We start from the raw sequence: 451,589 nt of genomic DNA on the forward strand, positions 1-451,589 counted from the left end.
GTCAGAAGAACGACAATAGTCCTGGCAACCTAGAGGTATTGTGCATCGGCTGCCATGCGGAAGAACCCCTTCATGCGCACCTGAAGGCATCCCCTGCCTATTTAAAGTTTATGCAACGTGGTAAGTAGCCCTTCTCAACTGGCTTGGAACGGAGAACAATTCAAATGATGCGTTTCATGGTTAGCCGCTTTGCACAATGGTGTAACGACCATCAACCACCACCTCTGGAGCTAGATTCAGTTTTACGAGAAGAGGCGCTCAATGCCCTGGTTGAGTCAGTCAACGAAGGAGAAATCACCTCTTTGGATGGCGTCGAGTCGCCACTTTCAAAGCAAATCAGTGCATTGCACGGACTATCGCATTTCGAGATGAACCGATCTGGCTCGACCAGGATCTCAAGTGGCAAGGTACGGCGAGCGGCAAGCTGGGCCGGCCTCAAGCCTTCAGCGACGCGGCCATTCAGTTTTGTCTGACCATCAAGGGGCTGTTCAGTCTTGCCCTGCGACAAGCCATCGGTTTCGTGCAAAGTTTGTTGAAGCTGGCCGGGCTGAACTGGCCCGTTCCCGACTACAGCACCGTCTCCCGGCGTCAAAAACATCTCAATGTGGTGATAGCGGCTCGTCCGAGTACGACCGGACTGCCTCTACTGGTCGACAGCACCGGCATCAAGATGCTGGGCGAAGGCGAGTGGAAGACGAAAAAGCACGGCGCCGAGTCCCGCCGCCAGTGGCGCAAGGTCCATCTGGGCATCGATGCGCAGACTCTGGAGATCCGGGCCATTGAGGTCACCGACAACACGGTGGGCGACGCGCCCATGCTGTCCGAGTTACTGAATCAGATCCCGTCCGATGAAACGGTTCTTTCCGTGAGCGGCGATGGCGACTACGACACCCAGGGCTGCCATGAGGCCATCGCCCGGCGCCAGGCCGCTGCGGTGATTCCGACCCGGAAGAATGCCAAGCCGTGGAAAGAGAATCGACCGGGTGCCGCTGCTCGTAACGAGATTCTGCGCACCACACGGCATCTGGGTCGGGCGATCTGGAAGACATGGAGCGGCTACCACCGGCGCAGCCTGGTCGAAACCAAGATGCGCTGCTTCAAGTTCCTGGGCGAACGGGTGATGGCCAGAGACTTCGATCGCCAGGTGGCGGAATTGCAGGTGCGGGCGGCGATCGTGAATCGCTTCACCATGCTCGGTGCGCCGACGACGATACACATAGCATAGGTCCGTCTGGGGGAAGGGGGCGTGCGCCCCGCACCGAGGTTCTGCAGCAGCGTCCCGCGCTGGACAATAATGAAAGCCCGCCCCCGAACGAGAAGAAGGAGAGCCGCGATGTATCAAGTCCACGCAACGATCTGGAACGCGATCGCCAGGACGCAGACGCTGAGCAACCCGTCGCTGCGCCAGTTGTTCGCGATGGATCAGGACGCGCTGACGCAAGCGCTCGACGCGCAGGCGCAGGCGCTGGAAGCCAGCGGCGTGCCGAACAGAGTCATCGTGGCGTATCAGACGATGGCGCCGCTGCTGGCCGAGAGCGAGGCGATCAGCGCGTACATCGTGCAGACGGACAACTGGAGCCTGCGCCAGGCGCTACCGGAGGTGCTGAGCGCGGAAGAAGCGGTGGCGATCGCGAACCTCGACCGGCCGATGAGCAGCAGCGAGCAGCGGCGCTTGCTGGATCTGCTGCTGCCGCTGACGCCGCCGAGCTGGCTGGACGACTAGCGCGCCAGAAAGAGGCGGAAGGCGCGCCGACCGAGTGGGGCGACCACGCCAGCATCGACACGGCGCTGCCGGTGCTGCTGTCGCCGCAACGCGACGACGTGCTCAAGGCCGAAATCCGGCTGATGGTGAATAGCGAGAACGGCATGCTGTTTACCAATGGCACCGGGACCGGCAAGACCTTCGTAGGCCTCGGCGTTGCACGGTGCTGTCACGGATCTACAGCTTGCTGCACTGACGGCTTTGCCTGAGCTGATAGAGAGGGCGGTGCTCGTGGAGTCTGAGCCGGATCGTCGCGGCCGGCCGGATGTGGTGGCGTCCCACGTGCTTTATGCGCCGGCCCGCATGCCCGGCGGGGAAGTGCTACGCGTGAAGCTGCGCGTCAACCAGGTGCGCGGCGCTGGGGACAAGCTGTATACGCATCAGGTTGAATACCTGGGCATAGAAAAGCCGACGTCGGAAGGTTCGTTGCCACACCCTAATGTGGAAGTCAGGGGGGGCGAACCGGCTTCGGTCGGCATGTCCACTATTGCCCGGTCAGACCATGAGGTCAAGGCGGTGGAAATAGAAAACGCCCCTATGGGAACCGTGCCGACTACTGACACCGGAAAACCGGCCGTTACATCAGCTCAACCAACCTCGGGGCGCACGTTCACTATAGCGGAACTGCTTTCCGGCGCCAAACGCGATGGCGATGGACGGTTGTTCACCAATGACAACCGTTACTCGTTCGCGCCACGGCAGGGTCAGCTCGGCCAACAGGCGTTCGAGCTGCCAGAATGGCGCGCGCACCACGAACAGCGCGCGATCCACCAGGACCGCTATCTGCGCCTCAAGCAGGCCGAGGACGCGGTCGCCGCGCAAGGCGCCCTTCCAACGACGGCGCCGCCGACCCGATCGGAAGCGGTATCCCTGGCCAGCGCAGCGGCCGGCGGCTCAGTCATCATCATCCGGGATCACCAGGCCAGGCCGGATCGCCGTGCCGTGCGCTGCCGCGATCAGCGCGCGCATGCTCTCCACGACACCCTGGCCGCTCTGCTGGTGGTCGGCCTCGTACAACCCGAGGTGGCGCGCCAGCTTGTCGAGCGCGCCGAGCTTGTCGGCCAGCCGGACCTTGCGGGTCACGCCGCCGCTGCCGTCGCTCAGCAGTTCGGTCGTGTCGAGCCCGCTGACGGCTGCTGCGATGTCGTCCGGCCAGTCGCGCGGCGGCAACAGCGCGCCGTTGGCGTCGTACAGCAGCCGGATGTCGGCGAACGCGATTCGGCTCAGCTCGAGCAGCACGCGTTCGCGGTCGACGCTGGCCTGCTCGCGCACCTCGCGGCGGCGCGCCGACAGCGCAAATTGCACCGCCGGGTGTTGCAGCAGCTCGCAGCCGGTTTGCCGAGCCGATTTGGCCGAATAGCCGGCCTCTTTGGCAGCCTGGGTGGCGTTGAAGTGGACCAGGTAGCGCTCGATGAACGCCAGTTGTTTGGGGGTCAGCAGCGAGGCTGCGTCGGGGATGCGCAAGCGCGTCATGATGGGCTCCATCAGGTTGCGCTCCTGCGCGATGTACGGAAATGTCAGTGCCTACGCTGATTATTGGCTGCAATCGCTCCTGCTCACCATCACTGACTGAAAGCTTGGCAGACCGGGGACGTCCATATATGGCCGAGCACCTCGCCGCTCGGCAGGATGTACGCGCCATGCGTCTAGCCGCCGCGCTCGGTGACGTGGTGCATCGCATCGCTGCCTTTTTTCATGTAAACGGGTTATGCGGGACAGGAAAACCCCGCCACGGTGGGCGGGTCGGTCGTCTACCGGCGAGCTTTCGCCGTTCGCGCTCGCCGGATCACCTCGGCGGCCTCGAGCGCGGCTTCGGCTTCGTCGGTGCGCGCGGACGGGTCGTGCATGGCGTATTCGGCCAGCCATTCGAGCAGGGCGTCGCCGTCTACCCGGTCGCCGAATCGTTCCATCAGGTCGGAGACTGCCGACCGCAAGCCGTCCGGGTCGATCACCTGACCGCCGCCACCGTCACGCAACTTGAAGCGCACCACCGCCCGCTTGGTGGCCGCCGTGTCGTCGTTGCCGTGCTCCAGCCACCTGATGATGTCGTCGCGGTTCAAGGCGATCAGCTTACGCAGGCGGGCAGCGTCCGGGGTCTTGGGGAGCCCTGCGCGAAGCCGGCCGCCTTCGGCGATGATCTGGCCGCCGGCTCGTTCAACTTCTTCGATGATGAGGGCGGGGTGCATGGTTAGAAGTCCTCCCAATCGACAGCGGTTTCATTCGCCGAAGATTCCCTCGAAGGCGCCGAAGATGCCGAAGATTCCCTGTTTCTAAAACGGGCATCTTCGCCATCTTCGCGGGCATCTTCGGACACAAAGACCGGCGGCATTGCCCATGTCCACCCGCCCTTCATGCCGTTTTTGCTGATTACAACATTCAGTTTTTTTGCGGCGTGGCGGATTTGCTTCTCGGTGTAACCCGCCTCGCGGCTGTCAGTCAGCATCACCTTTGACGGCATCGGACCATCGCTCAGGACGCTGGCAAGGAATGCTTTGGCTGCTTTGGCGTCCCGCCTTTCTTCCGTATCGTCGCCGCCTTCCGGTTCGGCCAGGATGTCGCGGGCCGATCCCTCGATGCGCTCCCCGAACTGAACCCGCGACGCGTGCACGCCTTCGGCCACCTTCACACCGTCCTCGATGTCGTATTCGTAACCGCCATCGTCAGGGCCAATGTTGTTCTTCACCCGCATGAACACGCGCTTGGTTTCGCCGTCGTCGTCCTTGACCTTGGCGGCCCCGAGTACCGTTCTCGCCACCGCGCCGAAGGCGATGGATCCGGACACCCGTTCGAGCGGGTCCTTGCCGGCCCCGCCCTTGGAAAAGTGGGTGATGCCGACGACGGCGCAGCTATTCGCGGCAGCGAAGTCGACGATCGGCTGCAAGGCACGGCGGACCTCGGTGTTCTTGTGGCTGTCGCCGGTCACTGCCGATACCACCGGGTCAAGGATCGCCAGCGAGGCGCCGCCGGCCAGATCGACCGCCGCCTGTACCATCCCCATGTCACGGGCCGGGTCGAAGTTCTCGATGCCGTCGCCGGATCGCACATGATCGACAAAAAGAACCCGATCCATATTCGCCCCGCAGGCCCGCAGGCGAGGAACCAGCGTGTCAGCCGGGTCATCCTCGCCGGACCAGATCACCACGTTGCCGGGCGGGCACCGGGTGCCGTCTGGCCAGAGTCCGCCGGTCGTCACCGTCGCCGCCAGGGCCATCGTCAGCGTGGTCTTGCCGACGCCGGGCGGCCCGGCCAGGATCGCCAGCTTGCCGCGTGCCAGCCAGCCATCCCACAGCCAGCGGATCGGTTCGATCTTGATGTCGGAGCCGCGCATCAGCACCACTTCGCGATGAACGCCGGCCTCGGCATTCTCCCGGCGCTCGATTTGCTTCTTAACCATCTCCAGCCCCGCCACGGCGGCCAGGTCGTTGAAGTCGGTCGGCAGCGTGCCGTCATGAGTCGCCGCGAAGGCGGTTTCCTGCTCTCTGGTGAAGGTGGGGATGACGGCACGGCCTTTGCTGCCGAAAACGCTGGCGGCGCGCTGCGCTGCCTTCTGGCCTACCTCGTTGGGGTCACGGTCGCCGCATACCACGATGTCGGCGTCGAGCTTGCCCTTCATGCGTTCGGCCAGCGCCGGCAGGTTGCCAGCGTTGAAGCCGACGACGACGGGCAGGCCAGTGGCTTCGTGCAGCGTGCAGCCAGTGGCCCAGCCTTCGCACAGCAGTACGGTCTTAGCGTTGGCGAGCGAGCCCAGTACCAGCGACGCGCCGGAAGTCGAACCGCCGGTCAGGAAGGTCTTGCGGCCATCGGGTTGGATGCACTGCGCCGTCACGATCACGCCGTCGCGCCGGGCCGGCACGATCAGCATGTCGCGGAGCTGTACCGCGCCCGCCGGCTTGATGCCCTTGGCGACGACGTAGGGATGATCGGCCGCAACCGGCCGCCCCTTCGCCATCAGGTCGTCTGCCTTGGCTGCGGCGCGGGCAGCCATCTGGGCGCGCTCGGCCTCTACTGCGGCGTCTACCTCGGCGCGGCGCTTGGCAAACTCCGCGCGCTCGGCCGCGCTCATCGTGCTGGGGTTTCGGCTGCACCAGTTTTCGCGCTGACCGGTTTTCCAGTCTCCGAACGCGCCCCAAGCGTCGCGCCCATCGGTGTGACAATAAATCCAGCCATCTTTCTTGCCGGCGCGGCCTTCGGTGTCGAATCGCTGCGGCTTGCCATCCAGTACCGGAGCGAACCCGGCTTTCGCCGGGCGGATGCCGGCGTCGAGCATGGCGTCGAGCAGGTCGATTCTCATTTGTTCAAGTGTCATGTCTTGCACTCCGAACGTGGCTCAGCGTGGCGGGCGTTTTTCTTTTGCATCGTCGCTCCCCTCATGCCGGTTGACCCTGTTCGTCGAGCCACTGGCGCACGGCCTCGGCGCGCCAGGCGGTGACGCGCTCGGAGATTTTGACCGGTGCCGGAAACGTGCCAGCGCGGATGCGGCGCCACAGCGTCGAGTCGCTGAACGGGATGATCGGACGCAGGTCGGACAGGCGGACATAGCCGGTGGCGGGCAATGCGCCGTAGGTGGCGAGGATGCCGGCTTGGGCCGGTGCGATCTTGATCGACTTGTCGGCGGTGGCCGAGGTCAGTTTGGTAATGGTGGCTTGCTTGGCCATGTCATTGCCCTTTCTTGGCTGTTGTGACATGGCATGCAGATTAAAAGCCCCTTGGCGGGGCTTCTGGTAACTACCAAAGGTAAATGGTAAATCAGGCGTCTACCAGAAGTCGGACCGCCTCTGACAGCTTCTTGCGGATGTTCTCAGCACTCAGCCCGTAAGCGTTGGAGCTGGGAAGGCGCTCGATGATTGCGACGACTGCTTCGGCGATGGCCGAGGCGTTTGGATTTTCACCCCGCCTGTACTGGCCTCTCTTTTCTGCGATAAGCAGTGCCATGCCGCCCAGCATTTTCATCAGATTGTCGCGTTCAGTGGGAGAGGCCGACCGTGCGCGATCTTCGGCGTCATCATCGGAAGGTGCTTGAGCCACCGTTTGCAAGACAAAATCGGCCATCTCGAAGGAGTCGATAACGGGATAATTCCCGCTGTCGTCGAGAAAATCCTGCAATTCATTCAATGAGCATGGGAAGCGGAGTGCCGGCCGGGTCAGATCACCCGTAGGATGCCACGCCAATCCGGCGCGTTCGGTAGGGGTCAGCAGGACATCGTCGGGAGCCGGGGTCACATAAACGCCGTCGTGCTTGACGTGGAACCCAGGCGCCCATTCTGTCGGTGGCTGCACCCGGCATAGCTTAACGAAGGCTGCGTAATCGATTTGTATCTGCATCGTGCTCCCCTTGCTCCTCGGAGGTTGATTGCCACGCCAGGCCACCAGGGTTCTGGCTTTTCGATTGGCCGATCTAGGCGCGGCAAAGCTGGTGTCAGGCGGTCTTGAAGATCGGCGTCACTTTCGTCCCGGCCTTCAAGCCGTCCAGGTAGTCGGCCCACGCTTGCATCATCTTGCTGCGCTCGGGCAGGTATTCAGCGTAGTTGTAGGTCGCGCGGATGCTGTTGCGCTCGGCGTGCGCGAGCTGGCGCTCGATGGCGTCGCGGTTCCAGCCCTGTTCGTTCAGCAGCGTCGAGGCCATGTGGCGGAAGCCGTGGCCGGTCATGTCGTCCTTGTCGTACCCCAGCCGGCGCAAGGCGGCGTTGACGGTATTTTCCGACATAGGGCGGCCGTTGGTGCGCGCGCCGGGGAAGACATACCGTCCAAGTCCCGTCAGAGCGTGCAGCTCTTGCAGCACCGTCACGGCCTGCGACGACAGCGGCACGACGTGTTTCTCCCGCATCTTCATCCGCTCGGCCGGGATCACCCATAGCGCGTGCTCAAGGTCGATTTCCTGCCATTCCGCCTGGCGCAGTTCGCCCGGCCGCACGAACACCAGCGGGGCGAGGCGCAGCGCGCATTGCGTGACGAACGAACCGGCGTAGCCGTCAATCGCGCGCAGCAGCTCGGCGATACGGGCGGGGTCGGTGATGGTCGGGAAGGAGGCTTTGACGACGGGGGCGAGCGCGCCGCGCAGATCGGCTGCCGGGTTGCGCTCGGCGCGGCCGGTGGCGACGGCATAGCGGAACACCTGGCCGCAATTCTGCATCGCGCGGTGCGCCGTCTCGATGGCTCCGCGCTTCTCGACGCGCTGTAAGGCGGTCAGCAGCTCGGGGGCGGTAATCTCGCCCATCGGGCGCGCGCCCAGCCACGGAAAAATGTCGCGCTCAAGGCGGCGCAGGATTTTGTCGGCATGGCCCGACGTCCAGGTCGGCAGGTACTTGGCAAACCATTCGCGGGCGATGGCCTCGAAGCTGTTCGCCGCCTGTAGCCGCTTGCTGGTCTTGGCCTGCTTGCGATGCTCGCCGGGGTCGATCCCCTTGGCCAACAGCCGGCGGGCCTCGTCGCGCTTCTCGCGCGCGTCTTTCAGGCTGACTTCCGGGTAGACGCCCAAGGCGAGGGTCTTGCGCTTGTCCGCGAAGCGGTAGTCCATGCGCCAGTATTTGCCGGTCTGGCTGACCAGTAGGTACATGCCCTTTTCGTCGGCGAACTTGGCCGGCTTGCCATCGGGCTTGGGCTTTGCGTTCTTGCAGGTAGTGTCGGTTAGCGGCATGGCTCGTCTCCCTTCAAGGCGCCTTGCTCGGCTAGAAACTCGATCAGTGCTTGGGTCTGAGCGGGGGAAAGCCGGATGTGATTGGCTGGTGTTTCAATGTCGAGCCCGCCAGTCTCAGACAGGCTGAATCGCAGGGCGCGTCGCATCGGCTTTGGCCGGGCCGCCTTGGCGGTCTTGCGCTCATCCATCGGATCGATTCCGTCCGCAAGCAGGGCTTGGGCCTCATCCCGCCGCATCAGCGCCTCTTCGAGCGAGACCGCCGGGAACACCCCCAAGGCGAGGGTCTTGCGCTTGCCTTCGAACCGGTAGTTCATGCGCCAGTATTTGCCGCCCCGAGGCTCGACCAGCAGGACGAGGTTTTTCCCGTAACGGACCTTGTAGGGGGCAGCGGATGGCTGAAACCCGCTTGGATGCTGGGTTTCGTAGGGTTTTGTCGGCATGCGGGGTTTCGCAGCGATGGAATACCGACATAACTACCGTGAGGGGTGGCGGTATGTCAAGGCACGTCCTGACACGACGCGAGACAACAAAAAACCCGCTAAGCCTTGCAGCTAGCGGGTTTTGATCTTCCATGACACGTCATGGAAGCCGGATTTGGTGGAGGCGGCGGGAATCGAACCCGCGTCCGGAAATCCTCTACGGTGAGTTCTACATACTTAGCCGTGTCATTTGGATTTAACCTGCTACTCCGCCGACGGGCAGGCTGAGCATAGGCGAGTCGCCTTGAGTTTCGCTCTGGGTCAAGCGACCCGACACAGAGCTAGCTGATGTAAAATGACACTGCAGTAGTTTGACCCACCCGGCCCATCAGCGAACCGTTGCAGTGTCTAGCCACCGTTAGGCGGCTAGAGCGTAAGTTTCGTCGTTTGCGACTAAAAAAATTCAGCGTTTTACGGGGTAACTGAAATCCCGGTATGCCCTCATCCGCTTCGCAACCCCCGTCGAAGCCAGGTCGCCCCCAGATGTGGAACCGCAATTATATCGACAATCGCGGTCCCGGGATAGTTCCTTACAAGTGGGCGATGAGGTCGAGCGGGTGCTCGATCGCGCCGTCGGCGCCCCAGGCTTCCGGATTATCGTTCTCGGCGATGTAGCCCCAGTTGGCGATCAGCGTCTTCATGCCGACCTTGCGCCCGGCCTCGATGTCGCGTTCCGCGTCGCCCAGGTACAGGCAGTGCTCGGGCGGAATGTCGAGGACCTCGCACGCGTACAGCATCGGCCGCGGGTCGGGCTTCGGCGCGCCGGCGGTGTCGCCGCTGACGACGACGGCCGGCGCGGACGGGAAGGGCAAAAGCGGCAACAGGCGGTGGGTGAAGCGCTCGGGCTTGTTGGTGACGATGCCCCACGGGATGTCCTGCTCGGCCAAGCTTGCGATCAGTTCCGGCACGCCGGGAAACAGGATAGGGTTGTTCTCGAAGTGCGCGTCGTAGAGGTCGAGGTAGCGCGCGCGCAGCGTCGGGAAGTCTGGGTGGTCGCCTTCGATGCCGAAGCCGAGGCGGATCAGTCCGCGCGCGCCGTGCGACGCGATCGGCCGGGTCGCCGATTCGGGCTGGGCGGGGCGGCCGTTCTCGGCCAGCAGGGCGTTGAGCGCGTTGCCGAGGTCGAGCGCGGTGTCGGCCAGCGTGCCGTCGAGGTCGAACAGGACGGCGCGGATCATGCCTTCACCCCGTTGCCGCGACCGAGGAACAGCGTGTAGGCCGGGTTGTGCGTTTCCTCGCTCCACGGGAAGCCGAGGCCGTCGAGGAAGGCCTGGAATTCGGCGTCGTCGTCCTCGGGGACCTGGATGCCGACCAGCACGCGGCCGTAGTCGGCGCCGTGGTTGCGGTAGTGGAACAGGCTGATGTTCCAGTCGGTGCGCATCGCGTTCAGGAAGCGCAACAGCGCGCCCGGGCGCTCGGGAAATTCGAAGTGGAACACGCGCTCGTGCTTGAGTTCGGGCGCGTGGCCGCCGACCAGGTGGCGGATGTGCAGCTTCGCCAGTTCGTTGTCGGTGAGGTCGATGCCCGACAGGCCGTTGGCTTCGAGGTCGGCGATGATGGTCGCCACGTCGTCGCGCTTGGCGATCTGCACGCCGACGAAGACGTGCGCGGTCTTCGGGTCGGCGTAGCGGTAGTTGAACTCGGTGATGCTGCGGTTGCCAATCACCGCGCAGAACTTCTTGAAGCTGCCCGGCGCTTCGGGGATGGTGACGGCGATGATCGCTTCGCGCCGCTCGCCGAGTTCCGAGCGCTCGGACACGTGGCGCAGGCGGTCGAAGTTCATGTTGGCGCCGCAGGCGACCGCGACCAGCGTCTTGCCGGTGCAGCCTTCGCGCTCGATATAGGCCTTGGCGCCGGCCACCGCCAGCGCACCCGCCGGTTCGGTGATCGAGCGGGTGTCTTCGAAGATGTCCTTGATCGCCGCGCAGATGGCGTCGGTGTCGACGAGGATGATTTCGTCGAGCAGTTCGCGGCAGATGCGGAAGGTTTCCTCGCCGACCAGCTTGACCGCGACGCCGTCGGCGAACAGGCCGACGTCCTTCAGTTCGACGCGGTGGCCGGCGTCGATCGACTGCTTCATCGCGTCGGAATCGACCGACTGCACGCCGATGACCTTGATCTCGGGCTTCAGCCGCTTGATGTAGCTGGCGACGCCGGCGGCGAGGCCGCCGCCGCCGATCGCGACGAACACCGCGTGGATGTCGTCAGGGTGCTGGCGCAGGATCTCCATGCCGATGGTGCCCTGGCCGGCGATCACGTCCGGGTCGTCGAACGGCGGGATGTAGGTGCGTCCGGTTTCCGCGACCAGCGTCATCGCGTGCTGGTAGGCGTCCGAATACGAGTCGCCAAACAGCACGACCTTGCCGCCGCGGCCGGTGACGGCGTCGATCTTGATCTGCGGCGTGGTGACCGGCATCACGATGATCGCTTCGCAGCCGAGCTTCTGCGCCGACAGCGCGACGCCCTGCGCGTGGTTGCCGGCGCTGGCGGTGATCACGCCTTTTTGCAGCTGTTCGGCCGTCAGGCGCGACATCTTGTTGTACGCGCCACGGATTTTGAACGAGAACACCGGTTGCAGGTCTTCACGCTTGAGCAAGATGCGGTTGTCGAAACGGCGCGAGAGGTTGGGGGCCAGCTCGAGCGGGGTTTCCACCGCGACATCGTAAACCCGCGAGGTGAGGATGCGTTCCAGATAGTCTTGCGTAGGCATGGGCGAACCGTTGTTTCGAGGAAGGCTTAGGGAAGCGATCAGGGTAGCAGGAACTTGACGGCTTAGGAACGGACTAGACAGGGTCTGCCCGGCCCGCGCCGCTTAACAAAGGCGACGGGCGGCGGCCGTGCGCGGGGTGTATACTCGTCGCCTTTCGCCCCCAGTCCATAACCCGCCTCTACTGGTCGTTGGAACACATGAAACATCGCTTGAAGCAGCTCATCCTGGCCGCGTCGCTGGCCGTGCCCGCCCTCAGTTTTGCCAATACCGCTTTCGTGCCGCCGGTACCCGAGATCGCCGGCACCGCCTACTTCCTGCTCGACGCGCAAAGCGGTCAGCCTATCGCCACCCGCGATGCGGACACGCGCATCGAACCGGCATCGCTGACCAAGCTGATGACCGCCTACCTGACATTTAAGGCGCTGAAGGAAAAGCGCCTGACGCTCGAGCAGGCGCTGAGCGTGTCGCCCAAGGGCTGGAAGACCGAGGGCTCGCGCATGTTCCTCGACCCGAAGGTGCCGACCCGCGTCGACGACCTGATCAAGGGCATGATCGTGCAGTCGGGCAACGACGCGTGCGTGACGTTGGCCGAGGCGATCGCCGGCAGCGAGGAAGTGTTCGCGCAGCTGATGACGCGAGAGGCCAAGCGGCTCGGCATGAACCACACGCGGTTCATGAACTCGACCGGCCTGCCCGATGCGAACCACTACACGACGGTGCGCGACCTGTCGACGCTGGCGTCGTCCATCGTGCGCGACTTCCCCGAGTTCTACCCGATTTACTCGCTGAAGTCGTTCACGTATAACGGCATCACCCAGCCCAACCGCAACCTGCTGCTGTACCGCGACCCCTTCGTCGACGGCATGAAGACCGGCTTCACCGACAGCGCCGGCTACAACCTGATCGCCTCCAGCCATCGCGACGGCCGTCGCGTGGTGTCGGTGGTGGTCGGCACCGCCAGCCCCGAGGCGCGCGCGGTGGAAAGCTCCAAGCTGCTCAACTACGGCTTGCAGTTCTTCGATACGCCCAAACTTTACGCCGCAGCGAAACCGGTTTCCGAAGTGCCGGTCTACAAGGGCGACGCCGCCAAACTGCCGATCGGCTTCAACCAGGACGTGTTCACTACCGTCAGCAAGGGCCAGGCCGGCCGACTCAAGGCCGAGCTGACCACCCAGCAGCCGGTGATCGCGCCGATCAAGGCCGGCCAGCAGGTCGGCACGCTCAAGGTCAGCCTCGACGGCAAGCCGGTGCTCGAGCGCCCGGTCGTGGCGCTGCAGAGCGTCGGCGAGGGCGGCTTCTTCGGCCGCCTGTGGGACAGCCTGAAGCTGTTGCTGGGCATGTAACAAACCGGCGGGGCTCGGCCAACCCTTCAAGGTTGGCCGAGCTTAAGTACGTAGGAGCACGATGATGACGACCGAACAACAGACCGATGTATTCGAATTTCCCTGCCGCTTTCCGCTCAAGATCATGGGCGAGCGGCACGACGCGTTCGCCGCGACCATCCTTGCCGTGGTGCAGGGCCATGCGCCGGCCACGACCGACGTCGACGTCGACGTGCGCGAGAGCTCGAGCGGGCGCTTCCTGTCGCTGACGGTGACGATCACCGCCGAGAGCCGCGAGCAGCTCGACAACATCTACCGCGCGCTGACCAGCCACCCGATGGTCAAAGTGGTGCTCTGAAACGTGGAGCGCCTCGTCAAATACCTCGGCCGGGTCGACTACGAGCCGACCTGGCGCGCGATGCAGGCGTTCACCGACGCGCGCACGCGCGACACGCAGGACGAGATCTGGCTGCTCGAGCATCCGCCCGTCTATACCTTGGGTCTCGCCGGCAAGGAAGAGCACCTGTTGCGCGCGACCGACATCCCGGTCGTCAAGATCGACCGCGGCGGCCAGGTGACCTACCATGGGCCGGGCCAGCTGGTCGCCTACCTGTTGATCGACTTCAAGCGCATGGGCATCGGCGTGCGCGAGCTGGTGCAACGCATCGAGAACGCGGTGATCGACCTCATGGCCGAGTTCGGTGTTGAAGCGGTCGGCGACCGCGACGCGCCCGGCGTCTACGTCGACGGCGCGAAGATCGCCGCGCTCGGTTTAAGGATCAAGAACGGGGCGGTGTACCATGGCCTCAGCCTGAACGTCGACATGGACCTGACGCCGTTCAATTGGATCAACCCCTGCGGTTACGCCAACCTGAAAGTAACGCAGATGAAGGATGTCGGGGCGCCGGTCACGGTAGAGGAGGCGGCCCGCAGGCTGCTGCCCCACCTGGAGCGCCACCTGACCGTGATCAAGAAGGAGACAGCATGAAACTCGACAATGCGGCCGGCGTAAAGCACAAGGGCGAAGCCAAGACCGCGCGGATCCCGATCAAGATCGTGCCGCTGGAAGAAAAGCTGAAGAAGCCGGAGTGGATCCGCGCCAAGATCCCGGGCGGCCAGCGTTTCTTCGAGATCAAGAACATCCTGCGCGAGCAGAAGCTGTACACCGTGTGCGAAGAAGCGAGCTGCCCGAACATCGGCGAATGCTTCAGCAAGGGCACCGCGACCTTCATGATCATGGGTGACATCTGCACGCGTCGTTGCCCGTTCTGCGACGTCGGCCACGGCCGGCCGAACGCGCTCGACCCCGACGAGCCGCGCCACCTGGCCGAAACCGTCGCCGCGCTGAAGCTCAAGTACGTCGTGATCACGTCGGTCGACCGCGACGACCTGCGAGACGGCGGCGCGCAGCACTTCGCCGACTGCATCGCCGAGATCCGCAAGACCTCGCCCTCCACGCAGATCGAGGTGCTGGTGCCCGACTTCCGCGGCCGGCTCGAGATCGCGCTCGACATCCTGTCGGCGACGCCGCCCGACGTGATGAACCATAACCTCGAGACCTCGCCGCGCCTCTACAAGCAGGCGCGCCCCGGTTCGGACTACCTGCACTCGCTGAAGCTCCTGAAGGACTTCAAGGCGCGCAACCCGGACGTCGCGACCAAGTCGGGCATCATGGTCGGCCTCGGCGAGACCGACGAGGAGGTCTACGAGGTGATGGCCGACATGCGCGCGCACGACATCGACATGATCACCATCGGCCAGTACCTACAGCCGTCCGCCGGCCACCTGCCGGTGCTGCGCTACGTGCACCCGGACCTGTTCAAGCAGTACGAGGGGCGTGCCTACGACATGGGCTTCCGCCACGCGGCGGTCGGCGCGATGGTGCGCTCGAGCTACCACGCCGACGAGCAGGCGCATGAGGCCGGCGTGTAAGTCGGCTGCACAAAACGAGAAAGGCCGGGACGATTCCCGGCCTTTTTATTTGGGCGGATGAAAAAGGCTCTGCCGATCCCAAGGTTGGCTGGGCCGCCTTGTTTTGCATGATGTTATAGAGTAACATTCACATCCTTCCCGACCCTCTCATTATCCGGTCCCCATGGACAAAACCGCCTTTCTCGCCGCGGCCGAACAGCATTGCCAGCGTCTCGGCTGCAAGCTGACCGCGCTGCGCCGCCGGGTGCTCGAGCTGGTGCTCGGCTACCCCGGCGTGGTCAAGGCCTATCAGGTGCTGGCCGACCTGCAGAAGGAGCGCGGCGTCGCCGCGCCGCCTACCGTCTACCGCGCGCTCGACTTTCTCGTAGAGAACGGATTGCTCCACCGCGTCGAGGCGCTGAACGGCTTCATCGTCTGCGAGCACTTCGACTGCCCGCACGAGGGGATGATCCTGGTGTGCGAACGCTGCGGCGGCGTGACCGAGCTGGACGCCACCGGCCCGATGGCTGCGCTGCGCGACGCTTCCGCCGCCGCCGGCTTCGCCGTGACGCCGCAAAACCTGGTGCTGACCGGCACCTGCCAGGCCTGCCGAGCATGAAAAAGACCATCGTCAACCTGTTTTCCGGCTTTCTGGGCGTGGGCAAGACCACCGCGCTGAAGGCCCTGATCGCCCGCCGCCCGGCGCACGAGCGCTGGGCGGTGATCGTCAACGAGTTCGGCGAGGTCGGCATCGACGGCGCCGCGCTCAGCCAGGACGGCCTGCCGGTCGCCGAGATCGCCGGCGGCTGCCTGTGCTGCGTCGCCGGCCCGCAGATGACCGCGACCGTCGCGACGCTGCTGCGCCGCGAGCGGCCCGACCGGCTGTTGATCGAGGCGAGCGGCCTCGCGCACGCGGCCGGCGTCATCGACGAGCTGAACGAGAAGCCGCTCGGCGACGCGCTGACGATAGGCGCGGTCGTCACCGTCGTCGATCCGCGCCAGTTCGTGAACCCCGATTACGCGCGTCAGCCCTTGTACCGCGACCAGGTTGCGATCGCCGACGTGCTCGTCGCGAACAAGGCCGAGATGGCCGACGAAGTCTCCTTGACCGCTTTCCGCGAGCAGGCCGCTGCGCTGTTCCCGCCCAAGGCGCTCATCGCCGAGGTCAGCCAGGGCGAGATCGACCCGGCGTGGCTCGACCTGCCGTTTGCGGAGAAATCACGCTACCGACCGGCGGTGGCGAAGGATGCCGCGAGCGCCTGGCAGTCGGAGGGCTTCACCTTCGACGCCGAGCGCAACTTCTGCGGCGAGAAGCTGACGCGCTTTTTCGACGAGCTGCCCAAACTTCAGCCGGGCCTCGCGCGCGCCAAGGGCGTGTTCCGCGTGCTCGATTCCTTCGTGTGGCTGAACTGGGCCGAGGGGCAGTGGGGCGCGAGCCAGGTCGCGTGGCGGCGCGACAGTCGTTTCGAGCTGATCGCGACCGAACCCATCGACGCCGCGGCGATCGAGTCGACGCTGGCCTCTTGTCTCGAGAAGGAGGGCAAGCGATGAGCACGCCGCATGATCATTCGACACACGATCCCTCGACGCACGCACACGCACACGCACACGTCGAGCCGCTGCCGGCGCAAGGTTGGCCGAGCCTGATGGCGATGGCCGCTTGGCAGCGGCTGGTGCTGGCCGCCGGCCTGCTCGCACTGCTGTGGGGCGTGGTCGCGTGGGCGTTGGGAGGTGAAGCATGAGCCTCGTCCTCGAGAACCTGACCGTTTCCTACCAGCGCCACCCGGCGGTGCACCATGTGTCCGGCGCCTTCGCCGAGGGCGATGCGACCGCGATCTTCGGGCCTAACGGCGCCGGCAAGAGCACGCTGCTCAAGGCCATGGTCGGCGCGCTGCGCCCCGATTCGGGCAGGGCGGTGATGTCCTACCGCCGCGCCGACATCGCCTATCTGCCGCAACAATCGGAAATCGACCGCAGCCTGCCGATCAACGTAGAGGACCTGGTGCTTTCGGGCCTGTGGCACCGCACCGGGCCGTTCGGCGGCGTCGGCCGAGCCGGCATCGCACGCGTCGCCGAGGCGCTGGCTACCGTAGGGTTGACCGAGTTCGCGCAGCGGCCGATCTCGGCGCTGTCGAGCGGCCAGTTCCAGCGCGTGCTGTTCGCGCGCATCCTGGTGCAGGACGCGCGTCTGATTCTGTTGGATGAACCGTTCAACGCGGTAGACGCGAAGACCACTTACGACCTGTTGGCGCTGGTGCGCCGCTGGCGTGCCGAAGGCCGCACCGTGGTCGCGGTGCTGCACGACTACGAGCAGGTGCACGCCTACTTCCCGCACACCTTGCTGATGGCGCGCGAAGTGGTCGCCTGGGGCAGGACCGAGACCGTGCTGACCGACGCCAATCTCAGGCGCGCAGTAGACCGCGCAGCGCACTGGCAGGAACACGCGCCGGTGTGCCGCGTCGACGGGGAGGCCGCGTGATGTCGCATCTTTACGAACTCTTTTTCGCGCCGTTCGCCGACTTCGGCTTCATGCGCCGCGCGCTCGCCGGTTGTTTGGCGCTCGCGCTCGGCAGCGGCCCGGTAGGGCTGATGCTGGTGATGCGCCGCATGAGCCTGATGGGCGACGCGATGAGCCACGCGGTGCTGCCCGGCGCGGCGATCGGCTTCCTCGTCGCCGGTTTGAGTCTGCCGGCGATGAGCGTCGGCGGCTTCGTCGCCGGCGTGCTGGTCGCGCTGATGGCGGGCCTCGCGACGCGTTTCACCGGCGTCAAGGAAGACGCGAGCTTCGCGGCCTTCTTTTTGATGTCGCTCGCGCTCGGCGTCTTGATCGTGTCGAAGAGCGGCAGCAACGTCGACCTGATGCACATCCTGTTCGGCTCGGTGCTCGCCGTCGATAGCGCCGCGCTGGTATTGATCGCGTCGGTCGCGACGGTGACCTTGTTCACGCTGGCGGTCATCTACCGCCCGCTGATGCTCGAAAGTCTCGACCCGGTGTTCATGCGCGCGGTCGGCGCGAAGGGCGGGCTGTGGCATCTGTTGTTCCTGATGCTGGTCGTGCTGAACCTCGTCGCCGGCTTCCAGGCGCTCGGCACCTTGATGGCGGTCGGCCTGATGATGCTGCCGGCGATCACTGCGCGGCTGTGGTCGCACTCGGTAGGCGGCATGATGCTGACGTCGGTGAGCGTCGCGTTCGCGTCGGGGCTCGGCGGCTTGCTCCTGTCCTACCACTTCGAGCTGTCGTCCGGCCCGGCGATCATCCTGTTGGCCGGCGTCGTCTACCTGTTCTCGCTGCTGTTCGCGCCGGCCGGCGGCGCGCTGCCGCGCTACATCCGTTCGCGCCATTTCGAGCAGTGATCTCTGAGTAGCAAGGTTGGCCGAGCATTTCCTCGCGACGCTGCGCTTGCCTCGCTCGGTCAGGCCAGCCTTGGCACCGCTTCGCTTTCCATAAAGGAGTTCGCACGATGAAGAAAACCCTGTTGGCTCTGGCCCTGATGACCGGCCCGCTGTCGGCGTTCGCGGCCAAGCTGCCGGTGGTGGCGAGCTTTTCCATCGTCGCCGACATGACGCGCGAAGTCGGCGGCGACCGCGTCGACGTCGTGTCGCTGGTCGGCGCCGACCAGGACGCGCACGTCTACCAGCCGACGCCGGCCGACGTGAAGCGAGTCGCCGGTGCGAAGGTGTTCGTCGCCAACGGTCTCGGTTTCGAGGGCTGGCTGTCGCGCCTGTCGCGTTCGGCCGGCTTCAAGGGCATCACCGTCGAGGCGGCGAAGGGCGTGAAGCCGATCGAAGAGCACGAAGAACACGGCCACGGCGGCCACGAAGGTCACGACCACGGCGAGATCAACCCGCACGCCTGGCACGACCTCTTGGCGGCGCAGCGTTACGTCGCCAACATCGAGGCGGCGCTCGAGAAGGCCGACCCGGCGGGCCGCGACTATTACCGCGGTCGTGCGAGTGCTTATACGGCCAAGCTGAAGGAGCTCGACGCTTGGGCGATCAAGAGCTTTTCCGCGATCCCGGCCGAGCGCCGCAAGGTACTGACCAGCCACGACGCGTTTCCTTATCTGGGTAAGCGTTACGGCATCCGTTTCATCGCGCCGCAGGGCGTGAGCACCGAGAGCGAGGCGTCGGCCAAGGGCGTCGCGCAGATCGTGCGCGAGGTGAAGAAGCAGAAGGTGAGCGCGGTGTTCTTCGAGAACATGGCCGACCAGAAGCTGCTCGGCCAACTGTCGCGCGAGGCCGGCGTGAAGGTGGTCGGCAAGCTGTACTCGGATGCGCTGTCGGCGCCTAGCGGCCCGGCACCGAGCTTCGTCGCGCTGTTCCGCTACAACGCCGACACCTTGCTGAAGGCGCTGAAGTAAGGACTGCGGAACGAAAAAGCCGGCCCGAGGGCCGGCTTTTTTCATGGCTTGAAGCTCAACGGTGTTCTTCGAAGCGGCGGCGCGTCTTCTCCTCGTCGCGTACGCCGAAAGCGTAGTGGCTCTCGAGCCACATCACGTTGATGATGCCGAGGCTGAGTGCGAGGCCGAGGCCGAGGATCCAGGCGAAATACCACATGGTTTCTCCTTAGTAGCTGTGGGTGTCGGTATCTAAGCGCTCGGCGGTCACCGGGCCGCGCATCACGCGGTACACCCAGCGGGTGTAGACGAGGATGATCGGCATGAAAACCGCGACCAGGCCGAGCATGATCGCGAGCGTCTTGTGGCTCGACGTCGCGTCCCACAACGTGAGGCTCGACGCCGCGTCGAGCGACGACGGCAGCACGAACGGGAACAGCGCTGCGGCGGCGGTCATTATGATCGCGGCGACGCCTGTGCCGCTCGCTGCGAGCCCGACCCTCGGCCAACCCTTTACGGCGACGAGGCTGGCGATCAGCGGCAGCGCGACGCCGGCGGTCGGCACCGCCGCGAGCATCGGTTGCGCGCGGAAGTTGCCGAACCAGTCGGGTGCCGTGCTCACGGTCTTGGACAGCGGCGACAGCACGCCGCCGAGCGCGCCGATCTCGGTCAGATGCCAGCCGGAGAGCTGCGCGACCCAAGCGCCGCCTGCGGCGAACAGCGCGGCGGTCGCGAACCCGCTCCACAGCGCGATGAAGCCGGCGCGCGTCTGCAGCTCGCCGCGCGTCTTGCCGGCGAGGAAGACCGCGCCGTGGTTGAGCAGCATCGCGACCGACACGACGCCGCAGTAGAGCGAGAACGGGTTCAACAGGTCGAAGAAGCTGCCGTCATAGCGCACGCGCATCTCGCCGTCGAACGCGAACGGCAGGCCGACGAAGAGGTTGCCGAAAACGATCCCGAATAGCAGCGCCGGGACCGCCGAGCCGACGCACAGTGCCCAGTCCCAGCCGTTACGCCAGCGCGGGTCGGCCAATTTACTCCGGTAATCGAAGCCGACCGGGCGCAGGAACAGCCCGAACAGCACGACCATCAGTGCGCCGTACAGCACCGAGAACGCGGCGGCGTACACGAGCGGCCACGCGGCGAACAGCGCGGCGGCGGCGGTCACCAGCCACACCTGGTTGCCCTCCCAGGTCGGGCCGACCGCGTTGATGACGAGGCGCCGCTCGGTGTCGTCGTGGCCGATGAAGGGCAACAGCATCGCAGCGCCGATGTCGAAGCCGTCGAGCACCGCGAAGCCGATCAACAGCACGCCGATGATCGCCCACCATAGAAGTTTCAGTGTTTCGTAATCAGGCATGGGGATTCTCCGTCGCAGGGTTGGCCGAGCCTTCGCCGTGGTAGCGGCCGGTGTTTAGGCTAGCCGGGCCGAGCCGGATGTATTTGAGCATCAGGTACATCTCGATCACGAACAGCAGCGTGTAGATGCCCAAGAGGCCGATCAGGCTGAAGTAGAGCTGGCTCGCGTCGAGCATGGACGCCGACAGCCGCGTCGGCAGTACGCCCGAGATCGTCCACGGCTGGCGGCCGTACTCGGCGACGAACCAGCCGGCCTCGATCGCGACCCACGGCAGCGGGATCGCGAATACCGCGAGCTTCAGCAGCCAGCGCTGAGGCGCGAGGTTCTTGCGCACCAGGAACCACAGCGACGCGGCGAAGATGAACAGGAACAGCATCCCGAGGCCGACCATCAGCCGGAACGACCAGAACAGCGGCGCGACCCGCGGGATGGTGTCGTCGGCGGCGGCCTTGATCTGCTGCGGCGTCGCGTCGACGACGTTAGGCGTGTACTTCTTCAACAGCAGCGCAAAGCCCAAGTCGGCCTTGTGCTCGTCGAACTGCTGTCTCAACGCCGGCGTGTCCTCGCCCGATTTGATGCGGGCGAGCGCGGCGTAGGCAGGGATGCCGTTGACGATGCGCGCCTCGTGCTCCCTCTTCAGCTCCTTGATACCGGTGACCGGCTGGTCGATCGAGCGGGTCGCGATCAGGCCGAGCAGGTACGGAATCTTCACCGCGTAGTCGGTGCGCTCCTTATCCTGGTTGGGCAGGCCGAAGGCGGTGATCGCCGCCGGCGCCGGTTCCGTGTCCCACTCGGCCTCGATCGCGGCGAGCTTCACCTTCTGCACCTCGCCGGTGGTGTAGCCCGACTCGTCGCCGAGCACGATCACCGACAGCACCGACGCCATGCCGAAGCCGGCCGCGACCGCGAACGACCTGAGGGCGAAGCCGGTGTCGCGCGCCTTCAACAGATACCAGCTCGACACGCCGAGCACGAACATCGCCGCGGCGACGTAGCCGGCTGCGACCGTGTGGACGAACTTCACCTGCGCGACCGGGTTGAAGAACACGTCGGCCATGCTGGTCAGCTCCATCCGCATCGTGTCGAGGTTGAACTCGGCGCCGACCGGATTCTGCATCCAGCCGTTGGCGATCAGGATCCACAGCGCGGAAAGGTTCGAGCCGAGCGCGACGAGGAAGGTCACCATCAGGTGCTTGACGCGCGACAGCCGGTCCCAGCCGAAGAAGAACAGGCCGACGAAGGTCGACTCGAGAAAGAACGCCATCAGCCCCTCGATCGCCAGCGGCACGCCGAAGATGTCGCCGACGTAGTGCGAGTAGTACGCCCAGTTGGTGCCGAACTGGAACTCGAGCGTCAGCCCGGTGGTGACGCCCATCGCGAAGTTGATGCCGAACAGCTTGCCCCAGAAGCGGGTCATGTCCTTGTAGACCTCGCGCCTTGTCATCACGTAGACCGATTCGCAGATCACCAGGATCCACGACAGGCCGAGCGTCAGCGGCACGAACAGGAAGTGGAACATCGCCGTCAGCCCGAACTGCAGGCGCGACAGTTCCACCACGTCAGCGGCGGGTAGCATCGTTATTCTCCGTTAGTTGCGATTCGTTTTGTATAGGTTGGCCGAGCAACTTCTGCGTGACGGCGGCCTCGGGCACGGTCATGTGGCGCGCGACCGGCTCGGCAAACCACAGCGACCACGCCCACCACAACAGCGCCGCCTTCAAGGCGAGCACCAGCGTGATCTCGAGCCACAGCGGCAGGCCGGTCCGTGTCGGGCGGCGCATCGCGGTCATTCCTTGTCGGCCTTGCCGCGCGAGCGGCCCGTGAACTCGAGCACCTTCTGCACGCGCGCGCCGAGGCGCATCAGCTTTTCTAGCGTGTCGGGCGACAGGCGCTGCACCTCGTCGAACCAGCCGGTCGCCAGTTCGATCAGCTGGTGCATCTCGCGCATGCGCTCTTGCGCGTGGCGTTCGGCCTCGTCGACCGGCGTTTCCATCAGCGCGTCGCGCAGCAGCGTCAGCGTCGGCTCGACCTCGCGCTTGCGCTTTTCCTCGGCCAAGGTGCGGAAGATGTCCCACACTTCCTTAGGCGTCTCGAAGTAGTCACGCCTATCGCCTATCTGGTGGACGAGCTTCACCAGCCGCCACGACTGCAGTTCCTTCAGGCCCATGCTGACGTTGGAGCGCGAGATGCCGAGCGCGTCGACGATCTGGTCGGCGTTCATCGGTTCGGGCGCGAGGAACAGCACCGCGTAGATCTGGCCGACGGTGCGGTTCACGCCCCAGCGGCTGCCCATTTCGCCGAAGTGCAGCACGAAGCGTTCGTTGAGCGGAGAGAGATGCATGGTTTTTTGAAATTTCAGTAATTTCTGAAATATTAAAAGAGGATTTGATCCGGCGCAATGCGGCACGCTGTCGGCCGACCGAAAAACAACAGGTTCGGCCAACCTTGAGGGGGAGTAAGGGACGGAAGGGCGGGGCTTAGAACGGCTGCGCCAGCCACCATTGAAGCAGGCCGACGACGCCGAGCGCGAGCACCGACAGCCCGGCGACGAGCCGTAGCGCGCGCTTTTGCAGCAGCGTCTTCAGCCGGTCGGCGAAGGCACCCATCAACAGCAGGTTGGGCAGCGTGCCGAGGCCGAACGCGAGCATCAGAGAGGCGCCCTTGAGCGCGCTGCCCGACGCGAGCGCCGACAGGCTCGCGCTGTAGACGAGGCCGCAAGGCATCCAGCCCCACAGCGCGCCGACCGCCAGCGCCTGGCCGAGCTTGCGCACCGGCAGGAAGCGGGCAATGAAAGGCTGCACGCGCCGCCAGAATGGTCGGCCGAGCGTCTCGAAGCGCGTGACCAGCGCAGACAGGCCGGCCAGATACAGGCCGAGCGCGATCAGCATCAGCTGCGCGGCGACGAACAGACCCCAGCGCAGCGGCGCGAAGTCGGCCATCGACAGCCCGGCTTGCGCGAGCGCGCCCAAGAGCGCGCCGACCAGCGTGTAGCTGCCGACGCGGCCGAGGTTGTAGGCGATCATCAGCGGCCAGCGCACGCGGCTGGCCGGCAGGCCGAACGACAGTGCGGTGACGACGCCGCCGCACATGCCGACGCAATGCCCGCCGCCGAGCAGTCCGACGACGAACAGCGCCAGCCAGTTGATTTCCAGCATCGGGAAGGCTTCCGGAGCAAAGCGCTTATTTTAACGAAAACCGCGTGTTTGCCGGGATTTCGACGCGGTCTGCGCGCACCAATTGATAACAGACCATGAAAAGTGAAATTACTTGCTTAAAAAGCTGGAAGTTGTCTACAGCTTATTCCATAAAAAAGAAAAACGCGTCTGTCCTGCTGGGGTGGACGTTGCTGGGTGGTGGCAGGCCGGCCCGTCGCACATCCGCCCGAACGGAGGAATCATGGCCAAGCAACTGATCGTGGAAAAGCTGGGCAAGTGCGCCATCCTGACCCATGTCCACCCGCCGGCCAATGTGTGGACGGTCGAAGGGCTGCTCGAGCTGAAAGACGCGCTCTCCGGGCTGTCTGGCGACGCCGGGGTGTACGCGGTGGTGCTCACCGGCGAAGGCGAACAGTTTTTCTCGGCCGGCGCCGACATCGGCGTCTTCAAGCGCGGCGACCGCAACGAGGCGACGGCGATCATCGACGCCTTCGCCAGCGCCTTCGGCAAGCTGCGGACGTTTCCCGGCGTGACGGTCGCGGCGATCAACGGTTACGCGCTAGGCGGCGGTCTCGAATGCGCGCTCGCCTGCGACTTCATAGTCGCCGAACGCGGTGCACGGCTCGGCCTGCCGGAAACCCGCGTCGGCCTCGTGCCCTGTGCCGGCGGCACCAAGACGCTGACCGACAAGGTCGGCCTGGCGTGGGCCAAGCGGATGATCCTCGGCGGCGAGCTGGTCGACGCCGAAGAAGCGCGCCGCATCGGGCTGGTCGAAGAGGTGGTCGACGTCGGGCTCGCCAAGATCACCGCGATCAGCCTCGCGAACAAGGTCGGCCAGCAGGCGCCGGGCGCGGTGGCGGTCGCGCGATCGCTGATCGCCAAGAGCCCGCAGCTCACGCTCGAGGCGCAACTGTCGCTCGAGCGCGAGGGCCTGCTCGGTCTCGTCGGCGAAGCGGAGCAGATCGAGGGCGTGAGCGCCTTTCTCGAAAAACGCGCGCCGTCGTGGCAGGACGAGGGCGATGACGACGATTAGGTCGCCGGTCGTCAGTACTTGAATTGAAGGTTGGCCGGGCTCGGCCAACCCCCAGCGTCCGGCAAGGTCCGCCGGCCGCCAGGAACACACGCGAGGGGCTACAAGAAAAAACCCGCGACAAGGTCGCGGGTTTTCTTTTTCGGCGGCTTGGGCGGGGCGGGATTACTTCGCCTGCGCCTTGATGCCTTCGATGAATTTGTCGACCTTGGCGCTCATCACGCGCTGCTCGAGCTGCTGGCGGATCGCGTCGAGCGGCGGCGCGCTCTCGGTCTTCACGTCGTCGAGCTTGATCACGTGCCAGCCGAACTCGGTCTTCACCGGCTTGGACGTCACCTGGCCCTTGGAGAGGCGGGTCAGCGCTTCGGCGAACGGCGGGACGAAGTTCTCGGCGTCGGCCCAGCCCAGGTCGCCTCCGTTGGCCTTGCTGCCCGGGTCGAGCGATTTTTCCTTCGCCAGCGCGTCGAACGGCTTGCCTTTACGCAGCGCGTCGATCACCGCGTTCGCCTCGGCCTCGGTCTTTACCAGGATGTGGCGGGCGTGGTAGCTCTTCTTCTCGGGCATCTCGGCCTTGAGCTTGGCGTAAGCCGCCTTCAGCTCGGTCTCGGTCACCGGGTTGCTCTTCTGGTAGTCGCGGATCAGCCGGTTGGCCAGGCTCATAGCCTGCATGTTTTCCAGCTCGGCGCGGAATTCCGGCGTCTTGTCGAGGCCTTTCTTCACCGCCGCCTGGCTCAGGAGGTCGGCGGTCGCGAGCTGTTCGCGCACCATGTCGCGCGTCTGCGGCGTGACCTGCTGGCCCTGGGCTTCCAGGGTGCGAATCACGGCGTCGACGCGCGACTGGGAAACCGGTGCGGCCGGTGCGGCGACGACCAGCTGGCCGGCGAAAGCGACGGCGAGGGCCGAAATGACGAGGGTTTTACGCATTCTTGTTATTCCTTGCTTACTGGATCTTGGCCTTGCCGCGCAGGCCTTCGATCACCTTGGCGACCTCACGCTGCTGCAGGTCGCGGGCGATTTGCGGCTTCACGTCGTTGAACGCCGGTGCCTTGCTGTCGCGGATCTCTTCCACTTTGAACACGTGGTAGCCCAGGCGCGAGTGCAGCGGCTTGACGCTGAACTGGCCCTTGCCGATGCCCTTCAGGGCCTCGGCCAGCGGCGCTTCCATCGTGTTGAGGTTGCCCCAGCCCATCTGGCCGCCGTTCTGTTTGGCGCCCGGCTGGATCGACTTGGCACGGGCGGCGGCCTCGAAGTTGCCGCCTTTTTTCAATTCGGCGATCAGGCGGGTCGCGTCGGCCTCGTTGGCGACGACGATCTGGCGCACCTTCACTTCCTTGCTGCCGTTGAGTTGGGCGGCGAGCTGGTCGTAGGCGGCCTTCACCTGGGCGTCGCTCACCGGGTTCTGCTTGACGATGTCGGCAAGGAGGGCGCTTTGCAGTAGCTCTTCGCGCAGGTTGTCGAGGCGTTCGGTGAACTGCGGGGTCTTGTCGAGGCCGCGGCGACGGGCTTCCTGCAGCACCAGTTCTTTGGCGATGAGGTTGCCCTTGATCTCTTCGCGCAGCGCCGGGGTGTCCTGCACCTTGCCGCTGCTGTTCTTCACCAGCTGGCTGACCGCGCGGTCGACTTCGCTCTTGTCGATCGCGGAACCGTTGACGGTGGCAACCGGGGTGGCCATCGCCTGCAGGCTGAGGGCGGAAAAGGCCACAATGCTGGCCAGTCGGGTGAGTTTCATGATGTTCCCTTATCGATTTAAGGTTCAGAGTTCGTCCGGGCTCAAGGCCTGGATGGCCAGCGCGTGGATGCGGGTCTGCATCAGCTCGCCCAGCGTCTGGTAGACCAGACGGTGCCGGGCCACCCGGTTCAGGCCGGTGAACGCGGCGCTGACGATGGTCAGCTGATAGTGGCCGCCCTCTCGCGCGCCGGCGTGGCCGGCGTGCGCCGCGCTATCGTCTTCCAGTGAGATATGTTCGGGCTCTAGGACGGCCAGCTTCTCCCGGATCAGGTCCAGGGTGGACGTCATGCCGGAAAGACCTTGCGGAACGGTTTGACGTCGACGGCTTCGTACACGCCGGTGGCGACGTAGGGATCGGCGTCGGCCCATGCCCGCGCCGCGTCGAGAGAGGCGAATTCGGCGACGATCAGGCTGCCGGAAAAACCCGCCGGGCCCGGGTCGAGCGAGTCGATCGCCGGGAAGGGGCCGGCGACGATCAGGCGGCCTTCATCCTGCAGCGCCTGAAGGCGCTCGAGGTGGGCCGGGCGGGCGGCGACGCGCGCGTCGAGCGAGCCTTCGCGGTCACGCCCGATGATGGCGTACAGCATTTATTTCCTTTCTTCCACGTATTTGGACAGATAGAAACTCTGGCCGATGGCGAAAACCAGCATCAGGCCGATGCCGCCAAACAGCTTGAAATTGACCCAGGTCGCCTCGCTGAACGAGTAGGCCACCCAGAGGTTGAGCCCGCCCATGAAGGTGAAGAAGGCCATCCACGCGCGGTTCAGTAATCGCCAAGCCTCGTCGGGCAGCTCCATCTGCTTGCCGAGCAGCGCGCGGATACCGTTCTTGCCGGTGAGCTCGCCGACGATGAGGGCGCCTGTGATCAGCCAGTAGAGCGCGGTCGGCTTCCACATGATGAAGTGCTTGTCGTGAAAGAGGAGCGTCGCGCCGCCGAGCACCACGATCAGCCCGAGGCTGACCCATTGCATCGTTTCGACGCGGCGATGGCGGAACCACGCGTAGCCGGTGAACGCGACCGACGCGGCGATGGCGGCGCCGGTGGCGAGGAACATGTCCCGGCTGGCCCAGTAGACCGCGAAGAACAGTAGAACGGGGAAGAAATCGGCAAACGCTTTCATGAGGAACGATTATGGGGGCAGGGGGGCGACGGCACAAGGTCACGCCGGTTAACAAATATGAGGCGGGTAGGACGGGCACCCGGGGGCGAAGTTCCGCATCCGGGCGGGCTCGAAGGCTGGCCGAGCCGGCTTCAGCCCTGCTTGTCGGTGCTTCTGACCACCTTCATCGCGGTAGCGACCAGGCCGCCGACGTCGGCGACGTTGGCCGGCAGGATCAGCGTGTTGTTCTCGCTCGCCAGCTTGGCGAACGCCTCGACGTACTGTTCGGCCACCCTGAAGTTGACCGCCTCGATCCCGCCCTTGGCCTCGACCGCGCGCGCGACGCGCTCGATCGCTTCGCCGGTGGCCAGGGCGACCAGGCGCAGTGCCTCGGCCTCGCCCTGCGCCTGGTTGATCGCCGCTTCGCGGTTGCCGAGCGACAGGTTGATCGCCGCCTGCATCTCGCCTTCGGAGCGCTGGATCGCCGCCTCGCGCGCGCCGGTCGCGATGTTGATCTGCTCCTGCTTGCGGCCTTCCGAGGCGGCGATCAGCGCGCGCTTCTCGCGCTCGGCGGTGATCTGCGCCTGCATCGCGTGCAGGATGTCCTGCGGCGGCACCAGGTCCTTGATCTCGTAGCGCAGCACCTTCACGCCCCAGCTGAACGCGGCCTCGTCGAGCGCGGCGACCACCGTGCGGTTGATGTCGTCGCGCTCCTCGAAGGTCTTGTCGAGCTCCATGCGGCCGATCACCGAGCGCAGCGTGGTCTGCGCGAGCTGGGTGATCGCGAGCACGTAGTCGCTCGAACCGTAAGACGCGCGCTGCGCGTCGGTCACCTGGAAGTACAGGATGCCGTCGACCTTGAGCTGGGTGTTGTCCTTGGTGATGCAGACTTGGCTCGGCACGTCGAGCGGGATCTCGCGCAGGTTGTGCCGGTACGCGATGCGGTCGACGAAGGGGATGAGGATGTTCAGCCCCGGGTTCAGCGTGTCGTGGTAGCGGCCGAGCCGTTCGCGGATATAGGCGTTCTGCTGCGGGACGACTTTCACCGCGCGCCAGACGAAGACGACGACGGCGAAAAACAGCACGAGGGCCAGGATCATGGTGTGGGTCCTTGTGGATAGGGAACGATTTTCAGACGGTTGTCGTCGCGGCCGGCGATGGTGCCGCGGCTGCCGGGCGCGAGGTCTACCGGGTCGAACTCGGCCTGCCACTCGGCGCCGCGGTAACGCACCGTGCCGAGGCCGCCGCGGTTGGCGACGATGTCGACGAGTTGGCCGAGGTCGGGGTCGTCGATCGCCGTGCTGCGTGCGCTGCGGCGACGCTTGAAGCGCCGCAGCAGCGCGAGGCCGACGATGCCGGCGGCGCTGCCGGTAACGAGCGCCGGGACCAGCGCGGCGCCCAGCGCGAGCAGCGCACCGACCACGGCGAGCGCGAGCGAGACGACCAGCAGATAGAGCGTCCCTGAGAAGAACTCGGCGATCAGCGCGAACAGCGCGATCAACAGCCAGAAGGACGGGGTCAGCGGATTCATGATGAGACTTTTAGCATATTTGCATGGCTGGCCGCCAGCGCGCGGGCGCGGTTCGTGAGCGGCGGCGCTGTTATGATGCGGCTTTCACTTGGGGTCGTTCCTGCATGTATCAGCTTGCCGCGCCCGCGAGTGCCGAGATCGAGGTCAAGAAGAGCCGCTTCATCGGCATGGTGTTTCCGGTGGCGAGCCGCGCCGAGGCCAAGCAAAGGTTGGCCGAGCTTCGCGCACAGCATCCGGGCGCCGTTCATTACTGCTGGGTGTTGATCTGCGACGGCGACTCGGGCCTCGACGACGACGGCGAACCGTCGGGCACCGCCGCGCGCCCGATGTACAACGTGCTGTCGCACAAGTCGGTGTCGAACATCCTCGCGGTGGTGGTGCGCTACTGGGGAGGGATCAAGCTCGGCGCCGGCGGCCTGGCGCGCGCCTACGGCCAGGCGGTGACCGAGGCGATGAAGGTGGCCGAACTCGTCGCGTTCGAGCCGATGTGCGAGCGGCAACTGCTCATGGCGTTCGCCGACGAGGCGGCGCTGCGAAGGTTGGCCGAGCAGCGGGGGGCGAGCGTGCTGTCGGCCGATTATGGGGAGGCGGTGACGCTGACCGTGCGCATCAAGCTCGCCGACGTCGACGCGTTTGTCACCGACGCGTCCGACCTGTTGCGCGGTGCGTTGAAGGTGCGGGACCCTTCCTGATCGCCGGGAGTCTCAACGCTTTGCAAACCACGGGCGCAGCAGCGAGAGCGCCTCGTTGAGGTCGGAGCAGACGGCGAGCGCCTTCGCGACCGTTTCCTCGTCCGGTGGCGTGCCGTCGGGCACCAGGATCACCTGCATGCCGGCCGCGCGCGCGGCGAGCACGCCGTAGTAGGAATCCTCGAGCACCAGGCAACGCGCCGGCTCGACGTTGAGGCGTGCGGCCGCCGCGAGATAGACGTCGGGCGCCGGCTTGGTCTCGCTCACTTCGTCTCCCGCCACCGTCGCCTCGAAAAAGCGGATCAACCCGCTGCGCGCGAGCTTCACGTCGGCCATTTCGCGCATCGTCGACGTCGCCACCGCGCGCGGCACGTCGGCGTCGCGCGCCCAGCTCAGCAGCGCTTCGATGCCGGGCTTCAGCGGAATCTCGCCTTCGTGCACCAGGCGCTGGTAGTGCGCGCGGCTCTGCATATGCAGCGCTCGCGCCAGCGTCTCGTCGCCGAGGAATTGGGCGACGACCGCCTCGCTGCGCGTCACCGACAGACCGGCCAGCGCGGCGAGCAAGGCCTCGTCGACCTCGTGGCCGAGGTCGGCGCCCGCCAGGCGCCAGCTGTCGGCGCCGACGCGCTCGGAGTCGATCATCAGGCCGTCGAGGTCGAAAAGCAGGGCGTCAAAGCGCGGGGAGCTCATGCGGCAAATCCTCAGGGCGGGCAAAGTCCAAGCATACAGCGGCCCGGGCGGCGCTGGTATAGTGGCGCAGGACATGATCGAGGAGGGCGGGATGACGTTTTCGGTGCTGGTGGCCAACCCCAAGGGCGGCAGCGGCAAGTCGACGCTGGCGACCAATCTGGCCGGACACTACGCGCACGCGGGCTTCAGAACCATGCTCGGCGACGTCGACCGCCAGCAGTCGTCGCTGGCGTGGCTGAGGCAACGCGATGCGTCGCTGCCGAGGATCGCTGGCTGGGAGGTGAACGCCGGCGAACCGGCGCGCCCGCCCAAGGGCACCGAGGTGGTCGTGCTCGACAGCGCGGCCGGCCTGCACGGCAAGAAGCTCGCCGCTCTGGTGGCGCGCGTCGAACGGATTCTCGTGCCGATCCAGCCGTCGCCGTTCGACATGTGGGCGAGCGCCGACTTCTTCGAGCAGTTGTTCGCCGAGAAGGCGGTGAGGAAGGAAAAGACCTTCGTCGCCGTCGTCGGCATGCGCGTCGATCCGCGCACGCGTGCGTCGCGCGAGCTCGGGGCCTTCCTCGAGCGCCACGACGTGCCGGTGCTGACCTGGCTGCGCGACACGCAGCTCTACGTGTCGGCGGCGGCACAGGGGCTAACCTTGTTCGACCTGCCGCCGGGCCGCAGCCAGCGCGACCGCGCCGCGTGGCAGCCGATCGCAGACTGGCTGGGCGAAGGCTTTCCGGCCGGCCGAGCCGAGCCGGCGCTCAAAAGCGACAGCGCACAGATTTTTGGCGCGTGAGCGTGATCTTCGTACTTTAGCTTGACGGCCAGGGTTAACCCGGGTAAATTGGCCCGGTTTGTTCGTGCGGACCCCGAGGGGCGACGCAGGGGGCACTGTAAACGGGAGCCATTGCGGCTCCCGCTTTTATTTGGGGCCCCCTGTTTTTGCGCCGCGGCAGACGTGTCGGCGGCACGACCCATCTGCTCAAGGAGTACAACCGCATGATCAAGACCGAAATCAATTACGGCGACATCTACCTCGTCCCCAAACGCACCGTCGTCGACAGCCGCAAGGAGTGCGACACCTCGGTGCAATTCGGCCCGCGCCGTTTTGACATGCCGGTGTACCCCGCCAACATGAAGAGCGTGGTCGACGAAGAAACCTGCGAATACTTCGCGCGTCGCGGCTGGTTCTACACCATGCACCGCTTCAACGTCGACGCGACGCGCTTCACCGCCGACATGCAGGAAAAAGGCCTGTTCTCGTCGATCAGCGTCGGCGTGAACGAGGACACCGACGAGCAACTGCGCGAGCTGAAGGCCGCCGGCCTGACCCCGGAATACATCACGCTCGACATCGCCAACGGCTGGTGCGTGAAGGCCGAGCGCATGATCAAGAAGGTGAAGGACCTGTTCCCCGAGTCGTTCCTGATCGGCGGCAACATCGCCACCGGCGACGCGGCGCGCGACCTGGAAAGCTGGGGCGTCGACGCGGTGAAGGCCGGCATCGCCGGCGGCCGCGTGTGCATCACCAAGAACAAGACCGGCTTCCACCGCCCGATGGTCTCCACCGTGCTCGACTGCGCGCAAGCGGTCAGCATCCCGGTGATCGCCGACGGCGGCATTTCCGAGCACGGCGACCTCGCCAAGGCGATCGCCTGCGGCGCGACCATGATCATGGCCGGCTCGCTGTTCGCCGGTTACGACGAGTCGGCCGGCCAGATCATCGAGGTCGACGGCAAGCACCTGAAGGAATACTTCGGCAGCGCATCCGAGCACAACAAGGGCGCGTACAAGAACGTCGAGGGCAAGCGCATCTACGTCGAGTACAAAGGCTCGATCGAGCGCCTGTTCATCGAACTGAAGGAAGACCTGCAGTCGTCGATCAGCTACTCGGGCGGCAACACGCTTGCCGCGCTGCGCGACGCCGAAATGATCTATGTGAACCGCTACTGATAGACCGCACGGCCGCGCTTGCCGCGGCCTGCGTGTGAAAAAGCTCGGCCAACCCTTCAAGGTTGGCTGAGCTTTTTTTTGCCGGGCTCAAGGCTTCACGGTGACGAAGCGCTCGCGGAATAAAAAGCCCTGCACGTAATCGACGCCGAGTTCGCGCGCGAGCGCCAGATCGGCAGCCGTCTCGACGCCTTCGAGCACCGTCGCCTTGCCCTGTTCGCGCGCGAAGCCGAGCAGGTGGGTCAACAGCGCGCGGTGCGCCGCGTCGTCGCGCTGGCGCAGCCAGTGGCGGTCGAACTTGTAGTAGTCGACGCTCATCAGCAGCGGCAGCGCCAGCAGGCTCGCCGGCGCGCCGATGTCGTCGAGCGCGGTCTCGATATTCTGTTCGGCCAGACCGCGCGCCAACGCGAGGCTGCGGTCGGCCTGCTGCGTGTTCGAATTCTCGATGATCTCGACCACCACTTCGGGGCGGCGTGCCAGCAGCTTGAACATCGGGTGGCTGTGGTCGGGCGCGAGGCCGAGCAGGAAGGCGTCCGGGTCGACGTTCAGGAACAGCTTGCCCTCGGTCGGCGCGTGTTCGATCTGCGCCGCCTTCGCGATCAGTTCGAGCTGGACCAGGCTCAGGGGCGAGTCGTGCAGGCAGTCGAACACGCGCTGCGGCGGCAGCGGCGCGCCGTCGCGGTCGTACAGGCGGGCGAGGCCTTCGTAGCCGAACGGTTCGAGCGAACGGGTGTCGAGGATGACTTGATACTCGACGCCGACGCGGCGGTTTTCGATCAGGTCGAGCAGGGTGTCGGCGCGGATCGCCGTGGCAGGGCTGGACGGCATGGTGTTTGTATTGATAGTCATTCTCGATAACAATATTACGCAGGAATGGCCTTGCCGCCTAGGGGATACCCGAAATCCCTGTTGCTAACGCGGGAAAACAGCGTCGTTTCTGATAGCATCCCAATGTCTTTATCCGGCGCGCCGATCGCGCACCGGACAATCCAAGGATGCCGAATGAAAATCAACCTCCCGGTGACCGACCAGGAAAGGCGCGTCGATCCCGCCCACCCCATCGTCACCAAGACCGACGCCAAGGGCATCATTACCTACGCGAACCGTGCCTTCATCGACATCAGCGGTTATGAAGAAGCCGAGCTGATCGGCAAGAACCACAACGTCGTCCGCCACCCTGACATGCCGCCCGAAGCGTTCGCCGACCTGTGGGAAACGGTCAAGACCGGCCAGCCGTGGCGCGGCCTGGTGAAGAACCGCGCGAAAAACGGCGACTTCTACTGGGTAGAGGCCTACGTCACGCCGATTACCGAGCACGGCCGCACCGTCGGCTATATGTCGATCCGCTCGAGCCCGAAGCGCGCCGAAATCGACACCGCCGAGGCGCTGTACCGCGCAGTGCGCGACAAGCGTGCGACCCTGCCGTCGACGCTCGCCGCGCGTCGCCGCCGGCTCGACCCGCTCAAATGGGGCGGCGTCGGCGTTGCAGCCGGCGTCGTACTGCTTGCCGCGGGCGGCATGGCGCCCGATCTGGACTGGGGCGCGCGCGCGGGCCTGTCGGGCGCCGGGCTCGTGCTGGCCGCCGTCGCCGGCGGCTGGGCGCTGTCGCGCATTTTTGCCGCCCTAGACGTGCTGAAACAGGGCTTCGCCTCCTTGTCCGAAGGCCAACTCGAACACAATCTCGCCAGCCGCGATGGCGGTCTCGTCGGCCAACTGGTCGCCGGGCTCGAGTCGCTGCGCATCCACCAGCGCGCGGTGATCGCCGACGTGATCAGCGCCAGCGGCCGCACCCACGGCAACGCCGAGTCGCTCGAACGGGAAATGCAGGGCCTCGCGGTGCGCACGTCGGAACAGGCCGGCGGCCTCTCGCAGATCAGCGCCAACATGGAGCGGATGAGCGAATCGGTCGCCGAGGTCGCGACGCTGGCCGGGCAGAGCCTCGTGGAAGCCGAGGCGACCAAGGAGGTCGCCGGCGCCGGCAGCGCGACGATGCACGCCGCGTCGCAGGCGGCCGAGCGCGCGGTCGGCGTCGTCGGCACCTCGCGCGCCGCGGTCGAGAAGCTGACGCAGTCGATGGCGAACATCCGCAGCATGACCGACCAGATCCACGAGATCGCCGACCAGACCAATCTGTTGGCGCTGAATGCGTCGATCGAGGTGGCGCGCGCCGGCGAAATGGGCCGCGGCTTCGCCGTCGTCGCCGACGAGGTGCGCAAGTTGGCCGAGCGCACGAGCAGCACGACCGACTCGATCACCGAGATCGTCGAGTCGATCGCGGCGACGACGCGCGACGCGGTCGGCAGCATGGACGCGACCGTGACCGAGGTCGGCGAAGTGACCGAGCAGATCCGCGCGTCCTCGGCCAACCTTGCCGGCCTGATCGGCTCGGCCGAACGCGCGAGCGCGCAGGCCCGGCAGTTGGCCGGGCAGATGCAGCAGAAGGCGCAGTCGGTCCACGAAGTCGCCGCGTCGCTCGAGCAACTGAACGCGATCGCCGAGAACAATCTGGAGACGACGCGCCAGCTTGAGCTGCACGCGGGCGAACTGGCCGACACCGCCGGCGACCTGTCCAAGCTGACGCGCGATTTCAGCAAGTGGAACCGCTAGGGAGCTTGCTGGGCTGAACGCAAAAAACCCGCCATCACGGCGGGTTTTTTGCATTTCAAGCTTGGCCGAGCTTCGCAAAGTCGGCCCGTGGGTAAGTGCCCCAGTATCTCCTACACTGTAAAGCGTCCGTATCCACACCGGCGTCCCACCCTATGCCCCGCATCGCCTTCGCCCCCGCCATCCAGCGACACATCGCCAGTCCGGAGCGCGACGTAGCGGCGGCGACGGTCGGGGCGGCACTGGAAGCGGTGTTCTGCATCCAGCCGGAATTACGCGGCTATCTCCTGGACGATCAAGGGCAGTTGCGCCGCCATCTGGCGGTGTTCGTCGATGGTCGCGCCATCCGGGATCGCCAGCATCTGAGTGACCCGATCGGCGCCAGCAGCCAGATCTACGTGGTGCAGGCGCTGACCGGCGGTTGAGAAAGGTCCCCACCATGAGCGATCGACTTCTCGTTGCCACGCGCAAAGGGCTGTTTATCCTGCAGCGCAGCAGTGATGGACAGTGGCGGCAGGCAGAGACGCATTTCCTCGGCGAGCCGGTCAGCATGGTGCTGGCCGATCCGCGCGACCACACGCTATACGCGGCGCTCAACCTCGGCCATTTCGGCGTCAAGCTGTGGCGTCGTCCGGCCGGACGGCAGGACTGGGAGGCGTGCGCGGTGCCCGTCTATCCGCCGCAGCTGGAAGAGCCTTCCGGGCCGCCATTGGAAGAGGCGCCGTGGAGCCTGCAGCAGATCTGGGCGCTGGAAGCCGGCGGCCCGGACGAACCCGGCGTGCTGTGGGCCGGCACCATCCCGGGAGGTTTGTTCCGCTCCGGCGACGGCGCCGATAGCTGGGCGCTGAACCGGGCGCTGTGGGACCGGCCGGAGCGCAGCGAGTGGTTCGGCGGCGGCTACGACTACCCCGGCATCCATTCCGTCTGCGTCGATCCGCGCGACAGCCGTCACATCACGATCGCCGTATCCTGCGGCGGCGTGTGGCAGACGCATGACGGCGCCGACAGCTGGACCTGCACCAGCACGGGCATGCAGGCCGACTATATGCCGCCCGAACGGCGCGAAGACCCCAATATCCAGGATCCGCACCGCATGGTGCAGTGCGAGGGCCGTCCCGAGGCGCTGTGGGTGCAGCACCACAATGGCATCTTCCGTGCTACCGACGGCGCCGCGCGCTGGCAGCGCGTGCATGCACTGCCCTCCAGCTTCGGCTTCGCCGTCGCCGTCCACCCCCGGCAGCCCGACACCGCTTGGTTCGTTCCGGCCGTCAAGGACGAGTGCCGCGTCCCGGTGGACGGTCGGTTCGTCGTCAACCGCACGCGGGATGGCGGGCGCAGCTTCGAGGCGCTGGACGACGGCCTGCCGCCGCCCCCGGCCTACGACCTCGTCTACCGGCACGCTCTGGCCGTGGACGCCTCGGGTGAGCGCCTGGCGATGGGCTCGACCACCGGCGGCCTGTGGGTCTCGGAGAACGGAGGCGACCGCTGGCAGTGCGTGTCGGCTCATCTGCCGCCGATCTATTGCGTGCGCTTCGCTTGATCCTGCTACAAAGCCAGACCACCATGCCGCAGCCCGGCCGTCGGCGTCCAACGCAAAGCCCAGGATCAATCCGGTCTTGGGCTTTCTCATGCCCGCAGTTGGCCGAGCCTTGGGTGTCGGGCCGGGGGCCGCGCCCAAAAGCAGACAGCCCCGTCAGGGGCTGTCATTCATGAAGCAAGCTTGGCCGAGCGACTCGACCCTAGGCCTTCAACTCCTCGATCAGATCCGCCTCGAGCGCGAGCACCGCCTTGCCGTCCGACAGCGCGTCGCCCGACAGCAGGAACGAGTCCTCGACCCGGCTGCCGAGCGTCATGATCTTGGCCGACTGTACCGACAGGCCGTAGCGGGTCAGGATCTGCGTGATGCGTGCCAACAGGCCGGGCTGGTCGCCGGCCACCAGCGATAGCACGAAGTAGTTTTCACGGTCGTCGGAGCGGATGACGACCTGCGGCGTGATCGGGAAGTGGCGCAGCATGCGGTTGACGCGGCCGGGCGGCGGCATCTCGATCTCGCCGCCGCGCTTCAGGCAGGCGGACAGTTCGAACTCGATGAAGCTGATCAGGTCGCGGTAGTCGCCGTCGTGGTGTTCGGGGATGAACACGTGGAAGGTATCGAGCGCGTAGCCGTGGCGCGTGGTGTAGACCTTGGCGTCGGCGATGCTGTAGCGGGTGCGGCCGAAGAACGCGCACAGGCGCGCGAACAGCGCTGGCTGGTCGGGCGTGTAGACCAGCACCTGGACGCCTTCCTTGTCCTCGGACAGCCGCGCGCGGACGATGGGCTCGGCGCTGGCGACGAAGCGGTTCAGAAGCCTTGCGTGCCACGCGATCTCCTTAGCCTCGTGGCGCAGGAAGTAGACGGTGTCGAGTTCGCTCCACAGCTTGTCTTCGACGCCGGCCGGTACGGCGAACAGCCGGAGCAGCGCGCGCGCCTGCGTCTTGCGTTCCTCGAGTTCGGAGTCGAGGTCGAGCTCGCCGCCGCGCATCAGCTGCTTGAGCGTCGCGTGGTAGAGGTCCTCGAGCAGTTTGGCCTTCCACGCGTTCCACACCTTGGGGCTGGTGCCGCGGATGTCGGCGACGGTCAACAGGTACAGCGCGGCCAGCCTTCTGGGCGTTGCGACCTTGTCGGCGAAGCGGCCGACGGTTTCCGGGTCGTAGATATCTTCTTTCTGCGCGGTCGCCGACATCGTCAGGTGTTCCTGCACCAGCCAGACCACGAGCTCGGTGTCGTCGTCCGTCAGCCCGTGCGCGATGCAGAATTCGCGCGCGTCGAGACGGCCCAACTGCGAGTGGTCGCCGCCGCGGCCCTTGGCGATGTCGTGGAACAGGCCGGCCAGGTACAAGAGTTCCGGCTTGTCGAAGTCGTTGATCAGCCGCGACAGGAACGGGTATTCGTGGTTGAACGCCGGCACCGCGAAGCGGCGCAGGTTGCGCACCACCATCAGGATGTGTTCATCGACGGTGTAGACGTGGAACAGGTCGTGCTGCATCTGGCCGACGATGCGGCCGAACGCCGGCAGGTATTTGCCGAGCACGCCGTACAGGTTCATGCGGCGCAGCGTGCGCGTCAGTCCCGGCTCGCGGAACAGCTGCATGAAGAGCGCGCGGTTGGTCTTGTCGTGGCGGAAGCGCTCGTTGATGCGGCTGCGTGCGTTCCACAATGCCCTGAGCGTGCGCGGCGCGAAGCCGGTCAGCTCGGGGTGGCGCTGCAGCATCAGGAAGGCTTCGAAGATGGTCGACGGCCGCTCGCGGAAAATCTCGGATTTATAGACGGAAAGCATGCCGTTGACGGTGTAGAAGTGCTCGTCGAGCGACTGAGTCAGCCGCGGCAGCTGCGAGAAGAAACGCGCGCGCAGGTTGGGCAGCAGAACGCCGTTCAGTTGACCGACGGTGCGCGCCGCGCGGTAGAACTCGTGCATCAGGAGTTCGCTCGCGCGCCGCGCGTTCGTGTCCTCGAAGCCCCACAGCCTGGCCAGCGGCTGCTGGAAGTCGAACAGCAGCCGGTCCTCTCGACGCTTCGCCAACAGGTGCAGGTCGATGCGCAGCCGCTGCAGCGTGCGTTCGCTGCGCCGGATCAGCCTAGCCTCGGCGCGCGTCAGGATGTCGTCCTCGGTCAGCGCATCCCAGCTGTCGCCGAAGCCGGTCGCCTTGCTGATCCACAACAGCGTGTGCAGGTCTCTGAGGCCGCCCGGGCTTTCCTTCAGGTTCGGTTCGAGGTTGTTGGTGACGCCGAAGAAGCGGTTGTGGCGCTGCTGCTGCTCGAGCTGCTTGCCCTCGACGAAGGCGACCGGGTCGAGTTCGCGCGCGAGCGAGGCGGCGAGGACCTGTTGGAGTGCTGCGTTGCCGGCGATGAGCCGGTGTTCCAGCAGCGTGGTCGCGACGGTGATGTCACCTTCGGCCTCCTTCAGGCATTCGTCGACGGTGCGTACGCTGTGGCCGACCTCGAGGCCGAGGTCCCACATCTGGCCGATCAGCACCTCGGCCTTCTCGAGCACCGCGCGTGGCGCGTTGTCGGGCAGCAGGATCAGGAGGTCGATGTCCGAATGCGGAAACAGCTGGCCGCGGCCGTAGCCGCCGACCGCCAGCAGCGCCGCCGATTCGCCGCCGCCGCCGTCCTGCCACAGCGCGGCGATTTCTGTGTCGACGAGACCGCTCAGCGACGAAAGCAAGGTTTGCGGGTCGCCATGTTCACGCCAGGCGGCGAACAGCGCGTCGCGGGCGGTCTGCAGTGCCTGGCGGCGTGCGGTCAGCGCGTGGGCCATGTCAGCGTTTTTCCTGCTTGCGGATCAGTGCGATGCCGGCGGCCAGGAAGAGTAGCGTCGGCAGTGTCGCCGAGACCATCGCGTTCCAGCCGTACAAGAGGCCGAGGTGGCTGAACAGGCGGTTGGTGAAGTGGAAGCCGACGCCGATGCAGATGCCGATGAACAGCTGCAGGCCGAGCTGGCCGTGGCGGCGCTGGCGCGGCGTGAAAGCGAGCGCGACCAGCGCCATCGACACGCAGGCGAGCGGGTAGAACAGCTTGCTCCACAGCGCGATGTCGTAGCGTTGCGTCTGCTGCTTGTTGTTCGACAGGTGCTCGATATAGGTGACGAGGTTGGCGACCGACATCTGTTCGGGCACGACGAGCAGTACGTCGAGGATGTCCGGTTCGATCACCGACTTCCAATTCAACGCCGGGTGGTGCTCGACGGTGACCTTGTTCTCGCTCAGCTTGGTGTCGGACACGCCGGTCAACTGCCACTGGCCGTTGCCGAGGTAACGGCCAACGTCGGCGTAGCGGGTCTGCGTCAGCTGGTAGTCGTCGTTGTAGGTGTAGATGCGCACGCCCTTCAGCGTGGTATCGGGCAGCATCTCGCGCACGTTGATGAAGTGCTTGTCGTCCTTGACCCAGATGCCCGAACGGAACTCCTGCGCAACCATCGAGCGCGTGGCGGCGAGCTTGACGCGGCTCGCCTCCTGTTCGGCGTACGGCGCGGCGAACTCGCCGAGCAGAACGGTGAGGATCGCGAACAGCACGCCGAACTGCGCGAGCACGCCGGCGACCTGAGACAGCGACACGCCGCTGGTGCGGATCACCGTGTACTCGCTGTTCGACGCGAACTGCGTCATCGCGACCATGCCGCCTATCAGCACCGCCAGCGGCATCAGTTCGTAAGCGTGGCCGGGGATCAGGTAGGCGACGTAGCGCAGCATCACCGGCGCGGTGTAGCTGCCCTTGCCGAGGCTGGGCAACTCGGCGACCACGTCGAAGAAGCCGAACAGGCCGATCAGCGCGGCCAGCGTGAAGAAGGCGCTGCTGGCGAGCGAACCGATCAGGTAACGGTTAATCAGCCGCATCGTGTCAGGCTTTCTTGAAAAGGGTGACGAGGGTGCGCGACAGCGGCGCGGCCGGGAGCGAGCGCAGCCACAATAGTCCCAGCGACACCGCGAACAGCGCAAGGTGGACGACGACGACCGCGCCCCACGGCACCTTGCCGTCGCCGATCCAGTTGCGCATCAGCGTCAACGCGTTCTGGTACAAGAGGAAGGCGATCAGCGCGTACACCAGGTTGTAGGTGTGGCCGCTCCTCGGGTTGAAGTAGCTCAAGGGCAGCGCCAACAGCGCGAGCAGCGCGCAGGTGAGGGGCAGCGACAGCCGCCACGCGAGTTCGGCCTTGTCGGACGGCTCGTCGCTGGCCCATAGCGCGGCGGTCGGTCGAGTCTGGATATTGGTGATCTGGCCTATCATCGGCGGCGCCTCGCCGAGGACGACGCGGTAGCGTTCGAAATGTGCCTCCTCGAAGTCGGCGCGGCCGGGTACGCCGACGTAGCGGCGGCCGTCGGTCAGTTCCAGCACCCGTTCTCCGTAGGCGTTGCTGATGACCTTGCCGGCGCGGGCGAGGATGGTGCCGACCTTGCCGTCGCTGATTTCCTGCATGAACACATGGTTGGCCGTGCCGTGCACCGCCGAGTACTGCTCGATGAAGTACACGCGGTTGGCGGCGCCCGATTCCTTGAATACGCCGGGCGAGATCGCCGAGATCTCCTCGCGCTGCTTCAGGACTTCGGCATACTCCTTGCTGCGATAGGCGGCCCACGGGCTGATGTAGAGCGTCAGCGTGGCGATGATCAGCACGAACGGCAGCGCAAAGCGCATCAGCGGCCAGATCCAGTCCTTGAGGCCGATGCCTGACGACAGCCACACTGTCATCTCGTGGTCGCGCCAGACGCGGGTGAGCACCACCAGCGTGCTGATGAACACAGTCAGGATCAGGAGCAGCGGGAACAGGCCGAGCGACCAGAAGCCGATCAGCGCCGCCACCGCCTCGTTGGCGATGCGGCCTTCGGCGGCGCGGCCCAACAGGTTGATGGTTTGCGTGGTGAGCAGGATCGCCAGCAACACGACGAACACGCCAACGGCGGTAAACGTCAGTTCGCGGGTCAGGCTACGGTGAAAAACCATGCGAGATGACCTTTTTGACTTTTTCTTTGTTGCGTTGTGATAATTTGCTTCGAGACAGGAAACGAGGCGCCTTGTTCAAAACAGGACAAGGGCATAAGCCGCCGAAGCCGGGAAAACAGACAGCTCGGCCAACCTTGAAAAGCGGCTTCGCATGCGCGGTTGCACGGCGGCCGGAACGCAATATCCACGGGAGTTCACGATGGAATTTAACATAAAAAGCGGGAGCCCGGAGAAACAGCGCGTCGCGTGCGTGATCGTCGGCGTGTACGAATCGCGCAAGCTGACGCTCGCGGCCGACCTCATCGACCGCGTCTCCAGCGGCTTCATCGGCGACGTGCTCAAGCGCGGCGACATGGAAGGCAAACTCGGCAGCACGCTGATGCTGCACTCGGTGCCGCACGCCTTGTGCGACCGCGTGCTGCTCGTCGGCCTCGGCAAGGAGCGCGATTTCCGCGCCAAGGAGTACCGCGAGGCGATCCGCACGTCGATCAGGGCGCTGACGCAGACCTCGGCCAACGAGGCGGTCAGCTACCTGACCGAACTGACCATCAAGAAGCACGACGTCGAGTGGATGATCGAGCAGGCGACCGTCGTCACGCTCGACGTGCTGTACCGCTTCGACCGCTTCAAGACGCGCAGCGACGAGCCTTTGCGCGAGCCGAAGAAGCTCACGCTCGCCGTGCAGCGCCGCAGCGACCTCGCCGACGGCGAGAAGGGCCTCGCGCGCGGTCAGGCGATCGCCGAAGGCATGCGCTTCGCCAAGGACCTGGCCAACCTGCCGGGCAACTTCTGCACGCCGAGCTTCCTCGCCGACACCGCGCGCGACATGGCGGCCACGCTCGGCGCCGAGGCCGAGATCCTCGACGAGAACGGCATCGCCGAGCTCGGCATGGGTTCGTTCCTCGCGGTCGCCAAGGGCTCGGACGAGCCGCCGCGGCTGATCGTGCTCAAGCACTACGGCGCGAAGGACAAGGCCGACAAGCCGGTGGTGCTGGTCGGCAAGGGCATCACCTTCGACACCGGCGGCATCTCGCTCAAGCCGGGCGAGGCGATGGACGAGATGAAGTACGACATGTGCGGCGCCGCGACCGTGCTCGGCGCCTTCCGCGCCGCGGTCGAGATGGCGCTGCCGATCAACCTCGTCGCCATCGTGCCGACCTGCGAGAACATGCCATCCGGCCGCGCGGTCAAGCCGGGCGACATCGTCACCAGCATGTCCGGCCAGACGATCGAGATTCTCAACACCGACGCCGAAGGCCGGCTGATCCTGTGCGACGCGCTGACCTACGCTGAAAGGTTTAATCCGGCCACCGTCGTCGACGTCGCGACCCTGACCGGCGCGTGCATCATCGCGCTCGGCCACGTCGCCACCGGCCTGTTCGCCAACCAGGACAGCCTGGCGCGCGAACTGTCCGCCGCCGGCGAGGAGGTCGGCGACCGCGCGTGGCACATGCCGCTGTTCGACGAATATCAGGAACAACTGAAGAGCCCGTTCGCCGACATGGCCAATATCGGCGGGCGGCCGGCCGGCAGCATCACCGCCGCGGCCTTCCTGTCGCGCTACACCAAGGCGTACGACTGGGCGCACCTCGACATCGCCGGTACGGCGTGGCGGAGCGGCAAGGACAAGGGCGCGACCGGCCGTCCGGTGCCGCTCCTGGTGCAGTTCCTGCAGGATCGCGCCGACATCGCGACCGGCAACGTGGTCCGCCGCGGTCGTCCGCGCCGCGAAACGAGCGAAGCCCCCGACGATGACGCGGATTGATTTTTACACCGAGGTCGACCAGCCGGCGGTCTTCGCCTGCCGGCTGGCGAACACGGTCTACAAGAAGGGCGAGCGCCTCACCGTCTGGCTGGCCGACGAAGAGGCGCTCGCTTCTTTCAGCACCCGGCTGTGGTGCCTGTCGGACACGCTGTTCGTGCCGCACTGCCACGTCGACGATGCGCTTGCCGCCGAGACGCCGGTGCTGCTCGCCGCGACCTTGCCGCACGACGCCGGCGGTGTGCTGCTCAACCTCGGCCCGAGCTACCCGGACGCGCCGGAACGCTTCTCGCGCATCCTCGAGATCGTCGGCCGCGACGAAGCGGCGCTGGCCGCCGCGCGCGATCGCTTCAAGGCCTACCGCACGCGCGGTTTCACGATCGAACACCACGACATGAGTCAACGCTCATCATGACCGACGCCCAAAAAACCGACTGGGACGCGCTCGATCTGCCGGTCCTGACCGACCTCGCCGAGCCCGCACCGGCCACCCCGGCGGCACTGCCCGAGTTGCCGCTCGATCTGCCCGATTTCGCCGACGTTCTCGCCGAATTGCCGCCGCTTGCCGGCGCCGCGCCGTCGTTCGACGCGCCGCCGCTCGAGATCGAACTGCCGCCCGAGCTGGCGCTCGACGACGGGCTTGGAGACGCGGCGGCGCCCGACCTGCCGCCGCCGGCGTTCGCGCTGCAACCCTTGCCCTCGCTCGACCTGGCACTCGGCGAAGCGGCCGAACTGAAGCTCGAAGACGTGCTGCCCGACTGGTTCGCGACGTCCGGGCCGGCCGCTCCGCTGGCACCTGAGGAAGACTTCGCGTTCGAACTGGCGGCGCGTAGCGCGCCGCCGGGCGCGGGCGAATCGTCGTCTGCCCCTGGCGACGTACCTGCCAGCGCTGCGGTGGCAGGACCCGCGCTTTCGCTGCCGCCGGAGCTCGACATCGATGCGCTGCTCGCCGAGCCCTCGGCCAACGTCGCCCCGGCCGCGAACCCGTCGCGTCCTGCCGTGCCCGTCTTGCAGGAAGCGCTCGCGCCGGTGGAGAACGCTGCGAGCGGCGTTTCCGGGCTGGAAAGTCCCACGATGGATAAGCGCCCGCTATGGGAAGAACTGCCCGAACTCGACGCGCTGACGGCGTCAGGCGCTGCTATGCCGAGCCAGCCGGTCGGTGCGGGCGATGTGCGCATGCCCGCAGACAGCCCGGCGACGTTGGCCGAGCCTCGGGGGGAGGCGGTTGCCGAAGCCGAGGAACCTGCTCATCCTCTCGCCTCGATCGATGTCGACAGCCTGCCGCGCGGCGTGCTGGGCCGTTCCCGGCTCGACGACGACCCGATGGCGGCGCTGAAGGCGCGGCTGGCCGCGCTGCGCGCCAACCTCGACCGCATCGGCACGGCGCCGGTGCAGCCTGAGCCGCCGGCCTTGCCGGAGGCCACCCTGGCCGCGCCTGCCGTGCCGGCTGGTGCCGATGAGGAACGGGCAACAGACGGGCTCCACGACGCCGTCGAACCCTTGCCCGACGCTGTCCTTGGCGAGCCGGCCGCAGAGCCGGCGTCGCCGCTGCCGAACGACGATCGGCCTGGGTCCGGGCTGTCGGAGGCGGTCTCAACGGTTTCCGACGCGGCCGTTCCTGGCGTTTTGGGCTTTACAGAGAATATCTCCGCTGCCGCGCCCGAGCCGTTCGCCGTGGCCGATGCGGTCGCGACTCATGAGCCGCAAGCAGGCGCGTCGGCTTGGCCTGCGCCGGAAGAGAGCGTGCAAGAAGCATCGCCTGCCGAGGTTGGCATCGAGCACGCCGTCGATGCAAACGAAAGGGTAAGCGAATCCGCCGTCTTCGAAGCCTTGGCCGTGCCGGCCGCCTTCGCTTGCGAGACGCCGCCGTTTGATTCCTTGTCGCCGTCCGGCGACTCCGCCGTGGCTGCCGAAGCGGCTGTCGCCGACGAGACCGAAGCTATCGACTTGCCGTGGCGGGACGAGAGTCGCGTCGAGAACGGCGCGGCATCGCCGGCTGCGGGCGCGGTCGACAGGCTGGACGCCGCAGAGCAGGCCGGCTCTGCTGAGCCACGTGCCGAGTGCGCAGAGGCGTTGGCCGAGCCGATCGCGGCATCCGTGTTGCCGGGCCCCGTCGAGTCGGACCAAGCCGTGCCGGCGGAAACCGCGTCGTTTGCTGACGCGGCAGCGACGACGTCGGCCGAGCCTGCCGCCGATCCGCTCGAGCCGAAAACGCCCGATGGCGCAGCGGAAGGCGTCATCCCGGCGCTCGCGGCCGCGGCGGCGCTTGGCGGTCTGGCCGCTGCCGAGCCATCGACGCTCGCCGCGGCCGAGCCCCCGGAGCCCGCCGCCGCGCCCGCGACGGTGGTCGCCGAAGCGGCGCTGGTCGACGCGCTGTACCAGCACCTGCTGCCGCGCATGAAGATGGAAATGGGCCTGTGGCTGCAGGAAGCGCTCGAGGCGCAGACGCGCCAGTTGCTGTCGGGCGTGATGGCGCAACTCAAGCAGGATTACGACATGATGTTCGGCGAGACCTTGCGCGAGAGCCTGCGCCAGGCGATCAACGAGGTCGGCCGTGCCGACAAGGAAGGACACTAATGGGACACCGACTTTCGCGCATCGTGACGCGCACCGGCGACGACGGCACCACCGGGCTGGGGGATGGCCGGCGCGTCACCAAGGACAGCCTGCGTATCGACGCGCTAGGCGAGGTCGACGAGCTGAACTCGGTGATCGGCGTGCTGCTGGCCGAGAAACTGCCGGCCGACGTCGCAACGTGGTTGGCCGAGGTGCAGCACGACCTGTTCGATCTGGGTTCGGAGCTCGCGGTGCCGGGTTATTCGGCGTTGGCCGAGCCGCACGTGGCCGGGGTCGACGAACGTCTCGCCGCGATGAACGCCGACCTGCCGATGCTGAAGGAGTTCATCCTGCCCGGCGGCAGCCGCCAGGCGGCGCTGTCGCACCAGGCGCGTTCGGTGTGCCGCCGTGCCGAGCGCGCGGTGGTGGCGCTGGCGCGGGAAGAGGGCGTCAGCCAGGCGTCGCGGCAGTACCTGAACCGCCTGTCCGACGCGCTCTTCGTGCTCGCGCGCGTGCTGAACCGCGCCGAAGGGCAGGGCGACGTGCTGTGGCGCCCGCACCGTCGCGGGGAAACCGCCGGCGAGTAAGGCGGTCAGGCTCTTTCGAAGACAGCGGCCGGTGTGGCCGCTGTTTTTTGTCGTGTGTTTGCGATCCCGTTTTGGGATCGGTTTGTCGTGATCCGAACCGAAGAAAGGCCGGCATGAAAATCAACCGCGCGCAGCGCGCCGCGATCGGCACCCTGTTTTCCGGCGCCTCGACCGCCAGAAAGCTGGCGGCGGCCGTGCTGCTGGTGGTCGCGGTCTGCGGCTACCTGTGGCAGAAACCGGGTGAAGTCAGCGGGGTGGTGGTCGGTGTCGCCGACGGCGACACCATCACCGTGCTCGACGCGGCGCAGACGCAGCACAAGATCCGCTTTGCCTTCGTCGACGCGCCGGAGCAGGCGCAGCCGTGGGGCCAGCGAGCCAAGCAGGCGCTGTCCGACAGGGTGTACCGACGCGCGGTACGGGTCGAGATCGTCGACACCGACCGCTACGGGCGCGAGGTCGGGCGCGTGTGGCTCGACGATACCGACGTCAATCTCGCGCAACTGGCGGAGGGGTATGCGTGGCACTACGTCTACTACGCGAAGAAACGGCAGGACAGCGGCGACTTCGCGGGCTACGAGCGCGCGCAGGATGCGGCGAGGGCAGGACATGTCGGCCTGTGGGCCGACAGCAACCCGACGCCACCGTGGGATTTTCGGCGCGAGAAGCGGGGCGAGTGAAGCGTCAAGCGCCAAAAACCAAAGCTTGGCCGAGCTCGGCCAACCTTTTTCGTTCCGGGATGGGAGAACGCTTACGCGGCGGCGTCGACGCGGTCTGCCTCGAAAGCCTCGGCCAAGCTCGCCATCGTCGGAGGCCAACGGTCCGCATTGCAGAACCCGCCATGCATGAATAAAAGCGGCGGCGCATTGCGCGCCACCGTCGTCGGCGCCTCGTGGAGGAGTTCGAGGCGCGGCGTGGCCATCACAGCACCTCGGCCGCGTGGTCGGCGAGGCGTGAACGTTCGCCGCGTTGCAAGGTGATGTGGCCCGAATGGCTCCAGCCCTTGAAGCGGTCGACGACGTAGGTGAGGCCCGAACTGCCCTCGGTCAGGTAGGGCGTGTCGATCTGCGCGATGTTGCCGAGGCACACGACCTTGGTGCCGGGGCCGGCGCGCGTGACCAGCGTCTTCATCTGCTTGGGCGTCAGGTTCTGCGCCTCGTCGATGATCAGGTACTTACTGAGGAAGGTGCGGCCGCGCATGAAGTTGAGCGACTTCACCTTGATGCGCGAGCGGATCAGGTCGCGCGTCGCGGCGCGGCCCCAGTCGCCGCCGTCGTCCTCGCTCTTGTTGAGCACGTCGAGGTTGTCTTCGAGTGCGCCCATCCACGGCATCATCTTTTCTTCCTCGGTGCCCGGCAGGAAGCCGATGTCCTCGCCGACCGGCACCGTCACCCGCGTCATGATGATCTCGCCGTACAGTTTCTGTTCCAGCGTCAGCGCGAGTCCGGCGGCCAGCGTCAGCAGCGTCTTGCCGGTACCGGCCTGGCCCAAGAGCGTCACGAAATCGACGTCGGGGTTCATCAACAGGTTGAGCGCAAAGTTCTGCTCGCGGTTGCGCGCGGTGATGCCCCACACGTTGTTCTTCTGGTGTGTGTAGTCCTTCAGCGTTTCGAGGATGGCCGTCTTGCCCTCGACCGCGGTCACGCGCGCCTGCAGCGGTTGTTCGCCCAGTTGCCACAGCATCTGGTTCAGGTAGAGGTTGGGCACGTCGCCGCCCTTGACCTCGTAGTAGCTGCGGCCGTGTTCCTGCCAGCTCTTCAGGTCCTGGCTGTTGCGTTCCCAGAACGCGCCGTCGATCTCGCGCGAGCCGGTGTAGAGGATGTCGGTGTCCTCCAGTACCTTGTCGTTGAAGTAGTCCTCGGTGTCCAGACCCAGCGCGCGCGCCTTGATGCGCATATTGATGTCTTTGGACACCAGGATCGCCGCGCGGTCGCCGTCGAGTTCCTTGAGCGCCATCACGATGCCGAGGATCTGGTTGTCGGCCTTGCCGACCGGCAAAGACGTGGGCAGCACGCCGTGGATCGCCTGTGTCTGCAGGATCAGCTTGCCAGTGGCCGCGCCGCGGCTGGCAGTGTCGAGCGGGATGCCGGTTTCGATCTTGTCGACGCCGCCGCTGACGATCTCGTCGAGGTAACGGCTCGCCTGGCGGGCGTTGCGCGCCACTTCCGACATGCCCGTCTTGTGGGTGTCGAGTTCTTCGAGCGTGATGATGGGGATGAAGATGTCGTGCTCTTCGAAGCGGTACAGGCAGGTGGGATCGTGCAGCAGCACGTTGGTGTCGAGCACGAACAGCTTGCTGGTCTGGTTCTTTCTGCGGCTAGCCATGATGACCCCCTTGTGGCTGTTGAGGGCCCGGCACCTACGCCGGGCCCGGCTCGAGAAACGTCAGAGCGCCTTCACGAAAGCGAGCACCTCCTCTGCGTGGCCGGGGACTTTCACACCGCGCCAGGCGCGGCTGACATTGCCGTCGGCGGCGATGACGAAGGTGCTGCGTTCGACGCCCCTTACCTGTTTGCCGTACATATTTTTCATCTTCATGACATCGAACAAGTTACACACCGTTTCTTCGGCGTCCGACAGCAGTTCGAACGGCAGTTCGAGCTTGGCCTTGAAGTTCTCGTGCGACTTCAGGCCGTCGCGCGAGACGCCGACCACTTCGGCGCCGGCCGCCTGGAATTCGGCGTACAGGTCGCGGAACGCCATGCTCTCGTTGGTGCAGCCGGGCGTGTTGTCCTTAGGATAGAAATAGACGACGAGCGGTTTGGTGGCCTCCTTGAGCGCGAAGGTTTTGCCCGAAGTGGCGGGCAGCGTGAAGTCGGGGCAGCGTTGGCCTTCCATCAAAATTCCTTAGACCAATTGATTGGGAAAAAGCGGTACGTCTTGCTGTTAGATTAGCGGATCGCGAGGTGCGTGGACAATGTCGCGCATGCAGCTTCGACAAAGGTTGGCCGAGCCTGTCGGTGGGGGTTGGTAAAGGGGGAAAAGACTCAGTGACTTAGCGTGGAAGGGGGTGTGGCTTATTCGCGATGGCGGGTTTTCAGTAGCACCATCAAGGCACCGCTGCCGCCGCAACGATCGTCCGCCTCGCAGAAGGCGAGCACGTCAGGGTGGCTTTTCAGCCACTGGCGGACCATTTTTTTCAGCACAGGTTCGCCGTTCGAGCTTAAGCCCTTGCCGTGGATGATGCGCACGCACACGCCGCGTTCGCGCGCGCGATGCAGGAACACCACCAAGCGATCCTGCGCGGCGTAGCGGTCGAGGCCGTGCAGGTCGAGTTCGGCGACGACCGGCCAGTGGCCGTGCTTCAGGCGCCTGAGCGTGTTGCCCGGCATGCCGTCTCGGCTGTGGCGCGCGTCGATCTCGGCCGGCTCGAACCAGGCGCTCATATGCTGGAGCATCGCTGTCTGCTGCGCGTCGGTCAGCGGACCGTGACCGTGGCCGAAGCGCGGCTTGGCCGACGGGCGCGGCGGCTTGTGCGGGACCTTGCCGCTGGCCTTGAGCGGGCGGACATCCTTGAACAGCGTGCGAAAGTCGGGTTCGGTGTCGGGTTTGATGGGCGGCTCGGGCTCGGCCGGCGCCTTGACGGCGGAACGGGTGCGTGCCGCAGCACGCACCCGTTCCTGAGCCCCCTTGAGCTGGTCCTTGAGGGGCTTCAAGGGTTTACTTCAGGCTGTCGAGGAAGCGTTCGGCGTCGAGCGCGGCCTGGCAACCCGAGGCGGCGCTGGTCACCGCCTGGCGGTAGATGTGGTCCTGCACGTCGCCGGCGGCGAACACGCCCTTGATGCTGGTCTGGGTGGCGTTGCCGTCGCGGCCGCCCTGCGTGATCAGGTAGCCGGTGCTGTCCATCTCGAGCTGGCCCTTGAAGATGTCGGTGTTCGGCTTGTGGCCGATGGCGATGAACACGCCGGCGACTTCCAGGTTCTTGGTCGAACCATCCTGCATCGACTTCAGACGCGCGCCGGTCACGCCGGTGTTGTCGCCGAGCACTTCGTCGAGGGTCTGGTTCAGTTCCAGCGTGATCTTGCCTTCCTTGACCTTGTTCATCAGGTGGTCGACGAGGATCTTCTCAGCGCGGAAGGTGTCGCGGCGGTGGATCAGCGTGACGTGGCTGGCGATGTTGGCCAGGTATAGCGCCTCCTCGACCGCGGTGTTGCCGCCGCCGACCACCGCGACCTTCTGCTTGCGGTAGAAGAAGCCGTCGCAGGTCGCGCAGGCGGACACGCCACGGCCGGCGAACGCCTCTTCGGACGGCAGGCCGATATATTGCGCCGACGCGCCGGTCGCGACGATCAGCGCGTCGCAGGTGTATTCGCCGGCGTCGCCGATCAGGCGGATCGGCTTCTCGGACAGCTTCGCGGTGTGGATGTGGTCGAACAGGATTTCGGTGCCGAAGCGCTCGGCGTGCTTCTGGAAGCGCTGCATCAGTTCCGGACCCTGAACGCCGTCGGCGTCGGCCGGCCAGTTGTCGACGTCGGTCGTGGTCATCAGCTGGCCGCCCTGCGCGAGGCCGGTCACCACCACCGGGTTGAGGTTGGCGCGCGCGGCGTAGACGGCAGCGGTGTAGCCGGCCGGACCGGAGCCGAGAATCAGAAGACGGCTGTGACGGGTTTGACTCATGATCGCATCCTGTTGGTTGGTTTTCGGGCGAGTGTAGCAGCGTTGCCACGGCAATGGCGGGACGGGGGCCTACACCGCTCGGATCAAATCGTCTTCGCAGATGGGGGCAGGGAAGGCATTCCTCAAGTCGGGCGGTGGAATGTCGCGTTCGACGCTTGGGTCTTTTCGCCGACGATGCCGCTGCACCGCGACGTGAGGCCCGAACGGCCTCGCGATCAAAATAAAGCGGCCCGGTGCCGCCTGTTGGCCTTAACTTAGGAACGGGAGCAAACCCGGCCGGCCGGGCCGGGTCCAATCCGGATAGCGATTCCTCTTGCGGAGGCCATCATGCGGCGCACACTGGCTTTGGCGGCCTGTCTTTGCTTTGCGGTGGCGGACGCGCCGGCCGCCGCCGAGCGCGAGGTGCCCGGCTGGCAGGCCTATCAACAGGGCGACTACGCCGAGGCGCGCAAGGCCTTCGAGGCGGCGGCGCAAAAGGGCGACCGGGTCGCGCTGTTCAACCTCGGCATGATGTATTGGCACGGCGAGGGCGTGACGCCCGACAAGCCGCGCGCGATCGGCCTGATCCGCCGCTCGGCCGACCTCGGTTCGTCGCGCGCGCAGCACGCGATGGGCTTGCTGTACGAGACCGGCGAGGGGGTCGCGAAGTCGCAGGGCGAGGCGAGCGCGTGGTTCGAGAAGGCCGCCCGGCAGGGCTATACCGACGCGCAGGTCAGCATCGCGACGCAGTATTACCTCGGTCGCGGCGTGAAGCAGGACTACAGCGCGGCGGCGCGCTGGTATCGCGAGGCGGCGGTCGCCGGCGACGTCGGTGCGCAGTATCTGCTCGCGAGCCTGTACGAGCACGGCGACGGCGTGACGCAGGACTATACCGAGGCGATGCACTGGTACGATCTGGCTGCGCAGCAGGGCGACGTGGCGGCGGTGTTCAAGTCGCGCGAGATGGCACAGAAGATGCGCGGGACGCCATAGCCAGAAGCGGGCGGGAAAGGTTGGCCGAGCCCCTCGTGAGGCAACTCGACATGGCTGCGAAGCCGCGCCGGCCGGATGAAAAATCCGGCCGGCGTTGTGCTTTTTGGGGAGGGTCAGGCGCGGGTAGCGACGCGCGCAGCGGGTCGGGCGTCTTCGAGCAGCGACTGGTTGGCTTGGTAGCGGCCGACTGCCTGCGCGTTGCCGGCCGGCGACGCCTGGGCTGCGCGCGCCTCGGCGTTGTGCCGCTCGCGGCTGCGTTCGTTCTCTTGCGCGCGCTCGCCTTCCTGTTGACGTTCGACGCGGCGTTGTTCGCCGTTGCTCGCGTCGCGTTCACGGTCTGAGCGCGTATCGGGGAGGATAGGGCTGGGGGCGGTCGCGACGGCGGAGACGGCCGGGTCGATCGGCGGTGCGGCGTCGCTGGGCGGCACGACGCGCGCGAGGTTGGCTGCTTGCGTGGCGGCCAGCTGGCGGTTGAGGTCCTCCTCGACGCGTGCCGTCTCGGCGTTGCGCCGGACGGTTGCGCCGAGCGCTTGCGTTTCTGCGGCCCGTTCGGCGGCGACGGTGTCGGCCTGTTTCCGGTCGTTGTCGGTAGCCCGTGCGGCCGCCAACAGCGGCTTGCTGCGGGTGTCTAGGCTGCGAAGGGCGTCCATGACGGGCCTTTCGTTTTGGGTAATATCTCGATTCTAAATCATTTTTTTGTCATGGCCAGCTTGGCGATGCTCGGTCGGCGTGCGACCCACGTCGCAAGCAGAGCGCCGAACGCGAACAGACCCGCCTGCAGCCACGGGTGGCCGGCCATGAGCCAGATCGACAGCGCGAAGCCTGCGGCGATGCCGATGAGCGCGGCGCGCTTGCCGGCCGGCGTGAACGCGCGCTGCGTTTCCCACAGCCTCAGGCTGGGGCCGAAGTGCGGGTGCTCGAGCAGCGCGCGGTGCCATTCGGGGTGCGAGCGCGCGAAGCAGGCGGCGGCAAGGATCAGGAAAATGGTGGTCGGCATCAGTGGCAGCAGCGCGCCGATCACGCCGAGCAGGCAGCAGACGACGCCGAGGGTCAGCCACAGGTAGCGGGTATAGGGCGACATGGTCCGCGATGCCCTTGGCAGAGCTAATCGAGGATCGCCAGCGCCAACATGCGCTCGGCCAACGCGTCGACCGACAGCTCGCCGTCCGGTTTGTACCACTGCACCGTCCAGTGCAGGCTGCCGAGCCAGGTGCGGCGCAGCAGCCGGGTGTCGGCCTTGACCAGGCCTTCGGCGGCCGCCTCGTCGAGCACCTGCTGCCACAGCGCCTCGTAGCGGTCGCGCAGCACGACGAGACCGGGCTTGGCGGCGTCGGACACGCTGCGCCATTCGTACAGCATCACCTCGAGCGCCGCCTGGTTCTCGCCGAGCAGCGAATGCAGGTGCACGCTAAATAGCGCGGCGAGCTTGTCGCGCACGCTTTGCGCGGCGGCGAGCGCCTGCTCGAGGTCTTCGGTGGTGCGGCTGATGCCGAGCGCCATCACCGCGACCAGGATGTCTTCCTTGGTGCGAAAGTGATAGAACAGGCTGCCCGACTGCAGGCCGACCGCCTGGCCGAGGTCGCGCACCGTGCTGCGTTCGTAGCCCTGGTCGCGGAACAGGCGCGCGGCGGCGCGCACCAGCTCCATGCGACGCGAGTCGTCGGCGATTCTGGTCATGATCTACGCGTCCGTCGCGGGCAGGATGGGCACGACGGCCGGGCGCCGGTCGGCTAGGCCCGGCAATAGCTTGATCGCCGCCTGCCACACCGGGTCGGGCAGCAGTTTTTCCAGGCAGTCGGTGTGGCCGAACGGGCAGTTGCGCTCGAAGCACGGGCTGCATTCGAGGTTGAGCGACACGATCTGCGCGCGGTCGGACAAGGGCGGGGTGAAGTCGGGGCTCGACGAGCCGTAGAGCGCGACCAGAGGCTTGTCGAGTGCGGCGGCGACGTGCATCAGCCCCGAGTCGTTGCAGACGGCGAGTTCGGCCAGGCCGATCAGGTCGATCGCTTCGTCCAAGCCGGTGCGCCCGCACAGGTTGACCGCGCTGCCGCCCGACAGGTTGACGATCTCGTCGCCGACCTCCTTGTCCTTGTTCGAACCGAACAGCCAGACCTGGTAGCCCGCTTCGGCAAAGCGGTGCGCGAGTTCGGCGAAGTGGCGCGCCGGCCAGCGCTTGGCCGGGCCGTACTCGGCGCCCGGGCAGAACGCGACCGCCGGCTTGTCGCGCGACAGGCCGAGCCGGGTCAGTGCCGCCAGCTGCGACGCCGGGTCGACGACGAGGTGCGGGTGCGGGATCGGGCGCGCGATCGCCTGCCCGGCGCCTTCGCCGAGCGCGCAGAAACGCTCGACCATCATCGGCAACGCCTTCTCGTCGAGCTCGCGCGCGTCGTTGAGCAGGCCGTAGCGCGATTCGCCGATGAAGCCGGTGCGCAGCCGAATGCCGGCGAAAAACGGGATCAGCGCCGACTTCAGCGAGTTCGGCAGCACGATCACCTGGTCGTAGCCTTCGCGGCGCAGCTTGCGCGCGACGCGCCAGCGCTCGGCCAACCTCAGCTGGCCGTGGCCGAAGGGGTTCAGATGCGAGGCGCGCACTTCGGGCATGCGCGCCAAGAGAGGCAACGTCCACGCCGGCGCGAATACGTCGATCTCGACGCCGGGGTGGCGCTCGGCCAGCCTGCGGTAGAGCGGCTGCGCCATCACGCTGTCGCCGACCCACGAGGGGCCGATCACCAGGATTTTTCGAATCATCGGCAAGTCGGTGCGGCGGGTCGGCCACGCCTTCGAGTGTCGGAATGGCCCGGTTTTTGGCAAACCGGGGTCAGTGGTGGTGGCCGGTCACCGGACCGGTCAGCTTGTACAGCGTGCCACAGTATGGGCAGCGTGCTTCGCCGTTCTGCTTGACGATGGGCAGGAACACGCGCGGGTGCGAATTCCACTTCACCATGTCCGGCGTCGGGCAGTGCAGCGGCAGGTCGGCGCCGGTGATTTCGATCACGCGTGCGGTGTTTTCTTTCAGTTCAGCCATGCTAGATCCTTGCGGCGCCCGGGCAGGGCCGGGCGCGCTGCTTGTTTACTCGATGTAGGTCAGCCAGTTTTCGCGTTTCGGGTCGAGGCCCTTCACGCAGTCGAAGTAGCGCTTCTGGATTTCGGCGGTGATCGGGCCGCGTTTGCCCTCGCCGATATTGCGGTTGTCCAGTTCGCGGATCGGCGTCACTTCGGCGGCGGTGCCGGTGAAGAACGCTTCGTCGGCGCAGTAGACTTCGTCGCGCGTGATGCGCTTCTCGATCAGCTCGAGGCCCATTTCGCGGGCGATCTCGACCACGGTGTCGCGCGTGATGCCCTCGAGCGCGGACGTCAGGTCCGGCGTGTAGAGCTTGCCCTTGCGGACGATGAAGATGTTCTCGCCCGAACCCTCGGCGACGTAGCCTTCTACGTCGAGCAAGAGCGCCTCGTCGTAGCCGTCCTTCACCGCCTCGGTGTTGGCGAGGATCGAGTTCATGTAGTTGCCGTTCGCCTTCGCCTTGCACATCGTGATGTTGACGTGGTGGCGGGTGAACGAGCTGGTCTTCACGCGGATGCCGCTCTCGAGGCCCTCTTCGCCGAGGTAGGCGCCCCACGGCCACGCGGCGACGATCACGTGTACGTCGTCAGCCGGCGGCGCGATGCCGAGCTTGCCCGAGCCGTAGAAGCCCATCGGGCGGAAGTAGCATGACTTCAGCTGGTTCGATTTCACCACCTCGATGTGCGCGGCGTTGATCTCGTCTTTCGAGAACGGCAGGTCGATGCCGAGGATGTGCGCCGAGCGGAACAGACGGTCGGTGTGGTCCTGCAGACGGAAGATCGCCGTGCCCTTCGGCGTTTCGTAGGCGCGCACGCCCTCGAACACGCCCATGCCGTAGTGCAGGGTGTGGGTCAGCACGTGGGTGGTGGCGTCGCGCCAGTCCACCAGTTTGCCGTCGTACCAGATAAAGCCGTCGCGGTCAGCCATCGACATGTTGGGATCTCCGTCTGCAGGGTCTTTTTTGAGTAGACGCGAATTATAACGCCGACGCGCCGTCTGGGGTACGGCTGTCTATGGATTCGCCGAATACCTGTTCCCACAGCCGGCACACGGCGCGGTAGTGGGTGATCAGCGCCGCGTCGACGGTGACGGTGTGGATCTCATTGAGCCTGACCGCGTGCTGGCGCTTGCGGTAGAGCCGGTAAGCGGCGCGGCCGGCCTCGGCCAGGGGCGCGTCGATCAGCCCGTCCTCGGCGGCGACCGCCAACAGCGCGATGTTGCCGGCGTTGTGCGTCAGCTCCGGCAGCGCGTGCGCGTGCGCGAGGATCAGGTACTGGACGATGAATTCGACGTCGACGATGCCGCCGCGCGCGTTCTTCACGTCTTCGTCGAGCGCCGGCCGCGTCTCGAGCATGCGCGCGCGCATGTCGAGCACCTCCTTCTTCAAGGTCTCGATGTCGCGCGGCTGGGTCAGCACGGCGTGACGGATGTCCTCGAAACGTTGGCCGAGCAGCGCGTCGCCGGCGACGAAGCGCGCGCGCGTCAGCGCCTGGTGCTCCCACACCCACGCGTTGCTCTTCTGGTAGCTCTCGAAGGCGGCGACGCTGCTGACCAGCAAGCCGCTCGAGCCGTTCGGCCGCAGTCTGAGGTCGATGTCGTAAAGCAGGCCGGCGGCGGTGGTGCTGGTCAGCCAGGTCGACAGGCGGCGGGCGAGGCGCGAGTAGACGTCGGACGCGTCCGGGTGCGCGTCGTCGTACAGGAAGACGATGTCGAGATCGGACGCGTAGCCGAGCTCCTTGCCGCCGAGCTTGCCGTAGCCGACGATCGCGAAGCGCGGCGTGTCGGTGTGGCGGTTCGCGACGGTGAGCCACGCGTGGCGCAAGGTCGCGGCGAGCACCAGGTCGGCGAGCTGCGACAGCTGGTCGGACAGCGCCTCGACCGTCCACATGCCTGCCAGGTCCTGCGCGACGAGACGGAACACCTGCGCGTGCTGGAAGTGGCGCAGCGTATCCATCTGCGCCTCGACGTCGCCTTCGTCGTCGGCGATCTGCTGCTCGAGCTGGACCGCCAGCTGCGGCCAGTCGGGGCTCGCGTACAGCACGCGGCCGTCGAGCAGTTCGTCGAGCAGGATCGGGTGGCGCGTCAGGTAGGCGGCGACCCACGCGCTCGACGAGTACAGCGACGCGAGCCGCTGCAAGGTCTGCGGGTACTCGGTCAACAGCGCCAGGTAGGCCGCGCGGCGGCTGACCGCTTCCAGAAGACCCAAGATGCGCGTCAGCGTGACGTCCGGGTTGGCAAAGCCGGCGGCGACCTCGATCAGCGGGCCGATCAGGTCGTCGAGCTTCTTGCGCGTCGACAGCGGCATCTGCTGGTAGCGCTGGCTGGCAGACAGCGCCTTCAGCGTGCGCCCGACCGCCGCCGGGTCCTGATAGCCGAGCTCGGCCAAGCGCGGGTCGGGGTCGGACTCTTCGAGCTCCTGCCACAGTCCGGACAGCGGGTGCGCCGGCGCGTTCTCGGTCGGCAGCAGGAAGACCTGTTCGAAGTGGCGGGTGACGCGGCGGCGCTGCTCGTTCAATGCGTCGAGGAAGTCGTCCCAGCAGGTGCAGCCCATCATCGCGGCGAGGCTCGCCTGCTGTGCCGGGTCGCTCGGCAAGGTCTGCGTCTGCTGGTCGTCGAAGTACTGCAGTCGGTGCTCGACGTCGCGCAGGAAGGCGTAGGCCTCGTGAAGCTCGGCGATCGCCTCGGGCTCGAGCAGCCTGAGCTCGGCCAACCTTGAAAGCGTCTCGCGCGTGCCCTTGAGCTGCAGGCTCTTCTCGCGCCCGCCGCGGATCAGCTGGAACACCTGCGCGGTGAATTCGACCTCGCGGATGCCGCCCGGGCCGAGCTTGATGTTGTCGGCCATGTCGCGGCGCGCGACCTCGCGGCGGATCTGGCTGTGCAGCTCGCGCATCGCGCCGTAGGCGTTGTAGTCGAGGTATTTGCGGTAGACGAAGGGGCGCACCAGCTCGTTGAGGCCCGTCGCGTCGCCGGACAGCGCGCGCGCCTTGATCCACGCGTAGCGCTCCCACTCGCGGCCCTGCGTCAGCAGGTAGTTTTCCAGCGCGGCGAAGCTCATCACCAGCGGGCCGGAGTCGCCGTAGGGGCGCAGTCGCATGTCGACGCGGAACACCTGGCCGTCGGCGGTCGGCTCGTTGATCAGGCGGATCAGCGTCTTGCCGAGCTGGGTGAAGTATTCGTGGTTGCTGACCTTCTTCGCGCCGTCGGTCTCACCGGCCTCCGGGTAGATGAAGATCAGGTCGATGTCGGAACTGACGTTCAGCTCGCCGCCGCCGAGCTTGCCCATGCCGATCACGATCAGCTCCTGCGCTTCGCCCGTGTCCTGCCCGCGCGGCGTGCCGTAGTGGGCCAGCGCGTGCTTGCCGGCGCGCAAGGCCTGTTCGACGGCGAATTCGGCGAGCAGCGAGACGGTCGTCACCACCTCGTCGAGGTCGGCGAGCCGGTCAAGGTCGCGCGCGATGAGGCGCGCCATCACCGCCTGGCGCAGCCGGCGCAGCACCGGCATCAGCGCGTCCGGTTCTGCGAGCGCGTCCCAGTCGGCAAACCCCTGCATGGCTGCGCGGTCAAACACCTCGTGCAGATGCGCTTTAAGCCGTTCGACTTCTTCGGCGCGAGCGCACAGCAGGCGGTCCAGATAGCGGGAATGACTGCGGGCAAGCGCGATCGCGGGTTGCGGGTTTGCTGGCATAATGTCTTCGCTGGACCTTGTCTGTTCTTCAAACCCCCATTGTGTAACGGTTCCTGTTCTTGGAAAAGCGCCTGTCCTCCCTTGCCCGACCGCTGCTGCGGCTCCGGGTGCTCCGGCTCGGCCGGATCGTCCTGGTCGTACTCGGGACCGTCGCCGGGGGCGTCGCGTTCGCCTTCGCGACTTTCAACTGGGGCGTGCTGCCGCGCCTCGACGCGTGGCGGCCCGACCTCGAGGCGGTGCTCACCCAGTCGACCGGCCGCAAGGTCTCGATCGCGCGGCTGTCCGGCGGCTGGCACGGCGTCGCGCCCAGGCTGAAGCTCGAAGGCGTCACGCTTTCCAACCCGAAGAAGGGCTCGGCGCTGACGCTGTCGGCGCTTTCGCTTACGCCGTCCTGGCAAAGCCTCGTCGTGTGGGAACCGCGCTTCGCGCGCATCGCGGTCGAATCGCCGCGGCTCGAATTCGTGCGCGCCAAAAGCGGGCGGATTTATCTGAACGGCGTCGAGGTCTCTTCGCCCGACGCACCGTCCTCTCCGTCCGACGGACGGTTGCTCAACTGGCTGCTCGCGCAGCGCCGCATCGAGGTCGACCGCGCGGCGCTGGTGTGGCGCGATGAAAAGTTCGACCTGCCGCCGTTGAAGCTCGATGCCGGCAATCTCGAACTGACCGACTCGCTGTTCGGCCACAAGCTCAAGGTGTCGGGCCGGCCCGGCGTCGAGCTCGGCCGCGCGCTGCGCTTCGAGGCGGGCTGGCGTGGCGACGACGTGAACGCGTTCCGGCGCTGGAGCGGTGAGGTGGCGCTGGCCGTTGAAGGCGCGCGCGTCGGCGCGTGGTCACGCTACCTTGCGCCGATCGGCCGCCTGAGCGAAGGGCAGGGCGACGGCGAAATGAGCGCTCGTTTCGACGAGGGCACACTCGTCGCGCTGTCGGCCGACGTGAAGGTGCTCAACGTCGCCTTCCAGCCGTCCGGTGCCGGCCAGGTGCGGCTGCCGCAGTTCGGCGGCAAGCTCGATCTGAAACGCGACGGCGACGGCGTGTATCAACTGGCCGCCAGCGATTTGTCGCTATCGACGCTCGCCGGGCAGGCCTTCGCCCGTGCCAGCGTCAAAGGGCGCTACAAGCCCGGCTCGCAAGGCTTCGGCGAACTGTCGCTATCGAACGCCGACCTCGCGCCGCTCGCGCCACTGATCCACGCGCTCGGTGCCAGCCGCAATCCGCTGTTCGCGCGTTTCGCGCCGCAAGGCCGCTTGTCCGAGCTGTCCGCGAGCTGGCAGGGGCCGATCGAGGCGCCGCGCCGCTACAAGCTGTCGACCGCTTTCGACAAACTCGGCTGGCTACACGACGGCAAGGTGCCGGGGGTGACCGGTGCGAGCGGCAAGCTGTCGTTCGACGAGACCGGCGGCCGCCTGCAACTGGCGAGCCGCGCGTCGCGCGTGACGTTGCCGCGCGTGTTCGAACACCCGCTCGCCTTCGACAGGTTCGACGCCGACGTCGACTGGAAGCGCGACGGCGACGGCGTGGCGCTCACCTTCAACAAGGTGGCGTTTTCCAATGCCGACCTGAGCGGCCTGGTGGCCGGCACTTACCGTTACACCGGTCGCGGCGCCGGCGTCGCAAGCCTTGCGGGCGGCATCGAGCGCGTCGACGCGGTGCGCGTGCCCCTCTATCTGCCGTACGAGGCGGGCAAGGAGACGCTCGCCTGGCTCAAGGCGGCGCTCAAGGGCGGCCGCGCCGAGGACGTGGTGTTCGAACTGAAGGGAGAACTCGATCGCTTCCCGTTCAGGGGCGGCAAGGACGGGCGCTTCTACGTCGCCGCGAAGGTCCGCGAAGGCGTGCTCAAATTCGAACCCGACTGGCCCGAACTGCGCGACATCGACGCCGATCTCGTTTTCGAGAATGAGGCGATGAAGATAGACGCGCGTCGCGCGACCACAGCCGGCGTGCCGCTGCACGATGTCAAGGTCGGCATTCCCGACCTCGCCGCCGACGTGCCGCACCTGAGCGTCGACGGCAACGCGCGGGGCGAGCTCGCGAAGATGCTCGCCTACACGAAGCAAAGTCCGGTCGATCAGTGGCTTGCCGGTTTCACCGGCCAGATCGGCGCGACCGGCTCGGCCAACTTGGCGCTCAAGCTCGACATCCCGCTCGTGTACGGCGTCGAGCCCAAGGTCGAAGGCCGCATCACCTTCGCGAACAACGGCCTGAAGTTCAACGAGTGGCCGATCCCGGCCGCGTCTGACGTGAACGGCCTGCTGGTCTTTACCGAGCGCGGCGTAGAGAGCCCGGGCGTGAGGCTGAGCGCCCTGGGTGGCCCCTTCGTGCTCAAGGCCGATACCGCGCCCGACGACAAGCTGCGCTTCGCCATCGACGGCGAAGCCGATTCGAACCGGGTGCTGAAGACCTATCTGCCGATCCTGGCGCCCTACGTCGACGGCCGCTCGCGCTACGCGGTGCGCTTCGAGGTCGGCAAGGGGCTGGAGAGGTTGACCGTGGCGAGTACGATGGTCGGCACGCGGCTTGACGCGCCGCTGCCTGCGGCCAAGCCGGCCGCCGCCGCCTGGCCGCTCGGCCTGAGCTTGCGCCCGAGCGACGGCCAGCCCGGCTGGGCCATCGACTTCGACGTGCAGGGCCACGCGCGCGGCGCTCTGCGGCTCTCCGAGCGCGGCGAGCTCGTCAACGGCGCGATCGCCGTCGGCCGGCGCGACGTCGACCTGCCGCCGCGCGGTCTGGCGCTCAGGGTGCAGGGGGGGGCTATCGACCTCGATGCATGGCGCGCACGGCTGGGCGGTGCGTCGTCGGGCAAGGCCGGCGACGACGCCGGTGTCGACGCGATGCCCTTTATAGCCGAACTCGAAGCGGGCGAGCTGTCGCTGGCCGGCTACCGTTTCAACGCGGCGAAGGCGAACGCCGCGTACGATCCGGCGCGCAGGAGCTGGCACGTGGCGCTGAACAGCAAAGAGCTCTCCGGTGAGGCCGACTACGGCGGCCCGGCCGTTCCGTTAAAGGCGCGCTTGAGCAAACTGGCGCTGCCCTTGCCGTCGAGCATGGCCGCGCCTCTTGCCGGCGCGGCGTCGACGCGGCTGCCGCCGCTCGATATCGTCGCCGACAGGGTGACGTGGCGCGACCAGCCGATCGGCCGAGTCGAGGCGCTCGCGCGGCGCGAGCCGGGCGCGTGGCTGCTCGACCGCGTGCGCCTTACGAACGACGACGGCATTTTAAGCGGCAGGCTGTCGGCGTTCGAGGCCGGCGGCAAGGCGTCGCGCGTCGAAGGCCGGTTCGACCTCGACGTGAAGGACCTGGGCGATCTGCTCGGCCGTTTCGGCGAGCAGGGCCGCGTCGTGAACGGCCGCGGCCGCGTCGGCGCCGAGCTCGCGTGGCCGGGCGGCGTGCTCGACTACAAGCCCGAAACGCTAAACGGCAAGGTGACGGTCGCGATCCGCGAAGGCCGTTTCGCGCAGGTCGATCCGGGCGCCGGGCGGCTGCTCGGCGTGCTCAGCCTGCAGTCGCTGACGCGTCGCTTGCGCTTCGACTTCTCCGACGTGTTCGGCAAGGGTTTTTCGTTCGACAGGCTCGCCGGCGAGGCGCGCATCGAGAACGGCGTGTTCCGCTCCGACGAGGTGAAGCTCGTCGGTCCGGCCGCCGACGTCACGCTCAAAGGCGAGGTCGACCTGCCGCGCGACCGCCAGCGCGTCGAGGTCAGGGTCAGTCCGAACTTGTCCGAGGGCGCGGCGCTCGCCACCGGCGCGGCGCTGTTGAACCCGGTGGTCGGCGTCGCGGCGCTGGCCGCGCAGAAGGTGCTGCGAGACCCGCTGAACCAGATGTTCGCCGTCGACTACCTGATCACCGGCTCGATCGCCGAGCCAGACGTGAAGCAGGTGTCGGAAAAACCGGCCAATCCACCTTCCAAATAAGGGAATCCGCCATGAGCGAAACCGTCACGACTTACCGCGCCGCCGCCGTGCAGCTGGTGTCCGGCGCCGACCCCTCGGCCAACCTCGAACGCGCGCGCCACTGGGTCGCCGAGGCGGCGCGCCAGGGCGCGCAACTGGTGGTGCTGCCCGAATACTTCGGCGTGATGGGCCAGAAGGAGACCGATAAGGTCGGTCTGGCCGAAGCCGATGGCAGCGGCCCGATGCAGGACGCGCTGTCGGCTATGGCGCGCGACAACCGCGTGTGGCTGATCGGCGGCACCGTGCCCCTTGCTTCGCCCGAGGCCGGCAAGGTGTACAACAGCTCGCTCCTCTACAATCCGGAGGGAGAGCGGGTGGCGCGCTACGACAAGATCCACCTGTTCGGCTTCTCGGGCCTCGGCGAAAACTACTGCGAATCGAACACCATCGTCGCGGGCAAGGCGCCGCTGAAGGCTGCGACGGATCTGGGCGAGATCGCCTTCGGCGTGTGCTACGACCTCAGGTTCCCCGAGCTTTTCCGCTCGCTCGCGCCGTTCGACGTGCTGGTGATGCCGGCGGCGTTTACCGCCACCACCGGCGAGGCGCACTGGGAACCCTTGATCCGCGCGCGCGCGATCGAGAATCAGTGCTACCTGATCGCGTCGGCGCAGGGCGGCCTGCATGAAAACGGCCGCAAGACGCACGGCCACAGCATGATCGTCGACCCGTGGGGGCGCGTGCTGGCCGAACTGCCCAAGGGCGAGGGCGTGATCCTCGCCGACATCCAGCCCCACACCTTGCAATCGGTGCGCACCCGCCTGCCGGCGCTCGCCCACCGGGTGCTCAACTGAACGGAACCGCCATGTCCGATACCCATTTCGCCACCGCCGAATCGCTGCTCCTGACGCCGTACGGCCTGAATCACGACTCGCTCGACGCCACGCTTTCCCGGCTCGCGACCCACCAGATCGACGACGCCGACCTCTACTTCCAGTACACGAGGAGCGAGGGCTGGAGCCTCGAGGAGGGCATCGTCAAGTCCGGCAGCTTCAACATCGACCAGGGCGTCGGCGTGCGCGCCGTCGCCGGCGAGAAGACCGCGTTCGCCTACGCCGACGACATCAGCCTCGCGTCGCTGACGCAGGCGGCCGACGCGGTGCGCGCGATCGCCGCGACCGGCGGTTCGGGGCAGGTGTCGGCCGGCCGCGTCGCGACCGGCCGCGGTCTCTACCCGGCGATCGACCCGATCGCCAGCCTCGACGCCGACGCCAAGGTCGCCCTCTTGGAAAAGGTCGAGAAGCTCGCGCGCGCGATGGACCCGCGCGTCTCCCAGGTAATGGCCAGCCTCGCCGCCGAATATGACGTCGTCTACGTCGCGCGCCACGACGGCACGCGCGCCGCCGACGTGCGCCCGCTGACGCGGCTGTCGGTGATGGTGATCGCCGAGCAGAACGGCCGGCGCGAGCAGGGCAGCTCGGGTGGCGGCGGACGTCACGATTTCGCCTATTTCACCGAAGCGGTGGTGCACGACTACGTGAAAAAGGCGGTCGACCAGGCGCTGACCAACCTCGACTCGCGCCCGGCGCCGGCCGGCCAGATGACGGTCGTGCTCGGCCCGGGCTGGCCCGGCGTTCTGTTGCACGAGGCGATCGGCCACGGCCTGGAGGGCGACTTCAACCGCAAGGGCACGTCGGCGTTCTCGGGCAAGATCGGCCAGCGCGTCGCCGCCAAGGGCGTGACCGTGGTCGACGACGGCACGCTGGGCGGCCGGCGCGGTTCGTTGTCTATCGACGACGAGGGCAACGCGACGCAGCGCACCGTGCTGATCGAGGACGGCATCCTCAAGGGCTATATGCACGACGCGATGAGTTCGCGCCTGATGAAGATGGCGCCGACCGGCAACGGCCGGCGCGAGTCGTACGCGCACATCCCGATGCCGCGCATGACCAACACCTATATGCTCGCAGGCCAGCACAATCCTGACGAGATCATCGCGTCGGTGAAGGACGGCCTGTACGCGGTCAACTTCGGCGGCGGCCAGGTCGATATCACCAGCGGCAAGTTCGTGTTCTCGGCGAGCGAGGCGTGGCGCATCGAGAACGGCAAGCTGACCTACCCGGTGAAGGGCGCGACGCTGGTCGGCAGCGGGCCGGAGGTGCTGAACTACGTGTCGATGATCGGCGACGACCTGGCGCTCGACGCCGGTGTCGGCGTCTGTGGCAAGGACGGGCAGAGCATTCCGGTCGGCGTCGGCCAGCCGACGCTGCGCATCGACGGCGGGCTGACCGTCGGCGGCACCGGCGGCTGACGGTTTCGCTGTGAAACGAAAAAACGCGCCGCTTGTGGCGCGTTTTTTCATGGCTCGGCCAACCTTTCGTTCAGCCATAAGCTCGAGTCTGCTTTGGGGTCTAAAGGTTGGCCGAGCCTCGGGACCCCGCTGTCTTTATGGAGCTCGGCCAACCTCGGGCTCCCGCATGAAAAAGCGCCCCATGCGGGGCGCCTTGCATGGGGCAGGCGCGGCTTACTGCACCTTGAACACCTGGCCGGTCTGCGCGCCCTCGACGCTGCGGCTGTAGGCGAGGGCGACGCGTGCGGCCGGCACCGATTCGAAGCCGCGGAAGTAGGGGCCGTAGTCGGGCAGCGACTCGGTCAGCACGGTCGGGCTGACGACGTTGATGCGCTGGCCGCGCGGCAGTTCGATGGCGGCGGCGCGCGCGAAACCCTCGAGCGCGGCGTTCACCGCCGAGGCGGCGCTGCCGAACCTGATCGGCACTTCGCTGAGGATGCCGCTGGTCAGCGTGAAAGAGCCGCCGTCGTTGACGTAGTCGCTGCCGGCCAGCACCAGGTTGATCTGGCCCTGCAGCTTGTCCTGCCAGCCCTGCTTGTAGAGCTCAGGGGTGAACTCCGACAGCGGCGCGAACGGCAGGTTGCCGGCGGCCGAGATCACCGCGTCGACTCGGCCAACCTTGTCGAACAGCGCCTTGAGCGACGCGATGTCGGTGATGTCGGCCTGGTAGCGGCCGCTGGTGCGGCCGACCGCGATGATTTCGTGGCGGGCTTCGAGTTCGGCGGCGACGGCTTTGCCGATGGTGCCGTTGGCACCGACGAGCAGGATTTTCATGGCGGGTTCCTTATAGGGTTTGTTTCCGTTTATGTTGCAATCGGTCGGAAACCGGTTGATGCATGCAGAATAGCAGCGTCGTTTCATGCGATCATCGGCGTCATCGCAAACAGATTGTCTTCAAAATGGAAACAATAAACGCGCGCTTCGACTGGGCGATGGGCTTCCTCGCGGTCGCCGAGGCCTCCAGCTTCACCGCCGCGGCCGAACGGCTGGGCTGTTCGAAGGCGGTGCTGAGCAAGCAGGTCGGCCAACTCGAGGCGGCGCTCGGCGTGCAGCTCTTGTTCCGCACGACGCGCCGGCTGACCTTGACCGAGGCCGGCCGCACTTATCTCACTTACTGCCGCGAGCTGAAGGCGACCTTCGACGAGGCCGGGCGCACCGTGTCGGGACTGTCGGACACGGTGTCGGGCCTGGTGCGGATGACGGCGCCGCCGACCTTCGGCTCGACCTTCATGGCCGAACTGCTGCTGGCGTTTCGGGAGCGCTACCCGGCGGTCGACGTCGAACTGGAGCTGAGCCGCGAGCCGCGCGACCTGATCGCCGACGGCTTCGACCTGGCGATCCGGCAGGGGCGCACGCTGGACGAGCGGCTGATCGCCAAGCCGATCGGCGTGCAGGAGGACTGGTTGGTCGCGTCGCCGGACTGCCTGGCGCATCACGGCATGCCGTGCGTGCCGGGGGACTTGGCCGGGCGGCCTTGCCTCGTGAACAGCCATTTCAAGGACGACGCGAGCTGGCTGTTCCTGGCCGGCGATGCGTCGGGCGGCGAGGGCGCGCGGGTGCCGGTGTCGGCGGCGTTCAGCGTCAACGATTACCCGATGATTCGGCGCCTGGCGCTGGCCGGTGCGGGCTATGCGCGGCTGCCCCGCTTCCTGGTCGAGGCCGACGTGGCCGCGGGCGACTTGGTGCACGTTCTGCCCGACTACCTGCTTCCGCACCTGCCGCTGTTTGTGGTGTTCCCGGTGCGTCGGCCGCAGCCGCTCAAGGTCCGCGCGCTGATCGACTTTGTCGATGACTGGTTCCGCGCCCGCCCCGGCTAGGCGGGGACACATTGAAAGCGAAACACCCCGCCGAGGCGGGGTGTTTCGTTAAGGGGAGGGGGCTTACGCCGCTTCGCGCGCCAGCTCCGGGCTGACTTCGTGCTCTTCCTCTTCCTCGGTCTCGCGCCCCGGCAGGATCAGGTTCAGCGCGACGGCGACCAGCGCGCCGACGGTGATGCCGGAGTGGAACACTTCCTTGATGAAGTGCGGCATCTGCGACAGGATCTCCGGCTTCACGGTCACGGCCAGGCCACAACCCACGGCGACGGCGATGATCAGGCTGTTGCGCTTATTGTGCTCGACCTTGCCCAGCATGCCGATGCCGGCGGAGATGATCATCGCGAACATCATCAGGCCCGCGCCGCCGAGAACCGGTTGCGGGATGGTGACGATCAGCGCGCCCAGTTTCGGGAACAGGCCGGCCAGGATCAGCATCACGCCGGTGATCGCGACCACGTAGCGGCTGGCGATGCCGGTCAGCGACACCACGCCGACGTTCTGCGCGAAGGTCGACACCGGCGGGGCCGACACGACCGAGGCGAGTGCCGAACCGACGCCGTCGCACAGGATGCCGGCGGACAGCTTCTTGCCGGTGATCTTGGTCTCGGTGGCCGCACCCAGCGCCATGAAGGAGCCGGTGGTCTCGACGATGGTCACCATGAAGGCGATCGACATCGCGACGATGCCGGCGATCGGGAAGCTCATGCCGAAGTGGAACGGCTGCGGCAGCGCGAACAGGCTGGCTTTCTCGACCTGCTCGAAGCTGATCATGCCGAGCGACAGGCACACGATGTAGCCGATCAGGATGCCGAGCACGACGGCGGACGCCGACACGATGCCCTTGCCGAACTGCACCAGCGCGATCACCGTCACGAGCACGAAGCCGGCGATGGCGAGGTTGGCCGGGTCGTTCGGGTTCGGGCCGAAGGTGCCGGCGGCCCAGTTGACGGCGACCGGAACCAGCGACAGGCCGATCATGGTCACCACGGTGCCGGTCACTGCGTGCGGGAACAGCTTGCGGATCTGCGGCATGAAGAAGCTGCCGACGATCATCACCAGCGAGCCGACCAGCGACGAACCGAGGATGGCCGGCACGCCACCGGAGAAGCCGACGCTGATGGCCGCGCCGACGAAGGCGAAGCTGGTGCCCATCACACACGGCAGCTTGATGCCGACCGGGCCGACGCCGCGGCACTGGATGAAGGTGACAATGCCGGAGCCCAAGAGCGCGGCGTTGATCAGCGCGACGACCTGGTCGGCCGGCAGTTTGAGTGCGCCGCCGACGACGAGCGGGACGGCGATGATGCCACCCAGCGCGGCCAGGAGGTGCTGGGCGGCCAGCAGGATGGAAGTGACGACTGGCGGTTTGTCTTCGACGCCGTAAAGCAGTTTGCTCATTTTAAGAATCTCTCCAGTGTGACCATCGGTGTCCGGGCGGCCCGTCGGGTCTTCTTGTGAGACCTCTGCCTATCCGGTGTAGTGACAGTTGTTTACCGTCTGGGAAGAAAGTTACTCCCGTCACCTGCACGCGGATATTCGTAGGAATACGCCGCAGACTCCGTAGTTCTACGGATGCCGACGCGGGTTTACCCTTGGTTTTTGCCGGGTTTTGCGCGGAAATAAAAAATTCAAATAGCGGAAATAAACGGCCAACAAAAAAAGCACCCCGTGGGGTGCTTTTTGCGTTGGCCGAGGCATCGGGCTCACACCGACTCGTTCGCGATCTCCTCGAGGAACTCGCCTTCATGCGGGTCGGCGAACTCGGTCGGCCTACCCGGCAGCACGAGGTTCAGCAGCAGCGCGACCAGCGAGCCGACGGTGATGCCCGAACCGAAGATCTCCTTCACGAAGGCCGGCAGCTGGGCGAGGATTTCCGGGCGCACGGTCACCGCCATGCCGCTGCCGATCGCGACGGCGATGATCACGCCGTTGCGCTTGTTGTGCTCGACGCGGCCGAGCATCTGGATGCCGGCGGCGATGATCATCGCGAACATCATCAGGCCCGCGCCGCCGAGCACCGGCAGCGGGATGGTGACGATCAGCGCGCCGAACACCGGGAACAGGCCGGCCAGCAGCAAGAGCACGCCGGTCAGCGACACCACGTGGCGGCTGGCGACGCCGGTCAGCGACACGACGCCGACGTTCTGCGCGAAAGACGAGAACGGCGTGGTCGACATCGCGGCGGCGAGCGCCGAGCCGACGCCGTCGCACAAGATGCCCTTTGCCATCTTCTCGCCGGTCATCGGCGTCTTGGTGGCGGCGCCGAGCGCGAGGAAGTTGCCGGTCGATTCGACGATGGTCACGAGGTAGGCGATCGACATGCCGATGATGCCCGAGACCGGGAACGCGAGGCCGAAGTGGAACGGTTGCGGCACGGCGAACACGCTCGCGCTCGTCACCGGCGCGAAGTCGACCTTGCCGAGCGCCAGGCACGCCGCGTAACCGACGAACATGCCGATCACGATCGCGGCGGCCGAGAAGATGCCGCGGCCCCACTGCACGAGGCCGATCACCAGCGCCAGCACGAACAGCGCGATGCCGAGGTTGGCCGGGTTGCCGTAGCCCGGGCTGCCGACCTGGCCGCCGGCGAACCAGTCGACCGCGACCGGGATCAGCGATAGGCCGATCATCGTCACCACGGTGCCGGTCACCACCGGCGGGAACAGCTTGCGGATCTGCGGCATGAAGAAGCTGCCGACGATCATCACCATCGAGCCGGCGAGCGCCGAGCCCATGATGCCGGCGACGCCGTGCTCGAAGCCGACCGCGATCGCGGCGGCGACGAAGGTGAAGCTGGTGCCCATCACGCACGGCAGCTTGATGCCGACCGGGCCCAACCCGCGGCACTGGATGATGGTGACCACGCCCGACACCATCAGCGCGGCGTTCACCAGCGCGACGATCTGGTCGGTCGGCAGCTTGAGCACGCCGCCGACCACCAGCGGTACGGCGATGATGCCGCCCAGCGCCGCGAGCAGGTGCTGGGCGGCCAAGAGCAGCGACATCGCCACCGGCGGTTTGTCTTCAACGTTGTAAAGCAAATGATCCATAGGGTTCCTCTGTGTCTTTGATGTACGTGGCCGGCCGTGACGGCCTCGCCGTGCGCCTCTTGCTCTCGTGTCGGCTGCGCCTCGATGAGGAGGCGGACCTGCCGGTGGACGGGCATGAAAAGCGGCGCGGGGCGAGGGATAAAGCCGTGTCTTTCAGCGGGGTGATACCGTACGCTTTCTAGCCTGGGCAGGGTATTCGTAGGATTACCCTGGCGGCCGCGTAGTCCCACGGATGGCCGGTCGGCCGGGTTTCTGGTATTTCGGTGCGCGGCACAGCCGCCCGGTGCGCGGGCGGCTGGCGACGGCTTGGGTCAGGGGTTGAAGATTTTTATCGCGCGGTCGAGGGTGTCGACCGCTTCCTGGTGCTTGCCGGCCTTGTGCAGCGCTTCGCCGGTGGCGCGCAGTTGCTGCACCTCGGTCAACTGTTCTTCGGACAGCGCCGGCTTCTTCAGCAGCGCGTCGTCGATTTTTTTCTGCCGTTCGCTCAGGATGAGGTGGACGTCGGCCGCGTCGCGGCGGTCGGCGGGGTGGACGAGCCATTTTTTCATCGCGTTGCTCCTGCTCAGAGAACGCACTGGATATAGTCGACAGCGTGTTGATCGGCCAGCGGTTTTTTTCGCGTGGCGAAGCGGGCTATGCGAATCGGAGGCCGCACCCGGCGAGCTTCTCGTGGCCGCTACGGTCGCCTCTTGATCGAGGAGAGGGGCACGGCTTTATACGAATGGGCGACATCGACGGCGCGATTGCGGGCTGTCCCCCAGCACGGCTTGCGCAATGCGCGCTACAATCACGGCTGACTTAGTAGTCCGACGGATGCTTCGTCCGCCAGGCGCCGTTTTTCATCCCTCCAGTGACCCGAAGAGATTCCGAGATGACTCTGTTTGCTTCCGTTGAGCTCGCCCCGCGCGACCCGATCCTTGGCCTGAACGAGGCCTTCAATGCCGACACCCGTGCCACCAAGGTGAACCTGGGCGTGGGCGTGTACTTCACCGACGAAGGCAAGATCCCGCTCTTGCGCGCCGTGCAGGCCGCCGAGCAAGCCCGCCTGGAAGCCGCCGCGCCGCGCGGCTACCTGCCGATCGAGGGCATCGCCGCCTACGACAAGGCGGTGCAGGAACTGCTGTTCGGCAAGGATTCCGCGCTGTTGGCCGAAGGCCGCGTCGTCACCGCCCAGGCGCTGGGCGGCACCGGCGCGCTGAAGATCGGCGCCGACTTCATCAAGCGCCTGGTGCCCGACGCGACCATCGCGATCAGCGACCCGAGCTGGGAAAACCACCGCGCGCTGTTCGAATCGGCCGGCTTCCCGGTGGTGAACTACACCTACTACGATGCGCCGACGCACGGCGTGAACTTCGACGGCATGCTGACCTCGCTTGACGCGCTGCCGGCCAAGTCGGTGATCGTGCTGCACGCCTGCTGCCACAACCCGACCGGCGTCGACCTGACCACCGAGCAGTGGCAACAGGTCGTCGCCGTGTGCCAGCAGAAGGCCCTGATCCCCTTCCTCGACATGGCCTACCAGGGCTTCTCGGACGGCATCGAGGAGGACGGCGCCGCCGTGCGCCTGTTCGCCGAGTCGGGCCTGTCCTTCTTCGTGTCGAGCTCGTTCTCGAAGTCGTTCTCACTGTACGGCGAGCGCGTCGGCGCGATCTCCATCGTCACCCAGAACAAGGACGAGTCGGCGCGCGTGCTGTCGCAAGTCAAGCGCGTGATCCGCACCAACTACTCGAACCCGCCGACGCACGGCGGCACCGTCGTCGCTTCGGTCCTCAACAGCCCGGAACTGCGCGCGCAGTGGGAAGCCGAATTGGGCGAGATGCGCGATCGCATCAAGCTGATGCGTACCCAGCTCGTCGACAAGCTGGCCGCCGCCGGCGCCGGCGACTTCTCGTTCGTCAAGGAGCAGCGCGGCATGTTCTCGTACTCGGGCCTGACCGCCGCCCAGGTCGAGGTGCTGCGTGAACAGCACGGCATCTACGCCGTGTCGACCGGCCGCATCTGCGTGGCCGCGCTGAACAGCCGCAACATCGACGCGGTGGCGGGCGCCATCGCCGCCGTGCTGAAGTAAGCTCGGCCCGTCACGCAAAAAGCCGCCCTCGGGCGGCTTTTTTCTTGTCTGTTTCACGCGGTAAAGGTTGGCCGAGGCTCGGCCAAGCTTTTATCCGAACAGCGTACGGGCGCCTTCGAAGCGCGACGCGAAGTAGGGGTTCGACAGATACTCTGCGCGGATGGTGCTGTTGGTGCGCGGCGCGTGGACGAACTTGTCGTCGCCGATGAAGAGACCCATGTGCGAGAACGGTCGGCCGAGCGTGTTGAAGAACACCAGGTCGCCGACCTGCAGCTGCTCCAACGATACCGGCCGGCCGAGCCGCGCGATTTGTGCGGCGTTGTGCGGCAGCTTCACGCCTACGGCGTTCTGGTAGATGTAGGCGACCATGCCGCTGCAGTCGAGCCCGGCCTCCGGGTTGGCGCCGCCAAACTTGTACTCGAGGTCGAGCAGCGACAGCGTATAGATCAGGATCTCCCGCCCGGCGCCGTCTGCGCGCAGACCCGACAAGGCGACCGGCCCGCGGGTAAGCGGGCGCGGCGTCGGCTTCTTCGCCGGCGTGGTGCATGCCGCCAGCAGCGCGGCGGCGACGGCGAAGAGGGCGGCGCGTCGCTTCATTGCTGGCTTTTCGCTTCCAGTTCTTCCCAGCGCGCGAGCTTGTCGAGCAGCAGCTCGTCGATCTCTTCGATGCGCGCCTGCCAGCTGCGCGCCTCTTGCGGCGTATCGCGGTAGGCGTTCGGCGCGAGCAGGTTTTCGTTCAGGCCGGCCTGTTCGGCCTCGAGCGCGGCGATCTCGTCGGGCAGCCGTTCGAGTTCGCGCTTCTCGTTGAACGACAGCTTGTTCGGTTTCGATTTCTCGCGCGCCGCCTTGTCGCCGTTGGCCGAGGCCGCTGTCTTCGGCGCCTCTTTCTTGGCTTCGGCCGGCTTCATCGCCGCCATCCGCGCGCGGGTATCGACCCAGTCCTGGTAGCCGCCCGGGTATTCGTTGAGTTGGCCGTTCCCCTCGAACACGATCACCTGGGTGACGACGTTGTCGAGGAAGGCACGGTCGTGGCTGACGAGGAAGACGGTGCCGCTGTACTGCGCGAGCACGTCCTCGAGCAGTTCGAGCGTGTCGATGTCGAGGTCGTTGGTCGGCTCGTCGAGCACCAGCACGTTGGCCGGGCGGGTGAACAGGCGCGCCAGCAGCAGACGGTTGCGTTCGCCGCCGGATAGCGACTTCACCGGGCTCCTCGCGCGTTCCGGGGAGAACAGGAAGTCCTCCAGATAGCTCATCACATGCTTCTTCTGGCCGGCGACGTCGATGAACTCGTTGCCCTGGCTGATGGTGTCGGCGACGCTCTTTTCCTCGTCGAGCTGCTCGCGGAACTGGTCGAAGTAGGCGATCTCGAGCTTGCTGCCGGCGCGCACCGTGCCGGTGTCCGGCTCGATCTCGCCGAGGATCAGTTTCAACAGCGTCGTCTTGCCGATGCCGTTCGGGCCGATCAGGCCGATCTTGTCGCCGCGCAGGATGCGGCTGGTGAAGTCGCGGATCAGCGTCCGGCCCTCGTAGCCCTTGCCGACGTGTTCGAGCTCGGCGACCAGCTTGCCCGAGCGCTCGCCGGCATCGAGCTGGAAGTTGACCTGGCCGACGCGGTTGCGGCGCGCGGCGCGTTCGCGGCGGATCTGCTCCAGGCGGCGTACGCGGCCTTCGTTGCGCGTGCGGCGCGCCTCGACGCCCTTGCGGATCCATACCTCTTCCTGCTTGTGGAACTTGTCGAAGATGCGGTTCTGTTCTTCCTCTACCGCCAGCTCTTCGGCCTTGCGCGTCTGATACGCGGAAAAGCTGCCCGGGTAGCTGCGCAGGATGCCGCGGTCGAGTTCGACGATACGGGTCGAGACGTTGTCGAGGAAGCGCCTGTCGTGGGTGATCAGGAGCACGCTGCCGGCGAACTGCTTGAGCAGGCCCTCGAGCCATTCGATCGCGGCGACATCCAGGTGGTTGGTCGGCTCGTCGAGCAGCAGCACGTCGGGCTGCGCGGCGAGCGCGCGCGCCAGCGCGACGCGTTTCTTCCAGCCGCCGGACAGGTCGGCGACCCGTGCGTCGGCGTCCAGGTCGAGGTGCGACAGCGTCGACGCGATCAGCGCGTCGAACTGCCAGCCGTTGACCGCCTCGAGTTCGTGCTGCAGGCGCTCGATGTCGGCGAGCGCCGCGTCGTGGTCGGCGTCGGGCTCGGCCAAGCTGTGCGTCGCCTTGTGATAGTCGGACAGCAGCGTGCGGACGTCGCCGAGACCCTCGGCGACCGCCTCGAACACCGTGTGTTCCGGGTCGAACACCGGTTCCTGCGGCACGTAGGCGATGCGTGCGTCGTTGCGGGCGACGACGCGGCCGTCGTCGAGGCGCACCGCGCCGGCGATCGCCTTCAGCAGCGACGACTTGCCGGCGCCATTGCGGCCGATCAGCCCGACCACCTCGCCCGGCTCGAGCGCGAAGTCGACATTGTCGAGCAGGGGAACGTGACCGAAGGCCAGGAATGCTTTTTCTACCGTCAACAGCGCCATGCGTAAGTATCCGTCGTGCGATTGCAATGACGGGCATTCTACCATGAGGGGGAGGGGTGCCTCGCCTGCCGCCGCCGGCGGCTGCTACAATCGGGAGCCTGTTCCCGACCCACCGTCACATAAGGATGCCGCCATGTATTTCGTTGACCGTTCCGTCGCCGTCGTCAAGCCCAAAGAGCCGTTCATGGCGTGGCTGAACGCCGTTCCGGGTAACGACATGGACCTCACGCTCGACAGCCTGCGCGCCGACTGCACCGTGATCCTGCTGCCCGAATTCGCCGAGCCGGAAGAGGCGGTCGCCTATATCGACGAAATCTTCGAACAGCTGTTCAAGATGGAACTCGCGTCGTGGTACGAGGACGAAGCGCTGTGGCCGCAGCAACGCACGCTGAAGACCTTCTGGGAATGGTTCGACGTCGAGATCCACTCGACAGTGATCGACAGCGTCGACGATGACATCGTCAACAGCCCGGGCAGCGGCGACCTGTAGTACGCCGCTGGCAAAGTCGAAACCATGCACGCGCCGCGCCGCATCACGCCTTTCGTCGTGACGCCGAAACCGTCGCGCCGGTGGCGCGCGGCCGTGTTGGCCTTGCATGCCTGGTGGCTGGTCTCTGTGCTCGCCGTCTGGCCGCAAGGTTGGCCGAGCCTCTTGCCCTTGCCGGCCAGCCTGTATTTTTCGCTGCGCGCCGACGGCTGGCTGCCCGGTGCGCGCCGGCCGACGCGACTCGAGGTCGGGCCGCGCGGCGAATTGACGCTGACGCTGGCGGGCCGGCCGGTCGCGGCGCGGCTGTCGCCCGATACCGTGGTCTGGCCGTGGCTGGTCGCGCTGTGCATCGATAGCGACGCCGGACCGCTCAGACTGATGCTGCTGCCCGATTCGGCGGGCGGCGACGACTTGCGCGCGCTGCGCGTCTACGCCCGCTGGTTTGCCGAGGCGGCCGACAAAACCCTCCTTCAAGATACGCATGACTGACAAGCTGAAAACGCTGGACGACTGGCTGTCCCACCTCGAGGCGCTGCACGCCACTCCCATCGACATGGGGCTAGCCCGCGTGCGCCGCGTGAGCGACGCGATGGGCCTCGCGCCGACCTTCCCGGTCATCACCGTCGGCGGCACCAATGGCAAGGGCTCGGTGTGCGCGATGCTGTCGACCATGCTGGTGCGCGCCGGCTACCGGGTCGGCACCTACACCTCGCCGCACATCATGCGCTACAACGAGCGCGTCGCGATCGACCTCGAACCGGCGAGCGACGCAGCCATCGTCGAGAGCTTTGCCGCGATCGACGCGGCGCGCGGCGACACCACGCTGACCTATTTCGAATTCGGCACGCTCGCCGCGATGAAGGCGTTCTGCGACGCGCGCGTCGACGTCGCGGTCATGGAGGTCGGCCTCGGCGGGCGTCTGGACGCGGTCAACGTGTTCGAACCCGACGTGTCGGTGGTGGTCAGCGTCGACATCGACCACCAGAGCTATCTGGGCGACACGCGCGAGGCGATCGGCTTCGAGAAGGCCGGCATCTTCCGCGCAGGCAAGCCGGCGATCTGCGCCGACCCGAACCCGCCGGCGAGCCTAATCGATCACGCTCGCGCTATCGGTGCAGATCTGAAGTGCATCGGCAGCGACTTCGGCTTCAGTCGCATGGACAACCAGTGGTCGTTCTGGATGGACGGCCACCACCGCCACGCGCTGCCGTTCCCGGCGCTGCGCGGCGCCTACCAGCTTTCCAACGCCAGCGCGGCGCTCGCGGTGCTGGACTGCCTGAAGCTGCGCCTGCCGGTCGGGCAGGGCGCGGTCAAGCGGGGCCTGTTGGAGGTCGACTGGCCGGGCCGCTTCCAGGTGCTGCCGGGTCGCCCGCAGGTCGTGCTCGACGTCGGCCACAACCCGCACGCGGTGCGCGCGATGGTCGACAGCCTGCGCCGGCTGCCGTTCGCGCAGAACCGTGTCGCGGTGTTCTCGATGTTGTCGGACAAGGACGTCGACGCGGTGGTCGAACTGGCGAAGGACGATTTCGACGTCTGGTACGTCGGCGGCCTCGACATGCCGCGCGGCCAGACCGGCGAGGCGATCGCCGCCAGGTTGGCCGAGCACGGCATCGCCAAGGTCAAGGTGTTCGACACGGTCGAGGATGCCTGGCAAGCCGCCTTATCGGGGGCCGGCGAGAATGATAGACTGACCGTATTTGGCTCATTCCATACCGTGGCCGCCGTGCTCGCCGCACGCCAGGCCGCCCGCTGAGGAAAACATGGCAGGACTCTCCAGTCACGAAGAACTCATCATGTTGAGAAAGCGCGCGCGTCGCCGCCTGGTCGGCGCGATCGCGCTGGTGCTGGTGGCCACCGTCGTGCTGTGGAACGTGCTCGGCCGTGTGCCCAACGCGCCGATGCGGCCCGAGAAGATCGAGATATCGAGCAACCTCGCCAAACAGGCCGTGCCGCCGCAGGCAGTGCCCTTGCCCATAGCGCCGGAGCCTGTGGCGAGCATGCCGTCGGTCGCCGCCGCGCGCCCGGCGCCGACGACCGAGCTCGTCGCGAGCCTGCCTCCCGAACCGTCTCTGCCGGTGGCGCCAGCGCCGCTGAAGCCGGCAGAGCCTGCTGTCGCCCCGAAACCGGCAGAGCCTGTCGTTGCGGCAAAGCCGGTGGAGCCGGTCAAGAAAGTGGAAAAGACTGAAAAGCCGGCGGCAAAGCCTGAACCCAAGCCCGAGCCGAAGCCGGAGTCCAGACCCAAGGTCGAGGCGAAGGCGGAGTCCAAGCCTGCGAAACCGGCCGAGAAACCGCAGAAAGACCCGGCCGCCATTCTCGAGGGTCGCACCGAAGCCGCGCTCCAGGCCTCGGCCAACGTCGACAAGGCTAAGGCCGAGAAGGCCGGCGCGGAAAAGGCCGGTGCCGAAAAGGCCAAAACCGGTAACGGTTTCGCGATCCAGCTGGCGGCCTTGTCCGACCCGGAAAAGGCCGACGCGCTCAGGAGCCGGCTCGCCGCCGCCGGCGTCGCCGCGCACTTCAGCAAAGTCACGACCAGCAAGGGCGAGGTGACGCGCGTGCGCGTCGGCCCGTTCGCCAGCCGCGAAGACGCCGACGCGACCTTGAAGAAACTCGCGCGCGCCGGCGTGACCGGCATCGTCGTCACCCGTTGATCCCGCACGCATGACCGTTTTCGACTATATCGTCCTCGCCATCGTCCTCGGCTCGATCGTCATCGCTCTGATCCGCGGCCTGGTCGCCGAGGTCTTGTCGCTGAGCTCGTGGCTGTTGGCGTTCTGGTGCGCGAAGGAGTTTGCGCCCGACGTGTCGCACTTTCTGCCTAGCGACCTTGCCGGGGAAGGGCTGCGCCTGGTCGCCGCCTTCGTGCTGCTATTCTTTTTAGTGTGGCTGGCAACGGCGCTGATGCGGGTGGCGCTGACCGGCCTGATGGACAGCATCGGCTTGGGCAGCGTGAACCGGCTGCTCGGCGGCGTGTTCGGTGCCGCGCGCGGGCTGGTGCTGGTGACGGTGATGGTGCTCGTCGGCGGGATGTCCGACCTACCGAAACAAGCGATGTGGAAGAACGCGGTGCTGGCGCCCCCCCTGCAGTCGGCGGCCTTGTCACTCAGGCCGTGGTTGCCCCAAGTGCTGGCACAAAATGTGCGTTATCCCTGATGGGAAGAAAGAAGACGGAGTGATAAGGTTCGCCCCGTCTTTTTTGTTATCCGAACTGGTGTAAAGGACGCAAACCATGTGTGGGATTCTGGGTGTCGTCGGGCAGTCCCCGGTCAACCAATTGTTGTACGACGGGCTGCAACTGCTGCAACACCGTGGCCAGGACGCGGCGGGCATCGTCACCGCGAACGGCAAGAGCTTTCACATGCACAAGGGCGCAGGCCTGGTGCGTGATGTTTTTCGCACCCGCAACATGCGTTCTCTGACCGGTACCGCCGGCATCGCGCACGTGCGTTACCCGACCGCCGGCTCGGCGTCCAACCTGGCCGAGGCGCAACCGTTCTACGTCAATTCGCCGTTCGGCATCGTGCTGGCGCACAACGGCAACCTGACCAACGCCGACGAGCTGAAGGCCGACATGTACCGTCGCGACCTCAGGCACATCAACACCAACTCCGACTCCGAAGTCTTGCTCAACGTGTTCGCGCACGAGATCGCGCAACGCGTCGACGGCCAGGCCTTGCCGATCGACGCGGTATTCGGTGCGGTCGAGGCGGTGCATCGCCGCGTGCGCGGCGCCTACGCGGTGGTCGCGCTGATCGCCGGCTTCGGCCTCGTCGCGTTCCGCGACCCGAACGGCATCCGCCCGCTGGTGATCGGCTCCAACCAGGCCGGCGGCAAGTCCGAATACATGTTCTCGTCCGAGTCGGTCGCGCTCGACTGTTCTGGCTTCACGCTGCTGCGCGACGTCGCGCCGGGCGAGGCGGTCTACGTGACCTTCGATGGCGACTTCCACGCGCGCCAGTGCGCCGAGACCACGCGCCTCGCACCCTGCCTGTTCGAATACGTCTATTTCGCGCGTCCCGATTCGGTGATCGACGGCGCGTCGGTCTACCAGGCGCGCCTCAACATGGGCGAAACCTTGGCCGAGAAGGTGCGCCGCGTGCTGCCGGCGATCGACATCGACGTCGTGATGCCGATTCCCGATACCAGCCGCGCGAGTGCGCTGCAACTGGCGAACGCGCTCGGCCTGCCGTACCGCGAAGGCTTCATCAAGAACCGCTACATCGGCCGCACCTTCATCATGCCGGGGCAGGGCGTGAGGAAGAAATCGGTGCGCCAAAAGCTGAACCCGGTCGCTTGCGAGTTCAAGGACCGCAATGTGCTCTTGGTCGACGACTCGATCGTGCGCGGCACCACCAGCCGCGAGATCGTGCAGATGGCGCGCGACGCCGGCGCCAAGAAGGTCTATTTTGCGTCGGCTGCGCCGGCGGTACGCTTCCCCAACGTGTACGGCATCGACATGCCGACGCGCGAGGAACTGCTCGCCACCGGCCGCACCGAGCAGGATGTGACCGAGGAGATCGGCGCCGACGCGGTGATCTACCAGGAGCTCGACGCGCTGGTCGAAGCGGTCAAGGCGGCCAATCCGGCGCTGACCGAGTTCGAATCGTCATGCTTCGACGGCTATTACGTGACCGGCGACATCGACGACGCGTATCTGGATGCGCTCGAGGCGTCGCGCAACGCGGCGCGCCACGAGGGCGAAGCCGGCGTGGTCGACCTCAATCTGAACGTTGCCGAGCAAAACCTGATGTGAGCACAATAGGGGTCCGCTCCTTCTAGGCGCCGCCGGCGGCAAGCCGGCGGCATCACATCGCCATGACAAGACCCCAAAACGACACCTCGGCCAAGCTCAGGCCCGAAACGCTGGCGATCCGCGCCGGTCGCGAAACCTCCGACTACGGCGAGCACAGCCAGGCGCTCTTCCTTACTTCCAGCTTTACCTACGACACCGCCGCCGAAGGCGCCGCGCTATTCATCGGCGAACAGGAAGGCTATATCTACTCGCGCTTCACCAATCCGACCGTCGCGGCCTTCCAGCAGCGCCTCGCCGCGCTCGAGGGTGGCGAACGTGCGATCGCCACCGCCAGCGGCATGGCGGCGATCCAGGCGACCATGCTGACGCTCTTGAAGGCCGGCGACCACATCGTGTCGTCGCAGAGCCTGTTCGGTTCGACGATCAACCTGTTCAACGGCATCCTCGCCAAGTTCGGCGTCGAGATCAGCTACGTCGACCCTGCCGACCTCAACGCGTGGCGCGATGCGGCCCGCCCGAACACCAAGGTATTCTTCCTCGAGACGCCGTCGAACCCGCTGACCGGTGTGGCCGACATCGCCGCGATCGCCGACGTCGCGCACGCGGCCGGTGCGCTGCTGGTGGTCGACAACTGCTTCTGCACGCCGGTGCTGCAGCAACCGCTGAAGCTCGGTGCCGACCTCGTCGTCCATTCGGCGACCAAGTCGCTCGATGGCCACGGTCGCGTGCTCGGCGGCGCGGTCGTCGGTTCGGACAAGCTGATCGAGCCGATCTACCTGCACGTGCGCACCGCCGGTCCGAGCCTGTCAGCGTTCAATGCGTGGGTGTTACTGTCGGGGCTGGAGACGCTGTTCGTTCGCATCGAGCGCCAGTGCCAGACCGCGATCGAGATCGCGCGCTGGCTCGAAGCGCAGCCGCAGGTGGAGCGGGTGTTCTACCCGGGGCTCGAGAGCCATCCGCAACACGAACTGGCGATGCGCCAGCAGAACGGGAGTGGCGGTACCGTGGTCAGCTTTGTGCTGAAAGGAGAGCGCGCCGCGGCGTGGCACCTGATCGACGGCGTGAACGTGTTCTCGCGCACGTCCAACCTCGGCGACGTGAAGTCGACCATCACCCATCCGGCGTCGACGACGCATGCCCGTATCACGCCGGAAGCGCGCGAGCGCGCCGGCATCGTCGACGGACTGGTACGCCTGGCGATCGGCCTCGAGCACGTCGAAGACCTGAAGGCCGACCTGGCCGCCAGCCTCGGCTGAGTTGACGTGAAGTTATGTCAAAAGCAATGCTGATGTAGAGCAGAAGCTCGCTTTAGCGTTCGCTTCATTCAAACGGCAGTCTAAAATGGGACTGCCGTTTTTTCTTGTGCGGCATTTCGCGGTTTTGATGCGGCTTGAGTCAAATTCCCTTGACACTTCCGTCGTCAAAACGTAAGTTTAAAACGATTGTTCGAAAGTCAGTATGGATCAGGCAATTCAACCCGAGCAACCCAAGGCAACCATGGAAGCGAATCGTCCCGACACCTCCACCCGCATCCTCGACGTGTCCGAAACGCTGTTCGTCGAGCACGGCTTCGAGGCGACTTCCTTGCGCATGATCACCCAGCAGGCCGGGGTCAACCTCGCCGCGGTGAACTATCACTTCGGCTCCAAAGACGCGCTGTTCGAATCGGTGTTCACCCGGCGACTCGGCCCGCTGCTCGCGGGCTGCCTCGCCGAGCTCGACGCCGAGGAGGGCAGGGGCGAAGCGCTGTCGATCGAAACGCTGGTGATGACCTTCATTCGCCCGGCGCTCGCGCTCTCCAAAGACCCGAACAAGGGCGGGGCGCTGTTCGTCAGATTGCTGTCGCGCACGCTGGTGGAAAACCACCGGCTGCTGCGCGAAACCCTCTCGCTGCAGTACAGCGAGTTCGTCCAGCGCTACAGCCGCGCCTTCGAGCGCACGTTGCCCGAGCTCGGAGGGGAGGAGCTGGCCTGGCGCATGCATTTCGCGTTCAGCGTGATGTTCAACGCCTTCGCCGGCAACGACGTGCTGAAGATCTTCGTGCGCAGCCAGGTCGTGTCCGCGCGCGACCCGGACATGATCGTGAAACACCTGGTGCCTTTCGTGGTGGCGGGCTTGAGTACGCCTTCCGGAAGTTAGCGCTTGAAATGAACCGGCTCGCGAGACACGCAAAGCGGCCGCGAACCGGTTCATGCAGCATCACACCCTTTGCGGCTAACAAAGGGTCAACACGAGGAAAAACACAATGCTACCCGCCATCATCCTTCTCGCCCTGGTCGGCGCGCTGGCGTACTTCCGTGCGCCCGTCATCGTCTGGACGCTGGGCTTCGCCGCCTGGCTTCTGGGACTCCAATTCGGTTCAGGTTTCGCCGTGCCGGTCGTGGTATGGGGCTTGTTCGCCGCCGTAGCGGCGGTGCTGAACCTGCCGCCGCTGCGCCGCGTGCTGTTCACCGGCCCGGTGTTCGGCGTGTTCAAGAAGATCACCCCGCCGATGTCGCAGACCGAGCAGGAGGCGATCAACGCCGGCACCGTCTGGTGGGACCGCGACCTGTTCTCCGGCAAGCCGGACTGGGACAAGCTGCTGTCCTTCCCGGACCCGAAGCTGACGCCGGAAGAGCAGGCCTTCATAGACGGTCCGACCGAGGAGCTGTGCAAGCTCGTCGACGACTGGAAGATCACGCACGAAGAGAAAGACCTGCCCGAAGAGGTGTGGAACTTCATCAAGGACCACGGCTTCCTCGGCATGATCGTCAAGAAGCGGTACGGCGGCCTCGAGTTCTCCAACTACGCGCACGCCAAGGTCGTCACCAAGATCGCCACGCGCGGCGGGTCGGCTGCGGTGACGGTGATGGTGCCCAACTCGCTCGGCCCGGGCGAACTGCTGCAGCACTATGGCACCGAAGCGCAGAAGGACTACTACCTGCCGCGTCTGGCTCGTGGCCAGGAAATCCCGTGCTTCGCGCTGACCAGCCCGTCCGCCGGTTCCGACGCGGGAGCGATCCCCGACTACGGTTATGTTTGCCGAGGCTCCTATACCCATCCCCGTACTGGTGAGCAGTTCGACAACGTGCTCGGCATCCGCGTCAGCTGGGAAAAACGCTGGATCACGCTCGCGCCGGTCGCGACCATCCTCGGCCTCGCGTTCAAGCTCTACGACCCGGAACACCTGCTGGGCGACAAGGAAGACATCGGGATCACCTGCGCGCTGGTGCCGGCCGGCCACGGCGGGGTGCAGATCGGCCGCCGTCATTTCCCCGGCGGTTCGGCCTTCATGAACGGCCCGACCTGGGGCCGCGACGTGTTCATCCCGATGGAGTGGGTGATCGGCGGTCAGGAATACGTCGGCCAGGGCTGGCGCATGCTGGTCGAGTGCCTGTCGGTCGGCCGCTGCATCTCGCTGCCGGCGATGTCGGTCGCGTCGGGTAAGGTCGCATCGTTCGTGACCGGTGCCTACGCCCGTATCCGCGACCAGTTCGGCCTGCCGATCGGCAAGTTCGAGGGCGTCGACGAGGCGATGGCGCGCATCGGCGGCTTCACCTACCAGATGGAAGCGTCGCAGGACCTGGCGCTGACTGGCCTCGATCTGGGCGAAAAGCCGTCGGTGCTGTCGGCGGTGCTCAAGTACCACAACACCGAGCGCATGCGCAAAACGCTGAACGACGCGATGGACATCCACGGCGGCAAGGCGGTGGTGCTCGGCCCGCGCAACTACCTGGCGCGCGCCTACCAGGCGATCCCGATCGCGATCACCGTCGAAGGCGCCAACATCCTGACGCGCTCGATGATCATCTACGGCCAGGGTGCGATCCGCTGCCATCCCTACGTGCTGCGCGAAATGAAGTCGGCGATGGCGAACGACGGCCGCGAATTCGACGACGCGATCACCGGCCACATCAGCTTCGTGATCTCCAACTTCGTGCGTTCGCTGTGGATGGGCCTGACCGGCGCCCGCCTGGTCGGCGCGCCGAAGAGCGGCGACATCGGCCGCTACTACAAGCAGCTGACGCGTTTCTCTAGCGCCTTCGCGCTGTTGTCCGACATGGCGATGTTCAGCCTCGGCGGCTCGCTGAAGTTCCGCGAGAAGCTGTCGGCCCGCCTCGGCGACATGCTGTCCAACCTGTATATCGCGTCGGCCTGCCTCAAGCGTTTCGAGCGCGAAGGCGCGAACAAGCAGGACCTGCCGGTGCTGCAATGGGCGGTCGAATCGGCGCTGTATGACCTGCAGCAGGCGATGGACGGCTTCCTTGCCAACCTGCCGAGCCGCCCGCTCGCCTTCCTGCTGCGTCGCGTGATCTTCCCGTGGGGCCTGACGCTCAAGCCGCCGTCCGACCGCATCGGCACCAAGGTCGCGCGTGCGCTGATGGAGCCGGGAGGCACCCGCGACCGTCTCACCCACGGCATGTTCGTGCCGAACGACGAGCGCGACCCGGTCGGCGTGCTGCAGCCTGCGCTCAAGGCCATCCTAGAGACCGAACCGGTCGAGCAGAAGCTGCGCAAGCTGACGCGCGACGGCAAGTTCAAGTCGCTGACCAACCGCGAAAGGTTGGCCGAGGCCTTGGCTGCCGGCCAGATCAGCCAGACCGAATTCGACGCGGTGGCACGTGCCCGCAAGCTCAAGCGCGACGTGATCATGGTCGACGACTTCGACAAATCGCTGACCCACCACGACGACGCGCTGCTCGAACGCCTGGTGTTCTAAGACAGGCGCGGCCCGGGGGCGGCTCTGCCCGGGCCATTTTTCGAGGCGGTGCGGCGCACCGCCTCGAAAAATGTCAATAGAGATTTATTGTTGTTTATATCGTGCTGTATGCATATTTTTGAAGGGTGGGTGCCGGAAAACGCCGTCAGACAAGCGATGTTGTAATTAAACGAATGTTTGGAACAATTGCTTGAAAAGCGCTGGCAAAGCCATTTTTCTGTGGTTAGTATCGATCTCAGTCGATGACACAATCGACTCGACAACACTACATGCAACGAGAAATGCACAGAGGGATAACACATGAAATTGAAGCACCTCAGCCTGTCGGTCATGTTGATGGGGTCGGCCGCGGGCCTGCTGTCCGCGCAGGCCTTCGCCTCCGGCTATCACTTCGGTACCCAGTCCGTCAGCGCGCAGGCGACCGCGAACGCCAGCGCGGCCGAAGCCGCCGACGCGTCCACCATCTTCTATAACCCGGCCGGGATGTCGAAGCTGAAGGGGACTAATTTCACGGGTGCGCTGAACCTCGTGTCGCCGAGCGTCAAGTACAGCAATGCCAAGGGTTCGTACCCCGACGGGACGGCGATCAGCGGCAAGTCCAGCGGCAAGCTCACCGACGACCTGGTGGCCGTCCCGCACCTCTACCTCACCCACCAGATCGACGACCGTTTCGCGGTAGGTCTGGGCGTCTACGTGCCGTACGCGTCTGAAACCGAGTACGAGCGCGACTCCGTGCTGCGTTACAACGTCAACCAGACCGGTCTGAAAACGATCGACGTCAACCCGACGCTGTCGTTCAAGCTGAACGAGCAGCATTCCTTCGGCGTCGGCCTGCTCGCGCAATACGCGAAGGCGACGCTGCGCCAGTACGCCAACTTCGGCGCCTTCCCCGGGACAGGCGCCGGTGGCGCGCCGGCAGGAAACGGCAACGCGGACGGTTTTGCCGAGGTGGAGGGTGACGACTGGGGCTACGGCTTTACGTTGGGCTGGATGTGGGACGTGAGCGAGAACAGCCGCGTCGGCCTGAGCTATCGTTCGAAGGTCAAGCACACGCTGGAAGGCACCGCGAAGTGGACCAAGCCTGCGACGACCTCGCCGATGGGTGCCGCCCTGCTGAATGGTTATAAGGCATCCGAAGGCGCCAAGGTCGACATCGTGACCCCAGAGTCGCTGTCGCTGCACGGCATGCACAAGCTCGATCCGAAGTGGAACCTGTTCGGCGACGTTACCTGGACCCGCCATTCCCGCTTCGAGAAGGCAGTGGTCGAATATGAAAACACCAAGGTCGTTGCGGGCGGTACGAGCAACAAGACCATCCTGGTGCCCGACTGGGATGACACCGACGCTTACAAGGCGTCGCTCGGCGCGTCCTACCAGTACTCCGATCCGCTGCAGCTGCGCTTTGGTGTCGCCTACGACAAGACGCCGGTGCCGGATGACAACCACCGGCTGTCGACGCTGCCCGACAACGACCGCATCTGGTTCTCGCTCGGCGGCAAGTACGACTTCACCAAGCAGACCTCGGTCAACCTGGCTTACAGCTATATCCATATCAAGGACGCCAAGGCCAACGTGAACGGCTACTGCGGCGGCGCGAACGCGGCATCGGTCGCGTGCGTGTCGAGCAAGACCAACGGCTCGGCCGAATATAAGAGCCATGCCCATATCGTGGGCTTGCAGTACAACTACAGCTTCTAACCGAGGCGTGGCAAAAGGCGGGGCCGTGAGCCCCGCCTCATAAAAAGGCAGGCACGAGGGGCACTGCCGTCTGTTGTTCATAGACACCATCGAGGAAACCATGTCTCAATCCAAGTTCATCGTACGCAAGGTCGCCGTGCTCGGCGCCGGCGTGATGGGCGCGCAGATCGCCGCTCATCTCGTTAACGCCAAGGTGCCGACGATCCTGTTCGACCTTCCGGCCAAGGAAGGCGACAAGAACGGCATCGTCGTCAAGGCGCTCGACGGCCTGAAAAAGCAGAAACCGTCGCCGCTGGCGGGCAAGGATCGGGTGCAGTACATCCAGCCGGCCAACTATGAAGAGCATCTGCATCTTCTGAAGGACTGCGACCTGGTGATCGAGGCGATCGCCGAGCGCATGGACTGGAAGGCCGACCTCTATCACAAGGTGGCGCCGTACCTGGGCGAGAACACCCTTTTCGCGACCAACACCTCGGGCCTGTCGATCAACACCTTGGCCGAGGCCTGCCCGGAAGCTGTTCGCCCGCGCTTCTGCGGCGTCCACTTCTTCAACCCGCCGCGTTACATGCACCTGGTAGAGATCATCCCGTGCGTGACGTCCGACGCGGCGATGCTTGACCACCTCGAGCGCTTCCTGGTGTCGACGCTCGGCAAGGGCGTGATCCGCGCCAAGGACACGCCGAACTTCGTCGCCAACCGCATCGGCGTGTTCTCGATGCTGGCGACCATCGCCAACGCCGAAAAATTCGGCCTCCGCTTCGACGTCGTCGACGACCTGACCGGCCCGCGCCTCGGCCGCCCGAAGTCGGCCACCTTCCGCACCGCCGACGTGGTCGGCCTCGACACCTTCGCCCACGTCGTGAAGACGATGCAGGACACGCTGCCTGACGACCCATGGCATGCGCTGTTCAAGTCGCCCGAGTGGCTGCAGAAGCTGATCGCCGCGGGCGCGCTCGGCGCCAAGACGAAGGCCGGCATCTACAAGAAGGACGGCAAGCAGATGTTCGTGGTCGACCCGGCCCGCGGCGATTACGTCGGCTCGGGCGAGAAGGGCGACGACACGGTCAAGGACATCCTGAAAATCGCCGACCCGGCCGAAAGGTTCAAAAAGCTGCGCGAGAGCGAGCACCCGCAGGCGCAGTTCCTGTGGGCGTGCTTCCGCGACGTGTTCCACTACATCGGCTTCCACCTGGCCGACATCGCCAACTCGGCGCGCGACGTCGACTTCGCGATCCGCTGGGGCTTCGGCTGGAGCGTCGGCCCGTTCGAGACCTGGCAGGCCGCCGGCTGGCAGCAGGTTGCCAAGTGGGTCGACGAGGACGTGAAGGCCGGCAAGGCGCTGGCCTCGGCCAAGCTTCCGGCCTGGGTGCTCGAAGCCGACCGTGCCGGCGTGCACTTCGCCGACGGCTCCTTCGATGCGGCCAGTGGCAAGCGCATCGGCCGTTCGACGCTCGACGTCTACCAGCGTCAGCTCGCGCCGGCCAAGGTGCTCGGCGAGGCGAACGCGCCGCTCGGCGAGACCGTGTTCGAGAACGACGGCGTGCGCGCCTTCACCACCAGCGACGAGATCCTCGTGGTGTCGTTCAAGACCAAGGCGCACGCGATCGGCCCCGACGTGCTCGACGGCCTCAACACCGCCATCGACATCGCCGAGGCGCGCTTCAAGGGCCTGGTGATCTGGCAGACCGAAGAGCCGTTCTCGGTCGGCGCCGACCTGTCGTCGATGATGCCGGCGTTCATGATGGGCGACTGGGACGCAATCGAGAACACCGTGCGCCGCTTCCAGGCTACGTCGATGCGCCTGCGCTACAGCCAGATCCCTACCGTCGCCGCGACGCAGGGCTACGTGTTCGGCGGCGGCTGCGAGTTCGCGATGCACTGCGACAAGGTGGTCGCCGCGCTCGAATCCTACGTCGGCCTGGTCGAGGTCGGCGTCGGCCTGCTGCCGGGTGGCGGCGGCTGCAAGGAGTTCGCGCTGCGCGCTTCTCAAGAGGCCAAGGGCGACGTGCTCGCCGCGCTGAAGGATTACTTCATGGCGATCGCCACCGCCCAGGTCGGCACCAGCGCGATCGAGACGCAGGAGATCGGCTTCTTCAAGAAGACCGACGTCGTCGTGTTCAACGCCTACGAACTGTTGTACGTCGCCAAGCAGCAGGCGCTCGCGTTGGCCGAGTCCGGCTACCGCCCGCCGCTGAAGGTCAAGAGTTTCCCAGTCGCCGGCCGCACCGGCGCGGCGTCGATCAAGGGCCAGCTTGTCAACATGCTCGAAGGCCATTTCATCTCCGAGCACGACTTCACCATCGCCGGCCTGATCGCCGACGTGATGACCGGCGGCGACGTGGAGGCCGGCACCGAAGTCGACGAGGCGTGGATCCTCGAGCTGGAACGCAAGGGCTTCATGCAGCTGCTGAAGAACAGCAAGACGCAGGACCGCATCGCCAACATGCTGACCACCGGCAAGCCGCTGCGCAACTAATCGACAGGACAATACGCCCGGCCGGTCGCCGAGGCCGGCCGGGCAGCAGGAGAACACCAAATGACCAAGCAAGTTCAGGAAGCTTACATCGTCGCGGCGACCCGCACGCCGGTCGGCAAGGCGCCGCGCGGCATGATGCGCCACGTGCGTCCGGACGACATGCTCGCCCACGTGATCAAGGGCGCTTTGGCGCAGGTGCCGACGATCGATCCGGCGCTGATCTCCGACTGCGTCGTCGGCTGCGCCTTCCCTGAGGCGGAGCAGGGCCTCAACATGGCGCGTATTGGCGTGCTGCTCGCCGGCCTGCCGAACACCGTCGGCGGCCTCACCATCAACCGTTACTGCTCTAGCGGCATCAATGCGGTGCAGATCGCCGCCGACCGCGTGCGCATGGGCGAGGCCGACGTGGTGATCGCCGCCGGCGCCGAGTCGATGTCGCTGGTGCCGATGATGGGCAATAAGGTCGCGTTGAACCCGGAAATCTTCGCCAAGGACGAGAACTACGCGATCGCCTACGGCATGGGCCTGACCGCCGAGAAAGTGGCTCAGCAGTGGAACGTCAGCCGCGAAGACCAGGACGCGTTCGCGGTCGAATCGCATCGCCGCGCGCTGGCCGCGATCGAAAGCGGCGCGTTCAAGGCGGAAATCTCGCCGCTCGACGTGACCTACCGCATTCCTGACCTGGAAACCGGCGAAGTCCAGCATGTCGCCAAGACGCTGGACACCGACGAAGGCCCGCGCCTCGACACCTCGCTCGAGGGCTTGGCCAAGCTGAAGACCGTGTTCGACGCCAAGGGCTCGGTGACCGCCGGCAACAGTTCGCAGATGTCCGACGGCGCCGGCGCGGTGATCATCGTGTCGGAAAAGGTGCTCAAGCAGTACAAGCTGACACCGATCGCGCGCTACGTGACCTTCTCGGTCAAGGGCGTGCCGCCGGAGATCATGGGGATCGGCCCGAAAGAGGCGATCCCGGCCGCCTTGCGCCAGGCGGGCTTGTCGCTGTCCGACATCAAGTGGATGGAACTGAACGAAGCGTTCGCCGCGCAGGCGCTGGCGGTGATCCGCGACCTCGACCTCGATACTTCGATTATCAACCCGCACGGCGGCGCGATCGCGCTCGGCCACCCGCTGGGCGCGACCGGCGCGATCCGCGCGGCGACGCTGATCCACGGCATGAAGGGTCGCGGCGAGACCGGCTACGGCATGGTGACGATGTGTATCGGTACCGGCATGGGCGCCGCCGGCATCCTGGAAATCCTGTAAGACTGATCCGACCGGGACGGGGCGGTCGCGCAAGCGGCAATCCTGTTCCGGCGCTGTTTGGCCCGCCTTGATGGCGGGTTTTTTTCTGCCTAGGAGTCTCTTGGAAAAGAAAACGCCCGGCAAGGATCGCCGGGCGTTAAGGTTGAACTAGCCTTGCGTCTACAGGCGGGCGAGCGTGTCGAAGTCGCTGTGCGAGCAGTCGCCGAATGGCTGCAGCGGCTCCTTCAGGCGGATCTGGTAGGACTGGCCCTGAACCGTGAGCACCAGCTCGCGGTGCGGCTCGGCCAAGCCTTTGGGCAGCAGGAACCAGCGTTTCCCGTCCGCCGAGTTCGGCTGCGTGATATAGAGGCCGTTCTGCGGGTCCATGTCGGGCAGCGCCGGGTCGGTCAGCGAGACGCCGATCGGAGAGTGGCCGAACAGCTCGACGCCGACGCGCGCATTGCCCGAGTTCTCGCGCGAGATGCGGCGGATCACGCCGAGCCGCGGGTTGCTATCCTGTTCGCGCATCATCAGCAGGCGACCGAGCGCCAGTTTGTCGAGGTGGCGTCCGAAGTAATTGAGGCCCATGCCGGTCTGGCTGACGTCCTGGAGGCGCCATTCCTCGGAGCCGTCCTCGCCGGTCGGGTAGGCGTTTTGCACCTTGGCGAGGAAGGCGATCCGTTCGAAGCCGACGTCGACGGCGACGCTCTTCATCTGCGGCGAACGTTCGGATTTGCGCAACGACAGGCCGCCGTCGCGCGCCCAGCGCGTCGCGAGCTTGGAGCACAGTTGTACCCACTCGTTCTGGCTGAACCTGAGCCGGGTCTGCGTCAGGATGGACGGCAGCCCCTTGTCGAGGTCGAGCATGATGTCGGCGAGCCGGTTGGCCAGCGGCTGGCCCGACCAGTAGCGCACTCCACGGCCGAGCGTGCCGCGGCGCATCGGCTGCGGCGCGGCCGGTGTTTCGAGATTGAGCAGAAAGACGGGTTCGTCGACCAGGTTCGGCTGTTTCTCGAGCCGGGTGCAGCCTGCGAGGCTGTACAGCAGCCGCTCGACCGCGACGATCTCGGCCGGGCGCAGGTTGTCGGTCTGCGCCAGCTGCAGCATCGCGCCGCGCAACAGGATGTGCTCGCAGGTGGTCTCTTCGCGGTCGCTCTCGTAGAGCTTGAGGGGCTGGCGGTCGCAGCCCTGTTCCTCGGCCGACAGGTAGAAGCGGTAACCTTGCTGCCACAGCAGGCCGTCGGAGTTCAGGTAGCTGAGCGCGTTCCATAGCGTGAGCCGCATCTGGTGGTTCAGCGCGCGCGCGGTCGCCAGCCGGATGTCGGCGGCGAGCACGGCCTGCGGGTTGCCCTGGTGAAGCTTCAGGCAGATCGAATAGGCCTTCGACAATTCCTGCAGGTAGGCGAGAATGCTCGGCAGAAAGCTTTTGACGCCGGCTTTGCCGGCGAGGAAATCGTCGCACAGGTGTTCGTGGATGACATGGGCGCGCTCGTCGATATAGAGCAGCGTCTTCAAGCGTTCCTTGAGCGAGATGTCGGTTTCGGCGTTGATCTTGGCGATCGACTTGACAATCTCGACCAACGCGCCCGCGTACTCCGCCTCGGGTAGCTCGTTGACGAGCGTCGTGGCAGATTGTGCGATGGACGATTGCGGCCCGTTGCGGTTGACCAGTGAGCTGACCAGCTTCTTTAAGTCAAACATGACCTTTAATTTCTTCTGTAATTTGTTGTCATCTTATGCCAGCTCGCCGGCGGGGTAAATCCTAGTGTGCCATCGGCAGCAGGGCCGCGCCGGCAGATCGCGCGAGCTCGGTGGCGAGTGCTCGCATCAGCCGCGATTCGCCGCGCCAGTGGTGCCAGTAGAGCGCGAGGTCGATCGTATGATTCGGGTCGAGGTCGACGAGTTCGCCGCGCGCCAAAGCGGCTCCGGCCATCGTCGCCGGCACCATGCTCCAGCCCAGCCCCAGCCGTACCGCCTCGAGGATGCTCTGCGGCGACGGCAGCGTCAGGCGGGGGTAGTCGCCATGGTAGTCGGCGACGCGCGCGAGGTACTCGGTCTGCATGTCGTCCTTGTTGCTGAACACGATGGCCGGCGCTTGGGCGAAGCATTCGGCGCGCACGCCGTCGGGGAAGTGGCTTCGCACATAGGCGGGCGATGCCATGCCGTGATAGCGCATCACGCCCAGCGGTTGGCACTCGCCGCCCTGGATCGGTTTTTCGCGCGTGCTGACGCAGGCGAGCACATGGCCCTGGCGCATCAGCTCGAGCGTGTAGTCCTGGTCGTCGAGCACGACGTCGAACAGCACGCGATGCGCGAGGCAGACCGGCGCGACCGCCTCGAGGAACCACGTCGCGAGGCTGTCGTTGTTCACGCCGATCGCGATGCGCGTCCAGCCGGCGCCCTGCGTCTGGCTTTCGAGCGTGTCGAACAGTTCCGACTCCAGCAGGTGGATCTGCCGGTAGTGCTGCAGCAGCCGGCGGCCGAGCGCGGTCGTGCCGACCGGCAGCGTGCGCGTCAGCACGGGTTGGCCGAGCCTCTCCTCTAGCTGGCGGATGCGCTGCGACACCGCCGATTGCGTGATGAACAGCCGGTCGGCCGCCTTGTCGAAACCGCCGCTGTCGACGACGGCGGCGAGCGCTTCCAAGTGTTTCGGATCGAGCATCTCATATTATCAGTAATGCTGATATCTCATCATGACAATGAATTTAACTTAATTCAGCATTCCGGCTACCTTGTCGACATCGAGACCACTTCCGGACGCCATCATGGACTTCGCCGTCTACCTTTCCGCCCTCGGCATCACCGCCAGCCAGATCGTCGGCATCGGCCCGCAGAACGCCTTCGTCATCCGCCAGGGCATAGGCCGCAGCCATATCCTGCCCATCGTTGCGATCTGTATCGCCTGCGACATCCTGCTGATTTCCGCCGGCGTGCTCGGCATGGGCGGCTGGATCTCGGGCCATCCCTTGCTGATGCGCTGGGTGGTGTGGCTCGGCGCCGCCTTCATCGCCTGGCTCGGCGTGAAGTCGCTGCGCTCGGCGTTCACGCCGAAGAAGCTCGACAGCGCCGGCGAAGTCGAGCGCGAGAAGCGCACCGCGGTGCGCAGCATCCTGGTGGTGACGCTGCTCAACCCCTATGTCTGGCTCGATACCGTGGTGCTGATCGGCAGCGTGTCGTCGGTGTACGGCGCCGCCGGCAAGCTGTCGTTCATCCTCGGCGCGGCGAGCGCGTCCTGCCTGTGGTTCCTCGGCATCGGCCTCGGGGCAGGACGGCTGGCGCCGTGGTTCGAGTCGGAAAAGAGTTGGCGCGTGCTCGACGGCGTGATCGCGGCGGTGATGTTCTTTACGGCGACGCTGCTCGTCGTCAATTTCGGCCTGCCCGGCTGAGCGGTCTTTATCCAAAAACCAAGCCCGGCCAGATGGCCGGGCTTTTTTGCAGCGCTTACTCGGCGGCGGTCTCCTCTTCAGAGGGTTGGCCGAGCCCCGCTTCGACCAGATCTTCGCGCGTCAGCAGAAAAACGAAGCCGTCGCCGCCGCTGGTCTCGAGCCAGACGAAGGGCAGCTGCGGGTAGGCGGCTTCGAGCACGTCGCGGTTGTGGCCGATCTCGACCAGCAGCACGCCCTTCGGATTGAGGCGGTCGGCGGCCGTCTCGAGGATGGCGCGCGTGTGGTCTAGGCCGTCCTCGCCCGAGCCGAGCGCCATCTCGGGCTCGTGGCGGTATTCGTCGGGCAGTTCGTCCATCGAGTCTTCGTCGACGTAGGGCGGGTTGGACACGATCAGGTCGTAGGTCTCCTCGATGCCCTCGAACAGGTCGGTGTGGATCAGCTGCACGCGCTCTTCGAGGCCGTAGTCCCGCACGTTGACGCTGGCGACTTCGAGCGCGTCGAGCGACAGGTCGACCGCGTCGACGTCGGCGTCCGGATAGTGGTGCGCGAGCTGGATCGCCAGGCACGCCGAACCGGTGCACAGGTCGAGCGCGCGGTGAACGAGTTCCGGATGCTCGATCCACGGCGTCAGCGGCGCGCCCAGGAGCTCGTAGATGAAGGAGCGCGGCACCAGCACGCGTTCGTCGACGTAGAAGCTGAAGTCGCCCTGCCACGCCTCGTGCGTCAGGTAGGCGACCGGCACCTTCTCGACCGCGCGGCGCTCTACGAGTTCGAGGACGTCTTTGACTTCCCGCGGCAGCAGCTTCGCGTCGAGGAAGGGTTCGAGCCGGTCGACCGGCAGGTTCAGCGTCTTGAGGACGAGGAAGGCGGCTTCGTCGTAGGCGTTGGTCGTGCCGTGGCCGTAGAAGATGCCGGCTTCGTTGAAGCGCGATACGGCAAAACGCAGCAGGTCGCGCACGGTGACGAGGGTGTCGGCGGCTTGGCTGTACATGGGGTTTCCTTGAATGACAAAGGTTGGCCGAGTCTTGCTTGCAGCGTCTCGGCCAACCTTGATGTTTATCCGGGGGCGGGTTTAAAACGGCAGCTTGGCGCGGGTCTCGGCCGCGAGAACGCGGCGGAAGTCGGCCTTGATGCGTTCGAGCGCCTGCTCATCGTCGGCCTCGAAGCGCAGCACGATCACCGGCGTGGTGTTCGACGCGCGCGCCAGGCCGAAGCCGTCCGGGTATTCGACGCGCAGGCCGTCGAGGGTGATGACCTCGTCGGCGCCGTCGAAGGTGGCGCTTTTCTGCAGGCGGGCGATCAGCGCGTGGTTGTCGCCTTCCTTCGCCATCTTCAGGTTCAACTCCGGCGTCGAGATCGCGTTCGGCAGCGCGTTCAAGAGTGCGCTCGGGTCGTCGACGCGCGACAGGATTTCCAGCAGGCGTGCGCCGGCGTACAGACCATCGTCGAAGCCGTACCAGCGTTCCTTGAAGAACACATGGCCGCTCATCTCGCCGGCGATCAGCGCGCCGGTCTCCTTGATCGCCGCCTTGATGAAGCTGTGACCGGTGCGCGCCATCACCGGCTCGCCGCCGTTGTCGCGGATCCACGGCGCCAGCAAGCGAGTCGATTTCACGTCGTAGATCACCTTGGCGCCCGGGTTGCGCTCGAGCACGTCGGCGGCGTAGAGCATCAGCTGGCGGTCGGGCCAGATGATGGTGCCGTCCTTGGTGACCACGCCGAGGCGGTCGCCGTCGCCGTCGAAGGCGAGGCCGAGTTCGGCGTCGGTCTTCGCGAGCGCGTCGATCACGTCCTTCAGGTTCTCGGGCTTGGCCGGGTCCGGATGGTGGTTCGGGAAGGTGCCGTCGACCTCGCAGAACAGCTCGCGCACGCGGCAGCCGAGGCGGCGGTACAGCACCGGCGCGAACGCGCCCGGCACGCCGTTGCCGCAGTCGACGACGATGTTCATCGCACGCGTCAGCTTGATGTCGCCGACGATGCGCGAGAGGTACGCCTCTGCGATGTCGTGCGTGCGGTACTCGCCTTCGCCGTCGACGAAGTCCTGGTCGTTGATGCGCTCGTAGAGCGACTGGATCGCGTCGCCGGCCAGCGTGTCGCCGGCGAGCATCATCTTGAAGCCGTTGTAGTCGGGTGGGTTATGGCTGCCGGTGACCATCACGCCGGACAAGGTGCCCAGTTCGTGGGCGGCGAAGTACAGCATCGGCGTCGCGACGCGGCCGACGTCGATCACGTCGACGCCGGTGGCGCGGATGCCGTCGGCCAGCGCCTCGGCGAGGTCGGGGCCGGACAGACGGCCGTCGCGGCCGATCACGATCGCCTTGACGGCTTTCGAGCGCGCCTCGCTGCCGATCGCGCGGCCGATCAGGCGGGCGGCATCGGTCGTCAGCGTCTTGCCGACGACGCCGCGGATGTCGTAGGCCTTGAAGATGTCTTTGGATAGGGTCGCCATATTCGGATGGGTCCTGGTATCTAGCCTAAGAAGAGGGAGGGCAGTCGGCCAACCTTGCAGGTTAGCCGAGCGTATTCGGGACTTACAGCGAGCGGCCGTAGGCGACCAGCTCGTCGAGCTTGGCGCGGGCGGCGCCGCTGTCGATCGCGGCGCGCGCGCGCTCGATGCCTTCGCCGATGTCGGCGGCGACGTCGGCGGCGTACAGCGCGGCGCCGGCGTTGAGCAGCACGATGTCGCGGTGCGGGCCTTCATCGCCTGCGAGCACCGACAGCACCATCGCGCGCGATTGCTCGGCCGTGTCGACGCGGACCGGCTTCAGGTCTTCGATCAGTGGGAAGCCGTAGCGCGTCGGGTCCAGCTCATATTCGGTCACCTGACCGTCCTTGAGTTCGGCGACCAGCGTCTTGTCGGCGGTCGTGATCTCGTCGAGGCCGTCGCGGCCATGCACGACGAGCACGTGACGGCTGCCGAGTTGCTTCAGCACGCGCGCCTGGATGCCGACGAGGTCGGGGTGGAACACGCCCATCAGCTGGCATTCGGCCTGCGCCGGGTTGGTCAGCGGCCCCAGGATGTTGAAGATGGTGCGCACGCCGAGTTCCTTGCGGATCGGCGCGACATGGCGCATCGCGCTGTGGTAGTTCGGCGCGAACATGAAACCTGCGCCGACCGTGTCGATTGCTAGCCCGACCTGTTCCGGCGTCAGATCGAGCCGGATGCCGAGCGATTCGAGCACGTCGGCGCTGCCCGAGCTCGACGACACCGCGCGGCCGCCGTGTTTGGCGACGCGCGCGCCGGCCGCCGCGGCGACGAACATCGTCGTCGTCGAGATATTGAAGGTATGCGCCTTGTCGCCGCCGGTGCCGACGATGTCCAGCAGATGGGTGCGGTCGGCGACCGGCACCGGCGTCGCGAACTCGCGCATGATCGTCGCCGCGGCGGCGATCTCCGACACCGACTCGGTCTTGACCCTGAGGCCGACCAGGATCGCGGCGATCAGCACCGGGGACACCTCGCCCTTCATGATCTGGCGCATCAGGTCGAGCATTTCGTCGTAGAAGAGTTCGTTCTGGTCGATCAGACGGTTGAGGGCGGCCTGGGGCGTGATCATTGCAATCCTTGTGGGGGTTTTCTTGAATTCGGTCAGCGGCGCGGCGTTTCAGGTCGCCGCACGGGCGTAGCAGGCGCCGAGTAACGTTGCCGTCGCGGCCATGGCCAGCGTCACAAGCCGCGCCGGCGTGCGACGCATCAAGCGAATTCCTTCAGAAAGTTCGACAGCATCGCGTGGCCGTGCTCGGTCAGGATCGACTCGGGGTGGAACTGCACGCCTTCGACCGGCAGCGTCTTGTGGCGCAAGCCCATGATCTCGCCGTCGTCGGTCCACGCGGTCACTTCGAGGCAGTCGGGCAGGCTCGCGCGCTCGACAACCAAGCTGTGGTAGCGGGTGCACGTCACCGGGTTGGGCAGGCCGCGAAACACGCCGACGTCGTTGTGGCGCACCGGCGAGGTCTTGCCGTGCATCAGTTGCTGCGCGTGGACCACCTTGCCGCCGAAGGCCTGGCCGATGCTCTGGTGGCCGAGGCAGACGCCGAGCAAGGGGATTTCGCCGGCGAAGCGTTCGATCGCAGCGACCGACACGCCGGCCTCGTGCGGCGTGCACGGACCGGGCGACACCACCAGATAGTTGGGCTTCAGCGCGGCGATTTCGTCGAGGGTGATCTCGTCATTGCGGAACACCTTCACCTCCTGGCCAAGCTCGGCGAAGTACTGCACCAGGTTGTAGGTGAAGCTGTCGTAGTTGTCGATCATCAGAAGCATGATTCAACAGATCCTTGAATGCGTTTGGCGTGGGCAGGGCGAACTCTCCGGTGCGTCTAGGCGCGCGGAGTGGATGCTGCGGCTGCCAAAAATATTATCCTGCGATGCCTCGTCCCCCACAAGGACAACGATGTGCGAGGGGCGAGGAGAAGAGGGGCGATCAGGCGTCGAGCCCTGCCTGCACCAGTTCGGCGGCGCGGATCACCGCGCGCGCCTTGTTCTGCGTCTCGAGCCATTCCGACTCGGGCACCGAGTCGGCGACGATGCCGGCGCCCGACTGCACGTACAGCGTGTCGTTCTTGATCACCGCGGTGCGGATCGCGATCGCGAGGTCCATGTCGCCGCTAAAGCCCAGATAGCCGACCGCGCCGCCGTACACGCCGCGCTTGGTCGGTTCGAACTCGTCGATGATCTCCATCGCGCGCACCTTGGGCGCGCCCGACAGCGTGCCTGCCGGAAAGGTCGCCTTCAGGATCGAGATGTTCGATACATCGGGGCCGACGCGGCCCTCGACGCTCGACACGATGTGCATCACGTGCGAGTAGCGCTCGATCACCATATTGTCGGTGACCTTCACGCTGCCGGTGTCGGCGACGCGGCCGATGTCGTTGCGGCCTAAGTCCATCAGCATCACGTGTTCGGCGATTTCCTTAGGGTCGGCCAGCAGCTCCTCGGCCAACCTTGCGTCCTCGTCGCGCGTCTTGCCGCGCACGCGCGTGCCGGCGATCGGGCGCACCGTCACGGTTTCGTTCTCGCGGCGCACCAGGATCTCGGGCGAGGCGCCGACGACGTGGAAGTCGTCGAAGTGGTAGAAGAACATGTACGGCGACGGGTTCAGGCTCCTGAGCGCGCGGTAGAGCGCCAAGGGCGACTCGGTGAAGCGCATGCTCATGCGCTGCGCGAGCACGACCTGCATGATGTCGCCATCGACAATGTATTGCTTGGCCGACTCGACCGCCCGCTTGAACGGCTCTTCACCGTATTCGGAGCTCGCTTGGGTTTGGGTGCCCGGCAGCGACAGCGGCAGCGGCACCGGTTCGCGCAGCTGCTTGCGCAATTGTTTGAGGCGCGCCTCGGCCTTGCCCAAGGCGTTGGGCACCGCCGGGTCGGCGTAGACGACCAGATAGAGCTTGCCCGACAGATTGTCGACGACGGCCAGTTCCTCGGACAGCATCAGGAGCATGTCCGGTGTGCCGACCGGGTCGGGCTTCTCGACGCCGGCGAGCTTGGGCTCGATGTGGCGCACGGTGTCGTAGCCGAAATAGCCGACGAGGCCGCCGGTGAAGCGCGGCAGGCTGTCGACCGGCGGGGTCTTGAAGCGCGCCTGGAACGCCTCGATGAAGGCGAGCGGGTCGCCCTCGTGCCGTTCGATCACCTTGTCGCCGTATTCCACTTGCACTTTACGGCCGTCGACGCGTACGCGCGTCGTCGCCGGCAGGCCGATGAACGAGTAGCGGCCGAAGCGTTCGCCGCCGACCACCGATTCCAAGAGGTAGGAATACGGCTGGTTGGCCAGTTTCAGGTAGACCGACAGCGGCGTGTCGAGGTCGGCGAACAGTTCGAGCGTGACTGGGATGCGGTTGTAGCCGGCGGCCGCGAGTTGTTCAAACGTCTGCGGAGTCATGGATTCTCCCAATAAAGCCAGTGGTTGCGTGAGGTCTTGTGGTGGCGAGGCTCAGCGTTGCCATCGCCAGCTGGCCGGGTTGGGAAGAAATTTCATGATGACGTCGTTGTTTTCTCGGGTTGGGTCGCAGCTCAGGTATTTTTCAACAAATCGTACAGTTCGACAAGGTTGCCCACCGTCGCGTCGGCGTCGCCGTCGGCGAGGCTGCCGTAACCGTACGACACCGCGACCACCGGGCAGCCGGCGGCGCGTGCAGACAGCACGTCGTTGATCGAGTCGCCGACCATCGCGAGTTTTTCCGGCGCGACGCCGAACACCTCGGCGGTGTGCACGAGCGGCAGCGCCGACGGCTTTTTCTCGGGCAGCGAGTCGCCGCCGAGGATCAGGCTGAAGTGCTCGGCCAACCCCAGTTGTTCGAGCAAGGGCACGGCGAACGCGGCCGGTTTGTTGGTGACGACCGCCAGCGGCAGGCGTTTTGCGCGCAAGAGCTGCAGCGCCTCTGCGACGCCCTCGTAGGGGCGGGTCAGGTCCGCGAGGTGTTCCCGGTAGTAGCGGGCGAAGAAGGCGAGGCCGGCCTCCCACTGCGAGACTTCGGCGACGCCGTCTTTTTCGTCGGTGAGGGTGCGGTGCACGAGCTTCGCGAGGCCGTCGCCGACGTGGCTGGCGACGCGCTCGGCGGACAGCTGGGCGAGGCCGAAGTGTTCGCGCATCGCGTTGGCCGCGGCGGCGAGGTCGGGCAGCGAGTCGACCAGGGTACCGTCCAGGTCGAAGGCGAGGGCTTCAATCGATGAAAGCATGGTGTCGGGCGGCCCGGGAACGGCGCCCGGGCTTCAAATGTGATCGAGGACGCCAGTATATACGATAGGCCCGGTCGGCTGGCCGTGCGGCGCGCCGCCGGGCGGCTCGACGCTGACCGCGAGGCCACGGGCGTCGGCGAGTTGGGCCGCATCGCCGGCCAGCGGCCGGGCCGCGTCGCCGATCACGCCGAGCGAGCGCGGCGCGCCCTGTTTGGGCAGCGCCCACAGTTCGAGTACCCGGTCGCCCGGCGGCGTGTCGCGGGTCAGCGCGCCGGCGTAGAGCTCGCCCGTGTCGGCGTTGCGGCTGACGACCAGCATCGGCGTGCCGCCGGCGTTCTGCAGCACGGCGAGCGGCGTCGGCACGGTGCGCGGTGCCAGCATCGGCGTTGCGAGGAAGACGAGGAGCAGTGCGCTCGCGAAGCCGCCGAGCGCGAAGCTCCAGCGCGACAGGAAGCCGGACGCGCTGTTCTGCCAGCCGAGCCGGTGCTCGATGCCGCGCCACAGCGACGCAGGCGGTGCGATCGGCGCGATCGCGGCGTCCAGCGGGGCGAGCGCAGCGTCGATCGCGGCGACCTCGGCGGCGAGGCTTGGATGGGCGGTCAAGAGGCGCTCGAAGCGGCGCCGCGCCGCGCCGCGGAGGGTGCCGGCGACGTAGCGGGCCGCGAGCGGACGGCGGCGTTGGGGTGTCAGGTAGTTCATAGCGCCCCCACGCAGTCTTTCAGATGGTCGAGCGCCCGACGCAGCCAGCTTTTCACCGTGCCGATCGGCGCGGCGAGCGTCCGGGCGATTTCCTGGTGACTCTGGCCGTGGAAATAGGCGAGCACCACGCTCTGGCGCTGCCCGGCCGTCAGGTGTTCGAGACAGCCGTTGAGCCTTGCGGCTTCTTCCTTCGACGACAGCGTCGGCAGCGGCTCGAGCGCGTCGCTCGCGGCGAGCTCGGCCAACCTTCCCCCGCTATCGGCGTCCTGGGGCATCTCGGTGCGCCAGCGGTCGATCACCCGGTTGCGCACCATGCGCGACAGCCACGCCATCACCGGCGCGCGGTCGGCGCGGTAGCTCGCCGCGTGCTGCCAGACGCCGACGAAGGTGTCCTGCACGATGTCTTCGGCGAGCGCACGGTTGCGCGTCTGCTTCAAGGCCAGCGCGAACAAGCGCGGCGAGGTCGTATCGAACAGGCGCTTGAACGCCTGCCGGTCCCCCAGCGCCACGTGCGCCATGCAGGCCGCCAGTTCGGAATCGTTTGCCGTCATCGGGATGGCTTTTTAGGAGGCTGTCATTCCGATGATGGACAGCTTTTGCGCGAAAAACAAATAAGGCGGACGGTGCGCGTCCGCCTCCCCTTTCTGCAAGCGCCGTCAGCCAGGCAGCAGCACCTTGTCGATGACGTTGATCACGCCGTTCTTCTGCTTGACGTCGTAGGTGCTGATGCTGGCGACGCCGCCTTTCTCGTCCCTGACGACGATGTTGTGCGGGCCGTTCATCATGAACCACAGCCGGCCGCCGCTGGCGGTCTTGAGCTCGGCCTTGCCGCCGCCGGCCTTGATCGCGCGCGACAGCGCCATCATGCCGTAGCGTCCCGGCACGACGTGGTAGGTCAGCACGGTGCTCAGCGTCTTCTTGTTTTCGGGTTTCAGCAGCGTGTCGACGGTGCCGGCCGGCAGCGCGGCGAACGCGGCGTTGGTCGGCGCGAACACGGTGAACGGACCCTTGCCCTTGAGCGTGTCGACGAGGCCGGCGGCTTTCAGCGCGGTGACGAGCGTCGTGTGGTCGGCCGAGTTCACGGCGTTGTCGACGATGTCCTTGCTCGGAAACATCTGCTGGCCGCCGACCATCACGGTGGATTCGGCGAAGGCGGCGCCGCCGGCGACGAGGCTGGCGGCGATGACAAGACGGGTCAGCGTTTTCATGGCGATCTCCCGGTGGGGGTGAGTGGAAAGCAGCGAGGCTGCACTCACTACTACGCGGGAGGCCGACGAACGGATGCAGGCCGCCGCAAAAAATCACGCGATGAAGGGCAGGTTGATCTCGTCGCTGCGCGTCGCGTCGCCGGTGATGTCGCGGCACAGTTCGAGCAGCGCGCGCACGCCGGCGCTCGGGTATTTCTGCTTGTGCGTCAGGAAGTGGAACTGGCGCGTCAGGTCGACGCCGGGCATCTCGAGCGGCACCAGGCTGCCGCGGCGGAACGCCTCCTTGAGCGCCAGCCGCGAGATACAGCCGATGCCGAGGCCCGACTCGACCGCGCGCTTGATTGCCTCGGTGTGTTCGAGTTCGAGCCTGATGTCGAGGCCGGTCAGCCAATGGCGCATCGCGTGGTCGAAGGTCTCGCGCGTGCCCGAGCCCGGTTCGCGCAAGATCCACGCTTCGCTCGCGACGTCGGAAGGCTCGAGCGGCCCGCGGTTCGCGAGCGGATGGTTCGGCGCGGCGAACACCACCAGCTCGTCGGTGACCCACGGCTCGGCGACGAGGTCGGGGTGCTGGCAGTCGCCCTCGATCAGCCCGAGGTCGAGCTCGAAGTGCGCGACCTGGCGCACGATCGTCGCGGTGTTGTGCACCTCGAGCCGCACCCGGCACTCCGGGTGGATCTGCAGAAAGCGGCCGATAATCAGGGTGGCGAGGTAGTTGCCGATGGTCAGCGATGCGCCGACGTTCAGCGGGCCGAAACCGTGGTGGCCGTCGAGTAGCGCCTCGAGTTCGCGCGCGCGGTCCAAGAGCTCGCCGGCCTTGGGCAGCAGCATCTCGCCCTGCGCGTTGAGCTTGAGCCGTTTGCCGATGCGGTCGAACAGCCGGGTGTCGAACTGACGTTCGAGTTCCAAGAGCGCCGTACTCGTCGCCGACTGCGATAGCGACAGCACCTCGGCGGCGCGGCTCGCGCTCTCGATGCGGGCGACGGCGACGAACACTTCCAGCTGGCGCAAGGTGAATTTCATGTCAGGCTTTCATATCTAGTAACTAGATAAGCAATATCGAAACAATCTGATTATCGGATATTCGCTGCGATATTAAAATCTGTGTAAACCCAACTAATGGGAATAAAGCGATGGTAGACAGCGCAAGATACACCACAGAGACGATCAGCGACTGGCACGCGTGGACGCCTAAGCTGTTTTCCTTCCGCACCACGCGCCCTGAAGGCTTCCGTTTCGTGCCCGGCCAGTTCGTCCGGCTCGGCGTCGAGAAGGCGGACGGCAGCGAGGTGTGGCGGCCCTATTCGATGGTGTCGGCGCCGCGCCACGACTACCTCGAGTTCTACTCGATCGTCGTGCCGCACGGCGAATTCACCACCGAGCTGTCCCGGCTGGGCGGCGGCGACAAGGTGATGGTGAACAAGGTGCCGCTCGGCTTCCTGACGCTCGACCGCTTCCAGGGCGGCAACGAGTTGTGGATGCTGTCGACCGGCACCGGGCTCGCGCCGTTCATCTCGATGCTGTACGAGGCCGACGCGTGGCGGCGTTTCGAGAAACTGGTCGTGGTGCACTGCGTGCGCGAGTCGGTCGAGCTCGCCTACCGCAAGCTGATCCCGACGCTCGCGTCCGATGCCGGCGTGCCCGAGTTGGCCGAGCGCCTGATCTACGTGCCGGTCGTCACGCGCGAGGCGCTGCCCGGCGCGCTTGGCCATCGCGTGACCCGGCTGATCGAAGACGGTGAACTCGAGGCGCACGTCGGGCTCAAGTTCGATCTGGAGCGCTCGCGAGTGATGATCTGCGGCAACCCGGAGATGGTCGACGATACCCACTCGCTGCTCAAGACGCGCGGTTTCGCGCTGTCAAAACGCGCGGCGCCGGGGCAGATCGCGGTCGAGCAATACTGGTAAATACACACAGGATTCAAGATGAAGATACTGGTCGCCGTGAAAAGAGTCGTCGATCACAACGTGACGGTGCGCGCCAAAGCCGACGGCTCCGGCGTCGACGTCGGCAACGTGAAGATGAGCCTCAACCCCTTCGACGAGGTCGCGCTAGAGGAGGCGATCCGCCTGAAGGAAACCGGCCGAGCGAGCGAAGTGCTCGCGGTAAGCTTAGGCGAAGCCGCCTGCCAGGACGTGCTGCGCCACGCGCTGGCGATGGGCGCCGATCGTGCGCTCTTGGTCGAAACGTCGGCCGAGCTGCAGCCCTTGGCGGTCGCGAAAGTACTGAAGGCTATCGCCGAGCGCGAGGTGCCCGACCTCGTCATCCTCGGCAAGCAGGCGATCGACGACGACGCCGGCCAGGTCGGCCAGATGCTCGCCGCCTTGCTCGGCTGCGGGCAGGGCATGTTCGCGTCGGAGATCGAGCTGGTCGACAAGCGCGTCGAGGTCACGCGCGAGATCGACGGCGGTAGCGAGACGGTGTCGCTCGCGCTGCCGGCGGTCGTCAGCGCCGATCTGCGGCTCAACGCGCCGCGCTTCGTCAAGCTGCCGAGCCTGATGATGGCGAAGAAGAAGACGATCGAATCGAGTTCGCCCGAAGAGCTCGGCGTCGACGTCGCGCCGCGGCTGAAACGCGTGAAGGTCGCCGAACCCGCGCCGCGCCAGACCGGCGTGAAGGTCGCCAACGTCGAAGAACTGATCGCAAAACTGCGTAACGAAGCGAAGGTGCTGTGATGACCGTATTGATCCTCGCCGAACACGACGGCCAGAAACTCAGGACCGCCACGCGCCAGGCGGTGAGCGCCGCGCAGGCCTTTGGTCTGCCGGTGACGCTGCTGCTGTTCGGCGCCGACCTGCGCGCCGTTGCCGAAGAAGCCGCTCGTGTCACTGGCGTGTCAGAGGTGAAGCGCATCGAAGCGCCGCACCTCGCGCACGTGCTGCCCGAGGACGTCGCGCCGACCTTGGCCGAGCTGGCGCGCGACGCGCGTGCTCTCGTCGCCGCGCACACGCCGTTCGCGAAGAACATCCTGCCGCGCGTCGCCGCCTTGCTCGACGTCGCGATGCTGTCCGACGTGGTGCAGATCGAGGCCTGCGGCCGCTACGTGCGGCCGATCTACGCCGGCAACCTGCTCGCTACCGTAGAGAACCCCGAACCGGTGCAGCTCGTGACGGTGCGCGCGACGGCGTTCGCCGCGGCGGGCGACGGCGGCTCGGCAGACGTCGAGTCGCTCGCCGCGCCGGCGCCGAACGCCGGCCTGGCCGAGTGGAAGGGCGAATCGCTCGCCGTGTCCGGGCGGCCGGACCTCGCGAGCGCGCGCGTGGTGGTGTCGGGTGGGCGGTCTCTGGCGAGTGCCGACCAGTTCGATGCGCTGCTCGGCCCGCTGGCCGGCAGGCTCGACGCCGCGCTCGGCGCGACGCGCGCCGCCATCGACGAGGGTATCGCGCCGAACGACTGGCAGGTCGGCCAGACCGGCAGTGTCGTCGCGCCCGAACTGTATATCGCTATAGGCGTGTCCGGCGCGGTACAGCACCTGGCCGGCATGAAGGACAGCAAGGTGATCGTCGCGATCAACCGCGACCCCGACGCGCCGATCTTCCAGGTCGCCGACTACGGCCTCGTCGCCGACCTGTTCGACACGGTGCCCAAGCTTAGCGCGGCGCTGGCCTGAAGCTCGGCCAACCTCGTCTAATTAAAAAAAACCGCCTTCAAGGGCGGTTTTTGTTTATGGGATCCGTCGTCGCGTTCAGCCCGATGAGAGCCGTTTCAGGTCACCGGGGGTATCGACGTCGACCAGCACGCCGGCGTCGTCGACGTCGACGCGGATCACGCAGTTGGCGTGAGCCTGCAGCACCGGCCGTGCGCCGACGTCGCCGGTCAGCGCGGCAAGTTCGGCAAAGTAGGCGCGGCCGAAGCCGACCGGGTGGCCACGTTGGCCGAGGTAATAGGGCGCGACGATGGACGAGGGCGTCGCCAGTTCATCGGCCAGCGTCTGGATGGTGTCCGGGCGAATCGCCGGCATGTCGGCGAGCGCGACCAACCAGCCGGAAGCGTCGGGGCGCTGCGCGACGCCGTGCGCGAGGCTGTGGCCCATGCCGAGCGCGGCGTCGGGCGCGCGGGTTACGGAAAAGCCGAGCGACGAGAGCTCGGCCTCTAGTGTCACGTCGTCGGCGCCCAGCACGATCAGCGTGTCGTGCAGCGCGGTCTGCAGCGCGCACGCGGCATGCACGATGAGCGGCGCTTCTTCGAGCGCCGCCCGGCGCTTGTCGGCGCCGAAACGGCGCGACCGGCCGGCCGCGAGCAGGATGCCCGCGATCAACTGACCCCCACGACGCAGCTCGAGCCGGCGGTCACGCTGACCGCCCGGTTACGCAGCAGGATCAGTTCGGCGAGGATGGACACCGCGATCTCGGCCGGCGCGCGGCTGTGGATCGCCAGACCGATCGGCGCGTGCAGACGGGCTAGCTGCTCTTCGCTCACGTCGAGCGTCAACAGCCGTTCGCGCCGCGCCTGGGTACTCGCCTGCGAGCCGATCGCGCCGATGTAGAACGCGTCGGTCTTGAGCGCCTCCATCAGCGCCATGTCGTCGACCTTGGGGTCGTGGCTCAGCGTGACGATCACCGTGCGCGGGTCGGGCTCGAGCGCGAGCACCGCGTCGTCGGGCATGCCGTCTAGCCACTCTACGCCGTCGACCTGCCAGTTGCGGCGCTGCTCTTCGCGCGGGTCGTTCAGATACACGGCGAAGTCGAGCGCCGGCGCCATCCGCGCGAGGTACTCGGACACCTGGCCGGCGCCGACGATCAGTAGCCGCCACTGCGGACCGAACACTTGCATCAGTTGCGTCTCCGTGAAGGTGAAGGCGTGGTTGCCTTTCGCCGTTTCGATGCGCGCCCGACCGGTGGTGAGCTCGAGCGTGCGCTTGACGAGGGTACGGGTCTTGATCGCGGCTAGCAAGGGCGTCAGCGACGCCGAGTCGGGCACCGGTTCGATCACGAGTTCCAGCGTGCCGCCGCACGGCAGGCCGAAGCGGCGCATCTGTTCGGCACTGAGGCCGTAGCGCGCGACTTCGACCCGCTCGGGGAAGGCGCAGGCGAAGCGGCCCATCAGGTCGTCTTCGATGCAGCCGCCCGACACCGATCCGGTGAAGTCGCCCGCGTCGCTGACGGCGAACAAGGAGCCGAGTGGGCGCGGCGCCGAGCCCCAGTTGCGCGCGACGGTGACCAGCGCGACGCGCCGGACTTTGTCGAGCCAGCGGATCGCGCTCTCGAGCACCTGGACGTCGACCGCGTTCATCGCGCGGCCCTTTGCTTCGGGCTCATTTGCGCAGCGCTTTCACCTGTTCGAGGCTCACGTCGGCAGGCATCCCGCCCCAGCTCGCGCGCAGGAAGTTGGCCAGTTGCGCCAATTCCTGGTCGGACAGCTGCTTGGCGAAGCCCGGCATCGCCTGCATGTTTTCCAGGCCCGGGAAGCGCTATTCTTCGATGCCGTCGAGCGTCGCGACGATCAGGTTGCGCGCATCTTTCAGGCGCACGGTCGAGTTGCCCTTCATCGCTACGGCGACGTGCGGTTTGCCTTCGCCCTGGCCGCCGTGGCAGCCGGCGCACACCGCGGTGCACACCTGGCGGCCGGCCTGCAGCTCGGCCGCGTCGGCGGCGACCGGTCTGACCGGTTGCGGTGCCGGCGGCTTGTCGCCCAACAGGTAGGTGCTCATCGCGCTGAGGTCGGACTTGCTCAGGTGCTGCGTGGAGAGGTGCACGACCGGGTACATCTCGCCGTAGGCCGAGCCTTGCGGCGCGAGGCCGGTCGCGAAGAAGGCGTTCAGGTCCTTCAGCGTCCAGCCGCGCGCGGCCAGGCCCTCGGGCGTGATGTCCGGCGCGCCGATGCGGTCAAGCGTGTTGCCCTGCAGCTGGCGCGAGAAATCCATCTGCCCGCTGAATTTGCGCGGCGTGTGGCATTCGGCGCAGTGGCCGAGCACGTTGCTCACGTAGCGGCCGCGCTGCCAGCTGGCCGAGCTGCCGGCAGAGACGTCGGGCTGCTTGTCCTCGACGAACAGCGCCTGCCAGAACCACAGGCCGGCGCGGATGTTGAACGGGAAGGACAGGCCGTTTTCGAGATTGGGCTGCGCGACCGGCTTTTGCGCCATCAGGTAGGCGTAGATCGCGTCGCTGTCCTCGCGTTTCATCGCGCGGTACGAGGTGTACGGCATCGCCGGATAGAGCCGGTGGTCCGGCGTCACGCCGTCGGTCATCGCGAGGTAGAAGTCGTCCGAACTCCAGCCGCCGATGCCGTGTTCCTTGTCCGGCGTGATGTTGGTGCCGTGGATGGTGCCGAACGGCGTGTGCAGCGGGTAGCCGCCGGCGAACGGCGCGCCGTCCTTCGCGGTGTGGCAGGCGGCGCAGTCGCCGGCGCGCGCCAGGTAACGCCCGCGCGCGACCTGCTCGGCCGACGCCGGAACCTCGGCGTTGGCCGAGCCTTGCGACGACGCGCCGCAGCCTACAAGCGCCGCGCCGATCAGACCGGCGAGCGCGAGTTTCAGCATGGTGTTCTTGAAGCGGACCATCATTTTCCCCCTTTCACGAGACCGGGGGTGCTCAGCACCACGTCCTTCACCGCCTCGAAGTAGCGCACGTAGCCGGTGCAGCGGCAGATGTGCTCGTTCAGCGCCTCGGTGATGGTCTCCTCGACCTTGTCTTTCTCCACCGGTTCGCGCTTGAGCTTTTCGACGAGCACGGTCGCCGCATTGACGAAGCCCGGCGTGCAGTAGCCGCACTGGAAGCTGTAGTGGGTAAGGAAGGCCTGCTGCACGGCAGACAGCTCGACCACCTCGCCCTTGTCGTTGCGGCGGGCCAAGCCCTCTACGGTGCGGATGGTCTTGCCGCCGAAGAAGTGCGCGCCGGTGATGCAGGTGCGGATCTCCTCGCTCGTGCCGTCTTCCCTGTCGTGGATCAGTACGCACGCGTGGCAGACGCCCTGGCCGCAGCCCAGGCGCGAGCCGGTCAGGTTCAGGTATTCGTGCAGAAAGTCGATCATCATCAGCCCTTCGGGGACGGCGATCGGGCCGACCTTCTGGCCGTTGACGGTGAGAGAGAGCGGCTGGGTCTTGATGCTGATGCCAAGGCCTCCTGGATTTTTTCGGGGGTGAGCGGCAGGTCGGCGAAGCGGTGACCGGTGGCGTTCGCGACGCCGTTCACGATGGCGGCGACGACCGGAATCATCACCACCTCGGCGATGCCCTTGGGCGGGTCGGTCTCGGTGATCGGCGGCAGCACTTCGCCGGTCTGCTTCCACACGGCGACATCCTTGGCGCGCGGCAGGTGGTAGCGGTTGAAGTTCCACGTGCCGTTGCCCGGGCCGTCTTCGTACAGCGGCAGATATTCGTGAAGCGCGTGGCCGATGCCCATCGCGACGCCGCCCTGCAGCTGGCCGGACACCAGTTGCGGCGGTAGCTGGCTGCCGCACTCCATGATCGAGTGGTGGTTCAAGAGTTCGACCTTGCCGCTCGCCTCGTGCACCGCCAGTTCGACCAGCGTGCCGACCGCGCTGTAGTAGGTCACCTCGGCGTTGTTGAGCTGTACCGGCGGCACGTAGACCTTCTTGCGGTCGAGCACGTGGTAGCCGCCCTGGGTCGACATCTTCGCCTTGCCGTCGCCGTAGCGCAGCGACAGGCCGTCGATCGGCAGGCGCGTGAGCTTGCCGCCGATCTCGAACTCGGCCTCGCTCCACTTCCAGCGGTTGAACACGTGCACGACGGCGCCGGTGACGAGGCCGAGCTCGTGCGCCTTCTTTGCGATGCGCTCGAACGGCAGCGCCTCGAGGCCGCCGGCCGACAGCTTGCCGTCGACCCAGCGCGCGTCCTCTACGCGAACCACCAAGGGACTCGCCTGGCCGCCCATGATGCCTTGGCTCCAGATCTCCATCGCCGCCGGCCACAGGCCGTGCATGAACACGACGCGCGCCGCTTCGCGGGTGCTGTGCGTGTAGTAGTACGCCGAGTTGGTCGCGCTCGCCGGCGAAGCGTAGGCCGGCGACCAGCGAAGGTTGGCCGAGAGCTTGTCCTGTTCGGTCTGGCTCATGATGTACGGGTTGCCGCTGGTGACGACCGGCAGGCCGGGCCATTCGATCACCGAGGTGAGCACCTCGCCCGCGGGTCGGCCGAGCCACTTGGCGCACGCGATCGCCTGCGACGTGCTCATGCCGGTGCCGATCTCGGCGCCGGTGTGGAACAGCCGGAGGGTGCCGTCCGCGGCGATCTCGACCTTGGCGAACGACGACTCCGAGCCGGTGCCGAAGTCCTTCTGCACGCAGGCGAAGCCGACGCCGTAACGTTGGCCGAGGTGTTTGGCCTCGAACTCGGCCTTGTTCTTCGCGCGGCCCGCCCACAGCGGGTGCGCCTTGGCCTTCTGCATCACCTCGTCGGCACGACCATGTGCAGCGCCTGCTTGGCGGCGTCGTACCAGCAGTTGGCGTTGTCCGGCTCGAGCGCAGCGGTGTCGACCGATTGCGTGCTGTAGTCGCGCTCGAACACCAGCCAGTCGGCCGGCGGCTTGTCGAGTTCTTGCTGGATCTGGCCGGCGTGGAACATGCCCTGTTCGCCGATCTGGCCGTGGCCCTTGCCGTCCGGCCACACCGGCTGGCGCTTGCGCATCATGCTCGGGAAGATCGGCGCGTCCTTCAGGCTGGAGAACGCGTCGTCGTCGAACGGCGTCTTGCCGCCGACGCGCACGAAGCGCCACGACGCCCACGGGTCGCGCTCGAGCGGGCCGGTCTCATTGCCGTAACGGATGATCTCGTCGTGGAACTGCAGCTTGTCCTTCGCGAAGCGGAAGCGCGCGAAGTCGTGGTAGATCAGGATCGCGACCGCGTGACCGAGGTAGGCCGGCGTCTTGCCGGTCGGCAGCAGCATGTCGTCGCCGTAGAACGCCGGGAACTTAAGCCCGTCGCGCGCGAGGTCGTCGGCGGTGACGACGCGGTCGGGCTTCAGTTCGTCGCCTAAGAGCGACAGGTCGAAGCCCTCAATCGCCCTGTCCAGGCGGGCCGGCATGGGCGATGCTTGCGGCTATCTATTGAAAATTAGTAGAGGATTTTAAATCTGTCTTCCGAAAAATCCGTCATTTTGCTGCATGTGAAGCAAAATGACGGACGAGACGGCGGGAATTGCAAGGGTAAACCCTTGTCATGAGGAGGGGTGGCGTGCGCGGATGTCGACGACCGGCTCGAGGCCGAAGTCGGGAGCGGCGAGGAAAGCGGCGATGGCGCGGGCCGCGTCGGCGGGCTGTGAGAGCGCGCCGTCGGCCTTCAGCGCGGTAAAACGCGCGCGGTTCGGGAAGTCGGCCGGGTCTGTGGCGCGGATCGCAGTTTGCATCGCGGTGTCGATCACGCCGGGGTAGAGCGACACCAGGCGAGCGCCGTTTGGCTGTGCAGCCTGTTCGACCGCGACGGTGCGGGTGAAGTGGTCGAGCGCGGCCTTGGAGCTGCCGTAAACGCCCCAGCCGGGGTAGGGCTTGGCCGCCGCGCCCGACGAGATATTAAGCACCCTGCGCTCGACGTTGGCCGAGGTCAGGGCCAGGAAGGCGTCGGTCAGCGCGACCGGCGCCAGCAGGTTGACCGCGTACGCGGCGATCATCTCGCCTGTCGGGTAATGGCCGGCCTGCGCGACCGGCGTGACGACGCCGGCGTTGTTGATCAGCGTCAGCGCGGCAGGATGGTGCTTGTCGAGCAAGGCGAGTGCGGCGCGGCAGTGCTCGGCCAACCTTGCCGTATCGCCGAGGTCGGCCTCGATAAAGGTCCAGCGGTCCGGGTAGCGCTCGGCCAACGTTTGCGTATCGGGCGTCGCATGCCGGGCGAGGCCGACCACGGCGGCCCCTTCGGCAAGCAGCGCCGCGGCGAGCGCGGCGCCGAGGCCGCGCGACGCGCCGGTAACGATCGCGCCGTGCATGGTCTTAGCCGACGCGGGCGAGTTCGGCGCGCATCGCGTCGATCACCGCCTTGTAGTCGGGCTGGTTGAAGATCGCGCTGCCGGCGACGAAGGTGTCGGCGCCGGCGGCCGCCACCTCGGCGATGTTGTCGACCTTGATGCCGCCGTCGACCTCGAGCCAGATCTCGCCGCCGTGTGCTGCGGTGTATTCGTCGATGCGGCGACGCGCCTCGCGCACCTTGTTCAGCGTCTGCGGGATGAACTTCTGGCCGCCGAAGCCCGGGTTGACCGACATCAAGAGGATCATGTCGACCTTGTCCATCACGTGGTCGAGGAAGGACAAGGGCGTGGCCGGGTTGAAGACCAGGCCGGCCTTACAGCCGGCGTCCTTGATCACGCCGAGCGTGCGGTCGATATGGTGCGACGCTTCCGGGTGGAAGGTGATGATGTCGGCGCCGGCACGGGCGAAGCTCGCGGCGAGCGCGTCGACCGGGGAGACCATCAGGTGCACGTCGATCGGCGCGCTGGTGTGCGGACGGATCGCCTCGCAGACGAGCGGACCGACGGTCAGGTTCGGCACGTAGTGGTTGTCCATCACGTCGAAGTGGACGATGTCGGCGCCGGCGGCGATGACGTTCTTCACTTCTTCGCCGAGGCGGGCGAAGTCGGCGGACAGGATGCTCGGGGCGATGCGGAAGGTGCGCATGGGGATTCCGGAAAGATAAGGAGGGACGGGCGTATTTTAGAGCGTGCCGCGCCGCCGGTCACATCGTATTGGCCGCGCTTGCGGCGCTCGCCGCCGCTTCGGGCTAAAATGGCGGCCTAGTCCAAGCTGGGAGCGACTCAAGATGGCTGACAACAAATACCGTATCGAGGTGGCGCCCGAGGCGTATTTCGTCGAAGAACAATCCGACGTGGCGGCCGACCGCTATGTGTTCGCCTACCGCATCCGCATCACCAACACCGGTGAGGTGCCGGCCAAGCTGATCAGCCGTCACTGGCTGATCACCGACGCGAACGAGCATGTGCAGGAAGTGCGCGGCATGGGCGTCGTCGGCGAACACCCGCACCTGAAGCCCGGCGAAAGCTACGAATACATGAGCGGCGCGACGCTGACGACACCGTGGGGCACGATGAAGGGCAGTTACCAGATGGAAGCCGACGACGGCACGCGTTTCGACGCGCCGATCGGCGAATTCATGCTCTGTGCGCCGAGGGTGTTGCATTAAAGGCGCCGGCGTATACCTGCCTTCACGGTTTGCCGCGCGGCCAGGTCCACCAGACGATGAAGCCGGCGAGGCCCAGCGCCAGAAACGCTTCGAGAATCAGTATCCACATAAGGGCATCGCTCCGTTTGTCCCTCCCGAAGCTTAGCCCGCCCGGGGGCGGGGCGCACGGCGCGGCGCCCGTCGGTAAACCCGCATGCGTTTCTCCCATACCGGCCCCGCGCCGAAAGACCGTAACGACATCCAGACGCTGAAGACGCTGTTTCCGTATATCTGGACCTTCAAGGTAAGGGTCTTCCTGGCGCTCGCCTGCCTGATCGTCGCCAAGGTCGCCAACGTCACGGTGCCGTTGTACCTGAAGGACATCGTCGACGCGCTGTCGATGACGGCGACGCCGCTCGCGCTGCCGGTGGCGGCGCTCGCCGGCTACGGCGTCGCGCGGCTCGCGTCCAGCCTGTTCGGCGAATTGCGCGACGCGGTGTTCGCGCGCGTGACGCAGGGCGCGATCCACCAGGTCGCGCGCTCGGTGTTCGATCACCTGTTCAGGCTGTCGCTGCGCTTTCACCTCGACCGCCAGACCGGCGGCATGAGCCGCGACATCGAGCGCGGCACCAAGGGCATCGGCTTTTTGCTGAACTTCATGGTGTTCAACATCCTGCCGACCTTGGTCGAGATCGGCCTCGTCGCCGGGATTCTGCTGAGCCGCTACAGCGGCTGGTTCGCCGCGGTGACGCTCGGCACGATCGCGATCTACATCGTTTTCACGCTGGCGGTGACCGAGTGGCGCATGGTGTTCCGCCGCAGCATGAACGAGCTCGACTCGAAGGCCAATTCGAAGGCGATCGACGCGCTGCTGAACTACGAGACGGTCAAATACTTCGGCAACGAGGGCTACGAGGTCGACCGCTACGACCGCAACCTCGCGAGCTGGGAAGAGTCGGCGATCAAGAACCAGGTGTCGCTGTCGATGCTGAACGCCGGCCAGGGGCTGATCATCGCCAGCGGCGTGACGCTGCTGATGGTGCTGGCCGCGCAGGGCGTGACCGACGGCACGATGACGGTAGGCGACGTGGTGCTGGTGTCGGCGTATCTGACCCAGCTGTATGCGCCGCTCAACTTCCTCGGCTTCGTCTACCGCGAGATCAAGCATTCGCTCGCCGACATGGAGCGCATGTTCCGGCTGCTCGACGCGGGCGCCGAAGTGGCCGACAGCCAGGGCGCTGCGCCGCTGGCGACCCGCGCCGCCAGCGTCGAATTCCGCAGCGTCGACTTCGGCTACGACGCCAAGCGCCAGATCCTTTTCGACATGAACTTTACGATCCCGGCCGGCCAGACGCTGGCGGTGGTCGGCAGCTCGGGCGCCGGCAAGAGCACGCTGTCGAGGCTGATGTTCCGTTTCTACGACGTGGGCGGCGGCGCGATCCGCGTCAACGGCACCGACATCCGCGAACTGACGCAGGATTCGCTGCGCTCGCACATCGGCATCGTTCCTCAGGACACCGTGCTGTTCAACGACAGCATCTACTACAACATCGCCTACGGCCGGCCCGACGCGACGCGCGACGAGGTGATCGAGGCGGCCCGCTCGGCGCACATCCACGACTTCGTGATGGGGCTGCCCGACGGCTACGACACCCAGGTCGGCGAACGCGGGCTGAAGCTGTCCGGCGGCGAGAAGCAGCGCGTCGCGATCGCGCGCACCATCCTGAAGAACCCGCCTATCCTGATCTTCGACGAGGCGACGAGCGCGCTCGATTCGCGCACCGAGAAGGCGATCCAGGCCGAACTCGCGCATATCTCGGCCAACCGTACGACGCTGATCATCGCTCATAGGCTGTCGACCATCGTCGACGCCGACCGCATCCTGGTGATGGACGGCGGGCGCGTGATCGAATCGGGCAGCCACCGCGAACTCGTCGATCAGAAGGGCCGTTACGCCGAGATGTGGCGGCTGCAGCAGGAGAGCGAGCCGGAGGCGGTTTGATTGTCGGCGCGAAGCAAAAAGCTCGGCCAACCTCAGAAGGTTGGCCGAGCTTTTTTGTGGGTGTTTTCGGGTCAGCGCGCCGCCATCCGCGAGAGCGTCTCGACGATCAGCCAGTTCGCGATCGACGGCTTGGGCGGGATGGCCGGCAGCGTGTCGCGCGCGAACCATCGCGCGTCTTCGATCTCGCCTTCCTGCGGCGTCAGCTCACCGCCGGCGTACTCGGCGGTGAAGGCGAGCATCAGCGAGTGCGGGAAGGGCCACGACTGTGAACCGAGGTAGACCGGCTCGCCGATCCTGATGCCGACTTCCTCGAAGCACTCGCGGCGCACGCAGTCCTCGAGCGTCTCGCCCGGTTCGACGAAGCCGGCGATCGCGCTGTAGACGCCCGGCGTGAAGTGTGGCGAGCGCGCGAGCAGGATCTCGTCGCCGCGCGTGATGGTCAGCATCATCGCCGGCGACACGCGCGGATAGTAGACCTCGCCGCAGCTCGCGCAGCCGCGGCCCTGGTCGTGTGCATGTTGCGCGAGCGGCCCGCCGCAGGCGCCGCACAGGCGGTGCGTCTTCTGGAAGCGGCGGATCTGCACCGCGCGCGACAGCGCCGGCACGTCGGCTTCCGGCAACTGCATCAGCGCCGCGCGCACCGGCAGCCAAACGCCTGCCGGCGCCGTGCCGACCAGTTCGCCGAAGAACAGGTTGGCGCCGGCGTGTACGCCGAGAAAGCGCCGCCCGGCCACCGGCCAGCGCGCCGCCGCGTCGCCAGGCAGCGCGCCGTCGACGAGCAGCACGGATTGGCCGTCGAACAGGCAGAAGCGGCAGGGCAGGGCGGGGTCGGCGGCGGCCGGGATGACGAAAGGCATGGCGGTCGGTCTGCGGTGGATGACGCCTGCGAGTGTACCGTGCGACCGGCCGCGCGGCCATGAAACCTGGCCGGCGATGCGTCCGGGGAGGGCGTTCAGCCGCGCCCCGGCTCCCCGTACATCCAGCGCTCGCTCGCCTGTCTGACCACTTCGGAGAGCGAGCCGCTCTCGCCGTAGATGTCGCGCAGCCACTGGCTGTCGATATTGCGCTTGAGCACCCTCTCTCTGAGCTGTGCGTGTTCGGATTCTGCGCCGAGCGCGATCGCGTGCGGCGTCAGCTGGTTCAGCGTGTCGAGCATGTCTTCCAGCAGGCTGGTCTGCCTTTGCGCGGCCGCGTCGACCAGCACCGCGTCGTAGCCGAAGCGGCACGCCTGGAAGCGGTTGTAGCTGTAGGTCAGCTGGTGGTCGGGCTGGATGTCGTTCCAGTCCTCCTCGAAGCAGCGCCGCGCGAGCATCTGCGCGTAGGCGGCGAGCAGCACCGGCGTGTCGATCGAAAGCGGCGTATCGCAGATGCGGATCTCGACCGTGCCGTACTCGGGCTTGGGGCGGATGTCCCAGTAGAAGTCCTTCATCGATTCGACGATGCCGAGGTTGGCCATGCGCGCGAAGTAGTCGTTGAACTCGTTCCAGTCGTGGACCATCGGCATGCTGCCCGACAGCGGGAAGGCGTTGACGCTGGTCAGCCGCGAGGTCTGGAACAGCGTGTCGACGCCCTGGTGGAACGGCGACGACGCCGACAGTGCGATGAAGTGCGGGATATAGCGCGCGAGGTAGTGCGTGAGCCGCACCGCGACGTCGCCGTCCGGGCAGCCGATGTGGATGTGCTGGCCGTAGACGGTGAACTGCTTGGCCAGATAGCCGTAGAGCTCGGACACCAGACGGTAGCGTTCCTTCGGATAGATGCGCTGTTCGCTCCAGTGCTGGAACGGGTGGCTGCCGCCGCCCGACAGGCCGAGGTTGAGCTTCTCGGCGGTATTGACCAAGAGCGCGCGGATCGCGATGAGCTCGGCCAACATCTCGCGCGTGTTGCGGTGGACCGCGGTGCCGATCTCGATCATGCCCTGCGTGATCTCGGGCTTGATGTCGAAGCCGTGCCCCCCGCGCGCGATCAGCGCCAACAGGTCGTCCGAGCCGCGCGTCAGGTTGTAGTGGCGGCGGCTGACGATCATCAGCTCCAGCTCGACGCCGAGCGTCAGCGGCGTGCTGTGGGAAAAATCGAGCATGGTGTGTCTCCTATTCGCGGGTTTCGCCGGCGAGCCTGAGCGACAGCCGGGTCAGCACCGGGCCGATCAGTTCGAGGATGCACAGCGCGGCGAGCATCGCGCCGGTGGCGAGGCCCGCGTCGAGCACCGGGCTGGCGAGCAAGAGCAAGGTGAACGCGCCGCCCGACAGCGGCGTCGAGGCGGTGCCCACGAGCGCGCCCTGCTTGAGCGTCAGCCCGTTGAAGCGCGCCGCGGCCAGCCAGCAGACGATGCCGACGCCGAGGCGGATCAGCACGAACAGCAAGGCCACCGGCCAGTACATCGCCAGCGACACCGGCGACAAGAGCGCGCCCGACGCGACAAAGAAGGCGACGAAGAAAAAGTGACTGCGGCCGATCAGGTCGGGCTCGGCGATGGTCAGGCCGCGCTTGAGGTTCTGCGTCGACACGCCGAACACCAAGAGCGCCATTGCCGGCAGCGTCTCGAGCAACTCGGCGACGCCGACCACCAGCGCGATCAGCGCGAACAGCAGCACCTGTTGCGCCTGGCGCTCGCCGCCGCCGAACCAGGCGTTGAGCCTTATCGCCGCCATGCCGGCGATAAGGCCGAGCGTCGCCGAGCCGAGCATCAGCCACGCAGTCGACAGCAGTTTGTCGCCCGGCGCGGTCGAATCGGTAAAGCCCGAATAGACGAGCGCGAGACCGAACGCCATCAGCGCGAACAGCGTGTTGAGCCCGGTCGCGGTGGTGAGGCGTTCGCTCACCTGGCCCTCGGCGTGGGTTTCGCGCACAATTTCCAGGATCACCGCCGGGCTGGTCGCCACGCCGATCGCCGCCAAGAGCGCGGCGCCGACCGGCTTGAGACCGAAGTACAGCAGCAAGGCGTACAGCGCGACGAAGACCAAGAGCGAGGTGAACGCCGACGTCGTCAACAGCGCGGTCTCGCGCCTGAGCCAGTGCAGGTCGATGCGCCGGCCGATCTCGAACAGAGCGAGGCCGAGCGCCAGTTCGACGAACAGGCTCGCCTGGCTCAAGGCCTGGTGGCTGACGAGGCCGAGGCCGGCCGGGCCGATGACGAGGCCGGTCAGGATGTAGCCGGTGACGCTCGGCAGCCGCGCGATGCGCGCCGCGACCTGGCCGCCGATCGCGCCCAACAGCAGCAAGAGGCCGAAGGCGGCGAGCGGGTTGAGGGCAAGACTGTGCCAGGAAAGGCCGTCCATCGAGTTCTCCGTGCGGGTGGCCACCGTCTTGACGCGGGGTTCCGGGGTGGACAAGGTTGGCCGAGGGTCGGGCGGCCGGGAACGGTCGCGGCGGAATCCCTCTAAGGATAGGGCAGGCGGCCGTGGCGCGCGGCTTGCCAATGGGATGCCTTCACAGTGGCAAGCGCAACAGGGGGGAAGTTCATGGGATGGTTCGGATGGGGGCGCCGCGCGGCAGGACGCGAGACGCGAGGCGCACGGCGCGAGCGGCTCGTCGCGCTCGCCTCGACGCTGCCGCTGTGCCGCGGCCTGCCGCCCGACAAGCTTTCAGGCTTGGCCGGGCTCGGCGCCTTCGTGCTCGACGACAAGGACTTCGTCGCGGCCGGCGGTCTTGCGTGGCACGACGGCATCGGCGAGCTGATCGCGCTGCAGGCGGCGCTGCCGGCGCTGGAACTGGGCGAGATGGCGCTCGAGGGCTGGCGCGAGATCATCGTCTACCCCGACGCCTTCGTCGCGCGCGACCTGTGGGTCGACGAGGCCGGCGTGATGCACGAGGGCGAGCAGGTGCTGGTCGGCCAGGCGCGCCACGACGGCCCGGTGGTGCTGTCTGCGCCCGACGCGGCCGATTCGCCCCTGCTCGACGGCTGGAACGTCGTCATCCACGAGATCGCGCACAAGCTCGACATGCTGTCCGGCGACGCCAACGGCTGCCCGCCGCTGCACAAGGGCATGAGCCGCGACGAGTGGGCGGAAGACTGGGGGCGCGACTTTGAGCGCTTCAACGCCATGCTCGACGCCGGCCGCGAGAACTGGCTCGACCCCTACGCCGCCGAGCATCCGGCCGAGTTCTTCGCGGTGCTCTCCGAGTCTTTCTTCGAGGCGCCGCACTGGGTGCGCGACGACTTTCCCGCCCTCTACCGCCAGCTGTCGCTATTCTACCGGCAGGACCCTGCGGCACGGCTCGCGCGGCTGCCGCTGTCGGTGCTGCTGCCGGACGCCGGCCACGGGCAGGGTCACTAGCGCATTCGTCGAGGCAAGCTGAGGAGACGACGATGATCTATATGGTGTGTCGCAACCGGGTCGCCGATTATGCGCGCTGGAAGATGGTGTTCGACTCGCACGCCAAAGCGCACCGCGCGGCGGGGCTCGAACTGGTGCACTTCTGGCGCAGCCTCGAAGACCCGAACAACGTGTTCTATGTGTTCGAGGTCGCCGATATCGAACGGGCGCGCGCCTTCGTCAAGCGGCCGGGCAGCGAAGAGGCCGCCGAGGCGGCCGGCGTGCTCGACGGCGAGCTGCATTTCGTCGCGCGCGCCGCCGGCTACGCGCCGCACGACGACGGTTACGCGCCCGACGTGTGAAGCGTGCCCCGTGACGACGTTCACCAAGGCTCGGCCAACCCCGTTATAGGGTTGGCCGAGCCTTTTTCGGAGCGGTCAGGCGGCGTGCTGCCAGGCCGTGCCCATCGCGTCGAAACGCCAGCGCCCTTCCGCATCGCGGCAGGGCTTGACCGGCCAGCGGTAGGCGGCCAGCAGCCGCCCGGCGCACAGCACCGTTTCGGGCGAGCCCGAGGCCAGCACCTCGCCGTCCTTCATTAGCACCAGATGGTCGGCGTAATTGGCGGCCAGCGCCAGGTCGTGCAGCACGGTGACGATGCTGCGGCCCTCGTGTGCGAGGCGCGACAGCGTGCGCATCAACAGATGCTGGTGCCGGAGGTCGAGGTGGTTGGTTGGCTCGTCGAGGAAGACCGCCAGCGTACCCTGCGCCAGCGCGCGCGCGACGGCGGTGCGCTGGCGCTCGCCGCCCGACAGCGCCGCCATGCGCGAATCGGCCAGGTGCGCGACCTCCATCGTCAGGAGCGCGTTCTCGACCGCTTGGCGGTCTTCGCCGCCGGGCACGCCGAACCAGCCGAGCCGCGGACGCCGGCCGAGCGCGACGTAGTCGTGCACCGTCATCGGCGAGTCGGCGCCCTCATGCTGGCCGACCCACGCGAAGCCGCGGCCGCTGGCGCAAGGTCTGCCGCCGAAGAAGCGCACCGCGCCGCCGGCCGGCACAAAGCCCGCCAGCGCGCGCAACAGCGTCGTCTTGCCGGCGCCGTTGGCGCCGATGATGGCGCTGACCTTGCGCGCCGGCAGTTGCAGTGCATCGACCGATAAGAGCGTGCGGCCGCGTTTTTTCACCGCAAGCCCCGACGCTTCGAACGCCCAGTGGCTGTTTTCAAGCATTTCGACCTCCCTGCTGGCGGAACAGCAGCCAGATAAAGAACGGCGCGCCGGCGAAAGCGGCGAGCGTGCCCGCCGGCAGATCGACCGGATAGGCGATGCGGCGCGCCACGGTGTCGACGACGAGCAGGAACAGCGCGCCGGCCCATGCCGAGCGCCAGATCAAACCGCGCCGGCAGCCGCCGAACGTCAGCGCGACCGCGTTGGGCACCATCATGCCGACAAAGCCGATCAAGCCCGACAGCGAGACGGCCGCGCCGGCGGTGAGCGCCGCGCCGACCGCGGCCAGCACGCGCGTGCGTTCGACGCGCACGCCGAGCGACGCCGCGGTTTCCTCGCCGAGCATCAGGCAGTCGAGGTCGCGCCCGAGCGCGATGAGCAGCACGAAACCGGTGAGCATCACCAGGCCTGCCTGGCCGAGCGAGGCGAAGCCGGCGTCCGACAGGTTGCCGGCGAGCCAGCTCATCGCGCCGCGCAGCGTCAGGTCGTCCGACAGCAGCAGGAGCAGGTTGGTGATCGCGCCGAAGAAGGCGCCGACGATGACGCCGATGATCAGTAGCGCGACGAGGCCGCCGCCGACCAGCCGGTACAGCGCCAGCACCAGGAGCGTGCCGACCAGCGCGCCGACGAAGGCGGCGAACGGCAGCGCGATGCCGGCAAGCCCCAGCGCCAGCACCGCGACCGCCGCCAGCACGGCGCCGGCCGAGGTGCCGATCAGTCCCGGGTCGGCCAGCGGGTTGCGGAACACCGCCTGCAAGGCCGCGCCGGCGGCGGCGAGCGACGCGCCGACCATCAGGCTGGCCGCGATGCGCGGCAGCCGGATGCCGGTCAGGAGCGGGTCGGCGAGGCGGGGCCAGCCCCAGCCTTCGCCGGAGAGGCCGGCCGCGAGGCCGACCAGAAGCACCGTCGCGAGCCCGTAGCACCCGATGACAGCGCGGGGCTTCATCGTGTGAGTCCGGCCAGGGCCTTCGCATCGGCCGGGCTGTCGAGCGATACGCGCAGGAAGCGCTGCGCCGGCCACTCGACCACCTTGCCGGTCCGCCCGGCCGGCGTCGCCGCGACCTCGGGGCGCGCGCTGAACGCGGCAAGCCCGCCGTAGACCGCGCGGTTGTGCTCGGCCAGCACGATCAGCTCGGGGCGGGCGGCGACCCACGCCTCACGATTCAGCGTCTTGAAACCGTCGACCGAGGCCGCAGCGTTGATCCCGCCGGCGGCGCGGATCAGCGTGTCGCCCGGCGTGCCGCGCCCGGCGACCATCTTGCCGTCGTAAGACAGCAGGATGCGGCGACCGGTGAGACTGGCGGGTTTCATTCCCGCTTCGAAGCGGCGGGCGACGGCGCGCGCCGCGTCCTCGCGGCCGATCGCTCGGCCAACCTTGATGACGCCGTCGGCGAAGTCGGCGCCGTCTTCGCGCTGATTGATCTTCAGCGCGTTCAGGCCGACGCGCTTGAGCTGGTCGTAGATGCCGGCCGGCTGCGCGGCGGCGCTGCCGACGACCAGCGTCGGCTTGAGCGCCAGCACCGGCTCGATCGTCAGCGAACGCGAAAAGCCGATCACCGGCGCGTTCTTCAGCGCCGGGTCGAGCGCGGAGCGCTCGCGGCCGACCACCTCGCCGGCGGCGCCGAGCGCGACCAGGATCTCGGCCGCGTCCGGCGTCAACGCGACGAGACGCTCGGTCGCTTGGGCGAGCACCGGGACGAGCGCCAGCGCGGCGAAGGCGAGGGCAGCCTTAGGCGACATCAGCCACACCCCCCGCGTCCGGCAGCGACTCGGCGAGCGCCGCCCACTGCGGGTCTTCCGGCTGGCCTTCATGGCGCTTGCCGAAGAAAGTCGCGATCGTGCCGCCCTTGCCGTCGAACAGTTCGACCGCGGTCACGACGCCGTCGCTGATCGGGCGGCGGACGTACCAGGCCTCGGCGACCTCGGCGTCGAAGAGGTGCAGATTGAAGTCGGCGTCGAGCACGTTGATCCACGGGCCCATGCGTTCGATCTTCGTCACCGGCCCGGTGTGGATCTGCACGATGCCGCGGTTGCCGACGAACACCATGATTGGCAGTCCGGTTTTGGCGGCGGCGCGCAACAGGATCTCGGCGGCGTTGGCCGAGACTTGGCGGGTGAAGCCGGCCGGCGCGCGGGCGAAGGCGTCGCGGCGGCTCAGGCCGAAGCGGCGGGTCAGCGCGTGGAAGTGGTGCACGTCGCGCAGCGCGAGCCACGCCGCTTCGTAGTCCGCGGCGTCGAATGGCTCGGCGGCGGCGTCCGGTGTGAGCGGGTCGGCGGCCGGGGGTACGGCCAGCGGCGTCGCCTCGGTGGCGAAGCCGGCGACGAGCGCTTGCCACGCGTCGTCGTGGTCGGCTTCCTGCATCACGACCTTCTGGATCGCCTCACCGTGTGCATCGTAAATCTCGATCGCGCGGCGGCGCTTGCCTTCGCCCTGCTCGCTCTCGAGCGCGAAAGCGTAGGCCCAGTGCGTGAAGAAGAAGCGCAGGTCGATGCCGTCAGGATCAAGCGCGAGGCCCATTTTTTCCGACAGCTGCAGCTTGTGGTAGCGGCCCTTCTTCTCGTGCACGGCCCAGGCGTTGCGCGACAGTGCCATCACCCGGCCGAGTGACTCGAAGCGGCCCAGGAGGCCGGCGATGTCGTCCAGGCGCAGGCGTTTGGCGTGCGGTAGCACCGAGACGATCTCGGCTTCGGGCACGCCGAGCTTGTCGGCGGCGTCGCGCTGGCGTGTTTTCGGTTCGGCGGCGAGCAGCGCCTGGTAGCGGTCGTAAAGCGGGGTTTCGAGGTTCATGGCGGGTCTCCAGGGGTCAGAATGCGACGTCCACCGACACGGCGGCGGCGCGGCGCGCGGCGCTGTAGAGGGCTATGGTGGCGCCGTTGTTGCGCTGGGCGACGTCGGCCCAGTTCCAGTGCTTCTGGTCGGTGACGTTGCTCAGGTTGAGTCGGGTGGTGACGTGCTTGTTCACCTGCCAGCGCGCCAAGAGGTCGAGCCTGCCGTAGCCCGGCGCCTTGAAATAGGCGTCGTTCGACACGCGTTTCTTCTTCGCGACCAGCGTCCACACCGGTTCGATCGAGACGTTGCGATAGTCGTAGCGCAGGCCGGTGACCAGCGTCGGCGGCGCAATGCTGTCGAGCGGCCGGTTCGCACTGCTGACATCGCCGCGCGCGATGCTGAGCGCGTTCCTCAGCGTGAAGCCCGGCGCGAAGCGCCATGCGCCGTTCAGTTCGACGCCGCGCGTTTCGACCTTGTCGAGGTTCTGCGCCTGGAATACCTGGGCCACGCCCGGCAGGCTGGGGGTCGCACCGGCTAGCTGCACGTTGTCGATGAAGTTGCGGTAGCGGGTGGCGAACAGGTTGAGCGCGAGGTCGAACGACGCGTAGCCGGCCTTGGCGCCCAGTTCGATACCGGTGCTGCGCTCGGGCTCGAGGTTCGCGTTGGGGCGCAGCTCGTAGCCGAACATCGGGTTGATGAAGGCGTTGGTCACCGCATCGAACGGCGGCATCCTGAAGCCCATGCCGGCGCTGGCGAACAGCGTCCAGTGGTCGTCGGTCTTGAAGCTCGTCGCCAGTCGCGGCGAGAACGCCGAGTCGGACAGCTTGCCGGGCTCGGGCGCCCTGTTCTGGTTGGCGCGTGACAGGGCGTCCGGCTGCGGCGTCATCCGGTAGCCGTCCCAGCGCAGGCCCGGGATGAGCGTCCAGCGCCGACCGAGCCCGATCTCGTCCTGCACGAAGGCGCCGACCGCCTGCGTTTGGGTGTCGGGGAAGGATTTTTGCGGATAGGTCTCGCCGGCGACCACCTTGGTCGTCGCGCCGGTGAGGTTGTTCACCTGCAGGCGGTCGCGCAGGCGTTCGGTGTCGGTCCGGCTCAGTTCGAGCCCGGCGAGGATCTTGTGGCTGACGTCGCCGAAGGCATGGCGCCATTCGAGCTGGCCGTCGAAGCCGGACAGGCGCTGCGCGAAGCGGTTGTCGTCGAAGCGGGTCACGGTGTTGCCGGAGCGGTTTTCGCGCGTCTTTTCGTGGTTGTCTAGCGTCTGGTGGTAGAGCTGCGCGCTCGCGCCGGTCAGCCCGCTGTCTGCGTCCGGCGACACGTAGCGGTAGCCGAGCGACACGCGGTCGCGGCGGTTGCTGTCGTCGGCGTCGAAGTCGTTCACCGTGGCGCTGCGGCTGGTGTGGACCTCGGTGTCGTTGCGGCGGTGGTACTGGTCGAGGGTCAGCTCGACACGGTGGCCCGCCGCCGGCTTGAACTGCAGCTTGGCCAGCGTGCTGTCGGTCCTGATCGTCGCGGGGTTGGGGCGGGTGCGCGCCGTGCTCGCCGTCGAGCCCTGGCTGTCGTCGGTGCCGAAGTTGTCCGCTTCGTGCTCGCGCCGTTGGGTGTGGGCGAAGAGCGCGGCCCAGCGTTCGTCGCCGACCGCAAGCCGCGCATGACCGGCCGTGGCGTCGCTGCCGTCTCCGAAAGCGCCGCGCACGAGGCCGGCCACCGGCTTTTCGGCGCTGATCACGCCTTCGGGCGACAGCGTCTCGAAGCGGACCAGGCCGCCCATCGCGTTGGCGCCGAACAGGCTGGAGATCGGGCCGCGCGCGATTTCCACCTGCTCGAGGTGCCAGGGTTCGACGAGGTCGCGTCCCGAGATCGCGGCCTTGTTGGCGCTGTAGACGTCGGGCATGCGCACGCCGTCGACCTGCGTCAGGATGCGGTTGCCGCTCATGCCGCGGATGATGAGGTCGCCGTTGCCGCGGCGGGTCGGGTCGTTGTTGACCGACACGCCCGGCTCGTAGCGGAACAGGTCTTCGAGGTGGCCGCCGGTGGTGGCGGACAGCGTGTCCTGGCCGATCACGCTGATGTTGGGGGCCGCTTTCTCGAGCGGCGTGGCAGTGCGGGTGGCGGTCACCGTCACCACGGGCAGGTCGGGGCTGAGGTTGGCCGAGGTGTCGGCCAGGGCCGGTAGGCTGGCAGTCAGGCACAGCCCGGCGACAAACAGGCGATCCGAAGGCATGGATCGTTACTCCTAGGTCTGTCGCGCCTTGGCTGGCGATGGCTGGCTAGCGGCGCGGTAGGGGTTGTAGAAATTATTTCACGAGGATCAGCCGGTTGTTGCGGGTCAGGCAGAGCCGGTAGGTCTCGCCGTCATGACGGATCGCGATCTCGCGCTGCCGCTCGAAGAGCGTGCGGCTGTCGAGCTCCGTCGGCGCGGCGGGGGTGGCGTGGCTGCCCGGTGGGTTCGCGCGTTGTGGAGAGGGTGGCATGCGGTCGCCTCGGCTAGGTTCGAGTTTGAATGTGAACGATAATAGTTCTTATTTACTTAAAAGGCAATGGAAAACCCTGGATGCGGAGCGGCTCAAAAAAGGCTCGGCCAACCGGGCGCGGCCGGCGGGGGTACAATGCGCGCAGTTCGAAATACGGCGAGGTATTTGTATGTATCTGATCCTGATCGGATGGCTGTACGTGGTGCTGATGTTTGCCGTCGCGCAGGACAGCCTGGTGAGAAGCGGCTTCGTGCTTTTCTTTCTCGGTGTGCTGCCGACCTGGCTGACGGTGTGGCTGGTGCACCGCCGGCGGCGCCTGAACGAGGCGCTGGCGCGCGAAGCGCAAGAGGAGCGCCGCGCGCGCCGGGGCGAGGAAGGTTCTTGAGGCCTATATCCAGGCGGTGCTATAATCTCGCGCTGTCCGAATCCCGGACTATCTCGCACATTCGCGCCAAAGGGTGTCCGCAAGGATTAACTGCGCGAATGGAGGCCTAACCCTTTAGGAGTTTTACATGAGCACCAACGTGACCATGCGTCAGATGCTGGAAGCCGGCGTCCACTTCGGCCACCAGACCCGTTTCTGGAACCCGAAAATGTCCCAGTACATCTTCGGTTCCCGCAACAAGATCCACATCATCAACCTGGAAAAAACCCTGCCGCTGTTCGTCGACGCGCAAGACTACGTGCGTCGTCTGGCTGCCAACAAGGGTACCATCCTGTTCGTGGGCACCAAGCGTCAGGCGCGTGAAATCGTGCGCGAAGAAGCCGCTCGCGCCGGCATGCCGTTCGTCGACCACCGCTGGCTCGGCGGCATGCTGACCAACTACAAGACCGTCAAGCAGTCGATCAAGCGCCTGGAAGACAAGCGCGCGCTGCTCGACGGCGCGGACGAGTCCGGTTACAACAAGAAAGAACAGCTCGTTCTCGAGCGCGAAGTCGAAAAACTCGAGCGTAGCTTGGGCGGTATCAAGGACATGAAGGGCCTGCCGGACGCGATCTTCGTCATCGACACCGGCTACCAGAAAGGTACCATCGTCGAGGCCAAGAAGCTGGGTATCCCGGTGATCGGCGTGGTCGACACCAACAACAACCCGGACGGCATCAGCTACGTGATCCCGGGTAACGACGACTCCAGCCGTGCGATCCGTCTGTACGCTCGTGGCATCGCCGACGCGATCCTCGAGGGCCGCGCCCAGTCGCTGCAGGAAATCGTAGCCGCCGCCGAACCGGCCGCCGCTGCCGAGTAAGTCAGGCGAAGGGGCGAAAGCCCCTTTTTTTAAACCTGTCTTAACCTCATACGCTGAATTCAAGGAGTCTTAGCATGGCGGAAATCACCGCAAAAATGGTGGCCGATCTGCGCGCCGCGACCGGCCTTGGCATGATGGAATGCAAAAAAGCCCTGGTGGAAGCCGAGGGCGACGCTGCCAAGGCAGAAGAAATCCTGCGCATCAAGTCGGGTAACAAAGCGGCCAAGATGGCCGGCCGTATCGCGGCCGAAGGCGTGGTGTCGACCTACGTCGATGGCGGCGTCGGCGCGCTGGTCGAGATCAACTGTGAGACCGACTTCGTCGCCAAGGACGAGAACTTCCTGGCGTTCACCGCTTCGGTTGCCAAGGCTGTCGCCGTCGCCAACCCGGCCGACGTTGTCGCGCTGGCCGACGTGAAGACCGACTCCGGCGAAACCGTCGAAGAAGCCCGCAAGGCGATCATCGCCAAGCTCGGCGAGAACATGACCATCCGTCGTTTCGTTCGCTACGAAACCGAAGGCAAGGTCGCGACCTACCTGCACGGCGCGAAGATCGGCGTGATCGTCGACATCGCCGGCGACGAAGCGCTGGGCCGCGACATCGCGATGCACGTCGCCGCGTCCAAGCCGATCTGCGTGTCGAAAGACCAGGTACCGGCCGAGAAACTGGATACCGAGCGCAAGATCTACACCGCGCAGGCCGCCGAATCGGGCAAGCCGGCCGACATCGTCGCCAAGATGGTCGAAGGCCGCGTGACCAAGTACCTGGCCGAAGTCACCCTGCTCGGCCAAGCTTTCGTGAAAAACCCGGACGTGACCGTCGAGAAACTTCTGGCCGAGAAATCCGCCAAAGTGAACGCATTCACCATGTTCGTGGTGGGCGAGGGTATCGAGAAAGCCGTGGTCGACTACGCCGCCGAAGTGGCCGCTGCCGCCAAGCTCTAAGCTAGCATCAATAATGCCAGCGACGAACGGCACCCTGTTTCAGGGTGCCGTTTTGCAAACCAGACCAACCATCGCGTAACCGAGGTGAACATGAGTCAAGCCCCCGCCTACAAACGCATCCTGCTCAAGCTGTCCGGCGAGGCCCTGATGGGTGACGACAGCTACGGCATCAACCGCGCCACGATCGAGCAGATCGTCGGGCAGATCAAGGAAGTCGTTGACCTCGGCGTGCAAGTCGGCATCGTGATCGGTGGCGGCAATATCTTCCGCGGCGTTGCCCCGGCGGCGGCCGGCATGGACCGCGCCACCGCCGATTATATGGGCATGATGGCCACCGTGATGAACGCGCTGGCGCTGAAGGACGCGATGACTGGCGTCGGCCTGATCGCGCGCGTGCAGTCCGCGCTGACCATGCAGCAGATCGCCGAACCCTATGTGCGCGGCAAGGCGATGCAGTATCTTGAAGAAGGCAAGGTGGTGATCTTCGCCGCCGGTACCGGCAACCCATTCTTCACCACCGATACCGCGGCGGCGCTGCGCGGCATGGAGATGAACGTCGACATCATGCTGAAGGCGACCAAGGTCGACGGCGTGTACACCGACGATCCGAAGAAGAACCCGGACGCGGTGCGCTACCAGACGCTGACCTTCGACGAGGCGATCGGCCGCAACCTGAAGGTGATGGACGCGACCGCCTTCGCGCTCTGTCGCGACCAGAAGCTCAATATCAAGGTGTTCAGCATCTTCAAGTCCGGCGGCCTCAAGCGGGTCGTGCTTGGCGAAGATGAAGGCACGCTGGTACACTGCTGACCAATTTGAAATGAATACCCAGGGGCGGAAACGGCAGCTTTGCCGCTTTCCGCCTTGTTTTTCCGAATACCCTGAATCGACGGAGCAGTTCATGATCAACGACGTCAAGAAGTCGGCCGAAACCAAGATGCAAAAGACCCTGGAGGCGTTCAAGAACGACCTGACCAAGGTGCGCACCGGCCGCGCCCATACCGGCATCCTCGACCATGTCACCGTCGACTACTACGGCAGCGACACCGCGATCAACCAGGTCGCCAACGTGACGCTGATCGACGCGCGCACCATCGGCGTGCAGCCGTGGGAAAAGAGCATGGCCGCCAAGATCGAAAAAGCGATCCGCGACGCCGACCTCGGCCTCAACCCGGCGTCGATGGGCGAAATCATCCGCGTGCCGATGCCGATGCTGACCGAAGAGCGTCGCAAGGAGATGATCAAGCTCGTGCGTAGCGAGGCGGAAGGTGCCCGCGTCGCGGTGCGCAACATCCGTCGCGACGGCAACAACGAACTGAAGAACCTGATCAAGGACAAGGCGATCACCGAGGACGACGAGCGCCGCGCGCAGGACGACATCCAGAAGCTCACCGACAAATACATCGCCGAGATCGACAAGGCGCTCGTCGCCAAGGAAGCCGACCTGCTGGCGGTCTGAGGAGTCTCGCCCTTGTTCGGTAGTTCCACACAAACCATCCCGACCGTTCCGGGGGTGCCGCGGCACGTCGCCATCATCATGGATGGCAACGGCCGCTGGGCCAAGAAGCGCCTGCTGCCGCGCGTGGCGGGCCACCGCAAGGGGCTGGAGGCGGTCCGCGAGACCGTTTCCGCCTGTTCGGAACTCGGGGTGGAATACCTGACGCTGTTTGCCTTTTCCACCGAAAACTGGCGCCGCCCTCAGGATGAGGTCTCCTTCCTGATGGAGCTGTTCCTGCGCGCGCTGGAAAACGAGGTGACCCGGCTCGCCCGCAACGACATCCGTCTGCGGGTGATCGGCTCGCGCGAGCGTTTCGCGCCGCAGCTGGCCGAGCGTATCGCCGCCGCCGAGGCGCGCACCGCCGGCAACGGCGGGCTGACGCTGACCATCGCCGCCGACTACGGCGGTCGCTGGGACATCCTGCAGGCGGCGAACGCCGCGCTGGCCGCCGGCGCGACGACGCTCGACGAAGCGACGTTGGCCGAGCATCTGTCGATGGCCTACGCGCCCGAGCCCGACCTCTTCATCCGCACCGGCGGCGAGACGCGCATCAGCAACTTCCTCATGTGGCAGCTCGCCTATACCGAACTCCATTTCACCGACCTGTTGTGGCCCGACTTCGACCGCGCGGCGCTCGACAAAGCGTTCGCCTCGTACCGCAAGCGCGAGCGCCGCTTCGGACGGACCAGCGAGCAACTGCCCGAAGGGCTGCGTCGCCAATAACATGCTCAAAACCCGAATCCTGACCGCGCTGGTGCTGTTGCCCTTGATGCTCGCCGCGCTGTTCGCCTTTCCGCCGGCCGCCTGGGCGGCATTTTGCGCGCTGGTCGTCGGGCTCGCACTGTGGGAATACACGCGCATGGTCGCGATGCCGCGCGCCGTGCAGATCGTTTATCTCGCCGCGTCGGCGCTCGTGTTCGTCGCTTGCTGGCTAAGCGGCTGGCGCCCGGGGCTGTGGATGCACGGCGTCGCGCTGGCTGTCTGGCTGATCCTCGCGCCGCTTTGGCTGGCGCGTCGCTGGACGCTGAAAGACGGCTGGCCGGCGCGCGCGCTCGGCTGGGCGCTGATGCTGCCCGCGTGGTTCGCCTTCCTTGATTGGCGCCCCGACCCGCAGCCGGCGCATGCTTTCGCGCTGCTGGCAGTGATGGGGCTCGTCTGGGTCGCCGACATCGCCGCCTATTTCTCTGGCAGGGCGTTCGGCCGCCACAAGCTCGCGCCGTCTATCAGCCCCGGCAAGAGCTGGGAGGGCGTGATCGGCGCCTTGGTCGCGGTCACCTTCTATACCTTCTTCGTCGGAAGCCAGGGCTGGCTCGGCCAACCTTGGCCGGTCGCGGCGCTGGTGCCGGTCGCGCTGGCGCTGACCGCGGTCAGCGTGGTCGGCGACCTGCTCGAATCGTGGTTCAAGCGCGCGGCCGGCATCAAGGACAGTAGCGCGCTGCTGCCGGGTCACGGCGGCGTGTACGACCGCATCGACAGCCTGATTGCGGTGCTGGCGGTGAGCAACGCGCTGCGCGTGCTGGCGGGGGGCTAAGTCATGAAACCCTTCGGTTTGACCGTCCTCGGCGCGACCGGCAGCATCGGCGAGAGCACGCTCGACGTCGTCGCGCGCCACCCCGAACGCTACCGCGTCGTCGCGCTCGCCGCGCATCGCCAGTTCGACAAGCTCTTCGAGCAGTGCCGGCGCTTCCGCCCGTGCTACGCGGTGTTGGCCGATGCCGCCGATGCCGAACGCCTCGAGAAAACCTTGCGTGCCGAAGACATCGCGACGACGGTGCTGTCCGGCCCGGACGCGCTGGTCGAGGTCGCGACCTTGGCCGAGGTCGACGGCGTGGTCGCTGCCATCGTCGGTGCGGCCGGCCTGCCGTCGGCGATCGCCGCCGCGCGCGCCGGCAAGCGCGTGATGCTCGCCAACAAGGAAGCGCTGGTCGTCGCCGGCCGCCTGTTCATGCAGGCGGTGCGCGACGGCGGGGCGACGCTGCTGCCGATCGACAGCGAGCACAGCGCGATTTTCCAGTCCTTGCCGGCGGGTTTTTCCGGCGACCTCGAATCGGCCGGCGTCGACAAGCTGGTGCTGACCGCGTCGGGCGGCCCGTTCCGCACCTGGCCGGCCGAAAGCTTGGCCGAGGCCACGCCGGACGACGCGTGCCGTCACCCGAACTGGGTGATGGGGCGCAAGATCTCGGTCGACTCGGCCAGCCTGATGAACAAGGGCCTCGAGGTGATCGAGGCGCACTGGCTGTTCAACGCGCCGCCGTCGCGCATCGAGGTGCTGGTGCACCCGCAGAGCGTGATCCACTCGATGGTGCAGTACCGTGACGGGTCCATCGTCGCGCAGCTCGGTTCGCCCGACATGCGCACGCCGATCGCGTACGCGCTGTCGTGGCCCGAGCGCATCGCCGCCGGCGTCGCGCCACTCGACTTTGCCAAGCTGTCTTCGTTGACCTTCGAAGCGCCCGACCTCGCGCGCTTCCCCTGTCTGAGACTCGCGTTCTCGGCGCTGGAGGCGGGCGGCGATGCGCCGGCGGTGCTCAACGCCGCCAACGAGGTGGCGGTGGCTGCCTTCCTTGCCGGCCGCGCACGCTTTGCCGATATCCCGCGTCTGGTCGACGGCGCCTTGTCGGCGCTCGACCTGGCCGCCAGCCTTGACCTCGATTCCCTCCTTCACAAGGATGCCGCCACCCGTCGCTGGGTGGAACAGCAACTACCGTCATGACCACACTCCTTGCCTTCCTGGTGGCGATCGGCCTCTTGGTGACCTTCCACGAGCTCGGTCACTATTGGGTGGCGAAGCTCTCGGGCGTCAAGGTGCTGCGTTTCTCGATTGGCTTCGGCCGGCCGCTCGTCACGTGGCGGCGCGGTGAGACCGAATGGACCTTGTGCCCGATCCCGCTCGGCGGCTACGTGCGCATGCTCGACGAGCGTGAAGGCCCGGTCGACGCGGCCGATCTGCCGCGCGCGTTCAACAATCAATCCGTCTACAAGCGCATCGCCATCGTCGCGGCGGGCCCGATCGCCAATCTGGTGCTGGCCGTGCTGCTCTATTGGGTGGTGCTGGCGCAGGGCCAGGAACTGATAAGGCCGTGGGTAGGCAGCGTGACGCCGCAGTCGACCGCCGCCGTTGCCGGGTTTAAGTCGGGCGACCGGGTAGAGAGCGTCGACGGCAAGGCGGTCGATAGCTGGCAGGGTCTGCGTCTCGCTTTGCTGGAGGGGCTTGCCGGCGCAGACAAGGTGACGGTAGAGGTCAAGGCCGAGAACGGTGCGGCCGCGCGCCGTGTGCTCGACGTGTCGCGCCTTCCCGAAGAGGAGCGCGAGCGGGTGTTGAACGGGCAGATCGGCCTGTCGCCGATCCGCGTGCTGCCGGTGATCGGCGGCATCGAGCCGGCTTCGGCGGCCGAGCGCGCCGGCCTCAAGGTCGGCGACAAGCTCGTCGCCGCAGACGGGCAGGCGGTCAAGGGCTGGGAAGGCTGGGTCGTGACCGTGCACAACAGCCCCGGCCGCGAGATCGTGCTTTCTGTCGAGCGCGCAGGCAAGCCGCTGAAACTGACCGTGCGGCCCGATTCGCGGCGCTCGGGCGACGGCTTCGTCGGCCGCATCGGCGCAGCGCCGACGCCCGACCCGGCGTGGCGCAAGGCGGTAAGCGATGTGCGCGATCTGTCGATCGGGCAGGCGGCCCTGGCCGCCGTATCCAAAACCTGGGAAACCGCGTCGACGAGCTTGAAACTGCTCGGCTGGATGGTGGTCGGCAACGTGTCGTGGGGCAATATCAGCGGACCGCTGACGATCGCCAGCGTGGCGGGGCAGACCGCCGAGCAGGGGTGGGACGCGTACCTGGAATTTCTGGCGCTGATCAGCGTCAGCATCGGCATCCTGAATCTGCTGCCGATACCCGTGCTGGATGGCGGGCACTTAATGTATTATGTGGCGGAACTGATTAAGGGGAAACCGGTGAGCGAGCGCGCTCAGCTCGTCGGTCAGAAAATCGGTCTGTTGCTTCTGGGCGCACTGATGATATTCGCGCTGTTCAATGACCTAAGCCGCCTGTTTGGGGGTTAAGCAATCTCATGAGAATGAAACTCGTTGCGGCAGCCATTCTTGGTCTGTCGACGTCCGCCGCTTGGGCGCTCGAACCTTTTGTGATCAAGGACATCCGCGTAGAGGGACTGCAAAGGACCGAACCGGGCACCGTCTTCAACTACCTGCCAATCAAGGCCGGCGACACCTTCACCGACGACAAGGCGCAAGAGGCGATCAAGGCGCTGTTCGCGACCGGCTTCTTCGACGACGTGCGCGTCGAGGCCGAGAACAATGTGGTGGTACTGGCCGTGGTCGAACGGCCGGTGATCGCCCAGCTGACGATCAGCGGCTCGAAGGAATTCGACAAGGAACAGATCAAGAAGTCATTGAAGAACAACGGCTTTTCCGAGTCCCGCGTCTTCGATCAGGCTTTGCTCGACCAGGCGGTCCAGGCGCTCAAGCGCGAATATTTCAGCCGAGGCAAGTACTCGGTCGCGATCACGCCGACCGTGACCCGGCTCGAGCGCAACCGCGTCGCCGTCACGCTCGACATCGCCGAAGGCGTGACCGCCAAGATCAAGGATATTCACATCGTCGGCGCCAAGGCGTTCAAGGAGGACGACCTCCGCGACCTGTTCTCGCTGACCACTGGTGGCTGGTTCTCGTGGATCACCAAGGACGACCAGTACTCCAAGCAGAAGCTCTCGGCCGACCTCGAGAAGTTGCGCGCGTTCTACCAGAACCAGGGCTACCTCGAGTTCAGCATCGAGTCGACCCAGGTGTCGATGAGCGCCGACAAGGAGGCCATCTACCTGACGGTGAATGTCAACGAGGGCAAGCGCTACACCGTGTCCGACATCAAGTTCGCCGGCGACCTGAAGGTGCCGGAGGACGAGCTCTCCAAGCTGTTGAAGGTCAAGCAGGGCGACGTGTTCAGCCGTGAACTCGTCAACGAGTCGGTGACCGCGATCAGCGAGCGCCTCGGCAACGACGGCTACGCCTTCGCCAACGTCAACGTAGTGCCGGACATCGACCGCGAGAAGGAAACCGTTGCCTTCACGCTGTTCGTCGACCCGGGTCGCAAGACCTACGTGCGCCGCGTGAACATCACCGGCAACAACAAGACGCGCGACGAGGTGATCCGCCGCGAGATGCGCCAGCTCGAGGGGGCACCGTACGCCAGCGACAAGATCAAGCGCAGCAAGGACAGGACCGAGCTGCTCGGTTACTTCGAGCAGGTGAACATCGAGACGCCGGCGGTGCCCGATACGCCCGACCAGGTCGACGTCAACGTCAACGTCAAGGAGCGGCCGACCGGCAGCGTCTCGGCCGGCGTCGGCTTCGTGCAGGGCGAGGGTCTGCAACTGTCGGCCAACGTGTCGCAGAGCAATATCTTCGGCTCGGGCAAGTCGATGTCGGTCGGCTTCTCGAACGGCAAGGTGAACAAGTTCGCCAACATCTCGTTCACCGACCCGTACTTCACGCCGGACGGGGTCAGCCTGGGCTACGACCTCTACCTGCGCGACTACCGTCCTGACGAGATCGACCAGAGCCAGTACCGGACCAAGACCACCGGCTTTTCGGTGCGCAGCGGCGTGCCGGTCACCGAGTTCGACCGCATCAACTTCAGCCTCGGCGTCGAAAACACCAAGATCACGACCTTCACGAACAGCCCACAGCGCTATCTCGACTTCGTGAACCAGTACGGCAGCAACAACAACACGCTGCTCGGCACGGTGGGCTGGGCGCGCGACACCCGCGACAGCGCGCTGTGGCCGACCCGCGGCGGTGTACTCAAGGCCAACGCCGATTCCGGCCTGCCGGGCGGCGACATCGAGTACTACCGCCTGACCGGCCAGGCGACCGGGTTCTTCCCGCTTTCGAAGACCTTCACGCTGATGCTCAACGGCGAGGTCGGCTATGCCGACGGTTACGGCAAGACCTCGCGCCTGCCGTTCTTCCAGAACTTCTATCTGGGCGGCATCGGTTCGGTGCGCGGCTACGACACTGGCAGCATCGGTCCGAAGGCCAGCAACGGCGACTACCTCGGCGGTACGCGCAAGATCGTCGCCAATGCCGAACTGTTGTTCCCGTTCCCGGGCATGAAGGACAACAAGTCGGTCCGCACCAGCTTGTTCTTCGACGCGGGCAGCTTGTGGGACGACAAGGAGTCCGGCAGCTCGGTAAGCGATGCCTTGCGTTACTCTGCCGGTGCGGCCGTCACCTGGCTGTCGCCGGTCGGTCCGATGAAATTCAGCTACGCCCGCCCGATTCGCAAGAAAGAGGGCGATAAGGCGCAGAGCTTCCAGTTCCAGCTGGGCACCGTGTTCTAAGGAGCGAGTCATGAAAGCGCTGATCAGTATCGCGCTGGCGGCGGGGCTGCTGGCGCCGGCGGCGGGGGCCGCCGACCTGAAGATCGGTTACGTGCAGATCGAACGCATCTACCGTGAGGCGGCGCCGGCAGTGGCGATCCAGAAAAAGCTCGAGAAGGAATTCGGCGAGCGCCGCACCGAACTCAAGCGCCTGTCCGACCGTGCGAAAGACCTGGAAAACCAGCTGTCGCGCAGCAGTCTGTCCGACAGGGACCGCAAGCAGGCCGAGCGCGAGTACGCCGGACTCGACCGCGACTACCGCGCGAAGGCACGCGAGTTCTCCGAGGACTTCAACCAGCGGCGCAACGAGGAGTTTTCCGGTGTGCAGGAACGCGCCAACCGCGCGGTCAAGCAGATCGCCGAGCGCGAGCAGTTCGACATCGTGCTGCAGGACGCCGTCTACGTCAGCCCGCGCATCGACCTGACCGCCAAGGTGCTCAAGGAACTGGAAAAGTAAGCGCAACCCTAAGCCCGGAGAAGCCGGCCTGAGGTCGGCTTTCATTTTTGATGAACTGGAAACTATCAGACATCGTCGCCCGTCTCGGCGGCGAACTCGTCGGCGCAGACCTCGGCGTCGCGCGCGTCGCGCCGCTCGAGAGCGCCGGTGCCGACGACATCAGCTTTGTCGCGAGCGCCAAGTACCGCAAGCAGCTCGACGTCTCTGACGCCGGCGCGCTGATCGTGCCGGCGACGTTGGCCGAGGCCGCGTCGGCGGGCGGGCGATCGCTGATCGTCACCGCCGACCCCTATCTCTATTTCGCCCGTCTGTCGCAGCTCTTCTACCCGGCGCCGGTGCCGGTCGCCGGTGTACACCCGGCGGCCACGTTGGCCGAGGGGGTGGACGTCGCCGCGACGAGCGAGATCGGCGCGCGCGTCGTGCTCGGCAGGAATGTGAGAGTCGGCGAGCGCTGCCGGCTGTTGCCGGGCGTGGTGGTCGGCGACGACACGGTGATCGGCGACGACGTCACCCTTTACCCGAACGTGACGATCTACCACGACTGCCGCATCGGCTCGCGCGTGACGATCCATTCGGGCGCGGTGATCGGCGCCGACGGCTTCGGCTTCGCGCCGAGTCGCGACGGCTGGGTGAAGATCCCGCAGGTCGGCCGGGTCGTGATCGGCGACGACGTCGAGATCGGCGCGAACACGACGATAGACCGCGGCGCGATCGACGACACGGTGATCGGGCAGGGCGTCATCATCGACAACCTGGTGCAGATCGCGCACAACGTCGAGGTTGGCACGCGTACCGCGATCGCCGGCTGCGCCGGCATCGCCGGCAGCACCAAGATCGGCGCCAACGTCGTGATCGGCGGCGCGGTGATGATGGTCGGCCACATCATGATCGCCGATGGCACCTTCATCGGCGGCGGCACCCTGGTCAACAAGTCGCTGAAGACCGCCGACAACTATTCTTCGTCCTACCCCCTGTCGACGTACAAGGAGTGGGTGTCGAACGCAGTCCATTTGCGCCACCTGGACGGGCTCGCGAAGCGCGTGAAGTCGCTCGAGCGCCAGCTGGCGGCACAACAAAACAAAGAGGATTCAGAAAAATGAGTGAAGCCGTCAGCATCGACGTGCGCGAAATCATGCGCTGCCTGCCACACCGTTACCCCTTCCTGCTGGTCGACAAGGTGACCGAGTTCGAGGCGAACGTGCGCGTGAAGGCGATCAAGAACGTGACGATCAACGAACCGTTCTTCATGGGCCACTTCGACGGCTACCCGGTGATGCCGGGCGTGCTGATCATCGAGGCGCTGGCGCAGGCGGCCGGCATCCTGTCGATCAAGAGCGTCGGCGAGCGCCCGGAGAACGAACTCTACTTCTTCGTCGGCATCGACAACGCGCGCTTCAAGCGCCAGGTGGTGCCGGGCGACCAGCTGACGCTGGAAGTCGAGCAGGTCGCGGTGAAGCGCGGCATCGCCAAGTACAACGCGCGCGCGCTGGTCGACGGCCAGGTCGCGTGTGAAGCCCAGATCATGTGCGCCAAACGCGAGGTGTGAGATGGCGATTCATCCGACCGCAATCGTAGACCCGAAGGCCCAGATTGCGCCCGACGTAGAGATCGGCGCGTACAGCATCGTCGGCCCTGACGTGACCATCGATTCGGGCAGCTGGATCGGCCCGCACGTCGTCGTCGAGGGCCATACGGCTATCGGCAAGAACAACCGCGTGTTCCAGTTCTGCTCGCTGGGCGCCGCACCGCAGGACAAGAAGTACGCCGGCGAGCCGACGCGGCTCGAGATCGGCGACAACAACACGATCCGCGAATTCTGCACCTTCAATGTCGGCACCGCGCAGGACGTCGGCGTCACCCGCATGGGCGACGACAACTGGGTGATGGCCTACGTGCACATGGCGCACGACTGCCAGGTCGGCAACCACACCATCTTCGCGAACAACGCGACCTTGGCGGGCCACGTCCACGTCGGCGACTGGGTGATCCTCGGCGGCTTCACCAGCGTGCACCAGTTCACCGTGATCGGCGAGCACGCGATGACCGCGTTCTCGAGCGCGGTCGCCCAGGACGTGCCGCCGTTCGTGATGGCGGCGGGCAACCGCGCCAAGCCGGCCGGCATCAACGCCGAAGGCCTGAAGCGCCGCGGCTTCAGCCCGGAGGCGATCCGCGCGATCAAGAGCGCGTACAAGACGATCTACCGCCAGGGCCTCGCCTACGACGACGCGCGCAGCCAGATCGAGGCCGAGGCGCTGAAGGTACCCGAACTGGCGCCGTTCACGCGCTTCTTCGCGCTGTCCGAGCGCGGCATCATCCGTTAAGCGATGCCCGAGTCACTGTTCACCCGAAAGGGGGCGCTCAAGGTGGCACTGGTCGCCGGAGAGGCGTCGGGCGATTTGCTCGGCGCGCACCTGATGGCGGCGATCAAGGCGCGTCACGGCGACGTCGAATTCGTCGGCATCGGCGGCCCGCGCATGCTCGCGCAAGGCATGCACTCGGTGGTGCCTCAGGAGCGGCTCGCCGTGCGCGGCTACGCCGAGGTGCTCGGCCGCCTGCCTGAACTCTTGCGTATCCGCGCGAACCTGCGCGACGCGCTGCTGGCCGGGCGTCCCGATGTCTTTGTCGGCATCGACGCGCCCGACTTCAACCTCGGGCTCGAGAAGGCGCTGAAAAAGAAGGGCGTCCGCACCGTTCATTATGTCAGCCCGTCGGTGTGGGCGTGGCGGCCCGAGCGCGTCGGCAAGATCGGCGACGCGGCCGACCGCGTGCTGTGCCTGTTCCCGATGGAGCCGCCGCTGTATGAGAAAGTCGGCGTGCCGGTGACCTTCGTCGGCCATCCGCTGGCCAGCGAGATCCCGCTCTCGCCCGACAGCGCGGCGATGCGCGAGCAGCTCGGCCTGCCGGTGCACGCCCCGGTTTTCGCGCTGCTGCCGGGTAGTCGCGTCAGCGAGATCGACTACATGGGCGAACTCTTCGTCCAGACCGCGCGGCTGCTGCACGAGCGCTACCCGGACGCGCAGTTCCTGGTGCCGCTGGCGACGCGCGCGACGCTCGACGCGTTCGACAAGGTGCTGAGCCGGCTCAAGGCGTGGGACCTGCCGATCCGCAAGCTGTTCGGTCACGCGCAGATGGCGATGATCGCCAGCGACGTCGTGCTCGTCAAAAGCGGCACGTCGACGCTCGAAGTCGCGCTGACCAAGAAGCCGATGGTGATCACCTACAAGCTGTCGTGGCTCACCTACCGGCTCGTGAAGCGCAAGCTGAAGCTGCCGTGGGTCGGCCTGCCGAACATCCTGCTCGGCGACTCGGTCGTGCCCGAACTGTTGCAGTACGACGCGACGTCCGAAAGGTTGGCCGAGGCCGTCGCCGCGCTCTACGACGACGAGGGGGCGCGCAAGAAGCTCATCGCGCGCTTCACCGCCTTGCACGAGTCGCTCAAGCAAGACACCGCCGGCCTTGCCGCCGACGCGGTGCTCGAGGTGGCAGGGTGCTGATCGCCGGCGTCGACGAGGCCGGTCGCGGCCCGCTCGCCGGCGCGGTGTTCGCCGCCGCGGTGATCCTCGACCCGGCCAAGCCCATTCAGGGTCTGGCCGACTCGAAGAAGCTCAGTGAAAAGCAGCGCGACGCGCTCGCGCCGCAGATCAAGGAGAGGGCGCTCGCCTGGTGTATCGCCAGCGCCAGCGTCGCCGAGATCGATACGCTCAATATCCTGCAGGCGACGATGCTCGCGATGCGCCGCGCGGTAGAAGGCTTGGCCGAGGCCCCCTGCGAGGTGCTGATCGACGGCAACCGCGTGCCCAAGGGGCTGGCGATGCCCTCGCGCGCGATCGTCAAGGGCGACGCGCTGGAGCCGGCGATCTCGGCGGCGTCCATCCTCGCCAAGACCGCGCGCGACGCCGAGCTGGTCGCGCTCGACGCCGAATATCCGGCCTACGGTTTCGCGCGTCACAAGGGCTACCCGACCGCCGAACACCTGGCCGCGATCGAGGCGCACGGTGTGCTCGCGGTTCACCGCAAGACCTTCGGGCCGGTCAAGCGCTGGCTGGCCACGCACCAGGGCGAACTCTTTTAGCCTCTTTCCTTGCCCGGACTTCGGGTCGATAGTGGTAAGAAGCCCCCGTGAAGGAGTGTGCCATGAACCGCTACTGTATCTGGTTCGTGACCCCGGACGACGACGTGCTGCGCCGGGCCGAAGTGACGCTCAACAACACCATCCATTGCCACGCGGTGCTCGAAGAGATCGAGGCGCAGCTGGCGATAGACTGCGGCCTCACCTCGGTGGTCATCATGGATTGGAAGCGGTTCGAGGCGCCGGCCGCGTCGCCCTGAACGGCCAGCCACCCGTCAGGAGCGATCATGAAGATACTCGCAGTTTCCGGCTACTCCGGCTGCGGCAAGACCACGCTGATCACGCGGCTGATCCCCCTGCTTAAGGCGGCCGGGCTGTCGGTCGCGGTGATCAAGCACACCCACCACGACGTCGAGTGGGACGCGCCCGGCAAGGACAGCTACCGGCACCGCGAAGCCGGCGCGCGCCAAGTGATGCTGGTCACGCCGACGATGCGTTTCTCGGCCGAACCGTTGGCCGAGGCCGACGCGGTGCCGCTGATCGCCCACGTCGCCGCGCTGTCGCCTTGCGACCTGGTGCTGGCCGAAGGCTTCAAGCACGAGCCGGTGCCGCGCATCGAGGTGTACGACGCGGCGCTTGGCAAACCCTGGCTCTACCCCGAAGATTCCCGCGTGCTCGCGCTGGCAAGCGATACGGACCCCGTGACCCATCTGCCGTGCTTCCCGCGCGACGCGAGCGACGACATTGCCCGTTTCATTCTGGATTGGTTCCACCATGCAAAGCTTTCTTGACGTGAACGCCATGCGCGCCTGGCTGGACGCGCGTGCCACCGCGCTTGCCGAGCGCGACACCGTAGAACTTCTGGCCGGCCTCGGCCGCATCCTCGCCGAAGACCTCGTTTCGACCTTGAATGTTCCGCCGCACGACAACAGCGCGATGGACGGCTACGCGGTCAGCTTGGCCGAGCTCGGCCAACCCTTGCCGGTCAGCCAGCGCATTCCGGCTGGCGTCGTGCCCAAGCCGCTCGCACAAGGGACCGTCGCGCGCATCTTCACCGGCGCGCCGATTCCGGCCGGCGCCGACTTGGTCGTGATGCAGGAAGTGTGCACCGTCGGCGAAGACGGCCGCGTGACCATCGCCGGCGAAGTGAAGGAAGGCCAGAACATCCGCCGCGCCGGCAGCGACATCGCCACCGGCGCCGTCGTCGTGCCGGCCGGCAAGCGGCTGACGCCGGCCGACCTCGGCCTCTTGGCGTCGATCGGCATCGCCGAGATCGACGTGCTGCGCCCCTTGCGCGTCGCGGTGTTCTTCACCGGCGACGAACTGACCGAGCCGGGCGAGCCGCTCGCCGACGGCAAGATCTACAACTCGAACCGCTACTGGCTGACGCCGCTGCTGCTCGAACTGGGCTGCGAGGTGAGCGACCTCGGCATCGTGCCGGACAGCCTCGAGGCGACGCGCGAGGCGCTCTCCGACGCGGCCGATTTCGCCGACATCATCCTGACCTGCGGCGGCGTGTCGGTCGGCGAGGAGGATCACGTGAAGGCGGCGGTCGAGTCGGTCGGCGAGCTCAACCTGTGGAAGATCGCGATCAAGCCGGGCAAGCCGTTCGCCTTCGGCCGCATCGGCGCCGCCGACTTCGTCGGCCTGCCGGGCAACCCGGTGTCGGGCTACGTGACCTTCCACGTGTTCGTGCGCCGCTTCATCGAGCAGCGCCAAGGGTTGGCCGAGGTGCGCGAGCCTACGGTGATCAAGCTGAAAGCCGCGTTCGAATGGAGCCGCGCCGATAGCAAACGCGAGGAATACCTGCGCGTGAAGCGCACTGTGGAAAACGGCGAGACGGTGCTCGCGCGCTTCGCCAACCAGAATTCGGGCGTGCTGTCGTCGTGCGCGTGGGCCGACGGCCTGGTGCGTCTCGCGCCCGGCCAGACCGTCGCGCCGGGCGACTGGGTCGACTACCTTCCGTTCGAATAAGCGATGCCGCAAGTCGCATTCTTTGACGAGGCCGGCGAGCCAATAACGACGCTGGACGCGGTCGCCGGCGGCAAGCTGATCGACCTCGCGCAGTTCCATGGCCTGCCGCTGCACTGGCGCTGCGGGCAGGGCACCTGCGGCACCTGCCGAATCAAGGTGAGCATAGCCGGCGCGCCGGCCTTGCCGGTCGGCCGGCTCGAGCGCAACGTGCTTTTGCGCGAAAAGCTGATCGACACCGCCGCGGCGGTGTCGGATAAGTGGCCGGCCGATGGCGTGCGCTGGCGGCTCGCCTGCCACGTCGTCGTCATTGATGCGGACCTTTCCGTGACGTTGCCGAGCGCGCCTTGAGCGCCGTACACTGGGGCATCTCACCGGAGTTGCCATGCCCGCCTCCCAAGACCTGCTCGCCCGGCTGGTGGCGTTCGACACCACCAGCCGCCGCTCCAACCTCGACCTGATCGACTGGGTCGCCGACTACCTGTTCGACTACGGCCTGCGCCCGCGGCTGAGCTACAGCGACGACAAGCACAAGGCCAACCTGTTCGTGCGCATCGGCCCCGGCGACGAGCCGGCGCTGGTGCTGTCCGGCCACACCGACGTGGTGCCGGTAGACGGCCAGGACTGGCACACCAACCCGTTCACGCTGACCGAGAAGGACGGCCGCCTCTACGGCCGCGGCAGCGCCGATATGAAGGGCTTCATCGCCAGCAGCCTGGCGCTGGTGCCGCAGGCGGTAGAGCTGTCGAGAGAGGGCAGGCTCGCACGGCCGATCGCGCTGGCGCTGTCCTACGACGAGGAGGTCGGCTGCATAGGCGTGCGCAGGCTGATCGCCGACGTGGTCGCCGCCGGCGAGAAGGTGTCGGGCGTGATCGTCGGCGAGCCGACCGAGATGAAACCGGTGATCGCGCACAAGGGCATCGCGCAGTACCGCTGCCGCGTGATCGGCCGCGAGGCGCACTCGTCGCTGACGCCGTACGGCGTCAACGCGATCGAGTACGCGGCCAAGCTGATCGTGCACCTGAGAAGGTTGGCCGAGACCGAGGCGGCGTTCGGCCACCGCAACGCGCTGTACGACGTGCCGTTCACGACGCTGCAGACCGGGCTGGTCCACGGCGGCGTCGCCGCCAACATCGTGCCGCGCGACTGCGAGTTCGTGTTCGAATGCCGCTGGCTGCCGGGCGACGATCCCGAGCGCTTCACCGATTCGCTGCTCGAATACGTAGCCACGCTGGTCGACGAGATGCGGCAAGTCGCGCCCGAGGCCGACATCCAGATCGAACCGCTGGTGCATTGCCCGGCGTTCGAGGCCGACGAGGGTTCGCCGGTGCGCGTCGAGACGGCGCGGCTGTGCGGCTGCAAGGACGGTGTCGGCGTCGCCTCCGCGACCGAGGCGGGGCTGTTCCAGGAGGCCGGCCTGCCGGCGGTGGTGTGCGGGCCGGGCTCGTTCCGCGAGGCGCACAAGCCTGACGAATACCTCGAAGTCGCGCAGCTTGGCGCCTGCGACGACTGGATGACGCGGCTTCTCGCGCATCGTCTGCGCTAGTCTTTCCCGCTTCGCAACGCCCGCCCGGCTTCGCACGCGCGGGCGCTTCGCTTTGTGGGCGGGCAACGCGAGCGCATGGCCTGGACTGAGTCGCCATGCGAGGAAACGGGTAAACCCGGCGTGGCGACGACTTGTGCGGCGGCGGGGGAGGCGGCACAATGCGCGCCTCCGGAATGTCCCGCCACAAGCGTGACGCTCCGACCGAAAACCCCACGAGGCGATTCATGACGCAACCAGCCAGCACCGCCGCCCGTCCGGCCAAAGACGGGCCCGCCGCCCAAGCCGCGCGCGACGGCTTCACTTCGAGCTTCGGCGTCCTCGCCGCGACCCTCGGTTCGGCGGTCGGGCTCGGCAATATCTGGAAATTCCCCTATCTGACCGGTGCCAACGGCGGCGCCGGCTTCCTCTTGGTCTATCTGGTCGCGACCTTGCTCGTCGCGCTGCCGGTGATGATCTCCGAGATCATGCTCGGCCGACGTGCGAAGGCCGACGCGGTGACGACGCTGGTGCGGCTCGCGCCTTCCGGTCAGTACTGGTGGCTGATCGGCGCCTTCGGCGTGGTCGCGGCCTTCCTGATCCTCGCCTTCTACTCCGAAGTCGCCGCCTGGGTGTTCGCCTACATCTTCAAGGCGATCGCCGGCGACATCCTGACCACCGACCCGGCCGAGGCGTCCAAATCCTTCGCGGGCCTCGTGTCCGACCCTATCGCGTCGCTCGCGTGGCAGTGGGCGGTGCTCGCGCTGATCGGCGGCATCATCCTGATGGGCGTCTCCAAGGGCATCGAGGCGGTCACCAAGCGGCTGATGCCGCTCCTGTTCCTCCTGTTGATCGTGATCGGCGTGCGTAGTCTGACGCTGCCGGGCGCGTCGGCCGGCCTCGAATTCCTGTTCGCACCCGACTTCTCGCGGATCACGCCGGCAGTGGTGCTGACCGCGATGGGGCTCGCCTTCTTCAAGCTGTCGATCGGCATGGGCACGATGATGACCTACGGCAGCTACTTCCGCGCCGACGAGAACGTGCCGGCGACCGCGCTGCGCGTGATGAGCGCCGACCTGTTCGTGTCTATGCTCGCCGGTATCGCGATCTTCCCGGCGGTGTTCGCCTTCGGCTTCAAGCCCGAGGCCGGGCCGTCGCTGCTCTTCATCACCATCCCGGCGGTGTTCGCCAACATGCCTTTCGGCCAGCTGTTCCTGGTGCTGTTCTTCGTGCTCGCGGCGATCGCCGCGACCGGCGCGATGCTGTCCATCCTCGAGGTGCCGGTGTCGGTGATGAGCGAGCGCCTCGGATGGAGCCGCAAGAAGGCGGTGCTCGTCAACCTGCTGCTGCTCGCGGCGATAGGCTCGACCTGCGCGCTGTCGAACAGCCTTGCGGCCGACATGAAGCTGTTCGGCCTGAACGCCTTCGACCTGTTCGACTACGTATCGTCCAACATCCTGATGCCGGTCGGCGGCATCGGGCTGACGGTGTTCGTCGCCTGGGTGTGGGGCCGGCCGCGCTTCGAGGAGGCGCTGTCGAACGGCGGCAGGATCGCCAACAAGGGCCTGCTCGACGTGCTGTTCTTCATCACGCGCTGGGTGACGCCGCTCTTGATCCTGGTCGTCATGCTCAAGGGGCTCGGGGTGTGGTGAGCGTCGGTCGTCAATACGTATAACGGGCAGGGGTTTCCTGCCCGTTTTTGTTTGGCTACCCTCTGCGAGGGCATCTGGCCATGCCGCACCGAGCAATTTGTTGTCATTTCTGCTCGATTTGCGATATATCACTCGGTCTATGGTGAAAAAACGAAGCTGCGGCAAAAGCGTGCCATCGAGCAGACGCAACGGCCTTGTTCTAGGGGACTCATGATGACGCTGCCCGGCTTCACGCTGGTCGAGACGCTGTACGACAGCCCCGGTACGGCCGTTTACCGAGCGCGGGCGGATGACGACAGCACCCGCTCCCTGATCCTGAAAACGCCGAAGGCGGCATTTTTGCGCCAGGAAGAGCTGACGCGCTACCGGCGCGAGTACGACGTGCTCGGCCGGCTGGAGCTGCCGCACGTGATCCGTGCGCACGAACTCAAGATGATCGGCAAGCGGCCGGTGCTGGTGCTCGAAGACGTCGGCGGCCGCTCGCTGGCGCAGCAATTGCCCGGCGCCGGGTGGACCTTGGCCGAGCGTCTCGAGATCGCGATCTCTATCACCGAGGGGGTGGCCGAGCTGCATGCCGCGCGCGTCATCCACAAGCACCTGACGCCGGCCAATATCGTCTTCGATCCGGCCTCGCGCGAACTCAGGCTGATCGACTTCGGCATCGCGACCCACCTCACGCGCGAGAGCCCGGCGGTCAGCCATCCCGATACGCTCGAGGGCACGCTCGCCTATCTGTCTCCCGAGCAGACCGGGCGCATGAACCGCACGCTCGACTACCGCAGCGACTTCTACTCGCTCGGCGTGACGCTGTATGAACTCTTCACCGGCACCTTGCCTTTCACGAGCGACGACACGCTCGCGCTGATCCACAAACACCTGACGCTGCCGCCCGAACCCGCGCACGAGCGCAATCCCGGCTTGCCGGCGGTCCTGTCCGACATCCTGGCCCGGCTGATGGCCAAGACGGCCGACGCGCGCTATCAGAGCGCCGAGGGCATCAGGCACGACCTGGCGACCCTGCTCGAGGCGTTGCGTTCGGACGGCAAGGCGCCGCGTTTCGCGCTCGGCCGGCAAGACGTTCCTAGCCATTTCCAGCTGTCGCAGAAGCTCTACGGCCGCACCGAGGAGACGGCGCAGCTTCTGGCGGCGTTCGAACGCGCGAGCCGGGGCGCGCACGAGCTGATGCTGGTCGCAGGCTATTCGGGCATAGGCAAGAGCTGCCTCGTGCACGAACTGTTCAAGCCGCTGACGCGCCAGCGCGGCTACTTCATCGGCGGCAAGTTCGACCAGTTCCAGAAAAACATCCCTTACAGCGCGCTTGTCAGCGCGTGCCGCGAGCTCGTCAGGCAATTGCTGACCGAGAACGCGGCGAGGCTCGGGCACTGGCGCTCGGAGCTCGCCGCCGCGCTCGGGGCATCGGGCCAGGTGATCGTCGACGTGATCCCCGAGGTCGAGCTGATCATCGGCCGGCAAGAACCGGTGCCGGCGCTCGCGCCGCTCGAGACGCAGAACCGTTTCAACCTGGTGTTTCAGGGCTTCTTGCGCGTGTTCTACCGGCCCGACCATCCGCTGGTGATCTTCCTCGACGACCTGCAATGGGCCGACAGCGCGACGCTGGCGCTGCTCTCTGTGCTGATGACCGACCGCGACGCGCGCTACCTCTTGATCGTCGGCGCCTACCGTGACAACGAGGTCGGCGCCGACCATCCTCTGTGGTCGCTGCGCGACGGACTGATCCGCCAGGAGGCGAGCGTCGCTTACGTCGAGCTGGCGCCGATGGCGTTGGACGCGATCACCGAGATGGTGGCGGACACCCTGTTCTGCGACGCAGACACGGCGCGGCCGCTCGCGCGACTGGTCAAGGAAAAGACCGGCGGCAACCCCTTCTTCGCCGGCCAGTTCCTCTCGACGCTCTACGAGGAAGGCTTGATCACCTTCGGCGGAGGGAGTCACGGGGAGGCCGATGCCGCTGTGCGCTGGCGCTGGGACATGGCGCGCATCGCGCGGGCCAACATCACCGACAACGTCGTCGAGCTGATGGTCGGTAAGCTGCGCAAGCTGCCGGCCGAAGCGGTCGAGGTGCTGAAGCTCGCCGCGTGCCTGGGCAACCGCTTCGACCTCGATTCGCTGGCCATCGTCTACGCGCGACCGCTCGGGCCGACCTTCGTCGCGCTCAAGGCCGCGGTCGGCGAAGGCCTGGTGATCCCGACGTCGGCGCTGGAAATGCTCGGCGCCGACGCCGGCGCACCGCTGGTCTTCGCGCGCTACCAGTTCCTGCACGACCGGGTGCAGCAGGCCGCTTACGCCCTGGTCGACGGCGACGTGAAGCAGGCGCTGCACCTGCGCATCGGGCGGCTGTTGCTCGAGAGCGTGTCGGTGTCGGCGCTCGGCGACCGGCTGTTCGAGATCGTCGACCATCTGAACCGCGGCAGGGACGGCATCACGCTGCGCTCCGAGCGGTTGAGGCTGGCCGGGCTCAACCTCGAGGCGGCGAAGAAGGCCAAGTCGTCGGCCGCCTACAGCGCCGCGCTCGGCTATCTGACGTGCGCGTTTTCGGTGTTCGACGGTGACTGGCGCGACGATTACGCGCTGTCGCTGGCGCTGAGCCGCGAAGGCGCCGACCTTGAATACCTGAACGGCAATTACGGGCGCGCCGAGGCGTTGATCCAGCAGATCTGGCAGAACTCGACGTCGGTGCAGGAGCGGGTGGCGGCGTACTCGCAACTGGTGACTCAGCGCACCATGCTCGGCAAGAACGAGGAGGCGGTCGTCGCGGCCGGGCAGGCGCTGCAGCTTTTGGGCATGGGCTTCCCGGCCGAGGCCGACCTGCAGAGCGCGCTGGACGCCGAACGCCTTGCGATCGAGCAGGGCCTGGCGGGGCGCTCGATCGCCGACCTGATCGCATTGCCGCCGATGAGCGACCCGACGATCCGCTCGGCGATGCAGGTCTTGATGACGGTGCACACCACCGCCTATTTCGCCAATTACTACACGCTGTACTGCTGGGTGCTCGCGCGGATGACGCGGCTGTCGATGGAGTACGGCAACGTGCCCGAGTCGGCCAAGGGCTACGCGAGCTTCGGCAACACGCTGGCCGCGCACTGGGGGCGCTACGAGGACGGCTACGAATTCGGCATGCTGGGCGCCGCGCTCGCCGACCGCTACGCGCACCAGGGCCTCAAGTGCAAGACGCGGCTGATCCTCAGCATGTTCCTCAACCACTGGACGCGCCCCTTGGCCGAGGCCGAACGCTTCGACGAAGAGGGGCAGCGCGCCGGCATGGAGGCGGGCGAGTTCCAGTTCATCGGCTACATCCTGGTCCACGGCCGGACGCTGAACCGCCTTTTCGCCGGGGCACCGCTCGCGCCGCTGCGCTCGGAGATCGACCCCCACCTCGTCTTCACCCGCAAGGTGAAGCACAACCTGTCGACCGACTACCTGGTCGGCGTGCAAAGGCTGATCGCGGCGCTGGCCGACGAGGCGCCGGATGCGCAAGGGTTGGCCGAGGCCGACGAAGAGGCACGCTATCTCGACACCTGCGCGCAGAACCGCAGTTTCGCCGCCTTGTGCTCCTATCACACGCTCAAGGCTTTCGTGCACTACCTGCTGGGCGATATGGACGCCGCCTACGCGGCCATCGAGGCCGCCGAACCGCTGCTCGGCTACGTGAAGGGCACGATGACCGAGCCCGAGCACGCCCACTACCTCGCGCTGATCCTGCTCGCGCGCGAGACGACGCCCGGCACGCTGGCGCGGGCCGAGGCGTGCCTGGAGCGCTTGCGGCAGTGGGCCGTGCACGGCTCGGCCAACTTCACGCACAAGGCGCTGCTGGTCGAGGCGGAACTCGCATGCGCGACCGGGCGCATCGCCGACGCGCTGGAGGGCTACGACCAGGCGATCGCCGCCGCCGGCGCCGACGGCTTCCTGCACTACGAGGCGCTGGCCAACGAACGCGCGGCGCGCTTCTGGTTGGCGCGCGGCAAGCCGGAGTTCGCGCGACCGTATCTGCACCGCGCGCTCGACGGCTACCGTGCGTGGGGCGCAGAGCGCAAGCGGGCCGGGCTTGCCGCCGCATTCCCGGAGCAGGGCGTCGAGTCCCTGTCCGGCGGCGCGCCGCGCGCCGCCACCGCCGGGCGGCTGGGCGACCTCGACCTCGCGTCGGTGCTCAAGACGAGCCAGGCGATCTCCGGCGAGATCGTGCTCGATCGGTGCTGTGTGCGCCCATCCTGCAGCGCGGCGAGCTGTCCGGGGTGCTCTACCTAGAGCACCCCGCGGTCGCCGGCGCGTTCTCGCCCGAACGCGTCGAACTCTTAGGCCTGTTGTCGACGCAGGCGGCGATCTCGATCCAGAACGCCCGCCTCTACGCGAGCCTCGCCACCGAGGTCGCCGAGCACCACCGCGTCGAGACCGAGCTGCGCCAGACCGAGGCCAAGTACCGCGACATCTTCGACCACGCGGCCGAGGGCATCTTCCGCACCGGCCGCGACGGCCGGCTGTTGATGGCCAACCCGGCGCTCGCGCGCATCATGGGCTACGCGTCGCCCGACGCACTGCTCGGCGACTACCCCACGCTGATCGGCGACGCCTTCATCGGTGCCGACCTGAAGGCCGAGCTGCTGATCCGCATCGCGCGCGACGGCGTGATCCGCAACTTCGAATTCATCGCGCGGCGGCGCGACGGCAGCGTCGTCGAACTGTTGATCGGCGCGCACATCATCCGCGACGACGCCGGCCAGGTGCTCTACTACGAGGGCATCCTGCAGGACATTTCCGAGCGCAAGCGGCTCGAGGCGACGACCGGGCTAGACCCGGCCTATCTCGAGCTCGAACTGACCGAGAGCGCGTCGATGAGCGATCCTCAGAAGAATATCGAGCTGATGTACCGGCTGAAGGCGCTCGGCATCGGGCTGGCGATCGACGACTTCGGCACCGCGTATTCGAACATGTACTACCTGAAGAGTTTTCCGGTGAACAAGCTCAAGCTCGACGGCTCCTTCATCCGCGAGATCGCCAGCGACGCGCGCAACCTCGCGATCGTCGACGCGATCATCTCGCTCGCGCACCGGCTCGGCCTCTCGGTGGTCGCCGAGATGGCCGAGAACGAGTGCCAGGTGGTCCTGCTCGCGACGCGCGGCTGCGACCAGATCCAGGGCAATTATTTCAGCCCGGCGCTCGACGCCGCCGTGTGCGCGGCGCTGCTGAAGAGCGGGCGCGTGCCGCTGCCGGAGGCGCTCGAGGCGCGTCGGGTCCTTTCCTAGACCCGCGAGGGGGCAGCTTGGGTTGCGACGACTAGGAGGAAGGGACGATAAAAACGGGCAGCGCAGGCTGCCCGTTCGTCGTTTGAGAAGGGCTTCAGGCCTCGGCCAACGTTGCGGTCCGCCCTGACAGTTCGCGCAGATAGGTCCACGGGCAGACGCCGCCCGAAAATGCGACAGATGCGCCCGGCCAACGGTGTCGCGTGCCGCATCGCTCGAGCCGCCGGGCATCCGACGCGGGCGGAGCGGGGCAGGCGCGCGTTTGGCTACGGCCCGTCCGCGCCGTCCGGGTTTTGCTCGGCGCGCGCCATCGCCGCCAGCAGCAGCGGGTCGTTCCAGCGGCGGGCGGCCAGTTGGACGCCGACCGGCAGCCCTTCGCCGCCGCGCAACGTGCGCACCCACGCGCGGCGCACGAGGTCGAGCCCGGCGCGGTGGCCGCGCGTCTCGTCGGACCGCACCGTCGTTACCGGCACGACACCCGCCGGATAGCCGAGCAGGTTGTAGAGCACGCTGTAGCTGCCGCCGACGCCGACGCCGACGCCGAGGTCGTAGCTGTCGCCGTGGCGGTAGGCGGGCAGCGCGGTGGCCGGGCCGAGGATCAGCTCGATGCCGTCGCGCTCCATCGCGTCGGCGAAGCGGCGGCGGTAGTCGCGGATCGCCTGCAGGCAGCGCTCCCTCGCCGCGCCGCCGTGCTCGCCGACGCCGTCGAGCTGGGCGGCCAGCGCACGTTGGCCGAGCCCGCGCAATGTCCACGCCAGCGCCTTCGCCTGCCAGCGCTTCAGCGAGGTGACGCCAACGATCAGCCGGACCCTTCTGTCGAGCGGGTTGTCCGAGAGCGCGGCGCGCCGCCACGCGCCGCCGTCGCAGCTGAAGTAGCGGTTGAACAGCGCGACGGCCTCATGAGGCGCGGGCGGCTGCCACGGTTCGACGCACAGCCCCGCGTCGCACAGCCGCTGCGCGGCTTGCTCGACCGCGCGACGGGCGCTCGGGCACGCCGGTAGGACGCCGTCGTCGAGGAAGTAGCCGACCTTCCGGCCGGCGAGGTCCATCCGCTGCCAGTCGGCCAGCGGCGGCGGCGGCCCGTCCCGCGTGCGCGGCGGCGATACGGCGCCGAGCACCGCTGCGACGTCGGCGACCGAGCGCGCGAGGATGCCGACCTGGTCCTCGAGCAGCCCCATGCCCGGCGGCGCGCCCCACTGCTCGCGCTCGGGCAGCCAGCCGGCCGTCGGCATCAGCGCCGCGATGCCGCACCACGCCGCAGGCACGCGCACGCTGCCGCCCAGATCGGTGCCGAGCCCGAGGTCGGTGACGCCGGCGGCGATCAGCGCGGCCTCGCCGCCGCTGCTGCCGCCCGGCGTGCGGTCGGGCGAGAGCGGATGGTTGACGCGGCCGAACAAGGGGTTATCGCTCTCGTGGAACAGCAGCAGCTGCGACACGTTGCCCTTGCCGACGATCAGCGCCCCCGCCCGCCGCAGCCGGGCCACGTAGTCGTCGTCGCGTTCGGCGCGGTGGGCCTTGCGCGACGGCAGACCCCAGGTCGACGGCTGCCCGGCGAGGTCGAGCACGTCCTTGACGCTGGCGATCCGGCCGGCCAGCGCCGGCGGCGGCCGGCCCTCGCGGCTGTCGGCATCGAGCCGCCGGGCGTCGGCCCGGGCGGCGTCGCGGTCGTCGGCGACCAGCGCGTTGAGGGCGGGCTGCGCGGCGTCCAGGCGGCGCAGGGCCGCTTCGAGGCGGCCCGACGCGGAAGGGTGGGCGTGTATCGGCATCGTATTGACGGGTTGAGGGGGAGGCGGGGATTGTAACCGACACGCCATTCGAATGGCATGTCACGCGCGGGACCGGCAAGCTTGGCCGAGCCTTTCCCGGTGGCGCGCATAAAAAAGGCCCCGGGAGGGGCCTCGAAGAAGCACGCCGCGTCAGCGCGCGCTCAGCCGGTCGGCGAGGTCCTGCGCGAGCGCGACCATGGTCATCGTCGGGTTCCACGAGCCGCTCGCCGGCCACAAGGACGCGCCGGTCACGTAGACGTTGTTCGCGCCGTTCAGCTTGTAGTCGAGGCCGACCACCGCGTCGTCGCCTTCGCCTATCCACATCGTCGAGCCTTCGTGCACGAGGCCCGGCACGCGCACCGCGTCCTGCGACGGGCGCTCGGCCTTCCACGTGCCGCCGCCGTTCGCGTCCGGGTGCCAGTACTCGACGCGCGACGCGCCCTTGGGCGACAGCACGCGCTCGAGCGCCTGGAAGGTGCCGTCTTCCATGGTCTTCCATACCTTGGCGTCGTTCTCGCTCTCGATCACCTGCAGCGTGACGTTGGTCGTCGGGTCGGCCCCGTCGTTGCGGCGGTACCAGTTGTCCTTGTTCTTGTTGTCGATCTCGCCGAGCACCGCGCAGACGAAGACGACGTCGTCCTCGGATTCGAGCAGCTGTTCGATCGTCGCGGTCGCGACCACGTCGGGCATGTGCTGCGCGGCGGTCGCGGCGTTCTTGACCGGGTGGCGGTCGGACAGCGCGCTCAGCTGGATGTGGTACTGGCCCTGCGTTTCCTCGTTCTGGCCGGCGAGGTAGATCGCACCGAGTTCCAGTTCGCCGATCTCGGACGCGAAGTCGTAGTCGGCGCGCGGCACGCGCGCGATGATCGAGCTGATGAAGTGGGCGGTGAAGCGCTCGCCGGCGAGCTTCGCCTCGGGGAAGGAGTTGAGCACCAGCGTGGTCGCCGGCAGCGTGCCCATCGCGAGGATCAGCTGCGCCTTGCCGACGGCGACGACGCCGCGGCTGGTCTCGAGCGCGGTCGCGGTGCCGTCCTGCTCGACGATGCGCTCGACGACGCATTCGGTCGCGATGGTCAGCGGCGCGCCACGGCCGGCGGCGGCGAGCTTCTGCTGGCGGTCGGCGATCTCGAGCATAGGGCCCGGGGTCGAGAACTTCAAAAAGTCGACGTATTCGAGGCGGGGCGCGTCGACCGCGAGCGGTGCGGCCATCACGCGCGTCGCCGACGGGATCTCGCCGAGGCCGTTCTCGAGCCGCTGGGTCAGCCGTGCCTGCAGTTCGCCGAAGATCGGCCGCATGCCGGGCGGCGGCGCCTTGTCGCCCTTGTCGAGGTCGGCCGCCGAGATCACGTTGAGCAGCGTCTCGGCCGATTCGAAGTAGCGCTGCGCGGCGGCGATGGTTTCCTTCGGCCAGTCGGCCATTTCCTCGGGCGTCGGGCGCGGGCACCACGAGCTCCACATGATCGAGCGCCCGCCGAAAAAGGGCACCATGCCGTGCTGCCACTTGATGTGGCGCGCGTCGTGCGTCTTGGCCGACAGCGTCCACGGGAAGGTCTCGGACAGGCCGCCGAGCGTCTGCTGGTACGGCAGCGGCAGGTTCTGGAAGTGTTCGGGCAGGAAGAAGGGGCCGCGCTCGAGGATCAGGATGCGCGCGTGCGGGTTGTTCTTCAGTGTGCGTTCGACGAAGCCGAGCGCGCAAAAGCCGCTGCCGATGACGATGTAGTCGAACTGCTGGTCTTCGCGGATCTGTTTCCAGTCGGTGTGCGACGCGAAGAACACGTGGTTCATCACGTCCTGCGGGGTCGGCGTCTGCGGGCCCGGGGTCGGGAAGCCGTAGTTGAAGTTCGGTGCCGACGATGCTGTTTTCATGCTGTCTCCTCCTGTCAGGGGGTCGTGCTCTCGGGTGAATGTCTGCCTTCTTGTTATTCAATTGGTATATGCAAATAGCTTTTATTAGGCAAGAAACAATTTTCTTGGGCGGGCGACAGGGAAGGGCGGCGTGAGGGGGGCAGCGAAGGCGGGGGCGATACATCGGTTTGGGGCGTGGCTTACCTTGCGAACGGCGTGTGGTTCGCGTCCTGCGGTGCGCGTTAGACTGAATCATGTTCCCGGCCCTTGCAGAGCGAGCACCATGTCCACCCTACCCATCGCCCGCGCCGCCGACTGGTACCGCGTAGAGCGACTAGACGACGGCGTCACGCGGATTCACGAGCACCACATCGCCCCGTTCTACCGCTGCAATATCTGGCATGTGCGAGGGCGCGACCGCGACCTCTTGGTCGACTCGGGCATGGGCGTGGTCAGCCTGACGGGTGCGGTGCCATGGTTGGCCGAGCGCCCGATCGTCGCGCTGGCGAGCCATTCCCACTTCGACCATATCGGCAACCATCACGAATTCGCCGAGCGCGCGTGTCACCGGCTCGAGGCGCCCATCCTCGCCGACCCGGCGCCGGCGGCGACGCTGGCCGAGCGTTACGCGGTGATCGAGATGTTCGACGCCTTGCCGCCGGGCGGCTACCGCCAAGCCGACTATCGGGTCGAGGCCGCGCCGGCGACGCGCGTGCTCGAAGACGGCGACGTGATCGACCTCGGAGACCGGGTGTTCGAGGTGGTGCACGTGCCCGGGCACTCTCCCGGTTCGATCGCGCTGTGGGAGGCGGCGACGTCGACGCTGTTCTCGGGCGACGCGGTCTACGACGGTCCGCTGATCGACGATACCTACCATTCCAACCGCGACGATTATGTCGCGTCGATGCAAAGGCTGCGCGCCTTGCCGGTGCGTGTCGTCCACGGCGGCCACTTCCCGAGCTTCGGTCGCGAGCGCTATTTGCAGTTGATCGACGACTACCTCGCCGGACGGCGTTCTCCGGGCTGCCCGCCCGTTACATCTGCCTGAAGCGCGAAGCGTGGCTGCGGCTCAAGGGCAGCATTTCGGCGCGGTCCTTCCGGTGGATGCGCAGCCGGCCGACGGTGCGACTCGGGCGTGCGACGAAGCGCAATGGACGGCGGCCAATAGCGGACGAGGGGGCCGAGGTTGCGCGGGCACGTGGGCCAGAACGCGCCTAAGCTGATGGAGTCCCGCACGGCCCGAGCGGCCGGTCGGTCTTGGAAAGGAGCCGTTCCATGCAACTGATCTCTGTGACAATCGACAAGCCGGAGGCGACCAACTTCATCCTCGGCCAGACGCACTTCATCAAGTCCGTCGAGGACCTGCACGAAGCGCTGGTTGCCGCCGTGCCGGGCATCAAGTTTGGCGTGGCCTTCTGTGAGGCTTCCGGCCAATGCCTGGTGCGCTGGTCCGGCACCGATGCCGCGATGATCGAGCTGGCCCAGAAGAACGCGAAAGCGATCGACGCCGGCCATAGCTTCATCATTTTCCTCGGCGACGGCTTCTACCCGCTGAACGTACTGAACGCGGTCAAGATGGTCCCCGAGGTCTGCCGCATTTTCTGCGCGACCGCCAACCCGACCGAAGTGATCATCGCCGAGACGGATCAGGGGCGAGGGATACTCGGCGTGGTGGACGGCTTTTCGACCCAAGGAATCGAAGGCGACGACGACATCCGATGGCGCAAGGACCTGCTGCGGCAGGTCGGTTACAAACTCTGAGAGCTTGGCACAGAATATGCCGCGAGCGCTCCTCGGCGGGTGAAGCGCAGCGCAGAAACCGGGGTTTACGTGGGGTAAATTGAATCGCCCCCACTTCCCTAACGTCCAAGCTGACCGGCGATCTTGACGCCGCGAAGCGGCGGCAAGAACGTCCGGTGGAGCGCCTTGTTGGGTGTAAACGCTAGAGAAACCACGACGCCAGCCTTGCCACCGAATTTGTGGACGTTCGAATGCGACGGCGAGGCGTCATTACGAAGCCCAGTTCATTTCTTGTTTTCTCTCTATCAACAACTGACATTGTGAGATATAGAAGGTGCAAGCGTGCGATGAGGTCCCATTGGGGCTCATCAATCTGAGCAGCCAGGCTTTTAGCACCGGTGTCGCCGCAATAGGAAGTGAACTGCTCTTTCACGAACTGAACAAATTGCGCCGGCGAGAGATCGGCCACCCGCGATGCGTATAGGCCGAACTTATACCAACTTACGCTTCCGAAGTTGTCCGCCGCAGTATGGATTCGCACCGGACAGTTGTTAAACGACAAACGGCTATAGATGGTCTGCGTGTTTGTGTCGAGGCCCTTGATGTTGTGTGCATCCACCAGAGTGTGGATCACGTCACGAATGTTCGTGGTCGCGGGCAGCGTTGCCACGATACCGTCTCTCCACCGCGATGGAAGTTCCATGCTTTTTACACCCAACGCTCAGGTTCAGCCGCGTGCCCGCCGAAGGCGGGCACGTCGGCTGGAACCTTTTGTTGGGCTTTCCGTTACGGGAGTCGGCGGAGAATTAACTCAAAATCAAGGTTTTTAACTACTGCGAGCCCTGCTGCTCCGGCAAGGCTTTGTGAGCCGTTGTCGCCATTGGGACCTTGATACCCATTTGGCCCTCGATTGCCGCCGTCGCAGTAGGTGCTCCCATGTCCGCCGTCACCGCCGCGTCCACCGTCACCACCGGCACCGCCAATACCCGGATTGCCTGGACTGCCTGCTGCTGCGACAAATGTATAGCTGGCCTGCGGAATAGGCGCTGCGCCTACGTTATAGAAGAATAGTTGGCCTCCTTGTCCGCCGTGTCCCGCGTCGCCTCCGTGGCCACCCGGACCACCTGAATATCCTCTGCCACCGTCGCCGCCGCTGTGTTTGCAGCCTGGGAAAGGCCAATTTGAATCCGCTGCATCTCCACCCCGTGGTCCTTCGGCACCAGTGCTTCCCTTGACACCATTGCCACCATGGCCGCCATCTTGACCATCAAGATTGACGTTTAATGTTCCATGTAGCTCCTGGATGACGTGAATGGCGACAATGCCACCACTGTCACCAGGTGATCCAGGACGACCGGATTCACCCACTGCCGATCCCGACGTTCCCGCCTTCGCTCGCTTGTCGGCGGGACTGAATGACACGATAGAGCAATTCTCAGAGTGAAGCTTATTGACAAAGATCACTACGGTGTTGCCGTTCGTAATGATTTTTGCATTGTTCTTGAGTTCAAGCTTATCAAGGGCAATAAATGCAAAGGTATTCTTCTCGTAACTTGGTCCCCCAATAACCAAGTCCGATCCATTAAGTGTGACGGTGCCTCCGGCTCTAAGCCGTAAACCGAAGTCGACTTGGCTAATATCCCTATCTATTGCAGCCTTAACTTCGTCTGGTAAGACATCATAGTTGATGGGAATTCCTTGGTACTCTGCCATACGATGCTCTCCTTTTGTTTGCGGCGTAAAGCCCGCGAGGGATGAAAACTATCGTCTTAGTCGGCATTGGCTTCTTGCCAGCTAAGTTCCACAACGAAGTTTGGACATGCATTGTTAGGTGTGCATGCGTAGCGAAGGCGAATAACTACGGATGTGACACCATCTACTTCCTCAAGGGTCGCTTGCATCACGGAACATCGTTGAGGAGGAAGAGTGTAGCCAACGTATTGTTCCGCGATGACTCTAAACGTCAATGATCCTGCTACAGCGCGCATCCCATCCTGAACGTTGAACTTATATCTGTGCTCAAGATAGCCTAGTGCATTAACTGACACAGTTGGCATGATCGTATTCTCGCGACATTACATTAATAACTGTGCTGCTTCAGAAAGCCCAACGTCAAAGCTGAGGGGCGCCGCGCTTTTTGCGGCGTCCCTCTCCAGCGCCGTGTTAGGCAACACTGCTATTAATCGAGACTGCCCCCAGTTTCTTGCAAACCTTCCTTAGAGCTGCCCTTCTCCCGGGTCCTCCAGCTTGCTTTGTACGCGAAAACTCGGTGAAACTGCGCCATCGATAAAGGATACCCTGCAGGGACCTTCGTTGCGCACAAGATCGAGATAATGCTGGTACATGACAAACGACGCATGGGCGGTACCGGTTTTTGAACTGACATCGAAGGTGTTGGGCGGTAGGGCGCCCGTCGAATCGACGAAAACCAGATTGAGGGTATGCCCGTTGCCGCAATGGAGAACGATTTTGCCTTCTTGCTTGCCTCCGATTGAATACAGGTTGACACGGTAGTGTTCAAGGATTTCTGACATTTGGCTCTCCTTTGTTGAATGCTGCGCTAACCATGAAGCTTAGAAGTTGCCAGGAACCGCAGCAACTCAAGGCTTTGATCGTACAGCCAGCTTCCTTATCTGGAGATAAACACGTAGACGCCAACTGTCGTTACCAACAGCGACCCGACCGCCGCCAGCGCCATCGTGACATCAGCCAAGCGCGGCTCAATGAGTGATACCTCCGTCGCCTAACGTTCAAAGTGAGGGGCGCGAGCCGCTTTGCGGCGAAGCGTCCCTCTCGACTGCAATGTTAGGCATGTTTTTTCCTTGGGTGGTGATAACGCCAATTGGCCAGGCAGATGTAGGCAAAGAGGAACACGCCGAGCGAGAAACCGACACCGTAGAACCAAGGCTTCAATTCTGGTGAAGGTGCCAATGTGCCGGCCATTTCTGCAAAGAACAAACCGACGGGGGTAAATAGCAATGTTGGTGTCATGGCAAGCATGGTGACACCCTCGCCGTAATGTAAGCGGAGCGGCACATAGGTTAATGGCAAGGTAGAGATTACGATCAGGATCAGCCAGTCTTGCCGCCCAAGTTTCCAGTGGATTCCCAGCTTCATCGCAAAATGCCTAACTATTAATTAACCATCACTACTGAAGTCTAAATCATTAACAAAGTGCCCCTGAGTCGGTAACAAAGTGAGGCCTAAGTCAGTGGTGATGGTGCTATCTAAACTGTTTTATTGAGGATCTGAACGAGGCTTGTTTAGACCTTCCCGAACTATAAATAGACACCTTGAAGGATGTAATTAATTGCATCGCCATCCCATCTAGATGACCCCAATCGAACTGGACAGCAGGCCCCACAATGACCTATGACGAAAGGGTATTCATAAGCGCCGGAGCAAACGCGTCATGGCAGCGTCCCTCCCAGAACTACTCGATCAGGTCCGCGAGCTTCTCCGCCTGAAGTGCTACAGCCTGCGCACTGAGGAGGCTTACACCTACTGGATTCGCGGCTTCATTCGCTTCCACGAACGGCGCCATCCACGCGAACTGGGCAAAGAGGAGATCGAGCGCTTCCTGGGTTTTCTGGCGAGCGAGCGTTTGGTGTCGGCGTCTACACAGAACCAGGCCAAGGCGGCGCTGCGGTTCTTCTACAAGGAAGTGCTTGGGATCGAATTGCCGGGGCTCGACGATGTTGAGCAGGCGACGCGGCCGAAGAAGCTGCCGGTGGTGCTGACGCGCGACGAAACGGCGCAGGTGCTGGCGCGGCTCGAGGGCACACACCAGCTGATAGGCAAGTTGCTGTACGGCAGCGGCCTGCGCTTGCTGGAGGCGTGCCGACTGCGGGTGAAGGACGTCGATTTCGCGCAGAGGCAGATTCTGGTGCGCGGCGGAAAAGGAACGAAGGACCGGGTGACGATGTTGGCCGAGAAGCTGGTACTACCGCTTTCGCGACATCTGGAAGGGGTGAAGGCGCTGCACGAGCAGGACTTGGCCGAGGGGTACGGCGCGGTGTACCTACTCCCGTTCGCGCGGGAGTGCGTGCATCAGGCGCTGGAGCGCGAATGGGGCTGGCAGTACGTGTTTCCAGCCGTTCATCGCTCGAACGGCACGCGTTCCGACAGTAACCGCCGTCATCATGTCGGCGAGCAGGGCGTGCAGCGCGCGATGAGACAGGCGGTGCGCTCGGCCAACCTTGTAAAACCGGTGACGCCGCACACGCTGCGCCATTCGTTCGCGACGCATCTGCTGCAAGACGGTTACGACATCCGGACGGTCCAAGAGCTCATGGGCCACAAGGACGTGAAGACGACAATGATCTACACGCAGGTGTTGAACGGCGGCCCTCGCGCGGTGATTAGCCCGTTCGATCGGCTTGGCTAGATGCTCACACGTACAGCTTGGCGCCGTCGATCGCCTTCACCTCCATCCCCTTCGCGAGCGCCTCCTCGGTCTGCTCATTCTTTCGCTATGTCACTCCGCTCACGAACGGCGGTACCTCCAGCCCGAGGCGAGACGCCGTGATCGTCCTGTTCAGCCAAAGTTTGAATAACCCCCGCTCAGCAACTCGTGCGCCGGAAATACTGCTCGAAGAATTCGACGCACACGCGCAGCTTGGCCGACGTCGACAGCCGCGCCGGGTAGACCGCCCAGATGTCGGCCGGCTGGCTGTAGTCGGGTAGAACTTGTACTAGCCGCCCGGAATCGAGCGCGGCGCGCACGTCCCACAAGGAACGCAGCATGATGCCGCGCCCGGCGAGCGCCCACTGGTGGACGATCTCGCCGTGGTTGGCCGACAGCGGGCCGGTGACGCGCACGCTCGCGTCGCCGTCGGGGCCGGCAAGCCGCCAGACGCCGAACGGGTGGTCGCGCTCCTTGATCACGAGGCAGTCATGGCCGGCCAGCTCGTCGAGGATCTTCGGCGCGCCGCGCCTCTCCAGATACGCCGGCGCCGCGCATAGGATGCGCCGGTTGCTCGCGAGCTTTTTCGCGATCAGCTGCGGCGCGATCTCGTTGCCGACGCGGATGTCGAGGTCTATGCCTTCGCTCGCGAGGTCGACGATGCGGTCCGACACGTCGAAGCGGATCTCGAGCTGCGGATGGCGCTCGGCCAGCTCGGCGAGCGCCGGCGCGACGTGAACGCGGCCGAAGCCGAAGCTGCTGCTGATGCGGATCAGCCCGCGCGGGCTCTGGCTGGTCGCCGATACCTCGTCGATCATGTGGTCGACGTCGCCGAGGATCTTCTGCGCCCAGCGGTAGACGCGCTCGCCGTCCTCGGTGACCGCGACGCGGCGCGTGCTGCGGTGGAGCAGCTTCACGCCTAGGCTGTCCTCGAGCAGCCTGATCCGCTTGCTGACGTAGGCGGGCGACGCGCCGAGTTCCTCGGCGGCGGCGGCGAAGCCCGACTTGCGCGTGACGAGGCAGAACACGCGCAGGTCTTCGAGTTGTGGTTCATTGTTCATGATTCGTATTTTATGTATGCACGGATAAGCTGATTATTAGCGTAATGTTTTGCGGCATGCTAGCGGACATCGACTTACATCCAACCATCGACGCCGCACCGCCATCGCGCTGCGCGCCGGACATACGGAGGCAGGAATCATGAGCAAGACCTACAGAATCGCCGCGATCGCCGGCGACGGCATCGGCAACGAAGTGCTGCCGGAAGGCATCCGCGTGGTGCAGGCCGCGGCCGCCAAGTTTGACCTGAATATCGAGTTCACCCACTTCGACTGGGCGAGCTGCGACTACTACCTCGAGCACGGCAAGATGATGCCGGACGACTGGTTCGCGACCTTGAAGGAATTCGACGCGATCTACTTCGGCGCGGTCGGCTGGCCGGACAAGGTGCCCGACCACATCTCGCTGTGGGGCTCTCTGCTCAAATTCCGCCGCGAGTTCGACCAGTACGTGAACCTGCGCCCGGTGCGCCTGTTGCCGGGCGTGCCTTGCCCGCTGGCCGGTCGCAAGCCGGGCGACATCGACTTCTACGTGGTGCGCGAGAACACCGAGGGTGAGTACTCGTCGGTGGGCGGGCGCATGTTCGAGGGCACCGATCGCGAGTTCGTGCTGCAGGAGGCGGTGTTCACCCGCCACGGCGTCGACCGCATCCTGAAGTACGCGTTCGAGCTGGCCAACACACGGGAGCGCAGGAAACTGACCGCGGCGACCAAGTCGAACGGCATTGCGGTCAGCATGCCGTACTGGGACGAGCGCGTCGCCAACATGGCCGAACAGTATCCGGACGTCGCGTGGGACAAGCAGCACGTAGACATCCTCGCCGCGCGCTTCGTGTTGCAGCCGGACCGCTTCGACGTGGTCGTCGCATCCAACCTGTTCGGCGACATCCTGTCCGACCTCGGCCCGGCCTGCACCGGCACCATCGGTCTGGCGGCCTCGGCCAACCTGAACCCGGAGCGCACCTTCCCGTCGCTGTTCGAGCCGGTGCACGGCTCGGCGCCCGACATCTACGGCAAGAACATCGCCAACCCGATCGCGATGATCTGGTCCGGCGCGATGATGCTCGACTTCCTCGGCGACGGCGACGCGCGCTTCCAGACTGCGCACGACGCGATCATGCGCGCGATCGAGACCGTGCTGGTCGAAGGCCCGCGCACGCCCGACATGGGCGGCTCGGCCAACACCACCGACGTCGGCGCGGCAGTCGCGGCGGCGCTGTAAGGTTCACGCGTTCTTTCGTTTCACCTGCGTTGCGGTCCGGCTCTGTCCGGGCCGTTTTTTTTTGCGCTTTGCCGGGGCGAGCCGAGGTGCGCGGACGCCGGATGGGCGGAAGGTCGGCGCTGCAATGGCTTATGCCGCGTGGGTGTAGCACGCTGTGAGCGGCGCGGCGGCCTCGGCGCAGGGGCGGGCACAAGGCAGGGCGGCGTCCCTGGCCGTCGTCACCATGCTGCCCGAAAGGGCGAGGGCTCGGCCAAGGTTGGCCGAGCCCTTTTGTTTACGTCGATGTGCCTACGGCGCCGCGAGGGCGGTACGCTGTCCCTCGCCACGCCCTGCTACCACGATGAGCCGCTAGAAGCGGCACGTGCGGCAAGTATCAGCCTACGTAGGCGAATCGGCCCTTGATGCGCGGCAGCAGGGCGGCCCCCTCGAAGCGCACCTCGCGCGGCGGCGGCAGCACGCTGGCGTCCAGGCAGTAGTCCAGTGTCATGCGCATGTAGTCGTAGCTGTTACAGATCGCGGTATGCATGTGGGCGAAGTCGCGCGAGGTCGGGTTGTTGCCGAGCATCGTGCAGAGAATCTCGAGCGCCTCCCAGGGGTGGGCATCGTCGTACTGGGCGTGCAACTTCAGCCATTTCATCGCCCTGGTGCGCTGGGCGGGCGCGAAGGTCTGCTCGTAGGCGTCGCGCGAGCACACCTGCAGCGCCCATTCGCCGGTGGCGCCCTCGATCGCGAAGTTGGTGGCGGCCATCCCCAGCGCCAGCGTATCGCGTTCGCAGGTGTGCCAGCACCAGTGACAGAGCGCCAGCATCGGCACCGGCACCGGGCTGAACATCAGGTCGTCGCGGGTGACGCCGCTGGCGAGCGCCCATTCGAGCCAGTGTTCGGCGTGGGTCTGCTCGACCCGGATATTGCGCACCAGATACTTGCGCGCCAGGTCCTGGCCGCGCGTGCGGCCATAGCGGATCTTCAGCAGGTTGAGAGCCATGTACTGAGGGAACTGTTCGATGACCGGCCACACGCCGATCAGGAAGTGGTGCAGCGTGCTCTCGTCGAGTTCGGCGTCACGCATCTTGCGGAACAGTTCGTGCTCGACCACCTGGCGTTTGCTGTCTTCGCAAAGGTGGACCAGTTCCCGTGCCCAGATCGGGTAGCTGCCGATCTCCTTGAGCGGGCCGACTCGGACGAATTCATCGTTCATGCTGGATCTCCTTGGGTTTTACCACTGGCAAAGCGGTTAGTTAGAACGCGGTGTCCGGAATCGGCGGGCTGCAGCCGCCGGCCTCGTGCACTGCGGGCTGGAACTCCCGTGCGATCACGTCCGCCAGCGGCAGTGGCTTGGCCACGCCGTAACCTTGCGCGTAATCGACGCCAATCTTTTTCAGCTTTTCCAGGGTGGCCTGGTTTTCGACGAACTCGGCGATGGTGCGCTTGCCCATCACGTGACCGATGTGGTTGATCACCTCGACCATCGCATGGTCGATCGGGTCATCGACCATGTCCTTGACGAAGCTGCCGTCGATCTTCAGGTAGTCGACCGGCAGGTGCTTGAGGTAGCCGAACGACGACATGCCGGCGCCGAAGTCGTCGAGCGAGAATCGGCAGCCGAGTTTGCGCAGTTCACGGATGAAGCGGGTGGCGCACGCGAGGTTGGCGATGGCGCTGGTTTCGGTGACCTCGAAGCAGATGCGCGCCGGATCGACGCCGCTCTTGAGCAATGTCTCGCGCAGGTAGTCGAGAAACGCATCGTCGCCGACCGACGCGCCGGACAGGTTGATCGCGCAGGTCCAAGGGTGGTCCTGTTGTGGCTGTTCAGCGAGTGCGGCAAGCGCGGTGCGCACCACCCAGCGGTCGATCGACGTCATCAGGTTGTAGCGTTCGGCGGCCGGGATGAAGGCGGCCGGCGGCACCAGCTTGCCGTGTTCGTCGTGCAGCCTGAGCAGCAGTTCGAAGTGGAGGCCGGGCGACTCGCGCGGGGACAGCGGCGCGATCTTTTGCGCGTAGAGACAGAAGCGGCCTTCCTCCAGTGCGCGGTGCAGCCGGTGTACCCATTCCATTTCGCCGTAACGCGAGGTGAGCTCGGCGTTTTCCGCCGAGTACAGCTGCACCCGGTTGCGCCCTTTTTCCTTGGCCATGTAGCAGGCCACGTCGGCGGCGCCCATCACTTCCTTGAGCGTGGTCGGCGTGCCGGAAATGTGCACCACGCCGATGCTGACGCTGATCGAGAACGGCTGGCCACCCCAGGTGAAGTGCAGGTCGAGCACGGTCTGGCGCAGCTTTTCTGCGACCTGCACCGCCGCCTCGGGCGGACAGTTCTTCAAGAGCACGCCGAACTCGTCGCCACCCAGGCGCGCCAGCGTGTCCTCGTCGCGCAGGTGCTGCTGCAACAGCACGCACACCTGGCGCAGCAACTCGTCGCCGGCAGCGTGGCCGCAGGTGTCGTTGACCACCTTGAACTGGTCGAGATCCAGGTACATCAGCACGTGGTGCTGGCGCCGGCGTGCGCTGGTTTCCAGCGTCTGCACCAGGCGCCGTTCAAATTCGTGCCGGTTGGTCAGGCCGGTCAGCGCGTCGTGCGTCGCCTGCCAGGACAGGCTGTCGATGTACTGGCGTTCGCGCGTCATGTCGTGGAACACCAGGGCCCGGCCGGACACGCCGTTCTTGTCGTCGTAGATCGGCGCGCTCACCATGCAGACCGCGATGCGGGAGCCGTCGAGGCGTTCCAGCAACAGGTTGCGTCCGGCGCCGGCCGGGCCGGAGTCGTGCAGCAGGGAGTCGAGCGGGGCGGGGCGTTCGGCCGCGTCGTCGATGATGCAAAACAGCGTGTCCAGCGCATGGCCGCGCGCCTCTTGGATCCGGTGCCCGATCAGCCGTTCGGCCACCGGGTTCAGGTATTCGACCCGGCCGCCGGTGTCGACGGTGATCACCGCATCGCCGATCGAGGCGAGCGTGACCTGGGCCCGCTCCTTTTCGGCGAAGAGCGCGCTTTCCGCCAGCCTGCGGTCGGTGATGTCGAAAATCGAGCCCGACATCCGCACTGCCCGGCCATCGCCGTCGCGCAGCGCCTGTCCGCGTGCGCGGAACCAGCGGTACTCGCCGGTATGGGTACGCAGGCGGTACTCGACGTCGTACGCGCCTTCCCCTGCGAGGTGCCGGTTGACCGCGTCCAGCGTCGGTGCCGTGTCTTCCGGGTGCAGGCGATCCAGAAACGCCTGGAAGGTGCCCTCCAACTCGTGCTCGGCCAGGCCGAGCAGGGTCTTGACTCGGGGGGAGTAGTACACGCTGCCATCGGCGATGTTCCAGTCCCAGATGCCGTAGTCGCTGCCGCTGACCGCCAGATTGAGGCGCTCCTCGCTCTGGCCGAGCGCGCGTTCGAAGGCCTCGCTTTGCCGGATCAGCTGGCGGGTTCGTGCCAGCGCGAACAGGATCAGTATCCCGGCGGTGGCCAGGTTGAGGATGAAGAGAAAGCGCTGGATGGCGCGGGCCCCCTCGGCCAGCGTGCTGGAAAAGGCGTTCTCCAGCGGCGTGACCTTGCGGTTGATGTGCTGGATTTCCTGCTTGAGTTGACCGATCTCTTGCCAGCCGAGCGTGCCGGCGCTCAGACCCCGATGCAGCCGGGCGGCCACCTCGGCGAGTTGTGCGAGAAGAACATCACCCTGGGTCCAGTAGCCTATGGCCTGATCGATATAACTGACTCGGCGAAAACGCAGGAACAGCCAGATAAGATCGTCTATATCGGCCGGGTCGTTGGCGCCTTGCAGGAAGCCTTCGGCGGCCGTGCGCAGATCGGGGTCGGGTCTGTCGAGCGCCTTGCGCGCCTTGCTGTCGCCCTGAGGCACCCTGATCGCTTCCAGATATTGCCGGTAGGCCTGTTGCGAGCCGGTATCGGCATACTGGTCGAGATAATAGATGGCGTCCTTTTGCCCCTTGGACCACAGGCTCTCGCCGGCGACGTAGGCGCGTACCGCCGTGAGCACGTTCTGACTCAGCACGCCCAGCAGAACCAATAAGGCGACTGCCATGACGAATGGCCAGGCAAAACTTAACAAGCGCCGGTTGGTGCTGACTCGATGTAGTTGCATGCCTGTGCTCACCTGGGTGAGTTTAGGGTCGCGCCGACGGCGTCGGCCTTGATAGGGTGCGTGCCGCCACTACGGTGGCTATTTGGCCAGTCCCTTTTTCTCAAATCGGACGGTTATAGAGCCAAAGGCCTTACTTCAGGCGTCAAGCGGCCTCGTGGGGGATTCGTATGTCGTGTATTCAAAAGGTATTTTTATTACTTAAGTCATATACGAAATATATAGACTGGCCGCGCACCCCTGCATAGCCGAAGCGGTGCAAGGGCTCTGAACTTGGGTCCGTTCGCGTGTGCCCGGCGGGTGATCGCCTGCACGGCGGAACTAACATCGGGCATCACCGGCCGTAATGCTGACCGGGCATGACTCATGCCGACCATGAGTTGACGCCCGTTCCGGTGAAGGCTCGGCCAACGTTGGCCGAGCCAGCCTGCAAAAACCGTTGCAAATTGCCAACAATTGCGTGCCGTGAGAGCTGCGCGCCTCGTCGCTTTCCCCCGCCCGAAAACCCCCGTCCTTATTGGCTTTCCCGGCCGCCCGTTTGTCGTCATAAGGGGCAACCCTTGGCCCTTGAGACGTTGGCCGAGTCGCGCTCTGCCGCCCTTGTCCTTCGCAGATCTGGAATGCCCAAAAAAGGCCTTGAGCCTTTACTCGAAACCGCCTAAAGTTAACTAACAGATAACGTTAACTATAAGTTAACAATCTTCGCCGGCCTGAACGTCAAGCCGGCCGGCAGGCTAAACAGAAGGAGGAGAAACGCACAGCGATCACGAGAGAGATTCGGTATACGCAGGTGGAGTTTTGCGTCGACCCAGGTCGGCGAGAGCATTCAAAAGAACAAAAACGTCCCATCCATGCAAGGAGAGAAAAACCATGTCGCAAGTTTCAAACAGCAGCAAGGACCGCTTCCTGATATCGGTAAGCCTGGTGTTGATCCTGCTTACCGTGTTCGGCCTTGCCGCTTATCCCACCGAGGCGTCCGCCGTTGCGGAACGCCTGTTCGACCTGTCTACGCGTTCGTTCGGCACAGCGGTTCAGGTCTTCGTGGTTGGCTGTCTGATCGCGGTGACTTATATCGCGTTCAGCAAGTACGGCAACATCCGTCTGGGCAGCGGCAAGCCCGAATACTCGACCGTGTCCTGGGTGTTCATGTTCATCTGCGCGGGCATGGGCTCGTCGACGATGTACTGGGGCGTGATGGAGTGGGCGTACTACTACAACTCGCCGGGCCTCAACATCGCGCCGGGCACGCGTGAAGCGCTCGAGTACAGCATCAGCTACTCGTTCTTCCACTGGGGCTTCAGCGCCTGGGCGATCTACGCGCTGGCGTCGCTGGCGATGGCGTACCACTTCCACGTAAGGAAGAACAAGGGGCTGAGCCTGGCGTCGGTGATCGAGGCGGTGACCGGCTTCAAGGCGAACGGCCCGGTAGGGCGCGTGGTCGACCTGATCTTCCTGTTTACGATGTTCGGCGCGCTGACCGTGTCGCTGGCGCTGACCGCGTCGACGCTGACCAAGGGTTTGTCGGGTCTTACCGGCCTGCCGGACACCTTCACCACGCAGCTGATCGTGATCGTCGCGGTGTCGGTGATCTTCTCGCTGAGCTCCTACATCGGCATCGACAAGGGCATGCAGCGCCTGAGCCATATGGTGTGCTGGGGCGCTCTGTTGTTCGCCGCGGTGGTGCTGTTCGTCGGCCCGACGCTGTTCTCGATCAACAACACGGCCAACGGCATCGGCCTGATGCTGCAGAACTACATCCGCATGAGCCTGTTCACCGACCCGGCCGGCAACGGTGAATTCACGCGCGGCTGGACGGTGTTCTACTGGCTGTGGTGGGTGTCGTATACGCCGGGCGTCGCGATGTTCGTCACCCGCGTGTCGCGTGGCCGCAAGATGAAGGAAGTGATCTGGGCGCTGCTCCTGGGCGGTAGCGTCGGCTGCTGGTTCTTCTTCGGCGCGCTCGAAAGCTACAGCATGCACGCCTTCATGACCGGCGTGATCGACGTGCCGCGCATCCTGAAAGAGCAGGGCGGCGAGACCGCGGTCGAAATGCTGCTGACCGCGCTGCCGTTCGGCAAGGGCTTCCTCGCGGCCTACCTGTTCATCATGGTGGTCTTCCTCGCCTCGCACATGGACGCGGTCGCCTACGCGGTGGCGGCGACCAGCACCAAGAACCTGCGCGAAGGCGAAGACCCGAGCCCGACGCTGCGCCTGTTCTGGTGCGTGATGCTGACCTTGGTGCCGCTGGCGATGCTGTTCGCCAAGGCCTCGCTGTCGACGATGAAGACCGCGGTGGTGCTGACGGCGATCCCGTTCATGGCGATCCTGCTGGTCAAGATCTATGGCTTCTTCAAGTGGATGGCACAGGACTACAGCGCGATGCCGGCGCATATCATCGAAGAGCAGGCGGTACGCCTGGCCAAGGAAGAGGGCGGTGAGTTACCGGCAGTCGACACGGTAGAGATCGCCGCGCGTGGCCAGGCAAAGGAGGTGCCGGCCGGCTCCTGAGCCGGCTCGCGAAACGGCCGACCCGTCGCGGGCAGAAGATCGTGACGGGTAGACGCCGCAGCAGGCAAAAGCCGGATTGATTTTGCAGTGCACCGGCCCTAGTGGCCGACCCGAATGGCGCCAATTTTTTGGCTTAAAAGTTAACCAAAAGTTATACGTTAACCTTAAATATACAGATGGTCGCGACATCAAAGTCGCCGCGGCCGACCTGCAAGGAGAACAGCATGAAAACCATCCCGATCACCAAGCTCCCCGCCGACTTCTGCGCCGACCCGTCCAACGCGTGGACCATCCCGGCGAGCTACTACACGCAGGATTCGGTCTTCGAAACCGAGAAGGAAAAGATCTTCGCCGACAGCTGGATCTGCGTCGCGCACCGAAGCGAGTTGGCCGAGGCTAACGACTACGTGACGCGCGAGGTGATCGGCGAGAGTATCGTCGTCGTCCGCGGCCGCGACGGCGTGCTGCGCGCGTTCTACAACGTCTGTCCGCACCGCGGCCACCAACTGCTCGAAGGCAGCGGCAAGGCCAAGAACGTCATCACCTGCCCGTACCACGCGTGGACCTTCAAGCTCGACGGCGAGCTGGCGCACGCGCGCAACTGCGACAACGTCGCGAACTTCGACAAGGAAAAATCCAGTCTGGTGCCGGTCAAGGTCGAGGAATACGCCGGCTTCGTCTTCATCAACATGAACCCGGAAGCCGGTTCGGTTGAGACCCAGCTGCCGGGCATGGAAGCGAAGCTGCGCGCCGCCTGCCCGGTGGTCGACGACCTGAAGCTCGCCGCGCGCTTCGTCACCGAGACGCCGGCCAACTGGAAGTCCATCGTCGACAACTACATGGAGTGCTACCACTGCGGGCCGGCGCACCCGGGCTTCTCCGACTCGGTGCAGGTCGACAAGTACACGCACACGCTGCACGGCAACTGGACCTTGCAGTTCGGCCTCGCGAAGTCGTCGGAGAAGTCGTTCAAGGTCGACGAGTCGATCAAGGACCCGAGCTTCAGCGGCTTCTGGGCGTGGCCGTGCACCATGTTCAACGTGCCGCCGGGCGCCAACTTCATGACCGTGATCTACGAGTTCCCGATGAGCGCCGAGGTCACGCTGCAGCACTACGAGATCTACTTCCTCAACGAGGAACTGACCGCGGAGCAGAAGGCGCTCATCGAGTGGTACCGCACCGTGTTCCGCCCCGAGGACCTGCGTCTGGTAGAGAGCGTGCAGAAGGGCCTGAAGTCGCGCGGCTACCGAGGCCAGGGCCGGATCATGGCCGACCACCAGCGCAGCGGCATCAGCGAGCACGGCATCGCGCACTTCCACCAGCTGATCGCGCAGCAGCATCAGGACTGATCGAACTTAGGGCCGGCAACGCCGGCCCGCACAGAAAGGCAAGACGATGAAACTCAAAGACCCGCAACTCTTTAGACAACGCGCCTATATCGACGGCGCCTGGTGCGATGCAGAAAGCCGCGCGACCGTGCCGGTGCTCGACCCCGCGACCGGCGAGCAGATCGCCACCGTGCCGCTGATGGGCGAATCGGAAGCGATCTGGGCGATCGAGGCCGCCAACGCCGCGCTGCCGGCGTGGAAGGCCAAGACCGCCAAGGAGCGCGCGAAGATCCTGCGCCGCTGGTTCGAGCTGATCGAGGCCAACGAGGACGACCTCGCGCGGCTGATGACCTGGGAGCAGGGCAAGCCGGTCGCCGAGGCGCTCGGCGAGATCCGCTACGCCGCTTCCTTCGTAGAGTGGTTTTCTGAGGAAGCCAAGCGCCTGTACGGTGACGTGATCCCGTCGCCGAGTGCCGACAAGCGCCTCGTCGTCGTGCGTGAGCCGATCGGCGTGTGCGCGGCGATCACACCGTGGAACTTCCCGGCGGCGATGATCACCCGCAAGGCCGCGCCGGCGCTGGCCGCCGGCTGCACCATCGTCGTCAAGCCCGCCAACGAGACGCCGCTGTCGGCGCTGGCGCTGGCCGAGTTGGCCGAGCGCGCCGGCGTGCCGGCCGGTGTGTTCAACGTCGTCACCGGCAGCTCGGCGGCGATCGGCAAGCAGCTGACCGGCCACCCGCTGGTCAGAAAACTTTCGTTCACCGGCTCGACCCCGGTAGGCCGCCTGTTGATGAGCCAGTGCGCCGGCACGATCAAGAAGGTGTCGCTCGAACTCGGCGGTAACGCGCCGTTCATCGTGTTCGACGATGCCGACGTCGACGCCGCGGTAGAGGGCGCGCTGGTCGCCAAGTACCGCAACGCCGGCCAGACCTGCGTGTGCGTGAACCGCTTCTACGTGCACGACGCGGTATATGAAGAGTTCGCCGAGAAATTCGCGAAGAGAGTCGCCGAGTTGCGCGTCGGCAGCGGCTTCGAAGCGGCGACGCAGATCGGCCCGCTGATCACCACCAAGGCCGTCGCCAAGGTGCAGGAGCTGCTCGACGACGCGACCGCACAAGGCGCGCGCGTGCTGGCCGGCGGGCATAGTTTGGCCGAGGGCGAGCAGTACTTCGCGCCGACCGTGATCGCCGACGTGAAGCCGGGCATGCGTTTGCTCGACGAAGAAATCTTCGGCCCGGTCGCGCCCATCGTGCGCTTTTCGTCAGAAGAAGAAGTCGTGCGGCTTGCCAACGACACGATCTACGGCCTCGCGTCTTACTTCTACAGCCGCGACATCGGCCGCGTGTGGAGAGTCGCCGAGCAACTCGAGTACGGCATGGTCGGCATCAACACCGGGCTGATCTCTAACGAGGTCGCTCCGTTCGGCGGCGTCAAGCAGTCCGGCCTCGGCCGCGAAGGTTCGAAGTACGGCATCGAGGACTACCTCGAGACCAAGTACCTGTGCATGGCGCTGTAGGCATGACAAGGCTCGGCCGACGTTGGCCGAGCTCCCCCAAAGTTTTGTAACACCGGCAAGACGGCCGCCGAACCGGCGCCGGGATGGAATGGAGGCAGCGATGGCCAACAAATACGAGATGATAACGGTCCGCGTGACCGCGATCGACGAGGTGACGCCGCTGATCAAGCGCTTCACGCTCGCCGCGACGAACGGCGAAAACCTGCCGGCGTTCACCGGAGGCAGCCACGTCATCGTGCAGATGCAGGACGGCGCCAAGCGCCACAGCAACGCCTACTCGCTGATGAGTTCGCCGCGCGACCTGTCCCGTTACCAGATCGGCGTGCGCCGCGAGGAGGCGTCCAAGGGTGGCTCGGCCTTCATGCACGACAAGGTGACGGTCGGCATGGAGCTGACGATCTCGACGCCTAACAATCTATTCGCGCTTTCTGAGGCGGGCTCGAAGCACGTGCTGATCGCCGGCGGCATCGGCATCACGCCGTTCGTGTCGCAGATGGCAGAGTTGGCCGAGCGGGGCGCCGACTACGAACTGCATTACTCCTTCCGCAGCTTTGAGCACGGTGCGTTCGCCGGCGAGCTGGCCGCAGGCGCCCACGGCGAACGCTGCCGTTTCTACGTCAACAGCGAGGGCGGCAAGCTCAACGTCGACGAACTCATTGATAGAACGGCCAAGGACGGCCACGTCTACGTGTGCGGCCCGCGCCCGCTGATCGACGCGGTGATCGAAGCGTGCCGCCGCCGCGGCCTCGCCGAAGACCAGATCCACTGGGAACAGTTCGCCGCCGCGCCGCAAGAGGGCGGCGCGTTCACCGTCGTGCTCGCCAAGAGCGGACGCGAACTGCAAGTGGAAGAGGGCGGCAGCATCCTGAAGGCGATCGAGAGCGACAAGAGCGTGTCGGTCGAATGCCTGTGCCGCGAGGGCGTGTGCGGCACCTGCGAGACGAAGATTCTCGACGGCGAGGCCGAACACTTCGACCAGTACTTGAGCGACGACGAGAAGGCGGCGCAGAAGACGATGATGATCTGCGTGTCGCGCGCGAAGGGTTCGCGCATCGTGCTCGATCTTTAAAGCTACGGGCCGGGTAAGAGTTTCCAGTGGAGCGGTCGGGCTTCAGGGCTCGGCCAACCCTTGTTGTGCGCTGCAGTTTGATGGCCCGCCTCGTGCGGGCCTTTTTTTACCCGGTTTCCACCGCGACGCGCTTGGCATGTCGGCAAGCGGGCGTGTAACGTACGGCGCAGATGCGGCCGCCGGCAACCGCCCGGCGTCCCCGAACCCCAGCCCCGCCCAAGATGAACGAAAACAGCTTCGCGTTCCGCCTCAAGGAACTGCTCGAACACAAGAAACTGACGCTGCAGGCGGTCGCCACCGCGCTCGGCGTGTCGCGGCCTGCGGTCCACAAGTGGACGCGCGGCGGCGAGATCGACTACGAGAAGCTGCGCAAGCTCGCCACCCTGCTCGGCGTCAACTGGATCTGGCTGCGCTACGGCGAGGAGGCGCAGCAGGGCCTCGAGAACGCTGCCCCGGTCGAATTGCCGATGACCGACGTGCGCCGCCGCTACACCGCCGAGATCATGGAGAGCGAAGCGCGCATGAAGCTCGCGCAGGAGAACGCGCGCATCGTCACCTGGGAGTGGAACCTGATCACCGACGCCGTCACCTACTCGGCCAACGTCGAGGCGGTCTACGGCTGGCCGATCCGCCGCAACGACGACTTCTGGCCGCACGTGCCGGAAGACGACGTCGCGATGATGCAGAAGGTATACGAGGACTCGATCGCCAGCGGCCGGCCGCACGAGATCGACTTCCGCATCGTGGCGCCCGACAGCGAGACGCGCTGGATCTCGTCGCGTGCGACGCCGATCCGCGACGTCGAGGGCCGGCCGGTGAAGATGATCGGCATCAGCATGGACAACACCGCACGCAAGCGCGCCGAGGAGGAACTGGCCCGCAGCGAGGCGCGCTTTCGCGCGATCTTCGAGCTCGCGTCCGAGGGCATCGCCTACATCGGCTTGGACGGGCGCTGGCTGAAGGCCAACCAGACCTTGTCGACCATCCTCGGCTACAGCACCGACGAACTGGCCGGTCTGACCTTCCAGGCGCTGACGCTCGAGGACGACCTCGCCGAAAATCTCGAACGGCTCGACGAACTCTTGGCCGGCGAGATCGCGATGTACGCGCTCGAGAAGCGCTTCCGCCGCAAGGACGGACGGATCATCTGGGCCAAGGTCAAGACGTCCTTGCAGCGCAACGACGCGAGCGGCGAGCCCGAGCACCTGATCACGGTGATCGAGGACATCAGCGCGCAGCGCGAGGAGCTCGACGCGCTGCGCGCGCGCGTCGTCGAACTCGAGGGCTTGCTCGGCCAGCGCTAGTCTCGCTTTCGCCTTTTAAAAACACATAAATATCGATGCCATTCGTGTAGGCGAACAGAATTTACAGATTCGGGATGGCCGCATTGTTGCGCCGGTGGATAGCGGTTCTAATGGCGCTCCCCCTGACTCTGGAGACCTACGATGCGGTCGCTCCGAAGCCGGCTGGTCGCGTTCAACGCGGCGGTCATGGTGCTGTTCGTGCTGATGCTGTTGTGGCTGGCGTTCACGCAGATGCGCCGCGAGATCATGCAAGGCCTCGATCACGAGTTCACGTCCGCGCTGCAGGGGCAGAGCGCCGTGGTCGAGACCTGGATGAACGAGAAGAAGCAGCAGATCGCCGCGCAGCGCGCGATCGCCGCCAGGCCCGACGTGCTGGCCGACCTCAAGCAGGCGGCGCGCGCCGGCAACTTCATGGTCGACTACATCGGCTACGCCGACGGCCGCTCGGTCTGGTCTGACGACTGGGTGCCGCCCGGCGACTTCAAGGTCGCAGAACGGCCGTGGTTCACGCTGGCCAAGACGGCGGGCAAGACCGTGCTCACCGAACCCTACGTCGACGCCGACAGCAAGAAACTGATCGTGACGGTGGCTGCGCCGTTCGACGCGGGCGGGGCGTTCGCCGGCGTGATCGGCGCCGACGTGTTCGTCGATACGCTGGTGAAGTCGGTGCTGTCGCTGCCGGTGCGCGGCAAGGGCTACACCTTCATCGTCAACCGCGCCGGAACGGTGATCGCCCACCCGCAGGCGGCGCTGACGCTCAAACCGATCGCGTCGGTCGCGCCGGCGCTCTCCGCACAGCGCATCGCGTCGCTTGCCGCGCGCAACGGCGTCGACGAGGTCGAGGTGGCGGGCCTGGCCGCGCTGATGTCGATGAGGCCGATCGCCGGCACCGACTGGCTGGTCGGCATCGTCACCGACAAGGACGAGGTGCTCGCGCCGCTTAACACGCTGCTTCTGAGCATCGCCGGCCTGTCGCTCGTCACGCTCTTGCTGCTGGTGCCGCTCGCCGGCTGGGTGATCGGCCGCATGCTCGCGGGGCTCCTGCAGTTGAAGGCGGCGATGGCCGACATCGCAAAAGGCGAGGCCGACCTGACGCGCCGTCTCGACGAGAGCGGGCGCGACGAGATCGCCGACACCGCGCGCGCGTTCAACCAGTTCGCCGGAAGGCTCAACGCGATGTTCGCAGAACTCAGGATCGGCGCCGGCGGCGTCATCGGCGGCGTGCAGGAGGCGAGCCGGATGGTCGGCGGCGTGGCCGAGCACTCGCGCCAGTTGTCGGGCGTGTCGGCGGCCAACGCCGCCACGCTGGAACAGATCACCGTCAGCGTCGCGCACATCGCCGACAGCGCGCGAGCCGCCGACGAAATGGTGCAGCAGACCGGCGGCGAACTGGAGGACGGCTCGGCCAACATGCAGCAGTTGTCCAGCCGCATGGACGGCACGGCGCGCGCGGTGCGCAGCCTGGAGGGCATGCTGGCGCTGCTCGACAGCCGCTCGCAGGACATCTCCGGCATCACCAAGGTGATCCGCGACATCGCCGACCAGACCAATCTCTTGGCCTTGAACGCGGCGATCGAAGCGGCGCGCGCCGGCGAGCAGGGCCGCGGCTTCGCCGTCGTGGCCGACGAGGTGCGCAAACTGGCCGAGCGTACCGCCGAGGCGACGCTGGAGATCGCGGCCAAGGTGAGCGCGATCCGCGAGGAGACTGGCCGTGCGGTCGGCGACGTCGGCGAAGCGGTGGGGCAGGTCGACGAGGGGGCCGAACTGATGTGCGCTGCCGAGGCCAGCCTGGCGCGCATGCGCGCGTCGATGCAGGCGGTGAAGGACAGGATGCACGAGATCGCCCGCACCACCACCGAGCAGCAGGGGGCGACGCGGCAGATTGCCGAGAGCACCGAAACGATCAACGGCGCGGTACGGGAGAACGACGCGGTGCTGCAGGACGTCAGCGCGACGCTGCAGCGTCTGTCCGGGTCGGCGGGCAAGATGGACGCCGCCTTCGGCCGGTTCAGGCTGTAGCTTCGACGGTAGCGGGCCAAGGGAGGGACGCCGAAGGCGTTCTATCCTGACGAGTCAGGGATGATGCACCATCACTCCATGGGGCTGCGCACCTGGCCGGACCCTGCTCGAACCCGGCATGCCTTCTCGAACCGACAAAAAGCCGCCCATATTTGGGCGGCTTTTTGTCGGTCGGATCTGAGCTACGAGCTCGTGCCTGGTAGAGCGTTAGCTCAGAACTACGACCGCGCTAAGTACGAGGATGACGGGGCGACATGCTATCGACTCTTTTTGATGGCTTGGCGCGAAGGACATAGATTGAAGAGAACGTCTCAAGCGGTTTACCTCGTAACGTCGCCTCGCATGTGGCTCTTGCCTTCCGGCGGGCCGTTCGCTTTGGGTCGGTTTGCGACGGTCGTGACCGGCTGAAATCGGCCACGAGCTGCCGTTCAGCCGGGCACCAGACTACCCGGTTAGAGGGGCGGTTTTTTCGGTCGGCAGGCGGCCACTATTGCACCGTTAAGGAAGCTCTTCGGAGGAGCATCGAAAAGTCCGGATGGTCTATCCTTTTTTTATGACTTTTTCTCTTTTCACACGGCGGCATTGCCGTCATCCGGTGCGTGCGGGCTGAGCCGAGGCTTGCAACCTGAGCGTTTGTGCTTCGGAAATTCCCGCAACGTGGCGTGACCTTCATGGCACCTATCACAACCGTACTCTTTCTCGGTCGGTTCGTGCACCACCCCGAGGCGACTCGCGACTCACCTGGCACGGATTGGCCGCTGACAAAAGGGATGGCCTTCGTGCAGCATTGCGTCTCGCCGCTAAAAGTCAGACGAGACAAAACGGCCATCGCGACAGAGCGGCAGGTCCAGCTGATCGGAGAAGACGCATGGGCATGACGGGCCAGGAGTCTGCGCGTCAAACCCAGGTTCCCCAAGACCTTGGTGCTTTCGTTCGCGTCGTCACCGAGTGGCTGAGCCGCAATGCCCGGGCAGCGTTCACCTCTGCCGTCGTTGGTGCCGCTCTTGGTTATGCAATAAACGCGCTCCTGCTCATCTTTGTCTACGGTGGCCACCAGGTGGCGCCCGGCGCTCTTGCGTTCGGACAAGGCAACGCCTTGTGGGGCTCGCTCGGCTTCGCCCTCGGCGGCATGGTGATCGGCGGATTGGCGGGCTACTGGCGCACGGTCGGCACTCAACGCTTTTTTCATGATCTGAGCGAATTCCCCGCCGCACTCGGCCTCATTTTCAAACGGGACGGAGAGGCCGCTCGCGTTCACCTGCTGTGGGGAGCGGCCGTCAGCCTGGTTGCCGCAACCCTGGTCTCGCCCTGGGTCGGCCTCTTCCTCGCTGCGGGCCTGATGTCGTCGCTGCCCTCGATCCTGGGGCGACTGGTTTCGGCGCTGCTGCTTCGCCTGTGGTCGGATCTCGTCCGGCACGCCGCTCCGTCCCGAAGCCGGCACCCGGTGGGCGTGCCGGGGGTGACGGTCGGCTTGCTTGGCGGCGCCCTCGCCCTTTGCGTAGGCTTCGTTCTCCCCGGAGCCCTGCCCAAGCTCGCTTTCGCGGCGGCTTGCGCGATCGCGGCGCTGATACTGTCCCGTCGAATCCCTCCCAGCGCAGCCGCGCTATTAGCATTCGTGGAACTCGCATGGCTTGCGCTTGGCTTTATCGATCCTGCCTTCGCGCAACGATGCGTGCCGGGCGAGTGCGTGCCGGGCGAGATGGGGGCTTGGAGCGGAGAAGCCCACCACGGCGCGACAGTGGACGTGCCGGCGGTGCTCGGGCAGTCGGTCGGCGGCGGTCTCGCGGCCGGCTTAGGCGCAGGGCTCGGTGCCGGCGTCGGCAGCGTGCTCGGCGCGCCGATGGCGGGCGCCGGCGGCGGCAGCGGTCCGGAGCCCAAAGCCCCCCCATCGCGAGGCGAGACCGGGTTTGCGCCGCCGGACGGGTTGGCGACCCCACCGACAGTCCCCGATCATGACGACACGATGCCTCCACCCGATCTGCCGTGGACGGGCGACGCGCCGCTCACCACGCCCGCCGTACTCGATGGCGCGGGTGACCTGCCCGATCCCGACCTGCCTTGGCGCGTGCCCGACACGACGGTTACCGATGATGACGTCACAATACCTCCGCCCGATCTTCCGTGGACGGGCGACGCGCCGCTCACCGCATCGGCCGTGCTCGATGGCGCGGGCGACCTGCCCGATCCGGATTCCCCCTGGCTGACGCCGGACACCATCGGCGACCTGCCCGACCCATCCGGTGACCTGCCTGACCTCCCGGGGGCGACCACGATGGGTGACCTGCCCCCGGATCAAGCGCCCGGTGCCGGTGGCGAGCCAACGGCCGGGGCGCAAGGCAGGACGGCTGCCGAGCCGTTCCCGGGGCTTACCTGGTCGTTGGAGGACGACCACGCTGCGCAGGCCGAAGGGGCACAGCAAACCCTCGACTTGCTTGGCGGCATGTTGACGGACGTTTTCTGGAATATCCCGAAGGGGCTGGGCCAGCGCGCAATCGCTGGGGCACAGGCGGGGGGCGAGTTTTTGACCTCTCCCGGCCAACAGGTGCGCGCCGTCATCGCGCTTGCCAGAGGCGGCATCGCGTTGGGACGCTCGGCCTACTCGGGCGCGCGCGCGATAGGGGATGCGGTTGCGGACGCGATTGAGGATGCCACCACGCCCAGCAACTGGACGAATCTCGCTGGCGATCTCTGGCGCAGCCCCGGCGTGATCGTCGGCGACACGATAGGCGGCACGGTAACAGATACCGCCGCCATGGTGTGGAAAGGCCTGCACGGCGCTGTCGAGACCTCGTGGGACCGCCTGAAAGCCGCCGGCGACCGGACTCATGGGCGGGATGTCATCGACGGTCTCTGGGATGGGCTCGTCGGCGCAGCGATAGGCGTTACCACGGTCGAGGGGGTTATCAGCGGTGTCAGCGCGGCCACGGCCGGCGTGAGCAAGCTCGCCGGCGCGGCTAAGGGAGTCGCCGGGATTGGCGAGGCGGCGGCCCCGGCTTCCGGCATGCTGGGCGATGGCGTGGCGGCAGCCTCCGCCGCCGACGATGCCGCGCGGGCAGCGGCGCAGGGTTCCGGCCGTGGCGCCCAATTGGCGCAAGGTGCCGACGACATCAGCGCCTCCGGCGCGGCCTCCGCACTCGACGATACGGTGCCCCCGGGGCTGCCGGACAGCCCAGGCCCCGCCACTCCCCCTCCGGAAGCGCCAAAGGTCCCCGAGATCAAGCATCTCACCGACCAACAACAGATCGACCTATTGGACAAAGCTAACGCCTTGCTGGCGAAAGCAGAGGCCGCGGAACCGGCCATTACCCAGAGTATCCAAACCACCACGGAAGCGATGGGGGGCCAGATGGAGGGCTTGAAGGACCGCTTGAAGAGGCCGGGGTCCTTGGTGGAAAAGATTGCCAAGGATGCCACCCGAAAAGGCCTCAGTGTTGAGGCCGCGGCGGACAACATCGCTGACACGGTCCGTTACACCTCAATCTTCCCGCCGGAAAAGCTCGCCGACGGCACGGTGGCAGTCTTGAAGAAATTTGCAGACGAGGGATACCAGATTGTCGAATTGAAGAACACCTGGCCCGACGCATTGAAATCCTACAAAGGGATCAATGCCCAATTGCGTAGCCCAACCGGGCAGTTAATGGAAGTGCAGTTCCATACGGCAGAAAGTTTGTGGGCCAAGGGCCCGGGTACTCACCACCTATTCGAAGAGATGCGAAAGCTTATTCCCGCCGATCGCTCTAATCCCGCATGGGCGCTGCTTGATGATGAGCAATGGAAAATCTCTAATGCGTTGGCACGCCCGGACAAAATTGACAAGATCCCGTCCATCCCGAAGAAGCAGGGGCCCTGACCATGTGGACGTACTACAAGCAAGACTACCCGAAGGGTGAGTGGGTGATCTTTAGGGAAGACAATGGCCTTAACCCGCAGGTCTACCATCGCCAGCAAGGCTGGCGGCCCGACAGCGAGCTGCTCATCGATCTTCGCATGGGCGAAATCGACGAGAGCAACATCATCAGCGAGGAGGAGGCTTTTCTGCTGATCGGGTCACTCATCAGCAACCGTGGACCAAGCGGCGATGAGAGTCCCTAGGGCGCGGCCGATGGTGAAGGCGTCAACCGATCGGAAACACTGAAACGCCACCCGCTCCCAAATGGTCACAGCCCCGAGATGGTCAATTGCCCAATTGCGGCGCGGCGAGCCCCGCGGGCAAAAAATTCTGCACGGAGCCAATGCCATCTGCTACACGAGAGTGCGGCAAGAGCCGCCATGGCGAGCGCGACGACCGCTTTCGCGACGCTTGGCCGGCGAGTGCAACTCACCAATCGAGGATTAGCCGTCTCATGGTCACCAAAGAGCAAGCGCGACGGTTGGTTGAAGCCGAGGTGTGCAATGACGAGATTGTCATTGTCGATGAGGCAACCATTGAAAAGCCCTGGGGGTGGGTGTTCTCTTATGCCTCCAAGACGTGGCTGGAAACAAAAGATCCCCGATACGCGATTGTGGGAAACGCGCCCATTATCGTCGAGCGGCAAAGTGGGAGGCTCATAGACACGGGCACCGCAATGCCTATCGAGCACTACATCGCGAATTATGAGCGTTGCGGCAACCCATACGGCCTGGACGCACCCGAAGAGTGGAGCGGCGAATTCGGCAAGGACGAGCTTTGCGATGCCCTGTTGAACGGCGCCGCGTCTTGGAACGCGCTGTCGCCGTTTGCCGAGGATCTGGATGCTCGTAGACAGTCAGTTGGCATGTCGGACGGTCCATCCGTCCCTTCGCTACCGCCGAGCATCGCTGCCATCCTCGCAAGACCTGATCTGTGCATCACGCACCGGTTTGCCGGTGCATCGGTGCCCCCTGCCGTATTTTTCGCCTGCGCAAGCCATGCGGAGGGGCAGACGTTTGTCGTCGTCGCTCCCGAGCAGGACGGCCGATACGCCCTCCACGCCTTCGATTCGGCGGAGGCATACCTGGGCTGGTGGTTTTTCCGACTCTCGAGTGCATCGGATCGCGCTATTTCAAACGATCTGCCGCCGACGCTGCCCTTGCCAGCGTTCGTCTATGCGCTGCATGCCGTCGACGCGTACCGGCGGGCGAAATATCAGAGTGCGCTGAGCTACGGCGCGGCGGATTCGCTTCGCGTCGGGCAGACGGAGTTCATTGCCACCATGCGCGACGCGATTGCTCGCCGCGATCTGCGCTGGTTGCTTCCCGCCTTCATCCAGCTTGCGCCGGGCGTTGCCACGCTGCTGAAGGAGACGCCGATCGAACAGCTGGCCGTCCTGCAAGACGCCAAATTCCTGCTTGCACAGCACGATCAGGACGACGGTCGGGACGTTTTCTGCTTCGGCGACGCGGCCCAGAGGATGGGGAACGAGTTCATCGACGGCATCGGTGTCGCAGCCGGCTTCAGGTTCGAGGTGCTGACCGAGCTCGGCGCCTTGCCGCTGATCGAGGCCTTCCTGGCGCCGACCAGGCTCTCCAATCATCTGATCGAGCTCGAACCGGACGGCAGCGGTCTCGGCGTTGCCAAGCATCGCGCGCTGACGCAGCGGGAGCTCTATATCGCCCTCGCCGAGATGATCGCCGTCGCGCTGCTCCCCACCGCGCCCAAGGTCGCGTTGAAGCGCGCGATCCTCGCGACGGCCTCGACACAAGAGCAGCGCGACGAGGTCCTCGGAGTATCGAACGAACAGCGGGCGGCAGCGCCGGACGCCCGGCAGGCCTCGTCGCAGATCGTCTGCAGCCACTGCGGTCAAGCCAACCCGGCGACCATGAAGTTCTGCGGCCAGTGCGGAAGCCGGCTTTTAGCGGAGCCGAGTGTGTCTTCACCCTCCCCGGAACCGGGTACGCCGCCGGTCGAGCAAACCGGGAAGACGTCGACAATCGAGAGTGCAAACACCGCCCAGTCGGGCGAACCGGCGGCCGCTGCCGCTCCCGCCCGCACGGTCATGCCGCAATCGCTGACGAAATCGCCCACCTCGCCCGAGCAGCGGCTCACGGTACGAGGATGGTTCCGTTCGCTCAAACGCGCGGAGTCCCGGGACGCCATGGTTGAACTCGAAGACATTTGCGCGCTTGCCGCTGTACTCCGCCATGTGCGCGATCAAAAGCTTGTTCCCGAAGAGACATTTAAAGCGCTGCATGGCGCTCTGCGCGTCAAAGGGCCCGAGGACACCCTCTGGACGGTGGGATTGGGATCCTTGAGCTGGAGCCGGCTCGCAAACGGAAAATGGGAGCCGGCCGATCCGCCGGAATTCGCGTTTTTGGACGAGAAGACGTTGAGAGCGATGACGGCGATATCGTCACAGTCCACCGCGCTATTGCGACCTGACGGCACTCGCAAATCGAACGGGGCGACACCATAAGCCAGCCGTTGGCTCGAAACCTGGAGACTGAAGAGATGGCCCAAGCTCAAACCGGGGTAAGTATGGGCTCACGGGAAAACATGCTGGTCGGCATCAATGCGCTGACGGACGCGGTCGCGACCACTCTGGGACCCAGGGAGCTCAAGCACGGTCTTTCGGCGGAGAGCACGTTCTATTTCAATGACCCCCAGCAGAGCGCCGCGGCCCAATGGGTCCTCGAGGTCGCGACCACGATGTCGGCCATCGTCGGCGACGGTACCACCACCACGGCGATCCTGACACGCACTATGTATGCGCAGAGCCTACTCGCGCTCGCGCAGGGCCATGATCCCCAGAGCCTGAAGACCGGGATCGACCGGGCGGTGGACGCTGTCGTGAAAGCGCTGAGGAAACTGTCGCACCCCGTGCAGGAACCCAAGGAAATCGCCAGGGTGGCGACGATGGCGGCCGGCGCGGATGCCTCGCTTAGCGCCATTATCGACCGGGCTATGGCGCAGGTAGGGCCAGAGGGCGCGATCGCCGTCGGCGAGTCAGGGGAGCAGGAAACCACACTCGAAATAGTCACCGGCATGCGCTTCGACCGGGGTTATCGCTCGCCGTATTTCATCACCGACGTGGATCGGCGGGAGGTAGTGTTCGATTTCACCTATATCCTCCTGATCGATGGCAGGCTCTCGGAGGGGCCTGCGCTCATGCCAGTCCTGAACCAAGTGGTGCAGACAGGCCAGTCTCTCCTCGTGATCGCAGAAGACATCGACGGCGAGGCCCTGGCGACGCTCGTCGTCCAGAAGCTCACGGGCCAGGCCAAGGTTTGCGCCGTCAAGGCGCCTGGGTTCGGGGATCGCCGCAAGGCCATGCTGGCCGATATCGCCATCCTCACTGGCGGCCAGGTCATCTCAGGGACGACGGCGCTTATGAACGCCAGCTTTGCAGAGCTGGGGCAGGCGCGACGGGTGATCGTGGACGTTGACAACACCAGCCTTATCGAGGGCAGGGGTCCGGTACGCGCCATCGAGGCGCGGATCGCCGAGCTAGATACGGCTATCGCTCAGAGCCGTAGCGACTACGACATCGAAAAAATACGGGAGCGCAGGGCCAAACTGGTCACCGGCGTCGCCGTCATCCACTGCGGGACAGCCTCCGAAGCCGACATGAAAAACACGCGAGCGCTCTTGGATGACGTGCTCAACGCCATCGAAGCCGCTAAAGAGGAAGGCACGGTGCCTGGCGGAGGCGTGGCCCTGATTCGCGCGCAGGCGGCGCTGGATGGCCTGCCGATGAATAACGAGGCAGAACAAGCCGGCGTCGAGGTCGTACGCCAAGCCCTGGAGGAGCCGTGCGGCTGGATTGCCAGCAATGTCGGCGTGGACCGTGCGGTGGCGCTGGACACGATCAAGAGCGCTCACGGCGCACACGGCCTCAATGCTGCCACACACCGGTATGAGAATTTGACGCGGGCCGGCATCGTCGACCTCACCAAGGCCGTCCGCATCGCTTTGGAAACCGCTGCGTCCGCAGCATGGCTGCTGTTGACCGACGATAGGGTTTTGACGCAGTCGAAGCCAATAGTTGGTCCAGCCGGCCCATCAGCGGCACCCAGCGCGACGGCGTCCCACGTGGAGGTGCCATCCTGTCGCGCCTGCGGGAAGCCGATGCGACCAGGAGAAAAGTTCTGCACGTCCTGTGGGGCGAAGGCGGTCCTTGCCGACTCGACGGTGGCGCCAGGCGCGGGGGCGGTCCGCGCCCAGGAGTAGCCCTGTCCAGCCTGCGGGAAGCCGTTGCGAGCGGGCGCAAAATTCTGCACCTCCTGTGGGGCGAAGTGCACTCCAGCCGCATCACCGGCGGCTGAAAGCGCGGCTATTTCATTCGAGCTGCCGCAAACTGCGCTGAAGAGAATGCTCGCGATGGTGCAGTACGCCATGGGGACAGACGTAGTAGGGCCACGGGAGGTCTTGAACGGGCTGCTGATGGTCGTCGATTCGCGCGAACTGCGGGTCATTGCGACCGACGGTCATCGTCTAGCGATGGCAACGCATCCGGTAAGCGCCCAAGAGGCGATCAGTCAGAAGATTGTGCTTGCGCGCAACACGGTCGTCGAACTGATGGAGTTGCTCGCCCAGCGCGACACCCCCGTCGCCATCGATATCTCGCCGCGCCAGGTTCGCTTCCGGGTCGATGGAAGGTCATCGGCGTCTGAACCGGTCGACCGCGAGTTTCCCGACTACCAGAGCTTCATCTCGAGTCATCGCGCGAATGTTATGCGCATCAATAGGCAAGCCCTCGCGCAGGCGCTGAAACGCACGAGCCGCGACGAACCCTGCGGTGTGCAGTGGGTGCTCAACGAGAACAGTCTGGTCCTCAGCCGAGCGGACGCGAATCCCCGGGAGCGCAAGAAGAGCTGCCAATCATCTACCACGGGGCCGCCCTGCGCGTCGGCTTCAATGCCCGGTATCTGCTCGATGCGCTGAACAGTCTGGATGGCGATGAGGTCGAGGTCGCGCTGGGCGATGCCCAGTCCAGCGCCTTGCTTACCCTTCCTGGTCGCCAGGATTTCAAATATGTCGTGATGCCGATGCGCTTGGACTAGGCGACAGCTTAGTGTCGGTCAACAGGCGTGGTCGCGGGTGAGCCCTCATGAAAAGGCGCTTCAAGCAATGCCTGAGCTGCTTGTCGGCGGCAGCGGATGTGTACACGGTTCCGCTTGCCGCCGCGGTGATCGGCTGGCTGATCGGCGCAGAATTCGCGCTTCAGATGCTCGACTGGATCGGTTTCGAACCCAGTTCTCGCCTGGCCTTGGCCGAGTCAGCGCTTTTCGTGTATGGCACGCAGATGGCCATAGCTGCGCTTCTGTTCGTCATCGCCAAGCGCTACTTCGCTTAGGAAGGGGAGATTTCGTCGTATGAGATGCGAGAAATGCCAGTCGGAGCTCAGCCCAGACGCGCGCTTTTGCAGTGCCTGCGGGCACCCTGTAACCGCGGTCGCCACGCTGCCTTCCGATTCGGTGGTCTGCCCAGCCTGCGGCTCCAGGCGGCCGGCCGACGAGCGTTTTTGCGGCGAATGTGGGCAAGCCCTACAAAGTGCTGCGCCGCAGTCCCAACCACCAGCCCCAAGCCCGGGCGCGAATGCGAATGCGAAGCGTCGCCGTTGGCCATACGCGTTGGCAGCCATCGTGAGCATCGTAGTGCTCGGCGGGCTGGGTTTCATGGGCTATAGGGTTTTCCTAGGGTATTTCTCAGGCGCGTTGGCAACAATCGTGAGCATCGCAGTGCTCGGCGGGCTGGGTTTCATGGCCTATAGGTTTTTCCCAGGGCATGGGTATTTCTTAGGCGCGTTGGCAACCATCGCGGGCATCGCCGTGCTCGGCGGGCTGGGTCTCATGGGGTACCGGTTTTTCCTGGAGCAGAAAGAGGAGCCGTTTGCCTATTATCTGCCGGAGGAAAATACGCCGGAGGAGCGTTTCCTTGCCGCTGCACGGATGGGTGAAACCGCCGCGATAAAATCATTCTTGGCCGACGGGATGGACCCTAATCTAAGAAGCGGGCCTGACGAAATGACGGCCTTAATGGTGGCGGCGACATTCGGCGAGACCGAGGCGGTACAAGCTTTGATCGCCGGCGGGGCCGATGTGAATGCGCAGATGGGCGCCGGTTGGACTGCCTTGAAGTGGGCGGCATTCAATGGACGCACCGAGACGGTGCAAGCCCTGATTGCCGCCGGGGCCGATGTGAATGCGAAAGGGTATCGTGGTCACACCGCCCTGATCGCTGCCAGAGCGAATGGGCACACGGAAGTCGTGCGTATTCTCCAAGAGGCCGGCGCCAAGGAATAATGCTGTGGGCGAACAGCCGGCAGACCGCCGTCGCGGCGCTCATGTTTTTCAGCGCACGACGCTACCGCTCTTAACGGAAGGAGGTACTTCCCATGAAATGTACCCATTGCCAGTCCGAGCTGCGCCCGGGCGACCGTTTTTGTGGCGAGTGCGGACATCCCATAGCAGCGGCTGCCGCATCAGCCCTTCGGCAGCCCGAACGCCTTACTGATACCCCTGGCGAAATCCGCCGCTTCGAGGGGCATCAGGATGAGGTGGTAAAGGTGGCCTTCTCGGCAGACGGCCGCCAGGCCGTTTCTGCAAGCAAGGACGGCGTGATTCACGTCTGGGACGTGGAGAGCGGGCGAAACCTTCGGCGCTTGCTCGGCACGGGACCGATTTCAACCGTAGCCCTCTCGGCCGATGGCCGCCGCGCGCTCACTTTCGCCAGCGCCATGCACCTGTGGGACCTGGAGAGCGGGCAGGAAATCCGACGCTTCGCGGGGCAGGGGTACGTCATCAGTGCCGCCTTGTCGCCCGATGGTCGCCAGGCCCTCTTCGACGACAGGAACAACGCCATTCGCTTGTGGGATCTGGAGAGAGGGCGCGAACTGCGCTGCCTCGAGGGCCATACGAGTCCGGTAGAGTGCGTGACCTTCTCGCCGGATGGGCGCTATGGCCTGTCGGGCGCCATGGAGCCTGACTACGCTCATGCGGTCATCCTGTGGGACCTGGAGAGCGGACGCGAACTGCGTCGCCCAGAGCGATTGATGACGCTGGCTGCCGACGTTGCCTTCTCACCGGATGGCCGCCGTGCTCTTGCCGGCACCTTGGATTGCAACGTGTACCTGTGGGAGGTGGAGAGTGGTTACGAGCTTCGCCATTATGAAGGGCACGCGGGCAATGTCTTCTGCGTCGCCTTCTCGCCGGACGGCCAGCGTTTCCTCTCAGGCAGCGGCACTGACGCCTACGACGACGAGATGTTGAGTGACTTGGGCGTCGATAACACGGTTCGCCTCTGGGACGCGGAAAGGCAGCGTGAGATCCATCGTTTCGAAGGGCATCAGGGCAACGTCAATTGCGTGGCCTTTTCTCCCGATGGCCGCTACGCCCTCTCCGGCAGCAGCGATAAGACCGTGCGCCTCTGGAGCCTTCCGAAGTAAGCCAGTTTTCGTGTCGTCGCGAATCGGAACCTCGTAATGGCGACGTCATTGAATCAGCCTTCGACTGCGATTGGGCAGTTGCTGATATGCGCCTTGGTATTGTCAGACTGACGGATCAAGCTCAAGGTGGGAGAGCTTTCAAAGCGCATACGATCCCAGTGTAGCCATTCACTCCCCCGGCACTGCGGTGTGTGTTCTCTTGGGTGACGACACCTGCACTACAACTCACGCGCCGGGCTGAACGTGAGCGCCAGCGAATTGATACAGTAACGTTCGCCCGTCGGCTCGGGGCCGTCGGGGAAGACGTGGCCCAGGTGGGCGTCGCAGCGCGCGCAACGCACCTCGGTGCGGATCATGCCGTGGCTGGTGTCGCGGATGCGCGTAATGCTGTCGGGGACGGCTTCTTCCCAGAAGCTCGGCCAACCGCAGCCGGCGTCGAACTTGGTGTCGGAGTGGAACAGCAGCGCGTCGCAGCAGACGCAGTGGTAATCGCCGCTTTCGGCGCGCCGGTAGTATTCGCCGGTGAACGGGCGCTCGGTGCCGGCCTCGCGTGTCACGTGGTATTGGTCGGGGCTCAGTTGGGCGCGCCATTCGGCGTCGCTCCTGACGATCTTGTCGCTCATTGTAGGATCCTGGAAAGTTCGGGATGACGTCCGGTTGGCCGCGGTGCGTCCCGCTAGCTTACAGCTCGTCGTGCGCGCCTTCGAGGTGGCGGGTGTCGGCCCAGGCTTCGAGTTCCCATTCCCCATGCGCATAGCACAGCCAGTTGAACGCGGCGTTCGGCAGCGCGAAGTCGCGCGGGCTCGACAGCGCTGCGCCGCTGGCGAGCCGGTGCGCGACGTCGAGTACGCCGCCGTGGCTGACGACGAGGATGGTGCCGCCCGGGTGGCGCCCGGCGAGCGTGGCCAGCGCGTCCTCCACGCGGCCGGACAGCGTTTGCAGGCTTTCGCCGCCGGCCGGGGTGAAGTCGGGCACGCGCGCCTTGAGCCGGAGGTGGTCGTCGGGGTAGCGTGCGGCGATCTCGTCGTAGGTTAGCCCCTGCAGCCGGCCGTAGTGCCGCTCGCGTAGCGCGCTGAAACTCTGCGCCGGCAGCGACAGCGCGTTGGCGGCCGGTTCGGCGGTCTGGCGCGTGCGGGTGAGGTCGCTGGTGTAGATCGCGTCGAAGCGGTGGCGGTGGGCGAGGTGTTTCGCGACTTCGCGGGCCTGTGCATGGCCGCGCGCATTGAGCGGGCGGTCCAGGTGGCCCTGTATCCGGCGTTCGGTGTTCCAGTCGGTTTCGCCGTGGCGGATCAGGCAGAAGCGGGTAGGATATTTATGGTGCATGGCACCATTCTAGCAACGGGTTTTATGTTCTGCCGGGATAAAACCCGGCAGGCTTTAAGGGGCAAGAATGCAGTTCTGGATGGCGCTGGCAGTATTTTGCGGGGCGGGGGTAGGGGCGCTCGCGCGCTGGGCGGCGACGCTACGCTTCAATCCGGTGTGGGAGCCGCTGCCGCTGGGCACGCTGCTGGTCAACCTCGCCGGCGGCTATCTCGTCGGCGTGGCGGTGGTGGTGTTCGGCCACCACGCCGACTGGCCGGCCGAATGGCGTCTGGCGGCGATTACCGGTTTTCTCGGCGGCTTGACGACTTTTTCCACCTTTTCGAGCGAGGTCGTCGGCCAGCTGATGCGCGGCGAGGCAGGGCTCGCGCTGCTCACCGCCGGTCTGCACCTGGCCGGCTCGCTGCTGCTGACCTGGCTCGGCATCGTCACCGCGCGCGCCTTCATCTGAGCGCGATCCACAGCCCCATCGGGACGAACACCAGGCTCGCAAGGTTGCCGATCAAGACGATGGACGCCATCCGGTCCGGCTCCTGCCGGTAGTGTTCGGCCATCAGGAAATTCAATACCGCCGGCGGCAGCGCGCCGAACAGATACATCAGGCTCGCCTGCAGCGGCGTCAGGTCGAGCCATGCGACCATCAACCAGCTTGCGGCCAGACCGGTCAGCGGGCACAGCACCGCGCCGAGCAGCCCCACTTTCCAGCCGGAAAAGCTCACGTCGACCATGCGCGCGCCGAGCGCGAACAGCATCAGCGGGATCGACACGTCGCCGAGCATCTTCACTGCCAGCATCAGCGAGTCGGGCAGCGCGAACTTGCTCAGCCCGCAGGCGACGCCGAGTGCGCTCGCGATCACGATCGGGTTGGTCGCGACGTGCTTGAGGCGGGTATTCCGGCTGAAGAAGTAGGCGCCGAGCGTGAAGTGCAACAGGTTGGACAGCGCAAACGGCACGACAAAAGCGTGAAAACCGTCGCGCCCGAACGCCAAGAGCGCGAGCGGCAGCCCCATATTGCCGTTGTTGTTGAACATCATCGGCGGCAACAGCGTGCGCGGGCTAACCTTGAACGCGCGCGCCACCGGCCACGCGATCAGGCCCGACAGCAGGATCACGCCGAGTGCGGCCGGCAGCAGCCGCCACTGCGAAGCAAGGTCGAAATCGCGGGCGGCGAGCACCGAGAATACGAGGAGCGGCACGCACACCTGCATGTTCAGGCGGTTCATGGCGGTCAGGTCGGGCCGGGTCTTGCGGCTGTACAGCCAGCCGATCAGCACGATCGCAAGGACCGGCAGGATGATGGTGAGGATGCGTGCGAGCATGCGGGAGGGGCGGTTCGGGAAAGCGGGCATTGTCCTTGAGCCTGCCGCGGCTGCCAAGGTTGGCCGAGGGGAGGGCGCAGCAGGCTCGGCCAACGTTGGCCGAGCCCTGCGCTATAGGATGCCGACGCCCGAGATCTCGCGCGCGAGGCTGGCGGCGGCGTTGTCGGTCATCGCGCCGACGTAGTCGAGCACCTTCATGTAGGCCGGATACAGCGCGTCGGAATCGGCGATCGGCGTGTCCGCCATCAGTCCGAGCGCCAGCGTGTGGCGCGCCGACAGCCGCTCGCCGCGCACCTTGGACGACACCGCCGGCACCAGCACGTCGAGCAGCGTCGTCAGGCACGGGAAGGCGGCGATCTCGGTGACGAGCTTGGTGCGGTGGCGGTACACCTTCTGGCTGGCGAGCCGCTTCGCTTCGAGCAGCGTCTCGCGGATCTCCGGCGCGCACACGTCGATCAGGTCCTTGCCCTGGAAGGCACCGGCCAACAGCGTGTCCTGGTGCAGCATGAACTTCTCGGCCACCTCGGCGACGCAGCGGCCGATCGCCATGCCGCGCAGCATCGCGCATTTCTGACGGACGCTCGTCGTGGCCCACAGCTTCTCGACCTCGGCGAACTTGGAGAACAGCTTCTCGAACTCGGAATAATCGAGGATGCCGATCTCGACCGCGTCCTCGAGGTCGAGGATGGCGTAGCAGATGTCGTCGGCGGCCTCCATCAGGTAGGACAGCGGGTGGCGCGCCCACTGCTCGGGCCCGCGCGCGATCAGGCCGAGCTCGTCGGCGACGCGGCCGAAGTACGGCAGCTCGGCCTGGTAGATGTTGAACTTGTCGCGCACGAAGGCCGGCTCGGCGCTGGCGGTCCACGGGTACTTGATCAGCGCGCCGATCGCGGCGGCGGTCAGCCGCATGCCGCCTTCCGTCGCGTACATCTCGAGCGTGGCGAGCATCCTCAGGCTGTGCGCGTTGCCCTCGTAGGTCTGGATGTCGCGCTTTTCGGCCGGGTTGAGGCCGTCGAGCAGCGCCGCGTGGCGCTCGTCGCGGAACCAGTCGCGCAGCGCGTCCTCGCCGGTATGGCCGAACGGCGGGTTGCCGATATCGTGCGCGAGGCACGCCACCTGCACCACTGCGCCGATGTCGAACGGCGTGGTGCCGGCCGGCAGCAGCGCCGCGTGCTCCATCATCGCGCCGACCCGGTTGCCGAGGCTGCGCCCGACGCTGGCGACCTCGACGCTGTGCGTCAGCCGGTTGTGCGTGTGGTCGTGCTGCGCGAGCGGGTGGACCTGCGTCTTGCGCCCGAGGCGCCGGAACGCGCTCGAGAACACGACGCGGTCGTGGTCGATGTGGAAGTCGCTGCGGAGCCCCGGCGCACCCTCGCTGGTGGCCGGGGTGCGGGTCGGCCGTACGTCGCCGTCGACCTGCTTGAATCGTTGGGCGGAGAGCAGGCGCTCCCAGTGCATTGCGCTCATGACGGGTAGGAAAAGTGACGCGATGCGCCTATCTTAACGCGCGGCGGGCAAAACAAAAGCGCGGACGTGAAGCCCGCGCTTGTCGCTTACGTCAGGGAAACCTATTTCCTGATCTGGTTGCCGATCACGCCGCCCACCGCGGCGCCGCCCACCGTGCCGACGGCGTCGCCGCCGGTGAGTACCGAACCGAGCACCGCCCCGCCCGCCGCACCGATTGCCGTGTTGCGCTGGCGATCGGTCATGTTGGAACAGCCGGCCATCACGCCGGCCATCAGGATTGCCACGGTAATGGTTTTCGCCGCTTGCATCGTCAACTCCCTCATCGAGTGGCAGTACACGCTTTAAGAATGGCGGATTTTGGGCAAAGTTCCTGCTTTTGGCCGGTACGGCTTTGTTAAGGATTCTTAATCGGGCGACTCTTCCGCCGCCTCGTCGACCGTCGCGGCAGGCGTTTCCTGCTGCAGCCAGCGCCCGAAGACGCTGTAACCGACCGCCAGCACCGTCGGTCCGAGGAAGAGGCCGATCATGCCCCAGGCCAACAGGCCGCCGATCACGCCGAGGAAGATCAAGGGCAGCGGCAGGCCGGCGCCCTGGCTGATCAGGTAGGGCTTGAGGAAGTTGTCGATGTTCTGCACCAGCAGCGCGCCCCACAGGCCGAGGAAGATCGCGTAGCCGGTGTCGCCGCTGTAGAACAGCCAGATCGTCGCCGGCACCCAGACGAGCAGCGTCGGCAGCTGCGCGATCGCGACGATGAAGCAGACGATGCCGAGCACCAGCGCGCCGGGCACGCCGCTGATCCAGAAGCCGATCAGCGCGAGCAGCGCCTGCACCAGCGCGGTGCCGACCACGCCGGTGGTGACGCCGCGCACGGTGCGCGCGACCAGTTCGGGCAGCTCGCCGCCCATGCGGCCGCCGAGGCGCGCGACGATGCGCTCGAAGACATCCCACAGCGGGTCGCCGTAGGCGAGCAGCACGCCCGACAGAATGACCGCGATCACCAGTTCCAGCAGACCCTTGCCGAACGCCGCGCCCTGGCCGAGCGTCCAGAGGGCGGCCTCGTTGATATAGGGCTTGAGTCTGGCGAACAGCGTCGTGAGGTCGGAGTGTGTGCTCTGCCACAAGTCGGACAGGCTCTGGCCGACGAAGGGCAGCGAGGTTAGCCACGCGGGTGGGGGCGGCAGGCCGATGCCGATGAGGTCGGACACCATGCGCGTCGCCTGCGGGACCGCGTCGGCGAGCGTCAGCACCATCAGCGTCAACGGCGCGATCAGCGCCAGCGCCAACGCGAGCACGACGGTCAGCGCGGCGGTCTTCTTGCGTCCGCCGAGCCTGTCGCGCAGCCAGACGAACACCGGCCACGCCGACAGCGCGATGATGCCGGCCCAGGTCAGCGCGCCGAGAAACGGCAGGATGACGCGAAAGCAGGCGAGGGTCAGGAGGGCGATGGCCGCGGTACGGATCATTACGTCGTAGGGCAGCGGGCGGGGTGACTGGCTCATCGGGCGGCCTCTTCGGGTTTTCGGGCGACGATCTGCAGCACGGCGGCCAGGCCGGTGTGCAGCCGGCCTTCTACGACCGGCCGCTCGACCTCGGCCAAGCTGATGAATTCGAGGCCGGCCAGTTCCTCGCGCAGCGCGTCCGGTTCGTACAAGAGGTCGACTTCCTTCGGGCCGCCGGTGCCGAAGGCCAGCTGGCGCGGCGTATAGCCTTCGAGCAGCAGCACGCCGCCCGGTTTCAGCGCGGCGACCGCGTCGCGCAGCACGCCGGCGCGGTAGCTCGACGGCAGATGGCAGAAGATCGCGACGATGCCGTCCCAGGCATCGGCTTCGAGCCGGTGGAATTCGAGGTCGGCGTGGACGGTGGCCAGCGTCACGCCGCGTTCGCGCGCCAGCGCCTCGGCCTTGGCCAGGCCCGCCTCGGCGGCGTCGAGCGCGGTCACGTCAAAGCCTTGCTCGGCGAGAAACACGCCGTTGCGGCCTTCGCCGTCCCCCAGCGACAGCACGCGCCCGCCTGCCAGGATGCGGTGCGCCTCTTCGCGCAGGAAGTCGTTGGCTCGGGTGCCGTAGAGGTAGTCGGGGCTGGCAAAGCGCGGGTTCCAGAATGCGCGCGCGTCGGACATGGGCGTCTCTCGGTATTCAGGGTTGGCCGAGCTTATCACACCCGAATGACATGACGGCGCCGCGCGGCGACGGCGATCCCGAGGGATTGGACGGACCCGGCGCCCGGCCGTGCTCCGTGACGTCGCGCGGGTTCTATGCTGCAAGGACAGCGGCAGCGTTTGCCGTGCGTCCTCCGCGAGGCGTCCGTATGACCCGCTTCAATCGGCTGGCGATCGCGCTGGCCGGCCTCTTGACCGGTCTTTTGGTCGCGATGTTCCTCCTGTGGTGTTTCAACCAGAGCGCCCGCCTGTCCGCGCGGATGGCGCGCGAGCTGAAACTGTCGTACGACGCCTATTACGCCTTGAGCGTCGGCGTGATCGAGTCGCTCGACGACGAACTGCGCGCGCTGCGTTTTAGCCTGGCCGCGGCGCCGGCGCGCTTTGCGGACGAGCTGGCCGAACTGCGGCGGCGCCAGCCGCTGGTGGTCGACGCCGCCGCCTACGACGCGACGGGACGGCGGCTGGGGGCGGAGGGGGCCGGCGGGCTCGGCCAACCCTGGTTCGTCGGGCCGCGCCGCCGCCATGGCGACGCGCCCTATCTCGATACGGTGCGCCGCGCCGCGGACGGGCGCTGGCTGCTCGTGCTGAGCCGGCCGCGGATCGATGCGCGCGGTCGTTTCGACGGCGTGCTGCTGCACCTCGACGCCGCCGCCCTGTCGCAGCGTTTTGCGCGGCTCGCGCCGTGGCCGGGGGTGACCGCGCGCTGGCGTTACCTCGACGGCACGCTGATCGCCCAGGTGCCGCCGGCGCCGGAGGCGATCGGCGCGCACGGGCCGCGCCCCGATCCGCTTGCGCTGGATGCGGCGCGTACGATGACGGTCGACGCGGACAGCGACGAGCCGTGGCGCCTCGGCCCCTTGCCTGTCGGCGACTGGCCGCTGTTTCTCGACGTGGCCGCCCGGCGCGGCTCGGTCGACCGGCTGCTGATCCGCCAGTCGCTGACGGTGGGGGCGATCGGGCTGATGGCGCTGATCGTGGTGTGGGGGTTTCTGCTCGCGCTCGCGCGGCAGCATCGCGCCTTGCACCGGGCCAGCTCGGCGCTCGAACAGAGCTACCGCGAAATCCAGCTGCTGCACGAAAAACTCAAGGCGCGCGCGGTGCGCGACCCGCTGACCGGCACCTACAACCGCATCTATCTGGATGAGATGCTGCCCAAGGAGTTCGCGCGCGCCGAGCGCCAGGGCGAACCGGTGACCGTGGTCATGATCGACTTCGACCACTTCAAGCGCATCAACGACAGCTACGGTCACGTCGCCGGCGACGCGGCGCTCAGGAGGCTGGGCGAGCTCCTGACGCGCTGGGTGCGCGCGGGCGACATCGTCGGCCGTTACGGCGGCGAGGAATTCGTTGTCGTGTTGCCCGGTCTGAATCAGGAGGTGGCGGCGGTGCGCGCCGAACAGTGGCGCGCCGAGCTCGCGGCGACGCCGCTGGTGCTGCCGGGACTCGACGACGCGCTGACCGTGACCGCGAGTTTCGGCGTGGCCGCCTTCCCCGAGCATGGCAAAGAGGAGAGCCAGGTGCTCGAAAAGGCCGACCTTGCGCTTTACGAGGCGAAACGGCTGGGGCGCAACCGGGTCTGCCGTTACGGCGAGCCGGCCGGCGAGCACGCCTGAGGTTGGCCGAGCGGGGGCGTCCTGCTTTACACTTCGCCCCGAAGAATGAGGAGCCCGACAATGCAGTTCGAACATATCGTGTTGGTGAACGACCCGCGCGTGGACAGCGCGCCGCTGACGGTGGCGCAACTGTGGCGCGGCCTCTTGCGCCGTGCCGAAGACCCGATGAGCTTCATGGACCATCTAGAGCGCGCCACAGTGCTAGAGCGCGGTGCCGACTGGCTGCGCCGCGAGCTGGACTTCGGCCGCTTCACCGTGCGCGACACCATCCACCTCAAGCATGAGAAGGCGCTGCACTACGAGACCGAGCCGAACGATGCGCACGCCGGCGGCAGCCTGACCGTGACCATCGAGGAACCGGCGCCCGGCGTGCTGTGCGTGCGCTTCGCCTACCGGACCTCGCTGCCCGAGGTGCCGGCGCAGGAAGGCGGCGACGCCGAGGACAGCTATTACGTGCCGTGGGTGAAGTCGGCCTACCAGGAGACCGACGTCGACGCCATCCTGCGCATCCGCGAGCTGGCCGCCGCCGGCGAGCTGGGCTGAGACGCTAAAGGTTGGCCGAGCCTCGCGCTCGGTCATAAAAAAGGCCACCTTCGGGTGGCCTTTTGCTCGATGTGCAGCGCCTACGGTTTGACGCCGTAGCGTGCGAACCACGCGAGCATCCTCGCCCAGCCGTCCTTGGCCGCCTCCGCGTTGTAGTTCGGCCGGTAGTCGGCGTTGAAGCCGTGGTCGGCGTCCGGGTAGACGGCGATCTGGGACGGCGAGCCGGCCGCCTTCAGCGCGGCGCGCATCCGGTCGACCGATTCGGCCGAAATGCCCTTGTCCTGGCCGCCGTAGAGGCCGAGCACCGGCGCCTTCAGCGAGCCTGCGATGTCGACCGGGTGGCGAGGCGTGTTCGGCGCGCCTTCGCCGACCAGCCTCCCGTACCAGGCGACGGCCGCCTTCAGCTTAGGGTTGTGCGCGGCGTACAGCCACACGATGCGGCCGCCCCAGCAAAAGCCGGTGATCGCGATCCGGTTCGCGTCGCCGCCGTTCTTTGCGGTCCAGTCGGCGGTGGCGTCCAGGTCGCGCAGCACCTGTTCGTCGGGCACCTTGCTGACGAGCTTGGCGAGCAGGTCGGGAATGTTCGGGTAGAGGCGCGCGTCGCCCTGGCGGAAGTACAGTTCGGGGGCGATCGCGAGGTAGCCGGCCTTGGCGAGCCGCCGGCACAGATCCTGGATATGCTCGTGCACGCCGAACACCTCCTGCACCACCAGCACCACCGGCAGCGGCCCCTTCGGCCTGGCCGGCTGCGCGCGGTAGGCGGGCAGGATATCCTTGCCGACCGGGATGCCGACCGGGATGCCGACCGGGATGCCGACCGCGCCGACGGTGAGGCCGGCGGCGTCGGTCGCCAGCGTCGACGCGGCCACCGGCTGTACCGCCAGCGCGAAGCCGGATGCCATCAGCAGAGAGAGGAACTCACGGCGCGAGTTGTCGCGGCTAGCGTCGTCTTTCGACGTCAGGTCGTCCGGGTCCTGCATCGGTTTGGCCTCCGAAGAATCAGCGAAAAATCGGCCCAATGTTCAGCCTTGCTTGGCGTGGGCGATATGGGTTTCGACATCCTTCGGTTTATAGATGGCCTCGCCCGGGCTTGCATACACCTTGAGTTTGCCGCGGGTCAAGAGCCCGACCTCGAGTTTGCGGTTGGCGGTGTCGATCAAGAGGTAGGCGTTGGCGTCGCCGCCCTCGTGCGGCTTGTTGCCGGTCACATAGAGCACGCGGTCCTTCTCGAGCGGGCCGGATACCTGCATATACGATTCGAAGGTGGCGAAATCGCTGCCGAGCAGCTTTTTCAATTCGGGCGTGATCACGCTGTCGTCAAACAGATGGATGTCGGCTGGATACCGGCCGACCCGGGTCTCCAGCAGTGCCCATTGTCCGGCCGTCTTCGCGTCCTGCGCGGCGCCGATCACCGCGCCGAGCGGGCCGCTGGCGTCTTTCAGCCGCGCCTCTGCGCCAGCCTGCAGGTCCTTGGCCTGCGTTTTCAGGCTGTCCGCCTTGTTCTTCAGGTCGGCGACCGCCGCGCTCGCGTCGGCCAGCGCCTGGTTCGCGTCGGCGATGCTGTCCGACGCGTTCTTTTGCGCCTTTTCGACGTCTTCCTTGCCGCAGGCGGCGACGGCGAGGGTGGCGATGAGCAGGGTCACGGTCAGCGAAGGGCGTCGGGTCATGGGGGCGTTCCTCTAGGCGGAGTAAGGCAGGTTTTCAGTCTGGACGTTCGGCAGCAAAGTTCCACCCCGGCCGCGTCGACAAAGTCCTGTCGCCCGGCGTGGTCCTTGTGAAACCGAGGCCGATGGGGTCGGGCGATTTGTGAATGAATTTTGCCGTCGGCTCTGGCCGCCGGACGGATTTGCTATGCTGAAGGCCCGATATTTGTAAAAGGCTAGGGTATGAAAACATGGGCACGTCTTGGCGTCGCCGCGCTGGCGCTGGCGGTACTCGCCGCCTGCAGCAAGGTCACCCCGGCCAATTTTGACAAGATCAACAACGGCATGAAAAAGCAGCAGGTGGTCGAGATCCTCGGCGAGCCGAGCGAGTCGTCCGGCGCGAGCTTCCTCGGGCTGTCCGGCGGATCGGCGGTGTGGCGCGACGGCAAGACTTCCATCACCGTGCAGTTCATCAACGGCGAGGTGGTCGGCAAGACGCTCGACAGCGGCGAGAAAGGGACGAGCGCCTACTGAACCGCGCGCGCCGCCACGAAAAAGCTCGGCCAACCCTACAAGGTTGGCCGAGCTTTTTCAGGTCGCCGCGCGTTCAGTGCGCGGGCGTCTGGTCGTGAGGATGATGGCGCTTCCATGCCTCGATGCCGTGGTTGATGGCGGCTATCACGCCGAGCACCGCGAGCGTCGCGAGCAGCGCCAACGGTATCCACGGCTGGGCGACGAACAGCACCACCACCATGATCAGGGCGAACATCAGCGTGCCGGTGTACCAGCCGGCCTGTTTTCTCGCTTTCATGGCTTTCTCCCGCCGCCGGCGGCCGCGGGCCGCAGACGGACAACTCCCTGTTTCCGAATCTTGTTGATCTCACTCGTTTATTTATGAAGTTTAGACCACGCGCCCGGCACCTTGTGGCGGCCGGCCGCGCGGCGTCAGCGTGTGGCGTCGAACAGCCCGGCCGTCTCGGCCTCGGCCAAGCTTTCGAGGAAATAGTCGCCGAGCGCGCGGCTGCCGGCGGCGATCTTCGGGTAGACCTTCGCGCGTACCTGCTCGGGGCGGATGCCGTTCTCGCGCCAGCTCTGCCCGTTGTTGTGGAGGTTCTGCAGCGCCGGCATCAGCCGGTCCATCGCGTTGGCGAAGCGCGCCGACGGCGTCGCGTTGTCCTCGAACTCGCGCCACAGCGCTAGTAACTCGGCCGCCCTGGGCTCGGGGAGCAGGCTGAAGATGCGCTTGACCGCGATCAACTCCTCACCCTTGTTGCCTTGGGCGGCGTCGGAAAACACGATGTGGTCGCCGACGTCGATCTCGCCGATGTCGTGCACCAAGAGCATGCGGATCACGCGGTCGATGTCGACCGGTTCGTCGGCATAGTCACGCAGCGACAGCGCCAACAGGCACACCTGCCAGCTGTGTTCGGCCGAATTCTCGTGTCGGTCGAGTCCGAGCGGCTTGGTGCGGCGCAGCACCGCCTTGAGCTTGTCCAGTTCGAGGATGAAGGCGATGTGGCGGGCGAGATGGGCGGTGTCGGTCATGGTCGGCGTCAGGCGCACAAGGCGGGAAGGGGAGCATCATACAACGTCGGCGCGCGCCGGCGCTGGTCGGACGGGGCGGCGCCTGCTACACTCGCCCCCTTTTGTCTGCGCCAAGTCCTTGTGATGTCTGATCTTTTTTCCAGTCTGCCGCTGCCGGCCGAGCAGCTCGCCAACCTCGAACAACTCGGCTACGCGACGATGACGCCGATCCAGGCGGCGAGCCTGCCCGTCATGCTTTCCGGTGGAGACCTGATCGCCAAGGCGCAGACCGGCAGCGGCAAGACCGCCGCCTTCGGTCTCGGGCTGCTCGCGCGGCTCAACCCGCGCTATTTCGGCACGCAGGCGCTGGTGCTGTGCCCGACGCGTGAACTGGCCGACCAGGTGGCGAAGGAAATCCGCCGTCTTGCGCGCTTCGCCGACAACATCAAGGTGCTGACGCTGTGCGGCGGCAGCCCGATCGGCCCGCAGCGCGCGTCGCTCGAACACGGCGCGCAGGTGCTGGTCGGCACGCCGGGCCGCATCATCGACCACCTCGACCGGGGTACGTTGAAACTCGATGCGCTGAAGACGCTGGTGCTCGACGAGGCCGACCGCATGGTCGACATGGGCTTCTACGACGAGATGGTGCGCATCAATGACGCCTGCCCGCGCCCGCGCCAGACGCTGCTGTTCTCGGCGACCTACCCGGATACGATCCGCAAGCAGAGCGCGCGCTTCTTGAAGAACCCGGCAGAAGTGTCGGTCGACGCGCTGCACGGCGACGAGCGCATCGCGCAGACCTTCTACGAGGTCGACGCTGAAGGGCGCGCCGACGCGGTGGTCAAACTGCTGCGCCACCATCGGCCGACGTCGGCGATCGCGTTCTGCAACACCAAGGCGCGCTGCCGCGAACTGGTCGACGCGCTGTCGGCCAAGGGCATCGCCGCGCTGGCGCTGTCGGGCGAGCTCGAACAGCGCGAGCGCGACGAAGTGCTGGTGCGTTTTTCGAACAAGAGCTGCACCTTGCTCGTCGCGACCGACGTCGCCGCGCGCGGCCTCGACGTCGCCGGGCTCGACCTGGTGATCAACGTCGACATCACGCCCGACCCCGAGATCCACGTGCACCGCATCGGCCGTACCGGCCGCGCCGGCGAATCGGGCCGCGCGGTCAGCCTGTCGACGCCGTTCGACGCGCGCCGTGCGGCGGCGATCGAGGAGTATCTCGGCCGGCCGCTGTCCTGGGCGAGTCTGGCCGACCTGCCCAAGCCCGACCCGACGCCGCTGGTGCCGGCCATGGTGACGCTGCAGATCCTCGGCGGCCGCAAGGACAAGGTGCGCCCCGGCGACATCCTCGGCGCGTTGACCGGCGACGCCGGCCTGCCGGGCAGCGCGGTCGGCAAGATCGCGCTGTTCGACCGCGTCAGCTACGTCGCCGTCGAACGCAAGGTGGCGGCGCAGGCGCAGAAAAGGTTGGCCGAGGGCGGCATCAAGGGCAAGGCCGCCAAGGTGCGTCAGATCGGCGACTGACGCCGAGCCTACCCGTCAATCCAGCGTGGCTCGGCCAACCTTCGGGCCATCGCCACGCAACGAGGACCCCCGCGCCATGCTGACCTTCATCGCCGCCCGTATCGACCGTCACGAAATCATCCTGATCAACGCGCGGCTCGACGGCTACCCGGCCAACTTCCAGGTCGACCCGGCAGCAATCGATGCCTTCTTCGGCGTCGAGACCGGCAACGCCGACGCCGCGCTGGCCTTGCTCGAAGCCGAATGGAAACGCATCGCCGCGGCGCTGGAAAAGCTGGTGCGCCGCTTCGGCAACGACTTCCTCGCGACGCCCGAGCTGCTCAAGCGCTGAGCGGCCCGCCGCGTAAAAAAAGGTTGGCCTCGGCCAACCTTTTTTTGCGCGCGTCGACAGCGGAATCAGTAAAACCGCCCGCCCTGTTCGTGCACGATGCGGCTCTGCCACGCCTTGATCTTGTAGCCGTCGGCCAGCGTGCGCACCAGCGTCACCTCGTCCTCGCTGACGAGCTGGTAGCCGCCGACGTTGGCAAAGCGCATGTCGGCGGTCGAGGTGAAGGTCACGCGCGCGGTGTTCCAGCTGAGCGGGTCGACCTCCACGTGCAGCTTGTCCATCCGCACCTCGGCGGTGACGTCGCCGCTCTTGAACGGCAGCGCGACGACGCCGAAGAAGTTGCACGTTTCCTCGCGGTTGCCCTGGCTGAAGGGGCTCGGCCGGCGGTGGCCGACCGCCTTGAACTCGAAGTCGCGGGTCAGGAAGTCGCACGCCTTGATCGCGTTGCCCTCGCCGTACAGCGCGACGTTCATCTCGTTGAGCACGGAGGCGACCGCGCCTTCTCGGAACACGACGTATTTCGCCACCAGGAACAGCGCCAGCACTAGCCCGGCGACTTTCAGCATACGGCCCATGTCAAACCCTGCAACCTTTCCAGAGCAATTGAAAATAGCCGGCCAGTACAGCATGCAGATAATGACAACGTCAATAACTGGTGGCGGGTTTGGGTAAACCCGCGGTCCCGGGTGTGGCAAACGCACCGAGAAAGCCGGTGTTGGCCCGCGCCAAGCCGATCGGAAAGGCGGCGAACGCTGCCGTCAGCGTAACAGCTCGTAAGGCCCACCCTTGTCGAGCGCGCGCCGGTAGGCGGGGCGGTCGTGGATGCGCGCGAGGAAGGCCTTCAGGTGCGTGTGGCGCTCGCCGAGCGCGCCGCGCGACAGCGCCGCCTCGAGCGGAAAGCTCATCTGGATGTCGGCGGCCGAGAACGCGTCGCCGGCGAACCAGCCGCCCGTCGTCAGTTCGCCTTCCAGATAGTCGAGGTGCAGCCTCAGTTGCGGGTCGAGGTAAGCCTTCTGCACGCCGTCGGCAATTAGGAGCGCCAGCGGGCGCAGCAGCGCCGGCATCGGCGGCTTGGTGAGCCGGCCGAACACCAGGGCCATGACCAGCAGAGGCATCGCCGAGCCCTCGGCGTAGTGCAGCCAGTAGGTGTAGCGGCGGCGCGCGGCGGCGTCGCCGGCGTCGGGTTTGAGCCGGCCGTTGCCGTAGGTATCGACCAGGTATTCGACGATGGCGCCCGATTCGGCGACCACCACGTCGCCGTCGGAAATCACCGGCGATTTGCCGAGCGGGTGCACCGCCTTCAGCTCCGGCGGCGCCAGCATCGTCTGCGCATCCCGTTTGTAATGGCGGATCTCGTACGGCAGACCCAGTTCCTCGAGCAGCCACAGCACGCGCTGCGAGCGGGAATGGTTCAGGTGGTGCACGGTGATCATGGCGTCGGCCTTTTTAGGGGAGGGGCAGCGTCATGATAAACGCGTGGCGGCGCACGGCAAGGTTGGCGGGGCCTCGTACCGGGCTACGCTTAGGGTGCATCCCCGTTTCGACCCGGAGACCGTCATGTCTTTCATCGATCGTGAACACGCGGCCCGTGCGCTGGCCGACCGGCTGGCGCCCTGGCGCGGCCGCCATCCGCTGGTCCTCGCCATCCCGCGCGGCGCGGTGCCGATGGCGAGCATCATCGCCGAGCGCCTGCAAGGCGAGTGCGACGTCGTGCTGGTGCGCAAGCTCGGCGCGCCGTTTCAGCCCGAACTGGCGATCGGCGCCGTCGACGAGGCCGGCCGCGTCTATCTGAATTCGTTCGCACGGCAGACCGGCGCGTCCGACGACTATATCGAGGCCGAGACGCGCCGCGAGCTCGAGGTCCTCCGCCGCCGGCGCCGCCTCTATACCGGCGGGCGCGTGATCGACCCGGCGGGTCGTATCGTCATCGTCGTCGACGACGGCCTCGCCACCGGCGCGACGATGATCGCGGCGCTGTCGGCGCTGCGCCCTCAGAAGCCGGCCAGCCTGGTGTGCGCGGTGCCGGTGGCGCCGCCCGACACGCTGGAGAAGGTCGCGCTCTACGCCGACGAGGTGGTCTGCCTCGACGCGCCGCACGGCTTTCAGGCGGTCGGCCAGTTCTACCGGGATTTCCCGCAGGTCAGCGACGAAGAGGTGATCGACATCCTGCGCGCGCGTCCGGGGCAGGAGCCGGCATGAGAACGCGCGGAGCCAGATCGTCGTGCCGCTGATGCCGCGCGAGCTTAGGACGTCGGCCGAGCGCCCAATAAAAAGCCCGGAAAGATTCCGGGCTTCGGGCGTTTCAGACGGTCAACTCATGGCCGACATGCCGCGGTCGCTCTCTTCGACCTCCATCTTCAGGTAGGTATCCGCCATCACGATACCGAACACGAGGTGGGCGAACAGCGTCGTCCAGCCGCGCGCTTCGGCGAACCACGGGAAGAACGCGGTCATGCCGTAGAAGTTGACGAGGTAAACCGCCAGGCCGAACACCGCGCCGACCACCGAGGCCATGCCCCAGCTCGAATCGAAGTGGAACGGTGCCATGATCAGGCCGAGGATCATCCCCAGGCCGACGGCCAGAGCGAAGTGGACGATCAGTGCCGTCACGACGATGCCCAAGCTGAACGACGCCGGCGACGCGAGCGCCCCCGGCCCCATCACGATCGCGGCGATCATGTGTGTCGGTGCCCACATGCCGGCGCCCATCAGCGACATCGCCAGCATGTCCAGCACCAGGAACACCACGCCGCCGGCGACGCCGGCCATCGCGGCCGCGCGCCAGTCGGGCAGACGGTGCGTCATCTGATGCGATTGCATGTGTAGATCCATCGCAAGTTCCTTTCAGCATTCTGCCGAAATTGGCATGCTATACCCCGTTAATTTGACAGCGAAATATCGCAAAAGTGCGGCGCCGGACGGTGCCCGGCGATCCAGCCGGCAGGCGACGGACTGTTGCGTCGGACGGGACGGCGGCGCTCAGCCGTGCGGTCGGGTCGGCTCGACCGCGCCGTCGCCGACCACCGTCTTCCACTCGCGCAGCCACCAGCGCGTGACCAGGCCGTTGACGACGTAAGGGTCGGCCTGCGCGAAGCGCTCGGCGACGCCCGGCGTGTCGCCCTTGAACAGCAGCACCGCGCCGTCGACCGGGTCGCTCATCGACCCCGCCAGCACCAGCTCGCCGCGCTGCTGTGCGCCCCACGCCAGCGCCAGATGTTCGTCGCGGAACTCGCCGCGGCGCAGCAGGTAGTTGTGATCCAGCTCGTAAAACAGCAGGTAGTGCATGGCTGAGCTCCCGTGAAAAACTAGCAGAATCGGCGCGGGCGGCGTGCAGTGCCCGCGCGGCCTAAGTGTTGCCCGGCTTTAAAGATAAACCGCCAGACAGGATCCGCGAGCCGGGCGCCGCCCGTCGCCAGGCTCGGCTGCCGCACGTTTCCCGCGCGCGGGGCCGGAGTCCGGCGGTACGGATCCCCGTCATGGCCCATCCGGGGGCTCAGTCGGCGTTGTAGCGATGCTTGCCGGTGCTGACCCGCTTGGCCTGCCGGCCTTCCTGGGCCACTTCGGGCAGAAACTGCACCGGCGTGCCCTCGGTCAGCTTGTCGAACGCCTGGTCGACCAGGTTCTCCGGCGAAAAGTAGTAGTCGTTGCCGTCGTCGCCCTCGATGAAGCCGAAGTCGTCGAGCAGGCGCGCCACCGTGCCGTGCATCGGCTCGGCGTGCTGCTTGGTCTGGCCGCGCAGGTGTCGGGCGCGCTCTTCCAGCAGGCGCCGTGTCGCGTCGAAGGCGTCGCGCACGGCCACGTAGACGTCCTCATGGTTCTGCTTGTTGCTGACCAGCTCGGTGCCGGGCGCGGTCACGTCGACCTGCACTAAATAGCGTTCGCCCTGCTGCGAGTGCCGGTGCGGCAGGCTCACGGTGACGTTGCAGGCGATCAGGTGCTGGAAGACCTGTTCCAGCTTGTCGGCCCTCTGGCGGATATGGCTGGACAGCGCCTCCGATTCGGGCAGGTTTTCATAGCTGATCTGTAACGGGCATTTCATGGTGTCTCTCCTTGGGGCTCGTTCGGGCAGGGTTCGGGCAAGCGAACCGACATTCATGCGGTGCCTTGCGCCGGCAGGTAGCGCAAGAACCAGCGTCCGGCTTCGTCGGCGACCTCTTCCAGCGTGCCGGGCTCATCGAACAGATGCGTCGCGCCGGGGACGATGCAGAGCGCCTTGGTGCAGGCGAGCCGGGACAGCGCCGACTCGTTCAGGCGGATCACGTCGCCGTCCAGTCCGCCGACCAGCAGCAGCGTCGGGCAGCGCACGCGGGACAGCGCCTGAGGCCCGGCGAGGTCGGGCCGGCCGCCGCGGGACACCACGGCGGCGACGCCGTCGCCCAGCGCCGCGGCGGCCTGCAGCGCGGCGGCGGCGCCGGTGCTCGCGCCGAAGTAGCCGATCGGCAGCCTGGCGGTGTCGGGCCGGTCTGCCAGCCAGCGCGTCGCGGCGAGCAGGCGTTCTGTCAGCAGCGCGATGTCGAAGCGCGTCGCGTACACGCTGTCTTCCTCGCGCGTCAACAGGTCGAACAGCAGCGTGGCGATGCCGGCGCGCTGCAGGACGCGCGCGACATAGCCGTTGCGCGGGCTGAAGCGGCTGCTGCCGCTGCCGTGCGCGAACAGGACGATGCCGACGGCCGCGTCGGGCAGCGTCAACTGCCCGCCTAGCCTTGCCGGCCCGAGTTCGAGGGCGACCGGGCTGTCGAATGGGGACATGGGTTTCTCCTTTACGCGGCAGATCCTCTTGATGGCCGCCGTCGGCGAAAGGCGGCTTGCGCCCTGCCGACGGTCGGGCGGATTTCCAGGTGGATCGCCGCGCAAGCGTTGGGTACATTTCAAAGATAGGTAATTACGGCAGGGAGGGCGGACGTGATCACGATGGCACTGGCCGGGGACGTGATGCTGGGGCGGGGGGTGAGCCGCGCGGTGCGCGGCATGGCGGCCGCCGACCCCTGGGGCGACCTCTTGCCTCGCCTCGCCGCGGCAGACCTCTTCATCGTCAACCTCGAGTGCGCGATCACCGACCACGACCGGCCGTGGTCGCGCGGCTGGAAGCTTTTTCATTTCCGCGGCGGGCCGCACGTGCTGAAGGTCCTCGCCGCCGCCGGTGTCGACGCCGTGTCGCTGGCCAACAACCACACGCTCGACTTTGAAGAACAGGGGCTGTTCGACACGCTCGCCCATCTGGACCGCGCCGGCATCGGCCACGCCGGGGCCGGCCGCACGCTGGCCGACGCGGCGGCGCCGGCCTGGCTCGAGGCCGGCGGGCAGAAGGTGGCGCTGATCGCCGTCACCGACAACGAAGCCGACTTTGCCGCCACGCCGACCTCGGCCGGCACCCATTACCTGCCGGTGTCGCCGTCCCGCGAGACGCTAGCCTATCTGGCGGACCTGATCGCCTCGGCGCGGCGCGCCGGCGCCGACCTGGTGGTCTTCTCCAACCACTGGGGGCCGAACATGGTCGACAGGCCGCCCGCGCACTTTCGCGCCTTCGCCCGCGCGGTCGTCGAGCTGGGCGTCGACCTCTACTTCGGCCACAGCGCGCACCTCGTGCAGGGCGTCGAGATCCACCGCGGCAAGCCCATCCTGTACGACACCGGCGACTTCATCGACGACTACGCGGTCGACCCGCTGATGCGCAACGACCGCTCCTTCCTGTTCCTCGTGACCTTCGACGGGCAGCGGCTGACGCGGCTGGAGCTGATCCCGGCCAGCCTGTCGTTTGCTCGGGTCGCTATCGCGCAGGAACCGGAACGGGCGGCCATCTGCCGGCGGATGAAGGCGCTGTCGGCCGAGCTGGGCACCCGCCTGGACGAGCAGGACGGCGCATTGCTGTGGGCGGCCGAGGGCGGCTGACGCCCGACTCTTTCCGCTGCAAAAGCGCGCTGCGGCCGGCCGCTACACGCCGGCGCACCGGCTCGGCCAACCTTCATGTCATGAAAACGGCTTAGGCTTGGCCGGGCCCGCACGCGTGCCGTCAAGCACGCCGCAGCGGCCGTCCACCTGGCGGAACCGGGGGAGCCCATGAGCTACGTCGACCTCTACTGCGAGCGCCTCGCGCCCGGCCTGATGGCCGAGCCGGTCAATACGCTGAGCAACCTCGCCTTCTTCGCCGCCGCGTGGCTGGTGTGGCGGCGGGCGGCGTCGGCCGGCGCGTGGCGCGCGCGCGGCCGCCTGCTCGCGGCGCTGATCGCGCTGATCGGCGCCGGCAGCTTCACCTTCCACGCGTTTGCCACTACCTGGGCCGAGGCGCTCGACGAATTCCCCATCCTGCTGTTCCAGCTGGTGTTTCTCGGGCTCTACTTTCGCGGCGTGGCCGGCTGGGGCAGGGCGGCGGTGGCGGGGTTTCTTGCCGCCTTCGTCGCCGCGGGCGTCGGGGCGGCGGGCTTCCCGGCTGTGCTCAACGGCTCGCTGGTCTACCTGCCGGCGCTCGCGGTGCTGTCCGCCATCGGCGCCGGCGAGGCCGTCGCGCGGCGCGATGGCTGGCCGTGCCTCCTGGGCGCCGCCGGCGCCTTCGTCGTGTCGGTGGGCTTTCGCAGCGCCGACCTGGCCGTCTGCCCGCGCTTCGCGCTCGGCACGCACTTCCTGTGGCATCTGATCAACGCGATGGTGCTGGCGCTGGCGGTGCTCGGGCTGCTGCTCAGCGCGCGGTCCGGCAGTCGCGTTTAGGCAGGCTGACGGCGAGGGAATGCGTTTTGATGTTGTGCGGGTTTTCCGGACATTTCGCGGGACGATCCCCGTCATTTCGGCGGAACAAGCCCTCAGTTCCGGCTATCTTAACGGTGGGAGTGTTCTCTGTTCGACGGCCCGGTCGGGAGAGTGGAGGGTATCGATATGCGTACCGCACACAAAGGTTATCGCCCGGGGCATGAAGGCTATGTTTCGGAGTTCACCGAGTTCATGGATCACTACCTGGAAGAGCATCCCGAGGTGGTAGAAGACCAGCGCCATGGCTGGTATCTGTTCTGGGACCACAAGGCCAATCAGGCGAGCATCAAGGAGGAGAAGGAAGACAGTGTGCCGGTCAAGGGCTACGACTACCTCTGAGGTTCGCACGGTGAGAGGTAAAAGGGCTCGGCCAACCTTGAAGGTTGGCCGAGCCCTTTTCACGACCGCATCCGGTCGTCATGAGGCGCTCAGGCGCTGCGCGTCGGCGGTGCGATCAGCGCGCGGTATTCGCGCAGCACCGCGCGGCTTTGCCGCTCGGCGTCGAGCAGGGCTTCCGCCTGTGGCCAGCCGGCGAATTCCAGTTTCGCGTCCAGCGCCTGCAGCGCGCGGCGGCCGGCGGTGCACAGTTCCACCGCTAGGTTGAAGTCGGCCGGGCTCAGGATCTTGCCGTTGCGGATCTTGCGGTAAAACACGCTGGCCTTCTGTGCGTACTGCCGCGCCGTTTCGTGCTCGGCCAACGCGTCAGACTTTTCCATCACGGCAAACACCTGCATCACCGCCTGGCAGGCCGCTTCGGCCAGCGCAAAGCGTTTCAATTCGGCCGCCTTGGTGGCGTTGACCGGCTTGTCGGCCTTGGATTTCTTCGGTTTGGCGGCCATGAGTCGTCCTTCTGTCGTGCCGCTCCGTGGCGCGGCCAGTGTATCGAGGGGGGATTTTACCGGGCGGGGCGAGGGGCGGGGCGGCCGACTCCGGCGAGGTGGTCAGCGACAAGCGCAAAGAGCCCGGACGCGCGGTCCGGGCTCTTTGCTGAATGCTGGTGGAGGGAGAAGGATTCGAACCTTCGAAGGCAGAGCCGTCAGATTTACAGTCTGATCCCTTTGACCGCTCGGGAATCCCTCCGGAAGAGGGCGGATACTATAGCGTCCTGCCGCGAGCGTCAAGCCGTGGCGCGTCCTCGCGCTGCGTCGGGATGGCAGGGGTCCCGCTATCGGCGGGGCAGGCGGCGGTGCCGTTGCAAGGCGGGTGCAGGATGGACTGACCTTCAACCGGGCAGGATATCGCCGGTCGCGTCGAACTCGGCCGCGACTGGGCGCTGACGGGCAGCGCGTATGCCGGCGACCGACAACATGTTTGCAAGTCTTGGTATAGTGTGCGCCCTTAAAACGACATAAAGACGGCCTTTAAGCCACCCGTATCGGGTCAGGGGAGAGGCCAGTCTTGCAATTTGTGTATCCGGGGGGAGTCATGGTGTTCAAGTTTCACCGCAGCGGCATCGCCGTTGCGGTGCTGGCCGCGTACGCGTTGCCAGCGGCCGCTGCGGTAGAAAGCAAGGGGGAAGGGCCGTCTCGAGGGAAGGCCGAGTTGGCGACGGTTGCGGTCACCGCCGAGGCGGCCGGGGAAACGGCGACCGGACCGGTCAAAGGCTACGTAGTCCAGCGCAGCGCGGCCGGCATGAAGACCGACACGCCGCTGATCGAGACGCCGCAGTCGGTGTCGGTGATCACGCGCGACAGGATCGAGGACTACGGCGCGCGCAGCGTCAACGAAGCCTTGTCCTACAGCGCCGGCGTGTCGACCTACGGTGCCAGCTCGCGCTCCGACTGGTACACCTATGTGCGCGGCTTCAGCCCCAACGTCTACCTCGACGGCTTGAAACTGCCGGTGACCAAGAATGCCGCGAGCTGGATCGTCGAGCCGTACCTGCTCGAGCGCATCGAACTCTTGCGCGGCCCGGCGTCGGTGCTGTACGGCCAGGGCGACCCGGGCGGCACCGTCAACCTGGTGTCCAAGAAACCGGCGCTCAAGCCGGTGCGCGAGATCGAGCTCGGCGTCGGCAACCATGGCCACCAGCGTCTCGGTCTGGACCTCGGCGGCGCGATCGACGAGAACGGCGAGTGGTCGTACCGGCTGGTCGGTTTCGGCCGCAGCGAAGACCTGCCCACCGGTCCGCACGCCAGCGACCGTGTGCTGCTCGCGCCGTCGTTGACCTGGCGGCCGAGCGCGGCGACCAGGTTGACGCTGCAGGCGGGTTTCCTGAAGGACGATACCGACAGCTCGGACAATTTCCTGCCGGCGCAGGGCACCGTGCTGCCGAACCCGAACGGCAAGATCTCGCGCGACCTTTACACCGGTGACCCCGGCTTCAGCCGCTACAAGAAGGAGCAGCAGTGGCTCGGCTACCAGTTCGAGCACCGCTTCGACGACGCGCTGGCCTTCCGCCAGAACCTGTTGCTGAGCAAACTCGACGTCGACAATAACTCGGTCTACGGCTGGGGACTGAGCCCTCTCGACCCGAGCCGGCGCACGCTGTTCCGCCTGGCCGACATCTTCAACACGTCGGCCGAGCGCGTCTCGCTCGACAACCAGCTCGAAGCCAGGTTCGCGACCGGAAGCGTGCGCCATACGCTGCTCGCCGGCCTCGACTACCAGCAGCAGAAGCTCGACGAAGTCAGTCGCAACATCCCGCGGATGATGGGTTTGTTTGCCCCTCTTGCCCTGGACCTGTTCCGGCCGGTGTACCAGCCGATCACGGCGGACAGGTTCGGTCCCCAAACGAACAAGTCCGAAAAGCAGGAGCAGTTGGGGCTCTATCTGCAAGACCAGCTCAGCTTCGGCCCGCGCTGGACCGCGGTGCTGGGACTGCGCCACGACCGGGCGGACACGCATACCGACACCACCGGTGCCTCGCTGAACAAGGCCGAGCGGGACGACAGCGCCACGACCGGTCGCATTGGTCTCGTGTACCAAGCCGGCAACGGTTTTGCGCCGTACGTCGGCTACTCGACGTCATTCCTGCCCTACTTCCAGAGCAACCCCGACGGTTCGACCTTCGAACCGTCGCGCGGCAAGCAGTACGAAGCCGGTGTGAAGTATCAGCCCGAGGGCGGCAGGACTTCGTTGACGACCGCGATCTGGGACCTGGTCCAGAGCAACGTGCTGACCGGCGATCCGGACGCACTGCGTGCGGCAGCCGGCTATCAGGTGCAGACGGGCAAGGTTCGCTCGCGCGGTTTCGAGGTCGAGGCGGCCGCCGAGGTGACGCGCCAGATCAAGCTGATCGCGTCCTATACCTACCAGGACGTCGGGAACATCGAGGCCAATGGTCCCGCCAAGGATCAGCGTCCGACCGATGTCCCGACACCGCGCAATATCGCTTCGCTATGGGGTAGCTACCGCTTCGGTCAGGGCGTGCTCAACGGCCTCGGCTTCGGCCTCGGCGCGCGTTACGTCGGCTCTACCCAGGGTGCGCGCATCGATCTTGCGACTTTGAGACCTGCAGACTACAAGCTCGACGTGCCGAGCTACACGCTGTTCGACGCCGCCGTCTACTACGAGACGGGGCCGTGGCGCTTCGCCGTCAACGCGCAGAACCTTGCCGACGAGGAGTACGTGTCCGGCTGCCAGAGCGACAGGGTGTGCTTCTATGGCAAGGGCCGCAGCGTCGTAGCGACGGCGCGTTACCGCTGGTAAGCACGATCCGCATCGGAAAAAGCTCGGCCAACCTGCAAAGGTTGGCCGAGCTTTTTCTGATGGCAGGAGGGTGGAGCCACCCAACGGGGTGGTTGGCTTGCGACCCATCCCTCTACTCCTGGCTCGATTCCCACGATGCAAGGCCATGGCGCCCAGGAAGGCTCATGCCTCGAGGCTGCGGCGGCGGTTTTTCAGGCTGCGCTTGGTCTTTTCCAGCGTGGTGTAGAGGTTCGGGCCGCGCTTGAGCGCGACGCCGACCGCCAGCACGTCGATCAGCACCAGGTGGACGATGCGCGAGATCATCGGGCTGTAGGTCTCGCTGTCTTCCTGGGTGTCGGCCGGCAGCGTCACCGTCGCGAGCTTGGACAGCGGCGAGTTCGACGAGGTGATCGCGACCACCTTGCAGCCGCCGGCCAGCGCGATCTCGACCGCGTCCAGCAGCTCGATGGTGCGCCCCGAGTTCGAGATCGCGACCAGCACGTCATTTGGCCCCAACAGCGAGGCGGCCATGGTCTGGATGTGGTTGTCGGCGTAGGCGACGGTCGGGATGTCGAAGCGGAAGAACTTATGCTGTGCGTCGGCGGCGATGATGCCGGAGTTGCCGAGGCCGTAGAACTCGATGCGCCGCGCGTGGGCGAGGAGGGCTATTGCCTCGTCGATCGCGACCGAGTTGAGGTCGTTGCGGCATTTCAGGAGCGCCGAGACGGTGTTGTCGAACACCTTGGCGGCCAGCTCCGACGTCGGGTCGTCGGGCCCGACGCTCGAATGCACGTAGGGCACGCCGCCGACCAGGCTGCCGGCGAGCTTCAGCTTGAAGTCGGGCAGGCCGGAGCAGCCGAGGCTGCGGCAGAAGCGGATCACCGTCGGCTGGCTGACGCCGGCGCTTTCGGCGATGTCGGCGACCGCCGCCTGGATGAACTCGTTCGGCTGCGCCAGCACCCGCTCGGCCACCTTGCGTTCGGCGGAGGAAAACAGGTCGAGCTGGCTTTTGATGCGTTCAAGCATGGTGTTACCCATCCAGGTGTGCGGCCAGCGCGGCGGCCGCTCCTGTCAGAGCCGGCCACGGGCTGGTGATGACGTAAACCGGAATCGCCGCGAGGTAGGCCGAGAAGCGTCCCTTGTCCTCGAAGCGGGCGCGGAACGGCGAGCGGGCGAAGTAGTCGCCGAGCTTGGGCACGATGCCGCCGCCGATGTACACGCCGCCGCGCGCGCCGAGCGTCAGTGCCAGGTTGGCCGCGGCGGTGCCGAGTATAGCGGTAAACGTGTCGATCGCCTCGCGGCAGCGCACGCATTCGCCGCTGACGCCCTCGGCGCTGATCTGCGACGCGGTCCGCGGCTCCCACGGCTCGCCGGCGATGTGGCTCAGTGCCTCGTAGATCAGCTTCAGGCCCGGCCCGGACAGCATCCGTTCCATCGATACATGGCCGAAGCGCGCGCGCGCGAAGCGCCAGATCTCCAGCTCGCGCTCGTCGAACGGCGCGAAGCTCGCGTGGCCGCCTTCGCCGGCCAGCGCGACCGGCGCGCCGCCCGGCATCGGCACGAGGCCCGAGACGCCGAGCCCGGTGCCGGCGCCCAGCAGTGCGAGCGGCGCGCCCGCCAGCGGCTCGCCGCCGCCGACCTGGATCAGTTCGGGCGACGGCAGGTGCGGCAGCGACAGCGCGAGCGCGGTGAAGTCGTTGATTACCAAGAGCGTGTCGAAGCCGAGCGCCAGCCGGGTCGCCTCGATCGAGTAGGCCCAGTGGTGGTTGGTCATCTGCACCCAGTCGCCGGTGACCGGGTTGGCGATGCCGACAGACGCGTGGCGCACGTCCGGCTCGCCGCAACCGGCGAGGTAGGCGCGGATCGCGATCTCCATCGTCGGGTAGTCGGCGCAGGCGAGCACCTCGATCCTGTCCATGACGCCGGGCGCGGTCTCGAGCGCGAAGCGGGCGTTGGTGCCGCCGATGTCGGCGATCAGGCGCGGCGGGAAGTCAGCGGGTCCAGTAAGCATCGAAGGGCACTTTCGTCTGGTGGATGAGCGCGCTGATCGGTAGCGCGGTCGTAAGGTTGGCCGAGGCCGCGTCGTACACGCGCCGCTTGGGCTCGCCGGCGATCGCGAGGATCAGCCGTTTGGCCGACAAGAGCGCCGCGAGCGTCAGGCTGACGCGCGCGTGCGGCGCAGCCGGCGGCGTCACCGAAAGATAGGCGGCCGGGTTGGCCGGGGCGAGCCCGGCGGAAAACTCCGGCGCGTCGGGGAACAGCGACGCGGTGTGGCCGTCCTCGCCCATGCCGAGCACGGCGACGTCGATCGGCCGGTAGGCGCGGTTCGCGGCGGCGACCGAGGCGGCGAGGTCTTCGGGGTCCGCCACCAGGCCGACAAAGGTCGCGGCGCGGGCACGGCCGACCATCAGGTGTTCGCGCACCAGCCGCTCGTTGCTGTCGGCGTGGTCCGCCGGCACAAAGCGTTCGTCGACGAGCGTGACGGTGACGCGCGACCAGTCGAGGTCGGCCTCGGCCAAGGCGTGAAACAGCGGCACCGGCGAGCGCCTGCCCGACACGGCGAGCGTCGCGCGGCCTTGCTCGGCCAACGTTGCGGCCAGCCCGTCACTGACTGCCTTCGTCAATCTGGCGACGTGTTCGTCGCCATCCTTGCATTCGATCCACATCTCACACTTCCTCGTGCCAGGCGACGCCGTCGCGCGACAACAGGCCGCTCGACGCGGCCGGCCCCCAGGTGCCGGCGGTGTAGGTCTTGGGCGGGATCGGGCTCGTCGCCCAGTTCTCGAGGATCGGCTCGACCCAGCGCCAGGCCTCGGCCAACTCGTCGCGGCGCATGAACAGCGACAGGTCGCCGCGGATCATCACGTCGAGCAGCAGCCGCTCGTAGGCGTCGGCGCGGCGCACCTTGAACATCGACTGGAAGTCGAGGTTCAGATAGGTCGGCTGCAGACGCATGCCGTCGCCCGGCTCCTTGGCGAGGAAGTAGAGCCGGATGCTTTCATCCGGCTGCAGCCGGATCACCAGCCGGTTGGCGAAGGGGAGGCCGGTCGGGTTCGGGAACAGCGCGTGCGGCACGTCGCGGAAGTTGATCACGATCTCGGCGACGCGCTCGGCCATGCGCTTGCCGGTGCGCAGGAAGAACGGTACGCCGGCCCAGCGCCAGTTCGAGATCTCGGCCTTCAGCGCGACGAAGGTTTCGGTGCGGCTGTCGGCGGGGATGCTGGCCTCTTCATGGTAGCCGACCACCGGCTGGACGCCGGCCGCCTGGGGCGTGTGGTCGCTTTCGAATCGCGCTTCGACCGTTACCGGCCGCAGGTGCCGGTGCGCTGGCGCGAGAGCGCGGTGAGCGTCGGCTCCGGCCTGTGGTACGACCTCGGCCCGCACCTGATCGACCAGGCACGGCAGCTGTTCGGTATGCCTGAGGGGATTGTGCTGACGCGCGACATGGTGCGCGACGGCGCCGAGGTCGACGATTGCTTCCGCGCGCCGTTGCGCTACCCGCGGCTGCAGGTCGTGCTCGCCGCCAGCGCGCTGACCGCCGAGCCGGGCGCACGCTTCGCGGTGCACGGCACTGAAGCGAGCTACGTCAAGCACGGGCTCGACGAGCAGGAGGCGGCGCTCAAGGCCGGCCGCTTCCCGCCCGCCGCCGACTGGGGGCGCGATGTGCGCCACGGCACGCTGACGAGCTGGCAGGACGGCGCGCCGGTGTACGAGACGGTGCCGACGCGGCGCGGCGACTACCCGGCCTACTACGCGGCGCTGCGAGACGCGATCCGCGACGGCTCGGCCAACCCGGTGAGCGCCGACGACGCGATCGCCGTGATGACGCTGATCGAAGCCGGCTGCGTCAGCGCCGCCGAGCGGCGCGAGGTCGAGCTGAGCGGGGAGGGTAGAGCATGAGCCGGGAGATCGACGCCGACCTCGCGCGCATCGCAGAGCAGGAGGCGGCGCTGCGTTTTACGCGCTTCGACAAGTCGACCGCCTGGGAACTCGGCTGCCGGCTGCGCGCGGCGGCTCGAGGGGCGTCCGCGGATGGCTCGGGCTGCCGTTTTCTGCCCTCCTAGTTTTCTTCGAGCTGCCCAAAGCGCAGCGCCAGGAAGTCGATCAGCTGGCGCACGGCCGGTAGCAGGCCGCGCCGCGACGGGAAAACGGCATGGATCACACCGCCCTTCGGTGCCCAGTCAGGAATGACCCTCACTAGTCGTCCCTGTTCGAGTTCTTCCCTGATCATCATCGTCGGCAGGGTTACCACGCCGGCTCCGGCGATTGCTGCCTCGCGTAGCATGACCATGTCGTCAGTCACCAGCCGTGGCGTATGGTGCAGCGCCGCCTGCGCGCCGTCGGGGCCGTCGAGTTGCCAGACATGCTCGGGTTGAGGCGGTCCCAGGTCCAGGCTCGGCAGGCCGCTCAGATCGGCCGGGACCGCCGGCACGCCATGCTTTCCCAGCAGCGCCGGGCTCGCCACCAGACACCAGGTCCGTTTTCCCAACAGCTTCATCACCAGATCGCTGTTCTTCAGTGGCGGGACGCGCACGCGGATCGCCACGTCGACCCCTTCGCCAATCACGTCGACGGCCCGGTTGGTCGCGTCCAGTAGCACGGTCACCTTTGGATGCTCGACCATGAACTCGGCCAACATCGCGCCGACCCGCGCGTGCAGCAGCGCCACCGGACAACTCAGGCGCACGATCCCTTGCGGTTCGGCGCGGATCACGTCGATGGCGTCCTGCGCGGCATCCGCCTCGACCAGCATGGCCTTGCAGTGGACGTAGTAGCGCTGTCCGACCTCGGTGACCGAGAAGCGGCGCGTCGAGCGCTGGATCAAGCGTACACCGAGCCGCTCCTCGAGCAGGGCGACGCGGCGGCTCAGCTTCGACTTCGGGATGCCCAGCGCCCGGCCGGCCGGTGCAAAGCCTTGATGGTCGGCCACCTGAGCGAAGTAATAGAGATCGTTGAGATCCTGTTGCATGGCGGCTTCATCGTCCTATCAATAGGACACTGAGGATATATCACGCCATCTACCGGCACCATCGGTGCGCCACTATGCTTCAGCCATCCCCCGATTGGCCTTACCGGCCGCAAACTAGGAGCAGGCGATGAAAAAAATTCTCGGCGTCTACAGCAGCCCCAGAGCGCATTGGGTCGGCGACGGTTTCCCGGTGCGCACGCTGTTCTCATATCAAAGCCACGGCCAACATACGAGCCCGTTCCTGATGCTCGATTTTGCCGGTCCGGCCGAATTCAAGCCGGCCGCGCGTCCGCGCGGCGTGGGTCAGCATCCGCATCGCGGCTTCGAAACGGTGACCATCGTCTACCAGGGCGAGCTGGAGCACCGCGACTCGACCGGCAGCGGCGGCCGCATCGGCCCCGGCGATGTGCAGTGGATGACCGCCGCCTCCGGCATCCTGCACGAGGAGTTCCACTCGGAGGCGTTCACCCGCAGCGGCGGCACGCTAGAGATGGTGCAGCTGTGGGTCAACCTGCCGGCCAAAGACAAGATGGCCGCACCGGGCTACCAGACCCTACTGGATGCCGACATCCCATCGGTCCCGTTACCGGATGGAACGGGCCGGGTGCGCGTCATCGCCGGAGACTACCTCGGCAACAAGGGGCCGGCGCGCACCTTCACGCCGATGGACGTGTGGGATCTGCAGCTGAAGAGCGGCGGCTACACTGAGCTGAGCGTCCCGGCCGGCCGCACGCTGGCGCTGATCGTGCTGCACGGCGCCGTACAGGTCAACGGCGACGCGGTAGCGCGCGAGGCGCAGATGGTGATGCTGGACCGCGACGGTACGGATATCGCGCTGGAAGCAAACAGCGACGCGACGGTGTTGCTGCTGAGCGGTGAGCCGATCGATGAACCGGTCGTCGGCTACGGTCCGTTCGTGATGAACAGCCAGGACGAAATCAGCGAGGCCATCGCCGATTTCAATAGCGGCCGCTTCGGCCAACTTGACGAGGTGCCTTAGTCGCCCATCCGGCGCGATAGGGCACTTCAACCCGACGGTGTCGATGCATCGTCCCACGCTTAGGAGAAACGCTATGAGCACCCCGGCCAACTTCAACGGTCAACGCCCGGCCATCGACCCCAGCGATGCCGTCATGCTGCTGATCGATCACCAGAGCGGCTTGTTCCAGACCGTGGCGACATGCCGATGCCGGAGCTGCGGGCGCGCGCCGCCGCACTGGCCAAGATGGCGACGCTGTCCAAGCTCCCGGTCATCACCACCGCGTCGGTGCCGCAGGGCCCCAATGGTCCGCTGATTCCGGAAATTCACGAGAACGCGCCGCACGCCCAGTACGTCGCGCGCAAGGGCGAGATCAACGCCTGGGACAACCCGGACTTCGTCGCGGCGGTCAAGGCCACCGGGCGCAAGACCTTGATCATCGCCGGCACGATCACCAGCGTGTGCATGGCTTTCCCCGCCATCAGCGCGGTTACCGATGGCTACAAGGTGTTTGCCGTAGTCGACGCCTCGGGCACCTACTCGAAGATGGCACAGGAAATCACCTTGGCTCGCGTGGTACAGGCCGGCGTGGTACCGATGGATACCGCAGCGGTGGCCTCGGAGCTGCAAAAGACCTGGAACCGCGAGGATGCGCTGCAGTGGGCCGAGGTCTACACCAAGATTTTCCCGGCGTACCAGTTGCTGATCGAGAGCTACACGAAGGCGCAGGATGTGGTGACCCACCATGAGGAGCTGGATTCGCAGCGATAGCGGTAGCCTGCCAAGCGAATAATGCGAGGGCAGGGCCTGACCATACAGGTCAGGCCCTGCTTGGAGGGGACGGGCCATGCCGTGCCGTACGAATAACAGCGAGGCAGAGCGCTGGCGACATGTCCGAGGTCGCCGAAAGCGGAAGGCGCGTCAGACGTTTTCCGGGGCCGCACGCGACGTCGAGATGTTCGCCCCCTTGAGCAGCGTCCGGGTGACCGGCGACTTATCCGCGATCTCGAGCAGCCGGGCCCACTGGGTGTCGTCCAAGAGCGCATCGGTGCTGATGCTCCGTTCGATCCATGCCCGGCCTTCCTGGTCCTTTGAAAGCGTCAGCGATATCTGGAGTTCGCCGATGTGCCAGCCTTTTTTCTCGGCGTACATCCGCAGCGTGATTGCGGTACACGCTCCCAGGCTCGCCAGCAGGTAGTCGTAGGGGGCCGGCCCGGCGTTCTGGCCTCCCGACGAGGGAGGCTCGTCGCTCAACAACTCGAAGCCGGCGGTCTCGACGCGGTGCGTATAGTTGAAGGGGGTGGAGGTGACACTTGCGGACGCGATCAGTCTCATAAGCCGTTTCCTGCTGTGGCGTTGACCTGCACACCGCCCGACAAGGGCAAGTTAGTCGCTTGGCTCGGGGGCAATCAAGCTTGCTTCCCCATCTTAAGACCGGGCGCTCCAAGACCGTAGCCTTTCTTCACGAACAGCCTGTTTGCCGTTGACGAACGATGCGCTAGCGACTGAACGACATCGAAGCCTTCCTGCTGGTCATGGAGACCGGCAGTTTCACCGCGGCCGCCGCACGTCTCGACCTCTCGAAGTCGGTCGTCAGCAAGCGCATCGGCGATCTCGAGGCCGCCCTCGGGACGCAATTGCTGCATCGGTCGACGCGGGGGGAGGGGGTCGCCGACGGATCGTGGCCAGCTTTTCTATCTGAAGGGGCTTTGTTGCGCAAATAAAATCAAGCGCGCAAAGCCCCTTTCCCCAGACGGACTCAGAGCATGGGGACCGTTACCGGCGTGCCGAGTCGGGTGAAGCGATTCAGGATCACCGCACGGATCTGCAGCTCGGCGACCTGGCGCTCGAAGTCTCTAGCCATGACACGCTCTCCCAGCAACTTGAAGCAACGCATCTTGGCCTCTACTAAGCTGCGTCGGTGATAGCCCGACCATTTCTTCCAGATCGTCCGGCCCAACCGTTTGGTACTGCGCAGGATCTCATTGCGTACACCGGCCCCGACACGGTTTTCTTGCCAAGGTCTCCCGTTCTTCCGCACCAGAATGATGGCGTCAGCCTGGCGCTGGGCAATCGCCTCATGGCAGGCCTTGGTATCGTAGGCGCCATCTGCCCTAACCGAGGCCATCCGTTCATACTCGGAGAGTTGGGACGACCGTTCCGACCGCATCGGCGCATCACCGACCGAGTTGCCGGTGATCTCGATGGCCCGGATTTCCACGGTCTCGGCATCAATGACCTGATGAACGTTGCGCCATTGGCGACGCTACTCCGCGCCGTACTTTTTCGTTATCCCTGAGCGAATTGAAAATTCGCACGCAGCCCACTCGCCCTCGCCCAGCATTTTGATGCCGGTACTGTCGATCAGTAGATGCAGCCCCGAACGGGTCAGGCGAGCAGGGATTTGAACCGTTCAGCTTACCGGAACCGCTGAACCGCCGCTTCCGCGCTGATTTCTGCAACAGAGCCCCGCCGCATGGCCATCGCGCTACAAGCAAACGCCGCACACCGGAAAGGTGTGCGGCGGCAGGAAAACCGGCCCCGGCGATGCCGGGAATCATAGATGCCGGCTGAAGTGTCCGCGCTCTGCCCCAGCCATCAGCTTCATGAAGGCATCGGTGCGCATGTGGATCAGTTCCCGGTGGTCTCCGGCCTCGAAGTACACGTCTGCCTCCTGCAACAGGGAGTCGTCGACATAGGTGGCCATGCCGCCATAGACCGGCGCGAGCGGAGGGATGGCCCCCACTTCGCAGTCCTTGAACAGCTCGCTCAACTCTTCCTCGCGGGCGAAGCGCAACGGACGCCCGGTGTCGCGACGCAGCACCGAAAGCTGCACGTGGCAGGTCGACGGCAGCACCGCCGCGACAAAGCCCCGCTCATCTTCCAGCAGCACGGTCTTGGCCACACGGTCGCCCGGGATATGGGCGAGCTCGGCGGTCTCCATGCTGTACTGGCTGACCGGGTGCCGCACGACGTCATACTCCATGCCAGAACGTTCCAGGTATTCGGATAGGGTGATAGCGATCGCCATGATGAACCTCCTCTCATCGGGGCCTTCCCGGTCCGGCCCGAGCCGGCCGACAAACCCCTCGCCACGGTGGACGGTCCTTGTTCACCGGGTCTCGTTCCTCTTTTCAGGATAGCCGGTATGGGCCCCGCTGCCGTCCGGGGCGCTCGCCGGACCGGGGACAGCGAGATGACGAGTTTCGCCCCGCCTGCCTGCCGGTTCGCCAACACAAAAAGCCCGGGCCGTGAGCCCGGGCTTTTTGCTGAAGACGTAGTCGGTTCAAACGCTGGAAAGGTTGGCCGAGGCCGGGTTGGGAGCCTCGGCCAACTTGTTTCTTGTCCGGGGATTGATGGGGGAGTGCGGGCGATGCTCTGGTCGAAGTTTCGCGCCTGAGCGGCTATGCGGGCTTGCATCGATCTGCCTGCAAGGCGGTGTTTTCATCGGGCTCGGCCAACCTTGCCTGAATCGAAAAGGTTGGCCGAGCCTAAAAAGAAAACCGCCCGCGGGTCAGGCGGGCTGTTTTTATTGAAGTGCTGCATTCGGCGCAATGCGCTGCGCTTATTGCGCCCTACCGGGCTGCCGTCCATGGTCTTTGTGAGAGCCATGGCTTGAGAAAGTGAATCGTCTGCAGCAAAGGATGCAACGATATGCGGCCGCCATCAGGCATCTTAGAGCCAGCCTTTTTCCATCGCGTATTTGACGAATCCTGCCGCGCTTTCGATGTCCAGCTTGCGGCGGATGCTAAGGCGATGCGTCTCGGCGGTGCGCACGCTGATGTTGAGCAGCTGGGCGATGGCCTTGTTACTGAGTCCCTGCGCCAGCAGCAGTAGGACTTCGCGTTCGCGCTCGGTCAGCGAATCGTCTGCGGCCGCCGGCGGTGCGATCAAGGTATGGGTGACTGCGGCGCTGTAGTAGCTGCCGCCCGCCATGGCCGCTTCGATGGCGGCGATGATCTCGTGCGACGGCGCGTCTTTGAGCACATAGCCGCGCGCGCCGGCGCGGATCGCGCTGGTCACGTACTCGGCGTTGTCGTACATGCTGAGGATGACCACCATCAGGCCTGGGTGTTGCGTGCGCAGTTCGGCGGTGAGCTGGATGCCGTTCATCCCTTTCATGCCGATATCCACCAGCATCAGGTCGGGGTGCACGGCGTCGGCGAGCGCGAGCGCCTCGGCGCCGCTGCCGGCTTCGCCGACGACGTCGATGTGCGGTACGGCGTCGAGGCGGGCACGCAATCCGTCGCGCACGAGGGGATGGTCGTCGACCAGCACAAGGCGGACGCGTTGGGGCTTAGCTTGCATGATGGGATTCTTCCGAACGGAGCGGCAGCGTGACTTCCAGTAGGGTGCCCGCCGACGTGGACGAGAGGACGAGCGTGCCGCCGAGGTGCTCGACGCGCTCGCGGATATTGTGCAGGCCGATGCCGCCGGTGGTCGATCGGCTCACGCCTTCGACGTCGAAGCCGCAGCCGTCGTCGGTGATGGCCAGCCGTATCGTTCGATCGACGCAGCCCAGTTCCAGTGCGACGGATTTGGCGCTGGCGTGCCTTTCGATATTGGTAAACGCCTCCTGCGCGATGCGAAACAGCGCGACGGCCTCGAGGTCGGGCAAGACGAGGTCGCCGAGCCGGTTGCCGACGACGACCTTGGTGCCGGTGCGCTGTTCGAATTCGCTCGCCAGCTGGCCCAGCGCGGCCGACAGGCCCAGCATGTCGAGTGCCGAAGGGCGCAAGTCGTGCGAGACGCGGCGCACTTCGCCCAGCGCTTCGGTGAGCCCCGCCAGGCCCTTGTTCAGCGCCTCCAGCACGTCGAGACCGCCGCTTTCCAGTTTGTGCTGCACCAGTTCGAACTGAAATTTGGTCGAGACCAACAACTGGCTGATGCCGTCGTGCAGCTCGCGCGAGACGCGCGCTCGTTCCTGTTCTTGCGAGTTGACTAGGCGCTGGGCCAGCACCTTGAGCTTTTTGTCGGCCACGCGGTATTCGCTGACGTTGAGCGCGAGCCCGCCGGCAAACACCAACAGCACCGCGCCGAGCGCGACGGCGGCGATGTCCCACAGCGTGGCGTGGACGTTGGCGCGCGCCTTATCGCGCGAGGCGCGGATGGCGCGTTCCACGTCGTCAAGATAAACGCCGGTGCCGATCATCCAGCCCCAGCGCTCCAGCAGCACCACATAGCCGAGTTTTTCGCTCATCTTGCGGGTGGTGGGCTTTTCCCATTCGTAGCGCTGAAAGCCGCCGCCATGCTGCGCCTTGTTCAGCAAGGAGCGGATCACATGGCGGCCGTGCGGGTCGGTGAGATCCCATAGATTGCGCCCCACCAGCTCCGGTTTGCGCGGGTGCACCAGGTTTTTGCCGGCCAGATCGTACACGAAGAAATAACCGTCATCGCCGTAACTGATGCCGCTCAAGATGCGCTTGGCTTGCTCTTGGGTGGCGGCATCGTTGCGGCCCGAGCGGTAGAGCGGGTCGATGGCGGTCAGCGCCAGCTGCACGTAATGCTGAAGCTCGGCCTGTTTCGCGCTGTACAGGCTGTCTTCGATCAACACGGCTTGCTGTTCGGCCAGGCGGTCGGCGCGGTGGACCACCAGCGTGCCGAGCGCGCTCATCGCCAGCAACAGCGGCAGGATGGTGAGAAGGACGATCTTGAGTCTGAGCTGCATAAGGCCTTACGGGGCTAAGAAATCACTTCTACGTAGTTCTACGTATGACGGCCGTGCGTAGAACTCCGAATTCTTTATGAGACAAGAATCGTTAATAGTAGGGCTCGTGTACGTGTCTGCGTATGTCCCGCATGGGAACAATAAAACGGCTCGCCTACGAGCGATAGCCGATTCTAGGAGAAAGCAATGCAACGACTTGCCAGCCACCTTCCGTGGTTTTTGGTAGCGGTCGTCGGCGCGTTCGCGCTTGGCACTGTTGCCCTGCATCGTGGAGAAACCATCAACGCGCTGTGGATCGTCGCCGCGGCGGTTTCCATCTACCTGGTAGCTTATCGCTACTACAGCCGCTTTATCGCCAAGAAGGTGATGCAGCTGGACCCCAACCGTCAAACCCCGGCCGTGCGCCACAACGACGGCCTCGATTACGTTCCCACCAATAAGTATGTGCTGTTCGGCCACCACTTCGCCGCTATCGCCGGCGCCGGCCCGCTGGTAGGGCCGGTATTGGCGGCACAGCTGGGCTATTTGCCGGGCATGCTGTGGATTCTGGCCGGCGCGGTGATCGCCGGCGCGGTGCAGGATTTCATGGTGCTGTTCATCTCGACCCGGCGCGACGGCCGTTCGCTCGGTGACTTGATCAAGTCCGAGCTCGGCCCGATTCCCGGCGTGATCGCGCTGTTCGGCACCTTCATGATCATGGTGATCATCCTCGCGGTGCTGGCGCTGATCGTGGTCAAGGCGCTGGCGGAAAGCCCGTGGGGCGCCTTCACGGTGGCGGCGACCATTCCGATCGCTCTGTTCATGGGCATCTACACCCGTTATCTGCGCCCGGGCCGCATCGGCGAGATCTCGCTGATCGGCTTTGTGCTCTTGATGCTGGCCATCGTCGGCGGCGGCCAGGTGGCGGCCGACCCGGTCTTGGCCCCGCTGTTCACCTTCACCGGCACCCAGCTGACCTGGATTCTGATCGGCTACGGCGCCATCGCCTCGGTGCTGCCGGTGTGGCTGCTGCTGGCGCCGCGCGATTACCTGTCCACCTTCCTGAAGATCGGCACCATCGTCGGCCTGGCCATCGGCATCGTCATCGTGATGCCGGAGCTGAAAATGCCGGCGACCACGCGCTTCCTGGACGGCACCGGTCCGGTATGGTCGGGCAGCGTGTTTCCGTTCCTGTTCATCACCATCGCCTGCGGCGCCGTGTCCGGCTTCCATTCGCTGATCTCGTCCGGCACCACGCCGAAACTGCTGGAGAACGAAACGCACGCGCCGTTCATCGGTTACGGCGGCATGCTGATGGAGTCCTTCGTCGCCATCATGGCGCTGGTGGCCGCCGCCTGCATCGACCCGGGCGTCTATTTTGCGATGAACAGCCCGGCGGCGGTGCTCGGCAAGACGGCCGAGTCGGCCGCGCTGGCGGTCTCGCAGTTCGGCTTTGTGATTACGCCGGAAATGCTGACGCAAACGGCTAAGGAGCTGGGCGAGAGCACCATCATCTCGCGCACCGGCGGCGCGCCGACCTTGGCGGTGGGCATGGCGCAGATCCTGTCCGGCGTGTTCGGCGGCGACGGCATGAAGGCGTTCTGGTACCACTTCGCCATCCTGTTCGAAGCGCTGTTCATCCTGACCGCGGTGGACGCGGGCACCCGCGCCGGCCGCTTCATGCTGCAGGACCTGCTGGGCGTGTTTGCGCCTTCCTTGAAGCGCACCGATTCTTGGGTTGCCAACTTTGCCGCCACCGGCTTGTGCGTGGCGGCGTGGGGCTACTTCCTGTATCAGGGCGTGGTCGATCCGCTCGGCGGCATCAACACGCTGTGGCCGCTGTTCGGCATCGCCAACCAGATGCTGGCCGCCGTCGCGCTGACCCTGGCCACCGTGGTGCTGTTCAAGCTCAAGCGCGAGCGCTACGCCTGGGTGACCATCGTGCCGACCGCGTGGCTGCTGATCTGCACGCTGTACGCCGGCTGGCTGAAGATCTTCTCGGACAACCCGAAAGTGGGCTTCCTGGCGCACGCCGCCAAATACCAGGCCGCGCTGGACAGCGGCAAGGTGCTGGCGCCGGCCAAGAGCCTGGAACAGATGCAGCAGGTGGTGTTCAACGACCGCCTGGACGCCGGGCTGGCCGCGTTCTTTATCCTGGTGGTGCTGAGCGTGCTGGTGTACGGCGTGCGCGCTTGCTGGGCCGCCTGGCGCGTTAGCCACCCGACCGCCCAGGAAACCCCGGCGCAACTGGCGGAAAACCGGGTTTAAGGACGGCGATGTTCGATCAGCTGAGCAAACTGGGTAAATATCTCGGGCAGGCCGCCAACCTGATGGTGGGCTTGCCCGACTACGACACCTACGTGGCGCATATGCGCGCCAACCATCCGGACCAGACGCCGATGACGTACGAGGAGTTTTTCCGCGAGCGTCAGGACGCCCGCTACGGCGGCGGTGACGGCAAGGTGGGGCGCTGCTGCTGATGTGGTAACCAATACGCCGGGTTTGCGCCCGGCGTGTCGCTTTAAGTGAGAAACGCCATGAGCCTATCCATAAACGCACCGATCCCGGTCACCCTGCTGACCGGCTTTCTCGGCGCCGGCAAAACCACCTTGCTCAACCACCTGCTGGCGACCGCCGGCGAGCGCATCGTCGTGATCGAGAACGAGTTCGGCCCGGTCAACATCGATAGCGATCTGTTGATCCAGGAGACCGCCGAGCTGGTGGAAATGACCAACGGCTGCCTGTGCTGCACCATCCGCGGCGACCTGTCGCGCCATTTGCATTCACTGTATGAACGGAAGCAGTCCGGCGAGCTGGCGTTCGAGCGCGTGGTGATCGAAACCACCGGCCTCGCCGACCCCACGCCGATCGCGCAGACCTTTTTCGGCGACCCCCTGCTCGCCGACGCGTACGCGCTGGACGCGGTGATCACCGTGGTGGACGCGCTGCACGGCGCCAAGCAGCTGGACGAGCAGCCGGTGGCGGGCAAGCAGGTGGGCTTTGCCGACCGTTTATTGATTTCCAAGGCCGATCTGGCCGACGCCGAAGCGCTCGATGCGTTGGCCGAGCGCCTGGCCGGCATCAACAGCGAGGCGGCGCAGTACCGGCTGGAGCACGGCAGGATCGGCCGCGAGCTGCTGTTCGGCGTGCGCGGCTTTCATCTGGACGAGGATATTCTGCGGCGCGGCAAGGCTGGCCCGTTGAGCTTCCGTCCGGCAGGAGCGCGCTCGTTCGGCGACGACATCGCCGCCGTGCACTTGCACCACGACGGCCCGCTCGACCTCGGTCGCATCAGCGACTTCATGCGCCAGCTGGTGGAGCACCACGGCGACGCTTTGTTGCGCTACAAGGGCGTGCTGGCGGTTAGCGCCGAGGCGCGCCGCCTGGTGTTCCAGGGGGTGCATCGCATCAACGGTTTCGACTACGGGCGCGAGTGGGGGCAGGGCGAAGCGCCGGTGTCGGACATCGTGCTGATCGGACATCAATTGCCGCAGGAGGAGATCAGGGCGGGCTTTGCCGCGTGCGTGGAGGGGTAAAACTTTGCCACGGCGGAAAAACAAAAAGCCCGGGCGTATGGCCCGGGCTTTTTGCTGTCGGCCAACCTTGGGTGCTGGGTTGGCCGAGAAGGGAACGGGGCGGTGATTGTGGTCATCGGGATGGAGGATGCCGCCCCCGGATATCTCTTCCAAACAGGGATAGAATTTAGCATTCCCCCGAATTTCTCCCCTCACGCAAGGTGTCAGGACATGGTGCCGAAAATCGTCTGGGTGCTGCTGCCCTTGTCGCTCTACGCGCTGTATGTCGCCGTGTCGACGTGGCGCGGCCGCGCGCCTTCGCGCGTCGCGCTCAACGTCGAGACCAGCCTGCTGCTGATCGCGTATCTCCTGACGACGGCGGGCCTCGGCGTGTTCTGGGTGGCCAACCAGCAGCTGCCGGTGTTCGACTGGCACTATCTGTTCGGCTACTGCACGCTGCTCTTGGTCTCGGTGCACCTGGTCTTCAACCTGCCGGCCGTGCTGCGCTGGCTGCGGCACACGCCGGCGCCGCAGGCTGCCGGCAAAGACAAGCGAGGCCCGGTCGCGGTCGGCAAGGCGCTGGCGGTTGTCGCCGCCCTCGGTGTGGCGTTCTTTCTTGGCACGCGCCACGGCGCGAGCGAGGTGGCGGTCCGCTGGACCGCCGCCGAGGCTGGGGCGGGGCCGGTCGATGCGGTGGTCCGCTATCACGAATTCTCGTCGGAGTCGCGCGGCCGCGTGTTCCGGCGCGCGCCGGGGGTCGAATGGGGCGCGCCGCCGCCCGCCTTCAAGCGCTACCCGGACGCGCCGCACGTCGCGCTCGCGCGCGCAAAGACCCGCGAGCAAGGACTGGGCGACGCGCTGCGCGCCCCCGCGCCGCGCAAGGAACGTCTGAGCGTCGCCGAGCTGGGCGAGCTGCTGTACCTGTCGGCCGGCATCACGGCGCGGCGCGGCGGCCTCGCGCTGCGCGCCTCGCCGTCGTCCGGCGCGCTGTTCCCGAGTGAGCTTTATGTGGCGGCGCGCAAGGTCGATGGCTTGCCGGCCGGGCTCTATCACTACGACGCCGAGCACGAGCGCCTCGAAGCGCTCGGTGCGCTGCCGGCCGCGCTCGGGGCGGAAGACGCCGACGCGCTCGTCGTGCTCTCGGCGGTGTTCCGCCGCACCGGCTACAAGTACCGCGACCGCGCCTACCGCTACGCGGTCGCGGACGCCGGCCACCTGCTCGAGAACCTGCGGCTGGCTGCCCACCAGGCGGGGATGCGGGCCACGCTCGTCGCGCGCTTCGACGAGGCGCAGGCCGCCCGGGCCATCGGCATCGACGGCGTCGAGGAGGGCGTGCTCGCCGTTGTGGAGCTGCGGCGCGCGGCCGGCCGCGCACCGCACGAAGGCGCACCGCCTGCCGCGCGCTTCGCGGCCCCCCCGGCGCCGGCCGACCTCTCGATCGGCGTCACCGGCATGGTGCACCGCGCCACCTCGCTGCGGCTCTTGCCCGACGAGGCCGGCGCCGGGCGCATCGCGCTGCCACCGCCCGAGCCCGCCGCCGAAGGCGTGAGCCGCACGATCATCCAGCGGCGCAGCCAGCGGCGTTTCCTCGACGCGCCGGTGCCGCTTCCAGCGCTGTCGTCGTTGCTGGCCGACATGGCGCAGCCGCCACAGCTGTCGGACGCGATCCGCATCAACCTGGTGGTCGACCGCGTCGCCGGGCTCAAGCCGGGCGTGTACCGCTACGTTCCGGGTCATGCGCTGGTGCGCGTGCACGAGGGCGACTTCGCCGCCGCGGCACGGTCGGCGGCGCTGTCGCAGGACGTGATCGGCGACGCCGCCGTGGTGCTGGTGCTGTCGGCCGACCGCGAACGGATGCTGGCGCAAGGGCCGCGCGGCTACCGCCACGCCTACCTCGAGGCCGGCATGCTGGGCGAGCGCTGGCTGCTCGGCGCCGTCGCGCGTGAGCTGGCGGCGTGCCCGGTCGGCGGCTTCTACGACGACGAGGCGGCGGCGCTGATCGGCGTCGACGGCCGGCGCGAATGGGTGCTGCACTTTGCGGCGCTCGGTTGGTCGGCGAAGGAATAGGGCGATCGTGCAGGACAGGCCACCACGCTGGCGGGGAGATGCGGCTAGCAGCAGCGCGGACGCTGGAAGGTTTGGCCGAGGTCGCTTGAGCCTCGGCCTTTTGTCGGGGTTCGAGCAATTGGGGCAAGCCGATCCGGCTGCGGCGAAGAATTCCAATAGCCTCGGCCAACCTTGCCCGAACCGAAAGCTTGGTCGAGCCGGAAAAGTCGCTTGCCGCGACGTAGAGCGTTCCGCCGGAAGCGCCAATGCCCAGCGGTGCACAGGGCGAAAAAGTGGCGGAACGCCTCTGGCGAGGCTTCCGCCCTACTGAGGGTCGAATATCCGGGCTACTTGCTGAAGTGTCCGCGCTCTGCCCCGGCCATCAGCTTCATGAAGGCATCGGTGCGCATGTGGATCAGTTCCCGGTGGTCTCCGGCCTCGAAGTACACGTCTGCCTCCTGCAACAGGGAGTCGTCGACATAGGTGGCCATGCCGCTATAGACCGGCGCGAGCGGAGGGATGGCCCCCACTTCGCAGTCCTTGAACAGCTCGCTCAGCTCTTCCTCGCGCGCGAAGCGCAACGAACGTCCGGTGTCGCGACGCAGCACGGAAAGCTGCACGTGGCAGGTCGACGGCAGTACCGCCGCGACAAAGCCCCGCTCATCTTCCAGCAGCACGGTCTTGGCCACACGGCCGCCCGGGATATGGGCGAGCTCGGCGGTCTCCATGCTGTACTGGCTGACCGGGTGCCGCACGACGTCATACTCCATGCCCGAACGTTCTAGGTATTCGGATAGGGTGATAGCGATCGCCATGATGAACCTCCTCTAATCGTCGGGGCGTACCCGGCCCGAACCGGCCGGCCCGCCCCACCCACGCCACGGTGGACCGTTCGCGTTCACCGGCAACGTTCAAATAGTGTCACGCCAGCACCCGCTCCTCGCCGCGCGGCGCGGACGAAGGTGCCCGAGGGAGGAGTCTGCGGGCGGATCCCACGAGGCGCCAGCCGCTCTCGAACGCCGCCTCGATCGACTTCTCGATGCGTTCGTCGCTCCTTCCTATATTCAGGATAGTCGGTACGGGGGCGCGTTGGATCGAGTGAAGTCCAAACGATGAATGCGCTTCGTTTCCCCTTCATCCCAAGAGTTGGTCTAGCTTAAAGTGGCGGCGGGATTTACAGCGGGTGGCGTTGTCATAGCTCTGCCTTGCCTTGCCCTGGCCAGCCCAGCCCAAGCCACAGTGCAGGAGAGAAGCCGGGAAGTAATGACAGGCGGTATGGTACTCGTGCCTCTGTCGTCTGTGCCCGTCACCCCGGACATGCCTCTACCGTGACAAGAAGCAATCAGGAATGCGGTAAAACCATCCGGGAAAGGAGGCCGTCGGCAGATTGACCTGCGCATGACTTCAAGTCGTTCTAAACAGTTCATGATTCAATGAAAGGAATCATTATGAATAAAGGTTTTGTGTACGGCATGATCGCTGCAGGTGCGTTGACACTCTCAGCTTGTGCGTCGATGCGCGGCGAGCCGCCGGATCGGGTCAGCCTCAAGGATGGCTCGACCTTGTACATCGACAACGTCGGCGGCATGACCATGACCGACAAATATGGCAAGCCAATGTCGATGATGGATGGGGAGCCCATGGAAGCGACAGACGGGACGATGCTTATGATGAAGAACAAGGTGCTCTATCGATCCATCATGCCGAAAGGCGGCAAGTAAGGGGGGGCGGGGCGCCACGACGAGTGGCGCCTCATCCAAGGCGTGCCCGAAAAGATGGGAGCACACCATGCGTAGGCATCACCCTGTCAGGCGGCCCCGGACTGATGGGGTGACGGCGCAGCGCCCCTTGCAGGGATTGCGCCTACAAGTTATGACGATCGACGCGTCAGTAGGACGTGCGCCGTGCAGCCGTGGCAGGGCGACAAACGCAGCGCAAAAAGCCCGGCGCACGGGCCCGGGTTTTTTGCTGAATGCTGGTTGAGGGAGAAGGATTCGAACCTTCGAAGGCAGAGCCGTCAGATTTGTAGTCTGATCGCTTTGGCCGCTCTGTAATTGTCGGGTCCCGGACGATTGGTTACGCGTTTAACAAATAATTCCGGGTGCTTGGCCTGCCAGCGTTTCAAGGTCTGAACGGGTGACTCGTGTGCCAAGGCCTTCTGCGGCAGTGGGTGGTTATAGAGCCAGAGGTAACGCTCCAGCGTCTGCTTTGGGCCGAAAGCACCCCTTCTCTATGGACCGCTTATGACCCGAACCGGATGTTTATAAAAATCAGGGCAGACCAGTGTTCGGTACTTTCGCCGGGCACTACTTTTTGACCCACTGACCATCAGGGGTTTTTACGTAAGTCCCCAGCGCCGTCTTTTCTATGGCTTTCTGCCCTGCCAGGATGGCCACTTGATCCAAGGTCGCGCCGTTTTTCTTGGCAATGGCTTCGTAGGCGGCGCGGCGCTTGGCATTGATATCCGCTGCAAGCTCTACGGCGTCCGGGGTTGCCTTGACCACCCCCAGATAACCATTTGGTTGTTCCCCCACCAGTCCCTGTGACTTGGCACTATCCAGGTCAAGCGCCATGGCCAGCGCACTGCAGGCCAGCAGTAGCACCGCCATCAATCGGGTTGTCGTTTTCATGGCCAGTTCCTAGAACAATGTGCGGTCTTCAGTGATGAGTTTATCGACATCTTTTTCCACCTTGAGGCGGATCTCATGGTCAATCTTCACATTCAGATTGATGGTGATCGGATCTTTTGGGGCCTCGAGTGCGACCCGTGGGGTGCAGGCTGCCAGAGGCAGTAAGGCCACAAGCCAAACGGGTTTCATGGTGAGTCCTCCACCTCATGTCAGCGTGAGCCTTCCACCGGATGCCGGTTCAATAGCCGCCGGGAGATCTCATCACCAATACGCAGGCTGCGTAATAGCTCCAACACATTTTCCCGATGCGTGTAGTTTAGTACGACCGGCAGGCTGTTTTGCTGTGGGTTCTGGCCCTTGATGGTCACCACAGCATCCAGCCAGCCGTCTGGTTTCATATTCAGGCGTGCCTGAAAGTCATGAATCGCCAGGTTGCTCAGCGTATCCAGCGCCAGCCGCACCGCGCGGTTGGATTGGCCCATGGCGCTGACGCCGGCAGAGGGCAAGACCTTCAGTGATAAGGGGCCTTCATTGCTCATGCGCCCCCCCTGCAAGGCCAGCGAATCCTTCATCAACTGTAGCGGCAGATGCCCGCCCACGCGGCCGGCGAGCTGAACGGTCGGGTTGGGAGCGTTTTGCAGCGCGGCCACCTCCGCCAGGTCGATGCGACTGATCGTCACCGCCTGATACTGCGGGGAGGGCCATTGCAGCGCAGCGGCGCGCATATGGCCCCCCAGCATGTCGGCGTAAACATCGGCGAAGTGCCAGGTGGCCAGGTCGGATTGCACCGTCATGCGGACATTGCGCACCAGGGTGCCCACCTCCAGTTCGGCCAGCGTGATAAGCCCGTTGCTGGTGAGCGTTAGGCCATCTTGGTGCAGCTCAATATGCGCGGCCCCATTGCCGCCCGACGCCAGAATGCCGCCCCAGTCCAGCGCCAGCCCGGACACGGCCATGTCGCCTTGCAGCTGCCAGTGATCCTGCCACTGCCAGCGACCCTGGCCATTGAGCCTGCCTTTCTGCAAGGTGACGCCGAGGCTACGGCTCATCGCGGCAGACAGGGGGGTTGTTATCTCCAGCGTGCCTTTCGCGCCGGTTTTCTTCCCGCGGCTAGCCAGCGCTGCGGTCAGGGTCAGCTCGGATTGCCAGGCCGGCACGCGCAGCCTGGCCCTGCCTTGCTGCCCGGAGACGGCCATCTGCCCGGTGACGGTAGGCAATCCCCAGCGCGTCGCCACGACGCCATCCGCCTTGAGCTGCAAGGCACCGAACATTCCCTGGGGGCCGAGGCGTAATGGCGTGGTGGCGACGACGGCTATCGGCTTGATCAGCGTGGTTCCGATCAGACCCTCGGCAATCGTGGCGCGGCTACCCGTGCCCAGGAACCACCGCCCCTGTTTGCCATACCAGGAGGCGCTCAGCTTCAGGACCCCGCCCTGTGCATAAAATGGGGGCCGAGAGCTGCCTTCCACGGCGCCTTCCCAATGCCCTTGCGTATAGCTGGCACTGAGCACCCCGGTGAGGGGGTAGTTGCCATAGTGGCCATTGAACGCCGCCCGCGCGGTCCAGTGCGGCGTGTGAAAGCCGGTCACCGGCAAGCGCAGCGCCAGCACCAGGTCCGGTCCCTTGACCGTCAGGCTGGCCGGTTCGCCGGCGAGGCCTGACGCATCGATACGGCCCCGCCAAAATCCGGCCAGGTCGTGCCCGGCGGCTTTGCCCGCCAGGTCGAGCCGCCCTTGCCAGCCCCACTGGGCTTGCTGCCAGGACAACAGGCTGTCGACGGTTTTGACCCTGATATCCTGATGCTGAAGTTCGGCAGAGAGGGTGCTTTCACCGGCCAGTGCCAGCGGCAGCACCAGTGGGCGGGACCAGCTCAAGCGCAGCCCCTCGGGGAGCTGTATTGCCGCCGGCAACAACGCCAGCCCGTGCCGATTCCAGCGCAGCGGCACCGTGCCGGCGAGCTCGGGCCCGGCCAGCGTCAATTTGCCCAGGCCACGTGCCACGCCGCCACCCTCGGTATCCAGGGAAAGCCGTACGGTACCTTGCGGGCCTGCCGCCCGCAGGTCCAGGCGCAGGGACTCCACCCCGTCCAGATTGCCGCTGGCCCGTAGCGCTTGCCGGGCTTCCAGGCTCCAGCCGCCCCCGAGCGCCACTGGCGCCCCCAGCACGGCGTTCAACCGCCATTGTTTGGCGGCGAGGCTGGCCTCGAGCGTCGTATCGGTCCGTTGCGACTGCCCCATGTAGCCTAGTTGTTGCCCCTGCGCCTGCAAGGCGCCGTCCAGACGATTGGCCTGCCACAATCCCTTGCCCGTGAAGGTCAGCGCGCCCAGGAGCTTGGGTGCAATGTCAGCCGCCTGAATCTGCCCTTGCGCGGTCCAACGCCCGGAAATGCGGTCATAGACAGCGGTCGCTTGGCTGCGCTGATACTTTGCCTGTGCTTGCCAGCGCTGCTCGCGCTGGCGGATGACCACCGCCAGAGGCGGCAAGCCGGGAATGGTGAGTGCGTCGATGGTGAGGTCGAAGGGGGGCGTCCAGGGGGGGAAGTCAGCACCTCAGCGACAGGTTTGCATTTGGGCAGGCTCATGCTGGTCATGGTGATCGTCAGCGGCCGCCAGCCGGTAACCCGCAATCGTTCGCCATGGGCTGTCACACAGCCGTTTTGTAGGCTTTGCCACTGCGCCAGTTCCAGCCCGTCCTGCCAGCCGAAGCCCTGCACACGTATACCCTGCGCATAAGCTGCGACCACTACCACCACGAGTAGCACCGATAGTGGCAGCAGCGCCAGCATGATCAGCCAGTAGCGACGCACAAGACGAGAGCTCATGCTCATTTGCCGCCCATCTGTGGCATGGTTCACGAGTGTTTCCGGGCCGCCAGCCGGGAGCATGCCGCAGCCCGTTTACGTCATCTGATTTCCACCCTGTACTTGAGCATATACGGGTGCCAGAGATCTGCTGCGCGATATGGCCCCCAAGGGCACCGGCACGCCGAATGGTCTGCCCGGGGTTTGATGGACATTCGTTTTAAAATTTGTGGGTTTGGCTAGCGTCCGCTTTTGGCCGAAAATTGCCATTTGGTTCCAACAGAACCCGGCAAGCGGGAGCAAGGCAGCTTAAACTCTGCCTTTCGCCTTCAAAGGCTGTGGTTACCCCTATGACGTTCTCCTCCCTCGGTTTGATCGAACCGCTGTTGAAAACCCTCGACACCATCGGCTACCAAACGCCTACGCCGGTGCAGGTGCAGACGATTCCGGCAATTCTGGCTAGGCGTGATCTGATGGCGGCGGCGCAAACCGGTAGCGGCAAGACCGCCGGCTTTGCGTTGCCGCTCTTGCAACGTCTGGCCATGGAGGGCCCGCAAGTGGCCAGCAATTCAGTGCGCGCCTTGGTGCTGGTGCCAACTCGCGAACTGGCTGAGCAGGTGCATCAGAGCTTTCGTGAATACGGCACGCACCTGCCACTGCGCACCGATGTGGTTTACGGCGGGGTAAGCATCAACCCGCAGATGATGAAAATGCGCAGAGGCCTCGACATCCTGGTCGCCACACCAGGCCGCTTGCTCGACTTGCTAGACCACAATGCACTTAGGCTTTCTGCGGTCTCGATACTGGTGCTGGATGAGGCGGATCGCCTGCTGGATATGGGCTTTGCCGACGAGATCGGGCGTATCCTGGCGCAGCTTCCGAAGGATCGCCAAAACCTGTTCTTCTCCGCCACTTTTCCGCCCGCAGTACAGGCGCTCGCTGAAAAGATGCTACGCAATCCGGCCCGCATTGAGGTGCAACCCGCGCCGACCGTCGAAGCTACCATCCGGCAGCGAGCCATTGAGGTCGATGCCAGCCGCCGCACCCAATTGTTATGTCATCTGATTCACGAAAGCTGCTGGGACCGGGTGCTTGTTTTTGTTGCCACCAAACACTCTGCGGAACAGCTAGCCGACAAGCTGGGCAAAGCCGGAATCAAGGCAGCCGCCTTCCATGGCGAACTCAGTCAAGGTGCACGCAGCCATGTCTTGGCAGAATTCAAAGCTTGCCGATTGCAGGTGGTCGTCGCCACGGATGTCGCCGCTCGCGGTATCGACATTGAGCAATTGCCTGCCGTGGTGAACTACGACCTGCCGCGATCCGCGGTCGACTACATTCACCGCATCGGCCGCACCGGCCGCGCGGGCGAAAGCGGTACCGCGGTCAGCTTCATCAGTGCGGCCTCCGAACCGCATTTCCGGCTCATAGAAAAGCGTCAACGCCTCCGCCTGTCACGCGAACAAATCTCGGGCTTTGAACCTATCGCAACCACGGCACCAGTCACTGCATTGATGACTGCGTCATTAGCAGGGCCCTCTACCGGCGGTATCAAAGGTAAACGCAAGAGCAAGAAAGACAAGCTACGCGAAGCCGTTGCACGCAAAAATGATTAGCCGCCTCGGTTTCCTAATCGGTCCCCGTGCTTGACTCAAAGCCAGGCGCTGTTGCACAAATGCCGGTCAGGGCGCAAACCCCCTTTCCCCGGACGGATTTATGCCACACGCACCGTAGTCGGTGTTCCCAGGCAGGTGAAGCGGTCCGAAGTTCGTGAAATCCTGCCGGTCCGGAGACTTCTGCAACAACGCCATCAATAATGATCGAATGTGGGTCTGTTACTTTGGATACACGCTAGCGGGTCACCCACGGCCCCCAGCTTTTTTGGAGCAGCCGTCAGCGCTGCCACTGCCATGAAGGAAGCTCTTTACCCCGGCCGTTACTGGCATTCCCTCGGTGATGGACGTATCCAGTGCGACCTGTGCCCGCGCTACTGTCGCCTGCACGCGGACCAGCGCGGCGCCTGCTTCGTGCGCCAGCGGGTCGACGATCAGATGATCCTGACCGCCTATGGCCGCTCGTCGGGTTTCTGCATCGATCCGATCGAGAAAAAGCCGCTCAACCATTTCTACCCCGGCAGCAGCGTGCTGTCCTTCGGCACGGCCGGCTGCAACCTGACGTGCAAGTTTTGTCAGAACTGGGACATCAGCAAGTCGCGCGAGATGGAGACGCTCGCCGCCGTGGCGGGGCCCGAAGCCATCGCCGAGGCGGCAGCGGCCTACGGCTGCAAGAGCGTGGCCTTCACCTACAACGACCCGGTGATCTTCGCCGAATACGCGATGGACGTGGCCGACGCCTGCCACGAGCGGGGCGTCAAGGCGGTGGCGGTGACCGCCGGCTACATGGGCGCGGAAGCACGGCGCGACTTCTACGCCAAGATGGATGCGGCGAACGTCGACCTGAAGGCCTTCACCGATGAATTTTATTTCAAGCTCGCCGGGGCCCGCCTGCAGCCGGTGCTGGAGACGCTCGAGTATCTGAGGCACGAGACCGACGTCTGGCTCGAAATCACGACGCTGCTCATCCCCGGCAAGAACGACAGCGACGACGAAATCCGCGCCGAGTCGCGGTGGATCGCGAAGGAGCTCGGCGGCGACGTGCCGCTGCATTTCACGGCCTTCCATCCCGACTACAAGATGAGCGACGTGCCGCCGACGCCGCCCGCCACGCTTACCCGCGCGCGCGCGATCGCCCTCGCCGAAGGGCTGCAATACGTCTACACGGGCAACGTCCACGACGCCGAAGGCGCCACGACCTACTGCCCGGCATGCCACGCGCCGCTCATCGTGCGCGACTGGCATGCCATCGAATCCTACCGCCTCACCCAAGGCGGCAGGTGTCCCGACTGCTCCGCACCGATCGCGGGACGCTTCGAACGGTTCGACCGCCAGTTCGGGCGCCGACGAATTCCGATTCGCATCGGGAGCTAGCCCCGGGTAGCAGCTTCCATCCACCTGGTCACGAAGGCTGCGTAGACGCTCGTTCCCGGCGATTTCCCAATAGCCTCGGCCAACCTTGTCCGGACCGAAAAGGTTGGCCGAGCCCATAAAGAAAACCGCCCGCGGCTTGGGCGGGCGGTTTTATCAAGGCTCGACCGCTGCACGTCGGGCCTCGTGTCCTTAAGCCCGGTCGGGCGGCCGGCCGCTCAGTCGAACAACTCTTCCCAGAAGCTCTTCTTCTTTTTGTAATGGCGCTGGTCGTCGTGATGGTGACGGCCGCCGTCGTGGCGCGGCGGCGCGTAGCCGGCATGTTCCTGGCGCGGAGCCGGCGCAGGTGCCGGCGCGGCGGCGGGCTGGCTGTAGCCGCCCAGGTCGCGCAGCGAGTGCTGGATGATCTTGTCGAGCTCGCCGCGATCGAGCCAGACGCCGCGGCATTGCGGGCAGTAGTCGATTTCGATTCCCGAGCGTTCGCTCATTACCAGCGTCGTGTCCTTGCAGGCCGGACAATGCATCACATATCTCCTTTGGTTGTGGTTCTGGCCGCCATGCTGGCGCCGGTGATGGCTGGACCGGCGAAGAGGGGGCCGGGTTCCCGAGGCGGGCCGCGCAGCTCCGGATGGCGCAACAACTCGACCGGCGCGTAGAAGGCGTCCGGCTAGTGTAACGCATGGCCCGGCCTGGCTTGTGCCGGAGCGCGCGGCCTCCATAATCAGCTAGTCAGCCCGCAACCCTGCGGCGCGCCCATCCCGACGAAAGGGAAGTGCCATGTCCGTTTCCATGTACCAAGCCTCGATACCGGGCCTGATCCGTTCGCTGGACAGCCTGGCGGCCATTCTCGCCAAGGCCGAGCAGTTCGCCGCCGACAGGAACATCGAGCCCGGCGCGCTGCTCAACGCCCGGCTGGCGCCCGACATGTATCCGCTGCTGCGCCAGGTGCAGATCGCCAGCGACACCGCCAAGGGCTGCGCGGCGCGGCTGGCCGGCGTCGAGGTTCCCGCCTATCCGGACACCGAGGCGAGCTTCGCCGAGCTTAAAGAACGCATCGGCAAAACCGCGACCTTCCTGCAAGGCGTGACCCCGGAACAGCTCGACGGCAGCGCCACCCGCACCGTGGTGCTGAAAATGCGCAGCGGCGAATTGAGCTTCAGCGGGCAGGATTACCTGTTCCAGTTCGTGTTGCCGAACTTCTATTTCCACGTCACCACCGCCTACGACATCCTGCGCCACAACGGACTGGCCATCGGCAAGCGCGACTACCTCGGCCAACCTTGAAAGGCGCCGGTGCAACAGCCGTTTTGGCCGGCTAAGGAGTCAGAGCCAGGCGGGCCGGACGCGGACGCGCCGTCTGGACCCTTCAGGGTGGCGGTGCGATCATCTGGCCATAGCGATAACGACGAGGAGAGGCGATGGACGACCAATACCAGTTTGACCCGGCCGAGGTGCGCGTGCTCGGCGCGCTGATCGAGAAGCAGGCGCTGACGCCGGATGCCTACCCGCTGACGCTGAATGCGCTGGTCAGCGCCTGCAACCAGCTGACCAGCCGCGAGCCGGTCATGACGCTGACCGAAAGCCGCGTCAGCGAGGCGCTCGATGCGCTGATCGAGGCCAAGCTGGTCGCCGAACGGCTGCCGGCCGGCGGCCGGGTCGCCAAGTACGAGCACCGGCTCGGCTGGGAGTGGCGGCTGGAGGGGGTGCAGTTGGCGGCGTTGGCGCTGTTGCTGTTGCGCGGCGCGCAGACCTCGGCCGAGATCAAGGGCCGCGCCGGCCGGGTCTACCCGTTCAGCGGCGTCGACGAGGTCGAGACGGCACTCAACGCGCTGGCCGACAAGTACCCGCCGCTGGTCGCCAAGCTCGGGCGCCAGCCCGGCGAGCGCGAAGCGCGCTGGACGCATTGCCTGTGCGGCGAATTGTCCGCGGCCGAGGCGTTCGCGGACGAAGACGGGGCGACCGGGGCCGGGCTCGCCGGCCGCGTCGCGGCGCTCGAAACCGAAGTCGCCGAGCTGAAAGCCCGGCTGGCCGCACTCGAAGCGCGATTGAACCCGTGAGCGCGGCGGTCCGCAGGCCGCCGGCGACACCGGCAAGGACGCCGCGGCGCGCCGCCGTCGGGATGCCCGCCTGCCCGGACGGCGGGGCGGGCTTCGACGAAGCGAAAGAGCGCATCCTCGGCCAACCCTGAACGTCACCGCCGCCAGACGTCGACAACCCCGCCCGGGCGCATCCTTATATGGTGTAGCTAGACGCTACTATTAATGGTTGAAAGATGCCGCTCTCGACTTCGGGAGTGGCATTTTTATTGTCGTCAAATAAGTAAATATTGTGTAATTTTAAAACTAATAGGATTTTCACTACTAATTCCTTATGGCCGGCCAACACCGCTCAGAACAAACCTTCCCCGTCTTCCCCTTGTGGATTGCCGGCAAGGGCGACGCTGACTTTCAGAAGATGGTGGTGCATGGGCCACTCTCTCGCCAGGAGAGCGCTCGCGACTGCGGCCTCGCCAAGATCGAGGCTATGTGATGGAACACGTCACGATGCGCGGCAAGATCCATCGGGATAACACCGGTGTCGTCGCAGAGATTCCGGTGATCGTTACCGAACACGGTCCCTTGCGCCCCTTGGTGGAATACCTGCTGGAGCGGGTCCATGTTCGCAGCCATATCTGGATGGTCAAGCTCGCACAGGCAGTGAGCCTGTTGCTCGACTACATGGCCGCGAATCATGACTGTTACGACAACCCCAAGGATCTCTTCGCCGGTTTCGTACAGCGGCTCTATACCGGCACGGTGGGCGAGGATGGCACCGACCCGAGCGGACTGTATTGGCAGGGGCGCAGCCCCGCCGTGGTGCGGCAGTTGGTCAATCCGCTCTCCGAGTTCTCCGACTGGATGGCCGAGCGGCAGGGAACGAGGCCGCTTAATCCGTGGCGACAGGCCACGCGCGGCGAGGAACTGCTGGCTTGGGCCGCGTGGCATCAGAAACGCGATCGTGCCTTCCTGGCGCATGCCTGGGACCGGGAAACTGCGTCGCTACAGATGACCCGCGCCCGCAACGCCTTGCTCCAGAAGACGCCGGTCATCGATCACGAGACGGTCAAATTCTTCCCCGACGAGCGTATTCACGATTTGTTGTTCAAGGGCTTCATCGTGCCCGGCAAGCAGAAAAGCCCGCGCCTGGAAGAGCGACTGAACCTGCGTGACATTCTGATTACGTTGCTGCTGCATTACGGCGGCCTGCGCATGTCCGAGCCGTTCCACCTGTATGTCCAGGATGTGGTGCCTGATCCGCTCCATCCCGAGCGAGCGCGAGTGCGCGTCTACCATCCAAGCCTTGGCACCGCGCCGCCCGACTGGCTGGACGCCAAGGGCAAGCCGACCCGCTGCAGCCGGGATGCCTATCTGCGCGGCAAGTGGGGGATGCTGCCGCGTACGGAGTACGCCTCGACCGACCAGTGGCACGCTGGCTGGAAGGGCAATGCACTCGATAGCAAGGCGCATTGCATGGAGGTGAGCTGGTTCCCGGCCTGGGCCGGCGAGCTGTTCTGGCAACTGTGGGTGTTCTACATGGCGCAGCGTGCGCACATGCGCTGCGACCATCCGTTCTCCTTCGTGACACAGCAAGGGAAGCCGTATGCGATTGACAGCTTCGAGCGGCAGCACCGCCGGGCGGTTGAACGCATCGGGCTGACACCGGCCAAGGCGCTCGGCACCACCCCGCACGCGCACCGCCATGCCTACGGACAGCGTCTGGCAGATGCGAAGATCGATCCGATCTTCCGCAAGAAGGCGCTGCACCACAAGTCGCTGGAATCGCAGACCGTCTATACCGAGCCGGATCGCGCCAAGCTGACCCGCGCGTTGGAGGAGGCCTCGCAACGGGAAAGGGAGGGCGCGACGCTGCCTCCGCCCGATTTCCTCGAATACGGCTTCAGGGACGTCGATCCGCTGGGCCTGCTGAGCGGCCCGCACCCGACACTCTTGAGGAGAGGCTGAGATGGTGAAGAAAACCCGCGGCGCGAAGATTCGAGGCACCACGCTGAATTTCGACCCGAAATTCCGTTTCTTGCTAACCCTCGATCCCGGCTTCGAAGCCTGGCGACAACTCGCCGCCGAGTGGTGGCCGCAACAGAAACGCGCTTCCGCCAAGCTGACTGCGCTTGCCGCTTTCTTCATACGCTATCTGCACGGCCAGGACCTCGACAAGCTGCCGCTGGCGGTCTTCCGTCAGGGCAGCGCGCAGCACGATCTGTGGGCGACGCTGGAACTGGGCCGGCTCTTGGGACGGGAGGGAACGAAGCAGCACGATACGATCAGCGATTTCCTTGAATGGGTCTTGCGCTCCCATCTTGCTGAGGTGGATGCGGACGGCCACAGAGTCGTGCCTGCCCACCTGCGCAATCCGTTCCCGCGACTGCGCCCCCAAGTGACCGGCAAAGGGGCGGACCTCAGCTTTGCCCATGTGCGCGCGCTTGATTCCCGTATGGCCGACTGGTGCGATCTGGCGGACGAGTGGCTGGGGGAGCAAAGACAAAATGTCCAAGGTAAGCGCGCCTCACTCGACAAGTTCTTCGTCACTTACATCGCGGGCCTGAATCTGCCGCGCAACCCGATCCGCTTCCTGCATCGGGAGGAACGATTACCCGACTTCTCCGAAACATGGGTGTCCAGCAAGGTCAAAGGGGCCATTGGCGCTTTGTCCATGACTGACGTGCAGGCCATCAACGCCGTCGCCGACTTCCTCGACTGGGTGCTAGCAACAAAGCTTTCCATTGCGGACGAGCACGGCTATCGCCTCGTGCCGCCCGAGCTGCATAACCCGGTCAAGCGTTTTTCCCACAGAGGCCTAGCGGCCCCGACCGAATCAGTGCGCGCGGCGCTTTCGATCCGCTACATCAAGGAACTGCGGCACATGCTGGCCGAAGGGCCGTATTTCCGTGACTGGGGATGGGCACAGCAGGCGATGCAGGGGGGTAATAGCGGAGGCACCTGGTTCGTGGTCGACCCGAAACTCGTCAATCGCGCCGATCCCGACTGTGTGTGGCGGGAGCGGGAAACCACAAAGTACGAACAGGACAGAAAGGGATGGCCCGCGGTCGTCACGGAACTGTGGTCGCCGGTGCGCGCGGTCGCGCTCTATTTGAAGCTCGAACTGCCCTTGCGCACCTTCCAGGTTCGCATGCTCGATTCGGGCGAGGCTGACACCTGGCGCTATGTCCATGGGCTGGAGGGCGGTTCCTTCATCCGCAACGACTCGCCGCTCGCCACCGGCAGCGAGGCACGCCCCTACCAGCGCGGGGTCTTTCACCGCAGCCAGCGGGAGGTCGGCGCCGGGCTGTTCATCAACACCAACAAGACTGCCGACATCAACAAGGCAGAGAACCACAAAGGCTACGTCGTCCCTTGGGCGCACGAAGCCGCGCTGTACTGGCTGGAGAAGCTGCGCAACTGGCAGGAACGCTACAATCCGATCGCCGAGCCGATGCCGTGGCGTGACCTGGAGTACAAGCAGTTCGGGGGAACGCCACCACATCCGGAAGTGCTGGAAGCACGCGGCACGGCCTGCTTCCTGTTCCGCGACGCGGCGGCCGACGGCGCTGATCGTGCAAAGCCACTTACTGCAAATGCCCTGGATCGCATCTGGTACTTGCTGCTCGCTCGCCTCGAAGAAAAGTGCCGGGCACGAAGTGAAACGCTGGATGACGGCACCCCGATCCAGTTCATCAACCCGGATTCGGACTCGGCAACCCACTACCCGCTGCACGCCTTGCGCGTCTCGCTGATCAGCTACCTGGTGCTTGACCTGCAACTGCCATTGCCGGTGGTGTCCAAGTTCATCGCCGGCCACGCCCGCATCATCATGACCCTCTACTACACCAAGTTCGGTCAAGCCTATATGCGTGAGGTGCTGGCCGAAGCCGAGAGCAAGCAATTGCAGGCCGACCAGCAGAACCACGCCCGCTTCCTCATGGATGCGACGCTTGAACAGGTGAGCCAGCGCTTTGCCAGCCTCTCCGAGGATGCTTTGCGCGCCGCGATCGGCCACCAATCGGCTGCGACCTTCGTCTTCGAGGACAAGGGGATCTGCCCTGTGGGCAGCGGGATGTGCGATGTGGGTGGAGAGCCCCTGAATGATAGCGTCAAGCCAGTTTACGGCCCCGTGCCCGGCTATCCGCAGGAGCGCAACTGCGTACGCTGCCGCTTCTTCCTGACCGGCCCCGCCTTCCTGCCCGGCTTGCAGGCCCATTTCAATACGCTGAGCTACGAGGCTCAAGAACGCTCGGAACGCCACAACGACCTTCACGAAGAAGTCACCCTGATGGAAAACCGCCGCGCCGATTGCGAACGCGACGGCCGGCCTTTCTCCGAAGCGCGCGAACTGCAACGCCTGTCGCAGCGTTATGAGGCGGAGGCCGAGGCGATGGGCACGCTGGTCAACGACTTGCAGGCGACCTATCACCTGATCGGCCGCTCGTTGGAAATCCTCAAGCAGGCCGAAAAGGATGGTGTGCAGTTGGTGGCCGTCGGCGAACTGAACGACCTGGAAACGGCCTTTATCGAAACCCCTTCGGAACTGCACCAGATCGAGGTCCTGTGCGAGAACGCCGTGATCTATCCGGAGATCGATGCGCGCAAGCCTGCGCTGCGGCGGGCCCAGATCCTCGACCTGATGCTCGAATTCAACAATATGCCGCCCGTGTTCTTCCGCCTCACCCCCAAGCAGCAATTGGCGGCTGGCAATGCCGTGATGAAGTTGATCCAGTCGCGCACCGGCTCACTCAAGGGCGCACTGGACTATGTGGAGGGGCTGCGACGCCTGCGCGAACTCGGCATCGTGGACGACACCTGGGATGCCATTGCGGAAGTCGTAGCCGGCACCCCGGCACGCGACATCATCAATACGGCCCGCACCCAGCGGGCTCTGCCGAACAGGGCGGGAGACGATCATGCATCCTGACGATCTGCTGGAACAACTGAAGGCCAACGCCAACCCGCGCAAGCAGAAGAACCTCGACATTATTCATGCCGTCTGCCGCGAGCAGTACGAGCGTGGAGCCAAGGACTTCTCCGTGGCAACGATCTCCCGGATCGCACAGGAGCGCGGCGGGCCGGTGAAATCGACCATCCACAACAAGACTGGCGATGACTTCAAGGGGCTGATCAAAGTCTGGGCCGAGTATACCGGCGGCGTCACCCGCAAAGTGCGCAAGGTAAGCGAGAACCCTATTTACGCCGTGCTCGACAAGATCGAGAACCCGGCCGTGCGGGCGGTGATGGGGGCCGTCCTGGCCGAGAATCAGAAGCTTAAACGCGAGGTGAATCTGCTCAAGGCCAATGCCGAAGTCGTGATCGACATGCGCAGGATCGCTGCGACCGTACCTGGCGAAATGGTTGAGGTCCTGCCGGCCACCACCGGCCTCACCGATTCAGAAAAGGAGGCTTTGCGCCACGCCATCAGCGACGGGCTGATGCAGGACGAAGGCTGGACCCAGGATGACCATGGCCGCATTTTGAGCACGAGGGGCAGGCCAATCTTCAAGGTCGGATTCGTCTCCGCGATCCGGAAACTCCTTGGGCAGTAGGAGACGTGCCAAGCGCGCAATAGCCCTAACCGCATCGGTATTGCCAGGAGAAAGCAGGAGAAAGTTCGAAACCACCTTTCTCTTGACCGTGCAATCTCGAAGTATCCAACCGATGACGCTCATCGTCCGAACCCTTTAGCGAAGCCAAGGCTTGGCGTGCCCGTGCAGCCATGCTGGATGCCATCTTCTACGAAGCTAAATAAGAGGGCAGGAATGCCTACAGGATCCGGGGCAGTCCAAGTTGACACTCCTCCGCTGAACTGCGAACCTTCCCGCTTAAATTTATTTGCCATAGCCCGCCATGAAAATCACCCAAAACACCGCCGTCACTCTGCGAATGAAAGTCACAGACAACCAGGGTCTGGTTTACGACGATGGCAAGAACCCAGTCTCCTACCTGCACGGCGATTACGATAACCTCTTCCCCAAACTGGAAGCCGCACTTGAAGGTCAGGAATCAGGCTTTCAAACCACGCTGGAACTCGCTACCGAAGACACCTTCGGCGAACGCGACGAAGCCCTGGTCACCACGATGCCCAAGGCCGAATTCCCGTCCGGCATCAAGGTGGGCGGCCAGATCCAACGTACCGGCCCGGATGGCAAACTGCGCTACTATTTCGTTACCAAGATCAAAGGCCCAACCGTATTGCTGGACGGCAACCACCCACTTTGCGGTAAAACCCTGCGCTTCGCCCTCAAAGTTGTGGACGTACGAGTGGCAACCGCCGAGGAAATTGCCCACCAGCATGTACATGGCGAGCACGGGCATCAGCACTGACACCACCCGCCCCACACAAACAAAGCCCTCCCCATCCGGGAGGGCTTTGTTTTGCCTGGATCCCATCTGCTATTTGGAGTTGGAGTTGGTGATCTGCTCCTGATCCGCTCGCCACCTACAAGCCCAACTTCGAGGTCTCGACCCGCTCCCTCTCAGATGGTCACACTTAGTCCCTAGTGCTGATGGTGGCCATCCTTGATTACTGCGAATTCGTCTGAAGTTCGGCCTGAGCGGACGCTCGAAGAACGGTTCGGTCACGTCAGCTGCCGGCCAAGAGCGGACGTAGGGCCGCGCCTATAAAACTAAGGGCGATTCACTCAACTGGTGCTGGAGCACGGTTGGCCACCAGTCGGCCGGCCATCATGAACGCCACCGGCGACACTACCAGGGAAAAGCCGAAGGCTACGGGCCAGGCAATCACGAACGAGCTGGTCCAAGCGTCCACCATGGCGGAGGTCAAACCGAGATGAAGAATGGTGAAGAATCCGGTCATAAGGAAGGCCATCATCCCGGAGATGAAGACCTGGGCGGTGATCACGACTTTCTTACTGTGCATGCAAATGTTCCTTTTTAGAACGGGGCGAGCATGGACAGCAAAATAGCTACCCACGGCATCACCCCCAAGTTTATTAGGGAGATGCCGTGGGTTCTGAAGACAGACTAATTCTCGTAGGACACGAGGGTCGGAATAACCACACCGACCGATCATTTTTCGACGCGGAGATGATAAGTGTCGCTTGATAGTAGGTCAAGCGCCGTTTCGCCCGTGGACAGACTGGGCAGTTGGTTCACTATTGGCCGATTATTGCCGGTGCAGACAGGCCGCTATGGGTCGGTAGCGGACATCTCCCCCACAGGGCCAGATCGTCCGCTTTGGCCGAAAAGCAGCTAGTCAATTTATCCGCTTATCAGCAGACATGCGGCGGCTCATGGGCGATTTCAGCCTGTTTCCGGTATGAGTCCCACAGGTCGACACACAATGCCTTGACCGGTTCAGAGCGCCTCAACACTTCCGGCAGCCCCAAGGCGAGTGCCGAGATTGGCGCCGAGCCCTAATAGAGAATGGCCTCGGATTGCCCCGAGGCCATTAGTACAGTTACTTATTACAAAGGTCGCGCCAAGACTCGCTCAGGCGGTAGTAGTAACGTTTTTACACCACATAGTGGCCTGCCCCGGCGGGGTTTTGTCTGTCTCGGCGGTCGCTCGGCTCAGCGGGAGCGGAGTCGCGCGCCGGCCGTTGTCGCAGCGGCACGCCTGCGCGGGCCGGGTCGTCTCTCAGGCGTCGCGCCAGCGCCGGTAGGTGGCCGCCTGCCCGTGGTACACGCCGCGCTCGTCGATCAGGTTCCACACCGTCACGTCCTCGATCCAGAAGCGCCGCCCGTCACGGGCGATGCGCAGGCCGCGATAACCGTCGGCGAAACCGTCGCGCTGTACCGCCTCGAGCAGCCGCTGGCGCTCGTCGCGATTCGGCGCCTCGGCCGACAGCCGCGATTCCAGCCGCGTGAATTCGTCCCAGTCGTAGCCGAAACAGCGCTGCGCGGTGCGGTTGGCGTACACGAACACCGGGCTCGCCGCCGTGTCGTGCGCCAGCACGCAGAACGGCGCGTCCTCGTACAGCCAGCGCATCGCCTCGGCCTCGGCCAACGTCGCATCGAGCAGCGGTTTGCCGGTCAGGCGCTGGTAGCTGCCGGTCAGCAGGAGGAAGAAGTTGGGATTGGCGAATAGGGGCAATTTTATGTGGGGTCAAGGAATGGTTTAGTAAGATTTTGACGCTGGGTTTCAGTCGTGCAGCGGGCTTGGCTGAGCGTGAGACTCGAAAATGAGTAGGCGAGATGGTCGGAGTATGGCGTCGGTTCGGCCAACCTTGGCTGGAAGCAGTTGGCCGAATCTGAATGAAAGCCCTGTGCGGGGAAGCTAATCATTTTTTTGATGAAGCATTCAGCGCAACACCTCTCTCAGTGCCTCGCGTCATGGTTCTGCGCATTTTGTTAAATCTCAAACAAGGCGTTTTGGTTTGATTTTCTTTTTTCTAAAAATCCCTTTGCTTTGGTTAGGTCTTGTTTTATATCGTTAATGAATTTGCTGGCAATGTTTTGTATTTCGGTGCGCAATTCCTGATCCTTTCGCATCGCTCCATGTAGCGACACTAGGGATGTCGAAAGGGTGTAGTTGCGTGTTATAGGCATAATTGCACTATGTAGTTTTAGTATGTAGTTGTTATTTATGTTGTCGATAGGTAAGCTAAGACTGGTTTTGCGACTGCCGTCGCTTTCTATACTTCTCAGTGAGAAACCAATTCTTTTTATTAGATTGTTTATATCGCTTTTGGAGATTGTTTTCTTGTTGATTTGATTGTCTTCTAGGAATTGTGTTGCATAGTGTAATATATGATATTTGTTGTATTTATATTCGTCGATCTGGCTTAGAAAATTAATTGTTTCTTTGAAATTATATATGGAGGAGAAATTATCAAATTCTTGGTATATTTTTTTCCAATTTCTTCGTCTTCAATGTGTTTAATGAAGTATGCTGCAAAAAACTCTTGTATTGTCTTGTGTATGAATGTGGTGTGTATGGAGTCTTCTCGCTTCATGAGGCAGATGTTATCTGTCATGTCGGTTTTGAAGGCTTCGGCATGACATGCTACTCCTGCAATTTTGGTCGCTTTTTTGTGGAATTCTTCAAAGCTGTCATTTTCAATGGAAGTGCCCCCCTCCTTTAGTGACAGGTAACAAAAACATTCAAATAGTGCGCGAATGTTTTCGTTGGAAAGTTGACTGGCTTTTTCTCTGGTGTAACCTGGTTTGGTTTTGTCGTGGCAAATTGAAAGGGTGCTGAATAGATTTTGGTAAAATTCAGGTATATTGTCTGGGATGTCTTCAGGGTGATCGCCGTATACTGTAAAAAACAAAGTTAGTAATAGTGGTGTGCTTAAAACCTCTTTGACGCGCTTGTTTTCTTGTTTTTTTAGTGAGTGCGTGATTTTTTCCACCCGATTGACAGCTACTCCAATTTTTTCTAGATAAGGTTGAAAGTCTGATTCGGAAAGCTTATCCATGGGTATGGATTTAAAACCATGTATTTCTGATAGATGGTCAAATAACGCGCCAGGCCTGGATGACAATATCCATGTGGTGTTAGGAAATTTTCTTGATTTGCTTTCGAGCTCTTTCTTGAATTCCATGGAGTGCACTCTTTTTATTTCGTCGTACCCGTCAAGAAATATGGCGCATTTCCCGCTTTTTAGAATTGCAGATAGAGCCTCTTTGTCATTCTCGATGTCTATCCCGGATTTCGCGAGGCTGTCGAATAGTAGAGATTCTAGAGTGGTTTTTTCGTCGATGTTTTTTAGTGAAGCAAATAGGGCGATTCGCTCGTCGCGCTCGATTTCATTTATACATAAATAGCGCAGTAGTGTTGATTTCCCTTGTCCTGCAGTTCCAAGGAGGAAGATTTTATTTGACCCTACGGCAATTTATATTTCCAAGGCGCTGGTGGCGATAAGTTTCTTTTTATTAGGTAAAATAATTCTTGATGGATAGTAAATTGACGTAAGAGATATCGAGTTCTGGCAGTTTATGGTTCTAATCAAATCAATTTCGTGCAAATTGCTTTTGTATTTATCAAGGCTGGCTACTGCTTTCCAGTTGGAATAGTATTTTTTTAGAGAGCTTTTGCCTGATTCGTAAATATCATTGAGGGGTTTTCTGGCTAAAGCCAAAATGGCGCTGGTGGCTGCGATTGACATTTTTATAAGTCCTCATCAAAAAAAGGCACACCGAAGTGTGCCTTTCGCATATCTTATCGTCAATAAAAATGCGTCGAGCGACACATAAGCTTGCATTGTCTCTCAACGTGAATCAGATGATTGCTGGTGATGGCGACAGTTAAATAACTAAGCCAGCGACACATAACATTGCATTTTCTTCTCGGGTGACAGATAAGCTTGCATGTTTGGTCGGAGAGCGGCATGCCTTACCAAGTAGCCTGGCTGATGACTAGCGGTTGGTCGGGGGTGGTCGCCTGCTGTAGTTCCCCATAGGGTCAAGACGTCGAACTCAGCAACGTAGTTGCTAGTTGTGGCTTTGTTAATGAAATGGACGGCCCCTTCCTAGGTCGGCATCTCGGTGCCAGTTCCAGAAGGGGCCGTCCATTTCATTAACAAAGCCCATGCGCTACGAAAAGCTGATAGTAATATCTCCAAAGCAGCCAAGCTGCTTGTCATCTGAAGGCAGCTCGAGGATCGCCTTCAGAAAGGAGGCGGGGACATGTACAACTGATGGCTCGCCACATTGATCTGCCTCCGCCAGCTCATACCAGCCTTACGGAGAGAAGCCCTACCAGCACATCAGGGCAGCCAGATCTCTACCAAATGGGATCGAACATTTTTGTAGGCCCGTGAGAGGTCGAGAGGGTATCCCTTCCCCTCCAGTCCTGAGCGAACGATCCACTCAGCCAACTTCCGGTCTTCCGGGTGGTAGTAGATCACTGTGACGCGCGCGAACCGGTCAGGAGGCTTGCGCCCGCGCGCCTGCGCGCTGCGGGTGACATTTTCTATACCTGGCGTCTGTGTGCTCTTCAGCCCGGCGGCCTGCAGCCGGGTGATGACGTCTTGTGCAACGTCCCGGGTCTCTTCTCCATAGATCTGCACGTATACGAGAGCTTGCTCTATGGCTTCCTGCAGACGCTGCTCCTCCTGTGGCGGACTTGGCTCCTGCCGTGTGGAAGTACTTGCAGTTGGTGACGCAGAGGCCATCTGCGAGGCAATGCTCACGATACTCGACGGTTCTGGCCGGTCCAGCCCAAGCTGCGTTCTCAGTTTGGTGGAGATATCCAGCAAGGCTCTGGCCTTGTCGTCCTTGATGCGGTCGAGGGCGGTAACTTCGTTCTCCGCGATGCTCAACTGGGCGGCTGCAGTCGGGCAGGAGACGGGGACCGCTGCACAGTACGGCTTCCGGGTTGCCTGCTCCTCCAGTCGGTCAAGGCGAGCGAGTACGAATTTCACCTTATCTTCGGCGGCGGCAGCCTGCGACTTCTGGTAGTTGGAATAGAACTCGAAGCCGGTCCATAACGCGATCACTAACGGTGTGTACAGCGCAAGTAGCTTCGCCACCCCGGCCTGCTTCGGGGCTTCCTCCGTTCCCGGCGCGGGTGATGCCACCGGGCGGGTCCAGTCCGCGCCCTCGACGGCGGGCTGGCCGGCGATGTAAGTGGCCCATGCCACGTCGAGCGCGCTCAGTGAATCGACCAGGTGGTCGCCGAGGAGGCGTCCGAGTTTGCGAGTGCTTTCCCACTGAGCTTCGTCGTAGAACTGGTCGGCGGTGCTTTGCTGCGGGAAGTCGGGGGCGATAGCGGCGTAGCGTGCGAGGTCGGTCGGCAGCTCCGTTGGCAGGCGTGGTTTTACCACCAGCAGCCAGCCGTACTCCGGATCGTCCGGGTAGTGCACCCTGGCCAGGGCCAGCGGAGCGTCGCCGGTCTTCGGCAGGCCGAGTTGCGGAGCGAAGAAGCAGCGCCGCCATGGCGTGCCGTTCCACAGCGTGTCTAGGTCGGCATCGCTGAAGAACTCGATCTCGGCGTCGAAATCGATGCGTGCCTTCAACACCAGGTTGGCGATGTCCTCGAAGCCGTATTCCAGATCGGCACCGCAGTCTGCCACCACGATGCGTTTGAGCCGGCGACGGATCAGTTCGTAGGCGGCAGTATTCTCGAAGTGGCCGCCGTCGGAGAGATACCAGTAGTTGGTGCCGTCAGGATTGAAGTTGCCGGTGAGCTCGGCCAGTAGGGCCTGGGCGGTAGTGAGTGTGCACTTGGGGCGGTTCTCCTGGCCGGCGTGCCACCAGTAGCCCAGACGCACGCCCAGCAGGCCGAGCAGGGCGGAGAAGCCCAGCGAGGTGCGCGGGCCGGCGCCAGTGGAGAAAGCTGCGCCGGAGATTGATACCCAGCAACCCAGCGACAGCGCTTCGGCGTCCTGCCATGGTGCGTCCTGCCAGTAGGTGCGGCCTAGGTTCAGCCCGGCCGGCCCGACCGCCAAGTTCCAGCCCTTGCGGTCGGGCTGGAAGTTGCCGGTGGAGGAATAGCGCGTCTGGTTCACATTCACGTTGATAAGGTGCAGCGGGCCACCCCGTAGGTGGGGTGCATAGGTGTCGGTCGGGCGGGTGCCGCTGATCCACAGTGACAGGTCGTCGCCCTCGACTACGTCGGACACCGGCGGCTGGTTTCTGCTGTGCACCGGCTTTTCTGTCCACGCGATGCTGCGCCGGCTGTTGCCGGCACCGAGGTAGGCGCGGGTCAGACGGGCAGCATAGAACTGGTGCAGGGACGAGAGGTTGAGAAAGTCCAGGTTGCTGCGGTAGAGGTACAGCATCAGTAGCAGGATGACCGTGGCGGCCAGGGTGAGCGTGCCGAGCGGTAGCTGCTCCACTACCTGGCTCCCGGCCACCGCGTAGGCTGCGACGCCCCAGCCGAAGGCGACCAGCAGCAGGAGCAACACGCCGGCCACGCCGACGAGGCCCTTCAGCGCCAGCCCGCTCCCGCTGCTGCCCAGCTTGCCCACGCCGACTGAAAGGCGTTCTGCCAGCGCGCGCAGCCCGGCCAGCAGGGCACCGGTGGCGCCGGCGCCAAATAGCGACAGGTTGGCCGTGTCCTTCTCGAACAGCTGCACGCAGGCGAGGGCGAGGTCGTCCAGCAGGGCGAGTCCGGTGAGAGCAAGCGTGGCGGTCAGCAGGCAGGATAGGAGCTTGGACAGGCGGTTGCGTATGCGGGCCTGTGTGGTGCTCGACCATCTCACCGCCAGTGCAATGAGAGGGGCTGGCAGCGCGATGGTGGCGACCAGCAACAAGGCACTGTCACGTGGGCCCCAACCCTGCCACCAGGTTGCCAGTGAACGGATGGACGAGGGGCCGCCGACGTCGTTGCTGAGCAGCCACAAGGCGCCGACGCCCAGGCCCACTGCGATGACTACCTGCAGCCAGGCGACTCTCCTGTCGCGACGGATCATCCAGTAGGCCCAGGCAGAGGCCAGGAAGCCGGCCATCAGCACCATGACGCCTCCCCAAACCGGGCCGGGGGAGTAGTTCCATGTACCCATGTCCGGAGGTGAATCCGGACTGAGCCAGGCGCGCAGCCACGCCAGCAGGATGAAGGCGCTGAACAGGATTACGCCCAGGAAGGCGTGCACCGACAGCATGTTGCGCAGGTAGATGGCGGCGGCAAACAGGCGGTCGTGGGCTCCGTGCGGCGCGAGGTAGCGGCCGTTGTCGCGCAGCCAGCGGATGATCGGCGCTTCGTCGCTGGCGAGCTTGCGTTCCACGTCCGCGACCAGGTCTGGGGTCGGCGTGCCAGCCGGGTTCTCCTCCTGCGCGCGATGGAACAGTCGGCCGAGGAAGCTGCCGATGTAACCGCCACCGGACACAGTGGAGAGGTAGGCGAAGTCTTTCAGCTTTCCCTGTGCCGCCAGTGCCTGTAGCAGGCCGAGGTTGAAGGTGGCGCTACGGATGCCGCCCCCCGACAGCGCGAGACCTAGGCTATCGGAGATGCGCTGTTCCGGTGTCTGTTCAGGTTGAGTGGGAGGGCTTTGGCGCTGGTCCAGGCAATCGGCTTCGGCCTGGGCCTGGCGCGGATCGAAGTAGTAAGCCGGCGTCTTGTCCTTTTCGCTCATTTCGCCTCCTGTTCAAGCACCCCCGTTCTGACCGGACGTCGGCTAGGGGAATCGACACTGGGATGCCTGACCCAGATTGAATTCGGAAAGCATCGCTCAGCACTTGGTGCTAAACCGCAGTCATGGAGAGCGGGACAGACCCGCTAGCGAGCTACGGATATCTGTGCGCTCTTCTCCTTAGGCATGCAGCCAGAAAGCGCTCTCAGCAAACTGCTCGCCATTCCACCAGTTCAGCTTGCCGGTGCCCTGGCGGAAGTTGCTCGCGCCGGCTTGGCTTTGCAGCGGCGCGATCACCTCGCCGGCGGCGTTGCGCCGTGCCACCAGAGTGCCCGTTTCGGGCACCACCATCACGATGTGACCAGAGCGGCCATCCTCCTTGCGCCGGGCCACGATCAAGCCAATGGCGCCCAGGTTTACCTCCGTCTGTAGCTTGGTCAGCGTGCCGGTCTGGCGCCACCCAAAGGCTGCCCCGAAGTCGCGCAGCCAGCGGAACAGGTCGTTGGCCCGCATTTCCGCGATCGTGTTGCCGATCAAGGGCTGGACCGTCTCTCCCGCGGCAAGCCGCAGCAGCGCTGGGGCTGACCACCAGACCCGCGGCAGGAAGACGTCGGCGAGATAGCAGTAGTCGTGCGCGTAGATGTTGCAGAAGGTGAGGCCGTCGTGCGGCTGGTAGCGCAGGTTCCTCTTATCGTCCACGGCCAGCCAGTCAACGATGGCGGCCAGCTCGGCTCGCAGCTGATCCGGCGACGTACCCACGCGGCCTGGCTGCCCGTTCTCGTTCAACGAGTGCGCATTGGCGGGATCGCGTCGGCGGGTGATGGAGCCAGGCTTGCGCGGCATGGTCACTGCTACGATGCCGCTGTTGGGCGGCAAGGCCGCGGGCACCACTGGCTGTATAGCGACAGGGCCTGCCAGAGGCTGCAGGAACTTCGCCGAGGCAAAGCCGCGCAGCAGAGCGCCGCTTAGGCTTGTCTCGACTTCGATGAAGCCGCCAACCTTGGCGCCGGTGATGGCGCGTACCTCGTGTCCGTCGGGGAGGTGCCCCACCACGTTCGCTTGCGGTGGCGTACTGATGTACGGTTCTCGCCGCAGGCGTAGCATGCCTTCCCGTGTCTCTACCCGGAGCGCTGGCCCCGTGGCGGTGACCGGGCTTGGCGGCGCGACCAGCGCCTGGCCAGCGGGCGCGGGCAGCAGGGCCGTGGCTTCGCCCGCGATGGCGACGGTGTGGGCCAGCCTGATGAAATCGAGGATCGCCTCGCCGTAGAAGCGCTTGCCGTCGAAGTGCCCCTGCTTCAGGCCCTTGGCCGGCTTGAAGCGGCCGGTATTGTAGACGATGCTCACCATGGCGAACTCCTGATCCGTCAGCGTTACACGGCTCTGGAAGTCCAGCTTGCGCAGCGCGCTCTTCAGCTCGCGCACGCAGCGGTCGAGGGTGCAATCGAACTTCTCGTAATCGCGGTTCAGGAAGTACTCTGGGTCTTCGATGAAGAACTGCAGGTCCAGCTGGAATACGCCGAAGCCGTGACAAAACTTGTTGGGGCGTTTGGCCACGGCTTCGTAGCCGGGCACATGCTGTGCCATGTCCACCAGCGCCTGGCGTGCGATCGCAAACATCTCCTTGCCGCGAGGTGCTTTCTCCAGATCGGCCCGGGTCAGAGGGAAGGCTGCCCGGCCCTTGTCAGCATCGAGCGTGTCGCCTACACACAGTGCCACGATACGATCAACCGCCATGTCTTTGCGGCGCATGGTTCCCCAAATGGAGCCGGTCTCGTGGCAGGCGATGGCAGTGAGAAAATCAACCGTCAGTGGCGTGCCGGCGATCGCGGCTTGAATGGGACTTTCAAACTGGGTCTTGAACCAGAAAATGTCGGCGCTGTCGGGCATGGCTAGCTCCTCAGGTTGAAGGACGTAGCGATGGTCGTTAATCATTAGAAATTAGCAGCACTCTGGTTTATAGAGCACCTGTGTTGGGCTTTGTTAATGGTATGGACGCCCCTTTCCTGAAGCGGCACTGCGGTGTCACAGTGAGTTTGCAATCGGCTCACTGACCGAAGGGAGCGTCACCATAAACATGACGACGATTTGACTGGATCTGGCCAAGAATGTGTTCCAGGCCCACGGGGTGGATGAGCACGGCAGAGCCTTCTGTGCAAACAATTGGCTCGCCTTCAAGTGGCCGCATTCTTTGCCAATCTGCCGCCCTGTCTGCTCGGTATGGAGGCATGTGGTAGTGCTAACTTCTGGGCTAGAAAGCTGGCAGCACAAGGCCACGTCGTCAAACTAATGGCACCGCTGGCACCGCTGTTCGTGAAACCCTATGTCAAAGGCAGCAAGACCGATTCGGCGGATGCCGAGGCAATCTGCGAAGCGGTGGCATCGCAGCGGTTGGCGGCCATCCCTTCTATTACTGGAGTGTCTAATGCATTTAGCATAAATGCCCGGTTCAGGTTATTGGGTACCAACAGAGAAGTACGGGCACCCTGCGATGGGGAGTGGTGCCTTGAAGCCGCGCAGTGCCTTGATGTGGTGAAGTCGCATCAGACGGGAAACATGGTGCTTGCCACACACCGCACCGATCTCGTGCAGTCATCCAGTTACAGCGTGAGCCATAGTCACCGCCACTGACACGCTAGGAATCACGAATCAGGGAGGGTAACCGGGTGTCCTCCTTTGCTCGGTCAGATTCAGGTCAATGCGGCATATGTAGAGTCCGACACGCGTCACCTGCAATAAACGACGCATGACTATCAGGTCAATGCTTGTCCATGAAGCAATGCTCACACGGACTCACTGGCAAAGTAGCACGTGGCTTTTCTTAGGATATCCCGTCCTTCTTCTGCGCGGCGCAGCTATGCCTTCATGCAAATAATTAAATGCCTACCAATTACGACCCAAAGTAAAGCGATAATAATTGCGAAAATGGCTGGCCTTTGGCAAGACAGTATGAAAACGTGGCGAATTAATTCCATCAAGTATTGCGTCAGTCTGTTTCGAAAATTTGACCATTAACTCTACCTCAATCACCCTTGGTGAAGGGTGCATGCTTTAGTGCGCCATGCTTTGTGAAGTTACCATTAGCCATCGCAACTGATTTTAATTGGTTGTATCTGTGCGGTTGCTTTTTGGCTTTCCGAACAAAGAGTAAATTAAAGCCCCCATATATGCACCAAAAAGAGTCTCGATTGTAATTAAGAACCGTTTGAAATCTTCGAAGTTATCAAACCCATTATTGTAAGCTTTCATGATGACACTCACACCAATTAATAGGGCCGTAAATAGTGGAAATGCGAACGAAAGAACAGCATAAGTATTGGTGACTTTGTTTGTTTTATCGGAGGCAATGTGTTTGTCACTGATCACAAAGGAAACTACACTAGTCGTATACACTGAAAATACTGGCACCACAATTGCCAATAAAGTTGTTAGCTCTTGCATCGTAAATGCGGCAAGAAAATATAGGGCAATACATAGGAGCAAGAGCGTAACGTGGGAAATAATTATGGTTACACCGAGGGCATACTTTAGCTGGCGTTCAGTCACGATTCGGCTCCTTTTCCTTTTTTGACAGGTAGTCCTTGAATGCGACCGTCAAGCTTCGAGTAAACTCGGTAAGATCAAGAGTGTACTGAGGCTCCATATCAGTAAACTGACTGTCCGGAGGGTATGCTCCGAGTCCGCTGGCTACTCGACCATCTATGCTCGCTCGCAAGAATGGCCCTGAAGGTGCTTGAGTTACAAAGAACGAAATTTGTAGCCGTTCCCACAGCGATCCGCCGTGAATGGTACGGCCTTTAAGGCCGCGCACTATAACTTCGGCAAAGTCTGGATCTAACGTGAGAGCATTTATTTCTCTCTTGGAGACTTTAAGATACTCTTGTAAAAAAGCTAAGATACTGGGGCCAATCCCCATCGTAGATAGAGGGAGCTGCTGACTTCCTGAGAGCACTCCCTTTTTTATCGGGACCGGTAGAGTGGTTCCAAATGAAGCAGAAACGCAGAAACTCCCATAGCGGCTTGCGTCTCCTCCTGAAATTGAAAACGCCCACTCTCCTGAGCAAACCACTGGTACATGTAGAATGACTTTTCTGGATGGAAGCCCCAGTGCTGCTGCAACCTTTTGAATTATTTTTTGCCAGAGTGTGATTCCATGCATTTCTTTAAATTCATTTTCGAGCGCCTCCATTTGAAAGCGATCAAGGTTGGTGTCTAAAAGCACTGCGACATCCGGTACGTCTTTGGCTGTAGCGTAGTTTGAACTTAAAAGGGTTCCAGCCAGCAGTCCTGTTTCCAACCGCTGCCATGCAAGAGATCTCGGTCGTAACTTCGCATTGTTATTTTTAGTGTTCTCGCGATGTGCTGTGGCAAGCATTGCTCCTTCAATCATTTCACTTCTGACCTGCATGTTCTGTTCCGAATTTTTTTGCCTAAAATCGATAATATCGAGCGGAGAAAGCGCGGCGCCAAGACCAACATCTTCAAACCACTTACCTAATTGCATCAATTCGTTTCGCATGGGGTTGTACGAGACTCCAATCAGCGAAATGGTAATTTCACTTGATTCGGAGAGTGGCATTTCTTTAAATTTTGGCCATATTTTCTTTTCGTCATACATATTTATTTCGGCAATATACTTTCCTGGGTTAAGAATGTATGAATATTGAATGGAACTTAAAGCGGGTAGTGGGCGTTTTTCCAGTAGCCATGCACTATCACCATTCATTTTCCTAATGCCGAAAGATACGAGCGGTCTTGAGTCATTAGGGCTCCATGGACCTTTTTCTTCGCTTAGCCGAAAGAAAGGTGGTGCGCCCAATGCCCACTGCAAAATTGAACGGTATTTCACGTCAATTAAATAGTAGTCACTGCTACTGGTGGGGCTAAATTTAATCTCACGTACCTCTCCTGCAAGTGCTGGAAACGTAGGTGTATCATTTCTAATTTTTTCGACGCTTAGTATAAAATCAGACGAGAAATGTCGTTCGGACTTTTCTTTGGAAACATCGAAATATTCAACCTGAACAATGTAATTTCCTGGCCTGAGCTTGGCAGAGGCCTTGATAGCATCATTTTCTTTGATCTCGGAGTGGGCAATAGCTATGATTGGATCTGAATTTACAGTACGAATTGAAAATCTGGGCCAATTACTTCCGTCGCCACCTTTGAGCGATAAAGTTATTTCGACTGGCAATACAGGGGATATTGCGACGTAACAATTTGTCGTTTTTTTAAAGCTGAGATTTAGCTTTTCTCCTGGCTGGATCGGCAAAGGTACTGCCGAATCTGGATTTAATCCAGTACCTGCGTTACCAAATGGCTGATGTAAAGCCGGGTTGACTGTGCAGGGGGGCTGGCCAATAATTTCTTTCGAGTGTGCAATAGAAGCCACAGATAAAAGAGCAATGGCATATAATATTTTTAGGTAACATCGGAGAAATAAATGCATCGCTCTTCCCATCGTTTTTAGTTGTTTATAGTATAGGTGTTCTTTGCTATTTCTAAGGCGCTGTTGCATAAGTCCGGCCGGGCTGCCGCCCGAAGCGCGGGGTAGACTTGCCGCATGAACCCGCACAAGCCCCGTTACCGCATCACCAACTGGCCCGAGTACAACCGCAGCCTGCAGAACCGGGGCAATCTGATGGTGTGGCTGTCACCGGACATTTCCTGGCTGGGTAATGCGCGACCTGACGCCAAGGGTCGTCCGACGGTCTACACTGACGCCGCCATTCAAACCGTGCTGACGCTGAAGGTCTTGTTCAAGCTGGCGCTCCGGCAAGCGCGAGGCTTAGTTTGCAGTGTGTTGAAGCTGCCAGGGCTGGACTGGCCGGTGCCCTGCTTCAGCACGGTCAGCCGGCGGCAGGCCACCCTGACCGTCAACATTCCGGTGCGACGTCGGGCCGAACCCTTGCACCTGCTGGTCGATAGCACCGGGATCAAAATCTGCGGCGAGGGTGAATGGAAGGTCAAAAAGCACGGAGCCGAGTACCGCCGGGCTTGGCGTAAGCTCCATGTGGCCATCGATGCCGCGACGTTGGATGTCCGGGCGGTAGAGATGACCGACCACCGTCAGGGCGACGCGCCGCCCAAGTGGAAGAACTACTGTCCCAACTTGATCCTGCCGAGCCATTGGCGAGTGTCCGCGGCGACGGAGCTTACGATACCCGGGGCTTCTATCGGGTAGTTCGTTCGCGCGGAGCTGAAGTCATCGTACCGCCGAGGCGGAACGGCAAGCCCTGGAAAGACCGTACCGACTTTGCCCAAGCTCGGAATGACAGCTTGGCCGCCGTCAAGCATCTGGGGCGGCGGTTATGGAAGAAGTGGAGTGATTACCATCGCTGTAGCCTGGTCGAGACGACCATGGGGCGCTTCAAGTTGTTGGGGGAACGACTGGCAGCTCGCCAGCCGGAGCGACAGGTCACCGAGGTGCATGTGCGCTGTGCGATTCTGAATACCTTCAACCGGCAGGGCATGCCGGTGACGGTTGCGCACGCCTGAAGTTCGTCAGCGGCAGGGGGGCTTGCCCCTAGCCCGATTTATGCAATAGCGCCATGTTGCGCTTCAAGTTGCTGGGCGAACGACTGGCATCGCGCCAACCGGAGCGCCAGGTGGCCGAGGTGCATGTGCGCTGCGCGATTCTGAATACGTTCAACCGACTGGGCATGCCGGTGACGGTCACTCACGCCTGAAATCCGACTGGGGTAGGGGTAACTTGGCCCAAGCCCGACTTATGCAACAGCGCCGAATTTAGCTGCCGGAGTAATAGCTTCATCTGCAGGTGCTAGCAATAGTTTACAAACGTGCCCGTGCGACTTGGTCTCGTAGGTTGACGATGACAAATAGCTACTTCGAGCTTAAGCGACCGGTGCTAGCTCTGACTAACTAACCGATCCTTGGTCGAAGTGGTCGCTCATGACAAGGTGATACAATGACCGCTTGCTGTCGTGTGACATCCCACGCAACGCTATAGCTGCCATTACCCCACAAATGCAGATTATTGATCCGGCCCTTTGAAGCAATCAGTTCTGTACTCATCCGTGAGGCAGTGAGGGCGCGTGAGTGCCTCAAACTGTATGGCGCCGGAACAAAAGGCATAAGGCGACACCAATCAAAAACAGATCACAAGTGCTGAAAGAACATGCAGACCAATACGAATTTCCAACAGGTTCTCGATGAGCTAGCACTGCTCGGCGAGGAGGCGGCCCGCAAACCTTCCGATGACCCGCTGTACTAACAGTTCATCCAGCGATACCCCGCAGATCGACTGCCGCAGCTGAGTCTGGACGAATACTGCGTGGGCAAGGGGGATGGCGCGTCTTTCTGCTGGTGGCTGGAGCGCGGCTTGCAGCCGCTGCTGGGCCGCTACATGCCGGGCACTTCCCGGGGCCACATCCTCTATTTCAAAAAGGATGGCACGGTCTACAAGAACCGCGAGCTGAAGGACCTCAGTGATGCGCAAGCCTTGGACTACACTGGTCTGTCCCGGGCTCGGTGGACACTGACTTAAGGTGGATAATGTCCGCCAAGGAGTGTTCATGACCCAAACCCGTAGAAACTTCCCCGAATCCTTCAAGCGCGAGGCCGTCGAGCAGGTGCTGGCCGGCTCACCGCTGCGTCACGTCGCCCAAGCGCTCGGCCTATCCGAGAACCTGCTGGGCAAGTGGAAGCGTCAGTATCTGACCGGCGGTGCTGACGCCTTCCCCGGCAACGGTAAACAGCTCGGCGAGGCCGCCGAGCTCAAACGGCTGCGCGACGAACTGGCGCGTGTCACCATGGAGCGCGACGTACTAAAAAAGGCGCTCGCCATCTTCTCGCACCCCACGAAGTAAGGTTTCAGGTTATCGAAGCGTTGGCTGGGCGCTATCCGGTGGCGCTGATGTGCCGGCTGCTACGCGTCTCGCGCAGCGGCTATTATGCGTGGCGGCAACGCCCGCCCTCGGCGTGGGAGATGGCTAATCGCCGTTTGTTACGGGAGATTCGCCTGGTGTTTGCCGAGGTGAACGGCATTTACGGGCACCGACGGATTCATGCCGAACTGGTCGCGCAGGGCCTGGCCTGTGGGCGGCATCGAATTGCGCGACTGATGCGGGAAGGTGGCTTGCGGGTGCGTTCACGCAAGCGCTGGCGGCCGGTTTCAGACAGCAAGCATGTGCTGCCGGTGGCACCGAATCGGCTGGAGCGCCAGTTTGCCGCCCCCGGCGTGAATCAGCGTTGGGTATCGGATATGACCTATATCCGTACCGAGCAAGGCTGGCTGTACTTGGCAGTAGTACTGGATTTGCACTCACGGGCGGTAGTGGGCTGGGCGATGCATCACCGCATGCAGCAAGAGTTGGTGCAGGCGGCGCTGACGATGGCGGTCGCCTGTCGACAACCGCAAGGCGAAGTATTGCTGCATTCTGACCGGGGTAGCCAGTACTGCGCGTTCGACTACCAGGCCCTGCTCAGGCGACACGGCATCGTGCCGAGCCATTCCCGAGCGGGCAATTGTTGGGACAATGCGGCGATGGAAAGCTTCTTCCGTTCGCTGAAGGCGGAGCGGGTTTACCTGGCCCGCTACCGGAGCTACGACGAAGCCCGGCGAGATGTGTTCGACTACATCCGCTTTTACAACCACCAGCGTCGCCATTCGACGCTGGGCTATCTGAGTCCGATGGAATTCGAGCAGCGCCAAGCGCTGCTCAGTGCTTAACTAACTGTCCATTGTGTTCGGGACAGACCAATGATGCCGCTGCCACTCGCTGCCATCTGCAGTACCTTCCTGGCCCAGCGCGGATCATGAAGTGGCACTGGCTCGGCAAATTTTACGAGAAAGTCCACCGCTTCGTTCTCTGGATTCACGAGAACAAGGCGGCCGGTCCCTTTTGCTCCTTCGTACAGGAGAGAGGAGACGAGATTGAGGGCACCGAAAAGATCGGAATAGTTATATCTACGATCGATAGACAAACCTGGGGTATGAAGAAAATTTCTTGCGGCTACACGGACAATTTCCTCTGCGCTCCGCATCCCTCGCTGGAGAAAACGGCCCGGCTCCGGGTTCTGCATTTCTTCAGTTGCCTCCTGAAGCACCGCGTACATCGCCGCGTGCAATAGGCTGCGAAATCCGTAGCCGCGCTCCCGTATGCTCACGGGCCTTGGCGGCAAAGGAGGAAATTGGACAAAGGTGGCATTGGGAATCTGCACGACCGGGGTGACGTAGTAGTCTTCGATATATCGTGGCTCGCCGCAGAACGACGTGACACCATGATTCTTATCATAGGACTCAAACGTCTTGGCAACTGACGTTCGTACTGAGTCACGGCGCATCCATTCCGGCTTATCGCGCATGCTGGGCTCGTCGCCGAAAAAGACGTTCTGTAGATGATGACTCTCATAGGTGGACTCGATTGCGTCCAACAGGCCATCAAAGAGCGGTAAGGACCATTTCCCATCTTCCGGTTCTATGCATACCTGATTCCGGTTGTTGCTGCCGGGACGACGCGCACCGACAAGCAGGACATCGGCGTTCCCTGCTGCGCCAAGCTCCTTTAGAACATCTCTTGCGAGGTGCTGAACATGAAGTCGGTAGCTGTGCTGATATCCCCACATGAACAGATAAATCGATCGCCCCATCACATCGTAACCTTTACGTAGACTTGGTCAACACGAGGGGTCTGTTGCATCAAGCCCCAGTCTTTTGACAGCACAGGCCGGAGTTGTAGACTCATGGTATGAGCAAACCTTCCTGCCGGGATCATAAGCCGGAAGTGCCGACCGTTGTCAGGTAAGTCCACTTTATAGTTGACTATGTCGCGCGAATCAGTAACAACACCCACATATACTTCACGTAGCCTTCGCCGGGGCCGGCATGATCGTGCTAGCTGTTCCACGGGCCTTCAGTCGGCTCATCCAGGAATGTACGACCTGCGAAGAATATCTTTCACGCTGTCAGGTGTGGCTGTGACGAACGACGCAAAGCGTGCCTGTTCTCTGGCAACCTTCTCAGCTAAATCGTCGATCTCAAGCGACAACTGGATCAGTGCCTCAAATTTTTCGTCGGTATCGAACACACACCGAGTTCCATCCGGAACTTGTAACGTGGCCGCGTAATCCCTCCGGCGGGCAAGAAAGTCCAAATGCCGCTGTGTTTCCTCAAGGATGGCCAGCTCATGGGCCACGCTCACGTTGAGTGCATTGAGGTCTGCATGCCACATGGCTGAGGCGATGTCGAAGCTCGAAAGCTTGATCTTAGTGCCCTCGTCCTCTGCGTCGGCTTTGACGTTCTTGCATAGTCTAATAGCTTTCTTGAGGCCTCCGCCGGAACGCAAATCATGCGCGCCGATTCTCTCGATGTGTAGGAATGGGGTATTTAGCACCCTCTCAGGCGTTGTTTTATCGAGGATCTCAATGCCTCGGTCGGTTTCTCGTGCGCTCAACTGAAAAGCTGGCGTGTCAAACCAGTTCGACGGTACTACATCAACTGGCCGCCGAAGCGATCCTCCCGAAATTTTGATTGCTTTGGCGCCGGTCTTATCGACGTTTGTAGCTGGATACGCGTCGCTGAGGATCTCTTCGCAGTAGGTGCGTAGGTCTCCAAGGGCGATAAGTGTGTCGTAACTGACAGGATTACTGTAGTCACCACGCTGCGCGCGGATGCCCTCGGTTGCATAGCGGAAATAGCGATCCTCAATCACCAACAGATCGACGTCGCTGACGCCGCGGATATGGATGTCACACGGCACAGATCCCTGAAGACGGAACTCGGCACTCAACCCTTTCGACCTCAATCCACCCAGAATTTGCTTTCCTACCCGCTCGGCCTCCTCGATGCTGATACGGGTGTAATCAGGATCAACAGCTTGCATCGCACCAAGAACATATTCCGTGTGTCGAAGCCCGGGGGCTCGTTTGGAGTAAGCCTCCTCGACCAATCTCTTGATCAGAACGTCAACAGCGGCATCGGCCGACAAGACTGCGATCCGGTCTGTACCACGTCGACGCGAGTTGAGCGCTTTCAGTCGTTGATCAATATCGTGTGCCAATTCACTTCTCCCTCGAAAGCTTCATCGTGCCGAACGTGTAGCGGCCGTGTCCATTAAAGTACTCTCCGGTTGCGGTCTGCAAATTATCGTCGAATACCAGTTCGGCGGAGCCACGATGCGCCATCAGCTCACGTTCTCCAATCTTCGGCTCGTTTTTATAGTTGTATATAAGCCGGAAGCCATCAGCCTTGTCATAGACAAGTGCAGCCGCAATGCTGTTCGAAGCAGACTGCTTAGTCTTCAGGCGAACACGCAGCTTGTCCCAGCTCTGAACGATTGTAATTTCGCCTTCCCAAATATTGCCAAGTGTCTTGTCTTGGTTGATGGTCTGGCCAGCAACTCTCCAAGTCCCAGATAAGTCGGGCACCTTAAGAAGTTCGGCGATTTTCTTCCAGCGCCATATTCGAGTGTCGAATAACCAGTAGAGCACCATGTATATCAAGCCACCGGTAAGCGGCCAGAGGATGAGCGGCGGGAGAGGATCGGCCCAGCCTAGGCGGCGAGCGAAGTCAACGATCGAAAGGATGGTCGCTCCAAGTGTGGAGGCAACCAATGCCGACATGATACTCAAATAGCGACCGATGGCGGCCCTATTAAGTCCTCCAAGAACGGAATATTCGTGCTCCACGTAGTAAACTCCGAAGAATTAGATGTACTAATTACCACAAATAATCTTCGCCCCCATTTTGCAGATCGTTTGACTGTGACGTAAGCGAGGTAATGCGCGCTATGGATTGAATATCAGCAACGACTACTGTCTTCCTCCAACCATTTTGGCTGCGAACTGGGCGGTACAGTGCTTTTAGATGCCTGATTTTGAATGGCCAAGAATACAGCCTCACAACCAAAACCCCACGCTCGGGGTTTTGGTTGTGTTCTCAAAATTTCAAGTTTTGGCTTGCCAAGTTTTCAATCTTTGGCTACAAAATTTCAAACTTTCAGAGTTCTAACAAATGCCAAATCAATCCCAGCTCAACGCCCCACCAGTCTGGTACTCCGTCACCCGCGTCTCGAAGAAGTTCTTCTCTTTCTTCAGGTCGATCATCTCGCTCATCCACGGGAACGGATTGCTCACGCCAGGGAACAGCGGGTCGAGGCCGATCTGTTGCATGCGGCGGTTGGCGATGAAGCGCAGGTATTCCTTGAACATGTTGGCGTTCAGGCCCAGCACGCCGCGCGGCATGGTGTCTTCGGCGTACGCGTACTCGAGTTCGACCGCGTGCTTGAACAGATCGGTGATCTCGGTCTTGAATTCATCGGTCCACAGGCCCGGGTTTTCCAGCTTCACGGTGTTGATCAGGTCGATGCCGAAATTGCAGTGCATCGACTCGTCTCGCATGATGTACTGGTACTGCTCGGCGGCGCCGGTCATCTTGTTCTGGCGGCCGAGCGCGAGAATCTGCACGAAGCCGACGTAGAAGAACAGGCCTTCCATGATGCAGGCGAACACGATCAGCGATTTCAGCAGCTTCTGGTCGGATTCCGGCGTGCCGGTCGTAAAGTGGGGGTCGGTCAGCGTGTCGATGAACGGGATCAGGAATTCGTCCTTGTCGCGGATCGACTTGATCTCGTGGTAGGCGTTGAACACTTCGGACTCGTCGAGGCCGAGCGACTCGACGATGTACTGGTAGGCGTGCGTGTGGATCGCCTCGTCGAACGCCTGGCGCAGCAGGAACTGGCGGCATTCCGGCGCGGTGATCTGGCGGTAGGTGCCGAGCACGATGTTGTTGGCGGCGAGGCTGTCGGCGGTCACGAAGAAGCCGAGGTTGCGCTTCACGAGGCGCATTTCGTCTTCGGTCAGCTGGCCGGTCTTCCACTGTTCGATGTCGCGCTGCATGTTCACTTCCTGCGGCATCCAGTGGTTGGCGCACTGCGCCAGGTACTTTTCCCACGCCCATTTGTACTTGAACGGCACCAGCTGGTTGACGTCGGTCTGGCCGTTGATGATGCGCTTGTCGTTGGCGCTGACGCGGGCGGTGCCGTGTTCGTTCAGGCCGTTGCGCATTTGCGGGGGCGGGGTCGGGGAGACGATGTCGCTGTCGAAGTCGAGCATGGGCTTTCTTTCCTTATTTTGTTTTCCGGCCCTGGATCAACACCCCTTGCCTTCGGCAAGCGGGTGGATCAGGACGCGGTTCAAATCGTTTTGATCGATCTTCCAGACGCGGGCCATGTGGCCGAAGTCGCGCGTCTGGCTGTTTTTCAGTAGCAGTTCGGGCCGGTACGACAGGTCGACGCGGATTTCGCCGAGGTAGACTGTCTGGCCTGCTTCGACGCAGAAGTCGCGGTTGATCGGCAGTCGCACGCTGCGCGGCATGCGCGCGCCGAACAGGCCGACGCCGGAGTCGTCGACGGTGTAGCCGTACGCCTCGACGAAGCGGTAGCGCCCGGCAGGCAGCGTCAGGAGTTCGAGCCGGCCTTCGACCGGGCTCATGCCTTCCTGGCCGAACACGGTGTCGGTGTTGAGGCTGGCGTAGACGCTGCCTCTCACGCCGCCGCCCTGGTAGGCCGCCTGTACCCGGGTGCTGTCGGCTTCGAAGGCCAGCGCGGTCAGCGACACCACGGCGTAACCCTGGCCTGCCGGCGGGTCCAGCCGTCCATTCAGCTTGCCCGCCATGCCGGCGCAGCCGGCGAGGAAGGGCAGGGCCAGAACACTCATTCGCAGCCACATGATGAGGCTCCTTGGCGAGTCGTCCGATACGGAAACGGGCTGAGCCCAACCCGCTTGGGTATCGGGGCGAGGGCTCGGCCAACCTTTTATTAGAGCGGCAAGGTTGGCCGAGGTTTTATTGCAGCGCGTCCAGGATCTTGTCGGCGTAGACGTGCAGCCGGTCCAGGTGGGCGTCGAGCGAGGTGAAGCTGGTGGTGTGCTTGTTGGCCAGGTCCACTTCGATCAGCTTCAGCGCCGCTTCGACCGCGGCCTTCTTGCGCTGCGCTTCGGTCACGTCGGCATCGGCCGTGTAGAGAACAAATTCGCTCATGGTGGTCCTTTCCGTTGGCTGGAGGGGGCGTCGGGCCAGGCCGCACGCTCCCCCCTTTGCAGGGTTACTGGCAACTTTCACAGTGGCCTCTTGCGAGGCCTGGGTTTTCCCGCCAGACGCGGGAAAACCCACGGGGTTGTTGCGTTGCATCAACCGCCGACGGCGCCGTCGTACCTTACTGGCAAGACTCGCAATCGGGGTTGTCGATCGAGCAGAACTTGGCGTCGGTCGCCGGGGTGTTGTCCACCTCGGCGGCGGCCGCTTCGTAGCCTCCGGCCACCGGCACCGAGTTCAGCTCGCCGCCGCGGCCGGTCGATTTCTCGGCGTTGGAGGCGGCCAGCGTGCGCAGGTAGTAGGTGGTCTTCAGGCCCTTGACCCACGCGTGCTTGTACAGCTCGTCGAGTTTCTTGCCGCTGGCGCCAGCCAGGTACAGGTTCAGCGACTGCGCCTGGTCGATCCATTTCTGGCGGCGCGACGCGGCTTCGACCAGCCATTTCGGGTCGACTTCGAACGCGGTGGCGTAGATCTCGCGCAGGTCCTGCGGCGCGCGGTCGATGCGGCCGAGGCTGCCGTCGAAGTATTTCAGGTCGGCGACCATCACTTCGTCCCACAGCCCGCGTTCCTTCAGATCCTTCACCAGGTATTCGTTGGTGACGGTGAATTCGCCCGACAGGTTCGATTTGACGAACAGGTTCTGGTAGGTCGGCTCGATCGACGCGGACACGCCGATGATGTTGGCGATGGTCGCGGTCGGCGCGATGGCCAGGCAGTTGCTGTTGCGCATGCCATGTTCTTTCACGCGCTCACGCAGCAGGTTCCAGTCCATGCGCTCGGTGCGATCGACGTCGAGGTAACCGCCGCGCTCGGCCGCCAACAGGTTGTTGCTGTCGTGCGGCAGGATGCCGCGGTCCCACAGCGAACCCTTGTAGCTCGGGTAGCGGCCGCGCTCTTCGGCGAGCTCGGTCGACGCCCAGTACGCCCAGTAGGCGACGGTTTCCATCGACGAATCGGCGAACTCGACCGCCTCTTGCGACGCGTACGGCACGCGCTTGACGTGCAGGCAGTCCTGGAAGCCCATGATGCCCATGCCGACCGGACGGTGCTTCAGGTTGGAGTTGCGCGCCTTCTTGACCGGGTAGAAGTTGATGTCGATCACGTTATCGAGCATGCGCATCGCGATCTTCACGGTGCGCTTGACCTTCTCGCCGTCGAGCTCGCCGTCGGCGGTCATGTGGTTGACGAGGTTGACCGAGCCCAGGTTGCACACGGCGATCTCGTCGTCGTTGGTGTTCAGGGTGATCTCGGTGCACAGGTTGGAGCTGTGCACCACGCCCATGTGCTGCTGCGGGCTGCGGATGTTGCACGGGTCTTTGAAGGTGACCCACGGGTGACCGGTTTCGAACAGCATGGTCAGCATCTTGCGCCATAGGCTCAGCGCCGGAATCTTCTTGGCCACTTTCAGCTCGCCGCGGGCGGCTTTGGCTTCGTATTCGTTGTAACGCTTCTCGAAGGCCCGGCCGAACAGGTCGTGCAGGTCCGGGCACTCGGACGGGCTGAACAGGGTCCAGTCGGCGCCATCCATCACGCGCTTCATGAACAGGTCCGGAATCCAGTTGGCGGTGTTCATGTCGTGGGTGCGGCGGCGGTCGTCACCGGTGTTCTTGCGCAGTTCGAGGAATTCCTCGATGTCGGCGTGCCAGGTTTCCAGGTAGGCGCACACCGCGCCCTTGCGCTTGCCGCCCTGGTTCACCGCCACGGCGGTGTCGTTGACCACTTTCAGGAACGGCACCACGCCTTGCGATTTGCCGTTGGTGCCCTTGATGTGCGAGCCCATCGCGCGCACCGGGGTCCAGTCGTTGCCGAGGCCGCCGGCGAATTTCGACAGCAGCGCGTTTTCCTTGATGCCTTCGTAGATGCCATCGAGGTCGTCGGCGATCGTCGTCAGGTAGCAGCTCGACAGCTGCGAGCGGCGGGTGCCCGAGTTGAACAGCGTCGGCGTCGACGACATGAAGTCGAAGGTCGACAGCACGTTGTAGAACTCGATCGCGCGTTCTTCGCGGTGCACTTCGTTCAGCGCGAGGCCCATCGCGACGCGCATGTAGAACGCCTGCGGCATCTCGATGCGGGTGCCGTCGATGTGCAGGAAGTAGCGGTCGAACAGTGTCTGCAGGCCGAGGTAGCCGAATTGCAGGTCGCGGCTGGCGTCGAGCGCGGCGCCGAGCTTCTTCAGGTCGTACTCGGCGAGGCGCTCGTCGAGCAGTTCGGCCTTGATGCCGTTCTTGATGAAGTCGGGGAAGTAGAGCGCGTACTGGGTCGCCATTTCCTGCTGGCTGATGGTCTCGCCGAGGATCTCGAGGCGGATGTTTTCCAGCAGCAGGCGGGCGGTGACGTAGTTGTACGCCGGGTCCTTCTCGATCAGTGCGCGCGCGGCGAGGATCGACGACTTGTTGACCTCTTCTTCCGACACGCCGTCGTACAGGTTCTTCAGCGTTTCGGTCAGGATGGCGTCCGGTTCGGTCTCGGCCAAGCCCTGGCAGGCGAACACGATGGTCTCGCGCAGCTTCGCGATGTCCAGAACGCGGCGGCTGCCGTTCTTGCGCACGACGTTGATGGTGATCTGCGTCAGCGCTTCGCCGCGCGCGGCGCGTTCCTGCGCGCGTTGTTCGCGGTACAGCACGTAGGCGCGGGCGACGTCGTGCTCGCCGGCGCGCATCAGCGACAACTCGACCTGGTCCTGGATGTCTTCGATGTGGATCGCGCCGCCTTCCGGCTTGCGGCGGATCAACGCGGACAGCACGGCTTCGGTCAGCGCGGCGACTTTCTCGCGGATGCTGGCCGAGCTGGCGCCCTGGGTGCCGACCACGGCGAGGAAGGCCTTGGTGACGGCGATGGAGATTTTGACCGGTTCGAACGGCACGACGGCGCCATTGCGACGAATGGTCTTGTACTGGCTGTAGTCGGCTTGCGGTGCCGCCTCGCGACCCAGCTCGGCGGCGGTGTGCCCTTCAGAAGTGGTCAATTGCATTGTGATGTGCCTCGGCAGGTGAATTTGATCGTGCTCTTCCGCCCTCGGGGGCGGTCAGCCCGGCCTGGTGTGGCGGGCTGTGGAAAACTGTGTGCACAAGCTGTGGGTGATGTGTTGATAAACACAATATATACGGCTTGATGCGCTGACGGACCCAAATTCTAGTGGTCTGAGGGGGTCTCAACAAGTCTTGACAGGGCGCCGTAATGGGGCAAATCCAGACGGGACAAGGCTTTGCGCGTGATTGAATTTTTTGTGATGTCCTTAGGCATGTTTGCCACAGTCGCCGGCGGGGCCAGATATGACAAGGGTCTTGCCGGGCGGGCGGTTTTTCGACGGCCCGGCGCTTCATCAACGCGTCTCGTCACTGTGGTTAGAGTGCCACCGCAGCAGAGCGGGGTTGGCCGAGCTTTGGGGCATGTGTCGGCGCACGAAAAAGCCGCCCCTGAGGGCGGCTTTTGCAGGGCCGGTGCCGAGTCTAGGGCTTGAGCCAGATGCAGCTCGCCATGCGGCCGGTGGTCTTGTCACGCCGGTACGAGAAGAAGCGGTCGCGGTCGATCACGGTGCAGGCGTCGCCGCCGGACACCTGAGTTACGCCGAGCGCGGCGAGGCGCAGGCGGGCCAGCGCGTAGATGTCGGCCAGGTATTTGCCGTCGTCGATCGCGCTGAACGCGGCGTCGGCGGCTGCGTCGTGCGCGAGGAAGGCGTCGCGGACCTCGCCTCCGACCTCGAACGCGTCCGGGCTGATCGCCGGGCCGAGGTAGGCGGCGAGCCTGTCACCCGGCACCGCCATCGCGCTGACCGTCGCCTCGATCACGCCGCCGACCAGACCTCGCCAGCCGGCGTGCGCCGCGCCGACCACGGTGCCGTCGACGTCGGCCAGCAGCACCGGCAGGCAGTCGGCAGTCATGATCGCGCAGACGATGCCGGGCGTGCGGCTGACGCTGGCGTCGGCGTCCGGGACCGCTCGGCCAACCTTGTCGGCGTCGACCACGACGACGCCGTGCACCTGGTTCAGCCACACCGGTTCGTGCGGTAGCGCCAAAGCGAGCCGGCGACGGTTCTCCGCTACCGCGGCCGGGTCGTCGCCGACATGCTGGCCGAGGTTGAGGCTGTCGTACGGCGCGGCGCTGACGCCGCCCTTGCGGGTGCTGATCAGCGCGCCGACGTTTGCGGGCGCCGGCCAGCAGGGCGTGAAGCCGAGTGCACCGTCGTCTTGTGCCGGCGTTCCGTTAGCGGACGTAATGAACTTCGACATCGAAATCATCGTCATCCCAATCCTCGTCGTCGTCCTGCTCGGCCCAGACCGGCCGGGCCGTGGTGTGGCCGCCGGCCATGCCCGCGTCGTCGCGCAGGATGGCCAAGAGGTGCTTGATGTCGGGCGGCAGCTTCGAGGTCCAGGTCATCGTCTCGCCGGTGGCCGGGTGAACGACCGACAGCGAGAACGCGTGCAGCGCCTGGCGGCCGATTCCCTTGACCGCGGCGGTGACGGCTTCGCTCGCCGGGTGGCGCGGGTTGCCGTAGACCGGGTCGCCGGCGAGCGGGTGGCCGGCCTTCTTCATGTGCACGCGGATCTGGTGGGTGCGGCCGGTCTCCAGCTTGCACTCGACATACGAGTGGCTCGCGTACTTTTCGAGTACGCGCAGGTGCGTCACCGCCGGCTTGCCGCCGAAGTTGACCACCGCCATCCGTAGCCGGTTGTGCGGGTCGCGGCCGATCGGCTCGTTGATGACGCCGTCGAACGGCACGACGCCGTCGGCGACCGCGCGGTAGATGCGCGACACGGTACGCGCCTGCATCTGGCGCACGAGGTCGGTCTGCGCAAGCAGCGACTTGGCGACGACCATCAGGCCGCTGGTTTCCTTGTCGAGCCGGTGCACGATGCCGGCGCGCGGCACCGACGCGAGCGCCGGGCAGTAGTGCAGCAGGCCGTTGAGCAGCGTGCCCGACCAGTTGCCGGCCGCCGGGTGGACGACGAGGCCGGCCGGCTTGTCGATCACCAGCAGGTGCTCGTCCTCGTAGACGACGGCCAGGTCCATGGGCTCGGGCTCGAAGGCCATTTCTTCGGGCGAGAGAGGGATGGTGACGTAGAGCTTTTCTCCGCCGAGCATCTTGGTCTTGGGCGCGTCCTGGACGGCGCCGTCGATCTTCACGTGGCCGTCTTTCACCCATTGGGCAAGGCGGCTGCGCGAATACTCGGGCATCAGTGCGGCGAGCGCGGCGTCGAGCCGGCTGCCTGCGAGGTTCAGCGGGACGGCCAGGTGGCGCGTCTCGGATGTTTCGTTTTCCGACAGATCGTTATAATCTTCGGAATCTGCGTAAGGATCGCTCATGAAGAAAATTGTTGCTGCAACGTTGCTGGCGTTGGGCTTGGCCGCCTGCGCGACCACAGAGCCCAAAGATGAAACCCAGGGTTGGACGGTGGACAAGCTGTACAGCGAGGCCCGGGATGAACTCAATAGTGGCAATTATACGCGCGCCATCAAGCTATACGAAACGCTGGAAGCGCGTTTCCCCTACGGGCGCTACGCGCAGCAGGCCCAGTTGGACCTCGCCTACACCCATTACAAGGACGGCGAGCCCGAACAGGCGATCGCAGCGGCCGACCGTTTCATCAAGCTGCACCCTTCGCATGCGAACATCGACTACATCTATTACCTGAAGGGTTTGGTCTACTACAACGACGACTCGACGGTACTGTCCAAGTGGGCCGGACAGGATCTGTCGGAGCGCGACCCGAAGTCGACCCGCGAGGCTTTCCTTGCGTTTCGCGAACTGGCGACCCGCTTCCCTGACAGCCAGTACGCACCGGACGCCCGCGACAAGATGGTCAAGCTGGTGAACGCGCTCGGCGGTCACGAAATGCACGTCGCTCGCTACTACATGAAGCGCGGCGCCTACCTCGCGGCGGCGAACCGTGCGCAGAACGTGGTGAAGGAGTACGCAAATACGCCGTACGTCGAAGAGGCGCTGGCGCTGATGGTCTCCGCTTACGACTCGCTCGGCATGCAGCAATTGGGCGGCGACTCCAAGCGCGTGCTGGCGCTCAACTACCCGGGCAGCGCTTATCTGAAAAAGCCGTGGACGGTCCATGAAATGCCGTGGTGGAAGTTCTGGAAGTAACGCTTTGCCATTAAACGAACCGGGCCGCATGAAGCGGCCCTGTTTTTTTGCCCGACGCTTGCCGCCGGGCGGGGTCTCTAGGCGGGACTAGCCGTGGCGCACGGTCTGCGTGGCGATCTGGACGATGCGGCCTTCGGCGTCGTGGTGCACGACGACCACCGACGCGTCGCGGCCGGTCTCGATTTCGCCGGCGTTGGCGCCGAAGTGCTGGGCGTAGTCGAAGAGCGGTACCGTGCGGCCTTGCTGCAGTGCGCAGCCCAGGCCCTGTCGCTGGCTCAGGCGCGCCCATAATGCCAGCGCGCAGGCGGCGGCGAACAGCGTCAACAGGTACATCGAGAACGTCTGCGGACCGCGGAGCCACACCGGCTGCGCGATCATCTGCTGGTAGAACGCGCGGAAGCCCGACAGCCAGGCCAAGAGGCTCAGCGCCGGCAGCCACAGATAGAACCACAGCATCCACAGCATCGCGGTCAGCGTGCTCGACAACATGCGCTGCGGCAGATTCAGTTGGTGACGGGCGTCGATAATCAGGGTTTGAGTGCTCATTGTCAGGTCTTTTTCTTATGCTCTAATGCCACGGTCGGGACTGATCCAGCGCGCGCGTTGCCCGCGTTGGCGGAACACGGCCTTGGGGAAGGCGGCGATGGTGGTGGCGGTGTTGATGACCCAGAAAACCAGCGGGTACCAGATCATCCAGTAATAATTGCGGCCGAGGCCCTGGTCGTAGCGGCTGTCCAGCCACTTCGACAGCGCGAACTGCAACAGGCAGGTGGCGCCGAGCAGTACGCCGTTCCATTCGGGCACGATCGGCGAATCGACCATAGGCAGCCAGCCGACGGGCACGATGAAGTCGAGGATCCAGACCACCAGCAGCATCAGCATGGTGTACGACCACACGACGCTCAGGCTGTATTCGATGTACAGCGGCCACAGGCTCGCCAGACGAGGTTGGCCGAGGATGTCGGCGTTCTTCAAGAGCACCTGCGCGCCGCCTTGCGCCCAGCGCAGCCGCTGCTTCCACAGGCCCTTGACCGTTTCGGGCATCAGGATCCATACCAGCGCGTTCGGCTCGAAGCGGATCTCCCATTCGCGGCGCTGCAGCTTCCACGAGATGTCGATGTCTTCGGTCATCATGTCGCTGCTCCAGTAGCCGACATCGTGCATCGCGCTCTTGCGGAACGCGGTGATCACGCCGGAGACGGTGAACAGGCGGCCGTAGCTCATCTGTGCGCGCTTGATCATGCCGACGATGGACGAGAACTCGCCGACCTGCACGCGGCCGAGCAGCGTCGAGCGGTTGCGGATGCGCGGGTTGCCGGTGACCGCGGCGACCTTCGGGTGCTCGATGAAGTGGCGGACCATCCAGTCGGCGGCGTGCGGGTCCAAGAGTGCGTCGCCGTCGATGCACAGCAGGATTTCATGACGGGCGAGCAGGCTGCCGCTGGTCAGCGCGACCGCCTTGCCCTGGTTCTGCGCGAGGTGCACCACCTTCAGCTTCGGGTGTTGCGCGGCGAGGCGGTCGAGCACGGCGCCGGTGTTGTCGCGGCTGCCGTCGTTAATCGCGATGACCTCGAACTCGGGGTAGTCGAGCTTCAGCGCCTGCATGACCGTTTCTTCGGCGTTGTCGCCCTCGTTGTAGCAGGGGATCAGCACGCTGACCGGCGGGTAGGACGCGAGCAGCGGCGGACGGTTGAACGGCGGGTCGTGGCGCTCGCGGTTGTAGAAGTACAGCGCGGCGCCCAGCATCCACAGGTAGGACATCAGGAGCGGGTAGTAGAAAACATACCCGAGCAGGAAGTCCCAGATCGTCGTAAACAGGGTCAACATGGTTATGGTTGCGTCATCGCCGAGAACGCGCCCTTGAGTACCGCCGGCTTGGGGTGGTCCTTGAAGGGGTTGTCCGGGTAATAGCCGACGTGGCGTGCGCCCCAGCGGTAAAGGTTGCGGATGGTGTCTGCCATCTCCTCGCTCGGCACCGGCTGGTTGTTGCGCCAGTCGGTCGCCTGCAGCTCGAACACGGTCTTGTCTAGCGCACCCGGGCGTTCGGCGACGTTGTCGAAGAGGTCGCGCATGAACTTAGCCGGGTCGGCGGCGTTTTCCATGTACGGCATCGCCATGATCGCGGTGTAGTCGTAGTTGGCGAGCGAGTTGTCGAGCGACTGGGCATACCACACTTCGGAGCGCGGGTTCAGGACCACGCTCGCGTACAGGTTGCGAGCGGTCTTGAGTGCCGGGTGGGTGCGGCGCACGACGTCGGACAGCTCCTTGGCGAAGTTGTCGAGTTCGTTGATCTTGAGGATGGTCCAGCGGCCGAGCAAGTCGTCGTCGTTGCGGATCGCCTCGATGTCGCCCGGCAGGCCCCAGCGGCGGTAGGCGGCGAGCGCCTCGGGGCTCGCGTCCTCATAGTCGGACAGCGTGACGTCGTCGTGGAACAGCAGGCCTTCGAACTGTGCCGAGCGGCCGAGGTCTTCGTAGATCTCGCGGATCACCTTACGAGCGCGCGGCGAGAACGGCGACAGGCGCGGGTAGCCCATCGACACGTGGCCGGTTGCGGCGTGCGGTCGGGTGACGACCACGTCCTTGGCGGCCGGGTCGTTCTTCGGCAGTTCGAACGCGAGCATCGGCATCCACGCGTAGACGGCCTTGACCGGGGTGCGGGTCTTGATCTGCCACGACACGCGGTTGAACAGGTCGGCCCGCAGCGGCAGGTGGCGGTTAGGGAAGTAGGCCTCGTCGGCGGCGCCGTTACCGTCGGGATCGGAGAAGGCCTGCAGGTAGACGGTGTTCACGCCCATCGCGCTGATGCGGTCGAGCAAGAGGCCGATATTGCGTTCGGTCTGGGCCGGGTCCTTGTCGAACAGGTAGTCGATGTCGACGTGCATGATCTTGCCCGGGCGTTCGCTCACCGGCTTCAAGCTCTCGCGCACCTTCAGCTCGCGCGCGAGGTCGGCCAGGCTGGTGGTGTTCTCCATCAGCAGGCGGCGCAGCTTCCACAGCGGCGTGTTGAGCGTGTTTGGGCCGTCGTCGAGGGTGAAGGTGATCGGCATGCCCTGGCGTGCGGCCGCTTCCGCCACGTCACGGTTGTAGCTACCGTAAGGCCAGACCATTACGCGCGGTTTCTGGCCGCTCATGCGGTGCAAGAAGTCGCTGTTGCGCTTGAGGTCGGCCTCGACGCGGCGGATCTGCTCGGCGGGCGTCTCGTAGTGGCCGTTCTTGTACAGGCGGGCGGTGGCGGCCGGCTGGCTGTTGCCTTGCGGGTTGGCGGGGACGCCCTCATGCAGGGTGTGGGTATGGCTGGCGACCTCGACGAGGCCGCTGGCGCGCATTTCGCGGATTTCCTGCCATGAGAGGAACACGTCGCGCGAAACTTTCTTGTCGCCGTACGCGACCAGGCCGCTGGCCGGCTCGAGCCAGCTGCCCACCAGCGCGAGCACCGCCGGCGCGTTGAACATTTTCAGGATCGGGTAGGCCTGGGTGTAGAAGTTCTTGTAGCCGTCGTCGAAAGTGATCAGGACAGCCTTGTCCGGCAGCGGCTTCTTGCCGGCACGGTCGGCCAGCACGTCGTCGACGCTGACGAAGCGGTAGCCGTTGTTCTTCAGCCAGTCGAGCTGGCGCACGAAATTGGTCGGGGTGACGGCGTAGCCGGGGATCTGCGCTTCGCTCTTGTTGGCGATTTCATGGTAGTTCAGGATCTGCAGGCGCGGGGAGTCCGCCGCGCGCACGAGGGGCGCGGCCATCAACATCAGGAGGCTCAGCAGTAGGGCCAGAATGCGGTGCATGTTGTCTTGACGAAGTCGGTTGGGTTTTGGGGCCAGGTTCGGCGTTTGGGCGGCGGTACTGCCTGCGAGCTTGGCCGAGGGCGCGCTCGCTTTCGAAAGCTGGGCGCAGCTCCGATTGAAGCCGGCGCATTTTAGCAAATGACTGGCGCGAGCGTTGCGAAAGTGCTGTTTCTGTTTGTTACCAGGCGAGCATGAACATGAGGTGTGTCGCTGAAACGACACGCCGGAGCCGGAAACGCAGAAGCGGTTGATCGAAAAGGAGTGCCGCATTGCAACCGCCGTGGCAGCCGCATCGTAAGAGCTGGACTTGTTTGGGGCTGAAAACAGGCTGGAAGTGCAGGCCCCGACGCGGGCGTGGAGCGGCGCTGTGATGCCACTCCGCAGACCGGCTGCAAACGGACGACCCAACGTATAAAGCCGCCTTACAGGCGGCTTTATACGTTGGCCGAGTCGCGCCGCTTTATTGGAGGCTGATCCTGACGATGTGGCCGTTGTCGCTATGGTGGACGACAACGGTTTGTTGCTGCTGGGCGGCCTCCAGGTCGGTGGCCGACACGTGGAAGTCCCGGGCAAAGTCACTGTGCGTCGCGTCGGGTGTGCGATTGCGTTTTTCCTTGTTGCGAAAGCGCGCAAAGTTGAAGCGTGCCCAGATGATCAGCGCGCCGCTCGTTACGCCGACGACGATGCAGTAGTAGAGCAGCAACTGGAGCAACCTGTTTAAGCCGTCGTGAATGAACATTTCCTCGTAGAACAGTCTGAAACCGGCGTACCAGGCCAAGAGGCTAAAAAGCGGGAGGCACAGATAGGCCCAGAATAGCCACAGGATGATCGTGAGCGAGCGAGGAACGATACGGTTTGCGATGCCCAATCGGTCCTCGAGGTTGATGATGGTGTCTTTCATGCTTTGACCCCCCTGTCCGGGCTTGTCCATCGTGCGCGCAGGCCGCGGTTGCGGGCGATGGCCTGCGGCAGCGCGACGACCGTTGTGACGATATGGATCATCCAGAACACCAGCGGATACCAGATCATCCAGAAAAAATTGCGCCCGACGTCGTAGTCGTAGCGGCGGTCCAGCCATTTGCTGATCAGGAATTGCAGCAGGCAGGTCATGCCGAGCACGAGGCCGTTCCAGCTGGGGATCAGGGGCGAGGCGGTCTGCATCCAGTCGAGCTGCGGCAGAAACAGGCCGACGAGCCAGACGGCGACCAGCAGTACCATCAAATAGGCCCAGGCAGCGCTGAACAGGTACTCGGTATAGATTGGCCACATGCGACGTTTCTGCCAGTGTGCGAGGCTGCCGGCGCTACGAAGCAGCACCTGCAGGCCGCCCTTGGCCCAGCGCAGACGCTGTTTCCACAGGCCCCGGAACGTTTCCGGCATCAGGATCCACGCCTGTGCGTGCGGTTCGAAGCGCACGTCCCAGTGCGCTAACTGAAGCTTCCAGCTCATGTCGATGTCTTCAGTCAGCACGTCGTCGCTCCAGTAGCCGGCCTGCCGGACCGCTGTCTTGCGAAAGCCCGCGATCACGCCGGAGATGGTGAAGAGCCGGCCGTAAGTCCGTTGTGCGCGTTTGATGATGCCAATGATCGACGAAAATTCGCCGACCTGGACCTTGCCGAGCAGGGTGGAGCGGTTGCGGATGCGCGGGTTGCCGGTGACGGCCCCCACGCGCGGGCTGCTCATCATCTGGCGTACCAGCCACTTGGCCGCGTGCGGTTCCAGCAGCGAATCGCCATCGACGCAGACGAGGTATTCGTGTCGAGCCATCAGGCAGCCGGTATTGAGCGCCATGGCCTTGCCCTGGTTCTGTGCGAGGTGCACGACACGCAGGCGCGGGTCGCGCGCCGCCGCCTCGTCGAGCAGACGGGCGGTGTCGTCGTCGCTCCCGTCGTTGATGGCGATGACCTCAAATTCCGGGTAGTCGATCGCCAGCGCGTAGCGCAGCGTCTCGGCGACGTTTTCCTCCTCGTTGAAGCAGGGGATGAGGATGCTGACCGGCGGGTAGTCGAGTTCGGGAGGCGAATCGAGCGGAGGATCCTTCCGCTCATAGTGGAAGTAGTAGTGCAGTGCGCCGACCATCCACAGGTAGGACATGAACAACGGGTAGTAGAAGGCGTAGGCAAGCAACGCGATCCACAGCCAGTGCATGAAATCAAAGGGGAGCGGAAACATGGTTGAGTCCCTCCTGCTAGCGTTCGGGCTGGCTGCGTAGCGAGAATACCCGCTTCATGGTCGCCAGACGCGGCTGGTCGTTGAAGATGTCGTCCGGGGCGTAGGCGATGTGGCGGGCGCCTTGGGTGTGCAACTCCGTTACGGCCTGGGTCAGCTCTTTGCTTGGTATCGGTTGGCCGGTTGCAGGGTTTCGGCTTGGCAGGCCGAACACGATTTGTTGCAGGCGGCTGCTGTGTGTCTTTGCCGTGGCCAAGACATCCTTCAATCCTCTACTCGCAACCGCTACGCCCGGGGTTGTCATGACCTCTACGTAGTCGAAGTGTGGAAGTGCTTTTGCCAGGGTGTCCGAGAAGCGGGTCGCGTCGCCTTGGTCACCGGGTTTTCCGGCATAAACGGTAATGGCGCTCCTCAGTTCCGGTTGGTAGGTGCGCGCGATGGCGGACAGTTCGTCCGCAAAGTTCAGCAAGTCATGGGCGCCCGGCTCGGCCAAGCCCGGACGGGCGGGGTCGTCGATCAGCAGCAGCCCGGCGAAGCGGGACGTGCGGCTCAGATCCTCGACGATGGCGCGGATTGTTTGGCGCACCCCGCCTTCCTCCGTTGGCGCCGACTGTCCAGGTGTCGCGTAGGTGGAGAGAGGCCGGGCGGCATAGACCTGTACCATCGCCCGTGTCTTGAGCTGCCAAGCTGCGCGGTTGAACAGGTCGGCTTTCACCGGCAGGAGCCGGTTGGGGAAGTAGAGCGCGTCCGCTTCGCTGTCGCCATTCCCATCGCTGAAAGCCCGCAGGTAGACGGTGTTCACGCCCATCTCGAGCACACGGTCGAGCATCTGGCCCAGCTTGGCCTCCTGCCGTACCGGGTCGGGGTCGTAGATCTGATCGAGGTCGACGTGCATTGCCCGGGTGTAGGCGGGCGGAATGCCCGCCGGCTCGCGTTCTCGGACGATGATCTCGTTGGTGAAGTCGGTCAGCGTCATGCTCGCGTCGATCAGCACGCGACGCAGTTCGGTCAGCGGGGTGGCGGGCTGGTTGATGCCGTCGCCGAGCGTCAGCGTGATCGGCATGCCTTGCCGGGAAGCGATCTCGACCAGGGGGCGAGTGTAACTGCCGTATGGCCAAACCATGATGCGCGGCTTTTTTCCGGTGAGTTTGGCAATGGCGGCGCTGTTGCGCTCGAGGTCTCGCGAGGCGCGCTGGCGGTGTGCGGCCTCATCCTCGTAACGGCCTTGTCCGGAGTCATAGAGGTAGGAGGTCGCCGCCGGCTCCAGGTTGCCCTGAGGGTTCGCAGGCAGGCCTTTGTGCATGGCGTAGCTGTGGTTCGCGAACTCGATGAGGCCACTTGCCTGCATTTCCTTGATTTCGCGCGGCAGCAGGAAGCTTTCCCGTGTGAAGCCGGTGCCCTCGTATTCAATCTTGCTCCCTGCCGCCGCTTCGAGCCAGCTGCCGACGAGCGCCACTACCGCGGGTGCTTTGTAGAGCTTCAGGATGGGAAAAACATGCTGGTAGACGCTGCGGTAGCCGTCGTCGAAGCTGAGCATCACGGCCTTGTCGGGGAGCGGCCGACGGCCCTCTCGATCGGCGACGATGTCGTCCATGCTGACGAAGGTATAACCGCGGCTTCGCAGCCATTCGAACTGGTTGACCAGGCCGCGGGTATCGACAGCGAACGGATCGGCGACCGGCGCATTCTGCACGACCTCGTGATAGCAGAGAATGATGAATCGAGAGGCGGCCCTGACCGGCAATGCAGATAGCAGGCCGAGGGCCGCGATCAGGCAGAGTTTGCAGAATCGGGTTTTCATGGTCAGAACCGCCAGTCAAGGTTGAGGTAGATGCGGTTGCTCACTTCGCTGTCGCCGTCGTACGGATGGACGTTATGGGCGATCCCGTAGCGCAGACCCGCCCGCGGCTCCCAGCGCCATTCGTGCTCGTAGAATGCGGTGGAGGCGAGTTTGCTGCCGTGGCCTTCCTGCCTGTAGTTGCCGGCGTAGAGGCCGAGACGATGGCGGAAACTGGAGTCGTAGTGACGCCATAGCAGCCAGCCCTGCAGCACGGTCAGGCCGATTTCGGTGTCTTTGCCGGGGTTGAAGTAGTTCGCCCTGGCGATGCTGCGGTTGTTGCTCGTTTCGGCCGAGACGATGGTGTCCAGCGTGTAGGTGGGCTTGACGATCCAGCGCTCGGTCCATGTGCCGCCTATCGCTTTGCGCAGGTTGCCGTCGCTCATGTCGAGCGCGGAGAGCTCGACGTCGAAGCGGCGGAGCTCATCAACGCGGTAGGCGAACTCGGCGGCAAGGCGATCGCCGTCGACATTGCCCAGCCTCGCGCGCAGCGGAACGGCGTCGCTGTCTCGCTCGTAGCGCAGGCCGGCGCTGAAATAGTCGTCGAAGTTGCGAGTGGCGGCGAGGAAGCCGCCGGTCTCGTCGCTGCCGTCGACACTGCCCGTCAGCGCCGCTTCTGCCTGCCATTTCGGATCGCGGTATTCGGCGCCGAAGCCTGCGGTGTCACGATGAGCGGTGCCGTTGGTAATGTAATCGGCTCGCGCGGTGTAATAGCGGGCGAAAACGCGCCAGTGTGACGCGAAGGGGGCGCTGTAAAGCCGTGTGTCGGCCCTCCACCCTTCGTCGAGTCCTACACCTTGTTCGCCGGAGAGGTCGTAGCCCGAGTCGATGACGAGTTGAGGGCGGTTGGTCCAGTGCCACCGTTCATCGAGCCGTCGCACCGAGCGATTTTCCGGTGCATCCGCGTTCACCTCGGCCAATAGGGGAGAAATGCTTTCGTAGCGATGGGCATCGATGTGGGCGACGGCCAGGCCGCGCTTGGCGTCGGTGGAGCGGGGCTCGTCGACCAGTCGCCGGGTGAAGATGCCCTCCGCGTTGCGCGGATGGCCGCGCAGGAGTTCTAGGTCGCCGTCGTTCTGGCGAAGTTCGCCGTCGAAGGGGGCCTCGCCGAGCAGGGTGTCGAGTCGCTGCCTGGCCTCGTGGGTGCGGCCAAGATAGGCCTGCAGCATGGCGTCGAGCAAAGCGGTTTGCTGGTAATCGGGGTTGTAGCGATTCTGGCGGCTAGAGGCGTCGTAGCGAACGCGCGCTACATCTGCCTTGAGTATCTCGACCTCGTCGTTGGCCCTGTCGGGCATCTCGGCTTCGAGGTAGGCGTAGACCAGTGTGATGCGCCATTCGATGGGTATTCGCTGGCGTGGCATGCCTTCCATCGCCTGCTTGGAGAGACGGATGGCCTCGAGCGGTTGCTCTTTGGATAAATAGGCGCCAGCCGCCGACGCCAGTGCATAGCTGGGCAATGATTCGTTGCCGTGCTGCTGGTAGAGCGCGATGGCTTCATCGTGCCGCGCCCGCTGTTCGAGGATGACCAGTCTGTCGGCGATGGCGGTGCGCCGTGCCGCAACATCCCCGGCGTGCAATGCCTGGCTGGCCTGCAGGTTTTCTTTGAGGGCGCGGTCGGTTTGCATGAAGCGGCTTTCGCCGACTTCGAGGCGCGCTTCGCTCTGGCCCCAGCGCGAAGCGATCGCCGCCCTGTCCAGCGCGACGCGGCTAGAAAGTTCGGGTTCGTCGATGTGATGTTGCTTGAGGTAGGTATAGGCCTCGTGCGGGGCGCCCATCCGTACGAGCAGGGTGGTGTAGGAGCGGACGAGGTCAGGGTCGCCTGGGTGTTTTTCGAGCAGGGTTTCGAGCGACTTCAGCGAGCCGGTGAGGTCATCCGACGAGGACAGCACATAGCCGCGGGCGCGGGCCAGCGCCAGGCTGTTGGCGGGCGCGGCCGCGTCGAGTGTCGTGAGCCCCTCGGCGTGTTTCCCTGCGTCGGCCAAGGTCATCGCGAGACCAGCGCTCGCGGTGGCGGAGTTTTGTTTGCGCAAGGCTGCGCGATAGAGCGCTTCGGCCGATTCGTAGTGACCCTGATCGCGTTGATAGCGGGCGAGGGTGGTCAGTGTGTCGACGCCAAGCGTTGCTGCAGGGTAGCGATAGGCAGAAAGGTCGATCGCTTCGTCGCCGCGCTTGTCCCAGACGAGCAGGGTGAGGTAGTCGTCGACCAGGGGTTGACGCAATTGCCCCTGCCGGTGCAAGGGTTCGAGCATGTCGACCGCCGAGCGGGGAGAGCCATCCCGGGCGGCCTTGATGGCCTGGACATAGTCGGGATGCTGCCAGAGCGGAGCGGCGGCTTGTGTCGGGACCGTTATGATGAACAGGCTGGCCGCTATCCCTTTCAAATGCAATCTCGACATGGCGCGCCTCTAGATGAAAGATTTTTCGGCGGTTAGTGAAAAGATAGTTCACCTTTCTCTTTGTTTAGAAAGAAAAAATTTTGCCTGCGGTTTTGAAATTCGTTTGGACTAAAATAATCTTAAGGCATGAAAAAACCCGCTCTAGAGCGGGCTTGTTTGTTGCAGTGCAGTAAATCGGGCGGGATTCAGATCGCCGATTCGTTGGTCTCGCCGGTGCGGATGCGCACGACCTGCTCGACTGGGGTCACGAAAATCTTGCCGTCGCCGATCTTGCCGGTGCGGGCGGCGTTGATGATCACCTCGATCGCGCGCTCGACCAGGTCGTCGGGGATTACCACCTCGATTTTTACCTTGGGCAGGAAGTCCACCACGTATTCGGCGCCGCGATACAGTTCGGTATGGCCTTTCTGGCGGCCGAAACCCTTCACCTCGGTGACGGTGAGGCCGTTGATGCCGATTTCCGAAATCGCTTCGCGCACTTCGTCGAGCTTGAACGGCTTGATGATTGCTTCGACCTTTTTCATGTCGCTTCTCCTTGTCCTGGTGGGTTCGGTAAGATTGTAGGTCGGTAATGTGGCAGCGCGGCAAATCCTTCCGTCCGAGGGTTTTACCGCCTGCTGTGAAGGCCGGGGATGGCGTATTATTGCGTGCTTTCCTGGTCCTTGTCGCGGGTGTCGAATGTCCGTCATTCTCACGTTGCGGGGCGGGGTCGCCCTGTCTCGTTTCCGTCTGGAAAAACTCCTCGCCGCGGCGCGCGCTGCCGGCCTTCCCGAGTTGTCCCTCTGCTCCGAATACTGGCATTTCGTCGAAAGCGAAGCGCCGCTGCCCCCCGAACATTCCGAACGTCTGATCGCGCTGCTGGATAGTGGCGAAGCAGGGTTGGCCGAGGCCGACGCCGTGGGCGAACTGTTCCTCGTCACGCCGCGCCCGGGCACCGTGTCGCCGTGGGCGTCCAAGGCGACCGACATCGCGCGTCACTGTGGCCTGGCGATGGTGCGCCGCATCGAACGCGGTACGGCCTTCCATGCGAAGGCCGCCGCGCCGCTATCGGCCGGGCAACGCGCCACGCTCGTCGCACTGTTGCACGACCGCATGACCGAGACGGTGTTCGAGTCGCTCGACGCCGCGAGAGGGCTGTTCGTCCACGTCGCGCCGACGAGCTTCACCACCGTGCCGGTGTTGGCCGAGGGCCGCGCCGCGCTCGAACGCGCGAATAACACGCTGGGCCTCGCGCTGTCCGACGATGAGATCGACTATCTGGTCGAGAATTTCATTCGGCTGGAGCGCGATCCGAGCGACGTCGAGCTGATGATGTTCGCGCAGGCGAACTCCGAGCACTGCCGTCACAAGATTTTCAACGCCGAATTCATCATCGACGGCGAAAGCCAGGCCAAGTCGCTGTTCCGCATGATCCGCGATACCCACGACGCGCATCCGGAAGGCACACTCATCGCCTACAAGGACAACGCGTCGGTGATCGAGGGCGCGACCGTCGAGCGCTTCTACCCGCGTCCCGGCAGCCATGGCTACGCGTATTCCGAAGAGCCGACGCACATCCTGATGAAGGTGGAAACGCACAACCACCCGACCGCGATCTCGCCGTTCCCGGGCGCCGCGACCGGCGCCGGCGGCGAGATCCGCGATGAGGGCGCCACCGGCCGCGGTTCGCGCCCGAAGGCGGGGTTGACCGGTTTCACCGTGTCCAACCTCAACCTGCCGGACATGAAAGAGCCGTGGGAGGTGTACCGCGACGACGCACCCGAATACGGCAAGCCCGGCCGCATCGCGTCGGCGCTCGACATCATGATCGAGGGCCCGATCGGCGGCGCGGCGTTCAACAACGAGTTCGGCCGGCCTAACCTCGCCGGCTATTTCCGCACCTTCGAAGAAGAGTTCGGCGGCGAGATGCGCGGCTACCACAAGCCGATCATGATCGCCGGCGGCCTCGGCAACATCCAGGAACGCCAGATCCACAAGGGCGGCATCCCGCCGGGCGCGCTGCTGATTCAGCTCGGCGGTCCGGGCATGCTGATCGGCCTCGGCGGCGGCGCGGCGTCGAGCATGGGCACCGGCTCGAACACCGAGGCGCTCGACTTCGACTCGGTGCAGCGCGGCAACCCGGAGATCGAACGCCGCGCGCAGGAAGTGATCGACCGCTGCTGGCAGATGGGCGAAGCCAACCCGATCCTGTCGATCCACGACGTCGGCGCCGGCGGCCTGTCCAACGCCTTCCCCGAGCTGGTGAACGACGCCGGCCGCGGCGCGATCTTCGAGTTGCGCGAAGTGCAGCTCGAAGAGCAGGGCATGAGCCCGATGCAGATCTGGAGCAACGAGGCGCAGGAGCGCTACGTGCTGGCGATCCTGCCCAAGTCGCTCGATCTGTTCACCAAGTTGGCCGAGCGCGAGCGCTGCCCGTTCGCGGTGGTCGGTACCGCGACCGACAACGGCCAGCTCGAAGTGCGCGACGAGATCTTCGGCAACAATCCGGTCGACCTGCCGCTCGAGGTGCTGCTTGGCAAGCCGCCTAAGATGGTGCGCGACGTGAAGACGTTTGATACGTTGGCCGAGCCCTTCGACGCGTCCGACCTCGACCTGAAAGAGTCCGTCTACCGCACGCTGCGCCTGCCGGCGGTGGCGAGCAAATCGTTCCTGATCACCATCGGCGACCGCACCGTCGGCGGCATGACGGCGCGCGACCAGATGGTCGGCCCGTGGCAGGTGCCGGTGGCCGACGTCGCGGTGACCGCGATGGGCTTCGACACCTACCTCGGCGAAGCGATGGCGATGGGCGAACGCACGCCGGCCGCGTTGATCGACGCGCCGGCCTCCGGCCGCATGGCGCTCGCCGAAGCGATCACCAACCTCTCCGCGACGCATTTCGGTTCACTGTCCAAGGTCAAGCTCTCGGCCAACTGGATGGCCGCGGCCGGCCATACCGGTGAAGACGTGAAGCTCTATCGCACCGTCGAAGCGGTGTCGGTGCTGTCGCAGCAGTTGAGCGTGAGCATTCCGGTCGGCAAGGATTCTCTGTCGATGAAGACCGGCTGGCAGGACGACGGCGAAGCCAAGTCGGTGACCGCGCCGCTGTCGCTGGTCATGACCGCCTTCGCGCCGGTGACCGACGTCCGCAAGACCGTCACTCCGCAACTCAAGCCGGCCGACGGCAGCGAGCTGGTGTTCGTGGACCTGGCCGGCGGCCGTCAGCGTCTGGGCAGCTCGGTGCTCGGCCAGGTGCACAAGCGCATCACCGGCCTCGCGCCGGATCTCGAAGACGCGGCCGGTTTCGCCCGCGCGATCGAACTCGTGCAGGAACTGATCGGCGAAGGGCGCGTGCTCGCCTACCATGACCGCTCCGACGGCGGCCTCGTGGCCACCTTGGCCGAGATGGTGTTCGCCGGCCGCCAGGGCGTGAACGTGGCGCTCGATTCGCTGATCGAACGCGCGGCGCTCACCGACGCGCCGGCCGGGCTGGATGCCGCCGCGGCTCGTCGCGATGCGATCGCCCGTGCGCTGTTCAACGAAGAGCTCGGCCTCGTGCTGCAGGTGAACTCGGCCAACTTGGTCGAGCTCGAAGCGCGCTTCGCCGACGCGGGCCTGGCCCACGCGGTGCACCGCCTCGGCCAGCTCGATGCCGGCGAGAGGCTGACCGTGACCGTCGCCGGCGAAACGGTACTATCCGAATCGCGCGTCGAGCTGGAATCCGCCTGGAACCAGGTCAGCCACCGCATCCAGAAGCTGCGCGACAACCCGGCCTGCGCTGACAGCGAGTTCGCCGACGTGGGCCGCGAGCGCCGCGGCCTGTTCGCCGAGCTGTCGTTCGACGTCAACGAGAACCCGGCCGCGCCGTTCGTCGCGACCGGTGCGCGCCCGAAAGTCGCGATCCTGCGCGAGCAGGGCGTGAACGGCCAGATCGAGATGGCCGCCGCGTTCGACCGCGCCGGTTTCGCCTCGGTCGACGTGCACATGAGCGACGTGATCGCCGGCCGCGTGAATCTGTCCGACTTCAAGGGTCTCGCCGCCTGCGGCGGTTTCAGCTACGGCGACGTGCTGGGTGCGGGCGAAGGTTGGGCAAAGAGCATCCTGTTCAACCCGCGTGCGCGCGACGAGTTCGAGGCCTTCTTCGGCCGCGGCGACAGCTTCGCGCTCGGCGTGTGCAACGGCTGCCAGATGATGTCGAACCTCGCCGGCATCATCCCGGGCGCCGAACACTGGCCGCGCTTTCGCCGCAACCTGTCCGAACAGTTCGAGGCGCGTTTCGCGATGGTCGAAGTGCCGCAAAGCCCGTCGATCTTCCTCGCCGACATGGCCGGCAGCCGCCTGCCGGTGGTGGTCAGCCACGGCGAAGGCCGCGCGGTGTTCGCGCCGGGCGCACAGGACGCTGCACGGGTCGCACTGCGCTATATCGACGAGCTCGGCCAAGCCGCTACCGACTACCCGGCCAACCCTAACGGTTCGCCGGACGGCATCACCGGGCTGACGACCGCCGACGGCTGCTTCACCATCATGATGCCGCACCCGGAGCGCGTGTTCCGTACCGTGCAGAACAGCTGGTATCCGGCAGGCTGGGGCGAGAACGGCGCGTGGTTCCGCATGTTCGCCAGCGCGCGCCGCTGGGTGGGTTGATCCACGTCGTGACGAGCACAAGAAAGCCGCCTTCGGGCGGCTTTTTCTTTGCGCTTCTTCGGCGCCGACTGTTCATGACAGCGGTTCGCCATGCGCGGCAAACAGCCGTTAGAATCATGGAATTATTTTCGCCGATTTCCCGACCATGAAACGCAGGCACGCCGCAGGCTGGATTGCCCTCTTGCTTTCGCTGTTGACGCAGGCGCACGCCGCAGACGAGGTAGGCCGGGCTGTTGCGCCGGCCGAGCCCCGTATCGGGCTGGTGCTCGGCGGCGGCGGCGCGCGCGGTTTTGCCCACCTGGGTGTGCTCAAGGAGCTCGAGCGGCTGCGCATCCCGATCGCCTGTATCGCCGGCACCAGCGCCGGCGCGCTGATCGGCGGGATGTACGCGAGCGGCGTGCCGCTGGACGACATGGCGAAGGCGTTCAGGGAGGCCGACTGGGAGCAGATGCTGTCGGGCAGCCCGCCGCGCTCGTCGGTGCCTTACGACCGCAAGCGCGACGACTACAAGAACTATTTCAACCTGACGCTAGGCGTGCGCGACGGCGGATTCCGCGTGCCGCGTAGCGCGATCAACTCGCAGGGCATCGACGTCTTCATCCGGCGCGTGGTCCGCGACCGCAGCGAGAGCGATTTCGACCGGTTGCCGATCCCGTTCCGTGCGGTCGCCACCAACCTGGAAAACGGTGACGCGGTGGTGTTCGACAAGGGCGATCTCGCGACCGTGATGCGTTCGAGCATGGCGGTGCCGGGTCTGTTCGACCTGATGGAGGTCGACGGCAAGTTGCTGGTCGACGGCGCGCTGGCGCGCAACCTGCCGATCCGCGAGGCGAAGGGGCGCTGCGCCGACCGGGTGATCGTCGTCGACGTCGGTTCGCCGACGCTGAAGAAGGACGAGATCAACTCGCTGTTCGACATCGTCGCGCAGACCTCGAACCTGATGGTCTACCGCAATGAGCAGGAAGAGCTCAAGAGGCTGGGGCCCGACGATATCGTGATCCGCCCCGACCTCGACGGCTATGGCAGCGCCGATTTCGGCAAGAACGCAGAGATCGCCGCGCGCGGCCGCCTTGCGGTGGCGCCGGTCGAGGCCAGACTCGCGGCGCTGTCGGCGCCCGAGCCCAATTACAAGCTATGGCACGCGCGGCTCGCACCGGCCACGCCCTTGCCGATCGACAAGGTCAAGGTCGCCAAGACCAGCTACGTCAACAGCGAGGAGCTGGCGCGCGCGCTGAACGACAAGGAGGGCAAGCCCCAGGAGCTCGACGCGGTGCAGGAAAAACTGCAGACGGCGTTCGCCAGCGGCGACTACGACCGCCTGAGCTATAGCATCGACCAAGAGAACGGCCGGCGCGTGCTGACGGTGATGCCTCTCGAGCGTGCCGTGGGCCCGAACTATCTGCGCTTCGGCGTGAATCTCAAGAGCAGCACGCCCGGCGATTCGGACTTCAACTTCCTCGCCGCGCACGAGCGCGTGTGGCTCAACTCCGCCGGCGCGTCGTGGCGCAACTACCTGCAGGTCGGCGACGACAAGCGGTTCCAGACCAGCCTCTACCAACCGCTTTCCGCGGGCAGCCCGCTATTCGTCTTCGGTTCCTACCTGTGGAAGGAGGAAATGATCCCATTCTTCCTGCTCGACCACGTCCGCTTCGCCGACCTGCAACTGTCGACGTCGCGCTTTGATGTCGGCGGCGGGGCACAACTCGGCCAGTACGGCGAACTGCGGCTCGGCGTGTACCGGCAGCGCCAGAGCGTCAGCGTCAAGACAGGCGACCCGGCGATGTTTAGCGGCGTGACCCAAGCGCCGGTGCACTCGCATGGCTTCGCCGCGACGCTATTGATCGACCAGTTCGACAACCCGCGCTGGCCGCGACACGGCTATTTCGTCAGCTCGGCGCTCGACTTCGAGACCGAGCGCGCGTCGGGCAAGCAGTCCCAGACCTTCAACGGCGTCGCCGACTGGGCTCACACGCTCGGCGACACCAGCCTCAGGCTCACCGGCAAGTACAATTCCAACCTCAACGGCAACCGGCTCGAAACGACGCCGCAGATGCTCGGCGGTTTCCTCAACCTGTCGGGCTACCAGCAGGACGAGCTGATCGGCGACAGCACCGCACTCACGCGCTTGATGCTGTATCGCCGCGTCGCGACGCTGCCGTCGGCGCTCGGCAGCGGTCTTTACATCGGCGGCTCGCTCGAGGCGGGCAGGGTGTGGAACTGGTACAACAGCGCCGCTCCGCAGGATTCGCGCTGGATCACCGCCGGTTCGCTGTTCCTCGGTGCCGACACCCTGCTCGGGCCGTTCTTCGTCGGTTTCGGCAACGCCAAGGGCGGACAGCTGACCGGCTACCTATTCCTCGGCGTCGATTATTGAGGCTCGGCCAACCTTAGCGCCGCAAAACGCCCACCGATGGATGGGGTGATTTACCTAGCTCCTCCGCGCGGCGCGTTCGGGGCGGTCTATTTCTTGATGAAGCCGTACTTGATCAGCCGCAAGTCCTCGTCCCTGATCAGCCCGATGTTCGGCGCATAATATTTGTACTCTGTTTCGAACATTTTGAGCGGCGTGCCTTCCTTGACCTTGAGGCATTTTGAGAACGTGCCCGCGGGCGTCTTGCAGGTGTCGTTGAGGCTGACAATCTCTGCCCTGTCCATCGCCACGCCGGGTGCCATCTCCTGGTAGTACCTCATCCCGACTCTCGGCGTTCCGGCCATGATCAGACCGGCCTTATTGCCGTCCTGGCCCGCGAGCCACGTGCCATCGTGCTTGACCACCTTGTCGTTCTCGTAGTAATCGACGTCTTCGCCGAAATAAAAGACGTCCTTCGTCTGCTCGCACATGGCGAAGTAGTTTTTCGACACCTCGTACAGTTTCCCGTCCTTCCATTCCCTCTCCTCGACGACGCGGGTGCTGACCCCGTCGACCATCTTGGTTTCGTCGAGGACCGTGATGTGGAGCTTGGTGTCTCCCCCTTCCAATTCGAGCCGAAAGCCGGGCTCCATGACGAAATATTGATTTTGGCCTGTCGTCTGCAGATTGCATTTCGTGATGCCGAACTCCTTTTGCCATGCCGATTTCGTCATCTTGCCCTCTGCGCCTGCCGTGGAGGACGCGATAATCGCCGCAGCGGCAAGGATGTATTGCAATGTTCGCGGAATCATTGATGCTCTCCTTCTTATTGGACAGGACGGATGCTGTCGGCCTTCCGGCTCGTAAGCGGCACGCTAATATAGGCCACCGTCTAGGGTTCTATCGTCACTCGACCACTGGCTCGATGGCTGTCGTAGAACTTCAATACCAGAATTTGGCAAGGACGCTGATCCCCTTGTTGGCACCACGGAAGGTGGGGTTGTCAGGGTCGATGGTATTTTCGATGCGGAAGGCTTTTCCGGGGAAGAACCAGCCCGCTCTCAAATCCAATCCGAGGCGCTTCACGCCGAACAGGTGGCGAAAGCCGAGCACGATGTCGAAAGCCTCGCCCACATCCTTGCTCAGCTGCGTGTCATCCTGGTTCATTTGGGCCGTCAGCGCCCCGTTGCGAATTTCGTCGGCGATTTTTTTCAAGCGGTACTTATGGTAGACAAGGTCGACGAAGACGTTCGGTGTCGGCCTGAATCCCAGGCCCGCGGTGAGAATCTCGAGATTGGAGAGTTCCGGGTCGAGTACCTCGCCGTAATATTTGAATTTGGTAACACCGCCGAACTTGCCTTCATTCGACTGCAAGCCGGTCTGGCGGAACTCGTGGTTCTTGCTGTCGTTCGGGTTGCCGTCGCCACTCCCGTATGCATAACCCAGGGTGACGCTCGGGTAGAGTGGGAGGCCCGTGAACCGATACGTGCCGCCGACATCGATTGCGTGGGCCTTCAAGTTCTGTTTGAACTCATCCTTGCCGCGCAAAAGACCCAGTTCGGTCCAAAAGTTGAATTGGTCGGATGGCATGCCATAGGCGCGCAAGCCCATGTTGAGCGGCTTCCCTTCCTTCCCGGTCTGGTCTTCGCGGTAGATCGAGTAGCCGGCCAATCTGATGTCTTCGATGCCGCGGTAGTCCAGGTACAACATGTAGTTGTCGATTCGGGTTTTCTGAACCGGCGCGAGCAGGTCCAGGTCCAGCCTGTCCTTTCGGGAGACGCTCGCTTCGGCTTGAAAGGCGCCTTGCTTGAGCTTGACCAAGCCGGTATCCAGCGAAGTGTCATACAGCCAATGACGGTCGTCCTCGAAATTCCGGCGCCCTACCGTAAGGTCGAGTGGCCCTAGCTGCTTGAATGTCACCCAGGCCTGGTCGACGGGCAGCGAGGTGTACCTTCGCGGCGCGACTTGTGTCTCCCCGTTCGGCAGAGTGACTATCTTCTCCTCTTTTGCCGCGATCTCCCTCTCCACTAACATCTCCAGCAGCATTTCCAGCCGGTCGGTCGGCCGATAGAGGACGTAACCGTTTATTTGGGGCGCCAAGATCAGCGAGTTGTCCCGGAGGCGTCTGTCGAGGTCCGCGTCGCGGCGGTAGGTGACGTCCGACTCGCTGCCGATCGCATACTGGTACTTTAAGAACGGGGTCGCCGGCGTTGGCGGCGCCCCATTCGGCCCTGCCTGCTGAGGCAACTGGAATTGCGCCATTTGAGCGACGCTGAAGGCGGGCGCGGCCGGGCTTTCCGTCGCCTCGGCAGGCTGATCGGCAATGACCGCTCCGTCGCCGCGGCGCAGGCTCCCGCTATCGGTGTCGGGGCGAACCGGCACCGCATCGGCGGGGACGATCTCGCTGCCGTCGATCCTTGTCTCAGCGACAGCCGGGAGGCTCGTCCCCAAGGCGACGACGAGCGCGCCAGACCACACCACGGCGACGGCTTGCATCACTCAGCCTCCTCTTTGACGGGGCCGGCCAGACCGAGGTCGGATTGGCGTCCAGTTCCCGCGCCGATGAAGAGATAGAGGACCGGCAAGACGAACAAGGTGAACAGGCAGGAGGCGACGAGGCCGCCCATCATGACGATTGCCGTCTGCTGCGCGATCTCGAGCCCCGGGATCTGCCCGAAAACGACGATCGGCAGCAAGGCGGCGATAATCGCCGCGGAACTCGCGAGAATGGGCGACAGCAGTTCCCGTGCGCCGCGGATGACGAGTTCGAGTCCGAACGGCACGCCTTCCTGCCCCTCGAGACGCTGATAGTGATTGATCAGCAGGACGCCGTTGCGGGCGGCGATGCCCAGCACTGCGAGGAGGCCGACGATCGATCCGAGCGAGATCACGCCACCGCTGGCGGACGCCGCCAGCACGCCGGCGGCGAGGGACGTCGGCAGAGCGAGGAAGGCGATCAGCGCGAGGCGCCAGCTTCGGAAGCAAGCCTGCAACAGCAGGAAAATCCCGATCACGGCGGCGGCGGCCACACCCAGCATGCGCTGCTGGGCGCTCTGCCGTTCGGCGTATTCACCCAAGATCTCCGGGTGATACTCGAGCGGGAATTGGACTTTCTCGAGCCGGTCTTCGACTTCGTCGGCCACCGAGCCGGGGTCGCGTCCGGCCACGTTGGCGACGACATCGACGTAAGGCGCGATGCGTTCATGCCTGATGACCGTCGGCGTCGACTCCATGCTCACGTTGGCGACATCGCCCAGACGCGCGTAGTTGCGGTCCGACTTTTCGACCCACAGGTCGCGAAGATTGCTGAGGCTCTGGCGCGTTTCGGGTGCGCTCCAGACCACCACCTCGAAGATCTTCTGTTCCTTGAAGAGATAGCCGACCACGAGGCCGGAGAACACGGTCGCCGAAGAGCGGCGCACGTCGCCCGGCTTGACGTTCACTTTGCCGGCGGCTTCGAGGTTCACCTTGACCTTCACCTGCGGCTCCTCGGCCTGACCCTCGGCGCGCAGGTCGACGATCCCGTCTATACCGGAAAGCGCCTGTCTGACTTCCTCGGCCTTCTGATGCAGGACTTCGCGCTGCTGGCCGTAGATGCGCACGACGATCGCGCGGCTCTCGCCGGTCAGCGCCTCGGCGACCTTGTCGCGCAAGTAGGTCTGCACATTGCGCTCGATACCGGGGTAGCCGTCTATCGTCTCCCGGATCGACGCGATCGTCTTGTCGTAGTCGGCCTTGGGATCGATGTTGACCCAGATCTGGCTCGAATTGATGCCGACGACCTGGTCGCCGGTGATCGCGCGGCCCACATGGGCGCCGACGGACCGCACGCCAGGCAGCGAGCGCAATTCCTTGCTGACGCGCGACGTGACCCGGTGCGTCTCGGAATGCGACGTGCCGGGCGGCGTGCTCCAGTTCACCAGCAGGTCCCTCTCCTTGAGCGACGGAAGCAAGGACTGTCCCAGCAGCGGCCATGCGACGACGCCGCCCACGACCACGACGCCGGCGGCGATGAACATCCAGCGTGGCGTCTTGATGACTCTCTGGAGGGCCGCCTCGTATCCGTCGCGAAGCCGGGCCGCAACGGGCGACTCGCCAACGTCGTGCGACGCTTCTTTCCTCAATAGCAGGCTCAAGGCGGGCGTCACGGTCAGCGCGACGACCATCGACGCCAGCACGGCCAGCAAGTAAGACAGGCCCAGCGGTTCGAAGAACGCCCCCGATACCCCGCCCATGAAGAAGATGGGCATGACGGCGAGCAGGACGATCAGCGACGCGTAGAGGGCGGCGCTTCGCGTCTCGAGCGTCGTCTCGTAGATGATGGTCGCGATCGACGCGCCGCTTTCCTTGCGCTCGCGCAGCCGTCGCATCAGCCTTTCCACGTCGACGACCGCGTCGTCGATGACGACGCCGAGGGCGACGATGAGACCGGCGAGGATCATCGTGTTGATCGTCGCCCCGGTCAGGTTGAGGGCGATCATCGCGACCAGGAGCGACAGCGGGATGGCCACGACGCTGACCAGCGCGCTGCGCCAATTGAAAAGGAATGCGCCGATGACCAGGACGACGAGAATCGCCCCGAAGACGATCGCCATCGTCAGGTTGGAGATCGAGTCCTCGACGTACGACGCCAGCCGGAACACGTTGCTGTCGATCTTCACGCCGGGAAGGCCGTGGCTCAACTCGGCGAGCGCCTTGTCGACGCCGCGCGTCACTTCCAGCGTGTTGGCGGACGGAAACTTCTCGATGACGAGCAGGAGGCCCTTGCCGTTCTTGCCGACGGCGTCACCGATCAGCGGCGGATGCGCGAACGTCGTCTCGGTGACCTCGCCCAGCGACATCGCCTTGCCGGTCATCAGCAAGTGGAACGGCGAAAGGGCGACCTGCGCCATGTCCTCCGGCGTCTCGATTGGCATCGTGTGCTGAATGCTGAGCCGCTGGTTGCGGTTGTCGATCCAACCGCCCGCACCGGGGGCCGACCCCTTCAGGAAGGTCAGCGGCGATACCCACAGCGCGTCGCCGGCGGCGGCGATGATGTCGTCCTGCAGCACGCGCGCGTCGTGCAGGCGTTCGGGGTCGATCTGGACGTGCAATTGCCGCAGGCGCTGGCCCCAGATCGCGACGTTGGCGACGCCGGGCACGCCCAAGAGCTTGGGCTTGACCGTCCAGCGGGCGAGCAGCGAAAGCTCCGTCGGCTCGACCTTGTCCGACGAAATTTCGAACATCATGAAGCGGCTGGTCGCCGACAGCGGCTGGAGGATGACAGGCGGCTGGGCGACGTTAGGCAGCGTATACGCCAGCGTCAGCCGCTCCTGGATCATCTGCCGGGCCTTCATGATGTCGGTCCCGCGCTCGAAGGTGAGCACGATAGACGAGAGGCCGGTCACCGACTGCGAGCGGATCGATTCGAGCCACGGCACGCCGGAGAGCAACTCCTCGAGGTTGAGGGTGATCAGGCTTTCCACCTCCTGGGCGGACAAGCCGATCGCCTCCGTCTGAACCTCCACAATAGGCGGCGCGAACTCGGGTAAGACGTCGACGGGCATCTTCTTGAGCTGGAGGGTCCCGAACAGGACCAACACCGCGGCGATACCCAACACCAGGAAACGGAACTTCAGACTCGAGCCAATAATCCAGCGGAACATTTTCTTAACCCTCCTTCCGCGCCTTCATTTGCCGAAGGTTTCGACGACGCACGGGCTCCCCGTACGCCTTTATTTTCCGAAGACCTCTGCACCGTGGAGCATTGGCACACCGACGGTGACCACCGGAGTACCAACGGTCGGTCCGCTGGACAGAACCGCCAGATCGCCAACCACACGCTCGACGTCGACGCGCCGTCGTTCGAATACCAGGGGCTTGGTGTTGACGTAGACCCAGGCGGTGCCCTTCGCGTCGTAATGCACCGCGCTGTAAGGGACGACCTTCTGCTTTTCCTCGCTGCCCGAGAGCGGCAGCTCGACGCGCATGCGGCTGTTCACCGTAAGGCCGTGATCCTTGCCGGCCACGACGTAGTACACCTGCAACATCGAGCGTTTAACGTCCTCGATCGGCGCGATTCCGGATGGCTGCGCCAATACCTCGTGTTCGAGCTTGTCGCGCGTGCCCAGCGGCAAGAGGCGCGCCGGCTTGTCCTTCGCCAACTTGTCCCACTCCGCCGGCGACAGCGTCGTGAGCACCCAGACCTCGCCGGCGGTGGGCGATGTCGCCGCAGGCGCTGCCGCTTGTGCGGCCGCCGCGACCGGCAACGGCGCCGGCGCGATGGCCGAGACCGGTTGCCGCACGGGTGCAGCCGCGCCGGCCGAGACCGGCGGCTGCACCGGTGCAGGCGCCGCGCCCGGTTGCGGCGCCGGTGCGGCCGGTTCCTGTCCGAAGCCGCCGAACCCGCCGCTGGCCGGCGCCGGCCCCGATTCGGGCAGCTTTTCCATCGGGGGGGTGATGAGGCCGCCGACCATCTGCTTGCGGACGACCACCTGCTCTCCCACCTTGCCCGTCTCGATGCCGAGCCGCTCGGCCGCCTTGGCGGTCAGAATGACGCGCTTGACGTCGCCCCCGGGGATAGGCTCCAACGTGACCGCAGAACTCTTGCCGGCCGATCCACCCGGGTCCGCCGCGAGTGCCGCTACCGGCGCCAGCAAGAGCGTCGCCACCGCTGTCAGGCCAAGGAAAGCGCCGAGCAACGTTCCTCCATTACGATCCGCCCTCACGGCGACCACAGATCCCACGTCCATTTGAGCCACTCCTCTCTCTAGCCGCTATGTGCGTCGATGCGACGCTCGCGGTCGTCGACCCGTTTCAAGCCCCTATCCACAAACCGATGTCACCCCGATTCCCGGCTGGCGATCGCCCGCTACAACGGCGGGACGATGCCGTCCCTGCCGACGAAAAGGAAGCCCGCCACATACTTGCCGTCGCTACCCTTCTGCGCGCCGGCAAAGACGTGCGCGCCCGCCTTGATCAGGCTCTTGTCTCCGAGCGACATCTTGAGGATGGGTACGTCGCGGGGGACTTCCACGTCCGTTTCCTCTTCTTCGGTGGGCCCGTATTTTATCGAGAGCACGCGGATCTCCAGGTCGTCGACCCAGCCGTGCGCGATGATGCTGTCGGGCGTCAGGTCCCACTTCTTGTGTCCCAGCGCGATGCCGCGCAGTTTCTCGTCGATGATCCGCAGTTCGAATCCCCTGTGCAGCCAGCTCAGCGAATCCCGGATGATGGGGCTGTATTCATCGAGGCGCACCGCAACGGCACCGACGTAGGTTCCGAAGTCCACGTCGGTAAAGCTTCCCTTGGAGAGGCTGATGATCGTGAGCTTATCGGTGAGTGCTACGCGCACCGTTCTGCCGTTCTTGGTCTTCACGACGATCGAAGACTCGTCGACCTTGGTGATCTGGCCGCGGATATGGTCTGGTTCCGCACCCTGCACGGGTTTGGGAGTATGGCGGTCCGCTTCCGCGTCTTTTTCCGGCGAACGAGTGGCCTGCCTCTCCCGAGCTCGAGCCGCGTCCTGCGCGGACTTCGCCGAGCCCTTGCCGTCCGGCACGACCTCTTGCGCGCTGGCCGGCTGGCCGAGCGCTAGGGCGATGAACGAGGCAATCAGCATGAGGGAATTGAATGAGCGGATCATGCCTTTCTCCTGGGTATCGGTTGCAATCATTACGGCCTGTCGATGGGGATGCGGCCGGAGGGTCGCATCCTTGCTTAGCTCGATGGCTCTTGAGCCGGCGGGTCGGCCGTCGTCTTGCCTGCGCTGGCCCCGAAGCGGAGGTACAGGATCGGCATGATGAACAGCGACAGCAGGCTCGACGTGACGACGCCGCCCAGGATCGCCACCGCCATCGGATGCTCGACCTCGTAACCGGGAATGCTGCCGGGAATGATCAGCGGCAAGAGCGCCAGCGCGGCGCACAAGGTGGTCATCAGGATCGGCGACAGCCGTTCGCTGGCCCCGCGCAGGATCAGCCCGAGGCCGAAGGGTTCGCCTTCCTCGCGTTCGAGATGCCGGTAGTGCTCGATGAGCATGATGCCGTTGCGCGCGGAAAGACCGAGGATGGTGATGATGCCGACCAGCGAGCCGAGCGAGATGACGCGGTCGCTCGCGAAGGTCGCCAGCAGGCCGCCGATCAGCGCCGCCGGAAGCGCGAGAAACACCATCGTGGTCAGCCGCAGGTTCCGGAAGGTCGCGTGGAGCGTGAGGAAGATCGCCGCGATAAAGACAAGCGACGCGATAAGCAGATTCCGCTGCGCGGCCTGGCGCTCCTTGTATTCGCCCAACAGCTGCGGGTAGTAGCCGAGCGGGAACTGGACCTTGTCGAGCCGCTGCGCGACCTCCTCGGCCACCGAGCCGAGGTCGCGGCCCTTGACGTTGGCTTGGACGTCGATCCGCCGCGAGTTGTTCTCGCGCTTGAGCTTGTTCGGTATCGGCACGAGTTGGACGTCGGCCACCTCGGCCAACCTCACGCGCCCGCCGTAGGGCGTGTCGACCAGCGCGTTGCGGATGTCGTCGACGCTCCGGCGCGACGACGGTGACGACCACACGAAGACGTCGTAGACCTTGCCGTCTTTATGGATGTCCGTGACCTCCTGGCCCGACACCAGCACGGCCGCCGTCCGGCGCACGTCGCCCGGCTTGAGCCCGTGGCGACCGGCCGCGTCGAGGTTCACCTTGACCTGGATCTGCGGGATGTCGACCTGCTGCTCGGCGTGCAGATCGACGAGGCCGGGGATACCTTTCAGCGCGTGTTCCACGTCCTTCGCCTTTTTGCGGAGGACGGTAAGATCGGGCCCCGAGATGCGCACGACGATCGACTCGCTCGCGCCGGTCAGCACCTCCTTGATCCTCTCCTTCAGATAGGTCTGCACGTCGCGATACAGCCCGGGATAGCCGGCGACGGCGGCCTCGACGCTCGCGCGCGTCTTGTCGTAGTCGACGCTGGGGTCGACGCTGATCCAGTTCTCGGTGAAGTTGACGCCGTACGGCTCGTCGCCGCCGATGGCGCGTCCGATATGGGCGCCGAAGTTGCGGACCCCCGGTATCGCGCGCAGCTCGCGGCTGGCCTGCTCCGTGATCCTGACCGTTTCCGGGTGCGACGTCCCCTCGGCGGGCACCCAGTGCATCAGGAAGTCCCTTTCCTTGAACGCCGGGAGCAGCGCCGTGCCGAGGAAGGGGAATACGGCGATGCCGGCGACGACAATGGCGAGGGCGGTGGCGAACGTCGCGCGCTGATGGTTGATGACGCGTGTAAGCATCGCGCCGTAGATCCGCTTGAGCCACGGGAGCAGCGGGGACTGCTTATGCTCGATGTCGGCACGGTCCAGCAGAAGAAGGCACAGTGCCGGCGTGACCGTCAGCGCCACCACCATCGATGCCACCATCGCGGTCAGATAGGCGAGGACCAGCGGTTCGAAGAACGAGCCCGACAGCCCGCCCATGAAGAAGACCGGCATCACGGCCAGCACGACGATCACCGTCGCGTGCACGATGGCGGAACGCACCTCGAGCGACGCTTCGAGGATGATGCGCGCCGTCGACTTGTCGCTGCCTTTGAGTCGGTGCTGGCGCAGCCGCCGTGTGATGTTCTCGACGTCGACGATCGCGTCGTCGACGACGTCGCCCAGCGCAACGATGAAGCCCGCCAGCACCATCGTATTGATCGTCGCACCCTGGAAGTAGAGGACGACCCCCGCGGCCACCAGCGACAAGGGGATGGCGACGACGCTGATCAGCGCGACCCGCCATTCGTAGAGGAAGGCGCCCAGCACGAGGATCACGAGGAGGCAGCCGATGATCAGCGCCCGCGTCAGGTTGTCCATCGACAGCTCGATGAAGGTCGCCGGCCTGAAGATCGTCGAGTCGATTTCGATGCCGGGCAGGCCGGGCTTCATCTCCTCGAGTGCCTCCTCGATCCCCTCCGTCACCTCGAGCGTGTTCGCCCACGGCAGCTTCTCGACGATCATCATCAGGCCGGGGCCGTCGTTGATGACGGCGTCGCCGACCATCGGCCAGGTGCCCCAGCCGACGTGGGCGACGTCGCGCAGCCGCGGCGGGTCGGCGCGCACGGTCTTCAGCTTGAGCGGCACCTCGGCCAGGTGTTCGACCGAAAAGACCGGCGATTCGTTATGGATGACGAGCCGCTGGTTCGGCGTGTCGATCATCCCGTCGATGCGGGTCTTCGCGTGGCTGGTGTACCTGAGCAGGCTGAAGTCGAGCGCGTCCGACGTCGTCTCCATGACCTCGTCGAGCGTGACGTTGTGGGCGCGCATCAGCGTCGGGTCGGCCTGCACCTGCAGCGACTTGATCCGTTCGCCCCAGATCGGAACGTTCGCGACGCCGGGGACGGACATCAGCCGGAACTTGATCTTCCAGTACGCGATCATCGACAGGTCCATCATGTCGTGGACCTTGGACGTCAGCCCGATCTTCATCACCCGGCTGGTCGACGACAGCGGCTGGAGGATCACCGGCATGCCGGACGACTGCGGCAGCTCGGCGATCGCCAGCTCCACACGCTCCTGGGTGCGCTGGCGCGCCTCCATCAGGTCGGTGCCCGGCTTGAAGATGAGCACGACCTGAGACAGCCCGGTCACCGACGACGAGCGCACGTATTCGACGCCGGGTACGCCGCGCAGCTGGTCCTCCATCGGGATCGTGATCAGCTCTTCGACCTCGGTGGAGGTCATGCCGGGACCCTCGGTCTGGATTTCGATCTTCGGCGGCGCGAACTCGGGGAAGACGTCGACCGGCATCTTGCGCAGTTGCTCGGCTCCGAAGACGAGTAAGCCGATGGCGATGGCCATCACCAGGAAACGAAATTTCAGGCTCGCGCCTATGATCCAGCGGAACATTTGGGTGCCTCATTCTTGCTTTTTTTCACGTTCTACTTATTTGATTTCAGACTAGTTTCCTTACAAGAGAATTAATACCGACCCCCTTAAATATTATTTTGTATTTATGTTTTATAGTAAATAATTATTATTCATTATTAATTGTCATAACAACGGGATGGTATTTCATCAGCCGACTGTGGCTGGACCCAAAAACTGTTGCGCTGAGCAAAGCTGAACCTGCCGAGTAGCGAAGCCCCAACAGGAAGTCCGACAACGCTGTGTTCAAGGTGCGCAGCGACACATTGCGCCAGCGCACACGATATGGAAGGAGGGGAGGGCCTGCCTCCGTCGCAGCCTGTTCGCGAACAAGATGTTCTGTTTCAGAGGCTTAGGTTCGCACGTGATGGAGGGGGGCGATCGTCGGGTAGCTGGATAGCATGAGATACTGAACCGGTTCACCCTTTGGGGATGCCGGATATGGTTCGTTCGTGCTGCTGCGTGGGAGGGAAGGGGACAGCGCTCAAGGCCTGTGCAGGAAAGCCGGGATAAGTATTCTTGCCCGTATTTTAAAGATGGCTCTCTGTCAAAGCCGTCTTTTTCGAAATGGGCATATTTCAAATAAAATAAAATGGCGATGTTATAACCTGTTTTGTTTTTGAGATCGACTGTTTCTATTGCATGATTTCTGGGAAAGCTCACGCAGAGAATTTCATGTGTCTCTTTAAGGTACTAGACGGGGAAACTGGGTGCCATAAAATCGCTGGTTCCGGCTTTAATGGAAAATAAAACATCGACGAGTCTTTTGTCGCGGAAAGGCGGTGGAGTATGAGGGGGCGCCCCTTTCGTGACCCATAAAAGGTATGCAAAAAAGCTATAAAAAATATATTGTCCTATAAGATGTATTAATCAAGCGCAAAAGACTTAATATATTTCATTGGCGTGTCTTATTTATCGCGACAGGATTTCCCGCCTCCGTTTTTCGCCTCCTTGCCAGATTGCTAACTTACCGTTGGCCCCCTGAACGGGGGAAGGCCGGGACGGCCTTCTCTTGCCCGCTCATCGTTTGGCTCGAATGGACATGACATGTGTATATAAGGTATGGCTCTGTAAAAAGTAGAGACAAAAAAACACCCCGGCAAGCGGGGTGTTTGATAGCAAACGATGCGTCACAGGCCCAACTAGGTATTCCTGGTTGGGAGGGATCACCGAAGTGGGCGTTTTCAGTGCCTATTGCCGGGTCAGGCGAACAGTTTCTGTAGCGCTGCACCCGGGTCGGCCTCGCGCATGAAGGCTTCGCCGACGAGGAAGGTGTGCACCGCATGATCGCGCATCAGCGCGACGTCGTCGGCCTTGACGATGCCGCTCTCGGTGACGACGATGCGGTCGGCGCCGATCTGCGGCAGCAGGCCGAACGTGGTCTCGAGGCTGACCTCGAAGGTGCGCAGGTTGCGGTTGTTGACGCCGACGAGCGGAGTATCCAGCTGCAGCGCGGCCTCGAGCTCTTCGCCGTCGTGCACCTCTACCAGTACCGCGAGGCCGAGCTCGGTCGCGAGCGCTTCGAACTCCTGCATCTGCGACAAGGGCAGCGCGGCGGCGATCAACAGGATGGCGTCGGCGCCCATCGCGCGCGCCTCGTAGACCTGGTAGGCGTCGACCATGAAGTCCTTGCGCAGCACCGGCAGCGCGCAGGCGGCGCGCGCGGCTTTCAGATACTCGGGCGAGCCCTGGAAGTAGGGCGCGTCGGTCAGCACCGACAGGCAAGCGGCGCCGCCCGTCTCGTAACTTCTGGCGATCGCCGCCGGGTCGAAGTCGGCGCGGATCACGCCCTTCGAGGGGCTGGCCTTCTTCGCCTCGGCGATCACCGCCGAGGCGCCAGCCGCGTGCTTGGCGCGGATCGCGCCGACGAAATCGCGCACGTCGCGGCGCGCTTCGGCCTCGGCGCGAACGGCGGCGAGCGGGGTCTTGAGCTTGGCCGAGGCCACTTCGTCACGCTTGGTGGCAAGAATCTTGTTCAGGATGTCGGACATGGTTTTCTGGCGAATCGTTGTGCCGGCCGGCGGCCAGCTGTTCTTCGAAAAAGGCGATCAGGCGCTCTGGCAGCCAGTCGAGCCGCCCCGGGAAGCTGCCGGTCACGAAACCGACGTGGCCGCCCTCGGCCGGCTGTTCGAGCCGGACCGCCGCGCTGACCTCGTGCGGTTTCGGCAGCGCGTCGGGCGGCAGGAAGGGGTCGTTCACCGCGTTCAGCAGCAGGGTCGGCCGGGCGATATGGCGCAGCAGCGGCTTGCTGCTGGCGCGCGTCCAGTAGTCCCTGACGTCGCGGTAGCCGTGCAGCGGCGCGGTGACGAGGTTGTCGAACTCGCCGAAGGTGCGCGCGCGGCGCACGCCGTCGGCGTCGAACAGGCCGGGGTGGTGGATCAGCTGCGACAGCGCCTTCGGCTTGAGCGTGCCGAGGAATAGCCGCGTGTAGACGTGGCGGCCGAAGCCGACGTCGAGCCGCGTGCTCGCCGCGGCGAGGTCGACCGGCACCGACACGGCGGCGCAGGCCAGGGGCAGTGCGTCCGTACCGGTCTCGCCGAGATACTTGAGCAGCATATTGCCGCCGAGCGACACGCCGGCGGCGAACAAGGGTTGGCCGAGACCGGCGAATTTTTCCAGCAGCCACGCGACTTCGGCCGAATCGCCGGCGTGGTAGGCGCGGCGCAAGGTGTTGCCGACGCCGCCGCAGCCGCGAAAGTGCGGCACCGCGCCGCGCCAGCCATGCTCGGCCAACATCGTCATCAGCGAGAGCGCGTAGTGGCTGTCGCTGCTGCCCTCGAGACCGTGGAACAGCACCACCAGCGGCGCATCCAACGGCCCGTCGACGAAGTCGACCGCGACCTCGCCGCCGTCCGGTGTCGGCCATAGCTCGCGCCGGTAGGGCGGACGCGACTGTCGGATGCCGACGGCCGGCCAGATGGTCTGCGCGTGGCCACCCTTCAGCCAGCGCGGCGCGCGGTAGGGGCTCATGCCTTGGGTTTCTGTGCCGATTTGGGGCGGAAGGCCTTGACCACCGCCTCGTCGGTTTCGACGTAAGGGCCGCCGATCAGGTCGATGCAGTACGGTACGGCGGCGAAGATGCCCGGCACGACGACCATGCCGTTCTCGTCCTTTAGACCCTCGAGCGTCTCGCGGATCGCCTTCGGCTGACCCGGCAGGTTGAGGATCAGCGAAGATTTGCGAATCACGCCGACCTGGCGCGACAGGATCGCGGTCGGCACGAAACGCAGGCTGACCTGGCGCATCTGCTCGCCGAAACCGGGCATCTCGCGGTCGGCGACCGCTAGCGTCGCTTCCGGCGTGACGTCGCGCGGCGCCGGGCCGGTGCCGCCGGTGGTCAACACCAGGTGGCAGCCTTCTGCGTCGACCAGTTCCTTCAGCGTGGCCTCGATCTCGGGCTGCTCATCCGGGATCAGCCGCGTCACCGTCTCGAACGGCGAAGTCAGCGCGAGCGCGAACCAGTCGGTCAGCGCCGGGATGCCCAAGTCCTGGTACACGCCCTGGCTCGCGCGGTCAGAAATCGAAACCAGGCCGATCTTCAGCGTCATGCTTCTTCGTCCTCTGAGTCGTTCTGGCGTTTGGGTACGCCCGGCTCCGGGATGACCTCTTTCATCGCCTGGAACAGCGTTCGCGACGATTTAGGCGGCTTGTTCTCCAGTTTTTCCTTGCGCGCGTTGCGGATCAGCGTCCTGAGCAGCTGGACGTCGGCGCCGGGGAAGTCGGCGAGGAAGGTCGGCAGCATCGCGTCGTCGGTCAGCAGCCGTTCGCGCCAGCGCTCCAACAGGTGCAGCCAGGCGTTGTGCTCGTTCGACTCGCCCTTGAGGACCGACAAGTGCTTTTCAATCGGCTCGGGGTCGACATCGCGCATCAGTTTGCCGATGTACTGCTTCTGGCGCTTGATCGCGCCGTGCGCGGTGAAGCGCTTGCAGTCGCGGATCGCCTGGAACAGGTCTTCGGGCAGGTTCATTTTCTTGAGCGTGTCGACCGACAGGTTGACCAGTTCTTCGCCCAGGTCCTGACGGGCTTCGACGTCGCGCTTGCGCTGGCTCTTGCTGATCGGTTCGTCCTGGCCGTGTTGCTTCGGGTCGCTCATTCTTGTTGCGTCTCACAAAGATTCAAGGCTGGTATGATACTAGAAGCGTAGCCCGTCGGGCTTGTCGATGGTGATCGAAAGCGAACATGTCAGACTCCTCCTTCAGTTTTTCCCAGCCCCAATTGCAATCCCTCGCGCAAGAAGCGCTCGAACTGGCCAAGAAGGCCGGCGCGACCGCGTGCGAGGTCGACGTCTCCGAAGGGCGCGGCCAGACGGTGACCGTCCGCCTGTCCGAAGTGGAAACCATCGAATACAACCAGGACAAGGGCATCGGCGTCACGGTCTACCTCGGCCAACGCAAGGGCCATGCCAGCACCTCCGACTTCTCTTCGACCGCGCTGGCCGACACGGTGGCGGCGGCGATCAATATCGCGCGCTTCACCGCCGAAGACGATTGCGCCGGCCTGGCCGAACCCGCGCTGATGGCGAGCGAGTTCCCCGACCTCGACCTCTACCACCCGTGGGACGTGTCGGTCGAGGAGGCGATCGAGCTGGCGCGCGCGACCGAAGCGGCGGCGCTGGCGGTCGACAAGCGCCTGACCAATTCGGAGGGCGGCACCGTTTCGACGCAGTCCAGCCACTTCATCTACGCCAACAGCCACGGCTTTCTCGCCGGCTTCCCGACCTCGCGCCACAGCCTGTCGGTGGCGGCGGTGGCCGAGGCGGACGGCGCGATGCAGCGCGACTACTGGTACAGCGTCGCCCGCCACGTCGACGATCTCGAGCCCGCCGCCGACATCGGCCGCAAGGCCGGCGAGCGCACGGTGGCGCGGCTGAACGGGCGCCGCGTGAAGACCGGCCGCTACCCGGTGCTGTTCGAGGCGCCGGTCGCGGCGTCCTTGATCGGCCACTTCGTGTCGGCCGCCAGCGGCGGCAGCCTGTACCGCCGTTCGAGCTTCCTCGTCGATGCGCTCGGCAAGCCGGTGTTCTCCGATCGCGTGACCATCGACGAAGACCCCTTCCTGCTGCGCGGCCTCGGCAGCAGCGCGTTCGACAACGAAGGCGTGGCGACCAACGCGCGCCGTCTGGTCGGCGCCGGCGTGCTCGAAGGCTATTTCCTGTCGAGCTACTCGGGGCGCAAGTTGAACAGCTCCACCACTGGCAACGCCGGCGGCCCGCACAACCTGATCGTGCACAGCACCGGCGAGTCGTTCGACGTCCTGCTGGCCGAACTCGGTACCGGTCTGCTCGTCACCGAGCTGATGGGGCAGGGCATCAACCTCGTCACCGGCGACTACTCGCGCGGCGCGTCGGGCTTCTGGGTCGAGAACGGCAAGATCGCCTATCCGGTCGAGGAAATCACCATCGCCGGCAATCTCGCCGAGATGTACCGCCAGATCGTCGCGGTCGGCGACGACACGCTCAACCGCGGCGCCAAGCTGGTCGGTTCGATCCTGATCGAATCGATGATGGTCGCCGGCGAAGCCTGATGAGCCCCGAGCGCTGGCAGGCCGCCGCCGCCGAACTCGCGTCGCGGGACGCGCGGCTGGCGCACCTGATCGAGCGCTTTCCGGATTCCCGGCTCGTCACCCGCGGCGAGCCGTTCCAGACCCTGTTGCGCGCCATCGTCGGCCAGCAGCTTTCCATGCGCGCGGCCGATGCGATCTGGTCGCGTCTCGTCGCCGCCTTCGACCCGGCCGACCCGGCCGCCTGGGCCTCGGCCAACCTTGAAGAACTACGCGCCAAGGGCTTGTCGCAGCGCAAGGCCGAGTACGTGCGCGATCTGGCGCAGCACACGCTGGCCGGCGACCTCAAGCCGCACAGCCTCGCCGCGCTCGACGACGATGGCGTGATCCGCGTCCTGACCGGCATCCGCGGCCTCGGCCGCTGGAGCGCCGAGATGTTCCTGATCTTCAACCTCGCGCGGCCCGAAGTGTGGCCGGTCGACGACATCGGCCTGCAAAGGGCGCTCGTCGCGCACGGCTGGCTCGACCCCGGCACGAAGCCGAAGCGCGCCGACTGCCTCGCGGCCGGCGAAGTGTTCCGCCCGTGGCGCACCGTCGCCACCTGGTATCTGTGGCGCAGTCTCGATCCGGCAGAAATCGTCTACTGACCCTCCCCAAGGTTGGCCGAGCCTGCGCGCGCGTTCCCAATCTGGCATGATTTGGCTATGCCTTAAATAACAACGTCAAGAAGGCTGGGAAGGGGGAGAGCATGACAGCCAATACCGCGTTGATCCTGGCCGGCGGTGGCGCGCGCGCGGCCTATCAGGCGGGCGCCCTGATGGCGATCGCCCGCATGCGCCCGAAGGGTGCACCGAGTCCCTTTGGCATCATTTGCGGCACGTCGGCCGGCGCGATCAACGCCACCGCGCTCGCGGCCGGCGCGCACAACTTCCGACGCGCGAGCGCCTATCTTTCCAGCGTCTGGCGCGAGCTGCACGTCTCCGACGTCTATCGCAGCGAGCTGTCGTACTTCCTCAAGACCTTCATGCAGCTGGGCGCCTCGGTCGTCAGTGGCGGTCGTCTGGTCGGCAGCCCGCAAAGCCTGCTCGATAATGCGCCGCTGCGCGACCTACTCGAGCGGGTGATGGACTTTCGTGGCGTCGAAGGCGCGATCGATGGCGGTGCGCTGAAGGCGCTGGCACTGACCGCGTCGTGCTACAACTCGGGCTTGTCGGTGACCTTCTTCGAGGGGGGCGGCGACATCGAGGGTTGGCAGCGCAGTCAGCGCATCGGCGTGCGCGCGCGGCTGACCATCGAACATCTGATGGCGTCGGCGTCGATCCCGGTGCTCTTTCCGTCGGTGCAGGTCGACAATCTCTATTACTGCGACGGCGCGATCCGCCAGATGGCGCCGATGTCGCCGGCCTTGCACCTGGGGGCGGACAAGGTCTTCGCCATCAATCTGATCAGCCATCGCCAGGAGGTGCCCGCGGGGCGACGGCCGGCGCTGGAATATCCGACGCTCGCGCAGGTGTTCGGCCATCTGCTCAACAGCATTTTCCTCGACAGCATGGCGGTGGACATGGAGCGGCTGATCCGCATCAACCACACCGTCTCTTTATTGAGCGAGGAGGCGAAACTCGAGAACAAGACCAGCCTCAAACGCGTGGAGGTGTTTACGCTGTCGCCGAGCCGGTCGCTCGAAGAGATCGCCTATAAGCATGCGGAATCGTTTCCGCGCGTGCTGCGCTTCCTGATGCGCGGCGCCGGCGCGATGCGACAGCGCGGGGCGACGCTGGCGAGTTATCTATTGTTCGAGCCGGCTTACTGCAAGGCGCTGATCGATTTGGGCTATCGCGACGCCATGGAACAAAAACAGGCGATCCTCGCCTTCCTCGATGGCGAGACGGCCCGCTAAAATAGTTTTTTCATAAAAGGGGATGATGTGAATTCGAAAGCAATCGGTGCCCGGCCGGTATTCGCCGGCCTGACCTTGCTGTGCGTGGCGGCGCTGGCGTTCGCCTTGTATCTGCAGCATGGGGTCGGACTGGAACCTTGCCCGCTGTGTATCTTCCAGCGAATCGCCGTGATGGCGGTCGGCCTGTTCAGTCTGCTGGGCTTGTTGTTCGCGGGGAGTCTGCGCGGCGGCCGGCCCTGGGCCGCGCTGGTGGCCTTGTCGACCCTGGGGGGCGGTAGCGTGGCGGCTTGGCATGTCCGCCTGCAGCACCTGCCGGCCGATCAGGTGCCGGCCTGCGGCCCGGGGCTCGACTATATGGTCGAAACCATGCCGTTCTCGGCGATGCTTGCCAAGGTGTTCAGGGGTAGTGGTGAATGCGCGGCTATCGACTGGACGCTGTTCGGTCTGTCCCTGCCGGAATTGACCGGCCTGTTCTTTGGCGCGGTGCTGGTGATTGCGTTCTGGCAGTTGTTCCGCAAGGCCTGATGGCTGACTGGGGCCCCGTCTTTGATGGCGGGGCGTAAAAAATGGACGCAAAAAAGCCTGGCTCAGGGCCAGGCTTTTTTGTTTGGTGGGTGATACTGGACTCGAACCAGTGACCTCTGCCGTGTGAAGGCAGCGCTCTACCAACTGAGACTAATCACCCGAATGGTTGGCGGAGTGGACGGGACTCGAACCCGCGACCCCCGGCGTGACAGGCCGGTATTCTAACCAACTGAACTACCACTCCAGTACTGCTAAAATTTGGTGGGTGATACTGGACTCGAACCAGTGACCTCTGCCGTGTGAAGGCAGCGCTCTACCAACTGAGACTAATCACCCTTGTGTACGTTGGCGGAGCGGACGGGACTCGAACCCGCGACCCCCGGCGTGACAGGCCGGTATTCTAACCAACTGAACTACCGCTCCAGGTGTTGGCGGAGTGGACGGGACTCGAACCCGCGACCCCCGGCGTGACAGGCCGGTATTCTAACCAACTGAACTACCACTCCGCTGGTGGGTGATGACGGGGTCGAACCGCCGACATCCTGCTTGTAAGGCAGGCGCTCTACCAACTGAGCTAATCACCCGAAACTTTTCTCGCTGCTGCGCTGTTGCGTTCAGCGAGGAGGCGAATTAAATCACAGCGCTTTTTTCCGTGCAAGTGTTTTGGTGATAATTTTTCATTTGCCTAAAATTTCAGCAATAAACCGGTGCTTATATTGGGGGTTATGCCAAGAATCGCGCCTTTTTGCGCATATTATGGTTCGCGCGTGAACGTGTCTGATGCTGCTTGCATTTTGTCCGACATGCGCGTGACGGCTCGGCAAACCCTCATGTATCATTTCGCGATTCCCCATATCGGACGACAAGAAGCATGAAGCCGACCTTTCTCGATTTTGAGCAGCCGATTGCCGAGCTCGAGAACAAGATAGAAGAGTTGCGGTTTGTCCAGGACGATTCCGTTCTGGATATCTCCGAAGAGATCGCACGCCTGCAGAAGAAGAGCCAGGAGCTGACCAAGGCGGTATACGCCAAGCTCAGCCCGTGGCAGATCTCGCAGGTGGCGCGTCACCCGCAACGCCCGTACACGCTCGACTATGTCGGCGGCTTGTTCACGGATTTCCAAGAGTTGCACGGCGACCGCGCGTTTGCCGACGATTCGGCCATCGTCGGCGGCCTGGCGCGTTTCAACGGCCAGCCGGTGGTGCTGATGGGCCACCAGAAGGGCCGCGACACCAAGGAAAAGATCTACCGCAATTTCGGCATGCCGCGCCCGGAGGGTTACCGCAAGGCGCTGCGCCTGATGAAGTTGGCCGAGCGTTTCGGCCTGCCCATCCTGACCTTCATCGACACGCCGGGCGCCTATCCAGGCATCGGCGCCGAAGAGCGCGGCCAGTCCGAAGCCATCGGACGCAACCTGTTCGAGATGGCCAAGCTCAAGGTGCCGGTCATCTGCACCGTGATCGGCGAGGGCGGGTCCGGCGGCGCGCTGGCGATCGCTGTCGGCGACTACCTGAACATGTTGCAGTACTCGACCTACTCGGTGATCTCGCCCGAAGGCTGCGCGTCCATCCTGTGGAAGAGCGCCGAGCGCGCGAACGAGGCGGCCGAGGCGATGGGCATCACCGCGAGTCGCCTGAAGACGCTGGGGCTGATCGACAAGGTGGTCGACGAGCCGCTGGGCGGCGCGCACCGCGACCACGGCCAGATGATGAACAACCTCAAGCGCGTGCTGCAGGACCAGCTCAAGGACCTGCGCGCCAAGCCGGTCGACGCCCTGCTGGCCACGCGTTTCAATCGACTGATGAGTTATGGCCGCTTCAAGGAAGACGCCGCCTGACCTGATCGATCGCCTGACCCAGCAGTGGCCGGACCTTGAGTCCGGCCATTCTGTTTTGGAGCTGGGCCTGTCGGGCGGGCTCGACTCGGTGGTGCTGCTGCACCTCTTGTGCCGCTGGCGGGCCGCCGGCGGCCCGTCCTTGTCGGCAGTGCACGTCCATCACGGCTTGAGCGCATATGCCGACGCCTGGGCCGCCTTTTGCGAAGCGCTATGTCGCGACAAAGGCGTGCCGCTGCGCGTCGAACGGGTCAACGTGAGCCGCGCTGGCGGCGAGAGCCTGGAGGCCGAGGCGCGCAAGGCGCGTTACGCGGCATTCGGGAAGAGCTCGGCCAAGGTGGTCGTGCTCGCGCAGCATCAGGACGACCAGGCCGAAACGGTGGTGCTGCAGCTCTTGCGCGGCGGCGGGCCGCATGCCTTGGCGGCGATGCCGGCCTGGCGCCGCCTCGGCGGACTGTCGCTGTGGCGGCCGCTGCTCGACGTACCACGCAGCGCTTTGCAAGCGTATGCGGAAGCGCATGGACTTGCCTGGATCGAAGACGACAGCAACGCCGACCCGCGCTGGCGGCGCAACTGGCTGCGCCTCGATTGGCTGCCCAGCTTGGCCGAGGTGCAGCCCGACTATCGCCGCTCGTTGGCGCGTGTTGCATCGAATATGGCCGACGCCGCGGCCATGCTCGACGAGCTGGTCGAGCAGGATAGGGCGTTGTGCGAGGTCGACGGACGGCTGGGCCTGGCCAAACTTTCCTCGTTGTCGCCGCCGCGCCAGCGCCAGCTGCTCTTGCGTTGGGCGCAGTCGCACGGTCTGGGTGAAGGCACGCCGGCGGCGCTCGAAGAGTTCCGTGGTCAGCTGTGGACGGCAGCGCGCGATCGCAACCCGCTGTGGAGCTTGCCGCACGGCGCGGTGCAGCGCTATCGCGCAGCGTTGTGGCCGGTGCCTGACCTCTTCGGCGAGGTGCCGGAGGCGTGTGAAATAAGTTTCGATCCGGCGAGCCGCGCCGATCTGCCGCAATGGGGCGGGGTGCTGTCCTGGCGTGCCGATCCCAGGGGCCTGGAGCTGAGGCTCGGCCAACCTTTGGTGCTGAAGCCACGGCAGGGTGGCGAGCGGCTCGCGCAAGCGGCAGGGCGCAAGCCGGTGAAGACCTTGCTGCAGGAAGCGGGGATTCCGCCGGCGCTGCGCACCCGCTGGCCCTTGTTGTTCGATCAGAGTCACGAGCTAGTGGCGCTGCCGTCGGTGGCTGTGGCATATGACGCGAAAAGCGGCGGGGGAGAGCGCTGGTGGCCGCTGTGGCAGCCCAAGGCTTGGCAGGGCTACGGCTCGGTGGAGTAGGCAAAGAAAAAGCGCCGGGGGGACCGGCGCTTTTTTATGGCATTGATTGTGTTCAGTCGCGATCGCCGCCGAAGGCCATCAGCAGTTGCAGCAGCGAGGAGAACAGGTTGTAGACGCTGATGTACAGCGTCAGCGTCGCCGACACGTAGTTGGTCTCGCCGCCGTCGACGATGGTCTTCACCTGCCACAGGATCATCATCGAACTGAACAGCGCAAAGCCCGCGCACAGCGTCAGATGCAGCGCCGGTAGTTGCAGGAAGAGGTTCGCCACGACGGCGATCATCAGCACGATCGCGCCGACGGTCAGGAATTTGCTCATGCCGCTGATGTCGCGTTTCGTCGTGGTGGCGATGCCGGCCATCACGAAGAACACCGCGGCGGTCGAGCCGCCGGCCAGCATGATCAGTTCTGCGCCGTTGGACAGGCGCAGCGCGACCTGCAGCAAGGGGCCGAGCAGTACGCCCATCACCAGCGTCAGGAACAGCATCAGCGCGACGCCGAGCCCGCTGTCTTTGTTCTTCTCGACCGCGAAGAACAGGCCGTAGATCACCGCGAGCATCAGGATGCTCGACATGATCGGGCTGCCCGCCATGAAGGCGAAGCTCATGTTGGTGCCGATCATGGCGCCGATCACGGTCGGCACCAGAGACAGGGCCAGCAAGGCGTAGGTATTGCGCAGAACCTTCTGGCTCGAGCCGACGGCGACGGTCGTCGTCCGGTAGGCCGTATTGAGGTTCGGTTGCATAGAAGCAGTCTCCTAGGTAGGGGTAGCAAGCATGATGATTGACAGGGGGTGTCCCGCTTAGTTTCTTAAAGACTTCGTTTAAAAGCAAGCGGCCTTGCCGCGAAAGCGGCGCTTATTGTATGCTTGCGGCCTGCCTGTCCGGCAGGGATCGTGTAAGCGCGGTCACGCATCGTCGCGAGGGTGGCGGAATTGGTAGACGCACTGGATTTAGGTTCCAGCGCCGAAAGGCGTGAGAGTTCGAGTCTCTTCCCTCGCACCACTGAGCATTAAAGCAATACCTGCAAAATAGCCCCAAACCCAAGCGTAGCAACGGTTTCGGGGCTTTTTTGTTGTCTCGCCCCGGTCCCCATTTTCCCCATAATTACCCATATTTCCGCATCTGATTGGGCGTTGTTGCACAACCTTGGTTCAGGTCAAGCAGCCCCAACCCCTGACGGATTTGAGGCAAAGGGAACCGTTACCGGCATGCCCAGCCGGTTGAGCGTATTCAGGATGGCGCACCGTATGCGCACTGCCGCGGCCTGCCGTTCTGGTCGACGAGCAGTCAGCCGGATGTACTTTACGCTAGACCCGACGGTAGTCAGCACCGTGCCTCTTGAACTTCCACTCCCCTTCGCCCTGCACCTTGTACCGGTGCTATCGACCAACAGGGGGAGCGGTTCATGGCAGCGACGAACCGGAATCTGGACCGCCAGCGTCACTTGGCGCCGACTGACCGTGCTGTAGCACGGCACTGACCCATCCAGCTTCAATAAGCGCAGCAGGCTGCATACCCATCCGCGCGCCTGGCGTAGCGGCAGACTGACCAGCACCTTCAGGGTCAGTACGGCCTGGATGGCGGCATCGCGATAGGTCGTCGGCCGTCCATTCTGGCCCGGCCGCTCATTGCCTAGCCATGGCAGTTCGGGGGATATCCATACCGTCAGGTCAGCCCGACGCTGCAAGCTACGGTTGTACTCGGGCCAGTTGGTGGTGCGGTAGCGCGTCTGGTATGGCTTCTTCATCCTCGTAGCCTACCAAGGCTGGGGGCGTTCATGTACGAGTGGAAGACAAAAATGCACGGCGCCGAGTATCGCCGCCAGTGGCGCAAGGTCCATCTGGGCATCGATGCGCAGACGCTGGAGATCCGGGCCATTGAGGTCAGCGACAACACGGTGGGCGACGCGCCCATGCTGTCCGAGTGACTGGATCAGATTCCGTCCGATGAAACGGTTCTTTCCGTGAGCGGCGATGGCGCCTACGTGTTGGGTCTCGGACAATTGGATAGCTCGCCGCAGCTACCCGCTCTTCCTGGCGAGAGACATTTTGGGTAGCCTGCAGCAGTCCGCTGCCGAGGCCCAATCTTGAACATTCGTCTTCACAAAAATGCGCGTACCACGCCGGCGATTCGCGCCTATATCCGTCAATCCACCAAGACTCAGCGGGAGCTGGCCGAAGAGCTTGGCGTAGGTATCGGCACCATCCGCAAATGGCAGCGCCGGGAATCTACCCAGGATCGTTCGCACACCTCCCACCACCTGCAGACCACGCTAACACCGGTGCAAGAGGCGCTGGTGGTGGAGTTGCGCACTACACTCAAGCTGCCGCTGGACGACCTGCTGGCCGTGACCCGCGAGTTCATCAATGCCAAGGTGTCGCGTGCCGGGCTGGATCGCTGCTTACGCCGTCATGGCGTGGCCCGGCTGGCCGATCTTGAGGCCAAGCCCGATCAGGTTGCCGCACCGCCTAAAGCCTTCAAGAGGTACACGCCCGGCTTTGTGCACATCGAGGCGCTGTTGCATAAGTCCTGCCAAGCCAGCGCAGGAGGTGGCAGGTAGACTCGCCCCATGAACCCGCACAAGACCCGTTACCGCACCACCAACTGGCCTGAATACAACCGTAGCCTGCAGAACCGGGCGAATCTGACGGTCTGGATGTCGCCGGACATCCCTTGGTTGGGCAATGGTCGTACTGGTGCCAATGGTCGCCCGCAGGTCTACACCGATGCGGCCATTCAGGCGGTCCTGACGATGAAAGTCTTGTTCAAGCTTGCGCTACGGCAAGCACGTGGCTTGGTCAGTAGCTTGGTGAAGCTGTTGGGCTGGATTGGCCGGTGCCCTGCATCAGCACCGTCAGTCGGCGACAGGCCACTCTGACCGTCAACATTCCCATTCGCCGGCGGGCAGAGCCCCTCCATCTGCGGGTCGACAGTACCGGCATCAAAATCTGTGGCGAGGGCGAGTGGAAGGTCAAGAAACATGGCGCCGAGTACCGTCGTGCCTGGCGCAAGGTTCATTTAGCCATCGACGCCAAGACGCTGGCTATTCGTGCGGTGGAGATAACCGACCACCGCCAGGGCGATGCGGCCCAGATGGAAGAGCTGCTGTCCCAACTTGGCCCAGATGTGCAGTTAGGGAGTGTCAGCGGCGATGGGCCTTACGATACGCGGGGCGTCTATCGGGCGGTTTGCTCGCGTGGGGCCGGGGTCATTGTGCCGCCTCGTCGCAACGGCAAGCCTTGGCAAGACCGTGCCGATTTCGCGCAAGCCCGCAATGACACCCTGGCCGCAGCCAGGCATCTGGGCGGGCGGCTATGGAAGAAGTGGACGGGCTACCATCGGCGTAGCTTGGTCGAGACAACCATGTTGCGCTTCAAGTTGCTGGGTGAACGACTGGCATCCCGCCAACCGGAGCGTCAGGTGGCCGAGGTGCATGTGCGCTGCGCGATTCTGAATACGTTCAATCGGCTGGGCATGCCGGTGACGGTCGCTCACGCCTGAAATCCGCCAGGGGTAGCGGCTGCTTGGCCTACGCCAGACTTATGCATATATGGACGCCCCCAGCTTGCCAAGCATTCAGTTCATGACGGTAGGCAGGAGCGATTGCAGCCATCTATCCGGACTGTTCCGAGACGCAACGTCTCTGTCCCTGATGGAATCTGCTGACTGAGGCCTGAGCAACAAATCGCACTCGCAGTGCCTTGCATAAACCAGGTTTACTCCGTCACGGTCTGACCTGACTTGCCATCACGTCGTGATTGCCTGTGCAATCGGTGAAAAGGCCTTCTCTCTGCTGACGATGCTGATCTCTTGATCCGATGTCGTTACGCCGCCAACAACGTGGATGGATAGTTCGCACTATATTGCCGGTCGTTGGCCAGCAGCGCCCAGACGATCCGCGCATTCTTGTTCGCCAAGGCCACGACCGAGATATTACGGTGGCGCCGGCTCAACAGGCGTTTCAGCCAGCCATCGGTTTGATCACGCTGCCGTTCGAAATGGCCGATGACCGCCCGGGCTCCGTGGATCAGCAAAGTCCGTAGGTACACATCCCCACGTTTGCTGATGCCCCGCAGCACGGGCTTGCCTCCGCTGGAGTGCTGTCGGGGCACCAATCCCAACCATGCCGCCAGTTGTCGACCGTTGGCAAACGATCGGGCATCGCCGATGCTCGCCACCAGTGCTGTTGCGGTAATGGGGCCAATGCCGGGGATCGCCGCCAGTTGCCGTGACGGCTCGCTCTGGCGATGCCAGAGCTGGATCTGTCGCTCCAGTTCCGCCACCTGCTGATCCAGCACCTGAAGATGCTCCACCAGTCGGGCAACCAGTTCGCGCATCATGCCCGGCAAACCATTCTCGGCATCTTCCAGAATCATCGGTAAGCGCTGACGGAGTGCCGCCAGGCCGAGTGGGATGACCATCCCGAATTCAGCCAGCAAGCCGCGAAGTTGATTGGCCTGGGCGGTGCGGGCTTTGACGAAAGCAGCGCGTGCCCGATGGACGGCCAACAGCGCTTGTTGCTCGGGTTGCTTGACCGGCACGAACCGCATGTTCGGCCGAGAAACCGCCTCACAGATCGCTTCGGCATCCGCTGCATCCGTCTTGCTGCCTTTGACGTAGGGTTTCACGAACTGCGGTGCCATCAATTTGACGACATGCCCCAGAGTTGACAGCTTCCGGGCCCAGAAATGGGCGCTGCCACACGCTTCCATGCCCACCAGGCAGGGCGGCAGGTTGGCAAAGAAGGCTGCCACCTGGTGTCGCGCCAGTTGCTTGCGCAGCACGGTTCTGCCATGCGCATCCACACCGTGCACCTGGAACACTGGTCTGTCCCGGGCTCGGTGGACACTGACTTAAGGTGGATAATGTCCGCCAAGGAGTGTTCATGACCCAAACCCGTAGAAACTTCCCCGAATCCTTCAAGCGCGAGGCCGTCGAGCAGGTGCTGGCCGGCTCACCGCTGCGTCACGTCGCCCAAGCGCTCGGCCTATCCGAGAACCTGCTGGGCAAGTGGAAGCGTCAGTATCTGACCGGCGGTGCTGACGCCTTCCCCGGCAACGGTAAACAGCTCGGCGAGGCCGCCGAGCTCAAACGGCTGCGCGACGAACTGGCGCGTGTCACCATGGAGCGCGACGTACTAAAAAAGGCGCTCGCCATCTTCTCGCACCCCACGAAGTAAGGTTTCAGGTTATCGAAGCGTTGGCTGGGCGCTATCCGGTGGCGCTGATGTGCCGGCTGCTACGCGTCTCGCGCAGCGGCTATTATGCGTGGCGGCAACGCCCGCCCTCGGCGTGGGAGATGGCTAATCGCCGTTTGTTACGGGAGATTCGCCTGGTGTTTGCCGAGGTGAACGGCATTTACGGGCACCGACGGATTCATGCCGAACTGGTCGCGCAGGGCCTGGCCTGTGGGCGGCATCGAATTGCGCGACTGATGCGGGAAGGTGGCTTGCGGGTGCGTTCACGCAAGCGCTGGCGGCCGGTTTCAGACAGCAAGCATGTGCTGCCGGTGGCACCGAATCGGCTGGAGCGCCAGTTTGCCGCCCCCGGCGTGAATCAGCGTTGGGTATCGGATATGACCTATATCCGTACCGAGCAAGGCTGGCTGTACTTGGCAGTAGTACTGGATTTGCACTCACGGGCGGTAGTGGGCTGGGCGATGCATCACCGCATGCAGCAAGAGTTGGTGCAGGCGGCGCTGACGATGGCGGTCGCCTGTCGACAACCGCAAGGCGAAGTATTGCTGCATTCTGACCGGGGTAGCCAGTACTGCGCGTTCGACTACCAGGCCCTGCTCAGGCGACACGGCATCGTGCCGAGCCATTCCCGAGCGGGCAATTGTTGGGACAATGCGGCGATGGAAAGCTTCTTCCGTTCGCTGAAGGCGGAGCGGGTTTACCTGGCCCGCTACCGGAGCTACGACGAAGCCCGGCGAGATGTGTTCGACTACATCCGCTTTTACAACCACCAGCGTCGCCATTCGACGCTGGGCTATCTGAGTCCGATGGAATTCGAGCAGCGCCAAGCGCTGCTCAGTGCTTAACTAACTGTCCATTGTGTTCGGGACAGACCACACATTCTTGGCCAGATCCAGCCCGATCGTTCTACTGTTCATGGTGACGCTCCCTTCGATCAGTGAGGCGATAGCAATCTCACTGTGGCACCGCGATGCCGCTTCAGGAAGGGGGCGTCCATACCATTAACAAGGCCTCGCAGAATCCAACCTGGCTCTCGGTTCAGCGCTACTTTATGGGGCTTGTCCTTGGCACGCTCGCGGTGCGGCTGCTCTTGGAGCAGCGGCGTGTCGCCTAACCCTTCCCTGTAGAGGGGCTGTCCTTCGGCCTGCTGTTTGCGGCCGCTCCTCATGTCAAACGCCCGCTCTCGGCCGCCGCGACCCGAACGGGCAGGGCGCTCGGCCAACCTCATCGCCGCCAACGTTGGCCGAGCCACGCCATTCCCGCCGTCGCAACAGTTCTGTCCTTGGCCAACCCCGGCTTTCCTCCCGCGCGTTAGTGGCGGGCCGATCGACTGCGTCGTCCCCGTCGGCGGTAGTCTTTGAACTTCCGCGCGCTATCCACGCTCCCAAGAAGCCGTTCCGGCCGATTGCTTACCCGTGGCCGACCGTCTAGCATCATGTCATGTCCTTGCGGGTACTTAACTGGAGAAAGGCTATGCGGCGCTCCATGACGTCCTGGCGTGCTTGCGCGCTGGTTGTTTTAAGCGCGTCCATGGTGGGGTGTGCCACGGGTGGTGGCAGCGCTGGCGATGGCGCGGAGGCGGCGCCGCTGCGCGCGCGCGGCAACGAGCCGTTCTGGTCGCTGGATATCGGCTCGACGCTGCGCTTTGCCGAGGCGGGCGGGCTGCGCGTGGAGGGCGCCGCGCCCCCGGTGCGGATGGTCGACGGCGTGCGTCGTTACGCGGGCAAGGTGAGCGGGCGTGCGATTGACGTCGCGGTGACGCCGCGCGTGTGCCGCGACGATATGACCGGCATGCCGCATCCGTTCAGTGTGGAAGCGGCGCTCGACGGCCGACGCTTCCGTGGTTGCGGCGGCGAGCCCGTCGCGCTGCTGCGGGGTGCGGAGTGGGTGGTAGAGGACATCGGCGGTGGCGGCATCATCGACAGCTCGCGCGCCACGCTGAATTTCCGTGATGGCGGTCGCCTGGACGGCCGCGCGTCGTGCAACTCTTACTCGACCAGCTACACGTTGACCGGCGAGAGCCTGGCCGTTGGCCGAGGAGCAGGCACGCTGATGGCCTGCGCGCCCGCGCTGATGCGGCAGGAGCAGCGTTTCCTCGACATCCTGCAGGGCGTGAACCGTTTCGAGATCAGCGACACCGGTGCGCTGGTGCTGATCGACGCGCAAGGCCGCAAGATCACTGCGCGGCGCTGATCGGCGGCTATTTTTCCGGCGAGCGGGCATTTTCGGGCGGGTGTCGTCCGTTTATGGTCGCCGCTTATGTCGAACGACAGGTCGCCTCCTGCGAGGCGTCTGTCCCTCTGGCGTTACCCAAGCAAAGGAGCGTTGTCGTGGCACACAATCCGATCGGCTGGTTTGAAATTTACGTGCAGGACATGAATCGGGCGAAAGCCTTTTACGAGGAGGTCTTTGCGACCCGTCTGGAGAATTTGGAAAGCCCCGATATTGAGATGTGGGCCTTTCCGATGTTGCCGGAAGGCACCGGCGCTTCGGGCGCGCTGACCAAGATGGAGGGTTGCCCTTCCGGTGGCAACAGCACAATCGTCTATTTCAGTTGCGCGGACTGCGGCGTGGAGGCAAAACGCGCCTCGGAAAATGGCGGCAATATCTTCAAGGACAAATTTTCCATCGGTCCTTACGGCTTCATCGCGCTGGTCGTCGACACCGAAGGCAATGTGATCGGCCTGCACTCCATGCAGTAAGAGAACGGCCCGGCGGCTCATGCAAGCCGGGCCGCGGCTCGGCTTGTTCTTGCCGGTCCGCGCTCGACTGCCGCGAACCACCGGGCGTTATTGAAAAAGCCACTATCGGCTATCGCGCCATGTCATTTCCAAGCCGTCGGATGATTTCGTAAAGTACGGGCATTCCTTGTTTACCGGTCGTCTTCGCCATGCTGGAACGCTTGTACAACCTCATCACCCTGGTCGGCATCATGATGTTTTCTCCCGCCCAAGCCACCCCGTTGCACGAAGCCGTGCGCGCCAACGATTTGCCCGCCGTGCAGCGCCTGCTGGCGCCGGGGTCGTCGTTGCGCGAGGCGCGCGACGAGGTCGGCCGCACGCCGCTGTTGCTGGCCACCCAGTTGGACCGCGTGGCGGTCGCGAAGGCGCTGATTCTGGCCGGCGCGGACGTCAACGCGAAGGACGCCAAGCAGGACAGCCCCTATCTGCTTGCCGGGGCGGAGGGTCGGCTGGCCATCCTCGATCTGACGCTCGCGCATGGCGCGGACCTGAAAAGCACCAACCGCTACGGCGGCACAGCGCTGATCCCGGCCGCCGAGCGCGGACATGTCGAGGTGGTGCGCCGGCTGATCGCCGCCGGCGTGAATGTCGACCATGTCAACCGCCTGGGCTGGACGGCGCTGCTGGAGGCGGTTCTGCTGTCGGACGGCGGGTCGGCGCACCAGGAGATTGTGCGGCAGCTGATCGCGGCCGGCGCCAGCGTCAACCTGCCGGATCATGACGGCGTCACGCCGCTGACCCACGCCGAACGCAAGGGCTACAAGGACATCGCCAGGCAACTGCGCGCGGCCGGCGCGCGCTAATCCCGGAGGGGGCATGGCCGAATGAGCGAGGGCTGGCCGTCTATGATGGGTTCAAAAAGCCTTATCAGGATAAAGGGTAATGCGGCGCCCGTTTCTTCGCAGCGACGGAAAGGACCATCATCATGAGAAAGGAGCGGGCGAAGGCGCGCGGCATCACGTTGCCGGTGCCCCGCCGCCGATGCGGGGGGGGGGGATGGGGCCTGGTGGTTCGTACGGCTATTGAAGGTGCTTGGCGCCGGGCAGTCGCAGCGGCGCTCAGCGGTCAAGACGCCATAGCCGCGGGGATGGTGGCGTTGTTGTTGAGTGTCTGTGCAACTTGGCGGGGGTGGGGTGCCCCGCTTGGTTGCCGTCGACTGGGCCTGCGGGCGTGCTGCGTTGCGGATTCTTGTCGAAATTTTTTTTGACTGTCCCAAAACTGTCCCGGATCGAGCTGGGTGCCGCTGTTTGCAAGGCTGTTCGAGTCTCTTCCCTTGCACCACGGGTGCATATTCGCCATCCCTATAAGCAGTAAATCCAACTGCGGCATGTAGCCCGATATGGGCGAGACCCCTGGCTCTCTGTTTTTCCACGTCTCCCATCTCTATTTCTAATTTTCCCCGAGATTTGCCCGTTCCGCCGGCTCTTTGGACGGCTGGTACGGTTGTGGTAAGACTTTCCGTTCGACAGGGGTGTGCCACGATGGCAATGCCAAGCACCCGCCGGGAGTGTCCCGGAGAGCACGAGCCGGCCGCACCTGATGGAAAGTGGGAGTCCTTGAATTGGCAGGATAAGCTTCGTTGACCGGGTGGCTTGAATATTCTGGCGGGGGCCGCAACATTGGCGTAGTGCATACCTGAAGGTTATACTGCGCCCTTTAAAGCTTAGCAGTGGCCGCGGGCCACGCGAGGCCGGCGAGCTTGGGAAGCGCCCCGGGTGGGTCCCAAAGCAGGTGGAAGTGCAAGCATGACGGCATTCCCGCATTTCTTTGCCGCGCGCCGGCAGCCGACGGCCCGCCGTCTAGCCCCAAGTCACTTATATATACGCATCGAAACAGGTTTAAGGATTTAAGCATGCAAGCACAGCTGGAAACGTTGAGCGGCCTGGAGCGTCGCCTGAACATCGTCTTGCCGATGGCCGACATCGACGCGCAAGTGGTCGAACGCCTCAAGCGTGTGGCGCGCACCGCCAAGATCCAGGGCTTCCGTCCGGGCAAGGCCCCGGTCAAGGTCGTAGAAATGAGCTACGGCGCGCAAGTGCGCGAAGAAGTGCTGGGCGAGCAGGTTCAACAGAATTTCTACCGCGCGGTGTCCGAGCAGAAGCTGCGCGTCGCCGGCTACCCGCGCTTCGAGTCGGTGTCGAACGAAGGCCACGCCGACCTGTTCAAGTTCGCCGCCACCTTCGAGGTGTACCCGGAAGTGAAAATCGGTGAGCTGGCCGACAAGGAAATCGAAAAGCCGGTGACCCCGGTGTCCGATGCCGAAGTCGGCAAGACCATCGAGATCCTGCGCAAGCAGCGCACCCGTTTCAACCGCGTCGAGCGCGAAGCGGCCGACGGCGACCGTGTGATCATCGACTTCAAGGGCACCGTCGACGGCGTGGCCTTCGACGGCGGCGCGTCCGAAAACTTCCCGTTCGTGATCGGTCAGGGCCAGATGCTCGCCGACTTCGAGAACGGCGTGAAGGGCATGAAGGAAGATGAGACGCGCGACATCAACGTCGCCTTCCCGGACGAATACCACAGCAAGGAACTGGCCGGTAAGCAGGCCGTGTTCGCGATCACCGTGAAGAACGTCGCCGAAGCGCAGCTGCCGGAAATCGACGGCGAGTTCGCCAAGCAGCTGGGCATCGAAGACGGCGACGTCGAGAAGATGCGCGCCGAGATCAAGAAGAACATCGAGCGCGAAGTGAAGCGCCGCCTGGCCGCCCGCACCAAGGAAAACGTGATGCAGGCGCTGCTCGACGCGACCGAGATCGAACTGCCGAAGGCGCTGGTCGAACTCGAAGTCGGCCGTCTGATGGAACAGGCTCGTCAGGATCTGGCGCAGCGTGGCATCAACGCCAAGGAGATGCCGCTGCCGGCCGAACTGTTCGCCAAGCAAGCCGAGCGCCGCGTCGCGCTGGGCCTGATCCTGGCCGAAGTGGTGAAGTCGAACGAACTCGACGCGAAGCCGGAACAGATCGAGGCGATGATCAAGGAGTTCGCCGAGAGCTACGAGCAGCCGGAAGACGTGCTGAAATGGTACTACGAGAGCCCGGATCGCCTCGAAGGTCCGACCTCGATGGTGCTGGAAGACAATGTCGTGGCCTTCGTGCTCGGCAAGGCCAAAGTGGCCGAAAAAGACGTCGCGTTCGACGAACTGATGGGCAACAACGCCTGATAAACCGCTAACCGGAGTTGGCCGATGAAATCGATGATGGACCCGCAGGCCCTGGGCCTGGTGCCGATGGTGGTCGAGCAGAGCGGTCGTGGCGAGCGTGCCTACGACATCTACTCCCGCCTGTTGAAAGAACGCATCGTGTTCCTGGTCGGTCCCGTCACCGACGAGTCGGCCAACCTGGTGGTGGCGCAGATGCTGTTCCTTGAGTCGGAAAACCCGGACAAGGACATCTACTTCTACATCAACTCGCCGGGCGGTTCGGTGACCGCCGGCCTGTCGGTGTACGATACGATGAAGTTCATCAAGCCCGACGTGTCGACGCTGTGCATCGGGCAGGCCGCCAGCATGGGCGCCTTCCTGCTGTCGGCCGGCAGCAAGGGCAAGCGCTTCGCGCTGCCGAACAGCCGCATCATGATCCACCAGCCGCTCCTGGGCGGGCTGTCGGGTCAGGCGTCGGATATCGAGATTCACGCGCGCGAACTCTTGAAGATCAAGCGCAAACTCAACGAGCTGATGGCCGAGCACTGCAACCGCCCGGTCGAAGACCTCGAGCGCGCGACTGATCGCGACAATTTCATGTCGGCCGAGGAATCGCTAGCCTACGGCCTGATCGACAAGGTGCTGGCGTCCCGCAGGGACGTGCAGGCCTGATAGGAACGCAAGTCCATGTCCGACAACCAAAGCAATGACAAGCTGTTGTTCTGCTCCTTCTGCGGCAAGAGCCAGCACGAAGTGACGCGGCTGATCGCCGGTCCGCAGGTGTTCATCTGCAACGAGTGCGTCGACCTGTGCAACGACATCATCCGCGACGAGCAGGTGGCGCCGGCCGAGGGTGGCGAGGGCGAATCGTCCGAGACGCCGCAGCTGCCGACGCCGCAGGAAATCCGTGCGTCGCTCGACCAGCACATCATCGGCCAGGAACTGGCGAAGAAGACGCTGTCGGTCGCGGTGTACAACCACTACAAGCGGCTCTACACGCCGGCGAGCAAGGACGACGTCGAACTCGCCAAGAGCAACATCCTCTTGATCGGGCCGACCGGCTCGGGCAAGACGCTGTTGGCGCAAACGCTGGCCAAGCTGCTGGATGTGCCGTTCGTGATCGCCGACGCGACCACGCTGACCGAGGCCGGTTACGTCGGTGAGGACGTCGAGCACATCATCCAGAAGCTGCTGCAGAAGTGCGACTACGACGCGGACAAGGCGCAGCGTGGCATCGTCTATCTCGACGAGATCGACAAGATTTCGCGCAAGTCGGAAAACCCGTCGATCACCCGCGACGTATCGGGCGAGGGCGTGCAGCAGGCGCTGTTGAAGCTGATCGAGGGCACGGTCGCGTCGGTGCCGCCGCAAGGCGGCCGCAAGCACCCGAACCAGGAGTTCATCCAGGTCGATACGACCAACATCCTATTCATCTGCGGCGGCGCTTTCGACGGCCTCGACAAGATCATCCGCCAGCGATCCGAGAAGGGTGGCATCGGCTTCGGCGCCGAGGTCACCTCGAAGGAAGGCGGCAAGAGCGTGTCGACGCTGTTCAAGGAGGTCGAGCCGAGCGACATCATCAAGTTCGGCCTGATTCCCGAGCTGATCGGCCGCCTGCCGGTGGTCGCCACGCTCGAGGAGCTCGACGAGGAGGCGCTGGTCAGCATCCTCACGCAGCCGAAGAATGCGCTGGTCAAGCAGTACCAGAAGCTATTCTCGATGGAGAACGTCGAACTCGAGGTGCGTCCGTCGGCGTTGCGCGTGATCGCCAAGCAGGCGCTGGCGCGCAAGACTGGCGCGCGCGGCCTGCGCTCGATCATAGAGCGCGCGTTGCTCGACACCATGTACGAACTGCCGTCGCTCGACGGTATCGAGAAGGTGGTGGTCGACGAGAAGGTGATCGAGAAGGGCGACAAGCCGCTGCTCGTGTTCCGCGACCGTGAAGAAGGCGTCGCGCAGACCGCCTGATCCAAGGTTAGCCGAGCTTTCCGCAAGCCGCCCGCAAGGGCGGTTTTTGTTTTTGCCGGCCCGCTGATTTAGTATGGGGTAGCTTGAATTATTCCCCGGCCGCCCCATTTCAGAAGCAACCTCCCATTCATCAAGCAAGGTCAGATGACATGACGCAACCCGCCGAACTCCTCGAAGACGCTACGCTGCCGCTGTTGCCGCTGCGCGACGTGGTGGTCTTCCCCCATATGGTGATCCCGCTGTTCGTCGGCCGTGCCAAGTCGATCAAGGCGCTCGAGGCCGCGATGGACGAGGGCAAGCAGATCTTGCTCGTCGCGCAGCGTTCGGCCGCCAAAGACGAGCCGGAAGCCGAAGACCTGTACAAGGTCGGTACGATCGCGTCCGTGCTGCAGATGCTGAAGCTGCCCGACGGCACGGTGAAGGTGCTGGTCGAAGGCCGTCAGCGCGCCGTCGTACACGAGGTCCGCGACGAGGCCGGTTGCTTCGTCGCCGACGTGGCGCCGCTCGCTAGCGAGGGCGACGACACGACCGAGATCGAGGCGATGCGCCGCGCGCTGCTCGCCCAGTTCGAACAGTTCGTCAAGCTGAACAAGAAGATCCCGCCCGAGATCCTGACGTCGCTGTCGGGCATCGAACGCGCCGGCCGCATGGCCGACACGATCAGCGCGCACCTGCCACTCAAGCTCGAGCAGAAGCAGGACGTGCTCGAGATGTTCGATGTCAAGGACCGTCTCGAGCACCTGTTGTCGCAGCTCGAAGGCGAGATCGACATCCTGCAGGTCGAGAAGCGCATCCGCGGCCGCGTCAAGCGCCAGATGGAGAAGAGCCAGCGCGACTACTACCTGAACGAACAGGTCAAGGCGATCCAGAAGGAACTCGGCGAACTCGACGAGGCGAGCGACCTCGACGAGCTGGAAAAACGCATCCGCGCCGCCGGCATGAGCAAGGAGGGGCGCGACAAGGCCTTGGCCGAGCTCAAGAAGCTGAAGATGATGTCGCCGATGTCGGCCGAGGCGACCGTGGTGCGCAACTACATCGACACCCTGCTCGATCTGCCTTGGAAGAAGAAGACCAAGATCAACAAGGACATCGACAACGCCGAGGTCATTCTCGACGAGGACCACTTCGGACTCGAAAAGATCAAGGAACGCATCCTCGAGTATCTCGCGGTGCAACAGCGTGTCGACAAACTGAAGGCGCCTATCCTGTGCCTCGTCGGCCCGCCCGGCGTCGGCAAGACCTCGCTCGGCCAGTCGATCGCGCGCGCGACCAACCGGAAGTTCGTGCGAATGGCGCTCGGCGGCGTGCGAGACGAGGCCGAGATCCGGGGTCATCGCCGTACCTATATCGGCTCGATGCCGGGCAAGGTGCTGCAGAACATGACCAAGGTCGGCGTCAAGAACCCGCTGTTCCTGCTCGACGAGGTCGACAAGATGGGCGCCGACTTCCGCGGCGATCCGTCGTCGGCGCTGCTCGAGGTGCTCGATCCGGAGCAGAACCACTCGTTCACCGACCATTACGCCGAGGTCGAGTATGACCTGTCCGACGTGATGTTCGTCGCGACCGCGAACTCGCTGAACATCCCGCCGGCGCTCATGGACCGGATGGAGATCATCCGCCTGTCGGGTTACACCGAGGACGAGAAGGTCAATATCGCGATCAAGTACCTGGTGTCCAAGCAGATGAATGCCAATGGCCTGAAAGAGGAAGAGGTGGTCATTCAGGAGTCGGCGGTTCGCGACATCGTGCGTTACTACACCCGAGAGGCCGGCGTGCGCAGTCTCGACCGCGAGATCGCCAAGATCTGCCGCAAGGTCGTGACGATGCAGTCGATGAAGAAAGGGCGCGTGGCCGGCAAGGCGACGGTCAATGCCAAGAATCTCGAGAAATACCTCGGCGTGCGTCGCTTCGAGTACGGCGTCGCCGAGTCGGAAAACCGTGTCGGTCAGGTCACCGGCCTCGCGTGGACCGAGGTGGGAGGCGAGCTCTTGACCGTAGAGGCGGTGTCGCTACCGGGCAAGGGCGCCATCATCCGCACCGGCCAGCTCGGTGAGGTGATGCAGGAGTCGATCCAGGCGGCGATGAGCGTGGTGCGCAGCCGTGCCCGTCTCTTGGGGATCAAGCCGGACTTCTATGAGAAGCTCGACATGCACATCCACCTGCCGGAAGGTGCGACGCCCAAGGACGGTCCGAGTGCCGGCATCGGCATCACGACAGCGATGGTGTCGGCGTTGACCGGTATCCCGGTACGTGCCGACGTCGCGATGACCGGCGAGATCACGCTGCGTGGCGAGGTGCTGCCTATCGGCGGTTTGAAGGAGAAGCTGCTGGCTGCACACCGTGGTGGCATCAAGCATGTGCTGATCCCGGTCGGCAATGTGAAGGATCTCGTCGAGATTCCGGCCAATATCAAACAAAAGCTGGAAATTCATGCAGTTAAGTGGATTGACGAGGTGCTCAATCTGGCGCTCGAGCACAGCCCCGAGCCCCTGTCCGAAGAGGCCGTTTCGGTCGAAGTGACCCCGCCCGCCGACCCGGCGGCAGCGGCGCCTGCAAGGACGCATTAATTCATTTGTCAAGGAGACGAAATCCTTGCCTGTTGCGGGTTTGCGGCCGGTCTGGTAGTTTGCAGGCTGACCGCAGAGCTCGCTTGACACGGTGATTTTCGCCTTGTTATAAAGCTAGCGTCTTATCCGAATGACCTAGTCCAATAGAATGACGAAAGGGGACTCCCGTGAACAAGTCTGAACTGATCGATGCCATCGCCACCCACGCCGATATTTCCAAAGCATCGGCTTCCAAGGCGCTCGACGGCATCATCGCCGCGGTGACCGACTCGCTGAAAAAAGGCGAAGACGTGACCCTCGTGGGTTTCGGGACTTTCTACGTCGGCGAGCGCGCAGAGCGCAGCGGCCGCAACCCGAAGACCGGCGAAACCATCACCATCCCGGCGGCGCGTTCCCCGAAATTCCGCGCTGGCAAAGCGCTCAAAGACGCGCTATAATCTGCCCTCGTTGCTCGCTTAAGGGCAACTTGGGGTGATTAGTCTCAGTTGGTAGAGCGCTGCCTTCACACGGCAGAGGTCACTGGTTCGAGTCCAGTATCACCCACCACATCTGGAGCGGTAGTTCAGTTGGTTAGAATACCGGCCTGTCACGCCGGGGGTCGCGGGTTCGAGTCCCGTCCGCTCCGCCAGAATTCAAAAAGGTGAACCGGTTGCGTTCACCTTTTTTCTTATCTTCTACGACCAAGCCGCGTACGCCATGTTTGATTTCGTCCAGAACAACAGACTCGCATTGCAGGTGATCCTCGGCGCCGTCGCGCTGACCTTCGTCGGTTTCGGCGTCGGCAGCTATACCTCTGCCGTGGACGACCCTTACCTTGCCAAGGTGGACAAGGTGAAGATCTACAAGAAGGATCTCGACCGCGCACTCGAAGGCCAGCCGGCCGACGCCGCGACGCGCCAGGCGGCGCTCGAGAACCTGATCCGTCAGGAGCTGCTGTTGGCCGAGGGGCGCCACCAGGGCCTGTCCGCATCGCCCGAAGCGCTGCGCCAGGTGATCGCCAGCCTGCCGGTGCTGCAGGAGAACGGTCGCTTCAGCGAAGCGCGCTACCGCGAATTCCTCGCGAACCGCAATCTGACGCCGCAGGCTTTCGAGGCGCAGATCGCGCGCGAGGTGGTGCTGAAAGAGCAGCTACTGCCTTTCCTCGACGGTCAGTTCGTGTCTAGGACGCAGGTTGCGCAAGTGGCGCGCCTGATGGGCGAGTCGCGCGTGCTGAAACTGGCGCTGTTGAAGCCCGAAGCCTTCGCCGGCGAGCTCAAGCTCGACGACGCCGCACTCAAGGCCTACTACAGCGCCAACGCCAAGCGCTTCAAGTCGCCCGAGGCGGTGAAGCTCGAATACCTGGTGCTGTCGCAGGAGGCGCTGGCCGCGCGCCAGAACGTGTCCGACGCCGAGGTCGCGAAGTACCTGCAGGATCACGCCGGTGACGTCGGCAAGGAAGAGCGACGCGCATCGCACATCCTGCTGACCGTGCCGGCGGGGGCGAAGCCGGCCGACAAGGCCAAGGTGAAGATGGATGCCGACGCGATCCTGAAAGACGTCCGCGCCAATCCGGCCAAGTTCGCCGAGCTGGCCAAGGCGCGCTCGCAAGACCCTGGCAGCGCGGTCAAGGGCGGCGACCTAGGCTTCTTCGCGCAGGGCATGATGGTTAAGCCGTTCAACGATGCCGTGTTCAGCCTGAAGCCGGGCCAGATCAGCGATCTGGTCGAGACCGAGTTCGGCTATCACATCATTAGGCTCGATGAAGTGAAGGCGCCCGATCAGACCGCGGCGCGCGCCGAGGCGGCAGAACGCATCAAACGCCAGAAGGCGAGCGCCGCTTTCCGAGCCGAAGTTGAGAAGCTCGGCGACCTCGTCTACCAACAGGGCACTTCGCTGAAGCCGGCGGCCGACGCGCTCGGCCTGAAGGTCGAGAGCGCCGACTGGCTGGTCAAGGGCGACAAGAACGTGGTACGGCCGCTGTTTGCCCATCCGAAGCTGCTCGAAGCGGCATTCAGCGACGAAGTGGTCAAGAAAAAGCAGAACAGCGAGCCGGTCGACGTCGGCAACAATACCGTCGTCGTCATCCGCGCGGTCGAACACCGTCCGGAGCGCGCGCAGGCGATCGACGAGGTGAAGGACGTGATCCGCGCCGAACTGGTCGCGCGCGAAGGCGCCAAGTTGGCCGAGGCCCGCGGCAAGGCGATGTTGGCCGATCTGAAGGCCGGCAAGCCGGTGGCGGGGCTCTCCTGGGCCGATGCCGGTGAAGTGTCGCGTCGTGCACCGGGCAGCCTGAGCATCGCCGAGCTGCGCGAAGCGTTCTCGGTGCCGGTCAAGAACGTTCCGGCCTACGCCGGCGCGAAGCGCGACAACGGCGAGTACGTGCTGATCAACGTCGTCGGCGTGAACGCGCCGAAGGCGGCCGATCCGGCCGAAGGCCCGCAGATCGCCGCGCTTCTGGGTGAGGTGAGCGCCAACGCGCAGGCGACTAGCTATCTGGGCCTCCTGCGCGAGAAGTACAAGGTCACCGTCAGCCAGCAGCCGGCCGAGTAAGGTCTAGATTCCGCGCCATTCCTGCTCTGGTGGCGCGGACGTAAAAAAACGCGAAGCACTCGCTTCGCGTTTTTTGTTGGCCGCAACTTCGATCAGGCGAAGTTCTTGGCCACGAATTCCCAGTTCACCAGCTTCCAGAACGACTCGAGGTAGTTCGGGCGGCTGTTGCGGTAGTCGATGTAGTACGCGTGTTCCCACACGTCACAGGTCAACAGCGGTTTCTTGTCGGTGGTCAGCGGGGTGGCGGCGTTCGAGGTCGACACCAGGTCGAGCGAACCGTCGGCGTTCTTCACCAGCCAGGCCCAGCCGGAGCCGAAGGTGCCGGCGGCGACCGCGTTGAACGCTTTCTTGAACTCTTCGAACGAACCCCACTTGGCGTTGATCGCGTCAGCCAGCGCGCCGGTCGGCTCGCCGCCTGCGTTCGGGGCCATGCCGAACCAGTAGAAGGTGTGGTTCCAGACCTGGGCCGCGTTGTTGAACACGCCGCCGGACGATTTCTTGACGATCTCTTCCAGGGAAGCGTTTTCGAACTCGGTACCCTTGATCAGGTTGTTCAGGTTGGTGACGTAGGTCTGGTGGTGCTTACCGTAGTGGTACTCCAGCGTTTCCTTGGAGATGAATGGGGCGAGGGCGTCCAGCGCGTACGGCAGTTCGGGCAGTTTGTGTTCCATTTTGCGCTCCTGAGGGTGGAAACAGATAGCATAGGTGCTCTGTGTGAAAAGTGTAATGGAATTGCCGGTTCTAAGCCAATAGCTGACAAAAACAGTAAAGTAATAAAGATATGGAATTTTACGATGTGATCGTGCTCGGCGCCGGGGCCGCCGGCCTGATGGCGGCGGCGAGCGCAGGCCAGCGCGGACGCCGCGTGCTGCTGCTCGATCATGCGACGAAACTCGCCGAGAAAATCCGCATTTCGGGCGGCGGGCGCAGCAATTTCACCAACCTCAACGTGCGCCCCGACTGCTACCTGTCGGCCAACCCGCACTTCTGCCGTTCGGCGCTCGCGCAGTACACGCAGCACGACTTCATCGCCTTGGTCGAGCGCTACGGCATTCCCTACCATGAGAAGACGCTCGGCCAACTGTTCTGCGACGATTCGAGCCAGCAGATCATCGACATGCTGGACGCCGAATGCCGTCTCGGCGGCGTGACGCGGCTGATGCAGACCGCCGTCGAATCGGTAGAGAAGGGCGACCGTTTCAAGCTGAGCACGTCGCGCGGCACGTTCGAGAGCGAGAGCTTGATCGTCGCGACTGGCGGCCTGTCGATCCCGCAGATCGGTGCGACGCCGTTCGGCTATCGCCTGGCCGAAGAGTTCGGCCTCGCCGTCACGGAACTCGCACCGGCGCTGGTGCCCTTAACCTTCCACGCCGACGACGCGGCGCGTTTCGCGGCGCTGTCGGGCGTGTCGCTCGACGTCGAGGCATCGGCCGGCAAGGGGCGCTTCCGCGAGATGGCGCTGTTCACGCATAAGGGCGTGTCAGGCCCGGCGATCCTGCAGGCGTCGTCGTATTGGCGCCCGGGCGAGACGCTGACGATCGACATGCTGCCCGGCCAGTCGGCGGCCGCGCTGCTGGAGGCGTCGGCCGGCAGCGAACAGAAGCTGTCGAACTGGCTCGCCGACATCGGCTGGCCGAAAAGGTTGGCCGAGGCCTGGCTCGAGGGCGAAGGCTACGCCGGCCGCGTGAAAGACCTGAACCCCAAACAGGCGACCCGCTTGGCCGAGGCGCTGCATCGCTGGCGCCTGCTGCCGAACGGCACGCAGGGCTACAAGAAGGCCGAGGTGACGCGCGGCGGTGTCGATACCGACGCGCTGTCGTCGAAGACGATGATGGCGAAGGCCGTGCCCGGCCTGTTCTTCGTCGGCGAGGTGGTCGACGTCACCGGCTGGCTCGGCGGCTACAACTTCCAGTGGGCGTGGTCGTCCGGCTTTGTTGCCGGCCAGCACGCCTAAAACTGGTAAAATCACCGAAGCTGGCCGGTGGGCGTGTCTCCCGGCCTCACGTTTTGACCCCATTCAGGTTGACCATGAACGATCCGATCCCCTCCCTCGATAACGAAACCGCGGCGATCCGCATGCCGCCGCATTCGATCGAGGCCGAACAGTCGGTGCTCGGCGGGCTGATGCTCGACAACCAAGCCTGGGACAAGATCGCCGACGTCATCGCCGAGTCCGACTTCTACCGGCACGACCACCGGCTGATCTTCCGCCACATCGCCCGCCTGATCGAGCTGTCGCGCCCGGCCGACGTGGTCACCGTGTCGGAAACGCTGGAACAAAACGCCGAGCTGTCGAACGTCGGCGGGCTCGCCTACCTGGCGACGCTGGCGCAGAACACGCCGTCGGCGGCCAACATCCGCCGCTATGGCGAGATCGTGCGCGAGCGCTCGGTCATGCGCCAGCTCGCACTGGTCGGCACCGAGATCACCGAGGCGGCGTACAGCCCGATGGGGCGTGACGCCGCGCAACTGCTCGACGAGGCCGAGGGCAAGGTGTTCCAGATCGCCGAGTCGACCGCCAAGTCCAAGCAGGGCTTCCTCGAGATGCCGGCGCTGCTGAAGGAAGTGGTCGAGCGCATCGACATGCTCTACAGCCGCGACAACCCGGACGAGGTGACCGGCATCCCGACCGGCTTTATCGATCTGGACAGCAAGACCTCCGGCCTGCAGCCGGGCGACCTGATCATCGTCGCCGGTCGCCCGTCGATGGGTAAGACCGCGTTCTCGATGAACATCGCCGAACACGTCGCCGTCGAGACCAAGCTGCCGGTCGCGGTGTTCTCGATGGAGATGGGCGGCACGCAGCTGGTGATGCGGATGTTGGGCTCGGTCGGCCGGCTCGACCAGCACATCCTGCGCACCGGCAAGCTCGGCGACGAAGACTGGCAGAAGCTGACCTACGCGATCGGCAAGCTGTCCGAGGCACCGATGTATATCGACGAGACCGCGGCCTTGACCGCGCTCGAAGTGCGCGCGCGCGCAAGGCGTCTCGCGCGCCAGCACGGCGGCAAGCTCGGCCTGATCGTGATCGACTACCTGCAGCTGATGTCGGGCTCGGGCCGCAACGACAACCGGACCGCCGAACTCGGCGAAATCTCGCGCGGGCTGAAGGGCCTCGCGAAGGAATTGCAGGTGCCGGTGATCGCGCTGTCGCAGCTGTCGCGCGCGGTCGAGCAGCGGCCGAACAAGCGGCCGATGATGTCCGACCTGCGCGAATCGGGCGCCATCGAGCAGGACGCCGACCTGATCGTCTTCATGTACCGCGACGAATACTACAACCCCGACTCCGACCAGAAGGGCCTGGCGGAGGCGATCATCGGCAAGCACCGTAACGGCCCGACCGGCACGGTGCGCCTCGCCTTCGTCGGCCACTACGCCAAGTTCGAGAACGCCGCGCTGCACGGCGCCGCCGGCTGGGCGGACAACGACGGCTGATCGGCCGGTCTTGCGCGCGGAAAACTTTTCAGGATATTGCATGGCTTACTTTGAACATCACGTGTTCATCTGCTGTAACCAGCGCGCCGAGGGCGAGGCCTGCTGTGCCAACTTCGGCACGCCGGCGCTGCTCGGCAAGATGAAGGACAAGGTCAAGGCACTGGGCCTCGCCGGCGAGGGCAAGGTGCGCATCAACAAGGCCGGCTGCCTCGGTCGCTGTGATGACGGCCCGGTAATGGTCGTCTACCCGGAAGAGACCTGGTACACCTTCGTCGACGAGGACGATCTGGACGAGATCGTCGAAGAACACCTGGTGCACGGTCGCGTGGTGGAAAGGTTGAAGATCTGATGCTGAAACAGCCCGAAACCCTCGTGATCGCCGGCCCGGTCGGAGCTCTGTCGACCATCGTCGTGCCGGCGCAAGGCGAGACCACCGGCATCGCGGTGGTCTGCCACCCGAATCCGACCCAGGGCGGCACCAATACCAATAAAGTCGTCCAGACCGCGGCTAAGGCGCTGTCGCAGATGGGTTACACCTGCTATTGCCCGAACCTGCGCGGTGTCGGTGACAGCGACGGCGTGCACGACCATGGCGCCGGCGAGGTCGACGACGTGATCGCGGTGGTCGACTATGCGAAAAGCGTGCACGGCGATCTGCCCTTGGCGCTGGCCGGTTTCTCGTTCGGCGGCTTCGTCGCGGCGCGCACCCGCGCGCGCATCGCCGCCGACAAGCTCTTGCTGATGGGCGTGGCGGTCGGCAAGTACGCCATTCCGACGCCCCAGGTGCCGGCCGATACGCTGGTGATTCACGGCGAAGAGGACGAGGTGATCCCGCTGTCGGCGGTGATGGAATGGGCGCGCCCGCAGGGTCTGCCGGTGCTTGTGTTTCCGGGCACCAGCCACTTCTTCCACGGCAAGCTGATTCCGCTCGGCAAGATGATCCAGCGCTGCTGGTAGTCACGGAAGTTATCTCGCAAAAAGCTCGGCCAACCCTCAAAGGTTGGCCGAGCTTTTTTGTGCGGCGCCGGACAGGCTTACAGCGTGTAGTCGAGGCTGGAAACGGTGAGGGCGGGCAGGGTGATTCTCCTTGGCCTGCTATGCGCAAAATGCAATGCCGCGACCGGAAACGGGCCGGCCGCGGCATTGCGTTATGATAGCCCTTGGCCTTCCGCGCGGAAAGCCATGACATAGATATGGAGGCGTCGTGCTCAAGGTCGAACAACTGGAAAAACGCTACGACGGCCGGCCGGTGGTCGACAAGCTGTCCTTCCACGTGCGCCGCGGCGAGTGCTTCGCGCTGCTCGGCCCGAACGGCGCGGGCAAGACCACCACGCTGAAGCTGGCCTTGGGTCTCGTCGCGCCCGACGGCGGGCGCATTACGCTCGTCGGCGAGCCGGTGCCGGCCCGGGCGCGCGAGGCGCGCGCGCGCGTCGGCGTCGTGCCGCAGTTCGACAACCTCGACCCCGACTTCACCGTCGCCGAGAACCTCGTCGTCTGGGGGCGCTATTTCGGGCTCGACGGCAAGCTCCTGCGCTCGAAAGTGCCGTACTGGCTCGAATTCGCCGGCCTGTCCGGCCGTGAAAACGCCAAGGTCGGCGAATTGTCCGGCGGCATGAAGCGGCGGTTGACGCTGGCGCGCGCGCTCGTCAATGATCCGGACATCCTGTTTCTCGACGAGCCAACCACCGGCCTCGACCCGCAGGCGCGCCACCTGATCTGGCAGCGGCTGCGCCAGTTGATGCAGCAGGGCAAGACGCTGGTCTTGACCAGCCACTTCATGGACGAGGCCGAGCGGCTCGCAACAAGGCTCGCGGTACTCGACAACGGCCAACTGATCGCCGAGGGCAGCCCGCGCTCCTTGATCGAACGCCATATCGAGCCCGACGTGGTCGAAATCTACGGCGACAACGCGGTGCCGTGGGCGCGCGGCGTGACGCTCGACGACGTGCGGCTGGAAATCACCGGCGAGACGGCGTTCTTCTACGGCGAGGGCCTGGTCGGCCTCGAGGAGCGGCTCGACGCCGAGGGGCTGCGCTACGTGCGCCGCCCGGCCAACCTCGAGGACGTGTTTCTCAAGTTGACCGGTCGTGAGCTGCGCGACTGAGCGCTTCCCAGCGGCCTCACCGGACATCGGGTTAGGTACACATTAAGAAGCTGACGCGACTTATGAGTGCAGCAGGTTTTCGTCGTTGGCATCCGGCTCTCCGCACCGGGTCAAGATCTCCGTCCGCACGGTGTCGCGTAGCCGGATCGACGCTGACCAGTCGTCCCCATCCGGTCTGATGGGGGCACTGACCATCACGCTGATCGGCCCGCGGCGCGGGAACCACTGGCCGTCGCGCAGCACGGAGCGCGTGCCGCGGATCGTCACCGGCACCACGGCCACTCCGGCTTGCGCAGCGGCGGAAAACGCACCCGCCTGGAACGGCAAGAGGCCTGGCACGCGCCGGAACGTTCCTTCCGGAAAGAACAGCATGGCGCTGCCGGCGCAAACGGTGCGCGTCGCCCGCGCGACGTCTTCCACCCCGCGCTGCGAGTTGTCGCGGTCGACAAAAACGGTGCCGAGGCTTTGCAAGTACACCCGTGGGATGAATTGCTCCTCGAGTGCGCGCTTGGCGACAAAGCTGAAATGGCGCGGCAGCGCGGCTACCAGAATGATTCCATCCAGATAGCTCGCGTGGTTCGCCACCACCACGCAGGTTTCCTCGCGCGGCAGGTTCGCGAGTCCCTCGACGGTAAACGGGATCCCGGACAGACGGATGAAGAGCCGGGCCGCAAGACGACTCAGCGCCCAGCTCCACGACGGCTTCGGCAGCATTCCGGTCAGTGCCCAGGTGAGGGGCGCGAGCATCCAGAACAGCAGCCAGGCATATCCGGCGTAGGCCACCTCCGCCCCGGCGCGCCCGGCACGCCGCAATTGCGGCAGTACCGCCTGCCACGCAAAACGCGCGATCTGCCGCCACGGCGCCGGCTGCGTGGCCGTAGCGCCTCCCTTCTCATACAGCTCGCGGCTGGCCGCGCGACGAATCTTGCCGCTTGATGTTTTCAGGACCGTATGCGGCGGCACCAGGACTACGTCGTCCGGCGGCGCGCCGAGCACGTCGACTGCGGCGGTGTTGATCTGGCGGCGCAGCTGCGCGTCGGGGGTCGTCCCGCGGGTTTCCGCCATGACGACGACCCGTTCGGTACGCGTCCTCGGGTCCGGGCTGCCGAACACGGCGACGCAGCCCTTGCGGACACCGGGGATCGCGCCCACTGCCTCCTCCAGGTCATACGGGTATACCTGGCGCCCCCCCCGGATGATTACGTCCTTGGCCCGCCCGGTGATGTAGACGTCGCCTTTCGCCATGTAAGCGTAATCGCCCGAGTCCAGCCACTCGCCATCGAACAGTCGGCGCGTCTCTTTCGGATTGCGGAAGTAGCCACAGGTAGCCGACGGCCCCTTGAACAGGAGGCGCCCTTCCTGGCGTTCCGCCACCTCACACCCGGTCGCGTCGACCAGGCGGACCTCGTGGTCCGGCAACGGCCGGCCGCAGGCCACGACTAGCAGCGCGTCGGACGCACCGGACGCAGCAGGCTGCGCGCGGCCCGAGCGCGAGAACGCTTGCCGATCGATGCGGTCGATCATGAGACCCCGCCCCGGAGGTGGGAAGGCGAGGCCAAGAGAAGCCTCCGCCAGCCCGTACACCGGCGCCAGCGCGTCTGGCCGCAGCCCATAGCGGGCGAAGCGTTGCTGAAATTCCAGCATGGTCGTCGCGCTGACCGGTTCGGCGCCGTTGAACGCAAATCGCCAACTGGAAAGGTCGAGCCCGTCCAGCGCGGCCTCGTCCAGCTTGCGCAGGCACAGCTCGTAGCCGAAGTTGGGGCCGCCGGACAGCGTGCCGCGGTACCGGTGTACGGCCCACAACCAGCTTTCCGGTCGCGCGAGAAACGTCAACGGCGACATCACCACCAGCGGAAAGGCGTAGTACAGGCTGCCCAGCCACGCCCCGATCAGCCCCATGTCGTGGTACAGCGGCAGCCAGGAGACGAAGACGTCTTCGGAGCTGACCTCCAGCACCCGCCCCATGGCCCGCAGGTTGGCAAGCAGGTTGGCGTGTGTCAGGACCGCCCCCTTGGGATGGCCGGTACTGCCTGAGGTGTACTGCAGCAGGGCGATATCGTCCGCCTGGGCGGTGACGCGCTCCAGGGAGACGGTGCACGAGGACAGTTCTTCCGCGGTGCAGACAATGCGCAGCGACGGCACTTGGGACTTGAGCAGCGTCGCCAGCGCCTTGGCCTGCGGTACCGTGATCAGCGCCGTGGCCAGCGCATTGGAGAGGATGCCGACGTGACGCCGCAGGTGCTCCTCGATCTGCGTCGCCCGGACCGGCGGGTAAATCGGTACCGGGATGCCGCCGGCGAGCAGAATGCCGACGAAGCTGAAGAAGTACTCGTGGCCGGTCGGCAGCATGATCGCCGCCGCCTGACCCGGCTGGAAGCCGCGACCAAGCAGCCCCGCCGCGACGGAAGCGGCACCCTGCTGCAAGTCGATGTAGCTAAGGCGCGCCTCACCGCCGTCCCCGCCGTCGACGATAATATGCTCGCGCTCCGGATGGGCCCGCACGTGCCAGTCGAGTACCTCGTGCAGCGTCGTCGCCGTGTCCGGTGCCTGCGAGACGCGTTCCGGTACCGCGAATCGTGCAGCTAGGAATGCCTCCGCTCGGAGTGGGGCGCGCGCGGCAAGCAGCGCACGCAGCAGGTCCCGTGGCGATTCTGCCGTATTCAGGACCTGCTCCGACAGGCGCGCGCCGAACGCGCGCTCGATGCGCGTCAACAGCTCCACGCGCGCCAGGCTGTCCAGGCCCAGGTCTTCCGTCAGCGCGCTGTCCAGCGTCACCGCGCCCATGCCCTTGCGGCCTGGGTGCAGTTCGGTCGAGACCTCGTGCACGATCTGGAGCACGGCCTCATCCGTCACCGCGGGATAAGGCGAGTCTTTTTTCATCGGCTGACTACCGTTCCTGCGTTGCGGGCGCCTACATCGAGGCGCCGGAGAGGCTCATTTCTTCGGCGCGAAATCATCCCGCGCCGATGCCACTAAAGCCAAGCGTGTACGCCTCAAGCTTAGCCACACGGAGAAAGCGAGAATGCCGGCCACCCCCTAAGGCGAGGGGTGTCGGTATCTTGATCCAAGGGGCGATTAGCATCTTGCAGCCGACGAACATCAACACGACCGCAACTTTATATTTTAGCAGGGCGAACCGCTCGGCCATGTCCGGCATCAGGAAATATAGGGCGCGCAAACCCAGTATGGCGAAGATGTTGGAGGTGAAGACGATGAACGGGTCAATTCATCTAGAAAACGGATGTGAAGATACGCCGTGAACTACAAACATCTGCACTATTTCTGGGTGGTGGCAAAGTGGGGCAGCATTCTGCGCGATTGACGGTATGGGATGGCGAGGGCGGTGTGCTGCTTCGCCGAGGATAACAGTGCGCCCGAATCCGGCGCCGACTGTACATGGTCGTGTCTGCCCGGCCGCCCTACACTGGCTTCGTAGTCGACCGCCAACCGCACCGGATGGCGGCGTCCGACCCGGGGAGAGTCCGATGGGCAACACAGCGCAAACCCTGTTCTTCGCGGGCCACGCCCGGCTGCCGCAGGGGATGGCGGCCCAGAACGTGTTCGAATCGCTGTCGATCACGGTCGAGGTCGACGCCCGCTACGCGGTGGTGATCGAGGCGTCGTGCACGCTGGCGACCGAGCACGGCCGCGTCTTCATCCGCGACCTGTTGCGCGGCTACAGCCTGCTGAACGGCGTGGCCGAGCCGATCGCCGAGATCCAGCGGCGCTATATCGGGCGGGCGGCGTCGGCGCTGGTGGCCGCGCTCAAGGACCTGGAAATGCAGTTCGAGCGCTGCCGCGCTTCGTTTGCCCGGGCCGGCTGAGCCGCCGGGCGGTATCGTAAGACCCCCGGCGTGGTGCGAGCCGGTAGCCGTACCACATCGCACCCGACGCGCTCGCCGCCCCTAGCCGGGCCGGCTTCCCGCGCGCCGCTTCATACCAGCCTTGTCTGTGGGGCTGCCGAACGCCGTGGCAATGGCGAAAAGAGGCAGTGCGCGCCGGCCCGCGAGGGCCCGGTGTTCCCGTCCAGTACCTATCTTTGAATTGGACAGGAGAGTCTCATGGACATGCAGCAATCGCACCTCGCGCGCCAGACCCGTCACTACGCCGAGCACGCCGGCTACCGCATCGATGCCCATCCGCACCACGCGCGGCTTTACCACGTCACGCTGAAGGCCGACGCGCTCGAGGCCTTCTTCTCCCGTTTCGCTCAATTCAACAGCCAGCATCTGGAATACGTGCCGTACGCGCGCTTCACGCTGGCGCAAGGGTTGGCCGAGCTCGTCGGCGACGGCTTCCTCGCCGCGCTCTCCGCCATCGTGCACGACCGTGACTCGGGCGGCTTCACCGTCGGCGTCGAGGGCGTCACCAACGACCCGCAGGATTACGTGAAGTTCGGCACCGCGATCGGCCACCTGATCGGGCCGGGCAACTTCGACGCGATGTCGGGCACCTACTACGCGCGCTTCGTCGTGAAGGACAGCGACGCGAGCGACTCCTACCTGCGCCAGGCCTACCGGCTGTTCACGCTGCACACCGACGGCACCTTTGTCGACGAGGCGACCGACTGGCTGCTGATGATGAAGTTCGAGGAGCGCAGCGCGGCGGGCGGCGAGTCGCGCCTCTTACACCTGGACGACTGGGAAGACCTCGAGACGTTTGCCGAGCACCCGCTCGCCGCCTACGCGTTCACCTACACCTCGCCGCCGAGCAAGAACGTCGCGCAGGAAGTGCTGCGCCCGACCTTCTTCAAGGTCAACGATAAGCCGTGCATCTGCTTCATCGACCAGTTCGTTAGCCCCGAGACGATAGAGCACGCCGACTGGCTGGCCCGCCTGTCGGCCTCGCTGGAGGCCTCGCCGGCGACCGCGGCGATCCCGCTGCCGGTCGGCGACTTGATCGTGCTCAATAACAGCTTCTGGATGCACGGACGCGCGCCGTTCGAGCGCCACCCGGAACTTCACCGTGAACTGATGCGCCAGCGCGGCCGGTTCGCGCGAGCCTGAGGACCAGCACCATGAAAACGGTATTCGACTTTGCCATCGTCGGCGGCGGGATCGTCGGGCTGTCGACGGGCATGGCGCTGACGCGCCGCTTCCCGAACGCGTCCATCCTGGTGCTCGAGAAGGAGGCCGGCTGGGCGGCGCACCAGACCGGCCACAACAGCGGCGTGATCCACTCGGGCATCTACTACAAGCCCGGCAGCCTGAAGGCGAAGTTCGCGCGCGAGGGCAACCGCTCGATGACGAGCTTCTGCGAAGAGAACGGCATCGAGCACGACATCTGCGGCAAGGTGATCGTCGCGACGACGAGAGATGAGCTGGCGCTGCTGGACAATCTCTATCTGCGCGGCCGGCAGAACCGCTTGGACATCGAGAAGATCGGCCCGGAAGCGCTCAAGGAGATCGAGCCGCACGTGAACGGCCTCGCCGCCATCCGCGTGCCGGGCGCCGGCATCGTCGACTACCGCGCCGTCTGCCGCGCGTTCGCGCGGATCATCGAGGAGGGCGGCGGCGAATTGCGTCTGGGCCAGGAGGTGCGCCGCATCACGCGCGGCGGCGGCCGGGTCGAGCTCGTCACGCAGGACGCGGCCTACAGCGCGCGCTTCCTGATCAACTGCGCCGGGCTCTTCTGCGACCGGGTCGCTCGGATGGACGACGCCGATCCCCAGCTGAAGATCGTGCCGTTTCGCGGCGAGTACTACGAGATCAAGCCCGAGCGCCGCCACCTGGTGAAACACCTGATCTACCCGGTGCCCAACCCGGCCTTCCCCTTCCTCGGCGTGCACTACACGCGGATGATAGGCGGCCACGTCGAGGCCGGGCCGAACGCGGTGCTCGCGTTCAAGCGCGAGGGCTACGGCAAGCGCGACTTCAACCTGCGCGACATGGCCGAGGTGCTCGCCTACCCGGGCTTCTGGAAGCTCTCCGCGAAGTACTGGCGCGAAGGGCTGGACGAGATGGTGCGTTCGGTCAGCAAGACCGCCTTCGTGAAGAGCCTGCAACAGCTGATCCCGGATATCTGTGCCGACGACCTCGTGCCTGCCCCCGCAGGGGTGCGCGCGCAGGCGCTCAAGCGCGACGGCGGCCTGGTCGACGACTTCCACATCATCGAGGGTGAGCGCAGCATCCACGTATGCAACGCGCCGTCGCCGGCCGCCACCGCGTCGATCGAGATCGGCCGCCATGTCGCCGCGCGCGTGCCGGCGTTCTGGTCCTGAGTGCTTTTGCGAGGAATAGAAGAGATGAAACAGTCCAGCGTACCCGGCCACGTCGCGGCCTTTCTGGAAAAGCACCGCGTGCGCGAGGTGGAATGCCTGCTGCCCGACCTGAACGGCTACCCGCGCGGCAAGGTGCTGCCGGCGGCGGCGTTCGCCGCCGGGCAGGAGCTGCGCGTGGCGCGCGCGGTGGCGATCCACACCGTGGTCGGCGACTTTCCCGACTACCGCTTCTACGGCGAGCGCGACCCGGACATGATCCTGGCGCCGGACTACGAGAGCCTGCGCCTGGTGCCGTGGTCCGACGGCCGGCGCGCGCTGGCGATCCACGACTGCCGCGACCTCGACGGCAAGCTGACGCCCATCGCGTCGCGCAGCGTGCTCAAGGCGGTGCTCGCGCGCTACGCCGAGCGCGGCTGGCAGCCCATCGTCGCGCCGGAGCTGGAGTTTTACCTGCTCGCGCCCAATCCCGATCCGACCCAGCCGCTGACGCCGCCGGTGGCGCGCTGCGGCCGGCGCGAGATCGGCCATTCTGCGTTCAGCTTTTCCGCGCTCAATGAATTTTCCGCGTTTTTCGACGACCTGCACCACGCGCTCGACGCGCTCGACATCCGCGGCGACACCTTCGTGCACGAACTGGGCCCGAGCCAGTTCGAGATCAACCTCAAGCACGACGACGCGTTGGAACTCGCCGACCAGACCTTCCTGTTCAAGTACGCGCTGCGCGAGGTCGGGCTCAAGCACGGTCTGTACGTGGTCTGCATGGCCAAGCCGATCGCAGGCTCCCCGGGCAGTTCGATGCACATCCATCAGAGCCTCGTCGAGCCCAGAAGCGGCCGCAACCTGTTCAGCCAGGCCGACGGCGAAGCCAGCCCGCTGTTCGCGCACTACATCGCCGGCCTGCAGGCCTGCCTGCCGTCGCTGATGCCGCTGATGGCGCCGTACGTGAACTCGTACCGGCGCTTCACCAAGAACATGGCGGCGCCGGTCAACCTGTCGTGGGGGCTGGACAACCGCTCGGTGGGGCTACGCGTGCCGCTGTCGGGGCCCGACGCGCGCCGCGTGGAGAACCGGCTGCCCGGCTGCGACGCCAACCCCTACCTCGCGCTGGCGGCGAGCCTGGCGGCGGGCCTGTACGGGATCGAGCAAGAACTGGAACCGACGCCGCCGAGCGAAGGCAACGTGTTCTACGGACAGCAGAGCGTCGCGCTGCCGCGTTCGCTCGACGCCGCGCTCGAACGCATGGCAAACAGCGAGATCCCGCGCCGGCTGTTCGGCGACGAGTTCGTCGCGGCCTTCGTCGCCGCCAAGGAGGTGGAGCTGGAGAGCTTTCTCGCCGAAGTCACGCCGTGGGAGCGGCGCTACCTCGCGACGCAGGCCTGATCCGTCCCCGCAAGAACAAAACACCCCGGCGAGCCGGGATGTTCTGGTCGGCCTTCAGACGCGGGCCAGAAAGTCGTACAGGCGCGCGTCGTCGCAGTAAGCGACGTTGAAGCGCAGCCAGGGCGACGGCCGGTTGTCGTTGACGAACAGGTGGCCGGGCGCGAGGAAGATGCCGGCGCCCGCCGCCTCGCGCGACAGCCGGGCGGCGTCGTCGTGGCCCGGGTGGCGCGCCCAGACGAACATGCCCTCGTGCGCGTGCGGGCCGAACAGTTCCAGCCCGACCTCGGCCAACCCCTGCCGTGTCGTCCGCTGCGCGTTGGAGAGCCGCTCGCGCAGCGCTTTCAGGTGCTTGCGATGCCGGCCCTCGGTCAGGATCTGGTAGGTCGCGCGCTCGGTCAGCTCGCAGCTGGTGAGCCCGGTCATCATCTTGAACTGCGTCAGGTCCTCGATCAGGTCCGGGTGGCCGGCGATGTAGCCGACGCGCAGGCTCGCGCAGATGGTCTTGGAGAAGCTGTTGACGTAGACCACGCGGCTGAGCTGATCCATGCTCGCCAGCGCGCGGCGCGAGCTAGGGTCGAGTTCGGCGTAGATATCGTCCTCGACGACGACGAAGTCATGGCGCTCGGCCAACTTCAGGATCTGGTGCGCGGTCGCCGCCGAGCACGACGCGCCGGTCGGGTTCTGCAGTCGCGGGTTGGTGAACAGCGCGCGCGGTCGGTGTTGTTGCAGCAGCGCCTCGAGCGCGGAAAGGTCGGGTCCCTGCGGCGTCCACGGTACGCCGACGACCTTCGCGCCGATGCGCTTGAGGTGGAACAGCAGGATGCTGTAGCCGGGTTCGTCGACGAACACCGTCTCGCCCGGCTTGACGAGGTACTGCGCCAACAGGCCGAGCGCGTGCGAGGCGCCGGTGGTGAGTAGGATTTGTTCGGGCGGCGCGTAGATCTCATGCTCGGCGAGCCAGTCGGCGATCTTGCGGCGCAGCGGCGGATAGCCTTGCGGCGCGCCGTAGCCGGTCAACAGGTCGCCGGCCTGATTGGACACCGCGCGCAGGTTGCGCCGCAGGCTGTCGTCGTCCATCCATTTTTCCGGCAGCCAGCCGCAGCCGGGGTTGAGCTCGGCCGCGCCGTTTTCCCACGATTTGTGCAGCATCCACAGCGAATCGAAGCGGACCTCGTGCGCGCCGCCGGCATCGGGCGTCGTACGCGGCTGGAAGCTCCTCACGTAGAAACCGGTGTTCTGGCGCGGCACCAGATAGCCTTCGGCGACCAGCCGGTCGTACGCGTCGATCACCGTCGACACGCTGACGCCGTGCGTCTCGGCGAAGGCGCGGATCGACGGCAGCTTGGTCCCGGCGCGCAGCTTCTGCGTGTCGATCAGCGATTTGAAATGCCCGACGATCTGCATCACCAAGGGCGTGGGCAAGCTGGCATTCAACGAGAACATGGGTCCGATTCTAAGCGTTTTCGCCGCCGGCGGGGCGGGGACGAGCGTCGGGTCGAAGAGGCGGCGCTCACCGCGATGCCCGGGATAAACAGCATCGGAGGGATCAGGCCGGAGCTGGCTTGCCGCAAGGCGACACGGTTTTGCAGAAAACAATTGGCACCATCTGTTTTGTTTTAATGGCTCTTATGTAAAGGGCCAATTGGGTGTGAAATAAACCATCGCGTGCACTGCACGTCATCCCGGAGAATCGCCATGAGCACCGCCGACCTTTCGCTGCGCGACCGCGCCGCACTGTTGCATCCGACCACCCATCTCGGCCGCCACGCCGCCCAGGGTCCGCTGATCATCGAGCGCGGCGAGGGCATCCACGTGTGGGACAGCGAGGGCCGCCAGTACATCGAAGGCATGGCCGGGCTGTGGTGCACCGCGCTCGGCTACGGCGTGCCGGAATTGGCCGACGTGGCCGCCGAGCAGATCAGGAAGCTGTCGTACTCGCATCTTTTCAGCAGCAAGAGCCACGAGCCGGCGATCCTGCTCGCCGAAAAACTGAAGGAGCTGGCGCCGTTTTCCGCCGGCAAGGTGTTCTTCGGCCATTCCGGCTCGGACGCCAACGACACGCAGATCAAGCTGATCTGGTACTACAACAACCTGATCGGCCGCCCCGAGAAGAAAAAGATCATCTCTCGCGACCGCGCCTACCACGGCGTGACGCTCGGCGCCGCGACCTTGACCGGGCTCGCCGTCAACCACAAGGGTTTCGACCTGCCGCTCGACTACGTGCGCCGCGTACGCTGCCCGCACTTCTACCGCGAAGGCCTGCCGGGCGAGACCGAGCAGGAATTCTCGACCCGCCTCGCGAACGAGCTCGAGGAACTGATCGTCAAGGAAGGCGCCGACACCATCGCCGCCTTCATCGCCGAACCGGTGATGGGCGCCGGCGGTGTCGTCGTGCCGCCGGCCGACTACTTCGAGAAGATCCAGGCGGTGCTCAAGCGCCACGACATCCTCTTGATCGACGACGAAGTGATCTGCGGCTTCGGCCGCACCGGCCAGTGGTTCGGTTCGCAGGCGCTGGGCATGCAGCCGGACACGATGTCGGTCGCCAAGGCGCTTTCGTCCGGCTACCAGCCGATCGGCGCGGTGCTGATCCCTGACTGGATGTACGAGGCGCTCGAGGCGGGCAGCAAGGACATGGGCGTGTTCGGCCACGGTTACACCTATAGCGGCCACCCGGTGTGCGCGGCGGTCGCGCTGAAGAACCTGGAGTTGCTGCAAGAGCGCCGCGTCGTCGAGCATGCCGCCGAGGTGTCCGACCGCTTCCAGTCGCACCTCAACGCGTTCGCCGAACACCCGCTGGTCGGCGAGGCGCGCGGCGTCGGCCTGATCGGCGCGCTGGAACTGGTCAGCGACAAGGCGAGCCGCGCCGGCTTCCCGGCGACGCTGGGCGTCGCCGCCTACTGCCAGGCGCGCGCCGAGGCGCATGGGCTGATCGTACGTTCGCTCGGCAGTGACACCATCGCGTTCTGCCCGCCGCTGGTGGCGACCGAGGCCGAGATCGACGAGCTGTTCGACCGCTTCGGCCGCGCGCTCGACGACACGACCCAGTGGCTGAAGTCGCAGCGTTAAGCTCGGCCCGGCATGGCCTGCAACCCGGACGGCGCGAGCCGCCCGGGTTTTTTTAGGCTGGTGCGTGCGGCGGTGAACCCGTGCTCGGCCAACCTCTTCGAGCCGGGGCGATTCGTCTGCTCGAATGCGGCGTCCCTGAAACCTGATTTCGGCATTCGTATTCATGACGAAGGGACCATCGCCGACGACGGCTTCGTCGATGGGCTCTTGGTCGAGGAGCAGGGCGATGCCGGCTCGTCGGCCAAGAGTTCGAAGCCCGCGGTCTCGACCCCGTGCATATAGTTGAATGGTGTGGAGGTGACACTTGCAGACGCGACCCGTCTCATACCCGTCTCATACCCGCCTCATGCGCGCGATTCGCCGTCCGATGCGACGGCGGGCCGGATGAGCTACGTCAGTTTCCTACTCGGAGCCGAGCCATGAGCGATCAATTCAAGTACAAGCGCCTGTCCAAAGACGATGCGGCGGTCCTGCTCGTCGACCACCAATCCGGACTGATCACCCTCGTGCAGGACTTCTCGCCGGGCGAGTTCAAGAACAATGTGCTGGCGCTGGCCGACGTCGCCCAGTTTTTCAAGCTGCCGACCCTCCTCACCACCAGTTTCGAGGACGGCCCCAACGGCCCCTTGGTGCCCGAGCTGAAGGAAGCCTTCCCGGATGCGCCGTTCATTCCTCGTCCCGGACAAATCAACGCCTGGGACAATGAGGACTTCCGCAATGCCATCAAGGCCACGGGCCGCAAACAGCTCATCATCGCCGGGGTCGTGACCGAGGTCTGCGTCGCCTTCCCCGCGCTGTCGGCCATCGAGGAGGGGTACGAAGTCTTCGTGGTGACCGACGCCTCGGGCACTTTCAACGAAGTCACCCGCCATGCGGCCTGGAATCGCATGGCCGAGGCCGGCGCACAGTTGATGACGTGGTTCGGCGTGGCGTGCGAGCTGCACCGCGACTGGCGCAACGATATCGAGGGCCTCGGCAATCTGCTGTCCAATCACATCCCCAACTACCGGAACCTGATCTCCAGCTACCTGGCCAAGACAGCAAAGTAGCGTAGATCGAAACCTGGTGCCTTGAGTCCGTTTAGGCAGGGCTCAAAGCATCCTGTTATGTGCGATGAAAAGGGCGTGCTCGAAACATCGCATCGCGACGCTGAGGAAGGGACATAGCATGACAAGCATTGTTGGCATTTCCGGCAGCCTTCGGGCCGGCTCCTACAACACCGCCTTGTTGCGAGCCGCCTTGCGGCTGGCTCCCGACGGCACGGTCATCGAAATCGCGTCGATCAGGGGAATACCGCTCTACGATGGCGACGTGGAAAGCGCTTCCGGCCTGCCCGAAAGCGTCGTCGCGCTGAAATCGAGCATCGAGCACGCCGACGGCTTGCTGCTGGTGACGCCCGAGTACAACAACTCCCTGCCGGGCGTGTTCAAGAACGCCATAGACTGGCTCTCCCGCCCGCCCGCCGACATCCCCAAAGTCTTCGGCAACCTCCCGGTCGCCGTCATCGGCGCCTCTCCCGGCGGATTCGGCACCATCCTGGCCCAGAATGCCTGGCTGCCGGTGCTGAGAACGCTGGGAACCCGCCCGTGGTTCGGCGGGCGCCTGATGATGTCCCGGGCGAGCGGCCTGTTCGACGAGGCCGGCGAATTGGTCGATGAGGCGGTGCAGACGCAGCTTCGTCGCTTCCTGCATGGCTTTGCCGCGTATGTCGAGTCTCAGTCGCCGCACAGGTCGGAATAGCCGCCTTCTGATCGGCTCAGGGCCGAATCCACGCATGGCCCAACGTTGGCCGAGCCCATCTTCAACACGAAAAAAAGCCCTCCGCCGGCAGGGGGAGGGCAAGGGCGGATCGCATCCACCGGAACGTCTTACAGCGCCATGCACAGGTACTTGATTTCGAGGTACTCGTCGAGGCCGTACTTCGAGCCTTCGCGGCCGAGGCCCGATTGTTTCACGCCGCCGAACGGGCTCATCTCGTTAGAGATCAGACCGGTGTTGACGCCGACCATGCCGTATTCGAGCGCCTCGCCGACACGCCACACGCGGCCGATGTCGCGGCTGAAGAAGTAGGCGGCCAGGCCGAACTCGGTGTCGTTCGCGTAGCCGACGACTTCCTCCTCGCTCGTGAAGCGGAACAGCGGCGCGAGCGGGCCGAAGGTCTCTTCGCGCGCGACCTTCATCTGCTGCGTGACGCCGGAGAGGATGGTCGGCTGGAAGAAGGTGCCGCCCAGCGCGTGGCGTGTGCCGCCCAACAGCACGGTTGCGCCTTTCTCGCGCGCATCGGCGATGTGGTCTTCGACCTTGGCCAGCGCGTCGGCGTCGATCAGCGGGCCCTGCGTGCTGCCGGCGTCGAGCCCGTTGCCGGCCTCGAGCTTGGCGACCGCGTTCACCAGCTTGTCGGCGAAGCGCTCGTAGACGCCGGCCTGCACGTAGATGCGGTTCGCGCACACACAGGTCTGGCCTGTATTGCGAAATTTCGACGCGAGCACGCCTTCGACCGCGGCGTCCAGGTCCGCATCGTCGAACACGATGAACGGCGCGTTACCGCCCAGTTCGAGCGACATTTTCTTGATCGTGGCAGCGCACTGGCGCATCAGCAGGCGGCCGATCTCGGTCGAGCCGGTGAACGACAGCTTCTTGACGATCGGGCTGCTGGTCAGCACGCCGCCGATCTCTGCCGCATCGCCGGTCACGATGCTCAACAGGCCCTTAGGCAGCCCGGCGCGCTCGGCCAGCGCCGCCAGCGCCAGCGCCGAGAACGGCGTCTGCTCGGCCGGCTTGACCACCATCGGGCAGCCGGCGGCCAGCGCCGGCGCGGCCTTGCGCGTGATCATCGCCGCCGGGAAGTTCCACGGCGTGATCGCGGCGGTGACGCCGATCGGCTCCTTGGTGACGACGAGGCGCTTATCTGCGGTAGGCGCCGGGATGGTGTCGCCGTAGGCACGCTTGGCTTCCTCGGCGAACCATTCGATGAAGCTCGCCGCGTACGCGACTTCGCCTTTGGCCTCGGCGAGCGGCTTGCCCTGCTCGAGCGTCATGATGCGTGCGAGGTCGTCGGCGTTGTCGAGCATCAGCTCGTACCAGCGGCGCAGCACGGCGGCTCGGGCTTTGGCCGGTTGCGCGCGCCAGGCGGCGAAGGCCTTGTTCGCGGCGGCGACGGCGCGCTCGGTCTCGGCGGCGCCCATGCGCGGCACATGGCCGAGCACGTCGCCGGTGGCCGGGTTGGTGACGGCGAAGCTGGTGCCGTCGTTGGCGTCACACCATTCGCCGGCGATATACGCCTGTTGGCGGAAAAGAGACGGGTCTTTGAGGTTTTGCATGAAGGGCTCCCGGGCTCGGCCAAGCTTTATGCTCAAGGTTGGCCGAGCCTGTGTCTTATTGCTTGAGGGCGGCGTCGAGGACGGCAAGCGCTTCGTCGAACAGCGCGTCGGAAATCGTCAGCGGGTAGAGGAAGCGGATCACGTTGCCGTAGGTGCCGCAGGTCAGAAGCAGCAGGCCGTTGGCGAGCGCGTGCTGCTGCACCTTCTTGGCGAACGCCGCGTCCGGCTTGCCGGCGGCGTCGTTGAATTCGACGGCTACCATCGAACCGAGGCCGCGCGCGTCGGCGATCTGCGGCACCGCGTCGCGACGCGCGTCAAGGAACGAAATCAGCTTGTCGCCGAGTGCTTTCGAGCGCTCGCACAGCTTCTCCTCGTCGATCACGTCGAGCACCGCCAGCGCGGAGGCGACCGCCAGCGGGTTGCCGGCGTAGGTGCCGCCGAGGCCGCCGGGCGCCGGCGCGTCCATGATGGCCTTGCGGCCGACCACGCCCGACAGCGGCATGCCGCCGGCCAAGGATTTCGCCATTGTGATCAGGTCGGCCTTCACCGTGTACTGTTCCATCGCGAACAGGCTGCCGGTGCGCGCGAAGCCGGTCTGCACCTCGTCGGCGATCAGGAGGATGCCGTGGGTATCGCAGATGTCGCGCAGCGCCTGCATGAATTCCGGCGGCGCGACGTTGAAGCCGCCTTCGCCCTGCACCGGCTCGAGGATGATCGCGGCGACGCGCGCCGGGTCGATGTCGGCCTTGAACAGCGTTTGCACCGCGTCGATCGCGTCTTCAACGCTGACGCCGTGCGCGGCGTTAGGGAACGGCGCGTGGTAGACCTCGCCCGGGAACGGGCCGAAGCCGACCTTGTACGGGACCACTTTTCCGGTCAGCGCCATGCCCATCATGGTGCGGCCATGGAAGCCGCCGGAAAACGCGATCAGGCCGGTACGGCCGGTGGCGGCGCGCGCGATCTTCACCGCGTTTTCTACCGCTTCGGCGCCGGTGGTGAAGAAGGCGGTCTTGGCCTCGCCGGCTATCGGTGCGCGCGCGTTGATCTGCTCGGCCAGCGCGACGTAGCTCTCGTATGGCACGATCTGGTAGGCGGTGTGGGTGAACGCCTTCAGCTGCGCCTCGATGGCGGCGATGAGTTTCGGATGGCGGTGGCCGGTGTTCAGCACCGCGATGCCGGCGGCGAAGTCGATGTAGCGCTGTCCTTCGACGTCCCACAGCTCGGCGCCCTCGGCGCGCTCGGCGTAGAAGTCGCACATCACGCCGACCCCGCGCGGGGTGGCGGCATTTTTCCGTTCTTGCAAGCTGGCGTTGCGCATTCCGTTTCTCCTTTGGGGCCGCCGGCCGGTCTTGTCTGCCGGGGGCTGGTAACGGAATCCATTACAAGTTAACTTTGGCCTTGTTCGTAGAGCCGATTCTGTTTTTTTGATGGAGCCAATTTGCCGTGCTGACCGACCTCTTGCTGCAGAAACTCGAGAGCGACACGCCGCTGCCGAAAAACCGCCAGTTGTACCTGCTGCTGCGCGGGCTGATCCTCGACGGCACGCTGAAGGCCGGCAGCCGCTTGCCGACCACGCGCGAACTCGCGAGAGATTTGGGTTTGTCGCGCAACACGGTGATGTACGCGTTCGAGCAGCTGTTGGCCGAGGGCTACGTGACCGCGCGCACCGGCAGCGGGACCTACGTCGCCGATACGCGTCCCGAGGACAGCATGCGCGTCGAGAGCTCGGCCAACGTCGAGCACGGCGGTGTTGGCGGCGGGCGCCTGTCGACGCGTGGCGGCCGGCTGATCGAGCAGGCGGGCGCGCTGTCGGTGCAGTGGGGCGCCTTCGTGCCCGGCGTGCCCGACGTGACGGCGTTTCCGTACCGTACCTGGGCGCGTATCCAGAACAAGGTGTGGCGCCGTCCCGGCCCGCAGTGGCTGACCTACGGCCAGAGCGGCGGGCACGGACCCTTGCGCGAGGCGCTGGCCGACTATCTGAGGGTCGCGCGATCGGTGGTGTGCGACCCGGAGCAGATCCTGATCACGCACGGCATCCACCAGGCGATCGACCTGATCCTGTGCATGCTGTCCGACCCGGGCGACGCGGCGTGGATCGAGGAGCCGGGCTATTGGGGCATCCGCAACCTGCTCAACACCTCGGGGCTGAAGGTCAGCGCGATCCCGGTCGACGAGGAGGGGCTGAACCCGCAGCCTGACGACTGGAACGCGCCGCCGCGCCTGGTGTTCGTCACGCCGTCTCACCAGTACCCGACCGGCGCGGTGATGAGCCTCGCGCGTCGTCGCGCCTTGCTCGAGATGGCGCGCCAGCACGACTGCTGGGTGGTGGAGGACGACTACGACAGCGAATTCCGCTACGGCGGCCGGCCGCTCGCGTCCTTGCAGGGCCTCGATACGGCCGGGCGGGTGCTCTACGTCGGCACCTTCAGCAAGACGGTGTTCCCGAGCATGCGGATGGGCTACATGGTGCTGCCCAAGTCGCTGGTCGAGCCGTTCCGCGTCGCGTTGTCCGAGCTCTACCGCGCCGGCCACCAGCTCGACCAGGCCATCCTCGCCGACTTCATCGCCGAGGGGCACTTCGTCGCGCATATCCGGCGCATGCGCATGCTGTACGGCGAGCGGCGCGAGCGGCTGCTCTGCGGGATCAGGAGCGAACTGGGCGAGGGCAGGGTGCTGTCGTACGACAGCCAGGCGGGACTGCACCTGGTGCTGGAACTGGACGGCGACGATAAGGCCGCGACCGAGGCGGCGCGACAGGCAGGGCTGATCGTCCGGCCCTTGTCGCAGTACTACCAGGACCCCGCGCGTTCACGGAACGGGCTCTTGCTCGGCTACGCCGGCGTGCCGGAGAAGGAAATCGTGCCGGCCTTGCAGAAACTGATCCGGGCGATCGGGATCGACCGCTAGGGCTCGGCCAGCCTTTGGTGATAAGCGCTGGCCTGTCGCTGAAAACAAAAAAAAATCAGCCTAAGCGGCTGGTTTTTTTTATCGGGGGCCAGGTTGGCCGAGGCTCGGCCAACCTGGATTGCCCAGCTTACTTGAAGCTCGGGCGCGCCGGCGTGCCTTCAGACTGGGTCAGGATCTCGAAGCCGGTCTCGGTGACGAGCACGGTGTGCTCCCACTGCGCCGACAGGCTGCGGTCCTTGGTGACGACGGTCCAGCCGTCGCCGAGCATGCGTAGGTGACGCTTGCCCTGGTTGATCATCGGCTCGACGGTGAAGATCATGCCGGCCTTCAGTTCCATACCGCTGCCGGGGCGGCCGTAATGCAGCACCTGCGGTTCCTCGTGGAATTTCTTGCCGATGCCGTGGCCGCAGAATTCCTGCACCACGCTGTAGCCGTTCGTCTCGGCGTGCTGCTGGCAAGCGTAGCCGATGTCGCCGAGGCGCGCGCCCGGCTTGATCTTCTCGATGCCCTTCCACATGGATTCGTAGGTGATCTTGGCCAACCGTTTTGCGTGCGGGCTGACTTCGCCGACCATGAACATGCGGCTGGTGTCGCCGTGGTAGCCCTCCTTGATCACGGTGACGTCGATATTCAGCACGTCGCCGTTCTTCAAGGGCTTGTCGTTAGGAATGCCGTGGCAGATCACGTGATTGACCGAGGTGCACACCGACTTCGGGTACGGGTTGTGTCCGTCCGGCGCGTAGTTGAGCGGCGCGGGAATCGTGCCCTGCACGTCGACCATGTAGTCGTGGCAGAGCTTGTCGATCTCTTCGGTGGTGACGCCGGCCTTGACGAACGGCGTGATGTAGTCGAGCACCTCGGAGGCCAGCCGGCCGGCGACGCGCATCTTCTCGATATCTTCGGGGGTCTTGATCTCGACGGGCATGCTGAAAGGAGGGCGTAAATCAATAAAACGTCATTTTAACACAAACAAAAACGGGCACCTCGCGGTGCCCGTAAAAGCTGACTTCTTCGGAGGGTTCCCGAATTAGAACGAGTGCTTCAGGCCCAGGCCGTAGACGGTCTGGTCGGTGCCGGCGGCGAAGCCGGTGCTGGCCAGCGTGTCGACGCGAACGGAAGCGCCGCTTTCGTTTTCGACCTTGGTGGCGTAGGCCTTCAGCTGCGTGCGCTTGGACAGGTTGTAGTTGGCGCCCACGACCCATTGCTTGGCCTTGGCGGTGTCCGGGGTGGCGTGGCCTTTCAGCTTGCCCAGCTTGCCGTAGGAGGCGACCAGCTGCAGGGCGCCGATGTCCTGGCCGGCGGCGACCAGCCAGTCGTTCTGCTTGGTGTCTGCGGCCGTGACGTTATCAACCTTGACCTGCTCGAAGCCGGCGCCGATGAAGGTGCCGAAGGCGAACTTGTAGCCGGCGGCCGCCTTGTAGGCCTTGCGGTCGTTGACGGTGCCGTTGATCTTGTCGCCTTCGACGTCGTAGCCGGCGCCCACTTTCAGGCCGCCGTTGGTGTAGTTGGCGCCCAGGGAGACGAAGTCGGCGCTCTTGGCGGCGTCTTCGTCCGCGCCGTAGGAGATGCCGGCCTGGAAGCCCGAGAACGACGGCGAGGTGTAGTGCACGCTGTTCTTCAGGCGGGTCTCGCGGCGGCTGTAGATGTTGCTGGAGCCTTGCACGTCGGCGGCGGTGTCGCCCATCAGGTTCAGGCCGACGTCGGTCAGGCGCTTGTAGGCGGAGTCGTAGTGGCCCAGCAGCGCGGTGCCGAAGCCGCCTTGCAGGCCGACGAAGGTGTTGCGGGTACCGAAGGTGCCTGTGGTCTGGTCGGCTGCGCCGTCGATCTGGATCTGCTGTTCGACCTGCCAGATGGCTTTCAGGCCGTTGCCGAGGTCTTCGTTGCCCTTGAAGCCGATGCGCGAGGTGTTGTCGGTCACGCGCGTCTGGGTGGCTTTCACGCCGGCGGTGGTTTCGGTCTTCAGGGAGTCGATGCCTGCACTCACGAAGCCATAGATGGTCACGTCGGCGTGGGCGGCCGCCGGCAGCGCGAGCGCGCCGGCCACGATCAGGGCGAGTTTCTTATAGTTGTGCATTGCGAACATCTCCATCGAGTGTTGTTGAGCGAAAGCGCTGTATAGTGTCCGATATGCCGGATTCACTTGTAAACAGTTTGTTGTTCAGTCGTGAACAAGTTTATACGCGCTTTGTGATGGAAATGTTATACAAAGATGAAATATTGAAATAATTTGTTCTATGCGAGCCGGGTCACGCAAGGAAGCGGTTCGGGTAGATCTCGTCGATCAGCGTGCGGCAGTCGACGACGCGCAGGTCGTTGTCGCGCGCGAAGTCGAGCAGGAACTGGAAGGCGGGCGGGTTGATCTTCTCGAGCTTCTTGTCGACGGCGACGCAGCGGACGCCGTCGAGCAGCATCGGGCGGACAAAGGCGTGGTAGGAGAGTTTCTGCGATTCGCCGAAGGAGGCGAGGATGCCGGACAGGCGTTCGGACCAGTCGCTGGGGCGGAAGGTGCGGCCATCGGAGGTCACACCCTGTATGACTATTTCATATGGATTACAAATCATGGCTTGTTTAGGCGAAAGTTTAGGGTAAACCCGAATATATTGTTTTTTATTTCGACCGAACGGCTAATTAATAGTCCGGTTGCCCTATTTTACGCCTAATTCAGATGCGCTTAAAAGGCGGCAGGGATGCCAGCAGCCTTTTCCCGTAGCTTTGCCGCACGATGCGGTTGTCCAGAATGGTGACGCGACCGTAGTCCTGCTCGGTGCGGATCAGCCGGCCGACCGCCTGCACCAGCTTGATCGACGCCTCGGGCACGGTGATCTCGACAAAGGGGTTGCCGCCGCGCTTCTCGACCCATCTGGCAAGGGTTTTGCCGACCGGGTCGTCGGGCATCGCGAACGGCAGTTTGACGATGATCACGTGCACGCAGGCCTCGCCCGGCAGGTCCAGGCCCTCGGCAAAAGAATCCAGCCCGAATATCACGCTGGCTTTTGACGAAGATAAATTCTGGTAATGGCGCTCGAGCAAAACCGATTTCGGCCATTCACCCTGAACCAGCAGATTCTCTCTAAAAGCGGAAGGTAATGCCGCGGCGACGTCCTGCATTTGTTTTCGCGAAGAAAACAGCACCAGGCTGCCGACCGCCTGGCTCACGTCGATCAATTTGGGCAGCCATTCGACGATTTCCCGCGTGTGCGCCGCCGGGTCCTTCGGGCTGGCGTAGAGCGGCGGCAGATAGAGTTCGCCCTGTTCCTGGAAGTTGAACGGCGAGTCGAGCGCGATGCACTCGACCTTGGGCAGCCACTTGAGGCCGGTCTGCGACAGCAAGAGCTCGAACGCGCCGAGCGAGCGCAGCGTCGCCGACGTCAACAGCGCGCCGGCCGCGCGGCGCCACAGCGTGCCGGCGAGGCTGGCCGCCGCCGACACCGGCGACGCCGAGAAGCGGTAGTCGCCCTTGCCGGTCGTCAGCCGCGTGATCCACTTGGCGATCGGCGGCGCGTTCTCGTCGGCTTCCTGTTCGAACAGGTCCCACACCGCGTTCAGCTGCTCGGCGCGGCCGACGAGGAAGCCGAGGTCGCTCGCCGCCTTGTCGATCAGCGGCGTGTCGGTGCTGTTCAGTTTCCTGGCCTCGGCCAACGCGTCCGACAGGCTGGTCAAATGCCTTACGACCATGCGCGCGGCGAGCGCGAGGTTGGACGTCGGGATCTTCAGGTGTTCGGGCAGCTTGCCGTCGTCGATCAGCCACGACGGTTCGAGGTTGTCGCTGTCGGCGGCGAGCGCCGGCTCGCTCTCGAGCAGCCACAGCCATTCGGTCAGGCTCTCCATCGCCGCCGCGGCAGCGTCGCAGGCGCCGGCGGCCGCTTCGCCCTTGCCGGTCAGCCCTTCGACGCGGCCGGCGACCTGCGGCACCTTGTCGAGCCAGAACATCGCCTGGCCGTGCGAGTGTTCGGCGGCGAACTGGTTGATCGCCTTCTTCGCGAGGTGGTGCGCCTCGTCGATGCAGTAGAAGCTCGCGTCGGGCGCGGGCAGGATCACGCCGCCGCCCATCGCCACGTCGGCGAGCAGCAGGTCGTGGTTGGCGACCACCACGTCGACGTTCTCCAGCGTCTCACGCGCCAGATAGAACGGGCACTCGGGCCGGTTCGGGCAGGCCATCTTCAGGCAGCCGTGGCGGTCGTTGGTGACGCGGCCCCACAGGCTGTCCTCGATCACCGTCGGCCAGGTGTCGCGGTCGCCGTTCCAGCGACGGTAGTAGAAGGCGTCGGCCAGTTCCTTCAAGGCTTCGATCTCGGCCGCCTCGGGCTTCTTGTCCCACACGGCAAGGTCGGGGTCGCGGCCTAGGAGCTCGCCCTGCGAATGCTCGGCGGTGTGCTGGTAAAGACGATAGGGGCAGAGGTAGCGGCCGCGCCCCTTGGCGAGCGCGAAGGTCAGCGGCAGGCCGCTGTTCTCGACGACGAAGGGCAGGTCGCGGTTCACGAGCTGCTCCTGCAGCGCGACGGTCGCGCTGGTGACGACCAGCTTCTTGCCGCGCGCGCGCGCCATCACGCCGCCGGCCAAGAGGTAGGCGAGACTCTTGCCGACGCCGGTCGGCCCTTCGACCACGACGATGCTTTCGCCCTCGCGTTCGGGTAGATCATCGCTGTCGGGGTCTTTCTCCTGCGCGCGCGAGAAGGCGTTGGCGACCTCGGCCAACATGCGGCGCTGTGCGGCGCGCGGACGGAAGCCCGGCAGGTTCTCGGAAATGGCGCGATAGTGGTCGCGGATGGCGTTTTTTTCGGCGTCGGTCAGCATCCCGACATTGTACTGCAAGCGCCGGCCGCCCCGGCGCGGGAAGTGTTAAGCCCGAAGGCGTCGCCCGCCGCACCGCCTACGATGAAAGCATGGCGGCGGCGTGGCCCGGCAGAGCTTGGCCGGGCTTATTCAGCACGCGCCGCCCCGGGGGAAGAGATGGCCTTGCAAAGTCGGGTATTGCTGGTGAGCGAATCGCGCGCCGAGCTGTCGGAACTGGCCGCCGGCCTGGCCGAGGCCGCCGGGCGGCTGCCGAACCCGTTCGGGCTCGGCGTCGCTCTCGCGCACAGTTCGGAAGAGGCGCAGGTGCGCGTGGCCGAGGACGGTGACGTGTTGATCGTGCTGGTCGACGCACGAGGCCGCGAAGACGCGGCGCTGGTGCTGATCGAGCGGCTCAATGCCTTCAGGCCGGAGTTGTCTCTCTATGTGCTCCTGTCCGGCCGGCCCTCGCGTGCGTTCGCCAGCGCGCCGGTCAACGGCTTCTTCCATCATGAGGAAGCCGACTACCATGGCTGGTTCCGCATCCTGTCGGCCGAACTGGCCGAGAAGTCGGCCACGCCGTTCTACGACGCGCTGAGAAGCTACGTCGAGATGGCCAAGGACTCGTGGCACACGCCGGGGCATTCGAGCGGCGATTCGTTCCGCGGCAGCCCGTGGGTCGGCGACTTCTACGACTTCGTCGGCGAGAACCTGCTGCGCGCCGACCTGTCGGTTTCCGTGCCGATGCTCGATTCGCTGTTGGCCCCCACCGGGGTCATCGCGCGCGCGCAGGACCTCGCCGCGCAGGCCTTCGGAGCGCGCGAGACCTTCTTCGTCACCAACGGCAGTTCGACGTCGAACAAGGTGATCCTGCAGACCTTGCTCGCGCCGGGCGACGTGCTGCTGCTTGACCGCAACTGTCACAAATCGGTGCACCACGGCGTGATCCTGTCCGGCGCGCGGCCCGTGTATTTGCCGTCGACCTTGAACCGGCAGTACGGACTGTTCGGGCCGCTCGCGCGCGGAACCGTCCTGGCGGCGATCGCCGCTCATCCGGAAGCACGCGCGCTGATGCTGACTTCGTGCACCTACGACGGTCTGCGCTACGAGCTCGCGCCCATCGTCGAGGCGGCGCACGCGAGCGGCATCAAGGTGGTCGTCGACGAGGCCTGGTACACGCACGGCCGCTTCCACCCGGCGTTCCGGCCGACCGCGCTCGAATCCGGCGCCGACTACGTCACGCACAGCACGCACAAGGGGCTGTCGGCGCTCTCGCAGGCCGCCATGGTCCACGTCAACGACCCCGACTTCAACGCCCACCTGTTCCGCGAGAACTTCAATATGTTTTCGTCGACCAGCCCGCAGTACAGCCTGATCGCCAGCCTCGACGTCGCGCGCCGTCAGGCGGTGATGGAAGGCTATCGATTGCTGTCGCGCGCGCTGGAAATCGCGAATGAATTGCGCGAACGCATCAACGCGACCGGCGTGTTCCGCGTGCTGGGGCTCGAAGACCTGGTTCCGGCCGAACTGGCGGGCGAGGGCGTACGGCTCGACCAGACCAAGCTGACCGTCGACGTCACGCAAAGCGGTCAGCCGGCCGAGGCGCTGCGCGCCGTGCTGTTCGAGCGCTTCAACATCCAGGTCGAGAAGACCACCTACAACACCATCACCTTTCTCGTCTCGCTTGGCACCACGCGCAGCAAGATGACGCGGCTGGCCGACGCGCTGGGCCGTCTGGCGAGCGAGAAACGCGGCGGCCCGGCGCAGAGTCCTTTGAAGCTGCCGCCCTTGCCCGAGATGACGCCGCTCGCCTGTCTGCCGCGCGACGCCTTCTTCGAAACCGGCGAGAAGGTCGCGCTGGTCGGCGAGCAGGGCTCGGCCAACCTCAAGCTGATCGGCCGCATCAGTTGCGACCAGGTCGTGCCTTACCCGCCGGGCATCCCGGTGCTGGTACCCGGCCAGCGCGTCGACGCGGCGGTGCTCGGCTACCTCGTGCGGCTGGTCGGCGGGCCGCGCCCCATGGAGGTGCACGGGCTGGAGATCGACGAGGACGGCGCGTGCCTCAGGGTGCTGTCGGCCGACGAAGAAGCGAGCTTGGCCGAGGGTAGCCCCGGAGGCTGATGGCTTGTCAGCGGACTGGATTTCCGATAAATATAAAGATGTCGCATTTTTATAATTTTTGGCGGCCTACCGGTCGCGAAAGCGCGACAACCGATCAAAAGAACCGCGTAAGTCGTGTCACCGCACATGAGACGCCCTCCGTGCGCGGTGGCATTATTTTTTGGAACCCACCATGACCCAAGCCAGGCACTTTCTTCAATTCAGCGATCTATCCCGCGAGGCACTGACCCACGTCTTCGAACGCGCCGCGATCCTGAAGCGACGACGTAATGCCGGCGAGCTGTACCGACCGCTGATCGGCCAGGTCATGACGATGATCTTCGAGAAGAACTCGACGCGCACCCGCGTCTCGTTCGAGGCCGGCATGTCGCAACTGGGCGGGCACGCGATGTTCCTCGACAGCAAGACTTCACAGCTCGGCCGCGGCGAGCCGGTGGAGGACACCGCGCGCGTGCTGTCGCGCATGAGCGACATCATCATGATCCGCACCTTCGACCAGCAGGCGGTCGAGGCGCTGGCGGCCAACTCGCGCGTGCCGGTGATCAACGGCCTGACCAACGAATACCATCCCTGTCAGATCCTCGCCGACGTGTTCACCTTCATCGAGCAGAAGGGCAGCATCGCCGGCAAGACGGTCGCGTGGATCGGCGACGGCAACAATATGGCGCGCACCTGGCTGCAGGCGGCGAAGATCCTCGGCTTCAAGCTGAAGGTCGCGACGCCCAAGGGCTATGAAGTGGCCGTGCTCGACGGCTGCGACTACGGCGCCGACTGCTACGAGGCGTTCAACGACCCGAAGGAAGCGGTGAAGGACGCCGACCTCGTCACCACCGACGTGTTCACCAGCATGGGCTTCGAGGACGAGGCCGAGGCGCGTCGCCAGGCCTTCTGCGGCTTCATGGTGAGTGCCGAACTGATGGCGCTCGCCCGCTCGGACGCGCTCTTCATGCACTGTCTGCCGGCGCACCGCGGCGAGGAAGTCGCCGCCGAGGTGATCGACGGCCCGCAGTCGGTGGTGTGGGACGAAGCCGAAAACCGTATGCATGTGCAAAAGGCGCTGATAGAGTATTTGCTTCTGGGGCAGGTCAACGACTGAGTCGACGCTCGGCCAACCCTGACCCCATTATTTACGCTGGAAAAAACCAATATGTCCGATATCAAGAAAGTCGTCCTCGCCTACTCGGGCGGCCTCGACACTTCGGTGATCCTGAAGTGGCTGCAAGACACCTATCAATGCGAAGTGGTGACCTTCACCGCCGACCTCGGCCAGGGTGAAGAACTCGAGCCGGCGCGCCAAAAGGCGCTGAAGTTCGGCATCAAGCCGGAAAACATCTTCATCGACGACCTGCGCGAAGAATTCGTGCGCGACTTCGTATTCCCGATGTTCCGCGCCAACACCGTGTATGAAGGCGAATACCTGCTCGGCACGTCGATCGCGCGTCCGCTGATCGCCAAGCGCCAGATCGAGATCGCCAACCAGACCGGCGCCGACGCGGTGTCGCACGGCGCGACCGGCAAGGGCAACGACCAGGTGCGCTTCGAGCTCGGCTACTACGGCCTGAAGCCGGACGTGACAGTGATCGCGCCGTGGCGCGAGTGGGACCTCTTGTCCCGCGAGAAGCTGCTCGCCTACGCCGAGAAGAACGGCATCCCGGTCGAGATGAAGCACAAGCAGGGCGGCGCGCCGTACTCGATGGACGCCAACCTGTTGCACATCTCGTTCGAAGGCCGCCACCTCGAGAACCCGTCGGCCGAGGCCGAGGAATCGATGTGGCGCTGGACCGTGTCGCCGGAAGCGGCGCCGGACCAAGCCGAATACCTCGACGTCGAATTCGAGAACGGCGACATCGTCGCGCTGAACGGCGTGCGCCTGAAGGCGCACGAAGTGCTCGCCAAGCTGAACGAACTGGGCGGTAAGCACGGCATCGGCCGTCTCGACCTGGTCGAAAACCGCTACGTCGGCATGAAGTCGCGCGGCTGCTACGAAACCCCGGGTGGCACCATCATCCTGAAGGCGCACCGCGCGATCGAGTCGATCACCCTCGACCGCGAAGTGGCGCACCTGAAGGACGAGCTGATGCCCAAATACGCCAGCCTGATCTACAACGGCTACTGGTGGGCGCCGGAGCGCAAGGCGATCCAGACGCTGATCGACTACACGCAGAGCACCGTGAACGGCTGGGTGCGCCTGAAGCTGTACAAGGGCAACGTGATCGTCGTCAGCCGCGACTCGAAGACCGATTCGCTGTTCGACATGAACATCGCGACCTTCGACGACGACAAGGGCGCGTACAACCAGGCCGACGCCGGCGGCTTCATCAAGCTGAACGCGCTGCGCATGCGCATCGCCGGCCGCCTGGACAAGGGCCGCGGCTGATCCTTCCGGGGTCATCCTTCGCCGTAAAAGCCGCCCACGAGGCGGCTTTTTTCGTTTCGAATCTCTGGCTCGGCCAAGCCGGGCAGCGGAGCCGCCATGTCGTCGCAACACAAGCACCTCGGCTGGATTCCCTGGGCCTTCGTCGTCCTGTGGAGCACCGGCTTCATCGGCGCCAAGCTCGGCCTGCCTTACATCGGCCCGTTTACCTTCCTCGCCGTGCGCATGGCGCTGACCCTGGCCTGCTTCGCCGTGCTGATGCGGGTCTATGCTGCACCTTGGCCGAGCCTGCCCGTCGCGCGCCGCCAGTGGGTCAGCGGCCTGTTGGTGCACGGCGTTTACCTCGGCGGCGTGTTTGCCGCGATCAAGGCCGAGGTGCCGGCCGGTCTGACCGCGCTCATCGTCGGCCTGCAGCCCTTGCTGACGGCGCTGGTGTCGCACATCGCGTTTGCCGAACGGCTCGCGCGTCGCCAGTGGCTCGGCATGGCGGTCGGCTTCGCCGGCACCGTGCTCGTCGTCGCCGGCACGCGGGGGCTCGATTTCCACGCCGGCTACGGTCTGGCGTGGACGGTGTTCGCCTTGCTCGGCATCACCGCCGGCACGCTGTACCAGAAGCGCCATTCGGGCGGCGCCAATCTGTTGGCCGGTACCTTCCACCAGTACCTGGCGACGCTGGTCTTTACCGGCGCGCTGGCGCTCGCCTTCGAGCACGACCAGCCCGTCGTCTGGTCGGCCGAGCTGTGGGTGGCGATGGTCTGGAGCGTGCTCGCGCTGTCGGTCGCCGCCATCCTGCTGTTGATGCGCATGATCAAGGAAGGCGAGGTCGCGCGCGTGGTCAGCTACTTCTACCTCGTGCCGGGCCTGACCGCGCTGGAGGCATGGGCGCTATTCGACGAGCGACTGTCCGCCGCGGCGCTGGCCGGCATGGCGCTCGCCGCCGCCGGTGTGGCGCTGGTGCTGCGCGTGCCGGCCCGTGGCGCGCGCGTATAATGATCGCCATCCATCGTCATTGAGCAGGAGCGTCACGTCGTGACCGAAGAGCAGTTCTCCAACATCGCCATCATCGTCCTCGTCGGCGGTCTGATCGTGTTCATGTGCTTCATCATCTGGGACCTGGGCAAGAAGTCGGGCGCAGGCAAGTTTGGCACCTTCGTGCTGTTCCTCGCGCTGGGTGTCGGCGTGCTGGGCTTCGTGTTCAAGAACGTGCTGGTGGAGTTCTTCTTGCTGAAGTGACGCCCGTTGTTGCTGTGGGCTGGGCACCGAGGGCCGGGCCGTCATGAGACGCCCCGGCCCTCGGTTCGGCGGTGTCCTACGACGGCGCGTTCGGCTTCGTCGGGCTCTACATCGTGCAGTCCGGGAGGCGCGGCCAGGGTTACGGCATGCCGCTGTGGCAAAGGGCGATGGCGCGGCTAGCCGGCCATAACATCGGGCTCGACGGCGTGATCGCGCAGCAGGACAACTACCGCAAGCCGGGCTTCGCACTGGCCTACCGCAACATCCGCTACCAGGGGCAGGGCGGCGGCGACGCGCCCGACCTCAGGGAACTGGTGGCGCTGCCGTCGGTCGAGGTGGTCGCCGATTACGAGCGCGGCCTGTTCCCGGCGCCGCGCGCGGCCTTCCTGCGGGCTTGGCTGACCCTGCCCGAGTCGCACGGCGCGGCCTACGTCGACCACGAAAAATGGCACGGCTACGGCGTCGCGCGGCGCTGCCGCGTCGGCTGGAAGGTCGGCCCGTTGTTCGCCGATTCGCCCGATGTCGCCGAGGCGCTACTCGCGAGCCTGGCCGCTAAGAACCTGTTCACGATCTCTTGAGCAGCAGGACAAGGAAGGCCAGGTGGACGAACTGCAAGCTGGTATTGAGTTTCCGCTCGCAGTTCTTCCACAGTCTTCTGTTCTTCTCCAGCCAGGCGAAGCTGCGCTCGACGATCCAGCGCTGAGGCATCACCTTGAAGGTATGCAGCTCGCTTCGCTTGGCAATCTGCACGGTGACATGCTCACCCAGCATCTCACGCACGCCCTGCGCGAAGGGCTGGCCCACATAGCCGTTGTCTGCCAGCAGGCTTTGAACCCGGCTCAGCCCAGGTTGGCATCGCCGCAGCGCCTGCAGCGCCCCCTTGCGATCGGTCACCTCGGCGGTGGTGACCGCCACTGCATGGGGCAATCCCTGGGTATCCACCGCAATGTGGCGCTTGATGCCCGAGACCTTCTTGCCTGCGTCATAGCCCTTCAGCGTCGCCGTGTCCGTGTTCTTCACGCTCTGCGCGTCCACGATCAAGAACGTGCTGTAAGCGTTGCGCCCCAGTCTCATACGGACCACGCCAACCTGATTTTTTAAGCGCCCGCTCCAGCAGGCTCACCCCCTGGCTATCGGGCTCACTCCATTTGGCAAAGTATGAATGCACCGTGCGCCACTTGGGGAAGTCGCTGGGTAGCGCCCGCCATTGGCAGCCAGTGCGCAATAGATACAGCACTGCGCACCACACCTCATACAAGTCGACCATCCGGGGCTTGGTTTTCCTGCGGACCTGCTCCAGCAGTGGCCGGATCTGTTCGAACTGCTCGCGACTCATATCGCTGGGGTATCTCTTGCTTCGCATCTCGCCATTGTCGCGGCTATGCAAGAGATCGTGAACAGGGTCTAAGGTGCCCATCGGCGCCCCCTTGTTCCTCGACGTGCCCGAGGTCAACGCCATGGGTGTGGCGCTGGCCGGCCGCTACGGCATGAAGAGCGTGTTCGAAACGGCGCGCATGTACACCGGCGCCGCGCCGGCGATCGACAATGCGCGGGTGTTCGGCGTGACCAGCTTCGGGCTCGGCTAGTGCCTTCCCTTCTGAATCCTCATCGCAGGCCGCGTTCGCGGCCTTTTTTGCGTCCGAGTCGGGGCATCGGTGCACCGGGCTCGGCCAACCTCGGGTCGGCCAGCACGCCGGGCCAGGCAAGTTCACCGATGAATGCCGGTTTGTGCGATTTTCCGGAATTGCCGCGTGCGGATTCCGGGACTCCGCATGAGCGGCGCTTCGTTCGTCAGCTGTGGGGGTACGAAGAGAGGCCGCTTGGCCGCCTCCAGGTGACGAGAGGCGTCGATAGCGAACCCCGCTTCGCCGGTCTGACCTTCCCTGCGATCCCGCTTTGCGACCCGCGTTTTCAACCCGCCGACGCGCTCGGTCAAGTGCTTGTGCCGCCACGTTTATTCGCCGTCGGCCAATGTCTATAACAAAAGCCCAGCCGCCCGTGCGGCCTGCCGCGAGAGGAGAGAGCATGAGATATCCGCCGATTTGTTGCGCGTTGGCGGCGCTGCTGTCCGCACCGGCGTGGGCCGAGGCGCCGGCGGCTATGGATGGCCGCCTGGTCGACGAGCGCAAGATGACGCTGTACGTGTTCCCATCCTGGCAAGGAGAACAATCATGAAGAAATGCATACGATGGATCGTGGCCGTGCTGGCGGTCGCGACGGTGGGTGTCGCTGCCGGCTGTGCAAACACCGGCGGCGGCTACGGCGGCACGGCACCGCCCTACGAGCGTAGCGGCGGTGGTGGCGGTGGCTACTGATGGGCCTGATGAGCGCTGCGCGGCTTGCTGCACTGAGCACCGCGCTCGTCGCGTTGCAGGCCGTCGCCGAAGGCGAGGGCGTGCCGTACCGGCCGACGCCCGGTGCCGACGGCGTGCAGCGCGTCGATATCGTCGGCGGCAGCTACCACTTCAAGCCCAAGCGTATCGCCGTCAAGGTCGGCCAGCCGGTCGAGGTGTCGGTCCGCATGGACAGCGGCATCGTCCCGCACCGTTTCGTGCTTGAAGGGCCCGGCGGAAAACGCATCGCCGACTTCTCGCTCGGCGATGCACCGCAGAAGGTCACCTTCACGCCCGCGGTGGCCGGCCGCTACGCCTTCTATTGCCCGAACCGGCTGTTGTTCTTCAAGAGCCACCGCGAGCGCGGCATGGCGGGCGAGCTGGACGCCGAGGAGTGATGCGTGCCGGCCGCCCGTCGCTTGCCTTGATGTTTAAGCCGCAGCTCGTGGCCGGCCTGATCGCCACGCTTGCCTTGGGCGCGCAGGCGGCCGATGTGCTCGATGCCGCGATATCGCGCTTTGTCGCGCTGGCCAGCTACCGGGCGACCGTGCGTTCGGTCGGGACGGGTGGCGAGGGGCAGCTGATCCGTTATGGCTATCGTAAGCCGGGCTGGGTCCGGATGGCTTTTGTGCGCCCGCACGCCGGCGCGGTCCTGGTCTACGATCCGGGCGCGCGGAAGGTGAGGCTATGGCCGTTCGGGGTCGGCTATCTGCCGGTGCTGACGCTGTCGCCCGACAACGCGCTGATCCGCGGCGAGCATGGCCATCGCGTCGACCGTTCCGATGTCGGCGCGCTGCTCGCCAACCTTGCCGCGCTGCGCGACAGGGGTTCGGCCGCACCGCTCGGCGACGCCGCGATCGGCGAGCAGCGGGTGACCGGGGTCGAAGTGAAAGGCGCCGGCGACGCCAACGTGGCCGGCGTGCACCGCTACCGCGTCTGGTTCGCACGCGACACGCTGTTTCCGGCCAGGGTCGAGAGCTATGGCGTCGACGGCCAGGCGATCGAGACGGTGATGCTGGAAGACGTCGAGCGCGACGTCGCCTTTCCCGACGATTTCTTCAGGCCCGAGCGATGAGCGAATACCGGCTGACCAGCCTGTGGCGCATTGCCGCGCCGCTCGAGGCGGTGTGGGACGCGATCTACGACTCGGCGGCGTGGCCCGTCTGGTGGAAGGGCGTCGAGTGCGTCGTCGACATCGAAAAAGGCGACGCGAGCGGGCTTGGCGCGCGCCAGCGGCTGACGTGGAAGAGTGTCTTGCCGTACCGGCTGACCTTCGAGACGCGAGTGACGCGCGTCGAACCGTTGCGGCTGCTCGAAGGCCGCGTGGAGGGCGAGCTCGAGGGCGTCGGTCGCTGGCATTTCTCGCACGAGGACGGTGTCACGGTGGTGCGCTACGACTGGCAGGTGCGCACCACGCGGCCATGGATGAACTGGCTGGCGCCGCTGGCCCGGCCGCTGTTCGAGTGGAACCACGACGCGGTGATGCGCGAAGGCGGGCAGGGGCTGGCGCGGCTGCTCGACGCGCACGATCCGCCCGAATAGGTTTGGTATTACGTCTAGGCCCGGCCGGGGCGCGAAGCTTGGCCGAGGCCTTGTGTCTGCGTTGGTCTTCAGGAGGAAGCCATGTCGCCCGCCGAAGCCAGATCGATGATCGAAGCACTCGCCGATGGCGTCGACCCCGAGACCGGGGAGACGCTCGCCGACGCCCGTCCGCTGAACAACCCGCAGCTGATCCGTGCGCTGTTCGTCGCGGCGCGCGCGCTCGAGGAGATGGAAAGGCGGGACAAGCGCGAACGCGTGCAGCCGGACAACGCCGGCAAGTCGTGGTCGGACGACGAAGACCGGCAACTGTTGTCGGCGTTCGACGACGGGGCGTCGGTCAAGGAACTGTCGACCCGGCACGGCCGCACCGCCGGCGCGATCGCGTCGCGGCTGCTGCGCCACGGCCGCGTCAAGGAGGACGGCGGCGTCTATCGTGTAGGAGGCTGATCGCTGAGGAAGGGCGTCGTCCGAACGGCGCGTGCGGCCGACGTTGGCCGAGCCCCGATCGGGCGGTGTTCCCGGGGCGGCGGCTTGCCTTGCGGTGCGGCGGGCGGTATAAGGGCTCGCACGAGCCGGCAGCCGTCCCGTGCTTTGTAAAACCAGCGCTACCGGGGCAATGCGCCGCCGCCCGCCATCGTCCAACCCCTTTCAGGAAAACAAGAAAATGCCGTCGTTCGATATCGTTTCCGAAGTGAACAAGGTAGAAGTGCGCAACGCCGTGGACCAGGCCAACAAGGAGGTGTCCACCCGTTACGACTTCAAGGGCAGCGACGCCCGTATCGAGGTCGCCGAGAAGGTGCTGACGCTGTACGCCGACGCCGAATTCCAGCTCGACCAGGTCCGGGAGATCCTGCTCGGCAAGCTGTCCAAGCGCGAAGTCGACGTGCGCTGCCTCGACGAAGGCAAGCTCGAGAAGGTCAGCGGCAACAAGGTCAAGCGCACGATCACGGTCAAGGAAGGCATCGAGACCGAGCTGGCCAAGCGCATCGTGAGGCTGATCAAGGATTCCAAGCTCAAGGTGCAGGCGAGCATCCAGGGTGAAGCGGTGCGGGTTTCCGGCGCCAAGCGCGACGTGCTGCAGGACGTGATCGCGCTGATGAGAAAGGAAGTGACCGACTTCCCGCTGCAGTACAACAACTTCCGCGATTGATTCCCCGGCTTGGCCGGGCTCGGCCAGCCTTCGACACCACGCGCGCGGGGTGGCTGCCACGACGGGGGCGCCCCGCGCGTTTTTCATGCGCGCAAACTTCTGGCTTGTCGCCGGTCAAACCATTGAGTCGCTGCCGTGACCGTTCGCTGCTGCGGCGCAATACCGATTCATTTTGCAAGGCCCTAGTCCAGCATCCACTATGGAATCATCCGCTATTGAATCATCGGCGGCGGGGCGTGCTGGACCCGGCCGCCCATCCTGTTCCAGGAGGCCGCGATGCGTATCGGCGTACCCAAGGAGGTCAAGAACCACGAATACCGGGTGGGGCTGACGCCGTCCGGTGTGCGCGAACTGGTCGCGCACGGCCACAAGGTGCTGGTACAGGCCCATGCGGGCCTGGCTATCGGTTTTTCCGACGAACAGTACCTCGGGGCCGGCGCGGCGATCGTATCCGACGCCGAGGCGGTATTCGGCCAGAGCGACCTCGTGATCAAGGTCAAGGAGCCGCAGCCGGTCGAATGCCGCATGCTGCGCCCGGGTCAGGTGCTTTTCGCCTATCTGCACCTGGCGCCCGACCCGAACCAGGCGACCTTGCTGATGGAGTCGAAGGCGGTGGCGATCGCCTACGAGACCGTCACCGACGAGCGTGGCGGCCTGCCGCTGTTGGCGCCGATGTCCGAGGTCGCCGGTCGCATGGCGATCCAGGCCGGCGCGCACGCGCTCGAGAAGGCGCAGGGCGGGCGCGGCGTGCTGCTGTCTGGCGTGCCGGGCGTGCTGCCGGCGCGCGTGGTGGTGCTCGGCGGCGGCGTGGTCGGCTTGAATGCCGCACGCACCGCGATGGGGCTGGGCGCCGACGTGATCATCCTCGACAAGTCGCTGCTGCGGTTGAAGGACATCGATAACCTGTTTGGCGGCCGCATCAAGACGCTGTTTTCGAGCCAGAGCCACATCGAGGACGCGATCCGCGACGCCGATCTCGTCGTCGGCGCGGTGCTGGTGCCCGGCGCGGCCGCGCCCAGGCTGGTGTCGCGCAGCATGCTCAAGACGATGAAGGCTGGTGCAGTGCTGGTCGACGTGGCGATCGATCAGGGCGGCTGTTTCGAAACCAGCCGGCCGACCACCCACCAGGAGCCGACCTATATCGTCGACGGCATCGTCCATTACTGCGTCGCGAACATGCCGGGCGGCGTCGCGCGCACCGCGACCCAGGCGCTGACGCACGCGACGCTGCCGTACGCGCTGCTGTTGGCCGACCAGGGGTGGCGCGCCGCATTGACCTCGAACATGTATCTGCGCAACGGTCTGAACGTGTGCCTCGGCAAGATCACGCATCCGGCGGTCGCCGAAGCGCTCGGCCAGGCTTACGTCGAGCCGCTGGTCGCGCTCGCGCAGGCTGAATAGGGGAGGATGGCAGCGATGGCACGGCCGATTGTTGGGATTCCCTGCGACATCAAGCAGTTGAGCTCCTTCCCGTTTCATGCGGTGGGCGAGAAGTACATCACGGCGGTTGCCGGCGGCGCCGGCGCCTTGCCGTGGCTGATTCCGTCGCTCGGCGACTCGGAGCTCCTCGACGAAAGTCTCGGCATGCTCGACGGCATCCTGCTGCCCGGCTCGCCGTCCAACATCCAGCCGCACTATTACGGCGGGCCGCCCAGCCGCGAGGGCATGTTGCACGACCCGGCACGCGACGCGAGCACGCTGCCGCTGGTGGTGCGCGCGGTCGAGCGCGGCCTGCCTGTGCTCGGCATCTGCCGCGGCGCGCAGGAGGTCAACGTCGCGCTCGGCGGCGAGCTCTACCAGCATGTGCAGGAGGAGGCCGGTTATTTCGATCACCGCGAGAAGACCGATGCGCCGCTCGAGCACCAGTACGGGCCTATCCACCACGTCAGCCTGACGCCGGGCGGGTGGTTGGCCGAATGGGCCGGCGAGGAGCGTATCGCCGTCAATTCCTTGCACCAGCAGGGGGTGAAGCGGCTGGCGCCCGGCCTGGTGGTCGAGGGGCTGGCCGAAGACGGCCTCGTCGAAGCGTTCCGCATGGACGCCGCGCGCGGTTTCCTGCTCGCGGTGCAGTGGCATCCGGAATGGCAATACTGGAACAATACGGTGTCGATGGCGATTTTCCGCGCCTTTGGCGATGCGTGCCGGAGCCACCGCGACAAGCGGTCGGAATAGCCGGGGCGGGGAAAGCGAGGAGGGGGGAGACGGGGCGCTTGCATGCCCCGGGTCGCCATCGGCGTGCGCAAATCCGGCCATCGCTGCAGGGAGGAAGCCGTCATGGCCAACCCGATGTTGGAATGGATGCGGGAGCGCCGCATCACCGAAGTGGAGTGCATCCTGCCGGATATGGCCGGCGTCGCGCGCGGCAAGATCATTCCGAAGGAAAAATTCGTCGCCGACCCGGAAATGCGCCTGCCCGAGGTGGCGTTGCTGCAGACGGTGACCGGCGACTTTCCAGACGAGCGCATGCTCGACCTCACCGACCCGGACATGGTGCTCGAGCCGGACCCGAACACCTTGCGTGTCGTGCCGTGGGCGACCGATCCGACCGCGCAGATCATCTACGACTGTTTCCGCTCCGATGGCGCGCCGGTCGACGTCGCGCCGCGCAACGTGCTGAAGAAGGTGCTCGACCTCTACGCCGAGCAGGGCTGGGAGCCGGTGCTCGCGCCCGAGATGGAGTTCTACCTCGTCGCGCCGAACCCCGACCCCGACGTGCCGCTGTCACCCCCGCTGGGAAGGACAGGCCGCGCCGAATTCGGCCGGCGCTCGTACGCGATCGATGCGGTCAACGAGTTCGACCCGCTGTTCGAGGACATCTACGACTACTGCTACGCACAGGAACTCGAGGTCGACACGCTGATCCATGAGGTCGGCACCGCGCAGATGGAGATCAACTTCCTGCACGGCAACCCGCTCGACTTGGCCGACCAGGTGTTCCTGTTCAAGCGCACCGTGCGCGAGGCGGCGTTCCGCCACAATATGTACGCGACCTTCATGGCCAAGCCGATGGAGAACGAACCCGGTAGCGCGATGCACATGCACCAGAACGTGCTCGATCGCGCCACCGGCCGCAACATCTTCACCCTCGACGACGGCAACCCGGCGCCACCGTTCTTCCACTACCTCGGCGGCCTGCAGACCTTCCTGCCCGAAGGCATGCCGTTCTTCGCGCCGTACGTGAATTCGTTGAGGCGCCTGTCGCGCTACACCGCCGCACCGATCAACGTGCAGTGGGGTTACGACAACCGCACCGTCGGCTTCCGCATCCCGCACTCTTCGCCGGAGAGTCGACGCATCGAGAACCGCGTCGCCGGCGTCGACGTGAATCCCTACCTGGCGATGGCGGCGACGCTCGCCTGCGGCTACCTCGGCATGGTGAGAAAGATCGCCTGTACCGACCCGATGCAGAACAATGCCTATGAGCTGCCCTACCAGTTTCCGTACAGCACCGACGACGCGCTCGAGGTGCTGTCCGGCAGCGAGGCGCTGGCCAGCGTGCTCGGCCGACGTTTCGTCGACATGTACGTCGCGCTCAAGGAAAAGGAATTTGCCGAATACTTCCGCGTGATCAGCCCGTGGGAGCGCAAGTATCTGTTGCTGCACGTTTAAAATCGGCGCTCGGCCAACGTTGTCGTCCAGGCCGGATATTGTCGGACACGGAGGGTCATGCCCGGCGCTTTGCGTCGGGCATATCTTTGCTACAATCATGCCCCAATCGCTACTCGAAGCGGCCGTGGCGGCCGGCTTCAACCACACAGGATCGGATGCATGTTTGTCGGGATCGGTTATCTCATTATTCTCGCAGCGGTTCTCGGGGGCTTCGCGATGGCTGGTGGCCATCTGGCGTCCCTGTTCCAGCCGGTCGAAATCCTGATGATCGGCGGCGCTGCCGTCGGCGCCTTCGTCGTCGCCAACGGCGGTACGCCGCTCAAGGCGACGCTCAAGGCGCTGCCGACCGTCTTCAAGGGAAGCAAGTACAACAAGGCGATCTACCTGGAGCTGTTCGCCCTGCTGTTCGAACTGTTGTCCAAGGTGCGCAAGGAAGGCCTGATGTCGATCGAAGCCGACGTCGAGGAGCCCGCGAACAGCCCGATCTTCGCCAAGTACCCGACCCTCCTTGCCGACCACCACGTCGTCGAATTCATCACCGACTACCTGCGTCTGATGGTCGGCGGCAACCTGAACGCGTTCGAGATCGAGAACCTGATGGACGTCGAGATCGAAACGCATCACCACGAGGGCGAGGTGCCGGTGACCGCGGTCAAGGGCTTGGCCGAGGGCCTGCCGGCCTTCGGTATCGTCGCGGCGGTGATGGGCGTCGTGCACACGATGGAGTCGGTCGGCATCCCACCGTCCGAGTTGGGCATGCTGATCGCGGCGGCGCTGGTCGGTACCTTCCTCGGGATTCTGCTCGCCTACGGTTTCGTCGGGCCGCTGGCCAACATCCTCGAACATCGCCTCGCCGACAGCACCCGCGTCTTCCAGACGGTCAAGGTGACCTTGCTCGCCAGCCTGAACGGCTACGCGCCGCAGGTAGCGGTCGAATTCGGCCGCAAGGTGCTCGCCTCGCACGACCGTCCATCGTTCAAGGAACTCGAGGACCACGTCAAGCAGGCCAAGGGCAAGTAAATGGCAGACGAATCGCAACGCCCCATCATCGTCAAACGCATCAAGAAGGGCGGGCACGGCCACCACGGTGGCGCGTGGAAGATCGCCTACGCCGACTTCGTGACGGCGATGATGGCGTTCTTCCTCTTGATGTGGCTCTTGGGCTCGGTCTCGCAGGGCGACCTTAACGGCATCTCCGAATACTTCCGCACGCCACTGAAGGTCGCGCTCGCTGGCGGCAGCGGCAGTGGCGACGCCAACGCGATCATCAAGGGCGGCGGCCAGGACCTGACGCGAAAGAGCGGTCAGGTCACCAAGTTGCCGGAGCAGGAAAAGCAGCTCGAGAAGCAGAGGCTGACCCGCCTGCAGCAGAAGTTGCGCGCGCAACTCGAAAACAGCCCGATCTTCAAGGACTACAAGAACCAGCTCAGGCTCGAGATGACGCCGGACGGCCTGCAGGTCCAGATCATCGACGAGCAGAACCGCCCGATGTTCGATACCGGCAGCTACCAGCTGCTGTCGCACACGCAGATCATCCTGCGCGAACTGGGCCGTGAGCTGAACGACGTGCCAAACCGCATCAGCGTATCCGGTCACACCGACGCCAAGCCGTTCTCGCGCGGCCAGGGCGGTTACAGCAACTGGGAACTGTCGGCCGACCGCGCGAACGCCGCGCGCCGCGAACTCTTGGCCGGCGGCATGCTCGGCGAGAAGATCCTGCGCGTCGTCGGTCTCGCCGCCGCCGACCCGCTCAACCGCCAGAACGTGTTCAGCTCGGAAAACCGTCGCATCGCGATCGTCGTGTTGAACAAGGAAACCGAGGCCGCCATCCTCAGGGACGGCGTGCAACAGCAGGAAAGCACGGCACCTGCCGCCGCCCCGCTGGAGCCTGTGGTATCCCAACCTTAACGCCCATGCTGCGCCTGCTGCGCCACGCACTGATCCAGCTCGCCGCCGGCGTACTCGCCTGGCTGTGGGTCGCGCCGCTCGCGGCGCCGGCCGCGTGGGCGCTGCTCGCTGCAGGGTTCGCGTTCGGGTTCGCGCTGGTGTCGCGCGTGCCGTCGCCGGGCCGCTGGCTGCACCTGGCGTTCTGGCCGCTGGCTTCGCTGGCGCTGTCCGCCGGGCTGCCGCCTTGGGCCTACCTCGTCGCCTTGATCGTCACCGTTGGTCTTGGTCGCAACGCGCTGTACGAACGCGTGCCGCTCTACCGCTCCAACCAGCGCGTCGCCGAAAGGTTGGCCGAGCTCCTGCCGCAAGGCGCGACGCTGCTCGAGGCCGGCTGCGGCGACGCGCGTCTCGCGCTAACGCTCTCCCGACTGCGCCCCGACCTCGTCATTACCGGTGTCGAGAACGCGTGGCTGACCTGGTCGTGGGCTAAATGGCGCTGGCTGTACGCCGGCCGTCCGGCGAATGTGACGATCCGTTTCGGCAGTCTGTGGCGTGAGCGCTGGGGCGGCTACCAGGCCGTCTACGTCTTCCTGTCGCCGGCGCCGATGCCGCGCGTGTGGCAACAGTTCCGGCAGGACGCCGCGCCCGGCGCCCTGCTCATCAGTAACAGTTTCACCGTGCCTGGCGTGCCAGCGGATCAGACCCTGCCTCTGGGCGGACCGCGGCAACAGGCGCTTTATTTGTGGCGCCATCCCCATGGAGCTTGCTGACTGGTTTTCCTCCGTCGCCGCGCGGCGCTGGCCCGTCCTGCCCGGCACGCAGGCCGAGCTCGCCCAACTGCGCGCGCGCAATGTCGACCTGATCCATTTCTCCGATCTGGCCAACCTGTGCCTGTCCGACCCGCTGCTCTTGTTCGACTTGTTGCGCGTACTCGGCCAATCCGCCGCGATGCAGCGCAACGAGAGCACGCCTACCGTCGAGCAGATGCTGATGCTGGTCGGGCTCGAAGGCTCGATCCGCCGGCTCGGCCCGCTGCCGGCCTTGCGCCCGTCGCGTGGCGTGGTCGACGCCGAAACTTTCGAGGCGGTCGGCGACTGGCTCGCGCGCGGCCGCGTCGCTGCGCTGGTCGTCAAGGAATGGCTGTCGATCGCGAACGAGCCCAAGGTCGAAGACGCTTTCGTCGCCGCGCTGGTCTACAACCTGCCGGCCTGCTTCTATCTGCTGCAGCGCAACGCTGTCCCCGACCCGCCCTTGTTGCAGGCGGTGTCGGCCGCCTATGGCGTCGACTACCCGAAGCTGCTCGAGGCGTTCGCGCGGGCGATGCCGCTGCCGCCGGGCCTGTCCGCGATGTTCGGCGCCGGCGGCGGCCATGACGCGCGGCGTCGCCAGGTGCTGCGCCTCGCGGTCGCGACCGCGAACGGGCTCGAGCACGGCTGGTGGCGGCCGCAGTTCGTCGCCGGCATCGACGCGGCGGCGCGGCTGGTCGGCAGCGACTTCGACACGCTGTATTCGGTCGTCGTCCAGGCGGCGCTGTCGGTCGGCCGCCACCCGCGTGCTCCGGCCTATGCCTACCCGGCGCGCTACCTGGCGATGCTCGAGGGCGACACGCGCCGCACGAAGATGCGCGAAGTCGCGAGCCTCGCGCGCGTCGACGATCTCGACGCGGCCTTGCGCGAGGCTATCCGCGCCCTCGCCAACGAACTCAAGTTCGAGCGCGTGATGTACTGGCGCTTCGACGCGGGGCAGAACGCGCTGCGCCTGAAGTACCAGATCGGCGTCGCTGCCGAGCACCCGCTCAAGCGCCTCGCGATCGACCTTGCGGCCGGCAGCTTCTTCGCCTTGCTGAGCTCGCGCCCGCAGAGCTTTCACGCACCGCTGGCGGCGCGCGCCCGGCTCGCGGAAAAATACCCGGACGCTTTCTTTTCCACCGTCGATGCGACCGAGTTCGCGGTGATGACCGTGTTCGCCGGCGACACGCTCGCCGGCGTGTTTTACGTCGACAATGTAAACAGCGGCCGTCCGATAGCCGACGACCACTACCTGCGCTTCAAGACGCTGATCGCCCAGACCTCCCGCCATGCCTGATTTCGACCGCCTCAAGCTCCTCAGCTCGGCCCACAACGACACGGTCAAGCAACTGTCGCGACTGATCGACAGCGCGCGCGAGCGCCGCCGCGCCGGCCTGATGCTGCTCGAAGGGATTCATCTGATCGACGCCGCGCTCGCGGCCGGCCACAAGCCGCAGGTCGTGTACGTGAACCCGGCTGCCGAACACCATCTCGAGCTGCGCGCCTTGCTTTCGCGGCTAGCCTGTCCGGGCTACCTCGTTGCCGAGGGGGCGCTCTCGCGCGTCACCAGCCTCGCGAGCGCGCCGGAGATCCTTGCTGTCGTGCCGCGGCCCGAGCCCAACTGGACGAAAGCGCCCGAGTGCGCCGTGCTGCTCGAAGACCTGCAGGACCCGGGCAACCTCGGCACCATATTGCGCGGCGCCGCCGCGGCGGGCGCCGCCGCGGTGTATCTGTCCAAGGGCTGCGCCGACGTGTTCTCACCCAAGGTGCTGCGCGCGGGCATGGGCGCGCACTTCGCGCTCGAGATCTTTGAGGACGCCGACCTCGCCGCCGTGCTCGACGCGTTTGCCGGCACCAAGGTCGTGACCGCGCTCGACGGCGCGGTGTCGCTCTACACGGTCGACCTCACGGGCCCGACGGCCTTCGTATTCGGCAACGAGGGCGCAGGCGTGTCGCCCTCGTTGCAGGCGCTGGCGCCGGCACGCGTGAAGATCCCTATGCCCGGCTCGGCCGAGTCGCTCAACGTCGCGATGGCGGCGACGGTATGCCTGTTCGAACGGGTGCGGCAGCGCGAAGCGGCCGCCGGCTAAACACCGTTGATTGTTGAGGGGCTGAACAAGTGGACCGCCCGGGTGATAAAAAAGGTTGGCCGAGCATTGGAACGCTCGGCCAATTGTGTGGGCGTGATGATTCAGTCGACGTAACGCGCGGAGAGCGATGTGAAGGTCGGCAGGAAGTCGGGTTGCACGTAAGGCTTCAGCAGCGACAACACTTGGCGCACGCCGCGGCGGCTGTCGGCCTCGGTGATCGGCTCGCCAGGGTGCGCGGTCTGTTCGAACGCGAACCAGAACTTCACCACCAGCCAGATGTTGAGCGTCACCGGTTCGATGTCGGCCTCGTCCATCTTCAGGAGGCCCATCCGGATGAATTCGCGGAAGTGGCCGGCGAGGATGCCCTTCAGCTCGGTGTGCACGAACTGGTGGTAGTCCTGCTGCAGCTGTGCGTTGCGCGCGAGCATGCCCGGCAGGTCGTAGAACATGAAGCGGAAGCGCCACATCGCGTCGAACGCGGTGTCCAGATAGTTGACCAGGTCGTCGACCGACAGCGCCTGGCCTTCGGCCACCGCCAGCCGCGCGGAGATGAAGCCCCGGTACTGGCGGAATATCTGGTAGACGATCTCTTCCTTGTTGCGGAAGTGGTAGTACAGATTGCCCGGGCTGATGCCCAGGTGCGCCGAGATGTGGTTGGTGGTGATGTTGCGTTCGCCGTGCTCGTTGAACAGCTTGAGGCTCTCTTCGACGATGCGGTCGTAGGTCTTGATGCGGCTCATGATGGTCGGGCTTCGCTGCGGGCGAAAGCAGCCGGCTGCTTGCCGGTTGCGGTGTCGGGCCGGGCGTCGTCCCGCTCGGGGAAGGCCTCTTGCATGAAGCGGTGCAGGATCGCCTGCTCGACCCTGTTGCGCTCGTTGGCGGGAATGGCGACGCGCAGCATCAGCTGATAGCGCTTGTCGTCGACCGGCAAAAACGCGATGCGCGGCTGAACCGACGGCGTGTCGAGCAGGTGGCGCGCCTCGATGTGCAGCATGTGGCGCTCGGCGGCAACGAGAAACGGCGAGCAGATATCGGTCGCGATCGCCAGCAGCACCGCTTCCATGCGGTTCGGGTTCCGCTCGTACGACAGCGGCAAGGTGATCACGTGCATCACGATGTCGCCCATGAAGTTCTCGCTGATCACCGGCTGCGTCAGCAAGAGGCTGTTCGGCAGCGACACCGCGCGTCCGGTGATGAAGTGAGCGTCGTGGCGCGGGCCGATCTCCATGATCGTCGTCGAGAACAGGTTGATGTCGACGACGCGGCCGCGGTGGCCGCCGATCTCGATATGGTCGCCGATCGAGAACGCGTTGCTCATGGTGCGCAAAAACGCGCCGCCGAGGCACATGATCAGCTCCTTGGTCGCCAGCACCAGCGCCGCGGCGAACGCGACCACCGACACGGCGAAGGTCTCGATCTCCTTCGCCCAGATGCCGGCGACGCCCAGGATGCCGATCAGCACCAGCGCGTTGCGCGCGTTCATCGACCAGCGCCGGCGCGCGTCGATCGGCACGCCCGGGTTGGCGGCGATCGCGCGCGCGATCACGATGCGGGCGATCACCAGGAGCAGGATCAGCCCGCCGGTGCGGCCGAGGTCCACCGCGTATTCCTGGGCGATCTGGCCGATCCAGCCGAACGCGTTCATGAGAGGTCCTTGTCAGTCGTTCAGTTTGACCGCGTGCTCGCGCGTCTCGTGGAACACGATCGCCGGCCAGCGCTCCTGCGTCAGCTGCAGGTTCACGCGGTTCGGTGCGAGGTAGGCGAGGTTGCCGCCGGCGTCGATCGCCAGGTTGTTCATATTGCCCTTCTCGAACTCGTCGAGCTTCTTGCGGTCGTCGCACGACGCCCAGCGCGCGCTCCAGATGCTGGCCGACTCGAACAGCGCGTCGACGCCGTACTCGGCCGCCAGCCGCGACGCGACCACCTCGAACTGCAGCACGCCGACCGCGCCGAGGATCAGGTCGCCGCCGTTGTGCGGCTTGAACACCTGCACCGCGCCTTCCTCGCCCAGCTGCTGAAGACCCTTCTGCAGCTGCTTGAGCTTCAGCGGGTTGCGGATGCGCACCGAGCGGAACATTTCCGGCGCGAAGAAGGGGATGCCGGTGAACGCCAGCTGTTCGCCCGAGCTGAACGAGTCGCCGATCTGGATGTTGCCGTGGTTCGGGATGCCGATGATGTCGCCGGCGAACGCCTCCTCGACGATCTCGCGGTCGTGCGACATGAAGGTGACGACGCTCGACGCGGCGATGTCACGATTCAGCCGCAGGTGCTTCATCTTCATGCCGCGCTCGAAGCGGCCCGAGCACACGCGCATGAACGCGATGCGGTCGCGGTGCTTCGGGTCCATGTTCGCCTGGATCTTGAACACGAAGCCGGAGAACGCCTCCTCCTTCGGGTCGACCGCGCGCACCGTCGCGTCGCGCTCCATCGGCGCCGGCGCCCAGTCGATCAGCGCGTTCAGGATCTCGCGCACGCCGAAGTTGTTGATCGCCGAGCCGAAGAACACCGGCGTCAGCGTGCCGGCGAGGAACTCTTCGAGCACGAAGGGGTGGGACGCGCCCTTGACCAGTTCGATCTCCATCCTCAGTTGTTCCATTTCGAGCGGGAACAGTTCGTCCAGGCGCGGGTTGTCTATGCCCTGGATCACCTCGACGTCGAGGCTGATCTTTTCGGTGCCGGCCTCGAACAAGAGCACTTCGTCGCGCAGCATATGGTAGACGCCGCGGAAGGCCTTGCCCATGCCGATCGGCCAGGTCACCGGCGCGCAGCGGATCTTCAGCACGCTCTCGACCTCGTCGAGCAGTTCGAGCGAATCGCGCACCTCGCGGTCGTACTTGTTCATGAAGGTGACGATCGGCGTGTCGCGCAGACGGCAGACGTTCAGGAGCTTGATCGTCTGTTCTTCTACGCCCTTGGCCGCGTCGATCACCATCAGCGCCGAATCGACCGCGGTCAGCACGCGGTAGGTATCCTCGGAGAAGTCCTGGTGACCCGGGGTGTCCAAGAGATTCACCGTGTGGCCGCGGTAGTCGAACTGCATCACGCTCGACGCGACCGAGATGCCGCGCTGCTTCTCAATCTCCATCCAGTCGGACGTCGCGAACTTGCCGGTCTTCTTGCCCTTCACCGTGCCGGCCATCTGGATCGCGCCCGAGAACAGCAACAGCTTCTCGGTCAACGTCGTCTTACCGGCGTCGGGGTGGGAAATGATGGCGAAGGTGCGGCGGCGCGCGACTTCGTCGTTGATTCGGGCAAGTTCGGCGGACATGGCGGTGAAGCTCGGACAAAAGAGGTGAATTGTACCGAATTTTGCCGCCTTCAGGGCGGGGCGGGCCATGCCGCTCGACCCCCGACGTTGGCCGAGCCTCCCGGCGGGCGGCAGATTTCGCTATGATTGCCTTTTTTGGCACCGCTCACGCGAGGCATCCATGTTTACCGGAATCGTTCAGGGGACGGCCGACGTCGTCGGCATCGTCGACAAAGAAAATTTCCGCACCCACGTACTGCGCCTGCCGGCCGAGCTCTTGCCGGGTCTCGCGATCGGCGCGTCGGTCGCGCACAACGGCTGTTGCCTGACGGTGACCGAGATAGACGGCGACGTCGTCAGTTTCGACCTGATGCACGAGACGCTGAAGCTGACCAACCTCGGCCGACTCGAAGTCGGCGACAAGGTGAACGTCGAGCGCGCGGCGAAGTTCGGCGACGACATCGGCGGCCACGCGATGTCCGGTCACATCGTCGCGACCGGCGAAGTCACCGAGGTGATCGAGTCGCCGAACAACCGCACGCTGTGGTTCCGCCTGCCGCGCGAGCTGATGAAGTACGTGCTGGCCAAAGGCTATATCGGCGTCGACGGCTGCAGCCTGACCATCGGCTCGGTCGACGGCGAGCGCTTCTGCGTGCACCTGATCCCCGAGACGCTGACGCGCACGCTGATGGGCGTGCGCCGCGTCGGTGATCTGGTGAACATCGAGATCGACCCGAACACGCAGGCCATCGTCGACACCGTAGAGCGCGTGCTGGCCGAGCGCGGGGCTTGAAATACGGCGCCGCGCCGCCATTGGCAAAACATCCCCACGAAGTTTCGAGCGAATGACTACGCTGAAAAACAAGAAAGTCCTGTCGTCCTGGAGCGGCGGCAAGGACTCGTGCCTCGCGCTGTGGCGCGCCCACCAGGCCGGTGCACAAGTGAAGGCGCTGTTCACCATGTTCGACGAAGACGGCGAACGCAGCCGCTCGCACGGCGTGCGTCCGGAGGTGATGCGCGCGCAGGCCGCCGCGATGGGTCTGCCGCTCTTTACCGCCGAGGCGAGCTGGGCAAGCTACGAGGGCCAGTTCGTCGCGCAGTTGCAGCGCTTCGCCGATGACGGCGTCGAGGCGGCGGTGTTCGGCGACATCGATCTGGATGCCCACCGCGAGTGGGAAGAGAAGGTCTGCGCCGCCGCCGGCATCGAAGCGGCGCTGCCCTTGTGGCAGCAGCCGCGCGAGGCACTGGTGCGCGAAGGGCTGGATGCCGGCATCCGCGCGCTCGTCGTCACGGTGAACACCGCGATGGCGCCGGCCGACCTGCTCGGCAAGACGCTGACGCACGAACTCGTCGACGAACTCGTCGCCGCCGGCATCGACCCGTGTGCCGAGGCCGGAGAATTTCACACGCTGGTGGTCGACGGCCCGCTGTTCGCCGCACCGCTGGCACTCGTCGCCGGCGAGGTGCACGCGCACGGAGACTATCGCAGTCTCGATTTGAGCCTCGCCTGACCAATACAAAGGTTGGCCGAGCCCGGCCGACGCAAGGAATGGAACCGCAATGAACATTTCCCCGATTCAAGACATCATCGCCGACATCAAGGCCGGCAAGATGGTCGTGCTGGTCGACGCCGAAGACCGCGAAAACGAGGGCGACATCGTCCTGGCGGCCGAACACGCAACCCCCGAGACGATCAACTTCATGGCCAAGTACGCGCGGGGCCTGATCTGCCTGACGCTGTCCGAGGCGCGCTGCAAAGCGCTGAACCTGCCCCTGATGGTGACCGACAACGGCACACCGCACGGCACCAACTTCACCGTGTCGATCGAGGCGGCCGAGGGCGTGACCACCGGCATTTCCGCCGCCGACCGCGCGCGCACCGTGCAGGCGGCCGTCGCGCGCAACGCGAAGCCGACCGACATCGTGATGCCGGGCCACATCTTCCCGCTGAAGGCGCAGAACGGCGGCGTGCTGATGCGCGCCGGCCATACCGAGGCCGGCTGCGACCTCGCGCAGCTGGCCGGCCTCGAGCCGGCGTCGGTGATCTGCGAGATCATGAACGACGACGGCACGATGGCGCGCCTGCCCGAACTTCTGGTGTTCGCCGAGGAGCACGGCCTGAAGGTCGGCACCATCGCCGACCTGATCCACTACCGCAGCCGCACCGAATCCTTGGTCGAGGCGGTCGGCAGTCGTCCGGTGTACACGCCGTTCGGCGCCTTCCAGTTGCACGTGTTCCGCGACGTGACGACGCGCGCGACCCACCTCGCGCTCGTCAAGGGCAAGCCGAGCGTCGACAAGGAAACGCTGGTGCGCGTGCACGAACCCTTGTCGGTAATGGACCTGATCGACCCGACGGGGCAGGGTCACAGCTGGACGCTGCCGAACGCGCTCGAGGAGATCGAAGAGGCCGGCTGCGGCGTGGTCGTGCTCTTGCACCGTACCGAGAGCGGGGAAGATCTGCTCGCCCGTGCGTTGCCGGACGCGTCGGACGAGACTAACCGCCCGAAGTGGGACAGCAAGACCTTCGGCCTCGGCGCGCAGATGCTGAAATCGCTCGGCGTCGGCAAGATGAAACTGATGGCGTCGCCGACCCCGCTCGGCGGCCTGGCCGGTTTTGGCCTCGAGGTGACCGGCTTTTGCCAGCCGGAACACGTGCACGTCGAAATCGGTTAAAATTGCGCCCTTTTTCAAGACAGACGCGAGGACACCATGCTTGACGCCATTTCCCGCATCGAATCCGACTTCAGCGGCGCCGGCCTGAAGATCGGCATCGTGATGGCCCGATTCAACGAGCCGGTGTGCCACGGACTGCGCGACGCCTGCCTCGCGGAACTGGCCGCGCTCGGCGTGTCCGCCGCTGACGTCACGCTCGCGACCGTGCCGGGCGCACTGGAAGTCCCGCTCGTGCTGCAAACGATGGCAAAAAGCGGTCGCTTCGACGCGCTCGTCGCGCTCGGCGCGGTGATCCGCGGCGAGACCTACCATTTCGAACTGGTGTCGAACGAAGCCGGTGCCGGCGTGACCCGCGTCGGCCTCGACTTCGACATCCCGGTCGCCAACGCCATCCTGACCACCGAGACCGACGAACAGGCCGAGGTGCGCATGCTGGAGAAGGGCCGCGACGCCGCCCGCGTCGCCGTCGAAATGGCGCGCCTGCAAGCCGCGCTGTCCGCCTGATTCCTCCCTGTTTCGCGGGCGGCGCCACGCCGACCGCGCGTTCTTTAAAGGAAATCCCGATGAAAACGGCACGCCGCCGCGCACGCGAATTCGCCGTGCAGGGCATCTACGAATGGCAGCTGAATCCGGACCGCCCGGCCTCGCAGATCGAGAAGCACTTGCGCGAAAATGACTACTTTGCCAAGGCCGACGAGGCGCTGTTCCGCACCATCCTCTACGGTGTACTGCAGGACGCCGAGCAGCTGTCGCAGCAGCTGTCGCAGCACTACGAGCGCGCGCCGAGCGAAGTCAGCCCGGTCGAGCGCGCCATCCTCTTGATGGCCGCGCTGGAGTTGAACAAGCAGGTCGAAACGCCGTACCCGGTGATCATCAACGAGGCGATCGAGATCGCGAAGACCTTCGGCGGTACCGACGGTCACAAGTTCGTCAACGGCGTGCTCGACAAGCTCGCCGTCGTGATCCGCCCGGACGAAGTCCGTCAGAAGCCGCGCCGTCCGCAGCCCGAGCCGGCTGCCGCGCCGGACGCAGAGCCGGACGCAGAGTAAGCGCCCAGCTTGGCCGAGCTTCGCACCCACCCGCGCCCCGGCGCGGGTGTTTTCACATATAGAGCCATGAACGAATTCGAACTGATCCACCGCTACTTCGACCGCCCCGCACAAAACGCCGTACTCGGCGTCGGCGATGACGCGGCCATCGTGCGCCCGACGCCCGGTTTCGACCTGCACGTGTCGGTCGACATGCTGGTCGAGGGGCGCCACTTCTTGGCCGGCGTCGATGCGGCCGCGCTCGGCCACAAGACGCTGGCGGTCAACTTGTCGGACATGGCGGCGATGGGCGCGACGCCGCGCTGGGTCGTGCTGTCGGTTGCGCTGCCGCATAACGACGAAGTGTGGGTCGCCGGCCTGGCGGACGGATTCTTCGCGCTGGCCGACCGTTACAAGGTCGGCGTGATCGGCGGCGACACCACGCGCGGCCCCTTGACGCTGTCGGTGACGGTGTTCGGCGAGGCGCCGGCCGGCCGCGCGCTGCGTCGCGACGCGGCCGAAGTCGGCGACGACGTCTGGGTAAGCGGCGCGCTGGGCCTCGGCGCGATGGCGTTGCGCGAGAAGTTGAATGGCGACCTCATGCTGCCAGCGGAGGTTTTCACCGCCGGCAGCGAACGGCTCGAAAAGCCCGAGCCGCGCGTCGAGCTGGGCCAGGGCCTGCTCGGCCTTGCGCACGCGGCGATCGACGTGTCCGACGGCTGGTTCGCCGACTTCGGACACATCCTCGCTCGCTCGAATAAAGGCGCCGAGTTGTGGTTCGACGCCTTGCCGACGCACCCGTGGTTGGCCGAGCGCCGCGCCGTCTATCCCGAACTGATCGCCGCCGGCGGCGACGATTACGAACTCGCGTTCACCGCAGCGGTGTCGAATCGCGAGCAGATCGTTGCGCTCGGCACGAAGCTCGGCGTCGCGGTCACGCGCGTCGGCCGAGTGCTGGCGCCGGAAGAGGGGGTGACGCTGGTCGACGCGGCCGGCAAGCCGGTCAAGCTCAAGCGGGCCGGTTATGACCACTTTGCCTAAGCCCGACTTCGCGTTTCTTACCCGCCACCCGGCGCACTTCATCGCCTTCGGCTTCGGCTCGGGGCTCGCGCCGCGTGCGCCGGGGACCTTCGGCACGCTGGTCGCGCTGCCACTCTACGCCCTGCTGGCGGCGGCCGGATTGTCGGCCATCCAGATCGCCTGGCTGTGCGTGCCGCTGTTCGTCGTCGGCTGCTGGGCGAGCGCCGTCGCCTGTCGCGCGCTCGGCGTGCACGACCACGGCGGCATCGTCATCGACGAGATCGTCGCGATGCTCGCGGTGCTGGCCTTCGCGCCGGCGAGCATCGCCGGCTGGGGCGTCGCATTCGTGCTGTTCCGGCTTTTCGACATCGCCAAGCCGTGGCCGATCCGCTGGCTGGACGCGCGCGTGCATGGCGGCTTCGGCGTGATGGTCGACGACGCGCTGGCGGCGCTGTTCGCGGTGGTCGTGTTGAGGCTACTGGTTGACGTGCTGCCGTTGTGAAGCTTGGCCGAGCTCGATAAAAAACGCCGCATCGTAGCCGATGCGGCGTTTTGTTGGGGCCCGGGGCGCGCTTACTGGGCCGCGCCTGGGCCGCCGACGGTGCTGACGACGCTCCACTTGCCGGCCTTGGCCTGATAGACGGTGACAGCGCCGTTCTTGATGTCACCCTTGTCGTCGAACTGGATGCGGCCGGTCACGCCGTTGTAGTCGGTCTTGCCGACTTCCGGCAGGAAGGCTTTCGGGTCGGTCGACTGGGCGCGCTTCATCGCGTCGACCAGTACGCGGACCGCGTCATACTCGTAGGGTGCGTAGATCTGGATCTCGGTATTGAACTTGGCCTGGAAGCGCTTGTTGAAATCGGCGAAGCCCGGCATCTTTTCCTTCGGCATGCCTGGGCTCGACGCGTACTGACCTTCGGCCGCGTCGCCGGCGAGCTTCATGAATTCCGGCGTCTGAATCCCGTCGCCGCCCAAGAGCTTGGCCTTGAGGCCGAGGCGCTTCATCTGCTTGGCCATCGGGCCGGCCTGCGCGTCCATGCCGCCGTAGAACACGAGGTCCGGGTTGGAACCCTTGAGCGAGGTCAGGATGGCGTTGAAGTCGGTCGCAGTGTTGGTGGTGAATTCGCGCTTGATCACCGTGCCGCCCTTGGTCTTCACCGCCTTCTCGAACTCGTCGGCCAAGCCCTGGCCGTAGGCGGTGCGGTCGTCGATGATGGCGATCTTCTTGGCCTTCAGGCCGTCGACCGCGAACTCGCCGAGCGCCTTGCCCTGCTGCACGTCGTTGCCGATCACGCGAAAAGCGGTCTTGAAGCCCTGCTGAGTGTAGGCCGGGTTGGTCGCGGCCGGCGAAATCTGCGGGATGCCGGCGTCGGAGTAGATCTTGGATGCCGGGATGGTGGTGCCCGAGTTCAGGTGGCCGACGACGGCGACGATCTTGGCGTCGACCAGGCGCTGGGCGACCTGCGTGCCGATTTTCGGGTCGGCCTGGTCGTCCTCGGAGATCAGTTCGAACTTCACCTTCTTGCCGCCGATCTCGACGCCTTCAGCATTCAGCTCGTCGATGGCGAGGATGGCGCCGCGTTCGTTGTCCTTGCCGAAGTGGGCGATCGGACCGGTCATCGGCGAGACCTGGCCGATCTTGACCACCTCGCTACCGCCAGCCTCGGCCTGGGGTGCACCCGCTGCAGCCGGCGCGTCGCCTGCGGCTTGTTGTTCTTGTTTTCCGCAGGCGGACAGGGCCAGGACGGCGGCGGCGAAAAGGCTCAGTTGCGCAATCTTCTTCATGTGCTTCCCCTATTTTCTTTCGATTTCGTTTGAATCGTTATCCAGCGAGACAGCTATTCGCTGAAACGCAGTTTGATTATTGATAGGGGTTTCGAAGATAGTCAACGCGGGTCTGCTGCGCGCCGGACCCGATCTTTCAGCGTGTTGTCATCTTGACGCACCCAGCGCTCGGGCGCGGGCCGAACGCGCCGAAACGTCAGGGTTGTCCCCAGTCCATCCGCCCAGTTGCGCCTCGACGACGTCGGCCAAGGCGGCGATGCCGTCAGGCGATTCGTTCAGGCAGGGCAGGTAGCGGTATTTGCCGCCACCGGCGGTCAGGAAGACCTCCTTGCCCTCGATGGCGATTTCCTCGAGCGTTTCCAGGCAATCGGACATAAAACCCGGGCAGACGACGTCGATGCGGCGCGTCTTGGCACGGCCGAGCTCACGAAATATGTCGACGGCGTAGGGCTTCAGCCATTCGGCACGGCCGAAACGGCTCTGGAAGCAGACGGCGTAGTCGTCCTTCGATAGGCCCAGCGCCTCGGCGAGCAGGCGGCCGGTCGCCTGGCATTCGCAGTGGTAGGGGTCGCCCTTGGTTAGCGTGAAGCGCGGCACGCCGTGGAAGCTCATCACCAGCTTGTCGGGCCGGCCGTGCGCCTGCCAATAGGCGCGGATCTGGCCTGCCAGTGCCGCGATATAGCCGGGGTGGTCGTGAAAATGCCGGACGGTGCGCACCTCGGGCATGTTCCTGAGCTTCATCAGCGTGCGAAATACCTGATCGAGCGCGGTGCCGCTCGACGAGGCCGCGTACTGCGGGTAGAGCGGCAAGACGACGAAGCGGTCGACGCCTTGCGCGCGCATCTTGCGGATCACGCCCTCTATAGACGGATTGCCGTAGCGCATCGCGAAGTCGACGACGAGGTCGCCGTGGCCGCGCTCGCCGAGCAGGCCCTTGAGCAGCTTGGTCTGCTTCTGCGTGTGCGCGAGCAGCGGCGAGCCTTCGGCGCTCCACACCGCTGCATATTTCTCGGCGCTCTTTTTCGGGCGGACATTCAGGATGATGCCGTTGAGCACGAACCACCACACGGCCTTCGGGATCTCGATCACGCGCGCGTCGGACAGGAATTCCTTCAGGTAGGGGCGCAGCGCCTTCGCGGTCGGCGCGTCGGGCGTGCCGAGGTTGATCAGTAGCACGCCGGCGCGCGCGTTCTCATCGTGGCGGAATTCGGGTTCGGCGAGGTAGGGCATGGCTAGAGGGCAAGTGTGGCGGCGCGGGGCAGGCCGCGCCGTGTGGGATTCATGGAAGCTTGGCCGAGCCCCTTTGCTTAAGGCTCGGCCAAGCTTCAAGGGTCATTCCTCGCGTGCGGGAACGAGCACGGTGCGGTTGCCGTTGGTCTCCATCGAGGACACCAGGCCAGCGGCTTCCATCTGTTCGATCAGCCGCGCGGCGCGGTTGTAACCGATGCGCAGGTGTCTTTGCACCGACGAGATCGACGCCTTGCGCGTCTTGACCACGATGGCGACCGCGTCGTCGTAGAGCGCGTCGGCCTCGGCGTCGCCGTCGGCGCCGGCCATGCCGAACTCGCCGCCGCCGTCGGCGCCGTCGGCTCCGCCGCTCAGGATGCCTTCGACGTAGTCGGGGTCGCCGGTGGTCTTCAGGTATTCGACCACCTTGTGCACCTCGTCGTCGGCGACGAAGGCGCCGTGTACGCGCAGCGGGTAACCGGTGCCCGGCGGCAGATACAGCATGTCACCCTGGCCGAGCAGCGCCTCGGCGCCCATCTGGTCGAGAATCGTGCGCGAGTCGATCTTGCTCGAGACCTGGAACGCGATCCGCGTCGGGATGTTGGCCTTGATCAGGCCGGTGATCACGTCAACCGACGGGCGCTGCGTGGCGAGGATTAAATGAATACCCGCGGCGCGCGCCTTCTGCGCGAGGCGGGCGATCAGCTCCTCGATCTTCTTGCCGGCGACCATCATCAGGTCGGCCAGCTCGTCGATGACGACGACGATCAGTGGCAGCGTATCGAGCGGTTCGGGCTCGTCCGGGTTGAGGCTGAACGGGTTCGGAATCTTCTCGCCGGCCTGGTCGGCGTCGCGGATCTTCTGGTTGTAGCCGGCGAGGTTGCGCACGCCGAGCTTGGACATCAGCCGGTAGCGCTTTTCCATCTCGGCGACGCACCAGTTCAGCGCGTTCGCCGCGTGCTTCATGTCGGTGACGACCGGCGCCAACAGGTGCGGGATGCCCTCGTAGACCGACAGCTCGAGCATCTTCGGGTCGACCATGATCAGCCGCACTTCGGCCGGCGTCGCCTTGTACAGCAGGCTCAGGATCATCGCGTTGATCGCGACCGACTTGCCCGAGCCGGTGGTGCCGGCGACGAGCACGTGCGGCATCTTCGCGAGGTCGGCCGAGACCGGCTGGCCGGCGATGTCCTTGCCGAAGGCGATCGCGAGGCGCGAGCCCATCGCCTGGTAGCTGTCCGAGCCGACGATTTCCGACAGGCGCACGATCTGGCGCTTCGGGTTCGGCAGCTCGAGGCCCATATAGGTCTTGCCGGGGATTGTTTCGACGACGCGGATCGACACCAATGACAGCGCGCGCGCCAGGTCCTTCATCAGGTTGACGATCTGCGCGCCCTTCACGCCGACCGCCGGCTCGATCTCATAGCGCGTGATGACCGGGCCCGGGTAGGCAGCGATCACCTTCACGTCGACGCCGAAGTCGGCGAGTTTCTTCTCGATCAGCCGCGACGTGTATTCGACCGTGTCGGCCGACACCAGCTCGCCGTGTTCTTTCGCCGGCTCCAAAAGCGCGAGGCCAGGCAGCTCGCCGTTGCCCGGGTCGGCGAACAGCGACGCCTGCACCGGCCTTACCGCCTTCGCCGACAAGGGAATGTCGAGTACCGGCGGCTCGATCTTCACCGGCGGCTTGTCTTCGATCTTCTTCTTCTCGGCCTCGACCTTCACCTCGCGGCGCTGCGCGACCTCGCGGCCGATCTTGCGATCCTTCTTCGCCTGCCACGCCCGCCACAGGCCGACCGCCTTATCTTCGAGGAAGCCGCCGAGCCTTTCCATGATGTCGAGCCACGAGGCGCCGGTGAACAGCGAGAAGCCGATCGCCGCGGCCACGGTCAGCAGCAGCGTCGCGCCGGTGGTGCCGAAGCCGAGCGCCATCCCGCCGCCGATGAAGCGGCCGAAGAGGCCGCCCGGCGACAGCGGTAGCGCGAGCGCCTTGCTCGCGAACCACACCGCTTCGAGGCTGGAAGAGCCGAGCAGCAGCATCCCGAAACCGATAGTCGCGACGACGGTGACCGGGTTCACCTTCAGCCCCAGCGTTTCGATGCGCCGGTAGCCCCAGCCGATCGCGACCACGCAGAACACCACCAGCCACCACGCCGAGTAGCCGAATAGATAGAGCAGCAGGTCGGCGAACCATGCGCCGAAGCGGCCGCCGTAGTTGCGTACGGTCGGGTCGGACGAGCTGTGCGACCACGACGGGTCGAGTGGTGAGAAGCTGGCGAGGGTCAGCACCAGATAGACGGCCGCGACCGCCATCAACAGCCACCACGCCTCGCGCAAGAGACCGGAAAGCTGGGGGGGGAGCGGCGCGGCGTTGTTCTTGACGGCAGCCTTACGTTTGAAAAGACGCATCGCAGGGTTTTCGGGCCATGACAGGCGGGGATTATAACGGTTAAACGGTGACCTCACCGTGGATAGAGCGCGCCGAGCACGCGCAACCCGGCCGCGCCGGTGACCTCGGGCAGGTTGCCGCTGTCGCGGCGCAGCAAACGCCAGGCGAGCCACGCGAACGCGGCGGCCTCGACCTGCTGAGACGGCAGGCCGAGCACGTCGGTGAGCTCGAGCCGTGCATGGGGCAGGCACTCGGCCAACCTGTGCATCAACCGGCCGTTGCGCGCCCCGCCACCGCAGACGCAGACCGCGGCGACGCCGGGCGTGTGGCGGCCGAGCGCTTCGGCGATGCTTTCCACGGTCAGCTCGAGCAGCGTCGCCTGGACGTCGGCGGGAGCGATGTCGGCGAAGGCAGCGAGGTGGAGCGCGAGCCAGGGCAGGTCGAACAGGTCGCGCCCGGTGCTCTTCGGCGGCGGCGCGGCGAAATAGGGCTCGGCCAACATCGCGGCCAAGAGGCCGGCGTGCGGCGTGCCACTCGCCGCCCACGCGCCGTCGGCATCGAAAGCCTGGCCGAGGTGGCGGCGGGTCCACGCGTCCATCAGCATATTGCCCGGACCGGTGTCGAAGCCGATCACCGCTTCGCCGGGCGCGAGCCGGGTCAGGTTGGCGATGCCGCCGACGTTGACGATGGCGCGAGACTCCAGCGGGTGGCCGAACAGCGCGTCATGGAAGGCCGGCACCAGCGGTGCGCCATGGCCGCCGGCGGCGACGTCGCGGCTCCGGAAGTCGCCGGCGACGTCGATGCCGGTGAGCTCGGCCAAGCTCGCGAGGTTGCCAATCTGCAGCGTGTAGCCTTTCTCGGGCGCGTGCCGGATGGTCTGGCCGTGGCAGCCGATCGCCGCGACCTGCTCGCGCGCGACACCGGCGGTCTTGAGCACGGCGGCGACCGCTTCGGCGTAGAGGCCGGCCAGGGTATTGCCGAGGCGCGCGGCGCGGTCGAGTTCATTACTGTCGACCGCCTGCAGCGCGAGCACCGCCTCACGCACGTCGGCCGGGTAGGGCAGCGCCGCCTCGGCGATCAGTTCGGGCGCGCCGTCGTCGGAAAAGCGCATCAGCACCGCGTCGACGCCGTCGAGGCTGGTGCCCGACATCAGGCCGACGGTCAGCGTCGCGTCGCAGGAAAGGAAGTCGTTTTGCATCGAGGCATTATGCCCGAAACGCGCGCCCGCGCGATCAAGGTCTGTCGACGAAAAAAGCTCGGCCAACCCTGTGAAGGTTGGCCGAGCTTTTGCACGTGAGCGCCGGATCAGTCGAGCTGGGCGACGTTGACCGGGATCGAGCGCAGCATCGCCAGCTGCCCGGTGAACCGCACGCTCTTTTCGCGGAACGCGAGCTTCTGCGACGGCGACAGGCCCGGGCTCGGCAAAGCGGCCGAGCTCGGGTCGACCGGCTGGTTGTTCACCCTCACCTCGAAGTGCAGGTGCGGCCCAGTCGAGCGGCCGGTGCTGCCGACGTAACCCAAGAGCTCGCCGGCCTTGACCGGCTTGCCGGTACGCATGCCGGCGGCGAAGCGGCTCATGTGGCCGTACACCGTCGTCAGCTTGCCCTTGTGACGAACCATCACGACGTTACCGTAGCCGTTCTGCGCCTCGGCGGTGGTGACGACGCCGTCGGCCGGCGCGTGGATCGGCGTTCCGGTCGACGCAGCGTAGTCGACGCCGGCGTGCATGCGCAGCTTGTGCAGCACCGGGTGGCGGCGGAAGCCGAAGCCCGAGCTGATGCGCGCGCCGGCCACCGGTTGCTGGCCGAGGCCCTTCTTCAGCGGTTCGCCGTTGTGGTCGTAGTAGGCGCCCGATTCGCTGTCGTGCGCGAAGTAGTAGGCTTCGTCGACCCTGACGCCGCGCGTCACCTCGGCGGCGAGCACGTTGCCGACCGCCACCGGCGAGCCCTGGTAGAGCATGGTGTCGTAGACGACGGCGACGCGATCGCCGGCCTTCAGGCTATCGAGGTCGAAGCGGTCGGAGAAGATCTCGGCCAACTGAGTGCGGACCTCGTCGGGCACCTGCGCCGCGGCGAGCGAGGCGGCGACGCCGCCCTCGATGGTCAGCGACTTCATCGTCGGTTGCGCGACCGCGTCGACCTCGTCGGCGCTCGCGCGCCATTCGCCGCCGATCTTCTCGATCACGACCAGCACCTGCTCGCCGTTCTCGTCGTCGTTCAAGAAGCGCAGGCCGAACAGCTCGCCGGCGTCGTTGGTCTGGACCGACAGCGTCGCGCCGGTCTTGAGCTTCATCAGCCCCTTCGACAGCGGGCTCGACGACAGGAAGCGGCGCGCCTCGTCGCCGCCGACGCCGAGCCGGTTCAAGAGCCTGGCGATCGTATCGCCGCGCTGCACCGCCTCTTCACGCCAGTAGCGGGTCTTGCTTTCGGTTTCGCCGAACGCGGGCAGCGCCAGCTGCTGTACCACCTGCTCGACTTCGACAGCCGGCGCGCTCCGGCTGCCCGGCGCGACGGCGAAGGCCGTCACCATGCCGAACAGCGGCAGCGCCGCCGCGACGCCGAGCCAGCTCAGGTGGTGGTTCAGCGCGCGCTCGACGCATTTTTGCGGGATCGTGATCAGTTTGCGATAATTCATGCTTTACCAAGCGGACGTCGCGAGCACGCGGCGGCCGGCAATAGGGCCAAAAAAGACGGGAACGACCGGACGTTGGGGCGACCCAGGCCGGTAAAGTTCCTGGCACAAAGCGCAAAGGTTAGCAGAACGCGCCCGCCCATTGACAAATTTTCCATATAAAACAGCAACATACCCGCATGTACTGTGGTTTTCGGCGGCGCCATTCGGCGACGCCGGACCAACGCGGACGAGGACGATCGATTGAACCCAGCCATCGCGATTGAAGACGCGCTTGCCATCATCAAGCGCGGCGCCGAAGAACTGCTGATCGAGGCCGAGCTTGTCGCCAAGCTCAAGGAAGGCCGCCCCTTGCGGGTGAAGGCCGGCTTCGACCCGACCGCGCCCGACCTGCACCTGGGCCACACCGTGGTGCTGACCAAGATGCGCCAGCTGCAGGACCTCGGCCACACCATCCTGTTCCTGATCGGCGACTTCACCGGCCTGATCGGCGACCCGACCGGCAAGAACACGACGCGCCCGCCGCTGACGCCGGAACAGATCGAGATCAACGCCAAGACCTACGCCGAGCAGGTGTATAAGATCCTCGACCCGGCCAGGACCGAGATCTGCTTCAACTCCAAATGGTTGGCCGAACTCGGCGCCGCCGGCATGCTGAAGCTCGCCGCCAGCACCACCGTCGCGCGCATGCTCGAGCGCGACGACTTCAAGAAACGCTTCGCCGAGCACCTGCCGATCGCCGTCCACGAATTCATGTACCCGCTGATGCAGGGCTACGACTCGGTCGCGATGCGCGCCGACATCGAACTGGGCGGCACCGACCAGAAGTTCAACCTGTTGATGGGTCGCGCGCTGCAGGAACAGGCGGGCCAGAAGCCGCAGTGCGTGATCATGATGCCGCTCTTGGAGGGCCTCGACGGCGTCAACAAGATGTCGAAGTCGCTCGGCAACTACATCGGCATCGCCGAGCCGGCCAGCGAGATCTTCGGCAAGGTGATGTCGATCTCCGACACGCTGATGTGGCGCTACTACGAACTCGTGTCGATGAAGTCGCTCGATCAGATCAAAGCGCTCAAGCGCCAGATCGAAGAGGGCCGCAACCCGCGCGACGTGAAGATCGAGCTGGCGATGGAACTGGTCGCGCGCTTTCACGACCAGGCGGCCGCCGACGCGGCGCTCGCCGACTTCCAGGCGCGCTTCCAGAAGAACGCGATTCCGGACGAGATGCCGGAAGTCACCGTCGCCGTCGGCGCCGAGGGCCTGGCGATCGGCAACATCCTGAAGGAAGCCGACCTCGTCGCGTCGACCTCCGAGGCCTTGCGCATGATCCAGCAGGGCGGCGTGAAGGTCGACGGCGAGAAGGTCGATGACAAGGCGCTGAAACTGGTGGCAGGCGTCACCGTCGTGCTGCAGGTCGGCAAGCGCAAGTTCGCGCGCGTGACGCTGTCCTAAGCGGTCCGCCCCCAAAGCTCGGCCAACCTTGGTGCATGTCTAAGGTTGGCCGAGCTCTTGTTGCCGCCCGTACGACGCGTCCATAGCAAGTCCATCACAACGAGACCGACCCAGGCCATGCAACTTTCCCTGTTCATCCCCGGCCTCGCCTGGCCCGACCTCTACGCCGCCGCCGAAGTCGCGCGCGGCCTCGAGCTGCCGGCGCTGTCGGCCCTGCTCGGCCGCGGCGAGCTCGCGCTGACGCCGGCGAAGTTCTCCGAGCTGACGGCGATCGCCTTCGGCCTGCGTGACATCGCGCCGGCGCGCCGCGCCGCCGAAGACGCGGGCCTCGCCGTCGAAGGCCGCTACTGGCTGCTCGCCGAGCCGGGCCACCTGCGCATCGACCGCGACCGCGCGATGCTGGCCGACGTCGGCATCATGGCGATCGGCCAGAGCGAAGCCGACGGACTCGTCGCGAGCCTCAACGCCCACTTCGCCGAGGACGGCCTCGCCTTCCATGCGACGAGCCCGGGCCGCTGGTTCGTGTCGATGACAGAGCCGACCGGCGCGCACTTCACGCCGCTCGACGACGTCGTCGGCGAGGATGTGAACGCGCACCTGCCTAAGGGCGGCGCTGGGCTCAAGTGGAGCCGCTTCCTGAACGAGCTGCAGATGCTGCTCTATACGCACCCGATCAACGACGAGCGCGAGATGCGCGGCGAGCCGGCGATCAACACCGTCTGGTTGTGGGGCGACGGCGAAGAGGGGCAGCCGTCGAGCGCAGCGCAGACCGTTCTGGCCGACCATCCGCTGTGGCAGGACTACGCGCGCCGCGCGGGCGTGACCGTCGACGCCGCGCCGTTCGACTTCGCCGCCTTGCAGGACGCCGCCGCCAACGCCGGCAAGGTGCTGGTGATGCTCGACACCGCGCACGCGCCGGCGCAGTACCGCGACGTCTACGGCTGGCGCGAGGCGCTGACCGTGCTCGAGGAACGCTGGTTCGCGCCGATCCACCAGGCGCTGCGCGCCGGCAAACTGAAAGAGCTCAACCTCGTCTGCCACGGCGACGCGGGCTTCACCGCCACGCTGACGCCGGGCATGACTTGGAAACTGTGGCGTCGTCCCAAAACCCTCGCGGCCGTCTACCCGGCCGACCAGAGCGTGTAAATCCATGTCCCGCATCGTCGTCCGACCCATCCCGCAGCCGGTGTGCCAGACGCTGGCCGCCGCCGGTTTCACGCCGCTGATGGCACGCCTGTTCGCCGCGCGCGGCATCGCCGAAGCCTGCGAGCTCGACACCGCACTCAAGGCGCTCTTGCCTTACCAGGGGCTGAAGCACATCGCCGCGATGGCCGCCAAGTTGGCCGAGGCCATCGCGCTCGACCAGAAACTGCTGATCGTCGCCGACTACGACGCCGACGGCGCGACCGCGTGCACCGTCGCGCTCGAAGGGCTGTCGGCACTCGGCGCCAGGGTCGACTTCATCGTTCCCAATCGCTTCGAATACGGCTACGGCCTGACGCCGGAAATCGTCGACCTCGCGGCGACGCGTTCGCCCGACATCATCGTCACCGTCGACAACGGCATCGCCAGCGTCGCCGGCGTCGAACGCGCACGCGAGCTCGGCATCGAGGTGCTGGTCACCGACCACCACCTGCCGGGCGACACCTTGCCCGAAGCACTGATCGTCAACCCGAACCAGCCCGGCTGCGGGTTTCCGTCTAAGAACCTCGCCGGCGTCGGCGTGATGTTCTACGTGCTGATGGCCTTGCGTGCCGAGCTGCGACAACGCGGCGCGTTCGACGGCAGGGCGGAGCCGAACCTGGCCGAACTGTTGGACCTCGTCGCGCTCGGCACCGTCGCCGACGTGGTACGCCTCGACCAGAACAACCGCATCCTCGTCGAGCAGGGCCTGCGCCGCATGCGCGCCGGCAAGATGCGTCCCGGCATCGCCGCGCTGTTCCGCGTCGCCGGCCGCGCCGCGTACAAGGCGACGACCTTCGATCTCGGCTTCACGCTCGGCCCGCGGCTGAACGCCGCCGGCAGGCTCGACGACATGAGCCTCGGCATCGCCTGCCTGCTCGCCAAGAGCGAAGACGAGGCGATGCGCCTCGCCCAGGAACTCGACCGGCTGAACCGCGAACGGCGCACGATCGAGCAGGGCATGCAGGACGAGGCACTGGCGGTGCTGTCGGGCTTCGATCCGGCCGGCCGCCACAGCCTCGCGCTGTACCGCGACGACTGGCACCAGGGCGTCGTCGGCATCGTTGCGTCGCGCCTGAAGGAACGCTTCCACCGGCCGTCCATCGTGTTCGCGCCCGGTGACGACGGCGAGATCAAGGGCTCGGGCCGCTCGATCCCCGGTTTTCACCTCAGGGACGCGCTGGATCTCGTCTATAAGCGCCACCCGGGCCTGATCCTCAAGTTCGGCGGCCACGCGATGGCGGCCGGGCTGACCGTCGCCGAGGCCGACTTCAAGGTCTTCTGCGACGCGTTCGAGGCGGTGGCGCGCGAATGGCTGACCGAAGTGCAGCTGACGCGCACCTTCGAGACCGACGGCAGCCTCACGGGCCGCGAGCTGCAGCTTGACGTCGCCGAGACGATGGGCGCGCAGGTGTGGGGGCAGGGCTTTCCGCCGCCGACCTTCCACGACCGTTTCCGCGTCGTGCAACAACGGCTGGTCGGCGACAAGCACCTGAAGCTCAGGCTGGAAAAGGACGGCGTCGAATACGACGCGATGCGCTTCAACCAGGTCGACTGGCTGCCCGACGTCGTCGACGCGGTCTACCAGGTGGTCGCGAACGAATGGCAGGGCCGCAAGGAGCTGCAGCTTTACATCGAACACTGGCTGCCGGCCGGTGAGGGGAGACATTGATGGAAACCTTGCTTGCCGCGATCGCCGGCGTCGTCGTCGGCGCGCTGCTGGCCTGGCTGCTGCTGAAAAGCCGTGCCGACGTCGCGCAGGAACGCGGGCGTTCCGAAGGCTTGGCCGAGGTCTCGCGGATGTCGGCCGAGATCGGCGCCGCCGCGCGCCTCTTGGAGGAGGCGCGCGAGCGAGAACGGCTGCAGCAGACCGAACTGGCCTTACAGCGCCAGACGCTGGCCGAGCAGCAGCAGAGGCTCGGCCAACTCGAAGCCTCGGCGGCGCGGCTGCCGCAGCTCGAAGCGCAACAGGCCGAGCGCGACGCGGTGATCGCCGGCCTCAACAAGGAATTGCGCGACACCGCCAGCCGGCTGGCCGCCAGCGCCGAGCAGGGCCGCCAGCTCGAAGCCTTGCAGCAGGACCTGGCCGGCGCGCGTAAGCACGCGCAAACGCTGACCGACGACATCACCCGGCTGACCGCGCGCGAGCAGGAACTGGCGACGCGGCTCGAACAGGAGCGGCTCGCCGCCGGCGAGAAGCTGCAGGTGCTGATCGACGCGCGCGAGGCGTTGTCGAACCAGTTCAAGGCGCTCGCCAACGAGATCTTCGAGGAGAAGTCGAAGCGCTTCACCGAGCAGAACCAGAGCAACCTCGGCCAACTGCTGAACCCGCTCCACGAGCGCATCCAGGGCTTCGGCAAGCTGGTGCAGGACACCTACGACAAGGATTCGAAGGAGAGGCTGACGCTCGAGACCGAACTGAAGCGCCTGCAGGAGCTGAACACGCGTCTCGGCGACGATGCGGTTGCGCTGACGCGCGCGCTGACCGGCGCCAGCAGCAAGACGCAGGGCGCGTGGGGCGAGATGGTGCTCGAGAAGGTGCTCGAACACTCGGGGCTGACGCGCGGCCGCGAGTACGACGTCCAGCACTCGGACGTGCTCGAGACCGAGGAGGGCGGCCTCAAGCGCTACCAGCCCGACGTGGTGATCCACCTGCCCGAGGGCAAGCACCTGGTGATCGATTCGAAGGTGTCGCTGAACGCCTACGTGCGCCATACCGCCGCCGACGACGAAATCGTCCGCGAGGCCGAGCTGAAGGCGCACATCGCCGCGCTGCGCACGCACATCCGCACGCTGTCCGAGAAGCGCTACCAGGACCTGTACGGCCTGACCAGTATCGACTTCGTGTTCATGTTCGTGCCGGTCGAGCCGGCCTATCTGCTCGCGGTGCAACGCGACATGAGCCTGTTCACCGAGGCGTTCGACCAGCGCATCGTCATCGTCGGCCCGAGCACCTTGCTCGCGACCTTGCGCACTGTGGCCAGCATCTGGCGCTACGAAGACCAGAACCAGAACGCGATCGAGATCGCGCGCCAGAGCGGCGCGATGTTCGACAAGTTCGTCGGCTTCGTCGATACGCTGGAAAAGCTCGGCAAGCAACTGTCTACGACGCAGGACAGCTACGCGACCGCGATGAAGCAGCTCGCCAGCGGCAGCGGCAACCTGGTCGGCCGCGCCGAAAAGCTGCGCAAGCTCGGCATCAAGGCGAACAAGCAGTTGGCGGCAAGCTTACGCGGCGACGAGAGCGAAGAGGACGAAGACGGCGAGGCGCTGCTACCGGGTTGAGCGGCGCAGACTGTCCCGTGGGAAAAAGCTCGGCCAACGTTGGCCGAGCTTTTTTCATTGGGTCTACGGCGCTTTTTTCAGCGAAATCGCGCACGACTTCTGCGACGAGGGGGGGGTGGAACGGTAGACATTCTCGCCGTTCCAGATCGCGCCGATGGCGAAGCCATTTGTCATGGCGACTGACCTTGTCTACGGTGAAATTTCACCGGAGAGACCGCATGAAACGCCTGATGACTTGCTTTGCCGTGTCGATGCTGGCCGCAGGCCACGCGAGCGCCATGGTCCGCTGCCAGGATGCGAACGGCCGCATCGAATACAGCGACAAACCGTTCTGTACCGCCGGGCAAAAGCCGCTCGATTCGTCGGTGCGCTGGCAGGCGCCGGTGACATCGGGCAGCGAATCCGCACCGTCGAAGGCGTCGGCCGAGTCAGTACTCAAGCCGGCGCGCAAGTCTCGCTACCGGCAAGCACGCGACGCCGATGCGCGCCTTATCGAGACTCACGAGTCGGACGTCCTCAAGCGCTGCCGCCAGCTGCGCCGCTACAAGAACCTGATGCAGCAGCGGCTCGCGTCGGGTCATGCCGATGCGAGCCTGAGCGAGTTGCGCGCGGCCGACGCGCGACTGAGCCGCGCCAACTGCCCGCCGTTCTGAAGTCCTCGAGGTTGGCCGAGCACGGTCAGGGAGCGCTTCAGCCGCCGGCGCGCTTCACCGTCCAGCCGGTCTTTGCCAGTTCGGCCATCAGTACGTCGACGTGGTCACCCTGGACCTCGATCACGCCGTCCTTCACCGTTCCGCCCGAGCCGCATCTCTGCCGTAAGCGCTTTGCGAAAGCGGCGAGTTCCGCCGCCGGCAGTGGCACGCCGGCGACCGTCGTCACGCCTTTGCCGTTGCGCCCCTTGGTCTCGCGTCGCACGCGTACCACACCATCGCCCGGCGGCGGCGCTTGTTCCGCCGCGCAGCGGCATCGCTCGATGGGCTGGCTGCAGCCCGGGCACATCCGCCCGTGTTCGGTCGAATAGACCAGTCCGCCGAGGCCTCTTGCTTTCATCTTTAAGTCTTTCCTAATAGCGGCGCGTTCAGCGCTCCTTGCTCAGTTTTTCGACCAGCGCTTCGAGCGCCTCGGCGCGCGCCTTCCAGTACTCGAGCGTCTCGGTCTCGTCCGGGTCCGGCTGCGTCAGCGAGTGCGACGCCGTCTCGTCGTGCCGGTGGTCGTCGTCCTTGTGCAGGTAGATCGACGTCGTCGACAGTGAGCTGTGACCGAAGTTGGCCTTGATCGTGCGGATGTCGATGCCGGCGTCGCCCATCATCGACCCGGCGGTGTGCCTGAGCCAGTGCGCCGATGCGAGTTCGAGCGCACGGGCTTCGTCGCCGCGTCCGAGCGATGTCAGCCGGTCGGACGCGAGGCGGAAAACGGTCTTCAGAATGGTGTGGATGGCCTGGCGCGTCATCGGCTCGGAGCGCAGGCCGCGTACCTTCAGCACCAGCGGCAGGTCTTCGCCGGGCGAAGGCAGGGCAGGGAGGTCGAGGCTCTCGCGGTACTGGCGCAGCTCGGCCAACATCTCGTCGTTGACCGGAATCTGGCGCGCCTTCTCGCCCTTGCCGACCACGTCGAGCCACCAGCGCGTCTTGCCCTGACCCTGGCGGAAATAGAACGCTCCCATACGTGTGCCGGTCACCTCCGAGATGCGCAGGCCGCTGAGCAGGAACAATTGCAGCAGCCAGCGACAGCGTGACACATGCCTGCGCTCGAGCTCGGTTTCGCAGGGCAGGGCGCCGACCGCGTCGAAGCAGGCGTCGATCTGCTGGCGGCCGATCAGCCGCGTCAGCCGCGGCGCGCCCTTGCCGCGACGTTTGCGCGCCAGCGACAGCGGGTTGGCCGCCAGGTAACGCGCCTCGACCAGCCAGGAAAACATCGAATTGACGATGGTGAGCGCCTGGCGCACCGAGCTTTCCGACAGCGGCCCGCTGAAAGGCCGCCAGTCCGGGTGATGGCGACCGACGCGCCGCGTGCCGACCCAGACGGCCGCCGGCTGGGGGTTGGCGAGAAAGCGCCGGTACAGTTCAAGGTCTTCGTGCGTCAGCGACGACACCAGTTTTCCGCGCGCGAACACGGCCCAGCGGTACAGCCGGTCGGCCTCCTTGAGGTAACTGGCGCGGGTGTGCTCGGAATCGGCGACACGCGAAAGCCAGGCCATGATGGCTTCGCGGTCGTCGCGGGCCTGCAGCGAAGAGGCGTCCTGCGCCGGGCGATTGCTGCCTTTGTTGACGCTCAGCCCGTCAGGCGCGGGAGGGAGAACGACGTGGGCCGGTAGCGTGGTATTCGCCATGTGAAGTAGTGCCTGCCTTTGAGTGCGTAAGTTGGTCAAATGCACTCATGGTGCTTGTTTGGTTTTGTTTTAATTTTGTTTGACATTATAAATGTTTTGGCAAAAATCGGCGAACCGCCCAACTCATTGATTTTCTTCGGACTCGACGCAAACGCCGGGGTGGGGCTCCCCACAAGAATTGACATTACCGTCATCAGCCCGGCCAGCCCTAGTGTGCCGCCGAGCCGCTTCCTGAAATCCGCCCAGAACTCCCGCCTTTCCTCGCTCTTCTCGCGATCTATGTTCGCGGCCGCGATCACTTCCAGCGGGTTGACGCCGAGCACCTCGGCCACCATCACGCAGGCGAAGTCGTCCATTACCCGTTCACCGTTTTTGTAGCCGCTCATGGCCTGTGGGCTGAGCTTGAGCTTGATCGCCGCTTGTCGATCACTCTTCTTGCCAAGCTTTGTCAGCGCTTCTTCCAGGTACTCCACCGACTGTTTCATGCAAATGTCATTTTTACTATACGCAAGTGCGTATATAGCCTGTTCGATATACGCACTTGCGTATACATCCCACTCCTCAAATTCTAGCGCGCCGGGCCAACCCGCCCGCGCCACTTTTCCGCCACGAAGGGACCCCCCATGAAAGCAACCGCCATCGGCTTCCTCGAAATGAAGGGCAAGAGCAAGGCCACCGGTAACGACTACCACATGGTCCAGCTCAACATCCTCACCGAGAACAAGAGCGCCAACGCCACCAACATGAGCAAGATCGGTGTCGGCTACGAATCCTTTTCCCTCGCCATCGACGAGTCGGCCAAGGCCAAGTTCATGTGCCTGACCTACCCGTGCAACGTCGATCTCGTCCTCGACCACCGCCCGCGCGGCCGCAACCTCGAAGCCGTCGTGACCGGCCTCGCCGGCGAACCGGTCTTCATCGACATCAGCAAGCGGCTTTGTTAATGGTATGGACGCCCCTGATAGGAGCTTTGTGCTGCACCGTGAGTGTCCTGTCCTGCGATTGGGGTTAATGCGGTCGCGGAATCGTTCTTCAGCAGCCTGAAGAAAGAACGCATCCGCAAACGGATCTACCAAACCCGCGACCTGGCCCGATCAGACGTGTTCGACTATATCGAGGTCTTTTACAACCGAACACGCCGCCACAGTCACTTGGTCGGCGTCAATCCCGATGCCTTTGAGCAGGACTCGGCGCTAGGGTCGGGAATGTCTACGGCTCTAGAAACAGTCCACTTTCCTCTCCGGCTTGTCATGCCAAATCCTAGCAACTATGCTTCATACTCGATTCCGATGGCATACAGGTCAAATATCCAACCCGGAGGGGCTTATGGATAATAAACAGGCACTGTCTAGCGAAGAGGTGAACGAAACGCGCATCGCCCTAGCCTTTTTTGGAGGAGTCGCGCTCGCCATCTACGAGAGCGGGGTAGCGGTCGAATTTTTCCGTCTGGTCAACGGCGAAGGCGTTTATGGAGCGTTGAAACAAAAGAGCCGCTCCGGCGACGTGTCGGTCGATATCATCACCGGAACCTCGGCCGGCGGCCTGAACGGCGCGCTGCTGGCCAATGCGATCGTCAATCGCGGAGACATCAGCAAGTTGCTGACGCTGTGGCGGGAAGAAGGCGATATCGACAAGCTGCTTTACGGGCCTTTTAAATCCAGCCCCGAGTCATTGCTAGACGGCGACAGGTTCAAAAACAAGATATTCGAGGCACTGATTGCAAAACGCGCCGCTCCGCCGTCCGAATCGGCACTGCAGCCGGCGATCGACCTCTTTCTGACCGCCACCAACCTCGACGGCGACCGCGTGGTGGTCACCACGCCGGATCACGAAGAAATCCCCACCCGAACGCATCGACAGGTTTTTCATTTTCGCTACAGGAAAAAAGAGCCTGGGCAAGACGCGATCGAGATCAACGATTTCAGAACTGAAGAGGACCTATGTCTTCTCGCCCAGGCAGCGCGGGCGAGTGCTTCGTTCCCTCTCGCATTCACGCCGGTTCTTGTCAAAAAATCCAGCCTCGGCAGTCGGGCGCTCCACCTTGAGGCCGACGCCTATCACATCGACGGTGGCGTTTTGGACAACAAGCCGATCGAACTTGCCCTGCAAGCCATCGCCAAGCGGCGCGCGAACAAGAAAATCAGGCGCCTCCTTTTTTACATCGAACCCGATCCGGAAAAGATCCATTCGCGCACCTGCCAGGATGCCCCCCGTTCCTATAGCGCGCCCGAAGTCGTGCTCAAAGCACTCGTCGACCTGCCGGCCTACCAAAGCATCACCACCGCACTCCAGAATATCGAGCGGCGCAACCAGAATGTGAGCGACCTGAGGCGAACACTCGAATATTACGAGAGCGTTGCCGCAAAATATAAGGAAAGCAAGGCTGGAGTCCATGAAGGCGCCTTCTCCGACCTCAGATATATTGAGCCAACCGACGCCCCGACGGCACTCTTTCGCGCACAGGAGGATGGGTATTTGGATTTGCGGCTCCGCCGCGAGTTGACAGAAGATTTTTTCAAGCTGTTGATGGAGGTGACGGGCCAGGCGAGAGATTTGCTTTCGATTCTCTCTCCACAGGATCAGGACGCCGTCTCTTCCGTCAAGAATGAGATCTATCGGTTCAAGTCGCTACTGCTGCGCGCGATCGACCTGAAATACCATCGGCGGCTCTACAAATATCTCATCCAGATCGTGCGACAACTCTATCCGGAGCCTCTCAAGGGCACGGGGGGCGGGACTGGCGACGAATGGTCATACATTTCCGAGACGACGAGGCGGCTCAACCTTTTAAAGGAAATGCTATACGACCAAGACGAGCTGATCGCCCAGCTGGAACTTTCCCAAGCCGCTGCACTGAAGAGCGAACTGGTCGCCATCAAGGCACAGTTGCTCGAGATTCTCGAAAAGACCAAGTCGGCGAGTACAAGCAAGGACCTCGTCGCTCACTTCATAGATCTTTCGGACAGGATAGTCGCGACGGATTTTTTTCGCCGCCGGCTCGAGTTCATCCAGGGCGTGCATTCCACCGTCCTTCAGCGCCTCGAAAATGAGCATTCGGAACTGCAGAAGCAATGGGAAAGTAAAGCGAGCGACGTGCCGGGAACACGCCCCTTCTGTCAAAGGATCATGGAGGGATATTGGGCGCTACGCGACGCGCTCGACAGCTTTTATCTTCGCGACATCATCATTTATCCGATGATGCCAGGCGACGAATTGGCGTCCGAATTGGAGTACATCCATTTTTCGCGCATCAGCCCGGCGGATGCGAATCACTTCATCCCTGGTCTGAGCACCGAAGACAAGATCGCCGGCGAAAAGTTTTTTCATTTTGGCGGATTCTTAAACAAAGAATGGAGAGGGAACGACTTGACATGGGGTCGTCTCGACACCGCAGAAATCATTATTCGAAAACTCATCTCTGACGGGCCCGAGCAAAAACGCCTAATTGAAGAGGCCCACCGTGAAATCATCGAAGAGATGAACAGTCTGGACATGGGAATCTACGGCGTGCGGAGCCCTTCCGCCGCACAAATGGGCCCTCCACGGCGCGATGACCTGATCGGGAGGCAGCAACTCTCGGCAATCCCGCCGGAAAAGAAGATAAGCTGGGCTTGGCGCGGCGCGATCACGCTTTTGAAAATCGTCCGTCAAACGCTTGCCAAGACGAAGGCGTCGTTCCTGCTCAAAAGCCTTTTCGAGGTCCTAGACAGGCTCATCCTTTTCATGACAGGTGCCTTAGTCCTGTTCACTTGGTGCTTTGCAAAGTTTCTTCGCGTACGCATTCTCATCTGGCTGATCGCCGCTGCCGCATTCATCGGACTGGGGGCAGTCCTCCTTCTCGCGTGGAAAAATCCGCTCGGCAAGCTATGGGACGGTCTTTTGCTGAGGATAGCGGATATCTTTTAAACCCAGAACATGGCTTCTAACGTCAATCCTCCTGAAAATGGGATGACACCATCGACGATCTTGCCGGCCTATCCGGACCTCCCGTCATCGGGCCAATACAAGTTAGTCATTGAACGAAAGGAAAGCGACCATGAGAGATAAGTTTGTAGACTTGGAAGCCTTGAATATCCGGTCGGCTCCCGTCATCTCCGCTAGCACGCGAATCGGGATTCTTCACTTGGGGCTGCGTGTCGAGGAGCTGGGGTCGGCCAGTGAGGAGGGATGGGTCAAAATAAGGGTCATCGACGATGGCTCGCCGCTGGAAGGCGTAGTGAAGAGCGAGATCGACGGCGTTGCGACCTTGCGCGACCCGGTTTCTCTCGCACGAGAGGTGCTGGTCGGCGAGGCAATCAAGGAGTGGCTACGCTTCGAAAAAGGCCAGGGTATGGAGCACCACGACCCATTTTATAAATTTGTCGGCGAGATGTGGCAGTCTATCAAATTGGACCTCGACGGGAAGGACAGGGACACCCCGTGGTCCGCCGCTGCCATCTCTTTCATGGTCAGGAATGCAGGCAAACAGGTTCCCAATTACAAACAATTCAAGTTTGCTGCCTCTCATTCGAAATTCATGCACGATTCGATATTGAAGCGGAAAAACAGCGACACCGACGCTCCATTCTGGGGGTTCCGACTGCATGAAAAACGCCCTCAAATCGGCGACATCGTCGGGAAATGGCGCGAAACGCCGAAAGACTTCGAGGACGCTGCATCTGGCAACGCGTTCAAAAGCCACAGCGACATCATCGTCAGCGTTAAACCGGATCATGTTCTAGCCATCGGCGGAAATGTCGATCAATCGGTGAGCATTACCCGCTATGAGAAAACGGCGGCGGGCTTTCTAGCTCCTAAAAATGCCACTTTCATCCACTTGGTCAACCAGGCGTAACTCCGCACGGACGAGGCCCACAACCGGGCTCGTCCTGACCCTTGCGTGGGCCGTTGCCGCCTGCTCGGGCGTAGAATTCAGGAAGGTGGCGGCCCCCGCCCCGCTGGACAGGGCAAGTTGCGAAAGGGAGGCCCGCATATTGCTGGAAACTGTAACGGTTTACGCCACTCCGCTGTTGGGATCGACCTCCGTTGCGAAACTTTCGGCGGGACGCTTCGTATATCGATGCGAACAGCGCGGACGGTGGCTTGGCGTGATGTTCCCGGAGAAGGGAAAAAAGGTCGACTGCTCGCAGCGACCGCCGGGTATGGAGTGCTCCGTCGGTTGGATTTTACATGGCACCAAGATGGATATCTTGGGTTGATCCGTGAATGGCCCTGGGCAAGACAGCCCCCCCCCTTTGAGAGACGATGCGACACATCTTGCTTGACATAGGAGCTTCAATACGGCGGCCGAATCGTTCTTCAGCAGCCAGAAGAAGGAGCGCATCCGCAAACGGATCTACAAAACCCGCGACTTGGCCCGATCGGATGTGTTCGACTACATCGAGGCCTTTTACAACCGAACCCGCCGTCACAGTCACCTGGGCGGCATCAGCCCCGAGGCCTTTAAGAGCCGTTAACAAAACCTACTTGATGCCATCGGCGTATGCCCTCATCTGGCAGGCATGAAATGGAAAGCCATCAGCCAGAAGCTCTGGCAATCCTTACAGCCCCTGTTGCCTCCACATCAATACCCGCCTAGTTTTGGCACTACGGCCCCTGCAAAAGCCTCGAACGGCGATTCCGGCCGCCAGCAGGCGGCCGGCTAGCGGCCACGCACGAACGCCACAACGGCCGCCAACGGGCGGCCGTTTGCTTTTGGAGCGGAAAGGGGGTCAACGGACAACCGGAGGCCGCAGCCGCCGCGCAGCGGCGGACCGGGCGAGGATTGCGCCCTTGACGCCCTTGGAGAGACCCACGCTCCGTGGCAAAGCCCGGGCAGTTGAAGCGCCGAAGGGCGCACACCTGCCCGGGATTGCCTCACGGCGAGTGCAGGGTGTGGGGCGGAGCCCCACGGTGTTGGGGTTTGCTACATACGCCCTCGTTGTATCTACAATGTAGACACATTCCGGAAGCCGGCCTAGAATGCGAGTATCTACAATGTAGATACAAAAGGAGATTGAAATGCAACTGACTGTGAAGAAGTGGGGCAACAGCCCGGCTGTGCGCCTGCCGGCTGCCGTGATGAAAGAAGCGAACCTCACGCTCGACCAGCTCGTCGAGGTGCACGCCGAGAACGGCCGCATCATCATCGAGCCTGCGCGCAAGGCCTACAGCCTGGAAGAACTGTTGGCTCAGTGCGACCCCAAGGCGGCGATGCCGGACCTGTCTGACTGGCACGACATGAAGCCGCAAGGGAAAGAAGTATGGTGAGACGCAACGCCTTCGACCGCGGCGACATCGTGCGCGTCTGCCTCAACCCAATAGCCGGCCGCGAAATGGAGGGCGACTACCGGCCGGCGCTGGTGCTGTCCAAGGCCGCTTTCAACCGCCTCGGCGTCGCCCTGGTCGCGCCGATCACCCAGGGCGGCAACTATGCCCGCGTCGCCGGTTTCGCCGTCAGCTTGGCCGGCTCCGGCACCGAGACCCAAGGGGTCGTCGTGTTGAGCGCCGTGCGCATGCTCGACCTCGAAGCGAGGAGGGCGGCCAAGGTCGAAACCGTTCCCGATTTTGTGACCCAAGATGCGCTCGCCAAGCTCGAGGCAATCATCGCCTGACCGCCGGCGCATGGGGTCGAAGTGAGACGGGTGACTGGTAATACCCGTCTTTTTTGCCATTTTGGCAGTTTTGGCACTTCCAACACCCCCCGTCTTTAGTCTCATTTTGAGACTCCTGCATGGTAAGCTCGGCCTCCCAAATGTCATTTTCAGGACTCGCTCATGTCATCGAAACTGACCGCGTCGACGCTGTTAGCTGCCGCGCTCGTCACCATGCCTTTGGCTGCCTCGGCCAACCCCAAGCGGTGCGTATCGCCGAAGGGGAAGAGCCTCTTTACCGACGAGGCATGTCCACCGGGATACACGGCCAAGGCGCTCAACCCGGATTCCTCTCTGACAATCATCAACGGCCGGGCCGATCGTGAACGTGATGCGGCCTACGCGAGGAACAATCCGCCGGTGGTCGCATACACGCCACCCGTGGTTTATGCGACGCCCGGCGTACCATGCTGGAAGCTATTCGAGGACAAGCGGGCGACGCACTGGCGCTTGATGAACAGTCGGGCGAAACAGAACGACCTGACAAGGCTTCGGAATCTCGAATGGCAGATTAGCCATAGAGCCTGTAAAGACCAATAAAACGCCTTAAAAATGCATTTGACATTATAAAGGTAATGTCAAAAATTATGCGGAATTTGTGGGGGACCTGGCCCTCTCGGATCGGCTCCGATGCCGGTGTTTGCATCCCCGCAGCAACCCTCCCGGTCATTGCCGGCTTTGGCCGGCATGTTTCGCGGGGCTTCAGTCTTGATTCTGGCGAATCAACCTCGGGTGCTTCAGGAGCGTCACGCGGGATATTTCGGAGCGCGCAGCCGGTTTTGTTGGCAATGCCAAGGCGGATATCGAGCACCGTCACCACCGTCAGATCTTGTAATGCCTGACTGCCGCCGGCGCGTTTATTTAACGGGTGTTGTGTTTCATGATTCATTGAGTGTTGCCGAACTGACTGGATGGAGGCACACGAATATGGACGGCACGACGGGTGACATGCTTGGGTATCTGCGGTCCGCGCCATGGCACCCAGAGCAAGCCGGCAAACAGCCCCCCCGACTAAGTATCTTGGCTAATAAATAACATAATATAAATTATGCGAACTAGCGTTTATGGATTTACGGATTTAATCGACGTCACTTTGTCCCGCTCCTTCCACGAAAATCCTGCGCCCGGTTCATGCTGTTCCGGGCGCAGGATGGATGGAACTCAATCGCGGAAAACCGGCGTCTCGCCGGTGAGCGTCGCTATCGCCGCTTTTTCCAGGTCTTCGGACAGTAGCATCGCCGCGTTCCATTGCGCGACGAAGGCCAGGCCTTCTTGTACGCCGTGGTCGCGGCTGTAGTTCAGCACCTGCTTCGTGCCGCGCACCGCCAGAGGCGAACGGCTGGCTATCGTCTGTGCGGTTTCCAGCGCTGCGGCCAGCACGCTTTCCTGGTCCGGCAGGATGCGGCTGACGAGGCGCGCGTTGCGCGCTTCTTCGGCCGGAATGTCGCGGCCGGTGTACGCCCATTCACGCGCCAACCCTTCGCCGACCACGCGAGGCAGGCGTTGCAGGCTGCCGACGTCGGCGACCATACCCATCGCGACCTCGCGCACGCTGAAGCGCGCGTCCTGGCTCGCGTAACGGATGTCGGCGGCCAATGCGATATCGAGGCCACCGCCGACGCAGGCGCCGTGGACCGCGGCGATCACCGGTTTGCGGCATGCCTCGAGGCTGTTGACGCTGGCCTGCAGCGCGACGATCAGCGCGTGCAGCTTTTCGCGCAGGCGCGCCTCGCACTTGTCCTCTAGTTCGCCGGACAGGCTGGTCAGCATGGTCAGGTCGAGTCCGGCGCAGAAATGCTTGCCGTTGCCGGCGAGCACGACGGCGCGTACTTCCGGCGTGCGATCGCACCACTCCATCGCCTCTCTCAGTTCTCGCCACAATACGGCGTCGAGCGCGTTCGCCTGTTGCGGGCGGTTGAACAGCAGGCAGGCGACGGCGCCGTGTCGTCTGAGTTCCAGCGTCTTCCAGTCCATCTTGGTCTCCTTGTTTTAATTACGTTTTTTCGGAATCCACGCCCAGACCATTTCGCAGGCGATCGGCGCTTCGCCGCTCTGGTCGGTGACGATCACCGGCACGGTGACGTCGCCCTTGTCGCTGCGGTGAAACGCGTCGATCTGCTCCGGAGTCAGCGTCGCCTCCGCGCGCATATCGCCCTGCGAGCGCTTGAGGTAGTTCACCTTCATCGACTTGAGCAGCATCAGCTTGTCGTCGGGCACGTTCATGCCGACGACGAAACCGGTCGCGGTCTCGGCCAACAGCGCCATCGCCGCAGCGTGCACGCCCTTGATGTGGTTCTGCACCTTGCGGCGGTTGCGCACCGAGACCACCACCTGCTGCGGGGTGACCTGGTCGAAGCGCAGGCTGGCGGTGCCGAGAAACGGCACCAACCTGGAAAACAGACGGGTCAGGACGACGCTTCTGAGGCCGGTCGGCAGGCCGTTGCAGCGCGCGGCAAGCCGGCTCATGCGGTTCTGGATTCGGTTCATGGATTCCTCGTGGGGTTTTGTCGTTTTAGGTTTTGGTATCAAACGCCGGGCGTGATGCCCAGTTGAACACGCAAGGCGGACTTCACGTGTTCGAGCAGATCCGGCGCCATGCGCGCCAGTTGCAGCGCGCCTTGCAGGCCTGCGTAAAGAATGTCGGCGGTTTCCTCGTCGCGGCCGATGGCGGCGAGACTGCCCTCCTCCCTGCCCTGCCTTACGATGGCGAGTGCCCAGGCGCGCATGTCGACGACGAACAGCGCCGCCTCGGCCTTCAGCTCGTCGGGCAAGGTGTGGAACTCGGCCGACAGGCTGCCGCTCGGGCAGATCTGTTGTTCGTTGAGGAAATAGGCGTCGGACAGCGCGAAGAAGCGCTCGAGCTGTGCTCGCGCGTCGAGCTTGGCCGAGGCCTCGATATAGCGCGCGAGGCGCCGGCGATAACGGCGCACCAGCTCGACGCCGAGGTCGACCTTGTGCGGAAAGTGGTAGTGGATCGCGGCGTTCTTCACGCCGAGCTCGCGGCTGATGTGCTGGTAGCTGAAACCGTTGAAGCCGCGGCCGAGCCACAACAGCTCGGCGAGGTCGAGAATCTTGCTGCGGGTGTCGTCGCGCGCGGTCAGGGGCTGTGGTGTTGTCATGAAGGCACTCTACTTACCGGTCAGTAAGCTTGTCAATTTTCGGGATTTTATGAGTATGCTGGCTGGGCGAATCGGTTAAGATGAGGGCGATTTCGCCATCCAACTCATTCCTTACGACAGCATGAAACTCAAGTTCAGCAAGATGCACGGCCTCGGCAACGACTTCGTCGTGATCGACGGCGTGCGCCAGACCGTGACCCTGGCCCCGGAGCGCATCCGCGAGCTGGGCGACCGCCATTTCGGCATCGGCTTCGACCAGCTCCTCTTGGTCGAGGCGCCGCGCGAGGCCGACAACGACTTCCGCTACCGCATCTTCAACAACGACGGCGGCGAGGTCGAACAGTGCGGCAACGGCGCGCGTTGCTTCGCGCGCTTCGTCACCGAGCAGCGGCTGACCAACAAGCCGGCGATCCGCGTCGAGACCGCCAAGGGCGTGATCGTGCCGCAGCTGGAAAAGGACGGCAGCGTGAAGGTCGACATGGGCATGCCGCGCTTCGTGCCTGCCGAGATTCCCTTCCTTGCCGAAACCGAGGCAGTCGACTACCCGCTCGACGCGGCAGGCAGGACCTGGCAGGTCAGCGTGGTGTCGATGGGCAACCCGCACGCGGTGCAGGTCGTCGACGACGTCGATACGGCGCCGGTCGCCGAAGTCGGCGCGGCGATCGAGACGCACGAGCGCTTTCCCGAGCGCGTCAACGCAGGCTTCATGCAGATCGTGTCGCGCGGCGAGATCCGCCTGCGCGTGTTCGAGCGCGGCGCCGGCGAGACGCTGGCCTGTGGCACCGGTGCGTGCGCGGCGGTGGTTGCCGGCATCCGCCGCGGCCTGCTCGATGCGCAAGTCAAGGTTCACACCCGCGGTGGCGACCTGACCATAGAATGGGCCGGTCCGGGCCAGCCGGTCTACATGACCGGTCCGGCGGTCACGGTGTTTTCCGGTGAGGTCGAATTCTGAATAGCCTGATCAACGATTGAGGTGGCGATGCACAGCGACGAGGTTTTGGCGTTTCTCGAGGCCGATCCGGCCTTCCTGAAGATTCACGCGGAACGGTTCGGCCTGAAGCCGTCGGCCGAGCGGGTGGTGGTACCGCTCGCCGAGCGGCAGCTACTCGAACTGCGCGACCAGAAGCGGAATCTGGAAAGCCGTCTCACGCAGCTGATGGCGCACGGCGACGCCAACGACCGGATCATAGTGCGCACCCACCGCTTGTCTCTCGCGCTGTTGGCCGAGGACGAGCTCGAGGCTATGGTGGCGGCGATGCTGTCGGCTTTCTCCGACGCATTCGGCCTCGACCGCGTGGCGATCCGCTTGTGGCATCCTGCCGCCGAGGCCGCGCCGGCCCTCTACAACTCACGCGAAGCGGTGCGCCAGCTGGCGCGCAATCTTGCCGCGCCCTACTGCGGCCCCTACGCCAACGACGAGGTGCTCGGCTGGTTCCCGGCTCAGCCGGTGCTGCAATCGTTCGCGCAGCTGCCCTTGCGCGAGCCGGGACGCGAGCCGTTCGGCCTGATGGTGCTCGCCAGCGACGACGCCGAGCGCTTCGCCTTCAGCATGCACACACAGTATCTGGCGCGTATCGGCGAACTGGTGTCGACGGCGCTGATCCGCGTGCTCGCCGGCTGATTCGTCGGTTCATTAAAAAAAGCTCGGCCAACCTTCAAAGGTTGGCCGAGCTTTTTTTAGGATAGCGATCAGGATTCGTTGGCGGTCTTCAGCACGGCACCCAGCGAATCGATCACCGTCGTCCGCATCGGGATGCCGACGGCGACGCTCTGTGAGACGGTACAGAAGTCTTCGAAGCTCGCGAGGATGCGCTCGAGTTTGCCGTAGTCGGTGGCCGGCAGGCCGAGCCGCAAGGTGACGGCGATGCCGGTCACGCGCAGCCGGCCGCGCTCATTGCGATCGACCTCGCACTCGGCCTCTGCCAGCAGCGGCGCCTCGGGCTCGTGATGCTTGCGCAGAGCGAACAAGAGACTCGCCGTCAGGCAGTTGGCGACCGACGCGAGCAAGAGTTGCGTCGGCGACGGGCCACTGCCTGCGCCAAGAGGCGGCGGCTCATCGGCCAGCAGCGACAGGCCGTCGTCGAAACGCGTGTCGAACCGATAGTCCTGGCGCTGCGACAGCGTCAGCCGGATCACTTCTTCAGCCATTGCCCTCCTCCTGGTGCTTGTCACGAGACGGTTCGTTCTCAAGGCTGGCGGAGCCCTCCACAAAGCGGTGTCGCTCGTGTCAGTCGAGCGCCGAGTCAAGCACCTCGATGAAGCGCGCGTTCTCGTGCGGCAGGCCTATCGACACCCTGAGGCTGTTCGGCATCCTGTAGCTCGCCAACGGCCTTACGATCACGCCGTTTTTCAACAAATACTCGTTGAGCAGCTTGGCGTCGCCGACGTGGAAGGTGACGAAGTTCGCCCACGAGCGGATGTACGGCAGGTCCAACCGTGCCAGCGCGTCGGTGATCGCCTTCATGCCTTCCTGGTTGAGCTTGATCGTTCTGGCGATGAACTCGTCGTCGTCGAGCGCCGCGCAGGCGGCCGCCTGCGCGAGGCTGTTGACGTTGAACGGCGCGCGCACGCGGTTGACCAGGTTGGCGACGCTCGGGTGCATCAGGCCGAAGCCGACGCGCAGGCCGGCCAGTCCGTAGGCCTTCGAGAAGGTGCGCGATACGATCAGGTTCGGGAACGCCGCCAGCTGGCCGACGCTGTCGAACTTCGATTCGGGCGGCAGGAATTCGACGTAGGCCTCGTCGAGCAGCACCAGCACGTCGGCCGGCACCGCCTCGAGGAATTCGAGCAGTTCGCCCGGTTTGATCAGCGTGCCGGTCGGGTTGTTCGGGTTGGCGACGAAGACGAGCTTGGTCGACGCTTCGATCGCGGCGAGCATCGCGTCGAGGTCGTGGCCGTAATCGCGCGCCTTGACCTCGATCGAGCGCGCGCCGGCCATCTGCACCGCCAGCGGGTAGCCGGCGAACGCGTATTCGGAAAACACCGCCGAGTCGCCCGGCGCCAGGAAGGCGCGCGCGACCAGCGCCAACAGGTCGCCCGAACCGTTGCCGAGCACGATGGAATCGGTGCCGACGCCGAACTTGGCGGCGATCGCCGCCTTCAGGTCGTAACCGTTGCCGTCCGGGTAGCGCGCAAGGCCGGCGACGGCGCTTTCGAGTGCGGCGCGAGCCTTCGGCGGCAGGCCTAGCGGGTTCTCGTTCGACGCCAGCTTGACGATGTCAGACTCGGCCAAGCCGATCTCGCGCGCGAGTTCGGCGACCGGCTTGCCCGGCACGTAGGGGTCGATGGCGCGGATGTAGTCGGGGGCAAGCGCTTGCAGGTCCATCGCCATCCTAGCCCGCCACCGCCGGCAGCCAGCGGTCGGCCGCGTGGTGGCGGTAGGTCTTCAGCGCGGCGACCAAGTCGTCGATGTCGGGGTGAGCGGTCACCAGCGGGCGGTTTTCCTCGCGGATGAAGCCCTCGCCGATGGCCCGGTCGATCTGCGCCATCAGCGGGTCGTAGAAGCCGTCAAGGTTCAACAGCGCGACCGGCTTCTGGTGCAGGTGCAGCTGCGACCAGGTGATCATCTCAAACAGCTCCTCGAAGGTGCCGAAGCCGCCCGGCAGCGCGACGAAGGCGTCGGAGCGCGCCGCCATCTGCGCCTTGCGCTGGTGCATCGACTCGGTGACGACGAGTTCGGACAGGCCGTCGTGCGCGACTTCCTTGTCCTTCAGGAAGCCCGGGATGATGCCGAGCACGCGGCCGCCGGCCTCCAGCGCCGCGTCGGCGACCGCGCCCATCAGGCCGATGTTGCCGCCGCCATAGACCAGCGCCAGCCCTTCTTCGGCGACGCGCCGGCCGAAGGCTTGCGCGGCGGCCAGATACTGCGGGCGCGCGCCCGGATTGGCGCCGCAGAAGACGCAAATCGATTCGAGTTCCATTCTTGTTCCCCTTTACAGCACCGCCACCGGGTAGGAACCCAGCACCTTCACGTAGGCGGCGCGCTCGGCCAACCCTTCGAGCGCCAGTTGCAGCGCCTTGTCGTCGTGGTGGCCTTCCAGATCGATGAAGAACACGTAGTCCCACAGGCCGGCGCGCGACGGGCGCGACTCGAACTTGGTCATCGACACGCCGTTGTCGGCCATCGGCGCCAAGAGCGAATGCACCGCGCCCGGCCGGTTCGGCGCCGAGACGACGATCGACGTCTTGTCCTGGCCGGACGGCGCGACGTCCTGCAGGCCGAGGATGAGGAAGCGCGTGGTGTTGTTCGGCTCGTCCTCGATGTTCTCGGCGAGTTTGATCAGGTTGTAGCGCTCGGCGGCCGACTGGCCGGCGATCGCGGCGAAGCTGTCGTCCTCGCTCGCCAGGCGCGCCGCTTCGGCGTTGCTCGCGACTGACACGCGCTCGACGTCGGCCGGCAGGTTCTTGTTCAGCCATTCGTGGCACTGCGCGAGCGACTGTGCGTGCGAATACACGCGGCGGATGCCGTCGAAGCTCGGCGTCTTGCGCTGCAGGTGATGGTGGATGCGCAGCACCACCTCGCCGCAGATCTTCAGCGGTGTGTTGACCAAGAGGTCGAGCGTGCGGCCGACCGCGCCCTCGGTCGAGTTCTCGACCGGCACCACCGCGTAGTCGAGCTGGCGTGATTCGACCAGGCGGAACACCTCGTCGATCGATGCACAGGCGACGGTGTGCGCGGCGTGGCCGAAGTGCTTGACCGCCGCCTGCTGGGTGAAGGTGCCTTCCGGGCCGAGGTAGGCGATGGACAGCGGACGTTCGAGCGCCAGGCACTCGGACATGATCTCGCGGAACAGCCGCGCGACCGATTCACCCGGCAAGGGGCCGGGGTTGATGTCCTTGATGCGGCGCAGGACCTGAGCCTCGCGTTCGGGGCGATAGACGACGCCGCTCCCCTTGATTTCGCCGATCGTGCGCGCGTGTTCGGCGCGTTCGTTGAGCAGATTCAGTACCTGGGCGTCGATGCTGTCGATGGCGTCCCGATGTTTTTTTAGCAGTTCTTCCGACACGTTCTCAGTCTTTCAGGATGACAGGTGGCCTTTACCAATCGGGTAAGTTTCCGCGAGATGGCCGGGCGTCGCAAGGACTGTCGCGACATTTCCCGGGATTTGGTGCCGCACGGGCTCGGCCAACCCCGCACCACGCCTCACCAGGTTGGCGACGGTCACCGAAAAGGTGGGGGGGCAGATAGGAGGCGAACAGCGCGGCCAGCAGCGCCGCGAGCGGTCGCGCAGCCGCCACGCGGTTAGGAAGGTGCCCTTCATGTCGGCGAGCCAGCCGTGTGGCGCGACACGGTGTCGAGCGCGGCGAGCGCGAAGGTCTCGCGGCTCCAGCCGAAGTCGGCGGTCATCGGCGCCATGAAGAAGCTGAAGCCGTGACGGATGCCCATGCTGAGTGAGACGATCACGCCGCCGTAGATCAGGGTGCGGTCCATGATGGGGTTTTCCTCGCGGGGAGGCTCCAGCCTAAAGGCTCGGCCGACCTTCGGGCAATAAAAAACCCGCCGACGGCGGGTTCGTGAGGTTGGCCGAGGTCGCGCCGCGCTCAGCCGCGCTGGCGCGCGAAGTCGAGCATGAAGTGCACCAGCTGCTTCACGCCTTCGATCGGCATCGCGTTATAGATCGACGCGCGCATGCCGCCGACCGCGCGGTGCCCCTTCAGCTGCACGAGGCCGTTCTTCTTCGCCTCGGACAGGAAGGCGTCGTCGAGCGCCTCGTTCTTCAGCTTGAACACGACGTTCATCTGCGAGCGGTAAGGCGCCTCGATATGCGTGCTGTAGAAGCCGTCGCTCGACGTGATCGCGTGGTAGAGCAGCCCGGCCTTCTCGGTGTTGCGCGACGCCATCGCCTTCACGCCGCCCTGCTCCTTCATCCACTTGAACACCAGGCCGGCGATGTAGATCGGATAGGTCGCCGGCGTGTTGTACATCGAGTCGGCGTCGGCGTGCGTCTGATAGTTGAGCATGGTCGGCAGGTCGGCGTGAGCCTTGCCGAGCAGGTCTTCGCACACGATGACGAGCGTCAGCCCGGACGGGCCGATGTTCTTCTGCGCGCCGGCGTAGATCAGGCCGTATTTGCTGACGTCGATCTCGCGCGACAGCAGGTCGGACGACATGTCGCACACGAGTGGCACGTCGACGTCGGGGACGAAGTCGAACTGCAGGCCGCCGATGGTCTCGTTCGATGTGTAGTGCAGATACGCGGCGTCAGGATCGCACTGCCAGGCATCCTGCGTCGGCACGTAGCTGTAGTGGCGGTCCTCGCTCGAGGCGACGACGTTGACCTTGCCGTAGCGGCGCCCTTCCTTGATCGCGAGGCGCGACCAGTGGCCGGTGTCGACGATGTCGAAGCTTCCCTTGTCGCCCAGCAGGTTCAGCGGCACCATCGCGAACTGCAGGCTGGCGCCGCCCTGCAGGAACAACACCTTGTAGTTAGCCGGGATCGCCATCAGTTCGCGCAGGTCGTGCTCGGCGTCGTGGATGATCTCCATGAACTCCTTGCCGCGATGGCTCATCTCCATCACGCACATGCCGGAGCCGTGCCAGTCGAGCATCTCGCTTTGCGCTTCGGCCAGCACTGCGTGCGGCAGGACCGCCGGGCCGGCGGAGAAGTTGTACACCTTGGCCATCTTGAGCGTCTCCAACTTTCAGGATGTTTGCAAAAGGAAGTGGGCGCGCGCGACGGCGACCGGCCGGGCCGGATCGTCCTGCCACGCCTCGATCAGCATGTGCGCGACGCGCTTGCCCTGCTTGGTGATCGCGCAGCGCGCGTACAGCGTTTGCGCGCGGCCCGAACGCAGGTAGTCGAGCGAGAAATCGACGATCTTCGGCGTCTCGAGCGATTCGCGGTTCCAGATCAGGTGCAGCATCGCGGCGTTTTCGAGAAAGCCGCCGATCAGGCCACCGTGCAGCGCCGGCAGCGTGGTGTTGCCGACGTTCTTGGGATCGAACGGCAGCGAAAACAGCAGTTCGCCCGCGTCGTCCTCGGCGAACTCGACGCCCATCAGCTTCGCGTACGGAATCTCATCGATGATGTCCCGGTAGCGCTTCTGATCGCGCATCTCGAGCAGTCGTTCCATGAAGGCGCTCATTGGCCTGCCCCTTCGCGCCACATCGGCCGCGGGTTCGATTCGCGCATGAAGGTCGCGACTCCGTGCGCGATCGGGTCGTTCGGGTCGTCGTGGTAGCAGACGGCGCGGGTGAAGCCGACCTGGCCGGCGAGCCGGTAGCACTCGGCGGTGCAGTGGATCGCCTTGCCCGGGGCCGCGGCCTTCAGGTAGTCGATGCGCAAATCGAGCGTCGCGATCGTTTCGAGCTCGGCCAACCTGGCGGCGACTGCGATCGCACTGGTGGTATCGACCAGCGACGTGATCACGCCGCCGTGGACCACGCCGCTCGCCGGGTTGCCGACCAGGTCCGCGCGCCATTCGAGCCTGAGCGTCGGCCTGATGCCGTCGCAGCCGACGTACTCGAAACCGAGCGTCTTGCAGTGCGGCAGGCCGGCGAAGATCGCACTCAGCGTTTCGAAGACGGCGGGGTTGGCCGGCGTCGCACTCATGCGTCGGTGTCTTCCGTGGCCGGACCGGCTTCGCCGTCAGCCGCTTCGGCTGCTTCGCTCAGGATCTCGTCTTCCTCGGCTTCGGCGACCTTTTCGATGCCGATCAGCTTCTCGCCCTCGTCGAGGTTGATCAGGCGCACGCCCTGCGCTGCACGGCCGGTCTCGCGCACCTCGGCGACCTTGGTGCGGATCAGCACGCCGCCGGTGGTGATCAGCATCACGTCGTCGCTTTCCTCGACCAGGATCGCGGCGACGAGGCTGCCGTTGCGTTCGCCGGTGTCGATCGCGATCACGCCCTGCGTGCCGCGGCTGGTCAGGCGGTAGTCGCCGACCGGCGTGCGTTTGCCGTAGCCGTTTTCGGTCGCGGTCAGCACCTGCTGCGCGTCGTCGTTGGCGACCAGCAGCGAGATCACGCGCTGCCCCTCGGCCAACGCCATGCCGCGCACGCCGCCGGCGGTCCGGCCCATCGCGCGCACGTCGGTCTCGACGAAGCGCACCGACTTGCCGGCGTCGGAGAACAGCATGATCTGGTCGGCGCCGGCGGTCAGCGCGACGCCGATCAGCTTGTCGTCGTCATCCAGGTTGATCGCGATGATGCCGGCGGTGCGCGGGCGCGAGAAGTCGATCAGCGAGGTCTTCTTCACCGTGCCGGTGGCGGTGCACATGAACACGTACTGGTCTTCGCGGAACTCCTTGACCGGCAGCACCGCGTTGATCTTTTCGCCGTCGGCGAGCGCGAGCACGTTGACGATCGGCTTGCCGCGGCTGGTGCGGCCGCCCTGCGGCACGTTGTAGACCTTGATCCAGTAGCAGCGGCCGAGGCTGGAGAAGCACAGCAGGTAGTCGTGCGTGTTGGCGACGAATAGCGTCTCGACGAAGTCGTCTTCCTTGGTCGCCGCCGCGAGCTTGCCGCGGCCGCCGCGGCGCTGGCTCTGGTAGTCGCCGACCGGCTGCGCCTTGATGTAGCCGCCGTGCGACAGCGTGACGACCATGTCCTGCGGCGTGATCAGGTCTTCGATGTTGATGTCGCCGCCGAACGGCTCGATCTCGGAGCGGCGCGCGTCGCCGAACTGGGTCTTGATCGCGGTCAGCTCGTCGGAAATGATCTGGTTGATCCGCTCCGGACGGTCGAGGATGTCGATCAGGTCGAGGATCACGTCCATGATGTCGCGGTATTCGCCGACGATCTTGTCCTGCTCGAGGCCGGTCAGGCGCTGCAGGCGCAGGTCGAGGATCGCCTGGGCCTGGGTGTCGGACAGGCGGTAACCGTCGTCTTTCAGGCCGAAGGCCTCGGCCAACCCTTCGGGGCGGGCCTTGGCCGGATCGACGCGCGACAGCATCTCTTCGACCAGGCCCGAGCGCCACGCACGGCCCATCAGGCCGGCCTTGGCCTCGGCCGGGTTGGCCGAGGCCTTGATCAGCGCGATGATCTCGTCGACGTTCGACAGCGCGACCGCCAGGCCTTCGAGCACATGGCCGCGTTCGCGCGCCTTCCTGAGCTCGAACAGCGTGCGACGCGTCACCACCTCGCGGCGGTGGCGCAGGAATTCTTCGAGGATCTGCTTGATGTTCAACAGGCGCGGCTGGCCGTCGACCAGCGCCACCATATTGATGCCGAAGCTGTCCTGCAGCTGCGTCAGCTTGTACAGGTGGTTGAGCACCACCTCGGGCATTTCGCCGCGCTTGAGCTCGATCACCACGCGCATGCCGGACTTGTCCGACTCGTCGCGCAGGTCGGAGATGCCCTCGATCTGCTTGTCGCGCACCAGCTCGCCGATGCGCTCCAACAGGCGCGCCTTGTTCACCTGGTACGGGATCTCGTCGACAATGATCGCTTCGCGGTCGCCCTTGCCGATCGGCTCGGTGTGGGTGCGCGCGCGCATGATCACGCGGCCACGGCCGGTGCGGTAGCCTTCTTTCACCCCGGCGGTGCCGTAGATGATGCCGGCGGTCGGGAAGTCCGGCGCCGGGATGATGTCGATCAGTTCGTCGATGGTCAGTTCGCCGTTGGCGAGCAGCGCGAGACAAGCGTCGACCACCTCGTTGAGGTTATGCGGCGGGATGTTGGTCGCCATGCCGACGGCGATGCCCGAACTGCCGTTGATCAGCAGGTTCGGGATCTTGGCCGGCAGGATCAGCGGTTCGTGCTCGGAGCCGTCGTAGTTCGGGCCGAAGTCGACCGTGTCCTTGTCGATGTCGGCGAGCAGTTCGTGCGCGATGCGCGCCATGCGGATTTCGGTGTACCGCATCGCGGCGGCGTTGTCGCCGTCGACCGAACCGAAGTTGCCTTGGCCGTCGACCAGCGGGTAGCGCAGCGAGAAGTTCTGCGCCATGCGCACGATGGTGTCGTACACCGCGGTGTCGCCGTGCGGGTGGTATTTACCGATCACGTCGCCGACGATACGCGCCGATTTCTTGTATGCGCGGTTCCAGTCGTTGGACAGCTCGTGCATGGCGAACAGCACGCGGCGGTGCACCGGCTTGAGGCCGTCGCGCACGTCGGGGAGCGCGCGCCCGACGATCACGCTCATCGCGTAATCGAGGTAGGAGCGGCGCATCTCCTCTTCCAGGCTGATCGGAATCGTTTCCTTGGCGAAAAGCTGATCTGTCATGGGTAAATGGGCAATCGCTTTTGATGGCAAATACCGAGGATATTACCACGGCGACCCCTATAACGGCAGGCTCGGCCAAGCTTTATGACAATAAAAAAGCCGGCCCGCGGGCCGGCTTATAGCGCTTTGCGCGTCTAGCGGGTGGCAATCCTCAGCCGGCCTTCGAGGTGGCTGATGCCCCACGCCATCAGCATGGTCAGCCCCAGGTAGATGAAGGAAATCGTCAGATACGGCTCCCAGTAGCGCGAGTAGACGCCGGCGACGGTGCGCGCGGCAAAGGCGAGCTCGGCCAACCCTATCGCCGACACGAGCGAGCTGTCTTTCAACAGCATGATCGCCTCGTTGCCCAGCGGCGGCAGCATGCGCCGGAAGGCCTGCGGGACGACGACAAACTTCATCGCCTTGCCGTAGGACAGGCCGAGCGAACGCGCCGCCTCCATCTGCCCCTTGTCGATCGACTGGATGCCAGCGCGGAAGATCTCGGTGATATAGGCGCCGGCGTTCAACGTCAGCGCCAACAGGCCCGAGAAGAAGGCGCCGTAGTTCTGGCGGATTTCGCGTGCCAGTTCGCCGCTAATCAAGAGGCCGTCGGCCGGGTGGACCAGCGTCGGCATCAGCGCGAAGTGGATCAACAGGATCTGCACGAACAGCGGCGTGCCGCGAAAAAAGGTGACGTAGGCGGCAGCCGGCCAGCGCACGCCGAACTTGAGCAGCCATTTGAGTGCGCCGTGGCGGGCCTCGGCCAACCTCGCTACCCCCATGAAAAGCCCGATCAATACCCCGAAGAAAACGGCGATCAAGGTGATGCCGAGCGTCATCTTGATCCCGTCGATAAACAGGGGCAGATACTCGGCGATCATCTGCCAGCGAAATTCCATGATGTCCTCCCTGCGAACATCGTATGCGTCGCCTCGTGGGCGACCGGCCCCGCCGTTCTTGGTTTGCATACCGTGCGGGGCGTCGAAAAACCGCCGCTGCGCGATCGCGAAGGGACGGGCCGAACTCAGCTACCGAAGTATTTCTTGTAGATCGTGTCGTAGGTGCCATCGGCCTTGATCGCGGCCAGGCCCTTGTTGATCTTCTGCACCAGCTCGGCATTGCCCTTCTTCACCGCGAAACCATAGAATTCCGGCTTGAAGCTCTGCGTGTCTTCGACGGTGGCCAGCCCGCTGCCCGGGTTGTTCTTCACGTAGTTGATGACCACGCCGTTGTCGCCGACCGACGCCTCGACGCCGCCGCTTTCGACTTCCTTGAGCGCGAGCGGCATGCTCTCGAAGCGCTTGATGTCCGGGCTGGTCTTGCCCAGCAACTTCTGCACCACCGCGTCGCCGGTGGTGCCGGTCTGGACCGAGACCTTCTTGTTCTTCAGGTCCTGGAACGACTTCACACCGGCCACGCCCTTGCCGACCGCGATCAGTTGACGCGCCTCGAAGTAAGGATCGGAGAAGTCCATGCTCTCTTTGCGCTCGTCGGTGATGGTGACCGACGAGGACACGATGTCGCGGTCACCCTGTTCGAGCGTCGCGAAGATGCCTTCCCACGGCGTGTTGACGAACTTGACCTTGAAGCCCCCTTTTTCGGCCGCGGCAGACAAGACGTCGACCGAGAAACCCGCCACTTCGTTCTTGTCGTTCTGGAATTCGAATGGCGCGTAGGCGGCATCGCTGGCGACGATGTATTCCCTCACGCCGGCTTCGGCGGCCGGTGCCGAAGCGGCCGGGGTCGCCTCGTCTTTTTTGCCGCACCCACTGGCGGCCAGAACGGCGGCGACCATGCCTACCAGAACCCATCTTCTATTTAAATTCATGCGGGATCTCCCTCGTATAGCGTCGATTGATCTTATTGGAGCCGGTTCGCGCCCGGCCGGGCGCAAGGCTCTTTCATGGTAATATAAATTTCGCTTCCCTTCTTAAAATTGCAGATTGTATACGGTTACGCTTTCGTCATGAATTTCAAAGATTTCAGAAGTCTTTGCGCGCTCTGCCTGCTCGGCGCAAGTCTCGCCACGCCGGCCTTCGCGTCGCTCGAAGACGCTCCCTTGCCCGGCGACTATCAGCCCGCCGCCCCGGCCCGAGCCAAGAAAGCCGCTCCGCGCGCGGCAGCACCTGCAGCCGCCCCCGCTACCGAACGTCCGGTCAGTCGCAACGCTTCCGCCCAGCCTGAGCGCACTTATGTAAAAGCCGCCACCAAGGCCGGCAAACACGGCAAGACGACTACTTCGCGCGCGAGTCGCCACGGCAAGGCCCACCCAGGCAAGGCAAAAGCAGCGCACGGCCGCAAAGCGGCGCCTGGCAAGCATTTGAAACGACCGCAGGCAAAGGCGACACAGGCTGGTCACGGCAAGAAAGCCCCCCGCAAGGCGGCCGCTTCTTTACGCAAGGCGGCGGGTAAAGCGGTGAAATCTTCCCGAGGCAAGACGCCGACCCACGCGAAGAAGTCGCACACCGTGAAAAAAACCGCAAAACGCCAGGTTTCTAGGACCTCGGACGTCCGCCAGGCCAAGCGGTCGTCGAAGGCCGGAGCGCACAAGACGAAGCATGCGGGCAAGTCGGCAAAGCATGTCGCCAAGATGCCAGGCAAGCGTCAGATCAAAGCGAAGCCGGCAAAGCACCCGGCCGAGGCCAAAGCCAAACGTCGTCGTTAACGCTTGCGGCGCGTCTGCGCACACGGCATAATCCGACCCCTACGCCGGCGTAGCTCAGTTGGTAGAGCAGCTGACTTGTAATCAGAAGGTCGAGGGTTCGACTCCTTTCGCCGGCACCAAATACGACGGGCCTTGCAGCGCTGCAAGGCCCGTTTTGCATTCCGGTCATTTGCACGCCATTTACATGGCGCGTGTAAAAGAGTATCGATTTTCGTATAAGCCCCCCGCCACCTACCATACAGAAGCCATCTTCTGGAGGCCTTGCAATGTGCGGCCGCTTCGCGATCTACTCCCGCTTTACCAAACTCGGGTATCAGCTCGACCTCGACTTGCCGCCGCGCTACAACGTCGCGCCGAGTCAGAGCATCCCGATCATCCGCTCGGCCGACGCCGGCGGCTACGAGGTGGTCGACGCGCACTGGGGCCTGATCCCGTTCTGGGCCAAGGACCGCAAGATCGGCTACAGCACCATCAACGCGCGCGCCGAGACGGTAGCCGAGAAGCCGGCGTTCCGCGCCGCGTTCAAGCAGCGGCGCTGCCTCATCCCGGCGTCCGGCCTGTACGAATGGCAGGACACCGGCGGCGCGCGCAAGCAGCCGTGGTTCATCACCGACGCCGCCGGCGACGGGCTGGCGTTCGCCGGACTGTGGGAGCGCTGGACCGACCCCGCCACCGGTGAGTTGCTCGACAGCTGCAGCATCATCGTCGGGGCAGCCAATGACCTGGTGCGACCGATCCACGACCGGCTCGCCTGCATCCTGCCGCCCGAGCACTACCGCGACTGGCTGGCGCTGGACGCACCGCCACCGCTCCTGCATTCCCTGCTCGAACCCTGCCCATCCGAATGGCTGCGCGCCTGGCCGGTGTCGCCGGCGGTCGGTAACGTCCGCAACGCCGGTCCCGACCTGGTCGCGCCGTTGTCGGGCGCATAAACCCTCCCTATTCCTCTTTCCCCGGCCAGTCGATCCCGCGCATTTTGAATTTGTACGATATCAGTTTAAGCCTCTATAAGGATCTTGTGGTGTTCGGCGTGGTGGATCGTTTTGAGCAATAACGGCGGCTGCGTGGTAGCGCGCTCGGCCGTGGGTATCCCGGCGTTCGGCCGGTTATTCCAGATTGCTGCGCTGTGCAAGCGCCACGGCGTCGCGCGGTGTTCAGCTCGAACTACACGCTGTATGGCGACTTATCGCGCCGCATGATGGCGGTGTTGGCCGAGCACGCGTCCGGGCAGGAGGTGTACAGCATCGACGAGGCTTCCTTGCGGTCCTGCAGGCGCGCAATGAGCGAGCCACCAGGCAAGAACCTGCCAACCAGCAAGGGTCAGGAGACGGCGACGACCAAACACCGTTGCCGCTCAGGATCAGCGAGAGATCAGGGATTCGAAGTACACAGGCGAGCGGCGGCCCGGCCCAACGGCTGATGAGGTAGTGCCGATGGCCTTGGCAACAGGGCCGTCACCTGAGCGGCTTCCATGAGGGGAGCTCAGGTGTTTTCTAGCAGCACAACCAACCGGAGAAAGAGATGACCGAGGCAGTAAAGAAAGGCGATTCCGTGACGTTCAAGGCCAAGCACCGGGAGGGTGCCGGCGCGGGGGCCGCGGTTCGCCCCGTCGCGAAGGGCTTCCATATCGACATCAAGATCAACGGCTGCGGTGAGATCCGCGTGCGGCCGGCGCAGGTGCTGCGCGCGGCCTCATTGCTGATCGCCCTGCGGAGATAAGTGAACGTCTGGCAAGGAGTAGCAGGCATCGCGCCGCGCACACCGTCAGGACGGTCATCGATGCCAACAAGAGCAGACGTTACTTCGCAGGCTTTTTGCCAGCGGCCAAGGGCTTCATGTGCGTGATATGACCTAACTTGATGCGAACGGCTTTCTCGATGGTAATGAGGTCGTGGAGCACTTTAACGGCCTCGGCATTCTTCCCGTTGGTGAGCCCTTGGTGAAGGCGGCTTTCCAGCTCTTTGGCATCCCCCTTGTCGTTAAGGGGGACAGGGAAAAGCAAGCGAATCACGTCGGCGTCAATCTCCCGCGTTCCCATGGGTTGTCTTGCTTCATCGTCCGTCTCGAGAAAAATTTTGTATTTCCCATTTTTCGTAAGGGCCGCCCCGATCAGTCTGATTGCCTTTTCCATTTTTCAGGTCGCTCTATCAATTTTGGATGGCTAGGGTACAACGTTCCCGCCTTGTTCGGAGGTTTTTGAGCTTAGAAGCCTCTTGCGGGGTTGGCCATCCCGATATATCCGCACCGCGTACGCGCCGCACACCGCAGGCTGGTCAACGCTCACTGCCTTGTGGGTCAGCGCAGGAGATCGGCAATGCAAAAGCCCCGCATCTGCGGGGCTTAGTAGAGCAACGATTCAGCGCGACTTACAGCGGCTGAATGTTTGTTGCTTGCGGGCCTTTTTGGCCCATGCCTTTGGTGTAGCTCACCTTCTGGCCTTCTTGCAGGGTCTTGAAGCCATCTGCCTTCACTTCGGAGAAGTGCGCGAACAGATCATCGCCACCTGCATCAGGGGTGATGAAGCCAAAGCCTTTTGCATCGTTAAACCATTTAACGGTACCGGTTTCCATAATGTATTCCTTAATTATTCAGATAAAGAGCTTTCGCTCGGGATGCATGACGATCAAGGGATAGATATTGGAACAAGGCGTGCCGTTTTGAGGTGCTTACGATGTAACGATAAGTTTACGCTTGAAGATCCTGCATCACCGTTATACGCACCTAAGCCAGGCCAGTCAAACAATATCAAAAACTTATTGTACGGCGACCCGGATTCCATGACCTCGGTCATTTGGATAAGACGCCCGGGCCGCCACCCTCTCTCCTCCATCTTGCATGGAGTTCTGCCCCGCCCACCCGCGGGGCTTTTCTTTTCCGGAGCCCGCCATGACCAAGCACTGCAACGGCAGCTCCATCTGCTACAGCCCGTAGGAATGGCGGATACCCTTCGACGCGATCGAGCACCGCGCCCGCCGCCGAGCATGGCTCGAGTTCGTCGTGCTCCTGGCCTGCCTCCTCATGTTGCTGCAGTGGTATGGAAGCCCCCTTCCTGAACCGGCATTGCGGTGCCACAGTGAGTTTGCAACCGACTCACCGATTGAAGGGAGCGTCACCATGAACATTAGAACGATCGGGCTGGATCTGGCCAAGAACGTGTTTCAGGTTCACGGCGTGGATGAGCATGGCAAGGTGGTGCTGCGCTAACAGGTAGCTTGCCCACAACTGTCGGCGTTCTTTGCCAACCTGCCGCCCTGTCTAGTCGGCATGAAAGCGTGTGGTAGCGCCCACCTTGGCCGAAGGCATGGCCGCCGCAGGCCAGCCGGCATATCACCTGGCAGATGTTCCGCTTGATGCTGTGGTTAGGCTCATGAATAAGTGCCACCCACAAAATCGGTCAGGTCTAACGCCATCTCGGGCACGTCTTCAATCCTGCGCCGGCCAAAAGCGCGAAATATGCCTGCTTGCGGATTCAGATAGACGGCAAAAAGCCCTACAATCCTGCCGCTGGTCTGCCGTTTCGAGTGGCCCGAGTCGTGACGGGGCCTTGGCGTAACCAAACTTTGGATGTCGACTGTGTGGGTTTTGGCTTTTTTTGTCGTGGTAGCGGGTTTGGTGTGTGGCGTGATCTGGCTGGACCGGACGGGTCGGACCTCGCTGGGAAAGGTTCTGCAACGGTTCGACTGGCGTGGCAGGGCCAGCGGCGGCCATGCCCGGGATGGGCAATGGCCGATTAAGTGGGCCATCCCCTCGTGCGAAGATCCGGTCGCGTCCAGGCGTCACGTTCCAACCGCCGCCGGCAACCCGACCCCACGTTCGACAAGAACCGTTGCCCGCTCTGAGCCCGATAGCCATCAGATGCCGCAGTTGGACATCGATTACGACCGGCTGAAGCAGCGATTTCAGTCCAAGATGCCAGCGGAGGCGGCAGAAAGAGACCTGCCGCTCATCGAGCTACCGGAGCTGCAAGGCAACCTGCAAAGTGCCTTTCGACAACGGCGCGACGGGAGGCCGAGAGGACAATCTGCGTCTGCAGGCCAGGATAATGCGTTGCCCGCCATTGACCCCGACGAGGTCAGGGCCAGCCTCCGCCAGATTCATGGTCACCGTTTGACCGGGGCCTCTTCGGCAAGCAGTGTTTCCAGAATCCTGTCCGAACCGAGGGTTGCCGCTCCTAAAGTCCAGGCCGACAAGGCGACTCGCGGGGGATGGCCTTCTCCTCCTGTCCGCCCCACAGTCAAGTCCGACCCGGCCCGCGAAAGACCTGTCGTCGCTCCGGCCATGCCGTTGGCCGAGCCTCCCAAGCCCGTAGAAGCGCAAACACGGGAAGTGCCCCTCTCTGGCGGCGGCACGGAACCCGCACCGGCCGTGAGGGTTTCCGGATCGCCGATGGCCGTGCCCGCCAAAGAATCGGAGAATGCGCCCTCTCCCGCTCCGCTCTCCACTGCTCAAGTCGCGGTAGTCTCTGGTTCGAATGAAGCAACGGCACCCGCGTCAAATACCCAGGGGATGCGGCAGCAACCGATTACCGTACCCGCCGCCCAAGGCGGGGTGCAGGCTGTGGAAAGTCAATCGCCGGCGCCTCCTCCATCAACGCCCCCTTCTTCGATGCCGTGGGTGTTCATCGAAGAAAAGCAGCGCATCGAGCCGAGTCCCTCTCCTGTTGCCGGGCAGGATTTAGTCTGGCTTCAGATAGACGAACGAGTGGTCGACCCCGTTCCGACGGCCACGAACTTCGGCGTGCCCACCACAGACTCTGCCACGCAGCCCCACGCCCAGGATCCAGCAAGGCAAACCATCGTCGAATCTTCTCCGGCACATCTTGCGATGCTGCCCGTCGTTTATGGCGACGCCTGCATGCCGCCGCTCGACCTGCTCCATCCCGCCGACGACGCGGTAGCCGAATGCTCGCAAGACTTGCTGCTGGAACGCGGCATCGTCATCGAGGAGAAGTTGGCCGAGTTCAAGGTCAAGGTGAGCGTGGTCGACGCGTACGCCGGCCCGGTGATCACCCGTTACGAGGTCGAGCCCGCCGTCGGTGTCCGCGGCAACCAGGTGGTCAACCTGATGAAGGATCTGTCGCGCGCGCTGGGCCTGGCTTCGATCCGCGTGGTGGAGACCATCCCGGGCAAGACCTGCATGGGGCTCGAACTGCCGAATCCGACGCGGCAGATGATCCGCCTGTCGGAAATCCTGTCGACCGAGGTCTTCCAGCAGTCGTCTTCGCTGCTGACGATGGCGCTGGGCAAGGATATCGCCGGCGAGCCCGTCGTCATGGATCTGGCCAAGGCGCCGCACCTGCTGGTGGCCGGCACCACCGGCTCGGGCAAGTCGGTAGGCGTCAACGCGATGATCCTGTCGCTGCTCTACAAGGCGTCGCCAGACCAAGTCCGCTTCCTCATGATCGACCCTAAAATGCTCGAGTTGTCGGTCTACAACGACATCCCGCATCTGTTGGCGCCCGTCGTCACCGACATGAAGCTCGCCGCGAACGCGCTCAACTGGTGCGTCGGCGAGATGGAGCGCCGCTACCGGCTGATGAGCGCACTGGGCGTGCGCAACCTTGCCGGTTACAACGACAAGGTCCTCAAGGCGGAGCAGGAAGGCAGGCGGCTTAGCAACCCGTTCAGCCTGACCCCCGACCTGCCCGAACCGCTCGCCCCGCTGCCGTTCATCGTCGTCGTGGTCGATGAATTCGCCGACCTGATGATGGTGGCCGGCAAGAAGATCGAGGAGCTGATCGCGCGCCTGGCGCAGAAGGCGCGCGCCGCCGGCATTCACCTGATCCTCGCCACGCAACGGCCATCGGTCGACGTGATCACCGGCCTGATCAAGGCCAATATCCCGACGCGTATCGCCTTCCAGGTGTCGAGCAAGATAGACAGCCGCACGATTCTGGACCAAATGGGCGCCGAGAGCCTGCTCGGCCAAGGCGACATGCTGTTCCTGCCGCCGGGTACCGGCTATCCGCAACGCGTACACGGCGCCTTCGTCACCGACAACGAGGTGCACCAGGTCGTCGAGCACCTCAAGCAATTCGGCGAGCCGGATTACGTGGAGGGTCTGCTGAGCGGCGAGGCGGAGGCCGAAGAAGACGCCGCCCAGATGCAAGGCAGCAAGACCGCCGCAGAAACCGACGCGCTGTACGACGAGGCAGTGGAAATCGTCTTGCGCACCCGCAAGGCGTCGATTTCCTCGGTGCAGCGCCATCTGCGCATCGGTTATAACCGGGCCGCGCGCCTGATCGAGGAAATGGAGGGCGCCGGCATCGTCAGCGCCATGGAGAGCAACGGCAACCGTACCGTGCTGGTGCCGGAGCGTAACTTCTGATCGGCGCGAAGGGGGCGCGGGCTTATTTGGGGTTGGGTTTCGTCGGTTCGGGCGAGAAGAAGACCAGGTCTTCGGCCAGCGGTACCGCCGCGTCGCGACAGGCACGCGCCAGCTTGTCGAGCTGCTCCGGCGCCAGCGCAGCGCCCGGTTCCGGCGCGCCGACGCCCAGCGTCTGCTCGATGAACTCGCGAGCGACCATGAAAGTTGACGTTTTGCCCCCCTCTTCGACGGCCACGGCGTACAGGCCGTCGGGCATGAGGGTCAGTAAGGTGGGCATGAAGGTCTCCTTGCAGGTAGCGTGACGCGTCCGGACGAAGTATAGGCGCGCAGGACTGACGGATGGTCTTCCCTCTTGGTCGGGATGGATTTTCCCATTGCGTTAGCGATCACCCTATCGTCATGAAACTGACCAGCCAAGGCCCCGCCCGCTCCGATCTCTATGTCACCTCGCACGCCGCAATCCAGGGATTGAAAAAGCTCGGCCAACCTTAGCAAAGGTTGGCCGAGCTTTTCGTCGTATCGGGGACGGCGGTCGGCGCTCGGGCCTAGCCTCGTGCTCAACCGCCGGTCATCGACATGAAGCGCACGATCTTGTCCGGCTTTTCGCGGAATTCGTGCTTTTCCGGCTTGAGTTCGATCGCCTCGCGGATCGCCGCCTCGAGTTCGGCGTCACTACAGCCGGCACGCAACAGCGGGCGCAGCTCGAAGCGCTCTTCCTGGCCGAGGCACATGTAGAGCGTGCCGTCGACCGACAGCCGCACCCGGTTGCAGGTCGCACAGAAGTGCTGCGAGATCGGCGTGATCAGGCCGAGCGTGAAGCCGCCGTCGGGCGTGCTCCAGTAGCGCGCCGGGCCGCCGCCGAGCTCGGCGGTCTGCGGCACCAGGTCGAAGCGTTCGCGCAGACCCGGCAGCACGGTCTGCAGGTCGAGGTAGTGCGCGTTGCGGCCGGTGTCGCCCATCGGCATCGCCTCGATCAGACGCAGCACGAAGCCGTGTTCGATGCAGAAGCCGACCATCGCTTCGATGTCGCCGTCGTTCACCCCCTGCATCGCGACCATATTGAGCTTGATCGGCGCGAAGCCGGCGGCCTTGGCCGCCATCAGGCCGTCCATGATCGCCGGCAGGCTGTCGCGGCCGGTGATGTCGGCCATGCAATCGCGGCGCAACGAGTCGAGGCTGATGTTCAGACGGCTGACGCCGGCTTCCTTCAGCGCCTCGGCGTGCTTGGACAGCTGGGTGGCGTTGGTGGTGAGCGACAGGTCGGTCAGGCCGGGCAAGGCCGACAGTCGGCCGGCAAGTTCGGGCAGGTTGCGGCGCAGCAGCGGCTCGCCGCCGGTCAGGCGCACGCGGCGCGTGCCCAAGCGCGCGAACGCGCCGATCACCCGCTCGATCTCGTCGAAGGTGAGCCAGTTCTCCGGTTCCTCGAAGCCCTTGAAGCCTTTCGGGATGCAGTAGCTGCAACGCAGGTCGCAGCGGTCTGTCACGGAGAGTCTGATGTACTCGATGGTACGGCCGAAGCGGTCCGCCAGCATGATGGGTTGTGCCTGTCCATGTCGTTCTAATGGTTCCCCCTCATTGTAACGGGAACCGACCCTGAAAACACCCGGCTTGTGAGTGGGGGAAATTTTCGCCGCAGATCATGACGTTTGCGGCGGCAAAAAAGAATGCGCTTGCCCTGTGATTTGATATCGTACACAATCAATTCACGGCAAGCAGTTAAGGAAAGCAGCATGAGCCAAGGCGGAAAACGAGACGGCGCCGGTCGCAAGCCGCGTTTCGAGGGCGACAAGACGGTAGCGGTCCGCATCCCGGAGCGCCTGCGCCCGGTGCTGGATCAATGGTTGGAAGACTACCGCCAGTTGCTGTCGGTGAAAAGCGCCGAGGTCAGCAATTTTCGCGTCTTGAGCGACCAGTTGTCCGGACTGTCGCTGCCGCTGTTCGCCAGCCGCGTGCCGGCGGGCTTTCCGTCGCCGGCCGACGACCACAAGGAAGCCGGCATCGATCTGAACGCTTTTCTGGTCGACCACCCGCAGACCACTTTCCTCGTGAACGTGCGCGGCGACTCGATGATCAACGCCGGCATCCACGACGGTGACCTGCTGCTGGTCGACCGCTCGATCGAGCCGCGCCCGGGCAAGGTGGTGGTCGCGGTGATCGACGGCGAGCTGACGGTCAAACGCCTGAAGCGCGACGGCGAACGTGTCTGGCTGATGCCGGACAACCCGGCCTACCCGCCGATCGCCGTAACGGAAGACGCATCTTTCTTCATATGGGGGGTGGTCACCAACGTGATCCACCCGATGAAATAGGAGGGACGACCATGGCAAGCCAAAGAACCGAACCGATGGCCGAAGCAATCAAGATGAAGTTCCGCGACTGGCGCCGTCTGCCGCGCGTATTCCGTACCGTGAGCCATGGCAGGCCACAGGTGCTGGTGTCACGCACCGGCCGCGACTTTTTCGTGCCGGTCGAATTCGTCTGACCTCACACTGGGACTCGGCCGACCTTTCAGGCGGCCGCGCCCTCCTCTTCTTCCCGGCGTGCGCTGGCGAGCGTTTCGGCTACGGCATCGGCTTCGCGCAACGTACGGATCCGCGCGAAAAAGGCTTCCGCTTCCGGGTGGCGACGCTTGAGTTGGCCGAGCCATTGCTTGAGCCGCGCCACCGCGTAATGCTCCGCTTCGGCGCGGCATTGCGCGAAGAAATCTTCCAGCCATGGCAGCAAGACCACCCAGCTCAGCGGCACCGGCGCCTTACCGTTCGCGGCGACGTGGATTTCACCGGCGAGCCCCGGGTCGGCGACCAGGCCCCGGCCGACCATCACGCGGTCGCAACCGCTTTGCTCGCGGATCGAGCGCCAGTCGTCGACCGTCCACACTTCGCCGTTGGCGACCACCGGCAGGCTGACCGCCTCGCGCAGGCGGGCGATCCAGTGCCAGTGGGCAGGCGGCTTGTAGCCTTCGACCTTGGTCCGTGCATGGACCGTTAGCAGGTCGGCGCCGGCCGCTTCGATCGCGTGCGCGCAGTCGAAGGCGCGCGCGGTGTCGGCGTAGCCGAGGCGCATCTTGGCGGTCACCGGCGTGCCGGCCGGCACCGCGTCGCGCACGGCTTTGACGATGACGTGGATCAGCTCGGGCTCGTCGAGCAGCACCGCGCCGCCGCGGTGGCGGTTGACGGTCGGCGCCGGGCAGCCGAAGTTGAGGTCGATCGCCGGCGCGCCGAGCGCCGCGGCGCGCACCGCGTTCTCGGCCAGCCAGCCGGGCTCCGAGCCGAGCAGCTGCACGCTGACCGGCACGCCGCCACGCGTCAGGCCACCCGACTTCAGCTCGGGGCACAGGCGCATGAAGGTACGCGTCGGCAGCAGGGTATCGGTGACGCGGACGAACTCGGTCACCGCTTCGTCGATGCCGCCGATGCGCGTCAGCACGTCGCGCATGATCGGATCGGCCAATCCCTGCATCGGGGCGAGGGTTAACTTCATGCCGGTTCCGGAAACGATCAATTTAAAGGAGGCATTGTACACCGGCAAAGGGACGTCCCGGCTTGCACCATGACTGCGTCATGGCCTTTACTGATGGCATACGCGTATCGGGGGCTATCTCATGGATTTCGAATTGCCGGACAACCTGTTCATACGCCATCGTCTTCACCAGGTGGGACCGGGACGCTTCTTTCTCGAGGCGACTTTCCGCGCGGAACTGCTTTCCCGGCGCCCCGTGCTCAATCTACCGCTGCTACCGCCGCGCCGCGCAACAGTGCTCGAAGAGGTGCCGGCGCTGACGCGCCACCTGTCCAGCCTGCTGCTGCTCGGGCCAGGCATGCTCGGCTTGGCCGAGGCCTTCGCGCCGCTGGTGCGGCGCATTGTCGAACTCGACCGGAAGTCGCCCGACGGCGGCGTGGCGGCGATGCTGCTGTGCCCGAGGCAGGACTACACCGCACACCATTCGATCTGCACCGCGCTGCTCGCGTGCCGTTTCGCGCAGGCGCTGAACTTCGACGAGGGAGACGTCCACCGCTTGGCGATGGCGGCGCTGGTCATGAACCTGGGGGCAGCATCGCTGCACAACGAGATGGCGCGCCAGGAGTCGCCCCCCTCGTCGCTGCAGCGGATGCAGCTGCGCATGCACCCCTTGGTCAGCTCGGCGCTGTTGCGCGAAGGCGGCGTCGAGGACGACAATCTGCACGCGCTGGTGCTGCTGCACCACGAAAGGCTGGACGGCCGCGGCTATCCTTTCGGCCTCCTTGACGAGGGCATCGTGCCGGCGGCGCAGTTGCTGCACCTGCTCGACGTCGTCGTCGCCAAGCTGACGCCGCGCAGCTACCGCAGTCGCATGACGCCCAAACAAGCGCTGTCGCAGCTTTATCACCAGACGCACGAACCGTTCGCACCGATCCATGTGTCGCTGCTGCTAAAAACGCTCGGCGTGTTCCTGGCCGGCAGCTTCGTCGAACTGGAGAATGGTCAGACCGCCATCGTGGTCGAGCAGACCGAAAGCGCGGCCACGCCCTTGGTAGCCACGCTCAGCCGCGGAGCCAAGCTGATTGAGACCTCGTCGCCCGGCCAGCGCATACGCCGCGACGTGACGCTCAGGGTCGGCGAGCGCCACCTGCCCCTGTTCATCCCTTTCTGGAGACTGGAATGACCCAGCCCGTTGCCGGCATCTACCGGCACTACAAAGGCAATCTTTACGAGGTGGTCGGCCTCGCGCACCACTCGGAAACCGAGGAGCCTTTGGTTGTCTACCGGGCCTTGTACGGCGAATTCGGCCTGTGGGTGCGCCCGGCGGCGATGTTCGACGAAAGCGTCATCATCGACGGCCAGCACCTGCCGCGCTTCGCGCTCGTGAAGGCGTTCTAGCCGGATGCGCATCTATCGCACCGACCGCTTCGTCCTGCCCTTGCCCGACGGACACCGCTTTCCGGCGTGCAAGTACCGCATGTTGGCCGAGGCGGTCGAAGTGTTCGCCGGCGAGTATCTGGAAGAAGCGCCGGCGGCCACCTTTCACGAACTGACCCGTGCGCATACGCCAGACTACGTGCGCGGCGTATTCGATGGCTCGCTCGCGCCGGCCCGCTGGCGCGAGATAGGTTTTCCGTGGTCGACCGAGTTGGCCGAGCGCTCCGCGCGCTCGGCCGGTGCCACCGTCGCCGCCGCGCGCGCCGCGCTGGCGGGCGGTGTCGGCATCAGCCTGGCCGGAGGCACGCATCATGCGTTCGCCGACCGCGGCAGCGGCTTTTGCGTGTTCAACGACGTCGCGGTCGCGGCCAGCCTGATGCTCGAAGAAGGACGCGTGCGGCGCGTGCTGGTGATCGACCTCGACGTCCACCAAGGCAACGGCACCGCGGCGCTCTTCCAAAACGAGCCGCGAGTGTTTACCTTCTCGATGCACGGCGAAAAGAATTTCCCGTTCCGCAAGGTCGACGGCGACTGGGATATCGACCTGCCCGACGGCACCGGCGACGACGCCTACCTCGCGACGCTGTCGGCCGCGCTGCCTGCACTGTTCGAGCTCGCGCGGCCGGACCTGGTGTTCTACCTCGCCGGCGCCGACCCGTATTCGGGCGACAGGCTCGGCCGGCTTGCGCTCAGCGGCGCAGGGTTGACCGAGCGCGACCGCCGAGTGTTTGAAGCCTGTCGGGCTTACGGTGCGGCGTTGGCGGTAACGATGGCTGGCGGCTACGCCGAACCGATCGAAGAGACCGTTGCCATCCAGACGAACACCGTCAGGCTCGCTCTCGACGTCTACTGTCGGGCGCCGTCAGGAACGGCGGCTTGCGCCGACTGACTGGATACCGGGGCGACAGCCCCAAATAGACAAAGGAATGCATCATGAGGGAATTTGCGACCCTGGCCGGCGGCTGCTTCTGGTGCCTCGAGGCGGCGTTCCGGCGTCTTGCCGGCGTCCACTCGGTCGTATCGGGCTATACCGGCGGCCACGTCGACAAGCCGAGCTACCGCCAGGTGTGCGGCGGCGACACTGGGCATGCCGAAGCGGTGCGCATCGAATACGACCCGGCAATGATCGATTACCCGACGCTGCTCGCGGTGTTCTTCGCCCTCCACGATCCGACCACGCTCGACCGACAGGGGCACGACGTCGGCAGCCAGTACCGCTCGGCGATCTACTACCATGACGAGGCGCAACGACAAGCCGCGCAGGCGGCGATCGATGCGATCGATGCCGAAAAACGTTTCGCCGGCCCGGTCGTGACCGAACTGACGACCGCCGTCGAGTTCTTTCCGGCCGAAGTCGAGCACCAGGGCTATTTCGACGCGCACGGCTACGCGCCGTATTGCCAGGCGGTGATCGCGCCCAAGATCCGCAAGCTCGACGAGCATTTCGCCGACCGCCTCGTGCGCCGATAATCTTCCAAGACGCAGCGGCGCTTAGGTTTGTCACCCGTTTAAGTTAAAATGAATATTTACAATAAAACATAATGACAAATAAATGATCGAATGTATCGCTTCCAGGAGGCCGGACGGTCGATGACGACCGCCCGGCCTTCCGCTCGATCACGCCAGCCCATGAAGTCCAACCTGACCATCGGCCAGAACGAGCGCCCACCAGGGCGCTTGCGAGCCCATCTGGCCCTCTTGCAGGAGCTGCCGCTCAAGCACTGGCTGCTCGCGCTGCTGCTATGGCTCGCGTTGAGCGCCGGCATGGCGCTGTTCGGTCATGCCTTGGTGATCGAGCGCTACCGCGAGGGCTTCCAGCAGTCGGCGCAGCAGATCAAGCAGGAGCTGGAGTCACGCCTCAAGGTCAGCGAGACGCTGCTGTTCGGCCTGAGCGAGATGCTCGGCTACCACCCCGGGCTCAGCGTCGACCGCTTCTACAATTACGCGCTCGAGGCGTCGCGTCGCTACCCCTTCATCTACACGATGAGCTATCTGCCGAAGGTGGCCGCCCGCGAGCGGTCCGGCTTCGAGCAGAGCCTGCCGCTGACCGACCCGAGCGCGCCGTATATCAAAGACCACCCGATGGCGACCGCCAACGACTGGCGCAACCGTCGCGGCTGGGTGCCGGCGCCTGACCGTGCAGTCTACTTTCCGTGGCTGATCGCCGCGCCGGCACTCGCCAAGGAAGACGACGCGCTGACCGGTTTCGATATGCTGAATGACCAGCTGTTCGGCCCGGTACTGCAGAAGGCCTTCCGCAGCGGAGAAACCGAGGTGACGACGCCGTTCGTGATGATGAACGGCGAGACGGCGCTCGGTTACGTACGCGCGATCTACCGCACCACGCCGGCCCCCGAAGAGCCCGAGCAGCGGACCGGTCAGGTGACCGGATCGGTGGTGCTGATAGTGCGCATCAACGGCCTCCTGGAGCAGCATTACCCGCTCAACAATCGTCTGAGCGTCGGCCTGTCGCTGTACGGTGACGCACCGACACCGCTGGAAAAAACCGTCTACCAGGCCATGCCCTCGGCCAACCCCAGTTCGCTCGAAGTGTTGCTGCTGCCCAAGCTATCCGCCCGTTTGCCGGTCGACATCCCCTACTTCCCATACGAACTGGTGGTCGAGGAGCAGGTGCCGGAAGGCGTGATCCAGCCGGCGATCCTCCTGGCGGCTCTCGTCTTCTCGGGCGCGCTGTGCTATCTGATGGCGGTGGTGATGGCGCAGAACGTGCGCACACGCCGCCACCGCGAAGACGCGGTCGACGACCTCTACCGCGAACGCGGCCATGCGATGGTGACGCTGCAGGCGATCAACGACGCGGTGCTCACCGTCGACACGCAGATGCGCGTGCGCTACCTGAACCCGATGGCGGTCAAGCTTTTGGGCATCGACCCCGAGTTCGCGGTCGGCCGCCCGGTGTACCAGACGATGCAGCTGCGCTACGAATTCGCGCGCCAGGCGGTCGCCGACCCGATCATGCTGTGCTTGCAGCGCGGCCAGGGCGTCGACCTGGCCGAGAACTGCGTGCTCGCGCCGCCCGACCGGGAGCCGCTCTTGATCGAGGGCAGCGTGTCGCCGCTGTTCGACCGCGGCGGCGAGCTGTTCGGCGCGGTGATGGCGTTCCGCAATACGGCCCCCTTGCGCCAGCGCATGCTCGAGGCGCTCGAAGCGAGCGAGAAACGGCTGCGTCAGCATGAAGTCGAACTCGCGCGCGTCGGGCGGATCAACACCATGGGCGAGATGGCGTCGGGCATCGCGCACGAACTGAACCAGCCCTTGTCGGCGATCGTCAGCTATTGCCAGGCGGCGCTGAGTTTCCTCGACGACGCCGAGCCGAACAAGGAGATGGTCATCAAGGCGCTGCAATCGTCGGTGTCGCAGGCCGACCGCGCCGGCCAGATCATCCACCGCCTGCGCGCCTTCGTCACCAAGTCGCAGCAGCAGTGGGTGCCGGTCGACCTCAACCTGTCGGTCGCCAACGTCATGACCCTGGCCGAGTATGACCTGCGCACCAGCCAGATCCACGTCGCCACTCACCTCGAACCCGGGCTGCCGCTCGTGTTCGCCGACACGATCCAGATCGAGCAGGTGGTGCTCAACCTGCTCCGCAACGCGATCGACGCGGTCCAGTCGCGCCCCGGCTGGGGCGAGATGACGCTCGAGACCGGGCTGATCGACGACCGCGTCTGCCTGACCGTGCGCGACAACGGCTGCGGCCTGCCCGAAGACGTGCTCGACCACCTGTTCGACCCCTTCTTCACGACCAAACAGCACGGCATGGGCCTCGGCCTGACCATTTGTCACAGCATTGTGGAATCATTCGGCGGTCGGCTGTCGGCGCGCAACCGCCTCGAAGGCGGCGCCGAATTCCGCATGGAACTGCCCCGGCTCAGTCCGGGCCACTTCGCCCAACAAGCGGCTAGCGAAAGAACAATATGACAACGCAAACCCCGACCGTATTCATCGTCGACGACGACCCGGCCGTCCGCGACTCGCTGGAAATGCTGCTCGCCGCCCAGGGCCTGCAGGTGACCGGCTTCCCGAACGCGCAAAGCTTCCTGCAGCACTACCAGAGCGGCGAGATCGGCTGCCTGGTGCTCGACATCCGCATGCCGCAGATCACCGGCCTCGCGCTGCAGGAAATGCTGAACGCGCGCCATATGCAGCTGCCCATCCTGTTCATCACCGGCCACGGCGACGTCGAGGAATGCAGCCGCGCCTTCCGCGCCGGCGCGATCGACTTCCTGACCAAGCCGATCGACCCTTTGCGCCTGCTCGACGGCCTCAAGCGCGGGATCCGGCTGTGCATCCAGCAGCACGAGCAGCGCGCCGAGACGGAGGACATCCTGCAGCAGCTCGCGCGCATCAGCCCGCGCGAGCGCGAGGTGCTCGACCGGATCGCCGACGGCCTGTCGAGCAAGGAGATCGCGCAGCAGTTGCACCTGTCGCCGCGCACCGTCGACGTGCACCGCGCCAACCTGTTCGACAAACTCAACGTCAACTCGCTGGCCGACCTGATCCGCTTCTACCTGCGGGCCTTGGAGGCCACCGGCAAGAAGCGGCCGGAATAAGGCTTTGAGCGCCGCCACCCGCTGCCGTTACAATCACGCCATGCAAACGCTATTCAAGAAAGTCGGGCTGGTCGCCCGGCACAGCAAACCGAACATCGTCGTCTCGCTGCGCGCGCTGGCCGACCACCTGGCCCGTGGCGGCATCTCGGTCTTCATCGACCGCGACAGCGCCACGCCCGACGAGGCCGGGCCGCACCAGCTGATCGACCGCTCCGACCTCGGCAAGGTGGTCGACCTGGCGATCGTGCTCGGCGGCGACGGCACCATGCTGTCGATCGCGCGCCTCTTGGCGCCGTACCGCGTGCCGCTGATCGGCGTCAACCAGGGGAGGCTCGGCTTCATGACCGACATCCCGCTGCACGAGATGGAGTCGTCGATCGACGCCATCCTCGCCGGCGAATTCGTGCCCGAGGAACGCATCCTCCTGTCCGCATCGGTGATCCGCGAGGACGCCGAGGTCGCGCAGGCGCTGGCATTCAACGACGTCGTGTTCAGCCGCGGCGCGGTCGGCTCGATGATCGAGTTCGAGATCTTCATCGACAACCAGTTCGTCTACAGCCAGCGCTCGGACGGCCTGATCGTGTCGACGCCGACCGGTTCGACCGCCTACTCGCTCGCGTCGGGCGGCCCGATCCTGCACCCGACCTTGCAGGCGATCGCGCTGGTGCCGATCTGCCCGCAGTCGCTGAGCAACCGGCCGATCGCGGTCAACGACGACTGCGAGGTCGAATTCATGCTGACGCGCGGGCTCGACGCGCGCGTGCACTTCGACGGCCAGTCTCACTTCGACCTGATGGAAATGGACCGCATACTGATCCGCCGTCACCGCAATGCGCTGCGCATCCTGCACCCGGTCGGTTACAACTACTACGACATGCTCCGCCACAAGCTGCACTGGGGCGAACGCTTGCTCTGAGAAACGCCCATGCTGCTCTCGCTCTCGATCCGCGACTTTGTCATCGTCGACGCCCTGCAACTGGAATTCGGCAGCGGCTTCACCGTGCTGACCGGTGAAACCGGTGCCGGTAAATCCATCCTGCTCGACGCGCTTTCGCTGCTGCTCGGCGACCGCGCCGACGGCTCGCTAGTGCGCGAAGGCGCCGACAAGGCCGAACTGTCCGCCCACTTCGACATCGCCGCGCTGCCCGACCTGGCCGCCTGGCTGGCCGGGAACGCGCTGTCGGGCGACGACGGCGAACTGCTGCTCAGGCGCGTGGTCGACAAGGGCGGCCGCTCGCGCAATTTCATCAACGGCGAGTCGGCGACGCTCGGCCAACTCAAGGCGGTCGGCGAATACCTGGTCGACATCCACGGCCAGCACGCGCACCAGTCGCTGGTCAAATCCGACACGCAACGCCAGCTGCTCGACGCCTACGCCGGCGCCTCCGCGCTCGCGCGCGACGTGCGCGTCGCCTGGCAGGACTGGCAGACCGCGCGCCGCGCGCGCGAAGACGCCGAGAAAACCTCGCGCGAATCCGAGGTCGAGCGCGAACGCCTGACCTGGCAGGTCAACGAGTTGGCCGAGCTCCAGCTGCAGCCCGATGAATGGAACGCGCTGAACCAGACCCATTCGCGGCTGGCCAACGCGGTGGAGCTGTTGCAGAGCACGCAGCTGGCGGTCGACGCGCTGTCCGAGATGGACGGCAACTGCCTGTCGATCCTCGCGCAGGTGCAGGGACGCATCGGCAAGCTGTCGGGACTCGATCCGCGCCTGGCCGACACGCTGGCGCTGCTCGACTCGGTCGACGCCGAGCTGCGCGAGGTGGTGTACAGCCTGCGCGACTACGCCGGCGGGGTCGACGAGGACCCGGAAAGCCTCACCGAGGTCGAGGCGCGCATTGACGTGCTGATGAGCATGGCGCGCAAATACCGCGTGCAGCCGGCCGACCTGCCGGACAAGCTGCAGGACTGGGAGCAGCAATTGGCCGCGCTCGAGGCGTCGGCCGACCTCGACGCGCTGTCGCTCGCCGAAGCGACCAGCCTCGCGCGTTTTCGCAGCCTCGCCGAAGCGCTGTCGGGCAAGCGCCGCCAGGCGGCGAGCGAATTATCGGAACGCATCGCCGGCGAGATGCAGTCGCTCGCGATGGGCGGCGCGCGCTTCGCGATCGAGCTCGCGCCGGTGTCCGAGCCCTCGGCCAACGGTCTCGAGTCGGTCGAATACCTGGTCGCCGCCAACGCCGGCACCAGTCTGCGGCCGCTGGCCAAGGTCGCGTCGGGCGGCGAGTTGTCGCGCATCAGCCTGGCGCTGCAGGTGGTGACGAGCCAGATCGCCAGCGTGCCGACGCTGATCTTCGACGAGGTCGACGTCGGCATCGGCGGCCGCGTCGCCGAGGTGGTCGGCCGATTGCTCAAACAGCTCGGCCAACGTTATCAGGTGCTGTGCATCACCCACCTGCCGCAGGTCGCCTCCTGCGGCGACGCACACTGGCAGGTGGAGAAGCGCACCGAGGGCGGGCGCGTCAACAGCCGCATCCGCCCGCTCGATACCGAGCGCCGCGTCGAGGAACTGGCACGCATGCTCGGCGGCGCCGAGATCACCGACACCACGCGCCAGCACGCGGCCGAGATGCTGACCGCCAATACGTGATTGGCGTGGTTTGTGCGCGGATGTTCGCAGGTGACACCTAGCCAGATCGGGTTTTTTCCGGTAACATGCCGGCAGCTTTTTAGCGGAAGCGTGGCAGAGTGGTTTAATGCACCGGTCTTGAAAACCGACGAGGGTTCACGCCCTCCGTGAGTTCGAATCTCACCGCTTCCGCCAGCCCTTCGGTCGGACTGGCACATCGCTGTCATGTTTTTTGTATCGTATCGGTAAACTTTTTACCCTCGTCAAAGTCATAAATTATGACGTGACCGAGCAAGGGGATCAGGCTTACCGTTCGATTCCGACAGAAGCGCGTTTTATTGAATTTGATTGTGGCGATTGTTGTAAATATGCCCAGTAGCAGGCTCTGGTTACAAAATCATGAACCCGCCACTTGCGAAATTACAGCACATCGATATAATCATATGTCTTCTGCGGCGGGTCTCCCCGCATTGCACGGTAGCCAACCTGGTCAGGTCCGGAAGGAAGCAGCCACAACTACTTAGTGCAAGTGCCGGGGGTCAGGCTCGCCACCCCCCCTCTTCCGCAAAGCACGCCGGGCAAGCAGCCCCATAACGCTCGTTTTTCTTTAAGAACGGAGCGGAAACGCCGCTTGCGAGCATGTTGCCATGCCCAAATATCAATATTCCCGGTGGATTTTTTGCTATGTTTAGGGTGTCGTAAGCAGCCTGGATGAAATACCCGTCGGGCATCAATTTTCAAGATAAAAGAGGACGATCATGAAACTGTTCGAGAAAGTCGCGAATCCGCGAGAAATCCGGCGCAAGCTCGGCCTGAACCAGCAGGAATTCTGGAGCCGTATCGGCGTCACCCAATCCGGTGGTTCCCGCTACGAATCGGGCCGCAACATGCCCAAACCGGTGCGCGAACTGCTGCGCCTAGTGCACGTCGAGCAAATCGACCTGTCCAAAGTCCGTCGCGAAGACTTCGAGATCGTGGAATACCTGAAGGAAACCCACCCCGATCTTTACAAGAGCCTGAAAAAAGCGGTTCGCGCAAAGCTGGATGCCCAAGAATCAGAGGCAGGCCAGGAAGCGGCCAGCCTTTAATTCTGTGGCCGTTCACGGACGGGCGCCATCACCACGATCTTCCGATCGAGGGGCGCCCCGCCTCTTCGCCCTGCCCGCCCCGGCCTTCCGCCAGCCATGAAAAAGGCGACGCCCTCGCCGCCCTCCTCCTTAAAACACCCGCCAACGACGTGGCGCCTAATTGCCCGGATTGCGTACCAGCAGCACCGGCACGTCGGCATGTTTGAGCACCCCCTCGGCGACGCTCCCCATCAGCAAATGCATCAATCCGCTCCAGCCGTGCGTCCCCATCACGATCAGGTCCGCCCCCCAGCTCTTCGAATCTTCCAGTAGCATCGCGGCAATCTTGTCGCCCCAGCTCTCCAGAATGTGCGTCTCGGGCATCGCGCCGGCGTTGCGCGCGCGTGCTTCGGCCTGACCCAGTACCTGCTCGCCCGCCTGCTTGATCGATTTTTGCAGATCGGACGCGTCGAGAAATTCGGTGCCGCCCCAGCCGAACTGGGCGAGGTCGATCACGTGCACCAGCCGCAACTGGGCGCCGACCTCGGCCGCGAGCTTGCACGCCTCGGCAAGCGCCAAGTTGGAGGTCTCGCTGTCGTCCACCGGAACGAAAATGCGCTGGTACATCTTGGCCTCCTTTATGGATACTGGGGATAACCTCAGTCTATCAAAGCTTCCCGAAAACGGGTTGATCTATCACAGCACTTTGTCATTGCAGGCGACGAGCCTGGATGCGGCCGACTTGCGCGCACGAGGCGAGGCCGCGGTTTCTCGAGTCGCCCGGCTACACCGAACTCGCCGCCGAAGGCGTCGGCATCATCATGACCGACACGGCCGCGCAGTACAGAGCCGAAGCCTTCCACGGCGACGCGCTGACCTTCGAATTGGCGCTCGCCGACTTCCACAAATACGGCTTCGACCTTTTGTACCAAGAGGTCGATGACAAACGCGGGGTAGAAGTGGCAAGATTGAAGACGGGTATCGTCTGTTTCGACTACACCCGGCGCAAGATCGCGCGATTGCCGGAAGGCTTCGCCCGGCGCTTCGAACAAGAACAAGGAGGACAGGTATGAAGACTTACACACCGAACAGTCCGGAGACGCTGGCCCGGCTGCTCGCCATGTTTATGATCACCGACGGCAATATGGACCCGCGCGAGATCGAGAGCCTGGAGAACCTGCATGTTTACGAGATTCTCGGCCTCTCGCGCAAACGTTTCATGCAGATCCTCGTCGACTACTGTAATGACGTCTCCGACGAGGCCGAGGGCGACGGCACCATCCACCTGATCGACAAGCCGCGGTTCGACGCGTTGCTCGAAGACATCACCGAGCGCAAGCAGCGCATCCTCGCCGCCGCGCTGGCAATCGACATCTGCAAGTCCGACGGTGCGATCAACGAGGGCGAAATGGCCTTGCTGCGCTATATGCTTGACGCGTGGGGCATCTCGCTCGACGACATCGAGAACGAATTCGTCAAGCCGTAAACCACGGCGGGACCGACAAGCCGCCCGCGGGGAGGGGCGGCTTTTTGCTTCAAAAAACCAACAATAAAACCCGTCACGAGGAAACCACATGACCACTCGCTTCGACGGCACCGAGCGCTACGTCGCCACCGACGAGCTCAAGCTCGAGGTGAATGCGGCGATCGCGCTGAAGCGCCCGCTGCCGATCAAGGGCGAGCCGGGCACCGGCAAGACAATGTTGGCCGAGGAAGTCGCCGCGTCGCTCGGCCGCGAACTGCGCGCATGAACTGGGACGACGCCGTCGCGCGCTTCGACGCCGCGCTCGCACAGGCCGGCAAGAGTCCGCATACGCGCGACGCCTACCGGCGCGACCTGGCACCTCTGGCAGCGCTGAATGACGACCCGCTGGCGCTGACGAGCGCCGATCTCGTCGCGCAGCAGATGGCGCTCAAGGCGGCAGGCTTGGCCGAGAAGAGCCTCGCGCGCAAACGCTCGGCGTGGCGGCGCTTCTTCCAGTTCTGGGTCGACGAAGGCCTGCTCGCCGGCAATCCGGCGGCCGCCCTGCCACGCCGCCGTCAGCCGAAACGCCTGCCGAAGGCGCTGTCGGTCGACGACGCGGTCGCGCTGCTCGACAACGGCCCGGCCGGCGGAAACGACCCGCTGTCGCGGCGGGACCGCGCGATGTTCGAACTGCTCTATTCGTGCGGGATGCGCCTGTCGGAGCTGACCGGCCTCGACCTGGCGGACATCAACCTTTCCGAAGCCGAAGTCCGCGTGCGCGGCAAGGGCCGCAAGGAGCGCCTGCTGCCGGTCGGGCGCATGGCGCGCGAGGCATTGCACACCTGGTTGGCCGAGCGCGAAATGCTGGCGCGTGAAACGCAAGCGCTATTCGTATCGCGACGTGGTGCGCGGCTGACCGGGCGCCAGGTGCAGAAGCGGCTCGCGCAATGGGCGATTCTCGCCGGCCACCCGCGCCACGTGCACCCGCACATGCTGCGCCACTCGTTCGCGAGCCATTTGCTGCAGTCGTCGGGCGACCTGCGCGCGGTGCAGGAATTGCTCGGCCATACCAGCATCGCCGCGACGCAGGTCTATACCAGCCTCGACTACCAGCATCTCGCCAAGGTCTACGACGCCGCGCATCCGCGCGCGCACGACGAAAACCTCGAGGACGATGAAGCCGTGGGAGACTGACCGCGGTGTCGTCCCTATAAAAAAAGCTCGGCCAACCTTAGAGAAAGGTTGGCCGAGCTTTTTTACCTTGAAGCCTGGGCGCTCAGCCTTGCGCTTCGATCGCGTCGATCAGCGCCAAGAGCGCCGCGTCGACCGTCGCCGCCCGCACCGCGGCACGGTCCCCGGCGAAACGCTCCGAGAAGGCGCGCGTCTCGACGCCCCGCCCGGCCAGGCCAAACCACACGAGGCCGACCGGCTTCTCGGCCGAGCCGCCGCCTGGCCCGGCGACGCCGGACACCGACACCGCCCAGTCGGCGCCGCTCTCGCGCAGCGCACCGTCTGCCATCTCGCGCACCGTCGCCGAGCTTACCGCGCCGTGCTCGGCCAACGTTTCGGCGCTGACGCCGAGCAGCTTCTGCTTCGCCTCGTTGCCGTAGCTGACGAAGCCGTAGCCGAACCAGCCCGAGCTGCCGGCGATGTCGGTGATCGCGCCGGCGATGCGCCCGCCGGTACACGACTCTGCCGCCGTCACCCACTGGTCGCGTGCGGCGAGCAGTTGGCCGAGCCGGCGGGCGAGGTCTTCAGTGTGCGTCGCGCTCATGGTGACTCCTAAAGAACTGGATCAGGCCGTTGGTCGACGCGTCGTGGTGCAGGCACGGGGCCGATTCGCTCAGCTGCGGCAGGATGCGCGCAGCCAGCTGCTTGCCGTATTCGACACCCCACTGGTCGAAGGAGTTGATGCCCCAGATCACGCCCTGCACGAACACCTTGTGCTCGTAGAGCGCCAACAGCATGCCGAGGCCGTACGGCGTCAGCTTGTCGATCGCGAGCGTGTTCGACGGCTGGTTGCCGGGGAACAGTTTCTGAGGCAGCAGCATGTCGATGGTTTCGCCCGGCAGACCTGACAGTTCGGCCAACGCTTCGGCCTCGGTCTTGCCGCGCATCAGCGCCTCGGTCTGCGCGAAGCAGTTGGCGACCAGCACCGCGTGCTGCGTGTCGACCGGGTAATGGCTGTTCATCGGCACGATGAAGTCGGACGGCACCAGCCGCGTACCCTGGTGCAAGAGCTGGAAGAACGCGTGCTGGCTGTTGACGCCGACCTCGCCCCAGATCACCGGGCCGGTGTCGAAGTCGAGCCGCTCGCCGAAGCGGCCGACGCGCTTGCCGTTGCTCTCCATGTCGAGCTGCTGGATATGCGCCGGGAAACGCCTGAGGCCGTGGTCGTACGGCATGATCGCGTGGGTGTGCGCGCCGTAGAAGGTGTTGTACCAGACGCCGAGCAGCGCCAGGATCACCGGCATGTTCTTGTCGAACGGCGCGCCGAAGAAGTGCTCGTCCATCGCGTGGCCGCCGGCGAGGAAGTCCTGGAAGTGGTCCGGCCCGATCGCCAGCATCACCGACAGGCCGACCGCCGACCACACCGAGTAGCGGCCGCCGACCCAGTCCCAGAACTCGAACCTGTTTGCCGTGTCGATGCCGAATGCCGCCACCGCCGCGGCGTTGCACGACACCGCGACGAAGTGTCTGGCGATGTCGGCTTCATTTGCCGACTTCAGGAACCAGTCGCGCGCGGCCTGCGCGTTGAGCAGCGTCTCGGGCGTGGTGAACGACTTGGACGCGACGACGAACAGCGTCGTCTCGGGGTCGAGTCGCTTGAGCGTGCGCGCCAGGTGCTGGCCGTCGACGTTCGACACGTAGTGCACGCGAACGTTGGCCGACGCATACGCGCCGAGCGCTTCGGTGACCGCGAGCGGGCCGAGGTCTGAGCCGCCGATGCCGAGGTTGACCACGTCGGTGACCGGCTTGCCGGTGAAACCGCGCCACTCCCCGCTTCTCACCTTGCGGCAGAATGCCGTCATCCGCTCGAGTACCGCGTGCACGTCGGCCGACACGTCGTGCCCTTCGAGCCACACCGGCTTCCCCTTCGGGGCGCGCAAGGCGGTGTGCAGCACCGCGCGGTGCTCGCTGACATTGACGCGCTCGCCGCCTTTCAGTCGCTCCATCCAGCCGGCAAGGTCGGCGGTCCTTGCCAGCTCGACCAGCAGCTCCAGCGTGCGATCGGTGATGCGGTTCTTCGAGTAGTCGAGCATCAGCCCATCGAGCTCGAGGTGAAAGCGCGCGAAACGCTGCGGGTCCTGCTCGAACAGCTCGCGCATGTGCAGGTGGCGCGTCGCGCGCTGGTGCTGGTGCAGGCGCGCCCACACCGGGCTCGCGTTGATGTCGTTGTTGCGGATCACGAACATGTGCGACTTTCAGGCAATTTTGTTCGAAGACGGGGCAGCCGAGCCCCGTCGCTTGCGCGGATCAGCTCTTGATAAAGTGCTCGCGGTAGTACTTCAGCTCGTCGATCGATTCCAGGATGTCGGCCAACGCCTCGTGCTTGCCCTGCTTGGTGAAACCTTTGGCGATTTCGGGCTGCCAGCGCTTGCACAGCTCTTTAAGCGTCGACACGTCGAGGTTGCGGTAGTGGAAGTAGGCTTCGAGCTTGGGCATCGAGCGCGCCATGAAGCGGCGGTCCTGGTGGATGGTGTTGCCGCACATCGGGCTCGCGCGCTCGGGCGACCACTCGGCGATGAAGGCCAACAGCTTTTCTTCGACCTCGGCCTCGGTCAGCGTCGACGCCTTCACCTTGTCGATCAGCCCGGTTCGGCCGTGCGTCGCCTTGTTCCAGTCGTCCATGCCGTCGAGCACGGCGTCTTCCTGGTGGACGACGTAGACCTGCGATTCGGCCAGCACGTTGAGCTGGCTGTCGGTCGCGATCATCGCCACTTCGATGATGCGGTCGGCGTCCGGGTTGAGGCCGGACATTTCCATGTCCAGCCAGATGAGGTTGTTGGAATCTTGTGCCATACTTGCCCGTCTCACGATGAAAGCCCCATTTTCCGCGATTGAACCCGCCGCGGCAAACCCCGCCCAACCCTGATGGCGCATCCGATGATACTGGTGACACTGGCCTTCGTGGCCGCCCTCCTCGTTTCGCTCGGTCTCAGGCTGTGGCTTGCGCACCGGCAGATCCGCCACGTCGCCGCCCATCGCCGGTCCGTCCCGGCCGCCTTCGTCGGCCATATCTCGCTCGAAGACCACCAGAAAGCCGCCGACTACACGGTCGCGCGCGTGCGCTTCGGCCGCGTCGGCGCCATCGTCGACATCGCGCTGATCGTCGCCTTCACGCTCGCCGGCGGCATCGATGCGTTGGCCGAGCTGTCGGCGCGCTGGTTCGCGTCGCCCTTGTGGCAAGGCGTCGCGCTGATCGCGCTGATCGGCTCAATCAGCGGCCTCGTCGGCCTGCCGCTGGCATGGATCCGTACCTTCGGTCTCGAGGCGCGCTTCGGCTTCAACAAGATGACGCCGGCGATGTTCGTCACCGACACGCTGAAGGGCGCCGTGCTGTCGGCAGCGATCGGCCTGCCGCTCATCGCGCTGGTGCTATGGCTGATGCGCGAGATGGGCGATGCGTGGTGGCTGTGGACCTGGCTCGCGTGGGCCGGCATCAGCCTCTTGCTGCTGGTGATCTACCCGACGCTGATCGCGCCGCTGTTCAACAAATTCACGCCGCTGGCCGACCCGCAACTCGTCGAGCGGATCAACGCGCTGATGGCGCGCACCGGCTTTCGCGCCAAGGGCCTGTTCGTGATGGACGGCTCGCGCCGCTCGAGCCACGGCAACGCCTACTTCACCGGCTTCGGCGCCGCCAAGCGCATCGTGTTCTTCGACACGCTGCTCAAACAGCTATCGCCGCCCGAGGTCGAGGCGGTGCTCGCACACGAGCTCGGCCACTTCAAGCGCCGCCACATCGTCAAGCGCATGGTGTTCAGCTTCGCGCTGACGCTCGCGTGCCTGTGGGGGCTCGGCCAACTTCTGCATCAGGCATGGTTCTACCTCGGCCTCGGCGTCACCTGGCCGTCGCACGCCGCCGCGCTGGCGCTGTTTTTCATGGCGCTGCCGGCGTTCACCTTCCCGTTCACGCCGGTGTCGAGCCTGATGTCGCGCCGTCACGAATACGAGGCCGACGACTTCGCCGCCGCCGAGACGCGCGCCGCCGACCTGGTGTCGGCGCTGATCAAGCTCTATCGCGACAACGCGTCGACGCTGACGCCCGACCCGCTCTTTTCGGCCTTCTACGATTCGCACCCGCCCGCGGCGCTGCGCATCGCCCATCTTCAACAAGGAGCCGCTGTATGAACCTGCTCGCGATGCACTGCGAAACCCAGCTCGGCAAGACCGGGCTCGACGCCGCCACCTGTCAGAACCTGCTCGCCAAATTACCTGACTGGGAGATCAAGGGGATCGAGCTGACCAAGACCTTCCGCTTTGCCGACTACTACCGCACCATCGCCTTCGTGAACGCGCTGGCCTTCATCGCCAACCGCGAAGACCACCACCCCGACCTGTCGGTGCACTACAGCCGCGTCGTGGTGAGCTTCTCGACGCACGACGCCGGCGCGCTGACGCTGAACGACTTCATCTGCGCGGCCAAGACCGAAGCGCTGGTCGCCGCCGCATGAAGCAGCACGGACTGATCATCAAGAGCCACGGCCGGCGCTTCATCGTCGAATCCGAAGGCGAGACGTACGACTGCACCACGCGCGGCAAGCGCGTCGACTACGCATGCGGCGACGTCGTCGACATCCTGGTGCAGAACCGCGAACAGGCGGTGATCGAGGGCGTGCAGCAGCGCAAGAGCCTCTTGTACCGCCAGGACGAGTGGAAGACCAAGCTGATCGCCGCGAACGTCACGCGCATCCTGTTCGTGATCGCCGCGGTACCGACGCCGAACGAAGAACTGCTGAACCGCTGCCTGCTGGCGGCCGAGGCCTACGACATCGACCCGGTGATCCTGGTCAACAAGGTCGACCTACAGGAAACGCAGGCACTGCTGGACAGGCTCGCCCCGTATGCCCTGCTCGGCTACCGCATCGTGCCGGTCTCGGCCAAGGCCGACATCGCGGCGATCCTACCGCTACTCGAAGGCCAGACGAGCGTGCTCGTCGGGCAGTCGGGCATGGGCAAATCGACGCTGACCAACGCGCTGCTACCGCATGCGCAAGCGCGCGTCGGCGACATCTCCGAGGCGCTCGACTCGGGGCGTCACACCACGACGAACGCGACGCTCTACCACCTCGACGAGACGAGCCAGCTGATCGATTCGCCGGGCCTGCAGGCGTTCGGCCTCAGCCATCTGAAGGCCCCCGACCTGCTGCATTATTTTCCCGAGCTGCGCCCGCTGATCGGAAAATGCCGATTTCATAATTGTATCCATATGCAGGAACCGGGCTGCGCCGTGAAAAACGCCGCCGAACAGGGCGCCATCCTCCCGTTCCGCTTCGATTTCCTGCAGCGTCTGACGCGTGAACTCGGCAATTCCTGATGCATAAAATTGGGGTTATCCCGATGTATTTACAATCTGCCGGCTAGAGCATATGCTTTAGCCAATTTGTCATGGTTTCAATTTATTCTCCTAACCACACCCTACAAAAAGGAGCAGCACAATGACAAAGCGGATCGCATTGGTAACCGGCGGCATGGGCGGCATCGGCACCGCCATTTGCAAGGCCCTGGCTGACGCCGGCCACACCGTCGTGACCACCTTCAGCAAGCCCGGCAAAGAGCAGAAATGGCTCGCCGACGCGAAGGAACAGGGTTACACCTTCCACGCCTATCAGTGTGACGTCACCGATTTCGACGCGTGCCAGCAACTGGCGGCCAAGATCGCGGAAGAAGTGGGCCCGGTCGACGTGCTGGTGAACAACGCCGGCATCACCCGCGACGCCACCTTCAAGCGCCTCGACAAGGCCAGCTGGGACGCGGTGATCAGCACCAACCTCGACTCGGTGTTTAACGTGACCAAGGGTGTTCTCGACGGCATGGTCGAGCGCGGTTTCGGTCGCGTGATCAACATCTCGTC

At 64.9% G+C, this 451,589-nt stretch carries 425 protein-coding genes, 12 tRNA genes, 2 other RNA genes and 17 pseudogenes (2 of these 456 running past the window's edge); 245 read left to right on the top strand and 211 right to left on the bottom strand.

Annotated features, from left to right (window positions below; all coding sequences use genetic code 11):
• The 6 genes and pseudogenes from DWG20_RS11210 to DWG20_RS16750 all read left to right on the top strand — a co-directional run.
• Positions 1-128 carry the 3' end of an HNH endonuclease gene (locus DWG20_RS11210; protein ID WP_115433892.1) on the top strand. The gene continues 709 nt to the left of window position 1, outside the view, so the window shows 128 of its 837 coding nt (coding positions 710-837); the start codon falls outside the window, past its left edge; its stop codon occupies positions 126-128.
• 36 nt (positions 129-164) lie between these two features.
• A complete protein-coding gene (locus tag DWG20_RS15970) occupies positions 165-473 on the top strand; it encodes a hypothetical protein (RefSeq protein WP_147289952.1) in 309 nt (102 codons plus the stop codon).
• Positions 377-1,225 (top strand): annotated as a pseudogene (locus tag DWG20_RS11215) (IS5 family transposase); the annotation flags it as partial. The gene DWG20_RS15970 and the pseudogene DWG20_RS11215, both read left to right, overlap by 97 nt.
• A gap of 108 nt (positions 1,226-1,333) precedes the next feature.
• Entirely contained in the window at positions 1,334-1,723 is a 390-nt protein-coding gene (locus tag DWG20_RS11220) for a hypothetical protein (protein WP_115433893.1), read from the top strand.
• Between the two features lie 71 nt (positions 1,724-1,794).
• The gene (locus DWG20_RS16140; protein ID WP_181880901.1) at positions 1,795-1,971 is read left to right on the top strand and encodes a hypothetical protein; all 177 of its coding nucleotides are present in this window, start codon (positions 1,795-1,797) and stop codon (positions 1,969-1,971) included.
• A gap of 22 nt (positions 1,972-1,993) precedes the next feature.
• Positions 1,994-2,071 (top strand): annotated as a pseudogene (locus DWG20_RS16750) (hypothetical protein); the annotation flags it as partial.
• 273 nt (positions 2,072-2,344) lie between these two features.
• Here DWG20_RS16750 and DWG20_RS11225 read toward each other — a convergent pair.
• The 11 genes from DWG20_RS11225 to ilvA all read right to left on the bottom strand — a co-directional run bounded on the left by DWG20_RS11225 (position 2,345) and on the right by ilvA (position 11,585).
• A complete protein-coding gene (locus DWG20_RS11225) occupies positions 2,345-2,584 on the bottom strand; it encodes a hypothetical protein (protein ID WP_115433894.1) in 240 nt (79 codons plus the stop codon).
• A 72-nt stretch (positions 2,585-2,656) separates the two neighbouring features.
• Positions 2,657-3,235: a terminase small subunit gene (locus DWG20_RS11230; protein ID WP_181880902.1), complete on the bottom strand. Its 579-nt coding sequence runs from the start codon at positions 3,233-3,235 to the stop codon at positions 2,657-2,659.
• A 278-nt stretch (positions 3,236-3,513) separates the two neighbouring features.
• The gene (locus DWG20_RS11235) at positions 3,514-3,948 is read right to left on the bottom strand and encodes a hypothetical protein (RefSeq protein ID WP_115433896.1); all 435 of its coding nucleotides are present in this window, start codon (positions 3,946-3,948) and stop codon (positions 3,514-3,516) included.
• Between the two features lie 2 nt (positions 3,949-3,950).
• The gene (locus DWG20_RS11240) at positions 3,951-6,068 is read right to left on the bottom strand and encodes an AAA family ATPase (RefSeq protein ID WP_147289953.1); all 2,118 of its coding nucleotides are present in this window, start codon (positions 6,066-6,068) and stop codon (positions 3,951-3,953) included.
• 61 nt (positions 6,069-6,129) lie between these two features.
• Positions 6,130-6,417 carry a helix-turn-helix transcriptional regulator gene (locus tag DWG20_RS11245; protein WP_115433898.1) on the bottom strand — a complete coding sequence of 96 codons (288 nt, stop codon included), beginning with the start codon at positions 6,415-6,417 and terminating at the stop codon, positions 6,130-6,132.
• Between the two features lie 91 nt (positions 6,418-6,508).
• Entirely contained in the window at positions 6,509-7,084 is a 576-nt protein-coding gene (locus DWG20_RS11250; RefSeq protein ID WP_115433899.1) for a hypothetical protein, read from the bottom strand.
• A gap of 94 nt (positions 7,085-7,178) precedes the next feature.
• Complete coding sequence (locus tag DWG20_RS11255) at positions 7,179-8,396, bottom strand: tyrosine-type recombinase/integrase (protein WP_115433900.1); 1,218 nt, start codon at positions 8,394-8,396, stop codon at positions 7,179-7,181.
• Positions 8,387-8,836, bottom strand: coding sequence for an Arm DNA-binding domain-containing protein (locus DWG20_RS11260; protein WP_115433901.1), 450 nt, complete (start codon positions 8,834-8,836; stop codon positions 8,387-8,389). Before DWG20_RS11260 ends, DWG20_RS11255 begins: the two co-directional genes overlap by 10 nt.
• Positions 8,837-8,991: 155 nt before the next feature.
• Positions 8,992-9,356, bottom strand: a transfer-messenger RNA (tmRNA) gene (gene ssrA, locus DWG20_RS11265).
• A gap of 49 nt (positions 9,357-9,405) precedes the next feature.
• Positions 9,406-10,053 (bottom strand): HAD family hydrolase, encoded by a 648-nt coding sequence (locus tag DWG20_RS11270; RefSeq protein ID WP_115433902.1) that lies wholly within the window; start codon positions 10,051-10,053, stop codon positions 9,406-9,408.
• Positions 10,050-11,585: a threonine ammonia-lyase, biosynthetic gene (gene ilvA / locus DWG20_RS11275; RefSeq protein WP_115433903.1), complete on the bottom strand. Its 1,536-nt coding sequence runs from the start codon at positions 11,583-11,585 to the stop codon at positions 10,050-10,052. Before ilvA ends, DWG20_RS11270 begins: the two co-directional genes overlap by 4 nt.
• A gap of 197 nt (positions 11,586-11,782) precedes the next feature.
• Here ilvA and DWG20_RS11280 point away from each other — a divergent pair, with 197 nt between their 5' ends.
• From DWG20_RS11280 to DWG20_RS11325, 10 genes are all read left to right on the top strand, one after another.
• The gene (locus DWG20_RS11280) at positions 11,783-12,928 is read left to right on the top strand and encodes a D-alanyl-D-alanine carboxypeptidase family protein (protein WP_115433904.1); all 1,146 of its coding nucleotides are present in this window, start codon (positions 11,783-11,785) and stop codon (positions 12,926-12,928) included.
• A gap of 64 nt (positions 12,929-12,992) precedes the next feature.
• Positions 12,993-13,265, top strand: a complete 273-nt coding sequence (locus DWG20_RS11285; protein WP_115434795.1) for an HP0495 family protein — start codon at positions 12,993-12,995, stop codon at positions 13,263-13,265.
• A gap of 3 nt (positions 13,266-13,268) precedes the next feature.
• Positions 13,269-13,895 carry a lipoyl(octanoyl) transferase LipB gene (gene lipB, locus DWG20_RS11290; protein WP_115433905.1) on the top strand — a complete coding sequence of 209 codons (627 nt, stop codon included), beginning with the start codon at positions 13,269-13,271 and terminating at the stop codon, positions 13,893-13,895.
• On the top strand, positions 13,892-14,839 hold the full coding sequence (lipA, locus tag DWG20_RS11295) for a lipoyl synthase (protein ID WP_115433906.1): 948 nt from the start codon (positions 13,892-13,894) through the stop codon (positions 14,837-14,839). The genes lipB and lipA overlap by 4 nt, the downstream gene beginning before the upstream one ends.
• A 163-nt stretch (positions 14,840-15,002) precedes the next feature.
• A complete protein-coding gene (locus tag DWG20_RS11300; RefSeq protein WP_115433907.1) occupies positions 15,003-15,437 on the top strand; it encodes a Fur family transcriptional regulator in 435 nt (144 codons plus the stop codon).
• The gene (locus DWG20_RS11305) at positions 15,425-16,369 is read left to right on the top strand and encodes a CobW family GTP-binding protein (protein ID WP_181881014.1); all 945 of its coding nucleotides are present in this window, start codon (positions 15,425-15,427) and stop codon (positions 16,367-16,369) included. The genes DWG20_RS11300 and DWG20_RS11305 overlap by 13 nt, the downstream gene beginning before the upstream one ends.
• Entirely contained in the window at positions 16,366-16,560 is a 195-nt protein-coding gene (locus DWG20_RS11310; RefSeq protein WP_115433909.1) for a hypothetical protein, read from the top strand. The genes DWG20_RS11305 and DWG20_RS11310 overlap by 4 nt, the downstream gene beginning before the upstream one ends.
• Entirely contained in the window at positions 16,557-17,297 is a 741-nt protein-coding gene (locus tag DWG20_RS11315) for a metal ABC transporter ATP-binding protein (protein ID WP_115433910.1), read from the top strand. Before DWG20_RS11310 ends, DWG20_RS11315 begins: the two co-directional genes overlap by 4 nt.
• Entirely contained in the window at positions 17,297-18,172 is an 876-nt protein-coding gene (locus DWG20_RS11320; RefSeq protein WP_115433911.1) for a metal ABC transporter permease, read from the top strand. The genes DWG20_RS11315 and DWG20_RS11320 overlap by 1 nt, the downstream gene beginning before the upstream one ends.
• 107 nt (positions 18,173-18,279) lie before the next feature.
• A complete protein-coding gene (locus DWG20_RS11325; RefSeq protein WP_115433912.1) occupies positions 18,280-19,179 on the top strand; it encodes a metal ABC transporter substrate-binding protein in 900 nt (299 codons plus the stop codon).
• A 55-nt stretch (positions 19,180-19,234) separates the two neighbouring features.
• Here DWG20_RS11325 and cydX read toward each other — a convergent pair whose 3' ends face one another.
• From cydX to DWG20_RS11355, 6 genes are all read right to left on the bottom strand, one after another.
• Positions 19,235-19,375, bottom strand: a complete 141-nt coding sequence (gene cydX / locus DWG20_RS11330; protein ID WP_115433913.1) for a cytochrome bd-I oxidase subunit CydX — start codon at positions 19,373-19,375, stop codon at positions 19,235-19,237.
• Positions 19,376-19,384: 9 nt separating this feature from the next.
• The gene (gene cydB / locus DWG20_RS11335; RefSeq protein WP_115433914.1) at positions 19,385-20,515 is read right to left on the bottom strand and encodes a cytochrome d ubiquinol oxidase subunit II; all 1,131 of its coding nucleotides are present in this window, start codon (positions 20,513-20,515) and stop codon (positions 19,385-19,387) included.
• The gene (locus tag DWG20_RS11340) at positions 20,508-22,091 is read right to left on the bottom strand and encodes a cytochrome ubiquinol oxidase subunit I (protein WP_115433915.1); all 1,584 of its coding nucleotides are present in this window, start codon (positions 22,089-22,091) and stop codon (positions 20,508-20,510) included. Before DWG20_RS11340 ends, cydB begins: the two co-directional genes overlap by 8 nt.
• Entirely contained in the window at positions 22,075-22,296 is a 222-nt protein-coding gene (locus tag DWG20_RS11345) for a hypothetical protein (RefSeq protein WP_115433916.1), read from the bottom strand. Before DWG20_RS11345 ends, DWG20_RS11340 begins: the two co-directional genes overlap by 17 nt.
• Positions 22,297-22,301: 5 nt before the next feature.
• Entirely contained in the window at positions 22,302-22,856 is a 555-nt protein-coding gene (locus DWG20_RS11350) for a GbsR/MarR family transcriptional regulator (protein ID WP_115433917.1), read from the bottom strand.
• 136 nt (positions 22,857-22,992) lie between these two features.
• Positions 22,993-23,670 (bottom strand): sulfite exporter TauE/SafE family protein, encoded by a 678-nt coding sequence (locus DWG20_RS11355; protein WP_115433918.1) that lies wholly within the window; start codon positions 23,668-23,670, stop codon positions 22,993-22,995.
• Positions 23,671-23,911: 241 nt separating this feature from the next.
• Here DWG20_RS11355 and DWG20_RS11360 point away from each other — a divergent pair, with 241 nt between their 5' ends.
• A complete protein-coding gene (locus tag DWG20_RS11360; RefSeq protein WP_115433919.1) occupies positions 23,912-24,703 on the top strand; it encodes an enoyl-CoA hydratase in 792 nt (263 codons plus the stop codon).
• A 162-nt stretch (positions 24,704-24,865) separates the two neighbouring features.
• Here DWG20_RS11360 and DWG20_RS11365 read toward each other — a convergent pair whose 3' ends face one another.
• The 7 genes from DWG20_RS11365 to DWG20_RS11395 all read right to left on the bottom strand — a co-directional run bounded on the left by DWG20_RS11365 (position 24,866) and on the right by DWG20_RS11395 (position 29,060).
• On the bottom strand, positions 24,866-25,624 hold the full coding sequence (locus DWG20_RS11365) for a peptidylprolyl isomerase (RefSeq protein WP_115433920.1): 759 nt from the start codon (positions 25,622-25,624) through the stop codon (positions 24,866-24,868).
• A 16-nt stretch (positions 25,625-25,640) separates the two neighbouring features.
• Entirely contained in the window at positions 25,641-26,429 is a 789-nt protein-coding gene (locus DWG20_RS11370) for a peptidylprolyl isomerase (protein WP_115433921.1), read from the bottom strand.
• 24 nt (positions 26,430-26,453) lie between these two features.
• Positions 26,454-26,717, bottom strand: coding sequence for a BolA family protein (locus DWG20_RS11375; RefSeq protein WP_115433922.1), 264 nt, complete (start codon positions 26,715-26,717; stop codon positions 26,454-26,456).
• Positions 26,714-27,016: a YciI family protein gene (locus DWG20_RS11380; RefSeq protein ID WP_115433923.1), complete on the bottom strand. Its 303-nt coding sequence runs from the start codon at positions 27,014-27,016 to the stop codon at positions 26,714-26,716. Before DWG20_RS11380 ends, DWG20_RS11375 begins: the two co-directional genes overlap by 4 nt.
• Positions 27,017-27,550: a septation protein A gene (locus DWG20_RS11385; RefSeq protein WP_115433924.1), complete on the bottom strand. Its 534-nt coding sequence runs from the start codon at positions 27,548-27,550 to the stop codon at positions 27,017-27,019.
• Between the two features lie 131 nt (positions 27,551-27,681).
• Positions 27,682-28,629: an SPFH domain-containing protein gene (locus DWG20_RS11390; RefSeq protein WP_115433925.1), complete on the bottom strand. Its 948-nt coding sequence runs from the start codon at positions 28,627-28,629 to the stop codon at positions 27,682-27,684.
• Positions 28,626-29,060 (bottom strand): NfeD family protein, encoded by a 435-nt coding sequence (locus DWG20_RS11395; RefSeq protein WP_115433926.1) that lies wholly within the window; start codon positions 29,058-29,060, stop codon positions 28,626-28,628. Before DWG20_RS11395 ends, DWG20_RS11390 begins: the two co-directional genes overlap by 4 nt.
• Before the next feature lie 104 nt (positions 29,061-29,164).
• On the opposite strand from DWG20_RS11395, the gene DWG20_RS11400 reads away from it, so the two are divergent.
• Entirely contained in the window at positions 29,165-29,752 is a 588-nt protein-coding gene (locus DWG20_RS11400; protein ID WP_115433927.1) for an IMPACT family protein, read from the top strand.
• Between the two features lie 12 nt (positions 29,753-29,764).
• Here the strand turns inward: DWG20_RS11400 and DWG20_RS11405 are convergent, their stop codons facing one another.
• Complete coding sequence (locus tag DWG20_RS11405; RefSeq protein WP_115433928.1) at positions 29,765-30,439, bottom strand: HAD family hydrolase; 675 nt, start codon at positions 30,437-30,439, stop codon at positions 29,765-29,767.
• 91 nt (positions 30,440-30,530) lie between these two features.
• Between DWG20_RS11405 and DWG20_RS11410 the strand changes: the two genes are divergently transcribed.
• Together DWG20_RS11410 and DWG20_RS11415 are read left to right on the top strand one after the other, a co-directional pair.
• Entirely contained in the window at positions 30,531-31,220 is a 690-nt protein-coding gene (locus tag DWG20_RS11410; RefSeq protein WP_115433929.1) for a ParA family protein, read from the top strand.
• A 203-nt stretch (positions 31,221-31,423) separates the two neighbouring features.
• Positions 31,424-32,377 carry a GMP reductase gene (locus DWG20_RS11415; protein ID WP_115433930.1) on the top strand — a complete coding sequence of 318 codons (954 nt, stop codon included), beginning with the start codon at positions 31,424-31,426 and terminating at the stop codon, positions 32,375-32,377.
• Between the two features lie 87 nt (positions 32,378-32,464).
• Here DWG20_RS11415 and DWG20_RS11420 read toward each other — a convergent pair whose 3' ends face one another.
• Complete coding sequence (locus DWG20_RS11420; protein ID WP_245944713.1) at positions 32,465-33,223, bottom strand: EAL domain-containing protein; 759 nt, start codon at positions 33,221-33,223, stop codon at positions 32,465-32,467.
• A 153-nt stretch (positions 33,224-33,376) separates the two neighbouring features.
• Here DWG20_RS11420 and DWG20_RS11425 point away from each other — a divergent pair, with 153 nt between their 5' ends.
• The 3 genes from DWG20_RS11425 (at position 33,377) to DWG20_RS11435 (ending at position 36,518) form a co-directional block, all read left to right on the top strand.
• A complete protein-coding gene (locus DWG20_RS11425; protein WP_115433931.1) occupies positions 33,377-34,981 on the top strand; it encodes a methyl-accepting chemotaxis protein in 1,605 nt (534 codons plus the stop codon).
• Between the two features lie 152 nt (positions 34,982-35,133).
• A complete protein-coding gene (locus DWG20_RS11430) occupies positions 35,134-35,403 on the top strand; it encodes a MoaD/ThiS family protein (RefSeq protein WP_115433932.1) in 270 nt (89 codons plus the stop codon).
• Positions 35,404-35,417: 14 nt separating this feature from the next.
• Positions 35,418-36,518, top strand: a complete 1,101-nt coding sequence (locus DWG20_RS11435) for a WD40/YVTN/BNR-like repeat-containing protein (protein WP_115433933.1) — start codon at positions 35,418-35,420, stop codon at positions 36,516-36,518.
• A 199-nt stretch (positions 36,519-36,717) separates the two neighbouring features.
• On the opposite strand, the gene DWG20_RS11440 is transcribed toward DWG20_RS11435, so the two are convergent.
• The 3 genes from DWG20_RS11440 to lptF are packed head-to-tail and all read right to left on the bottom strand — an operon-like array spanning position 36,718 to position 41,456.
• Positions 36,718-39,276 (bottom strand): [protein-PII] uridylyltransferase, encoded by a 2,559-nt coding sequence (locus tag DWG20_RS11440; RefSeq protein ID WP_115433934.1) that lies wholly within the window; start codon positions 39,274-39,276, stop codon positions 36,718-36,720.
• Between the two features lies 1 nt (position 39,277).
• Positions 39,278-40,351: an LPS export ABC transporter permease LptG gene (gene lptG, locus DWG20_RS11445; protein WP_115433935.1), complete on the bottom strand. Its 1,074-nt coding sequence runs from the start codon at positions 40,349-40,351 to the stop codon at positions 39,278-39,280.
• A gap of 4 nt (positions 40,352-40,355) precedes the next feature.
• Entirely contained in the window at positions 40,356-41,456 is a 1,101-nt protein-coding gene (gene lptF, locus DWG20_RS11450) for an LPS export ABC transporter permease LptF (protein WP_115433936.1), read from the bottom strand.
• Positions 41,457-41,655: 199 nt separating this feature from the next.
• On the opposite strand from lptF, the gene DWG20_RS11455 reads away from it, so the two are divergent.
• The 5 genes from DWG20_RS11455 (at position 41,656) to DWG20_RS11475 (ending at position 47,038) form a co-directional block, all read left to right on the top strand.
• Positions 41,656-43,221 carry a leucyl aminopeptidase gene (locus DWG20_RS11455; RefSeq protein ID WP_115433937.1) on the top strand — a complete coding sequence of 522 codons (1,566 nt, stop codon included), beginning with the start codon at positions 41,656-41,658 and terminating at the stop codon, positions 43,219-43,221.
• Positions 43,208-43,633 (top strand): DNA polymerase III subunit chi, encoded by a 426-nt coding sequence (locus DWG20_RS11460; protein WP_115433938.1) that lies wholly within the window; start codon positions 43,208-43,210, stop codon positions 43,631-43,633. Before DWG20_RS11455 ends, DWG20_RS11460 begins: the two co-directional genes overlap by 14 nt.
• Positions 43,630-45,795 carry a hypothetical protein gene (locus DWG20_RS11465; protein ID WP_115433939.1) on the top strand — a complete coding sequence of 722 codons (2,166 nt, stop codon included), beginning with the start codon at positions 43,630-43,632 and terminating at the stop codon, positions 45,793-45,795. The genes DWG20_RS11460 and DWG20_RS11465 overlap by 4 nt, the downstream gene beginning before the upstream one ends.
• Positions 45,795-46,361, top strand: a complete 567-nt coding sequence (locus DWG20_RS11470) for a cob(I)yrinic acid a,c-diamide adenosyltransferase (protein ID WP_115433940.1) — start codon at positions 45,795-45,797, stop codon at positions 46,359-46,361. Before DWG20_RS11465 ends, DWG20_RS11470 begins: the two co-directional genes overlap by 1 nt.
• A gap of 113 nt (positions 46,362-46,474) precedes the next feature.
• Positions 46,475-47,038 carry a thermonuclease family protein gene (locus DWG20_RS11475; protein WP_115433941.1) on the top strand — a complete coding sequence of 188 codons (564 nt, stop codon included), beginning with the start codon at positions 46,475-46,477 and terminating at the stop codon, positions 47,036-47,038.
• A gap of 71 nt (positions 47,039-47,109) precedes the next feature.
• On the opposite strand, the gene DWG20_RS16455 is transcribed toward DWG20_RS11475, so the two are convergent.
• The 5 genes from DWG20_RS16455 to trxB form a co-directional block, all read right to left on the bottom strand.
• Positions 47,110-47,280, bottom strand: coding sequence for a hypothetical protein (locus DWG20_RS16455; protein WP_245944714.1), 171 nt, complete (start codon positions 47,278-47,280; stop codon positions 47,110-47,112).
• Positions 47,280-48,683 carry a PhoH family protein gene (locus tag DWG20_RS11485; RefSeq protein WP_115433942.1) on the bottom strand — a complete coding sequence of 468 codons (1,404 nt, stop codon included), beginning with the start codon at positions 48,681-48,683 and terminating at the stop codon, positions 47,280-47,282. Before DWG20_RS11485 ends, DWG20_RS16455 begins: the two co-directional genes overlap by 1 nt.
• A gap of 60 nt (positions 48,684-48,743) precedes the next feature.
• Complete coding sequence (locus DWG20_RS11490) at positions 48,744-49,196, bottom strand: peroxiredoxin (protein WP_115433943.1); 453 nt, start codon at positions 49,194-49,196, stop codon at positions 48,744-48,746.
• A 179-nt stretch (positions 49,197-49,375) separates the two neighbouring features.
• Positions 49,376-50,014, bottom strand: coding sequence for a Smr/MutS family protein (locus tag DWG20_RS11495; protein WP_115433944.1), 639 nt, complete (start codon positions 50,012-50,014; stop codon positions 49,376-49,378).
• Positions 50,015-50,018: 4 nt separating this feature from the next.
• Complete coding sequence (gene trxB / locus DWG20_RS11500) at positions 50,019-50,975, bottom strand: thioredoxin-disulfide reductase (RefSeq protein WP_115433945.1); 957 nt, start codon at positions 50,973-50,975, stop codon at positions 50,019-50,021.
• 327 nt (positions 50,976-51,302) lie between these two features.
• Here trxB and DWG20_RS11505 point away from each other — a divergent pair, with 327 nt between their 5' ends.
• Positions 51,303-51,947: a tetratricopeptide repeat protein gene (locus DWG20_RS11505; RefSeq protein WP_115433946.1), complete on the top strand. Its 645-nt coding sequence runs from the start codon at positions 51,303-51,305 to the stop codon at positions 51,945-51,947.
• Positions 51,948-52,060: 113 nt separating this feature from the next.
• Here the strand turns inward: DWG20_RS11505 and DWG20_RS11510 are convergent, their stop codons facing one another.
• The 7 genes from DWG20_RS11510 to glnE form a co-directional block, all read right to left on the bottom strand.
• On the bottom strand, positions 52,061-52,597 hold the full coding sequence (locus DWG20_RS11510) for a hypothetical protein (protein ID WP_115433947.1): 537 nt from the start codon (positions 52,595-52,597) through the stop codon (positions 52,061-52,063).
• Positions 52,598-52,635: 38 nt separating this feature from the next.
• Complete coding sequence (locus tag DWG20_RS11515; protein ID WP_115433948.1) at positions 52,636-53,028, bottom strand: YbaN family protein; 393 nt, start codon at positions 53,026-53,028, stop codon at positions 52,636-52,638.
• 23 nt (positions 53,029-53,051) lie between these two features.
• On the bottom strand, positions 53,052-53,624 hold the full coding sequence (locus DWG20_RS11520) for a TetR/AcrR family transcriptional regulator (RefSeq protein ID WP_115433949.1): 573 nt from the start codon (positions 53,622-53,624) through the stop codon (positions 53,052-53,054).
• Positions 53,625-53,627: 3 nt separating this feature from the next.
• On the bottom strand, positions 53,628-54,695 hold the full coding sequence (gene waaF, locus DWG20_RS11525) for a lipopolysaccharide heptosyltransferase II (protein WP_115433950.1): 1,068 nt from the start codon (positions 54,693-54,695) through the stop codon (positions 53,628-53,630).
• Between the two features lie 70 nt (positions 54,696-54,765).
• Entirely contained in the window at positions 54,766-54,972 is a 207-nt protein-coding gene (locus DWG20_RS11530) for a zinc-finger domain-containing protein (protein ID WP_115433951.1), read from the bottom strand.
• Positions 54,973-55,017: 45 nt separating this feature from the next.
• Entirely contained in the window at positions 55,018-55,941 is a 924-nt protein-coding gene (locus DWG20_RS11535) for a branched-chain amino acid transaminase (RefSeq protein ID WP_115433952.1), read from the bottom strand.
• A gap of 43 nt (positions 55,942-55,984) precedes the next feature.
• Positions 55,985-58,693, bottom strand: coding sequence for a bifunctional [glutamate--ammonia ligase]-adenylyl-L-tyrosine phosphorylase/[glutamate--ammonia-ligase] adenylyltransferase (glnE, locus tag DWG20_RS11540; RefSeq protein WP_115433953.1), 2,709 nt, complete (start codon positions 58,691-58,693; stop codon positions 55,985-55,987).
• Positions 58,694-58,752: 59 nt separating this feature from the next.
• On the opposite strand from glnE, the gene DWG20_RS11545 reads away from it, so the two are divergent.
• Genes DWG20_RS11545 through tldD form a run of 3 tightly spaced genes read left to right on the top strand, consistent with a single transcriptional unit; the run spans position 58,753 to position 64,888 of the window.
• Positions 58,753-62,601: a YhdP family protein gene (locus DWG20_RS11545; RefSeq protein WP_181880903.1), complete on the top strand. Its 3,849-nt coding sequence runs from the start codon at positions 58,753-58,755 to the stop codon at positions 62,599-62,601.
• A gap of 11 nt (positions 62,602-62,612) precedes the next feature.
• Positions 62,613-63,431 (top strand): carbon-nitrogen hydrolase family protein, encoded by an 819-nt coding sequence (locus tag DWG20_RS11550; RefSeq protein ID WP_115433955.1) that lies wholly within the window; start codon positions 62,613-62,615, stop codon positions 63,429-63,431.
• A gap of 11 nt (positions 63,432-63,442) precedes the next feature.
• Entirely contained in the window at positions 63,443-64,888 is a 1,446-nt protein-coding gene (tldD, locus tag DWG20_RS11555) for a metalloprotease TldD (protein WP_115433956.1), read from the top strand.
• 213 nt (positions 64,889-65,101) lie between these two features.
• Here the strand turns inward: tldD and DWG20_RS11560 are convergent, their stop codons facing one another.
• Entirely contained in the window at positions 65,102-65,701 is a 600-nt protein-coding gene (locus tag DWG20_RS11560; RefSeq protein WP_115433957.1) for a short chain dehydrogenase, read from the bottom strand.
• 125 nt (positions 65,702-65,826) lie between these two features.
• On the opposite strand from DWG20_RS11560, the gene DWG20_RS11565 reads away from it, so the two are divergent.
• Complete coding sequence (locus DWG20_RS11565) at positions 65,827-66,744, top strand: LysR family transcriptional regulator (RefSeq protein ID WP_115433958.1); 918 nt, start codon at positions 65,827-65,829, stop codon at positions 66,742-66,744.
• 63 nt (positions 66,745-66,807) lie between these two features.
• Here the strand turns inward: DWG20_RS11565 and DWG20_RS11570 are convergent, their stop codons facing one another.
• From DWG20_RS11570 to DWG20_RS11580, 3 genes are all read right to left on the bottom strand, one after another.
• Positions 66,808-68,142, bottom strand: a complete 1,335-nt coding sequence (locus DWG20_RS11570) for a nucleobase:cation symporter-2 family protein (protein WP_115433959.1) — start codon at positions 68,140-68,142, stop codon at positions 66,808-66,810.
• A gap of 305 nt (positions 68,143-68,447) precedes the next feature.
• The gene (locus DWG20_RS11575) at positions 68,448-69,794 is read right to left on the bottom strand and encodes a nucleobase:cation symporter-2 family protein (protein WP_115433960.1); all 1,347 of its coding nucleotides are present in this window, start codon (positions 69,792-69,794) and stop codon (positions 68,448-68,450) included.
• A gap of 311 nt (positions 69,795-70,105) precedes the next feature.
• Positions 70,106-70,342 carry a hypothetical protein gene (locus tag DWG20_RS11580; protein WP_115433961.1) on the bottom strand — a complete coding sequence of 79 codons (237 nt, stop codon included), beginning with the start codon at positions 70,340-70,342 and terminating at the stop codon, positions 70,106-70,108.
• 329 nt (positions 70,343-70,671) lie between these two features.
• Between DWG20_RS11580 and DWG20_RS11585 the strand changes: the two genes are divergently transcribed.
• Positions 70,672-71,862 (top strand): amino acid aminotransferase, encoded by a 1,191-nt coding sequence (locus DWG20_RS11585; protein ID WP_425451612.1) that lies wholly within the window; start codon positions 70,672-70,674, stop codon positions 71,860-71,862.
• A gap of 90 nt (positions 71,863-71,952) precedes the next feature.
• Here the strand turns inward: DWG20_RS11585 and DWG20_RS11590 are convergent, their stop codons facing one another.
• Positions 71,953-72,459, bottom strand: a complete 507-nt coding sequence (locus DWG20_RS11590) for a C40 family peptidase (protein WP_115433963.1) — start codon at positions 72,457-72,459, stop codon at positions 71,953-71,955.
• Positions 72,456-74,381, bottom strand: coding sequence for an ATP-binding cassette domain-containing protein (locus DWG20_RS11595; RefSeq protein ID WP_115433964.1), 1,926 nt, complete (start codon positions 74,379-74,381; stop codon positions 72,456-72,458). The genes DWG20_RS11590 and DWG20_RS11595 overlap by 4 nt, the downstream gene beginning before the upstream one ends.
• A 133-nt stretch (positions 74,382-74,514) precedes the next feature.
• Here DWG20_RS11595 and DWG20_RS11600 point away from each other — a divergent pair, with 133 nt between their 5' ends.
• From DWG20_RS11600 to DWG20_RS11655, 12 genes are all read left to right on the top strand, one after another.
• Positions 74,515-74,871, top strand: coding sequence for a hypothetical protein (locus DWG20_RS11600; RefSeq protein WP_115433965.1), 357 nt, complete (start codon positions 74,515-74,517; stop codon positions 74,869-74,871).
• A gap of 24 nt (positions 74,872-74,895) precedes the next feature.
• A complete protein-coding gene (locus tag DWG20_RS11605) occupies positions 74,896-75,357 on the top strand; it encodes a protein YgfX (RefSeq protein ID WP_115433966.1) in 462 nt (153 codons plus the stop codon).
• A gap of 4 nt (positions 75,358-75,361) precedes the next feature.
• Entirely contained in the window at positions 75,362-76,621 is a 1,260-nt protein-coding gene (folC, locus tag DWG20_RS11610) for a bifunctional tetrahydrofolate synthase/dihydrofolate synthase (RefSeq protein WP_115434797.1), read from the top strand.
• 7 nt (positions 76,622-76,628) lie between these two features.
• Entirely contained in the window at positions 76,629-77,516 is an 888-nt protein-coding gene (locus DWG20_RS11615) for an SPOR domain-containing protein (RefSeq protein ID WP_115433967.1), read from the top strand.
• A 10-nt stretch (positions 77,517-77,526) separates the two neighbouring features.
• A complete protein-coding gene (locus tag DWG20_RS11620) occupies positions 77,527-78,018 on the top strand; it encodes a CvpA family protein (protein WP_115433968.1) in 492 nt (163 codons plus the stop codon).
• Positions 78,019-78,094: 76 nt separating this feature from the next.
• Positions 78,095-79,618 carry an amidophosphoribosyltransferase gene (gene purF, locus DWG20_RS11625; RefSeq protein WP_115433969.1) on the top strand — a complete coding sequence of 508 codons (1,524 nt, stop codon included), beginning with the start codon at positions 78,095-78,097 and terminating at the stop codon, positions 79,616-79,618.
• A gap of 62 nt (positions 79,619-79,680) precedes the next feature.
• Positions 79,681-80,874, top strand: a complete 1,194-nt coding sequence (locus DWG20_RS11630; protein ID WP_115433970.1) for an O-succinylhomoserine sulfhydrylase — start codon at positions 79,681-79,683, stop codon at positions 80,872-80,874.
• A gap of 241 nt (positions 80,875-81,115) precedes the next feature.
• Positions 81,116-81,757 (top strand): TetR/AcrR family transcriptional regulator, encoded by a 642-nt coding sequence (locus DWG20_RS11635; RefSeq protein WP_115433971.1) that lies wholly within the window; start codon positions 81,116-81,118, stop codon positions 81,755-81,757.
• A 106-nt stretch (positions 81,758-81,863) separates the two neighbouring features.
• A complete protein-coding gene (locus tag DWG20_RS11640) occupies positions 81,864-84,317 on the top strand; it encodes an acyl-CoA dehydrogenase (protein WP_115433972.1) in 2,454 nt (817 codons plus the stop codon).
• Positions 84,318-84,617: 300 nt separating this feature from the next.
• Positions 84,618-86,015, top strand: a complete 1,398-nt coding sequence (locus DWG20_RS11645; protein WP_115433973.1) for an OmpP1/FadL family transporter — start codon at positions 84,618-84,620, stop codon at positions 86,013-86,015.
• 100 nt (positions 86,016-86,115) lie between these two features.
• Entirely contained in the window at positions 86,116-88,491 is a 2,376-nt protein-coding gene (locus DWG20_RS11650) for a 3-hydroxyacyl-CoA dehydrogenase/enoyl-CoA hydratase family protein (RefSeq protein ID WP_115434798.1), read from the top strand.
• Positions 88,492-88,551: 60 nt separating this feature from the next.
• A complete protein-coding gene (locus DWG20_RS11655; RefSeq protein ID WP_115433974.1) occupies positions 88,552-89,754 on the top strand; it encodes an acetyl-CoA C-acyltransferase in 1,203 nt (400 codons plus the stop codon).
• A gap of 159 nt (positions 89,755-89,913) precedes the next feature.
• Here DWG20_RS11655 and DWG20_RS11660 read toward each other — a convergent pair whose 3' ends face one another.
• Positions 89,914-91,434, bottom strand: a complete 1,521-nt coding sequence (locus DWG20_RS11660; protein WP_115433975.1) for a PilZ domain-containing protein — start codon at positions 91,432-91,434, stop codon at positions 89,914-89,916.
• Positions 91,435-91,495: 61 nt separating this feature from the next.
• Entirely contained in the window at positions 91,496-92,395 is a 900-nt protein-coding gene (locus DWG20_RS11665) for a LysR family transcriptional regulator ArgP (RefSeq protein WP_115433976.1), read from the bottom strand.
• 103 nt (positions 92,396-92,498) lie between these two features.
• Between DWG20_RS11665 and DWG20_RS11670 the strand changes: the two genes are divergently transcribed.
• Positions 92,499-93,119 carry a LysE/ArgO family amino acid transporter gene (locus DWG20_RS11670; RefSeq protein ID WP_245944715.1) on the top strand — a complete coding sequence of 207 codons (621 nt, stop codon included), beginning with the start codon at positions 92,499-92,501 and terminating at the stop codon, positions 93,117-93,119.
• A 55-nt stretch (positions 93,120-93,174) separates the two neighbouring features.
• Here the strand turns inward: DWG20_RS11670 and prmB are convergent, their stop codons facing one another.
• The 10 genes from prmB to DWG20_RS11720 form a co-directional block, all read right to left on the bottom strand.
• The gene (prmB, locus tag DWG20_RS11675) at positions 93,175-94,110 is read right to left on the bottom strand and encodes a 50S ribosomal protein L3 N(5)-glutamine methyltransferase (protein WP_115433977.1); all 936 of its coding nucleotides are present in this window, start codon (positions 94,108-94,110) and stop codon (positions 93,175-93,177) included.
• 81 nt (positions 94,111-94,191) lie between these two features.
• Positions 94,192-95,568: a phosphomannomutase/phosphoglucomutase gene (locus DWG20_RS11680; protein WP_115433978.1), complete on the bottom strand. Its 1,377-nt coding sequence runs from the start codon at positions 95,566-95,568 to the stop codon at positions 94,192-94,194.
• 82 nt (positions 95,569-95,650) lie between these two features.
• Complete coding sequence (gene trpD / locus DWG20_RS11685) at positions 95,651-96,676, bottom strand: anthranilate phosphoribosyltransferase (protein ID WP_115433979.1); 1,026 nt, start codon at positions 96,674-96,676, stop codon at positions 95,651-95,653.
• A gap of 137 nt (positions 96,677-96,813) precedes the next feature.
• The gene (locus tag DWG20_RS11690) at positions 96,814-97,383 is read right to left on the bottom strand and encodes an aminodeoxychorismate/anthranilate synthase component II (RefSeq protein ID WP_115433980.1); all 570 of its coding nucleotides are present in this window, start codon (positions 97,381-97,383) and stop codon (positions 96,814-96,816) included.
• 160 nt (positions 97,384-97,543) lie between these two features.
• Positions 97,544-99,007: an anthranilate synthase component I gene (trpE, locus tag DWG20_RS11695; RefSeq protein WP_115433981.1), complete on the bottom strand. Its 1,464-nt coding sequence runs from the start codon at positions 99,005-99,007 to the stop codon at positions 97,544-97,546.
• Positions 99,008-99,138: 131 nt separating this feature from the next.
• Positions 99,139-99,804 (bottom strand): phosphoglycolate phosphatase, encoded by a 666-nt coding sequence (locus DWG20_RS11700; protein WP_115433982.1) that lies wholly within the window; start codon positions 99,802-99,804, stop codon positions 99,139-99,141.
• 33 nt (positions 99,805-99,837) lie between these two features.
• On the bottom strand, positions 99,838-100,503 hold the full coding sequence (locus DWG20_RS11705; protein ID WP_115433983.1) for an anti-sigma factor: 666 nt from the start codon (positions 100,501-100,503) through the stop codon (positions 99,838-99,840).
• Positions 100,500-101,054 (bottom strand): RNA polymerase sigma factor, encoded by a 555-nt coding sequence (locus tag DWG20_RS11710; RefSeq protein WP_115433984.1) that lies wholly within the window; start codon positions 101,052-101,054, stop codon positions 100,500-100,502. Before DWG20_RS11710 ends, DWG20_RS11705 begins: the two co-directional genes overlap by 4 nt.
• Positions 101,055-101,159: 105 nt before the next feature.
• Positions 101,160-101,711 (bottom strand): fasciclin domain-containing protein, encoded by a 552-nt coding sequence (locus DWG20_RS11715; protein ID WP_115433985.1) that lies wholly within the window; start codon positions 101,709-101,711, stop codon positions 101,160-101,162.
• Between the two features lie 93 nt (positions 101,712-101,804).
• On the bottom strand, positions 101,805-102,731 hold the full coding sequence (locus DWG20_RS11720; protein ID WP_115433986.1) for a LysR family transcriptional regulator: 927 nt from the start codon (positions 102,729-102,731) through the stop codon (positions 101,805-101,807).
• A 110-nt stretch (positions 102,732-102,841) separates the two neighbouring features.
• On the opposite strand from DWG20_RS11720, the gene DWG20_RS11725 reads away from it, so the two are divergent.
• Genes DWG20_RS11725 through DWG20_RS11735 form a run of 3 tightly spaced genes read left to right on the top strand, consistent with a single transcriptional unit; the run spans position 102,842 to position 105,318 of the window.
• Complete coding sequence (locus tag DWG20_RS11725) at positions 102,842-103,615, top strand: ferredoxin--NADP reductase (RefSeq protein ID WP_115433987.1); 774 nt, start codon at positions 102,842-102,844, stop codon at positions 103,613-103,615.
• A gap of 18 nt (positions 103,616-103,633) precedes the next feature.
• Positions 103,634-104,383: an electron transfer flavoprotein subunit beta/FixA family protein gene (locus tag DWG20_RS11730; RefSeq protein WP_115433988.1), complete on the top strand. Its 750-nt coding sequence runs from the start codon at positions 103,634-103,636 to the stop codon at positions 104,381-104,383.
• Complete coding sequence (locus DWG20_RS11735) at positions 104,383-105,318, top strand: electron transfer flavoprotein subunit alpha/FixB family protein (RefSeq protein WP_115433989.1); 936 nt, start codon at positions 104,383-104,385, stop codon at positions 105,316-105,318. The genes DWG20_RS11730 and DWG20_RS11735 overlap by 1 nt, the downstream gene beginning before the upstream one ends.
• A gap of 75 nt (positions 105,319-105,393) precedes the next feature.
• Here DWG20_RS11735 and DWG20_RS11740 read toward each other — a convergent pair whose 3' ends face one another.
• From DWG20_RS11740 to rpe, 9 genes are all read right to left on the bottom strand, one after another.
• Positions 105,394-105,966 carry a nucleotidyltransferase family protein gene (locus DWG20_RS11740; RefSeq protein WP_220271950.1) on the bottom strand — a complete coding sequence of 191 codons (573 nt, stop codon included), beginning with the start codon at positions 105,964-105,966 and terminating at the stop codon, positions 105,394-105,396.
• Entirely contained in the window at positions 105,963-106,940 is a 978-nt protein-coding gene (locus tag DWG20_RS11745; RefSeq protein WP_115433991.1) for an XdhC family protein, read from the bottom strand. The genes DWG20_RS11740 and DWG20_RS11745 overlap by 4 nt, the downstream gene beginning before the upstream one ends.
• Before the next feature lie 22 nt (positions 106,941-106,962).
• Positions 106,963-107,097: a c-type cytochrome gene (locus DWG20_RS16265; RefSeq protein WP_220271951.1), complete on the bottom strand. Its 135-nt coding sequence runs from the start codon at positions 107,095-107,097 to the stop codon at positions 106,963-106,965.
• Between the two features lie 21 nt (positions 107,098-107,118).
• Positions 107,119-108,210 (bottom strand): c-type cytochrome, encoded by a 1,092-nt coding sequence (locus tag DWG20_RS11750; RefSeq protein ID WP_220271952.1) that lies wholly within the window; start codon positions 108,208-108,210, stop codon positions 107,119-107,121.
• Positions 108,207-108,680 carry a (2Fe-2S)-binding protein gene (locus DWG20_RS11755; protein ID WP_220271953.1) on the bottom strand — a complete coding sequence of 158 codons (474 nt, stop codon included), beginning with the start codon at positions 108,678-108,680 and terminating at the stop codon, positions 108,207-108,209. Before DWG20_RS11755 ends, DWG20_RS11750 begins: the two co-directional genes overlap by 4 nt.
• Entirely contained in the window at positions 108,680-110,053 is a 1,374-nt protein-coding gene (locus DWG20_RS11760) for a molybdopterin cofactor-binding domain-containing protein (protein WP_220271954.1), read from the bottom strand. The genes DWG20_RS11755 and DWG20_RS11760 overlap by 1 nt, the downstream gene beginning before the upstream one ends.
• Positions 110,053-110,688 (bottom strand): hypothetical protein, encoded by a 636-nt coding sequence (locus DWG20_RS16270; protein WP_220271955.1) that lies wholly within the window; start codon positions 110,686-110,688, stop codon positions 110,053-110,055. The genes DWG20_RS11760 and DWG20_RS16270 overlap by 1 nt, the downstream gene beginning before the upstream one ends.
• Positions 110,689-110,820: 132 nt before the next feature.
• The gene (locus tag DWG20_RS11765) at positions 110,821-111,582 is read right to left on the bottom strand and encodes an SDR family NAD(P)-dependent oxidoreductase (RefSeq protein WP_115433992.1); all 762 of its coding nucleotides are present in this window, start codon (positions 111,580-111,582) and stop codon (positions 110,821-110,823) included.
• A gap of 4 nt (positions 111,583-111,586) precedes the next feature.
• Complete coding sequence (gene rpe / locus DWG20_RS11770) at positions 111,587-112,267, bottom strand: ribulose-phosphate 3-epimerase (protein ID WP_115433993.1); 681 nt, start codon at positions 112,265-112,267, stop codon at positions 111,587-111,589.
• Positions 112,268-112,409: 142 nt separating this feature from the next.
• On the opposite strand from rpe, the gene apaG reads away from it, so the two are divergent.
• Together apaG and DWG20_RS11780 are read left to right on the top strand one after the other, a co-directional pair.
• A complete protein-coding gene (apaG, locus tag DWG20_RS11775) occupies positions 112,410-112,790 on the top strand; it encodes a Co2+/Mg2+ efflux protein ApaG (protein ID WP_115433994.1) in 381 nt (126 codons plus the stop codon).
• A gap of 193 nt (positions 112,791-112,983) precedes the next feature.
• The gene (locus DWG20_RS11780; protein ID WP_115433995.1) at positions 112,984-114,771 is read left to right on the top strand and encodes an ABCB family ABC transporter ATP-binding protein/permease; all 1,788 of its coding nucleotides are present in this window, start codon (positions 112,984-112,986) and stop codon (positions 114,769-114,771) included.
• Positions 114,772-114,842: 71 nt separating this feature from the next.
• On the opposite strand, the gene nudC is transcribed toward DWG20_RS11780, so the two are convergent.
• The 3 genes from nudC to DWG20_RS11795 form a co-directional block, all read right to left on the bottom strand.
• The gene (gene nudC, locus DWG20_RS11785; RefSeq protein ID WP_115433996.1) at positions 114,843-115,628 is read right to left on the bottom strand and encodes an NAD(+) diphosphatase; all 786 of its coding nucleotides are present in this window, start codon (positions 115,626-115,628) and stop codon (positions 114,843-114,845) included.
• Positions 115,629-115,723: 95 nt separating this feature from the next.
• Entirely contained in the window at positions 115,724-116,851 is a 1,128-nt protein-coding gene (locus tag DWG20_RS11790; protein ID WP_115433997.1) for a YbdK family carboxylate-amine ligase, read from the bottom strand.
• Between the two features lie 10 nt (positions 116,852-116,861).
• Positions 116,862-118,049 carry a cation:proton antiporter gene (locus tag DWG20_RS11795; protein WP_115433998.1) on the bottom strand — a complete coding sequence of 396 codons (1,188 nt, stop codon included), beginning with the start codon at positions 118,047-118,049 and terminating at the stop codon, positions 116,862-116,864.
• 183 nt (positions 118,050-118,232) lie between these two features.
• On the opposite strand from DWG20_RS11795, the gene DWG20_RS11800 reads away from it, so the two are divergent.
• Positions 118,233-119,048, top strand: a complete 816-nt coding sequence (locus DWG20_RS11800) for a M90 family metallopeptidase (protein ID WP_115433999.1) — start codon at positions 118,233-118,235, stop codon at positions 119,046-119,048.
• Positions 119,049-119,080: 32 nt separating this feature from the next.
• Positions 119,081-119,389 carry a hypothetical protein gene (locus tag DWG20_RS11805; RefSeq protein WP_115434000.1) on the top strand — a complete coding sequence of 103 codons (309 nt, stop codon included), beginning with the start codon at positions 119,081-119,083 and terminating at the stop codon, positions 119,387-119,389.
• A 75-nt stretch (positions 119,390-119,464) separates the two neighbouring features.
• Here DWG20_RS11805 and DWG20_RS11810 read toward each other — a convergent pair whose 3' ends face one another.
• The 6 genes from DWG20_RS11810 to DWG20_RS11835 form a co-directional block, all read right to left on the bottom strand.
• Positions 119,465-120,253 carry an ABC transporter ATP-binding protein gene (locus DWG20_RS11810; RefSeq protein WP_115434001.1) on the bottom strand — a complete coding sequence of 263 codons (789 nt, stop codon included), beginning with the start codon at positions 120,251-120,253 and terminating at the stop codon, positions 119,465-119,467.
• The gene (locus DWG20_RS11815) at positions 120,246-121,196 is read right to left on the bottom strand and encodes a FecCD family ABC transporter permease (RefSeq protein ID WP_115434002.1); all 951 of its coding nucleotides are present in this window, start codon (positions 121,194-121,196) and stop codon (positions 120,246-120,248) included. The genes DWG20_RS11810 and DWG20_RS11815 overlap by 8 nt, the downstream gene beginning before the upstream one ends.
• Positions 121,193-121,990 (bottom strand): heme/hemin ABC transporter substrate-binding protein, encoded by a 798-nt coding sequence (locus tag DWG20_RS11820; protein WP_181880905.1) that lies wholly within the window; start codon positions 121,988-121,990, stop codon positions 121,193-121,195. Before DWG20_RS11820 ends, DWG20_RS11815 begins: the two co-directional genes overlap by 4 nt.
• Positions 121,980-123,038, bottom strand: a complete 1,059-nt coding sequence (locus DWG20_RS11825) for a hemin-degrading factor (protein WP_115434004.1) — start codon at positions 123,036-123,038, stop codon at positions 121,980-121,982. The genes DWG20_RS11820 and DWG20_RS11825 overlap by 11 nt, the downstream gene beginning before the upstream one ends.
• A gap of 16 nt (positions 123,039-123,054) precedes the next feature.
• Complete coding sequence (locus tag DWG20_RS11830) at positions 123,055-125,241, bottom strand: TonB-dependent hemoglobin/transferrin/lactoferrin family receptor (RefSeq protein WP_115434005.1); 2,187 nt, start codon at positions 125,239-125,241, stop codon at positions 123,055-123,057.
• A 73-nt stretch (positions 125,242-125,314) separates the two neighbouring features.
• Complete coding sequence (locus tag DWG20_RS11835; RefSeq protein ID WP_115434006.1) at positions 125,315-125,491, bottom strand: hemin uptake protein HemP; 177 nt, start codon at positions 125,489-125,491, stop codon at positions 125,315-125,317.
• 169 nt (positions 125,492-125,660) lie between these two features.
• Between DWG20_RS11835 and DWG20_RS11840 the strand changes: the two genes are divergently transcribed.
• The 24 genes and pseudogenes from DWG20_RS11840 (at position 125,661) to DWG20_RS16645 (ending at position 150,495) form a co-directional block, all read left to right on the top strand.
• Positions 125,661-125,876, top strand: coding sequence for a hypothetical protein (locus tag DWG20_RS11840; RefSeq protein WP_115434007.1), 216 nt, complete (start codon positions 125,661-125,663; stop codon positions 125,874-125,876).
• A 127-nt stretch (positions 125,877-126,003) separates the two neighbouring features.
• Positions 126,004-126,738: a 30S ribosomal protein S2 gene (rpsB, locus tag DWG20_RS11845; protein WP_115434008.1), complete on the top strand. Its 735-nt coding sequence runs from the start codon at positions 126,004-126,006 to the stop codon at positions 126,736-126,738.
• A 74-nt stretch (positions 126,739-126,812) separates the two neighbouring features.
• On the top strand, positions 126,813-127,682 hold the full coding sequence (tsf, locus tag DWG20_RS11850) for a translation elongation factor Ts (RefSeq protein WP_115434009.1): 870 nt from the start codon (positions 126,813-126,815) through the stop codon (positions 127,680-127,682).
• A 90-nt stretch (positions 127,683-127,772) separates the two neighbouring features.
• The gene (gene pyrH, locus DWG20_RS11855; RefSeq protein WP_115434010.1) at positions 127,773-128,492 is read left to right on the top strand and encodes a UMP kinase; all 720 of its coding nucleotides are present in this window, start codon (positions 127,773-127,775) and stop codon (positions 128,490-128,492) included.
• 91 nt (positions 128,493-128,583) lie between these two features.
• Positions 128,584-129,141 carry a ribosome recycling factor gene (frr, locus tag DWG20_RS11860; RefSeq protein ID WP_115434011.1) on the top strand — a complete coding sequence of 186 codons (558 nt, stop codon included), beginning with the start codon at positions 128,584-128,586 and terminating at the stop codon, positions 129,139-129,141.
• Positions 129,142-129,153: 12 nt separating this feature from the next.
• Positions 129,154-129,903 carry a polyprenyl diphosphate synthase gene (gene uppS, locus DWG20_RS11865; RefSeq protein WP_115434012.1) on the top strand — a complete coding sequence of 250 codons (750 nt, stop codon included), beginning with the start codon at positions 129,154-129,156 and terminating at the stop codon, positions 129,901-129,903.
• Between the two features lies 1 nt (position 129,904).
• Positions 129,905-130,711: a phosphatidate cytidylyltransferase gene (locus DWG20_RS11870; RefSeq protein ID WP_115434013.1), complete on the top strand. Its 807-nt coding sequence runs from the start codon at positions 129,905-129,907 to the stop codon at positions 130,709-130,711.
• 3 nt (positions 130,712-130,714) lie between these two features.
• Entirely contained in the window at positions 130,715-131,893 is a 1,179-nt protein-coding gene (ispC, locus tag DWG20_RS11875) for a 1-deoxy-D-xylulose-5-phosphate reductoisomerase (RefSeq protein WP_115434014.1), read from the top strand.
• Positions 131,890-133,233, top strand: coding sequence for an RIP metalloprotease RseP (rseP, locus tag DWG20_RS11880; protein ID WP_115434015.1), 1,344 nt, complete (start codon positions 131,890-131,892; stop codon positions 133,231-133,233). The genes ispC and rseP overlap by 4 nt, the downstream gene beginning before the upstream one ends.
• Positions 133,234-133,241: 8 nt before the next feature.
• Positions 133,242-135,527 carry an outer membrane protein assembly factor BamA gene (gene bamA / locus DWG20_RS11885; protein ID WP_115434016.1) on the top strand — a complete coding sequence of 762 codons (2,286 nt, stop codon included), beginning with the start codon at positions 133,242-133,244 and terminating at the stop codon, positions 135,525-135,527.
• 10 nt (positions 135,528-135,537) lie between these two features.
• Positions 135,538-136,023 (top strand): OmpH/Skp family outer membrane protein, encoded by a 486-nt coding sequence (locus DWG20_RS11890; RefSeq protein ID WP_115434017.1) that lies wholly within the window; start codon positions 135,538-135,540, stop codon positions 136,021-136,023.
• A gap of 50 nt (positions 136,024-136,073) precedes the next feature.
• Positions 136,074-137,123, top strand: coding sequence for a UDP-3-O-(3-hydroxymyristoyl)glucosamine N-acyltransferase (gene lpxD / locus DWG20_RS11895; RefSeq protein ID WP_115434018.1), 1,050 nt, complete (start codon positions 136,074-136,076; stop codon positions 137,121-137,123).
• The gene (gene fabZ / locus DWG20_RS11900) at positions 137,120-137,569 is read left to right on the top strand and encodes a 3-hydroxyacyl-ACP dehydratase FabZ (RefSeq protein ID WP_115434019.1); all 450 of its coding nucleotides are present in this window, start codon (positions 137,120-137,122) and stop codon (positions 137,567-137,569) included. Before lpxD ends, fabZ begins: the two co-directional genes overlap by 4 nt.
• Position 137,570: 1 nt before the next feature.
• The gene (gene lpxA / locus DWG20_RS11905) at positions 137,571-138,344 is read left to right on the top strand and encodes an acyl-ACP--UDP-N-acetylglucosamine O-acyltransferase (protein ID WP_115434020.1); all 774 of its coding nucleotides are present in this window, start codon (positions 137,571-137,573) and stop codon (positions 138,342-138,344) included.
• Positions 138,345-138,347: 3 nt separating this feature from the next.
• Positions 138,348-139,517, top strand: coding sequence for a lipid-A-disaccharide synthase (gene lpxB, locus DWG20_RS11910; RefSeq protein WP_115434021.1), 1,170 nt, complete (start codon positions 138,348-138,350; stop codon positions 139,515-139,517).
• Positions 139,514-140,095, top strand: a complete 582-nt coding sequence (gene rnhB / locus DWG20_RS11915) for a ribonuclease HII (protein ID WP_115434801.1) — start codon at positions 139,514-139,516, stop codon at positions 140,093-140,095. The genes lpxB and rnhB overlap by 4 nt, the downstream gene beginning before the upstream one ends.
• Before the next feature lie 62 nt (positions 140,096-140,157).
• Complete coding sequence (locus tag DWG20_RS11920) at positions 140,158-140,352, top strand: hypothetical protein (protein ID WP_115434022.1); 195 nt, start codon at positions 140,158-140,160, stop codon at positions 140,350-140,352.
• A gap of 27 nt (positions 140,353-140,379) precedes the next feature.
• Entirely contained in the window at positions 140,380-140,883 is a 504-nt protein-coding gene (gene mobB / locus DWG20_RS11925) for a molybdopterin-guanine dinucleotide biosynthesis protein B (protein WP_115434023.1), read from the top strand.
• A complete protein-coding gene (locus DWG20_RS11930) occupies positions 140,867-142,066 on the top strand; it encodes a molybdopterin molybdotransferase MoeA (RefSeq protein WP_115434024.1) in 1,200 nt (399 codons plus the stop codon). The genes mobB and DWG20_RS11930 overlap by 17 nt, the downstream gene beginning before the upstream one ends.
• 3 nt (positions 142,067-142,069) lie before the next feature.
• Complete coding sequence (locus tag DWG20_RS11935; protein ID WP_115434025.1) at positions 142,070-142,414, top strand: 2Fe-2S iron-sulfur cluster-binding protein; 345 nt, start codon at positions 142,070-142,072, stop codon at positions 142,412-142,414.
• 34 nt (positions 142,415-142,448) lie between these two features.
• A complete protein-coding gene (gene argE, locus DWG20_RS11940; RefSeq protein WP_115434026.1) occupies positions 142,449-143,609 on the top strand; it encodes an acetylornithine deacetylase in 1,161 nt (386 codons plus the stop codon).
• Between the two features lie 224 nt (positions 143,610-143,833).
• Positions 143,834-145,237, top strand: a complete 1,404-nt coding sequence (locus DWG20_RS11945; RefSeq protein WP_115434027.1) for a sodium-dependent transporter — start codon at positions 143,834-143,836, stop codon at positions 145,235-145,237.
• A gap of 213 nt (positions 145,238-145,450) precedes the next feature.
• Positions 145,451-146,896, top strand: a pseudogene (locus DWG20_RS16640) (serine/threonine protein kinase); the annotation flags it as partial.
• Between the two features lie 2,189 nt (positions 146,897-149,085).
• The gene (locus DWG20_RS16645; protein ID WP_115434029.1) at positions 149,086-150,495 is read left to right on the top strand and encodes an EAL domain-containing protein; all 1,410 of its coding nucleotides are present in this window, start codon (positions 149,086-149,088) and stop codon (positions 150,493-150,495) included.
• 263 nt (positions 150,496-150,758) lie between these two features.
• On the opposite strand, the gene DWG20_RS11960 is transcribed toward DWG20_RS16645, so the two are convergent.
• Both DWG20_RS11960 and DWG20_RS11965 read right to left on the bottom strand, forming a co-directional pair.
• A complete protein-coding gene (locus tag DWG20_RS11960) occupies positions 150,759-152,258 on the bottom strand; it encodes an amidase family protein (protein ID WP_181880906.1) in 1,500 nt (499 codons plus the stop codon).
• Positions 152,259-152,408: 150 nt separating this feature from the next.
• Positions 152,409-154,124: a GMC oxidoreductase gene (locus DWG20_RS11965; RefSeq protein WP_115434031.1), complete on the bottom strand. Its 1,716-nt coding sequence runs from the start codon at positions 154,122-154,124 to the stop codon at positions 152,409-152,411.
• Between the two features lie 262 nt (positions 154,125-154,386).
• Between DWG20_RS11965 and DWG20_RS11970 the strand changes: the two genes are divergently transcribed.
• Together DWG20_RS11970 and DWG20_RS11975 are read left to right on the top strand one after the other, a co-directional pair.
• Complete coding sequence (locus tag DWG20_RS11970) at positions 154,387-155,151, top strand: MBL fold metallo-hydrolase (protein ID WP_115434032.1); 765 nt, start codon at positions 154,387-154,389, stop codon at positions 155,149-155,151.
• Between the two features lie 227 nt (positions 155,152-155,378).
• Positions 155,379-155,864: an adenosine-specific kinase gene (locus DWG20_RS11975; protein ID WP_115434033.1), complete on the top strand. Its 486-nt coding sequence runs from the start codon at positions 155,379-155,381 to the stop codon at positions 155,862-155,864.
• Positions 155,865-156,045: 181 nt separating this feature from the next.
• On the opposite strand, the gene DWG20_RS11980 is transcribed toward DWG20_RS11975, so the two are convergent.
• From DWG20_RS11980 to DWG20_RS12000, 4 genes are all read right to left on the bottom strand, one after another.
• Positions 156,046-156,513, bottom strand: a complete 468-nt coding sequence (locus DWG20_RS11980) for a hypothetical protein (protein WP_147289955.1) — start codon at positions 156,511-156,513, stop codon at positions 156,046-156,048.
• Between the two features lie 116 nt (positions 156,514-156,629).
• Complete coding sequence (locus DWG20_RS15980; protein WP_147289956.1) at positions 156,630-157,556, bottom strand: hypothetical protein; 927 nt, start codon at positions 157,554-157,556, stop codon at positions 156,630-156,632.
• 503 nt (positions 157,557-158,059) lie between these two features.
• Positions 158,060-158,377 (bottom strand): hypothetical protein, encoded by a 318-nt coding sequence (locus tag DWG20_RS11995; RefSeq protein WP_115434037.1) that lies wholly within the window; start codon positions 158,375-158,377, stop codon positions 158,060-158,062.
• 271 nt (positions 158,378-158,648) lie between these two features.
• Complete coding sequence (locus DWG20_RS12000; protein WP_115434038.1) at positions 158,649-158,960, bottom strand: hypothetical protein; 312 nt, start codon at positions 158,958-158,960, stop codon at positions 158,649-158,651.
• A gap of 295 nt (positions 158,961-159,255) precedes the next feature.
• Between DWG20_RS12000 and DWG20_RS12005 the strand changes: the two genes are divergently transcribed.
• Entirely contained in the window at positions 159,256-160,230 is a 975-nt protein-coding gene (locus DWG20_RS12005) for an integron integrase (protein ID WP_115434039.1), read from the top strand.
• 176 nt (positions 160,231-160,406) lie between these two features.
• Here the strand turns inward: DWG20_RS12005 and DWG20_RS12010 are convergent, their stop codons facing one another.
• Positions 160,407-161,309 carry a LysR substrate-binding domain-containing protein gene (locus tag DWG20_RS12010; RefSeq protein ID WP_115434040.1) on the bottom strand — a complete coding sequence of 301 codons (903 nt, stop codon included), beginning with the start codon at positions 161,307-161,309 and terminating at the stop codon, positions 160,407-160,409.
• A gap of 139 nt (positions 161,310-161,448) precedes the next feature.
• On the opposite strand from DWG20_RS12010, the gene DWG20_RS12015 reads away from it, so the two are divergent.
• On the top strand, positions 161,449-162,528 hold the full coding sequence (locus DWG20_RS12015; RefSeq protein ID WP_115434041.1) for a tartrate dehydrogenase: 1,080 nt from the start codon (positions 161,449-161,451) through the stop codon (positions 162,526-162,528).
• A 373-nt stretch (positions 162,529-162,901) separates the two neighbouring features.
• On the opposite strand, the gene DWG20_RS12020 is transcribed toward DWG20_RS12015, so the two are convergent.
• Together DWG20_RS12020 and DWG20_RS12025 are read right to left on the bottom strand one after the other, a co-directional pair.
• Positions 162,902-163,726 carry an iron-containing redox enzyme family protein gene (locus DWG20_RS12020; protein WP_115434042.1) on the bottom strand — a complete coding sequence of 275 codons (825 nt, stop codon included), beginning with the start codon at positions 163,724-163,726 and terminating at the stop codon, positions 162,902-162,904.
• Between the two features lie 40 nt (positions 163,727-163,766).
• Positions 163,767-166,547 (bottom strand): EAL domain-containing protein, encoded by a 2,781-nt coding sequence (locus DWG20_RS12025; RefSeq protein WP_245944716.1) that lies wholly within the window; start codon positions 166,545-166,547, stop codon positions 163,767-163,769.
• 927 nt (positions 166,548-167,474) lie between these two features.
• On the opposite strand from DWG20_RS12025, the gene DWG20_RS12030 reads away from it, so the two are divergent.
• The 17 genes and pseudogenes from DWG20_RS12030 to DWG20_RS12100 all read left to right on the top strand — a co-directional run bounded on the left by DWG20_RS12030 (position 167,475) and on the right by DWG20_RS12100 (position 187,690).
• A complete protein-coding gene (locus tag DWG20_RS12030) occupies positions 167,475-169,112 on the top strand; it encodes a BCCT family transporter (RefSeq protein WP_115434044.1) in 1,638 nt (545 codons plus the stop codon).
• Between the two features lie 224 nt (positions 169,113-169,336).
• Entirely contained in the window at positions 169,337-170,461 is a 1,125-nt protein-coding gene (locus tag DWG20_RS12035) for an aromatic ring-hydroxylating oxygenase subunit alpha (protein WP_115434045.1), read from the top strand.
• Positions 170,462-170,507: 46 nt separating this feature from the next.
• Positions 170,508-171,956, top strand: coding sequence for an NAD-dependent succinate-semialdehyde dehydrogenase (locus DWG20_RS12040; protein WP_115434046.1), 1,449 nt, complete (start codon positions 170,508-170,510; stop codon positions 171,954-171,956).
• A 100-nt stretch (positions 171,957-172,056) separates the two neighbouring features.
• Positions 172,057-173,025, top strand: a complete 969-nt coding sequence (locus tag DWG20_RS12045) for a PDR/VanB family oxidoreductase (protein WP_115434047.1) — start codon at positions 172,057-172,059, stop codon at positions 173,023-173,025.
• A 221-nt stretch (positions 173,026-173,246) separates the two neighbouring features.
• Positions 173,247-174,329 (top strand): helix-turn-helix domain-containing protein, encoded by a 1,083-nt coding sequence (locus DWG20_RS12050; RefSeq protein WP_115434048.1) that lies wholly within the window; start codon positions 173,247-173,249, stop codon positions 174,327-174,329.
• 141 nt (positions 174,330-174,470) lie between these two features.
• Entirely contained in the window at positions 174,471-176,348 is a 1,878-nt protein-coding gene (locus DWG20_RS12055) for a methyl-accepting chemotaxis protein (protein ID WP_115434049.1), read from the top strand.
• Positions 176,349-177,216: 868 nt separating this feature from the next.
• On the top strand, positions 177,217-180,198 hold the full coding sequence (locus DWG20_RS12060) for a hypothetical protein (protein ID WP_115434050.1): 2,982 nt from the start codon (positions 177,217-177,219) through the stop codon (positions 180,196-180,198).
• A gap of 2 nt (positions 180,199-180,200) precedes the next feature.
• Entirely contained in the window at positions 180,201-180,440 is a 240-nt protein-coding gene (locus tag DWG20_RS12065) for a hypothetical protein (protein ID WP_115434051.1), read from the top strand.
• A gap of 251 nt (positions 180,441-180,691) precedes the next feature.
• Complete coding sequence (locus tag DWG20_RS12070; protein ID WP_115434052.1) at positions 180,692-182,719, top strand: YrhB domain-containing protein; 2,028 nt, start codon at positions 180,692-180,694, stop codon at positions 182,717-182,719.
• 35 nt (positions 182,720-182,754) lie between these two features.
• Positions 182,755-184,473, top strand: a complete 1,719-nt coding sequence (gene groEL, locus DWG20_RS12075; RefSeq protein WP_115434053.1) for a chaperonin GroEL — start codon at positions 182,755-182,757, stop codon at positions 184,471-184,473.
• A gap of 6 nt (positions 184,474-184,479) precedes the next feature.
• Positions 184,480-184,536: pseudogene (locus tag DWG20_RS16755) on the top strand (zinc-ribbon domain-containing protein); the annotation flags it as partial.
• Positions 184,537-184,590: 54 nt separating this feature from the next.
• The gene (locus DWG20_RS12080) at positions 184,591-185,187 is read left to right on the top strand and encodes a DNA polymerase III subunit beta family protein (protein ID WP_425451613.1); all 597 of its coding nucleotides are present in this window, start codon (positions 184,591-184,593) and stop codon (positions 185,185-185,187) included.
• Positions 185,145-185,306: a hypothetical protein gene (locus DWG20_RS16760; protein ID WP_425451614.1), complete on the top strand. Its 162-nt coding sequence runs from the start codon at positions 185,145-185,147 to the stop codon at positions 185,304-185,306. Before DWG20_RS12080 ends, DWG20_RS16760 begins: the two co-directional genes overlap by 43 nt.
• A 47-nt stretch (positions 185,307-185,353) precedes the next feature.
• Positions 185,354-185,599 carry a hypothetical protein gene (locus DWG20_RS12090; RefSeq protein WP_115434056.1) on the top strand — a complete coding sequence of 82 codons (246 nt, stop codon included), beginning with the start codon at positions 185,354-185,356 and terminating at the stop codon, positions 185,597-185,599.
• Positions 185,600-185,618: 19 nt separating this feature from the next.
• A pseudogene (locus tag DWG20_RS16765) lies at positions 185,619-185,771 on the top strand (zinc-ribbon domain-containing protein); the annotation flags it as partial.
• Positions 185,772-185,888: 117 nt separating this feature from the next.
• Positions 185,889-186,548 carry an ankyrin repeat domain-containing protein gene (locus DWG20_RS12095; protein WP_245944718.1) on the top strand — a complete coding sequence of 220 codons (660 nt, stop codon included), beginning with the start codon at positions 185,889-185,891 and terminating at the stop codon, positions 186,546-186,548.
• 92 nt (positions 186,549-186,640) lie between these two features.
• On the top strand, positions 186,641-187,690 hold the full coding sequence (locus DWG20_RS12100; RefSeq protein ID WP_115434058.1) for a zinc-ribbon domain-containing protein: 1,050 nt from the start codon (positions 186,641-186,643) through the stop codon (positions 187,688-187,690).
• Positions 187,691-187,908: 218 nt separating this feature from the next.
• Here the strand turns inward: DWG20_RS12100 and msrB are convergent, their stop codons facing one another.
• A complete protein-coding gene (gene msrB / locus DWG20_RS12105; protein WP_115434059.1) occupies positions 187,909-188,313 on the bottom strand; it encodes a peptide-methionine (R)-S-oxide reductase MsrB in 405 nt (134 codons plus the stop codon).
• Between the two features lie 58 nt (positions 188,314-188,371).
• Positions 188,372-189,013 (bottom strand): histidine phosphatase family protein, encoded by a 642-nt coding sequence (locus DWG20_RS12110; protein ID WP_115434060.1) that lies wholly within the window; start codon positions 189,011-189,013, stop codon positions 188,372-188,374.
• A gap of 67 nt (positions 189,014-189,080) precedes the next feature.
• Between DWG20_RS12110 and crcB the strand changes: the two genes are divergently transcribed.
• Positions 189,081-189,461 carry a fluoride efflux transporter CrcB gene (crcB, locus tag DWG20_RS12115; protein WP_115434061.1) on the top strand — a complete coding sequence of 127 codons (381 nt, stop codon included), beginning with the start codon at positions 189,081-189,083 and terminating at the stop codon, positions 189,459-189,461.
• Here the strand turns inward: crcB and DWG20_RS12120 are convergent.
• The 5 genes from DWG20_RS12120 to DWG20_RS12140 all read right to left on the bottom strand — a co-directional run bounded on the left by DWG20_RS12120 (position 189,454) and on the right by DWG20_RS12140 (position 193,915).
• Positions 189,454-190,359 (bottom strand): AEC family transporter, encoded by a 906-nt coding sequence (locus DWG20_RS12120; protein ID WP_245944719.1) that lies wholly within the window; start codon positions 190,357-190,359, stop codon positions 189,454-189,456. The two genes, crcB and DWG20_RS12120, sit on opposite strands and share 8 nt — an antisense overlap.
• A gap of 81 nt (positions 190,360-190,440) precedes the next feature.
• Complete coding sequence (locus DWG20_RS12125) at positions 190,441-191,787, bottom strand: deoxyguanosinetriphosphate triphosphohydrolase (RefSeq protein ID WP_115434063.1); 1,347 nt, start codon at positions 191,785-191,787, stop codon at positions 190,441-190,443.
• A gap of 110 nt (positions 191,788-191,897) precedes the next feature.
• Positions 191,898-192,104 carry a glycine zipper 2TM domain-containing protein gene (locus tag DWG20_RS12130; RefSeq protein ID WP_115434064.1) on the bottom strand — a complete coding sequence of 69 codons (207 nt, stop codon included), beginning with the start codon at positions 192,102-192,104 and terminating at the stop codon, positions 191,898-191,900.
• A gap of 96 nt (positions 192,105-192,200) precedes the next feature.
• The gene (locus DWG20_RS12135; protein WP_115434065.1) at positions 192,201-193,295 is read right to left on the bottom strand and encodes an AI-2E family transporter; all 1,095 of its coding nucleotides are present in this window, start codon (positions 193,293-193,295) and stop codon (positions 192,201-192,203) included.
• Entirely contained in the window at positions 193,292-193,915 is a 624-nt protein-coding gene (locus DWG20_RS12140) for a class I SAM-dependent methyltransferase (RefSeq protein WP_115434802.1), read from the bottom strand. The genes DWG20_RS12135 and DWG20_RS12140 overlap by 4 nt, the downstream gene beginning before the upstream one ends.
• Before the next feature lie 188 nt (positions 193,916-194,103).
• Here DWG20_RS12140 and DWG20_RS12145 point away from each other — a divergent pair, with 188 nt between their 5' ends.
• Together DWG20_RS12145 and DWG20_RS12150 are read left to right on the top strand one after the other, a co-directional pair.
• Positions 194,104-195,567: a sensor domain-containing diguanylate cyclase gene (locus DWG20_RS12145; RefSeq protein WP_181880908.1), complete on the top strand. Its 1,464-nt coding sequence runs from the start codon at positions 194,104-194,106 to the stop codon at positions 195,565-195,567.
• A gap of 60 nt (positions 195,568-195,627) precedes the next feature.
• Entirely contained in the window at positions 195,628-196,110 is a 483-nt protein-coding gene (locus DWG20_RS12150) for an SRPBCC family protein (protein WP_115434067.1), read from the top strand.
• Positions 196,111-196,190: 80 nt separating this feature from the next.
• Here DWG20_RS12150 and DWG20_RS12155 read toward each other — a convergent pair whose 3' ends face one another.
• Entirely contained in the window at positions 196,191-197,090 is a 900-nt protein-coding gene (locus DWG20_RS12155; protein WP_115434068.1) for a dienelactone hydrolase family protein, read from the bottom strand.
• 42 nt (positions 197,091-197,132) lie between these two features.
• Complete coding sequence (locus tag DWG20_RS12160; protein ID WP_115434069.1) at positions 197,133-197,777, bottom strand: hypothetical protein; 645 nt, start codon at positions 197,775-197,777, stop codon at positions 197,133-197,135.
• 219 nt (positions 197,778-197,996) lie between these two features.
• Here DWG20_RS12160 and bamE point away from each other — a divergent pair, with 219 nt between their 5' ends.
• Positions 197,997-198,287: an outer membrane protein assembly factor BamE domain-containing protein gene (gene bamE, locus DWG20_RS12165; protein WP_115434070.1), complete on the top strand. Its 291-nt coding sequence runs from the start codon at positions 197,997-197,999 to the stop codon at positions 198,285-198,287.
• A gap of 73 nt (positions 198,288-198,360) precedes the next feature.
• On the opposite strand, the gene DWG20_RS12170 is transcribed toward bamE, so the two are convergent.
• Positions 198,361-198,564: a hypothetical protein gene (locus DWG20_RS12170; protein ID WP_115434071.1), complete on the bottom strand. Its 204-nt coding sequence runs from the start codon at positions 198,562-198,564 to the stop codon at positions 198,361-198,363.
• 134 nt (positions 198,565-198,698) lie between these two features.
• Positions 198,699-199,298, bottom strand: a complete 600-nt coding sequence (locus tag DWG20_RS12175; RefSeq protein ID WP_115434072.1) for an HD domain-containing protein — start codon at positions 199,296-199,298, stop codon at positions 198,699-198,701.
• Positions 199,299-199,421: 123 nt separating this feature from the next.
• Between DWG20_RS12175 and dbpA the strand changes: the two genes are divergently transcribed.
• Together dbpA and DWG20_RS12185 are read left to right on the top strand one after the other, a co-directional pair.
• Positions 199,422-200,804, top strand: a complete 1,383-nt coding sequence (gene dbpA / locus DWG20_RS12180; protein ID WP_220271956.1) for an ATP-dependent RNA helicase DbpA — start codon at positions 199,422-199,424, stop codon at positions 200,802-200,804.
• 76 nt (positions 200,805-200,880) lie between these two features.
• The gene (locus DWG20_RS12185; protein ID WP_115434074.1) at positions 200,881-201,135 is read left to right on the top strand and encodes a hypothetical protein; all 255 of its coding nucleotides are present in this window, start codon (positions 200,881-200,883) and stop codon (positions 201,133-201,135) included.
• A 65-nt stretch (positions 201,136-201,200) separates the two neighbouring features.
• Here the strand turns inward: DWG20_RS12185 and DWG20_RS12190 are convergent, their stop codons facing one another.
• Together DWG20_RS12190 and DWG20_RS12195 are read right to left on the bottom strand one after the other, a co-directional pair.
• Positions 201,201-201,707, bottom strand: a complete 507-nt coding sequence (locus DWG20_RS12190) for a hypothetical protein (protein ID WP_115434075.1) — start codon at positions 201,705-201,707, stop codon at positions 201,201-201,203.
• Positions 201,708-201,890: 183 nt separating this feature from the next.
• On the bottom strand, positions 201,891-202,565 hold the full coding sequence (locus tag DWG20_RS12195; RefSeq protein WP_115434076.1) for a glutathione S-transferase family protein: 675 nt from the start codon (positions 202,563-202,565) through the stop codon (positions 201,891-201,893).
• 124 nt (positions 202,566-202,689) lie between these two features.
• Here DWG20_RS12195 and DWG20_RS12200 point away from each other — a divergent pair, with 124 nt between their 5' ends.
• Positions 202,690-203,331: a phosphoribosyltransferase gene (locus DWG20_RS12200; protein WP_115434077.1), complete on the top strand. Its 642-nt coding sequence runs from the start codon at positions 202,690-202,692 to the stop codon at positions 203,329-203,331.
• 111 nt (positions 203,332-203,442) lie between these two features.
• Here DWG20_RS12200 and DWG20_RS12205 read toward each other — a convergent pair whose 3' ends face one another.
• The 4 genes from DWG20_RS12205 to DWG20_RS12220 form a co-directional block, all read right to left on the bottom strand.
• Entirely contained in the window at positions 203,443-203,952 is a 510-nt protein-coding gene (locus DWG20_RS12205) for a hypothetical protein (RefSeq protein ID WP_240674263.1), read from the bottom strand.
• A gap of 159 nt (positions 203,953-204,111) precedes the next feature.
• On the bottom strand, positions 204,112-204,417 hold the full coding sequence (locus DWG20_RS12210) for a YciI-like protein (protein ID WP_115434079.1): 306 nt from the start codon (positions 204,415-204,417) through the stop codon (positions 204,112-204,114).
• A 208-nt stretch (positions 204,418-204,625) separates the two neighbouring features.
• Positions 204,626-205,171, bottom strand: coding sequence for an HPF/RaiA family ribosome-associated protein (locus DWG20_RS12215; RefSeq protein ID WP_115434080.1), 546 nt, complete (start codon positions 205,169-205,171; stop codon positions 204,626-204,628).
• A gap of 53 nt (positions 205,172-205,224) precedes the next feature.
• Positions 205,225-205,881: a dienelactone hydrolase family protein gene (locus tag DWG20_RS12220; RefSeq protein WP_115434081.1), complete on the bottom strand. Its 657-nt coding sequence runs from the start codon at positions 205,879-205,881 to the stop codon at positions 205,225-205,227.
• A gap of 162 nt (positions 205,882-206,043) precedes the next feature.
• Between DWG20_RS12220 and DWG20_RS12225 the strand changes: the two genes are divergently transcribed.
• The 3 genes from DWG20_RS12225 (at position 206,044) to DWG20_RS12235 (ending at position 208,212) form a co-directional block, all read left to right on the top strand.
• Positions 206,044-207,021, top strand: coding sequence for a CapA family protein (locus tag DWG20_RS12225; protein ID WP_245944816.1), 978 nt, complete (start codon positions 206,044-206,046; stop codon positions 207,019-207,021).
• 168 nt (positions 207,022-207,189) lie between these two features.
• A complete protein-coding gene (locus DWG20_RS12230) occupies positions 207,190-207,834 on the top strand; it encodes a ceramidase domain-containing protein (protein ID WP_115434083.1) in 645 nt (214 codons plus the stop codon).
• A 165-nt stretch (positions 207,835-207,999) separates the two neighbouring features.
• Positions 208,000-208,212: a DUF3460 family protein gene (locus tag DWG20_RS12235; RefSeq protein ID WP_115434084.1), complete on the top strand. Its 213-nt coding sequence runs from the start codon at positions 208,000-208,002 to the stop codon at positions 208,210-208,212.
• 89 nt (positions 208,213-208,301) lie between these two features.
• Here the strand turns inward: DWG20_RS12235 and DWG20_RS12240 are convergent, their stop codons facing one another.
• Both DWG20_RS12240 and DWG20_RS12245 read right to left on the bottom strand, forming a co-directional pair.
• On the bottom strand, positions 208,302-208,712 hold the full coding sequence (locus DWG20_RS12240; RefSeq protein ID WP_115434085.1) for a hypothetical protein: 411 nt from the start codon (positions 208,710-208,712) through the stop codon (positions 208,302-208,304).
• A 156-nt stretch (positions 208,713-208,868) separates the two neighbouring features.
• A tRNA-Tyr gene (locus DWG20_RS12245) sits at positions 208,869-208,953 on the bottom strand.
• 345 nt (positions 208,954-209,298) lie between these two features.
• Between DWG20_RS12245 and DWG20_RS12250 the strand changes: the two genes are divergently transcribed.
• On the top strand, positions 209,299-211,524 hold the full coding sequence (locus DWG20_RS12250) for a TonB-dependent siderophore receptor (protein WP_115434086.1): 2,226 nt from the start codon (positions 209,299-209,301) through the stop codon (positions 211,522-211,524).
• 162 nt (positions 211,525-211,686) lie between these two features.
• Here the strand turns inward: DWG20_RS12250 and hexR are convergent, their stop codons facing one another.
• The 4 genes from hexR to DWG20_RS16470 are packed head-to-tail and all read right to left on the bottom strand — an operon-like array spanning position 211,687 to position 214,818.
• Positions 211,687-212,529 carry a transcriptional regulator HexR gene (gene hexR / locus DWG20_RS12255; protein ID WP_115434803.1) on the bottom strand — a complete coding sequence of 281 codons (843 nt, stop codon included), beginning with the start codon at positions 212,527-212,529 and terminating at the stop codon, positions 211,687-211,689.
• A 4-nt stretch (positions 212,530-212,533) separates the two neighbouring features.
• Positions 212,534-213,514 (bottom strand): glucokinase, encoded by a 981-nt coding sequence (locus DWG20_RS12260; protein WP_115434087.1) that lies wholly within the window; start codon positions 213,512-213,514, stop codon positions 212,534-212,536.
• A complete protein-coding gene (pgl, locus tag DWG20_RS12265) occupies positions 213,495-214,169 on the bottom strand; it encodes a 6-phosphogluconolactonase (RefSeq protein WP_115434088.1) in 675 nt (224 codons plus the stop codon). The genes DWG20_RS12260 and pgl overlap by 20 nt, the downstream gene beginning before the upstream one ends.
• Before the next feature lies 1 nt (position 214,170).
• Positions 214,171-214,818 (bottom strand): glucose-6-phosphate dehydrogenase (NADP(+)), encoded by a 648-nt coding sequence (locus tag DWG20_RS16470; protein WP_245944817.1) that lies wholly within the window; start codon positions 214,816-214,818, stop codon positions 214,171-214,173.
• Here DWG20_RS16470 and DWG20_RS16475 point away from each other — a divergent pair.
• Together DWG20_RS16475 and DWG20_RS16150 are read left to right on the top strand one after the other, a co-directional pair.
• Positions 214,735-215,403: a Gfo/Idh/MocA family oxidoreductase gene (locus tag DWG20_RS16475; protein ID WP_115434804.1), complete on the top strand. Its 669-nt coding sequence runs from the start codon at positions 214,735-214,737 to the stop codon at positions 215,401-215,403. The two genes, DWG20_RS16470 and DWG20_RS16475, sit on opposite strands and share 84 nt — an antisense overlap.
• Entirely contained in the window at positions 215,400-215,567 is a 168-nt protein-coding gene (locus DWG20_RS16150; RefSeq protein ID WP_181881025.1) for a heme-degrading domain-containing protein, read from the top strand. The genes DWG20_RS16475 and DWG20_RS16150 overlap by 4 nt, the downstream gene beginning before the upstream one ends.
• Here the strand turns inward: DWG20_RS16150 and DWG20_RS12280 are convergent.
• The gene (locus DWG20_RS12280; RefSeq protein WP_115434089.1) at positions 215,564-216,472 is read right to left on the bottom strand and encodes a LysR family transcriptional regulator; all 909 of its coding nucleotides are present in this window, start codon (positions 216,470-216,472) and stop codon (positions 215,564-215,566) included. The genes DWG20_RS16150 and DWG20_RS12280 overlap by 4 nt on opposite strands.
• A gap of 127 nt (positions 216,473-216,599) precedes the next feature.
• Here DWG20_RS12280 and DWG20_RS12285 point away from each other — a divergent pair, with 127 nt between their 5' ends.
• Both DWG20_RS12285 and DWG20_RS12290 read left to right on the top strand, forming a co-directional pair.
• A complete protein-coding gene (locus DWG20_RS12285; protein WP_115434090.1) occupies positions 216,600-217,472 on the top strand; it encodes a pirin family protein in 873 nt (290 codons plus the stop codon).
• 186 nt (positions 217,473-217,658) lie between these two features.
• Positions 217,659-218,222 carry an isochorismatase family protein gene (locus DWG20_RS12290; protein ID WP_220271957.1) on the top strand — a complete coding sequence of 188 codons (564 nt, stop codon included), beginning with the start codon at positions 217,659-217,661 and terminating at the stop codon, positions 218,220-218,222.
• A 150-nt stretch (positions 218,223-218,372) separates the two neighbouring features.
• Here the strand turns inward: DWG20_RS12290 and DWG20_RS12295 are convergent, their stop codons facing one another.
• Complete coding sequence (locus DWG20_RS12295) at positions 218,373-218,786, bottom strand: OsmC family protein (protein WP_115434091.1); 414 nt, start codon at positions 218,784-218,786, stop codon at positions 218,373-218,375.
• A 200-nt stretch (positions 218,787-218,986) separates the two neighbouring features.
• Between DWG20_RS12295 and DWG20_RS16770 the strand changes: the two genes are divergently transcribed.
• Positions 218,987-219,175 (top strand): helix-turn-helix domain-containing protein, encoded by a 189-nt coding sequence (locus tag DWG20_RS16770; RefSeq protein ID WP_220271958.1) that lies wholly within the window; start codon positions 218,987-218,989, stop codon positions 219,173-219,175.
• A 35-nt stretch (positions 219,176-219,210) separates the two neighbouring features.
• On the opposite strand, the pseudogene DWG20_RS12305 reads toward DWG20_RS16770, so the two are convergent.
• The 4 genes and pseudogenes from DWG20_RS12305 to DWG20_RS12320 all read right to left on the bottom strand — a co-directional run.
• A pseudogene (locus DWG20_RS12305) lies at positions 219,211-219,861 on the bottom strand (IS5 family transposase); the annotation flags it as partial.
• A gap of 147 nt (positions 219,862-220,008) precedes the next feature.
• Positions 220,009-220,482, bottom strand: coding sequence for an aminoacyl-tRNA deacylase (locus DWG20_RS12310; protein ID WP_115434092.1), 474 nt, complete (start codon positions 220,480-220,482; stop codon positions 220,009-220,011).
• Positions 220,483-221,126: 644 nt separating this feature from the next.
• Positions 221,127-221,759, bottom strand: coding sequence for a response regulator (locus tag DWG20_RS12315; protein ID WP_115434093.1), 633 nt, complete (start codon positions 221,757-221,759; stop codon positions 221,127-221,129).
• Positions 221,749-223,119 carry a cache domain-containing protein gene (locus DWG20_RS12320; protein ID WP_115434094.1) on the bottom strand — a complete coding sequence of 457 codons (1,371 nt, stop codon included), beginning with the start codon at positions 223,117-223,119 and terminating at the stop codon, positions 221,749-221,751. Before DWG20_RS12320 ends, DWG20_RS12315 begins: the two co-directional genes overlap by 11 nt.
• Positions 223,120-223,305: 186 nt before the next feature.
• Here DWG20_RS12320 and DWG20_RS12325 point away from each other — a divergent pair, with 186 nt between their 5' ends.
• From DWG20_RS12325 to DWG20_RS12340, 4 genes are all read left to right on the top strand, one after another.
• Entirely contained in the window at positions 223,306-225,366 is a 2,061-nt protein-coding gene (locus tag DWG20_RS12325; RefSeq protein ID WP_115434095.1) for a carbon starvation CstA family protein, read from the top strand.
• A gap of 8 nt (positions 225,367-225,374) precedes the next feature.
• Positions 225,375-225,578, top strand: coding sequence for a YbdD/YjiX family protein (locus DWG20_RS12330; protein ID WP_115434096.1), 204 nt, complete (start codon positions 225,375-225,377; stop codon positions 225,576-225,578).
• Between the two features lie 57 nt (positions 225,579-225,635).
• Entirely contained in the window at positions 225,636-226,634 is a 999-nt protein-coding gene (locus DWG20_RS12335) for a CobW family GTP-binding protein (protein ID WP_115434097.1), read from the top strand.
• A gap of 210 nt (positions 226,635-226,844) precedes the next feature.
• Entirely contained in the window at positions 226,845-228,680 is a 1,836-nt protein-coding gene (locus tag DWG20_RS12340; RefSeq protein WP_181880909.1) for a SagB/ThcOx family dehydrogenase, read from the top strand.
• A 326-nt stretch (positions 228,681-229,006) separates the two neighbouring features.
• On the opposite strand, the gene DWG20_RS12345 is transcribed toward DWG20_RS12340, so the two are convergent.
• Entirely contained in the window at positions 229,007-229,474 is a 468-nt protein-coding gene (locus DWG20_RS12345) for an aminoacyl-tRNA deacylase (protein ID WP_115434099.1), read from the bottom strand.
• A gap of 618 nt (positions 229,475-230,092) precedes the next feature.
• Here DWG20_RS12345 and DWG20_RS12350 point away from each other — a divergent pair.
• Complete coding sequence (locus DWG20_RS12350) at positions 230,093-230,380, top strand: CopK family periplasmic copper-binding protein (protein ID WP_115434100.1); 288 nt, start codon at positions 230,093-230,095, stop codon at positions 230,378-230,380.
• A 296-nt stretch (positions 230,381-230,676) separates the two neighbouring features.
• Here DWG20_RS12350 and DWG20_RS16480 read toward each other — a convergent pair.
• The 4 genes and pseudogenes from DWG20_RS16480 to DWG20_RS12370 form a co-directional block, all read right to left on the bottom strand.
• Positions 230,677-230,862, bottom strand: a pseudogene (locus DWG20_RS16480) (hypothetical protein); the annotation flags it as partial.
• 103 nt (positions 230,863-230,965) lie between these two features.
• Positions 230,966-231,289 (bottom strand): YdbL family probable chaperone protein, encoded by a 324-nt coding sequence (locus DWG20_RS12360; protein WP_115434101.1) that lies wholly within the window; start codon positions 231,287-231,289, stop codon positions 230,966-230,968.
• A 9-nt stretch (positions 231,290-231,298) separates the two neighbouring features.
• The gene (locus tag DWG20_RS12365; protein ID WP_115434102.1) at positions 231,299-231,478 is read right to left on the bottom strand and encodes a YnbE family lipoprotein; all 180 of its coding nucleotides are present in this window, start codon (positions 231,476-231,478) and stop codon (positions 231,299-231,301) included.
• Between the two features lie 20 nt (positions 231,479-231,498).
• Positions 231,499-233,772, bottom strand: coding sequence for an intermembrane phospholipid transport YdbH family protein (locus DWG20_RS12370; protein WP_245944720.1), 2,274 nt, complete (start codon positions 233,770-233,772; stop codon positions 231,499-231,501).
• Between the two features lie 667 nt (positions 233,773-234,439).
• Here DWG20_RS12370 and DWG20_RS12375 point away from each other — a divergent pair.
• Positions 234,440-235,702 carry a DEAD/DEAH box helicase gene (locus DWG20_RS12375; RefSeq protein ID WP_115434103.1) on the top strand — a complete coding sequence of 421 codons (1,263 nt, stop codon included), beginning with the start codon at positions 234,440-234,442 and terminating at the stop codon, positions 235,700-235,702.
• Between the two features lie 294 nt (positions 235,703-235,996).
• A complete protein-coding gene (amrS, locus tag DWG20_RS12380) occupies positions 235,997-237,073 on the top strand; it encodes an AmmeMemoRadiSam system radical SAM enzyme (protein ID WP_115434104.1) in 1,077 nt (358 codons plus the stop codon).
• A gap of 215 nt (positions 237,074-237,288) precedes the next feature.
• Here amrS and DWG20_RS12385 read toward each other — a convergent pair whose 3' ends face one another.
• Positions 237,289-237,594, bottom strand: coding sequence for a TFIIB-type zinc ribbon-containing protein (locus tag DWG20_RS12385; RefSeq protein WP_115434105.1), 306 nt, complete (start codon positions 237,592-237,594; stop codon positions 237,289-237,291).
• A 253-nt stretch (positions 237,595-237,847) separates the two neighbouring features.
• Between DWG20_RS12385 and DWG20_RS12390 the strand changes: the two genes are divergently transcribed.
• The 6 genes from DWG20_RS12390 to DWG20_RS12415 all read left to right on the top strand — a co-directional run bounded on the left by DWG20_RS12390 (position 237,848) and on the right by DWG20_RS12415 (position 245,436).
• Complete coding sequence (locus DWG20_RS12390) at positions 237,848-238,354, top strand: DUF1993 domain-containing protein (protein WP_115434106.1); 507 nt, start codon at positions 237,848-237,850, stop codon at positions 238,352-238,354.
• 134 nt (positions 238,355-238,488) lie between these two features.
• The gene (locus DWG20_RS12395; protein ID WP_115434107.1) at positions 238,489-239,127 is read left to right on the top strand and encodes a YceH family protein; all 639 of its coding nucleotides are present in this window, start codon (positions 238,489-238,491) and stop codon (positions 239,125-239,127) included.
• Between the two features lie 471 nt (positions 239,128-239,598).
• Entirely contained in the window at positions 239,599-241,071 is a 1,473-nt protein-coding gene (gene gmtY, locus DWG20_RS12400) for a gamma-mobile-trio recombinase GmtY (protein WP_115434108.1), read from the top strand.
• Position 241,072: 1 nt separating this feature from the next.
• Positions 241,073-244,033 (top strand): gamma-mobile-trio integrase GmtZ, encoded by a 2,961-nt coding sequence (gene gmtZ, locus DWG20_RS12405; protein ID WP_115434109.1) that lies wholly within the window; start codon positions 241,073-241,075, stop codon positions 244,031-244,033.
• Positions 244,023-244,658 (top strand): gamma-mobile-trio protein GmtX, encoded by a 636-nt coding sequence (gene gmtX / locus DWG20_RS12410; protein WP_115434110.1) that lies wholly within the window; start codon positions 244,023-244,025, stop codon positions 244,656-244,658. The genes gmtZ and gmtX overlap by 11 nt, the downstream gene beginning before the upstream one ends.
• Positions 244,659-244,959: 301 nt before the next feature.
• Positions 244,960-245,436 carry an FKBP-type peptidyl-prolyl cis-trans isomerase gene (locus DWG20_RS12415; RefSeq protein ID WP_115434111.1) on the top strand — a complete coding sequence of 159 codons (477 nt, stop codon included), beginning with the start codon at positions 244,960-244,962 and terminating at the stop codon, positions 245,434-245,436.
• Positions 245,437-245,749: 313 nt separating this feature from the next.
• Here the strand turns inward: DWG20_RS12415 and DWG20_RS12420 are convergent, their stop codons facing one another.
• The 6 genes from DWG20_RS12420 to DWG20_RS12440 all read right to left on the bottom strand — a co-directional run bounded on the left by DWG20_RS12420 (position 245,750) and on the right by DWG20_RS12440 (position 254,977).
• Positions 245,750-245,992 carry a DUF2798 domain-containing protein gene (locus tag DWG20_RS12420; RefSeq protein ID WP_115434112.1) on the bottom strand — a complete coding sequence of 81 codons (243 nt, stop codon included), beginning with the start codon at positions 245,990-245,992 and terminating at the stop codon, positions 245,750-245,752.
• Positions 245,993-246,711: 719 nt separating this feature from the next.
• Complete coding sequence (locus DWG20_RS12425; RefSeq protein WP_220271959.1) at positions 246,712-247,167, bottom strand: MEKHLA domain-containing protein; 456 nt, start codon at positions 247,165-247,167, stop codon at positions 246,712-246,714.
• Positions 247,168-247,858: 691 nt separating this feature from the next.
• Positions 247,859-248,911 carry an NACHT domain-containing protein gene (locus tag DWG20_RS12430; protein WP_115434114.1) on the bottom strand — a complete coding sequence of 351 codons (1,053 nt, stop codon included), beginning with the start codon at positions 248,909-248,911 and terminating at the stop codon, positions 247,859-247,861.
• The gene (locus DWG20_RS15990; RefSeq protein ID WP_147289959.1) at positions 248,912-249,184 is read right to left on the bottom strand and encodes a hypothetical protein; all 273 of its coding nucleotides are present in this window, start codon (positions 249,182-249,184) and stop codon (positions 248,912-248,914) included.
• A 600-nt stretch (positions 249,185-249,784) separates the two neighbouring features.
• On the bottom strand, positions 249,785-253,093 hold the full coding sequence (locus tag DWG20_RS12435) for a patatin-like phospholipase family protein (RefSeq protein ID WP_115434115.1): 3,309 nt from the start codon (positions 253,091-253,093) through the stop codon (positions 249,785-249,787).
• A 177-nt stretch (positions 253,094-253,270) separates the two neighbouring features.
• Positions 253,271-254,977 (bottom strand): SH3 domain-containing protein, encoded by a 1,707-nt coding sequence (locus DWG20_RS12440; protein ID WP_115434116.1) that lies wholly within the window; start codon positions 254,975-254,977, stop codon positions 253,271-253,273.
• Positions 254,978-255,179: 202 nt separating this feature from the next.
• On the opposite strand from DWG20_RS12440, the pseudogene DWG20_RS16485 reads away from it, so the two are divergent.
• Positions 255,180-255,493, top strand: a pseudogene (locus tag DWG20_RS16485) (IS110 family transposase); the annotation flags it as partial.
• Positions 255,494-256,186: 693 nt separating this feature from the next.
• Here DWG20_RS16485 and DWG20_RS15995 read toward each other — a convergent pair.
• Both DWG20_RS15995 and DWG20_RS16000 read right to left on the bottom strand, forming a co-directional pair.
• On the bottom strand, positions 256,187-256,633 hold the full coding sequence (locus tag DWG20_RS15995; RefSeq protein WP_147289960.1) for a hypothetical protein: 447 nt from the start codon (positions 256,631-256,633) through the stop codon (positions 256,187-256,189).
• Complete coding sequence (locus DWG20_RS16000) at positions 256,626-258,536, bottom strand: hypothetical protein (protein ID WP_147289961.1); 1,911 nt, start codon at positions 258,534-258,536, stop codon at positions 256,626-256,628. Before DWG20_RS16000 ends, DWG20_RS15995 begins: the two co-directional genes overlap by 8 nt.
• 114 nt (positions 258,537-258,650) lie before the next feature.
• On the opposite strand from DWG20_RS16000, the pseudogene DWG20_RS12450 reads away from it, so the two are divergent.
• From DWG20_RS12450 to DWG20_RS12465, 5 genes and pseudogenes are all read left to right on the top strand, one after another.
• A pseudogene (locus DWG20_RS12450) lies at positions 258,651-259,585 on the top strand (IS5 family transposase).
• 65 nt (positions 259,586-259,650) lie between these two features.
• Positions 259,651-259,776 (top strand): annotated as a pseudogene (locus tag DWG20_RS16155) (IS5/IS1182 family transposase); the annotation flags it as partial.
• Positions 259,777-260,429: 653 nt separating this feature from the next.
• Positions 260,430-260,594 carry a hypothetical protein gene (locus DWG20_RS16160; protein WP_181880911.1) on the top strand — a complete coding sequence of 55 codons (165 nt, stop codon included), beginning with the start codon at positions 260,430-260,432 and terminating at the stop codon, positions 260,592-260,594.
• 28 nt (positions 260,595-260,622) lie between these two features.
• Complete coding sequence (locus DWG20_RS12460; RefSeq protein ID WP_115434118.1) at positions 260,623-260,916, top strand: transposase; 294 nt, start codon at positions 260,623-260,625, stop codon at positions 260,914-260,916.
• A 20-nt stretch (positions 260,917-260,936) separates the two neighbouring features.
• Entirely contained in the window at positions 260,937-261,779 is an 843-nt protein-coding gene (locus tag DWG20_RS12465; protein WP_115434119.1) for an IS3 family transposase, read from the top strand.
• On the opposite strand, the gene DWG20_RS16005 is transcribed toward DWG20_RS12465, so the two are convergent.
• The 9 genes from DWG20_RS16005 to rluD form a co-directional block, all read right to left on the bottom strand.
• A complete protein-coding gene (locus DWG20_RS16005; RefSeq protein WP_147289963.1) occupies positions 261,776-262,699 on the bottom strand; it encodes a hypothetical protein in 924 nt (307 codons plus the stop codon). The genes DWG20_RS12465 and DWG20_RS16005 overlap by 4 nt on opposite strands.
• Before the next feature lie 272 nt (positions 262,700-262,971).
• Positions 262,972-264,108: a nucleotidyltransferase family protein gene (locus DWG20_RS12475; protein WP_115434121.1), complete on the bottom strand. Its 1,137-nt coding sequence runs from the start codon at positions 264,106-264,108 to the stop codon at positions 262,972-262,974.
• Position 264,109: 1 nt separating this feature from the next.
• Positions 264,110-264,736: a Cap15 family cyclic dinucleotide receptor domain-containing protein gene (locus DWG20_RS12480; RefSeq protein WP_115434122.1), complete on the bottom strand. Its 627-nt coding sequence runs from the start codon at positions 264,734-264,736 to the stop codon at positions 264,110-264,112.
• Between the two features lie 333 nt (positions 264,737-265,069).
• Positions 265,070-266,113, bottom strand: a complete 1,044-nt coding sequence (locus DWG20_RS12485; RefSeq protein WP_115434805.1) for a ribonucleotide-diphosphate reductase subunit beta — start codon at positions 266,111-266,113, stop codon at positions 265,070-265,072.
• Positions 266,114-266,197: 84 nt separating this feature from the next.
• Positions 266,198-266,776 carry a hypothetical protein gene (locus DWG20_RS12490; RefSeq protein WP_115434123.1) on the bottom strand — a complete coding sequence of 193 codons (579 nt, stop codon included), beginning with the start codon at positions 266,774-266,776 and terminating at the stop codon, positions 266,198-266,200.
• 115 nt (positions 266,777-266,891) lie between these two features.
• Positions 266,892-267,086, bottom strand: a complete 195-nt coding sequence (locus DWG20_RS12495) for a hypothetical protein (RefSeq protein ID WP_115434124.1) — start codon at positions 267,084-267,086, stop codon at positions 266,892-266,894.
• A gap of 175 nt (positions 267,087-267,261) precedes the next feature.
• Positions 267,262-270,111 (bottom strand): ribonucleoside-diphosphate reductase subunit alpha, encoded by a 2,850-nt coding sequence (locus DWG20_RS12500; protein ID WP_115434125.1) that lies wholly within the window; start codon positions 270,109-270,111, stop codon positions 267,262-267,264.
• A gap of 478 nt (positions 270,112-270,589) precedes the next feature.
• Positions 270,590-271,369, bottom strand: a complete 780-nt coding sequence (gene pgeF / locus DWG20_RS12505) for a peptidoglycan editing factor PgeF (RefSeq protein ID WP_115434806.1) — start codon at positions 271,367-271,369, stop codon at positions 270,590-270,592.
• A complete protein-coding gene (rluD, locus tag DWG20_RS12510) occupies positions 271,344-272,444 on the bottom strand; it encodes a 23S rRNA pseudouridine(1911/1915/1917) synthase RluD (protein ID WP_115434126.1) in 1,101 nt (366 codons plus the stop codon). Before rluD ends, pgeF begins: the two co-directional genes overlap by 26 nt.
• On the opposite strand from rluD, the gene DWG20_RS12515 reads away from it, so the two are divergent.
• Complete coding sequence (locus tag DWG20_RS12515) at positions 272,443-273,234, top strand: outer membrane protein assembly factor BamD (RefSeq protein WP_115434127.1); 792 nt, start codon at positions 272,443-272,445, stop codon at positions 273,232-273,234. The genes rluD and DWG20_RS12515 overlap by 2 nt on opposite strands.
• An 87-nt stretch (positions 273,235-273,321) precedes the next feature.
• Here DWG20_RS12515 and pgaD (DWG20_RS12520) read toward each other — a convergent pair whose 3' ends face one another.
• From pgaD (DWG20_RS12520) to DWG20_RS12555, 8 genes are all read right to left on the bottom strand, one after another.
• Entirely contained in the window at positions 273,322-273,780 is a 459-nt protein-coding gene (pgaD, locus tag DWG20_RS12520) for a poly-beta-1,6-N-acetyl-D-glucosamine biosynthesis protein PgaD (protein WP_115434128.1), read from the bottom strand.
• A gap of 15 nt (positions 273,781-273,795) precedes the next feature.
• Entirely contained in the window at positions 273,796-275,061 is a 1,266-nt protein-coding gene (gene pgaC / locus DWG20_RS12525) for a poly-beta-1,6-N-acetyl-D-glucosamine synthase (RefSeq protein ID WP_115434129.1), read from the bottom strand.
• Between the two features lie 2 nt (positions 275,062-275,063).
• A complete protein-coding gene (gene pgaB / locus DWG20_RS12530) occupies positions 275,064-277,013 on the bottom strand; it encodes a poly-beta-1,6-N-acetyl-D-glucosamine N-deacetylase PgaB (protein ID WP_115434130.1) in 1,950 nt (649 codons plus the stop codon).
• Positions 277,014-277,473: 460 nt separating this feature from the next.
• The gene (pgaD, locus tag DWG20_RS12535) at positions 277,474-277,914 is read right to left on the bottom strand and encodes a poly-beta-1,6-N-acetyl-D-glucosamine biosynthesis protein PgaD (RefSeq protein WP_181880913.1); all 441 of its coding nucleotides are present in this window, start codon (positions 277,912-277,914) and stop codon (positions 277,474-277,476) included.
• Entirely contained in the window at positions 277,911-279,185 is a 1,275-nt protein-coding gene (gene pgaC / locus DWG20_RS12540; RefSeq protein WP_245944721.1) for a poly-beta-1,6-N-acetyl-D-glucosamine synthase, read from the bottom strand. Before pgaC (DWG20_RS12540) ends, pgaD (DWG20_RS12535) begins: the two co-directional genes overlap by 4 nt.
• Before the next feature lie 16 nt (positions 279,186-279,201).
• Positions 279,202-280,983, bottom strand: coding sequence for a poly-beta-1,6-N-acetyl-D-glucosamine N-deacetylase PgaB (gene pgaB / locus DWG20_RS12545; RefSeq protein ID WP_115434132.1), 1,782 nt, complete (start codon positions 280,981-280,983; stop codon positions 279,202-279,204).
• A 2-nt stretch (positions 280,984-280,985) separates the two neighbouring features.
• Positions 280,986-283,415 (bottom strand): poly-beta-1,6 N-acetyl-D-glucosamine export porin PgaA, encoded by a 2,430-nt coding sequence (gene pgaA, locus DWG20_RS12550; protein ID WP_115434133.1) that lies wholly within the window; start codon positions 283,413-283,415, stop codon positions 280,986-280,988.
• Positions 283,416-283,600: 185 nt separating this feature from the next.
• Complete coding sequence (locus tag DWG20_RS12555) at positions 283,601-283,939, bottom strand: P-II family nitrogen regulator (RefSeq protein ID WP_115434134.1); 339 nt, start codon at positions 283,937-283,939, stop codon at positions 283,601-283,603.
• A gap of 154 nt (positions 283,940-284,093) precedes the next feature.
• On the opposite strand from DWG20_RS12555, the gene purL reads away from it, so the two are divergent.
• Together purL and DWG20_RS12565 are read left to right on the top strand one after the other, a co-directional pair.
• A complete protein-coding gene (gene purL, locus DWG20_RS12560; protein ID WP_115434135.1) occupies positions 284,094-288,038 on the top strand; it encodes a phosphoribosylformylglycinamidine synthase in 3,945 nt (1,314 codons plus the stop codon).
• Positions 288,039-288,183: 145 nt separating this feature from the next.
• Entirely contained in the window at positions 288,184-290,412 is a 2,229-nt protein-coding gene (locus DWG20_RS12565) for a patatin-like phospholipase family protein (RefSeq protein ID WP_115434136.1), read from the top strand.
• Positions 290,413-290,498: 86 nt separating this feature from the next.
• Here the strand turns inward: DWG20_RS12565 and DWG20_RS12570 are convergent, their stop codons facing one another.
• The 10 genes from DWG20_RS12570 to yjgA all read right to left on the bottom strand — a co-directional run bounded on the left by DWG20_RS12570 (position 290,499) and on the right by yjgA (position 305,341).
• Complete coding sequence (locus tag DWG20_RS12570; RefSeq protein ID WP_115434137.1) at positions 290,499-291,200, bottom strand: hypothetical protein; 702 nt, start codon at positions 291,198-291,200, stop codon at positions 290,499-290,501.
• A 130-nt stretch (positions 291,201-291,330) separates the two neighbouring features.
• Positions 291,331-292,884: an alginate export family protein gene (locus DWG20_RS12575; RefSeq protein ID WP_220271961.1), complete on the bottom strand. Its 1,554-nt coding sequence runs from the start codon at positions 292,882-292,884 to the stop codon at positions 291,331-291,333.
• On the bottom strand, positions 292,884-296,033 hold the full coding sequence (locus tag DWG20_RS12580) for an efflux RND transporter permease subunit (RefSeq protein ID WP_115434138.1): 3,150 nt from the start codon (positions 296,031-296,033) through the stop codon (positions 292,884-292,886). Before DWG20_RS12580 ends, DWG20_RS12575 begins: the two co-directional genes overlap by 1 nt.
• A 69-nt stretch (positions 296,034-296,102) precedes the next feature.
• Positions 296,103-297,119: a hypothetical protein gene (locus tag DWG20_RS12585; protein WP_181880914.1), complete on the bottom strand. Its 1,017-nt coding sequence runs from the start codon at positions 297,117-297,119 to the stop codon at positions 296,103-296,105.
• Positions 297,120-297,238: 119 nt separating this feature from the next.
• The gene (locus DWG20_RS12590) at positions 297,239-298,012 is read right to left on the bottom strand and encodes a hypothetical protein (RefSeq protein WP_115434140.1); all 774 of its coding nucleotides are present in this window, start codon (positions 298,010-298,012) and stop codon (positions 297,239-297,241) included.
• Between the two features lie 74 nt (positions 298,013-298,086).
• Positions 298,087-301,230, bottom strand: a complete 3,144-nt coding sequence (locus DWG20_RS12595; RefSeq protein ID WP_115434141.1) for an efflux RND transporter permease subunit — start codon at positions 301,228-301,230, stop codon at positions 298,087-298,089.
• Between the two features lie 1,220 nt (positions 301,231-302,450).
• Positions 302,451-303,239 (bottom strand): indole-3-glycerol phosphate synthase TrpC, encoded by a 789-nt coding sequence (gene trpC / locus DWG20_RS12600; RefSeq protein WP_115434142.1) that lies wholly within the window; start codon positions 303,237-303,239, stop codon positions 302,451-302,453.
• Positions 303,199-304,218: a YheT family hydrolase gene (locus tag DWG20_RS12605; RefSeq protein WP_115434143.1), complete on the bottom strand. Its 1,020-nt coding sequence runs from the start codon at positions 304,216-304,218 to the stop codon at positions 303,199-303,201. Before DWG20_RS12605 ends, trpC begins: the two co-directional genes overlap by 41 nt.
• Entirely contained in the window at positions 304,215-304,796 is a 582-nt protein-coding gene (mog, locus tag DWG20_RS12610) for a molybdopterin adenylyltransferase (protein WP_115434144.1), read from the bottom strand. Before mog ends, DWG20_RS12605 begins: the two co-directional genes overlap by 4 nt.
• Positions 304,793-305,341: a ribosome biogenesis factor YjgA gene (gene yjgA / locus DWG20_RS12615; RefSeq protein WP_115434145.1), complete on the bottom strand. Its 549-nt coding sequence runs from the start codon at positions 305,339-305,341 to the stop codon at positions 304,793-304,795. The genes mog and yjgA overlap by 4 nt, the downstream gene beginning before the upstream one ends.
• Positions 305,342-305,427: 86 nt before the next feature.
• On the opposite strand from yjgA, the gene pmbA reads away from it, so the two are divergent.
• The 4 genes from pmbA to DWG20_RS12635 all read left to right on the top strand — a co-directional run bounded on the left by pmbA (position 305,428) and on the right by DWG20_RS12635 (position 309,169).
• Positions 305,428-306,771, top strand: coding sequence for a metalloprotease PmbA (gene pmbA, locus DWG20_RS12620; protein ID WP_115434146.1), 1,344 nt, complete (start codon positions 305,428-305,430; stop codon positions 306,769-306,771).
• The gene (locus tag DWG20_RS12625) at positions 306,771-307,394 is read left to right on the top strand and encodes a DNA-3-methyladenine glycosylase family protein (protein ID WP_115434147.1); all 624 of its coding nucleotides are present in this window, start codon (positions 306,771-306,773) and stop codon (positions 307,392-307,394) included. Before pmbA ends, DWG20_RS12625 begins: the two co-directional genes overlap by 1 nt.
• 101 nt (positions 307,395-307,495) lie before the next feature.
• Entirely contained in the window at positions 307,496-308,644 is a 1,149-nt protein-coding gene (locus DWG20_RS12630) for a patatin-like phospholipase family protein (RefSeq protein WP_115434148.1), read from the top strand.
• 27 nt (positions 308,645-308,671) lie between these two features.
• Positions 308,672-309,169, top strand: a complete 498-nt coding sequence (locus tag DWG20_RS12635; RefSeq protein WP_115434149.1) for a disulfide bond formation protein B — start codon at positions 308,672-308,674, stop codon at positions 309,167-309,169.
• Positions 309,170-309,252: 83 nt separating this feature from the next.
• Here the strand turns inward: DWG20_RS12635 and DWG20_RS12640 are convergent.
• The 6 genes from DWG20_RS12640 to DWG20_RS12665 all read right to left on the bottom strand — a co-directional run bounded on the left by DWG20_RS12640 (position 309,253) and on the right by DWG20_RS12665 (position 309,753).
• Positions 309,253-309,329: transfer RNA gene (locus DWG20_RS12640), tRNA-Val, on the bottom strand.
• A gap of 7 nt (positions 309,330-309,336) precedes the next feature.
• Positions 309,337-309,413: transfer RNA gene (locus DWG20_RS12645), tRNA-Asp, on the bottom strand.
• Between the two features lie 15 nt (positions 309,414-309,428).
• Positions 309,429-309,505, bottom strand: a tRNA-Val gene (locus DWG20_RS12650).
• 10 nt (positions 309,506-309,515) lie between these two features.
• A tRNA-Asp gene (locus DWG20_RS12655) sits at positions 309,516-309,592 on the bottom strand.
• A gap of 6 nt (positions 309,593-309,598) precedes the next feature.
• Positions 309,599-309,675 (bottom strand) — tRNA-Asp (locus tag DWG20_RS12660).
• Positions 309,676-309,677: 2 nt separating this feature from the next.
• Positions 309,678-309,753: transfer RNA gene (locus DWG20_RS12665), tRNA-Val, on the bottom strand.
• A 287-nt stretch (positions 309,754-310,040) separates the two neighbouring features.
• Here DWG20_RS12665 and DWG20_RS12670 point away from each other — a divergent pair.
• Positions 310,041-311,006, top strand: a complete 966-nt coding sequence (locus tag DWG20_RS12670) for an acetyl-CoA carboxylase carboxyltransferase subunit alpha (protein ID WP_115434150.1) — start codon at positions 310,041-310,043, stop codon at positions 311,004-311,006.
• Positions 310,978-312,333 (top strand): tRNA lysidine(34) synthetase TilS, encoded by a 1,356-nt coding sequence (gene tilS / locus DWG20_RS12675; protein ID WP_115434151.1) that lies wholly within the window; start codon positions 310,978-310,980, stop codon positions 312,331-312,333. The genes DWG20_RS12670 and tilS overlap by 29 nt, the downstream gene beginning before the upstream one ends.
• A 52-nt stretch (positions 312,334-312,385) precedes the next feature.
• Here tilS and DWG20_RS12680 read toward each other — a convergent pair whose 3' ends face one another.
• Positions 312,386-313,078 (bottom strand): Bax inhibitor-1/YccA family protein, encoded by a 693-nt coding sequence (locus tag DWG20_RS12680; protein ID WP_115434152.1) that lies wholly within the window; start codon positions 313,076-313,078, stop codon positions 312,386-312,388.
• Between the two features lie 174 nt (positions 313,079-313,252).
• Here DWG20_RS12680 and DWG20_RS12685 point away from each other — a divergent pair.
• Positions 313,253-313,337, top strand: a tRNA-Leu gene (locus DWG20_RS12685).
• Between the two features lie 154 nt (positions 313,338-313,491).
• On the opposite strand, the gene DWG20_RS16775 is transcribed toward DWG20_RS12685, so the two are convergent.
• Positions 313,492-314,082, bottom strand: coding sequence for a transposase (locus tag DWG20_RS16775; protein WP_115434153.1), 591 nt, complete (start codon positions 314,080-314,082; stop codon positions 313,492-313,494).
• A gap of 36 nt (positions 314,083-314,118) precedes the next feature.
• Here DWG20_RS16775 and DWG20_RS12695 point away from each other — a divergent pair.
• The 3 pseudogenes from DWG20_RS12695 to DWG20_RS12705 all read left to right on the top strand — a co-directional run.
• Positions 314,119-314,259: pseudogene (locus tag DWG20_RS12695) on the top strand (IS5/IS1182 family transposase); the annotation flags it as partial.
• A 162-nt stretch (positions 314,260-314,421) separates the two neighbouring features.
• Positions 314,422-314,847, top strand: a pseudogene (locus DWG20_RS12700) (transposase family protein); the annotation flags it as partial.
• Between the two features lie 57 nt (positions 314,848-314,904).
• A pseudogene (locus DWG20_RS12705) lies at positions 314,905-315,836 on the top strand (IS5 family transposase).
• Between the two features lie 323 nt (positions 315,837-316,159).
• On the opposite strand, the gene DWG20_RS12710 reads toward DWG20_RS12705, so the two are convergent.
• Positions 316,160-317,158 carry an IS110 family RNA-guided transposase gene (locus tag DWG20_RS12710; RefSeq protein ID WP_115434155.1) on the bottom strand — a complete coding sequence of 333 codons (999 nt, stop codon included), beginning with the start codon at positions 317,156-317,158 and terminating at the stop codon, positions 316,160-316,162.
• Positions 317,159-317,220: 62 nt separating this feature from the next.
• Between DWG20_RS12710 and DWG20_RS12715 the strand changes: the two genes are divergently transcribed.
• The 13 genes from DWG20_RS12715 (at position 317,221) to DWG20_RS16610 (ending at position 330,476) form a co-directional block, all read left to right on the top strand.
• Positions 317,221-317,514: a transposase gene (locus tag DWG20_RS12715; protein WP_115434118.1), complete on the top strand. Its 294-nt coding sequence runs from the start codon at positions 317,221-317,223 to the stop codon at positions 317,512-317,514.
• A gap of 20 nt (positions 317,515-317,534) precedes the next feature.
• Positions 317,535-318,377: an IS3 family transposase gene (locus DWG20_RS12720; RefSeq protein WP_115434119.1), complete on the top strand. Its 843-nt coding sequence runs from the start codon at positions 317,535-317,537 to the stop codon at positions 318,375-318,377.
• Between the two features lie 628 nt (positions 318,378-319,005).
• The gene (locus DWG20_RS12730; protein ID WP_181880915.1) at positions 319,006-319,725 is read left to right on the top strand and encodes an META domain-containing protein; all 720 of its coding nucleotides are present in this window, start codon (positions 319,006-319,008) and stop codon (positions 319,723-319,725) included.
• A gap of 137 nt (positions 319,726-319,862) precedes the next feature.
• A complete protein-coding gene (locus DWG20_RS12735) occupies positions 319,863-320,234 on the top strand; it encodes a VOC family protein (RefSeq protein ID WP_115434157.1) in 372 nt (123 codons plus the stop codon).
• A 188-nt stretch (positions 320,235-320,422) separates the two neighbouring features.
• Positions 320,423-321,076 carry an ankyrin repeat domain-containing protein gene (locus DWG20_RS12740; RefSeq protein ID WP_115434158.1) on the top strand — a complete coding sequence of 218 codons (654 nt, stop codon included), beginning with the start codon at positions 320,423-320,425 and terminating at the stop codon, positions 321,074-321,076.
• A gap of 1,049 nt (positions 321,077-322,125) precedes the next feature.
• Entirely contained in the window at positions 322,126-323,433 is a 1,308-nt protein-coding gene (gene tig, locus DWG20_RS12745; RefSeq protein WP_115434159.1) for a trigger factor, read from the top strand.
• A gap of 24 nt (positions 323,434-323,457) precedes the next feature.
• Entirely contained in the window at positions 323,458-324,084 is a 627-nt protein-coding gene (clpP, locus tag DWG20_RS12750; protein ID WP_115434160.1) for an ATP-dependent Clp endopeptidase proteolytic subunit ClpP, read from the top strand.
• 15 nt (positions 324,085-324,099) lie between these two features.
• Positions 324,100-325,380 carry an ATP-dependent Clp protease ATP-binding subunit ClpX gene (clpX, locus tag DWG20_RS12755; protein ID WP_115434161.1) on the top strand — a complete coding sequence of 427 codons (1,281 nt, stop codon included), beginning with the start codon at positions 324,100-324,102 and terminating at the stop codon, positions 325,378-325,380.
• 149 nt (positions 325,381-325,529) lie between these two features.
• Positions 325,530-327,947, top strand: coding sequence for an endopeptidase La (lon, locus tag DWG20_RS12760; RefSeq protein ID WP_115434162.1), 2,418 nt, complete (start codon positions 325,530-325,532; stop codon positions 327,945-327,947).
• 167 nt (positions 327,948-328,114) lie between these two features.
• Entirely contained in the window at positions 328,115-328,384 is a 270-nt protein-coding gene (locus DWG20_RS12765) for an HU family DNA-binding protein (protein ID WP_115434163.1), read from the top strand.
• 32 nt (positions 328,385-328,416) lie between these two features.
• A tRNA-Val gene (locus DWG20_RS12770) sits at positions 328,417-328,493 on the top strand.
• A 5-nt stretch (positions 328,494-328,498) separates the two neighbouring features.
• Positions 328,499-328,575 (top strand) — tRNA-Asp (locus tag DWG20_RS12775).
• Positions 328,576-328,643: 68 nt separating this feature from the next.
• Positions 328,644-330,476 (top strand): SurA N-terminal domain-containing protein, encoded by a 1,833-nt coding sequence (locus DWG20_RS16610; protein WP_115434164.1) that lies wholly within the window; start codon positions 328,644-328,646, stop codon positions 330,474-330,476.
• Between the two features lie 92 nt (positions 330,477-330,568).
• Here DWG20_RS16610 and sodB read toward each other — a convergent pair whose 3' ends face one another.
• Entirely contained in the window at positions 330,569-331,147 is a 579-nt protein-coding gene (sodB, locus tag DWG20_RS12785; RefSeq protein ID WP_115434165.1) for a superoxide dismutase [Fe], read from the bottom strand.
• Positions 331,148-331,257: 110 nt separating this feature from the next.
• On the opposite strand from sodB, the gene DWG20_RS12790 reads away from it, so the two are divergent.
• From DWG20_RS12790 to DWG20_RS12810, 5 genes are all read left to right on the top strand, one after another.
• The gene (locus tag DWG20_RS12790; RefSeq protein ID WP_115434166.1) at positions 331,258-332,430 is read left to right on the top strand and encodes a BaiN/RdsA family NAD(P)/FAD-dependent oxidoreductase; all 1,173 of its coding nucleotides are present in this window, start codon (positions 331,258-331,260) and stop codon (positions 332,428-332,430) included.
• Positions 332,431-332,504: 74 nt separating this feature from the next.
• Positions 332,505-333,911 carry a replicative DNA helicase gene (gene dnaB, locus DWG20_RS12795; RefSeq protein WP_115434167.1) on the top strand — a complete coding sequence of 469 codons (1,407 nt, stop codon included), beginning with the start codon at positions 332,505-332,507 and terminating at the stop codon, positions 333,909-333,911.
• Between the two features lie 40 nt (positions 333,912-333,951).
• The gene (locus DWG20_RS12800) at positions 333,952-334,260 is read left to right on the top strand and encodes a (2Fe-2S) ferredoxin domain-containing protein (protein ID WP_115434168.1); all 309 of its coding nucleotides are present in this window, start codon (positions 333,952-333,954) and stop codon (positions 334,258-334,260) included.
• The gene (locus tag DWG20_RS12805; protein ID WP_115434169.1) at positions 334,260-334,868 is read left to right on the top strand and encodes an alpha/beta hydrolase; all 609 of its coding nucleotides are present in this window, start codon (positions 334,260-334,262) and stop codon (positions 334,866-334,868) included. Before DWG20_RS12800 ends, DWG20_RS12805 begins: the two co-directional genes overlap by 1 nt.
• Before the next feature lie 247 nt (positions 334,869-335,115).
• A complete protein-coding gene (locus DWG20_RS12810) occupies positions 335,116-336,015 on the top strand; it encodes an ATP-binding cassette domain-containing protein (protein ID WP_115434170.1) in 900 nt (299 codons plus the stop codon).
• 60 nt (positions 336,016-336,075) lie between these two features.
• Here the strand turns inward: DWG20_RS12810 and DWG20_RS12815 are convergent, their stop codons facing one another.
• Entirely contained in the window at positions 336,076-338,895 is a 2,820-nt protein-coding gene (locus DWG20_RS12815; RefSeq protein WP_115434171.1) for an AMP-binding protein, read from the bottom strand.
• A gap of 73 nt (positions 338,896-338,968) precedes the next feature.
• Positions 338,969-339,193 (bottom strand): hypothetical protein, encoded by a 225-nt coding sequence (locus DWG20_RS12820; RefSeq protein ID WP_245944722.1) that lies wholly within the window; start codon positions 339,191-339,193, stop codon positions 338,969-338,971.
• Between the two features lie 307 nt (positions 339,194-339,500).
• Here DWG20_RS12820 and DWG20_RS12825 point away from each other — a divergent pair, with 307 nt between their 5' ends.
• The 4 genes from DWG20_RS12825 (at position 339,501) to DWG20_RS12840 (ending at position 343,615) form a co-directional block, all read left to right on the top strand.
• Entirely contained in the window at positions 339,501-339,839 is a 339-nt protein-coding gene (locus tag DWG20_RS12825) for a DUF3870 domain-containing protein (protein WP_115434172.1), read from the top strand.
• Positions 339,840-340,076: 237 nt separating this feature from the next.
• Entirely contained in the window at positions 340,077-341,021 is a 945-nt protein-coding gene (gene glaH, locus DWG20_RS12830) for a glutarate dioxygenase GlaH (protein ID WP_220271962.1), read from the top strand.
• 11 nt (positions 341,022-341,032) lie between these two features.
• Complete coding sequence (lhgO, locus tag DWG20_RS12835) at positions 341,033-342,235, top strand: L-2-hydroxyglutarate oxidase (protein WP_115434173.1); 1,203 nt, start codon at positions 341,033-341,035, stop codon at positions 342,233-342,235.
• 24 nt (positions 342,236-342,259) lie between these two features.
• Positions 342,260-343,615, top strand: a complete 1,356-nt coding sequence (locus DWG20_RS12840) for a glutamine synthetase family protein (protein ID WP_115434174.1) — start codon at positions 342,260-342,262, stop codon at positions 343,613-343,615.
• A 54-nt stretch (positions 343,616-343,669) separates the two neighbouring features.
• On the opposite strand, the gene DWG20_RS12845 is transcribed toward DWG20_RS12840, so the two are convergent.
• Entirely contained in the window at positions 343,670-345,058 is a 1,389-nt protein-coding gene (locus DWG20_RS12845; protein ID WP_115434175.1) for an aminotransferase-like domain-containing protein, read from the bottom strand.
• Positions 345,059-345,310: 252 nt separating this feature from the next.
• Between DWG20_RS12845 and DWG20_RS12850 the strand changes: the two genes are divergently transcribed.
• The 4 genes from DWG20_RS12850 (at position 345,311) to DWG20_RS12865 (ending at position 348,424) form a co-directional block, all read left to right on the top strand.
• Positions 345,311-346,684: an aminotransferase gene (locus DWG20_RS12850; protein WP_115434176.1), complete on the top strand. Its 1,374-nt coding sequence runs from the start codon at positions 345,311-345,313 to the stop codon at positions 346,682-346,684.
• A gap of 12 nt (positions 346,685-346,696) precedes the next feature.
• On the top strand, positions 346,697-346,966 hold the full coding sequence (locus DWG20_RS16500; protein ID WP_245944723.1) for a hypothetical protein: 270 nt from the start codon (positions 346,697-346,699) through the stop codon (positions 346,964-346,966).
• Positions 346,967-347,103: 137 nt separating this feature from the next.
• The gene (gene ycaC, locus DWG20_RS12860; RefSeq protein WP_115434177.1) at positions 347,104-347,733 is read left to right on the top strand and encodes an isochorismate family cysteine hydrolase YcaC; all 630 of its coding nucleotides are present in this window, start codon (positions 347,104-347,106) and stop codon (positions 347,731-347,733) included.
• Positions 347,734-347,851: 118 nt separating this feature from the next.
• Positions 347,852-348,424 carry an NADPH-dependent FMN reductase gene (locus tag DWG20_RS12865; RefSeq protein ID WP_115434178.1) on the top strand — a complete coding sequence of 191 codons (573 nt, stop codon included), beginning with the start codon at positions 347,852-347,854 and terminating at the stop codon, positions 348,422-348,424.
• A 128-nt stretch (positions 348,425-348,552) separates the two neighbouring features.
• Here DWG20_RS12865 and gabD read toward each other — a convergent pair whose 3' ends face one another.
• The gene (gabD, locus tag DWG20_RS12870) at positions 348,553-350,004 is read right to left on the bottom strand and encodes an NADP-dependent succinate-semialdehyde dehydrogenase (protein ID WP_115434179.1); all 1,452 of its coding nucleotides are present in this window, start codon (positions 350,002-350,004) and stop codon (positions 348,553-348,555) included.
• A 55-nt stretch (positions 350,005-350,059) separates the two neighbouring features.
• Positions 350,060-351,322 carry a 4-aminobutyrate--2-oxoglutarate transaminase gene (locus DWG20_RS12875; protein WP_115434180.1) on the bottom strand — a complete coding sequence of 421 codons (1,263 nt, stop codon included), beginning with the start codon at positions 351,320-351,322 and terminating at the stop codon, positions 350,060-350,062.
• A gap of 125 nt (positions 351,323-351,447) precedes the next feature.
• Here DWG20_RS12875 and pdxR point away from each other — a divergent pair, with 125 nt between their 5' ends.
• Positions 351,448-352,911 (top strand): MocR-like pyridoxine biosynthesis transcription factor PdxR, encoded by a 1,464-nt coding sequence (gene pdxR, locus DWG20_RS12880; RefSeq protein ID WP_115434181.1) that lies wholly within the window; start codon positions 351,448-351,450, stop codon positions 352,909-352,911.
• 127 nt (positions 352,912-353,038) lie between these two features.
• On the opposite strand, the gene map is transcribed toward pdxR, so the two are convergent.
• The 4 genes and pseudogenes from map to dinG all read right to left on the bottom strand — a co-directional run bounded on the left by map (position 353,039) and on the right by dinG (position 357,705).
• Positions 353,039-353,836, bottom strand: a complete 798-nt coding sequence (gene map, locus DWG20_RS12885) for a type I methionyl aminopeptidase (protein ID WP_115434182.1) — start codon at positions 353,834-353,836, stop codon at positions 353,039-353,041.
• 102 nt (positions 353,837-353,938) lie between these two features.
• Entirely contained in the window at positions 353,939-354,985 is a 1,047-nt protein-coding gene (locus tag DWG20_RS12890) for a porin (RefSeq protein WP_115434183.1), read from the bottom strand.
• Positions 354,986-355,184: 199 nt separating this feature from the next.
• A pseudogene (locus DWG20_RS12895) lies at positions 355,185-355,472 on the bottom strand (DUF3579 domain-containing protein); the annotation flags it as partial.
• A 100-nt stretch (positions 355,473-355,572) separates the two neighbouring features.
• Positions 355,573-357,705 (bottom strand): ATP-dependent DNA helicase DinG, encoded by a 2,133-nt coding sequence (gene dinG / locus DWG20_RS12900; RefSeq protein ID WP_115434185.1) that lies wholly within the window; start codon positions 357,703-357,705, stop codon positions 355,573-355,575.
• Between the two features lie 183 nt (positions 357,706-357,888).
• Between dinG and DWG20_RS12905 the strand changes: the two genes are divergently transcribed.
• From DWG20_RS12905 to DWG20_RS12930, 6 genes are all read left to right on the top strand, one after another.
• Positions 357,889-359,802: an aminotransferase class I/II-fold pyridoxal phosphate-dependent enzyme gene (locus DWG20_RS12905; protein WP_245944724.1), complete on the top strand. Its 1,914-nt coding sequence runs from the start codon at positions 357,889-357,891 to the stop codon at positions 359,800-359,802.
• 172 nt (positions 359,803-359,974) lie between these two features.
• Positions 359,975-360,898: an ornithine carbamoyltransferase gene (gene argF / locus DWG20_RS12910; RefSeq protein ID WP_115434187.1), complete on the top strand. Its 924-nt coding sequence runs from the start codon at positions 359,975-359,977 to the stop codon at positions 360,896-360,898.
• 51 nt (positions 360,899-360,949) lie between these two features.
• Positions 360,950-362,179: an argininosuccinate synthase gene (locus DWG20_RS12915; RefSeq protein ID WP_115434188.1), complete on the top strand. Its 1,230-nt coding sequence runs from the start codon at positions 360,950-360,952 to the stop codon at positions 362,177-362,179.
• Positions 362,180-362,275: 96 nt separating this feature from the next.
• Positions 362,276-363,166: a DMT family transporter gene (locus DWG20_RS12920; protein WP_115434189.1), complete on the top strand. Its 891-nt coding sequence runs from the start codon at positions 362,276-362,278 to the stop codon at positions 363,164-363,166.
• Positions 363,167-363,205: 39 nt separating this feature from the next.
• Positions 363,206-363,409: a DUF2788 domain-containing protein gene (locus tag DWG20_RS12925; protein WP_115434190.1), complete on the top strand. Its 204-nt coding sequence runs from the start codon at positions 363,206-363,208 to the stop codon at positions 363,407-363,409.
• 71 nt (positions 363,410-363,480) lie between these two features.
• Positions 363,481-363,987 (top strand): GNAT family N-acetyltransferase, encoded by a 507-nt coding sequence (locus tag DWG20_RS12930; RefSeq protein WP_115434191.1) that lies wholly within the window; start codon positions 363,481-363,483, stop codon positions 363,985-363,987.
• Here the strand turns inward: DWG20_RS12930 and DWG20_RS12935 are convergent.
• Positions 363,974-364,772 (bottom strand): IS5 family transposase gene (locus tag DWG20_RS12935; protein WP_115434810.1). Its coding sequence is split into 2 segments (ribosomal slippage): positions 363,974-364,502 and positions 364,501-364,772, totalling 801 coding nucleotides; the frame shifts between segments, so codons are not numbered across the junction. The two genes, DWG20_RS12930 and DWG20_RS12935, sit on opposite strands and share 14 nt — an antisense overlap.
• 46 nt (positions 364,773-364,818) lie before the next feature.
• On the opposite strand from DWG20_RS12935, the gene DWG20_RS12940 reads away from it, so the two are divergent.
• From DWG20_RS12940 to DWG20_RS13005, 16 genes are all read left to right on the top strand, one after another.
• Positions 364,819-364,995, top strand: a complete 177-nt coding sequence (locus DWG20_RS12940) for a GNAT family N-acetyltransferase (protein ID WP_220271963.1) — start codon at positions 364,819-364,821, stop codon at positions 364,993-364,995.
• Between the two features lie 439 nt (positions 364,996-365,434).
• Positions 365,435-365,584, top strand: a complete 150-nt coding sequence (locus DWG20_RS16165) for a hypothetical protein (RefSeq protein WP_181880917.1) — start codon at positions 365,435-365,437, stop codon at positions 365,582-365,584.
• Positions 365,581-365,724 (top strand): hypothetical protein, encoded by a 144-nt coding sequence (locus tag DWG20_RS16170; protein WP_181880918.1) that lies wholly within the window; start codon positions 365,581-365,583, stop codon positions 365,722-365,724. Before DWG20_RS16165 ends, DWG20_RS16170 begins: the two co-directional genes overlap by 4 nt.
• Positions 365,724-366,140, top strand: coding sequence for a quinol oxidase (locus tag DWG20_RS12945; protein WP_115434192.1), 417 nt, complete (start codon positions 365,724-365,726; stop codon positions 366,138-366,140). The genes DWG20_RS16170 and DWG20_RS12945 overlap by 1 nt, the downstream gene beginning before the upstream one ends.
• Before the next feature lie 29 nt (positions 366,141-366,169).
• Positions 366,170-366,817: a LolA family protein gene (locus DWG20_RS12950; protein ID WP_115434811.1), complete on the top strand. Its 648-nt coding sequence runs from the start codon at positions 366,170-366,172 to the stop codon at positions 366,815-366,817.
• Positions 366,814-367,284 carry an SRPBCC family protein gene (locus DWG20_RS12955; RefSeq protein WP_115434193.1) on the top strand — a complete coding sequence of 157 codons (471 nt, stop codon included), beginning with the start codon at positions 366,814-366,816 and terminating at the stop codon, positions 367,282-367,284. The genes DWG20_RS12950 and DWG20_RS12955 overlap by 4 nt, the downstream gene beginning before the upstream one ends.
• A gap of 81 nt (positions 367,285-367,365) precedes the next feature.
• A complete protein-coding gene (locus DWG20_RS12960; protein WP_115434194.1) occupies positions 367,366-367,731 on the top strand; it encodes a hypothetical protein in 366 nt (121 codons plus the stop codon).
• 217 nt (positions 367,732-367,948) lie between these two features.
• Positions 367,949-368,434: a YajQ family cyclic di-GMP-binding protein gene (locus tag DWG20_RS12965; protein ID WP_115434195.1), complete on the top strand. Its 486-nt coding sequence runs from the start codon at positions 367,949-367,951 to the stop codon at positions 368,432-368,434.
• Positions 368,435-368,710: 276 nt separating this feature from the next.
• A complete protein-coding gene (gene ald, locus DWG20_RS12970) occupies positions 368,711-369,835 on the top strand; it encodes an alanine dehydrogenase (RefSeq protein WP_115434196.1) in 1,125 nt (374 codons plus the stop codon).
• 15 nt (positions 369,836-369,850) lie between these two features.
• The gene (locus DWG20_RS12975; protein WP_115434197.1) at positions 369,851-370,606 is read left to right on the top strand and encodes a gamma-glutamyl-gamma-aminobutyrate hydrolase family protein; all 756 of its coding nucleotides are present in this window, start codon (positions 369,851-369,853) and stop codon (positions 370,604-370,606) included.
• 102 nt (positions 370,607-370,708) lie between these two features.
• Positions 370,709-372,043, top strand: coding sequence for a glutamine synthetase family protein (locus tag DWG20_RS12980; RefSeq protein ID WP_115434198.1), 1,335 nt, complete (start codon positions 370,709-370,711; stop codon positions 372,041-372,043).
• 159 nt (positions 372,044-372,202) lie between these two features.
• Positions 372,203-373,063 (top strand): flagellar motor stator protein MotA, encoded by an 861-nt coding sequence (gene motA, locus DWG20_RS12985; protein ID WP_115434199.1) that lies wholly within the window; start codon positions 372,203-372,205, stop codon positions 373,061-373,063.
• Complete coding sequence (motB, locus tag DWG20_RS12990) at positions 373,064-373,951, top strand: flagellar motor protein MotB (protein WP_115434200.1); 888 nt, start codon at positions 373,064-373,066, stop codon at positions 373,949-373,951.
• A gap of 5 nt (positions 373,952-373,956) precedes the next feature.
• Entirely contained in the window at positions 373,957-374,700 is a 744-nt protein-coding gene (locus DWG20_RS12995) for an SAM-dependent methyltransferase (RefSeq protein ID WP_115434201.1), read from the top strand.
• Positions 374,687-376,015 (top strand): histidine kinase, encoded by a 1,329-nt coding sequence (locus tag DWG20_RS13000; protein WP_115434202.1) that lies wholly within the window; start codon positions 374,687-374,689, stop codon positions 376,013-376,015. The genes DWG20_RS12995 and DWG20_RS13000 overlap by 14 nt, the downstream gene beginning before the upstream one ends.
• Positions 376,008-376,808, top strand: a complete 801-nt coding sequence (locus tag DWG20_RS13005; protein WP_115434203.1) for a TrmH family RNA methyltransferase — start codon at positions 376,008-376,010, stop codon at positions 376,806-376,808. The genes DWG20_RS13000 and DWG20_RS13005 overlap by 8 nt, the downstream gene beginning before the upstream one ends.
• Before the next feature lie 101 nt (positions 376,809-376,909).
• Here the strand turns inward: DWG20_RS13005 and DWG20_RS13010 are convergent, their stop codons facing one another.
• From DWG20_RS13010 to DWG20_RS13020, 3 genes are read right to left on the bottom strand one after another with little or no spacing between them, the layout of a single operon-like run.
• Positions 376,910-377,548, bottom strand: a complete 639-nt coding sequence (locus DWG20_RS13010; protein ID WP_115434204.1) for a TetR/AcrR family transcriptional regulator — start codon at positions 377,546-377,548, stop codon at positions 376,910-376,912.
• On the bottom strand, positions 377,545-378,453 hold the full coding sequence (locus DWG20_RS13015) for a mechanosensitive ion channel domain-containing protein (protein WP_115434205.1): 909 nt from the start codon (positions 378,451-378,453) through the stop codon (positions 377,545-377,547). The genes DWG20_RS13010 and DWG20_RS13015 overlap by 4 nt, the downstream gene beginning before the upstream one ends.
• A gap of 12 nt (positions 378,454-378,465) precedes the next feature.
• Complete coding sequence (locus DWG20_RS13020; protein ID WP_115434206.1) at positions 378,466-380,076, bottom strand: peptide chain release factor 3; 1,611 nt, start codon at positions 380,074-380,076, stop codon at positions 378,466-378,468.
• Between the two features lie 160 nt (positions 380,077-380,236).
• On the opposite strand from DWG20_RS13020, the gene DWG20_RS13025 reads away from it, so the two are divergent.
• The 7 genes from DWG20_RS13025 to DWG20_RS13055 all read left to right on the top strand — a co-directional run bounded on the left by DWG20_RS13025 (position 380,237) and on the right by DWG20_RS13055 (position 385,281).
• The gene (locus tag DWG20_RS13025; protein ID WP_115434207.1) at positions 380,237-380,848 is read left to right on the top strand and encodes a riboflavin synthase subunit alpha; all 612 of its coding nucleotides are present in this window, start codon (positions 380,237-380,239) and stop codon (positions 380,846-380,848) included.
• A gap of 52 nt (positions 380,849-380,900) precedes the next feature.
• The gene (locus DWG20_RS13030; protein ID WP_115434208.1) at positions 380,901-381,566 is read left to right on the top strand and encodes a Dph6-related ATP pyrophosphatase; all 666 of its coding nucleotides are present in this window, start codon (positions 380,901-380,903) and stop codon (positions 381,564-381,566) included.
• 49 nt (positions 381,567-381,615) lie between these two features.
• Positions 381,616-382,731, top strand: a complete 1,116-nt coding sequence (ribBA, locus tag DWG20_RS13035; protein WP_115434209.1) for a bifunctional 3,4-dihydroxy-2-butanone-4-phosphate synthase/GTP cyclohydrolase II — start codon at positions 381,616-381,618, stop codon at positions 382,729-382,731.
• Positions 382,732-382,767: 36 nt separating this feature from the next.
• Positions 382,768-383,235, top strand: a complete 468-nt coding sequence (ribH, locus tag DWG20_RS13040) for a 6,7-dimethyl-8-ribityllumazine synthase (RefSeq protein WP_115434210.1) — start codon at positions 382,768-382,770, stop codon at positions 383,233-383,235.
• A gap of 59 nt (positions 383,236-383,294) precedes the next feature.
• Positions 383,295-383,780, top strand: coding sequence for a transcription antitermination factor NusB (nusB, locus tag DWG20_RS13045; RefSeq protein WP_115434211.1), 486 nt, complete (start codon positions 383,295-383,297; stop codon positions 383,778-383,780).
• 66 nt (positions 383,781-383,846) lie between these two features.
• A complete protein-coding gene (gene thiL / locus DWG20_RS13050) occupies positions 383,847-384,800 on the top strand; it encodes a thiamine-phosphate kinase (RefSeq protein WP_115434212.1) in 954 nt (317 codons plus the stop codon).
• Entirely contained in the window at positions 384,784-385,281 is a 498-nt protein-coding gene (locus DWG20_RS13055; RefSeq protein ID WP_115434213.1) for a phosphatidylglycerophosphatase A family protein, read from the top strand. Before thiL ends, DWG20_RS13055 begins: the two co-directional genes overlap by 17 nt.
• 71 nt (positions 385,282-385,352) lie before the next feature.
• Here DWG20_RS13055 and DWG20_RS13060 read toward each other — a convergent pair whose 3' ends face one another.
• From DWG20_RS13060 to DWG20_RS13080, 5 genes are all read right to left on the bottom strand, one after another.
• Positions 385,353-386,564 (bottom strand): branched-chain amino acid ABC transporter substrate-binding protein, encoded by a 1,212-nt coding sequence (locus DWG20_RS13060; protein WP_115434214.1) that lies wholly within the window; start codon positions 386,562-386,564, stop codon positions 385,353-385,355.
• Between the two features lie 147 nt (positions 386,565-386,711).
• Positions 386,712-387,794: a ferrochelatase gene (hemH, locus tag DWG20_RS13065; protein ID WP_115434215.1), complete on the bottom strand. Its 1,083-nt coding sequence runs from the start codon at positions 387,792-387,794 to the stop codon at positions 386,712-386,714.
• Positions 387,795-387,896: 102 nt separating this feature from the next.
• Entirely contained in the window at positions 387,897-390,200 is a 2,304-nt protein-coding gene (locus DWG20_RS13070) for a DNA translocase FtsK (protein ID WP_115434216.1), read from the bottom strand.
• 53 nt (positions 390,201-390,253) lie between these two features.
• Positions 390,254-391,378, bottom strand: coding sequence for an anhydro-N-acetylmuramic acid kinase (locus DWG20_RS13075; RefSeq protein ID WP_115434217.1), 1,125 nt, complete (start codon positions 391,376-391,378; stop codon positions 390,254-390,256).
• A gap of 107 nt (positions 391,379-391,485) precedes the next feature.
• Complete coding sequence (locus DWG20_RS13080) at positions 391,486-392,814, bottom strand: M23 family metallopeptidase (RefSeq protein WP_115434218.1); 1,329 nt, start codon at positions 392,812-392,814, stop codon at positions 391,486-391,488.
• Positions 392,815-393,054: 240 nt separating this feature from the next.
• On the opposite strand from DWG20_RS13080, the gene tyrS reads away from it, so the two are divergent.
• The 5 genes from tyrS (at position 393,055) to DWG20_RS13105 (ending at position 399,383) form a co-directional block, all read left to right on the top strand.
• A complete protein-coding gene (gene tyrS, locus DWG20_RS13085) occupies positions 393,055-394,263 on the top strand; it encodes a tyrosine--tRNA ligase (RefSeq protein WP_220271964.1) in 1,209 nt (402 codons plus the stop codon).
• A 117-nt stretch (positions 394,264-394,380) separates the two neighbouring features.
• Positions 394,381-395,409 carry a hypothetical protein gene (locus tag DWG20_RS13090; protein WP_115434219.1) on the top strand — a complete coding sequence of 343 codons (1,029 nt, stop codon included), beginning with the start codon at positions 394,381-394,383 and terminating at the stop codon, positions 395,407-395,409.
• A gap of 4 nt (positions 395,410-395,413) precedes the next feature.
• Entirely contained in the window at positions 395,414-397,117 is a 1,704-nt protein-coding gene (gene recJ / locus DWG20_RS13095; protein ID WP_115434220.1) for a single-stranded-DNA-specific exonuclease RecJ, read from the top strand.
• Positions 397,117-398,730, top strand: coding sequence for a DNA recombination protein RmuC (locus DWG20_RS13100; protein WP_115434221.1), 1,614 nt, complete (start codon positions 397,117-397,119; stop codon positions 398,728-398,730). Before recJ ends, DWG20_RS13100 begins: the two co-directional genes overlap by 1 nt.
• A 218-nt stretch (positions 398,731-398,948) precedes the next feature.
• Complete coding sequence (locus DWG20_RS13105; RefSeq protein WP_115434222.1) at positions 398,949-399,383, top strand: DUF4124 domain-containing protein; 435 nt, start codon at positions 398,949-398,951, stop codon at positions 399,381-399,383.
• Positions 399,384-399,420: 37 nt separating this feature from the next.
• Here DWG20_RS13105 and DWG20_RS13110 read toward each other — a convergent pair whose 3' ends face one another.
• The 3 genes from DWG20_RS13110 to DWG20_RS13120 form a co-directional block, all read right to left on the bottom strand.
• Entirely contained in the window at positions 399,421-399,780 is a 360-nt protein-coding gene (locus DWG20_RS13110; RefSeq protein ID WP_115434223.1) for a translation initiation factor Sui1, read from the bottom strand.
• 28 nt (positions 399,781-399,808) lie between these two features.
• Positions 399,809-400,927, bottom strand: coding sequence for a tyrosine-type recombinase/integrase (locus DWG20_RS13115; RefSeq protein ID WP_245944725.1), 1,119 nt, complete (start codon positions 400,925-400,927; stop codon positions 399,809-399,811).
• 167 nt (positions 400,928-401,094) lie between these two features.
• Positions 401,095-401,544 carry a hypothetical protein gene (locus DWG20_RS13120; protein WP_115434225.1) on the bottom strand — a complete coding sequence of 150 codons (450 nt, stop codon included), beginning with the start codon at positions 401,542-401,544 and terminating at the stop codon, positions 401,095-401,097.
• A gap of 138 nt (positions 401,545-401,682) precedes the next feature.
• On the opposite strand from DWG20_RS13120, the gene DWG20_RS13125 reads away from it, so the two are divergent.
• The 8 genes and pseudogenes from DWG20_RS13125 (at position 401,683) to DWG20_RS16010 (ending at position 408,231) form a co-directional block, all read left to right on the top strand.
• Positions 401,683-402,003: a hypothetical protein gene (locus DWG20_RS13125; protein WP_115434226.1), complete on the top strand. Its 321-nt coding sequence runs from the start codon at positions 401,683-401,685 to the stop codon at positions 402,001-402,003.
• A gap of 66 nt (positions 402,004-402,069) precedes the next feature.
• A pseudogene (locus tag DWG20_RS13130) lies at positions 402,070-402,249 on the top strand (IS3 family transposase); the annotation flags it as partial.
• Positions 402,250-402,385: 136 nt separating this feature from the next.
• Complete coding sequence (locus DWG20_RS13135; protein WP_181880919.1) at positions 402,386-404,965, top strand: patatin-like protein; 2,580 nt, start codon at positions 402,386-402,388, stop codon at positions 404,963-404,965.
• 130 nt (positions 404,966-405,095) lie between these two features.
• The gene (locus tag DWG20_RS13140; protein ID WP_115434228.1) at positions 405,096-405,893 is read left to right on the top strand and encodes an SH3 domain-containing C40 family peptidase; all 798 of its coding nucleotides are present in this window, start codon (positions 405,096-405,098) and stop codon (positions 405,891-405,893) included.
• Between the two features lie 442 nt (positions 405,894-406,335).
• Positions 406,336-406,515, top strand: a pseudogene (locus tag DWG20_RS13145) (IS3 family transposase); the annotation flags it as partial.
• A 544-nt stretch (positions 406,516-407,059) separates the two neighbouring features.
• The gene (locus DWG20_RS13150) at positions 407,060-407,308 is read left to right on the top strand and encodes an AbrB/MazE/SpoVT family DNA-binding domain-containing protein (protein WP_181880920.1); all 249 of its coding nucleotides are present in this window, start codon (positions 407,060-407,062) and stop codon (positions 407,306-407,308) included.
• Positions 407,302-407,652, top strand: a complete 351-nt coding sequence (locus DWG20_RS13155) for a type II toxin-antitoxin system ChpB family toxin (RefSeq protein WP_115434230.1) — start codon at positions 407,302-407,304, stop codon at positions 407,650-407,652. The genes DWG20_RS13150 and DWG20_RS13155 overlap by 7 nt, the downstream gene beginning before the upstream one ends.
• 162 nt (positions 407,653-407,814) lie before the next feature.
• Positions 407,815-408,231 (top strand): hypothetical protein, encoded by a 417-nt coding sequence (locus DWG20_RS16010; RefSeq protein ID WP_147289964.1) that lies wholly within the window; start codon positions 407,815-407,817, stop codon positions 408,229-408,231.
• On the opposite strand, the gene DWG20_RS16015 is transcribed toward DWG20_RS16010, so the two are convergent.
• The 4 genes from DWG20_RS16015 to DWG20_RS13175 all read right to left on the bottom strand — a co-directional run bounded on the left by DWG20_RS16015 (position 408,203) and on the right by DWG20_RS13175 (position 410,810).
• Positions 408,203-408,580, bottom strand: coding sequence for a hypothetical protein (locus tag DWG20_RS16015; protein WP_147289965.1), 378 nt, complete (start codon positions 408,578-408,580; stop codon positions 408,203-408,205). The two genes, DWG20_RS16010 and DWG20_RS16015, sit on opposite strands and share 29 nt — an antisense overlap.
• A 272-nt stretch (positions 408,581-408,852) precedes the next feature.
• Positions 408,853-409,665 (bottom strand): crotonase/enoyl-CoA hydratase family protein, encoded by an 813-nt coding sequence (locus tag DWG20_RS13165; protein ID WP_115434232.1) that lies wholly within the window; start codon positions 409,663-409,665, stop codon positions 408,853-408,855.
• Between the two features lie 15 nt (positions 409,666-409,680).
• Positions 409,681-410,178, bottom strand: coding sequence for a DUF4442 domain-containing protein (locus tag DWG20_RS13170; RefSeq protein WP_115434233.1), 498 nt, complete (start codon positions 410,176-410,178; stop codon positions 409,681-409,683).
• A 38-nt stretch (positions 410,179-410,216) separates the two neighbouring features.
• Positions 410,217-410,810, bottom strand: coding sequence for a TetR/AcrR family transcriptional regulator (locus DWG20_RS13175; protein ID WP_115434234.1), 594 nt, complete (start codon positions 410,808-410,810; stop codon positions 410,217-410,219).
• A 121-nt stretch (positions 410,811-410,931) separates the two neighbouring features.
• Between DWG20_RS13175 and dapF the strand changes: the two genes are divergently transcribed.
• Together dapF and DWG20_RS13185 are read left to right on the top strand one after the other, a co-directional pair.
• Positions 410,932-411,762 carry a diaminopimelate epimerase gene (dapF, locus tag DWG20_RS13180; protein ID WP_115434235.1) on the top strand — a complete coding sequence of 277 codons (831 nt, stop codon included), beginning with the start codon at positions 410,932-410,934 and terminating at the stop codon, positions 411,760-411,762.
• A gap of 27 nt (positions 411,763-411,789) precedes the next feature.
• Positions 411,790-412,431 (top strand): DUF484 family protein, encoded by a 642-nt coding sequence (locus DWG20_RS13185; protein WP_115434236.1) that lies wholly within the window; start codon positions 411,790-411,792, stop codon positions 412,429-412,431.
• Positions 412,432-412,499: 68 nt separating this feature from the next.
• Here DWG20_RS13185 and DWG20_RS13190 read toward each other — a convergent pair whose 3' ends face one another.
• From DWG20_RS13190 to DWG20_RS13240, 11 genes are all read right to left on the bottom strand, one after another.
• Positions 412,500-412,958, bottom strand: a complete 459-nt coding sequence (locus tag DWG20_RS13190; protein ID WP_115434237.1) for an OsmC family protein — start codon at positions 412,956-412,958, stop codon at positions 412,500-412,502.
• A gap of 79 nt (positions 412,959-413,037) precedes the next feature.
• Positions 413,038-414,135 carry a histidinol-phosphate transaminase gene (gene hisC, locus DWG20_RS13195; protein ID WP_115434813.1) on the bottom strand — a complete coding sequence of 366 codons (1,098 nt, stop codon included), beginning with the start codon at positions 414,133-414,135 and terminating at the stop codon, positions 413,038-413,040.
• A 7-nt stretch (positions 414,136-414,142) separates the two neighbouring features.
• Positions 414,143-414,730 (bottom strand): LOG family protein, encoded by a 588-nt coding sequence (locus tag DWG20_RS13200; protein ID WP_115434238.1) that lies wholly within the window; start codon positions 414,728-414,730, stop codon positions 414,143-414,145.
• A gap of 12 nt (positions 414,731-414,742) precedes the next feature.
• Positions 414,743-415,816 carry a prephenate dehydratase gene (gene pheA / locus DWG20_RS13205; RefSeq protein WP_115434239.1) on the bottom strand — a complete coding sequence of 358 codons (1,074 nt, stop codon included), beginning with the start codon at positions 415,814-415,816 and terminating at the stop codon, positions 414,743-414,745.
• Positions 415,817-416,067: 251 nt separating this feature from the next.
• On the bottom strand, positions 416,068-416,241 hold the full coding sequence (locus DWG20_RS13210) for a hypothetical protein (RefSeq protein ID WP_181880921.1): 174 nt from the start codon (positions 416,239-416,241) through the stop codon (positions 416,068-416,070).
• 110 nt (positions 416,242-416,351) lie between these two features.
• On the bottom strand, positions 416,352-417,434 hold the full coding sequence (gene serC / locus DWG20_RS13215) for a 3-phosphoserine/phosphohydroxythreonine transaminase (RefSeq protein WP_115434240.1): 1,083 nt from the start codon (positions 417,432-417,434) through the stop codon (positions 416,352-416,354).
• Between the two features lie 18 nt (positions 417,435-417,452).
• Positions 417,453-417,884, bottom strand: coding sequence for a PaaI family thioesterase (locus tag DWG20_RS13220; protein ID WP_245944726.1), 432 nt, complete (start codon positions 417,882-417,884; stop codon positions 417,453-417,455).
• 8 nt (positions 417,885-417,892) lie between these two features.
• Positions 417,893-418,363 carry a PaaI family thioesterase gene (locus DWG20_RS13225; RefSeq protein ID WP_115434242.1) on the bottom strand — a complete coding sequence of 157 codons (471 nt, stop codon included), beginning with the start codon at positions 418,361-418,363 and terminating at the stop codon, positions 417,893-417,895.
• Positions 418,360-420,975, bottom strand: a complete 2,616-nt coding sequence (gene gyrA, locus DWG20_RS13230) for a DNA gyrase subunit A (protein ID WP_115434243.1) — start codon at positions 420,973-420,975, stop codon at positions 418,360-418,362. The genes DWG20_RS13225 and gyrA overlap by 4 nt, the downstream gene beginning before the upstream one ends.
• A 134-nt stretch (positions 420,976-421,109) precedes the next feature.
• Complete coding sequence (locus tag DWG20_RS13235) at positions 421,110-421,853, bottom strand: amino acid ABC transporter permease (RefSeq protein WP_115434244.1); 744 nt, start codon at positions 421,851-421,853, stop codon at positions 421,110-421,112.
• A gap of 125 nt (positions 421,854-421,978) precedes the next feature.
• The gene (locus DWG20_RS13240; protein ID WP_115434245.1) at positions 421,979-422,782 is read right to left on the bottom strand and encodes a basic amino acid ABC transporter substrate-binding protein; all 804 of its coding nucleotides are present in this window, start codon (positions 422,780-422,782) and stop codon (positions 421,979-421,981) included.
• A gap of 138 nt (positions 422,783-422,920) precedes the next feature.
• Here DWG20_RS13240 and DWG20_RS16020 point away from each other — a divergent pair, with 138 nt between their 5' ends.
• From DWG20_RS16020 to DWG20_RS13265, 4 genes are all read left to right on the top strand, one after another.
• Entirely contained in the window at positions 422,921-423,619 is a 699-nt protein-coding gene (locus DWG20_RS16020) for a hypothetical protein (protein ID WP_147289966.1), read from the top strand.
• A 43-nt stretch (positions 423,620-423,662) separates the two neighbouring features.
• A tRNA-Thr gene (locus tag DWG20_RS13250) sits at positions 423,663-423,738 on the top strand.
• Between the two features lie 147 nt (positions 423,739-423,885).
• Positions 423,886-424,551 carry an SOS response-associated peptidase gene (locus DWG20_RS13255; RefSeq protein ID WP_115434247.1) on the top strand — a complete coding sequence of 222 codons (666 nt, stop codon included), beginning with the start codon at positions 423,886-423,888 and terminating at the stop codon, positions 424,549-424,551.
• 589 nt (positions 424,552-425,140) lie between these two features.
• Positions 425,141-425,338: a hypothetical protein gene (locus tag DWG20_RS13265; protein WP_115434248.1), complete on the top strand. Its 198-nt coding sequence runs from the start codon at positions 425,141-425,143 to the stop codon at positions 425,336-425,338.
• A 79-nt stretch (positions 425,339-425,417) separates the two neighbouring features.
• On the opposite strand, the gene DWG20_RS13270 is transcribed toward DWG20_RS13265, so the two are convergent.
• Positions 425,418-425,750 carry a hypothetical protein gene (locus DWG20_RS13270; protein WP_115434249.1) on the bottom strand — a complete coding sequence of 111 codons (333 nt, stop codon included), beginning with the start codon at positions 425,748-425,750 and terminating at the stop codon, positions 425,418-425,420.
• Between the two features lie 235 nt (positions 425,751-425,985).
• Positions 425,986-426,189, bottom strand: coding sequence for a cold-shock protein (locus tag DWG20_RS13275; protein ID WP_115434250.1), 204 nt, complete (start codon positions 426,187-426,189; stop codon positions 425,986-425,988).
• 544 nt (positions 426,190-426,733) lie between these two features.
• On the opposite strand from DWG20_RS13275, the pseudogene DWG20_RS16510 reads away from it, so the two are divergent.
• A pseudogene (locus DWG20_RS16510) lies at positions 426,734-426,907 on the top strand (IS110 family transposase); the annotation flags it as partial.
• 276 nt (positions 426,908-427,183) lie between these two features.
• A complete protein-coding gene (locus DWG20_RS13285) occupies positions 427,184-429,946 on the top strand; it encodes a DNA translocase FtsK (RefSeq protein ID WP_115434251.1) in 2,763 nt (920 codons plus the stop codon).
• 22 nt (positions 429,947-429,968) lie between these two features.
• Here DWG20_RS13285 and DWG20_RS13290 read toward each other — a convergent pair whose 3' ends face one another.
• Positions 429,969-430,223: a hypothetical protein gene (locus tag DWG20_RS13290; RefSeq protein WP_115434252.1), complete on the bottom strand. Its 255-nt coding sequence runs from the start codon at positions 430,221-430,223 to the stop codon at positions 429,969-429,971.
• A gap of 280 nt (positions 430,224-430,503) precedes the next feature.
• Positions 430,504-431,478 (bottom strand): GTP 3',8-cyclase MoaA, encoded by a 975-nt coding sequence (gene moaA, locus DWG20_RS13295; protein ID WP_115434253.1) that lies wholly within the window; start codon positions 431,476-431,478, stop codon positions 430,504-430,506.
• 198 nt (positions 431,479-431,676) lie between these two features.
• On the opposite strand from moaA, the gene DWG20_RS13300 reads away from it, so the two are divergent.
• Both DWG20_RS13300 and DWG20_RS16175 read left to right on the top strand, forming a co-directional pair.
• A complete protein-coding gene (locus DWG20_RS13300; protein WP_115434254.1) occupies positions 431,677-432,255 on the top strand; it encodes a LexA family protein in 579 nt (192 codons plus the stop codon).
• 11 nt (positions 432,256-432,266) lie between these two features.
• On the top strand, positions 432,267-432,428 hold the full coding sequence (locus tag DWG20_RS16175) for a hypothetical protein (protein WP_166726965.1): 162 nt from the start codon (positions 432,267-432,269) through the stop codon (positions 432,426-432,428).
• A gap of 26 nt (positions 432,429-432,454) precedes the next feature.
• Here the strand turns inward: DWG20_RS16175 and DWG20_RS13305 are convergent, their stop codons facing one another.
• Complete coding sequence (locus DWG20_RS13305) at positions 432,455-433,426, bottom strand: tRNA dihydrouridine synthase (RefSeq protein ID WP_115434255.1); 972 nt, start codon at positions 433,424-433,426, stop codon at positions 432,455-432,457.
• A 121-nt stretch (positions 433,427-433,547) separates the two neighbouring features.
• On the opposite strand from DWG20_RS13305, the gene DWG20_RS13310 reads away from it, so the two are divergent.
• The 11 genes from DWG20_RS13310 to DWG20_RS13360 all read left to right on the top strand — a co-directional run bounded on the left by DWG20_RS13310 (position 433,548) and on the right by DWG20_RS13360 (position 443,067).
• Positions 433,548-434,588 (top strand): HD-GYP domain-containing protein, encoded by a 1,041-nt coding sequence (locus DWG20_RS13310; RefSeq protein ID WP_115434256.1) that lies wholly within the window; start codon positions 433,548-433,550, stop codon positions 434,586-434,588.
• Complete coding sequence (locus tag DWG20_RS13315; protein ID WP_115434257.1) at positions 434,585-434,803, top strand: DUF1653 domain-containing protein; 219 nt, start codon at positions 434,585-434,587, stop codon at positions 434,801-434,803. The genes DWG20_RS13310 and DWG20_RS13315 overlap by 4 nt, the downstream gene beginning before the upstream one ends.
• A gap of 4 nt (positions 434,804-434,807) precedes the next feature.
• The gene (locus DWG20_RS13320) at positions 434,808-435,731 is read left to right on the top strand and encodes a histone deacetylase family protein (RefSeq protein WP_115434258.1); all 924 of its coding nucleotides are present in this window, start codon (positions 434,808-434,810) and stop codon (positions 435,729-435,731) included.
• A gap of 44 nt (positions 435,732-435,775) precedes the next feature.
• Positions 435,776-436,312 (top strand): peptide-methionine (S)-S-oxide reductase MsrA, encoded by a 537-nt coding sequence (gene msrA, locus DWG20_RS13325; protein WP_115434259.1) that lies wholly within the window; start codon positions 435,776-435,778, stop codon positions 436,310-436,312.
• Positions 436,313-436,471: 159 nt separating this feature from the next.
• Entirely contained in the window at positions 436,472-438,781 is a 2,310-nt protein-coding gene (locus DWG20_RS13330; RefSeq protein ID WP_181880922.1) for an ATP-binding protein, read from the top strand.
• Positions 438,778-439,413, top strand: a complete 636-nt coding sequence (locus DWG20_RS13335) for a response regulator transcription factor (RefSeq protein ID WP_115434261.1) — start codon at positions 438,778-438,780, stop codon at positions 439,411-439,413. The genes DWG20_RS13330 and DWG20_RS13335 overlap by 4 nt, the downstream gene beginning before the upstream one ends.
• 40 nt (positions 439,414-439,453) lie before the next feature.
• Positions 439,454-440,329: an NAD kinase gene (locus tag DWG20_RS13340; protein ID WP_115434262.1), complete on the top strand. Its 876-nt coding sequence runs from the start codon at positions 439,454-439,456 to the stop codon at positions 440,327-440,329.
• 9 nt (positions 440,330-440,338) lie between these two features.
• Positions 440,339-442,000, top strand: coding sequence for a DNA repair protein RecN (gene recN, locus DWG20_RS13345; RefSeq protein WP_115434263.1), 1,662 nt, complete (start codon positions 440,339-440,341; stop codon positions 441,998-442,000).
• 84 nt (positions 442,001-442,084) lie between these two features.
• Positions 442,085-442,174, top strand: a tRNA-Ser gene (locus DWG20_RS13350).
• 259 nt (positions 442,175-442,433) lie between these two features.
• An RNA gene (gene ffs, locus DWG20_RS13355) (signal recognition particle sRNA small type) lies at positions 442,434-442,532 on the top strand.
• 205 nt (positions 442,533-442,737) lie between these two features.
• Positions 442,738-443,067, top strand: coding sequence for a helix-turn-helix domain-containing protein (locus tag DWG20_RS13360; protein ID WP_115434264.1), 330 nt, complete (start codon positions 442,738-442,740; stop codon positions 443,065-443,067).
• A gap of 156 nt (positions 443,068-443,223) precedes the next feature.
• On the opposite strand, the gene DWG20_RS13365 is transcribed toward DWG20_RS13360, so the two are convergent.
• On the bottom strand, positions 443,224-443,673 hold the full coding sequence (locus DWG20_RS13365; protein ID WP_115434265.1) for a universal stress protein: 450 nt from the start codon (positions 443,671-443,673) through the stop codon (positions 443,224-443,226).
• A 104-nt stretch (positions 443,674-443,777) separates the two neighbouring features.
• Between DWG20_RS13365 and DWG20_RS13370 the strand changes: the two genes are divergently transcribed.
• The 4 genes from DWG20_RS13370 to DWG20_RS13385 all read left to right on the top strand — a co-directional run bounded on the left by DWG20_RS13370 (position 443,778) and on the right by DWG20_RS13385 (position 445,705).
• Positions 443,778-444,119: a thioesterase family protein gene (locus DWG20_RS13370; protein ID WP_115434266.1), complete on the top strand. Its 342-nt coding sequence runs from the start codon at positions 443,778-443,780 to the stop codon at positions 444,117-444,119.
• Entirely contained in the window at positions 444,116-444,532 is a 417-nt protein-coding gene (locus DWG20_RS13375; RefSeq protein WP_115434267.1) for a TerB family tellurite resistance protein, read from the top strand. Before DWG20_RS13370 ends, DWG20_RS13375 begins: the two co-directional genes overlap by 4 nt.
• Before the next feature lie 88 nt (positions 444,533-444,620).
• Positions 444,621-444,797, top strand: coding sequence for an AAA family ATPase (locus DWG20_RS13380; protein ID WP_220271965.1), 177 nt, complete (start codon positions 444,621-444,623; stop codon positions 444,795-444,797).
• The gene (locus DWG20_RS13385; protein WP_115434268.1) at positions 444,794-445,705 is read left to right on the top strand and encodes a tyrosine recombinase XerC; all 912 of its coding nucleotides are present in this window, start codon (positions 444,794-444,796) and stop codon (positions 445,703-445,705) included. Before DWG20_RS13380 ends, DWG20_RS13385 begins: the two co-directional genes overlap by 4 nt.
• A gap of 82 nt (positions 445,706-445,787) precedes the next feature.
• On the opposite strand, the gene DWG20_RS13390 is transcribed toward DWG20_RS13385, so the two are convergent.
• From DWG20_RS13390 to orn, 3 genes are all read right to left on the bottom strand, one after another.
• Entirely contained in the window at positions 445,788-446,285 is a 498-nt protein-coding gene (locus DWG20_RS13390; RefSeq protein ID WP_115434269.1) for a CinA family protein, read from the bottom strand.
• On the bottom strand, positions 446,266-447,927 hold the full coding sequence (gene pgi / locus DWG20_RS13395) for a glucose-6-phosphate isomerase (RefSeq protein ID WP_115434270.1): 1,662 nt from the start codon (positions 447,925-447,927) through the stop codon (positions 446,266-446,268). The genes DWG20_RS13390 and pgi overlap by 20 nt, the downstream gene beginning before the upstream one ends.
• A 61-nt stretch (positions 447,928-447,988) precedes the next feature.
• Positions 447,989-448,534 carry an oligoribonuclease gene (gene orn / locus DWG20_RS13400; RefSeq protein WP_115434271.1) on the bottom strand — a complete coding sequence of 182 codons (546 nt, stop codon included), beginning with the start codon at positions 448,532-448,534 and terminating at the stop codon, positions 447,989-447,991.
• A gap of 84 nt (positions 448,535-448,618) precedes the next feature.
• On the opposite strand from orn, the gene DWG20_RS13405 reads away from it, so the two are divergent.
• The 4 genes from DWG20_RS13405 to phbB form a co-directional block, all read left to right on the top strand.
• Positions 448,619-449,866, top strand: coding sequence for a M48 family metallopeptidase (locus tag DWG20_RS13405; protein ID WP_181880923.1), 1,248 nt, complete (start codon positions 448,619-448,621; stop codon positions 449,864-449,866).
• Complete coding sequence (locus DWG20_RS13410; protein WP_115434272.1) at positions 449,863-450,189, top strand: 4a-hydroxytetrahydrobiopterin dehydratase; 327 nt, start codon at positions 449,863-449,865, stop codon at positions 450,187-450,189. The genes DWG20_RS13405 and DWG20_RS13410 overlap by 4 nt, the downstream gene beginning before the upstream one ends.
• Entirely contained in the window at positions 450,186-451,052 is an 867-nt protein-coding gene (gene rsgA / locus DWG20_RS13415; protein ID WP_115434273.1) for a ribosome small subunit-dependent GTPase A, read from the top strand. The genes DWG20_RS13410 and rsgA overlap by 4 nt, the downstream gene beginning before the upstream one ends.
• Before the next feature lie 121 nt (positions 451,053-451,173).
• A protein-coding gene (phbB, locus tag DWG20_RS13420) for a beta-ketoacyl-ACP reductase (RefSeq protein ID WP_115434274.1) crosses the window boundary here: on the top strand, positions 451,174-451,589 show its 5' portion. The gene runs 322 nt beyond the window's last position; only the first 416 of its 738 coding nucleotides appear in the window; its start codon is at positions 451,174-451,176; its stop codon lies off the right edge, out of view.

The sequence above is a fragment of the Crenobacter cavernae genome (assembly GCF_003355495.1).
Taxonomy (GTDB): domain Bacteria; phylum Pseudomonadota; class Gammaproteobacteria; order Burkholderiales; family Chromobacteriaceae; genus Crenobacter; species Crenobacter cavernae.

Coding starts and splice junctions, on each gene's coding strand:
- DWG20_RS15970 (WP_147289952.1), top strand. CDS start 165: ATGATGCGTTTCATGGTTAGCCGCTTTGCACAATGGTGTAACGACCAT.
- DWG20_RS11220 (WP_115433893.1), top strand. CDS start 1,334: ATGTATCAAGTCCACGCAACGATCTGGAACGCGATCGCCAGGACGCAG.
- DWG20_RS11230 (WP_181880902.1), bottom strand. CDS start 3,235: ATGACGCGCTTGCGCATCCCCGACGCAGCCTCGCTGCTGACCCCCAAA.
- DWG20_RS11235 (WP_115433896.1), bottom strand. CDS start 3,948: ATGCACCCCGCCCTCATCATCGAAGAAGTTGAACGAGCCGGCGGCCAG.
- DWG20_RS11240 (WP_147289953.1), bottom strand. CDS start 6,068: ATGACACTTGAACAAATGAGAATCGACCTGCTCGACGCCATGCTCGAC.
- DWG20_RS11245 (WP_115433898.1), bottom strand. CDS start 6,417: ATGGCCAAGCAAGCCACCATTACCAAACTGACCTCGGCCACCGCCGAC.
- DWG20_RS11250 (WP_115433899.1), bottom strand. CDS start 7,084: ATGCAGATACAAATCGATTACGCAGCCTTCGTTAAGCTATGCCGGGTG.
- DWG20_RS11255 (WP_115433900.1), bottom strand. CDS start 8,396: ATGCCGCTAACCGACACTACCTGCAAGAACGCAAAGCCCAAGCCCGAT.
- DWG20_RS11260 (WP_115433901.1), bottom strand. CDS start 8,836: ATGCCGACAAAACCCTACGAAACCCAGCATCCAAGCGGGTTTCAGCCA.
- DWG20_RS11270 (WP_115433902.1), bottom strand. CDS start 10,053: ATGATCCGCGCCGTCCTGTTCGACCTCGACGGCACGCTGGCCGACACC.
- ilvA (WP_115433903.1), bottom strand. CDS start 11,585: ATGCCTACGCAAGACTATCTGGAACGCATCCTCACCTCGCGGGTTTAC.
- DWG20_RS11280 (WP_115433904.1), top strand. CDS start 11,783: ATGAAACATCGCTTGAAGCAGCTCATCCTGGCCGCGTCGCTGGCCGTG.
- DWG20_RS11285 (WP_115434795.1), top strand. CDS start 12,993: ATGACGACCGAACAACAGACCGATGTATTCGAATTTCCCTGCCGCTTT.
- lipA (WP_115433906.1), top strand. CDS start 13,892: ATGAAACTCGACAATGCGGCCGGCGTAAAGCACAAGGGCGAAGCCAAG.
- DWG20_RS11300 (WP_115433907.1), top strand. CDS start 15,003: ATGGACAAAACCGCCTTTCTCGCCGCGGCCGAACAGCATTGCCAGCGT.
- DWG20_RS11310 (WP_115433909.1), top strand. CDS start 16,366: ATGAGCACGCCGCATGATCATTCGACACACGATCCCTCGACGCACGCA.
- DWG20_RS11315 (WP_115433910.1), top strand. CDS start 16,557: ATGAGCCTCGTCCTCGAGAACCTGACCGTTTCCTACCAGCGCCACCCG.
- DWG20_RS11320 (WP_115433911.1), top strand. CDS start 17,297: ATGTCGCATCTTTACGAACTCTTTTTCGCGCCGTTCGCCGACTTCGGC.
- DWG20_RS11325 (WP_115433912.1), top strand. CDS start 18,280: ATGAAGAAAACCCTGTTGGCTCTGGCCCTGATGACCGGCCCGCTGTCG.
- cydX (WP_115433913.1), bottom strand. CDS start 19,375: ATGTGGTATTTCGCCTGGATCCTCGGCCTCGGCCTCGCACTCAGCCTC.
- cydB (WP_115433914.1), bottom strand. CDS start 20,515: ATGCCTGATTACGAAACACTGAAACTTCTATGGTGGGCGATCATCGGC.
- DWG20_RS11340 (WP_115433915.1), bottom strand. CDS start 22,091: ATGCTACCCGCCGCTGACGTGGTGGAACTGTCGCGCCTGCAGTTCGGG.
- DWG20_RS11345 (WP_115433916.1), bottom strand. CDS start 22,296: ATGCGCCGCCCGACACGGACCGGCCTGCCGCTGTGGCTCGAGATCACG.
- DWG20_RS11350 (WP_115433917.1), bottom strand. CDS start 22,856: ATGCATCTCTCTCCGCTCAACGAACGCTTCGTGCTGCACTTCGGCGAA.
- DWG20_RS11355 (WP_115433918.1), bottom strand. CDS start 23,670: ATGCTGGAAATCAACTGGCTGGCGCTGTTCGTCGTCGGACTGCTCGGC.
- DWG20_RS11360 (WP_115433919.1), top strand. CDS start 23,912: ATGGCCAAGCAACTGATCGTGGAAAAGCTGGGCAAGTGCGCCATCCTG.
- DWG20_RS11365 (WP_115433920.1), bottom strand. CDS start 25,624: ATGCGTAAAACCCTCGTCATTTCGGCCCTCGCCGTCGCTTTCGCCGGC.
- DWG20_RS11370 (WP_115433921.1), bottom strand. CDS start 26,429: ATGAAACTCACCCGACTGGCCAGCATTGTGGCCTTTTCCGCCCTCAGC.
- DWG20_RS11375 (WP_115433922.1), bottom strand. CDS start 26,717: ATGACGTCCACCCTGGACCTGATCCGGGAGAAGCTGGCCGTCCTAGAG.
- DWG20_RS11380 (WP_115433923.1), bottom strand. CDS start 27,016: ATGCTGTACGCCATCATCGGGCGTGACCGCGAAGGCTCGCTCGACGCG.
- DWG20_RS11385 (WP_115433924.1), bottom strand. CDS start 27,550: ATGAAAGCGTTTGCCGATTTCTTCCCCGTTCTACTGTTCTTCGCGGTC.
- DWG20_RS11390 (WP_115433925.1), bottom strand. CDS start 28,629: ATGATCCTGGCCCTCGTGCTGTTTTTCGCCGTCGTCGTCTTCGTCTGG.
- DWG20_RS11395 (WP_115433926.1), bottom strand. CDS start 29,060: ATGAATCCGCTGACCCCGTCCTTCTGGCTGTTGATCGCGCTGTTCGCG.
- DWG20_RS11400 (WP_115433927.1), top strand. CDS start 29,165: ATGTATCAGCTTGCCGCGCCCGCGAGTGCCGAGATCGAGGTCAAGAAG.
- DWG20_RS11405 (WP_115433928.1), bottom strand. CDS start 30,439: ATGAGCTCCCCGCGCTTTGACGCCCTGCTTTTCGACCTCGACGGCCTG.
- DWG20_RS11410 (WP_115433929.1), top strand. CDS start 30,531: ATGACGTTTTCGGTGCTGGTGGCCAACCCCAAGGGCGGCAGCGGCAAG.
- DWG20_RS11415 (WP_115433930.1), top strand. CDS start 31,424: ATGATCAAGACCGAAATCAATTACGGCGACATCTACCTCGTCCCCAAA.
- DWG20_RS11420 (WP_245944713.1), bottom strand. CDS start 33,223: ATGACTATCAATACAAACACCATGCCGTCCAGCCCTGCCACGGCGATC.
- DWG20_RS11425 (WP_115433931.1), top strand. CDS start 33,377: ATGAAAATCAACCTCCCGGTGACCGACCAGGAAAGGCGCGTCGATCCC.
- DWG20_RS11430 (WP_115433932.1), top strand. CDS start 35,134: ATGCCCCGCATCGCCTTCGCCCCCGCCATCCAGCGACACATCGCCAGT.
- DWG20_RS11435 (WP_115433933.1), top strand. CDS start 35,418: ATGAGCGATCGACTTCTCGTTGCCACGCGCAAAGGGCTGTTTATCCTG.
- DWG20_RS11440 (WP_115433934.1), bottom strand. CDS start 39,276: ATGGCCCACGCGCTGACCGCACGCCGCCAGGCACTGCAGACCGCCCGC.
- lptG (WP_115433935.1), bottom strand. CDS start 40,351: ATGCGGCTGATTAACCGTTACCTGATCGGTTCGCTCGCCAGCAGCGCC.
- lptF (WP_115433936.1), bottom strand. CDS start 41,456: ATGGTTTTTCACCGTAGCCTGACCCGCGAACTGACGTTTACCGCCGTT.
- DWG20_RS11455 (WP_115433937.1), top strand. CDS start 41,656: ATGGAATTTAACATAAAAAGCGGGAGCCCGGAGAAACAGCGCGTCGCG.
- DWG20_RS11460 (WP_115433938.1), top strand. CDS start 43,208: ATGACGCGGATTGATTTTTACACCGAGGTCGACCAGCCGGCGGTCTTC.
- DWG20_RS11465 (WP_115433939.1), top strand. CDS start 43,630: ATGACCGACGCCCAAAAAACCGACTGGGACGCGCTCGATCTGCCGGTC.
- DWG20_RS11470 (WP_115433940.1), top strand. CDS start 45,795: ATGGGACACCGACTTTCGCGCATCGTGACGCGCACCGGCGACGACGGC.
- DWG20_RS11475 (WP_115433941.1), top strand. CDS start 46,475: ATGAAAATCAACCGCGCGCAGCGCGCCGCGATCGGCACCCTGTTTTCC.
- DWG20_RS16455 (WP_245944714.1), bottom strand. CDS start 47,280: ATGGCCACGCCGCGCCTCGAACTCCTCCACGAGGCGCCGACGACGGTG.
- DWG20_RS11485 (WP_115433942.1), bottom strand. CDS start 48,683: ATGGCTAGCCGCAGAAAGAACCAGACCAGCAAGCTGTTCGTGCTCGAC.
- DWG20_RS11490 (WP_115433943.1), bottom strand. CDS start 49,196: ATGGAAGGCCAACGCTGCCCCGACTTCACGCTGCCCGCCACTTCGGGC.
- trxB (WP_115433945.1), bottom strand. CDS start 50,975: ATGAGTCAAACCCGTCACAGCCGTCTTCTGATTCTCGGCTCCGGTCCG.
- DWG20_RS11505 (WP_115433946.1), top strand. CDS start 51,303: ATGCGGCGCACACTGGCTTTGGCGGCCTGTCTTTGCTTTGCGGTGGCG.
- DWG20_RS11510 (WP_115433947.1), bottom strand. CDS start 52,597: ATGGACGCCCTTCGCAGCCTAGACACCCGCAGCAAGCCGCTGTTGGCG.
- DWG20_RS11515 (WP_115433948.1), bottom strand. CDS start 53,028: ATGTCGCCCTATACCCGCTACCTGTGGCTGACCCTCGGCGTCGTCTGC.
- DWG20_RS11520 (WP_115433949.1), bottom strand. CDS start 53,624: ATGACCAGAATCGCCGACGACTCGCGTCGCATGGAGCTGGTGCGCGCC.
- waaF (WP_115433950.1), bottom strand. CDS start 54,695: ATGATTCGAAAAATCCTGGTGATCGGCCCCTCGTGGGTCGGCGACAGC.
- DWG20_RS11530 (WP_115433951.1), bottom strand. CDS start 54,972: ATGGCTGAACTGAAAGAAAACACCGCACGCGTGATCGAAATCACCGGC.
- DWG20_RS11535 (WP_115433952.1), bottom strand. CDS start 55,941: ATGTCGATGGCTGACCGCGACGGCTTTATCTGGTACGACGGCAAACTG.
- glnE (WP_115433953.1), bottom strand. CDS start 58,693: ATGCCAGCAAACCCGCAACCCGCGATCGCGCTTGCCCGCAGTCATTCC.
- DWG20_RS11550 (WP_115433955.1), top strand. CDS start 62,613: ATGAGCGAAACCGTCACGACTTACCGCGCCGCCGCCGTGCAGCTGGTG.
- tldD (WP_115433956.1), top strand. CDS start 63,443: ATGTCCGATACCCATTTCGCCACCGCCGAATCGCTGCTCCTGACGCCG.
- DWG20_RS11560 (WP_115433957.1), bottom strand. CDS start 65,701: ATGAAAATCCTGCTCGTCGGTGCCAACGGCACCATCGGCAAAGCCGTC.
- DWG20_RS11565 (WP_115433958.1), top strand. CDS start 65,827: ATGGAAACAATAAACGCGCGCTTCGACTGGGCGATGGGCTTCCTCGCG.
- DWG20_RS11570 (WP_115433959.1), bottom strand. CDS start 68,142: ATGAGCAAACTGCTTTACGGCGTCGAAGACAAACCGCCAGTCGTCACT.
- DWG20_RS11575 (WP_115433960.1), bottom strand. CDS start 69,794: ATGGATCATTTGCTTTACAACGTTGAAGACAAACCGCCGGTGGCGATG.
- DWG20_RS11580 (WP_115433961.1), bottom strand. CDS start 70,342: ATGAAAAAATGGCTCGTCCACCCCGCCGACCGCCGCGACGCGGCCGAC.
- DWG20_RS11590 (WP_115433963.1), bottom strand. CDS start 72,459: ATGAAGCGACGCGCCGCCCTCTTCGCCGTCGCCGCCGCGCTGCTGGCG.
- DWG20_RS11595 (WP_115433964.1), bottom strand. CDS start 74,381: ATGGCGCTGTTGACGGTAGAAAAAGCATTCCTGGCCTTCGGTCACGTT.
- DWG20_RS11600 (WP_115433965.1), top strand. CDS start 74,515: ATGTATTTCGTTGACCGTTCCGTCGCCGTCGTCAAGCCCAAAGAGCCG.
- DWG20_RS11605 (WP_115433966.1), top strand. CDS start 74,896: ATGCACGCGCCGCGCCGCATCACGCCTTTCGTCGTGACGCCGAAACCG.
- DWG20_RS11615 (WP_115433967.1), top strand. CDS start 76,629: ATGGCAGGACTCTCCAGTCACGAAGAACTCATCATGTTGAGAAAGCGC.
- DWG20_RS11620 (WP_115433968.1), top strand. CDS start 77,527: ATGACCGTTTTCGACTATATCGTCCTCGCCATCGTCCTCGGCTCGATC.
- purF (WP_115433969.1), top strand. CDS start 78,095: ATGTGTGGGATTCTGGGTGTCGTCGGGCAGTCCCCGGTCAACCAATTG.
- DWG20_RS11630 (WP_115433970.1), top strand. CDS start 79,681: ATGACAAGACCCCAAAACGACACCTCGGCCAAGCTCAGGCCCGAAACG.
- DWG20_RS11635 (WP_115433971.1), top strand. CDS start 81,116: ATGGAAGCGAATCGTCCCGACACCTCCACCCGCATCCTCGACGTGTCC.
- DWG20_RS11640 (WP_115433972.1), top strand. CDS start 81,864: ATGCTACCCGCCATCATCCTTCTCGCCCTGGTCGGCGCGCTGGCGTAC.
- DWG20_RS11645 (WP_115433973.1), top strand. CDS start 84,618: ATGAAATTGAAGCACCTCAGCCTGTCGGTCATGTTGATGGGGTCGGCC.
- DWG20_RS11650 (WP_115434798.1), top strand. CDS start 86,116: ATGTCTCAATCCAAGTTCATCGTACGCAAGGTCGCCGTGCTCGGCGCC.
- DWG20_RS11655 (WP_115433974.1), top strand. CDS start 88,552: ATGACCAAGCAAGTTCAGGAAGCTTACATCGTCGCGGCGACCCGCACG.
- DWG20_RS11660 (WP_115433975.1), bottom strand. CDS start 91,434: ATGTTTGACTTAAAGAAGCTGGTCAGCTCACTGGTCAACCGCAACGGG.
- DWG20_RS11665 (WP_115433976.1), bottom strand. CDS start 92,395: ATGCTCGATCCGAAACACTTGGAAGCGCTCGCCGCCGTCGTCGACAGC.
- DWG20_RS11670 (WP_245944715.1), top strand. CDS start 92,499: ATGGACTTCGCCGTCTACCTTTCCGCCCTCGGCATCACCGCCAGCCAG.
- prmB (WP_115433977.1), bottom strand. CDS start 94,110: ATGTACAGCCAAGCCGCCGACACCCTCGTCACCGTGCGCGACCTGCTG.
- DWG20_RS11680 (WP_115433978.1), bottom strand. CDS start 95,568: ATGGCGACCCTATCCAAAGACATCTTCAAGGCCTACGACATCCGCGGC.
- trpD (WP_115433979.1), bottom strand. CDS start 96,676: ATGATCACGCCCCAGGCCGCCCTCAACCGTCTGATCGACCAGAACGAA.
- DWG20_RS11690 (WP_115433980.1), bottom strand. CDS start 97,383: ATGCTTCTGATGATCGACAACTACGACAGCTTCACCTACAACCTGGTG.
- trpE (WP_115433981.1), bottom strand. CDS start 99,007: ATGACTCCGCAGACGTTTGAACAACTCGCGGCCGCCGGCTACAACCGC.
- DWG20_RS11700 (WP_115433982.1), bottom strand. CDS start 99,804: ATGCTTTCATCGATTGAAGCCCTCGCCTTCGACCTGGACGGTACCCTG.
- DWG20_RS11705 (WP_115433983.1), bottom strand. CDS start 100,503: ATGAACTACCTGACACCCCAACGCCGCCGTCCGCTCGCGGCCCGCTAC.
- DWG20_RS11710 (WP_115433984.1), bottom strand. CDS start 101,054: ATGACGGCAAACGATTCCGAACTGGCGGCCTGCATGGCGCACGTGGCG.
- DWG20_RS11715 (WP_115433985.1), bottom strand. CDS start 101,711: ATGAAAACGCTGACCCGTCTTGTCATCGCCGCCAGCCTCGTCGCCGGC.
- DWG20_RS11720 (WP_115433986.1), bottom strand. CDS start 102,731: ATGAAATTCACCTTGCGCCAGCTGGAAGTGTTCGTCGCCGTCGCCCGC.
- DWG20_RS11725 (WP_115433987.1), top strand. CDS start 102,842: ATGGTAGACAGCGCAAGATACACCACAGAGACGATCAGCGACTGGCAC.
- DWG20_RS11730 (WP_115433988.1), top strand. CDS start 103,634: ATGAAGATACTGGTCGCCGTGAAAAGAGTCGTCGATCACAACGTGACG.
- DWG20_RS11735 (WP_115433989.1), top strand. CDS start 104,383: ATGACCGTATTGATCCTCGCCGAACACGACGGCCAGAAACTCAGGACC.
- DWG20_RS11745 (WP_115433991.1), bottom strand. CDS start 106,940: ATGAACGCGGTCGACGTCCAGGTGCTCGAGAGCGCGATCCGCTGGCTC.
- DWG20_RS16265 (WP_220271951.1), bottom strand. CDS start 107,097: ATGCAGGCGATGCCGGGCTTCGCCAAGCAGCTGTCCGACCAGGAATTG.
- DWG20_RS11750 (WP_220271952.1), bottom strand. CDS start 108,210: ATGATGGTCCGCTTCAAGAACACCATGCTGAAACTCGCGCTCGCCGGT.
- DWG20_RS11755 (WP_220271953.1), bottom strand. CDS start 108,680: ATGATGATCGACTTTCTGCACGAATACCTGAACCTGACCGGCTCGCGC.
- DWG20_RS11760 (WP_220271954.1), bottom strand. CDS start 110,053: ATGCAGAAGGCCAAGGCGCACCCGCTGTGGGCGGGCCGCGCGAAGAAC.
- DWG20_RS16270 (WP_220271955.1), bottom strand. CDS start 110,688: ATGCCGGCCCGCCTGGACAGGGCGATTGAGGGCTTCGACCTGTCGCTC.
- DWG20_RS11765 (WP_115433992.1), bottom strand. CDS start 111,582: ATGCACGGCGCGATCGTTACCGGCGCGTCGCGCGGCCTCGGCGCCGCG.
- rpe (WP_115433993.1), bottom strand. CDS start 112,267: ATGCGCACCTTCCGCATCGCCCCGAGCATCCTGTCCGCCGACTTCGCC.
- apaG (WP_115433994.1), top strand. CDS start 112,410: ATGGCTGACAACAAATACCGTATCGAGGTGGCGCCCGAGGCGTATTTC.
- DWG20_RS11780 (WP_115433995.1), top strand. CDS start 112,984: ATGCGTTTCTCCCATACCGGCCCCGCGCCGAAAGACCGTAACGACATC.
- nudC (WP_115433996.1), bottom strand. CDS start 115,628: ATGCCTTTCGTCATCCCGGCCGCCGCCGACCCCGCCCTGCCCTGCCGC.
- DWG20_RS11790 (WP_115433997.1), bottom strand. CDS start 116,851: ATGCTCGATTTTTCCCACAGCACGCCGCTGACGCTCGGCGTCGAGCTG.
- DWG20_RS11795 (WP_115433998.1), bottom strand. CDS start 118,049: ATGGACGGCCTTTCCTGGCACAGTCTTGCCCTCAACCCGCTCGCCGCC.
- DWG20_RS11800 (WP_115433999.1), top strand. CDS start 118,233: ATGGGATGGTTCGGATGGGGGCGCCGCGCGGCAGGACGCGAGACGCGA.
- DWG20_RS11805 (WP_115434000.1), top strand. CDS start 119,081: ATGATCTATATGGTGTGTCGCAACCGGGTCGCCGATTATGCGCGCTGG.
- DWG20_RS11810 (WP_115434001.1), bottom strand. CDS start 120,253: ATGCTTGAAAACAGCCACTGGGCGTTCGAAGCGTCGGGGCTTGCGGTG.
- DWG20_RS11815 (WP_115434002.1), bottom strand. CDS start 121,196: ATGAAGCCCCGCGCTGTCATCGGGTGCTACGGGCTCGCGACGGTGCTT.
- DWG20_RS11820 (WP_181880905.1), bottom strand. CDS start 121,990: ATGTCGCCTAAGGCTGCCCTCGCCTTCGCCGCGCTGGCGCTCGTCCCG.
- DWG20_RS11825 (WP_115434004.1), bottom strand. CDS start 123,038: ATGAACCTCGAAACCCCGCTTTACGACCGCTACCAGGCGCTGCTCGCC.
- DWG20_RS11830 (WP_115434005.1), bottom strand. CDS start 125,241: ATGCCTTCGGATCGCCTGTTTGTCGCCGGGCTGTGCCTGACTGCCAGC.
- DWG20_RS11835 (WP_115434006.1), bottom strand. CDS start 125,491: ATGCCACCCTCTCCACAACGCGCGAACCCACCGGGCAGCCACGCCACC.
- DWG20_RS11840 (WP_115434007.1), top strand. CDS start 125,661: ATGTATCTGATCCTGATCGGATGGCTGTACGTGGTGCTGATGTTTGCC.
- rpsB (WP_115434008.1), top strand. CDS start 126,004: ATGAGCACCAACGTGACCATGCGTCAGATGCTGGAAGCCGGCGTCCAC.
- tsf (WP_115434009.1), top strand. CDS start 126,813: ATGGCGGAAATCACCGCAAAAATGGTGGCCGATCTGCGCGCCGCGACC.
- pyrH (WP_115434010.1), top strand. CDS start 127,773: ATGAGTCAAGCCCCCGCCTACAAACGCATCCTGCTCAAGCTGTCCGGC.
- frr (WP_115434011.1), top strand. CDS start 128,584: ATGATCAACGACGTCAAGAAGTCGGCCGAAACCAAGATGCAAAAGACC.
- DWG20_RS11870 (WP_115434013.1), top strand. CDS start 129,905: ATGCTCAAAACCCGAATCCTGACCGCGCTGGTGCTGTTGCCCTTGATG.
- ispC (WP_115434014.1), top strand. CDS start 130,715: ATGAAACCCTTCGGTTTGACCGTCCTCGGCGCGACCGGCAGCATCGGC.
- rseP (WP_115434015.1), top strand. CDS start 131,890: ATGACCACACTCCTTGCCTTCCTGGTGGCGATCGGCCTCTTGGTGACC.
- bamA (WP_115434016.1), top strand. CDS start 133,242: ATGAGAATGAAACTCGTTGCGGCAGCCATTCTTGGTCTGTCGACGTCC.
- DWG20_RS11890 (WP_115434017.1), top strand. CDS start 135,538: ATGAAAGCGCTGATCAGTATCGCGCTGGCGGCGGGGCTGCTGGCGCCG.
- lpxD (WP_115434018.1), top strand. CDS start 136,074: ATGAACTGGAAACTATCAGACATCGTCGCCCGTCTCGGCGGCGAACTC.
- fabZ (WP_115434019.1), top strand. CDS start 137,120: ATGAGTGAAGCCGTCAGCATCGACGTGCGCGAAATCATGCGCTGCCTG.
- lpxA (WP_115434020.1), top strand. CDS start 137,571: ATGGCGATTCATCCGACCGCAATCGTAGACCCGAAGGCCCAGATTGCG.
- lpxB (WP_115434021.1), top strand. CDS start 138,348: ATGCCCGAGTCACTGTTCACCCGAAAGGGGGCGCTCAAGGTGGCACTG.
- DWG20_RS11920 (WP_115434022.1), top strand. CDS start 140,158: ATGAACCGCTACTGTATCTGGTTCGTGACCCCGGACGACGACGTGCTG.
- mobB (WP_115434023.1), top strand. CDS start 140,380: ATGAAGATACTCGCAGTTTCCGGCTACTCCGGCTGCGGCAAGACCACG.
- DWG20_RS11930 (WP_115434024.1), top strand. CDS start 140,867: ATGCAAAGCTTTCTTGACGTGAACGCCATGCGCGCCTGGCTGGACGCG.
- DWG20_RS11935 (WP_115434025.1), top strand. CDS start 142,070: ATGCCGCAAGTCGCATTCTTTGACGAGGCCGGCGAGCCAATAACGACG.
- argE (WP_115434026.1), top strand. CDS start 142,449: ATGCCCGCCTCCCAAGACCTGCTCGCCCGGCTGGTGGCGTTCGACACC.
- DWG20_RS11945 (WP_115434027.1), top strand. CDS start 143,834: ATGACGCAACCAGCCAGCACCGCCGCCCGTCCGGCCAAAGACGGGCCC.
- DWG20_RS16645 (WP_115434029.1), top strand. CDS start 149,086: ATGCGCGACCGGGCGCATCGCCGACGCGCTGGAGGGCTACGACCAGGC.
- DWG20_RS11960 (WP_181880906.1), bottom strand. CDS start 152,258: ATGCCGATACACGCCCACCCTTCCGCGTCGGGCCGCCTCGAAGCGGCC.
- DWG20_RS11965 (WP_115434031.1), bottom strand. CDS start 154,124: ATGAAAACAGCATCGTCGGCACCGAACTTCAACTACGGCTTCCCGACC.
- DWG20_RS11970 (WP_115434032.1), top strand. CDS start 154,387: ATGTCCACCCTACCCATCGCCCGCGCCGCCGACTGGTACCGCGTAGAG.
- DWG20_RS11975 (WP_115434033.1), top strand. CDS start 155,379: ATGCAACTGATCTCTGTGACAATCGACAAGCCGGAGGCGACCAACTTC.
- DWG20_RS15980 (WP_147289956.1), bottom strand. CDS start 157,556: ATGGCAGAGTACCAAGGAATTCCCATCAACTATGATGTCTTACCAGAC.
- DWG20_RS11995 (WP_115434037.1), bottom strand. CDS start 158,377: ATGTCAGAAATCCTTGAACACTACCGTGTCAACCTGTATTCAATCGGA.
- DWG20_RS12000 (WP_115434038.1), bottom strand. CDS start 158,960: ATGAAGCTGGGAATCCACTGGAAACTTGGGCGGCAAGACTGGCTGATC.
- DWG20_RS12005 (WP_115434039.1), top strand. CDS start 159,256: ATGGCAGCGTCCCTCCCAGAACTACTCGATCAGGTCCGCGAGCTTCTC.
- DWG20_RS12010 (WP_115434040.1), bottom strand. CDS start 161,309: ATGAACAATGAACCACAACTCGAAGACCTGCGCGTGTTCTGCCTCGTC.
- DWG20_RS12015 (WP_115434041.1), top strand. CDS start 161,449: ATGAGCAAGACCTACAGAATCGCCGCGATCGCCGGCGACGGCATCGGC.
- DWG20_RS12020 (WP_115434042.1), bottom strand. CDS start 163,726: ATGAACGATGAATTCGTCCGAGTCGGCCCGCTCAAGGAGATCGGCAGC.
- DWG20_RS12025 (WP_245944716.1), bottom strand. CDS start 166,547: ATGGCAGTCGCCTTATTGGTTCTGCTGGGCGTGCTGAGTCAGAACGTG.
- DWG20_RS12030 (WP_115434044.1), top strand. CDS start 167,475: ATGTCGCAAGTTTCAAACAGCAGCAAGGACCGCTTCCTGATATCGGTA.
- DWG20_RS12035 (WP_115434045.1), top strand. CDS start 169,337: ATGAAAACCATCCCGATCACCAAGCTCCCCGCCGACTTCTGCGCCGAC.
- DWG20_RS12040 (WP_115434046.1), top strand. CDS start 170,508: ATGAAACTCAAAGACCCGCAACTCTTTAGACAACGCGCCTATATCGAC.
- DWG20_RS12045 (WP_115434047.1), top strand. CDS start 172,057: ATGGCCAACAAATACGAGATGATAACGGTCCGCGTGACCGCGATCGAC.
- DWG20_RS12050 (WP_115434048.1), top strand. CDS start 173,247: ATGAACGAAAACAGCTTCGCGTTCCGCCTCAAGGAACTGCTCGAACAC.
- DWG20_RS12055 (WP_115434049.1), top strand. CDS start 174,471: ATGCGGTCGCTCCGAAGCCGGCTGGTCGCGTTCAACGCGGCGGTCATG.
- DWG20_RS12060 (WP_115434050.1), top strand. CDS start 177,217: ATGGGCATGACGGGCCAGGAGTCTGCGCGTCAAACCCAGGTTCCCCAA.
- DWG20_RS12065 (WP_115434051.1), top strand. CDS start 180,201: ATGTGGACGTACTACAAGCAAGACTACCCGAAGGGTGAGTGGGTGATC.
- DWG20_RS12070 (WP_115434052.1), top strand. CDS start 180,692: ATGGTCACCAAAGAGCAAGCGCGACGGTTGGTTGAAGCCGAGGTGTGC.
- groEL (WP_115434053.1), top strand. CDS start 182,755: ATGGCCCAAGCTCAAACCGGGGTAAGTATGGGCTCACGGGAAAACATG.
- DWG20_RS12090 (WP_115434056.1), top strand. CDS start 185,354: ATGAAAAGGCGCTTCAAGCAATGCCTGAGCTGCTTGTCGGCGGCAGCG.
- DWG20_RS12100 (WP_115434058.1), top strand. CDS start 186,641: ATGAAATGTACCCATTGCCAGTCCGAGCTGCGCCCGGGCGACCGTTTT.
- msrB (WP_115434059.1), bottom strand. CDS start 188,313: ATGAGCGACAAGATCGTCAGGAGCGACGCCGAATGGCGCGCCCAACTG.
- DWG20_RS12110 (WP_115434060.1), bottom strand. CDS start 189,013: ATGCACCATAAATATCCTACCCGCTTCTGCCTGATCCGCCACGGCGAA.
- crcB (WP_115434061.1), top strand. CDS start 189,081: ATGCAGTTCTGGATGGCGCTGGCAGTATTTTGCGGGGCGGGGGTAGGG.
- DWG20_RS12120 (WP_245944719.1), bottom strand. CDS start 190,359: ATGCCCGCTTTCCCGAACCGCCCCTCCCGCATGCTCGCACGCATCCTC.
- DWG20_RS12125 (WP_115434063.1), bottom strand. CDS start 191,787: ATGCACTGGGAGCGCCTGCTCTCCGCCCAACGATTCAAGCAGGTCGAC.
- DWG20_RS12130 (WP_115434064.1), bottom strand. CDS start 192,104: ATGCAAGCGGCGAAAACCATTACCGTGGCAATCCTGATGGCCGGCGTG.
- DWG20_RS12135 (WP_115434065.1), bottom strand. CDS start 193,295: ATGAGCCAGTCACCCCGCCCGCTGCCCTACGACGTAATGATCCGTACC.
- DWG20_RS12140 (WP_115434802.1), bottom strand. CDS start 193,915: ATGTCCGACGCGCGCGCATTCTGGAACCCGCGCTTTGCCAGCCCCGAC.
- DWG20_RS12145 (WP_181880908.1), top strand. CDS start 194,104: ATGACCCGCTTCAATCGGCTGGCGATCGCGCTGGCCGGCCTCTTGACC.
- DWG20_RS12150 (WP_115434067.1), top strand. CDS start 195,628: ATGCAGTTCGAACATATCGTGTTGGTGAACGACCCGCGCGTGGACAGC.
- DWG20_RS12155 (WP_115434068.1), bottom strand. CDS start 197,090: ATGCAGGACCCGGACGACCTGACGTCGAAAGACGACGCTAGCCGCGAC.
- DWG20_RS12160 (WP_115434069.1), bottom strand. CDS start 197,777: ATGACCCGACGCCCTTCGCTGACCGTGACCCTGCTCATCGCCACCCTC.
- bamE (WP_115434070.1), top strand. CDS start 197,997: ATGAAAACATGGGCACGTCTTGGCGTCGCCGCGCTGGCGCTGGCGGTA.
- DWG20_RS12170 (WP_115434071.1), bottom strand. CDS start 198,564: ATGAAAGCGAGAAAACAGGCCGGCTGGTACACCGGCACGCTGATGTTC.
- DWG20_RS12175 (WP_115434072.1), bottom strand. CDS start 199,298: ATGACCGACACCGCCCATCTCGCCCGCCACATCGCCTTCATCCTCGAA.
- dbpA (WP_220271956.1), top strand. CDS start 199,422: ATGTCTGATCTTTTTTCCAGTCTGCCGCTGCCGGCCGAGCAGCTCGCC.
- DWG20_RS12185 (WP_115434074.1), top strand. CDS start 200,881: ATGCTGACCTTCATCGCCGCCCGTATCGACCGTCACGAAATCATCCTG.
- DWG20_RS12190 (WP_115434075.1), bottom strand. CDS start 201,707: ATGGGCCGTATGCTGAAAGTCGCCGGGCTAGTGCTGGCGCTGTTCCTG.
- DWG20_RS12195 (WP_115434076.1), bottom strand. CDS start 202,565: ATGATCACCGTGCACCACCTGAACCATTCCCGCTCGCAGCGCGTGCTG.
- DWG20_RS12200 (WP_115434077.1), top strand. CDS start 202,690: ATGTCTTTCATCGATCGTGAACACGCGGCCCGTGCGCTGGCCGACCGG.
- DWG20_RS12205 (WP_240674263.1), bottom strand. CDS start 203,952: ATGCAATCGCATCAGATGACGCACCGTCTGCCCGACTGGCGCGCGGCC.
- DWG20_RS12210 (WP_115434079.1), bottom strand. CDS start 204,417: ATGCACTACCTGCTGTTTTACGAGCTGGATCACAACTACCTGCTGCGC.
- DWG20_RS12215 (WP_115434080.1), bottom strand. CDS start 205,171: ATGAAATGCCCGTTACAGATCAGCTATGAAAACCTGCCCGAATCGGAG.
- DWG20_RS12220 (WP_115434081.1), bottom strand. CDS start 205,881: ATGTCCCCATTCGACAGCCCGGTCGCCCTCGAACTCGGGCCGGCAAGG.
- DWG20_RS12225 (WP_245944816.1), top strand. CDS start 206,044: ATGGCACTGGCCGGGGACGTGATGCTGGGGCGGGGGGTGAGCCGCGCG.
- DWG20_RS12230 (WP_115434083.1), top strand. CDS start 207,190: ATGAGCTACGTCGACCTCTACTGCGAGCGCCTCGCGCCCGGCCTGATG.
- DWG20_RS12235 (WP_115434084.1), top strand. CDS start 208,000: ATGCGTACCGCACACAAAGGTTATCGCCCGGGGCATGAAGGCTATGTT.
- DWG20_RS12240 (WP_115434085.1), bottom strand. CDS start 208,712: ATGGCCGCCAAACCGAAGAAATCCAAGGCCGACAAGCCGGTCAACGCC.
- DWG20_RS12250 (WP_115434086.1), top strand. CDS start 209,299: ATGGTGTTCAAGTTTCACCGCAGCGGCATCGCCGTTGCGGTGCTGGCC.
- hexR (WP_115434803.1), bottom strand. CDS start 212,529: ATGCTTGAACGCATCAAAAGCCAGCTCGACCTGTTTTCCTCCGCCGAA.
- DWG20_RS12260 (WP_115434087.1), bottom strand. CDS start 213,514: ATGCTTACTGGACCCGCTGACTTCCCGCCGCGCCTGATCGCCGACATC.
- pgl (WP_115434088.1), bottom strand. CDS start 214,169: ATGTGGATCGAATGCAAGGATGGCGACGAACACGTCGCCAGATTGACG.
- DWG20_RS16475 (WP_115434804.1), top strand. CDS start 214,735: ATGGTAGCCGACCACCGGCTGGACGCCGGCCGCCTGGGGCGTGTGGTC.
- DWG20_RS16150 (WP_181881025.1), top strand. CDS start 215,400: ATGAGCCGGGAGATCGACGCCGACCTCGCGCGCATCGCAGAGCAGGAG.
- DWG20_RS12280 (WP_115434089.1), bottom strand. CDS start 216,472: ATGCAACAGGATCTCAACGATCTCTATTACTTCGCTCAGGTGGCCGAC.
- DWG20_RS12285 (WP_115434090.1), top strand. CDS start 216,600: ATGAAAAAAATTCTCGGCGTCTACAGCAGCCCCAGAGCGCATTGGGTC.
- DWG20_RS12290 (WP_220271957.1), top strand. CDS start 217,659: ATGCCGGAGCTGCGGGCGCGCGCCGCCGCACTGGCCAAGATGGCGACG.
- DWG20_RS12295 (WP_115434091.1), bottom strand. CDS start 218,786: ATGAGACTGATCGCGTCCGCAAGTGTCACCTCCACCCCCTTCAACTAT.
- DWG20_RS16770 (WP_220271958.1), top strand. CDS start 218,987: ATGGAGACCGGCAGTTTCACCGCGGCCGCCGCACGTCTCGACCTCTCG.
- DWG20_RS12310 (WP_115434092.1), bottom strand. CDS start 220,482: ATGGCGATCGCTATCACCCTATCCGAATACCTGGAACGTTCTGGCATG.
- DWG20_RS12315 (WP_115434093.1), bottom strand. CDS start 221,759: ATGCAAGCTAAGCCCCAACGCGTCCGCCTTGTGCTGGTCGACGACCAT.
- DWG20_RS12320 (WP_115434094.1), bottom strand. CDS start 223,119: ATGCAGCTCAGACTCAAGATCGTCCTTCTCACCATCCTGCCGCTGTTG.
- DWG20_RS12325 (WP_115434095.1), top strand. CDS start 223,306: ATGCAACGACTTGCCAGCCACCTTCCGTGGTTTTTGGTAGCGGTCGTC.
- DWG20_RS12330 (WP_115434096.1), top strand. CDS start 225,375: ATGTTCGATCAGCTGAGCAAACTGGGTAAATATCTCGGGCAGGCCGCC.
- DWG20_RS12335 (WP_115434097.1), top strand. CDS start 225,636: ATGAGCCTATCCATAAACGCACCGATCCCGGTCACCCTGCTGACCGGC.
- DWG20_RS12340 (WP_181880909.1), top strand. CDS start 226,845: ATGGTGCCGAAAATCGTCTGGGTGCTGCTGCCCTTGTCGCTCTACGCG.
- DWG20_RS12345 (WP_115434099.1), bottom strand. CDS start 229,474: ATGGCGATCGCTATCACCCTATCCGAATACCTAGAACGTTCGGGCATG.
- DWG20_RS12350 (WP_115434100.1), top strand. CDS start 230,093: ATGAAAGGAATCATTATGAATAAAGGTTTTGTGTACGGCATGATCGCT.
- DWG20_RS12360 (WP_115434101.1), bottom strand. CDS start 231,289: ATGAAAACGACAACCCGATTGATGGCGGTGCTACTGCTGGCCTGCAGT.
- DWG20_RS12365 (WP_115434102.1), bottom strand. CDS start 231,478: ATGAAACCCGTTTGGCTTGTGGCCTTACTGCCTCTGGCAGCCTGCACC.
- DWG20_RS12375 (WP_115434103.1), top strand. CDS start 234,440: ATGACGTTCTCCTCCCTCGGTTTGATCGAACCGCTGTTGAAAACCCTC.
- amrS (WP_115434104.1), top strand. CDS start 235,997: ATGAAGGAAGCTCTTTACCCCGGCCGTTACTGGCATTCCCTCGGTGAT.
- DWG20_RS12385 (WP_115434105.1), bottom strand. CDS start 237,594: ATGCATTGTCCGGCCTGCAAGGACACGACGCTGGTAATGAGCGAACGC.
- DWG20_RS12390 (WP_115434106.1), top strand. CDS start 237,848: ATGTCCGTTTCCATGTACCAAGCCTCGATACCGGGCCTGATCCGTTCG.
- DWG20_RS12395 (WP_115434107.1), top strand. CDS start 238,489: ATGGACGACCAATACCAGTTTGACCCGGCCGAGGTGCGCGTGCTCGGC.
- gmtY (WP_115434108.1), top strand. CDS start 239,599: ATGGAACACGTCACGATGCGCGGCAAGATCCATCGGGATAACACCGGT.
- gmtZ (WP_115434109.1), top strand. CDS start 241,073: ATGGTGAAGAAAACCCGCGGCGCGAAGATTCGAGGCACCACGCTGAAT.
- gmtX (WP_115434110.1), top strand. CDS start 244,023: ATGCATCCTGACGATCTGCTGGAACAACTGAAGGCCAACGCCAACCCG.
- DWG20_RS12415 (WP_115434111.1), top strand. CDS start 244,960: ATGAAAATCACCCAAAACACCGCCGTCACTCTGCGAATGAAAGTCACA.
- DWG20_RS12420 (WP_115434112.1), bottom strand. CDS start 245,992: ATGCACAGTAAGAAAGTCGTGATCACCGCCCAGGTCTTCATCTCCGGG.
- DWG20_RS15990 (WP_147289959.1), bottom strand. CDS start 249,184: ATGTCAATCGCAGCCACCAGCGCCATTTTGGCTTTAGCCAGAAAACCC.
- DWG20_RS12435 (WP_115434115.1), bottom strand. CDS start 253,093: ATGAGCGAAAAGGACAAGACGCCGGCTTACTACTTCGATCCGCGCCAG.
- DWG20_RS12440 (WP_115434116.1), bottom strand. CDS start 254,977: ATGCCCGACAGCGCCGACATTTTCTGGTTCAAGACCCAGTTTGAAAGT.
- DWG20_RS16000 (WP_147289961.1), bottom strand. CDS start 258,536: ATGCATTTATTTCTCCGATGTTACCTAAAAATATTATATGCCATTGCT.
- DWG20_RS12460 (WP_115434118.1), top strand. CDS start 260,623: ATGACCCAAACCCGTAGAAACTTCCCCGAATCCTTCAAGCGCGAGGCC.
- DWG20_RS16005 (WP_147289963.1), bottom strand. CDS start 262,699: ATGGGGCGATCGATTTATCTGTTCATGTGGGGATATCAGCACAGCTAC.
- DWG20_RS12485 (WP_115434805.1), bottom strand. CDS start 266,113: ATGCGCAACGGCCTGAACGAACACGGCACCGCCCGCGTCAGCGCCAAC.
- DWG20_RS12490 (WP_115434123.1), bottom strand. CDS start 266,776: ATGTGGCTGCGAATGAGTGTTCTGGCCCTGCCCTTCCTCGCCGGCTGC.
- DWG20_RS12495 (WP_115434124.1), bottom strand. CDS start 267,086: ATGAGCGAATTTGTTCTCTACACGGCCGATGCCGACGTGACCGAAGCG.
- DWG20_RS12500 (WP_115434125.1), bottom strand. CDS start 270,111: ATGCAATTGACCACTTCTGAAGGGCACACCGCCGCCGAGCTGGGTCGC.
- pgeF (WP_115434806.1), bottom strand. CDS start 271,369: ATGTCGAAGTTCATTACGTCCGCTAACGGAACGCCGGCACAAGACGAC.
- DWG20_RS12515 (WP_115434127.1), top strand. CDS start 272,443: ATGAAGAAAATTGTTGCTGCAACGTTGCTGGCGTTGGGCTTGGCCGCC.
- rluD (WP_115434126.1), bottom strand. CDS start 272,444: ATGAGCGATCCTTACGCAGATTCCGAAGATTATAACGATCTGTCGGAA.
- pgaD (WP_115434128.1), bottom strand. CDS start 273,780: ATGAGCACTCAAACCCTGATTATCGACGCCCGTCACCAACTGAATCTG.
- pgaC (WP_115434129.1), bottom strand. CDS start 275,061: ATGTTGACCCTGTTTACGACGATCTGGGACTTCCTGCTCGGGTATGTT.
- pgaB (WP_115434130.1), bottom strand. CDS start 277,013: ATGCACCGCATTCTGGCCCTACTGCTGAGCCTCCTGATGTTGATGGCC.
- pgaD (WP_181880913.1), bottom strand. CDS start 277,914: ATGAAAGACACCATCATCAACCTCGAGGACCGATTGGGCATCGCAAAC.
- pgaC (WP_245944721.1), bottom strand. CDS start 279,185: ATGTTTCCGCTCCCCTTTGATTTCATGCACTGGCTGTGGATCGCGTTG.
- pgaB (WP_115434132.1), bottom strand. CDS start 280,983: ATGAAAACCCGATTCTGCAAACTCTGCCTGATCGCGGCCCTCGGCCTG.
- pgaA (WP_115434133.1), bottom strand. CDS start 283,415: ATGTCGAGATTGCATTTGAAAGGGATAGCGGCCAGCCTGTTCATCATA.
- DWG20_RS12555 (WP_115434134.1), bottom strand. CDS start 283,939: ATGAAAAAGGTCGAAGCAATCATCAAGCCGTTCAAGCTCGACGAAGTG.
- purL (WP_115434135.1), top strand. CDS start 284,094: ATGTCCGTCATTCTCACGTTGCGGGGCGGGGTCGCCCTGTCTCGTTTC.
- DWG20_RS12565 (WP_115434136.1), top strand. CDS start 288,184: ATGAAACGCAGGCACGCCGCAGGCTGGATTGCCCTCTTGCTTTCGCTG.
- DWG20_RS12570 (WP_115434137.1), bottom strand. CDS start 291,200: ATGATTCCGCGAACATTGCAATACATCCTTGCCGCTGCGGCGATTATC.
- DWG20_RS12575 (WP_220271961.1), bottom strand. CDS start 292,884: ATGCAAGCCGTCGCCGTGGTGTGGTCTGGCGCGCTCGTCGTCGCCTTG.
- DWG20_RS12580 (WP_115434138.1), bottom strand. CDS start 296,033: ATGTTCCGCTGGATTATTGGCTCGAGTCTGAAGTTCCGTTTCCTGGTG.
- DWG20_RS12585 (WP_181880914.1), bottom strand. CDS start 297,119: ATGGACGTGGGATCTGTGGTCGCCGTGAGGGCGGATCGTAATGGAGGA.
- DWG20_RS12590 (WP_115434140.1), bottom strand. CDS start 298,012: ATGATCCGCTCATTCAATTCCCTCATGCTGATTGCCTCGTTCATCGCC.
- DWG20_RS12595 (WP_115434141.1), bottom strand. CDS start 301,230: ATGTTCCGCTGGATCATAGGCGCGAGCCTGAAATTTCGTTTCCTGGTG.
- trpC (WP_115434142.1), bottom strand. CDS start 303,239: ATGTCCGACATCCTGAACAAGATTCTTGCCACCAAGCGTGACGAAGTG.
- DWG20_RS12605 (WP_115434143.1), bottom strand. CDS start 304,218: ATGAGCCCCTACCGCGCGCCGCGCTGGCTGAAGGGTGGCCACGCGCAG.
- mog (WP_115434144.1), bottom strand. CDS start 304,796: ATGACGCTGAAGATCGGCCTGGTTTCGATTTCTGACCGCGCGAGCCAG.
- yjgA (WP_115434145.1), bottom strand. CDS start 305,341: ATGAGCGACCCGAAGCAACACGGCCAGGACGAACCGATCAGCAAGAGC.
- pmbA (WP_115434146.1), top strand. CDS start 305,428: ATGTCAGACTCCTCCTTCAGTTTTTCCCAGCCCCAATTGCAATCCCTC.
- DWG20_RS12625 (WP_115434147.1), top strand. CDS start 306,771: ATGAGCCCCGAGCGCTGGCAGGCCGCCGCCGCCGAACTCGCGTCGCGG.
- DWG20_RS12630 (WP_115434148.1), top strand. CDS start 307,496: ATGACAGCCAATACCGCGTTGATCCTGGCCGGCGGTGGCGCGCGCGCG.
- DWG20_RS12670 (WP_115434150.1), top strand. CDS start 310,041: ATGAAGCCGACCTTTCTCGATTTTGAGCAGCCGATTGCCGAGCTCGAG.
- tilS (WP_115434151.1), top strand. CDS start 310,978: ATGGCCGCTTCAAGGAAGACGCCGCCTGACCTGATCGATCGCCTGACC.
- DWG20_RS12680 (WP_115434152.1), bottom strand. CDS start 313,078: ATGCAACCGAACCTCAATACGGCCTACCGGACGACGACCGTCGCCGTC.
- DWG20_RS16775 (WP_115434153.1), bottom strand. CDS start 314,082: ATGAAGAAGCCATACCAGACGCGCTACCGCACCACCAACTGGCCCGAG.
- DWG20_RS12715 (WP_115434118.1), top strand. CDS start 317,221: ATGACCCAAACCCGTAGAAACTTCCCCGAATCCTTCAAGCGCGAGGCC.
- DWG20_RS12730 (WP_181880915.1), top strand. CDS start 319,006: ATGCGGCGCTCCATGACGTCCTGGCGTGCTTGCGCGCTGGTTGTTTTA.
- DWG20_RS12740 (WP_115434158.1), top strand. CDS start 320,423: ATGCTGGAACGCTTGTACAACCTCATCACCCTGGTCGGCATCATGATG.
- tig (WP_115434159.1), top strand. CDS start 322,126: ATGCAAGCACAGCTGGAAACGTTGAGCGGCCTGGAGCGTCGCCTGAAC.
- clpP (WP_115434160.1), top strand. CDS start 323,458: ATGAAATCGATGATGGACCCGCAGGCCCTGGGCCTGGTGCCGATGGTG.
- clpX (WP_115434161.1), top strand. CDS start 324,100: ATGTCCGACAACCAAAGCAATGACAAGCTGTTGTTCTGCTCCTTCTGC.
- lon (WP_115434162.1), top strand. CDS start 325,530: ATGACGCAACCCGCCGAACTCCTCGAAGACGCTACGCTGCCGCTGTTG.
- DWG20_RS16610 (WP_115434164.1), top strand. CDS start 328,644: ATGTTTGATTTCGTCCAGAACAACAGACTCGCATTGCAGGTGATCCTC.
- sodB (WP_115434165.1), bottom strand. CDS start 331,147: ATGGAACACAAACTGCCCGAACTGCCGTACGCGCTGGACGCCCTCGCC.
- DWG20_RS12790 (WP_115434166.1), top strand. CDS start 331,258: ATGGAATTTTACGATGTGATCGTGCTCGGCGCCGGGGCCGCCGGCCTG.
- dnaB (WP_115434167.1), top strand. CDS start 332,505: ATGAACGATCCGATCCCCTCCCTCGATAACGAAACCGCGGCGATCCGC.
- DWG20_RS12800 (WP_115434168.1), top strand. CDS start 333,952: ATGGCTTACTTTGAACATCACGTGTTCATCTGCTGTAACCAGCGCGCC.
- DWG20_RS12805 (WP_115434169.1), top strand. CDS start 334,260: ATGCTGAAACAGCCCGAAACCCTCGTGATCGCCGGCCCGGTCGGAGCT.
- DWG20_RS12815 (WP_115434171.1), bottom strand. CDS start 338,895: ATGAAAAAAGACTCGCCTTATCCCGCGGTGACGGATGAGGCCGTGCTC.
- DWG20_RS12825 (WP_115434172.1), top strand. CDS start 339,501: ATGGGCAACACAGCGCAAACCCTGTTCTTCGCGGGCCACGCCCGGCTG.
- glaH (WP_220271962.1), top strand. CDS start 340,077: ATGGACATGCAGCAATCGCACCTCGCGCGCCAGACCCGTCACTACGCC.
- lhgO (WP_115434173.1), top strand. CDS start 341,033: ATGAAAACGGTATTCGACTTTGCCATCGTCGGCGGCGGGATCGTCGGG.
- DWG20_RS12840 (WP_115434174.1), top strand. CDS start 342,260: ATGAAACAGTCCAGCGTACCCGGCCACGTCGCGGCCTTTCTGGAAAAG.
- DWG20_RS12845 (WP_115434175.1), bottom strand. CDS start 345,058: ATGTTCTCGTTGAATGCCAGCTTGCCCACGCCCTTGGTGATGCAGATC.
- DWG20_RS12850 (WP_115434176.1), top strand. CDS start 345,311: ATGAGCACCGCCGACCTTTCGCTGCGCGACCGCGCCGCACTGTTGCAT.
- DWG20_RS16500 (WP_245944723.1), top strand. CDS start 346,697: ATGGCCTGCAACCCGGACGGCGCGAGCCGCCCGGGTTTTTTTAGGCTG.
- ycaC (WP_115434177.1), top strand. CDS start 347,104: ATGAGCGATCAATTCAAGTACAAGCGCCTGTCCAAAGACGATGCGGCG.
- DWG20_RS12865 (WP_115434178.1), top strand. CDS start 347,852: ATGACAAGCATTGTTGGCATTTCCGGCAGCCTTCGGGCCGGCTCCTAC.
- gabD (WP_115434179.1), bottom strand. CDS start 350,004: ATGCAAAACCTCAAAGACCCGTCTCTTTTCCGCCAACAGGCGTATATC.
- DWG20_RS12875 (WP_115434180.1), bottom strand. CDS start 351,322: ATGCGCAACGCCAGCTTGCAAGAACGGAAAAATGCCGCCACCCCGCGC.
- map (WP_115434182.1), bottom strand. CDS start 353,836: ATGCCCGTCGAGATCAAGACCCCCGAAGATATCGAGAAGATGCGCGTC.
- DWG20_RS12890 (WP_115434183.1), bottom strand. CDS start 354,985: ATGCACAACTATAAGAAACTCGCCCTGATCGTGGCCGGCGCGCTCGCG.
- dinG (WP_115434185.1), bottom strand. CDS start 357,705: ATGCTGACCGACGCCGAAAAAAACGCCATCCGCGACCACTATCGCGCC.
- argF (WP_115434187.1), top strand. CDS start 359,975: ATGACCCAAGCCAGGCACTTTCTTCAATTCAGCGATCTATCCCGCGAG.
- DWG20_RS12915 (WP_115434188.1), top strand. CDS start 360,950: ATGTCCGATATCAAGAAAGTCGTCCTCGCCTACTCGGGCGGCCTCGAC.
- DWG20_RS12920 (WP_115434189.1), top strand. CDS start 362,276: ATGTCGTCGCAACACAAGCACCTCGGCTGGATTCCCTGGGCCTTCGTC.
- DWG20_RS16165 (WP_181880917.1), top strand. CDS start 365,435: ATGAGATATCCGCCGATTTGTTGCGCGTTGGCGGCGCTGCTGTCCGCA.
- DWG20_RS16170 (WP_181880918.1), top strand. CDS start 365,581: ATGAAGAAATGCATACGATGGATCGTGGCCGTGCTGGCGGTCGCGACG.
- DWG20_RS12945 (WP_115434192.1), top strand. CDS start 365,724: ATGGGCCTGATGAGCGCTGCGCGGCTTGCTGCACTGAGCACCGCGCTC.
- DWG20_RS12950 (WP_115434811.1), top strand. CDS start 366,170: ATGTTTAAGCCGCAGCTCGTGGCCGGCCTGATCGCCACGCTTGCCTTG.
- DWG20_RS12955 (WP_115434193.1), top strand. CDS start 366,814: ATGAGCGAATACCGGCTGACCAGCCTGTGGCGCATTGCCGCGCCGCTC.
- DWG20_RS12960 (WP_115434194.1), top strand. CDS start 367,366: ATGTCGCCCGCCGAAGCCAGATCGATGATCGAAGCACTCGCCGATGGC.
- DWG20_RS12965 (WP_115434195.1), top strand. CDS start 367,949: ATGCCGTCGTTCGATATCGTTTCCGAAGTGAACAAGGTAGAAGTGCGC.
- ald (WP_115434196.1), top strand. CDS start 368,711: ATGCGTATCGGCGTACCCAAGGAGGTCAAGAACCACGAATACCGGGTG.
- DWG20_RS12975 (WP_115434197.1), top strand. CDS start 369,851: ATGGCACGGCCGATTGTTGGGATTCCCTGCGACATCAAGCAGTTGAGC.
- DWG20_RS12980 (WP_115434198.1), top strand. CDS start 370,709: ATGGCCAACCCGATGTTGGAATGGATGCGGGAGCGCCGCATCACCGAA.
- motA (WP_115434199.1), top strand. CDS start 372,203: ATGTTTGTCGGGATCGGTTATCTCATTATTCTCGCAGCGGTTCTCGGG.
- motB (WP_115434200.1), top strand. CDS start 373,064: ATGGCAGACGAATCGCAACGCCCCATCATCGTCAAACGCATCAAGAAG.
- DWG20_RS12995 (WP_115434201.1), top strand. CDS start 373,957: ATGCTGCGCCTGCTGCGCCACGCACTGATCCAGCTCGCCGCCGGCGTA.
- DWG20_RS13000 (WP_115434202.1), top strand. CDS start 374,687: ATGGAGCTTGCTGACTGGTTTTCCTCCGTCGCCGCGCGGCGCTGGCCC.
- DWG20_RS13005 (WP_115434203.1), top strand. CDS start 376,008: ATGCCTGATTTCGACCGCCTCAAGCTCCTCAGCTCGGCCCACAACGAC.
- DWG20_RS13010 (WP_115434204.1), bottom strand. CDS start 377,548: ATGAGCCGCATCAAGACCTACGACCGCATCGTCGAAGAGAGCCTCAAG.
- DWG20_RS13015 (WP_115434205.1), bottom strand. CDS start 378,453: ATGAACGCGTTCGGCTGGATCGGCCAGATCGCCCAGGAATACGCGGTG.
- DWG20_RS13020 (WP_115434206.1), bottom strand. CDS start 380,076: ATGTCCGCCGAACTTGCCCGAATCAACGACGAAGTCGCGCGCCGCCGC.
- DWG20_RS13025 (WP_115434207.1), top strand. CDS start 380,237: ATGTTTACCGGAATCGTTCAGGGGACGGCCGACGTCGTCGGCATCGTC.
- DWG20_RS13030 (WP_115434208.1), top strand. CDS start 380,901: ATGACTACGCTGAAAAACAAGAAAGTCCTGTCGTCCTGGAGCGGCGGC.
- ribBA (WP_115434209.1), top strand. CDS start 381,616: ATGAACATTTCCCCGATTCAAGACATCATCGCCGACATCAAGGCCGGC.
- ribH (WP_115434210.1), top strand. CDS start 382,768: ATGCTTGACGCCATTTCCCGCATCGAATCCGACTTCAGCGGCGCCGGC.
- nusB (WP_115434211.1), top strand. CDS start 383,295: ATGAAAACGGCACGCCGCCGCGCACGCGAATTCGCCGTGCAGGGCATC.
- thiL (WP_115434212.1), top strand. CDS start 383,847: ATGAACGAATTCGAACTGATCCACCGCTACTTCGACCGCCCCGCACAA.
- DWG20_RS13055 (WP_115434213.1), top strand. CDS start 384,784: ATGACCACTTTGCCTAAGCCCGACTTCGCGTTTCTTACCCGCCACCCG.
- DWG20_RS13060 (WP_115434214.1), bottom strand. CDS start 386,564: ATGAAGAAGATTGCGCAACTGAGCCTTTTCGCCGCCGCCGTCCTGGCC.
- hemH (WP_115434215.1), bottom strand. CDS start 387,794: ATGCCCTACCTCGCCGAACCCGAATTCCGCCACGATGAGAACGCGCGC.
- DWG20_RS13070 (WP_115434216.1), bottom strand. CDS start 390,200: ATGCGTCTTTTCAAACGTAAGGCTGCCGTCAAGAACAACGCCGCGCCG.
- DWG20_RS13075 (WP_115434217.1), bottom strand. CDS start 391,378: ATGCAAAACGACTTCCTTTCCTGCGACGCGACGCTGACCGTCGGCCTG.
- DWG20_RS13080 (WP_115434218.1), bottom strand. CDS start 392,814: ATGAATTATCGCAAACTGATCACGATCCCGCAAAAATGCGTCGAGCGC.
- DWG20_RS13090 (WP_115434219.1), top strand. CDS start 394,381: ATGCAACTTTCCCTGTTCATCCCCGGCCTCGCCTGGCCCGACCTCTAC.
- recJ (WP_115434220.1), top strand. CDS start 395,414: ATGTCCCGCATCGTCGTCCGACCCATCCCGCAGCCGGTGTGCCAGACG.
- DWG20_RS13100 (WP_115434221.1), top strand. CDS start 397,117: ATGGAAACCTTGCTTGCCGCGATCGCCGGCGTCGTCGTCGGCGCGCTG.
- DWG20_RS13105 (WP_115434222.1), top strand. CDS start 398,949: ATGAAACGCCTGATGACTTGCTTTGCCGTGTCGATGCTGGCCGCAGGC.
- DWG20_RS13110 (WP_115434223.1), bottom strand. CDS start 399,780: ATGAAAGCAAGAGGCCTCGGCGGACTGGTCTATTCGACCGAACACGGG.
- DWG20_RS13115 (WP_245944725.1), bottom strand. CDS start 400,927: ATGGCCTGGCTTTCGCGTGTCGCCGATTCCGAGCACACCCGCGCCAGT.
- DWG20_RS13120 (WP_115434225.1), bottom strand. CDS start 401,544: ATGAAACAGTCGGTGGAGTACCTGGAAGAAGCGCTGACAAAGCTTGGC.
- DWG20_RS13125 (WP_115434226.1), top strand. CDS start 401,683: ATGAAAGCAACCGCCATCGGCTTCCTCGAAATGAAGGGCAAGAGCAAG.
- DWG20_RS13135 (WP_181880919.1), top strand. CDS start 402,386: ATGGATAATAAACAGGCACTGTCTAGCGAAGAGGTGAACGAAACGCGC.
- DWG20_RS13140 (WP_115434228.1), top strand. CDS start 405,096: ATGAGAGATAAGTTTGTAGACTTGGAAGCCTTGAATATCCGGTCGGCT.
- DWG20_RS13150 (WP_181880920.1), top strand. CDS start 407,060: ATGCAACTGACTGTGAAGAAGTGGGGCAACAGCCCGGCTGTGCGCCTG.
- DWG20_RS13155 (WP_115434230.1), top strand. CDS start 407,302: ATGGTGAGACGCAACGCCTTCGACCGCGGCGACATCGTGCGCGTCTGC.
- DWG20_RS16010 (WP_147289964.1), top strand. CDS start 407,815: ATGTCATCGAAACTGACCGCGTCGACGCTGTTAGCTGCCGCGCTCGTC.
- DWG20_RS16015 (WP_147289965.1), bottom strand. CDS start 408,580: ATGAATCATGAAACACAACACCCGTTAAATAAACGCGCCGGCGGCAGT.
- DWG20_RS13165 (WP_115434232.1), bottom strand. CDS start 409,665: ATGGACTGGAAGACGCTGGAACTCAGACGACACGGCGCCGTCGCCTGC.
- DWG20_RS13170 (WP_115434233.1), bottom strand. CDS start 410,178: ATGAACCGAATCCAGAACCGCATGAGCCGGCTTGCCGCGCGCTGCAAC.
- DWG20_RS13175 (WP_115434234.1), bottom strand. CDS start 410,810: ATGACAACACCACAGCCCCTGACCGCGCGCGACGACACCCGCAGCAAG.
- dapF (WP_115434235.1), top strand. CDS start 410,932: ATGAAACTCAAGTTCAGCAAGATGCACGGCCTCGGCAACGACTTCGTC.
- DWG20_RS13185 (WP_115434236.1), top strand. CDS start 411,790: ATGCACAGCGACGAGGTTTTGGCGTTTCTCGAGGCCGATCCGGCCTTC.
- DWG20_RS13190 (WP_115434237.1), bottom strand. CDS start 412,958: ATGGCTGAAGAAGTGATCCGGCTGACGCTGTCGCAGCGCCAGGACTAT.
- hisC (WP_115434813.1), bottom strand. CDS start 414,135: ATGGACCTGCAAGCGCTTGCCCCCGACTACATCCGCGCCATCGACCCC.
- DWG20_RS13200 (WP_115434238.1), bottom strand. CDS start 414,730: ATGGAACTCGAATCGATTTGCGTCTTCTGCGGCGCCAATCCGGGCGCG.
- DWG20_RS13210 (WP_181880921.1), bottom strand. CDS start 416,241: ATGGACCGCACCCTGATCTACGGCGGCGTGATCGTCTCACTCAGCATG.
- serC (WP_115434240.1), bottom strand. CDS start 417,434: ATGGCCAAGGTGTACAACTTCTCCGCCGGCCCGGCGGTCCTGCCGCAC.
- DWG20_RS13220 (WP_245944726.1), bottom strand. CDS start 417,884: ATGGAACGACTGCTCGAGATGCGCGATCAGAAGCGCTACCGGGACATC.
- DWG20_RS13225 (WP_115434242.1), bottom strand. CDS start 418,363: ATGAGTGCGACGCCGGCCAACCCCGCCGTCTTCGAAACGCTGAGTGCG.
- gyrA (WP_115434243.1), bottom strand. CDS start 420,975: ATGACAGATCAGCTTTTCGCCAAGGAAACGATTCCGATCAGCCTGGAA.
- DWG20_RS13235 (WP_115434244.1), bottom strand. CDS start 421,853: ATGGAATTTCGCTGGCAGATGATCGCCGAGTATCTGCCCCTGTTTATC.
- DWG20_RS13240 (WP_115434245.1), bottom strand. CDS start 422,782: ATGAATTTAAATAGAAGATGGGTTCTGGTAGGCATGGTCGCCGCCGTT.
- DWG20_RS16020 (WP_147289966.1), top strand. CDS start 422,921: ATGAATTTCAAAGATTTCAGAAGTCTTTGCGCGCTCTGCCTGCTCGGC.
- DWG20_RS13255 (WP_115434247.1), top strand. CDS start 423,886: ATGTGCGGCCGCTTCGCGATCTACTCCCGCTTTACCAAACTCGGGTAT.
- DWG20_RS13265 (WP_115434248.1), top strand. CDS start 425,141: ATGACCGAGGCAGTAAAGAAAGGCGATTCCGTGACGTTCAAGGCCAAG.
- DWG20_RS13270 (WP_115434249.1), bottom strand. CDS start 425,750: ATGGAAAAGGCAATCAGACTGATCGGGGCGGCCCTTACGAAAAATGGG.
- DWG20_RS13275 (WP_115434250.1), bottom strand. CDS start 426,189: ATGGAAACCGGTACCGTTAAATGGTTTAACGATGCAAAAGGCTTTGGC.
- DWG20_RS13285 (WP_115434251.1), top strand. CDS start 427,184: ATGTCGACTGTGTGGGTTTTGGCTTTTTTTGTCGTGGTAGCGGGTTTG.
- DWG20_RS13290 (WP_115434252.1), bottom strand. CDS start 430,223: ATGCCCACCTTACTGACCCTCATGCCCGACGGCCTGTACGCCGTGGCC.
- moaA (WP_115434253.1), bottom strand. CDS start 431,478: ATGCTGGCGGACCGCTTCGGCCGTACCATCGAGTACATCAGACTCTCC.
- DWG20_RS13300 (WP_115434254.1), top strand. CDS start 431,677: ATGAGCCAAGGCGGAAAACGAGACGGCGCCGGTCGCAAGCCGCGTTTC.
- DWG20_RS16175 (WP_166726965.1), top strand. CDS start 432,267: ATGGCAAGCCAAAGAACCGAACCGATGGCCGAAGCAATCAAGATGAAG.
- DWG20_RS13305 (WP_115434255.1), bottom strand. CDS start 433,426: ATGAAGTTAACCCTCGCCCCGATGCAGGGATTGGCCGATCCGATCATG.
- DWG20_RS13310 (WP_115434256.1), top strand. CDS start 433,548: ATGGATTTCGAATTGCCGGACAACCTGTTCATACGCCATCGTCTTCAC.
- DWG20_RS13315 (WP_115434257.1), top strand. CDS start 434,585: ATGACCCAGCCCGTTGCCGGCATCTACCGGCACTACAAAGGCAATCTT.
- DWG20_RS13320 (WP_115434258.1), top strand. CDS start 434,808: ATGCGCATCTATCGCACCGACCGCTTCGTCCTGCCCTTGCCCGACGGA.
- msrA (WP_115434259.1), top strand. CDS start 435,776: ATGAGGGAATTTGCGACCCTGGCCGGCGGCTGCTTCTGGTGCCTCGAG.
- DWG20_RS13330 (WP_181880922.1), top strand. CDS start 436,472: ATGAAGTCCAACCTGACCATCGGCCAGAACGAGCGCCCACCAGGGCGC.
- DWG20_RS13335 (WP_115434261.1), top strand. CDS start 438,778: ATGACAACGCAAACCCCGACCGTATTCATCGTCGACGACGACCCGGCC.
- DWG20_RS13340 (WP_115434262.1), top strand. CDS start 439,454: ATGCAAACGCTATTCAAGAAAGTCGGGCTGGTCGCCCGGCACAGCAAA.
- recN (WP_115434263.1), top strand. CDS start 440,339: ATGCTGCTCTCGCTCTCGATCCGCGACTTTGTCATCGTCGACGCCCTG.
- DWG20_RS13360 (WP_115434264.1), top strand. CDS start 442,738: ATGAAACTGTTCGAGAAAGTCGCGAATCCGCGAGAAATCCGGCGCAAG.
- DWG20_RS13365 (WP_115434265.1), bottom strand. CDS start 443,673: ATGTACCAGCGCATTTTCGTTCCGGTGGACGACAGCGAGACCTCCAAC.
- DWG20_RS13370 (WP_115434266.1), top strand. CDS start 443,778: ATGCGGCCGACTTGCGCGCACGAGGCGAGGCCGCGGTTTCTCGAGTCG.
- DWG20_RS13375 (WP_115434267.1), top strand. CDS start 444,116: ATGAAGACTTACACACCGAACAGTCCGGAGACGCTGGCCCGGCTGCTC.
- DWG20_RS13380 (WP_220271965.1), top strand. CDS start 444,621: ATGACCACTCGCTTCGACGGCACCGAGCGCTACGTCGCCACCGACGAG.
- DWG20_RS13385 (WP_115434268.1), top strand. CDS start 444,794: ATGAACTGGGACGACGCCGTCGCGCGCTTCGACGCCGCGCTCGCACAG.
- DWG20_RS13390 (WP_115434269.1), bottom strand. CDS start 446,285: ATGAGCGCGACGCACACTGAAGACCTCGCCCGCCGGCTCGGCCAACTG.
- pgi (WP_115434270.1), bottom strand. CDS start 447,927: ATGTTCGTGATCCGCAACAACGACATCAACGCGAGCCCGGTGTGGGCG.
- orn (WP_115434271.1), bottom strand. CDS start 448,534: ATGGCACAAGATTCCAACAACCTCATCTGGCTGGACATGGAAATGTCC.
- DWG20_RS13405 (WP_181880923.1), top strand. CDS start 448,619: ATGATACTGGTGACACTGGCCTTCGTGGCCGCCCTCCTCGTTTCGCTC.
- DWG20_RS13410 (WP_115434272.1), top strand. CDS start 449,863: ATGAACCTGCTCGCGATGCACTGCGAAACCCAGCTCGGCAAGACCGGG.
- rsgA (WP_115434273.1), top strand. CDS start 450,186: ATGAAGCAGCACGGACTGATCATCAAGAGCCACGGCCGGCGCTTCATC.